The organism is Nocardia sp. CA-084685 (assembly GCF_050955785.1).
Taxonomy (GTDB): domain Bacteria; phylum Actinomycetota; class Actinomycetes; order Mycobacteriales; family Mycobacteriaceae; genus Nocardia.
Genome location: NZ_CP192094.1, coordinates 2,580,659 through 3,042,031, shown reverse-complemented (window position 1 = coordinate 3,042,031; position 461,373 = coordinate 2,580,659). Strand labels below are relative to the sequence as shown.

414 protein-coding genes, 2 tRNA genes, 6 rRNA genes, 8 pseudogenes and 1 riboswitch are annotated in these 461,373 nt (G+C 65.3%); of the genes and pseudogenes, 178 read left to right on the top strand and 252 right to left on the bottom strand.

Going from position 1 to position 461,373, the window contains the following annotated elements; translation table 11 throughout:
* The first annotated feature begins 437 nt into the window (after positions 1 to 437).
* The 4 genes from ACQP2U_RS13780 (at position 438) to ACQP2U_RS13765 (ending at position 2,657) form a co-directional block, all read left to right on the top strand.
* Entirely contained in the window at positions 438 to 839 is a 402-nt protein-coding gene (locus tag ACQP2U_RS13780; RefSeq protein ID WP_433714997.1) for a neutral zinc metallopeptidase, read from the top strand.
* Between the two features lie 545 nt (positions 840 to 1,384).
* Positions 1,385 to 1,726, top strand: a complete 342-nt coding sequence (locus ACQP2U_RS13775; protein WP_433714996.1) for a hypothetical protein — start codon at positions 1,385 to 1,387, stop codon at positions 1,724 to 1,726.
* A 61-nt stretch (positions 1,727 to 1,787) separates the two neighbouring features.
* On the top strand, positions 1,788 to 2,300 hold the full coding sequence (locus tag ACQP2U_RS13770; protein WP_433714995.1) for a hypothetical protein: 513 nt from the start codon (positions 1,788 to 1,790) through the stop codon (positions 2,298 to 2,300).
* 9 nt (positions 2,301 to 2,309) lie between these two features.
* The gene (locus ACQP2U_RS13765; protein WP_433716460.1) at positions 2,310 to 2,657 is read left to right on the top strand and encodes a TerD family protein; all 348 of its coding nucleotides are present in this window, start codon (positions 2,310 to 2,312) and stop codon (positions 2,655 to 2,657) included.
* 288 nt (positions 2,658 to 2,945) lie between these two features.
* Here ACQP2U_RS13765 and ACQP2U_RS13760 read toward each other — a convergent pair whose 3' ends face one another.
* Positions 2,946 to 4,124: a hypothetical protein gene (locus tag ACQP2U_RS13760; RefSeq protein WP_433714994.1), complete on the bottom strand. Its 1,179-nt coding sequence runs from the start codon at positions 4,122 to 4,124 to the stop codon at positions 2,946 to 2,948.
* Between the two features lie 571 nt (positions 4,125 to 4,695).
* Here ACQP2U_RS13760 and ACQP2U_RS13755 point away from each other — a divergent pair.
* Together ACQP2U_RS13755 and ACQP2U_RS13750 are read left to right on the top strand one after the other, a co-directional pair.
* Positions 4,696 to 5,088: pseudogene (locus tag ACQP2U_RS13755) on the top strand (winged helix-turn-helix domain-containing protein); the annotation flags it as partial.
* 55 nt (positions 5,089 to 5,143) lie between these two features.
* The gene (locus ACQP2U_RS13750; RefSeq protein ID WP_433716459.1) at positions 5,144 to 5,569 is read left to right on the top strand and encodes a transposase; all 426 of its coding nucleotides are present in this window, start codon (positions 5,144 to 5,146) and stop codon (positions 5,567 to 5,569) included.
* 339 nt (positions 5,570 to 5,908) lie between these two features.
* On the opposite strand, the gene ACQP2U_RS13745 is transcribed toward ACQP2U_RS13750, so the two are convergent.
* Together ACQP2U_RS13745 and ACQP2U_RS13740 are read right to left on the bottom strand one after the other, a co-directional pair.
* On the bottom strand, positions 5,909 to 6,454 hold the full coding sequence (locus ACQP2U_RS13745) for a hypothetical protein (protein WP_433714993.1): 546 nt from the start codon (positions 6,452 to 6,454) through the stop codon (positions 5,909 to 5,911).
* 264 nt (positions 6,455 to 6,718) lie between these two features.
* Positions 6,719 to 7,609, bottom strand: coding sequence for an alpha/beta fold hydrolase (locus tag ACQP2U_RS13740; RefSeq protein ID WP_433714992.1), 891 nt, complete (start codon positions 7,607 to 7,609; stop codon positions 6,719 to 6,721).
* A 112-nt stretch (positions 7,610 to 7,721) separates the two neighbouring features.
* Between ACQP2U_RS13740 and ACQP2U_RS13735 the strand changes: the two genes are divergently transcribed.
* Both ACQP2U_RS13735 and ACQP2U_RS13730 read left to right on the top strand, forming a co-directional pair.
* Positions 7,722 to 8,819 (top strand): glycosyltransferase family 4 protein, encoded by a 1,098-nt coding sequence (locus ACQP2U_RS13735; protein WP_433714991.1) that lies wholly within the window; start codon positions 7,722 to 7,724, stop codon positions 8,817 to 8,819.
* Positions 8,819 to 9,688 (top strand): hypothetical protein, encoded by an 870-nt coding sequence (locus ACQP2U_RS13730; protein ID WP_433714990.1) that lies wholly within the window; start codon positions 8,819 to 8,821, stop codon positions 9,686 to 9,688. The genes ACQP2U_RS13735 and ACQP2U_RS13730 overlap by 1 nt, the downstream gene beginning before the upstream one ends.
* Here ACQP2U_RS13730 and ACQP2U_RS13725 read toward each other — a convergent pair.
* The 5 genes from ACQP2U_RS13725 to ACQP2U_RS13705 all read right to left on the bottom strand — a co-directional run bounded on the left by ACQP2U_RS13725 (position 9,672) and on the right by ACQP2U_RS13705 (position 14,976).
* On the bottom strand, positions 9,672 to 11,171 hold the full coding sequence (locus ACQP2U_RS13725) for a CocE/NonD family hydrolase (protein WP_433714989.1): 1,500 nt from the start codon (positions 11,169 to 11,171) through the stop codon (positions 9,672 to 9,674). The genes ACQP2U_RS13730 and ACQP2U_RS13725 overlap by 17 nt on opposite strands.
* A complete protein-coding gene (locus ACQP2U_RS13720; protein ID WP_433714988.1) occupies positions 11,164 to 11,913 on the bottom strand; it encodes a PIG-L deacetylase family protein in 750 nt (249 codons plus the stop codon). The genes ACQP2U_RS13725 and ACQP2U_RS13720 overlap by 8 nt, the downstream gene beginning before the upstream one ends.
* Complete coding sequence (locus tag ACQP2U_RS13715; RefSeq protein ID WP_433714987.1) at positions 11,910 to 12,650, bottom strand: lysophospholipid acyltransferase family protein; 741 nt, start codon at positions 12,648 to 12,650, stop codon at positions 11,910 to 11,912. The genes ACQP2U_RS13720 and ACQP2U_RS13715 overlap by 4 nt, the downstream gene beginning before the upstream one ends.
* A 198-nt stretch (positions 12,651 to 12,848) precedes the next feature.
* Complete coding sequence (locus ACQP2U_RS13710; protein WP_433714986.1) at positions 12,849 to 13,325, bottom strand: hypothetical protein; 477 nt, start codon at positions 13,323 to 13,325, stop codon at positions 12,849 to 12,851.
* A gap of 442 nt (positions 13,326 to 13,767) precedes the next feature.
* Positions 13,768 to 14,976, bottom strand: coding sequence for an alpha/beta fold hydrolase (locus ACQP2U_RS13705; RefSeq protein ID WP_433714985.1), 1,209 nt, complete (start codon positions 14,974 to 14,976; stop codon positions 13,768 to 13,770).
* 83 nt (positions 14,977 to 15,059) lie between these two features.
* Here ACQP2U_RS13705 and ACQP2U_RS13700 point away from each other — a divergent pair, with 83 nt between their 5' ends.
* Positions 15,060 to 15,659, top strand: a complete 600-nt coding sequence (locus tag ACQP2U_RS13700; protein WP_433714984.1) for a TetR/AcrR family transcriptional regulator — start codon at positions 15,060 to 15,062, stop codon at positions 15,657 to 15,659.
* A 213-nt stretch (positions 15,660 to 15,872) separates the two neighbouring features.
* Here ACQP2U_RS13700 and ACQP2U_RS13695 read toward each other — a convergent pair whose 3' ends face one another.
* Entirely contained in the window at positions 15,873 to 16,322 is a 450-nt protein-coding gene (locus ACQP2U_RS13695; RefSeq protein ID WP_433714983.1) for a hypothetical protein, read from the bottom strand.
* On the opposite strand from ACQP2U_RS13695, the gene ACQP2U_RS13690 reads away from it, so the two are divergent.
* From ACQP2U_RS13690 to ACQP2U_RS13675, 4 genes are all read left to right on the top strand, one after another.
* Complete coding sequence (locus tag ACQP2U_RS13690) at positions 16,293 to 17,207, top strand: tyrosine-type recombinase/integrase (protein WP_433714982.1); 915 nt, start codon at positions 16,293 to 16,295, stop codon at positions 17,205 to 17,207. The genes ACQP2U_RS13695 and ACQP2U_RS13690 overlap by 30 nt on opposite strands.
* Positions 17,208 to 17,442: 235 nt before the next feature.
* Positions 17,443 to 17,883: an IS3 family transposase gene (locus tag ACQP2U_RS13685; RefSeq protein ID WP_433714981.1), complete on the top strand. Its 441-nt coding sequence runs from the start codon at positions 17,443 to 17,445 to the stop codon at positions 17,881 to 17,883.
* A 534-nt stretch (positions 17,884 to 18,417) separates the two neighbouring features.
* Entirely contained in the window at positions 18,418 to 19,866 is a 1,449-nt protein-coding gene (gene ltrA / locus ACQP2U_RS13680; protein ID WP_433709398.1) for a group II intron reverse transcriptase/maturase, read from the top strand.
* 239 nt (positions 19,867 to 20,105) lie between these two features.
* Entirely contained in the window at positions 20,106 to 20,444 is a 339-nt protein-coding gene (locus ACQP2U_RS13675) for a transposase (RefSeq protein ID WP_433714980.1), read from the top strand.
* A gap of 27 nt (positions 20,445 to 20,471) precedes the next feature.
* Here the strand turns inward: ACQP2U_RS13675 and ACQP2U_RS13670 are convergent, their stop codons facing one another.
* From ACQP2U_RS13670 to ACQP2U_RS13650, 5 genes are all read right to left on the bottom strand, one after another.
* On the bottom strand, positions 20,472 to 20,609 hold the full coding sequence (locus ACQP2U_RS13670; protein WP_433714979.1) for a hypothetical protein: 138 nt from the start codon (positions 20,607 to 20,609) through the stop codon (positions 20,472 to 20,474).
* Between the two features lie 502 nt (positions 20,610 to 21,111).
* Entirely contained in the window at positions 21,112 to 22,674 is a 1,563-nt protein-coding gene (locus ACQP2U_RS13665) for an FAD-dependent monooxygenase (protein WP_433714978.1), read from the bottom strand.
* The gene (locus ACQP2U_RS13660; RefSeq protein WP_433714977.1) at positions 22,656 to 23,132 is read right to left on the bottom strand and encodes a MarR family winged helix-turn-helix transcriptional regulator; all 477 of its coding nucleotides are present in this window, start codon (positions 23,130 to 23,132) and stop codon (positions 22,656 to 22,658) included. The genes ACQP2U_RS13665 and ACQP2U_RS13660 overlap by 19 nt, the downstream gene beginning before the upstream one ends.
* Positions 23,133 to 23,268: 136 nt before the next feature.
* Positions 23,269 to 24,066: an alpha/beta fold hydrolase gene (locus ACQP2U_RS13655; protein WP_433714976.1), complete on the bottom strand. Its 798-nt coding sequence runs from the start codon at positions 24,064 to 24,066 to the stop codon at positions 23,269 to 23,271.
* A 47-nt stretch (positions 24,067 to 24,113) separates the two neighbouring features.
* Entirely contained in the window at positions 24,114 to 24,494 is a 381-nt protein-coding gene (locus ACQP2U_RS13650; protein ID WP_433714975.1) for a hypothetical protein, read from the bottom strand.
* Positions 24,495 to 24,620: 126 nt separating this feature from the next.
* Between ACQP2U_RS13650 and ACQP2U_RS13645 the strand changes: the two genes are divergently transcribed.
* The 3 genes from ACQP2U_RS13645 (at position 24,621) to ACQP2U_RS13635 (ending at position 26,199) form a co-directional block, all read left to right on the top strand.
* Complete coding sequence (locus ACQP2U_RS13645; RefSeq protein WP_433714974.1) at positions 24,621 to 25,475, top strand: MerR family transcriptional regulator; 855 nt, start codon at positions 24,621 to 24,623, stop codon at positions 25,473 to 25,475.
* Between the two features lie 446 nt (positions 25,476 to 25,921).
* Complete coding sequence (locus ACQP2U_RS13640) at positions 25,922 to 26,053, top strand: hypothetical protein (RefSeq protein WP_433714973.1); 132 nt, start codon at positions 25,922 to 25,924, stop codon at positions 26,051 to 26,053.
* Positions 26,050 to 26,199, top strand: coding sequence for a helix-turn-helix domain-containing protein (locus tag ACQP2U_RS13635; protein ID WP_433714972.1), 150 nt, complete (start codon positions 26,050 to 26,052; stop codon positions 26,197 to 26,199). Before ACQP2U_RS13640 ends, ACQP2U_RS13635 begins: the two co-directional genes overlap by 4 nt.
* 216 nt (positions 26,200 to 26,415) lie before the next feature.
* On the opposite strand, the gene ACQP2U_RS13630 is transcribed toward ACQP2U_RS13635, so the two are convergent.
* Together ACQP2U_RS13630 and ACQP2U_RS13625 are read right to left on the bottom strand one after the other, a co-directional pair.
* A tRNA-Pro gene (locus tag ACQP2U_RS13630) sits at positions 26,416 to 26,489 on the bottom strand.
* Positions 26,490 to 26,582: 93 nt separating this feature from the next.
* Positions 26,583 to 27,335 carry an acyl-[acyl-carrier-protein] thioesterase gene (locus tag ACQP2U_RS13625; RefSeq protein ID WP_433714971.1) on the bottom strand — a complete coding sequence of 251 codons (753 nt, stop codon included), beginning with the start codon at positions 27,333 to 27,335 and terminating at the stop codon, positions 26,583 to 26,585.
* Positions 27,336 to 27,448: 113 nt separating this feature from the next.
* Between ACQP2U_RS13625 and ACQP2U_RS13620 the strand changes: the two genes are divergently transcribed.
* Positions 27,449 to 27,967, top strand: a complete 519-nt coding sequence (locus ACQP2U_RS13620; RefSeq protein WP_433714970.1) for a hypothetical protein — start codon at positions 27,449 to 27,451, stop codon at positions 27,965 to 27,967.
* Here the strand turns inward: ACQP2U_RS13620 and ACQP2U_RS13615 are convergent.
* The 16 genes from ACQP2U_RS13615 to steA form a co-directional block, all read right to left on the bottom strand.
* Positions 27,964 to 28,965: an LLM class flavin-dependent oxidoreductase gene (locus tag ACQP2U_RS13615; RefSeq protein ID WP_433714969.1), complete on the bottom strand. Its 1,002-nt coding sequence runs from the start codon at positions 28,963 to 28,965 to the stop codon at positions 27,964 to 27,966. The genes ACQP2U_RS13620 and ACQP2U_RS13615 overlap by 4 nt on opposite strands.
* A gap of 17 nt (positions 28,966 to 28,982) precedes the next feature.
* A complete protein-coding gene (locus tag ACQP2U_RS13610; protein ID WP_433714968.1) occupies positions 28,983 to 29,273 on the bottom strand; it encodes an ArsR/SmtB family transcription factor in 291 nt (96 codons plus the stop codon).
* Between the two features lie 77 nt (positions 29,274 to 29,350).
* Positions 29,351 to 29,494 carry a hypothetical protein gene (locus ACQP2U_RS13605; RefSeq protein ID WP_433716458.1) on the bottom strand — a complete coding sequence of 48 codons (144 nt, stop codon included), beginning with the start codon at positions 29,492 to 29,494 and terminating at the stop codon, positions 29,351 to 29,353.
* Complete coding sequence (locus ACQP2U_RS13600; protein WP_433714967.1) at positions 29,469 to 29,735, bottom strand: hypothetical protein; 267 nt, start codon at positions 29,733 to 29,735, stop codon at positions 29,469 to 29,471. Before ACQP2U_RS13600 ends, ACQP2U_RS13605 begins: the two co-directional genes overlap by 26 nt.
* 136 nt (positions 29,736 to 29,871) lie before the next feature.
* Entirely contained in the window at positions 29,872 to 31,287 is a 1,416-nt protein-coding gene (gene der / locus ACQP2U_RS13595; protein WP_397040611.1) for a ribosome biogenesis GTPase Der, read from the bottom strand.
* Positions 31,284 to 31,994: a (d)CMP kinase gene (cmk, locus tag ACQP2U_RS13590; RefSeq protein ID WP_397040612.1), complete on the bottom strand. Its 711-nt coding sequence runs from the start codon at positions 31,992 to 31,994 to the stop codon at positions 31,284 to 31,286. The genes der and cmk overlap by 4 nt, the downstream gene beginning before the upstream one ends.
* A 32-nt stretch (positions 31,995 to 32,026) precedes the next feature.
* The gene (locus ACQP2U_RS13585; RefSeq protein WP_433714966.1) at positions 32,027 to 32,905 is read right to left on the bottom strand and encodes a pseudouridine synthase; all 879 of its coding nucleotides are present in this window, start codon (positions 32,903 to 32,905) and stop codon (positions 32,027 to 32,029) included.
* A 762-nt stretch (positions 32,906 to 33,667) separates the two neighbouring features.
* A complete protein-coding gene (gene scpB, locus ACQP2U_RS13580) occupies positions 33,668 to 34,312 on the bottom strand; it encodes an SMC-Scp complex subunit ScpB (RefSeq protein WP_397040638.1) in 645 nt (214 codons plus the stop codon).
* A gap of 941 nt (positions 34,313 to 35,253) precedes the next feature.
* Positions 35,254 to 36,114, bottom strand: coding sequence for a segregation and condensation protein A (locus ACQP2U_RS13575; protein WP_433716457.1), 861 nt, complete (start codon positions 36,112 to 36,114; stop codon positions 35,254 to 35,256).
* A gap of 113 nt (positions 36,115 to 36,227) precedes the next feature.
* Positions 36,228 to 37,172 (bottom strand): ParA family protein, encoded by a 945-nt coding sequence (locus ACQP2U_RS13570; RefSeq protein WP_397040642.1) that lies wholly within the window; start codon positions 37,170 to 37,172, stop codon positions 36,228 to 36,230.
* 225 nt (positions 37,173 to 37,397) lie between these two features.
* Complete coding sequence (locus ACQP2U_RS13565; protein ID WP_433714965.1) at positions 37,398 to 37,676, bottom strand: cupin domain-containing protein; 279 nt, start codon at positions 37,674 to 37,676, stop codon at positions 37,398 to 37,400.
* Positions 37,677 to 38,035: 359 nt separating this feature from the next.
* Positions 38,036 to 38,986: a site-specific tyrosine recombinase XerD gene (gene xerD, locus ACQP2U_RS13560; protein WP_433714964.1), complete on the bottom strand. Its 951-nt coding sequence runs from the start codon at positions 38,984 to 38,986 to the stop codon at positions 38,036 to 38,038.
* 12 nt (positions 38,987 to 38,998) lie between these two features.
* Entirely contained in the window at positions 38,999 to 39,658 is a 660-nt protein-coding gene (locus ACQP2U_RS13555; RefSeq protein WP_433714963.1) for an NUDIX domain-containing protein, read from the bottom strand.
* Positions 39,659 to 41,380 (bottom strand): CTP synthase, encoded by a 1,722-nt coding sequence (locus ACQP2U_RS13550; protein ID WP_433714962.1) that lies wholly within the window; start codon positions 41,378 to 41,380, stop codon positions 39,659 to 39,661.
* Positions 41,381 to 41,508: 128 nt separating this feature from the next.
* The gene (locus tag ACQP2U_RS13545; protein WP_433714961.1) at positions 41,509 to 42,456 is read right to left on the bottom strand and encodes a copper transporter; all 948 of its coding nucleotides are present in this window, start codon (positions 42,454 to 42,456) and stop codon (positions 41,509 to 41,511) included.
* Positions 42,453 to 43,667, bottom strand: coding sequence for a putative cytokinetic ring protein SteA (steA, locus tag ACQP2U_RS13540; RefSeq protein WP_433714960.1), 1,215 nt, complete (start codon positions 43,665 to 43,667; stop codon positions 42,453 to 42,455). The genes ACQP2U_RS13545 and steA overlap by 4 nt, the downstream gene beginning before the upstream one ends.
* A gap of 159 nt (positions 43,668 to 43,826) precedes the next feature.
* On the opposite strand from steA, the gene ACQP2U_RS13535 reads away from it, so the two are divergent.
* Positions 43,827 to 44,246 carry an SRPBCC family protein gene (locus ACQP2U_RS13535; protein WP_433714959.1) on the top strand — a complete coding sequence of 140 codons (420 nt, stop codon included), beginning with the start codon at positions 43,827 to 43,829 and terminating at the stop codon, positions 44,244 to 44,246.
* A gap of 5 nt (positions 44,247 to 44,251) precedes the next feature.
* Here the strand turns inward: ACQP2U_RS13535 and recN are convergent, their stop codons facing one another.
* From recN to ACQP2U_RS13500, 7 genes are all read right to left on the bottom strand, one after another.
* Positions 44,252 to 46,021, bottom strand: a complete 1,770-nt coding sequence (gene recN, locus ACQP2U_RS13530) for a DNA repair protein RecN (protein ID WP_433714958.1) — start codon at positions 46,019 to 46,021, stop codon at positions 44,252 to 44,254.
* Positions 45,999 to 46,991: an NAD kinase gene (locus ACQP2U_RS13525; protein ID WP_433714957.1), complete on the bottom strand. Its 993-nt coding sequence runs from the start codon at positions 46,989 to 46,991 to the stop codon at positions 45,999 to 46,001. The genes recN and ACQP2U_RS13525 overlap by 23 nt, the downstream gene beginning before the upstream one ends.
* On the bottom strand, positions 46,988 to 47,809 hold the full coding sequence (locus ACQP2U_RS13520; RefSeq protein WP_433714956.1) for a TlyA family RNA methyltransferase: 822 nt from the start codon (positions 47,807 to 47,809) through the stop codon (positions 46,988 to 46,990). Before ACQP2U_RS13520 ends, ACQP2U_RS13525 begins: the two co-directional genes overlap by 4 nt.
* 1 nt (position 47,810) lies before the next feature.
* On the bottom strand, positions 47,811 to 48,113 hold the full coding sequence (locus ACQP2U_RS13515) for a hypothetical protein (RefSeq protein ID WP_433714955.1): 303 nt from the start codon (positions 48,111 to 48,113) through the stop codon (positions 47,811 to 47,813).
* A 13-nt stretch (positions 48,114 to 48,126) separates the two neighbouring features.
* A complete protein-coding gene (locus tag ACQP2U_RS13510) occupies positions 48,127 to 49,023 on the bottom strand; it encodes an HAD-IIA family hydrolase (RefSeq protein WP_433714954.1) in 897 nt (298 codons plus the stop codon).
* A 504-nt stretch (positions 49,024 to 49,527) separates the two neighbouring features.
* Entirely contained in the window at positions 49,528 to 50,094 is a 567-nt protein-coding gene (locus ACQP2U_RS13505; protein ID WP_433716456.1) for a dihydrofolate reductase family protein, read from the bottom strand.
* Between the two features lie 141 nt (positions 50,095 to 50,235).
* Positions 50,236 to 51,423, bottom strand: coding sequence for a hypothetical protein (locus ACQP2U_RS13500; RefSeq protein ID WP_433716455.1), 1,188 nt, complete (start codon positions 51,421 to 51,423; stop codon positions 50,236 to 50,238).
* Here ACQP2U_RS13500 and ACQP2U_RS13495 point away from each other — a divergent pair.
* Positions 51,337 to 52,080 (top strand): hypothetical protein, encoded by a 744-nt coding sequence (locus tag ACQP2U_RS13495; RefSeq protein WP_433716823.1) that lies wholly within the window; start codon positions 51,337 to 51,339, stop codon positions 52,078 to 52,080. The two genes, ACQP2U_RS13500 and ACQP2U_RS13495, sit on opposite strands and share 87 nt — an antisense overlap.
* A 45-nt stretch (positions 52,081 to 52,125) precedes the next feature.
* Here the strand turns inward: ACQP2U_RS13495 and rrf (ACQP2U_RS13490) are convergent.
* The 9 genes from rrf (ACQP2U_RS13490) to ACQP2U_RS13450 form a co-directional block, all read right to left on the bottom strand.
* Positions 52,126 to 52,242: ribosomal RNA gene (gene rrf, locus ACQP2U_RS13490) — 5S ribosomal RNA — on the bottom strand.
* A 123-nt stretch (positions 52,243 to 52,365) separates the two neighbouring features.
* Positions 52,366 to 55,500: ribosomal RNA gene (locus ACQP2U_RS13485) — 23S ribosomal RNA — on the bottom strand.
* Positions 55,501 to 55,842: 342 nt separating this feature from the next.
* Positions 55,843 to 57,361, bottom strand: a 16S ribosomal RNA gene (locus ACQP2U_RS13480).
* Together the 16S, 23S and 5S rRNA genes form the textbook arrangement of a ribosomal RNA operon.
* 545 nt (positions 57,362 to 57,906) lie before the next feature.
* Positions 57,907 to 59,196: a tyrosine--tRNA ligase gene (gene tyrS / locus ACQP2U_RS13475; RefSeq protein WP_433714953.1), complete on the bottom strand. Its 1,290-nt coding sequence runs from the start codon at positions 59,194 to 59,196 to the stop codon at positions 57,907 to 57,909.
* Positions 59,197 to 59,418: 222 nt separating this feature from the next.
* Positions 59,419 to 59,859 (bottom strand): DoxX family protein, encoded by a 441-nt coding sequence (locus tag ACQP2U_RS13470; protein ID WP_433714952.1) that lies wholly within the window; start codon positions 59,857 to 59,859, stop codon positions 59,419 to 59,421.
* 107 nt (positions 59,860 to 59,966) lie between these two features.
* Entirely contained in the window at positions 59,967 to 60,578 is a 612-nt protein-coding gene (locus ACQP2U_RS13465) for a DNA-3-methyladenine glycosylase (RefSeq protein WP_433714951.1), read from the bottom strand.
* Positions 60,579 to 60,600: 22 nt separating this feature from the next.
* Positions 60,601 to 61,749 (bottom strand): low temperature requirement protein A, encoded by a 1,149-nt coding sequence (locus ACQP2U_RS13460; RefSeq protein ID WP_433714950.1) that lies wholly within the window; start codon positions 61,747 to 61,749, stop codon positions 60,601 to 60,603.
* A 31-nt stretch (positions 61,750 to 61,780) separates the two neighbouring features.
* On the bottom strand, positions 61,781 to 62,680 hold the full coding sequence (locus ACQP2U_RS13455; protein WP_433714949.1) for an RNA polymerase sigma-70 factor: 900 nt from the start codon (positions 62,678 to 62,680) through the stop codon (positions 61,781 to 61,783).
* Between the two features lie 88 nt (positions 62,681 to 62,768).
* Complete coding sequence (locus ACQP2U_RS13450) at positions 62,769 to 63,944, bottom strand: NAD(P)/FAD-dependent oxidoreductase (RefSeq protein ID WP_433714948.1); 1,176 nt, start codon at positions 63,942 to 63,944, stop codon at positions 62,769 to 62,771.
* 172 nt (positions 63,945 to 64,116) lie between these two features.
* On the opposite strand from ACQP2U_RS13450, the gene ACQP2U_RS13445 reads away from it, so the two are divergent.
* From ACQP2U_RS13445 to ACQP2U_RS13430, 4 genes are all read left to right on the top strand, one after another.
* Positions 64,117 to 65,634 carry a multicopper oxidase family protein gene (locus tag ACQP2U_RS13445; RefSeq protein WP_433714947.1) on the top strand — a complete coding sequence of 506 codons (1,518 nt, stop codon included), beginning with the start codon at positions 64,117 to 64,119 and terminating at the stop codon, positions 65,632 to 65,634.
* A gap of 77 nt (positions 65,635 to 65,711) precedes the next feature.
* The gene (locus ACQP2U_RS13440; RefSeq protein ID WP_397036922.1) at positions 65,712 to 66,443 is read left to right on the top strand and encodes an ABC transporter ATP-binding protein; all 732 of its coding nucleotides are present in this window, start codon (positions 65,712 to 65,714) and stop codon (positions 66,441 to 66,443) included.
* Positions 66,440 to 67,231 (top strand): ABC transporter permease, encoded by a 792-nt coding sequence (locus ACQP2U_RS13435; RefSeq protein WP_397036920.1) that lies wholly within the window; start codon positions 66,440 to 66,442, stop codon positions 67,229 to 67,231. Before ACQP2U_RS13440 ends, ACQP2U_RS13435 begins: the two co-directional genes overlap by 4 nt.
* Positions 67,228 to 67,875 (top strand): TetR family transcriptional regulator, encoded by a 648-nt coding sequence (locus ACQP2U_RS13430; RefSeq protein WP_433714946.1) that lies wholly within the window; start codon positions 67,228 to 67,230, stop codon positions 67,873 to 67,875. Before ACQP2U_RS13435 ends, ACQP2U_RS13430 begins: the two co-directional genes overlap by 4 nt.
* A gap of 45 nt (positions 67,876 to 67,920) precedes the next feature.
* Here ACQP2U_RS13430 and ACQP2U_RS13425 read toward each other — a convergent pair whose 3' ends face one another.
* The 4 genes from ACQP2U_RS13425 to ACQP2U_RS13410 all read right to left on the bottom strand — a co-directional run bounded on the left by ACQP2U_RS13425 (position 67,921) and on the right by ACQP2U_RS13410 (position 73,196).
* Positions 67,921 to 68,154 carry a Trm112 family protein gene (locus ACQP2U_RS13425; protein ID WP_040689305.1) on the bottom strand — a complete coding sequence of 78 codons (234 nt, stop codon included), beginning with the start codon at positions 68,152 to 68,154 and terminating at the stop codon, positions 67,921 to 67,923.
* 21 nt (positions 68,155 to 68,175) lie between these two features.
* Entirely contained in the window at positions 68,176 to 68,685 is a 510-nt protein-coding gene (locus ACQP2U_RS13420; protein ID WP_433714945.1) for a GtrA family protein, read from the bottom strand.
* Positions 68,675 to 70,921, bottom strand: coding sequence for a hypothetical protein (locus ACQP2U_RS13415; protein ID WP_433716454.1), 2,247 nt, complete (start codon positions 70,919 to 70,921; stop codon positions 68,675 to 68,677). Before ACQP2U_RS13415 ends, ACQP2U_RS13420 begins: the two co-directional genes overlap by 11 nt.
* Positions 70,922 to 70,991: 70 nt before the next feature.
* Positions 70,992 to 73,196, bottom strand: a complete 2,205-nt coding sequence (locus ACQP2U_RS13410; protein ID WP_433716453.1) for a hypothetical protein — start codon at positions 73,194 to 73,196, stop codon at positions 70,992 to 70,994.
* A 257-nt stretch (positions 73,197 to 73,453) separates the two neighbouring features.
* Here ACQP2U_RS13410 and ACQP2U_RS13405 point away from each other — a divergent pair, with 257 nt between their 5' ends.
* Positions 73,454 to 74,554, top strand: coding sequence for a glycosyltransferase family 2 protein (locus ACQP2U_RS13405; RefSeq protein ID WP_433714944.1), 1,101 nt, complete (start codon positions 73,454 to 73,456; stop codon positions 74,552 to 74,554).
* Positions 74,544 to 75,683 (top strand): dTDP-4-amino-4,6-dideoxygalactose transaminase, encoded by a 1,140-nt coding sequence (gene rffA, locus ACQP2U_RS13400; protein WP_433714943.1) that lies wholly within the window; start codon positions 74,544 to 74,546, stop codon positions 75,681 to 75,683. The genes ACQP2U_RS13405 and rffA overlap by 11 nt, the downstream gene beginning before the upstream one ends.
* An 18-nt stretch (positions 75,684 to 75,701) precedes the next feature.
* Here the strand turns inward: rffA and ACQP2U_RS13395 are convergent, their stop codons facing one another.
* The 3 genes from ACQP2U_RS13395 to ACQP2U_RS13385 form a co-directional block, all read right to left on the bottom strand.
* Positions 75,702 to 76,301, bottom strand: coding sequence for a class I SAM-dependent methyltransferase (locus tag ACQP2U_RS13395; RefSeq protein WP_433714942.1), 600 nt, complete (start codon positions 76,299 to 76,301; stop codon positions 75,702 to 75,704).
* A 134-nt stretch (positions 76,302 to 76,435) separates the two neighbouring features.
* Positions 76,436 to 76,729, bottom strand: coding sequence for a hypothetical protein (locus ACQP2U_RS13390; protein ID WP_433714941.1), 294 nt, complete (start codon positions 76,727 to 76,729; stop codon positions 76,436 to 76,438).
* Positions 76,730 to 76,812: 83 nt separating this feature from the next.
* Positions 76,813 to 79,791 carry an acyl-CoA synthetase gene (locus ACQP2U_RS13385; RefSeq protein ID WP_433716452.1) on the bottom strand — a complete coding sequence of 993 codons (2,979 nt, stop codon included), beginning with the start codon at positions 79,789 to 79,791 and terminating at the stop codon, positions 76,813 to 76,815.
* Positions 79,792 to 80,386: 595 nt separating this feature from the next.
* On the opposite strand from ACQP2U_RS13385, the gene ACQP2U_RS13380 reads away from it, so the two are divergent.
* From ACQP2U_RS13380 to ACQP2U_RS13360, 5 genes are all read left to right on the top strand, one after another.
* Positions 80,387 to 81,793 (top strand): family 2B encapsulin nanocompartment shell protein, encoded by a 1,407-nt coding sequence (locus ACQP2U_RS13380; RefSeq protein ID WP_433714940.1) that lies wholly within the window; start codon positions 80,387 to 80,389, stop codon positions 81,791 to 81,793.
* Positions 81,794 to 82,248: 455 nt separating this feature from the next.
* A complete protein-coding gene (locus tag ACQP2U_RS13375; RefSeq protein WP_433716451.1) occupies positions 82,249 to 82,746 on the top strand; it encodes a terpene synthase family protein in 498 nt (165 codons plus the stop codon).
* Positions 82,747 to 82,797: 51 nt separating this feature from the next.
* Positions 82,798 to 83,670: a geranyl diphosphate 2-C-methyltransferase gene (locus tag ACQP2U_RS13370; protein ID WP_433714939.1), complete on the top strand. Its 873-nt coding sequence runs from the start codon at positions 82,798 to 82,800 to the stop codon at positions 83,668 to 83,670.
* Positions 83,667 to 84,245 (top strand): isopentenyl-diphosphate Delta-isomerase, encoded by a 579-nt coding sequence (idi, locus tag ACQP2U_RS13365; protein ID WP_433714938.1) that lies wholly within the window; start codon positions 83,667 to 83,669, stop codon positions 84,243 to 84,245. Before ACQP2U_RS13370 ends, idi begins: the two co-directional genes overlap by 4 nt.
* A 411-nt stretch (positions 84,246 to 84,656) precedes the next feature.
* Positions 84,657 to 85,007 (top strand): hypothetical protein, encoded by a 351-nt coding sequence (locus ACQP2U_RS13360; protein WP_397036901.1) that lies wholly within the window; start codon positions 84,657 to 84,659, stop codon positions 85,005 to 85,007.
* A gap of 4 nt (positions 85,008 to 85,011) precedes the next feature.
* Here ACQP2U_RS13360 and ACQP2U_RS13355 read toward each other — a convergent pair whose 3' ends face one another.
* The 3 genes from ACQP2U_RS13355 to ACQP2U_RS13345 form a co-directional block, all read right to left on the bottom strand.
* On the bottom strand, positions 85,012 to 85,743 hold the full coding sequence (locus tag ACQP2U_RS13355) for an aspartate/glutamate racemase family protein (RefSeq protein ID WP_433714937.1): 732 nt from the start codon (positions 85,741 to 85,743) through the stop codon (positions 85,012 to 85,014).
* Positions 85,743 to 87,215, bottom strand: coding sequence for an NCS1 family nucleobase:cation symporter-1 (locus ACQP2U_RS13350; RefSeq protein ID WP_433714936.1), 1,473 nt, complete (start codon positions 87,213 to 87,215; stop codon positions 85,743 to 85,745). The genes ACQP2U_RS13355 and ACQP2U_RS13350 overlap by 1 nt, the downstream gene beginning before the upstream one ends.
* A 121-nt stretch (positions 87,216 to 87,336) precedes the next feature.
* Positions 87,337 to 88,059 carry a GntR family transcriptional regulator gene (locus ACQP2U_RS13345; protein ID WP_433714935.1) on the bottom strand — a complete coding sequence of 241 codons (723 nt, stop codon included), beginning with the start codon at positions 88,057 to 88,059 and terminating at the stop codon, positions 87,337 to 87,339.
* Positions 88,060 to 88,221: 162 nt separating this feature from the next.
* Between ACQP2U_RS13345 and ACQP2U_RS13340 the strand changes: the two genes are divergently transcribed.
* Together ACQP2U_RS13340 and ilvA (ACQP2U_RS13335) are read left to right on the top strand one after the other, a co-directional pair.
* Positions 88,222 to 89,391, top strand: coding sequence for a serine hydrolase domain-containing protein (locus tag ACQP2U_RS13340; protein ID WP_433714934.1), 1,170 nt, complete (start codon positions 88,222 to 88,224; stop codon positions 89,389 to 89,391).
* Positions 89,392 to 89,462: 71 nt separating this feature from the next.
* Positions 89,463 to 90,683: a threonine ammonia-lyase gene (gene ilvA / locus ACQP2U_RS13335; RefSeq protein WP_433714933.1), complete on the top strand. Its 1,221-nt coding sequence runs from the start codon at positions 89,463 to 89,465 to the stop codon at positions 90,681 to 90,683.
* A 37-nt stretch (positions 90,684 to 90,720) separates the two neighbouring features.
* On the opposite strand, the gene ACQP2U_RS13330 is transcribed toward ilvA (ACQP2U_RS13335), so the two are convergent.
* From ACQP2U_RS13330 to ACQP2U_RS13295, 8 genes are all read right to left on the bottom strand, one after another.
* Positions 90,721 to 91,695: an ABC transporter substrate-binding protein gene (locus ACQP2U_RS13330; RefSeq protein ID WP_397036891.1), complete on the bottom strand. Its 975-nt coding sequence runs from the start codon at positions 91,693 to 91,695 to the stop codon at positions 90,721 to 90,723.
* A 54-nt stretch (positions 91,696 to 91,749) separates the two neighbouring features.
* Positions 91,750 to 92,784: an ABC transporter permease gene (locus ACQP2U_RS13325; protein WP_433714932.1), complete on the bottom strand. Its 1,035-nt coding sequence runs from the start codon at positions 92,782 to 92,784 to the stop codon at positions 91,750 to 91,752.
* Positions 92,781 to 93,557 carry an ATP-binding cassette domain-containing protein gene (locus tag ACQP2U_RS13320; protein ID WP_433714931.1) on the bottom strand — a complete coding sequence of 259 codons (777 nt, stop codon included), beginning with the start codon at positions 93,555 to 93,557 and terminating at the stop codon, positions 92,781 to 92,783. Before ACQP2U_RS13320 ends, ACQP2U_RS13325 begins: the two co-directional genes overlap by 4 nt.
* Before the next feature lie 116 nt (positions 93,558 to 93,673).
* Positions 93,674 to 94,519, bottom strand: a complete 846-nt coding sequence (locus ACQP2U_RS13315) for a DUF4253 domain-containing protein (RefSeq protein ID WP_433714930.1) — start codon at positions 94,517 to 94,519, stop codon at positions 93,674 to 93,676.
* A gap of 47 nt (positions 94,520 to 94,566) precedes the next feature.
* Complete coding sequence (locus ACQP2U_RS13310) at positions 94,567 to 94,890, bottom strand: DMT family transporter (RefSeq protein ID WP_433714929.1); 324 nt, start codon at positions 94,888 to 94,890, stop codon at positions 94,567 to 94,569.
* A gap of 152 nt (positions 94,891 to 95,042) precedes the next feature.
* Positions 95,043 to 96,464 (bottom strand): argininosuccinate lyase, encoded by a 1,422-nt coding sequence (gene argH / locus ACQP2U_RS13305; RefSeq protein WP_433714928.1) that lies wholly within the window; start codon positions 96,462 to 96,464, stop codon positions 95,043 to 95,045.
* Positions 96,461 to 97,366 carry an SAM-dependent methyltransferase gene (locus tag ACQP2U_RS13300; RefSeq protein ID WP_433714927.1) on the bottom strand — a complete coding sequence of 302 codons (906 nt, stop codon included), beginning with the start codon at positions 97,364 to 97,366 and terminating at the stop codon, positions 96,461 to 96,463. The genes argH and ACQP2U_RS13300 overlap by 4 nt, the downstream gene beginning before the upstream one ends.
* A 106-nt stretch (positions 97,367 to 97,472) precedes the next feature.
* On the bottom strand, positions 97,473 to 98,675 hold the full coding sequence (locus ACQP2U_RS13295; protein WP_397036879.1) for an argininosuccinate synthase: 1,203 nt from the start codon (positions 98,673 to 98,675) through the stop codon (positions 97,473 to 97,475).
* A 254-nt stretch (positions 98,676 to 98,929) separates the two neighbouring features.
* Here ACQP2U_RS13295 and ACQP2U_RS13290 point away from each other — a divergent pair, with 254 nt between their 5' ends.
* A complete protein-coding gene (locus ACQP2U_RS13290; RefSeq protein WP_433714926.1) occupies positions 98,930 to 99,079 on the top strand; it encodes a hypothetical protein in 150 nt (49 codons plus the stop codon).
* Positions 99,080 to 99,367: 288 nt separating this feature from the next.
* On the opposite strand, the gene ACQP2U_RS13285 is transcribed toward ACQP2U_RS13290, so the two are convergent.
* The 8 genes from ACQP2U_RS13285 to ACQP2U_RS13250 form a co-directional block, all read right to left on the bottom strand.
* Positions 99,368 to 99,880, bottom strand: coding sequence for an arginine repressor (locus ACQP2U_RS13285; protein WP_397036875.1), 513 nt, complete (start codon positions 99,878 to 99,880; stop codon positions 99,368 to 99,370).
* A gap of 127 nt (positions 99,881 to 100,007) precedes the next feature.
* The gene (argF, locus tag ACQP2U_RS13280; RefSeq protein ID WP_433714925.1) at positions 100,008 to 101,000 is read right to left on the bottom strand and encodes an ornithine carbamoyltransferase; all 993 of its coding nucleotides are present in this window, start codon (positions 100,998 to 101,000) and stop codon (positions 100,008 to 100,010) included.
* Entirely contained in the window at positions 100,997 to 102,211 is a 1,215-nt protein-coding gene (locus ACQP2U_RS13275; protein WP_433714924.1) for an acetylornithine transaminase, read from the bottom strand. Before ACQP2U_RS13275 ends, argF begins: the two co-directional genes overlap by 4 nt.
* Entirely contained in the window at positions 102,208 to 103,143 is a 936-nt protein-coding gene (argB, locus tag ACQP2U_RS13270; RefSeq protein WP_433714923.1) for an acetylglutamate kinase, read from the bottom strand. The genes ACQP2U_RS13275 and argB overlap by 4 nt, the downstream gene beginning before the upstream one ends.
* Positions 103,140 to 104,357, bottom strand: a complete 1,218-nt coding sequence (argJ, locus tag ACQP2U_RS13265; protein WP_433714922.1) for a bifunctional glutamate N-acetyltransferase/amino-acid acetyltransferase ArgJ — start codon at positions 104,355 to 104,357, stop codon at positions 103,140 to 103,142. Before argJ ends, argB begins: the two co-directional genes overlap by 4 nt.
* Entirely contained in the window at positions 104,354 to 105,412 is a 1,059-nt protein-coding gene (gene argC / locus ACQP2U_RS13260; protein WP_433714921.1) for an N-acetyl-gamma-glutamyl-phosphate reductase, read from the bottom strand. Before argC ends, argJ begins: the two co-directional genes overlap by 4 nt.
* A 277-nt stretch (positions 105,413 to 105,689) precedes the next feature.
* Entirely contained in the window at positions 105,690 to 106,397 is a 708-nt protein-coding gene (locus ACQP2U_RS13255; RefSeq protein WP_433714920.1) for an ArsR/SmtB family transcription factor, read from the bottom strand.
* 154 nt (positions 106,398 to 106,551) lie between these two features.
* Positions 106,552 to 107,787 (bottom strand): IS110 family transposase, encoded by a 1,236-nt coding sequence (locus tag ACQP2U_RS13250; protein WP_433714221.1) that lies wholly within the window; start codon positions 107,785 to 107,787, stop codon positions 106,552 to 106,554.
* Positions 107,788 to 108,029: 242 nt separating this feature from the next.
* On the opposite strand from ACQP2U_RS13250, the gene ACQP2U_RS13245 reads away from it, so the two are divergent.
* The 3 genes from ACQP2U_RS13245 to ACQP2U_RS13235 are packed head-to-tail and all read left to right on the top strand — an operon-like array spanning position 108,030 to position 110,169.
* Complete coding sequence (locus ACQP2U_RS13245) at positions 108,030 to 108,599, top strand: dihydrofolate reductase family protein (protein WP_433714919.1); 570 nt, start codon at positions 108,030 to 108,032, stop codon at positions 108,597 to 108,599.
* Between the two features lie 9 nt (positions 108,600 to 108,608).
* Positions 108,609 to 108,950: a YciI family protein gene (locus ACQP2U_RS13240; RefSeq protein WP_433714918.1), complete on the top strand. Its 342-nt coding sequence runs from the start codon at positions 108,609 to 108,611 to the stop codon at positions 108,948 to 108,950.
* Position 108,951: 1 nt separating this feature from the next.
* A complete protein-coding gene (locus tag ACQP2U_RS13235) occupies positions 108,952 to 110,169 on the top strand; it encodes an RNA polymerase sigma factor (protein ID WP_433714917.1) in 1,218 nt (405 codons plus the stop codon).
* A 209-nt stretch (positions 110,170 to 110,378) separates the two neighbouring features.
* Here the strand turns inward: ACQP2U_RS13235 and ACQP2U_RS13230 are convergent, their stop codons facing one another.
* Positions 110,379 to 110,870, bottom strand: coding sequence for a pyridoxamine 5'-phosphate oxidase family protein (locus tag ACQP2U_RS13230; RefSeq protein WP_433714916.1), 492 nt, complete (start codon positions 110,868 to 110,870; stop codon positions 110,379 to 110,381).
* Positions 110,871 to 110,932: 62 nt separating this feature from the next.
* On the opposite strand from ACQP2U_RS13230, the gene ACQP2U_RS13225 reads away from it, so the two are divergent.
* Positions 110,933 to 111,913: a helix-turn-helix transcriptional regulator gene (locus tag ACQP2U_RS13225; RefSeq protein WP_433714915.1), complete on the top strand. Its 981-nt coding sequence runs from the start codon at positions 110,933 to 110,935 to the stop codon at positions 111,911 to 111,913.
* A gap of 59 nt (positions 111,914 to 111,972) precedes the next feature.
* On the opposite strand, the gene ACQP2U_RS13220 is transcribed toward ACQP2U_RS13225, so the two are convergent.
* Positions 111,973 to 113,130, bottom strand: a complete 1,158-nt coding sequence (locus tag ACQP2U_RS13220) for an epoxide hydrolase family protein (RefSeq protein WP_433714914.1) — start codon at positions 113,128 to 113,130, stop codon at positions 111,973 to 111,975.
* A 63-nt stretch (positions 113,131 to 113,193) separates the two neighbouring features.
* Between ACQP2U_RS13220 and ACQP2U_RS13215 the strand changes: the two genes are divergently transcribed.
* Positions 113,194 to 114,210 carry a helix-turn-helix transcriptional regulator gene (locus tag ACQP2U_RS13215; RefSeq protein WP_433714913.1) on the top strand — a complete coding sequence of 339 codons (1,017 nt, stop codon included), beginning with the start codon at positions 113,194 to 113,196 and terminating at the stop codon, positions 114,208 to 114,210.
* Here ACQP2U_RS13215 and ACQP2U_RS13210 read toward each other — a convergent pair.
* From ACQP2U_RS13210 to ACQP2U_RS13195, 4 genes are read right to left on the bottom strand one after another with little or no spacing between them, the layout of a single operon-like run.
* A complete protein-coding gene (locus tag ACQP2U_RS13210; protein ID WP_433714912.1) occupies positions 114,203 to 115,654 on the bottom strand; it encodes a GntP family permease in 1,452 nt (483 codons plus the stop codon). The two genes, ACQP2U_RS13215 and ACQP2U_RS13210, sit on opposite strands and share 8 nt — an antisense overlap.
* 11 nt (positions 115,655 to 115,665) lie before the next feature.
* On the bottom strand, positions 115,666 to 116,265 hold the full coding sequence (locus ACQP2U_RS13205) for a bifunctional 4-hydroxy-2-oxoglutarate aldolase/2-dehydro-3-deoxy-phosphogluconate aldolase (RefSeq protein WP_433716450.1): 600 nt from the start codon (positions 116,263 to 116,265) through the stop codon (positions 115,666 to 115,668).
* Positions 116,266 to 116,288: 23 nt separating this feature from the next.
* A complete protein-coding gene (locus tag ACQP2U_RS13200; RefSeq protein WP_433714911.1) occupies positions 116,289 to 117,899 on the bottom strand; it encodes an N-acyl-D-amino-acid deacylase family protein in 1,611 nt (536 codons plus the stop codon).
* Between the two features lie 9 nt (positions 117,900 to 117,908).
* Positions 117,909 to 119,192, bottom strand: a complete 1,284-nt coding sequence (locus tag ACQP2U_RS13195) for an amino acid deaminase (RefSeq protein ID WP_433714910.1) — start codon at positions 119,190 to 119,192, stop codon at positions 117,909 to 117,911.
* Positions 119,193 to 119,280: 88 nt separating this feature from the next.
* Here ACQP2U_RS13195 and ACQP2U_RS13190 point away from each other — a divergent pair, with 88 nt between their 5' ends.
* The 3 genes from ACQP2U_RS13190 (at position 119,281) to ACQP2U_RS13180 (ending at position 121,626) form a co-directional block, all read left to right on the top strand.
* Entirely contained in the window at positions 119,281 to 120,378 is a 1,098-nt protein-coding gene (locus ACQP2U_RS13190) for a sugar kinase (RefSeq protein WP_433714909.1), read from the top strand.
* Positions 120,379 to 120,457: 79 nt separating this feature from the next.
* Positions 120,458 to 121,228 carry an IclR family transcriptional regulator gene (locus ACQP2U_RS13185; protein ID WP_433714908.1) on the top strand — a complete coding sequence of 257 codons (771 nt, stop codon included), beginning with the start codon at positions 120,458 to 120,460 and terminating at the stop codon, positions 121,226 to 121,228.
* Positions 121,225 to 121,626 (top strand): RidA family protein, encoded by a 402-nt coding sequence (locus tag ACQP2U_RS13180; RefSeq protein WP_433714907.1) that lies wholly within the window; start codon positions 121,225 to 121,227, stop codon positions 121,624 to 121,626. Before ACQP2U_RS13185 ends, ACQP2U_RS13180 begins: the two co-directional genes overlap by 4 nt.
* A gap of 117 nt (positions 121,627 to 121,743) precedes the next feature.
* On the opposite strand, the gene ppc is transcribed toward ACQP2U_RS13180, so the two are convergent.
* From ppc to ACQP2U_RS13145, 7 genes are all read right to left on the bottom strand, one after another.
* The gene (gene ppc, locus ACQP2U_RS13175; RefSeq protein WP_433716449.1) at positions 121,744 to 124,536 is read right to left on the bottom strand and encodes a phosphoenolpyruvate carboxylase; all 2,793 of its coding nucleotides are present in this window, start codon (positions 124,534 to 124,536) and stop codon (positions 121,744 to 121,746) included.
* Between the two features lie 145 nt (positions 124,537 to 124,681).
* On the bottom strand, positions 124,682 to 125,101 hold the full coding sequence (locus ACQP2U_RS13170; protein ID WP_364352263.1) for a VOC family protein: 420 nt from the start codon (positions 125,099 to 125,101) through the stop codon (positions 124,682 to 124,684).
* Between the two features lie 239 nt (positions 125,102 to 125,340).
* Positions 125,341 to 125,916: a GTP-binding protein gene (locus ACQP2U_RS13165; protein WP_433714906.1), complete on the bottom strand. Its 576-nt coding sequence runs from the start codon at positions 125,914 to 125,916 to the stop codon at positions 125,341 to 125,343.
* A gap of 28 nt (positions 125,917 to 125,944) precedes the next feature.
* Positions 125,945 to 126,277, bottom strand: coding sequence for a DUF742 domain-containing protein (locus ACQP2U_RS13160; RefSeq protein WP_397036837.1), 333 nt, complete (start codon positions 126,275 to 126,277; stop codon positions 125,945 to 125,947).
* Between the two features lie 101 nt (positions 126,278 to 126,378).
* Entirely contained in the window at positions 126,379 to 126,807 is a 429-nt protein-coding gene (locus tag ACQP2U_RS13155; protein WP_433714905.1) for a roadblock/LC7 domain-containing protein, read from the bottom strand.
* Positions 126,804 to 130,109, bottom strand: a complete 3,306-nt coding sequence (locus tag ACQP2U_RS13150; RefSeq protein WP_433714904.1) for a sensor histidine kinase — start codon at positions 130,107 to 130,109, stop codon at positions 126,804 to 126,806. The genes ACQP2U_RS13155 and ACQP2U_RS13150 overlap by 4 nt, the downstream gene beginning before the upstream one ends.
* A gap of 303 nt (positions 130,110 to 130,412) precedes the next feature.
* Positions 130,413 to 130,691 (bottom strand): hypothetical protein, encoded by a 279-nt coding sequence (locus tag ACQP2U_RS13145; protein WP_433714903.1) that lies wholly within the window; start codon positions 130,689 to 130,691, stop codon positions 130,413 to 130,415.
* 298 nt (positions 130,692 to 130,989) lie between these two features.
* Here ACQP2U_RS13145 and ACQP2U_RS13140 point away from each other — a divergent pair, with 298 nt between their 5' ends.
* The 5 genes from ACQP2U_RS13140 to ACQP2U_RS13120 all read left to right on the top strand — a co-directional run bounded on the left by ACQP2U_RS13140 (position 130,990) and on the right by ACQP2U_RS13120 (position 135,184).
* Positions 130,990 to 132,000 (top strand): alpha/beta hydrolase, encoded by a 1,011-nt coding sequence (locus tag ACQP2U_RS13140; RefSeq protein WP_433714902.1) that lies wholly within the window; start codon positions 130,990 to 130,992, stop codon positions 131,998 to 132,000.
* 455 nt (positions 132,001 to 132,455) lie between these two features.
* Positions 132,456 to 132,746 (top strand): DUF427 domain-containing protein, encoded by a 291-nt coding sequence (locus tag ACQP2U_RS13135; RefSeq protein ID WP_433714901.1) that lies wholly within the window; start codon positions 132,456 to 132,458, stop codon positions 132,744 to 132,746.
* Between the two features lie 54 nt (positions 132,747 to 132,800).
* On the top strand, positions 132,801 to 133,568 hold the full coding sequence (locus ACQP2U_RS13130; protein ID WP_433714900.1) for an alpha/beta hydrolase: 768 nt from the start codon (positions 132,801 to 132,803) through the stop codon (positions 133,566 to 133,568).
* Positions 133,569 to 133,593: 25 nt separating this feature from the next.
* Positions 133,594 to 134,112, top strand: a complete 519-nt coding sequence (locus ACQP2U_RS13125) for a PspA/IM30 family protein (RefSeq protein ID WP_433714899.1) — start codon at positions 133,594 to 133,596, stop codon at positions 134,110 to 134,112.
* A 43-nt stretch (positions 134,113 to 134,155) separates the two neighbouring features.
* The gene (locus ACQP2U_RS13120) at positions 134,156 to 135,184 is read left to right on the top strand and encodes a hypothetical protein (protein WP_397036829.1); all 1,029 of its coding nucleotides are present in this window, start codon (positions 134,156 to 134,158) and stop codon (positions 135,182 to 135,184) included.
* A 114-nt stretch (positions 135,185 to 135,298) separates the two neighbouring features.
* Here ACQP2U_RS13120 and ACQP2U_RS13115 read toward each other — a convergent pair whose 3' ends face one another.
* From ACQP2U_RS13115 to ACQP2U_RS13095, 5 genes are all read right to left on the bottom strand, one after another.
* Positions 135,299 to 135,574, bottom strand: coding sequence for a hypothetical protein (locus tag ACQP2U_RS13115; RefSeq protein WP_433714898.1), 276 nt, complete (start codon positions 135,572 to 135,574; stop codon positions 135,299 to 135,301).
* 29 nt (positions 135,575 to 135,603) lie between these two features.
* On the bottom strand, positions 135,604 to 135,756 hold the full coding sequence (locus ACQP2U_RS13110) for a hypothetical protein (RefSeq protein ID WP_433714897.1): 153 nt from the start codon (positions 135,754 to 135,756) through the stop codon (positions 135,604 to 135,606).
* A gap of 470 nt (positions 135,757 to 136,226) precedes the next feature.
* Positions 136,227 to 138,731, bottom strand: a complete 2,505-nt coding sequence (gene pheT, locus ACQP2U_RS13105) for a phenylalanine--tRNA ligase subunit beta (RefSeq protein ID WP_433714896.1) — start codon at positions 138,729 to 138,731, stop codon at positions 136,227 to 136,229.
* Positions 138,732 to 138,777: 46 nt separating this feature from the next.
* Positions 138,778 to 139,836, bottom strand: a complete 1,059-nt coding sequence (pheS, locus tag ACQP2U_RS13100; protein WP_433714895.1) for a phenylalanine--tRNA ligase subunit alpha — start codon at positions 139,834 to 139,836, stop codon at positions 138,778 to 138,780.
* 588 nt (positions 139,837 to 140,424) lie between these two features.
* Positions 140,425 to 141,849 carry an MFS transporter gene (locus tag ACQP2U_RS13095; protein ID WP_433714894.1) on the bottom strand — a complete coding sequence of 475 codons (1,425 nt, stop codon included), beginning with the start codon at positions 141,847 to 141,849 and terminating at the stop codon, positions 140,425 to 140,427.
* Positions 141,850 to 141,944: 95 nt separating this feature from the next.
* On the opposite strand from ACQP2U_RS13095, the gene ACQP2U_RS13090 reads away from it, so the two are divergent.
* Positions 141,945 to 142,526, top strand: coding sequence for a TetR/AcrR family transcriptional regulator (locus tag ACQP2U_RS13090; protein WP_433714893.1), 582 nt, complete (start codon positions 141,945 to 141,947; stop codon positions 142,524 to 142,526).
* Here the strand turns inward: ACQP2U_RS13090 and ACQP2U_RS13085 are convergent.
* Positions 142,523 to 142,765, bottom strand: coding sequence for a hypothetical protein (locus tag ACQP2U_RS13085; protein WP_433714892.1), 243 nt, complete (start codon positions 142,763 to 142,765; stop codon positions 142,523 to 142,525). The genes ACQP2U_RS13090 and ACQP2U_RS13085 overlap by 4 nt on opposite strands.
* Positions 142,766 to 142,884: 119 nt before the next feature.
* Here ACQP2U_RS13085 and ACQP2U_RS13080 point away from each other — a divergent pair, with 119 nt between their 5' ends.
* From ACQP2U_RS13080 to ACQP2U_RS13065, 4 genes and pseudogenes are all read left to right on the top strand, one after another.
* Positions 142,885 to 143,409 (top strand): cysteine dioxygenase, encoded by a 525-nt coding sequence (locus ACQP2U_RS13080; RefSeq protein WP_433714891.1) that lies wholly within the window; start codon positions 142,885 to 142,887, stop codon positions 143,407 to 143,409.
* A gap of 196 nt (positions 143,410 to 143,605) precedes the next feature.
* Complete coding sequence (locus ACQP2U_RS13075) at positions 143,606 to 144,016, top strand: rhodanese-like domain-containing protein (protein WP_433714890.1); 411 nt, start codon at positions 143,606 to 143,608, stop codon at positions 144,014 to 144,016.
* 327 nt (positions 144,017 to 144,343) lie between these two features.
* A pseudogene (locus tag ACQP2U_RS13070) lies at positions 144,344 to 144,577 on the top strand (integrase core domain-containing protein); the annotation flags it as partial.
* A 684-nt stretch (positions 144,578 to 145,261) separates the two neighbouring features.
* Positions 145,262 to 145,624, top strand: a complete 363-nt coding sequence (locus tag ACQP2U_RS13065) for a hypothetical protein (RefSeq protein ID WP_433714889.1) — start codon at positions 145,262 to 145,264, stop codon at positions 145,622 to 145,624.
* A 149-nt stretch (positions 145,625 to 145,773) separates the two neighbouring features.
* Here the strand turns inward: ACQP2U_RS13065 and ACQP2U_RS13060 are convergent.
* From ACQP2U_RS13060 to ACQP2U_RS13025, 8 genes and pseudogenes are all read right to left on the bottom strand, one after another.
* Positions 145,774 to 146,016 (bottom strand): annotated as a pseudogene (locus ACQP2U_RS13060) (TrmH family RNA methyltransferase); the annotation flags it as partial.
* A 433-nt stretch (positions 146,017 to 146,449) separates the two neighbouring features.
* Positions 146,450 to 147,340, bottom strand: a complete 891-nt coding sequence (locus tag ACQP2U_RS13055; RefSeq protein ID WP_433714888.1) for a serine/threonine-protein kinase — start codon at positions 147,338 to 147,340, stop codon at positions 146,450 to 146,452.
* Positions 147,337 to 149,463: a UvrD-helicase domain-containing protein gene (locus ACQP2U_RS13050; protein WP_433714887.1), complete on the bottom strand. Its 2,127-nt coding sequence runs from the start codon at positions 149,461 to 149,463 to the stop codon at positions 147,337 to 147,339. The genes ACQP2U_RS13055 and ACQP2U_RS13050 overlap by 4 nt, the downstream gene beginning before the upstream one ends.
* Positions 149,460 to 155,912, bottom strand: coding sequence for a DEAD/DEAH box helicase (locus ACQP2U_RS13045; RefSeq protein ID WP_433714886.1), 6,453 nt, complete (start codon positions 155,910 to 155,912; stop codon positions 149,460 to 149,462). The genes ACQP2U_RS13050 and ACQP2U_RS13045 overlap by 4 nt, the downstream gene beginning before the upstream one ends.
* Positions 155,909 to 160,948 carry an Eco57I restriction-modification methylase domain-containing protein gene (locus tag ACQP2U_RS13040; RefSeq protein ID WP_433714885.1) on the bottom strand — a complete coding sequence of 1,680 codons (5,040 nt, stop codon included), beginning with the start codon at positions 160,946 to 160,948 and terminating at the stop codon, positions 155,909 to 155,911. The genes ACQP2U_RS13045 and ACQP2U_RS13040 overlap by 4 nt, the downstream gene beginning before the upstream one ends.
* Positions 160,945 to 163,725 carry a helicase-related protein gene (locus ACQP2U_RS13035; protein WP_433714884.1) on the bottom strand — a complete coding sequence of 927 codons (2,781 nt, stop codon included), beginning with the start codon at positions 163,723 to 163,725 and terminating at the stop codon, positions 160,945 to 160,947. The genes ACQP2U_RS13040 and ACQP2U_RS13035 overlap by 4 nt, the downstream gene beginning before the upstream one ends.
* An 18-nt stretch (positions 163,726 to 163,743) precedes the next feature.
* Complete coding sequence (locus tag ACQP2U_RS13030; RefSeq protein WP_433714883.1) at positions 163,744 to 164,757, bottom strand: serine/threonine-protein kinase; 1,014 nt, start codon at positions 164,755 to 164,757, stop codon at positions 163,744 to 163,746.
* A 177-nt stretch (positions 164,758 to 164,934) separates the two neighbouring features.
* Positions 164,935 to 166,953 (bottom strand): N-6 DNA methylase, encoded by a 2,019-nt coding sequence (locus tag ACQP2U_RS13025; protein WP_433714882.1) that lies wholly within the window; start codon positions 166,951 to 166,953, stop codon positions 164,935 to 164,937.
* A 223-nt stretch (positions 166,954 to 167,176) separates the two neighbouring features.
* Here ACQP2U_RS13025 and ACQP2U_RS13020 point away from each other — a divergent pair, with 223 nt between their 5' ends.
* The 9 genes from ACQP2U_RS13020 (at position 167,177) to ACQP2U_RS12980 (ending at position 173,290) form a co-directional block, all read left to right on the top strand.
* Entirely contained in the window at positions 167,177 to 167,344 is a 168-nt protein-coding gene (locus ACQP2U_RS13020; protein ID WP_433714881.1) for a hypothetical protein, read from the top strand.
* Positions 167,345 to 167,443: 99 nt separating this feature from the next.
* Positions 167,444 to 168,106: a hypothetical protein gene (locus tag ACQP2U_RS13015; protein WP_433714880.1), complete on the top strand. Its 663-nt coding sequence runs from the start codon at positions 167,444 to 167,446 to the stop codon at positions 168,104 to 168,106.
* 161 nt (positions 168,107 to 168,267) lie between these two features.
* The gene (locus tag ACQP2U_RS13010) at positions 168,268 to 168,591 is read left to right on the top strand and encodes a hypothetical protein (protein ID WP_433714879.1); all 324 of its coding nucleotides are present in this window, start codon (positions 168,268 to 168,270) and stop codon (positions 168,589 to 168,591) included.
* Positions 168,592 to 168,778: 187 nt separating this feature from the next.
* Positions 168,779 to 169,342 (top strand): DUF4352 domain-containing protein, encoded by a 564-nt coding sequence (locus tag ACQP2U_RS13005; RefSeq protein WP_433714878.1) that lies wholly within the window; start codon positions 168,779 to 168,781, stop codon positions 169,340 to 169,342.
* A 57-nt stretch (positions 169,343 to 169,399) separates the two neighbouring features.
* Positions 169,400 to 170,650 carry a DNA sulfur modification protein DndB gene (locus tag ACQP2U_RS13000; RefSeq protein ID WP_433714877.1) on the top strand — a complete coding sequence of 417 codons (1,251 nt, stop codon included), beginning with the start codon at positions 169,400 to 169,402 and terminating at the stop codon, positions 170,648 to 170,650.
* 414 nt (positions 170,651 to 171,064) lie between these two features.
* Positions 171,065 to 171,412, top strand: coding sequence for a WXG100 family type VII secretion target (locus ACQP2U_RS12995; RefSeq protein WP_433714876.1), 348 nt, complete (start codon positions 171,065 to 171,067; stop codon positions 171,410 to 171,412).
* Positions 171,409 to 171,714, top strand: coding sequence for a WXG100 family type VII secretion target (locus ACQP2U_RS12990; RefSeq protein WP_433714875.1), 306 nt, complete (start codon positions 171,409 to 171,411; stop codon positions 171,712 to 171,714). Before ACQP2U_RS12995 ends, ACQP2U_RS12990 begins: the two co-directional genes overlap by 4 nt.
* The gene (locus ACQP2U_RS12985) at positions 171,711 to 172,991 is read left to right on the top strand and encodes a colicin E3/pyocin S6 family cytotoxin (protein ID WP_433714874.1); all 1,281 of its coding nucleotides are present in this window, start codon (positions 171,711 to 171,713) and stop codon (positions 172,989 to 172,991) included. The genes ACQP2U_RS12990 and ACQP2U_RS12985 overlap by 4 nt, the downstream gene beginning before the upstream one ends.
* Before the next feature lie 2 nt (positions 172,992 to 172,993).
* Positions 172,994 to 173,290, top strand: a complete 297-nt coding sequence (locus ACQP2U_RS12980; protein WP_433714873.1) for a DUF6980 family protein — start codon at positions 172,994 to 172,996, stop codon at positions 173,288 to 173,290.
* 89 nt (positions 173,291 to 173,379) lie between these two features.
* Here the strand turns inward: ACQP2U_RS12980 and ACQP2U_RS12975 are convergent, their stop codons facing one another.
* The 5 genes from ACQP2U_RS12975 to ACQP2U_RS12955 form a co-directional block, all read right to left on the bottom strand.
* Complete coding sequence (locus tag ACQP2U_RS12975) at positions 173,380 to 173,514, bottom strand: hypothetical protein (protein WP_433714872.1); 135 nt, start codon at positions 173,512 to 173,514, stop codon at positions 173,380 to 173,382.
* A 247-nt stretch (positions 173,515 to 173,761) separates the two neighbouring features.
* Positions 173,762 to 174,283 carry a hypothetical protein gene (locus ACQP2U_RS12970; RefSeq protein WP_433714871.1) on the bottom strand — a complete coding sequence of 174 codons (522 nt, stop codon included), beginning with the start codon at positions 174,281 to 174,283 and terminating at the stop codon, positions 173,762 to 173,764.
* Between the two features lie 55 nt (positions 174,284 to 174,338).
* Entirely contained in the window at positions 174,339 to 174,941 is a 603-nt protein-coding gene (locus tag ACQP2U_RS12965) for a DUF3558 domain-containing protein (RefSeq protein ID WP_433714870.1), read from the bottom strand.
* A gap of 214 nt (positions 174,942 to 175,155) precedes the next feature.
* Positions 175,156 to 175,362 carry a DUF397 domain-containing protein gene (locus ACQP2U_RS12960; RefSeq protein ID WP_433714869.1) on the bottom strand — a complete coding sequence of 69 codons (207 nt, stop codon included), beginning with the start codon at positions 175,360 to 175,362 and terminating at the stop codon, positions 175,156 to 175,158.
* Positions 175,359 to 176,210 (bottom strand): helix-turn-helix domain-containing protein, encoded by an 852-nt coding sequence (locus tag ACQP2U_RS12955; protein WP_433716448.1) that lies wholly within the window; start codon positions 176,208 to 176,210, stop codon positions 175,359 to 175,361. The genes ACQP2U_RS12960 and ACQP2U_RS12955 overlap by 4 nt, the downstream gene beginning before the upstream one ends.
* Before the next feature lie 317 nt (positions 176,211 to 176,527).
* Between ACQP2U_RS12955 and ACQP2U_RS12950 the strand changes: the two genes are divergently transcribed.
* The 6 genes from ACQP2U_RS12950 to ACQP2U_RS12925 all read left to right on the top strand — a co-directional run bounded on the left by ACQP2U_RS12950 (position 176,528) and on the right by ACQP2U_RS12925 (position 180,138).
* Complete coding sequence (locus ACQP2U_RS12950; protein WP_364352378.1) at positions 176,528 to 176,671, top strand: hypothetical protein; 144 nt, start codon at positions 176,528 to 176,530, stop codon at positions 176,669 to 176,671.
* A gap of 727 nt (positions 176,672 to 177,398) precedes the next feature.
* Positions 177,399 to 177,713 (top strand): hypothetical protein, encoded by a 315-nt coding sequence (locus ACQP2U_RS12945; RefSeq protein ID WP_433714868.1) that lies wholly within the window; start codon positions 177,399 to 177,401, stop codon positions 177,711 to 177,713.
* 47 nt (positions 177,714 to 177,760) lie between these two features.
* The gene (locus ACQP2U_RS12940; RefSeq protein ID WP_433716447.1) at positions 177,761 to 178,021 is read left to right on the top strand and encodes a hypothetical protein; all 261 of its coding nucleotides are present in this window, start codon (positions 177,761 to 177,763) and stop codon (positions 178,019 to 178,021) included.
* The gene (locus tag ACQP2U_RS12935) at positions 178,018 to 178,149 is read left to right on the top strand and encodes a hypothetical protein (RefSeq protein WP_433714867.1); all 132 of its coding nucleotides are present in this window, start codon (positions 178,018 to 178,020) and stop codon (positions 178,147 to 178,149) included. Before ACQP2U_RS12940 ends, ACQP2U_RS12935 begins: the two co-directional genes overlap by 4 nt.
* Positions 178,150 to 178,313: 164 nt before the next feature.
* Complete coding sequence (locus ACQP2U_RS12930; protein ID WP_433714866.1) at positions 178,314 to 178,844, top strand: hypothetical protein; 531 nt, start codon at positions 178,314 to 178,316, stop codon at positions 178,842 to 178,844.
* Positions 178,845 to 178,980: 136 nt separating this feature from the next.
* Positions 178,981 to 180,138, top strand: coding sequence for a hypothetical protein (locus ACQP2U_RS12925; protein ID WP_433714865.1), 1,158 nt, complete (start codon positions 178,981 to 178,983; stop codon positions 180,136 to 180,138).
* 6 nt (positions 180,139 to 180,144) lie between these two features.
* Here ACQP2U_RS12925 and ACQP2U_RS12920 read toward each other — a convergent pair whose 3' ends face one another.
* Positions 180,145 to 180,603: a hypothetical protein gene (locus ACQP2U_RS12920; RefSeq protein WP_433714864.1), complete on the bottom strand. Its 459-nt coding sequence runs from the start codon at positions 180,601 to 180,603 to the stop codon at positions 180,145 to 180,147.
* A 52-nt stretch (positions 180,604 to 180,655) separates the two neighbouring features.
* Positions 180,656 to 181,381, bottom strand: a complete 726-nt coding sequence (locus tag ACQP2U_RS12915; RefSeq protein WP_433714863.1) for a hypothetical protein — start codon at positions 181,379 to 181,381, stop codon at positions 180,656 to 180,658.
* A 239-nt stretch (positions 181,382 to 181,620) separates the two neighbouring features.
* Here ACQP2U_RS12915 and ACQP2U_RS12910 point away from each other — a divergent pair, with 239 nt between their 5' ends.
* Positions 181,621 to 181,767 (top strand): hypothetical protein, encoded by a 147-nt coding sequence (locus ACQP2U_RS12910; protein WP_433714862.1) that lies wholly within the window; start codon positions 181,621 to 181,623, stop codon positions 181,765 to 181,767.
* Between the two features lie 84 nt (positions 181,768 to 181,851).
* On the opposite strand, the gene ACQP2U_RS12905 is transcribed toward ACQP2U_RS12910, so the two are convergent.
* The 4 genes from ACQP2U_RS12905 to infC all read right to left on the bottom strand — a co-directional run bounded on the left by ACQP2U_RS12905 (position 181,852) and on the right by infC (position 184,113).
* The gene (locus ACQP2U_RS12905; protein ID WP_433714861.1) at positions 181,852 to 182,649 is read right to left on the bottom strand and encodes a TrmH family RNA methyltransferase; all 798 of its coding nucleotides are present in this window, start codon (positions 182,647 to 182,649) and stop codon (positions 181,852 to 181,854) included.
* Positions 182,650 to 182,687: 38 nt separating this feature from the next.
* Positions 182,688 to 183,068 (bottom strand): 50S ribosomal protein L20, encoded by a 381-nt coding sequence (gene rplT / locus ACQP2U_RS12900; RefSeq protein ID WP_364504236.1) that lies wholly within the window; start codon positions 183,066 to 183,068, stop codon positions 182,688 to 182,690.
* A 102-nt stretch (positions 183,069 to 183,170) separates the two neighbouring features.
* Positions 183,171 to 183,365, bottom strand: coding sequence for a 50S ribosomal protein L35 (gene rpmI, locus ACQP2U_RS12895; RefSeq protein ID WP_040689021.1), 195 nt, complete (start codon positions 183,363 to 183,365; stop codon positions 183,171 to 183,173).
* A 61-nt stretch (positions 183,366 to 183,426) separates the two neighbouring features.
* Positions 183,427 to 184,113 carry a translation initiation factor IF-3 gene (gene infC, locus ACQP2U_RS12890; protein ID WP_084484190.1) on the bottom strand — a complete coding sequence of 229 codons (687 nt, stop codon included), beginning with the start codon at positions 184,111 to 184,113 and terminating at the stop codon, positions 183,427 to 183,429.
* Positions 184,114 to 184,448: 335 nt separating this feature from the next.
* Between infC and ACQP2U_RS12885 the strand changes: the two genes are divergently transcribed.
* The 4 genes from ACQP2U_RS12885 (at position 184,449) to ACQP2U_RS12870 (ending at position 187,998) form a co-directional block, all read left to right on the top strand.
* Complete coding sequence (locus ACQP2U_RS12885; RefSeq protein WP_397036767.1) at positions 184,449 to 184,793, top strand: DUF1844 domain-containing protein; 345 nt, start codon at positions 184,449 to 184,451, stop codon at positions 184,791 to 184,793.
* 68 nt (positions 184,794 to 184,861) lie between these two features.
* Complete coding sequence (locus ACQP2U_RS12880; RefSeq protein WP_433714860.1) at positions 184,862 to 185,482, top strand: TetR/AcrR family transcriptional regulator; 621 nt, start codon at positions 184,862 to 184,864, stop codon at positions 185,480 to 185,482.
* A gap of 45 nt (positions 185,483 to 185,527) precedes the next feature.
* Positions 185,528 to 187,069 carry an FAD-dependent monooxygenase gene (locus ACQP2U_RS12875; RefSeq protein ID WP_433714859.1) on the top strand — a complete coding sequence of 514 codons (1,542 nt, stop codon included), beginning with the start codon at positions 185,528 to 185,530 and terminating at the stop codon, positions 187,067 to 187,069.
* A gap of 221 nt (positions 187,070 to 187,290) precedes the next feature.
* Positions 187,291 to 187,998 (top strand): alpha/beta fold hydrolase, encoded by a 708-nt coding sequence (locus ACQP2U_RS12870; RefSeq protein WP_433714858.1) that lies wholly within the window; start codon positions 187,291 to 187,293, stop codon positions 187,996 to 187,998.
* A 145-nt stretch (positions 187,999 to 188,143) separates the two neighbouring features.
* On the opposite strand, the gene uvrA is transcribed toward ACQP2U_RS12870, so the two are convergent.
* The 3 genes from uvrA to ACQP2U_RS12855 all read right to left on the bottom strand — a co-directional run bounded on the left by uvrA (position 188,144) and on the right by ACQP2U_RS12855 (position 193,581).
* Positions 188,144 to 191,167 (bottom strand): excinuclease ABC subunit UvrA, encoded by a 3,024-nt coding sequence (uvrA, locus tag ACQP2U_RS12865; RefSeq protein ID WP_433716446.1) that lies wholly within the window; start codon positions 191,165 to 191,167, stop codon positions 188,144 to 188,146.
* A 114-nt stretch (positions 191,168 to 191,281) separates the two neighbouring features.
* Complete coding sequence (locus ACQP2U_RS12860) at positions 191,282 to 193,321, bottom strand: amylo-alpha-1,6-glucosidase (RefSeq protein WP_433714857.1); 2,040 nt, start codon at positions 193,319 to 193,321, stop codon at positions 191,282 to 191,284.
* 50 nt (positions 193,322 to 193,371) lie between these two features.
* Positions 193,372 to 193,581, bottom strand: a complete 210-nt coding sequence (locus ACQP2U_RS12855; RefSeq protein ID WP_433714856.1) for a hypothetical protein — start codon at positions 193,579 to 193,581, stop codon at positions 193,372 to 193,374.
* Between the two features lie 581 nt (positions 193,582 to 194,162).
* Here ACQP2U_RS12855 and ACQP2U_RS12850 point away from each other — a divergent pair.
* Entirely contained in the window at positions 194,163 to 194,795 is a 633-nt protein-coding gene (locus ACQP2U_RS12850; protein ID WP_397036751.1) for a response regulator, read from the top strand.
* On the opposite strand, the gene ACQP2U_RS12845 is transcribed toward ACQP2U_RS12850, so the two are convergent.
* Positions 194,792 to 195,580: a sigma 54 modulation/S30EA ribosomal C-terminal domain-containing protein gene (locus ACQP2U_RS12845; protein ID WP_433714855.1), complete on the bottom strand. Its 789-nt coding sequence runs from the start codon at positions 195,578 to 195,580 to the stop codon at positions 194,792 to 194,794. The genes ACQP2U_RS12850 and ACQP2U_RS12845 overlap by 4 nt on opposite strands.
* Before the next feature lie 138 nt (positions 195,581 to 195,718).
* On the opposite strand from ACQP2U_RS12845, the gene ACQP2U_RS12840 reads away from it, so the two are divergent.
* Complete coding sequence (locus tag ACQP2U_RS12840; protein WP_433714854.1) at positions 195,719 to 197,458, top strand: GAF domain-containing protein; 1,740 nt, start codon at positions 195,719 to 195,721, stop codon at positions 197,456 to 197,458.
* A gap of 6 nt (positions 197,459 to 197,464) precedes the next feature.
* On the opposite strand, the gene ACQP2U_RS12835 is transcribed toward ACQP2U_RS12840, so the two are convergent.
* Positions 197,465 to 198,655: a beta-ketoacyl synthase N-terminal-like domain-containing protein gene (locus ACQP2U_RS12835; RefSeq protein ID WP_433714853.1), complete on the bottom strand. Its 1,191-nt coding sequence runs from the start codon at positions 198,653 to 198,655 to the stop codon at positions 197,465 to 197,467.
* 215 nt (positions 198,656 to 198,870) lie between these two features.
* On the opposite strand from ACQP2U_RS12835, the gene ACQP2U_RS12830 reads away from it, so the two are divergent.
* The 3 genes from ACQP2U_RS12830 to ACQP2U_RS12820 all read left to right on the top strand — a co-directional run bounded on the left by ACQP2U_RS12830 (position 198,871) and on the right by ACQP2U_RS12820 (position 203,029).
* Positions 198,871 to 200,214: a diguanylate cyclase domain-containing protein gene (locus ACQP2U_RS12830; RefSeq protein ID WP_433714852.1), complete on the top strand. Its 1,344-nt coding sequence runs from the start codon at positions 198,871 to 198,873 to the stop codon at positions 200,212 to 200,214.
* A 10-nt stretch (positions 200,215 to 200,224) separates the two neighbouring features.
* Complete coding sequence (locus ACQP2U_RS12825; RefSeq protein WP_433714851.1) at positions 200,225 to 200,563, top strand: antibiotic biosynthesis monooxygenase family protein; 339 nt, start codon at positions 200,225 to 200,227, stop codon at positions 200,561 to 200,563.
* A gap of 84 nt (positions 200,564 to 200,647) precedes the next feature.
* Positions 200,648 to 203,029, top strand: coding sequence for a HelD family protein (locus tag ACQP2U_RS12820; RefSeq protein WP_433714850.1), 2,382 nt, complete (start codon positions 200,648 to 200,650; stop codon positions 203,027 to 203,029).
* Between the two features lie 60 nt (positions 203,030 to 203,089).
* Here the strand turns inward: ACQP2U_RS12820 and ACQP2U_RS12815 are convergent, their stop codons facing one another.
* The 3 genes from ACQP2U_RS12815 to ACQP2U_RS12805 all read right to left on the bottom strand — a co-directional run bounded on the left by ACQP2U_RS12815 (position 203,090) and on the right by ACQP2U_RS12805 (position 205,468).
* Positions 203,090 to 203,542 (bottom strand): universal stress protein, encoded by a 453-nt coding sequence (locus ACQP2U_RS12815; RefSeq protein WP_397036737.1) that lies wholly within the window; start codon positions 203,540 to 203,542, stop codon positions 203,090 to 203,092.
* A 549-nt stretch (positions 203,543 to 204,091) separates the two neighbouring features.
* Positions 204,092 to 204,508, bottom strand: coding sequence for a DoxX family protein (locus ACQP2U_RS12810; protein ID WP_433714849.1), 417 nt, complete (start codon positions 204,506 to 204,508; stop codon positions 204,092 to 204,094).
* Between the two features lie 78 nt (positions 204,509 to 204,586).
* On the bottom strand, positions 204,587 to 205,468 hold the full coding sequence (locus tag ACQP2U_RS12805) for an AraC family transcriptional regulator (protein WP_433714848.1): 882 nt from the start codon (positions 205,466 to 205,468) through the stop codon (positions 204,587 to 204,589).
* 53 nt (positions 205,469 to 205,521) lie between these two features.
* On the opposite strand from ACQP2U_RS12805, the gene ACQP2U_RS12800 reads away from it, so the two are divergent.
* The gene (locus ACQP2U_RS12800) at positions 205,522 to 206,001 is read left to right on the top strand and encodes a VOC family protein (RefSeq protein WP_397036731.1); all 480 of its coding nucleotides are present in this window, start codon (positions 205,522 to 205,524) and stop codon (positions 205,999 to 206,001) included.
* Positions 206,002 to 206,039: 38 nt separating this feature from the next.
* On the opposite strand, the gene uvrB is transcribed toward ACQP2U_RS12800, so the two are convergent.
* Positions 206,040 to 208,223, bottom strand: a complete 2,184-nt coding sequence (gene uvrB / locus ACQP2U_RS12795) for an excinuclease ABC subunit UvrB (protein WP_433714847.1) — start codon at positions 208,221 to 208,223, stop codon at positions 206,040 to 206,042.
* A 352-nt stretch (positions 208,224 to 208,575) separates the two neighbouring features.
* Between uvrB and ACQP2U_RS12790 the strand changes: the two genes are divergently transcribed.
* Positions 208,576 to 209,220, top strand: a complete 645-nt coding sequence (locus tag ACQP2U_RS12790) for a DUF402 domain-containing protein (protein WP_433714846.1) — start codon at positions 208,576 to 208,578, stop codon at positions 209,218 to 209,220.
* Positions 209,221 to 209,295: 75 nt separating this feature from the next.
* The gene (locus tag ACQP2U_RS12785) at positions 209,296 to 209,820 is read left to right on the top strand and encodes a DUF402 domain-containing protein (RefSeq protein WP_433714845.1); all 525 of its coding nucleotides are present in this window, start codon (positions 209,296 to 209,298) and stop codon (positions 209,818 to 209,820) included.
* 1 nt (position 209,821) lies between these two features.
* Here ACQP2U_RS12785 and coaE read toward each other — a convergent pair whose 3' ends face one another.
* Complete coding sequence (coaE, locus tag ACQP2U_RS12780) at positions 209,822 to 211,033, bottom strand: dephospho-CoA kinase (RefSeq protein WP_433714844.1); 1,212 nt, start codon at positions 211,031 to 211,033, stop codon at positions 209,822 to 209,824.
* A 295-nt stretch (positions 211,034 to 211,328) separates the two neighbouring features.
* Between coaE and ACQP2U_RS12775 the strand changes: the two genes are divergently transcribed.
* Positions 211,329 to 211,541, top strand: a complete 213-nt coding sequence (locus tag ACQP2U_RS12775; protein ID WP_397036961.1) for a hypothetical protein — start codon at positions 211,329 to 211,331, stop codon at positions 211,539 to 211,541.
* Positions 211,542 to 211,628: 87 nt separating this feature from the next.
* Here ACQP2U_RS12775 and ACQP2U_RS12770 read toward each other — a convergent pair whose 3' ends face one another.
* The 3 genes from ACQP2U_RS12770 to rpsA all read right to left on the bottom strand — a co-directional run bounded on the left by ACQP2U_RS12770 (position 211,629) and on the right by rpsA (position 216,332).
* Complete coding sequence (locus ACQP2U_RS12770; protein ID WP_433714843.1) at positions 211,629 to 213,173, bottom strand: phospholipase C; 1,545 nt, start codon at positions 213,171 to 213,173, stop codon at positions 211,629 to 211,631.
* A gap of 161 nt (positions 213,174 to 213,334) precedes the next feature.
* Complete coding sequence (locus ACQP2U_RS12765; protein ID WP_433714842.1) at positions 213,335 to 214,765, bottom strand: SPFH domain-containing protein; 1,431 nt, start codon at positions 214,763 to 214,765, stop codon at positions 213,335 to 213,337.
* A 97-nt stretch (positions 214,766 to 214,862) separates the two neighbouring features.
* Complete coding sequence (rpsA, locus tag ACQP2U_RS12760; protein WP_433714841.1) at positions 214,863 to 216,332, bottom strand: 30S ribosomal protein S1; 1,470 nt, start codon at positions 216,330 to 216,332, stop codon at positions 214,863 to 214,865.
* Between the two features lie 290 nt (positions 216,333 to 216,622).
* On the opposite strand from rpsA, the gene ACQP2U_RS12755 reads away from it, so the two are divergent.
* On the top strand, positions 216,623 to 217,477 hold the full coding sequence (locus tag ACQP2U_RS12755; RefSeq protein ID WP_433714840.1) for a class I SAM-dependent methyltransferase: 855 nt from the start codon (positions 216,623 to 216,625) through the stop codon (positions 217,475 to 217,477).
* Between the two features lie 211 nt (positions 217,478 to 217,688).
* Here the strand turns inward: ACQP2U_RS12755 and ACQP2U_RS12750 are convergent, their stop codons facing one another.
* Positions 217,689 to 218,276 (bottom strand): TetR/AcrR family transcriptional regulator, encoded by a 588-nt coding sequence (locus ACQP2U_RS12750; protein ID WP_433714839.1) that lies wholly within the window; start codon positions 218,274 to 218,276, stop codon positions 217,689 to 217,691.
* A 43-nt stretch (positions 218,277 to 218,319) separates the two neighbouring features.
* Between ACQP2U_RS12750 and ACQP2U_RS12745 the strand changes: the two genes are divergently transcribed.
* The gene (locus tag ACQP2U_RS12745) at positions 218,320 to 219,216 is read left to right on the top strand and encodes an SDR family NAD(P)-dependent oxidoreductase (protein WP_433714838.1); all 897 of its coding nucleotides are present in this window, start codon (positions 218,320 to 218,322) and stop codon (positions 219,214 to 219,216) included.
* Between the two features lie 76 nt (positions 219,217 to 219,292).
* Here ACQP2U_RS12745 and ACQP2U_RS12740 read toward each other — a convergent pair whose 3' ends face one another.
* The 3 genes from ACQP2U_RS12740 to ACQP2U_RS12730 all read right to left on the bottom strand — a co-directional run bounded on the left by ACQP2U_RS12740 (position 219,293) and on the right by ACQP2U_RS12730 (position 221,803).
* Positions 219,293 to 219,463, bottom strand: a complete 171-nt coding sequence (locus ACQP2U_RS12740; protein WP_433714837.1) for a toxin-antitoxin system HicB family antitoxin — start codon at positions 219,461 to 219,463, stop codon at positions 219,293 to 219,295.
* Between the two features lie 7 nt (positions 219,464 to 219,470).
* Complete coding sequence (locus ACQP2U_RS12735) at positions 219,471 to 220,355, bottom strand: SPFH domain-containing protein (RefSeq protein ID WP_433714836.1); 885 nt, start codon at positions 220,353 to 220,355, stop codon at positions 219,471 to 219,473.
* An 83-nt stretch (positions 220,356 to 220,438) separates the two neighbouring features.
* Entirely contained in the window at positions 220,439 to 221,803 is a 1,365-nt protein-coding gene (locus ACQP2U_RS12730; RefSeq protein ID WP_433714835.1) for an FAD-binding oxidoreductase, read from the bottom strand.
* A 71-nt stretch (positions 221,804 to 221,874) separates the two neighbouring features.
* On the opposite strand from ACQP2U_RS12730, the gene ACQP2U_RS12725 reads away from it, so the two are divergent.
* Entirely contained in the window at positions 221,875 to 222,768 is an 894-nt protein-coding gene (locus ACQP2U_RS12725) for a LysR family transcriptional regulator (protein WP_433714834.1), read from the top strand.
* 2 nt (positions 222,769 to 222,770) lie between these two features.
* Here the strand turns inward: ACQP2U_RS12725 and ACQP2U_RS12720 are convergent, their stop codons facing one another.
* The 4 genes from ACQP2U_RS12720 to ACQP2U_RS12705 form a co-directional block, all read right to left on the bottom strand.
* Positions 222,771 to 223,523, bottom strand: coding sequence for an amino acid ABC transporter ATP-binding protein (locus ACQP2U_RS12720; protein ID WP_433716445.1), 753 nt, complete (start codon positions 223,521 to 223,523; stop codon positions 222,771 to 222,773).
* Positions 223,524 to 223,561: 38 nt separating this feature from the next.
* A complete protein-coding gene (locus tag ACQP2U_RS12715; protein WP_397036706.1) occupies positions 223,562 to 224,524 on the bottom strand; it encodes an amino acid ABC transporter permease in 963 nt (320 codons plus the stop codon).
* Between the two features lie 3 nt (positions 224,525 to 224,527).
* Entirely contained in the window at positions 224,528 to 225,391 is an 864-nt protein-coding gene (locus ACQP2U_RS12710; protein ID WP_433716444.1) for an ABC transporter substrate-binding protein, read from the bottom strand.
* Positions 225,392 to 225,651: 260 nt separating this feature from the next.
* Positions 225,652 to 226,710, bottom strand: coding sequence for an isocitrate/isopropylmalate dehydrogenase family protein (locus ACQP2U_RS12705; protein ID WP_433716443.1), 1,059 nt, complete (start codon positions 226,708 to 226,710; stop codon positions 225,652 to 225,654).
* Positions 226,711 to 226,814: 104 nt separating this feature from the next.
* Here ACQP2U_RS12705 and ACQP2U_RS12700 point away from each other — a divergent pair, with 104 nt between their 5' ends.
* Positions 226,815 to 227,336: a 2'-5' RNA ligase family protein gene (locus ACQP2U_RS12700; RefSeq protein WP_433714833.1), complete on the top strand. Its 522-nt coding sequence runs from the start codon at positions 226,815 to 226,817 to the stop codon at positions 227,334 to 227,336.
* A gap of 68 nt (positions 227,337 to 227,404) precedes the next feature.
* Positions 227,405 to 227,773 carry a thioredoxin gene (gene trxA / locus ACQP2U_RS12695; RefSeq protein WP_397036704.1) on the top strand — a complete coding sequence of 123 codons (369 nt, stop codon included), beginning with the start codon at positions 227,405 to 227,407 and terminating at the stop codon, positions 227,771 to 227,773.
* 63 nt (positions 227,774 to 227,836) lie between these two features.
* Here trxA and ACQP2U_RS12690 read toward each other — a convergent pair whose 3' ends face one another.
* Positions 227,837 to 228,271: a 2-keto-3-deoxygluconate kinase gene (locus ACQP2U_RS12690; RefSeq protein ID WP_397036702.1), complete on the bottom strand. Its 435-nt coding sequence runs from the start codon at positions 228,269 to 228,271 to the stop codon at positions 227,837 to 227,839.
* Between the two features lie 370 nt (positions 228,272 to 228,641).
* On the opposite strand from ACQP2U_RS12690, the gene ACQP2U_RS12685 reads away from it, so the two are divergent.
* Positions 228,642 to 228,974, top strand: coding sequence for a DUF6191 domain-containing protein (locus ACQP2U_RS12685; RefSeq protein WP_433714832.1), 333 nt, complete (start codon positions 228,642 to 228,644; stop codon positions 228,972 to 228,974).
* 282 nt (positions 228,975 to 229,256) lie between these two features.
* Here ACQP2U_RS12685 and ACQP2U_RS12680 read toward each other — a convergent pair whose 3' ends face one another.
* The gene (locus tag ACQP2U_RS12680) at positions 229,257 to 230,897 is read right to left on the bottom strand and encodes an IS1634 family transposase (protein ID WP_433714831.1); all 1,641 of its coding nucleotides are present in this window, start codon (positions 230,895 to 230,897) and stop codon (positions 229,257 to 229,259) included.
* 306 nt (positions 230,898 to 231,203) lie between these two features.
* The gene (gene polA, locus ACQP2U_RS12675; protein ID WP_433714830.1) at positions 231,204 to 233,948 is read right to left on the bottom strand and encodes a DNA polymerase I; all 2,745 of its coding nucleotides are present in this window, start codon (positions 233,946 to 233,948) and stop codon (positions 231,204 to 231,206) included.
* 121 nt (positions 233,949 to 234,069) lie between these two features.
* Here polA and ACQP2U_RS12670 point away from each other — a divergent pair, with 121 nt between their 5' ends.
* The gene (locus ACQP2U_RS12670) at positions 234,070 to 234,486 is read left to right on the top strand and encodes a nuclear transport factor 2 family protein (protein ID WP_433714829.1); all 417 of its coding nucleotides are present in this window, start codon (positions 234,070 to 234,072) and stop codon (positions 234,484 to 234,486) included.
* 13 nt (positions 234,487 to 234,499) lie between these two features.
* Here ACQP2U_RS12670 and ACQP2U_RS12665 read toward each other — a convergent pair whose 3' ends face one another.
* The 8 genes and pseudogenes from ACQP2U_RS12665 to ACQP2U_RS12630 form a co-directional block, all read right to left on the bottom strand.
* Positions 234,500 to 235,510 carry a neutral zinc metallopeptidase gene (locus ACQP2U_RS12665; RefSeq protein WP_433714828.1) on the bottom strand — a complete coding sequence of 337 codons (1,011 nt, stop codon included), beginning with the start codon at positions 235,508 to 235,510 and terminating at the stop codon, positions 234,500 to 234,502.
* A gap of 83 nt (positions 235,511 to 235,593) precedes the next feature.
* Entirely contained in the window at positions 235,594 to 237,270 is a 1,677-nt protein-coding gene (locus tag ACQP2U_RS12660) for a DUF885 domain-containing protein (protein ID WP_433714827.1), read from the bottom strand.
* Positions 237,271 to 237,375: 105 nt separating this feature from the next.
* Complete coding sequence (locus ACQP2U_RS12655; protein WP_397036935.1) at positions 237,376 to 238,071, bottom strand: ABC transporter ATP-binding protein; 696 nt, start codon at positions 238,069 to 238,071, stop codon at positions 237,376 to 237,378.
* A gap of 147 nt (positions 238,072 to 238,218) precedes the next feature.
* Positions 238,219 to 239,169 (bottom strand): annotated as a pseudogene (locus ACQP2U_RS12650) (ABC transporter ATP-binding protein); the annotation flags it as partial.
* On the bottom strand, positions 239,166 to 240,602 hold the full coding sequence (locus tag ACQP2U_RS12645; protein ID WP_433714826.1) for a branched-chain amino acid ABC transporter permease: 1,437 nt from the start codon (positions 240,600 to 240,602) through the stop codon (positions 239,166 to 239,168). The pseudogene ACQP2U_RS12650 and the gene ACQP2U_RS12645, both read right to left, overlap by 4 nt.
* Entirely contained in the window at positions 240,599 to 241,633 is a 1,035-nt protein-coding gene (locus tag ACQP2U_RS12640; protein ID WP_433714825.1) for a branched-chain amino acid ABC transporter permease, read from the bottom strand. The genes ACQP2U_RS12645 and ACQP2U_RS12640 overlap by 4 nt, the downstream gene beginning before the upstream one ends.
* A 98-nt stretch (positions 241,634 to 241,731) precedes the next feature.
* Positions 241,732 to 242,943 (bottom strand): branched-chain amino acid ABC transporter substrate-binding protein, encoded by a 1,212-nt coding sequence (locus ACQP2U_RS12635; RefSeq protein ID WP_433714824.1) that lies wholly within the window; start codon positions 242,941 to 242,943, stop codon positions 241,732 to 241,734.
* 232 nt (positions 242,944 to 243,175) lie between these two features.
* Positions 243,176 to 243,793 (bottom strand): ANTAR domain-containing response regulator, encoded by a 618-nt coding sequence (locus ACQP2U_RS12630; protein WP_040688928.1) that lies wholly within the window; start codon positions 243,791 to 243,793, stop codon positions 243,176 to 243,178.
* A 224-nt stretch (positions 243,794 to 244,017) separates the two neighbouring features.
* Here ACQP2U_RS12630 and ACQP2U_RS12625 point away from each other — a divergent pair.
* The 4 genes from ACQP2U_RS12625 (at position 244,018) to ACQP2U_RS12610 (ending at position 246,228) form a co-directional block, all read left to right on the top strand.
* Positions 244,018 to 244,101 (top strand) — tRNA-Leu (locus ACQP2U_RS12625).
* Between the two features lie 225 nt (positions 244,102 to 244,326).
* Positions 244,327 to 244,839: a monooxygenase family protein gene (locus ACQP2U_RS12620; RefSeq protein WP_433714823.1), complete on the top strand. Its 513-nt coding sequence runs from the start codon at positions 244,327 to 244,329 to the stop codon at positions 244,837 to 244,839.
* A gap of 244 nt (positions 244,840 to 245,083) precedes the next feature.
* Positions 245,084 to 245,704, top strand: a complete 621-nt coding sequence (locus ACQP2U_RS12615; protein WP_433714822.1) for a low molecular weight phosphatase family protein — start codon at positions 245,084 to 245,086, stop codon at positions 245,702 to 245,704.
* Positions 245,705 to 245,802: 98 nt separating this feature from the next.
* The gene (locus ACQP2U_RS12610) at positions 245,803 to 246,228 is read left to right on the top strand and encodes a hypothetical protein (RefSeq protein WP_433714821.1); all 426 of its coding nucleotides are present in this window, start codon (positions 245,803 to 245,805) and stop codon (positions 246,226 to 246,228) included.
* 140 nt (positions 246,229 to 246,368) lie between these two features.
* Here ACQP2U_RS12610 and ACQP2U_RS12605 read toward each other — a convergent pair whose 3' ends face one another.
* From ACQP2U_RS12605 to ACQP2U_RS12555, 11 genes are all read right to left on the bottom strand, one after another.
* Positions 246,369 to 247,277, bottom strand: a complete 909-nt coding sequence (locus tag ACQP2U_RS12605) for an acyl-CoA thioesterase (protein WP_397036682.1) — start codon at positions 247,275 to 247,277, stop codon at positions 246,369 to 246,371.
* A 2-nt stretch (positions 247,278 to 247,279) separates the two neighbouring features.
* Positions 247,280 to 248,698: a pyruvate kinase gene (pyk, locus tag ACQP2U_RS12600; RefSeq protein ID WP_397036680.1), complete on the bottom strand. Its 1,419-nt coding sequence runs from the start codon at positions 248,696 to 248,698 to the stop codon at positions 247,280 to 247,282.
* A gap of 105 nt (positions 248,699 to 248,803) precedes the next feature.
* On the bottom strand, positions 248,804 to 249,472 hold the full coding sequence (locus tag ACQP2U_RS12595; RefSeq protein ID WP_433714820.1) for an amino acid ABC transporter permease: 669 nt from the start codon (positions 249,470 to 249,472) through the stop codon (positions 248,804 to 248,806).
* 6 nt (positions 249,473 to 249,478) lie between these two features.
* On the bottom strand, positions 249,479 to 250,234 hold the full coding sequence (locus ACQP2U_RS12590) for an amino acid ABC transporter substrate-binding protein (protein WP_397036676.1): 756 nt from the start codon (positions 250,232 to 250,234) through the stop codon (positions 249,479 to 249,481).
* Positions 250,235 to 250,438: 204 nt separating this feature from the next.
* Positions 250,439 to 250,966 carry a TM2 domain-containing protein gene (locus ACQP2U_RS12585; RefSeq protein WP_433714819.1) on the bottom strand — a complete coding sequence of 176 codons (528 nt, stop codon included), beginning with the start codon at positions 250,964 to 250,966 and terminating at the stop codon, positions 250,439 to 250,441.
* A 151-nt stretch (positions 250,967 to 251,117) separates the two neighbouring features.
* On the bottom strand, positions 251,118 to 252,356 hold the full coding sequence (gene lgt / locus ACQP2U_RS12580; protein ID WP_433714818.1) for a prolipoprotein diacylglyceryl transferase: 1,239 nt from the start codon (positions 252,354 to 252,356) through the stop codon (positions 251,118 to 251,120).
* Positions 252,357 to 252,424: 68 nt separating this feature from the next.
* A complete protein-coding gene (trpA, locus tag ACQP2U_RS12575) occupies positions 252,425 to 253,225 on the bottom strand; it encodes a tryptophan synthase subunit alpha (protein ID WP_397036670.1) in 801 nt (266 codons plus the stop codon).
* A 70-nt stretch (positions 253,226 to 253,295) separates the two neighbouring features.
* Complete coding sequence (gene trpB / locus ACQP2U_RS12570) at positions 253,296 to 254,561, bottom strand: tryptophan synthase subunit beta (protein ID WP_433714817.1); 1,266 nt, start codon at positions 254,559 to 254,561, stop codon at positions 253,296 to 253,298.
* An 85-nt stretch (positions 254,562 to 254,646) separates the two neighbouring features.
* Positions 254,647 to 255,465, bottom strand: coding sequence for an indole-3-glycerol phosphate synthase TrpC (trpC, locus tag ACQP2U_RS12565; protein WP_397036666.1), 819 nt, complete (start codon positions 255,463 to 255,465; stop codon positions 254,647 to 254,649).
* A gap of 129 nt (positions 255,466 to 255,594) precedes the next feature.
* A complete protein-coding gene (locus ACQP2U_RS12560; RefSeq protein ID WP_433714816.1) occupies positions 255,595 to 256,338 on the bottom strand; it encodes a TIGR02234 family membrane protein in 744 nt (247 codons plus the stop codon).
* Complete coding sequence (locus tag ACQP2U_RS12555; protein ID WP_433714815.1) at positions 256,335 to 257,885, bottom strand: anthranilate synthase component I; 1,551 nt, start codon at positions 257,883 to 257,885, stop codon at positions 256,335 to 256,337. The genes ACQP2U_RS12560 and ACQP2U_RS12555 overlap by 4 nt, the downstream gene beginning before the upstream one ends.
* Before the next feature lie 161 nt (positions 257,886 to 258,046).
* Between ACQP2U_RS12555 and ACQP2U_RS12550 the strand changes: the two genes are divergently transcribed.
* The 4 genes from ACQP2U_RS12550 (at position 258,047) to ACQP2U_RS12535 (ending at position 260,250) form a co-directional block, all read left to right on the top strand.
* Complete coding sequence (locus tag ACQP2U_RS12550; protein ID WP_397036660.1) at positions 258,047 to 258,355, top strand: hypothetical protein; 309 nt, start codon at positions 258,047 to 258,049, stop codon at positions 258,353 to 258,355.
* 91 nt (positions 258,356 to 258,446) lie between these two features.
* Complete coding sequence (locus ACQP2U_RS12545; RefSeq protein WP_433714814.1) at positions 258,447 to 258,911, top strand: peroxiredoxin; 465 nt, start codon at positions 258,447 to 258,449, stop codon at positions 258,909 to 258,911.
* 86 nt (positions 258,912 to 258,997) lie between these two features.
* Positions 258,998 to 259,561 carry a permease gene (locus ACQP2U_RS12540; protein WP_433714813.1) on the top strand — a complete coding sequence of 188 codons (564 nt, stop codon included), beginning with the start codon at positions 258,998 to 259,000 and terminating at the stop codon, positions 259,559 to 259,561.
* 179 nt (positions 259,562 to 259,740) lie between these two features.
* On the top strand, positions 259,741 to 260,250 hold the full coding sequence (locus tag ACQP2U_RS12535; protein WP_433714812.1) for a MarR family winged helix-turn-helix transcriptional regulator: 510 nt from the start codon (positions 259,741 to 259,743) through the stop codon (positions 260,248 to 260,250).
* A 19-nt stretch (positions 260,251 to 260,269) separates the two neighbouring features.
* On the opposite strand, the gene hisI is transcribed toward ACQP2U_RS12535, so the two are convergent.
* From hisI to ACQP2U_RS12510, 5 genes are all read right to left on the bottom strand, one after another.
* Entirely contained in the window at positions 260,270 to 260,614 is a 345-nt protein-coding gene (gene hisI / locus ACQP2U_RS12530) for a phosphoribosyl-AMP cyclohydrolase (protein WP_062993581.1), read from the bottom strand.
* Positions 260,615 to 261,133: 519 nt separating this feature from the next.
* Entirely contained in the window at positions 261,134 to 261,907 is a 774-nt protein-coding gene (gene hisF, locus ACQP2U_RS12525) for an imidazole glycerol phosphate synthase subunit HisF (RefSeq protein WP_397036652.1), read from the bottom strand.
* 77 nt (positions 261,908 to 261,984) lie between these two features.
* Positions 261,985 to 262,800, bottom strand: coding sequence for an inositol monophosphatase family protein (locus tag ACQP2U_RS12520; RefSeq protein WP_433714811.1), 816 nt, complete (start codon positions 262,798 to 262,800; stop codon positions 261,985 to 261,987).
* 7 nt (positions 262,801 to 262,807) lie between these two features.
* Positions 262,808 to 263,539 carry a bifunctional 1-(5-phosphoribosyl)-5-((5-phosphoribosylamino)methylideneamino)imidazole-4-carboxamide isomerase/phosphoribosylanthranilate isomerase PriA gene (priA, locus tag ACQP2U_RS12515; protein WP_433714810.1) on the bottom strand — a complete coding sequence of 244 codons (732 nt, stop codon included), beginning with the start codon at positions 263,537 to 263,539 and terminating at the stop codon, positions 262,808 to 262,810.
* Positions 263,540 to 263,601: 62 nt separating this feature from the next.
* Positions 263,602 to 264,054 carry a MarR family winged helix-turn-helix transcriptional regulator gene (locus tag ACQP2U_RS12510; RefSeq protein ID WP_433714809.1) on the bottom strand — a complete coding sequence of 151 codons (453 nt, stop codon included), beginning with the start codon at positions 264,052 to 264,054 and terminating at the stop codon, positions 263,602 to 263,604.
* Between the two features lie 99 nt (positions 264,055 to 264,153).
* On the opposite strand from ACQP2U_RS12510, the gene ACQP2U_RS12505 reads away from it, so the two are divergent.
* Positions 264,154 to 264,663 carry a nuclear transport factor 2 family protein gene (locus ACQP2U_RS12505; RefSeq protein WP_433714808.1) on the top strand — a complete coding sequence of 170 codons (510 nt, stop codon included), beginning with the start codon at positions 264,154 to 264,156 and terminating at the stop codon, positions 264,661 to 264,663.
* Between the two features lie 235 nt (positions 264,664 to 264,898).
* Here the strand turns inward: ACQP2U_RS12505 and rrf (ACQP2U_RS12500) are convergent.
* The 9 genes from rrf (ACQP2U_RS12500) to ACQP2U_RS12460 all read right to left on the bottom strand — a co-directional run bounded on the left by rrf (ACQP2U_RS12500) (position 264,899) and on the right by ACQP2U_RS12460 (position 275,870).
* Positions 264,899 to 265,015: ribosomal RNA gene (gene rrf, locus ACQP2U_RS12500) — 5S ribosomal RNA — on the bottom strand.
* 122 nt (positions 265,016 to 265,137) lie between these two features.
* Positions 265,138 to 268,272 (bottom strand): 23S ribosomal RNA (locus ACQP2U_RS12495).
* A 342-nt stretch (positions 268,273 to 268,614) separates the two neighbouring features.
* Positions 268,615 to 270,133, bottom strand: a 16S ribosomal RNA gene (locus ACQP2U_RS12490).
* A 465-nt stretch (positions 270,134 to 270,598) separates the two neighbouring features.
* Positions 270,599 to 271,234: an imidazole glycerol phosphate synthase subunit HisH gene (gene hisH, locus ACQP2U_RS12485; protein WP_433714807.1), complete on the bottom strand. Its 636-nt coding sequence runs from the start codon at positions 271,232 to 271,234 to the stop codon at positions 270,599 to 270,601.
* Complete coding sequence (hisB, locus tag ACQP2U_RS12480) at positions 271,231 to 271,845, bottom strand: imidazoleglycerol-phosphate dehydratase HisB (RefSeq protein WP_397039446.1); 615 nt, start codon at positions 271,843 to 271,845, stop codon at positions 271,231 to 271,233. Before hisB ends, hisH begins: the two co-directional genes overlap by 4 nt.
* Before the next feature lie 23 nt (positions 271,846 to 271,868).
* A complete protein-coding gene (locus ACQP2U_RS12475; RefSeq protein WP_433714806.1) occupies positions 271,869 to 273,002 on the bottom strand; it encodes a histidinol-phosphate transaminase in 1,134 nt (377 codons plus the stop codon).
* Positions 272,999 to 274,336, bottom strand: coding sequence for a histidinol dehydrogenase (hisD, locus tag ACQP2U_RS12470; RefSeq protein ID WP_433714805.1), 1,338 nt, complete (start codon positions 274,334 to 274,336; stop codon positions 272,999 to 273,001). The genes ACQP2U_RS12475 and hisD overlap by 4 nt, the downstream gene beginning before the upstream one ends.
* Positions 274,337 to 274,525: 189 nt before the next feature.
* A complete protein-coding gene (locus tag ACQP2U_RS12465) occupies positions 274,526 to 274,813 on the bottom strand; it encodes a putative quinol monooxygenase (protein WP_433714804.1) in 288 nt (95 codons plus the stop codon).
* Positions 274,814 to 274,829: 16 nt separating this feature from the next.
* Positions 274,830 to 275,870, bottom strand: a complete 1,041-nt coding sequence (locus ACQP2U_RS12460; RefSeq protein WP_433714803.1) for an aldo/keto reductase — start codon at positions 275,868 to 275,870, stop codon at positions 274,830 to 274,832.
* A 143-nt stretch (positions 275,871 to 276,013) separates the two neighbouring features.
* Between ACQP2U_RS12460 and ACQP2U_RS12455 the strand changes: the two genes are divergently transcribed.
* Positions 276,014 to 276,871 carry a helix-turn-helix transcriptional regulator gene (locus tag ACQP2U_RS12455; RefSeq protein ID WP_433714802.1) on the top strand — a complete coding sequence of 286 codons (858 nt, stop codon included), beginning with the start codon at positions 276,014 to 276,016 and terminating at the stop codon, positions 276,869 to 276,871.
* 27 nt (positions 276,872 to 276,898) lie between these two features.
* On the opposite strand, the gene ACQP2U_RS12450 is transcribed toward ACQP2U_RS12455, so the two are convergent.
* From ACQP2U_RS12450 to ACQP2U_RS12430, 5 genes are all read right to left on the bottom strand, one after another.
* Positions 276,899 to 278,557: a serine/threonine-protein kinase gene (locus ACQP2U_RS12450; protein ID WP_433714801.1), complete on the bottom strand. Its 1,659-nt coding sequence runs from the start codon at positions 278,555 to 278,557 to the stop codon at positions 276,899 to 276,901.
* A gap of 116 nt (positions 278,558 to 278,673) precedes the next feature.
* Positions 278,674 to 280,422 (bottom strand): penicillin-binding transpeptidase domain-containing protein, encoded by a 1,749-nt coding sequence (locus ACQP2U_RS12445; protein WP_433714800.1) that lies wholly within the window; start codon positions 280,420 to 280,422, stop codon positions 278,674 to 278,676.
* Positions 280,423 to 280,530: 108 nt separating this feature from the next.
* Positions 280,531 to 281,388 (bottom strand): arylamine N-acetyltransferase family protein, encoded by an 858-nt coding sequence (locus ACQP2U_RS12440; protein WP_433714799.1) that lies wholly within the window; start codon positions 281,386 to 281,388, stop codon positions 280,531 to 280,533.
* Positions 281,389 to 281,448: 60 nt separating this feature from the next.
* A complete protein-coding gene (locus ACQP2U_RS12435; RefSeq protein ID WP_433714798.1) occupies positions 281,449 to 282,444 on the bottom strand; it encodes an alpha/beta hydrolase family protein in 996 nt (331 codons plus the stop codon).
* Positions 282,445 to 282,463: 19 nt separating this feature from the next.
* Positions 282,464 to 283,675 carry an MFS transporter gene (locus ACQP2U_RS12430; protein ID WP_433714797.1) on the bottom strand — a complete coding sequence of 404 codons (1,212 nt, stop codon included), beginning with the start codon at positions 283,673 to 283,675 and terminating at the stop codon, positions 282,464 to 282,466.
* A 106-nt stretch (positions 283,676 to 283,781) separates the two neighbouring features.
* On the opposite strand from ACQP2U_RS12430, the gene ACQP2U_RS12425 reads away from it, so the two are divergent.
* Positions 283,782 to 284,117, top strand: a complete 336-nt coding sequence (locus ACQP2U_RS12425; RefSeq protein ID WP_433714796.1) for an ArsR/SmtB family transcription factor — start codon at positions 283,782 to 283,784, stop codon at positions 284,115 to 284,117.
* A gap of 104 nt (positions 284,118 to 284,221) precedes the next feature.
* Positions 284,222 to 285,400, top strand: a complete 1,179-nt coding sequence (locus ACQP2U_RS12420; RefSeq protein ID WP_433714795.1) for a winged helix DNA-binding domain-containing protein — start codon at positions 284,222 to 284,224, stop codon at positions 285,398 to 285,400.
* A 3-nt stretch (positions 285,401 to 285,403) separates the two neighbouring features.
* Here the strand turns inward: ACQP2U_RS12420 and nadC are convergent, their stop codons facing one another.
* The 3 genes from nadC to nadA form a co-directional block, all read right to left on the bottom strand.
* The gene (gene nadC / locus ACQP2U_RS12415; protein ID WP_433714794.1) at positions 285,404 to 286,264 is read right to left on the bottom strand and encodes a carboxylating nicotinate-nucleotide diphosphorylase; all 861 of its coding nucleotides are present in this window, start codon (positions 286,262 to 286,264) and stop codon (positions 285,404 to 285,406) included.
* 37 nt (positions 286,265 to 286,301) lie between these two features.
* A complete protein-coding gene (locus tag ACQP2U_RS12410) occupies positions 286,302 to 288,047 on the bottom strand; it encodes an L-aspartate oxidase (protein WP_433714793.1) in 1,746 nt (581 codons plus the stop codon).
* Positions 288,048 to 288,149: 102 nt separating this feature from the next.
* Positions 288,150 to 289,193: a quinolinate synthase NadA gene (gene nadA / locus ACQP2U_RS12405; protein WP_433714792.1), complete on the bottom strand. Its 1,044-nt coding sequence runs from the start codon at positions 289,191 to 289,193 to the stop codon at positions 288,150 to 288,152.
* A 94-nt stretch (positions 289,194 to 289,287) separates the two neighbouring features.
* Here nadA and ACQP2U_RS12400 point away from each other — a divergent pair, with 94 nt between their 5' ends.
* On the top strand, positions 289,288 to 290,046 hold the full coding sequence (locus ACQP2U_RS12400; protein ID WP_433714791.1) for an NUDIX hydrolase: 759 nt from the start codon (positions 289,288 to 289,290) through the stop codon (positions 290,044 to 290,046).
* A 150-nt stretch (positions 290,047 to 290,196) separates the two neighbouring features.
* On the opposite strand, the gene ACQP2U_RS12395 is transcribed toward ACQP2U_RS12400, so the two are convergent.
* The 7 genes from ACQP2U_RS12395 to bioB all read right to left on the bottom strand — a co-directional run bounded on the left by ACQP2U_RS12395 (position 290,197) and on the right by bioB (position 294,187).
* On the bottom strand, positions 290,197 to 290,379 hold the full coding sequence (locus ACQP2U_RS12395; RefSeq protein ID WP_433714790.1) for a hypothetical protein: 183 nt from the start codon (positions 290,377 to 290,379) through the stop codon (positions 290,197 to 290,199).
* Between the two features lie 575 nt (positions 290,380 to 290,954).
* Complete coding sequence (locus tag ACQP2U_RS12390) at positions 290,955 to 291,143, bottom strand: hypothetical protein (RefSeq protein ID WP_433714789.1); 189 nt, start codon at positions 291,141 to 291,143, stop codon at positions 290,955 to 290,957.
* Between the two features lie 106 nt (positions 291,144 to 291,249).
* Positions 291,250 to 291,432, bottom strand: coding sequence for a hypothetical protein (locus ACQP2U_RS12385; RefSeq protein ID WP_433714788.1), 183 nt, complete (start codon positions 291,430 to 291,432; stop codon positions 291,250 to 291,252).
* Between the two features lie 137 nt (positions 291,433 to 291,569).
* Positions 291,570 to 292,103, bottom strand: coding sequence for a DUF1353 domain-containing protein (locus ACQP2U_RS12380; RefSeq protein WP_433714787.1), 534 nt, complete (start codon positions 292,101 to 292,103; stop codon positions 291,570 to 291,572).
* A 92-nt stretch (positions 292,104 to 292,195) separates the two neighbouring features.
* Complete coding sequence (locus ACQP2U_RS12375; protein ID WP_433714786.1) at positions 292,196 to 292,921, bottom strand: DUF2567 domain-containing protein; 726 nt, start codon at positions 292,919 to 292,921, stop codon at positions 292,196 to 292,198.
* Entirely contained in the window at positions 292,921 to 293,136 is a 216-nt protein-coding gene (locus ACQP2U_RS12370) for a hypothetical protein (protein WP_397039596.1), read from the bottom strand. Before ACQP2U_RS12370 ends, ACQP2U_RS12375 begins: the two co-directional genes overlap by 1 nt.
* Before the next feature lie 37 nt (positions 293,137 to 293,173).
* Positions 293,174 to 294,187, bottom strand: a complete 1,014-nt coding sequence (bioB, locus tag ACQP2U_RS12365; protein ID WP_433714785.1) for a biotin synthase BioB — start codon at positions 294,185 to 294,187, stop codon at positions 293,174 to 293,176.
* A gap of 179 nt (positions 294,188 to 294,366) precedes the next feature.
* On the opposite strand from bioB, the gene ACQP2U_RS12360 reads away from it, so the two are divergent.
* A complete protein-coding gene (locus ACQP2U_RS12360) occupies positions 294,367 to 294,951 on the top strand; it encodes a TetR/AcrR family transcriptional regulator C-terminal domain-containing protein (protein ID WP_433714784.1) in 585 nt (194 codons plus the stop codon).
* Positions 294,952 to 295,028: 77 nt separating this feature from the next.
* Positions 295,029 to 295,637: a nucleotidyltransferase domain-containing protein gene (locus ACQP2U_RS12355; RefSeq protein WP_433714783.1), complete on the top strand. Its 609-nt coding sequence runs from the start codon at positions 295,029 to 295,031 to the stop codon at positions 295,635 to 295,637.
* Between the two features lie 108 nt (positions 295,638 to 295,745).
* On the opposite strand, the gene ACQP2U_RS12350 is transcribed toward ACQP2U_RS12355, so the two are convergent.
* Entirely contained in the window at positions 295,746 to 297,167 is a 1,422-nt protein-coding gene (locus tag ACQP2U_RS12350; RefSeq protein ID WP_433714782.1) for a DHA2 family efflux MFS transporter permease subunit, read from the bottom strand.
* A gap of 155 nt (positions 297,168 to 297,322) precedes the next feature.
* Between ACQP2U_RS12350 and ACQP2U_RS12345 the strand changes: the two genes are divergently transcribed.
* Together ACQP2U_RS12345 and ACQP2U_RS12340 are read left to right on the top strand one after the other, a co-directional pair.
* The gene (locus ACQP2U_RS12345; protein WP_433714781.1) at positions 297,323 to 298,297 is read left to right on the top strand and encodes a sigma-70 family RNA polymerase sigma factor; all 975 of its coding nucleotides are present in this window, start codon (positions 297,323 to 297,325) and stop codon (positions 298,295 to 298,297) included.
* A complete protein-coding gene (locus ACQP2U_RS12340; protein WP_433714780.1) occupies positions 298,294 to 298,842 on the top strand; it encodes a maleylpyruvate isomerase family mycothiol-dependent enzyme in 549 nt (182 codons plus the stop codon). The genes ACQP2U_RS12345 and ACQP2U_RS12340 overlap by 4 nt, the downstream gene beginning before the upstream one ends.
* A 112-nt stretch (positions 298,843 to 298,954) precedes the next feature.
* Here ACQP2U_RS12340 and ACQP2U_RS12335 read toward each other — a convergent pair whose 3' ends face one another.
* The 8 genes from ACQP2U_RS12335 to ACQP2U_RS12300 all read right to left on the bottom strand — a co-directional run bounded on the left by ACQP2U_RS12335 (position 298,955) and on the right by ACQP2U_RS12300 (position 308,351).
* A complete protein-coding gene (locus tag ACQP2U_RS12335; protein ID WP_433714779.1) occupies positions 298,955 to 300,166 on the bottom strand; it encodes an MFS transporter in 1,212 nt (403 codons plus the stop codon).
* A gap of 719 nt (positions 300,167 to 300,885) precedes the next feature.
* A complete protein-coding gene (locus tag ACQP2U_RS12330; protein WP_433714778.1) occupies positions 300,886 to 302,226 on the bottom strand; it encodes an LLM class flavin-dependent oxidoreductase in 1,341 nt (446 codons plus the stop codon).
* Positions 302,223 to 302,972 carry an ABC transporter ATP-binding protein gene (locus ACQP2U_RS12325; RefSeq protein ID WP_433714777.1) on the bottom strand — a complete coding sequence of 250 codons (750 nt, stop codon included), beginning with the start codon at positions 302,970 to 302,972 and terminating at the stop codon, positions 302,223 to 302,225. Before ACQP2U_RS12325 ends, ACQP2U_RS12330 begins: the two co-directional genes overlap by 4 nt.
* On the bottom strand, positions 302,948 to 303,814 hold the full coding sequence (locus tag ACQP2U_RS12320) for an ABC transporter permease (RefSeq protein ID WP_433714776.1): 867 nt from the start codon (positions 303,812 to 303,814) through the stop codon (positions 302,948 to 302,950). Before ACQP2U_RS12320 ends, ACQP2U_RS12325 begins: the two co-directional genes overlap by 25 nt.
* A gap of 2 nt (positions 303,815 to 303,816) precedes the next feature.
* The gene (locus ACQP2U_RS12315; RefSeq protein WP_433714775.1) at positions 303,817 to 304,905 is read right to left on the bottom strand and encodes an ABC transporter substrate-binding protein; all 1,089 of its coding nucleotides are present in this window, start codon (positions 304,903 to 304,905) and stop codon (positions 303,817 to 303,819) included.
* 78 nt (positions 304,906 to 304,983) lie between these two features.
* The gene (locus ACQP2U_RS12310; protein ID WP_433714774.1) at positions 304,984 to 306,150 is read right to left on the bottom strand and encodes an alpha/beta fold hydrolase; all 1,167 of its coding nucleotides are present in this window, start codon (positions 306,148 to 306,150) and stop codon (positions 304,984 to 304,986) included.
* A gap of 378 nt (positions 306,151 to 306,528) precedes the next feature.
* A complete protein-coding gene (gene bioD / locus ACQP2U_RS12305; protein WP_433714773.1) occupies positions 306,529 to 307,206 on the bottom strand; it encodes a dethiobiotin synthase in 678 nt (225 codons plus the stop codon).
* Entirely contained in the window at positions 307,203 to 308,351 is a 1,149-nt protein-coding gene (locus ACQP2U_RS12300) for an 8-amino-7-oxononanoate synthase (protein ID WP_433714772.1), read from the bottom strand. The genes bioD and ACQP2U_RS12300 overlap by 4 nt, the downstream gene beginning before the upstream one ends.
* Before the next feature lie 133 nt (positions 308,352 to 308,484).
* Between ACQP2U_RS12300 and ACQP2U_RS12295 the strand changes: the two genes are divergently transcribed.
* Positions 308,485 to 308,805 (top strand): hypothetical protein, encoded by a 321-nt coding sequence (locus ACQP2U_RS12295; protein ID WP_433714771.1) that lies wholly within the window; start codon positions 308,485 to 308,487, stop codon positions 308,803 to 308,805.
* 4 nt (positions 308,806 to 308,809) lie between these two features.
* On the opposite strand, the gene ACQP2U_RS12290 is transcribed toward ACQP2U_RS12295, so the two are convergent.
* A complete protein-coding gene (locus ACQP2U_RS12290) occupies positions 308,810 to 310,078 on the bottom strand; it encodes an adenosylmethionine--8-amino-7-oxononanoate transaminase (protein ID WP_433714770.1) in 1,269 nt (422 codons plus the stop codon).
* Positions 310,079 to 310,229: 151 nt separating this feature from the next.
* On the opposite strand from ACQP2U_RS12290, the gene ACQP2U_RS12285 reads away from it, so the two are divergent.
* The 4 genes from ACQP2U_RS12285 to treY all read left to right on the top strand — a co-directional run bounded on the left by ACQP2U_RS12285 (position 310,230) and on the right by treY (position 316,249).
* A complete protein-coding gene (locus ACQP2U_RS12285) occupies positions 310,230 to 311,156 on the top strand; it encodes a bifunctional helix-turn-helix transcriptional regulator/GNAT family N-acetyltransferase (protein ID WP_433714769.1) in 927 nt (308 codons plus the stop codon).
* A gap of 279 nt (positions 311,157 to 311,435) precedes the next feature.
* Positions 311,436 to 311,603, top strand: a complete 168-nt coding sequence (locus ACQP2U_RS12280; protein ID WP_433714768.1) for a hypothetical protein — start codon at positions 311,436 to 311,438, stop codon at positions 311,601 to 311,603.
* Positions 311,604 to 311,662: 59 nt separating this feature from the next.
* Positions 311,663 to 313,783, top strand: coding sequence for a glycogen debranching protein GlgX (gene glgX, locus ACQP2U_RS12275; protein ID WP_433714767.1), 2,121 nt, complete (start codon positions 311,663 to 311,665; stop codon positions 313,781 to 313,783).
* A 51-nt stretch (positions 313,784 to 313,834) separates the two neighbouring features.
* The gene (gene treY, locus ACQP2U_RS12270; RefSeq protein ID WP_433716442.1) at positions 313,835 to 316,249 is read left to right on the top strand and encodes a malto-oligosyltrehalose synthase; all 2,415 of its coding nucleotides are present in this window, start codon (positions 313,835 to 313,837) and stop codon (positions 316,247 to 316,249) included.
* Here treY and ACQP2U_RS12265 read toward each other — a convergent pair.
* On the bottom strand, positions 316,235 to 317,419 hold the full coding sequence (locus ACQP2U_RS12265; RefSeq protein ID WP_433714766.1) for a DUF2235 domain-containing protein: 1,185 nt from the start codon (positions 317,417 to 317,419) through the stop codon (positions 316,235 to 316,237). The genes treY and ACQP2U_RS12265 overlap by 15 nt on opposite strands.
* Before the next feature lie 344 nt (positions 317,420 to 317,763).
* On the opposite strand from ACQP2U_RS12265, the gene ACQP2U_RS12260 reads away from it, so the two are divergent.
* Complete coding sequence (locus ACQP2U_RS12260; RefSeq protein ID WP_433714765.1) at positions 317,764 to 320,457, top strand: helix-turn-helix transcriptional regulator; 2,694 nt, start codon at positions 317,764 to 317,766, stop codon at positions 320,455 to 320,457.
* Between the two features lie 431 nt (positions 320,458 to 320,888).
* Here ACQP2U_RS12260 and ACQP2U_RS12255 read toward each other — a convergent pair whose 3' ends face one another.
* Complete coding sequence (locus ACQP2U_RS12255) at positions 320,889 to 321,104, bottom strand: hypothetical protein (protein WP_433714764.1); 216 nt, start codon at positions 321,102 to 321,104, stop codon at positions 320,889 to 320,891.
* A gap of 86 nt (positions 321,105 to 321,190) precedes the next feature.
* On the opposite strand from ACQP2U_RS12255, the gene ACQP2U_RS12250 reads away from it, so the two are divergent.
* Both ACQP2U_RS12250 and ilvA (ACQP2U_RS12245) read left to right on the top strand, forming a co-directional pair.
* Positions 321,191 to 321,625, top strand: coding sequence for a nitroreductase family deazaflavin-dependent oxidoreductase (locus tag ACQP2U_RS12250; RefSeq protein ID WP_433714763.1), 435 nt, complete (start codon positions 321,191 to 321,193; stop codon positions 321,623 to 321,625).
* A gap of 75 nt (positions 321,626 to 321,700) precedes the next feature.
* Positions 321,701 to 323,059: a threonine ammonia-lyase IlvA gene (gene ilvA, locus ACQP2U_RS12245; protein ID WP_433714762.1), complete on the top strand. Its 1,359-nt coding sequence runs from the start codon at positions 321,701 to 321,703 to the stop codon at positions 323,057 to 323,059.
* Between the two features lie 436 nt (positions 323,060 to 323,495).
* On the opposite strand, the gene ACQP2U_RS12240 is transcribed toward ilvA (ACQP2U_RS12245), so the two are convergent.
* The gene (locus ACQP2U_RS12240; RefSeq protein ID WP_433714761.1) at positions 323,496 to 324,746 is read right to left on the bottom strand and encodes a serine hydrolase domain-containing protein; all 1,251 of its coding nucleotides are present in this window, start codon (positions 324,744 to 324,746) and stop codon (positions 323,496 to 323,498) included.
* Positions 324,747 to 324,845: 99 nt separating this feature from the next.
* A complete protein-coding gene (treZ, locus tag ACQP2U_RS12235; protein WP_433714760.1) occupies positions 324,846 to 326,570 on the bottom strand; it encodes a malto-oligosyltrehalose trehalohydrolase in 1,725 nt (574 codons plus the stop codon).
* Positions 326,571 to 326,679: 109 nt separating this feature from the next.
* On the opposite strand from treZ, the gene ACQP2U_RS12230 reads away from it, so the two are divergent.
* The 4 genes from ACQP2U_RS12230 (at position 326,680) to ACQP2U_RS12215 (ending at position 329,315) form a co-directional block, all read left to right on the top strand.
* On the top strand, positions 326,680 to 327,294 hold the full coding sequence (locus tag ACQP2U_RS12230; protein ID WP_433714759.1) for a class I SAM-dependent methyltransferase: 615 nt from the start codon (positions 326,680 to 326,682) through the stop codon (positions 327,292 to 327,294).
* A gap of 48 nt (positions 327,295 to 327,342) precedes the next feature.
* On the top strand, positions 327,343 to 327,915 hold the full coding sequence (locus ACQP2U_RS12225; RefSeq protein ID WP_433714758.1) for a TetR/AcrR family transcriptional regulator: 573 nt from the start codon (positions 327,343 to 327,345) through the stop codon (positions 327,913 to 327,915).
* Positions 327,916 to 328,116: 201 nt separating this feature from the next.
* Entirely contained in the window at positions 328,117 to 329,043 is a 927-nt protein-coding gene (locus tag ACQP2U_RS12220; protein WP_433714757.1) for a Cmx/CmrA family chloramphenicol efflux MFS transporter, read from the top strand.
* Positions 329,007 to 329,315: a hypothetical protein gene (locus tag ACQP2U_RS12215; protein WP_433714756.1), complete on the top strand. Its 309-nt coding sequence runs from the start codon at positions 329,007 to 329,009 to the stop codon at positions 329,313 to 329,315. The genes ACQP2U_RS12220 and ACQP2U_RS12215 overlap by 37 nt, the downstream gene beginning before the upstream one ends.
* Before the next feature lie 457 nt (positions 329,316 to 329,772).
* On the opposite strand, the gene dnaE is transcribed toward ACQP2U_RS12215, so the two are convergent.
* Positions 329,773 to 333,324: a DNA polymerase III subunit alpha gene (dnaE, locus tag ACQP2U_RS12210; protein ID WP_433714755.1), complete on the bottom strand. Its 3,552-nt coding sequence runs from the start codon at positions 333,322 to 333,324 to the stop codon at positions 329,773 to 329,775.
* 215 nt (positions 333,325 to 333,539) lie between these two features.
* Positions 333,540 to 333,938, bottom strand: coding sequence for a DUF3052 domain-containing protein (locus ACQP2U_RS12205; RefSeq protein ID WP_433714754.1), 399 nt, complete (start codon positions 333,936 to 333,938; stop codon positions 333,540 to 333,542).
* Between the two features lie 152 nt (positions 333,939 to 334,090).
* On the opposite strand from ACQP2U_RS12205, the gene ACQP2U_RS12200 reads away from it, so the two are divergent.
* From ACQP2U_RS12200 to ACQP2U_RS12165, 8 genes are all read left to right on the top strand, one after another.
* A complete protein-coding gene (locus ACQP2U_RS12200; protein WP_433714753.1) occupies positions 334,091 to 335,290 on the top strand; it encodes a histidine kinase in 1,200 nt (399 codons plus the stop codon).
* A gap of 157 nt (positions 335,291 to 335,447) precedes the next feature.
* Positions 335,448 to 336,245 carry a LytR/AlgR family response regulator transcription factor gene (locus ACQP2U_RS12195; protein ID WP_433714752.1) on the top strand — a complete coding sequence of 266 codons (798 nt, stop codon included), beginning with the start codon at positions 335,448 to 335,450 and terminating at the stop codon, positions 336,243 to 336,245.
* A complete protein-coding gene (locus ACQP2U_RS12190; RefSeq protein ID WP_433714751.1) occupies positions 336,242 to 336,607 on the top strand; it encodes a hypothetical protein in 366 nt (121 codons plus the stop codon). The genes ACQP2U_RS12195 and ACQP2U_RS12190 overlap by 4 nt, the downstream gene beginning before the upstream one ends.
* Positions 336,608 to 336,789: 182 nt before the next feature.
* The gene (locus ACQP2U_RS12185; protein ID WP_433714750.1) at positions 336,790 to 338,541 is read left to right on the top strand and encodes a cation acetate symporter; all 1,752 of its coding nucleotides are present in this window, start codon (positions 336,790 to 336,792) and stop codon (positions 338,539 to 338,541) included.
* Positions 338,542 to 338,680: 139 nt separating this feature from the next.
* Entirely contained in the window at positions 338,681 to 339,043 is a 363-nt protein-coding gene (locus tag ACQP2U_RS12180; RefSeq protein WP_397039567.1) for a DUF485 domain-containing protein, read from the top strand.
* Positions 339,040 to 340,677, top strand: coding sequence for a solute symporter family protein (locus ACQP2U_RS12175; RefSeq protein WP_433714749.1), 1,638 nt, complete (start codon positions 339,040 to 339,042; stop codon positions 340,675 to 340,677). Before ACQP2U_RS12180 ends, ACQP2U_RS12175 begins: the two co-directional genes overlap by 4 nt.
* Before the next feature lie 47 nt (positions 340,678 to 340,724).
* Positions 340,725 to 342,653 (top strand): acetate--CoA ligase, encoded by a 1,929-nt coding sequence (acs, locus tag ACQP2U_RS12170; RefSeq protein WP_433714748.1) that lies wholly within the window; start codon positions 340,725 to 340,727, stop codon positions 342,651 to 342,653.
* 327 nt (positions 342,654 to 342,980) lie between these two features.
* Positions 342,981 to 343,421, top strand: coding sequence for a Rieske (2Fe-2S) protein (locus tag ACQP2U_RS12165; RefSeq protein ID WP_433714747.1), 441 nt, complete (start codon positions 342,981 to 342,983; stop codon positions 343,419 to 343,421).
* A gap of 55 nt (positions 343,422 to 343,476) precedes the next feature.
* Here the strand turns inward: ACQP2U_RS12165 and ACQP2U_RS12160 are convergent, their stop codons facing one another.
* On the bottom strand, positions 343,477 to 343,944 hold the full coding sequence (locus tag ACQP2U_RS12160; protein WP_433714746.1) for a VOC family protein: 468 nt from the start codon (positions 343,942 to 343,944) through the stop codon (positions 343,477 to 343,479).
* Positions 343,945 to 344,037: 93 nt separating this feature from the next.
* A complete protein-coding gene (locus tag ACQP2U_RS12155) occupies positions 344,038 to 344,991 on the bottom strand; it encodes a hypothetical protein (RefSeq protein WP_433714745.1) in 954 nt (317 codons plus the stop codon).
* A gap of 77 nt (positions 344,992 to 345,068) precedes the next feature.
* On the opposite strand from ACQP2U_RS12155, the gene lspA reads away from it, so the two are divergent.
* The 3 genes from lspA to ACQP2U_RS12140 all read left to right on the top strand — a co-directional run bounded on the left by lspA (position 345,069) and on the right by ACQP2U_RS12140 (position 347,413).
* The gene (gene lspA, locus ACQP2U_RS12150; protein ID WP_433714744.1) at positions 345,069 to 345,770 is read left to right on the top strand and encodes a signal peptidase II; all 702 of its coding nucleotides are present in this window, start codon (positions 345,069 to 345,071) and stop codon (positions 345,768 to 345,770) included.
* A gap of 64 nt (positions 345,771 to 345,834) precedes the next feature.
* Positions 345,835 to 346,761: an RluA family pseudouridine synthase gene (locus ACQP2U_RS12145; RefSeq protein WP_433714743.1), complete on the top strand. Its 927-nt coding sequence runs from the start codon at positions 345,835 to 345,837 to the stop codon at positions 346,759 to 346,761.
* On the top strand, positions 346,754 to 347,413 hold the full coding sequence (locus ACQP2U_RS12140) for a hypothetical protein (protein WP_433714742.1): 660 nt from the start codon (positions 346,754 to 346,756) through the stop codon (positions 347,411 to 347,413). Before ACQP2U_RS12145 ends, ACQP2U_RS12140 begins: the two co-directional genes overlap by 8 nt.
* Positions 347,414 to 347,483: 70 nt before the next feature.
* Here ACQP2U_RS12140 and ACQP2U_RS12135 read toward each other — a convergent pair whose 3' ends face one another.
* Together ACQP2U_RS12135 and ACQP2U_RS12130 are read right to left on the bottom strand one after the other, a co-directional pair.
* Positions 347,484 to 348,302, bottom strand: coding sequence for a PhzF family phenazine biosynthesis protein (locus ACQP2U_RS12135; protein ID WP_433714741.1), 819 nt, complete (start codon positions 348,300 to 348,302; stop codon positions 347,484 to 347,486).
* Between the two features lie 79 nt (positions 348,303 to 348,381).
* Positions 348,382 to 350,805 (bottom strand): HAD-IC family P-type ATPase, encoded by a 2,424-nt coding sequence (locus ACQP2U_RS12130; protein ID WP_433714740.1) that lies wholly within the window; start codon positions 350,803 to 350,805, stop codon positions 348,382 to 348,384.
* Between ACQP2U_RS12130 and rarD the strand changes: the two genes are divergently transcribed.
* Both rarD and ACQP2U_RS12120 read left to right on the top strand, forming a co-directional pair.
* The gene (rarD, locus tag ACQP2U_RS12125; protein ID WP_433714739.1) at positions 350,804 to 351,760 is read left to right on the top strand and encodes an EamA family transporter RarD; all 957 of its coding nucleotides are present in this window, start codon (positions 350,804 to 350,806) and stop codon (positions 351,758 to 351,760) included. The two genes, ACQP2U_RS12130 and rarD, sit on opposite strands and share 2 nt — an antisense overlap.
* A 132-nt stretch (positions 351,761 to 351,892) precedes the next feature.
* Positions 351,893 to 352,822 carry an ADP-ribosylglycohydrolase family protein gene (locus tag ACQP2U_RS12120; RefSeq protein ID WP_433716441.1) on the top strand — a complete coding sequence of 310 codons (930 nt, stop codon included), beginning with the start codon at positions 351,893 to 351,895 and terminating at the stop codon, positions 352,820 to 352,822.
* A 95-nt stretch (positions 352,823 to 352,917) separates the two neighbouring features.
* On the opposite strand, the gene ACQP2U_RS12115 is transcribed toward ACQP2U_RS12120, so the two are convergent.
* The 4 genes from ACQP2U_RS12115 to ACQP2U_RS12100 all read right to left on the bottom strand — a co-directional run bounded on the left by ACQP2U_RS12115 (position 352,918) and on the right by ACQP2U_RS12100 (position 358,782).
* Positions 352,918 to 356,118, bottom strand: a complete 3,201-nt coding sequence (locus ACQP2U_RS12115) for an arabinosyltransferase domain-containing protein (RefSeq protein ID WP_433714738.1) — start codon at positions 356,116 to 356,118, stop codon at positions 352,918 to 352,920.
* 196 nt (positions 356,119 to 356,314) lie between these two features.
* Positions 356,315 to 356,560 carry a hypothetical protein gene (locus ACQP2U_RS12110; RefSeq protein ID WP_433714737.1) on the bottom strand — a complete coding sequence of 82 codons (246 nt, stop codon included), beginning with the start codon at positions 356,558 to 356,560 and terminating at the stop codon, positions 356,315 to 356,317.
* A 158-nt stretch (positions 356,561 to 356,718) separates the two neighbouring features.
* Positions 356,719 to 357,222, bottom strand: coding sequence for a hypothetical protein (locus ACQP2U_RS12105; RefSeq protein WP_433716440.1), 504 nt, complete (start codon positions 357,220 to 357,222; stop codon positions 356,719 to 356,721).
* Between the two features lie 96 nt (positions 357,223 to 357,318).
* Positions 357,319 to 358,782 carry a DNA polymerase IV gene (locus tag ACQP2U_RS12100; protein ID WP_433716439.1) on the bottom strand — a complete coding sequence of 488 codons (1,464 nt, stop codon included), beginning with the start codon at positions 358,780 to 358,782 and terminating at the stop codon, positions 357,319 to 357,321.
* A 364-nt stretch (positions 358,783 to 359,146) separates the two neighbouring features.
* On the opposite strand from ACQP2U_RS12100, the gene ACQP2U_RS12095 reads away from it, so the two are divergent.
* On the top strand, positions 359,147 to 360,022 hold the full coding sequence (locus tag ACQP2U_RS12095) for a UTP--glucose-1-phosphate uridylyltransferase (protein ID WP_397039720.1): 876 nt from the start codon (positions 359,147 to 359,149) through the stop codon (positions 360,020 to 360,022).
* A gap of 129 nt (positions 360,023 to 360,151) precedes the next feature.
* On the opposite strand, the gene ACQP2U_RS12090 is transcribed toward ACQP2U_RS12095, so the two are convergent.
* From ACQP2U_RS12090 to ACQP2U_RS11980, 23 genes are all read right to left on the bottom strand, one after another.
* Complete coding sequence (locus tag ACQP2U_RS12090) at positions 360,152 to 360,703, bottom strand: NlpC/P60 family protein (protein ID WP_433714736.1); 552 nt, start codon at positions 360,701 to 360,703, stop codon at positions 360,152 to 360,154.
* Positions 360,704 to 361,041: 338 nt separating this feature from the next.
* Positions 361,042 to 364,173 carry an isoleucine--tRNA ligase gene (gene ileS, locus ACQP2U_RS12085; RefSeq protein ID WP_433714735.1) on the bottom strand — a complete coding sequence of 1,044 codons (3,132 nt, stop codon included), beginning with the start codon at positions 364,171 to 364,173 and terminating at the stop codon, positions 361,042 to 361,044.
* 295 nt (positions 364,174 to 364,468) lie between these two features.
* Positions 364,469 to 364,669: a hypothetical protein gene (locus ACQP2U_RS12080; RefSeq protein WP_062988683.1), complete on the bottom strand. Its 201-nt coding sequence runs from the start codon at positions 364,667 to 364,669 to the stop codon at positions 364,469 to 364,471.
* 88 nt (positions 364,670 to 364,757) lie between these two features.
* Positions 364,758 to 365,621, bottom strand: coding sequence for a DivIVA-like cell division protein Wag31 (gene wag31 / locus ACQP2U_RS12075; protein ID WP_397039715.1), 864 nt, complete (start codon positions 365,619 to 365,621; stop codon positions 364,758 to 364,760).
* Positions 365,622 to 365,701: 80 nt separating this feature from the next.
* Complete coding sequence (locus tag ACQP2U_RS12070) at positions 365,702 to 365,992, bottom strand: YggT family protein (RefSeq protein ID WP_397039712.1); 291 nt, start codon at positions 365,990 to 365,992, stop codon at positions 365,702 to 365,704.
* Between the two features lie 89 nt (positions 365,993 to 366,081).
* Positions 366,082 to 366,858 (bottom strand): cell division protein SepF, encoded by a 777-nt coding sequence (locus tag ACQP2U_RS12065; RefSeq protein WP_433714734.1) that lies wholly within the window; start codon positions 366,856 to 366,858, stop codon positions 366,082 to 366,084.
* Positions 366,859 to 366,963: 105 nt separating this feature from the next.
* Entirely contained in the window at positions 366,964 to 367,713 is a 750-nt protein-coding gene (locus ACQP2U_RS12060) for a YggS family pyridoxal phosphate-dependent enzyme (protein WP_433714733.1), read from the bottom strand.
* Positions 367,710 to 368,405: a peptidoglycan editing factor PgeF gene (pgeF, locus tag ACQP2U_RS12055; RefSeq protein ID WP_397039703.1), complete on the bottom strand. Its 696-nt coding sequence runs from the start codon at positions 368,403 to 368,405 to the stop codon at positions 367,710 to 367,712. Before pgeF ends, ACQP2U_RS12060 begins: the two co-directional genes overlap by 4 nt.
* A gap of 315 nt (positions 368,406 to 368,720) precedes the next feature.
* Entirely contained in the window at positions 368,721 to 369,962 is a 1,242-nt protein-coding gene (ftsZ, locus tag ACQP2U_RS12050) for a cell division protein FtsZ (protein WP_397039700.1), read from the bottom strand.
* Between the two features lie 329 nt (positions 369,963 to 370,291).
* Positions 370,292 to 370,984, bottom strand: coding sequence for a cell division protein FtsQ/DivIB (locus tag ACQP2U_RS12045; RefSeq protein ID WP_433714732.1), 693 nt, complete (start codon positions 370,982 to 370,984; stop codon positions 370,292 to 370,294).
* A gap of 6 nt (positions 370,985 to 370,990) precedes the next feature.
* Positions 370,991 to 372,430 (bottom strand): UDP-N-acetylmuramate--L-alanine ligase, encoded by a 1,440-nt coding sequence (gene murC, locus ACQP2U_RS12040; protein ID WP_397039742.1) that lies wholly within the window; start codon positions 372,428 to 372,430, stop codon positions 370,991 to 370,993.
* Between the two features lie 248 nt (positions 372,431 to 372,678).
* On the bottom strand, positions 372,679 to 373,806 hold the full coding sequence (gene murG / locus ACQP2U_RS12035) for an undecaprenyldiphospho-muramoylpentapeptide beta-N-acetylglucosaminyltransferase (RefSeq protein WP_433714731.1): 1,128 nt from the start codon (positions 373,804 to 373,806) through the stop codon (positions 372,679 to 372,681).
* Entirely contained in the window at positions 373,803 to 375,281 is a 1,479-nt protein-coding gene (ftsW, locus tag ACQP2U_RS12030) for a putative lipid II flippase FtsW (protein WP_433714730.1), read from the bottom strand. The genes murG and ftsW overlap by 4 nt, the downstream gene beginning before the upstream one ends.
* Positions 375,278 to 376,717 carry a UDP-N-acetylmuramoyl-L-alanine--D-glutamate ligase gene (gene murD, locus ACQP2U_RS12025; RefSeq protein ID WP_433714729.1) on the bottom strand — a complete coding sequence of 480 codons (1,440 nt, stop codon included), beginning with the start codon at positions 376,715 to 376,717 and terminating at the stop codon, positions 375,278 to 375,280. Before murD ends, ftsW begins: the two co-directional genes overlap by 4 nt.
* Positions 376,718 to 376,766: 49 nt before the next feature.
* Positions 376,767 to 377,843 (bottom strand): phospho-N-acetylmuramoyl-pentapeptide-transferase, encoded by a 1,077-nt coding sequence (gene mraY, locus ACQP2U_RS12020; RefSeq protein ID WP_364485278.1) that lies wholly within the window; start codon positions 377,841 to 377,843, stop codon positions 376,767 to 376,769.
* Entirely contained in the window at positions 377,840 to 379,357 is a 1,518-nt protein-coding gene (locus tag ACQP2U_RS12015; protein WP_433714728.1) for a UDP-N-acetylmuramoyl-tripeptide--D-alanyl-D-alanine ligase, read from the bottom strand. Before ACQP2U_RS12015 ends, mraY begins: the two co-directional genes overlap by 4 nt.
* Positions 379,354 to 381,126, bottom strand: coding sequence for a UDP-N-acetylmuramoyl-L-alanyl-D-glutamate--2,6-diaminopimelate ligase (locus ACQP2U_RS12010; RefSeq protein WP_433714727.1), 1,773 nt, complete (start codon positions 381,124 to 381,126; stop codon positions 379,354 to 379,356). Before ACQP2U_RS12010 ends, ACQP2U_RS12015 begins: the two co-directional genes overlap by 4 nt.
* Before the next feature lie 66 nt (positions 381,127 to 381,192).
* Positions 381,193 to 383,115 carry a peptidoglycan D,D-transpeptidase FtsI family protein gene (locus ACQP2U_RS12005; protein ID WP_433716438.1) on the bottom strand — a complete coding sequence of 641 codons (1,923 nt, stop codon included), beginning with the start codon at positions 383,113 to 383,115 and terminating at the stop codon, positions 381,193 to 381,195.
* A 2-nt stretch (positions 383,116 to 383,117) separates the two neighbouring features.
* Positions 383,118 to 383,912, bottom strand: coding sequence for a hypothetical protein (locus ACQP2U_RS12000; RefSeq protein ID WP_433714726.1), 795 nt, complete (start codon positions 383,910 to 383,912; stop codon positions 383,118 to 383,120).
* Entirely contained in the window at positions 383,909 to 384,886 is a 978-nt protein-coding gene (gene rsmH, locus ACQP2U_RS11995) for a 16S rRNA (cytosine(1402)-N(4))-methyltransferase RsmH (protein WP_433716437.1), read from the bottom strand. The genes ACQP2U_RS12000 and rsmH overlap by 4 nt, the downstream gene beginning before the upstream one ends.
* Before the next feature lie 208 nt (positions 384,887 to 385,094).
* Positions 385,095 to 385,526 carry a division/cell wall cluster transcriptional repressor MraZ gene (gene mraZ / locus ACQP2U_RS11990; protein WP_036535307.1) on the bottom strand — a complete coding sequence of 144 codons (432 nt, stop codon included), beginning with the start codon at positions 385,524 to 385,526 and terminating at the stop codon, positions 385,095 to 385,097.
* 447 nt (positions 385,527 to 385,973) lie between these two features.
* Entirely contained in the window at positions 385,974 to 386,396 is a 423-nt protein-coding gene (locus tag ACQP2U_RS11985; RefSeq protein WP_062988705.1) for a DUF3040 domain-containing protein, read from the bottom strand.
* Positions 386,397 to 386,518: 122 nt separating this feature from the next.
* Positions 386,519 to 386,959, bottom strand: a complete 441-nt coding sequence (locus tag ACQP2U_RS11980; protein ID WP_433716436.1) for an SAV_6107 family HEPN domain-containing protein — start codon at positions 386,957 to 386,959, stop codon at positions 386,519 to 386,521.
* 150 nt (positions 386,960 to 387,109) lie between these two features.
* Between ACQP2U_RS11980 and ACQP2U_RS11975 the strand changes: the two genes are divergently transcribed.
* Entirely contained in the window at positions 387,110 to 387,727 is a 618-nt protein-coding gene (locus ACQP2U_RS11975) for a GNAT family N-acetyltransferase (RefSeq protein WP_433714725.1), read from the top strand.
* Here ACQP2U_RS11975 and ACQP2U_RS11970 read toward each other — a convergent pair.
* Positions 387,648 to 387,830 (bottom strand): DUF6248 family natural product biosynthesis protein, encoded by a 183-nt coding sequence (locus tag ACQP2U_RS11970; RefSeq protein WP_433714724.1) that lies wholly within the window; start codon positions 387,828 to 387,830, stop codon positions 387,648 to 387,650. The genes ACQP2U_RS11975 and ACQP2U_RS11970 overlap by 80 nt on opposite strands.
* On the opposite strand from ACQP2U_RS11970, the gene ACQP2U_RS11965 reads away from it, so the two are divergent.
* From ACQP2U_RS11965 to ACQP2U_RS11950, 4 genes are all read left to right on the top strand, one after another.
* The gene (locus ACQP2U_RS11965) at positions 387,801 to 389,369 is read left to right on the top strand and encodes a phytoene desaturase family protein (protein WP_433714723.1); all 1,569 of its coding nucleotides are present in this window, start codon (positions 387,801 to 387,803) and stop codon (positions 389,367 to 389,369) included. The genes ACQP2U_RS11970 and ACQP2U_RS11965 overlap by 30 nt on opposite strands.
* A gap of 335 nt (positions 389,370 to 389,704) precedes the next feature.
* Positions 389,705 to 390,670, top strand: coding sequence for a carotenoid biosynthesis protein (locus tag ACQP2U_RS11960; RefSeq protein WP_433716435.1), 966 nt, complete (start codon positions 389,705 to 389,707; stop codon positions 390,668 to 390,670).
* Positions 390,671 to 390,743: 73 nt separating this feature from the next.
* Positions 390,744 to 391,520, top strand: a complete 777-nt coding sequence (locus ACQP2U_RS11955) for an LppM family (lipo)protein (protein WP_433714722.1) — start codon at positions 390,744 to 390,746, stop codon at positions 391,518 to 391,520.
* An 8-nt stretch (positions 391,521 to 391,528) separates the two neighbouring features.
* Positions 391,529 to 392,677, top strand: coding sequence for a glycosyltransferase (locus ACQP2U_RS11950; protein WP_433716434.1), 1,149 nt, complete (start codon positions 391,529 to 391,531; stop codon positions 392,675 to 392,677).
* A 128-nt stretch (positions 392,678 to 392,805) separates the two neighbouring features.
* Here the strand turns inward: ACQP2U_RS11950 and ACQP2U_RS11945 are convergent, their stop codons facing one another.
* The gene (locus ACQP2U_RS11945; protein WP_433714721.1) at positions 392,806 to 393,510 is read right to left on the bottom strand and encodes a hypothetical protein; all 705 of its coding nucleotides are present in this window, start codon (positions 393,508 to 393,510) and stop codon (positions 392,806 to 392,808) included.
* 322 nt (positions 393,511 to 393,832) lie between these two features.
* A riboswitch (SAM riboswitch) is annotated at positions 393,833 to 393,926 on the top strand.
* Positions 393,927 to 393,936: 10 nt separating this feature from the next.
* Between ACQP2U_RS11945 and ACQP2U_RS11940 the strand changes: the two are divergent.
* From ACQP2U_RS11940 to ACQP2U_RS11925, 4 genes and pseudogenes are all read left to right on the top strand, one after another.
* A pseudogene (locus ACQP2U_RS11940) lies at positions 393,937 to 394,200 on the top strand (hypothetical protein); the annotation flags it as partial.
* Positions 394,201 to 394,202: 2 nt separating this feature from the next.
* Positions 394,203 to 394,340: pseudogene (locus tag ACQP2U_RS11935) on the top strand (ABC transporter permease); the annotation flags it as partial.
* A complete protein-coding gene (locus ACQP2U_RS11930; protein ID WP_433714720.1) occupies positions 394,337 to 396,097 on the top strand; it encodes a DUF1684 domain-containing protein in 1,761 nt (586 codons plus the stop codon). The pseudogene ACQP2U_RS11935 and the gene ACQP2U_RS11930, both read left to right, overlap by 4 nt.
* Positions 396,094 to 397,244 (top strand): annotated as a pseudogene (locus tag ACQP2U_RS11925) (LLM class flavin-dependent oxidoreductase). The gene ACQP2U_RS11930 and the pseudogene ACQP2U_RS11925 overlap by 4 nt, the downstream one beginning before the upstream one ends.
* 17 nt (positions 397,245 to 397,261) lie before the next feature.
* On the opposite strand, the gene ACQP2U_RS11920 reads toward ACQP2U_RS11925, so the two are convergent.
* Positions 397,262 to 398,263 carry a methylenetetrahydrofolate reductase gene (locus ACQP2U_RS11920; RefSeq protein ID WP_433714719.1) on the bottom strand — a complete coding sequence of 334 codons (1,002 nt, stop codon included), beginning with the start codon at positions 398,261 to 398,263 and terminating at the stop codon, positions 397,262 to 397,264.
* Between the two features lie 175 nt (positions 398,264 to 398,438).
* Between ACQP2U_RS11920 and ACQP2U_RS11915 the strand changes: the two genes are divergently transcribed.
* The 4 genes from ACQP2U_RS11915 to ACQP2U_RS11900 all read left to right on the top strand — a co-directional run bounded on the left by ACQP2U_RS11915 (position 398,439) and on the right by ACQP2U_RS11900 (position 403,904).
* Complete coding sequence (locus ACQP2U_RS11915; protein ID WP_433714718.1) at positions 398,439 to 399,587, top strand: polyprenyl synthetase family protein; 1,149 nt, start codon at positions 398,439 to 398,441, stop codon at positions 399,585 to 399,587.
* 15 nt (positions 399,588 to 399,602) lie between these two features.
* Positions 399,603 to 401,186, top strand: coding sequence for a phytoene desaturase family protein (crtI, locus tag ACQP2U_RS11910; RefSeq protein WP_433714717.1), 1,584 nt, complete (start codon positions 399,603 to 399,605; stop codon positions 401,184 to 401,186).
* A 64-nt stretch (positions 401,187 to 401,250) separates the two neighbouring features.
* Complete coding sequence (locus ACQP2U_RS11905; RefSeq protein ID WP_433714716.1) at positions 401,251 to 402,969, top strand: alpha-(1->6)-mannopyranosyltransferase A; 1,719 nt, start codon at positions 401,251 to 401,253, stop codon at positions 402,967 to 402,969.
* The gene (locus tag ACQP2U_RS11900; RefSeq protein ID WP_433714715.1) at positions 402,966 to 403,904 is read left to right on the top strand and encodes a phytoene/squalene synthase family protein; all 939 of its coding nucleotides are present in this window, start codon (positions 402,966 to 402,968) and stop codon (positions 403,902 to 403,904) included. Before ACQP2U_RS11905 ends, ACQP2U_RS11900 begins: the two co-directional genes overlap by 4 nt.
* Before the next feature lie 586 nt (positions 403,905 to 404,490).
* On the opposite strand, the gene ACQP2U_RS11895 is transcribed toward ACQP2U_RS11900, so the two are convergent.
* Positions 404,491 to 404,859: an Rv2175c family DNA-binding protein gene (locus tag ACQP2U_RS11895; RefSeq protein ID WP_397039631.1), complete on the bottom strand. Its 369-nt coding sequence runs from the start codon at positions 404,857 to 404,859 to the stop codon at positions 404,491 to 404,493.
* A gap of 736 nt (positions 404,860 to 405,595) precedes the next feature.
* Here ACQP2U_RS11895 and pknB point away from each other — a divergent pair.
* Positions 405,596 to 407,557, top strand: coding sequence for a Stk1 family PASTA domain-containing Ser/Thr kinase (pknB, locus tag ACQP2U_RS11890; RefSeq protein ID WP_433714714.1), 1,962 nt, complete (start codon positions 405,596 to 405,598; stop codon positions 407,555 to 407,557).
* 48 nt (positions 407,558 to 407,605) lie between these two features.
* Here the strand turns inward: pknB and ACQP2U_RS11885 are convergent, their stop codons facing one another.
* On the bottom strand, positions 407,606 to 408,991 hold the full coding sequence (locus ACQP2U_RS11885) for a class II 3-deoxy-7-phosphoheptulonate synthase (protein WP_433714713.1): 1,386 nt from the start codon (positions 408,989 to 408,991) through the stop codon (positions 407,606 to 407,608).
* A 122-nt stretch (positions 408,992 to 409,113) separates the two neighbouring features.
* Here ACQP2U_RS11885 and ACQP2U_RS11880 point away from each other — a divergent pair, with 122 nt between their 5' ends.
* Positions 409,114 to 409,617 (top strand): polyadenylate-specific 3'-exoribonuclease AS, encoded by a 504-nt coding sequence (locus ACQP2U_RS11880; RefSeq protein WP_433716433.1) that lies wholly within the window; start codon positions 409,114 to 409,116, stop codon positions 409,615 to 409,617.
* A gap of 48 nt (positions 409,618 to 409,665) precedes the next feature.
* Here the strand turns inward: ACQP2U_RS11880 and qcrB (ACQP2U_RS11875) are convergent, their stop codons facing one another.
* The 4 genes from qcrB (ACQP2U_RS11875) to ctaE all read right to left on the bottom strand — a co-directional run bounded on the left by qcrB (ACQP2U_RS11875) (position 409,666) and on the right by ctaE (position 414,017).
* Positions 409,666 to 411,288 (bottom strand): cytochrome bc1 complex cytochrome b subunit, encoded by a 1,623-nt coding sequence (qcrB, locus tag ACQP2U_RS11875; RefSeq protein ID WP_433714712.1) that lies wholly within the window; start codon positions 411,286 to 411,288, stop codon positions 409,666 to 409,668.
* Positions 411,285 to 412,460, bottom strand: a complete 1,176-nt coding sequence (qcrA, locus tag ACQP2U_RS11870; protein WP_433716432.1) for a cytochrome bc1 complex Rieske iron-sulfur subunit — start codon at positions 412,458 to 412,460, stop codon at positions 411,285 to 411,287. The genes qcrB (ACQP2U_RS11875) and qcrA overlap by 4 nt, the downstream gene beginning before the upstream one ends.
* Positions 412,461 to 412,480: 20 nt before the next feature.
* A complete protein-coding gene (gene qcrC, locus ACQP2U_RS11865; RefSeq protein ID WP_433714711.1) occupies positions 412,481 to 413,344 on the bottom strand; it encodes a cytochrome bc1 complex diheme cytochrome c subunit in 864 nt (287 codons plus the stop codon).
* Positions 413,345 to 413,405: 61 nt separating this feature from the next.
* A complete protein-coding gene (gene ctaE / locus ACQP2U_RS11860; protein WP_040688563.1) occupies positions 413,406 to 414,017 on the bottom strand; it encodes an aa3-type cytochrome oxidase subunit III in 612 nt (203 codons plus the stop codon).
* 331 nt (positions 414,018 to 414,348) lie between these two features.
* Here ctaE and ACQP2U_RS11855 point away from each other — a divergent pair, with 331 nt between their 5' ends.
* Positions 414,349 to 414,768 (top strand): hypothetical protein, encoded by a 420-nt coding sequence (locus ACQP2U_RS11855; protein ID WP_433714710.1) that lies wholly within the window; start codon positions 414,349 to 414,351, stop codon positions 414,766 to 414,768.
* A gap of 70 nt (positions 414,769 to 414,838) precedes the next feature.
* Positions 414,839 to 415,894: an anthranilate phosphoribosyltransferase gene (gene trpD / locus ACQP2U_RS11850; protein ID WP_433714709.1), complete on the top strand. Its 1,056-nt coding sequence runs from the start codon at positions 414,839 to 414,841 to the stop codon at positions 415,892 to 415,894.
* 219 nt (positions 415,895 to 416,113) lie between these two features.
* On the opposite strand, the gene ACQP2U_RS11845 is transcribed toward trpD, so the two are convergent.
* Positions 416,114 to 416,389 carry an Lrp/AsnC family transcriptional regulator gene (locus ACQP2U_RS11845; RefSeq protein ID WP_364353340.1) on the bottom strand — a complete coding sequence of 92 codons (276 nt, stop codon included), beginning with the start codon at positions 416,387 to 416,389 and terminating at the stop codon, positions 416,114 to 416,116.
* A gap of 5 nt (positions 416,390 to 416,394) precedes the next feature.
* Positions 416,395 to 418,164 (bottom strand): DEDD exonuclease domain-containing protein, encoded by a 1,770-nt coding sequence (locus tag ACQP2U_RS11840; protein ID WP_433714708.1) that lies wholly within the window; start codon positions 418,162 to 418,164, stop codon positions 416,395 to 416,397.
* Positions 418,165 to 418,769: 605 nt separating this feature from the next.
* On the opposite strand from ACQP2U_RS11840, the gene ACQP2U_RS11835 reads away from it, so the two are divergent.
* The 18 genes and pseudogenes from ACQP2U_RS11835 (at position 418,770) to ACQP2U_RS11750 (ending at position 435,831) form a co-directional block, all read left to right on the top strand.
* On the top strand, positions 418,770 to 419,339 hold the full coding sequence (locus ACQP2U_RS11835; RefSeq protein ID WP_433714707.1) for a C40 family peptidase: 570 nt from the start codon (positions 418,770 to 418,772) through the stop codon (positions 419,337 to 419,339).
* A gap of 239 nt (positions 419,340 to 419,578) precedes the next feature.
* Complete coding sequence (locus ACQP2U_RS11830; RefSeq protein WP_433714706.1) at positions 419,579 to 420,604, top strand: NlpC/P60 family protein; 1,026 nt, start codon at positions 419,579 to 419,581, stop codon at positions 420,602 to 420,604.
* A gap of 6 nt (positions 420,605 to 420,610) precedes the next feature.
* Positions 420,611 to 421,609 carry a hypothetical protein gene (locus ACQP2U_RS11825; RefSeq protein WP_433714705.1) on the top strand — a complete coding sequence of 333 codons (999 nt, stop codon included), beginning with the start codon at positions 420,611 to 420,613 and terminating at the stop codon, positions 421,607 to 421,609.
* A 330-nt stretch (positions 421,610 to 421,939) separates the two neighbouring features.
* Positions 421,940 to 422,227: pseudogene (locus ACQP2U_RS11820) on the top strand (enoyl-CoA hydratase-related protein); the annotation flags it as partial.
* Positions 422,228 to 422,485: 258 nt separating this feature from the next.
* Positions 422,486 to 423,613: a glycosyltransferase family 4 protein gene (locus tag ACQP2U_RS11815; RefSeq protein ID WP_433714704.1), complete on the top strand. Its 1,128-nt coding sequence runs from the start codon at positions 422,486 to 422,488 to the stop codon at positions 423,611 to 423,613.
* Positions 423,614 to 423,730: 117 nt separating this feature from the next.
* A complete protein-coding gene (locus ACQP2U_RS11810) occupies positions 423,731 to 424,120 on the top strand; it encodes a polyketide cyclase / dehydrase and lipid transport (RefSeq protein WP_433714703.1) in 390 nt (129 codons plus the stop codon).
* Between the two features lie 65 nt (positions 424,121 to 424,185).
* Complete coding sequence (locus ACQP2U_RS11805; protein WP_397037800.1) at positions 424,186 to 424,623, top strand: SRPBCC family protein; 438 nt, start codon at positions 424,186 to 424,188, stop codon at positions 424,621 to 424,623.
* Complete coding sequence (locus tag ACQP2U_RS11800) at positions 424,620 to 425,915, top strand: ArsA family ATPase (protein ID WP_433716431.1); 1,296 nt, start codon at positions 424,620 to 424,622, stop codon at positions 425,913 to 425,915. The genes ACQP2U_RS11805 and ACQP2U_RS11800 overlap by 4 nt, the downstream gene beginning before the upstream one ends.
* A 64-nt stretch (positions 425,916 to 425,979) precedes the next feature.
* A complete protein-coding gene (locus tag ACQP2U_RS11795; protein ID WP_433714702.1) occupies positions 425,980 to 426,444 on the top strand; it encodes a hypothetical protein in 465 nt (154 codons plus the stop codon).
* Positions 426,441 to 427,454, top strand: coding sequence for an ROK family protein (locus tag ACQP2U_RS11790; protein ID WP_433714701.1), 1,014 nt, complete (start codon positions 426,441 to 426,443; stop codon positions 427,452 to 427,454). The genes ACQP2U_RS11795 and ACQP2U_RS11790 overlap by 4 nt, the downstream gene beginning before the upstream one ends.
* 134 nt (positions 427,455 to 427,588) lie before the next feature.
* Positions 427,589 to 428,314, top strand: a complete 726-nt coding sequence (locus ACQP2U_RS11785; RefSeq protein WP_397037806.1) for a lysophospholipid acyltransferase family protein — start codon at positions 427,589 to 427,591, stop codon at positions 428,312 to 428,314.
* A gap of 88 nt (positions 428,315 to 428,402) precedes the next feature.
* A complete protein-coding gene (locus ACQP2U_RS11780; RefSeq protein ID WP_433714700.1) occupies positions 428,403 to 429,080 on the top strand; it encodes a phosphoribosylanthranilate isomerase in 678 nt (225 codons plus the stop codon).
* Between the two features lie 381 nt (positions 429,081 to 429,461).
* Complete coding sequence (qcrB, locus tag ACQP2U_RS11775) at positions 429,462 to 431,084, top strand: cytochrome bc1 complex cytochrome b subunit (protein WP_433714699.1); 1,623 nt, start codon at positions 429,462 to 429,464, stop codon at positions 431,082 to 431,084.
* Positions 431,081 to 431,308 (top strand): hypothetical protein, encoded by a 228-nt coding sequence (locus tag ACQP2U_RS11770; protein ID WP_433714698.1) that lies wholly within the window; start codon positions 431,081 to 431,083, stop codon positions 431,306 to 431,308. Before qcrB (ACQP2U_RS11775) ends, ACQP2U_RS11770 begins: the two co-directional genes overlap by 4 nt.
* Before the next feature lie 124 nt (positions 431,309 to 431,432).
* A complete protein-coding gene (locus ACQP2U_RS11765) occupies positions 431,433 to 431,897 on the top strand; it encodes a nitroreductase/quinone reductase family protein (RefSeq protein ID WP_433714697.1) in 465 nt (154 codons plus the stop codon).
* A gap of 73 nt (positions 431,898 to 431,970) precedes the next feature.
* Positions 431,971 to 433,530 (top strand): alkaline phosphatase D family protein, encoded by a 1,560-nt coding sequence (locus ACQP2U_RS11760; protein WP_433714696.1) that lies wholly within the window; start codon positions 431,971 to 431,973, stop codon positions 433,528 to 433,530.
* Between the two features lie 52 nt (positions 433,531 to 433,582).
* A complete protein-coding gene (locus tag ACQP2U_RS11755) occupies positions 433,583 to 434,860 on the top strand; it encodes an FAD-binding oxidoreductase (RefSeq protein ID WP_433714695.1) in 1,278 nt (425 codons plus the stop codon).
* Positions 434,861 to 435,006: 146 nt separating this feature from the next.
* Positions 435,007 to 435,831: an SDR family NAD(P)-dependent oxidoreductase gene (locus tag ACQP2U_RS11750; RefSeq protein ID WP_433714694.1), complete on the top strand. Its 825-nt coding sequence runs from the start codon at positions 435,007 to 435,009 to the stop codon at positions 435,829 to 435,831.
* Positions 435,832 to 435,996: 165 nt separating this feature from the next.
* On the opposite strand, the gene ACQP2U_RS11745 is transcribed toward ACQP2U_RS11750, so the two are convergent.
* Both ACQP2U_RS11745 and ctaC read right to left on the bottom strand, forming a co-directional pair.
* A complete protein-coding gene (locus ACQP2U_RS11745; RefSeq protein ID WP_040688533.1) occupies positions 435,997 to 436,413 on the bottom strand; it encodes a cytochrome c oxidase subunit 4 in 417 nt (138 codons plus the stop codon).
* 13 nt (positions 436,414 to 436,426) lie between these two features.
* The gene (ctaC, locus tag ACQP2U_RS11740; protein ID WP_397038030.1) at positions 436,427 to 437,479 is read right to left on the bottom strand and encodes an aa3-type cytochrome oxidase subunit II; all 1,053 of its coding nucleotides are present in this window, start codon (positions 437,477 to 437,479) and stop codon (positions 436,427 to 436,429) included.
* Between the two features lie 644 nt (positions 437,480 to 438,123).
* Between ctaC and asnB the strand changes: the two genes are divergently transcribed.
* Positions 438,124 to 440,109 (top strand): asparagine synthase (glutamine-hydrolyzing), encoded by a 1,986-nt coding sequence (gene asnB, locus ACQP2U_RS11735; protein ID WP_433716430.1) that lies wholly within the window; start codon positions 438,124 to 438,126, stop codon positions 440,107 to 440,109.
* A gap of 611 nt (positions 440,110 to 440,720) precedes the next feature.
* On the opposite strand, the gene ACQP2U_RS11730 is transcribed toward asnB, so the two are convergent.
* Together ACQP2U_RS11730 and ACQP2U_RS11725 are read right to left on the bottom strand one after the other, a co-directional pair.
* A complete protein-coding gene (locus tag ACQP2U_RS11730; protein ID WP_397038031.1) occupies positions 440,721 to 441,689 on the bottom strand; it encodes a carbohydrate kinase family protein in 969 nt (322 codons plus the stop codon).
* Between the two features lie 740 nt (positions 441,690 to 442,429).
* Positions 442,430 to 442,780 (bottom strand): HesB/IscA family protein, encoded by a 351-nt coding sequence (locus ACQP2U_RS11725; protein ID WP_040688522.1) that lies wholly within the window; start codon positions 442,778 to 442,780, stop codon positions 442,430 to 442,432.
* A gap of 173 nt (positions 442,781 to 442,953) precedes the next feature.
* Between ACQP2U_RS11725 and ACQP2U_RS11720 the strand changes: the two genes are divergently transcribed.
* Complete coding sequence (locus tag ACQP2U_RS11720; protein WP_397037820.1) at positions 442,954 to 443,625, top strand: DUF3043 domain-containing protein; 672 nt, start codon at positions 442,954 to 442,956, stop codon at positions 443,623 to 443,625.
* A 335-nt stretch (positions 443,626 to 443,960) separates the two neighbouring features.
* On the opposite strand, the gene ACQP2U_RS11715 is transcribed toward ACQP2U_RS11720, so the two are convergent.
* Positions 443,961 to 444,119 (bottom strand): hypothetical protein, encoded by a 159-nt coding sequence (locus ACQP2U_RS11715; protein WP_433714693.1) that lies wholly within the window; start codon positions 444,117 to 444,119, stop codon positions 443,961 to 443,963.
* 86 nt (positions 444,120 to 444,205) lie between these two features.
* Here ACQP2U_RS11715 and ACQP2U_RS11710 point away from each other — a divergent pair, with 86 nt between their 5' ends.
* The 5 genes from ACQP2U_RS11710 to ACQP2U_RS11690 all read left to right on the top strand — a co-directional run bounded on the left by ACQP2U_RS11710 (position 444,206) and on the right by ACQP2U_RS11690 (position 449,496).
* A complete protein-coding gene (locus tag ACQP2U_RS11710) occupies positions 444,206 to 445,189 on the top strand; it encodes a helix-turn-helix domain-containing protein (protein WP_433714692.1) in 984 nt (327 codons plus the stop codon).
* A gap of 97 nt (positions 445,190 to 445,286) precedes the next feature.
* A complete protein-coding gene (gene cobU / locus ACQP2U_RS11705) occupies positions 445,287 to 445,841 on the top strand; it encodes a bifunctional adenosylcobinamide kinase/adenosylcobinamide-phosphate guanylyltransferase (protein WP_433714691.1) in 555 nt (184 codons plus the stop codon).
* Between the two features lie 235 nt (positions 445,842 to 446,076).
* Positions 446,077 to 447,210, top strand: a complete 1,134-nt coding sequence (gene cobT / locus ACQP2U_RS11700) for a nicotinate-nucleotide--dimethylbenzimidazole phosphoribosyltransferase (protein ID WP_433714690.1) — start codon at positions 446,077 to 446,079, stop codon at positions 447,208 to 447,210.
* Between the two features lie 503 nt (positions 447,211 to 447,713).
* Entirely contained in the window at positions 447,714 to 448,463 is a 750-nt protein-coding gene (locus ACQP2U_RS11695) for an adenosylcobinamide-GDP ribazoletransferase (protein WP_433714689.1), read from the top strand.
* Positions 448,464 to 448,782: 319 nt separating this feature from the next.
* Positions 448,783 to 449,496, top strand: coding sequence for an MBL fold metallo-hydrolase (locus ACQP2U_RS11690; protein WP_397037831.1), 714 nt, complete (start codon positions 448,783 to 448,785; stop codon positions 449,494 to 449,496).
* 45 nt (positions 449,497 to 449,541) lie between these two features.
* Here the strand turns inward: ACQP2U_RS11690 and ACQP2U_RS11685 are convergent, their stop codons facing one another.
* From ACQP2U_RS11685 to ACQP2U_RS11675, 3 genes are all read right to left on the bottom strand, one after another.
* Positions 449,542 to 450,642, bottom strand: a complete 1,101-nt coding sequence (locus ACQP2U_RS11685; RefSeq protein ID WP_433714688.1) for a branched-chain amino acid aminotransferase — start codon at positions 450,640 to 450,642, stop codon at positions 449,542 to 449,544.
* Positions 450,643 to 450,744: 102 nt separating this feature from the next.
* On the bottom strand, positions 450,745 to 451,845 hold the full coding sequence (gcvT, locus tag ACQP2U_RS11680) for a glycine cleavage system aminomethyltransferase GcvT (protein ID WP_433714687.1): 1,101 nt from the start codon (positions 451,843 to 451,845) through the stop codon (positions 450,745 to 450,747).
* 57 nt (positions 451,846 to 451,902) lie between these two features.
* The gene (locus tag ACQP2U_RS11675; RefSeq protein ID WP_433714686.1) at positions 451,903 to 452,514 is read right to left on the bottom strand and encodes a GNAT family N-acetyltransferase; all 612 of its coding nucleotides are present in this window, start codon (positions 452,512 to 452,514) and stop codon (positions 451,903 to 451,905) included.
* A 244-nt stretch (positions 452,515 to 452,758) separates the two neighbouring features.
* On the opposite strand from ACQP2U_RS11675, the gene ACQP2U_RS11670 reads away from it, so the two are divergent.
* The gene (locus ACQP2U_RS11670; protein ID WP_433714685.1) at positions 452,759 to 454,294 is read left to right on the top strand and encodes a leucyl aminopeptidase; all 1,536 of its coding nucleotides are present in this window, start codon (positions 452,759 to 452,761) and stop codon (positions 454,292 to 454,294) included.
* A gap of 76 nt (positions 454,295 to 454,370) precedes the next feature.
* Here the strand turns inward: ACQP2U_RS11670 and ACQP2U_RS11665 are convergent, their stop codons facing one another.
* The gene (locus ACQP2U_RS11665) at positions 454,371 to 454,733 is read right to left on the bottom strand and encodes an oxidoreductase (protein WP_433716429.1); all 363 of its coding nucleotides are present in this window, start codon (positions 454,731 to 454,733) and stop codon (positions 454,371 to 454,373) included.
* A gap of 259 nt (positions 454,734 to 454,992) precedes the next feature.
* Between ACQP2U_RS11665 and sucB the strand changes: the two genes are divergently transcribed.
* The 5 genes from sucB (at position 454,993) to lipA (ending at position 460,468) form a co-directional block, all read left to right on the top strand.
* Entirely contained in the window at positions 454,993 to 456,783 is a 1,791-nt protein-coding gene (sucB, locus tag ACQP2U_RS11660) for a 2-oxoglutarate dehydrogenase, E2 component, dihydrolipoamide succinyltransferase (RefSeq protein WP_433714684.1), read from the top strand.
* A gap of 23 nt (positions 456,784 to 456,806) precedes the next feature.
* A complete protein-coding gene (locus ACQP2U_RS11655; RefSeq protein WP_433714683.1) occupies positions 456,807 to 457,712 on the top strand; it encodes a TIGR01777 family oxidoreductase in 906 nt (301 codons plus the stop codon).
* Positions 457,713 to 457,746: 34 nt separating this feature from the next.
* A complete protein-coding gene (locus ACQP2U_RS11650) occupies positions 457,747 to 458,280 on the top strand; it encodes an N-acetyltransferase family protein (protein ID WP_433714682.1) in 534 nt (177 codons plus the stop codon).
* A gap of 358 nt (positions 458,281 to 458,638) precedes the next feature.
* Positions 458,639 to 459,373, top strand: coding sequence for a lipoyl(octanoyl) transferase LipB (gene lipB, locus ACQP2U_RS11645; RefSeq protein WP_433714681.1), 735 nt, complete (start codon positions 458,639 to 458,641; stop codon positions 459,371 to 459,373).
* 78 nt (positions 459,374 to 459,451) lie between these two features.
* Entirely contained in the window at positions 459,452 to 460,468 is a 1,017-nt protein-coding gene (gene lipA, locus ACQP2U_RS11640; protein WP_433714680.1) for a lipoyl synthase, read from the top strand.
* A gap of 155 nt (positions 460,469 to 460,623) precedes the next feature.
* Here lipA and ACQP2U_RS11635 read toward each other — a convergent pair whose 3' ends face one another.
* A complete protein-coding gene (locus tag ACQP2U_RS11635; protein WP_433714679.1) occupies positions 460,624 to 461,103 on the bottom strand; it encodes an ester cyclase in 480 nt (159 codons plus the stop codon).
* Positions 461,104 to 461,373 lie beyond the last annotated feature (270 nt).

Below are 461,373 nucleotides of genomic sequence, written 5' to 3'. Positions count from 1 at the left end.
GGAAAATTCCGAGGGCCGTCCCGCCTGTCGCGCGTACTTCGCATTGCTGTCCTCTCCGCGGCGGTGATCGCACCGCTGGTCGCGCGCAGTTCGGGGTCGAATCCAGCGGGTTCGAATACCACGACACCCGCTCCGCGGGTCACGATTCACGGGGACGCCAACCACCCCGTCAACAAGATCGTCATTCAGGCCATTGCCGATCTGCAGCGGTATTGGTCGCAGCAGTTTCCGAAGCTGTACGGGTCCCCCTACACCCCGGTCACCGGGGGCTTCTATGCGGTGACCCCATCGTCGGGCGAATTGCCGCCCTGTGCCGAAACGGTGGAGGACATCATGGGCAACGCATTCTATTGTGGCGCACAGGATGTGGTGGCCTGGGATGTCGAAGGACTGCTGCCGACCCTGCGAAGAAGTTCGGCGACTTCGTCATACCGATCGTGCTTGCCCACGAATGGGGCCACGCGATCCAAACGCGGGCGAACTTCCAGGGCCTCACCGTCACCCAGGAAATCCAAGCGGACTGCTTCGCCGGGGCGTGGGCCGCCGATGTCGCCGCGGGCCACAGCTCGTTCAAGGCCGAGACCAACGATCTCGACGCCGCTCTTGCCGGATTCCTGACGCTGCGCGACGAGCCCGGCACGGACAAGACCAATCCCGCCGCGCACGGCAGCGGTTTCGACCGGGTCAGCTCCTTCCAAACCGGATTCGACGGTGGCCCCGAATCGGCCCGCGACCGAGCAGACCCGCGCCGCGATGCAACGTCGCCACGAGTTCAGCGAGTCACCGACCTGGATCGTACGCCGCACCGTCGGCCGCCTCTGGGACACCGATCCCGATGACGACGAACTCGCCCGCGTCGGCGCCCCGGCATGTGAGCCCGCCGAGCCACAAGCCTCGGTCGAACCGACACCATCTCCGGGCCGCACTACCCTCGCAGCGCCTTCGTCGTCGCCGAAGCTCAACTTCGATGTTCCCCCGCCGTGGCAGACACCCGCTCCGACGATAAGTGCCCCACGAGTTCGCATCCGTTTGGCCACCGGATATTTCGGTTCAGGCAGCTTGTGCCCGGAAGTTGCAGCTCACGCAGTACCAACTGGGTCGTCCCGCGATCTGTGCGGCGTGCAGCATCTCCCCGCCCTTGCGCATTGGCGGGCGCTGTTGTCCGGCGACATCGACGACGGTGCCACATCACCCTCGATGCCGACAACGGTGAACTCGTTGCACAACTCGGACTGATGGATTGCACAGATCCCGACCGAAAGGGCGGCCCGCCCAGCGCCCCGGCGATAGGGTGGACTATGCGGTCATGGTCGAGCTGACCAGCTTTTTCGATCCGCGACGAGCCCCACGCTTCGGAAGCCGAAGAAAGTGAGGAACGAGAATCATGGGTGAGCCGACAACGATAATCGCGAAGACGATCGGGAATCCGTCGGGGCAACAGTACGACAATCCCTGGCAGTCCGGGCGTCCGGCCAAGGGAGAACGCGTTGCCATCTTCGCGTTCGAAGGCACGAGCGTTGACGGAGCAGCCGAAGCTATCCGGACGTACCACGTAGGTCCCGCTGATCTGGCCGAAGAAGAAACAATCGCGCCCGCGCACCCCGAGCCGCGGGGCTCACGGTGCAGTGGACCGGAGTGCGGCGGAACCATCGTTCGCCCACCAGCCGGTCTCGATATCGAGGCCGCGATGATGGATCTCGACCGCTCCGCCGAGGCGATGTTCTAGTACGAAGTCATGCCGGACGACACGCAGCTTGTCCGGATGTCGCGCGATCGAGGAGCATGTGATGAACCAGCGACTGTTCGATTTCATCGACGAGGCCCTGCGGCAATGCTTCGATGCCGGCGCCGGGCCGTATCCCTGGTTGTGCCGAGACGACGTCGAAGGGGTGCTGTCCGACGACGCCCGATGGCGTGTGATGCACGGCCGACTTGCGGCGATGGAATGGGGCAGCAGCGAATCCACCGGCAACGTCGCTGTTACCTCGGAGCGTTTGCTGATAACACCCCACGGTCTGCTCTATGCCGCCGGATTGAGCGCGCCGGTGCGGCGAGGGGCCGCTCGCCGAATACCGGCGGGGACAATGCGGCGGCCACTGTATTACCTAGCGACGCCGCCCCAGTTGTTCGAATCGATCGTCGACCGGGTCAGTACCACGTCGATGCTGCCGGAAGCGGTGTCTGCGGTGGACAATCGGCTCGGCCACGACCTGCTGTTTCCTTGGCCCCTCGATGCTGCGCTGTGCCGAATGCTCGATGCCCAGCCGGTTATGCGCATCGAACCCAAAGGATGGCGGTAGGCACACCGGCTGGTCGTCACTCAAAACCCTGGACCGACAGTCGAATACACCGCACCGAACTTCACCGATAGGGAGACGGTCGTCGTCATCGCCGAAGCCTACCGCCGCAACGATGCCTGGAAGGTGCGGGCAGTGGGCCAGGGCTACGCCTCCGGTCTGGGTGGCTTGGCCGGTGACGATGGACATTCGAGGCTCGCGATATGGGTCCGCGGCCAGCCCCTACTCCCCGCCAGCACTCATCCCATCAGCAGGGCCCTCTTTACGAGACATCAACGAAGGCTCACGCGATTCAGCCGTCCGGCCTGCCCCTGGCCCGTAGCCCTCGGAGGCAACGAGAACCCTTCGGCGTTTCCCTGAGCTTCGCACCCTGCCGTTACCAGCAGCGCACGTCAGAGCGGGGCCGGGCATCGAGCCCGCACCCAAAACTACACAGCCGAAACCAGATCCGGCCCTCCTATCTGCGAGTTCACTCGCATCGAGCGACATCGTGTCGCGTCGCAGTTCAACCTCTGGCGAATTCTGTGGTGTTCCGCTGCAGGCGACGCCGACAGCTTGTCATTCGTTGATCTAGTGAGTTCTCCAGCAGCGCTGGCCTTTTCGGGAGGAACGAGCTGCATACGAGTTCACGCAGGGCGCGGGGCCACTTTAGCGGTGCCCGCCGGTGTGATCGTGGGAGCAGGTGTCGGTGCGGCGGCCGTTCACGGTGGTGGCCGCCTGCCCTGCGCCGTGGCCTTCCAGGGCCGCGAACGGTCCGCACTGGTTGGCGGTGATCCAGACATGGACCATCGGATTGCCCGCGCCGGGGTTGATCGAGTTGGGCGGGCAGGTGCCCCGGGCGTCGGTGACACCGGCGACCTGAGGACCGTCGGCGCCGGTCTTCCAACAGAGGTTGTCGTGGACGTGCCACTGCATCAGTGGCCCGCCGTAGTCCACCAGATCGGTGTCGTCGATCTTCTTGCCCTTGGCGATGTACATCGCCGAGACCAGGATCCGATCGGCGCCGTCGACCCGGTAAACCAGGGACTCCGGGTGGGTGGCGTCGAGGAATCGGTCGTCGCGGATGTAGCCGGTGTTGATGTAATGCTCGTAACCGGTGGCCGAGTCGCCGATGGAGCGAAAGCCCAGTGCACCGATGGAACTGACGTCGGCGAACGCGGGCAACTGGTCGAGGGTGCTGCGAATCAGGGCGGTCGCACGCTGCTCCTGCGCGGCGGTCACGCCCGGCACGCCGGACACATCGACCGGGGTCGCCGGATCCCACGGCCGCGGCCATCCGGTGCCGGTCCCGTGGTCGGTGTGGTCGCCGCCTGCGGCATGGGTGTGGTCGCCGCCGGCATGGGTGTGGTCGCCGGCGTCGTGGCTGTGCACGTGTCCGGCGCCGCCGAGCATCGCCGCGACGGCGAGGGCGCCGGCCAGACCGGCGGCGGTCGCGGTCGGTGCCGTGGGCAGTGTCGCCCTCGGGCGCGCCAGGGTGAGGGTTGCACCGGCGATCGCGAGCAGCCCCAGCGCCGCGCACGTGCTGTCGAGGAACTGCGGCGCCTGCGCCGTGTCGAGGCCGTCGGGCCACGGCAGCCCCGCGAACCGGGTGTACCCCCAGATCACCACCGCCACGAGGTTCACCCCGATCACCGTGACCGGCATGGCCTTTCGCGTGCTCACCGACGCCAGCAGCCCGGCCGCGCACTGTGCTGCCGCGAGCACGACCATCAGCCGGGCGAGGGTGGCGTGCTCGGTATGCAGTCCCGCGGCGAACAGGTGCAACGCACCCGCCCCGACCGACGCCGCACCACCGAGCATCAGGAATCCGTTGCGCCCACCAGTCATGTTCGATCTCCTTCGTTCGCCCTGGACGCTACTGGGCTGGGTCGGGCCTCGCTCCCATGACTCGTGAGAGATCTCTGTGGTTCTCGCCCCCTGCCACGGCGCCAGGCCGCGGTACACCGATCCCGACACGGCGGCCCTTCTGCGCGCGCGGTCATCGGCATCACCGCGCGTTCGTCGCACGCTTCCGTCGCTGACACGCCGACACAACTTTCACTGACCCGGCCATCCCTCAACGTCCGCTTGGCGACATATGGGCCAGCCGGTGGCCGACGCGGGGCACACCAGTACGGCTTCGCCGGGAATAGCGCACTCCCCGAATACATGACCTTCACCAGTGAATTAGGAACCTTTGACCTTCATCTATGTCTGCCCAGTGACCACCAAAACGCGCGGTAGGCGGCCATTAAAGATCTTTCGGTTATTGGGTGAGTAGTTGCGGTCGGTTTGCTCTGCGGCGTAGGGCAATTGGTGTGTGGTTGTGCAGTCACCGCCGCCGGGCGGTCGGAAGAGGAGCCGAAAGTCGAAGCGGGCGAGGGCGGGCCGGGATTTCGACGCGTTGCAGGAGCGTCGAATGCGGGCGGTGGAGATGTTCGAGGCCCGGCGGCGGCAGGTCGATGTGGTGGTGGAGTTCGGGGTGTCGGCGCAGACTCCGTCGCGCTGGCACAAGGCATGGATCGAGGGCGGACGTGACGGGTTGGCGGGTGCAGGCCGGGCGGGTCGCCGGCCGCGGTTGAGCGATGAGCAGGTTCTCGAGGTCGAAGCCGTCTTGGCGAAGGGGCCCAAGGCGAATGGTCTCGGCACCGATATGTGGACCTTGGCGCGGGTGGCCGAGGTGATCGAGTGCATCACCGGGGTCCGGCATTCGCAGACCCAAACCTGGACCATCCTGAGGGAGCGGATGGGCTGGAGCCAGCAGCGCCCGGCGCGGCGCGCGGTCGAGCGCGACGACGCCGCGATCGAGGCGTGGCGCAAGACCGAGTGGCCGCGCATAAAAGAGCGCTCGGCGCCGAAGCGCGTGGATCTGCTTCCAGGACGAAAGCAGATTCTCCCTGCTGCCCGCAGTGAGAGCGACCTGGGCGCCGCGAGGTGTCACACCGGTTCTGCGGCATCGGTTTTCCTGGAAAAGCATGTCGATGTCCGGCGTGCTCGCCTACCGGCCCGACCGCAGCGAGGCCGCGTTCGTGTTCGCGATGAAAGAAGCCGCCTACAACACCGAAACCCTGATCGAGTTCCTCACCGAACTGCACCGCCACTTCGACGGCGAACCCGTCATCCTGGTCTGGGCCGGCCTGACACAGGTTCTAATTTCATCGACAGGCCTCGACGAGCCTCATCATGCCTGGTCAGGGCCTGTTCGGCGCAATCGAACTCGGCCCCGCTGCATCGCATCAGATCTGGGTAAATCCCATCAAAAGTGTGAGATTTTGGTGGGACGGATCGAATGACGAAATCGGCAATCAAAGCCATGATCTGGATGCCGACGCAAGCACCACCAGACCCTATCCGCCCTCCGCGTGTCGGGCCGCACGGTTCTGTGACCAGACGCGCCCTTTAGCAGCTCCCGACCGGGTTCGGCGTGTCAGAACCCAACACGCCGAACCCGTTTGACTATCAGCAATATTCCAGCGAATTGCCGTCTTGGTCATCGATCGCGCCGACAGGCCATGCCGACAGGCCGTGCCGACAGGCCGTGCCGAAAAGAACCAGCGAGTACTGGCACGTCTCCACACGGCCTACCCAACCGCGGCTGCGGCACAGGGTCGGCGCACCGCTGAACCTGTCGGTCACCAGTCGGTCGGCGCGGATTCCGCTGTCGCCCAACTTCGTTCGAACTCATCCTCGCTGATCACACACTTCGCCAACCCTGGGTCCCACAGATCGATCGGCGGATTCAGCGCCCAATCGTCGGGCCCGGTGCGCACCGCGCCGCCGTCATCGCGTACCTCGACCTGCCGCGTGCGGCGACCGTCCGGACCGATTTCCGTGAGATAGTCGGCCGCCGCAACCGCCTGCTCGCCGTCCCACCGCTGGCGCAGATATACAACGCCCCGGTCGATCAGCACACCGAAACCGGACTGGCCTCGCTGCGCATCCCGCTTCGCACGAAGGTTGTCGAGCCCTCGAGGCATCTGTGAGTCATCGATATCGACTTCGTCGAGATCGGAATCGTTGAAGCGCGCGATCCGCTCGGGATCGTCCACGACCTCGACTTCAGCGAAGGTTTCGACGATTTCACGCGCGGACCGTGCAGTAATCCACCACCAGATTCCGCCCATCCCATAGTCGTGACAGACGAGGTAGCGCCGCCTGGCTCGATCATCGATAGTCACGAAAGTTCATCCTAGGCAACAAATACCGGAGCACAGCCTGGGTGTTCTGCCATGGACGTTGGTAACGGCGTGGCGAGCTGACCTGGCGAAGATCTCCGGGTGAAGTGGGAGCTGCCAAGCAAACGCATTCACCGATCCGGAGGTCTTCGTGTCCCCCGTAATGCGCCGCTGCCGCCGTCCCCGAAGCAGCCCGCAGCCACGAACGCCCGCGCCAACATGCGCGTCCCACCGCTCTCCGGCCCCAGGACGAGACAGGCGGTCTCTTCATGCCCGGCACTCTGCGAGATCCAGACTCGTGATGAAAGCACGCAGGTGCAGGTCGACCTCTTCGGGTTTCTTGATCGAACTCAGATGTCCTGCGTCGGGAATGATTACGAGCTGTGCACCCGAAATACTCGCGGCGGCATCGGTTTTGTGCCGAAGCGGGATGAACCGATCACCATCTCCCGCAACCACCAACACGGGAGTGGTCCCGAGTGTGGCCAACCCTGCGCTGTGGTCGCACAGGGCGGTGTCGGCGATCAATGCCAGCAGACTGATGGTTCGCAATGACGTGACGAGCCGGCGCGCGCGGTCGATGTGCGCGAGTCGCCTACGCGGACCGGTACGCGCCTGGCTGCTCGAGTCGTATGCCGGGTGTCGTCGCTCGCTGGTATCGGTGAGCAGCCGGCGCAGCGGAGGTACCACCCGCCAGAGCACTCGGACCAACACGCGGGTCACGAAACCGGGCAGCCGTAGCGCGATTTCACCCCATCGTGATGGGACGGTGTCCAACAATGCGACGCCCACGATGCGGGTGCCGAAGAGCTCTGGCCGATGAGCAGCCAAGGCACATACGGCCATACCTCCCATCGAATGCGCGATCAAGACTACCGGTCGATCGGGCACGACGGAGTCGATGATCGCGGCGATGTCGAGGCCGAGTTGGCCGACGGTAGCGCTGTGGACCGGGGATTCGTCGGAGCGGCCGTGACCGCGATGGTCGAATAGGACGATCGTGCCCAGATCCGCGAGTGTCTTGCGCTGCCGACTCCAGTAGACAAGTGCGGTGTTGATCCCGCTGACGAAGATGATGACTCGCCTCGCGTCGCGATCGCCATCGAGCTCGACATGCAGTCCGGTGCCATCGTCGGCGGGCACCCGAGTTTCGTTCACGCCGCCACCTTTGCCTCAGTGCCGCAAGAACACTGATCATCATAGTTTACCTTCACTATGATTCATGATCAGCGCACAGTGGGTGCGTTGGATCCAGTCGAGGGGTTGACGCGTGATCGTGCACGTTACTGATGTCTTCACCCCCCGCGTCGGCGGCATCGAGGTTCAGATCGAGCGGCTGGCGCGCGCCCAAACAGCTGCGGGCGAGGAAGTCCATGTGATCACTGTGACCAGCGGGACCGACGACGATATGGCAATGCCCTACAGGGTGCATCGCATCACCCGGGCTGGGCACCTGCGTTCGTTGCTGCTGCGCCTACGACCACAGGTGGCGCATGTGCATCTGAGCGTCTATTCACCGTTCGCGTTGCGCTCCGCGAGACAGCTAGGGCTGCTCCGGATTCCGACCGTGATGACAGTGCACAGTATGTGGGACGCGCCCGTGCGGGCGGGCTATCGCGTGATCGGAAGGGCCGGTGACTGGCGACGTCGGTTCGTGCTGACCGCGGTGAGCACAGTGGTCGCCGACCAGGTCGCCCGCGCGCTGCCTGGGACCGCGACCGTTGTTGTTCCCAATGGCATCTCACCGGCATTGCAGCAGAACACCTCTCGCCTATCGGGAGAACTACATGTCGTCTCCGTCGGCCGGTTGGTGACCCGTCGACAACCGTTGATCCTGTTGAAAGTTCTTCGGATGGCCCAGCAACGGCTCGATGGTGAGGTCGCGGTGCAAGCCACCGTTGTCGGCGCCGGTCCACGCACGGACGCGATGCGCCGGTACCTGTATCGGCATGGCATGACCGGGTGGGTGCACTTGGTCGGGGTACAGGATCAGCACACCATCGGTGACATCTTGGCCACCGCGGATGTCTACCTGAACGTGACTAGTCGCGAGGCGTTCGGGCTCGCCACGTTGGAAGCGCGCACCGCGGGGCTGCCGGTGGTCGCCCGATCCGGTACGGGAGTGGCCGATTTCGTCGAGCACGGGCGTGAGGGGTTGTTGGGCGGCACGTCAGCCGAGCTGGTGACGGCCTTGGTGCAGCTCGGGCGCGATATGCAACTGCACCACCGGATGACCTCGCACAACCGCACGGTGGCACCGTCGGAACACAGTTGGCCGGTCGTGCTGGATCGGCTTCGCCATTGCTATGACGAGGCGGAACGTCGAGCGAGCATGTCCCGAGCTACGGCGGCAGGGAAGGCCGCCTGATGATTTCGCCTGTGCATGTCGCCCGGATCTCTTGGAGCAACGTTGATCATCTGCGCAAACGGTTCGGTAACGCCACCCTTGCCAGCCTGACTCGCGATGTGACCCGGGCGGCCCGACTACTGCGGAACGACCCGGCTGCGCGAATGGTGCCCGCACGTGCCGAACGCGTCGTCGTGACACTGTCGACCGTGCCGCGACGACGCAGGCACCTGCGCCCGGTCCTGCGCAGCCTTCTGGACCAGACCGTCCCCGCCGATCGGCTGCTGCTGGCCTGGCCGCGGCATTCGCTCCGGTCGGGGGCTGCCTACCCCGACCCGCCGTCGCTGCCCGCCGGGGTGGACATTGTGCGGTGCGAGGACGAGGGTCCGGCGACGAAGTTGCTGCCCGCGCTGCGGGCGGAGCCGAACGCGGTGCTGGTGGTCGTCGACGACGACGCGATCTACCCTGAGACCTTCCTCGAGGACCTGCTCGCCGCCCATCGCCAGGATTCGACCGCAGCGCTGGGATTGCGCGGCCAGCATGTCCGATTCGGTTGTGACCCAAGGTATCTCGGGCATGTTTACGGGACGGCGGTACTCGAGCACGTCCCGGTCGACGTGTTGATGGGCATGTGGGGATATCTGATTCCCCCCGGATCGCTGGACGAGGCTGTGCATGATTTCGAAGGTTGGCCCGACGAGGTGCGGTGGCAGGATGATGTGTGGATCTCGGCGCATCTGGCCCGGCGGCGAATATCGCGGCTCGTGGTACCCGTGAGCGGCACGCCACTCGAATCCACTGGTGCGTTCGTGGGAGCGTTGCATCACACGGTGAATCGCTCCGGCCACAACGAGGCGGTAGCGTTCGAGACGTTCAAGACGTGGTGGTGACGATCGGCAGCACCACCGCGCTCGGTCTTTGCGGGTCGTGGAAAACCTTCTGCTCCACGACCTCGCGGTGGCGGGCAAAGCGCGGCACCGCGGCACCACAAACATGCACTCGGAGTCGATGACCTGCCGCGAATTGGTGGGCTATCGGCCACAATTCGACCTCGACCTTGCCCGTTGTCTCATGGCCGACCCGACGCACGCCCTCACAGATGTTGTATGAGCGACCGTCGGGATGCACATCGCACAGCCGCACCACGAAGTCTGCGCCCGTCGGCGGACTGCTGTGGAAATACAGCCGCGCCGCCGCAGTGCCGATTACCTCCACCGCAGCACTCAGCGGTTCGCTGGTGTAGGTCAGCAGGTCTGCGCGGGTCTCGATCCTCCGGCAGTCCTCGGGTCGAGATTGGCCAACGATCACCGGCCCTCGCGGTGCCGGGGTTGGGTCGGCGGGGTCATAGCGGTAACGGTCACCACCAGACTCCTCAGGGCCATTTCGGGACAATCGCCCGCCCGTGCGCAAGAACCATGGGACCGGGCGGGTTCCGGGCAGGGGCCAGTCGGCGTAGTCGCGCCATTGCCGTGCCCCAGTGACGAACAGCCGGACAGGAAGCTCCCGCAAACCCGCGCGGTCACCGCACAGATGCGCCCGGAACCATTGCCGTGCTTCGCGGTTCGCGGTGAGAAACAGCTGAGGGTGATAGTGCCCCCACGGCCCGACCGTCAGGTGTGGTGCGGCGCCCGCCGCCCGCAGCCCGAGAAAGTCGCGAATCAGGCCGGGCAGGAAGACGTCATACCATCCGCCGACCAGATGCACCGATGCCATGACGCCGGATCGGGGCGCATGGCTGTGATCCAATCTTGCTCGCAGCGGGCTGCCTGGCCCTCCGTCAGCGATGACGGCTTGGTAGAACGGTACCGCTCTGCCTCCGGTCGCCACGTCGAGTTCGGCCGCGGGCCGACCGGACGCAATGGCGCGGCGCGCCCGCCTGGGTGCCAGCAGTGCGGTGGTGAAGCTGTGGTTGGAGCACCAAATGAGCACCGACTCCAGCGCGGTCGACCCGCCGGTAAAGATCGTGTCAGCGATCGACGACGACGCCACATGCACCGACATCGCGCGTAATTCGGTCACGTCGGCCGCAATAGCCCAGTGTGCGAACCCCATCGCGCTCATGCCGTGCAACGCGAGGGGCCCGCGGAACCAGGGTTGTCCGCGCAGCCACGCCACCGTGGCAAGACCATCCTCGCGCTCGGTGCTCAAAGGCAACACCTCGTCGCAGGATCTTCCGTCCTGCACGACGACCTGGAAGCCGTGTCGAGCGAAGTAGCAGCCGTAGAGGATGCCCATCGGGCGGCGGCCCATCGGCGACCGAACCAGGATTGTCGCCTGTGCCGGGCTGTTGGCAGGCAGGTAGAGATCGGCGAGCAACAGCGTGCCGTCAGCCATCGGGATGGACAGATCGCGTTCGATGCGGAGATCAAACATTGCGCCGCACAAACCATTCCGTGCCGAGTACCCATCGGAACACCGGCTGCGGCAACCGCAGCAGAGCGGCCAACGTGCGCACTCCGTCACCGCCAGCCGCCTGGCTGGCATGCGCGGCCATGCTCGCCCGCTTGCCTGCTGCGTAGCCGCGTACGTTCACCCGGTGAGTGATCGCGCTGCCGGGCGAATAGCTGCTGGCGAGCCGGTCCGGCGTCAGCCCGGTCGGTGTCAGGCGAAACAGGGCGGCGATCTGGATCGCCCGCAGCAACATGTCGCGGTCGACGGTGGCTTCCAGCAGTACTGGGGTGCCCGCGATCCGCGCCGCGAGCGAACCCACGTGGTGCAGATGAACGTGGTCGGGATGCCCATAGCCCCCCGCCGGGTCGTAGGACGTGACCAGCTCGGCGCGCTCCTCGACCAGGAGTGCGGCGATCCGCTCCGCAGCCTGCTCGACTGGCGTGGCGGAGAACGAGTTCGGTGCGGCACCATCCGATCCGGAATCGCCGTAGCCGAGGAACTGCACCCGCGCGCAGCCGAGGGCGGCAGCCGAGTCCATCGTTTCCCGCCGCCGTCGCGCGCCGAGTTCGGTCCCGGCAGGCGAATCCGTGAGTCCCGCTTCACCGTCTGTGGCGACCACCAGGACGACCCGATGGCCCTCGGCGGCCAGGCGCGCCATCGTGCCCGCGGTCAACAGGGACTCGTCGTCTGGATGGGCGTGCAGGAACACGCAGGTCGAGCTCACGAGACCTGCCCACGGCGCGTAGCGTTCTCATCGGCGTCCCGCGCCGCGGCCTCCTCAGGGCCGGGTGCGGTGCCGCCGAGATGCTCAGGCTGCCACCACTTCTCGGTCCCAGAGCACGGGTACTCGCGTTGTGCGCAGTCCAGTAGTGCCTGCATAGCTACGCGCAGTTGCTCGGTGACCTCCTCGGGATCGTCCTGGGATGTCGGGCGCAATGGTTCGCCGATGAGGACGGTGATGGGCAGCAGTGGCTGGATCAGCTCACGCCGGGCCTTGGTCCACAACCGGTGCGTTCCCCACACCGCAACAGGGATCAGCGGCACGCCAGCCGCGCCTGCTAGTCGGGCTGCGCCGGTCCGCAGCCGCTGGACGGTAAACGACTGGGCAATAGTGGCCTCGGCGAACACGCCGACCACCTCGCCGGACTTCAGTGCGTCCGTGGCTGCGTCATATGCCGCGCCTCCGCTCATGGGCCGGATCGGAATCTGTCGCAGGCCGCGCATCATCGGCCCGTACACCCGGTGGTCGAACAACTCCTGCAACGCCAGGAACCGCACACAGCGCCCGACTGCGCCCAAAGCGACTGCGAACGGGTCCAGGTAGGACACATGATTGGCGACGATCACCGCGCCGCCCGTTGCGGGGATGTTCACCTCGCCACGGATCCGGATCCGCAGCCCCAGCGCGCGAGACGCCACCCTGACAGCGAGAACTACTGCGGGATAGATGACATCACCCATACCGTGACAATCTAGTGTCCTGCGCCTGAAATGCGTTGAGACATTTAGCGAGTGATTCGAGGATTTCCTCTGCGGTTTTGCGCCAGAAGCGGTTGGGAATTGGGACGCTTGGCAGGTGGCAAATCACGGCTGTGCCGCCAGGCAGTTCGGACAATGACGTGCCGTGCGGCGGGGCCGCATGGGTCGACCTCGTCTCACTCATGCCATCGCGATCGCAGTGTTTGTGGCTAAGGTATCGCTAATGGTCTTGCCCAGCTCGTTGACGGTGGCGCGTTCCGCTCGCCAGTCCGCAGCACGCAACAGCCGACCGAGCAGAGAGTTGGCCGCGTAGGAGACATGGTCGGCTAGGTTGCGCCGCGCTGGAAGGTAGTGCACTTGAATCGTGCCGCGATCGTACCGATTGACTACAGCCGTGCGTGTGGGCTCGTCGTTGCCGTCGACCGCGAGCACGTAGACGAGGTCGTCAGTGATATCGCCATTCTCGTCGAGATGCGCGTTTAGCCGAAATCGCGCTGTTGGCTGCCCGTCCAGGGCGTCCAAACGCATGTGCGCGAAGTGCGGCGGAACGGTCGTGGACGCCACGAGCTGGGACGTCTCGTGGTTGAGTTCAGGGAAGACGAAGTCGGCCTCGAGCCACAGACTCCGTGCAGCAACGGCTTCGGATAACTCGCCCACTGGGACGTGGAGTCGCTTCGACTGAACCGGCGAAGACTGCCCTCTGACCCAAACATGCGGGCAAGTGCGTGCAGGAAGGCTGCGATTCCTGCACCGTTCGGGCCGAGCAAGAACGTTGACTCTTCCAGGGGCAGCTCAACCGGATCCGGACCCACGCTCCGGAAGCCGCTCACTCTCAGACGCCTGAGTCGCATACTTCTCTCCGCCGTTTGTCGGTGACGATGCGTTAAGTCATCGGAGCCACTTTCGAGGACATTAGCAACACCGAACGCGGTTTCAGATTTTCACCGGCAGCGTCGGCTCCGGTCGCGGTCCACCTGCGGCGCAGTTGATTACATACCCGAACGACCGCTCGACGTGGGTGCCGCGTCACAAACCCTGAGCAGACAGCCTGGAAGTCAGACCCGGGCCATGAGTTGCGTCCACAATCCTCAATTCGGCATTACCGCTCATTCGAAGGTTCGGTCGTGAGTGCTTGGGCGGCTGCGGCGGGTACGTAGGTGGACAGTGCTTGCACGAGGGCTCGGATGCCGCGGCGGGCCTCGGGCGTGAGTGTGGCGTGGCGGGCGACGTCGAGTTCGTTGGCGATGGTCAGGAGTGCGAAGTCGGTGAGCTCGTTGGTGGTGAGATCTATTGTGTCGCCGGTGAATCGGTCGGTGAGAGGGAGGGGAGTCGTACCCAGGCAGGCGTAGGTTTCGGTCCGGTCGCAGGCGGCGTAGCGGTAGACGAGGGCCTCGGCCTCGTCGCCGATCGCCGTGCGCAGACGGTTGCGCTCGTCGAGCGGTAGCAATGCGTGCGGGAAACCGTCTGTGCCGTAGGTGGCGTGACAGAGCGCGGCCAGGCAAACGTTCCGGCTTCCACCCAAATTCCGCACCAGGTCGTGCACCCGGTGGAGGTGGTCGAGGAGGTTGCCGCCGGGGTGGTCGAGCCGGCCCGCGCCGAGATCACGCAGCAGCGCCAGCGCTGGCCACGTGACGGTATGGGCAGCAATGGTTTCGGCCAGCTCCACCGGCCGGTCCCGGGCGACCAGGTGGCCGGCTCCCCACACGCGAGCCACGGTGGCATGCGGAGCCAGCCGGACCAGCCCGTCCACCTGGTCGTCGGTGACCGGCGATTCGCTGCCGCCGCGGACCAACAGTACGGGGAGGTCGAGGTCTGCGGTGATCCGTTGCAGCCGCGGAAGTTCGGCGAAGATGTCCTCGACGATCTCGGCGTCGTCGAGCCCGTGAGCGGCCAGGAAGCGGCGGACCGGGTCGAGCTCGAAGGCAGGTACGACGTCCACCAGCACCAGCCCTGCCATCCGCGCCCGCACCGCTGGGGATTCCAGGGCTGCGATGGCGGCGAACCCGCCCAGCGAGGCGCCGACCACCACACACCCCGCGGGCTCGGCACACACCATCGCGGCGACGTCGGCTGCGCACGGCGCGAGCGCGTGCGCCGAGCCGCCGCTGTCGCCGTGGCCGCGTTGATCGAAGGCCACACACCGGAACCCGGCATCGACGAGAACCTCGGCGACCGGTGCCCAGACTCCGCGGCGTTCACCACCGGCATGCAGCAGCAGGACCGTCGGCCCGATGCCGGCCTCCTCGCCTCGCAGGACCGCGTCGGGGCGGACGATGTGCCGTGCCCGCCGAGCAGTGAAGTCGATCATTTGCCGGACCCCCCCATACCTTGTGACGTCAAGGTAAGACGGTAGAACCAATTACCTTGGCAAGTCAAGGTAATGTTCCCGGCATGACGAGTTCACGGGTGCGTCGTTCGCCCGAACAGGCCAGGCAGGTGATTCTGGAGGCCGCCGAGCGGCTGCTGGCCGAAGGCGGAGTGACCGCCGTAGAGATGCGGGCGGTCGCTACCGCTGTCGGGATGACCGATGCGGGGGTCTATCACCATTTCGGGAGCCGGGACAGCCTCCTGGAAGCACTGCTGCGCCAAGGCGGGCGAAAGATCCGGGCGGGACTGCGGCAGGTGCTGAACTCCTGGCTCGACCGCGACACCGATGTCGGCGAACTGGTCGACACGTTGGCCATGTTCTACCGGCAGGGCTACGGCGAACTGGCAGCGGCACTACACGCCGCCGGTTGGCGTGACGAAGGATCAGGAATTCTCGATCCGGTTGTGGACGCGCTGCACGCCCTGCGACCCGACGCAGCCGACGCCCCGATCGAGGACACCCGCCTCGCCGTGGCCGCTCTCCACCAAGCCCTCGCCACCGAGCCGCTGTACGGCACTGAATTCCGCCGTAGCGCCGGACTGACCGGTCTTGCGGCCGCGACCCCCGACGCCCAGGTGCACTGGTGGACCACGCATCTCACCAGCACACTCGGCCTCCGCTAGCGAGCTGAGCGTCGAACAATCCGCGACGCGGCAACCCTCGGCCCCAACCGCTTGCTGCCCGAGATTGTCGGAATGACCTCAACTCGGCAGAAGCCCGGGTTGGAAAGCTATGCCAGCCAATCATTCCGGACGGGCTGTCCGTCGCGCGACCAGCGGCAGATGAGGGTACAGCGCCTTTCGTGCAGCCGGTCCGTTGTCTAGAACTAGCGAAAATCAGGTTCCATGTCGCTGTCGGGCGTCGATGACCAGATGTTTCACGGGCTCGGTCTCGATCGACCAGGGTCCAAACCCTTGGCGCCCCACGTGCTGGGCGGAATTCGCGACTTCCAGCATGGCGTCGCCGAGCACTTCGTCGCTAACTTCGCCAAGCACCTCAGTCCTGAACTGAGGATCGGTTGCGAGCTTCGCCCACCAGGGTTCTGAGCGCCGCGAGTAGTAGTTGCCGAACGACGGGTAGTAGCCGCTGTCGGTCTCTGCCGGGTTGCGACCGGGCCGAGTGGTGACGATGAGCGCGGCAATTGCGTCGAAACCGCAGAGCGTATCCAGCACTGGATCACGATCCGGAATAGCAGTGCCGGGTTCGGGATCGTAACCGCTATCGTCTGCGGCATAGGGGCGCAAAGCTGGCAACTGGTGTGTGATCCGGCGCGCCGGCGCGATCATGCCACCGAGTTCGTTCTGCCCGTTGATCTTCGGGATCCCACCGACCGCCTCGACATCACCGACCTGGACACCGAATTGATCACCGGGTTCCTGCAGCACCTCGAGGATCAGCGGGCCAACAGCATCGCTACCCGCAACGCCCGGCTCGCGGCGATCCACTCCCTGTTCCGCTACGCCGCCCAGCACATACCCGAGCACGCCGACCATATCGGCCGCGTGTTGTCGATCCCGCCGAAACGACGCGACCGGTCCATCGTCTGCTTCCTCACCAACGAAGAAACCCAGGCCCTGCTCGCCGCACCCGACCGCACCACCCGGCTCGGCCGTCGCGACCACACCCTGCTACGGCTGGCCTGCCAAACCGGGCTCCGCGTCTCCGAACTCACCTCCCTGACCCGTGACGACATCCACCTCGACACCGGCGCCCACGTCCGCTGCCACGGCAAAGGACGAAAAGACCGCGCTACCCCCATCACCCGGCCCACCGCCGCCGCGCTGCGAGCCTGGACCACCGAAACCGGCGGCCAGCCCGCCGACCCGGTCTTCGCAACCCGTCAAGGGCACCGGCTATCGACCGATGCAGTCGCCCGCCTGGTCACCAAACACGCTGCCACCGCGGCCATCTCGGCACCGACGATCACCAGCAAACGAGTCACTCCACATACCCTTCGCCACACAGCGGCAATGGCACTGCTGAACAGCGGAACCGACACCGCCGTCATCGCGCTCTGGCTCGGCCACGAAAGCCCCGCCACCACACAGATCTACCTCCACGCCGACATGACCCTCAAGGAACAAGCCCTCGCCCGCGTCCAACCGATCAACACCAGCCCCGGCCGATACCATCCACCCGACCAGCTACTCGCATTCCTCGAAGAACTCTGACCCGACACGCCGGATTATGCCGATAAGAACCCTTCGGACACACCAGATTTCAGGCAGCGGTCGGCATAACCCACCGCGCGGCATAAGCCGAGTTATGCCGATGTCGGCATAATTCGGCGTACTTTGCGGCGATGCAGCAGAACAGGAACGGTTCGAGCTGATGGCCGCGGAGTGCGCCGGCTCCGATATCGCCACCAGGTGGTCCGGGCGGTCCGACCGCGCCGATGTTGTTCGTATGGCGCGGTTGTTGGAGGTGTCGAGGGCGGGCTACTACCAGTACGTGAAAAGAGGCACCGCAACAACTTTGACCGATCGCCAGCAGCGCCGCACCGATCTGGAAGTGAAGGTACTGGCGGCCCATCGCGATTCGGGCGGGGTCTACGGGTCGCCTCGGATCACCGCTGAGCTACGCGCCGCCGGTGAAGTCGTGTCGGAGAAGACGGTCGCCAAGATTATGGCCGAGATCGGGGTGGCCGGGATCAGTCCGCGCACCTTCAAAACCCGCACCACGGTAGTGGATCCGGCCGCGTCGTTGCCTGCGGATCTGGTGGCGCGATGCTTCGACCAGGGTCGTGTCGATGCGGTGTGGTCTACCGATATCGAGCGCCGTGAGGCGCTGTTCAACCGAGTGGAGGTGAAAGACCTGCACCATGAGGCCGTCGCAGCGGCCGAATGAAGCTGGGGGCAGCCTGATCCGGGAGACGCCGGAAAGGGTGGGAAGCAGCCCTGACAACGACGGGACGGCCTGGTACTGCCAGACGGGTCGGGTCCGGCAAGCGAGACGGGAAGGTGTACGCGAGGAACCAGCGGCTGAACGCTCCTTAAGTGAGAAACACCAGCTCCAACCTGGCGGATATGGGCTGGACAGCGACGCGCACCCGCCGCCGATGGCGGTGGGGAACTCCGCGGTCAGGTAGATGTCGCCGGTCGTGGAGGTCACGGTGAAAGTCTGCGGCGTAGCCGTGACGAGGTCGCAGGGGCATAGCTGGGCACCTCACCTGTCGATCGGTGAACAGTGAACACGGGAACCGTCTTTCGGCTCCCTGCCCTGGTTCGGCAACCCGCCGAACCGGGGCGGGGTAGGTGCGTCGTCTGCCGATGCCGGAGGACGGGGCGGAGGAGCCGTAGTAGTCCGAGGCCGGGAAAGCCGGTCACATGGCGAAGGGCTCCAGCGGGTTCGCGGCAAGCAAGCAGACTGTGGAGGTCACTTGTGAATACGAGTGCTTCGTGGCCCGATCCGGACACGGCGGAGCTGCGAGTACGCAGGATGCAGCGCAAGCTGCACCATTGGGCGGTCGATGATGTCGACCGTCGGTTCGATGATTTGTTCAACCTCGTTCACGATCCCGCGTTCCTCACGGTGGCGTGGGAGCGGGTGCGGACGAACAAGGGCGCGCGTTCGGCCGGGGCCGATGGGATCGTGGCGCGATTCCTCGGTCCGGACGAGGCGGCTGGACTGCTCCGGGAGCTGCGTGATGGGCTGAAGGAGCGTGTGTTTCGGCCGGATCCGGTGCGGGAGGTGACGATCCCGAAGGCGAACGGCAAGCTCCGCCGCCTGGGCATCGCTACCGTCGCCGACCGGGTCGTGCAAGCCTCGCTGAAACTGGTACTGGAACCGATTTTCGAGGCGGACTTTCATCCGTGCTCCTACGGTTTCCGGCCACGCAGGCGAGCACAGGACGCGATCGCCGAGATCCATTACCTCGCCAGCGGGCCACGGGCCTACCACTGGGTGTTCGAGGGAGACATCACGGCGTGCTTCGACGAGATCGACCACACGGCCCTGATGGACCGGGTGCGTCGCCGTGTTGGAGACAAACGCGTTCTGGCCCTGGTGAAGTCGTTCCTCAAAGCCGGCATCCTCGGGAAGGATCTCAACTTTCGGGACACCATCACCGGAACTCCGCAAGGCGGAATCCTGTCACCGTTGCTCAGCAATATCGCCCTGTCCGTACTCGACGAGCACTTCGCGGCGAAATGGAAAGCGCTCGGCCCGTATTGGACACGCGCCAAGCATCGGCGTGCCGGTGGCCCGACGATGAAAATCGTTCGCTACGCGGACGATTTCTGCGTCATGGTCCACGGCGAACGCGCCCACGCCGAAGCGCTATGGGATGAGATCGCGGCGGTGCTCGCGCCGATGGGCCTGCGCCTGTCGGTCGAGAAGAGCAGGGTTTGCCATATCGACGAGGGGTTCGAGTTTCTCGGCTTCCGCATCCAGCGGCAGGTCAAGAGGGGCACGAACAAGCATTACGTCTACACCTGGCCGTCGAAGAAGTCGCTGATCTCGGTCACCGACAATGTCAGGGATCTGACGAGACGGCACAAACATCGAACGCTCGCCGACCTGTTGTATCGGCTGAATCCCGTTCTGCGGGGCTGGTGCAACTACTTCCAGCACGGGGTGTCCAAACGCACCTTTCAATACCTGGACCACTTCGCGTGGTCTCGAGTGGTGACATGGATGCGCAAACGGCACCACGGGCTGGCCTGGGGTGTGTTCCATCGCAGATTTCTGCCCGGATGGCAGATCCGCGACGGAAAGAGGGAAATGTTCCGGCCGCAGAAGATTGAGGTCACCCGATATCGCTACCGGGGCACGAAGATCGACACCCCATGGACGGTGAGACCGCCCGTGACAGCGGCGGCAATGGCATAACCCGTGGAGAGCCCGTTGCGGAGAGATTCGCTCGGCGGGTTCGGAGGGCGGATCGGGGAAACGGATCGACGGAAACGCCGACACCGCGCCCCGGTCCGACCCCTACACCTATCTGAGCTGCGGCGGGATCGACATGTATTTATGCGCAGTCCGCGACGAGCACTCCAAGAAGGTGCTCGGCTGGGCCGTTGCTGATCACATGCGCGTCGAGCTGGTCACCACCGCCGTCGACATTGGCCGTGACCACGCGCCGAGGCCGCTGCGCGGGCACTATCCTGCACTCGGACCGCGGCAGCCAAGGCACCGCCGCGGCCATGGTCCAGGCCTGCGCACGACACGGGCTGCGACGGTCGATGGGTGCAACCGGGATCTGGGACAACGCCGGAGCCGAATCGCTGTGGTCGAGTTTCAAACACGAATACTACTACCGGCACGTATTCGCCACGGACCCCGAACTTGTTGCCGCAGTTGACAACTGGATCAACTTCTACAACACTACCCGGCGACACTCCAGCATCGGGATGCTCAGTCCCGACAACTACGAGAAGTCACTCACCGCGGCAACTGAAGCCGCTTAACCCCCTGTCCACCATTCGGGGTGAACCTCACAGCACCGCCTGCAGTTCCCGCTCGGAATCGAGATCAACTGTCCTGCCGATTACGTCATAAGCTGCGGCGCGGAACTGTTCCGCCGTGTCGAGCAGATGCTCGCGGCTTTCTGCGCTGGCGATGATGCCGAGCACCAATACGTGCGCTACAACAACTCCGTCCAAGCCGTCGTGAGCTGACAAACCCCCCCTTCTACATGCCAGTGCGACGTATGCAAGGCTCTGGGACCCCACATGTGGCCCGGAGCCAGTGCGACGTATGCAAGGCTCTGGGACCACACATGTGGCCCGGAGCCTTGCACCATTCCTGGATGAGACAACCTCACGGTGGCGACCGCAGTGTCATTTGCCCCTCTATGAGACCACCACGTTGCCAGTCATGGGACCACCGAAAGCAGGTGATCCGCCGCGGGAACATGTTCGAGATTTGCCGCGCGGTCTGATGTGGCTGCGGCGGCCGAACATCCCGTAATGCCGAATATCGTGCGTCGCCGCGCGGGTGCCAATCGGACGACCGGCTTGTTGGACACCGAAGTTTTCGAAGCGCTCACTGACTCCGGACACCCGTCGAGCGCGCAAGTCACACCTGAGCTTGTGCCAATCTGAGGAAACTGGCCCTCACCCGACCATTCTCGGCCTAGCGGGCCTCACAGTGCCGGTGCCAGGCGTCGTCCACGGCTGCGCGCAGGTCGTCGGTGCTGGCGGGAACGGTTGTGCGCCAGGCGATAACGCCGTCTGGGCGGATCAGTGCACCTACCCGATAGGCGGCGGTGAAGCGAGCGCGGCGGGCCATCGCGACGTTGTCGAGGAGGATTGTGCGGTCGGTGATTCCGGCCACCGGCCCAGGTGGCGGGTGATGAGTGTCATGGATGAAGGTGAAGCTGGTGGGATCCAGCAGAGCGAGCAGGCTCCCGCCGTCACACAGTGCGATGTGTGGTGCCCGGGTGCCCGGATCGCCGCTGGGCGTCGCGGGGTTTTCGACCAGCGCGTCCGGGGCGATGTCCGGTGAGCCGTTCTGCGGGTATCGGAAGCCGAGTGTCAAAGTGGCGGTATCGATCTGGCCCGGCGGATCGGGGTGGCCGGGCACCTTCCCGGCGCGCAGCACGGCTTGGGCGATGGTCAGAGCGCCGAGGGGCCGCCGCTCCCGTTCGTAGGTGTCCAGGAGGCAGGCGGGCGCGTCGCCACGGCACACCGCCGCGAGCTTCCAGGCCAGGTTGTGCGCGTCCTGCACGGCGGTGTTACCGCCGAGGCCGCCGTATTGCGGCATGGTGTGCGCTGCGTCGCCTAGCAGCAAAACGCGGCCGTCGCGGTAGCGATCGGCGAGGTAGGCACCGGCGGTCCAGGTGAGGACGTCCTCGATCTCGGGTCGTAGTTCGTCGAGACCCGTTGCGGCGCGGAGAATCGTCGTCAGCCGTCGTCGTAGCGTCGCCGTGTCGTCTGGATCCCAATCGGGGCGGAGGTAGGTGCCGAGCTGCCAGCGCCGCTGGTCGGCGTCGCCGCGCGCGAACAGGAACGATTCCGCGCTCCGGAGGAAGATGGCGTCAGCGCGGCGTCCGCGTAGCGCGGGTTCGAGGTCGGCGCGAAACAGCGCGCTCACGGCGGTGCCGGGCACGGGCTCGCCACGCCACCCGATGCCGCGCAGGCCACGTATCGAACTGCGCGCACCATCGGCCGCGACGACGTAGCGGGCACGAACGCGCCGAGACGTGCCGTCAGGCCGAACCAGCCGCGCGGTGACGGCGTCCCTCGTCTCGACGAGATCGGCGACGGTTGTCTCGAACGAGACCCTCGCGCCGAGTTCGACAGCGCGGCGATACAGGATCGGCTCCAGACGCTGCTGGTCGCACGAATACTGTTGCACCGCAGCGAGATCGGTGGCTTCCGAGGTGGGCTCCGCAGGCGGAATCCACGCCGTGTGCTCATCCACCAGGCGCTCGGCGACCGCGAACCCACCTTGCTCCTCACCGGCCGCGCGCACCTGCTCGAGCACACCCAGCGCCGTGTAGAGCTCCATGGAACGGGCGTTGACCAGCCGAGCTTTGGGATGCCGCGCCGTCCCGGCGTGCCGTTCAGCCACCAGCACCTGGGTGCCGTGCAGGGCCGCGAACGCGCCGACAGCCAGACCGGCGAGCCCGGCGCCGACGACGAGTACCTCCGTGTCGCAAAAGTTCTCGTCACCGTTCATGTCGCTGTCCGCCATGGCTTGGGTCCCGCGGGCCGCCGCACCCGGGTCACCCGAGCGTCCGCTGACAACGACCGGACGAGCCGCTCCAGATGGGTGGTGAACTCGGTGATCTCGGTCGGTGTCCAACTGTCCAGATGCGCGCCGAAACTTTCGGTGAGCTCCGCGCGGAACCGGGCACGAGCCTCGGTCCCGGCGTCGGTCACTTCCACGCTGTATGACCGGCCGTCAGTGCGTGAACCCACTTGCCGGATGAGACCGGCCGAAATCAACTGTCCCACTGCGCGACTGATCGACTGAGCCGGAACTCCCAGCTCGGCCGCCGCGTCCGACGGACGGACCGCGCCCTGCGCCGCCAAATTCAACAGGCCCAACGCGACCTGTCCGTACGGCCCTGCCGCGGCGGCACGGCGCTGCAGGCGCGTAACAGTGTCCAGTGCTCGGATGATCCGCCACACCGAATCAGTTACTTCCATCCATTAACTATATTGATCCTGACGAGGGATGACCAGAAGCGGTGCGGGCAGCGTCGGTCCGGCGCCGCGGGCCGTGGGTGGACGCGCAATCATGCCGAGGAGCGAGTATTCGCCACCTGCGCGGTCGGGCACCGCGTCAGGACCGATGGAATGCGAGCAGGTCGTTGTTGAGCTGTTCGCGGTGGGACAGATGCAGCATGTGGGAGGCGTTCTCGTAGATCATGAGTGTGCTGTCGGGGATCAGTTCGGCCGAGCGTTGCCCGCAGGTCGGTAATGGTGCGAAGGAATCGTGGTCGCCATGCACGATGAGTGTTGGCATGGTGATGCGGCTGGCCTCGCCTCGGAAGTCGGCGACCAAATTGACTCGGCTGCATTCCACTGCGGCATGTAGTGAAACCTGCATCCAGTCTCGGATGGTGGCGTCCTTCTCGGATTGTGGAATGTGACAACCGGGCAGACCGTCACCGAAGGATAGTGCGGCGTTGTCGGCGACCCACTGTCCGTAGCCGGTGCGGAGCTGGTTGAGCAGTTCGGCCGCATGCATCGGATCGACATCGAGATGGGGTGCGGTTGCACCGACCAGCGCGATCCGCGAAATCCGACGCGCCCCGTGACGGCTTAAATACCGGATCACCTCCCCGCCGCCCATCGAATGTCCGACCAGTGTGACGTCATTGAGGTCGAGCCGGTCGAGTAGCGCGGCCAGATCATCGGCGAGAGTGTCGAAGTCGTATCCGGTCCTGGGGTCGTCGGATCGTCCGTGACCACGCCGGTCGTAGGCGACGGCGCGGTAGCCGTATCCGGTGAGGTGCAGCATCTGATGCCGCCACATATCGCTGCTCATCAGCATGCTGTGCACGAAAACGATAGGTTGACCGACACCGTAGTCCCGGTAGAAGAGGACGGTCCCATCCGGTGCTGGGAGGTAGGGCATTGTGGGCTTCCTTGTCTCTGGAAATCTCGTGACGTGGAACCGGCAAGTTATCGGTCGGCCAGCGGCTGAATGGTCAGCTGGTAGTCCTCCCGGATCCGGCCCTCGGCATCGAGGATCAGGAACACCCGTGCGGCCCAGGCGATCTCGCCGACAGTGGAAGTAATCAGCCGAATGGTGAACGAGACGGCGTCGCCGTGGCGGCGGAGATCACCGGCATGGGCTGCGCGGTAGGTGCCGCTGCCGACGAATTCGGTGTGGGCGTGCGCGATTCGGGCGACGAGCTCGTCGAGTCCATCGAAGCGGGCGCCCTCGACATACTCCACACCGTCGTGGGCCCAGAGCTCGGCAACGGCCCGGCGGCGCAGCTGGGCGTCGGATTCGTTCCAGACCGCCGTGTAGCGGTCGACGACAGTCGTGATGTTCGTCACGGCGGCAGTGTCCTTTCCGCGGTCCCGATGGGCCGCTGTCACCACGTTCGGTGTTACCGCAGCCGCAGAGTCAACTCGAATACCGTGAAAGACCCTCCCCCAAGGGGAGACCGCACAATGACGATCATGACCGCGTACATGTCCATCGGTGACTTCTCCCGCGCCACTCATCTGACGGTCAAAACGCTGCGCCACTATCACCGGATCGGACTCCTGACCCCCGCCGACATCGATCCACACACCGGATACCGCCGCTACGCGAGCGAGCAACTGGCCATCGCGCAGGTCGTGCGACGCCTCCGAAACCTCGACATGCCGCTGGAACAGATCCAGGCCGTGGTGGCGACCCCCGATCCACACACACGCAACGAGCGAATCGTGGCACACCTGGACCGCCTCCAGAAGCAACTCGGCCGAACCCAACGTGCCGTCGATCAGCTGCGTGATCTATTGACGCACAACACATCCGACGACAGCGCCGTCGAGTTGCGCGCCGTTCCCGCCATCGCAGCGGCCGCGATCACCGAGGTCGTCGACGCCACCGACAGCGTCACCTGGCTGCAAGGCGCGCTCGGCGAACTGTATGCGACCCTCATCGCCCAACACCTGCCCCCGACCGGTCCGGCCGGCGGGATCTACGCCGACGAGATATTCACCGACCACCGCGGCCGGACGACCATCTTCGTGCCCTGCACCGGCACCGTCCACCCCGTGGGACGTGTCCATCCGACCATGGTCCCCGCCGCTGAGCTGGCGATCATGACCCACTACGGCTCCCCGGACAGCGTCGATCGCACCTACGGCGCCCTCGCCACCTACGTCGCCCGCCACGCCCTCGGTGTTCCCGGCCCCGTCCGCGAGTACTACCTCACCGGCCAGCGCGACACCCCCGACCCCGCCCAGTGGCGCACCGAAATCGCCTGGCCGATCTTCCTCACCAACACCCCAATCCTCAATAGGATTCGGAATCAACCTCACTGAACAGCGCATGAACCAACGCGGGCAGCGCGTCGACCCGGCGCAGCCGTACACACCGCACTCCGCATGACGGGACATCCGGTAATGCCGCTGAGCGGGCGTTCGAGCACGCGGCATCCGCCAATCACCAGAGCGATAACCCGTTCCACTTCTGCACAGCTATCGGTGGTCCCACGACTGGCAACGTGGTGGTCCCCTCGACGGTGGCAAACGACAACCGCAGCCGGCACCACGAACCCCGGGTCGCTGCGACCGCTCACGTCGACTGGTACTCGCGGTCACCGCTGATAGACAGGTCGATGAGCGGCGATGTTGAGAATCGTTTTAGCGACACCGGTCCGCCAAGACCGGAATCGCTGGTCGCCCTCACTCACCAAGCGTCCGAGAAGCGTGTTGAAAACTGTTGGTGTCCAAAAGTCTTATCGGACCTTATCTCGTACAGTCTGGGCGTGACCGACATCCTCGACCGGCCGCCCGCGCTCGTCCTCGACGGCGATGCTCTCGATCCGATCGGCGGAGGCGGCGCGCTCGTCGGCTACGGCCGGGTAGCGGGCAGCGCCTGGGCCGCCCGCCGGCCATGACTGACGAGCAGATCCGCAAGGCCCGCGCCCTGCTGACTCGGCCCGATGAATCGGTGTCCTCGATCGCCCGCCTGCTGGGGGTCTCACGGTCCACGATCTACAAGTATGTTCCCGAAATCACCGTGGCACGGCAGGCAATCGACTGAGCACCGACGCTAGGGGTTGGACTCATATGGAAGCCCGGGAACATCCGCTGCGTGCCGGTGGCAGCAGGTGAGTCGAGGCGGGTCGCCTATTCGTCCTTTTGCCAGGGAGCATTCGGGTCGCAAAGCGTGTCCAACGTGAACTGACACCACAGTTTCGCCCCATTCACGGCAAGTCGTGCGTGGCGTGGCCCTAGGCCTGATGGTGCTGCTTGTCTGTCGGGCTGACAGGATTTGAACCTGCGACCACCTGACCCCCAGTCAGGTGCGCTACCAAGCTGCGCCACAGCCCGTTGCGCCTGGTGTTCGGGCGCTCGGAAAGATTACCTCAGGGGACGGTCAGACGCCGAATCGCCTGGTTATCGGTGTGGCGGGTGGGGCGGGAGTCAGCGTGGGGTGACGCGGGCGGCGGCGCGGGGGTCGTCGGCTACGGCGAACCAGGCGTCGAGGGTGCTGCCGGTGCGGCGGCCGACTACACGGACCTGCTCGCCCGCGGTCAACGGTTTGCTGTATTCGATGACGGTGCGGTGGGGGCCGGAGGTGAGGTCGGTGTGGGTGGCGAGGAGTTCTTCCAGGGCGCTGAGGTAGATCGCGTTGTTGACGTGGTCGAGCCAGTCGAAATCGGCGACGCGCAGGGGAAAGGGCACTTCTTCGACGTCTGGCCCGGTGGGTAGCGGGTCGGTGAGTGCCGCCTTCCAGCGCAGGCGGTGGTCGGTGGTGCTGGCAAGCATGGGCTCCATGAAGCGGTCACTCATGCGAGCGGGGACACCGGATTCGGTGCCGAAATGAATGAGGAATCCTTCGGTTTCGACCAGACCACCCTTGCTGCCGCAGATCTGCACGCGCATATTGCACCAGCGGTTGGACAGGGCCGAGCACCAGCGGCGCAGGGTGACGTGCTCACCGAACTCGATGGGTTCGAGGACGTCGATGACGGTGCGGCGGACGACCCAGCCGCGGTGGATGTCGCCGTCCTGGACGGCGTCGAGGTGTTCGAAGCCGATGTCCTGCAGATAGCGGGCGATGGCGTCGAGGCGCAGACGCCGGTTCCGGTCGGTATCGGCGAGGCGGACCGGCCAGCCGGTTTCGAACGGGGTTCCGACGGTAGGGCGTTCCGGCAGCACGCTGGGAATGACCATGCACGGATAATGCCAGGTACCGGCGCGTCGGCCGCACCCCACCCGCTCGGCGTGTCGAAGTGCTCCCGCCAGTGGTGATAGGTATTCGCACTCCGTTAAATAACGTTGAAGCTATGAGTCCCCCGGCCACGCCGTGGTCGAACCAGCCCAAGGGCCTCCCCAGCAAGGAGTCCAGCGGCGGCGCGGAGCTGGCCATCGACCCGGTGATACTCACTGCCATCACGATCCCATCGAAGCGTGGACTGCACTATCCCGATCTCGGCATGCTCATTGGCACCAGCTTCGCGGTCCTGCTTTCGTTGGTGGGGTACTTCTTCATCGCTTCCGTGGATTCAGCACCGACCGCCGGATCGGCGGCCACCAATGCCACCGCCGTCCCGGCGAACGCGGTCCAGGTCAATCACGGGCTGACCGTCGGTAAGGTAACTGCCAACGACGGCAAAACGCTTGCGGTGCAAGGGATTCTGGGTGCCACGACGAACATTCACGTCAACGCCGCTACCCGGGTACTCGTCCTCACCGGCAGCAGCGTGTCGGATGTGGCGGTTGGTGCCGCGGTCGTCATCTACGGCAATAAGGAAGTCGACGGCACCATCACCGCGAACATGATCGTCGGCGGCTCGCTGAGTTAGGGCGCTACCGGCGCGGTGATGAGCCCGCCGGTGAGTTCGACCGACCGCAGCCGGTCAGCGATCTCGGTGGCGTGGTGGGCGACGATGAGTTCATCCGCATCGATGGACCCCGCGAAATCCGCCAGGTACGAACGGACTTCGGGGGGTGTGCCGACGGCGGTGTACCTGGTCATCGCGCTGAGCTGGCTGCCGTTCGGCGAGGCGAGGAATGCATCGATCTCCTCATCGGTGAAGTCCGTGCCCGCCGCACCACGGCGAATCATGGCTCGCGCGCGAGCACGGTAGGAGATCGTCTTCTGCGCCACCGCCGCATCGTGGTCCTCGGCCGCGAACACATTGACACCGGCCATCACATACGGCTCGGCCAACTGCTCCGACGGCCGGAAACTGTCACGGTAGACGGCGACTGCCTGGTGCAGCGCGTCCGGTGCGAAATGAGATGCGAAGGCATACGGCAGGCCGAGCTGAGCGGCGAGCTGCGCACCGAAGAGCGACGACCCTAGAATGTAAAGCGGCACAATGCCTTCCGCGCGCGGCACTGCCTGCACACCAGGCACCCGCGAGTGGCCCGACAAATAGCCCTGCAACTCCAGCACGTCCTGCGGAAAGGTGTCCGCGGAGGAGGGATTGCGACGCAGCGCGAACATCGTCTTCTGGTCACTGCCCGGCGCGCGGCCGAGCCCGAGGTCGATCCGCCCAGGGAACAGCGTCTCCAGCGTGCCGAACTGCTCCGCGATCACCAACGGCGAGTGGTTGGGCAGCATGATGCCGCCCGCGCCGAGTCGAATGGTCTCGGTATGCGCGGCAACGTAACCGATTAGTACGCTGGTGGCGCTCGACGCGATCGAGCGCATGTTGTGGTGCTCGGCGTACCAGACGCGTCGATAGCCGCTGCGCTCAGCGGCCCTGGCCAGCGCGACGCTGTTTTCGAAGCTGTCGCGTGCGGTGCGGCCGGGCGTGACCGACGCCAAATCGAGGATCGACAGTGCGGTGGGCATAAAACTTCCTTCGTAGGTCAGAGAACGCGGTGGAGTTCTTCGGTGAAGGCCCGGATGCGGACTTCGTCGCGGCGGTAGTAGGTCCACTGGCCGCGTCGAGTGGCGCTGAGGAATCCGGCGCGCTGCAGGATCGCGAGGTGCGCCGATATGGTCGAGGCCGAGGTCCCCGCCTTCTGCTGGATGAGACCGACGCACACACCTAGCTCGGCGTCCTCGCCCCGCTCCGGGAAGTTCGCGTTCGGATCCTTGAGCCACGCCAGGATGCGCAAGCGGGTCTCATTCGCCAACGCTTTGCACTCTTCGAGCACAGCCACCTCCTTCGGCATTTCGCTAATTAACGAACCTACGCCGGATGCGGCGGCTCGGCATCGTGACGCAGCACACTTCAGAGCAGCAGCGAACCCGCGCGTTCGACGGTGCGAATGATGGGAGCGGTTTCGAGCGTGGCGATGCCGGGAAGTTCGGCGATGCGTTCGGTGAGGTAGCGACCGAGGTCTTGGGGATCACGGCAGTTGACGGCCGCGACCAGATTGGTAGCGCCGGTGGTGACGGCGGCGAAAGGAGACTTCGCGATGACGGGCCAGTGCCTCGCCGACGCTCACGGTGGCGGCAGGTTGTGCGGCGATCCAGAGCCTGGCCTCGGTGCCGAATCCCAATGCAGCGGACGGGATATCGAGCTGGAACTGCAGGATTCCGTTGCGACGCAAGGCTGCCATCCGGCGGCGGACTTCGGCTTCGGCCCACTGGGTCGCTCCCCGCCTCGAAATCACCACCACCGTCGCCGATATCACCGGTCGCCCAGCACGATCCCTGCCCGAGTGGGTAACCGACCACCTCGCCGACTTCTACTGATGGCGTATCCGGAACGGACGCCGCTGCCGGACAACGACATCCGTCCCGAAAGGCCTACTTCCTGCGTTCCCGCTTCTCGCGTACGCGAACCGAAATGCGAACCGGCGAACCGTCGAAGCCGAACTCCTCCCGCAAGCGACGCTCCAGGAACCGCCGATAACCCGCCTCCAAGAAACCTGTCGTGAAGAGGACGAAGGTCGGCGGTCGGGTTGTTGCCTGCGTGGCGAACAGGACGCGAGGCAACCGGCCACCGCGCATCGGCGGCGGCGTCGCCGCGATGACTTCCTTGAGCCAATTGTTCAGCCGACCGGTGGGGATGCGCTTATCCCACGATTCCAGCGCCGTTTCCATTGCGGGAACAAGCTTTTGGACGGCACGTCCGGTATGCGCCGAGATATTGACGCGCTGCGCCCACGGCACCCGGACCATATCCCGGTCGATTTCCTTGTCGAGTTGCAGACGACGGTCCTCGTCGACCAGATCCCATTTGTTGAAGGCCAGCACGAGCGCGCGACCGGAGTCGGCGACCATGCTGATCACCCGCAGGTCCTGTTCGGTGATCGGCTCGGAGGCATCGATCAGCATGATCGCGACCTCAGAGGCCTCCAGCGCCGCCTTGGTGCGCAACGATGCGTAGAACTCCATACCGCTGGCATGGGAGACCTTGCGACGCAGACCAGCCGTATCGACGAATTTCCAGATCTTGCCGCCCAATTCGACCAGCGAATCGACCGGGTCGACGGTCGTGCCCGCGACGTCGTGCACGACCGAACGCTCATCACCGGAAAGCTTGTTGAGCAGGCTGGACTTTCCGACATTCGGCTTGCCGACCAGCGCGACCCGGCGCGGACCGGTACCGCCGGTGCCCTCACGCGGGGTCTCCGGGAGGACTTCCAGGACATCGTCGAGCAGGTCACCGGTACCGCGGCCATGCGCGGCGCTGACCATGCGCGGCTCACCGAGACCGAGCGACCACAGCGCGGCGGCCTCGGCCTCGACGCGTTGGTCGTCGACCTTATTGGCGACCAGGATCACCGGAATCTTGGAGCGGCGCAGCTTCCGCACTGCGGCCTCGTCGGTGGCCGTCGCACCGACCACGGCGTCGACCACGAGCAGAATCGCGTCGGCGGTCTCCATGGCCAGTTCGGCCTGGCGGGCAACCGACTGCTGCAGGCCCTTGGCGTCGGGTTCCCAACCACCGGTGTCCTGCACCAGGAAACGGCGACCCGCCCAGTTCGCCTCATAGGAAATGCGGTCGCGGGTCACGCCGGGAATATCCTCGACGACGGCCTCACGACGACCGAGGATTCGGTTCACCAGTGTCGATTTGCCGACATTCGGGCGGCCGACGACCGCGACCGTCGGCATCGCGAGGTGTTCGTCCTCGCCGAACTCACTGTCGAGATCGGCTATCTCCCAATCGGATTCGTCACTCCAGACGCCGTCCCCCGCGAGAACGTCTTCACTCACTGCATCCTACCTGTCCGGCCGATCGAAACCTGCCGCACCACAACGCGATACAGCTCGTCGATGACCTCATCCATATTCAGTTCGCTGGTGTCGACCTGCACCGCGTCATCGGCCGGACGCAGTGGGGACACCGTGCGAGTGGAGTCGAGGGTGTCGCGACGCTGCACGTCGGCGAGTACGCCCTCGTAGTCGTCGCCGCGACCTTCGGCGATGTTCTGCTGGTTGCGCCGCTGCGCGCGAGCCTCGGCCGAGGCGGTGAGGTAGATCTTGGCGTCGGCATCCGGCAGTACGACGGTGCCGATATCGCGCCCCTCGACCACGATTCGCGCTGCGGCGGAAGCGATTTCACGCTGCAGGGCAACAAGCAACTCGCGTACCTCGGCCACGGCCGACACCGCGGACACGGCCTTGGTGACAGCGTTGCCGCGAATCTCGGAGGAGACGTCCTCACCGTCGAGCAGGATCAACTCGCGACTGGGATCGGTGCCGATGGTCAGCGGCAGTTCCTTCACCGCGGCACCGATCGCCGCCGAATCGGTCAGCTCGACACCGGCCCGCAGCACCCGCAGCGTCGCGACGCGGTACATCGCCCCGGTATCGAGATAGCTGGCGGCGAGCCTGGTGGCCAGTCGCCGCGACACGCTGGACTTGCCGGTACCCGAAGGTCCATCCATGGCAACGACCAGCGGCGTGCTGCCTTCAACCATCGCAGGGACCTCCACGGGAATCTCTACACCGTTCACAACGACACCGCCTCGTAAAGTTTGCCGACTTCGTCGCGGCCGATCACGCGCAGCGTGCCTTGCCGTTGGTCGCCGAGTGCGACCGGACCGATATTGGTGCGCACCAACCGGGTCACCGGATGGCCGACAGCGTCGAGCAGTCGGCGCACAATGTGCTTGCGCCCTTCATGCAACACGATCTTGACCAGCGAACGTCCCTCGCCCAGCTCGAGCACCTGGAACCTGTCGACCTTGGCCGGACCGTCGTCGAGTTCGACACCGTCGCGCAGGCGCTTGCCGATCGACTTGTGCACCTCACCGTTCACCGTCGCCAGATACGTCTTCGGCACCTGGAACGACGGGTGCATGAGCCGATGCGCGAGGTCGCCGTCATTGGTGAGCAACAGCAGTCCCTCGGTATCGGCATCCAGTCTGCCGACGTGGAACAGACGCTGACCGGCCGCGATGCGTTCGGCGACGATATCGCCGACGCACGGGCGGCCCAGATCGTCGGACATGGTGGACTGCCAGCCCTTGGGCTTGTTCAGCGCGATATGGACCAGTTCCTCACGCACCATCACGCGGGTACCGTCGACGCGGACCACGGCATGCTGCGGATCGATCCGCAGGCCCTGTTCGGTGACGATCGCCCCGTCGACCTCGACCCGGCCCTGGGCGATCATCTCCTCTGCGGCGCGGCGCGAGGCGACACCGGCCTTGGCCAGCACCTTCTGCAGCCGCTCGCCCTCGCCCCACGGCAACTTCTCGTGGCCGCCCTCGGCGGGCTGGTCGACGTGCTGCTTCTTGGCGGGCTTGGCGTTGCTCAGCAGCGGGGCGGAGACTACTTTCTTCTGCGGCTTCGGATTCTTGGGTTTCTTTCCGACGGGCGCGGACATCGAGGCCGAGGTTGTGCGGCGCGGCGGATTGCCTTGCTGCGCAGCGCCTCCCGGTGCGTAGCCACGCGAACCGGCCGAACGCGAGGCCGATCCGCCTTGTGCGCCAGCACGATAGGCGGCGCCACGCGAATGATCCGAACCGCCCTGCGAGCCCCGATAGCCTGAGCCGCCCTGTGCGGAACCGCGATAACCGCTCTCACCCTGCGAGCTACGTCGATCAGAGCCCCGCTCGGCGGAACCGCGATAACCGCTCTCACCCTGCGAGCTACGTCGATCAGAGCCCCGCTCGGCGGAACCACGGTAGCCGCTCTCGCCCTGCGACGAACCACGATAACCGCCAGCCTGCGAGCTACCACGTCGATCAGAGCCCCGCTCGGCGGAACCACGGTAGCCGCTCTCGCCCTGCGACGAACCACGATAACCGCCAGCCTGCGAAGTACCACGTCGATCGGAACCCCGCTCGGCGGAACCGCGATAGCCGCTCTCGCCCTGCGAGTGGTAGCCGCCACGCGAGGAGCCGCGCTGATCGTCCTGCGACGAACCGCGGTAACCACGGTCGCCACCTTCGGAACTCCCGCGATAACCCCCTTGCGCGGAGCCGCGCTCGGAACCGCTCCATGCGGCTCCGCGCTGCGTACTTCCCCGTTGCGCCGAACGCATATCGCGTGCGCTTCGGCCTGCGCCGCCCTTGGTGGGCTGGTCGCTTCTGGTCCTACGATCCGGTGTGCCATCTCGGCGAGCGGGCGTATTCATGTTGTCCTGTCAGTCTTCGGTACCGAGATCCAAATCGGTCTCGGCGGATTTCTTCAGTCTGGTGTAACGGGGATCTGTGTCCAGACTCTCGTTGATCTCGTCGATCAGGTCGACGCCCGGTAGCAGGGGCGCCAGCGGCGGCAGATCGGACAGCGATGCGAGTCCGATCCGCTCCAGGAACAGTTCGGTCGTGCAGTACTGCGTGCCGTTCGTTTCCGGGTCGACCCCGGCCTCGGCGATCAATCCCCGAGCCAACAGGGTTCGCATCACGCCGTCGACGTTCACGCCACGCACCGCGCTGACCCTGGTCCGGGTCACCGGTTGGCGGTATGCCACCACCGCCAATGTTTCCAAAGCGGCCCTGGTCAATTTCGACCGGGCGCCGTCGAGCAGCATCCGTTCCACATACGGCGCGTACTCGCTGCGAGTATAGAAGCGCCACCCGTCACCGACGAAACGCAGATCGATACCACTGGCCCGTGCGGACAGTTCCGCCGCCATTTCGTGCAGCGCCCGCTCCACCCGCGCCGGTTTGTCCTGTAGCGCGTCGGCCAGCAGCTCTACCGGGGCCGGAGCGTCCACAATGAGCAGCATCGCCTCCAACGCCGACCGGAATTCATCGTCATCCAGCGGTTCAGGCGTGAACTCCGCCACTTGATCATCGGATCCGGCGGTTTCTTTGCTCTTCGTCGCACGCGCGGTCTTCGTCGCCCTTGCCGAAACTGCGCCCGCCGCGCCCCTGTCGCTGCTCGGCGGCGTCGCGTTAGATCCTCCCGCGACGCCTTCGCCATCCTCAGTATTCGACGCCGCCTCCTCGCTGCTGCTCGGCTCGGCCGGGCCCAAGGAATTGGCGTCGACGATCGGACTACTTACGGACTCCGTCACAACTGAAGAAGCCGCGGGCTCCTCGCCATCACCGCTCGTCAGCCGCGTCGCGCCAACTTCACCAGCAGCGCCGTCACCCTCCTCGGCGCTCGCCCCTACCTCCTCGCTGGCGATCGGCTCGACCGTGCCAGAGGAATTGGCGTCGACGATCGACCCGCTAACCGCCTCCGTCACACCTGCCGAAGTCGCGGGCTCCTCGCCACCACCGCTCATCAGCGCTGCATCGGTACGTTCCGCGCTGCCCTTGACTCCGCCCGATGCCTGTTGGCTCTGGCCCGGCTCGAGGGTGCCAGACGGAACCGGGTCGACATTGCGACTGCCGACAGCGTCGCCGGAGGTCGCAGCGTCCAGGGCAGCACCACCACGCGAATCCGCCACAGTGCCCTCGGTCCCTGGCGCATTCGCATCCACGGCGGCTTCGCTGGCCCCAGAGCGCCCGCTCGCCGCCTTGTCGACGCTCGATTCCGCCACGCCCATGCCCACCGCGAGATTGCCGCTCGAACTCGGTGTCGTACTGCTGCGAGCTCCTGGCACATTCGCCGCTGTGGCGTCTTCCATGCGCTCATCACTCGACGATGCCGCATCATCGCCCGTTTCCGCCGCGCTCGCGCGCACTGCGGCGGACTGCGCGATCGATGCAGCACCGTGGACCTGCTCGCTTGCGGTCGCGGTGTCATGCTCGACGGGTGTCGCATCGTCGGTGCGCTCACTCACCCGTAGTCCTCCTCGATGGTCACGGTGTCGGCGGTGTCGTCCTTCGGGTCGCCAGTCCAGCTGATCGAGAGTGGGCCGAGCGGGTCGGGCTGGTCGAACTCGATCGTCTTGCCCCGGTACAGCTCGAGCAGTGCCAGGAAGCGGGCGACGATCTGGATCGGCACATCGCAGTCGGCGACCAGTTCGCCGAAGGTCGTCCAGCCACCCGGTCCGCGCAGTTTGAGCTGTTCGAGCACGAGCGCGGCCTGTTCGGCGACCGAGAACGCGTGCTGGTGCAGATGGTCGAGTCCGACCCGCGGCGCCGGGCGCGGCCGGAAAGCCGTTGCGGCGATCGCGGCGAACTGGTTCGCGTCAACTCCCAGCGTAACCTCGGGCAATAGGTCGGCGTAGCGCTCCTCCAGCCCGACCGCGCGCGGATAGCGTCGCAACGCGACCGCTTCCAGTTCCCCGAGCAACTCAGCGACCTGTTTGAACGCGCGGTACTGCAACAGCCGGGCAAAAAGCAGATCGCGCGCCTCGAGCAGTTCGAGATCCTCCGCGTCGGTCACCTCACCGGACGGCAGCAGTCGCGCCGCCTTGAGATCCAGCAGTGTCGCCGCGACGACCAGGAATTCGGTGGTCTGATCCAGGATCTTGTCCGCACGCAACGCCTGCTGCCCGATGTCGGCGGTCAATGCCTTTGTGTAGGCGATGAATTCGTCGGTCACCTGATGCAATGCGACCTCGGTGACATCGAGCTTGCGCGAACTGATCAGATTCAACAGCAGATCGAACGGCCCCTGGAAGTTGCTCAGCCGCAGCTGGAACCCGGATGTCTGCGCCGTCGGTTGGCTCTCGACACCAGATCTACTCGGCAGATCGTCCGCGGTCGACGCGATACGCTCGGCGTCGGAGTCCCGATCGACGAACTCATCAGACTCCGAGCCGAGCGTATCCGTGTTCGTCGATGGCGCCGGTTCGGTACCGCCGATCACCGGCCGGACCGGTGGATGACTTCCCGCGCCATCGCCCGATATGCTTCGGCCCCACTGGATTTCGGCGCCCAGGTGGTGATGGGTTCACCCGCGACGCTGGCGTCCGGAAAGCGCACGGTGCGCATGATCGCCGTGTCGTACACCAGGTCGCCGAACACCTCGACGACCCGCGCCATGACCTGACGCGAATGGAGTAGCCGTGCATCGAACATGGTCACAACAATGCCGTACAGGCTCAGCCGCGGGTTCAGACGGTCGCGCACCTTCTCCACGGTGTCGTTGAGCAGGGCGAGGCCGCGCAGCGAAAAGTACTCGCACTCCATCGGAATGATCACGCCATCGGAGCAGGCCAACGCATTCACCGTGAGCAGCCCGAGCGACGGCTGGCAGTCGATGAGGATGTAGTCGTAGCGATCACGCACCGATTCCAGCGCACGCCCGAGCGTCTGCTCCCGGCCGACCTCATTGACCAGCTGGATTTCCGCCGCGGACAGATCAATATTGCTCGGCAGCAAATCCAGATTCTCGACGCGGGTCTGCATCAAGACATCGTCGATCGAGACCTTGGATCCGATGAGCAGGTTGTGCACGGTCAGATCGAGATCGTGGTGGGCCACACCCAATCCCGCCGACAGCGCACCCTGCGGATCCAGATCCACCAGCAGCACCCGCCGACCGCACTCCGCGAGCGCGGCGCCGAGGTTGATGGTCGAGGTGGTCTTGCCGACGCCACCCTTCTGATTGCACATCGCGACGATCAGCGCATCACCGTGATGCTCGATCGGCGGCGGTTCGGGCACGGCACGCAGCGGGCGCCCAGTGGGACCGAGCGTCGCATCCTCGGGGACGGGTTCAGCGCCGTTGCCCCACAGCGTTTCCGCCGCAGCTGCCGAGTACGGACCCGTTCGGGGACCCGTAAGCGGCTGCGCCCCAGCACTCATCGGCGGCTCTGCCGCACCGGCTGTCGTCACGATCCGCTGCTCCTTATACGTTCCTGCCCGTTGCCTTCGCCGCCTTCGGCATCATCTGCCCGAGCGTAGCGAGGCCGATCAGGCCCGACCTCACTTTCGCACGGTCCAGCTCTCGATAGACGCTACCGCTTGACAGCGCAAGACCCACGCTCGGACACGCGACACCCGCGTTTACCTGCGCGGGCATCCACTCCCCTAACGCCAATCCGGTCCGCCGTCGAAATGGACGTCGAACCGATCGTGGAGTTCATCCATACTGTCCCAATCCGCTTCACCCCGAGCGATACGACCGAGTTGCCGGAAGTACTCGAACCGGACGATACCTGGTGTGAGTACCACGAAGAACTCGGCGGGACCGTCCACGGACGCCCCGAAGGCATGCACAATATCCGGCGGAACCACCACCAGACCACCCTTCGCGACCGCATGACGTTCGCCGCCGACGAGGAATTCCATTGTCCCCGTCCAGGACATAGAAGATTTCCGTTGACTTCGTGTGATGGTGCGGCCTGGTCCCATCCGCGCCAGCCTGCAGGACGAGCCGATTCGCCCCGAACAGCCCGTCGGTGTTCGCACTGTCCTCGAGCAACTGGAACGAACCGCCGCCGGGCAGCGATACCGCCTCGACATCGCGCTCCTGAACGATGAAAGCCCTTGCCATCCAACTCACCTCGCATCGGCATGCCGAGACCACCCGATCCCGCATCCAACACAACCGGACCGTAGTCCCATTTCTTCCCGGTCGATACGCTCTGCGCACGTTTTGTCCACCACACACGGATTCGTCGGGCTAACCCGAACTCGGCGCGCAAAATCCGGCGCGAGGCACAGACTCAGCGAGCGCGCGGGTGAGCGGTGGCCCAAACCTCACGAAGCGTGTTCACAGTGACCAACGTGTAGATCTGAGTGGTCGTCACCGAAGCATGTCCCAGAAGTTCTTGAACCACGCGCACATCCGCACCCCCGTCGAGCAAATGCGTTGCGAAGGAATGACGCAGCGTATGCGGCGAAACCGTCGCCCCGATACCAGCCCGCTCAGCGGCGGTCTGCAAAACCTGCCAGGCACTCTGCCGCGACAATCGTCCGCCGCGGGCATTCAGAAACAGCGCGCCCGCGGTCCCTTTCCCGTTCGCGGCGAGCACCGGCCTACCCCGTACCAGATATGCGTCGACAGCCGCCAGCGCGGGCCTGCCGATCGGAACCATGCGCTGCTTGCCGCCCTTGCCGTGCAACACAACAGCCCGTTCCTCGGTATCGAGGTCGTCCACATCGAGTCCGACCATCTCCGAAATCCGCGCCCCGGTCGAATACAGTAGCTCTAGCAGCGCCCGATCGCGCAATCCGCGCGGGCCGCCATCGGTTCCGGCTCCGTTCGAGTCATCGAGGGGCCCGCCGCCCGCGGCCGCCAGCAACCGCAACACCTGGTCGTACGGCAGTGCCTTCGGCAACCGCCGTCCGGGCGTGGGTGGCTTCACCGCATGTGCGACATCGGTACTCGTCACACCCTCCGCCGCGGCGAAGCGATGCAGACCGCGCACCGCGATCAACGCACGTGCCACTGAACTCGCGCCAAGAGGCGGGTGCGTCCGCCCGCCCGCCCGCAGCACCATCGTGAACTCCGCGACATCGGATTCGCAGACCTGCTCCAGCGCCGCAATCCCGCGCCCGGTCAAGAAATCCCGATACCGATCGAGATCGCGCCGGTACGCACCGAGGGTGTTGCGGGCGGCGCCGCGCTCGACCGCAAGATGATCGAGGTAGGCGTCCACCTCCCGCGCGAGCACCGCCCGGGCCCGTCAGTCTTCGGACTGCCGCTGCGCCTTGCGGCGCAAGAATGCGGTGGGCTGCCCCGGCCACGGCGCGTCGGGCGGTCGCAACTGCGCCTCGCTCGCCCTGGCGGCCGCGAGCGCGAGCAGACCGGCAACGGCCGTGGCATTGACGATCTCACCGGCCAATGCAGCTCGCACGGCCTCATCCACGGGCAGGCGGACCAATTCCAGGTCCGCCTCCTCCAATTCCGGCTCCGGCCGGTCGGTTTCGTACAGACCCCGCGCGGCATACACCCGCAGCGCCTCATCGGTGAATCCGGGCGAGAGCGCGACATCCACCAAGACCGACCATTCCCTGGCGGCCAGTCCGGTCTCCTCGGCCAATTCGCGCTTGGCCGCGGCCAGCGGATCCTCGCCGGGCACATCGAGCAGTCCGGCGGGCAGTTCGAGCAGCCGCCGACCGATCGGATGCCGATACTGCCTGATCAATACCACATTGTCGGCATCATCGATGGCCGCGACGGCAACCGCCGCATGATGTTCGATCACCTCGCGCTCGACGACGCGTCCGCCGGGCATAGCCACCTGGTCGAGCCGCAACGCGAGGATGGCGCCGCTGTATATGATCTTGCTCGCCACGGTCTCGAAGTCGTGGCTGCCCGGCTGGGCTCCCCCGTTTTCACTCATCTACGAAGCCTGATCTGCGTTCGCGAACTCTTCGTCCGGGATATCGACCGGAAGCCGCTCGGCCAGTTTATATTTCAGCGCCGCCGCGACCAGCGCCGCGAACAGCGGATGCGGCCGGGTGGGGCGGCTCTTGAGTTCCGGATGCGCCTGGGTGGCCACGAAGAACGGATGCTTATCCGCGGGCAGCTCGACGAATTCGACCAGATGCCCGTCGGGGGAGGTACCGCTGAATTTCAAACCGCTGGTGGCGATCTTGTCGCGGTAGGCGTTGTTCACCTCATAGCGATGCCGGTGCCGCTCGGAAACCTGGTCAGTGCCGTAGGCCTGCGCGACCACCGACCCCTTCTGCAGCGTCGCCGGGTAGGCGCCCAGGCGCATGGTGCCGCCGAGATCGGCCTCACCGGCGACGATCTCCTTCTGATCGGCCATGGTGGAAATCACCGGATGTGGTGTGTCAGGCTCGAATTCGGCCGAATTGGCTTCGGCCAGACCGACCGAACGCGCGGCCTCGATGACCACACACTGCAGGCCCAGACACAGGCCGAGCAGCGGAAGCCCCCTGGTCCGCGCATATTTGATGGCGCCGACCTTGCCCTCGATGCCGCGGATACCGAACCCGCCCGGAATCAGCACCGCGTCCACATCGCGCAGCGCTGCCTGCGCACCCGTCGGGGTTTCGCACTCATCGGACTGCACCCAGCGGATATTCACCTTGGCCCGCGAGGCGAATCCGCCCGCACGCAACGCCTCGGTCACCGACAGATAGGCATCGGGCAAATCGACGTATTTGCCGACCAGTGCGACCTCGACCGTCTCCCGCGGCTGGTGCACCCGATCCAGCAGATCGCCCCACACGGTCCAGTCCACGTCGCGGAACGGCAGTCCGAGCCTGCGCACCACATAGGCGTCCAAGCCCTCACGGTGCAGCACCTTGGGAATGTCGTAGATCGACGGCGCGTCCGGAGTGGAGATGCACGCGTCCACATCGACGTCGCACATCAGCGCGATCTTGCTCTTGAGCGCCTGGGGCACCTCGCGATCGCAACGCAGGATCAGCGCGTCGGGCTGGATTCCGATATTGCGCAGCGCGGCCACCGAATGCTGGGTCGGCTTGGTCTTGAGCTCACCCGATGGCGCGAGGTAGGGCACCAGCGATACGTGCAGGAAGAACACATTGTCCCGGCCCACATCGTGGCGGATCTGGCGCGCGGCCTCGAGGAACGGCTGCGATTCGATATCACCGACGGTGCCACCGATTTCGGTGATCACCACATCGGGCACCTGCCCCTGCAGATCCGGGCCCTGCATCGCCAGGATGCGACTCTTGATCTCATCGGTGATGTGCGGGATCACCTGCACGGTGTCACCGAGGTATTCGCCGCGTCGCTCCTTGGCGATCACCGACGAATAGATTTGCCCGGTAGTCACATTCGCGTCCTTGGACAGATCGCGATCGAGGAAACGCTCGTAGTGACCGACATCGAGATCGGTCTCCGCGCCGTCTTCGGTGACGAACACTTCTCCGTGCTGGAACGGATTCATGGTGCCCGGATCGACGTTCAAGTACGGGTCGAGTTTCTGCATGGTCACCCGCAGTCCGCGCGCGGTCAGCAACTGACCGAGGCTGGAGGCGGTAAGACCCTTACCCAATGAGGAGGCGACACCACCGCTGACGAAGATGTGCTTCGTGGCCGTTCGCGCCTGATTCCGTGTATGACCCACGGGTCTTCACGGTAACACGAAATTGCTGGTCTGATCACACCCCACGCACGTTTGCCACCGAGTCGCTGCCATCGATCGGCCCGGCCGCGGGCAATGTCCGCAGCACGGGGCAGTGTCGGGCGGGCGGATCAGCTCGCGGGCAGCGCGACGAGTGTGAGAGAGGTCGCCTTGGTGCCGGTTCCGTATCGGCCCGCACCACCGTTGAGCTGCTCGCTCAGGCCGAGCACGGTGGTGACGCGGCCGATATCGCGGTCGAGATTGTCGACGGTGGTGACGGCCGTGGCCAGCGCCGCGTCGGAACGAATGATCGCGATCGGACCCGGATTGTCGGCGGCGCCGGATCGACCCGCGAGCACCACACCAGTACCGCGACCACGCAGAGCGCCCGCGAATCGGGCGACATTGCTGCCCTGACTGTTCTCGCCGGACTTCGCGCCGTCGCCGGTGACGACAACGGCGAGGTTCGCCAACTGCGTCGGAGTGTCGCCGTAGGCGAGAAAACCACCGCCGCGCAACGTCTCGAGCACCAGACTCAACTCCTGCGGGGTGCTGCGCGGTTGCGCGCTCGCCGGATCGAGCAGCAGCACCAGGCCGAGCAGATCGCCCGCCATACTGCCCTGATCCACCTGACCGGTGCGCAGCTGCGCGCCCGCGGGAATGACATTGGTGACCGCGGTACGCATCCGGTCGCCCTCTGCGGCGTCGAAGAAGGCGTCGGTGAGTGCGATGCGGCCGGTCACGATGGCACCCGAGACTTCCAGATCCTTCGCGACGGCCTCGGCATCGGCGGGTTCGGCATCGGGGGTCGTGAACATCACGACGCCGCGATCGGTCAGCGTGCCGCCGAGAATGCGCCCCGCCGATCCGGCGATGAACCGATCCGCGGCATTCATTTCGTCGCCGAAGCGCCGGTTCTGATCGGTGGCCGCGTCGAGCTGTTTGCGCAGATCCGTCTTATCCGCGCGCAATCCGGACAGCAGGTCCGCCGCCACGGTCTGTGACCCGAGCACCACGCCGAGGGCGAGGGCCAGGAAGATCGCGACAATCGAAACCGCGTGCTGCCGAATCGAAATCATCGGTTGCCTCCAGAACCGGCTAGGCCCTGGGCCCATAGCTCGAACCGATTCCAGGTATCGGCAGCCCAATCCAGTGCCTCGGTCCCCATATTCGATGCGAGCATCGCCACGATCACCGCGACCAGTGCGGCGAGTACGACCATCGCGATGGCCGTGCCGGCCCCCCGGTTTCGGTAGAGCGTGGCGACGGCCTTGGCATCCATGAGTTCAGTGCCGATTTTCAGTCGGGTGAGAAAGGTCGCCGGGTTGCTGTCGCGGCGGCCGCGGTCGAAAAAATCGTCCAGCGATGCAGGGGCACCCGCGGTCACGATGAGCGATGCGCCGTGATGGTGGGCCAGCAGCAGCGCCAGGTCGGCGGGTGCGCCGGATGAGGGGAAGGTCGTCGCGCCGACGCCGAGATCCTGGATGCGTTCCAGTCCCTTGGCGTGGCCGTCGGTATCGGCGGGCAAGATCATCTCCGCACCGCATTTCAAAGTGGCGGTGCTGATTTCGTCCGGGTCGCCGACGATCAGATCGAGGCGGTAGCCCTGCTTCATCAGGGTGTCCGCGCCACGGCCCACGCCGACCATGATCGGGGCATACTCCTTGATGAACGGCTTCAGTCGCTCGAGATCGTCCGCATGGTCCGGGCCGTCGGCCACCACGACCACATGCCGATTCCTCATGTTCAGTTCTAGCTCCGGCACCCCGATACCGTCGATGAGCAGCGCACTCTCGGTGCGGATGAATTCGATGGTGTTGCCAGCGAAGGCCTCCAGATGATCGGCGAGGCCGTTGCGCGCCTCGATCATCCGCTCGGCGATATCGGATTCGGTCAGCTCGATGGCCGTGACCAGGACCTCGGGCTCCTTCTTGACCAGTTTGTCGGAGTAGACGACGCCGTCATCGATACGGACTTTGGTGCCGTCCTTGATCCGGAAGGCATCCGAACTGACCGTGTCCAGCAGCAGAACTCCGTTGGCGACCAGCACTTCCGGTCCCAGATTGGGGTAGCGGCCCGAAATCGATGGCGATGTATTCACCACCGCGGCCACGCCCGCCTGGACCAACCGATCGGCGGTGAGCCGATCCAAGTCCATCTCATCGAGTATTACGACATCACCGGGCCCGACCCGCTTCAGCAGACGCCTGGTGTTGCGGTCAACCCGAGCTGTCCCGGTCAGCCCGGGTAGCGATTCGGTGCTCTTCGACAACAACGCCAACATCTTCATGGGGCCGATCCTGGCTCCAAACCCTCAACCATTGGCGGAGGCGCGCCGAATCACCAGTCACATCTGTCACTGTGGTAACAGGAACACCACGCCGCGCCGAGGGCGCGCCAATCAGTACCCGTATGCTGCGGGTCACAGATATCTCGAAGAGGAGTCACTATGGTCAGCAGCACCGTCGACGCCGTGCTCGCGGCACCGCGCGATGTCGTCTACAAGTTCTTCACCGAGCGCGATGGCATCAACCCCTACATCCCGGTCGACTTCACCCTGAAGACCCCCGGCTCTCCCACCCCGAATGGCGTCGGTGCGCAATACCTCATCGGCAAGGTCGGCGTCGGCTTCGTCGAGGAGACCACCAAGCTCGTTCCCGGCGAATTGATGGAATACAAGATCATCAAGGGCGCCCCGGTGAAGCGGCATATCGGCACCATTACCTTCACCGATGCCGATAACGGCACCCTGATCTCCTACACGATGGAGTCCGAGCCCAGCCTCCCCGTTCCCGCGAAGGTTCTGGAATTCGGCCTGAAGAACCTCATCAACCAGTTCATCAAGGGCGCCCAAAAAGCCCTGCGCTGAATCTGTCAGGCGAGGGCGCGCTCGGCGCGGGCGGTTGCGAGCAGTTCCTCGGCGTGAGCTCGGCCGGTTTCGGTGTCATCGAGACCGGCCAGCATGCGGGCCAATTCGATGACGCGCTCATCCTTGGTCAATGCCCGGACGCCGCTGTTCACCTTGCCCTTGCCGTCATCGGACTTATCCACCACCAGATGGGTGTCGGCGAATGCGGCGACCTGTGGCAGGTGGGTCACCACGATCACCTGATGGGTGCGCGCGAGCCGGGCCAGCCGACGACCGATCTCGACCGCGGCGCGGCCGCCGACACCGGCGTCGACCTCGTCGAACACCATGGTCGCACCGTGATCGGAACTGGCGAGTACTACTTCGAGCGCCAGCATCACGCGCGAGAGTTCACCACCGGATGCGCTCTTGCTCAACGGCAATGACTGCGCACCCGAATGCGCGGACAGCCGGAATTCCACTTCGTCGACACCGGACGACCCCGCATGCACTTCCTGCCCGTCCACCGTCAGCGGCGCGGAATCCTGCGGGCTCGCGGGCACCGGCCGCACCACGACCTCGAGCTTCGCCTTACCCATCGCGAGCCCACCGAGTTCGGCGCTCACCGCGGCAGCCAGCTTGCCCGCCGACTTGCTGCGCGCCGCGGTCAATTTGCGTGCGGCCTCACGAACGCGGTCCGCGGCGATATCCACCTGCGCCGCCAGCGCGGCCAGCGCCTCCTCGGAGACATCGAGCGAGCCCAGACGCGCCCGCGCCTCCTCCGCCCACGCGATCACCCCGTCGATATCCGGCGCGTACTTGCGGGTCAGCGATTTCAATTCCGCCTGCCGGGTGAGCAGCGAATCCAAAGCCCCCGGGTCCGAAGGCAAATCCGAAAGATAGCCACTGAGTTCGGTGGTCAAATCGACGACCACTGCGATGGCCTCACCGAGCCGCGGCCCGAGCGCGGTCAGTGCCGGATCGTGGGCCGATTCGATGCGGGCACGCGCGGCGCCGAGCAATTCCAGTGCACCCGAACCCTCTTCGGGCGAATCGGCGGGACCTGCCAAGGCATCGTGCGCGATCGCGGCGGCCTCACGCAACGAATCCAGATCACTGAGCCTGCGCACCTCGTCGACGATGCGCTCATCCTCGCCTGGTTCCGGTGCGATGGCATCGATCTCTGACAATGAATGCTTGAGCCGGTCGGCCTCGAGCGCGAGTTCCCTACTGCGCGCGGTACGTTCGAGCAGCTCATTGCGGGCGTCGAGCCAGGATCGGCGCTGCACCTGGTACTTGCGCAGCAGCGAACCAACCGCATCGGCGGCGAACTGATCCAGGGCGGACAACTGTTGATCCGGACGCTGCAGCCGCAGTTGGTCGTTCTGACCGTGCACAGTCAACAACGGCGCGGTGAAATCGGCCAAGACAGACGCGGGTACGCCGCGTCCACCCAGATGCGCACGGGAGCGTCCATCACTGCCGACGGTACGGATCGCGATGATGCTGCCGTCGTCATCGCGTTCGGCCGCAGCCGATTCCAGGACTTCCTGCACCTGCTTCTGCGCGGTCGTGTTCACCTCGTCGACAGTGAACCGCCCCTCGACCACGGCCCGTTCCGCACCCAACCGGACGCGTCCCGCATCGGCCCGCGCCCCGCTGAGCAGGTGCAGGCTGGTCACCACCATGGTCTTACCGGCACCGGTCTCACCGGTAAGAACCGTCAGGCCCTCATGGAATTGCGCGGTAGCCGTGGATATGACGCCAAGCCCGTCAATCCTGATCTCTGTCAGCACGTGTGATCTCCGTTCGCCGTCGGCCACGCCAGCCTGTCACGGGCAATTGGAATTTGCGCACCATCCGGTCGGCGAACGGTGCGGAATCCAACCGCACCCACCGCACCGGTTCGGCACCGCGGACCGCTTCGAGTCGCCCGCCCTTCGGCAATGCCAAGGTGCGCCTGCCATCCAGGAAAACTATCGCATCGTGGCCCGCCGCAACGGATTCGACCGCGATCCTGGATTCCGGACTGGTCACGAGCGGCCGCGCGAACAGGGCGTGCGCATTGCTCGGAATCACCAGCAGCGCTTCGAGTTCCGGCCACACCACCGGGCCACCCGCGGAGAACGCGTAGGCGGTCGATCCAGTCGGTGTGGAGATAAGGATGCCGTCGCAGCCGAATTGCGAAACCGGCCGCCCGTCGACTTCCAAGACCACCTCGAGCACACCCATACGCGAGGCATTCTCGATGCTGGCTTCATTGAGCGCCCAGCCGGTTTCGACGATCTCGTCGTCCACCCGGACGTTCACGTCGATGGTCATCCGATGCTCGAGCTGGTAGTCGCCGCGGACCACGCTGGCCAATGCCTCATCGAGATGTTCGGCCTCGGCCTCGGTGAGAAAACCGATGCGGCCCAGATTGATTCCGAGCACCGGTACCCCCGCTGGCCTGGCCAATTCGGCCGCGCGCAGGAAGGTACCGTCACCACCGAGCGAGAGCACCATCTCGCAGCCGACCGCGGCGTCCGGGCAGTGTTCGACCACGCGCGCGGGATAGCCACCCGGTTCCGCGACGGCCGTCCCGCCGCGGGTATCGGACTCACAGTCGAATCGGGTGCTGTCCGCCTCGTCCGCGAGTACGCGCAACCCGATGCCCGCATCCGCGAAGATCTTCGCGACCCGATGGGCGGTTTCGATGATCTCCGCCCGGCCCGGATGCGAAACCAGCAGAATCTCCCTGGATGCGGCCGGCGTCAGCGCGTTCACTGTGGACCCTCCTCAACCGCACGTTCGACGAGCACCGCGACCTGCTCGCCGTCGTACTCGAACTGCCCGTCTTTACGCAGCCACACAAAGTATTCGACATTGCCCGATGGGCCGGGCAGCGGGCTGGCCACCACCCCGAGGGTGCGCAAGCCCAATTCGGCGGCGGCGGCCGCGACATCGCGCACCACTTCCGCGCGCAATGCGGGATCCCGCACCACACCGCCGGAGCCTACTCGCTCCTTGCCGACCTCGAACTGGGGTTTGACCATGGGCAACAGGTCGGCACCGGCCGCGGTGCAGGCCGCTAGTGCGGGAAGCACCAGATTCAGCGATATGAACGACAGATCGCCAACAACGAGCTCAACGGTGCCGCCGATGGATTCCGGGGTGATGGCACGGACATTGGTGCGGTCCAGAACCCGTACCCTCTCGTCATTCTGCAGCCGCCAGATCAGCTGGCCGTAACCGACATCGACGGCGACGACTGCACGCGCCTGCCTGGAAAGCAGTACATCGGTAAAGCCGCCCGTCGACGCACCCGCATCCAGGCAGCGCTTCCCCGCGACGGTCAAGCCCTGGGGTTCGAATGCTTCTAACGCACCGAGCAGCTTGTGCGCACCACGCGAGGCCCACGACACCTCGTCGGGCTCCTCGCGCACGATCAACGGCGTGCCCGCCTCGACAGCGGTCGCGGGCTTCACGGCGACCGTTCCAGCAATCAGGACGCGGCCCGCACCGATCAGCTCGACCGCATGTTCACGCGATCGCGCCAATCCGCGGCGAACCAGTTCGGCGTCCACCCGAGCGCGCCTGGCCACCTCAGATCTTGTCCACCGTGGCCAGTGCCTGTACGAGCACCTCATGTGCCTGCTCCAGGATGCGGGCGCGCCGGGTGATATCGGCGCCGGAATCAGAATCCGTCGGCGGTGGCGCCGCCAGGGCGGTCCAGGCCGGACGGGCGTCGAGTTCGGCGAGCAGACTGTCGATCTCGGCGCGGATCCGCGTCGGATCGGCAGGCTCCGGGCGTCCGTGTGCACCCGGCAGATGCTGGCCGGGCAGCGGTGGCCCCGGGCGCGGTCCGTTCGAGCCGGGTCCATTGGGGCGTGGCATCGGAGTAGTCATCGTGGGGTCAACGCTATCGGATTTCCGAACCGGCCGCCCGCACCCTTATGGCTCTTCCGGGGTTACGGCGTAGGCGTTGCGTCAAGTCGTCGGCGACGTCGGTCGCCTCGTCCTCGACCGGCGGATGGTTCAGTGCGTCCAATGACTCCGAGACATAGGTCGGGATCAGCTCCGGCGGGGCGTCGCGTAGTTCGTCGAGGGTGCTCACACCGGTCAGGACCAGCAGAGATTCGAGGCCGACGCGGTTGGCGCCCTCGATATCGGTGTCCAGGCGGTCGCCCACCACCAGCGCGCTGCGCGTTCCAGCGCGCACCAAGGCATCCTCTAGCAGTGGCGCATAGGGTTTGCCCGCTACTACCGGCTCCCTGCCGGAGGCGGCGCGCAGTGCGGCGACCATGGCGCCGTTGCCGGGCGCGAGGCCCCGCTCATTCGGCAGCGTCTTATCGGTGTTCGCGGCGACCCACAGCGCGTCGGCGCTCAGTGCGTAGGCCGCTTCGGCCAGATCCGGCCACGCGGTTTCGGGTGAATGTCCTTGTACGACAGCATCGGGCGCGGCACCGTTGAAACGTCGGATCGATCGCAGCCCGACCGCTTCGACCTCCTTGGCCAGGTCATCGGTGCCGACGATCAACACCGTCGCCCCGGAATCGAGCCGCTCCGCCAACAACCGTGCCGCCGCCTGCGCACTGGTCACGACATCGTCGGCTTCCGCCGCGAATCCCAGCTCGGCCAAATGCCGTGCAACGACATCGGGACCGCGGCTCGCGTTATTCGTCACATACACAAGCCGCTGTGTCACAACGGAGTCCGCCAACGCCTCCGGCGCGCCCTCGATCACCTCGTGCCCGCGATACAGCGTGCCGTCCAGATCCAGCAGCAGGGCTGCATACCGCTCTCGTAGCCGCTTCACACCACTCTCACTCCACGTCACCGACCGACAACTTGCCGTCCACGAACCCTACGCCAGCCCGCCGACAGGAAAATGACGGCGTCGACCGACCATATGCCGCAAGCCCATTCCGAGCGCCCACCCGAATCGCGAGCACGTTGGGCGACACCGCATAGCCAGCCTTGGGCGCGCCGTGCGCAATCTCGCAATGCCGGCTGGGAACGGCGCAAAGGCGAGGCTTGTGCCGACTCGGTCGGGCGAGCCCTTGCGCTCGCGCATTCCATACCCCGTTAGGCGAGCGGACCGGAACCCAGCGACCTCCGGAGATATTGTCAAGACCTGTGGATGAGCGAGTTTCAGGCGCCCTCCTCGGTGTTGGTGGGTCGATCGGTCGTTCTGCGAGTTTCGCTGGGTAGCAGTTCGCCCCGAAACTGCTGGTGGATGTCGAACAGGCCGTCGCGCAGTAGCAGGGTGCCGCTCGAGTCGTGTACCTCGTAGTGCGTCCGCAGGGCGCGTCTGGCTGTGTCAGTTGTGTTTCGCTTCGTAGCGCAGCAGGACCGTACCGCCCGGGAAGGTGCGGTTCTCCAACAGTCGCAGCGATATCCATGACGGCAGTGTCGGGAAGAACGGGGTGCCGCCGCCCACGGCGGTGGGCGTGACCACGATCCGGTACTCGTCCACCAGTCCGGCCTGCACGATCGGTGCGGCCAGCGTCGCGCCGGCCACCTCCAGCCTGCCGTCGGTTTCGGCTTTCAGTTTCGTCACCACCTCGACCGGGTCGCCGCGTTCCAGGCGGGAGTTCCAGTCGACCGACTCCAGGGTGCGTGAGAACACGACCTTGGGCATGTCGCGCCAGATGCGGGCGAAGTCGACGATCCGAGGGGTGGCGTCCGGAGCCTTGTCAGCGGTCGGCCAGTAAGCGGACATCAGTTCGTAGAGCCGCCGCCCGTAGAACGACAGGGCGGTCTCGCGCTCGAAGTCGTTCCAGTACTGGAGGAGCTCTTCGCTCGGATCGGACCAGTCGATGTTGCCTTGCGCGTCGGCGATGTACCCGTCCACCGACACGTTGAAGCCGTAGATGAGTTTGCCCATAGAGATCAGATTGCACCGGAGTGCAAAACTCATCGCGACGCCACACGAGATATCGTCAAATCCTTGTAGAAGGAGCGAGCGTCAAGCGGCCCCCTTCGTGAGCTGACGAACTCTTCGGTAGCGGGGTCTAGCGGGCGCTACTTACAGCTCCGCGTCGCCGGTTAATTCCTCGGCGCGTTCCTCGGCGTCGGTTTCGCCGTCGAGGTCGGCGGAGGCGGCGTTGAGGAACCAGGTGAGGCCCTCGGCCGTGCGGCCTGCGGCGACCAGGGCGTCGGCGTAAGCGTAGAAGAGGCGGGCTGCCGCAGAGCCGGTGCGGGAGGGGTCGAGTTCCGAGGTTTGCAGGGTGACTACGGCCTGGTCGTATTGGCCGAGGTCCATGCGTGCACCGGCGACCACGATGCGGAGTTCGGTGGCCTCGTCACCGCGCAGGGCGCGGGCTTCGTCGCTGCGACCCAGTTCGATGGCGCGCTCGGGGCGACCGAGGCCGCGTTCGCAGTCGGCCATGACGGCGAGCAGACCGGACCCGCCGGACATCCGGCGGGCGGTGCGCAACTCGGAAAGAGCTTCGGCCCATTCGCCCGCATGGTAGGCAGTGACGCCGGCGGTTTCGCGGACCACAGCGATGCGGCCTGCTCGTTGGCGCGCCGCCCGTGCGTGAGCCAGGGCAAGACGCGGGTCGTCATCGATGAGTCGAGCCGCCATCACAAGATGCCGGGCTACGGTTTCCGCGTTGCCCTTGTCCAGGCTCAACAGATCGCGGCGCACCTCGGTTTCGAGGTCGGTGGCCTGGACATCATCGGGCAGATCGGGTTCTTCGGGACGCGGTGCGCGTCGCTCAGCCGAACCGCCCCCAGCACGTGCGCCCTCGCCACCGCGACGGCGATCCTGCGCATCGTCGCCACGGTTCCAGCCGCCGCGCTGACTGGAGTCGCCGCGACCACCGGAGTCGCCACCACGGTTGAACCCGCCACGCTGACCGGCGTCATCGCGCCGCTTGAACCCACCACCTTCGTTCACATCGCCACGCCGAGTCGAGTCGCCACCACGCTTGAAACCACCGCGCTCACCCGAGTCACCACGGCTGAAACCGCCACGCTCGCCGGAACTACCACGGTCGAAACCGCCGCGCTCACCTGAACCACCGCGGCTGAAGCCACTTCGATCGCCGGGACCGCGACTGGAACCACTACGGTCCCCAGAACCGCTGCGGCCGAAGCCACTTCGATCGCCGGAGTCACTGCGTTGTCCGGAATCGCCTCCGCGCTTGAAGCCACGGCGCTCGCCGGAATCACGGGTGAAACCACGCTCGCCGGAATCGCCACGGTCCAAACGGCCGCGCTCGCTGGAGCCACCTCGGCTGAAACCGCTACGTTCGCCCGCATCACCGCGTCGGCCCGAATCGGCACCGCGGTTGAAGCCGCCGCGCTCGCCGGAGCCGCCCCGGTTGAAACCACTACGATCCGCGGAATCACCGGCGCGCTTGAATCCACCGCGCTCACCCGAACCGCCGCGGCTGGAACCACGCTCGCCGGAATCGCCACGCTGACCCGAGTCGCCGCGATCGAAACCGCCGCGGCCACCGCCCCGGTTGAAACCACCGCGATCATCGGCACGATTGAAGCCGCCACGACTACCGGAGTCACCGCGCTCGCCGGATCCGCTGCGCTTGAAACCGCCCCGGTCGCCGGAGCTGCGATCGTCGGAATCGTCGCGGCGGTTGGAGTCGCCGCGGTCGCTGGAGCCACTCCGGGGGGAGTCGCTGCTGCGTTTGAAGCCGCGCCGTTCGCCGGAATCACCTCGGTCGGAGGAGCCGCGAGAGGCGCTGCCTCGATCGCGGTCGGGACCGCCCTGCCGGAAGGACTTCCGGCCGTCGTTCTGTTCCGACACGGTGGCCCCTTTCTAGGTTCCGCCAGAGGTTGTCGAACCTCTGAATTCAATCACGTGTCGGCGGTCGGGCCCGAACACGGCATAGATATAGGTGCATAAACGACGATAGGGGACCCAATTTTGGGTCCCCTATCGTGAAGGATGTTCCGGCGGTGTCCTACTCTCCCACACCCTGTCGAGTGCAGTACCATCGGCGCTGGTGGCCTTAGCTTCCGGGTTCGGAATGGGACCGGGCGTTTCCCCACCGCTATAGCCGCCGTAACTCTATGAAACTATCCACAAACAGCGCGACAATCCCAGGGGGAACAAAATAACCCCTGTCGTTGTCTGCTGCAGTGTCTGTGTGTTGTTTCAGATACCGCACAGTGGACGCGTAGCTTCTTCGTTGGTAAGTCCTCGGCCGATTAGTACCAGTCACCTCCACCCGTTACCGGGCTTCCAGTTCTGGCCTATCAACCCCATGGTCTGTAGGGGGCCTTAACCACTCGAAGGTGGTGAGAAACCTCATCTTGGAACAGGCTTCCCGCTTAGATGCTTTCAGCGGTTATCCCTTCCGAACGTAGCTAACCAGCAGTGCCCTTGGCAGGACAACTGGCACACCAGAGGTTCGTCCGTCCCGGTCCTCTCGTACTAGGGACAGCCTTCCTCAAGTTTCTGACGCGCGCGGCGGATAGAGACCGAACTGTCTCACGACGTTCTAAACCCAGCTCGCGTGCCGCTTTAATGGGCGAACAGCCCAACCCTTGGGACCTACTCCAGCCCCAGGATGCGACGAGCCGACATCGAGGTGCCAAACCATCCCGTCGATATGGACTCTTGGGGAAGATCAGCCTGTTATCCCCGGGGTACCTTTTATCCGTTGAGCGACACCGCTTCCACTTGCCGGTGCCGGATCACTAGTCCCGACTTTCGTCCCTGCTCGAGCTGTCACTCTCACAGTCAAGCTCCCTTGTGCACTTGCACTCGACACCTGATTGCCAACCAGGCTGAGGGAACCTTTGGGCGCCTCCGTTACATTTTAGGAGGCAACCGCCCCAGTTAAACTACCCACCAGGCACTGTCCCTGAACCAGATCATGGCCCGAGGTTAGAGGTCCAATACGATCAGAGTGGTATTTCAACGACGACTCCACCAACACTAGCGTGCCAGCTTCACAGTCTCCCACCTATCCTACACAAACCGTACCGAACACCAATACCAAGCTATAGTGAAGGTCCCGGGGTCTTTTCGTCCTGCCGCGCGTAACGAGCATCTTTACTCGTAATGCAATTTCGCCGAGTCTGTGGTTGAGACAGCAGAGAAGTCGTTACGCCATTCGTGCAGGTCGGAACTTACCCGACAAGGAATTTCGCTACCTTAGGATGGTTATAGTTACCACCGCCGTTTACCGGGGCTTAAATTCTCAGCTTCGCCACCGAAGTAGCTAACCGGTCCTCTTAACCTTCCGGCACCGGGCAGGCGTCAGTCCGTATACATCGTCTTACGACTTCGCACGGACCTGTGTTTTTAGTAAACAGTCGCTTCTCTCTGGTCTCTGCGACCCAACCCAGCTCACGGTGCAAAACCGGTCACCAGATCGGGTCCCCCTTCTCCCGAAGTTACGGGGGCATTTTGCCGAGTTCCTTAACCACAGTTCTCTCGATCGCCTCAGTATTCTCTACCTGACCACCTGTGTCGGTTTGGGGTACGGGCCGTGTACCAACTCACTAGAGGCTTTTCTCGGCAGCATAGGATCACTGAATTCACCTCAATCGGCTACGCATCACCTCTCAGGCACAAGAGACACGGATTTGCCTATGTCTCGCCCTACAGGCTTACACCAGTACAACCACTGACTGGCCCAGCTACCTTCCTGCGTCACCCCATCGCTTGACTACTACAGCAAGGGTCGTATGCAGCCACTTCCGGCTCCCCGAAGGGAGTCCATCCGCTTTTGGATACTTAGCACCACTGATTCGCCATTGGGCGCGGATACACGGGTACGGGAATATCAACCCGTTGTCCATCGACTACGCCTGTCGGCCTCGCCTTAGGTCCCGACTCACCCTGGGCGGATTAACCTGGCCCAGGAACCCTTGGTCATTCGGCGGACGAGTTTCTCACTCGTCTTTCGCTACTCATGCCTGCATTCTCACTCCCACAGCCTCCACAACTAGCTCACGCTGCTGCTTCCATGGCTGCAGGACGCTCCCCTACCCATCCACACCACTGCACAACCCCCCGCAGGAGGAAGTGAATGTCATGTGTGAATGCCGCGGCTTCGGCGGTGTACTTGAGCCCCGCTACATTGTCGGCGCAGAATCACTTGACCAGTGAGCTATTACGCACTCTTTCAAGGATGGCTGCTTCTAAGCCAACCTCCTGGTTGTCTTCGCGACTCCACATCCTTTTCCACTTAGTACACGCTTAGGGGCCTTAGCCGGCGATCTGGGCTGTTTCCCTCTCGACTACGAAGCTTATCCCCCGCAGTCTCACTGCCACGCTCTCACACACCGGCATTCGGAGTTTGGCTGATTTCGGTAAGCTTGTAGGCCCCCTAGACCATCCAGTAGCTCTACCTCCGGCGTGAAACACGTGACGCTGCACCTAAATGCATTTCGGGGAGAACCAGCTATCACGGAGTTTGATTGGCCTTTCACCCCTACCCACAGCTCATCCCCTCAGTTTTCAACCTAAGTGGGTTCGGGCCTCCACGACGTCTTACCGTCGCTTCACCCTGGCCATGGGTAGATCACTCCGCTTCGGGTCTAGAACACGCGACTCACAACGCCCTATTCGGACTCGCTTTCGCTACGGCTACCCCACACGGGTTAACCTCGCCACATGCCACTAACTCGCAGGCTCATTCTTCAAAAGGCACGCCATCACCCACCCTAGCAAAGCTAAGCGCAGGCCCTGACGGATTGTAAGCGCACGGTTTCAGGTACTATTTCACTCCCCTCCCGGGGTACTTTTCACCTTTCCCTCACGGTACTAGTCCGCTATCGGTCACCAGGGAGTATTCAGGCTTACCGGGTGGTCCCGGCAGATTCACAGCAGATTTCACGGGCCCGCTGCTACTCGGGAAACATCCACAACAGCCGTTGAGTTTTCATTTACCGGACTATCACCGTCTATGGCAGGCCGTTCCAGACCACTTCAACTAACACAACGGTTTCTGACTGTCGCCCTGACCGGCAGATCAGGGAAGAATGCTCCCACTACCCCGTCCAGACAACCCCTGCCGGGTATCACATCTGAACGGTTTAGCCTCATCCGCTTTCGCTCGCCACTACTCACGGAATCACTATTGTTTTCTCTTCCTGTGGGTACTGAGATGTTTCACTTCCCCACGTTCCCTCCACACACCCTATATATTCAGATGCGGGTAACACGACATCACTCGTGCTGGGTTTCCCCATTCGGAAATCCTCGGATCTCAGCTCGGTTGACAGCTCCCCGAGGCTTATCGCAGCCTCCTACGTCCTTCATCGGCTCCTGGTGCCAAGGCATCCACCGTACGCTCTTAAACACTTACAAACAAAGATGCTCGCGTCCACTGTGCAGTTCTCAAACAACACACCCGAACGAATCCAATTCCGACACCAGCACCCCAGCCAAAAAACTGAGGTCGGTATGACCGAGAACCCGATCGGATCGTCTATTTGCCTAGAAAGAAACACTCGCGTGTTCTCTCAGGACCCAACAGTGTGCCGATTACATCCCCGAACCGAAAGCACTCAGGCTTCCAGCAATTTCGAGGCACATGTCAGTGTTCCACCCATGAGCGTCCGCCGGACTACATGTGAGTCCGAAACGGTCTCTGGCATCAACGTTTACCATCCCCGACTCTTCGGGGTGCGATGCAGAAGTGCTCCTTAGAAAGGAGGTGATCCAGCCGCACCTTCCGGTACGGCTACCTTGTTACGACTTCGTCCCAATCGCCAATCCCACCTTCGACGGCTCCCTCCCACAAGGGGTTAGGCCACCGGCTTCGGGTGTTACCGACTTTCATGACGTGACGGGCGGTGTGTACAAGGCCCGGGAACGTATTCACCGCAGCGTTGCTGATCTGCGATTACTAGCGACTCCAACTTCACGGGGTCGAGTTGCAGACCCCGATCCGAACTGAGACCGGCTTTAAGGGATTCGCTCCACCTCACGGTATCGCAGCCCTCTGTACCGGCCATTGTAGCATGTGTGAAGCCCTGGACATAAGGGGCATGATGACTTGACGTCGTCCCCACCTTCCTCCGAGTTGACCCCGGCAGTCTCTCACGAGTCCCCGCCATAACGCGCTGGCAACATAAGATAAGGGTTGCGCTCGTTGCGGGACTTAACCCAACATCTCACGACACGAGCTGACGACAGCCATGCACCACCTGTACACCAACCACAAGGGGGGCGACATCTCTGCCGCTTTCTGGTGTATGTCAAACCCAGGTAAGGTTCTTCGCGTTGCATCGAATTAATCCACATGCTCCGCCGCTTGTGCGGGCCCCCGTCAATTCCTTTGAGTTTTAGCCTTGCGGCCGTACTCCCCAGGCGGGGTACTTAATGCGTTAGCTACGGCACGGATCCCGTGGAAGGAAACCCACACCTAGTACCCACCGTTTACGGCGTGGACTACCAGGGTATCTAATCCTGTTCGCTACCCACGCTTTCGCTTCTCAGCGTCAGTTACTTCCCAGAGACCCGCCTTCGCCACCGGTGTTCCTCCTGATATCTGCGCATTTCACCGCTACACCAGGAATTCCAGTCTCCCCTGAAGTACTCTAGTCCGCCCGTATCGACCGCAAGCCCACCGTTGAGCGGTAGGTTTTCACGATCGACGCGACGAACCGCCTACAAGCTCTTTACGCCCAGTAATTCCGGACAACGCTCGCACCCTACGTATTACCGCGGCTGCTGGCACGTAGTTGGCCGGTGCTTCTTCTACAGGTACCGTCACTCACGCTTCGTCCCTGTCGAAAGAGGTTTACAACCCGAAGGCCGTCATCCCTCACGCGGCGTCGCTGCATCAGGCTTCCGCCCATTGTGCAATATTCCCCACTGCTGCCTCCCGTAGGAGTCTGGGCCGTGTCTCAGTCCCAGTGTGGCCGGTCACCCTCTCAGGTCGGCTACCCGTCGTCGCCTTGGTAGGCCATTACCCCACCAACAAGCTGATAGGCCGCGGGCCCATCCTGCACCGATAAATCTTTCCACCACAAGACATGCATCTCGTAGTCATATCCGGTATTAGACCCAGTTTCCCAGGCTTATCCCGAAGTACAGGGCAGATCACCCACGTGTTACTCACCCGTTCGCCGCTCGTGTACCCCGAAGGGCCTTACCGCTCGACTTGCATGTGTTAAGCACGCCGCCAGCGTTCGTCCTGAGCCAGGATCAAACTCTCCGTTGAAGACTCTCAACCACACCCTCAAAAAGGGCGCAATCAGAAGAATTAACCAGAGTCCGAAAACCATGGCAAAAATCAAACACCAGCAAAAGTATTTGCTGACAAAAATGCCCGACCCACCCAAACGGGGGTTTGGAAGAGCCGGAACCAAAAAATATTTGGCACTGACATTCATCGACACACTATTGAGTTCTCAAAGAACACACGCACACAACTTGACCCAAGATTCTCTCGGGGGGCTTGTTGAGGCAACTGTCCTAGCCTAGCCAACCTTCCGCGCAGAGTCAAGTCTGCTCGTACGATCGGGCAACGCTGATCGCCAGGCGCTCCTCGTCCTACCTCGTTTCCCAGGCCGCCGTGCTCAACGTTTCCGCTGCGCTTTGGGCTCCGGGTCGGTGTCCGTGTCGCTCTGACTTGGACAAAGTTACGCGGCGGAGAACGTCGAGTCAAATCAGCACTACACGCATGTAATTTCGCAGGTCAGAGGCGGTTTGCCACCCCGAAAAACGGGCTCGGGCCACTCGAATGTGACCCGAGCCACTTGATCTTTATGCGCCTGCCCGCAGTACGCCCGCGAAGTTCCGCTTACCGCGACGCAGCACCAACCACCGTCCGTGCAGGTAGTCGGCATCGGCGGGGGTCCATTCCAGATCTGAGATCCGCTCGTTGTTCACCGACGCTCCCCCCTCGTTCACCGCCCGACGTGCGGCACCGCGGCTCTCCGACAGTCCGGACGCGACCAGCAGATCGACGATCGTGCTCGGTTCACCGGTCCCGACTTGCGCGACCGTGCCGTCGACCGCCGCTTCGCGCAGGGCCGCCGACAGCGTCGGCTCATCGAGTTCACGCAGATCCGCGCGTCCGAACAGGGCATGACTCGCCAACTGCACGGCGCGGGTATTCGCCTCGCCGTGCACCAGATTCGTCATTTCCTCGGCCAGCTTGCGCTGCGCTTCGCGGGCATGCGGACGCTCAGCCGTGGCCGACTCCAGCTCGGCCAACTCCTCCCGGGACAGGAAGGTGAACCAGCGCAGGTATCGCACGACATCGGCATCGGCGGTATTCACGAAGTACTGGTACCAGGCGTACGGGCTGGTCATTTCCGGATCGAGCCACAGGCTGCCGCCGCCGGTCGACTTGCCGAACTTCTTGCCATCGGCCGAGGTAACGAGCGGCACGGTCAACGCGTGCACCGACGCACCGTCGACGCGCCGGTTCAACTCGACGCCCGCGATGATGTTGCCCCACTGATCCGAACCGCCAACTTGCAGTGTGCAGCCGTAGTTGCGGCGCAGCTGCAGGTAGTCGTTGGCCTGCAGCAGCATGTAGCTGAATTCGGTGTAGGAGATGCCCTCGCCGTCCAGGCGGCGCTTGATGGTGTCGCGGGCCAGCATGACATTGACCGAGAAGTGCTTGCCGATATCGCGCAGGAAGTCGACGGTCGACAGCTGGCCGGTCCAGTCCATGTTGTTGGCGATGATCGCGCCGGTGCGCGAATCGTCGAGGTCGACGAAGCGCTCGAGTTGCGAGCGGATCCGGACCGCCCAATCCGCGACGGTATCGGTCGAATTCATGGTGCGCTCACCCACGTCGCGCGGATCGCCGATGAGTCCGGTGGCACCGCCGGCCAGCACGATCGGGCGATGGCCCGCGCGCTGGAACCGTTTCAGCGCCAGCAGCGGGACCAGATGTCCGGCGTGCAGGCTGGCCGCGGTGGGATCGAAACCGGCATACAGGGTCAGCGGCCCGGCGGCTACCGCCGCGCGCAGGGCGTCCAGGTCGGTGGACTGGGCGATCAGTCCGCGCCAGGTCAGTTCATCGATGATGTCGCCGCTCACGCCTGCGCCTCGCTGGCGCTCGGCTCCAGCGTGCGCGATGCGCGCTGGCACATGGTTCGCTCACTTCGTTCGCTCACGCTGTCCCATCTTTCCGCACCGGTCCCCGCGACCGGCATACCCCTCAGTGTCGCCGTGCGCCGCCACGCACGGCGAACTGTTTTCGGTCAACGCGACAACGATCGGCAGACCGCTGTCTGCCGATCGTGTGCGTTATTCAGATGTTCAGCGCGCCAGCAGCTCCCGCACCGCGATGATGCTGTCGCGACGCTGCCAGGCGATCCACACGAACACCACGCCGAGCACCAGCGGGAAGGGCGCCAGGGCGGCCGCACCGAGCAGGAACACCTGGGTCAGGGCAGCGCAGATCATGGTGATGGTCAGGCCGACGGCCGCGGGGCCGCTCAGGCGGGGCACCAGCAGGCCGATGCCGCCGGCGAGTTCGACCAGGCCGGTGAAGTAGCGGAACCACTGGCCCCAACCGATCGTGTCGAAGGACTCGACCGCCGCCTGCGCACCGAGCAGCTTCGGAGCGGCGGAGGCGATGATGAAGAACAGCGCGAGCAGGACCTGCACGGTCCAGAGCGCGATATTCATCTTCTTGCCGGAGCGGTGGGCAACAGCGGTGGCGGGGGCGATCGGGGCGGCGGGGGCGATGGCGGTCATCTGTCTTTCCTTCGGCTCGGTCGCGCCGGGTGTAGCGCGTTCAACAGATAGGACGGACACCGCGCCGAAAACTCATCGCTGACCCCGAAAATTCTTGTGACCTGGTGCTATACCGCTTCGATCGGGGCGCGCGGGCTGCGCCGGTAGACCGAGACCGCCGGTGATGGGAGCCAGAATCGCCACGGCACGTCCGCCGCGCTGCTGACCCCGACGCGTGGTCCGTTGGAAATCTCGGTGCGGTCGATCGCGCCATTGAGTTCCAATCGGATCGGCGAGGCAGGATCGAAGAGCGGAGTTCCGTAGTCGCTCAGCGTGATTCCGAGCGCGCTGCCGAGATTGCCTGGGCCCCTTGCCAAACCGGCGTCGGTGCGGGCCGCGGGCCGTCGCTGCCTGGCCGTCTCCAATCCGGCGATCACTTCGCCGGACCGGATGAGTGCCGCACTGGCCGTGCCGTCCGGACCGGTGGTCACGTTCACGCACATATGCATGCCATAGCTGAGGTAGACGTACAGCACTCCGGCGGGCCCGAACATCACCGCATTGCGCTTAGTCCGCCCGCGTCCGGAATGCGATGCCGGATCCGGCCACGGTCCGGCCGGATCGCCGCCATAGGCCTCCACCTCGACGATTCGCACACCGACAGGTCCGGACCACAGCGTCGAGCCGAGCAGTCGGCGGGCGGCGGCGGGCGGTTCGACCGCGAGTTCCTCATTACGCACGACTCTCCATTGTTCCCGAAAGTCAGACGTAGCGACTGTGCTGGCCCGAGCGCAGCGTGACGAGGTCGTCGATGATCACCGCGGCATAGCCGACCGCGACCAGCACCGCGAGCTGTGCCCAGGCGACCCACGCGATTCCGATCGGGATGGTCGCGGCCACCGCGGCGGCGGCGACCAGCCGCGACCACGGGCGCGGCAGGCCGAGGGCGAGCCGGAAACAGAATTGGCCGAAGAAGTACAGCGCGACACCACCGGAGAGCGCGGCAGCGGCGCCGATGGAGGCGGGTTCATTGCCGTGTGCGATGGTCATGTTGATACCCGCCGCGGCGACGGTGATGCCTATCAGCAGCGGGTAGAGCGCGTAGCCGTAGGCGAGCACCGCGGGACGCGAGCGTTCCCGCGCCGGGACGGCGGCCAGCGCGTGCTCGCCGCGCTCGTCATCGATCCCGAAGTAGGCCCACCAGAGCACATAGGCCAGGCAGAGTCCGAGTGCGACGGTGGCAGTCAGCGGCACGGTGAGCTTCTCCCCTGCCAGCCCCAGACCGATCGCGACCACTGATTCACCGATGGCGACGATGATCACCAGCCCGTTGCGCTCGCAGAAGTGGCTGGCCCGCACTACGAAATCGCGGGTGTCGACCAGGTATGGGCTCAGTATCTGCACCGCGAAGGCCAAGCCCCAGCACAGGTATTGCCACCAGCCGTGCACGAATCCGCCCGCGAGGACGAGCCCTGCCGCGAGCGCGTTCAGTGGCGCGATGCGCCTGATCGCTTGGCTGGCCGATGTGCCGCCGCTGCCCCAGAACAGCGCGGTATGCACGGTATTGACCAGGACGTAACCCAGCCCGAAGGCCAGACCTGTGCCGTGGAACGCGTCCGGTATCGCCAGCGCGAGCACGAAGAATCCGAACATGCCGATCAGCAGTAGTGTGCGTCGCTGCGAATTGCTCGGCGCCACTTCGTTGGTGAGCCAGACGTAACCGCTGTACATCCACCAGATCACCCCGAACAGCACCACCACTTGAGCCAGTGCCTCCCAGCCGGGATGGTGGGTGAAGACGTGGGTCAGCTGGGTGATGGTGAAGACGAAGACGAGATCGAAGAACAGCTCCAGGGTGGAAACCCGAACCTGACCTCCGTCCACGTTTGTTTCCGTGGGCTGGCTGGTCACGGCAGGATCGTAAAGCAACACGCCGAAATGGTCACCCGAGGACGTCGGTCCCCATGTACAGCCCCTTGAGCTTGCTCGGGTTCACCTGGAAGCGCAGGTTGTGGATCTGGCCATCGATGATGTCGTAGGTGAACGCCGCCACCGGATTTCCGTCGATGCGCGCCAGCGCACCGAGTTCTCCGTTGATATGCGCGGGCTCGAGCACGATGCCCGCGACCGACGGCTTGGCGAGTACGCCGAGGACCCAGCGGGCCACATGATCCGGTCCGTACAGCGGACGCCGGGCCGCGGTGACCACGCCGCCGCCATCGGACCACGAGGTGACATCGGGGGCGAGCAGAGTCATCAGGGCGTTGAGATCGCCGCCAGCGCAGGCTGCCATGAACTGTTCGGTGATGTGGGTGCGCTCGGCCTTATCGGTATCGAAGCGCGGGCGGCGGGACTGCACATGTGAACGGGCCCGATGTGCGATCTGCCGGACGGTCGCCTCGGGCTTGTCGAGGGTGTCGGCGATTTCGGCGTGGCTGTAGCCGAAGACCTCGCGCAGCAGGAAAACCGCGCGCTCCACCGGATTCAAGGTCTCCAGGACCACCAGCATCGCGGTGGAGACGGTGTCGGCCAACTCGGTCTCCTCGGCGATATTCGGTGAGGTCAGCAGTGGTTCGGGAAGCCAAGGGCCGACGTAGGTTTCGCGTTTGACCTTGGCGGAGGTGAGCCGGTTCAACGACAGGTTGGTCACGGTGCGCACGAGATAGGACTTGGGATGCTGGACTGTCGACTGATCGGTTTCATTCCACTTCAGCCAGGCGTCCTGGAGGATGTCCTCGGCATCGGTGACCGTGCCCAGCATCCGGTAGGCGGTGGAAAACAGCAGCCGCCGGTGTTCGATGAATGGATCCCGCGCGGGGGTAGCGTCGACCATCTGGTCCATGCTCCTAGTGCAACTCCGGGTCTGGCAATCCAACTTTCCGGACGAACGCGGAAACCGCCCGCCTGGGCTGGCGAACGGCTTATCCGACTCATACGGTCCGACGCGTTGCCTTGCCGCCCTTGGACAGCTGGACCGAGACCGTCATCTTCTTGCTGAGCTCGAAGCTCGGCAGCGGGCTGCTGCTCACGCTCTCCTTGTACAGCACGGCGGCGCGTCCGGTCAGGTAGAACCGACCCGGGGTGTCGTCGGCCTTGGTGAACTGGATGACCGCATCCTTGCGCCCCAGGCTGACGGGCTGGTGGAAGTAGCCGAATCGGAACGGCTCGACCTTCTTGCCCTGCAGCTGTCGCGCAATGCTGTCGGCGGCGTACGCGGCGGTCGGCATACCGGACTGGCAGGTGCCGTGGATCTGGCCCCAGGCCTGGCGCACTGCGGCGGCATCGCCGATGGCGTGGATGTTCGGATGCGAAACCGACCGCAGGGTCGGATCCACCACAATGAGCCCGCGCGCATCGGTTTCGATGCCCGCCTGTGCGGCCAGTGGCGAGACACGGACGCCGGTAGTCCACAGGGTCAGATCGGCCGAAACCAGTTCACCGCCGGAGAGTTCGACCGCATCCGGCAGCACCTTGGTGACCGCCCGGCCGACCTCGCGGACGATGCCGAGTCGATCGAGCGTCTTGTTCAGGTAAACGCGGGCCCTATCGCCCAGCATCGCGCCCGGTTCGGTGCTGCTGATCAGCGTGACGCGCAGGCCCGGGTAGCTCTCGGCGATTTCGGTCGCCGCCTCGATACCCGTCAGACCACCGCCACAGACCGCGACGGTGCCACCATTCGCCGCGACCACCGCGAGATGTTCGGAGAAACGGTGCGCGGTGCGCGGATCATTCAGGGTCCAGGCGTGATCGGCGGCGCCGGGCACGATGCTGGTGTCGGTGCTGCTGCCGAGCGCGTAGATCAGCTCGTCGTAGCGCAGTGTGCCGGTGCCGTCGACGTAGACCCGCTGAGCCTCGGGATCGATGGAAGTCGCCCAGCCTTGGACGAATTCGACGCCCGTACCGGCCAGGATCTCCGGGATCTGATGCTCGGCCAACTCCTGCCCCGTGGCGATCTGGTGCATGCGCAACCGCTCGGTGAAGCGGGCGGACGGGTTGACAAGGGTGATCTCGACATCGAGCTTGCGGGTCCGCCGGGCCAGTCGGATAGCGGCCAGCATGCCGGTGTAGCCCGCGCCGATTACGACGATCCGATGCGTGGTGTTCATGGCTTCTCCCGTTGTCAGTGTCAGGTTTGTCGATTGGTGACGACCATCGGACAAAGCACCGCCACCGGACGTGACAACCCGGCGATGTGATGTGGGACACATATCGGATCAGGGGTGAAATGGGGACGCTCCCGGATGTGGCCAGGGGTCGGTGATCCATACCGTCAGCGGCATGTCTTCGGTTTCCCGGCCGCATTGGTTGCGGCGGTTGCTCTCGAGCGTCGTAGCGGTCACGACGGTTTTGCTGTTATCGGTTGGCGGGTGCGTCACGTGGGTGTACAGCAGTGCGGCCGTATCCACTGTCGGCAGTACCGAATTCAACAATGAGCTCGCGATTCCGCCGCTGGCGCAGTCCCGCGTGCGAACGGATGGCACGCGCGTCTTCGCGCTCGAAATGCGTTCGGGACAAAGGGAATTCCGGTCCGGCCAGGCGACCGAGACGTGGGGGTTCAACGGAGACTATCTCGGACCGACGCTGCGGGCGCGGCGCGGCGAGAAGGTGGAAGTCGAAGTCCGGAACAATCTTTCGGAGCAGTCGACGGTGCATTGGCACGGGATGCATCTACCCGCGGCGATGGACGGCGGACCACACCAGATGGTGCAGGCCGGTAGCACGTGGGTAACGCACTGGACCGTGGACCAGCCCGCCGCCACGCTCTGGTACCACCCACATCCGCACGGAGCGACAGAACAGCACGTCCGACGCGGGCTCGCGGGGCTGTTCCTACTCGATGACGACGTGTCCGAAGGACTATCGCTGCCGAAGAACTATGGCGTCGACGATCTGCCGGTCATCGTCCAGGACGTCCAATTCCGTGGCGATCAGCTCGATTCCTCGCACGGCATGTTCCGCGACGTCGGATTCCTCGGCGACCGGACCATGGTGAACGGAACCCTGACGCCGCATCGGAATGTCGGCGATGAGCTCGTGCGATTGCGGCTGCTCAACGCTTCGACGGCGCGGATCTACACCTTCGGCTTCGCCGACGACCGCCGCTTCTCGCTGGTCGGCACCGATGGCGGACTGCTGCAACATCCGGTCGCGCTCGATCGGGTGCGGCTATCGCCGGGCGAACGTGCCGAGATCGTGGTTCGCGTGCGGCCCGGCGAACGCACCGTACTGCGCAGCACGAAACTCGATGCGGGACTGAACTTCTGGACACAGCGATTCTCCGGCGGTGACGACAGCTTCGACGTCCTCGAACTGCGCGCGGCATCGACATTGCGGCCATCGCCGGAATTACCTGCAACACTGGCACATCCGTCCACACCGGACGGCACGGATTCCGTGCGCGAGCGAAACTTCGAACTGAATCTGAGTGGTATCAACGGCGCCCCGATGGCAATGGATCGGATCGATCTGACGGTCACCCGAGGCACCGCCGAAACCTGGGTGGTGCACAACAACGACGGCATGCCGCACAACTTCCACATTCACGATGTGCAGTTCCGCGTCCTCGAACTGAACGGCGCACCGCCGCCGGACGCGCTGACCGGACCGAAGGACACCATCTTCCTGCCGCCGAATGCCACCGCGAAGCTCGCCATGCGGTTCGACGGACCCGCCGATGCGAACTCACCGTACATGTATCACTGTCACCTGCTCTGGCATGAGGACCAGGGCATGATGGGCCAGTTTGTCGTGGTCGAGCCGGGTCGGTCGGCGGGAACGCCGACACATCACCACTGACGGGTCTTGTCCGGCGGACCGAAGCGCGCTAAATTCATCACACAGTGAATTCAACACTCGATGAATTGAGGCGTCCCATGACGGAACTGCACTCATCCCACGCCGTCGAGGTTCGCAACCTCACCGTGCGCCGAGGCGGCCGCGAAGTCCTACACAACATCTCGCTGACCATCCCGCGCGGTTCCATCACCGGACTGCTCGGACCGTCGGGATGCGGCAAGACCACCCTCATGCGCAGCATCGTCGGCACCCAGATCGTGGCGTCCGGCGAGATCTTCGCGCTCGGATTACCCGCGGGCTCGGCGGAATTGCGACACCGGATCGGCTATGTGACCCAAGCGCCGAGCATTTATTCCGATATCAGCGTGCGCGAGAACGTCGCCTACTACGCCGCGCTCTACGGGCGTGATCGCGACGACACCGACGAGGCCATCGGCGCGGTCGGCCTCTTGGATCACGCCCATCAGCGCGGCGATGAACTGTCCGGCGGCCAGAAGACTCGCGCCTCGCTGGCCTGCGCGTTGGTGGCGCAGCCGGAGGTGCTGATCCTGGACGAACCAACGGTCGGCCTGGATCCGGTACTGCGTGTCGACCTGTGGAAGCAGTTCCACGAATTGGCCGCGAACGGAACGACGCTGCTGGTCTCCAGCCATGTGATGGACGAGGCCGAGCACTGCGACAAACTGCTGCTGATGCGCGAGGGCGATCTGCTCGCCGAACTCAGCCCGGACGAACTGCGCACCGAGACCGGTGAGCAGAACCTCGAACAAGCCTTCCTCACTTTGATCACGATGGGACGTGCGGCATGACCACCACCCTCGCACCGCGTCGCCGGACGCCGACGCTGCGTCCCTATGGCGCGACAACCGGACGCATCCTGCGTCAGCTGCGCAACGACCACCGCACTGTCGCGATGATTCTCGTGGTGCCCGCGGTCCTGATGGCACTGCTCTACTTCATCTACAAGGACACCCCGACCAATCCGTTCAACCCGGTGCCGATCTTCGATCGCGTCGGCATCAGCATGCTCGGCATCCTGCCGTTCATCGTGATGTTCCTGATCACCGCCATCGCCATGCAGCGCGAACGCACCTCGGGCACCTTGGAGCGGCTACTGACCACACCGCTGTCCAAGCTGGATCTGCTCGCCGGATACGGCACCGCCTTCTCGGTCGCCGCGGCGGCGCAGGCGGCGGTGGCCTGTGTGATTTCCTTCTGGCTGCTCGGCCTGAATTCGGCGGGCAGTCCGGCTTGGGTGGTGGTTATCGCCATGATCGATGCGGTCTGCGGCGTCGCGCTCGGGCTATTGGCAAGCGCCTTCGCGCGCACCGAATTCCAGGCCGTACAGTTCATGCCCGTGGTGGTCGCCCCGCAGATCTTCCTGTGCGGCTTACTTGTTCCGCGTGGTCAGTTGCCCGGCTGGTTGGAGGCGATCAGCAATGTGCTGCCGTTGAGCTACGCGGTCGATGCGCTGCAACAGGTTTCGACACATTCGGATGTCACCGGTCAGATGCTGCGTGATCTGGCGGTCGTCGCCGGATTCGCGGTTGTCGCGCTGTGCCTCGGCGCGGCGACGCTACGACGGCGGACCGCGTGACAGCCGAGCAGACACCACCGGATCCGGTGACCAACGGCGACCGGGGCACTCGCTCCGGTCGTCGGCCGGGTCGCTCCGGCGCCCGCGAGGAGATCCTCGCGGCGGCCCGCGCCCGCTTCGCCGAAATCGGTTTCGACAAGACCTCGATTCGCGCCGTCGCAGCCGACGCCGGGGTCGATCCCGCGCTGGTCCACCACTATTTCGGGACCAAACAGCAGTTGTTCACCGCAGTGGTCGAGCTGCCGATCGATCCGGAGGCCACTCTGCGCCGGATCGAAGCCGCGCCGCTGGATCGGCTCGGCGAAACCATTCTCGGCTCGGTGCTCGCAGTGTGGGACTCCCCCGCCGGTCCGGGGATCGTCGCGGCGGTGCGCAGCATTCTCGCGGGCGGCGATACCGCTCTGGCCAGGACATTTGTCCTGGATGTCGTCCTGGAACGGGTACGAACGCGGATCGCGACGCCCGAGGACGACGGCCGCACCCGCGTCGCCCTGCTGGGTACACAGATGATCGGCGTACTGGTCGCGCGCAAGATCCTGGAGATCGAGCCGCTGGCCTCGATGCCGGGCCCGGAACTGGTCGCGGCCGTCGCACCCACGCTGCAGCGCTACCTCACCGGTGTCATCGATACTCCCGCACCGTAATTCGCGGTGGCGCACACTATCCTGCGCCACCCCGCCGATACCAGCTCAGGCGTCCGCGTGCTGGCTGGTGAACGCGGCGTGCTCGGCGTCGGTGACATCGCGAGCCTCATCGATCAGCAGCACCGGAATGCCGTTCTCGATCGGGTAGGCGCGGCGCAGACGCGGGTTGTAGAGGGCGGTAGCGCCCTTGTCGTCGCGGACCAACAGCAGCGGACCCTTGTCCTGCGGGCAGGCGAGCAGACTCAACAGTGTGGCGTCCAAGGCGGTTTCCTCCGGCATGACCGATAACTTACCCGGCGCTCAGGATCGCTCCGTACCGGAACCTGTGGATGGCGATTCAGGCACGGGCGCCCGGCGGAACGAGATGTAGCGATGCCCGAAGAAGCTGGCGACGGCGACCAGACCCATCACCACCACCGCGGACGGTCTACTCGGCAGATGCAGCACCGAGACGGCCAACGACAGCAGTGCGATATTCATCAGCAGCCCCCCGGAATTGACCGCCACGAAGCGAACGAAATCGCGCAGCATATGTCCGCGCACGCGGAAGACCAGCGTGCGATGCAGCACGAACGCGATGACGATGCTGACGGCATAGGCGGCGACAACCGCGACCGCAGGCGGCACATTACTACCGAACACCGATAGCCACAGCACGGTCAGCCCCATACCGAGCGCGGTATTGAACGCACCGACCAACGCGAAGGCGATCTCCTGCCGACGCACCAACCGCAGCAGCAGACCCGGATCCTCGGCACCGGTCGCACCTGCATGATCCGCCGCGAATTCGGCCTGCTGGTCAGCTGTCAACGAGAGCTCCCACCAGATCGGGTTCCGAGACCGTCGCGGCCACCGGCGGTTCGGTCCCGTCCACGGCCACGTCACGCTCGCGGCCGCGCACGAACAGCCATTGCAATGCGCCGATTCCGAACAACCCGAGCAAGATCGCTACGCCGCCGATCTTCCACCCTGGCGGCCGCCAGGTCAGCACCAGATCGCCGTTCTTGGTGCCAGCCGGAATATCGACGGCAACAAAGGTTTTCGCGACCACGTCGAATGGGATCGCGCGGCCGTTCAGCTGCACCTGATAGCCCGGCCAGCCCAGCCGCGCGAAGACCACACGGCCACCATTGTCCGAATTCACGCGGACTCGGCTGGTCAGCTCCGATTCCGACACCGATGTCGCGGTACCGCCGGAGACCGCCGAGACCCTGCCGTTCTGCGCGGACAGCAACCCACCCACTCGCTCGAGCACCGCGATGTACTGCTCGTGGCCCGGGTAGTCGACCCACTGCCAGCCGGGCGGTGCGGGTTGATTGCGCGCGTCGGGGTACAGCGCCTTCTGCAGCACTACCCGATCCACCTTCATCAGGTCGACGATCGTCCTACCGGTAGTGGGCTCCGTCGCGAAGGCCCGCCGGAAGGCATCGGGACAGACGCTGGTGTCCCAGCGCATGCACAGCATTTCACCGAACCAGAAGTGCCCGTTGGGCGTATATCCGCTGACGTAGGTCTTCTCCAGATCCTTGGCGTAATTACCGAAGACCAGCGACCCGTACGCGCCCCGCACCGAACGATCCTCCGGCCGGATCAGTCCGCGATCGGCCAATTGCAAGGTGGTGCCTGGAAATTCAGGGAAGGCAGCGCGCATCTCGGACCGCTGCTCGGGCAGGTTCCAGCTCATCGGCGTCGGCTGTGCCGCGTACACCTGCAGGAAGGCGATCGGGAACACCGAAATGATTGTCAACGCGCAGGCCGCGGCCATGCTTTTCTTCATCCCGAGCCATACGACAGCCGCGCCGAGCACGGCGATGCCGAGCGCCGCCACCACATGCCAGACGACCTCGCGCGGCGCCGCCGAGAACGACCGCACCCACAGCAGCCCGATCAGCACACCCGCGGCGATACCGCGACCACGCCAATTGTCGAAGGTGGCGAAGCGGCCGAGCAGCACGCACACCAGCACCAACAGTCCAAGGGCCAGCATCGGCAACACCCGCGCGGGCCAGCGCAGCGGCCCGATGGTGCCCGGCCCAGCCGTCCACATCAGCGCCATCAGCGCGACCAGCGCGATCGCGCTGAACTCCCGCCAGGACGCACGCGCCTTGCGCCAGTCGATGAAGGCCAGCGCCGGAATCAGGAACCAGGCGATATAGACCACCGGCATCGGCTGCACGTATCCCCACCAGGAGTTGTACGCGGGCAACGAGCTGGGCAGGCTGGCATTGAGCGATTCCGACCATGGCACGGTCAGGAACTGGTCGTTATTGATCTGAGCCGTACCGCGCCAGGTCACCTTGGCCGACAGCATGCTCGGCAGGTAGGTGGCCAACCCTGCCACCGCAGCACACCCAGCGACCGCGAGCAGTCGCAGCGACGGCTGCCATTTGCGTTGGTAGACGACCTCACCCACGGCCACCGCGCCGATCATCAGGCCGGCCTCGACCGCGGGGAAAATGTATTGCACCGAGATGGCCAGGTACAGGAAAACGAAGGTGGGGATCGGCCCGCCACGCCCCCGTGCGTAGCGCACGCCTGATGCCCACGCGTGCACCAGCCACGCGGTACCGGTGAATGCGGTGTACCAACTGGCCTCGTCGAAGAACAGCAGCCAACCGGTGAACGGAATCGACACGCCCGCAACGGCGGCCCATGGCAGCCTCGCCCCGTACGCCAGGCAGACGCGGTACACACCGGTACCGAGGATGACCGCGAAAATCAGCTTGACCACGGTGGTGTAGAGCGCGATGTTGTCGACCGAGGGCGCGATCAGGTCGATCAACAGCTGCGGCGGATTCAGCAAGCCCGCCTCCTCGATGGCGTAGTTGCCCGCCATCCAGTGCTCGGGGACCAGCACCGGGAACTTTCCGTCGCGCAGGGACCGGCCGAGCATCACCCACAGCGGGCCGTACTGCGACTCGCTGTCATCGGTGTAGAAGTGCCTGGCATTGGCCAGCAGGACGGCACCGTATCCGGCGATCACACCGAGCGCGGTTATGAATCCCCACTTGTACACGTCCCGCCGGACGGGGGCGCTACTTTCCACCACGAGTTCCAGACCCTACAGGGCGCACTCGTGGAGGGACACCTCCGATCGGGCCCGGGTGGATCGACCGCTACGAGACCACGTCCGCCAGTTCACGATCCGACTCGCCGGGGCTCGGATCCGCCGCCGGCGGCTCCGCGTCCCGCCGCCGCGATCGCACCCACAGCCACTGCAGCATCCCGATGGCGGCAATGCCGACCGCCGTGGTGCCGATGCCGATCTTCCAGCCCGGCGGCCGCCAGGTCAGCACCAGTTCGGCGTTCTGCGTGCCAGCGGGTACATCGACGGCGACGAAGGACTTCGCCACGGTTGTGATCGGGATCTGCTTACCGTCCAATGTCACCCGATAACCCGGCCAGCCGAGGCGCGCGAATACCACCTTGCCGCCACCGGCCGAGGACACGCGCACCCGGCTGGTGGTCTCGGTCTCCGAAATTGATGCCGCCGTCACATTTTTCGCATCCGCGACCCGGCCGTTCACCGCCGAGATCGGACCGTCGACGCGTTCCAGTACCGAGATGTAGCGCTCATGGCCGGGATAGTCGACCCACTTCCAACCCTCCGGTGCCGCCTGGCCGCGCGCGTCGGGGAACAGGGCGCGCTGCAATACCACCCGGTCCAGCTTCATCAGATCGACAAGGGGACGCCCGGTGGTCGGCTCCGGGGCGAACATCCGGCGATAGGCATCAGGGCAGACGCTGCTGTCCCAGCGCATGCACAGCAGTTCGCCGAAATAGAAATGGCCGGTCGGGGTGTACCCATTGACATAGGTCAGCTCGAGCGATTTGGCGTAGTTGCCGAAGACCAAGGAACCGTAGGCGCCGTCGAGGCTCATATCATCGCGCTGCAGTAGCCCACGCTCGCCGAGTTGGATCGTGGTACCGGGAAAGTCCGGGAACGCGGCCTTCGCTTCGGACCTGTTGGTCGGCAGATGCCATGTCATCGGTGTCGGCTGAGCGGCATTGACCTGATAGAACGCGATCGGGAACATCGCGACGATGGTCAGCACACCCGCGGTGGCCAGACTCCGATTACGTCCGAGCCATACCACCCCGGCGGCGAGCGCGCCGATCGCGGCGGCCGCAAGCACATGCCGGATCACATTGTGTGGATCCGCGGAGAAGGACCGCACCCACAGCAGACCGATCAGCACAGCGGCGGCGATGCCGCGACTCTTCAGATCGCGGAGGGTGGCGTAGCGCCCTAGCAACACACAGACCAGCACGAGCAGGCCGAGTGCGAGCATGGGCAGCACCCGCACGGGCCAGCGCAGCGGACCGATCGACCCCGGTCCAGCACTCCACATCAGCATGATGATCGCGAACAGAGCGACCCCGCTGAGCTCGCGCCAGGATTCACGGGCGCGCCGCCAGTCGATGAAGGCCAACGCCGGGATCAGGAACCAGGCGATATAGGTGACCGGCATCGGCTGGATATAACCCCACCAGGAGGTGAACGCGGGCAACGTGCTCGGCAGACTGGCATTCAGCGATTCCGACCACGGCACTGTCAGGAACTGGTCGTTATTGATCTCCATGGTGCCGCGCCAAGTCACCTTCGCCGACAGCATGCTCGGCAGAAAGGTCAGCAATCCGGCCAGACCGGCACCGGTCGCGGCGACGGTCAACCGCGCCACCGGCTGCCATTGGCGTTGGTAGACGAGCTCGCCCACCGCGACGGCGAGCAGCATCAGCGCCGCCTCCACGGCCGGGAAGATGTACTGCGTGGAGATGGCCAGGTAGAGGTAGATGAAGACCGGAATCGGCCCGCCACGACCGCGGGTGTATCGCACCGACGACGCCCAGGCATGGACCAGCCACGCGGTACCGGTGAGCGCGGTCATCCAACTGGCTTCGTCGAAGAACAGGAAGAAACCCGACAGTGGGAACGCGACACCCGCGACCGCCGACCACACCGGCCTCGCGCCGTACACCAGGCAGATCCGGTAGACACCGAGCGCCGCGATGATCGCGAAGATCAGCTTGACGACGGTCGCGTACACCGCCATGTTGTCGACCGACGGCGCGATCAGATCGATCAGGAGCTGCGGCGGGTTGAACAGGCCGGCATCATCCATCGTGTTGTTGCCCGACATCCAGCGCTCGGGCACCAGCACCGGGAAGGTGCCCTCACGTAGCGCATGTCCTAATCCCACCCAGAGTCCGGTGTACTGGGATTCGGTGTCGTCGGTGTAGAAGTGCCTGGCATTGGCCAGCAGGACCGCCAGGTATCCCGCGATGACACCGAGTGTGCAGACGCCACCCCACCGGTACACTTCCCGACGCGAATCGGGGTCCCTGTCGCGGGCGTCGGGTCCTGCGCTTTTCGCCTCCGTCACTGCACCAACCGTCACGAGTTCCAAACCCTACAGCGCACAGCCGAGCTTGGCACCGAGCCGCCGCACCACCATGATGGTGCGATGAGCTGGTCCGGAATGCTGCATGCGTACCGTGTTAAAGTTCACGGCGGCTCGGGCTCCGCTGTCCAGCGGAGAGTACCGGCACGCACCGTCATCGAAAGTTGATTCAGCTGATGCCGATTCCCAGCGCCCATCCCAACCGCGCGCTCGCGGGGGCGACCAACGGACGCTCCGCTCGACCCGGAGCCGACCAGCCGCACGCGGTATCGGTCGTGGTCCCGATCTATCGGGGCGAAGAAACCATCGGTGGACTGGTCGAAGAACTGCACCGGCTGACCGGTCCCACCGACACCCCTGGCGGCGTCGCGTTCGCGGTCAGCGAGATTATTCTGGTACACGACCACGGGCCAGACCGCTCCGATGTGGTGCTGCAGGAACTGGAGCAGACCTATCCGGAGGTCCGCGTCGTCTGGCTCAGCCGCAACTTCGGACAGGACGCCGCGACCATCGCCGGTATGTCGGCCGCCCAGGGCGACTGGATCGTCACCATGGACGAGGACGGCCAGCACGATCCCGCCTTCATCGGCGCATTCCTGGACGCGGCCTTGGCCGAGCGCGCCGATCTGGTCTATTCGAAGCCGACCAACACCCGCCCGCACGGATTCCTGCGCAACATCACCTCGCGCGGCGCGAAGGTGGTGCTCGCGACGATCTTCGCCTTCCCCGACTCCACCCGGTTCGAAAGCTACCGGCTCATCCGCGGCGATATCGGGCGCCAGCTCGCCGAGGTCGCCTCCAATGGCGCCTACCTCGACGTCGCGCTGACCTGGGTCGTCGGCACCGTCGCGCAGGTGCCGGTGGCCTTGCGCGCCGAGGGCCGCGAAGAATCCGGCTACAACTACCGCCGCCTGTTCTCGCTGTTCTGGAAGATGGTGCTGTGCAGCGGCACCCGGGGCCTGCGGCTGGTCAGCCTGCTCGGGGTCACCCTCGCGCTGGCTGGTGGCGTGATGGCCGCATTCGTCGTATACGAGGCGCTCACCGCCGACAATTGGGCGCCCGAGGGCTGGGCCTCGATGATCGTCGTGCTGCTGCTATGTTCGGGAACAATCTTGTTCTCGCTGGGACTCATCGCCGAATACCTCGGTGTGGCTTTGCATATCCTCGTCGGCAAGCCGCTGTATCTGACCGTCGGTTCGCCGACGCCGCGCCCGGCGGGTAACCGAGAAATGACCACGACCACCGCCAGCAGGGGGAACGACCGGGTTGAGCACTGACCGCGTCATCTTCAGCCGCCCGTTCCGGGCCCGCCGGGAACTGGCCAATCTGGAGGCCGTTCTCGCCTCCGACCACAGTCACGGCGACGGGCGGTTCACCGCCGCGGCCACGGCGAAGCTGAAGACCATCACCGAGGCGCCGCATGCGCTGCTGACCACCTCGTGCACCTCCGCACTGGAGATGGCGGGTCTGCTGCTCGAGCTCGGCCCCGACGATGAGGTGATCGTGCCGAGTTTCGCGTTCACCTCGACCGCGACGGCGATGGCACTGCGCGGCGCCACCTGCGTCTTCGCCGATATCGACCTGGAAACGGGCAATGTGGATCCCGAATCGGTCGCTGCGGCGATCACCGAGCGAACCAAAGCCGTTGTCGTCATCCACTACGGCGGAGTGGCCGCCGATATGGCCGGGCTGCTCGCACTCGGCGACGCGCACGGCATCGCCATCGTGGAGGACAACGCGCACGGCCTCGGCGGCCGGTGGCGCGATCGCCCACTCGGCACCCTCGGCACCCTCGGGACACTCAGCTTCCACGACACCAAGAACGTGCACTGCGGCGAGGGCGGCGCGCTGCTGCTCACCGACGAGATCCTGATGTCGCGCGCCGAGATCATCCGCGAGAAGGGCACCGACCGGGCCCGTTTCCTGCGCGGTGCGGTGGACAAGTACTCCTGGCAGGATATCGGCTCCAGCTATCTGCCCAGCGAGCTCAACGCGGCGGTGCTGGACGCGCAGCTGGACGAATTCGAGACGATACAGACCGGGCGGCACCGGGTGTGGGACGCATACGCCGCCGCGCTGCCGGACTGGGCCGACCGCAACGATGTCCGTCTCATGGCGGTGCCCGAGGACCGGAAACATACCGCGCATCTGTACTACTTGCGCACACCGACCGAGCAGCAGCGCGACGATCTGATCACGTATCTGGCCGCACGCGGTATTTCGGCGCCATTCCATTATGTTCCGCTGGATTCCAGCCCGGCCGGACTCAAACTGGGCCGTACCCCGCAGCCCTGCGTGCGCAGCGCCGAATTCTCGGGAACCGTTGTGCGCCTGCCACTGTGGCCCGACCTCACGGACGAGCAGATCGCCAGGGTCATCGACGCTGTCACCGCGTACACGGTCTAGGCGAGCGCCGGTCCCGCCTCACGCAGTGAGCACGAACAGCTTCTCCCTGCCACCGGCGATCAGCGACCGCTGTACCACGCGCGGTTCATAACCGCGGAAGAACGCGTCCAGGCTCGCCTCGCCGAACCGACTCGCCTGTGCGCCGTCGCCCGCATCGGTGAACCGCTGTCCGATCGCGGCGAGCAGCCGGTTGTCGCTGGTGGCCAGGTTGCGAATCGGCTCCGCGATGATCACCTGTTTTCTCGCCGCCGCCAGCATCCGATCGATGACCGGAGCAGGCTCGGGCAGAAAGTGGTACAGGCTGGCCTGCATGATGACGTAGTCGGCCTCGGGCAATGGAATACCGGAACGCAAGTTCCACACCGCACCGTGTCCGCCCGCCCGGGCCAGCCTGGCGATGAATCGACCGTTGAGGTCGAGTCCGGTGTAGTCGATGGACCGGTTGCGCAGGTAGCGGGTGTACAGCGTCGCGGGCCCACAGCAGAGGTCGAGCACACTGGCACCATCGGGCACGAGTTCGGCGATCGCGCGATACCGAGCGGGGTAGTGCCGCCCGTACAGCCCACGCATCAACAGCTCGTAGATGGTTCGGTTGCGGTAGATAAGGCTTGGTCTCACAGCACCCCTGAACAGTTGTCGACCTGGCAACTATGCCACCCGGATGCGCCGGGCAGCCCGTTCGAGGCACCGCCCTCTCGGTAATGAATCAACCGACTCGCCAAGACGATCCGGCCGCGCCAAGCGTACCCACCCTACGGTTGGCCCCGATGACGGGCTGCTTCCTCGCGGATCTCGCGGAGTCTGGTCGCCGCATCCTTCGTCGGGCGGGTCGGGAGCGCCGGTGCTGTGGTGGCCGGCAGCTGTGGGGCTTTGGTGTCGGTGGCTTTTCCTCGACTGCCGACATACAGCCGATACACGCCGTAACCGGCCAACAGCAGGATCGCCAGCGGCGCCAGGGACAGCACCAGACTCTTCACGAACCCGATCACCATCAGCGCACCGAGCAGCGCCAATATGCCGACGCCGAGTTTGACCTTCCACGACATCTCGAAACCTCCGTTGTCGCCGCGGACCTGGCATCCACGCTACCCCGCCGTTCGGGCCGAAATCGGAACGACGGGGCGGGGGTTCATTCGCCGAAAATGGTTCCGGCCTCGTCCTCGGTGAAGATTTCATAGGCGTCGGATTCCCGGTTGTACCACCAGGTATCGGGTCCCGGCTCGGGCCGGCCCGCCGCCTGCACGGCCCGCGTCGACGGGCGGTAGGAGGAGCTGCGCGGGATCTCGTCGACGACGTAGACAATGTCGGGGCGCTGGTTCGGATCGAGTGCGCGGACTGCCTCGGTCACATCCTTGGGTTCCAGCCGGAAGCCCTTACGGACGCTGACCGCCGCCACCGCGAGCGCATGTTCGCCGACGGGCAGTCCGTAGGCGACCTCCATGTCGACGGCGGTGATGTCGTTGAGCACGTCGACGATGGGCTGGGTGAAGACCGGGCCGCGCTCGGTGTGGATCACCGTGTCCGTGCGATCGACCAGCCAGTAGTCGCCGTCGCTGTCGCGGCGGAAGAGATTTTCGGTCGGCATCCACGCATCCCCCGCCATGAATACCCCGCGCAGCCCACCGTCGGACAGGTCGATGCCCTCGGTCGCCTTGCCGAGCAACAGACCGACCTCGTTATCCGCGCAACGGCGCGCGAAACCGGACCCATCGGTCCGAATCTGCTCGGTGACCGGGTCGTAGGCGACCAACTCCACCTTGGCGGTGCCCGGCACGGGGCGGCCCTTGCAGCCCGCCTTCACACCGGTCACATTCGCCAGCACCACATCACCTTCGATGGAGGCGTAGAACTCGAGCACCCGGGCGGGCGCGAACTGTTCGGTGGTGCGTCGCCACAGGCCCGCGGGCATGCCCGAGCCGATGAACAGGCGAATGGGGTGCTGGTGTCCGGTCGGGAAGACGTCGGCATCGAGGATGTCGCGCAGCATGGTCCAGGTGTAGGTGACCACCGTGACGCCGTAGCGGTGCACCTCCTCGCTGAACTGGGTCGGATCCAGCGACCTGGCCAGTGCGATCCGGCTGCCGCCCGCGATCGCACCGCCGAGGCTCACCAGCAGACCGGACGAATGATGCAGTGGCGCAAGGCAGTAGACGGTGTCTTTGCGATCCAGATCGGCCGAGGTCGCGGTGCCGAAGGCGGACAGCGCCCAGCGGTGGTTGGTGATGTATTTGGTCTCCAGGCGGTCGCCGGTGCCGGTGACGAGCACGAAGGCCAATTCCCGTGCCAGACCCGGATCCGGGCGGTACCACGCGGGCAGTTGCACCTGTGTGGGATCGATCTGCTCCAGGTCGATCACATCTTCGCTCAACGGAATATCGAGAGTGCGCGCAGCACCGCCGCCGAGCACCATGACCCTGGTGCCGGTAGCCGCAGCCGTTTTCAGGTTCTCCGGATCCGAGACCAATGCCTTGATACCGGTGAGTTCGATGGCCCGAGCCAATTCACTACCGGGGGCGAGCAGCACCGACACCGCGCCGATACGGGACAGCGCGGCGACGGTGGCCAATGCGCTGGGCCGCGTCTCCATCACCACACCGACGCGCATGGCCGGTCGGACGCCGACGGAGATGAGTCCGCGCACGACATTATCGATGCGCGCGTTCACGGCGGCATTGGTGTGCACGCGATCATCGAAGAGGAACAGATCACGCAGCGGTGCCCGCCGTGCCTGCTCGGCGACGAGGCGGCCCAGAGAGATGCGGGTATGCGGCTGGATCATGCCGAGCCGGGTCAGCCGCGGCAGTGCGCGTGCGGCCTCACCGGCGAGTTCGATCGAACCGCGCACGGTATTGCTGGCAATGCCCTCCAGCGCCTTGCCGACACCGGCGCCCGCCTCGGCCAAGGTGGCCGCGGTGTGCACTACCCGGGTGGCCGCCGAATTCGGTCGGTTCGTCGCGACATGTTCGGTCATCGGTGCGATCTCCGGCGGCAGCGGCTGATCGCCGTCCATCCAATCGATCCACTGGCGCACCAGCGGCCAAGTGTTCCTGGTCGCCGTGCTGCCCGCGACGAGGCCGAAATGTCCTGCTACCAAACTGGCTTCGTACACCTCGGCATTGGGGGCGGCACGCACGATGCCGCGCACCGCGGCGGGTTGGCCGATATCGTCGACCTCGCCGACGAAGGCCAAGATCGGGCACTTCAGCTCGGCCAGCGAAATCGGCTGGCCCCGGATCACGAAGCCGCCGAGCATCAATCGGTTGTGCACCACGAACTGCTTGAGCAGATCCGCCGCCGCCGGACCGGCGTAACCGACCCATCCTTCGCTATTGAGGAAGCGCCGCTGACGTTCCTTGGGCAGCAACGCTTCCCGGTCGTGCAACTGGCGCAGAAAGTCGATACGCGATTTGGCGGTCTTCACCGGATCGAGCATCTGGAAACCGAGTCGGACCATCGAATCGGTGATCGGCAGCCGGGTCACCACATGGTCGGCCAGGAACTCGGCGACATCGGAGACCATGCCGTACGGCAGTCCGAACGGCATGCCCGCGACAACATCCACCGGGCTTCCGAATGTCACGACGCTCTCCACGCCCTTACCGAACCGGTAGGCGGCGGTCTGATAGGCGAACATACCGCCCTGCGAGTAGCCCATCAGGTGCACATTGCTGCCGGTCGCTTCGCACACGGTATCGATGGCGCTGTTGACCGCGAGGACGTGATCGGCCAGATCCCGTTCCCAGCCGCCCTCCTCACTGGCGGGCGAACCGAAATCGACAACCCAGCAGTCGATTCCGCCGCGGTGCAGAATGCCGACCGCGCCGTCGTCGGCGTTCACGTCCCAGATATCGGCATTGACCATCAGCGGCGGTACCAAGACAGCGACCGGGCGGTGTCCATGGCGGCCTTCCCGGGGCCCTTCGTGGTCACTCACGCTGCCGCCTCCGGGCCCGTCGCTCAGGCCGCGGCTCGGCGTCGGATCGTCGGGGAAGTAATGGCGCAGCCGATACATCCTGCGGCGTTCGACGACCTCGAACGGCGAGGATTCGACATCGTGGGTCAACCCGCCGAAGCGGATGACCTCGAGGCCGTTCTGAGCCGTTGCCATCAACCGCTGCACCGACCCGACCACACTTTCCACATTCAACTTCACGATCGCTCCTGGCCCTACCCTGCAAAGTGACCCGCATCACACACCCCGATGTGCTCAGACGAGCTTCCCACACCGTGTATCCATTATGGGTCGGCTGTGACGGGTTCCATGCCAGGTTCCAGACCGACGATGCGGGATGTTCGCGGCGGCGGTGCGCAAAAGATACCGACCGTACAGCCTTGCCCGGTCCGCACGGTTTCATCCGGGTCGTTATCGGCAGTTATCCACATCGAGCCCATGTCGTAACCATCCGAAAAACATACCAGCATTCTCGTGGCTTCATCTTCGAGATTCGTGTGCGCACAGCATCTTTCGCGGTTTAGGATCGATGCCGTTCGGAACGCAATGTCGCGTAAGCCAATTCGCACGGGAGAGTCGGTTACCGTTCGCATGCCCTCGGTCGGTCATTTCTCCCGGCAACCATGCCGCCACACCCCCAACAGGCTGCAGCCTGTCGAATTGTTGTGCACCACCTCCGATTTCGAAAACGAGCGACCTCCAGTACAGCACAATCGACCGTCTCGGTGACCATCTCAGGTGAGGACCACGCATGACCATCGAAATGCCAGTCCAAACAGAAACCAACGGGCGCAAGAGCCTCAGCACCGGTGCCGCCCATCAGCTCGCGCACACCACCAAATCCGAGCCGCAGATGCAGGGCATCACCTCGCGCTGGCTCACTCGCGCGCTGCCGTGGACGCAGGTCAACGGTGGTATCTATCGTGTGAACCGACGCCTGACCCATACCGTCGGCAACGGTGAGGTCGAGTTCGTCATCGACGGCTCGCACGCCAGAGTGATCCCGATGGAACTCACCGAACTTCCGCAATTGCGAGACTTCGACGACGAAGAGGTGCTGCGGACCCTGGCTCAGCGTTTCGAGCAGCGCGACCTCGAACCCGGTACAGTGGTCGCCGAATTCGGCAATCCGATGAATCAGGTCATGCTGATCGTGCATGGCAAACTCAGCAAGATCGGCACCGGCGAATTCGGCGAGCAAACCAAGCTCGGCATGCTGGGCGGCGGCGATTTCTTCGGCGATGAAACCCTTATCGATGGGTCCGGAATTTGGCCGGTGACCGTCAAAACCGTCACCCAGACCACCATGCTGGTGCTGTCCCGACAAACGCTCGAGGAAGTACTCGAGAATACCCCGGCGCTGCGTGAGCAATTGTCCCGTTTCGCCGACGCTCCGGCACGCCCGCAAAATACCAAGGGCGAGGCGAATATCGAGATCTCCTCGGGCCACTTCGGTGAGCCGTTGCTGACCGGCACATTCGTCGACCTCGACGCTGCCCCACGGGAATACGAGCTGAGCCTGGCCCAGAGTGTCCTGCGGGTGCACACCCGCGTCGCCGACCTGTTCAACGATCCGATGAACCAGGTCGAACAGCAACTCCGGCTCACTATCGAGGCGCTCTACGAGCGGCGCGAGAACGATCTCGTCAACAATCCCGATTTCGGATTGCTGCACAATTGCGATCTGAAGCAGCGCATCTACAGCGAGTCCGGCGCACCGACACCGGACGATATGGATGAGCTGCTGAGCATGCGACGCAGCACGAAACTGTTTCTGGCACATCCGAAGGCGATCGCCGCCTTCGGTCGTGAATGTAGTAAGCGCGGCCTGTATCCGGATCCGGTCGAGGTGGACGGGCACCGCGTGTTCGCCTGGCGCGGCGTCCCGATCTACCCGTGCAGCAAGATCCCGGTCAGCGAAACCCAGACCACCTCGATTCTGGCCATGCGCACCGGCGAGAAGGATCAGGGCGTCATCGGCCTGCACCAGACCGGAATCCCGGACGAGTACGAGCCGAGCCTGAACGTCCGCTTCAAGGGCATCGACGATCAGTCGATCATCTCCTACCTGGTCAGCTGCTACTACTCGGCGGCCGTGCTGGTGCCGGACGCGCTGGGCGTTCTCGACAACGTCCAGGTCGCCCGGCAGGCCGACTGACCGGGGTGATGACCGATGTCGGTGCTCTCGCGCGCCGTGGCACCACCGGCCACCCACGAGGTGACCGCCGCTGTCGCGGCACTGCTGTCCAACCTCGACACCACCGCTCCACCGACGCTCCGGCTGGAGGTTTCGGAACCGGAAACCTCGGCTCCACCTGAAAACACCGATATACCGGAAAGTACGGAATTACCCAAATGCACTGCAATACCCGAATCATCCGAAACCCAGGTGGTGTCAGCTGATTCGCCAGAACGGGATCGACCTACCCACCCTGAGGCGCTGGTTCCGCGCAGCCTGCTCGGACCCAGCGGCCTGGGCGCGGCTGCACTCCTACTTCCGACGTCCACCGCCACCCAAGCGGGATTACCTACTACTGAGGTACCCGACTCCGCACGCACACCTACTATCCGGGCGGCTGGTCTCCAGCCGCCACCGGTGGCGTTGAACGCCACATCGATGGCTGTCGGCGCGGCGCAGGGGGCCGCGCCGACAGCAACCGAGCCGGAATCCCGCTGGAGTCGAATCCTATTCGGCCCCACCGGATTAGGCACCGCCTCCGCCTACCTGCACGACACCGCGGCACCGATTCCACCGCTGTACAGTCCACCGAGTACGCCGATCCGCGGGTGCGCCGGGACGTCACCACGGCCGCACTCGCCAGTCAGATGGTGAACGACCTGTATTCGATGGCGCGCGAAGACCGTTCGGACGGTAAGGAATTCAATCTGCCGACCGTCTTGGCCGCCGAGGAGCGCTGCTCCCGACGCGAGGCGGTACTGCGCACCGCCATCGTGCACGACGAGTTGGTGCACCGATTCGAACAGGAGCCCGGTCCACTGGCCGCCACCGGATCGGCCGAACTGCGCCGATTCCTCGGCGGGCTCTGGGCATGGATGGGCGGCAACCGCGCCTGGCATGCCGCGAGCAGGCGCTACAACGAGTCGAATTAGCCAGTACCGCAACGAAATCAGTAGTACCGCAACACGAGAGGATGATCAGGCATGACCATGCTCAACCCCGACACCGGGTCCGTCCTGCGCACCAGCTACCAAAAGGCCGTTGCAGAGTACTGGAACAACAACCCGAACGACGACCGGGTCAATACCAAACTCGGTGAGGTCGACGGGCTGTTCCACCACCACTACGGCATCGGCGAACCCGATCAGGCGGCGCTGGCCGGACCGGCGGATTCCCGTGAAGAACGGCTTGTCAAGGAACTACACCGTCTCGAAACCGCGCAGGCCTCGCTGCTGCTGGACCACCTCGGCGATATCCGGCCGGGCGATCGGCTGATGGACGGTGGGTCCGGACGCGGTGGTACGAGTTTTATGGCCAATCAGCGTTTCGGCTGTCAGGTCGACGGTGTCACCATTTCCGAATATCAGGTCGGCTTCGCCAATGATCAGGCCGCCCATCGTGGTGTCGCGGACAAGGTGCGCTTCCATTTCCGGAATATGCTCGATACCGGTTTCGACAGCGGGTCCATGCGCGGCATCTGGACCAACGAGACCACCATGTATGTCGACCTCGGCGAGTTGTTCGAGGAGTTCTCCAGGCTGCTCGAGCCCGGCGGCCGCTATGTCTGCATCACCGGCTGCTCGAATGATGTCAACGGCGGACGCTCGGCCTCGGTCAGCTGGATCGACGCCCATTACGGCTGCATGATCCATCCGCGCAGCGAGTACTTCCGGGCCTTGGCCAACCACAATCTGGTGCCGGTCAATGTGATCGATCTGACCGCCGCCACGATCCCGTACTGGGAGCTGCGCACCGAATCCGAGCTGGCGACCGGCGTGGAGAAGCCATTCCTGACCGCCTACAAGGAGGGCAGCTTCCAATACTTGCTCATTGCCGCGGATAAGGTGGGGCGGTGACCGAAGTACTGGCCAAACCCATCATCGACCGCGAAGCCTTGCCCGTCGAGCTCGTGGACGAGGCCGGGCACGCGGTCGGTGTGTGCCCGGTAGCGCAGGCGCATACCGCGCCTGGGCTGCTGCACCGCGCGTTCTCGGTGTTGCTGTTCGACGATGCGGGTCGGGTGCTGTTGCAGCAGCGTGCCCCGGTGAAAACGCGGTTTCCGCTGCTCTGGGCCAATACCGCCTGCGGTCATCCTGCGCCGGGCGAGCCGGTGGCGGCGGCCGCGGCGGTCCGGTTGGCCGAGGAGTTGGGGTTGGCCACCGCGCTGACCGAGGTCGGCGTTTTCCGGTATCACGCGCAGGATTCCGCGACCGGCCGGGTGGAGCACGAATGGGATCATGTGCTCATCGGACGGCTCAATGCCGAGTTCCTACGGTCCGCGGCGCCACGCCCGGATCCGGCGGAGGTCGCCGACTACGCCTGGATCCAACCGGAGGCGCTGCGGGATGCGATCGCCGACGATCCGGGTAGCTATACGCCGTGGTTGCTCGGTGTGCTCGATATCGCGGAAGAAGCGGGTCGGGTCATCTGAAGGTCGTCCCCCGACCCGATGCTGGACCGTAGGCCGAGGTAGTCCGCGTGGCTAGCTCGGCCGAGTCCGCGGGCGGCCTCGAATGGATCGACAAGTCGGCTGGCTGTGTCTTTCGCAACTGACCGATTCGATTGACTCGCAGGCAGTAGCCCAGTGGAAACCCTCGAGCGTGAGCAGCGAGAGTCCCCTCCTTGCTGGTTTTCGGTTCGGGGGCATGTGCGGGCTGACACCCAGATTCAGCCACATTCTTTGATGCGCATATCTACGTTTCAGAATGTATTTCGGTGCCGACATGCGCCACTTGTAACACCGGGCAAAGCCTTCGAGAAATCACAGGAACGACACAGGGTGCGAACAGGACCGACTCGGATCCTGGATTGCATACGAGGTCCTGAATCAGCGAGGTGCACGATGGTCGAAGTCGAAGTCACAGACGATAAGGTGACGGTTCATGTGCTCGGCGGGCACCGACTGCTGGCCCTACGCGAGCACGTGACCTTCGATCTAGCCGATGTCAAAGGTGTCACCCCCGCCCCGGTCGACCTGCGCCCGCCGTGGGTCCGCGCACCGGGCACCTTCTTTCCCGGCGTGATCGCGGCGGGCACCTACCGTGGCAAGGGACGAAAAGAATTCTGGGACACCAGATTCGACGGCCAAGCCATTCTCATCGACCTCGCAGGTCCCGGGTTCACCCGCCTCGTCGTCGATGTCGATGATCTCGATGCCGCCATGCAGACCCTGACCACCGCAGTCGCCGCCTGATAGCTCAGGGATTCGAGCCGAACGAGCGCAGCAGACCGCGGTATGACTTCAGCGGTGGCGTAGCGAACTCTCCCCTACCCGATTTGCGTAGGCCTAGGGTGATCAGCGACTGCACGGTGAGGGTGGCCGCGGCGACGCCGTCGATAACCGGTACGCCGACCTCGTCGCGAATGTGATCGCACAGTTCGGCCATGCCCGCGCAACCGAGAACGATCGCATCGGATGCGTCGGCGTCGATTGCGGCGCCGCAGGCCGCGGTGATGATTTTGCGGGCATCCGGATCTTCCAGTGCGAGCACCGGGATCTCGCAGGCGTGGATGCCACGGCAAAAGCGTTGCATGCCATAGCGATACACTAGTTCGTCGGCGCGGCCGATGGTGCGGCTCAGCGTCGTGACGATGCTGAAGCCGCCGCCGAGGTGACTCGCGGTGCGCATTGCCGCCTCCGCGATGCCGATTACCGGGCCGCGTGCCAGTTCTCTCGCCGCATCCAAACCCGGATCGCCGAAGCAGGCGATCACGTAGCCGTCGATACCCTCCTGTTCGCCGCGCCGGATGGCATCGAGAATGCCTGGGACGCTGAGGGCTTCGTCGTAGTGACTCTCGATCGACGCGGGTCCCATCTCGGCGGTGACCGCGTCGAGCAGTGTGCCTGGACCCACGACGGCCTCGGCACACCGCTCGATCGTGTCGGTCATCGCCCGGGTGGTATTCGGGTTGACGACCCGGATGCGCATCAGGCGATAACTCCCTTCACGGCCAACCGGGTTCGGGTGACCAGCAGGTAGACGAGGAAGCCGAGGCCGCAGCCGATAAACCAGCTGTACTGCGCGGCGGTGTACATGCCGGTGACGTCCTTCGCGAGCACGGGGATCACCGCTACGATCGCGCCGACGGCGGTGGCGAGGACGGCCGCCGGGTTGTAACCCTTGCTGTACCAATAGGTTCCGGTCGGTGACAGGGTGAACAAGTCGTCGACGTCGACCCGCTGTCTGCGCACCAGGTAGTAGTCGGCGATGAGGACACCGAACAGCGGACCGATGAATGCGCCGAGTACTTCCAGGGTGTAGTGGATGACCTCCGGATTGTTGTAGAGATTCCACGGCGTGATCAGGACCGAGCCGACCGCGGCGATCATGCCGCCCGCGCGCCAGCTGATCCGCTGCGGGCTGACATGCGAGAAGTCGAAGGCCGGTGAGATGAAGTTGGCGACGATATTGATGCCGATGGTGGCGATGGTGAAGGTCAACGCGCCCAGGACGATCGCGAAGGTGCTGTCGATACGTGCCACCGTCGCAACGGGATCGGTGATCAGCTCGCCGTAGACCGGGACCGTCAGCGATGCCGTGATCACCACCAGCAGCGAGAAGAGCAGGAAGTTGACCGGGAGCCCGAGCAGATTGCCGCGCCGCACCGCCGCGAAACTCTTTCCATAGCGGGAGAAGTCGCCGAAGTTCAGCATTGGACCGGAGAAATAGGAGACCACCAGCGCGATCGCGCCGAGCATGACCGGCACCGAGGACCATCCGGTGTACTTCACCTCACCGAGCTTCAGATCGATGGCGCCCCAGCCCGCCTTGGCGACCAGATAGCCACACAGCAGCAACATCACGACATATACAGCGGGACCGCAGAAGTCGATGAACTTGCGAATCGATTCCATCCCCCGCCAGAACACGCAGGCCTGCACCACCCACAGCAATAGATAACTGCCCCATCCGAGCAGTGAGAGACCGAGGAACCCATAGTCGTCGACGACCGCATACGGGGCCAGGCTCGGAAACAGTTTCACCAGTACGACATCCAGCGCCGCCGAGGCGAGAAAGGTCTGAATCCCGTACCAGGCGACGGCGATCAGGCCACGGATGATCGCCGGGATATTCGCGCCGAGCACCCCGAATGCGCTGCGGCACATGACGGGATAGGGCACCCCGGTCACCTGGCTCGGTTTTGCGACCAGATTGCAGAAGAAATAGACGATGGTAATGCCGATCAGCAGCGCCGCGAGTACCTGCCAGCTGGCTAGTCCGAGTGCGAACAGACTTCCCGCGGTGACATAGCCACCGACGCTGTGCACGTCCGACATCCAGAACGCGAATATGTTGTAGGAACCCCAGGTCTGCTTGCGCAGCGGGGCCAGATCCGCATTCGTCAGCCGTGGGTCATAGGCGGGCGCAGTCGGGGCAGCGGTCGTGAGCGTTTCGGTCATGGTGTTTCCCATCCGAGGGTGGCTGTGCTATTTCGACCGACCTGCAAGCAGTCGGTAGCGGTGTGATCGAAACGACGGTAAGAACCACGCATTGCCCCACCATTGCGCAGTTATTGCCCGGCTATTGCGCGATCGATATATCTTCCGGCGCGAGCAGTCCGGTATCGGTCGGCAATGTCGCGATTACCGACTCCAGCCTGCGGTGATGCTGCTCCGCTATCAGCAGGAGGCGATCCACATCCCGGGCCATGAACGCATCGAGCATCAGCGCGTGATCGGTGTGCAGGCGCACCCGATCAGCGCGGCCGATATGCACCATGGATTGCACCGGCTCGGTGACATTCCACGCCGATTCGAGCATGTGCAGCAGCCGAAACATCCTCGACGGCTTGGTCAAGGCCACGTGGAAATGGCGTGACTGGCGGTGATACGCGACCGGGTCGTCATCCCGAATCGCCTGTTCCAGTAGCGAATTCACCTCTAGTAGACGAGCACGGTCGGCGTCGGTGGCATTGCGCGCCGCGGCCGCGAGCGAGGCGGTTTCCAGGGTTTCCCGCGCGATATACATTTCGCGCAACTCGTTGGAGGTCAACTGAGCGACCGCGTAGCCGCCGTGCGGCCGATGGGTGACCAGGCCCTCCCCGATCAATGTCTTGAGCGCCTCACGCACGGGAATATGGCTGACACCGAATAATTCGGCGACCTCGCGCAGCGGGATCACGGTGCACGGCGGCACGGCGCCGTCCAGAATCACCCGGCGCAGTTCGCCGAGGATCACCTGCGGTCGGCCTGGTTCGTCGACAACCAACCTGGCCAGTAGCGCCGATCGTCGTCTCGGGGGCATGCGGACACGCTATGCGAGCCGTGTTGCGATCTGGGTCACGGATGTGACGAGCAGGAAAAGTTCACCGAACCGACCGGTCGCACGGTGGGAATTTCGGCACCTCGATGGTCGACATCGCCGACATGCGATGCTGTTGGTTGGTCTAACGACAGAGGTAAACCGATGACACTTACGGCAACACAGTCGGTGGATCGTCGCTATGTGCGCCTGGTCGCCGAATTCGACAGGCTGTTCCGCCGGGCGAGCGATGGCGGCGGGTCGCTCGTGGTCTATCAGCACGGCGAACCGGTGGTGGACGTGTGGGCCGGATTCGCGCATCCTGGCGTGCCGTGGTCCGCCGACACCGTGGCCATGGCCTATTCCACCGGAAAAGGCGTGGTCTCGACGCTGGCGCACCGATTGGCCGAGCGCGGACTATTCGATTACGACGAGCCGGTCGCCACCTACTGGCCCGAATTCGCGGCGGCGGGCAAAGAACGCATTACGGTGCGGGAAATGCTCACCCATCGGGCGGGTCTGCATCGTTTGCGTGATCTGCTGCCAGGGCCGGTGACCGGCTTCTTCGACGATACCGAGGTCACCGCCGCACTCGCGGCCTGCTCCCCGGATCCGCGTCACCTGGTGACCAGCGGCTATCACGGGATCTCCTTCGGACACCTGGTCGCCGAGCTCATCCGACGGGTCTCCGGTTCGGACTTCACCGAGCTATTGCGTGCCGAAATCGCGGAACCGCTTGCGGCGGAAGAGCTCTGGTTCAAGGTGCCGGAATCCGAGCGTGGTCGCATTGCCACCAACTTTCCTAGGCTCACCGTTGCGGGGATGAGTTGGGAGAATAGTGCGCGGCTCATGGGTCGGACTCGTTTCGCGGCGGCCGCGGAAACCACTCCGCGCGGGTTCGCCGATATGGTTTCCGACCCGCGCCTGCATGATTCGGTAATTCCGGGCGTCAACGGAGTCTTCTCGGCGCGTGCCCTGGCGAGGATGTACAGCGCGCTCGCGACCGGTGGCCGACTCGGGGACTTCCAGTTGCTCCGGCCGGAAACTATCGAGCAGATCACCCAACGCCAGGTCTTCACACCCGATTACGTTCTGGCGTTTCGCATTCCGTGGGCGCTGGGCTATCACGGTGTGCCGATGAAGCCGTCGAAGGCCGAACCGGTCTCCGCGTTCGGTCATTTCGGCCTCGGTGGCTCGGGAGCGTTCGCTGATCCGGCGACCAGTATGTCGCTGGCTTTCGTGACCAATCGGCTCGGTGGAAAGCTGACGCCCCTGGGCGACGCGCGGCTGGCGCGGCTCGGTGCCATCGCGCACAATATCGCGAAGGCCGGATAGGCGCGGAAATCATCGGATGATTCCCGACCATGTCGCCGCGCATTCGTGCCACGGGCTGGCAGCATGGGCGCATGGAGTTGCTGGGATTGGAGCGGATCGAGGCGGCCGCGGCGGCATTGGCGCCGGTGATTCGGCGGACGCCGGTGGTCGCGTCGCGGGTGTTGTCAGAGCGTGCCGGAACCGAGGTGCGGCTGAAGTGCGAGAACCTGCAGCGCACCGGCTCGTTCAAGCCACGCGGGGCCTATTTCCGGATCGCGAACCTCCCGGCGGAAGATCGAGCGCGCGGTGTGGTCGCGGCCAGTGCGGGCAACCACGCGCAGGGAGTGGCTTGGGCCGCGGCCTCGCTCGGGATTCGCTCGACGGTGTTCATGCCGGTGGGGGCTTCGCTGCCGAAGTTGGTGGCCACCAAGGCGTATGGGGCCGAGGTACGCCAGGTCGGTGAGACCATCGACGACTCGCTGGATGCCGCACTGGATTTCGCCGAACGCACCGGTGCGACGCTGATCCATCCCTTCGATCACGCCGATATCGTCGCCGGGCAGGCGACGGTGGCACTGGAGATCATCGAGCAGATGCCCGAGGTCGGGACGGTGATCGTGCCGACCGGCGGCGGCGGACTGCTCGCCGGTGTCGCCATCGCCCTACACCATGTCGCACCGCACGTGCGGGTAGTCGGGGTGCAGGCCGCGGAAGCCGCGGCCTGGCCGGATTCTCTGGCGGCGGGCAAGCCGGTGCGGGTGGCACGGATGTCGACCATGGCCGACGGTATTGCGGTCGGGCTGCCGGGTGAGGTGCCGTTCGCGCACGTCGCGGCGCACGTGCCCGCGGTAGTGACGGTGGATGAGGATGCGCTGTCCAAGGCACTGCTGCTATGTCTGGAACGTGCGAAGTTGATCGTCGAGCCCGCCGGTGCCGCCGCGGTGGCGGCTCTGATGAGTTGCGAGCCAACCGAACTCGGATTGCGGGGGCCGGTGTGCGCGATCCTGTCCGGCGGCAATATCGATCCGATGATGCTGACCAGGATCATCGGTCACGGTCTGGGTGCGGCTGGGCGGTATCTGGCTGTGCGCGTGACCATTTCGGATCGTCCCGGCGCGTTGAGCGGATTGCTCGCTGTAGTCGGGAAGACCGGGGCGAGCGTGGTGGATGTGGTGCACTCGAGGACCGGCGGGTGGCTCGCGGTCGACGAGGTCGAGGTATCGCTGACGTTGGAGACCCGCGGCCCTGTGCACCGCGACGATGTGCTTGCCGCGCTGGAGAATTCAGGGTACGCCGTGCGCGTGGAGGATTAGTCGGTTCCGAGCGGGCTCGGAACCGACCTCGACTCCGTCAGCACTTCCGCTTGTAGAAATACTTCGAGTTGGCATCCATATCGGCCTGGGTGATGGCCACCATATCGGTCTGGATATTGCGGGTCACCGGCTTGCCCTCCAGCGCGGCGGCGGCCTCGTCGACACCCTTCGCGCCGATCCCGGCCGGGTCCTGGGCGATAAGCGCCTGTACGGTACCGGCTTTCAGATCCTCGACCTGTTTCGGACTCGCGTCGAAGCCGACCAATTTGACCTGGCCGAGCTTATTGGCATTGCGCAGTCCGGTGGCCGCGCCTTCTGCCGAACTCAGGTTGGTCGCGAAGATGCCGGCGAGGTCTGGATGGGCGGCCAGCGTCGCGGTGACGATCGAAGCCGCCTGTGCCGCTTCATTATTGTTGTACTGCACACCGAGTGAGGTGATTCCCGGGTATGCCTTGACCGCGTCTACGAAGCCCTGTGCCCGGGCGTCGGTGGTGGAGGTTCCGGCCTTGGTGTTGATCACCAGTACGGGACCCTTGTCGCCGATGAGCTTGGCGAGTGTCTGCGCCGCGAGTTCGCCGCCCTTCTTGTTATCGGATGCGATCGACGACAGCGCGATCGAGGTGTCGTCCAGTGCGGTATCGACCTCGATGATTGTGATCCCGGCATCCTTGGCCTGTTTGATCGGATTCGCCATCGCCTGCGCATGGGTCGGGGCGATCAGGATGCCGCCTGGTTTATTGGCCACCACACCGGTCAGCACCGGAGTCTGGGCGCCCGCATCGAATTTGGTCGGTGCCTGCGTCTCCAGTTTGTAGCCGAGTTTGCTCGCCTCGTCCTGGGCGCCACACTGCATGGAAATGTAGAACGGTTCGTCGGCGACACCCGGAATCAGCACCAATTTCTTGGCATCCGTGCCGCCGGAATTATTCACCGAGCCACCACATCCCACCACCAGCGTGCCGACCGCCGCCATCGCGCCGATCACCACCGCGGTCCGCTTCGCCACCCTCATTTGGCTACCTCCGCCTTACTTTCTTATCGCGCAGTGTTGTAACTGCTTACCTCTCTACTTGCGGTCCCTGGCCCGGCGGCGCAGTTGGTCGAACCACACCGCCCCGACCAGCACCGCACTCACCGCGATCGGCTGCCAGAACACCGGCACCCCCGCGATGACGAAACCCTTGCGCAGCACCGAGGGAATGAAGACGCCGATGACCGTGCCGACAATGGTGCCGATCCCGCCGAAAAGGCTTGTCCCGCCGATGACTACGCCCGCGATGGCATCCAAATTGTCGGTGCCGTGTCCGCCGATGGTGGTGGTGCCGAAGTAGGCAAGATTCATGAATCCAGCCAGACCGGCGAGCAGTCCGGTCATCAGATAAACCAGCACGAGATGGCGGGTGACCGCGATGCCCGAGCGCCGCGCGGCCTCCTCGTTGGAGCCGATCGCGTAGGTGTAGCGGCCGAATCGGGTGGTGTGCAGCACCCAGGCGGCGAGCACCGTCACCGCCGCAGCGACCAGCACCAGATTCGGTACGCCGCCCAGTGACGTCCCGAAACCCAACGAGTTGCGCAGCTTGTCGGGCACGGTTCTGGTGTCGACACCGCCGGTGATCAATTGTGCCGCACCGAGTGCCGCACCGAATGAGCCGAGTGTGACGATCAGCGGCGGAATCCTGGCCTTCGCCACCAGAAGGCCATTGAGTAGGCCCCAGATACCGCCGCCCGCAATGGAAATCAGGAGACCGAGGCCGATAATCCCCCAGCCCGCGCCGGTCGCGTTCTCGTCGGGACTCAGCCATTCCATGGTTTTGGCGCCGAGCACGCCAGCGAAGATCAGCACCATGCCGACCGACAGGTCGATGCCGGAGGTGATGATCACGAAGGTCATGCCGACCGAGAGCACCAGCAGCACCGAGGTTTCGATCAGCAGGGTCTGCAGGGTGAAACGGGTGGGGAATGCGTCGGGGCGGACAACGCTGAAGACGACGCACAGTGCGACGAGCACCACACCGATCCACAGCGTGCTCGCACCGAGAATACGTTGCAGTACAGTGCGTTCCGGCAGATCGGTGCCGCCATTCGGCTCTGCTTTCGTCATGCGGCGTCCTCATGTGACAGCGCTCCGGTCATCGCGCCGACCAATTGCTCCAGCGTCGCATCAGCGGCGACGAACCGGGCCACCCGCTTGCCGAGGCGCAGCACCTCGATCCGGTCGGCCACCGCCAGCACCTCGGGCATATTGTGGCTGATCAGCACGACGGCAATGCCTTGGTCGCGCACATTGCGAATCACCTCGAGCACTCGCTCGCGCTGCACAACGCCGAGGGCCGCGGTCGGTTCATCCATGAAGACGACCTTGCTCGCCCACAACACCGCGCGCGCCACAGCCACACTCTGGCGCTGTCCGCCCGACAGTGCGCCGATCGGCACATCGGTGCTCTGCAGTGTGACGCCGAGGCGTCGGAAGTGTTCGACGGCTTGGGTTCGCATCGCCCGCTTGTCGAGCATGCCGAACCTGCCCGCCAACCCGCGGCGAACCAGTTCCCGGCCGAGGAACAGGTTGGCGGCCGGGTCCAGATCGGGTGCGACGGCGAGGTCCTGGTACACGGTTTCGACGCCGAGTTTGCGTGCGGCGGTCGGCGTGCTCAATACCGTTTCCGAACCGTCGAGCAGGATGGTCCCCGAATCCGGTTGTTCGGCCCCGGAAAGGCATTTCACCAACGTGGATTTGCCCGCGCCGTTGTCGCCGATCAATGCGACGACCTCACCGGCGCGCACCTGAAAGTTGGCTCCCCGCAACGCCTCGACGACGCCGTAGCGTTTCACCAACGACTGGGCCTCGAGTACGATATCGCCCGGTTCCGATGCCATACCGTCACCCGCGTCGACTCAGCTGAGCAAACGTCCGATCCATCGGCCGATGCTACGTTCGCCACCGCCTCTCATGGGACGAATTGGGCAAAATGCGCAGGGCGCAACGAGACCGATCAGTCCCACCAGAAGCGCCACAGCTGCCGAAGCATGGATTCGGCGAGTTCATCGAGTGAATCGCGATCCTGTTCGGCCGCGTCCGGGCAGTACAGATACCCCTCCAAGGCCTGCGCGAGCGCGGCGTCTTCGGTGAGCTCCGGCTCGTGTGCGACGGCGAGCCACAGTGTGTCGGAATCCAATGCGACGAGTTCGCAGCTGCGCTCCGAGGCCGCCCACCGGCGCAGCATCAACGCGTGGTCGGCGCCGTCGAGGTCGTAGTTGAGCGCACCCGACCATTGCAGTTCATACGGGACCAGCCAGGAATTCGCGGCGGGTACCAGGGCAAGCTGATCGAATTCATCGCAATCGCCACGAATACTCCATACGTCGCCCCAATCGAATCCGTCGTAGTCGTAGAGTTCCGGATCCAGCTCGGTCCAGTCCGGTCCGCCTCGTGGAATCTCGTAATCATCGCCCGACCGCTCGCGGTATCGCTCGCGCAGCCAGTCCGCCGCATCGGCTTCGGCGAGCAGTTCCAGGATCGACAACTCACGCGATTGTGCCCAGTCGCGCTCGGGTCCGGTCCGATACCAGGTGTCGGTTTTGGTCAGCACCGGCCACAATCCGGTCTTCGGATGCACCTCCCGCACCTGTTCCCACAGCCCTGCCGCCGGATATCCGGGCTCAATCGACACGACCCACACCGATGCCCCCGACACCGTTCGCTCGACCACCGACGCAGCCGGTAACTCGATCCCGTACGCCGCCAACGCTTCTGCCGGATCATTGCCCGCGAAGGGCACTGCCGCCGGGTCGGCCGGTCGATCCGCAGTGAGGTTCCCCGCCTCGAAATCTCTCTTCATGAGCCGTCATTCAACAGCCGCCCACCGACAATCTCGCCGTGTGGATGTCAATGTGCGCCACCGAGTTCCAGAGCCAAGACACCGAGAATCACCAATGCGATGCCACCGACCTGGATCAGCGACAGTCTTTCGTCGAGGAAAAGGACACCGATGACGGCGATGGCCGCGACACCGACCGCCGACCAGATGCCATAGGCGACACCGATCGGCATACCGCGCTTCAAAGCCTGGGCCAGGAAGAAGAAGGCCGCACTGTAGCCCAGGACAACGATGATCGCGGGCACCAATTTGGTGAAACCGTCGGAGATTTTGAGCGATACGGTCGCGGTGATTTCGGAGGCGATGGCCAGCGCCAGCAACAGCAGGGTCATCGGCGCAGCGTAAACCAGCGCGGCACTCGCCGACCGAAGTGAGCCAGCACCCGGGCCTGGATCAAGATCAGGTGGCACTGGTGGTGGGCCTCTCGGGCGATGCCGCCCTCAGCTCCACTTGATCTTGGTCGTTGAGGCTGAGGGCCTGCGCGTTAGGAGGACAGGGAGCGGAGGGTGGTGATGGTGTTGCGGATCTCGGTGAGTTGGATTGCTACTTGGACGCCTGCGGTTCCGCCGCGGGCATTGCGGGAGGCGATCGAGCCCTGCACGGTGAGGACTTCGCGGACCTGGGGGGTCAGGGCGGGATCGATGGTGGCGAATTCCTCGTCGGTGAGCTCGTCCAGGCCGACGCCGCGCGCCTCCGCGGCGCGTACACACGCACCCGCGGCCTCGTGCGCGACGCGGAACGGAACGCCCTGCCGGACAAGCCATTCGGCAATATCGGTGGCGAGGGTGAAACCGGCAGGGGCGAGTTCGGCCATGCGTTCGGTGTGGAAGGTGAGCGTGGAGACCAGGCCCGCGATGGCCGGGAGCAGCAGTTCCAGCTGGGCGACCGAATCGAACAGGGGCTCCTTGTCCTCCTGCAGATCCCGGTTGTAGGCCAGCGGTTGGGCTTTCAGAGTGGCCAGTAGTCCGGTCAGATTGCCGATGAGGCGACCGGCCTTGCCGCGGGTGAGTTCGGAGACGTCCGGATTCTTCTTCTGCGGCATGATCGACGAGCCGGTGGACCAGGCATCGGCGAGGGTGATGTAGCCGAATTCCGGTGTGCTCCAGATGATCACCTCTTCGGCCATCCGGCTCAGATCGACGCCGATCATGGCGAGCACGAACGCCGCCTCGGCCGCGAAATCACGTGCCGAGGTGGCATCGATCGAATTCGCCGACGCGGCATCGAAATCCAATTCGGCCGCAATGGCTTCCGGGTCGAGTCCGAGCGAGGAACCGGCCAGCGCGCCGGAACCGTAGGGCGATACCGCCGCGCGCTTGTCGAAGTCGCGCAGCCGATCGATATCGCGCAGCAGCGGATGCGCGTGTGCGAGCAGATGATGCGCGAGCAGCACCGGCTGCGCGGCCTGCAGATGCGTCTTGCCCGGCATTACCGCATCCGGATGCGCCGCGGCCTGGGCGACCAGGGCGTCGACCACTTCGAGAAGTCCGGCGGCGATCCGGCGGGCCGCATCGCGCAGCCACATCCGGAAGAGCGTGGCCACCTGGTCATTACGCGAGCGTCCGGCCCGCAGTCGTCCGCCGAGTTCGGCGCCGACCCGATCGATCAGACCGCGCTCCAGCGCGCCGTGCACGTCCTCATCGGCCTCGGCCGGGGCAAACGCACCCGAATTGACGTCCGCCGCAAGCTGATCCAGTCCGGTCAGCATGGCGGCGAGGTCGCTCTCCGACAGCAGTCCCGCTTTGTGCAGCACGCGCGCGTGTGCCTTCGACGCGCGAATGTCGTAGGGAGCCAGCGCCCAGTCGAAATGGGTCGACTTGCTCAGCGCGGCCATTGCCGCGGCCGGTCCGGACGCGAAACGTCCGCCCCAGAGCGCCCCTTCGTTGGTGCTGCCGCTCTGCGTCATCGTGTGCTGTCTCCTCCGGGTCGTCGGGCGATGAACAAATAGTCGGTGGTCATTTTCGCAACGGCGTCTTCCGACACTTCACGGCCACGGCTGCGCAGTACCTCGACCGGGTCGGCGCGGGTCACCGTCCAATCGTGGTCGGTGAACCAGTCGATCGGATCGCTGCGGCCTTCGTCGGAGTACCACAGGGCGCCGACGTCCACCCGGACGTCGATTCCCGCGGATTCCACCTCTCGCATGGCATTCGGGTCCGGTGCGGACAGTCCCGAGCGGTAGATCCCGATGCGACTGCCCGGAGCGCTCAGCGCCACGATGTTGTCGAACATGCGCTCCTGCGCATCCGCCGGGAGGTAGCGCAGCAGTCCCTCGACGAGCCATGCGGTCGGTACCGCCGGGTCGAATCCGTGCTCCCGCATCGCCGTCGGCCAATCATGGCGCAGGTCCACCGCCACCTCGCGTCGATCTGCCACCGGCTCGACGTCCGCGAGCGCTACAGCTTTGAACTCCAATACCTTTGGCAGGTCCAGTTCGAATATCGTTGTACCGCTTGGCCATTCGAGGCGGTAGGCCCTGGCATCCAAACCGGCTGCCAGGATGACGAACTGACCGATGCCGTCGGCAGCCGCGTCCTGGCAATAAGCGTCCAAATAGCAGGTGCGCGCGATCAACGAGCCGATGATCGGGCCCATCGCCCGCGTCGCGGCCGCCTCGAGACCTTCGACCTCACCGCGGGCGATGCGTGTCCACGACTCCGAGCCGACGGCCGTCACCAGCAGTTCGGCATAGGGGTCGTGGAACAGCGCGTCCGGGCGACGGGATTCGGCCGCGCGCATGGCCGCGACGCCGAGGGCGGTGGCACCCACGCTCGATTCGATATCCCAGCTGTCGTCGTCGGTCCGCATGGCGCTCCTTTCGGGTCGGCGCGATGGCACCGACCCGAGCCTAATAGGCGCACTCGGACGAAGTCCGTCGCTGAATCTCTCGCACTCGGCCGAGCGAAGGCGACGCCTACTTCTGGTTGAGGTCGCGACGGGCCGCGACCTTGGAGGACAGGCCGTGAATCTGCACGAATCCCTTGGCGAGGGACTGGTCGAAGCTGTCGCCCTCGTCGTAGGTCGCCAGGTTGAAGTCGTAGAGCGACTGATCGGAGCGGCGGCCGTTGACCACGACCGAGCCGCCGTGCAGCACCATCCGGATATCGCCGGTGACGTGCTGCTGGGTTTCGGCGACGAAGGCGTCCAGCGCGCGCTTGAGCGGGGAGAACCAGAGGCCGTCGTAGGCCAGCTCGCCCCAGCGCTGCTCGACCTGCCGCTTGTAGCGGCCCAGTTCGCGCTCGATGGTGACGTTTTCCAGGGCCTGGTGCGCGGTGATCAGCGCGATCGCGCCGGGGGCCTCGTAGATCTCGCGGCTCTTGATGCCGACGAGCCGGTCCTCGACCATATCGAGGCGGCCGACGCCCTGGCGGCCCGCGCGGTGGTTCAGCTCGACGATGGCCTCGAGCACGCTGACCTGACGACCGTCGATAGCGACCGGCACACCCTTGTCGAAGGTGACGATGAGTTCGTCAGGCGCCTCGAAGTTCACCGTCGGGTCCGAGGTGTAGTCGTAGACGTCTTTGGTCGGCGCGTTCCAGAGGTCCTCGAGGAAGCCGGTCTCCACCGCGCGACCCCATACGTTCTGGTCGATCGAGAACGGCGACTTCTTGGTGACATTGATCGGGAGCTGGTTCTCCTCGGCGAAGGCGATGGCCTTCTCCCGAGTCCATGCGTAGTCGCGGACCGGGGCGATCACATTCAGGTCGGGAGCCAGTGCGCCGATGCCGACCTCGAAGCGGACCTGATCGTTGCCCTTACCGGTGCAGCCGTGCGCGACGGTGCTCGCCCCGTGGAACTTCGCGGCCTCGACCAGATGCTTGACAATGAGCGGACGGCTGATCGCCGAGACCAGCGGATACTGGCCCATGTACATGGCGTTGGCCTGGATGGTCGGCAGGCAGTACTCGTTGGCGAATTCGTCGCGCGCATCGACCACGATCGCCTCGACAGCGCCGCAGTCCAGCGCACGCTGGCGCACCACATTCATGTCCTCGCCGCCCTGGCCCAGATCGATGGCGACCGCCACGACCTCGGCGCCGGTCTCCTTGCCGATCCAGCTGATCGCAACGGAGGTATCGAGCCCACCGGAGTAGGCGAGTACGACGCGATCGGACATGTCTATGTGCTCCTCGGTTTCGTGCTTGTCTGCAGGTCTTGCCCGCATCCGCGGGCGGCGGGTGCGGCGCCCGCCGGCGCACCCGAAATCGCACGCCAGGCGGCCCACACCGTCTTGCAAATGATTATGCACGATGATGCAAGCCCATTCACAACCGGGTCCGAGTTACACCTTCCCGGTAGCACCTTGGCACCCCCTGGCACCTATGTCACGCTTTATCCGGCAACTTTCGGAGCGGGCAAAGGACGGATCCCATGCTGCTGCACCTCATAGCAGGAGATTTCAGCACCCTCGGCAACGACGTCCTCGATATCGGCCGCGCCCTGGTCGACCTCCTGCAAGACATCATCAATGTCGGTACTCCGGGCAGCCCCCACAGCGGCGGCCAATACCCCTTCGGCTGAGACATCCGGCATCGCAGACTCAGTGCGCGCCTCGGACACGTTGTGGAGGCTGTTGCCGAAATGCGGCGGTTTCGACCGCGGCACAGATCACGTCGCGATCCCGACCGCTGCCGCGTGTCATGCTCGGCCGGAAGTGATTCGATCGCTCGCGTGTGACCTTGATGTGACGGAGTAACCGCCCGGCGGCGCGATCGGAACAGACTCTGTGTCATATGCGACGTAGCCACCGGGTCCGCGCCCGCAACCGCAGTGCCGTTCACTGACGCCGTGCGACCGACGACCCGAGGCTCAGGCGAGTTCCTCGATTTTGGCGGCTAGTTCGGCACCGGTGAGGGGTTCGCGGGCTATTACCGCGATGGTGTCGTCGCCCGCGATGGTGCCGACGATGAACGGCAGGGCGGCGCGGTCGAGGGCGCTGGCCAAGTAGTGGGCCGCGCCGGGTGGGGTGCGCAGGACGGCGATATTGCCACTGGCGTCGGTGGAGACCAAGAGATCGCCGAGAAGTTTGGAGAGGCGATCGGTCCCGCCGGTGACGCCGCGGACGGGGCTGCCGTCTTCGGGTACCACGTAGACACCCGCACCGCCGTCGGCGGCACGCAATTTCACGGCCCCGAGTTCATCGAGGTCGCGCGACAGGGTGGCCTGGGTGGTTTCGATGCCTTCGGCGGCGAGCAGTGCGGCGAGTTCGGTTTGGCTGCGGACCGCGTGCGCCGTCAACAGTTCGATGATGCGGGACTGGCGACCGGCGCGAGTACGAGCGATAGCGGGAGCGGACTTACCCGCGTCGGATTGGACTGTCATAGCCGAGCCTCGCTATTGGGTCTCGCATCGAGCCGCGAGAACGCCGATCGCAAGCTGGTGTGGCCACGCCGAGCCACCGCGTCCGTGCCCATCGCTGCCGCGGCACCGGATCGCTCGCCGCACTCACTCACTGCGCTTCACCTCGCTTGGCCAGCAACCACACCAGCAACGCCTTCTGCGCGTGCAGCCGATTCTCCGCCTCGTCCCACACCACACTATGCGGACCGTCGAGCACCTCGTCGGTGATCTCCTCACCGCGGTGCGCCGGAAGACAATGCAGCACAACCGCATCCGGCTGCGCCTTGGCAAGCAGATCGTCGTTGAGCTGGAACGGACGGAACGGGCCGACGCGGTCGAGGCCGTCGTTCTCCTGCCCCATGGAGGTCCAGGTATCGGTCACCAGAGCATCGGCGCCAGCCGCGGCGGCAACCGGATCGCCGGTGAGGGTGATGGTCGCACCGGTCTCGGCGGCTCGCTTGCGCGCGGCCGCCAGAATCCATGGCAGTGGCTCGAAACCCGTTGGTGCGGCAATGGTTACGTTCAGGCCGGCGGTCACACCACCGAGCAGCAGCGAGTGCGACATATTGTTCGCACCGTCGCCGAAGTAGGTGAGGTTGTGCCCGACCAGGCTGCCCTTGCACTCGACCAGCGTCTGCAGATCGGCGAGAACCTGGCACGGATGGAACTCATCGGACAAGGCATTGATGACCGGAACCGTTGCGGTAGCGGCCATTTCGTCCAGACGCAGCTGTTCGAAGGTACGCCACACGATCGCATCGACATAGCGCGAAAGCACCTTGCCGGTATCCCCGAGCGTCTCCTCGCGTCCGAGCTGGGTGTCGCGACCATCGACCACCACCGCATGCCCGCCGAGCTGAGCGATACCCATTTCGAAGGAGAACCGCGTACGGGTGGAGTTCTTCTCGAAGATCACGCCCACCCCGCGCGGGCCGTCCAACGGCCGGTGCGCGAACGGATTCTTCTTCAATTCCGCTGCGAGCGCGAGGATTTCGGCCTGCTCGGCAGGCGTGACATCATCATCGCGCAGAAAATGCCGGATCGGCACACTCGTCTCCCGGCCGCCACCGCTCATCGAATCGCTCCGCGATGCCGTACTCATTTGCCCCCCTTGGCGTCCGCGATCGCACCGTCCAGAATCTCGGACAGATCGTCGACGAAATTGTCGGACTGGGTCTCGGTGAGCACCAGCGGCGGCGCGAGCCTGATGATATTGGGCTTGGGCGCATTCACCAGATAGCCCGCTTCGCGCGCCCGGTTCTCGACATCGGCCGAGATATCGTCGGTCAGCACGATACCGAGCAGCAGACCCGCACCGCGCACGTGATCGATGAGCGGGTGCTCGAGCAGATCGATGCCATCGGTGAGCCGCTTGCCGACGGATTCGACATGGGCGAGCAGATCGGTCTCATCGATGGTCCGCAGTACCGCCAACGCCGCTGCGGCACATACCGCATTACCGCCGAAGGTAGTGCCGTGCAGACCCGGCGTCAGCAGATCGGCGGCCGGTCCGGTGGCCAGCACCGCACCGATCGGCAGCCCGCCGCCGAGCCCCTTGGCCAGGGTGATCACATCCGGCACGATGCCGAATGCCTGATGCGCGTAGAACTTTCCGCAGCGGCCGATACCGGTCTGCACCTCGTCGAGCACCAGCAGCGCACCATGACGCGCGGTGATCTCCCGCGCCTTGACCAGATAGTCGATGGGCGGCACGACAACGCCGCTTTCCCCCATGATCGGTTCGAGGAATACCGCCGCGGTGTCCTCGTCGACGACCGCCTCGAGCGCCGCCGCATCGCCATAGGGCACGTGGACGACACCGGCGGGCATCGGCTCGAACGGCGTCCGCTTGGACGGCTGCCCGGTGAGCGCGAGCGCGCCCATAGTCCGGCCGTGGAAGGCCTCATCGGTCGCGATGATCTTGGGCCGTCCGGTCAGCCGCGCCATTTTGAACGCCGCCTCATTGGCCTCGGTGCCGGAGTTGCAGAAGAAAGCGCGACCGTGGCCGTCCCCGAATTCACCGTCACCGAAGTGCGCGAGCAACCGTTCGGCCAGTTCGATGACCGGTTCGTTGGCGTAGATATTCGAGGTGTGGCCCAGCGTGCCGAGCTGCTGGGTAACGGCTTCCAGAATCGCCGGATGTGCGTGGCCGAGGCTGTTGACCGCGATACCGCCGAGAAAGTCGAGGTAGCGTTTGCCGTCCGCGTCGTAGACCACCGCACCGGCACCGCGCACCAGCGCGACCTTGGGGGTGCCGTAGTTCTTCATCAACGCGGCGGCCCACCGCTGTTGCAGCTCTGCTGTGTCACTCATATTTTCGTTCCGTTCAGTGTGTCCGCCGCGCTCGTCGGCAGCGGGGCGGGCGTCACCATCGTTCCGATTCCTTCTCCGGTGAACAGTTCCAACAGCACCGAATGCGGGACCCGACCGTCGATGACATGCGCGGTCGGCACCCCGCCCTGCACGGCGCGCAGGCAGGCTTCCATCTTGGGCACCATGCCCGCATCCAGTCGCGGGAGCAACTCGGCCAGTTCGGCCGCGTCGATGTGCGAGGTGAGCGACGAACGGTCCGGCCAGTTGGTGTACAGGCCCTCGACGTCGGTCAGGATCACCAGCTTTTCCGCGCCGATCCCCTCGGCGAGTGCGGCCGCGGCGGTATCGGCGTTGATGTTGTGCACCACGCCGTCGGCGTCCGGTGCGATAGTGGAGACAACCGGAATGCGCCCCGCGGCGATCAGGTCGAGCACCGCGTCGGCATTGACCTCGGTGACATCGCCGACCAGCCCGATATCGGTCGCCTCGCCGTCGACATCGACGGTGCGGCGGGTCGCGGTGAACAGGCGCGCGTCTTCACCGGAGATGCCGACCGCGTACGGGCCGTGCGCATTGATCAGCCCAACCAGTTCCCGTCCGACCTGACCGAACAGCACCATCCGCACCACGTCCATTACCTCGGGTGTGGTGACGCGGAAGCCTCCGCGGAACTCGCCTTGTAGCCCAAGCTTTTTCAGCATTGCGCTGATCTGCGGTCCGCCGCCGTGCACCACCACCGGTTGCACGCCGACGGTGCGCAGGAACGCCATATCGGCGGCGAAGGCCTGTTTCAGGTCCGCATCGATCATCGCATTGCCGCCGTATTTGACGACTACGATTTTATCGCGGAACTTCTGCAGCCACGGCAAAGCGTCGGCGAGAACGTGCGCCTTGTCCAAGGCCGAAAGTTCCTGCACCGCATCGCTCGTCATGAGCTGTAGGCCGAATTCTCTTCGACATAGCCGTGCGACAGGTCGGTGGTCCGCACGGTGGCGGTGCCGTCGCCGACATTCAGTTCGATCCGCACCTCGATATCGGCGCCGGACAGGTCGACCGCACGCGCGCCCGGCGCGCCGACACTGTCCACGCAGACCGGATTTCCATTGAACGACACCGAGATCCGGTTGGGATCCAGGGTGATCGGGGCGATGCCGACGGCGGCGAGCACCCGGCCCCAGTTCGGGTCGGAACCGAAGAGCGCGGTCTTGACCAGACTGTCGCGGGCGACGGCGCGCGCCGCGATCAGCGCCTCGTCCTCGGAGACCGCACCGGCGACGGTGATCCGCACCCGCTTGGTCACCCCCTCGGCGTCGGCCATCAATTGGGCGGCCAGATCGTCGCAGACCGCGAGCACCGCGGCATCGAGGTCCTGTTGTGACGGCGTGACCTCGCTCGCCGCATTGGCGAGCAGCAGCACGGTGTCATTGGTGGAGCAGGAGCCGTCGATATCGAGCCGGTCGAAGGTGAGCCGAGTCGCTTTGCGCAGCGCGCTATCCAGCTGTTCGGCACTCGCGGCGGCATCGGTGGTGAGCACAACCAGCATGGTCGCCAGCGATGGTGCGAGCATGCCAGCCCCCTTGGCCATGCCGCCGACATTCCACTTGTCGCGGTGATGGAAGGCGGCTTCCTTGGGCACGGTGTCGGTGGTCATGATCGCGTGTGCGGCATCGAGTCCACCGGATAGCCCGCCGCCCATTTCGTGCACGATCTCGGTGACGGCCGGGATCACCTTATCCATCGGCAGCCGGTCGCCGATCAGACCCGTTGAACACACCGCGATTTCGCCCGCGCCGGTTTCGGTGCCCCAATTACTCAGCGCCTTGGCCAATTCCTCGGCGGTCTGGTGGGTGTCCTGGAATCCGCCCGGACCGGTACAGGCATTGGCCCCACCGGAATTCAGGATCACCGCGCGCAACCGGCCACCGGTGAGCACCTGCTGCGACCACAGCACCGGCGCGGCCTTCACCTGGTTGCGGGTGAATACGCCCGCGGCCGCGTATTCCGGCCCTTCGCTGAATACCAGTGCGAGATCGGGTTTTCCGCTGGACTTGATGCCCGCGGCGATGCCCGCCGCCCGGAAGCCGAGCGGTGCGGTCACGCCCTGGCTCCGGACCAGCTTGCCTGCCGGAGTTTCGATAGTCGTCACGGTGCCACTCCTACGGTGGAAAGTCCTGCGGTCTCGTCGAATCCGACGGCCAGATTCATGGATTGCACCGCGGCGCCCGCGGTGCCCTTGGTCAGATTGTCGATCGCGCCGATCACCACGAGCAGTCCGGCGTCGGTATCGACCGCGACCTGGAGGGTGACGACATTGGAACCGAGTACCGAACCCGTCTGCGGCAGTGTGCCTTCCGGCAGCAACTGCACGAAGGGTTCGTCGTCGTAGGCCTTTTCATAGACCGCGCGAGCCTGTTCGGCATCGACTCGGGTCACCGCCGTGCAGGTCGCGAGGATGCCGCGCGGCATCGGCGCCAGCACCGGGGTGAACGATACGGCGACCTCGCCACCACCGGCGGCCCGCAGGTTCTGCGCGATCTCCGGAGTGTGCCGGTGCGCGCCCGCGATGCCGTAGGCCCGCACCGAACCCATCACCTCGGACCCCAGCAGGCCGATATCGAGTTTGCGTCCCGCACCTGAAGTGCCGCTCACCGCGACAACATTCACCTTCGGTTCGATGATTCCGGCCGCGATCGCCGGTGCCAGCGCGAGGCTGGCGACCGTGGGATAGCAACCAGGGACGGCGATCCGGTGCGCGCCGCGCAGCCGCTCGCGCCCGCCCGGCAGTTCCGGTAGGCCGTAGGGCCAGCTGCCCGCGTGGGTGGTGCCGTAGTACTTTTCCCAGGCCGCCGCGTCGGTCAGCCGGAAGTCGGCGCCGCAGTCGATGATCACGGTCGACTCCGGCAATTGCTCCGCGATAGCGGCGGACTGCCCGTGCGGCAGGCCGAGGAAGACGATGTCGTGGCCGGCCAGCTCGTCGAGCGTGGTGGGCGCGAGCACGCGATCGGCCAGCGGCAGCAGATGCGGCTGCAACTCCCCCAGCGTGCTGCCCGCATTCGAACCAGCGGTCAGCGCGCCGATGACCAGGCGCCCATCGCGGTAGGCCGGATGACCGAGCAATAGACGCAGCACCTCACCGCCGGCGTATCCACTGGCACCGGCCACAGCAACCCGCAACACTGGGTTACTCGACGAATCAACCATGTGATGATTATGCACGATTGTGCAAGCCCATTCATGAATGGGGTCCTACATCGACTGGCCCCGCCCGGTCACCAGGTTCATTTACCGCCTGAGCGGTGATACCCGGCAAGGACCGAGTTCAATCGGGTCGATGAGACTTGGCACCCCCACGCGCCGTAGTGGGGACCCGACTGCCCATCGGACCGGTGCTCACCGCGACCTCGGTGGCCCACGATGATCGTCCGCGGCGTAAAGCCCGAGTTGGCCCCGAGGCCGAAGGTCACCTGGGACGAGGTGTTCAGGCAACCGTTGCGCGATCAATGCCTAGAGCCTCCTGCAGGCCCGTTTCGCCCTTCGGAGTGAGGCGGACAGCGCGACCGGAGCCGACGCGTCGCACCCAATCCAGCGCCTGCAACCGGCGGCACAACTGTGCTCCAGCAGCACCGCCGAGGTGGGTGCGGCGCTCGGTCCAGTCGAGGCAGGGGCGGGCGATCGGGCGACGAGTCCGCAGCGTGTTCGCGTCGATGCCCATCGTGCCCGTCAGCCATGCCAGCCCCGGCTCGGTGAGGGCGAAGCCGCTGTCGTCATGGAGTAGTTCGCGTTCGGTCATGGCGGCGGTGATCGCGACGCCGAGTCGGCCCGCGAGGTGGTCGTAGCAGGTCCGGCCCCGAGCCAGCGCCGCCGCCGCGGTGGACGCGCGCAGCGTCGTTGGTTCCGCGCGAACCGGTTCCAGGTGGGCGACCATGGTCTCCAGCAGCTCGGCGACCTGCGGGCTCGCCAACTGCACGTAACGGTGCCTGCCTTGACGGCGTTCGGTGAGCAGACCGCCGTCGAACAGCCGGTTCAGGTGCTCGGTCGCGGTGGATGGGGCCACACCGGCATGGCGGGCCAGCTCACCCGCCGTCCACGCGCGACCATCGACCAGGGCCAGGCACATATCGGCGCGGGTTCGGTCGGCCAGCAGGGTGGCCAGTCCGGCCAGTTCGGCTCCTCGGGTTTGCACCACACCATGATCGTGCCGGGTTATTTCGGCGGGCGCCGAAATAACCGAGTCGACGAAATTTCGGTCCGTGATGTCGATTCGCCGGAGGGCCGTTCGTGTAGGTGGTGAAGCCGGTAGCCGACCGGCCCACAGAAAGACATCCCAGGAGGCTTGAATGTCAAGCAGTAGCCTTCTCGCCCAGGTGAGGCCAGGCGGTGGCCTCGTTGTAGTGGGTGCCGGTTTTGAGGCAGCCGTGCAGGATGCCGACGAGTCGGTTGGCGAGCTGGCGCAGGGCGGGGTTGTGGCCGACGCCGCGGGCTCGCTGCCGGTCGTAGTAGGCGCGGGCACCCGGGGACCACAACAACGCGGAGAATGCCTGTGTTGTGAGGGCGTCGATGAGCCGGTCGTTGTGCACGAACCGGGCCAGAGCGACTTTCTTCTTGCCCGACGCCCGGGTGATCGGGGAGGTGCCCGCGTAGTTCTTGCGGGCCTTGGCGCTGGCGTAGCGGTCGGGGTCATCACCGAACTCTGCGAGCACCCGGGCACCGAGGACCGGCCCCAAACCTGGTTGGGACAAGATGATCTCAGCGGCCGGGTGCTTGGAAAAATGGGCCTCGACCTGCCCTTGCAGAGTCTTGATCTGGGTGTTGAGGACGGTCAGAACCGCCAGCAGCGCCTGCACCGAGGCAGCGTAGGCATCGGTGACGACCTCGGGTTGGCCGAGCTGGTCGGAGCGCAACGCGGTCTGGATCGCGGCGGCTTTGTCCGCGACGTTGCGGCGGCGCGCCCGCTTCAACGCGGTGCTGATCTGGGCGATCGTCAGCCGGGCTGCCTGGGTCGGGGTGGGTGCCTTGGCGAGCAGCTCAAGGGTGTCAGCGGCGTCGAGGTCGTCGAAGGCGGCCAGCGCCGCGGGGAAATAGTCACCCAGCGCGTGCCGCAGCCGCTGGGTGTGGCGAGTGCGTTCCCAGATCATCGTCTTATGGATGCGGGCCACCACCTTCACCGCCTCCGCACGCGCGGAATCCCCAGCGACAGACCGCAGTTCATGCGAGTGGGTGCGGACCATATCCGCCAGCACGTGCGCGTCGCCGGCGTCGCTCTTGGCGCCGGAGACCCCCAATCGGTCACGGAATCGGGCCGCCTGCAACGGATTCACCGCCAGCACCGTGTATCCCGCGGCGACCAGCGCCCCAACCCAGGGACCCCGGTCGGTCTCGATGCCGATCAGCACTTCGGCCTCATCGACGTCGTCGCCGACCAGATCCCCGATGATCGCGTGCAACCTGCCCATCCCGGCCACCCCCGCAGGAAGGCGCGCCTTGGCCAGACGGCGACCGGAGCCATCCATCACCTCCACATCGTGATGATCCTGAGCCCAGTCGTCTCCTACGAACAGTCGCAATGGTCCTCCCATTCTCGATGCCGATCACCGTCGAGCAGCCAGCGAGAGAACCATCAGCGACCTAATCAAGCAGTGCTCACATCACCACGAACGGGCACGACATCCCAGCAGCGATCAACTCTCCCGACCTACCGGCAGGGGCACAGTCTTTCTTCAGGACTCAACGTCCAGGACGCACGAGTGCTCACCTACCGGTCGGCTACCACCAAGGAGTTTGCCGGATGGCTCACTCCCCGAACTGATTAGGACTCCCCATGAGCAAGATCATCGCGGTCGAGCACCTGACCCTGGACGGCGTCATGCAGTCCCCCGGCCGGGCCGATGAGGACACCAGGGACGGTTTCCGCCACGGCGGCTGGGCACATCGCCATGACGATCCCGTGCAGGCCAGGGTGATGGCCGAACATATGGCGACCCACCACGGTGCCCTACTGCTCGGACGACGGACCTACGAGGACTTCTACGGCTTCTGGCCGCATCAGACCGACAATCCGTACACCGAGGTACTGAACAAGACCGAGAAGTTCGTCGCGTCCCGGACCTCGACCGCACCGTTGCCGTGGCAGAACTCCACGCTGCTCGATGGCGACGTTGTCGCCGCGGTAGGCGAATTGCGTCAGGATCTCGTGGTGCTGGGCAGCGGCGATCTGCTGCAAACGTTGATGCGCAACGATCTGGTCGACGAGTATCTATTGCTGATCCATCCGATCGTGGTCGGTGGCGGGCGGCGACTGTTCGAGCGCGCGGAACTCGGCGAACTGCGACTCGCCGATAGCGTCACCACCCCCACCGGCGTGGTGATCGCCACCTATCAGCGGGGGTGAGGAGGAGTCGTGAAGCAGTATCTGCTCAGCATCTATCAACCCGACGACACGCCGCCGCCGGACAATCTCGACGAGATCATGCGCGATCTGTACGCGCTGAACGACGAGATCCGTGCCGCGGGCGCTTGGGTTTTCGCCGCGGGCCTGCATGCGCCGAGCACCGCCACCGTGCTGCACGCCAAGGGCGACGATGTGCTCGTCACCGACGGGCCGTATGTCGAAAGTAAGGAGCACATAGGCGGATTCACCGTCATTCAGGCAGCCGATCTGGACGAGGCGCTCGACTGGGGCAAGCGGATGGCCGCCGTGCTCACGCTGCCGATCGAGGTCCGGCCGGTGGCCGATCACTGAGATGGTCACCGATGCCGCGATCGCGGCCGTATTCAGCGCACATTATGGCCGCGCGGTCGCCAGCCTGATTCGTGTCTTCGGCGATATCACCATTGCCGAGGACGCGGTGCAGGATGCGTTCACCGCCGCCGTACAACGCTGGCCGACCGACGGGCTCCCGCCGAGCCCGCCCGGCTGGATCATCACCACCGCACGCAACCGAGCCATCGATCGCCTGCGACGCGAGGCATCTCGCGACGACCGCCATGCCGAGGCCGCGCTCCTACACGCAGACAACGAAACCGACGATATGAGCGCCGTCCAAGACGACCGCCTCCGACTGATCTTCACCTGCTGTCATCCGGCACTATCACTGAGTGCCCGAGTGGCACTTACCTTGCGACTCCTCGGCGGCCTCACCACACCCGAAATCGCCCACGCTTTTCTGACTTCCGAATCGACCATGGCGCAACGACTCGTCCGCGCCAAAGGCAAGATCCGCGATGCGCGCATCCCGTACCGAATCCCCAGCGACGCCGATCTGCCAGCCCGCCTGCACGCCGTCTTGGCCGTCATCTACCTCATCTTCACCGAGGGCCACACCGCCACCTCCGGCGATCTGCTGATTCGGACCGACCTGTGTGACGAAGCAATCCGGTTGGGGCGCTTACTCGTCGAGCTGATGCCCGACGAACCCGAGGTACACGGACTGCTCGCACTGATGCTACTCACCGAATCGCGCCGAGCCGCCCGCACCATGCCGGACGGGTCGCTCGTGCCGCTGCCCGAGCAAGACCGTCACCGTTGGGACCGCGCCCTCATCGCCGAGGGCCATGCCATCGTCCGAGAATGTTTGCGCCGCAACCAAGCCGGGCCCTACCAGATCCAAGCCGCAATCAACGCCGTACACGCCGACGCCCCCGAGTCGGAATCCACGGATTGGCAACAGATCCTGCAGCTCTACGACCAATTGGCCTCCATAGCACCGAGTCCGATGGTGGCACTGAACCGCGCGGTGGCAGTCGGCGAGGTAGAAGGTCCTGCTGCGGCACTCACGCTGCTCTCCGAAATCGACCTACCGAATCACCATCTGTACCACGCGATCCGCGCCGACCTCCTGCGCCGACTCGGCCGCACAGCAGAGGCGCTTTACGCCTACGATGCCGCCATCGCCCACACAGACAACGCCGCCGAACAGATCTTTCTGCGGCGGCGCAGAGATGAGCTCACTGCGAACTAGCAGCATCGCAAAGCTGACCCCGCGCTGACTGGTCAGCGCGGAGATAGCCATCGCTCGCACCGGCGTGGCTCGAGTACGGTCCGCATGACGGCGACCTGCCCAATGCCATTCGTCAGGCGGACTGGCAGTGCCACCGGGACCGTCCGGCGGTGATCATCACCAACGCTCAGCCTGATCTCCGCCGACAGCCACTCGAATACCGACCACGATCAGTGCTTGCGCACCACGCGCTCGCCTCGGCCCGGCTTCCAGATGGTGATGTCCAGGTGATCGTCGGTGACCTCGACGGTGGAGGCGCCGGTCAGGTCCGCGGTGTAGAAGTGGTCGAACTCCTGGTCACGGATGTCGAATCCGGTTTCGTCGAACAGTTGTTGGGCGAAGCGCGCGTGCACGTTCTTGTCCGGGAGGTCGATGGCGGTGCCGAAGAGCTTCGCGTCACCGTCGCCAACCTGGGTGTCGACCGTTGCGGTGTGCAGGCAGAAGCGCGGGTCGCGGGCGAGGTCCTTGAATTTGGTGGTGTTCGGCATGCCTGCGATCACCAGCATCCCTTCGAAAATTCGCGGTTCGATGGGGCTGATGCGTGGGAAACCGTCGGAGCGCAAAGTCGCGAGCATACAAAGGTTGCCGGTGGCCTGGTGCCGCCGAGTGAACACGGTGGCGATGTGTGGGGCTTCTTCGATGAACTGGCTCCATGTGGTCATGCGGTTGACGGTACGAGCAAAACTTGACATCTTCTGTCAAGTTTTACGGCTAATCTCGAATCATGCGAGCGAGTCGACTGGTGCAACTGTTATTGCTGCTCCAGACACGCGGCCGGACTACGGGACCGGAACTGGCGCGCGAGTTGGAAGTGTCGGTGCGCACCGTGTATCGCGATATCGAGGCGCTGTCGGCGGCGGGCGTACCGATCTACAGCGAACCGGGCCGGACCGGCGGTGTGCGGCTGGTCGACGGGTACCGCACTCGTTTGACCGGTCTGACCACCGAGGAAGCCGATGCGGTACTGCTCGCCGGACAACCCGCGGCCGCCGCCGATCTCGGCCTCGGCACGGTGCTGGCGACCGCGCAGCTCAAGGTGCTTGCCGCCCTGCCACCCGAATTGCGCGGCCGGGCAACACGAATCGCGGAACGCGTCCATGTGGACGCACCTGGCTGGTTCCGCCGACCCGACGAAACACCAACGCTGGCAACGGTTGCCGATGCGTTGTGGCACGACTGGCGACTGGATATCCGTTATGAGCGCAAGGATCGCACCGTCGAACGCCGCCTGGATCCGCTCGGACTCGTATTGAAGGCCGGAACTTGGTATCTCGTCGCACGTGACGGATCGGCCATCCGCTCCTATCGCGTCAGCCGGATCGCCTCGGCCGCACGGTCTGGCGAATCCTTCACGCGGCCAACTGATTTCAATCTCGCCGAGCATTGGTCGGAATCCGCCGATGATTTCGCCCGATCAATGCTTCGAGTGCGGGCTCGCTGCCGGATCGCAGCCGCCCAATTGCCGATACTCCGATTGATGATCGAACCCGCCGCGGTCGCGGAGGCAACGGCATCGACCTCCGAACCCGACGCCGACGGCTGGGTCGAAGTAATCATTCCATCGGAGTCCTACGAGGTTCTAGCGGGTGCGATCCTGCCCCTCGGCCAATTCTGCGAGGTCCTGGACCCGCCCGAATTCCGCGACCGGGTCGCGGCGACAGCCTTCGCGATGGCCGAGCGCTACCGAAGTCCGCGCGCTCCCTGAGCCCACGCACCCATTGCGCGAGGCGCAGTGCCTGCGCTGCCGCCACAACGGTGGGCCCCTCAGCGCAGCGAGCGGAAGAAGGCGCGCACGTCGCTGGTGAGCAGATCCGGTGCCTCCATTGCCGCGAAGTGCCCACCCCGATCGTATTCGGTCCATCGCACGATGTTGTGCTGCCGCTCGGCGAGTACTCGGATGGAGTTGTCACCGGCGAATACCGCTGCGGCAGTCGGCACACCGGAATTCCGCGCGGGCATCCCCCACGAATCCCCCTCCCCGTACAGCCGAATCGAGGAGACGAAGGTTCTGGTGAACCAATAGAGGCTGATATTGGTCAGCAGCGCATCGCGATCCACGGCTTCATCGGGCAATTCGAGCGCCGGATTGGTCCAGCGCTGAAACAGATCCACGATCCAGGCCAGCAACCCGGCGGGCGAATCGTGCATGCCGATGGCCAGGGTTTGCGGACGCCCCGCCTGCACCATCGCATAGCCGAACCGGGTGTAGCTCGCGCTCCCGGTGAGTTTGTCCAGCTTCGCCCGATCCTCTGGGCTGTAGTCCGGCTCCGTTCCGTCATCACTCCAGGAGGGCAGCGTGATCGGCCCGTTGACATGGATGCCGACCATATGGTCGGTGGCGATCCGCCCCAATTCGGTCGAGACGAAGAAGCCCGCGTCGCCGCCCTGCGCTCCATACCGGTCGTAGCCGAGCCGAGCCATCAACTTCGCCACCACCTGCGCGAACTGCTCTGTCGAACCGTCCCCGACCTTCGGCCCGGGCTCCGAGAAGGCGAATCCGGGCAACGATGGGATGACCAGATGGAACGCATCGGCCGGATTACCGCCGTACGCTCGCGGATCGCTCAACGGTCCGATCACATCGAGGAATTCGATGAAGGAGCCGGGCCAGCCGTGGCTCAATACCAACGGCACGGCATCGGGTTCGGGTGAACGGACGTGCAGAAAATGCAGCTGCTGCCCGTCGATATCGGTGACGAACTGCGGCAGCTGGTTCAGTCGCGCTTCCACTGCGCGCCAGTCGTATTCGGACCGCCAGTATTCGGCGAGGTCCTTCATATACGAGATCGATGCGCCCTTATCCCAACCGCCGCCCGGGATTTCATCCGGCCACAAGGTATTCGCCAGCCTGGCGTGCAGATCATCGATCCGGTCCTGCGGGATCTCGATGCGGAAGGGGCGGATGTCCTGTTCGGTGCTCATGAAGACAACGCTATGACGCCCTTAGGACAGGATCGTTCCTAAGCATCTGACATTCTGGATGTCGTGTTGGAGACTTCGGCGCGCCTGCTCAAATTGCTCGCCCTGCTGCAGACCCACCGCGACTGGGCCGGGGCCGAACTCGCCGAACGACTCGGTGTCACCGGCCGCACGGTCCGCCGCGATGTGGATCGGCTGCGTGAACTCGGCTACCCGGTGCACGCCACACAGGGCACCGCGGGCTATCGGCTCGGCCCTGGGGCCGCGCTGCCGCCGCTGCTGCTCGATGACGAGGAGGCCGTCGCGGTGGCGGTCGGCCTGCGCAGCGCCTCCGACGGCACTGTCGCGGGTATCGAGGAGGCATCGCTGCGCGCGCTCACCAAACTCGAGCAGGTGCTGCCGTCGCGATTGCGCCACCGGGTCCGCACGCTGCGCCGCGCGACGGTCCGGGTCGGGACGCCGGACGCGACAGTCGAACCGGACGCCTTGATGGCCGTCGCGGAGGCCTGTCAACGGCACGAGCGCCTCCGCTTCGACTATCGCGCGCACAGCGGCGCAACCACCCGCCGCACGGTGGAGCCGCACAGTCTGGTGCACTTCAGCAGGCGCTGGTACCTCGTTGCCTGGGATGTCGATCGCGATGACTGGCGCACCTTCCGCGCCGATCGCATCTCGCCACGAACACCGACCGGCCCGCGTTTCACTCCGCGTGAGCTCCCGGAAGGCGATGTCGCGGACCACCTTTCGTTACGGCTGTCCGCCCGGGCGTGGCCGCATCAAGCAATCGCCTTGCTGCACAAGTCCGCCGAGGACGCGGCGGCGTATGTCTGGCCCGGAATGGGCGTCATCGAAGCCGTCGACGACCACAGCTGTCAACTGCACGTCGGCGCGGATACGCCGGAGGCACTGGTCTGGATGATCACCTCGGTAGATATCGACTTCACACTGCTCAGCGGACCACCCGAACTCGTCGCGGCCCTTCGAGCCCAAGCCGACCGCTGCGCCGCCGCCTTGCACAACTTCGCAGTAAACAGCCCGGCACCGGGATTCGATCCGATGCCGGGCGGCCCCGGCCTCAGCTGACAATCGCGAACAACACCGCCGCAACCGCGAAACTCACCACCGACAGCACGGTTTCGAGCACCGTCCACGTCTGCAGTGTCTGCTTCACTGTCAGGTTGAAGTACTTCGAAATGATCCAGAAGCCACCGTCGTTCACGTGGCTGAGGATGATCGAACCAGCCGCGATGGCCATGGCGATGAGTGCGATGGCCATCTGCGAGTAGCCGTGCCCGATGACGAGCGGCGCGACAATGCCGCCGGTGGTCACGATGGCGACGGTCGCGGAGCCCTGGGCGATACGCAGACCGCAGCTGATGATGTACGCCAGCACGATCACCGGCAGTCCGGCGGCCGACATGGTGTCCGCGAGTGCGGTGCCGATCCCGGTGGCGGAGATGACCTTTCCGAAGAACGCACCCGCACCGACCACCAGCAAAAGCATGCCGACCGGCTTCAGTGATTCCGCGGTGAGGGTACTGAGTTCTTGCACGCTGGAACCGCGTCGCACACCGAGCAGATAGAAGGCGACGAGCACCGCGATCAGCAGCGCGACCGCCGGTGTGCCGAGGAAGGTGAGCACCTGCAGCAGTTTCGAATCCTTGTCCAGCCATTGGCTGCCGAAGGTCGCACCAAGAATGAGCACCAGTGGAATGGCGATAATTCCGCCGATGAGACCGACTGCGGGCGGGCGTGTCTCGGTGCGTACCGACTCCGGATCCGTTGCCGTGCCCGGACCTTCGCGCTTGGCCGCAGGCTCGGCCTCGGGGCGCACCAGGAATTCGACGGGCACCTCGACCTGCACCCGCTTACCGATGTAGGTCCCCCACACAATGCCTGCGGCAATGAAACCCGGTATGCCGCAGATGAATCCCATGATGATCAGCCACCCCAGGCTCACCCCGAGCAGACCACCGAGCGCGACGGGCCCCGGATGCGGCGGCAGGAAAGCATGGGTCATGGACAGACCCGCCAACATCGGCATGGCATACAGCACCAGCGATCGGCCACCGCGCTTGGCGGCCACATAGATCAGCGGTGCCAGCACGAAGATACCGATATCGAAGAAGACCGGGATGCCGAAGATGAGTCCCAGCAGTCCCATCGCGACCGGTGCGCCCTTCTCCCCGAAGATGCCGAGCAGCTTGCCGGTCAAAACGTCCGCGCCACCGGAACGTTCGAGTATCGCGCCGAGCACCGTGCCGAGGCCGATGATGACGGCGATATGCCCGAGAATGCCGCCGAAACCGGTCTCCAGCAGCGAATCACCGGACTTGATCGCCGTACCGACGATCTTCGACACCGGTAGTCCAGCGACCAGCGCCAGCCCGAGTCCGGTGAGCAGTAGCGCGATGAACGGCTCCAGCTTGACCTTGATAATGGCGAACAGCAGTACGGCAATCGCGAGTCCGCACAGCACCAACAATCCGGGTGTGGTGGTGCGCAACCAGTCGACAGTGGCGCCCATATGGGTACCTCTCAATTCATGGATCGAACGAATGACGCCGCGCGCGAGGCGATTTCGGACCATCGGCCCGCGGCGACGTCGGATGGGGCCACGACATCGGTACCCGCGGTCACGGCCACGGCTCCGTTGGCGAGGAATTCGGCGGCATTGCCCGCATTGACGCCCCCGGAAGGTATGAGCGCCACATCGGGGAAGGGACCGCGCAGGTCTTTCAAATAACCGGGACCGAGCGCCCGGGCAGGGAAGATCTTCACCGCGGCGGCGCCGAGGTCTAGTGCGGTGAGTACCTCGGTAGGTGTGAAGGCGCCCATGACGACCGGGATGTCGTGCTCGACCGCGACCGCCGCGACCTCCGCGCGCACACCGGGCGTGACGAGAAACCGTGCGCCATTATCGATCGCGGCCTCGGCCTGATCGGCATGCAGTACGGTTCCGATACCGACGACCGCATCGGGAGCCGTCGTGGCGATACGCAGGTAATCGAGCACGCCCGGCGTTGTGAAGGTGAGCTCCAACGTCCGAATCCCGGAGCGCGCCAACGCATCCGCCAGTGCCAGCGGATCTGGAATCTCCGGCGCTCGCACCACACTCAGCACGCGGTCGGCCCGCATGATCTCCAGGGCGCTCGTGGCGTTCAATATGTCTCCTTCCGCACGGCATCCATGCGCAGCGCACGCCCGGCGAGATTGCCGGTAGGCGCGCCGTCTTCGATGGCGAACTCGCCGTTGACCAGCACATGCTGAATTCCGCGCGCTTGCTGCTTCGGATTGTCGAAGGTCGCGGTGTCGGTAATCGTCGATGGGTCGAACAACACGAGATCTGCCGCATACCCGGTGAATACGTGTCCGCGGTCGCTCAACCGCAGCCGTTCGGCGGGCCGACCGGTGAGGTGGTGCACACAGTCCTCGAGTCCGAGCACGCCGAGTTCGCGGACGTAATGGCCCAGATAGCGCGGGAAGGTGCCCCAGGCGCGCGGATGCGGCCGCTCACCGACGAGTAGTGCGTCACTGCCGCCCATATGCACCGGATGCACCATGATCGCGCGCACATTCTCCTCGTGCCCGACGTGCTGCAGGATGGTCGTGGCCAATTGGTCTCGGCTCAGCAGGTCGAAGAACACCGCGACCGGTGCGCGATCGGTATCGGCCGCGATTTCCGCGACGCTCTTGCCGACGTACTCCCCCAGCTCGGCATTCGCGACACCGCTGATCTGAATGGTCTCCCACTCGACCGTCACGCCGTGACAGCCGTCGGAACCATTCACATTCACGTCCAACGTGATGCGTGCACGCATCTCGGGATCGTCGATACGGGCCAATGCCGCATCCGGACCACCTGACATCGCCCAACTCGGCAGCAGCGCCGACAATGTCGTGGAGCCGGGCAGATACGGATATGTATCCAGGGTGATATCGCACCCCTCGGCCCTGGCCGCATCGATCAAAGCCAGGAATTCCGGTGCGCGCCCGCGGTTCACGCCGAAGTTCATCGTCGCGTGGGTCAGATGCAGTGCGCAGCCGGTGCTGCGCGCCAATCCGATCATCTCGGCGTACGCCGCCAACGCGCCTTTGCCGTACGAGCGCGTATGCGGCGCATAGAACCCGCCGTATTCGGCGACGATCTCGCACAGTGCCGCCAATTCGCCTGTGTCCGCATACATTCCGGGCGTGTAGGTGAGCCCGCTCGACATACCGACCGCGCCCTCACGCAGCCCCTGCGCGAGCAAGTCGCGCATTCGCCGGATTTCGGCCACCGTGGCAGGCCGCTGTTCGCTACCGACAACCAGTAGCCGCAGCGTGCCTTGCGGTACGAGATAGGCGGCGTTCGGCGTTATGCCCTGATCGAGCCGGTCCAGGTACTGCGCGACTGTGCGCCAGGAGAAGTCCAGATCGCTGGGATTGCCATTCCACCCGGCGATCTGACGCCGCAACACCGCCAGGGCGACGTCATCGATGGGGGCATACGAGAGCCCATCCTGGCCGATGACCTCGGTCGTGACGCCCTGGCTGATCTTCGGAAAATGGCCGGGGTCGGTGAGCAGATGCAGATCGGAATGCGCGTGCATATCGATGAAGCCCGGGGCGAGCACCGAATCAGGTGCATCGATGAACCTGGCCGCCCCGGTGATCGTTCGCGGGTCGGCGATCGTGCTGATCCGTCCCCGTTCGATGCCGACATCGGCGCGGAAGCGTGGCGCACCCGTACCATCTATGACGTCGATATCGCGAAACACTAAGTCTGTCATGACCGCTCGTCAGAAGAAGGTGTGCAGGAGGTCGACGACGCGCGGACGTTCCGCATCGGCATTGTCGATGACCGGGATCAGCCGCCACTTGTCGAATGCCGTGCACGGATGCGATAGGCCCAGCCGCACCACACTGCCCACCGGCAGGTCACCGGCCGCACCGCCCGGCAGCCGCAGGAACGTGTGCTGGTCATTGAGCGCACTGACATATGCCGCTGTATTCAACGAATCTTCCGGTCCCGCAATGAATTGCGGGACCGGAAGCCCCTCATCGAATGGCAGATCGCGCTTACCGGCATCCAGCAGCGCGAGTTCCGCCTCGGGCCGCGATACGGTCCGCGCCCACCCGTGCATCGCCGAGCGCAGCGGTCGTTCGCTGCGCGGCGCGGCCAGCGGCGAGATGCCCGCGTAGAAGCCGTCGTCGTGAATGATGTACGCACCGGAGCGCAATACCACTGTGGTCGCAACGCCCTGCTCATCGGCGAGTCCGGCCAGACATTCGACGACCAGATCCGGGAAGGCGCTGCCGCCCGCGGTGACGATCGCATCCTCCGGATAGCTTCCCGCCGCCGCGAGTTCGCGGTGGAGGCGGGCGATGTCATCCAGGTAGCGCCGCACGGCGCTGATCCCGTCCGGGGTGCGATCGTGGGCGAGCGCACCTTCGTACCCGCCGACTCCGGCCAGGCTCAGCCGATCGGCTCGGCCGACCGCCTCGGCGATGGCATGCGCCTGCTCAACCGTGCGCGCCCCCGTCCGTCCTTGTGGCCCACCGAGTTCGACAATCACCCGGATGCGCGCATCACCGGTCAGCTGCCGCTCCATCAGCTCGACGGTCTCGACACTGTCGACCCAGCAGTAGAATTCGAACTCCGGATCCCGCGCCGATTCCGCGGCAACCCAGCGCAATCCGACCGGATCGACCAGCGAGTTGGCCAGCACGATCCGGCCGACGCCGAACGACCGGGCCACCTGCACCTGCCACACGGTGGCGAAGGTGATCCCCCAGCTCCCGGCGGCCAATTGCTGCGCCCACAGTTGCGGGGCCATGGTGGTCTTCCCATGCGGAGCCAAGCGCACACCCGCGGCCACCGCCCAATCCGCCATTACCGCGACATTCGCCGCGACAGCCGCCCGGTCGACGGTCAATACCGGCGTTTCGAACTCGTCGAGGTATGGCCCGGTGTCGAGGAAGTCGCGAACCGTACGACCCCATGCGGCGGGCGGCAGACCCTTGTGCTCGGGCCCGAGCATCCGATCCGCCAGTGCGGCAACGGCTTTCTCATCGATCGCCATGTCGCTCCTTCCCGCGGAATCATGTCCGCCGAACCATGCCGCCCATGCATTGCGTAATTTGCAACGCTAGTTGCACATCGTGTTTAGTGTGGTTATTCTGCACTGGATGGCCGGTGGCCGCAAGGGCAGAAGGGAGATTGATGTGACGTGGCCTACTACGTCGCCCCGCCCCCGGGCGGTAACCATCGGCGAGGGGCTCGCGGTACTGGTCGCGCTTCCCGGTCCACTGGAGGACTCGGCGACCTTCGAGCGAACCGCGGGCGGTGCCGAGGCGAATGTGGCCACCGTGCTCACTCAGCTCGATGTGGATGCCGCGTGGATTTCCCGGGTCGGCGATGACGGATTCGGCCGCTATCTGACCGGACATCTCGCGGCACGCGGCGTGGATGTGTCGGCCGTTGTCATCGACCCCGCGCGCCCCACCGCCATCTATGTGAAGGAGCGCGGCAGCGGCTCGGGCAAATCGAACGATCTGGCCGACGGGGCCAGCCGCATGCTGTACTACCGCACCGGTTCCGCCGCCAGCGCACTGTCCAGCGCCGATCTGACGGCCGCCGACGGACTTCTCGGGCGCTGCGACCTCGTGCACTTCACCGGCATCACCACCGCGCTCTCGGAATCCGCGACCCGGCTCACGGAAACCCTTGTCGCGCTTCCTCGCCGGGGTAAGTTGATCAGCTTCGATCTGAATTACCGTCCGGCACTCTGGGCGGGCCGTCTCGAGCAGGCGGCCGAGGTGCTGGCTCGCCACGTGCGTGGCTGCGATGTGGTGTTCCTCGGCGCCGATGAGGCGGATGCGGTCTTCGGTACCGCCGATGCCGACCGATTGCGCGCACTGTTCCCGGAGCCGGAACATCTGGTGGTCAAGAACAACGAGCATTCGGTCACTGGATTCGCCGGAACCGAGCGCGTCGAAGTTCCTGCGCTGGAACTCGTGATCACCGAGCGGATCGGTGCCGGTGATGCCTTCGCGGGCGGGTACCTGGCCGCCCTGCTGCACCGACGTCCTTTGCAGCAGCGCCTGCGTTTCGGGCATTTATGCGCCGCCGCCGCACTGACCGGCACCGGTGATGTCGCGGAACTGCCTTCCCCCGGTGCACTGGAAGCGTTGGCGGCATTGGACGAGTCGGCTTGGCGGCGTGTGCATTACGCCAGGGATGTCGTAGCAGAGAATGTGGCGTCATGAGCGAGCGAACAATGGGCACAGCCGAGCGAGTCGAAGACGCAGTCTCCATGACGGTGCCGAGCGCCAACGAGGCGCAGTCATGAGTCAGAGTTTGTTGCGTGCGTTGACCATCCTGCTCTCGCTCGGGGAGGATGCCCGCTCGCTCGATCAGCTTGCCGCTGAACTGGGCGTGCACAAGTCGACGGTGCTGCGGCTGCTGCAGACCATGGAATCACAGCGCATCGTCACCCATGACAGCCAGCACCAATACGTCCTCGGCTCGCGGCTTTTCGAACTCGCCAACCGCGCGCTGGAACAGCGTGACGTCCGCACCCTCGCCCGCCCGCATCTGAGCGCGTTGAATTCCGCTACCGGGCAGACGATTCACCTGGCCACCTATGAATCCGGCGACGCGATCTATATCGACAAATTCGACGCGATCCAGAGCGTGCGAATGTATTCCCGCATCGGCCGCCCTGCGCCCCTGCACTGCACGGCGGTCGGGAAGGTACTCGTCGCCGCACAGCCGCGCACCGAATGGCCGACGATCGCCGAACGCATCGACTACCACGAATTCACCGACCGCACGATCCGCACCCCGGAGCGCTATCTGGCGGAACTGGAACTTGTTGCGGCACAGGGCTATGCCGAAGACCATGAAGAACACGAGAGCTTCGTGAACTGCATCGGCGTTCCGGTGCGCAATGGCACCGGGACGGTGGTCGCGGCTGTCTCGATGTCGGTGCCGGACATGCTGCTCAACCACGATCAGGTTTTGGCGGAGCTGCCGCGGGTCCGCGCGGCCGCCGATGCCATCTCCGCCGAACTCGGCTGGACTCCCGGCCGTATCGCGACGAAAGGCCAGTCATGAGTGAGAAGATTGCCGTCCGCACCACCGATGCGCCCGCACCCGCGCACACCTTCTCCCAGGGCGTGCGCAAGGGCCCGTTCGTGCAGGTCTCGGGTCAGGGCCCGGTGGACCCGGCGACCAACGAATACCTCTTCCCCGGAGACGTCGCCGCCCAGACCATTCGGACCCTGCAGAATGTCAAGGCAATCGTGGAGGCAAGCGGCGCCACCTTCGACGACGTGGTGATGCTGCGCGTCTACCTGACCAAGCGCGAGGACTTCGCCATCATGAACGACGCCTACGGCGAATTCGTCACCGCCAACACCACCAGCACCGCACTACCAACCCGCACAACAGTATTCACCGGCCTCCCCCGCGAGGAAATGCTGGTAGAAATCGACGCCCTAGCCATCCTCTAACCGCCGCCCCCGTCTCACCGCGGAAGGTCCCGCGCACTGATTCGCGCGCCGCGCATGGTTTCGCCCGCGATTTCGCGCGCGGCGTGACAGAAGGCGCGCGCGAGCTACCGAGGCAACCTAGCCGGAGTTGCGCAGCGCGGTGGCTAGTCCGTTCATGGTTAGCAGGATGCCGCGTTTGACGAGTTCGGAATCGTCACCGGCGCGCAGCCGTCGCAGCAAGTCGACCTGCATCTGGTTCAGCGGTTCCAGGTACGGGAAGCGGTTGTGGATCGACTCCGCCAGTGACGGGTTGTCGGCGAGCAGGTGATCATTGCCGGTGATCGCGGCGTGCATGCGGATGGTGCGAGCGTGCTCGTCTCGGATCATTCCGAAGATGTGCTCGCGCAGGGCGGCATTGTCGACGAGTTCGGCGTACCTGGCGGCGATATCCAGATCGCTCTTGGCCATGACCTGGGCCAGATTCGACAGTACCGTCCGGAAGAACGGCCAGCGGCGATAGAGGTCGGACAGCACCGCCAAGCGGTCGGGATCGCCGCCGACCCACTCCTCGAGCGCGGCACCGGTGCCGTACCAGCCCGGCAGCATGACGCGGGCCTGACTCCACGACATCACCCACGGGATGGCTCGCAGATCGCTGACCGAATTCGTCGGCTTGCGGGAGGCGGGGCGGCTTCCGATATTCAGATCGCCGACCTCGGCAACCGGCGTGGACTGCCGGAAATACTCGACGAATCCCGGTGTTTCGTGCACGAGTCGCGCATATGCCGCACGAGCACGCGCCGCCAGGTCGTCCATGAGTTCATACGACGGCTCGGCATCGGGACCGAGTCCCTCCACATCGAGTAGCGTCGACTCCAGCGTGCCCGCGATCAACGACTCCAGATTGCGATGCGCCGCACCGGATTCCGCGTACTTGGCCGCGATCACCTCACCCTGCTCGGTCAACCGCAGCGAACCCCGCACGGCACCGACGGGCTGGGCGAGAATCGCGTCATAGCTGCGGCCACCACCGCGACCGACCGTACCGCCGCGACCATGGAAGAGCCGCAAGCGAATGCCGGTCTTGCGCGCGACCTCGACCAGATCCAGCTCCGCGCGGTAGAGCGCCCAGTTGGCGGCCAGATACCCACCGTCCTTATTGGAATCGGAGTATCCGAGCATTACCTCCTGCCGCATTCCCTTGGCTGCCACCAGCTCTCGATACACCGGGACATCCAGCACCGCGGCCAGAGTCGCCGCACCGGCACCCAGATCCTCGATGGTCTCGAACAGCGGCACGATATTCACCGGACAGCTCGGGGGCCCATCCGGCTCGCCGGGATCGAGCAGCCCACCCTCCTTCAACAGCAGTGCCGCCTCCAACATGTCGCTGACCGAGGTGCACATACTGATGATGTAGTTCGGCACCGCCTCGACACCGAAGGTGTGCACGACATCTCGTGCGGCACGGACGATGTCGATCTCCTTGGCGGCGAGTTCGCTCAGCCGCGCATGCGGGCCGAGCAGCGGACGGCGGGTACGCAACTCGGCCGCGAGCAGTTCCACCCGCTCGTGCTCGGCGAGACTCGCATAGTCCTGATGCACCCCAGCCCAGGCCAGCAGCTCGGTGACGACCTGTTCGTGCACCTCCGAGTTCTGCCGCATATCCAGGCCCTGCAAATGGAATCCGAATGTCTCGATGGCGTGTCGCAGCGCGGCCAGGCGATCGTCGGCGAGCAGACCATCGCCGCTGGCCCGCATCGAGACGTCGACGGCATCCAGGTCGTCGAGCACCGCCTGCGGAGTCGGATAGGCCGGAGCGTCCGTCTCTATGCCATCGGCGGGCAATTCGCCGAGCGCGGCAGCCGCCGATGCCGACAGGCGCGCCCGAATCCGGTGCAGCGCACGGCGGTAGGGCTCATCCGAATGCGTCGCGGGGTCGGGATAACCGGCCTCGGCCAGTGCGGCCACCTCTGGTGTCACCAAAACCAGCCGCGCCGATTGCGACAGCGACTTCTCCAGTTCCACCAGCTCGTGCAGATAGCGTCCGAATGCCACCGCCGATGCCTGCGATGCCGCCTGACGCACGACATCCGCTGTCACATAAGGGTTTCCGTCACGGTCGCCGCCGATCCACGATCCGGGGCGCAGGATCGGCCGCGGCAGCAGTTCCGCCCCCGGCCACCGGGACCGCAGCGCCGCCCGAACTTCGGCGTTGATCGCCGGAATTACGTCGAAAAGCGTGATGTCGTAGTAGCGCAGACCGACCGAGATCTCGTCCTGAATCCGCAAGCGCTGCAATCGAATCAGCGCCGTACGCCACAGCGAGAGTACCTGGCGGCGGATGCGCAGCTCGAGATCGGCGCGCGCCCGCTCGGTTTCGGTATAGCGCTGCCGCAATCGCATCAATTCGGTAATGCGGGTCTGCACATCGAAGACGGTGCGGCGCCGGGTTTCGGTCGGATGTGCGGTGATCACCGGCGATACCAATGCGTCGGCGAGCAGATCGGCGACCTCGGTGCCGTCCAGTGCCGCCGCGTCGAGTTTGCGGTAGGTCGCCGCGAGCGAGGAATCCTGCGGCGGCTCCCCGGCCGCCTCATGCGCCGCGCGCCGCCGATCGCGCTGGATATCCTCGGCGAGATTCGCCAACAGCACGAAATAGGTGAACGCGCGAATCAACGGAAGCGCGACCGCGATATCGACGCCGTCGAGCATCTCCGCCACCGCGCTGCGCCCGACCTCCTCGCGCCGCACCCGGAACGCCTCGATCCGCACCTGCTCGATCAGATCGAAGACCTCGGGACCCTCGTGATCGCGGATGGTGTCGCCGAGCACGCCGCCGAGGAACCGGATATCGTCCCGCAGCGGCCGGGTCGCCTCCGGTGCGGTCGGCGTTTCCGACAGTCGCTCGCCGGCGTTCGGCGCTGTCATGCCCGAGGGCGCGGTGTCGCTGATCCGCTCGATGCGCTCGCTCATGACTCGACACTACTGCGCCAAGATCAGGCCATCGCGGTGACGCCGAGCACGCCGGTTCTCGCCGATACCGAGGGCAGTCGGTATCGGCGAGTTCGGGGAATCAGCCGAGCAGCTGGGAGAACCGCAGGTGGTTGCCCCACGGATCGCGGAAACCGCAGTCCCGCACGCCGTAGGGCTGGGTGATCGGTTCCTGATCCACATCGACACCGGCCTCGCGTAGCCGGGCGAAGGTGTCGTCGACGGCCTCGGTGGTGAAGATCAGAGTGCCCTGCGCACCGCTGGCCAACCGCGCTTTCGCAGCTTCGCGCGCGGACTCGTTCGGATTCATCTCCGGGTTCTCCAGAATGAATTCGATACCGGGCTGCGACGCCGGTCCGACGGTCAGCCAGCGACCGCCAGGAAACGGCATATCCTGGCGGACCTCGAAGCCGATGACATCGCGGTAGAACTCCAGCGCCTGGTCCTGGTCGCCGACCAGCACTGCGACGTGGGTCAGAGTGAAATCCTTGCCGTTGCTCATTGCTATCTCCCTTGGTTCGAGCGGTACACAGGAATGACGCCGAGCGTGTCCTGAATTCATCGGTGTCTCGAGAAGATTCTCGGCCGCCATCACGCCGGTTCGCTCGATATCCCCGCTCAGCCCTGGTGGTCGCACCGGATTCCGCAGATCACTATCGGCGCTCAGTCCAGCATGATCGCGACGTGGTTCAGGCGATACAAGTCCACACCCGGATCACCTACCAGCGCCAGACTACGGATTCAGCCGACCTCACGGACGTGCGGTCGCGATACGGACAGGCGCTGCACGAGCACCTGTTCGAGCAGTGCGACGAGCACCTCCTTCACCGAAGCCCGTTCTCGCGCATCACATTCCAGGATCGGAATGCACTCGTCGAGCTCCAGTGCCTCACGGACCTCGTCGAGTTCGAAATGCGCGCCTTGTTCGAAACGGTTGACCACCACCACGAATGGCGTGTTGTGTTCTTCGAAGTAGTCGAGCACCGGATAGCAGTCCTCGACCCGACCGGTATCCACCACGATCACCGCGCCGAGTGCGCCGTCGACCAGGTCGTCCCACAGAAAGACGAAGCGATCCTGACCCGGAGTGCCGAAAAGGTAGAGCACCAGCGAGGTGTCGAGGGTGATGCGGCCGAAATCGAGAGCGACCGTGGTCTGGGTCTTGTCCGCGCGTCGCCCCGGATCATCGACACCGATGGCGACCTCGGTCATCGCCGCCTCCGTCACCAGGGGTTCGATCTCGGAAATGGCACTGATGAATGTTGTTTTGCCGACACCGAATCCGCCGCTGATCACAATTTTGACCGAGGCGGGCATGGGCCGCTCGACCTGTGCTGTCCGATATTCAGAGTGCCCGTACAAGGTCCCTGATCCTCTCGATAGCTGCGGTGGAAAGTTCGGGGGCGTCCCGAACCGAAACATGCCCGGCGGCCGCGAGATCGCTGACGATCACTTTCGCGACGCCCACCGGAACGTGCAGCGCCGTCCCGATTTCGGCAATGGAATGCGGCTGCTGGCACAGCCTAACGACGGTGCGCTGTTCGAAGTGCAGCGGTGCGGACAGCGCGGCAGGAGTTGCCAGCACCAGTGTTTCGATGCGCAGCCCATCGATCAGCGGCATCGTGCGCCCCGCCGTGACGACGAAGGGGCGCACGAATCGGTCATCCGGTAGCTGCACATCCGGACTATCCCTCGGTGGCCGGTTGGCTCCGAACCAACCGAAGGATTGGTTGACCGGGATCATCCGCGGGTCCGGCAACCGCGGCCGGTCTGGATGTCTCATCTGCGCAACGACTCTCGCAATTCCGAGATGAGCGCCGGGTCGAGCAGCGCACCGGCGCGTTCGGCCAGCACCGCCATCTCGTAGCCGACGAGACCGACATCGCAACCACCGTCGGCGATGACGCCGAGGCAACTGCCGTCACCGAGTGCGGAGACCAGCAGGAAGCCGCGCTTCATCTCGATCATGATCAGCTTCAAGCCCTCGAATGCGTAACTGCGCGAAGCACTGCGGGCCAGGCTGGACAGGCCCGAGACCATGGCGGCCAGTCGATCCGCGCTGGTGCGGTCCAGCCCCTCGGACATGGCGATGAGCAGGCCGTCGGAGGATACGGCGACGGTATCGCGGACGCCGTCGGTATTACGGACGAAGTTGGCCAGCATCCAATTGAAGGTGTGCGGGTCCGCGGTCTGTATGTGAGTCGTCACCGAATCTCCTCTGAGGTGGTGGGTGAAACCGATGTTTGCGCCAAATCCGCGGCGCCCGGGATCGTTTCGGACGCTCCAACGTTCTCGGATGTCTTCGGCGGCGGTGCGCTCGCAGCGCCGCGCTCGTGTCCGGCCCGGAACGACGACAGCATGCTGCGGATTGCGGCCGGTGTGTGTTCCACGACCGGATCGCTGGGTGGGGCGGGTGTGAGAACCCGTGGTGCGCTGTCGCTTCCATCGGCGGCTGTGCGTGCTCGCTTGTTACGCTTGACCAATCCGTTCTTGGTTCGCTGCACACCGGTGGGGGTGGAATCGGATTTCGTTGCGGCTGCCGCCGTTTCAGGTATCTGCCACAACGACCTGCCCGCCGCAGACGAGACGGCAGGCTGCGTCCCCTCGGTCGTCGGTGCTGCGTCGGTTGAACGATCGGTCGCGGGTACGGCGTCGATTGAGCGATCGCTCCCCGATCCATCGACGGCGGGCAGGCCCGTCAGGAAGCCGTTGACACCATTGCTCCCACTGCCGTTCACCCTTGACGTACCCGTCAGCGATGCATTGCCAACTGGCAGGCCGATCACAGATCCGCTACCACCATCGCTGCCAATGCCATTCACCCTCGACGGACCCGCAAGCGATCCATTGCCAGCCGGCAAGCCGATCACAGATCCGCTACCACCATCACTGCCAATGCCATTCACCCTCGACGGACCCGCAAGCGATCCATTGCCAGCCGGCAAGCCGATCACAGATCCGCTACCACCATCACTGCCAGTTCCATTAGCCCTTAACAGACCCGTCAGCGATCCGTTGACCCCGGACGCAGCCCTGTCGCCGGTCGGGATAGCCGAAACGCCCATCGGTTCGTGCTCGGAAGCAGCCCCATCGCCCGTTGGCGCGGCTCCCTCTACGCCAGCGGTGAACCCGACGCCGTCGCCGGAATCCTCCGGGTTGGAATGGAAGTGGGCGAACCGCGCGGGTGCCGATGTCGTCGATGCGAATCCCGGTCGGGAATGCGCGGGACCGGACCTCGATTGCGGAGGTACGACGCCGTCGGGTTCGGGCCCGCCGGTCATTCGCACATCATGCGTCGGCGCGCCGGATATCGATGCACCGGCAAACCCCACGGCCGACTCGATATACCCCTGCCCAGCAGCCACCGAAGCCGCTGCACCGTGGTTCCCGGACGCAGGTGCCCGTTGAGCATTCTCATTCGCAAGGGAGACCACCGGGGAATCGACGAGCCTTGCCGCAGCCGAGTCGCTATGCCCGTGCGCACCGGGCCCCGCGCCCGTAGGCCCCGCAGCCGCCGCACTCCGCTGTCCAGCCGTAGCCGACCGCCGATCCTTCTCTCCCGCAATAATTCCCACGGGCAACACCAAGCGCGCGACGATCCCGCTCACCGGTGACACATTCAACTCGACATCGATACCGAGTCGCCGCGCCAACCGGCCGACCACGTAGTGCCCCAGATATCGCGTCGGCGCGACAACGAAATCGGTTTGCCCGCGCAGCCGGGCATTCGCCTCGTCCAACTGCGCCGCCGACATGCCGACACCGTGATCCACCACCGCGAGCAGGTATCCGGTCGGCAGCTTGCGGCCGTAGATCTCCACCTCCAGATCCGGTGGGGAGAAGGCCAATCCGTTCTCGATCAGCTCGGCCAGCATATGCGCGAGGTCGCTGACCACCGCGCCGGTGATCGCGATATCGTCGACTCGCCGCAGCACCACCCGGCGATAGTCGTCGACCTCCGACAATCCGGCGCGGATCACATCGGTGAGCGCGATCGGCTCTGCCCAGCGCCGCGGGCTTTCCGCACCCACCAGCACCAGCAGACTTTCGGCATTGCGCCGCATGCGGGTGGCGAGGTGGTCGAGTTCGAACAGATTCGACAGCGCTTTGGGATCGAGTTCCTCGCGTTCGAATTCACTGATCAGGCCGAGCTGGCGGCGCACCAGATTCTGGTTGCGCCGCGCCAGATTCGCCATCGATTCGGTGGTATTGCGCCGGACCAGCGCCTGCGCCGAAGCCAATTCGAAGGCAGTGGTCTGCACACCATCCAATGCCCCTGCCACAGCGGCGATTTCGACACTCGCACCGCGCGGCGTGCGCACCGGTTCGGGCGGATCCGGCTGAGCGTCATCGGATTCCTGCCAGGCCGCGATCACCTCGGGCAACCGGTGATTGGCGACCTCATCGGCCTGCGCCGCCAACTCGGCGAGCGGCCGCACGATGGCGCGCACACTGGCGAAGACCAGTGCCACCTCGGCGGCGACGGCGAGCAGCGCGGCGAGCAGGAAGCCGCCGAGGGTCAGGAACGCATCCCGACGCAGCGCCTGCGCGCGCTGCTGCACATCGTCACCGACCGCCTGCTGCACCGTGCGCTGCTCATCGATGACCGCGGTCATTTGCGCCCACCAGGTGCTCGCATCCACCGAACGGATCAGCGGACCGGTGCTCGACGCGATCGCGACCCGCTCCGATTCACCTGCCTTGACGGCGTTTTCACTGCGCAGCGCCGCATCGAGCCGGGCCTGCTGTGCCGCGGTCGCATCGCGCGCGAAGGCGGTCAGACCGGCCATCTTGGCGGCCCGGATATCGAGGAACTCGACATACTCGCCATTGCGGAACTCATCGGCGGCGAAGACGCCATTGAGGAATCCGCGCTCCTTGGCCGTCTGCTCCTTGGCTTCGCCGAGCGCGTACAGCGCCTCTAAGCCGTGCCGAATCTCGGCATCGCGCGCCTGGTCGAGCCCGAGCGTCAGACGATTCAGCGCGGAGATGCCGTCGGTATAGAACTGGAAGGCGGCCTGCCTGCTGGTGCGGTGGGCGTCGATCTGGGTACGGGTCGCATCGAGCGCATCGAATTGGCTGAGCGCCGAGCGCACTTGGGCCGCACCCGGCGCATTCCCGACCGCCGCCTGCTCGAGAGCGCCCATCGCTCGATCCGTGTTGGCTCGCTGGTCCGCCACGGCTTGCACCAGGCGGGTGTCTCCGCCGAGCAGGCCATTGCTGAGCCCGCGTTCGCGCTGCGCCTCCTGCACCAAATCCTGTACCACCAGCGCGAGCGAGACCGCGTGCACAGTGTCACCGCTCTCCCGGAATGCCTTGACCTCCCTGGCGACCATCACCGCGAGCAGTCCCAGCACCAAAACCAATGAGACGACAAGTATTCGGGCCAATTGCCCACGAATCGTGCGCGGACGCACTATTCTGTTCCCGGCAACCTGGCGTTCGCCTCCAGGGTCGGCCGTCATATCCGGTGTGCCACCGGATTTCTCCGACCGTTGACGTAAACGCACCACCCTGCTCCTCCGATTGCCCAGCCGTGACAGCTCCACGGCGAGCGCACGGAAAGTCACGCAGCAGCCTGCTCCAGGGGTAGGGGACTGTCAACGCGAAAACCGGACAAAACAGACAACACCCACATTTGTATACACGCTGGTAATCCAGCGTTTCCGCGGTGTCGATCCGCTCACAACTCGCTGTCGAACGGTGTGACGTGACGGGCGTCGCATTCGGATTCGCCGATGATTCGCTGTGCATGATTTTGCAACGAATCCTCCGGTCGCGCTTCGCATCGACCGGCAATGCCCCGCAAATCGTCATCGAAGTGAATTCCTACGGTCTGCCGCACCATTCGAGTCGGGCAGCGGCAGCGCCAGCTGCGACAACCTGTCCAGTACCTCCCGCAGCGTTCGTAGCGGCGGGCTGCCACACAGCTGTGGTTGCGCGTCCAGCGGCGGGAAGGAGCTCTTGCGGGCCGCGGCTCGCTCGCGCGACGTCAGCTTCTGCGGCGACGACGACGGCCGGGCACCAGCGTGTAGTACGTCGCCGATTTCCAGATGCAGAGATCGACCCGGCAGACCGACGCTTGAAGTCACAGGCTGTGCCTGACTGCGGAGGGTAAGCGGAGTGTGGCACGCGACGCGCCCGGCACGGCGAGGAAACCACCCCCTGGACCGGCAGCGCCAAAAGGTCCTGGCAGGACAACAGGACCTACCGCAGCGCGACCAACCCGAACGCGACAACCACGGCGCTGCCCAAAGAGTCACCCATAGATGCCGCCCCGTTCACCAAGGGTGGGAATCCTCTGACGCCAGTTACATGACGTTTCATGACATCGTCGACGCGAAAAACCGCCGGCCTCCGAAGGGGGCCAACCGTCGATGAGGGTTGCATATGGGTTTGCGCATGTCGGTATTGCGAGAACGGCTGGGGTACCGGCGGATGGCGTCTGTCGCCGCGGCCATGGCGCTCGCGGTCGCGCCACTGATCGTCGTTGCTCCGCAGGCGAATGCGGAAGCCGTCGTCGAGCGAATCGAGCGCACCTCCCCGCAACAATGGCAGATGTACGTCCGCTCCCCCGCGATGAAGCGGACCATTCACCTGGACGTGCTGGTGCCCGAGAACCAGGCGGCATCCCGGCCGACCCTGCTGCTGCTGGACGGAAACGGGGCGTCGGAATCTCAGCCGGCGAGCACGTGGACGCTGCGCGGCGGCGCCAAGGAGTTCTTCGCCGACAAGCCGGTCAATGTGGTGATGCCGGTCGGCGGCGGGGGGACCTACTACACCGACTGGTCGCAGGATGATCCCAAGCTCGGACACCAGAAGTGGGAGACCTTTCTGACCTCGGAGCTGCCGCCGCTGATCGACCGCGAGTTGAAAGGCAATGGGGTCTACGCCGTCGGCGGACTCTCCATGGGAGCGGGAGCGGCGGCCATTCTGGCCGTACGGCACCCCGATATGTTCCGAGCCCTGGCAGCCTTCAGCGGCTGCTACTCGACCGACGGAGTCGGACAGTTGTCGGTGCGACCCGTAGTCGAATCGAAGGGCGGGAACCCGGACAACATGTGGGGTAAGGCAGGCGACCCGGAGTGGGCGGCGCACGATCCGAGCAAACACCTCGACGCGCTGCGCGGCAAACCGGTCCACCTGTACATGGGCACCGGCGTGCCCGGCCCCGACGACGCCCCGTTCGACGACCGCTGGTCGTGGCCCAACGACCCGCTCCGGGCGAATGAGATCGAACAGGTCTCGCATGACTGCACCCTCGCCCTCTCCCCCGCCATGAAGCTCTTCGGCGCCGACCTTTCCATCGACTACGCCGCCGTCGGCGTGCACTCATGGCCGTACTGGAAGACCGCCCTGCCCAAGTCCTGGCCGAGCCTGAAAGCTGGCCTCGGCGTCTGAAGGCGCATCCGAGAGACTCGGTACGCGGCATCGCCTACTCGGCTGTCACGTCCGTCTCGCGCCGTGCCGCGATGCCGAGCATTCAATGCCCGGCATCGCGTCGCACAGTTTCACTCCGTGCCGCTATCGGCCGTGCGGTTCTGGCGCAGCATCACGTACTCGACTGCCGCGCATCTTCTGCGCGTCACCCCCTGGTCGGCCAGGCAAATCTCGGCGCGGCACCCCCGTATCGGTTGCCACGTACCTGCTACGGCCCAACTGATCGGTCAGACAAATCCCAGCGCGGCATCGCCTCCTGGGCTTTCCCGCACCTTCTGCCGAGGCCTGCCGCGATCGGCCGGGCAAATCAATGCGCGACGGAACAACAAGCGGGGAATACGGCGGGTGTGGGTTGGGTTACACCCCGTAGCCGTGGTCTCTGCGCGGCGGAATCCGGTGCGACGGTGGGAGATTCGATGAGCGTGCAAGCGGTATGGAACGGCACGGTGCTGGCCGAGAGCGATGACACCGTGGTGGTCGAGGGCAATCATTACTTTCCGGCGGAGTCGCTGAAGACGGAGTACTTCCGGGACAGCGATACGCATACCGTGTGCGGCTGGAAGGGGCTCGCGTCCTATTACACGGTCGAGGTCGAGGGTGCGAAGAATCCGGACGCCGCGTGGTACTACCCGGAACCGAAGCCGGAAGCCGAGCAGGTGCGCGATCGGGTCGCGTTCTGGAAGGGCGTCGACGTCGTCGATAAGTAATGCGCTCGGGGAGTCGGCGCGCCGCGGTGGCCGGCACGGGGTAAGAACGATGGCATGCGACATCCGGCCAGTTCGATCCTCAATGCGCTGACCTTCATGCCCGCTCGGCAGATCGTGCAGACGCCGTCGATCCTCGACATGGATTACACCGAGTTGTCCATCCGCACATCCGACGGCGAGAAGCTGCAGGGTTGGTGGCTGCCCGCCGCGCGCTCGATCGGGCATGTCCTGTTCGCGCACGGCAATGCGGGCAATATCGGCGACCGGGTGCCGATTTACGCGCTACTCACCCAAATCGGTTTGGACGTACTGACTTTCGACTACCGCGGCTACGGCCGAAGCACCGGTCGGCCCACCGAGTACGGCACCTACCTCGACGCCCACGCGGCCAGGCAGGTGCTGCTGGAACAGCCGGGCGTCGATCCGGATCGCGTGCTCTACCTCGGAAAATCGCTCGGCGGCGGCGTGCTGCTCGAATTGGCGACCGAGTATCCGCCCACGGGTCTGATACTGATGTCCACCTTCACCGGTCTGCGTGACGCGGCCCGCTCGGTATACCCATTCCTGCCCAGCCCGTTCGTCCCGGACGCCTATCCGAGCCTGCGCCGCATCCGCAAGCTGCGCGCACCCGTCCTGATCATGCACGGCGACCAGGACGAACTGCTACCGCTGCGGCATGCCAAGCGGCTGTACGCGGCCGCACCCGATCCGAAGCGATTGGTGGTCTTTCCCGGCGGCGGTCACAACGATCTGATCATCTCGGCCAGAGTCAACTGGCCGGATCTGATCCGCACTTGGTCGAGTGATCTGCTCAACCGCTGACGGCGCTCGTGCGTAGCCTGACGATATGAGCGATTTGGGTGAGATCACCGCACGGCTCGCGGCACTGTCCGATGACGACCTCTTGGCGGTGCTCGATGCCGCCACCGCCGGGCGGCCTCGGCTCTCGTGGGTGCACACCGCGGTCGCGGAGGCCTCCGGCCTCGGACACGCGAGCTCCGAAGCGAGTGTGAGTCCCACCACTGTCACGCCACAGCCGCATGACCAGGAGCCGGGTGCCGATGCATCCGGGCAGGTCGGAGGCTTTTCGCCGGTACCGGCGGTACCGGTACCGCCGACCGGTATCCCGTCCGGTCCGGAGATGGGCGGATATTCGGTCGGCGGCGTACCTACTTTTGAGTCAGTTCGCGATAAGGTCGAGCAGCGCTTCGGCACCGCGCAGGGGATGGGCGAACTCGACCGGCAGACTCCTGCGGGCCGCAGCGCCGACGAACAATGGGAGGCGCGCGAGAAAGCGGCGCGCGAGCGTCTGGCACAGATACGGAAATCGTTGCACGGCAACGATGTCGAATCGAACGATCCGTAACCTGACCGAGCGCGACGGACAACGAATGTGATGGTGGTATTCGATGAGCGAGCCGCGCGAGATCGCCGAACGGCTACTCGATGCCCAAGTGGAATTCCTGCTGGCCGAGGTGAGCGGCGACCGTTTCACCGAGGTCGTAGCCCGTGACGTGGAATCGGTCATCGCGGTGGCAGACACCCTCGTCTTCCGCGATGTCGTAGGCATCGACCAGGCCAAGGAGACGGTCCGCACCGTCATCGACCTGATCGGCGGCAGTCCGGTCCTCGCGGATATGGTCGGGGTATTCGCCGACTCGATCTACGACAATATCGCCGAGAACAACGACTACACCCTGGGCCAGGTTGTCGACCGCGAACCGGTCGAGGCGCTGCTGGAGAAGATCTTCGGCATGCACCAGGCACAGGAGCGCATCCTGGAGCGGCTCACCGAAAGCCCGCTGGTCGCCACCGTCGCCGCCAAGTTCGTGGATAAGCTCATCTCCGATTTCATGGAGGCCAATAGGCAGATCGCGGGCAAGATTCCCGGTGTCTCATCGCTGATCTCCATGGGCCAGTCGGCGGCCAAAACCGCCAAGAAGGCGACCGAGAGCACCTTCATCGGCGATATGGCGGGCAAGGGCGCGGTATTCGCGCTCAAGCGCACCAACAATGCCATCCGCGAGATGTTGCGCGATGCCCCGGTGCATGACGCCGCGATGGAGTTCTGGGATTTGCACGCCGACGAGCCGGTGAGCGGCCTGCGGCACTATCTATCCCAAAAGGATCTCAACGAACTGGCGCTGCTCTGCTACGAGATCGCGGTGACCACCAGGGAGAAGGAGTATTTCGGGCTGCTCGTCGACGAGTGCGTCGACGTCTTCTTCACCAAATACGGCGACTACACGCTGGCCGCGATGCTGCCGGAACTCGGTCTGTCCGGCGACGATATCGCCAAGGAGATCCTGCGGTACGGCCCCGCGGTGATCGAAGGTGCCAAGCGCAATGGCGTGCTGGGCAAGCTGATTCGCGAGCGCTTGGAGCCGTTCTACACTTCGGATGTGGTGCTCGGAATTCTGGGCGAGGCCACCAGCTGATCCCTGGCGTCACCGAGCGCGCTCGGTGGTCGCCGTTACGAACCTCTTCGACTGTGCGGCTGACCATTTCGCGCAGTGCCGCGGCGATGCGCTGGCGATCGGTCGGCTTCACGATCACGGCGCGACTGCCGAGCCTGCAACGGCCCGCGCTCCAATGCCTGGTGTTCTCGACATCGGAGCGGACGTCAGGAGCGTGCGGCACCAGTGCCTCGGTCGGTTCAAACCGGTTTCGAGTTCGGTGACCTTGCTGCCGGTCAGCTTGGCGGCATTGGCGAGCTGCACCGCCTGGCTGCTGTAATCCCCGACGGCCTTGGCGACGGCGTTGCGCGCGGCACCCTTCCAGATGCTTTCATCGGTAGCGCGTTTCATCGCGTCGTTGAAGGCGTTCAACGAGGTTTCGGCGCGCAGCCGATCTCATTTCATGCGGTCGCGAGGTTGTCGACAGCGGTGTTGTCGACCTTCTCGCACAGCTGTGCGGTCGTCGGCGTATCGAAGTCGTCGCGGTTGATCACCGAACGCGGCCGGTAGTGACCCTGGAAAACCGATGCCGTTGGCGGTGCCGCGGACACCATCGCGCTGCTGGTTGTACTTGTTCTACACAGCGGCCGGATCGACGCCCGGTTCCCGTTACTCGGCGGACGGAGAGTTCGCTGCCCGCGCCAAATCCGAGCTCGCGCAGAGCTTCTGATTTTCGGCTCGGTGTGTCATGCGGAGCGTTCTTGTGTGACCGCATCGAAGGTGTGCGTCAGCTCCGCGAGCCACATACGAGTGCAGCGGCGACGGCGGCGATCCTGCCGTCGCGAGCGGTACTCGCCTCCTTCGGCCTGCCCGCGCTGTAATACCCTCAGCTACAACACAAACCGGCCTTGATCGAGCGCCGTCCACGGCTTGAAACAGCTGATCAGCCACGTGGCACACAGCGGCATCGGCGCTCAGCGATGGCGAGCGACAGACTCGCCCTCCTTCGGCCTGCCCGCGCAGTAATGCCCTCAACCACAACGCAAACGGCCCCGAACGAATGTCCGGGGCCGTTGTCGGTCGACTAGCCGCGCAGTACCGCGCCGACCGCGTCGGCGGCCGCGGAGACCGCCGAGTCACGCGCGGCACTCGCCTCGTCCTCGGTGAGGGTTCGGTCGGTGGCACGGAAACGCAGGGCGTAGGTGAGCGACTTGCGTCCCTCCCCCGCCTGCGCGCCCTCGTACACATCGAACAGGGCGATATCCTCGAGCAGCGTACCGCCGCCAGTGCGCAGCGCCGATTCCACCGAGGCAGCGGGCACCGACTTGGCAACGCTCACCGAAACGTCCTGCAGTACCGCGGGGAACGGGGAAACCACTGGGACAGGCCGAGATTCACGCAACGGCAGTGCATCGAGATCGAGTTCGACGGCACAGGTGCGCGGCGGCAGACCCGCCCGTTCCAGAACGGCCGGATGCAATTCACCCGCATGTCCGATGACCTGACCATCGACCACCAGCTCGGCGCACCGCCCCGGATGCCACGGCAGGTAAACCGCAGGGCGACGTTCGATACTCACCCCCGCCGCATCGGCGACGACATCGGCGAGCGCGAAGGCATCGGCCGCCTCCGCCGGACGCCCGGCACCCCACGGCCCGCGCGGTTCCCGCCGACCCGTCAGCACCGCGCCGATATGCACCGGCTGCGCGGGCAGCGAATCGAGCAGCTCCTCGATCTGCGCATCGGTCGGACGACGATCCACCGGCAGCGCCGCCACCGCGCGCACGTTCGGACCCGGCAGCACCACCTGCGCGATCCCGAAGATCGCGAGATCGCGCGCACCCCGAGAGATATTGCGCGCGGCCACTTCCAGTAGCCCCGGCAGCAGCGTGGTCGCCAATTCCGCGCGCTCCACATCGAGCGGGTTCAGCACCCGCGTGGTGTTGCGGCGCGGATCGTCGGCGTCCAGACCCCAGATGTCGAAAATCCCGGCGGCGAGGAACAGTGGCGGCGGCACTTCGACACATCCGGCAAAGGCCAACGCCCGGCTCACCGCGCGACGGCGGCGCTGCGCGGCGGTCAGCCCGCGCCCGGCCGGTGCGGTCGGAATGACCGAGGGAATCTGCTCCAGCCCCTCCAGCCGGAGCACCTCCTCGACGAGGTCGGCGGGCTGGGCCAGATCCGGCCGCCAGCTCGGCGGCGTGACGACGAGCTGTCCGTGCCCGGTGACCTCATCGACACCCACCTCGACCGTGCAGCCGATCTGCGCGAGCCGACGCGCTGAGGTACCGGTCGGATACACCACGCCGGCCACCCGATCGGCGAGATCGATATCGATCCGGATCGGCGGCGCGGCAGGCACCGGCACCCGCACATCGGTAAGCGCGGATTCCACAGTGCCACCGGCTATTTCGGCCAGCAGCGTAGCTGCGCGATCGAGCGCGGCGACATTGATCTCCGGATCCACGACCCGCTCGTACCGCTTACCGGCCTCGGAGACCAGCTTGTGCCTGCGCGCGGTCCGGTAGACCAGCAGCGGATTCCAGGTGGCGGCCTCGAGCACGATATCGGTCGACTCAGCGCCGACTTCCGTTGTCGCACCGCCCATTACACCCGCGAGCGAAACCACGCCGGTATCGTCGGCGATCACCACATCCTCGGCATCGAGCACCCGCTCGACCTCGTCCAGCGTGCGCAGCGTCTCGCCCTTGTTGGCGGTGCGCACGACGAGACCGCCATTGAGCTTGGCCGCATCGAAAGCGTGCAGCGGCTGTCCGAGCTCGAGCATCACATAGTTGGTGACATCGACCGCGGGGGAAATCGGGCGCACACCCGACAACAGCAGCCGACGCTGTAACCACCAGGGGCTCACCGCATTCGGGTCGATACCGGTGACCCGGCGCACCGCGAAACGAGTGCACTTGGACTCCGGTTCGAGCCGGACCGGCCACGCGTCCCGCTCGTCATCGGGCAGTGTCCGAACCGCCGGATCCGCGTATTCGAGATCGAATCCGCACGCCAGCTCGCGCGCGAGACCGCGGGTCGAGAAGCAGTACCCGCGATCGGGCGTGATGTTCAGCTCGATGACCGTATCGTCGAGTCCGAGCAGCTCATTGGCGTCGGTGCCCGGTTCGGCGGTGCCCGGCTCGAGCACCAGAATGCCCGAATGATCCTTGCCGATACCGAGTTCGGCGACCGAGCAGATCATGCCGTTGGACACATGCCCGTAGGTCTTGCGCGAGGAGATCTGGAATCCGCCGGGCAGCACGCCACCCGGCAGCACCACGACCACCAGGTCGTCGACGGCGAAGTTCGTTGCGCCGCAGACGATCTCCTGCAGTTCCGGGTTGCCGACGTCCACCTTGCAGAACCGGATCGGCTTCTTGAACTCGGTCAGCTCGGTGATCTCGGCGACCCGACCGACCACCAGCGGCTTCTCGATATCCCCTGTCACTCGCTGAAGCTTGTCGACCTCTTCGACTTCCAGCCCGACGCGGACGAATCCGGCATCGAGTTCCTCCGGCGTCACCGACCAGTCTGGGGTCGTCCGCCGCAAGATTTCGGTCAGCCAGGACTGCGCTACTCGCACTTGACGTTTCGCTCTCTCGATCGAAGGTTCGTTGGAATCGACAAGCTCAGGACCGGATACCGAAGGGCAGCGTGAAACGCACGTCACCCTCGACGATGTCCCGCATGTCCGGGATGCCGTTGCGGAACTGCAGTGTCCGCTCCAGGCCCATGCCGAACGCGAACCCGCTGTACACCTCGGGATCGATCCCGCTGGCGATCAGCACCTTCGGGTTCACCATGCCGCAGCCGCCCCATTCGACCCAGCCGGCGCCGCCCTTCTTGTCCGGGAACCACACGTCGACCTCGGCCGATGGCTCGGTGAACGGGAAGTAGTTGGGGCGCATGCGCGTGCGGGTATCCGGCCCGAACAAAGCGCGCGCGAACGCGTCGAGGGTGCCGCGCAGATGCGCCATGGTCAGACCCTTGTCCACTGCCAGACCCTCCACCTGGGAGAAGACCGGGGTGTGGGTGGCGTCGAGCTCATCGGTGCGGAACGTCCGACCGGGGCACACCACATAGATCGGCAGTTCGCGCTCGAGCAGCGAACGCACCTGGACCGGTGAGGTGTGCGTGCGCAGCACCTGCCGCGAACCCTCGGGTGCGATATGGAAGGTGTCCTGCATCGTGCGCGCCGGATGGTCGGGAAGGAAATTCAGCGCGTCGAAGTTGAAGTGCTCGGTCTCGACCTCGGGCCCCTCGGCGACCTCCCATCCCATCGCGACGAAGACATCGGCGATCTGCTCGGAGATAACCGTGATCGGATGCCGAGCCCCGACGGCGTCCCGGCGCGCGGGCAGCGTCACGTCGATCGTCTCGGCGACCAGCACGGCCGCATCCCGCTCGGCGAGCAGCACCGTGCGGCGCGATTCGAAGGCTTCCGACACCCGCGCCCGCGCGACGTTCACGCGTTTGCCCGCATCCGCCTTCTCCGCCTTCGGCAGGCTGCCCAGCGCGCGCTGCGCCAAGGCCAGCGGGGCCTTACCGCCGAGATGCTCGGTCTTGGCGACCGCGAGCGCATCGAGATCGGCGGCCGCCGCAAACGCCTTCTCGGCCTCTGCCGCGGCGGCGGCCAATGCCTCCTCGGTCAGCGCTGGGTTCTCGACTCCATCGTTGTCGTCGGCCACGATCGTTCGTCTCTCCCCTGGGGATCGGTTCGCGGGTCGCGTGATTGCCTACCCACATTGCTGCTGGTCGAATCGTATTCGATGCGCGAGGGCCGATTCATCCGGATTACCGCTGTGTCGCTTGCCGAAAGTGTGCCGGCGCACTTGTCGCGCGATTCTCGCAGGCCAGATCGCACGTCCACCACTATGCCGACGTGCCGCACCCGAGAACTGGGCATGTTCCCGACTTATCGGGAGCTGCGGACGGGCGCATTTCCGTGCCGCCGCGTGCGCAGCAGGTTCTCGCAGCGACGAGCCGGTGCCATGACCAGTGCGCGGCGAGGATCGCGCGGGGCAGCGGCATACCCGCACGGTGACCGCCACCCGCAAGCACTCGTCCAATGGGAGCTGCCAGGCGAGCCGATCAATTCGACGCGGGTGCGATTGCCCCGGCCAGCAGTGCGGTGTCCTGGCTGGGCGAGACAGGAGGCTGTGAGCGGACCGGGAAGCGGCCGTGGCATCGGCCCACCCACCGCGACGGCGCCCGCCCGGTACGCACAAACACGCTCGCCCCGGACCATCGGCCTGGGGCGAGCGCGCGATCACCGATCAGTTTGCGGCATAGATCCGCCTCGGCAGCAGCCGTGTCACCACCGCGCCCACCGCGACGATCGCGGCTCCGACCCACACGGCGGGAACCAGGCCGTCGACGAAGCTCTGCGGATCGGTGTAGGACCCGTGTGAGGCAAAGACCGACGCCAGCACGGCGACACCCATGGCCACACCCACCTCACGGATGGTGCTGTTGGTGCCCGAAGCCATCGCCCGATCCTCTGGACTCGCACTGGCCATCACCACGGTCGCACCGGGCGCGAAGGTCAGCCCCATCCCGATACCACCCAGCAGGAACGGCCCGACGAATGCGAGGTAGCTCGCGTCGACCGAGGCCACCGCCGCCATCCAGGCCAAGGCCACCGCCAGCAACGTCTGCCCGGCCGTCAGCAGATTCCGCGCGCCGACCCGATCCACGATCAATCCGGCCAGCGGCGCGACCACCATCGGCGCCATAGTCCACGGCATTGTCCGGATGCCGGATTGCAACGGCCCGAAGCCCTGCACTACCTGGAAGTACTGCGCCAGCAAGAAGATCGAGCCGAAGACGCCGACCGAGAAGGTGAAGACGGTCGTATTGCTCACCCGAAATGCGCGGGAGCGGAACAATCGCAGCGGCAGCATCGGATCCGGTGTCCGCAACTCCCAGGCGATCAGCAGGCCGAGCAGCACCGCACCGCCGATCAGTGCGGCCAGCACGCCGGTCGAGGTCCAACCGTCATCGGCGCCGTGGATCACGCCCCACACCACCGCGAGCACGCCGCCCGCGGACAGCACCAGCCCGAGCGGATCCAGCCGCTTGGCCCGCCCGTGCGATTCGGTCAGTGTCCGAGCCGCGAACGGCAGCACCAGCAGTCCGATCGGCACGTTGATCCAGAAGATCCACTGCCAGCTCAGTCCCTCGACCACCGCGCCGCCGATCAGCGGGCCGAGTGCGACACCGAGTCCGGAGATGCCGCCCCAGATGCCGATGGCGGCGCTACGCATCTTCTCCGGCACCGCCGATGACAGCAAAGTCAGTGAGAGCGGCATCACGGCGGCCGCCCCGAAGCCTTGGACTGCCCTCGCGGTAATCAGCATCCACGGTTCGGTGGCCAGCGCGCAGGCGGCCGAGGCCAGGGTGAACAGTGCGATACCGGACAGGAAGACCCGGCGTCGGCCGAGTCGATCGCCGATGGAAGTGGCGGTGAGCAGCAGCGAAGCGAACGCCAGCGTGTAGGCGTTGACGAACCATTGCAGATCGGCGAGCGACGCGCCGAGTTCGGTGCGGATCACCGGCAGCGCATTGGTCACCACCAGGTTGTCCAGGGTGACCATGAACATCGGGATGCCGACGGCGGCCAGCACCGCGGCGAATCGACGACCGCCAACGCGCTGTTCGACGACGGCCGACGGTGCGGCGGTTTCGAGTGTCTCGGACATGTCCAGCCTTTGTTGTAATCGACTGATAACTAACTGCCCGAAGAGTATGCATCGGCTGATAACATGTCAACAGGCCGACGACGAAGTGGAGCACGATGGCGAGTCCAGCCCGAACCCGGATGACCGCGACCGAACGCAGCGCGGAAGTATTGCGCGCGGCCATCACCGCATTCGCCGGATCGGGTTATGCCGCGACGAAAACCGATGAGATCGCGCGACTGGCGGGGGTTTCGCAGCCGTACGTGATTCGCCTCTTCGGCACCAAACAGCAGCTGTTCCTGGCCGCCACGCATCAGGTCTGCGATCGCATAGAGAAGACATTCCGCGCGGCCGCGGCCGAGAACATCACGCCGGATTCCACCCCGGAGGAGAAGATCCGCGCCCTCGGCAACGGCTATCAGACATTCCTCAACGAACGCGAACTACTCCTGGTCCTGTTGCACTCCTTCGCCGCCTCCTCCGATCCGGCCATCGGTCCGGAAGTCCGCGCCCGCTTCGGCGGCATCTGCCGATTGGTCGGGGAACTCACCGGCGCATCGGTCATGGATATCCGCCGATTCCTCAGCACCGGCATGCTGCTGACCGTTCTGACCGCCATGGGTGTGGCCGGTCCCGACGCGGTCGAGGCCCGCTGGGCCTTCGAACTGCTCGAAAACCTGCGCGCCGAGGGCGATTAGCGCGTCGGGCACAAAGGCGCGAGGGCGACAGCCCGGCGGTGGCGGTCATCAGATTCCTCTACTGCCGCACCCCACACCGCTTCCGCCAGTCGGATGCGCCGCCGTCCGGACAACTCCGGAGTGTCGAAGATGGGTCGCGTCATGGCGAGCGCGCCAACCGGGTCCTCCAGATAGCACTCGGTGACCCCGGCCAATGCCCGCGCCTCGGCGATGCCGGTGCGCACGCGGGTTTTGCTCATGGTGATCGAGACCGATGGCAACGGCGTCGTGGTGCCGGACAATGCGCGAGACCGCGTCGTCGCGGTTTGTTGGCAGCGCAGTTGAATCGTCCACCACGACCATGTCAGGAGTATCTCGCTTGACCACATCACTGCCGGTGAATCTCGAGCACACCAACGATATTCATTCCGCGGTCGATGTACCGCTGATGCGCGAGGCGGTGTGTCCGGAGCGGACGCTGTGGTCACCCGCGGAATTGCGGGAGTTGACCAGGTCGGTCGCCGATGCCCTTGCGACTCCGCTTCTGGACATCGTGCGGTTCGACCCGCAGCAACGTTGGTGGACCCGGCTGGCGCTGACCATGGGCGTCGAGGTGTGGCTGCTGTCGTGGGCACCGGGACAGGGCACCGAACCACACGATCACGGCGGCGCGTCCGGCTCGTTCACGGTATCCATCGGTGAACTCGGCGAGGAATACAGCCACCCCGGCGGGCCGGTGCGCACGGCGCAATGGCAGGCCGGTGAAACGGTCGCATTCGGACCCGATCGCGCGCATCGGCTGCGCAATCACAGCACCCGCCCTGCCGCTTCGGTGCACGCGTATTCACCACCGCTTCGGCCGGTCCGCGAGTACCGCGCACTGACGGATTTCGTGGGCGTATGAGCGAGCGAACATTCAGCACAGCCGCCCACGTGGTCATGACGGAGCCGAGCGCTAGAGAGGCACAGCCATATAGATTAGTCCTCGCTGGGACGACACCTTGCGAGACGACGCGCCTCCGGCAAAGGCCCTCGGGGACGCCGTCTCATGACAGTCCTCGAAGGACAAGCACCAAAAGCGTTCCCCGGAGGTCCCGGCGATGAAAGAAGGTACCGCTATCAGCGCCGAGGAAAGGCTCGACCGGGCGCGGGCCAAGCTGAACCGCGTAGACCCGGAGCAGGCGTCGGCACTGTTGGCCGACGGCGCACTGGTGGTCGATATCCGCCCGCACGCCAACCGTCTCGCCGAAGGCGAAATCCCCGGCTCGGTCGTGGTCGAACGAATAGTGCTGGAATGGCGGCTCGACCCGACCGGCACGCACCGGCTGCCCGGTCTCACCGAGCACACTCCGGTGGTGCTGGTCTGCAATGAGGGCTACGCCTCCAGCCTCGCCGCCGCCGACGCACTCGAACTCGGCCTGCACCGAGCCACCGACCTCATTGGCGGCTTCCGGGCCTGGCAAGCAGCTGGCTTACCGGTAGTCCCCGGCGGCACACCAGCCGTCCCCTAACCCTCCGCCTCGGCTTGCGGCGCCAAGCCCTCCAGGCCGAACTGTCGCATATCCGGTGCGCGCGCGGCGCAGAAGGTAGAACCTGCGCCAACCGCCACCGGATATGCGCAAGAGTGTTCCATGCCTCAGCGGCCGCACAGCCCGGGCGCGCCTCGCACACCTGGACAACAGTCGATCGTCCCGAAGCGACATCAGCGAACACAGCAGCGAACTTCTGCTCCATCGTGATCACTTTCCGGCTCATCGACGAAGACTCATCGACAAGCCCGTCAGCGTCCGAGATGTCCTGTCGCCGGTGTGTCAGATATGTGTTGGGACTTTATATACATCAAGCCCCGCACCCCGCGGTTGAACGGGAAGGTGGAGCGCTCTCACCGCATCGATGCCGAGGAGTTCTACCGGCTGCTCGACGGTGTCGTCATCGACGACGTGAACATTTTCAACGCGAAACTCAAAGAGTGGCAAGACTATTACCCCTACCACCGGCCCGACGGCGGCCTCGACGGCCAGACCCTGTATGACAGACTTCAGCAGAAGACACAAACCGGGAACCGGGTGTAGTCGATCTTCATCAGTCCCACAGAAGGTAGAAGCTCTGCGCGACCGCTGCTGGGTATGCGACAGCTCACGGGCCCAGCGCTGGCGGACCGTAATGCCTCCTGCCGCAGGTGACCCCGACTGCACCGAAACAACTCTCGACAAGTCTCGAGTCATCGTTCCCACGCCAGCCGCCCCCGCCGCTGCTCACAGCGGCATCGACGGTGCACCGACGTCGCGCTGACGGCCCGCACTCGAGCGGAGACATTTGGTGGGCATCGCAGAGGAAGTGAAACCGCCTTAAGTCACCGATAAGTTCGGCACAAGCGACGGAATGCACTGTTGCTCCGACAAACACGCGACCTGCCCGCCACCGCGCACGGGCCGCAACTTTCGAGGAGCCATCATGACCACCAATCCCGGCACCGCCACCCGGGTAACCCCTGACGTCACCGGGATGCGGATCGCGCACCGCGGGATGATCGCCGATACCCAGCGGTTCGTGCAGATCACCGCCCAGATCGCGGCCGGATCCCCATGCCCGCCCCGGCGCGCCGCTGCCATCACGGAGTACCTGAATCTCCTCTGCGACTCCATCCACCACCACCACACCATCGAAGACGACGTACTCTGGCCGCTTCTCATCGAATCCGCGGGCCCGCCGTCGACGTCCGCGAACTCGAAGACGATCACATCCACGTCGACGAGTTGCTGGCGACACTGCGCACACGCGCAGCCGCGTTTGACGTGGCCAACGACAAAAGAGCGGCCGCAGCCGAACTCGCCGAGACGCTGGAAACCGCACACGCATTGCTCAGCGAGCACATCGCCGATGAGGAAAAAGTGGTGTTCCCGATCATCGACGCGTACGTCAGCCTCGAAGACTGGAAGCGCATCGAGAACGCGGCGAAACAGGGCGGAAACCTGAAGTTCGAGGTGCCACGCGTGCTCCAGCACGCGACCGAACCCGAACTGGCACAGTTGAAGCAGGACGCCGGGCTGCTCATCCGGCTGATGTTGAAGTTTCTCGTGCGCGGCTTCGATAAGCGCGAGGCCATCATCGCAGGCTGACCGCGCTATTTCCGCGCTGCGGACGCAGGCTTCGCGTAGAGGCAGATCAGCACCACCGTTGCCAAATTCAGCCTCTTGGCGCGAACGCGGGGGTGCGTATGCGGTGGTCGGCTCGCGTGGCGGCGACCACCGGAAACCGACTTCCTGCAGGCCGCCGCCGCGCGATTCAGGCTTTCGGCGCGGCCGTGAATGGGAATTCGCACGCGATGACTCGCGCGCGGCAACGGCAGAGTCGAGGGCATGGGCCTCACTGCCGAACGGCCAGGCCACAGGCCCCCCACCAGTTCGTCGGCGTCGTCCGCATCGGCCTCGCCCTTGGCGGCGGTGGACAACACCGTAATTCCCTCTGCCGCAACCGCATCGATGCGATGCCGCGCGATCGGCTCATGGAAATCCGCCCTAGGCATGCGCACCCCGATCGAGTACGAGATGAACCACCACGCAATCCAGCCAATGGCTCAGACGGTACGAAGGCCCACTGAGTTTGGGGCCGGAGGCCTCGATTCGTATCGCGTGTACATCTCGTACCTTCGAGCACCTTCGATACGAACTATCCGGAACTTCCGGATAGTTGCGTCGATCACACATTCGCCATCCGCGTAGATCGTCTTGATGTGTTCTACATGCGGCACAGCAACACCGCGATGCTAGAGCCATCGAGTTCGATCTCGTCGCATGGACGAGCTTCATGCAGGGCACCCACACCGCAGCCGGCGAGTTCCTTCCGGCAGTAACATCGCCGCCGCGAGGTCGGCGTCTGTCCGGCCAGACCGTTGCTAGTGATCCAAATCTATCAGCAACGCTCAATAGATGAAGCGAGCCGGCTTACATCGGATTCGGTAAGGCATGCAGGTACAGGTGGATCGGGTCAGTGGACAGATCACGGTCGATCCATCCGGGGAGCGGGGTGAGTCCACGGATCCAGGGCAGAAGGAGCCGGTGGACGGCGAGCGCATCCGTTGGGCGCTGTGCCGGATCCGTGGCTAGCAACTGGCGTGTGAGCTCCTCCAGCTCTGGTGGAACCCCGTTCATAGGCTGCGGTTCATCGGCCCGCAACCACCCGACCTCGGTCGAGTTGTTGCGGCATCGGAACGGCCGTGGACCGGTGAGCATTTCGTACAGTAGACACCCGACCGAATACAGGTCACTCGAGTTGCTGGCCGATTCGCCCTCCAGCAGCTCCGGGGCCATGTAATGGACCGATCCCGGAACATTGCCCCACGCCGTAATCGCGGAGTACTCCCCGACCTTCAGTGATGTGGCGGCGCCGAAGTCGATCACCTTGACCATGCCGTTGGGGGTCAGCACGAGGTTTTCCGGTTTCAGGTCCCGATGAATCAACTCGACCCGGTGAGCGGCAGTCAGGACGGCGCACACCTGGGCCGCGATGCACGCGGCCCAGTTCACCGGCAAGCTTCCTTGCTCGCCGATGAGCATGCCGACGCTTTCGCCGGGCACCAGCTCCATCACCAGGAAAAGCTCACCGTCGGTACCGAAGTCGTACACCGCGGGCACACCGGGGTGGTGCAGTCGAGCGGTGACCCTGGCCTCCCGGTTGAAGCGACGCCGCGTGTCGGAATCGCTCGCGAGCTCAGGGGCCATCATTTTGATGGCGACCTTGCGGTTGAGACGCAGATCGAGTCCACTCCACACCTCACCCATGCCACCGCGCCCGATGGCTGAGGTGATGTGGTACCGGTCGGCGATGGTGTTCACGCCAGGAACCTGCTCTTCTTTCCATTCCAGCTGATCATCAGGCTGTCCCGGGCCCGCGTGGCCGCGACGAACAGCAGCGACCGGGCCTTCTTGATCTCGCTACGGTAGCGCGCGGGATCGGTCTGCTTAAGTTCGAGGATCCAGCTCCCAGGAAGCAGTCCTTCCGAGACGCCAGCGAGAATCATGCGCTGGTATTCCAGACCTTTGAAGCGGTGCATGGTGCCGATGTGCACCGGCGCGTCGATCTCTCGCGGGCCCTCTGTGCCGATCACGCTGGCGTGAATGTCGGCCTTGCTCAAGCGTTTCGAGACAGCTTCCGTCATCCACCGTTCCGGCACCGCCACCGCGATCGACCCGCTACCCCACTTCACGATCTGCTCGGTGATCCCGTCCAGTTGGGCTTCCCATGTGGGATAAGGCTGCAGCGCGGGTGGCAGTCCGCGCAGCACCGAACGGTAGCCCGCGAGATCGTCGTTGCCGTCATCGAGATCATCCCACTCTTCGTCGCCCAGCAATGCGGCTGCCGTGCCCAGGATTTCGTGAGTGGTGCGGTAGCTCAGCGTCAATTTGGCCGACCGCCCGCGGATATTGATGCCGAGCTGGCCGAGGGACGCGTACTGGCCGTAGATCCGCTGATGGGTGTCGCCGGCGATGAACATGTCATTCGGGCCTTCGGCGACCATCGCGCGCAGCATCCGCCAGTGGGTTGGACTGAGGTCCTGTGCCTCGTCCACGATGATGTGCCGGTAGCGGTGCTGCAGCTCGCTACCTTCTTGCGGCACAACGTCGTCCGCTGCGGCGATGTTGTTCGCACGATCGGTTTCCAGCAGGGCGGCGCGTTCAGCGACCTGCCGCAGTGTCCACATCCGCTGGTCATCCAGCCGCTTGACGAAGCGTTCGACCAGACGCCAGATCGACGCGCGAGCTTCCCTGCCGATGCGCTGTCCGCGCCCGGCGCGGCGGGCTTTGAAGTATTCCGCGCGGGTGGTCACCCCCTGCCCAAGGATGACCTGGCTCCATTCGTCGTGCAGGAACTGCGCATCCCACTGCTGCTCACCTAGTTCCTCGAGCAGACGGCGCCATTCCTCGACGGCCTTCACGTCGTTGATCCACTGCCGCCCGGCACTGCCGGAGGCTTCGGTCGCCACTTTGACGGCGAGTTTGTCGATATTGAAAATGTCTACGCGCGCCAGGGTTTCGGGTCCGGCCAGGTCCAGCAGACGCTGTCGCAGGTCGGCGGCGAGGTTGGTGTTGAAGGTGGTGAGCAGAACGTCCTTGCCGGTTCCGGGGCCGAGCCGGTCCACCAGGTGCTTCACTCGGTGCAGCGCGACGATGGTCTTTCCGGTGCCGGGACCTCCGCTGACTCGAGCCGGGCCGCCGTACTCACGATTGACGATCTTGCGCTGAGTGGGGTGCAGGAACACCTTCCAGCGCCCGAAGTCGCCCTCTTCCAGAATCGCCTGCAGCGCACCGTCTTCGGTGGTGGCAGTGGCGGGGCGCTCCAGCGCGGCCTGGTAGTCCTCGACGTCGATCTCCTCCGCCGCTGCGACCGGAGCGGTGATCTGTTCCATGACCTCTTCGGGCGTCTTACCGGCGAACAGTTCCAGCAGCACCTCCGCGGTCAGCTGCGGCGCGTAGGAGATGAGCGCCTGCAGCTCGTCCTCGGTGGTGAGCTTCGAGATCAGCATGAGCATGGGCTCCGCCACACCGAGTCCGAGCAGGGTCTCGTCGGAGTACTTCGCGAAAAGCGGTGCCGGCCCGGCCGGTTCCTCCGGTACAGTGGCCTCGGCCGTCACCAGGTCAACGAATTCGATGCCGCCGCTGACCGGGTTGACCTGGTAGGCGTAACGATCGAGGTTGTCGTACACCTCCTGCCGCGGCTTGATCGCGACGATCACATAGTCCTGATTGCCGGCGTGCAGCAACAGCGCCCGGTAGTCCAGGTTGACGCGTGCCGAAAACAGCGGTGAATTGCCTTTGACCTGTTTGAGTTGCAGACCGGGAGATTCCGGGTTCTCCCGGAACTTGTGCTGGAAGTCGTAGATCGCGCCCTTGACCGCGCGTGGGAGCTTCAGCACCTCGTTGTAGGCCTTGTCGAGCATCCGCAGTGTCGCGCCGCTCATCGTGCACCTCCGATTCGTTCGGCGAGTTCAGACGCGGTCCAGGCCGGCGCGGGTCGCGACTCCCAGCCCGCTTCCGTGTAGGCAGCGTCGCGCTTGCGCGCCTCGTCATCGTTCGCGCCCAGCACTACCGCGACTTTAGCTGCGGGCCAGGCCAATTCCGCTTGCCAGGCATTATCGCCGAGCTCGTAGCCGACCTCCGGCGCGGGCACGCCGAGCGCGGCTAGCTCGTGCGCGAGTTCGGCGAGACCGGGTTCGTCCGGGTCGAGCAGATCGAGCGGCTGCTGCCAGTCCGCCACCATGGCACGGTCGTCGGTCGCGGTCAGAGGTTCCGGTTTAGGTTCCCGGCGCGGCGGCGGAGGCAAGGTGTCGTCGGTCAGGTCCTCGTCGAGCGGCAGCAGGCTCAGCATGGTGAGGAAGCCGCTGCCGCCAGCCGCGGCGAGCTGACCGGCGTCGAACTCCTCCAGGGTGGACAGGGCGAGTTGAGCGCTGTCACCGCCGCCGAAGTCGAGGAACTGCAACAGATTTCCCCAGTACAGCCAGTTCGCCCAGCGTTCCTTGTGGGTTTCGGCTTCGATCGTCTCGGCGCGGTCGTCGATCACCGTGAACGCGCTCCACGCCGGTTCGGAGCGCTGATCGAGAACGATCGTCAATGGCCCGGCCGCGATGGTCGCGATCTTGCCGACCTCGGCGGCGGGCAGCCGTTCTCCGTGCAGGGCGGCCGTCACGCGCTTCGCGACCCCTGCGGTGTCCGAAGAGCTGGGGACTTTCTTCGCGGTCTTCGTCGCACCGGCCACCACGGCCTCGGCCCGTGCCAGCCAGACTCGCCGATCTGGATCGGTGAGGTAGGCCAGCAAGGTGTCGACCGGGTTGGTCCACATGGTCGTCACAAGTTCATCGGCGTTGCGACCCGTGCGCTGCTGGTAGATGCCGCGCGCTGCGTTCTGTGCGTTGCCTTGATATGGAGCGAACAGCGGGTCTCGCGAGGTGTTCGGGCCGAAGCCGCGCAGCTCCCAGTTGTCGATGTCGTTCCAGGTGATCTGGAAGACTAGGCCGCGGTGCGCGCGCAGGCGAGCTCGCTTGCGGGCATCGTCGGCGAGCCGGTTATGGGCCGGGGATGCGTGGAATTCGTAGCCGTCCAGATAGACCGAGATCTCCTGGGTGTCGTCACCGACCAGACGGAACACCACGTCCGGGCGCGTTCCTCGAATGGTGTTCTGCAACAGCATCTTCCAATGCCGAACCTCACCATCGGGTCCCTCGACGCGCAGGTCGGCAGTCCGCTTTCCGCCCACCAGCTCACCGCGAGCCAGGGTTCCCGTCTCCGGACGGCCCGCCCATTTGGTGAGTCCGTCCAGGAACCGGGCTTCGAGTTCGCTCTCCACCTGATCCCACAACGAGATCTGATCGGTGTCGGCGACCTCGGCGACTTCCCACTCGGAAAGCAGCTCATCCAGCATCTCAAGGGCCTCGAGACGACTCACCTTGTCGTACATGTCATCCTCGACATGAGCAAGCAAACAACGGTGGCACGCACGCTTCGGCGGGTCCTCGTCCTGGCATGGACAGGTGGACACCACATCGCGCGCCGCAACGAGCACTTCCCGGAATCGGTCGGCGCTGGCCAGACGGTGCAGGTAGCCGGTCCCGCCCGGCAGGGTGTCGTGCAGCACCAGGAATTGTCGCCGGCGCCCGGTGTCGTGATCGGGCATCGTGGCGGTGGCGACCTTGAGATGATCCGGGTCACCACCGTACTTTCGCGCCACACCCGCCATGAGCGCGGCTTGGAAAGTTGCGGAACGTTCTTCGGCGCGTAGGGTCGCGACCGGCAGCAGAATGCGCAGTGCCTCGGTTTCGAGCTCGTGGGCCAGCAGCAAGGTCAGGTAGTCGGCGTCCTTCGCCGAGCGCCGATGCGGACACCACGGCCGGTGATGCTGCCGCGACTTGTCCCAGATCGACGGTGCGACAAGGCCGTTCGACGCCGCGACCGGCGGTCCGTCCACGGTGGTGCCGCCACAGATGGGGCAGGTGTGGAACGGATTGAGACGCACGCTTTCACCGGCGAATCGCTCGGTGGCCGGACGGTCGTACCGCGTGGTGCCGAGGTTGAAGCGCCGAACCATTGCCCGCCGGGAGAAGTCCACGCCGAACACGGCTTTGGTGTGCCGCCACGATCCCTCCTCGATTGCGGAGGCGTCGATGTCCACGGCGACGACGGTTTCGTAGTAGCGACGCTTGCGATCGTCCTGGTCGTCGCGGATGCGGACATCGTCGCGGCGGTCGTGTGCGGTCACCCGGGTGGGGCACAGCACCTTGTGCAGCGCGCCGATCTCGCCGATATCGCGCGACTGGCATCGCGGGCACGGTGAGATGTCCTCGATCGCCCACGACGTGCGCACGTGACCGCAGTCGGGACACACCCGCCAGTGCTGCCAGGCGGGGCGATTCGCGGTGCCGACATCCAACCCGCTGACTTCGTGCTGGTAGCCGCGCATGTAGAACGTGTTGCCAGGAGCCAGCTCGGTGAGCGCCACCCGCGCCGGACGGCGGTATTCGCGAATCTCGCTGTGGTACGTGCGATCTTCACGCGGGGCCTTGTCGTCGCCGGGCTTGCCCGCGAAGCGCGAGTCGTCGCTGGAGGCATTCTCATCCCACGTGAGGGTGGCTTCGAGCGTGGTAGCCGAGTCGATCAGTGAATAGTTGGGCAGCAGGCCCAGCTCGACCAACGCACCATGGGCATTCTGGCCGCCGATCTCGTTGATGCGCTTGGAGATCGCGCGTCGTTCCTGCTTCATCGATCGCTTGACGATCTGGTTGTCCGCGTCATCCTGGGACTCTTCCATCGCGGTGTCGATGAGACGCAAACGCTCACGCAAATCCGCGAGTCGTTCATCCCATGCCGCCTCGGCCTGCCGGATGGCTTCGACGATTCCACCGGCGGCGAAGGCGCGCAGATCGTTCGCCGCTTCGGTGGTGACGTTGCTGTCGAACAGGTCCAGGAACGGGCCGACCGCTCCGGAAGCCGTTGCCGCGGGCATGAAGCCCGCCAGCCAACCGGTATCGCCGAACAAAGCGGAGGCCCGCCGTGGCAGAGGCAGCACACCGGGCAGTTTGTCGCGCGCGGCGAGATCAATCAGGTGGGCCAGGTACTGCCGGCGCAGGATCGCCACCGCGGACAGGTAACTGCCGGGCGGGATGATGTCGCCGTCGATCATCGCGCGCGGCTCATCGAGGAAGTACAGATCGCGCGGTCGGCGGCCGACGAGGGTGACAAGGAAGGCATTGCCGGTCTTGCGGCCGGCGCGCCCCACGCGCTGCACGTAATTCGCCGGGCCGGGCGGCAGGGAACCGAGTACCACCGCCGACAGGTCGCCGATGTCGATGCCGAGTTCCAGTGTGGGCGTGCAGGACAGCACATTCGGATCGCTGTAGCGAGTGCCGTTGCGGAACTGCTGCTCGACCTGTTCACGCTGGCTCCGAGTGAGAGAACCGGTGTGCTCGGCCGTCACGACCCGGAACGGAGAACCCAGATACAGATGACGGTAGTAGTCGTTCTTGTCGAGCAGTCCACGCACGGATAACGTTCCGCCGCAACGGTATCGGGGACAAGCCTGGCCGAACCAGTCGTCGACGTCCTCCGGATGCACGGTCTGCTGCCACGAGCAGCGGTCACAGCCGATGCCCGCGTCGGCGACCTCATGGTCATCCAGAAACCGAATCCGAATGTGACCGGGCTGCAAGCCGTAGATCTGTGTGGAGCCGTCCCCGGCGACACGTTTGGCGATGACGCCCTGCGCGGCGAGCATGGGCAGCAACTTCGTGAGGTACTCACCGGCCTGCCCACGCGCCAACCCCAGGCAACGCATCGCCCAGTCCTGCATCCACCCCTGATCCGATTCGATGCCGTCGAATTCCGAACCCTTCTTGGCACGGTCCCGGACGAAGGTGGGCGCGGACAACCCACGCGGGAAGGCGGGCATACCGTCCGCGCGGCGACCCCAAATAGTGCCGAACCGTTTGGTTCCCGCGTTCTTGATCCAATCATCCAGCCACGCATGCTTGATCGCGCCGCGATAGCGCATGCGCTCCAGCAGACCGCGCACGAACACGAGATACCGTTCTGGGGACTGCGGATCGATCTGCCCGGACTGGACTTTCAAGTGCGCGTCGCGGGCGAGGTCCGCCATCAACAGTGGGTCCTCGAGCACCACCTCCGCAGCCGTGGTGCCGGTCAATTCGAGCGTACGGCCCTGCCGCGACCGCAACCCAAACTCGAGAATGGTCTGGAAGGCCAGCCGTTCGCCGATGAGGTTCCACGCCTTCGGTGAGCCGCTGGTCGTCTCGGCCAGGATGGCATCGATCTCGGGCATGTCGTGCAGGTCGGGCGGGACCACCGCGGGCAGCGCATCGGCATCGGTGGCTTCCGCCGCCAGATCAGCGATCAAGTCGTGCAACAGGATCGAGGGAACCGAGGCAACGCGGCTGGTGATCAACCTGCGCAACGAGAAGGCGTACGACCGGTTGGCCACGAACCCCGCCCGGTGCGCCGCATCCTGCACGGAATCGTTGAACAGCAGCGTCTTGCGCTGCGCGGGCTCGAGCTGATCGCGGGCGAACAACTGGGTGATCGCCACCGATGCCAAACTGGCCAGACCCGCACCGAGAAAGCGGATGCCCTCATCCATATTGCAGGCCGGGCACCGATCCTTCTCGGCATTGCGGCTGGACTCGGGACTGGTCCCGACGTCGCCCAGGACGTACACGGTGTCCTCGCGGAGCGTGTCCTGCGGGTCCAGCGGCCGAACCCGATCCCCCTCCAGCACCAGCACCCGAACCCCGGCCGCTACCTCCTGATCGGTGGCCTTGATGAGCGCGCGCACACGCTTCTTCTCCGAGCCGACATTGGAGCGGTAGATCTTGTCCGGGTTCACCACCAGCTCGGTCGGATCGCGTTCCGGTGAGAACACCGCCCAACCCGACCGGCCGCAATGACGGCAGTAGACAGCGGGCAACGTCCGCTGACCACTCACATCCAGCAGCGAATCCGCCTCGCGGACAGGCGGTTCGCCCTCCCACGCGAATGCCGGCACGGTATCCACCACCCGCGTCAATCGCGACACGGCGCGCGCCCAGATATGGGTTTCGATCAGCACCAGCGGCTGTTGCGGGTTATCCGGATCCCGGGCCATCGACAGCAGCGCGATAAACCGAGCCAGCGCCGCGGCCGCACGACGCGGATTGTCGCGAATCGTCGCACCCCATGTGTACGCGCCACGCTTGGGCAGCAGCTCCAGAATCTCGCCCATGGCGCGCGGATGCCCTTGCGATGGTTGGCCGTTCAGGATCTCCAGCACTGCGTGGGTGAGGATGTGCCTACGCAGATATCGGCCCAGCTCAGCCGGTCCCAGCGTGGTCTTACCCGTCACGGCCCCGGCGATGTCATCCATCGCCGTCGGATGCTGCAATGGGTCGGGCCATCTCAGCAGTTCATCCGGGCTCGGCAGCGGCAATTCCATGTCGAGCTCGTCCATGAATTCGTCCACGGTGAGCCGGTCCTCACCGATCACGGACTGTTCCGGGAACGCAACGCCGAACACCTTCTCGGCTACCCGCCGAATCTCTGTACTGTCCCCGCCCTCCCCCAGCGTCGCCGAAGTGGCCACCGGGCAAATATCCCCCAGAGGCTCCCCGGGACGGGAGTGCCCGGTAGCAGCGGCCAAGCGGCGCAACAGCATTGCGACATCGGTGGCCTGCGCGCCGTCATAGGTGTGGAACTCGTCCACCACCACATAGGCGATCCGAGCGTCCTCCCACAACGTCAGATCCTCGGCCCGCTGCAACAGCAGGTCGAGCATCTTGTAGTTGGTGATGAGGATATCCGGCGGATTCCGCCGAATCTCCGACCGGATGGTCATCACCTTCGGGTAGCCGACCTCCGGGGTGTCGCCGATATACAGCGCAGCGGTCACCTGCTCCATTCCGGTCTGTGTGAGCAGTTCGTTGATGCGCTGGGCCTGGTCGGTGGCCAACGCGTTCATCGGGTACAGGAATACGGCTTTCACACCATGGTGCCCGTTCGCACGTTCCCGCTGACAATGATCCAGTACTGGGATCAGAAACGACTCCGTCTTGCCCGAACCGGTGCCGGTGGTGATAAGTGATGGTTCAGCACGCTTTCCGAGGCTGCTGAGACGCCGCCATGCCTCCGCCTGATGCAGGTGTGGCACGAAACCGACGGGCGCCCACTGCAAGGGATTCCGCCACTTCTTCTCGTCCACCTTGCGAAACTTCGTACGTATGCGCAGATACGGTCCCCGGAAGATGCCCTGATGCGGGTGCTCCAGAAAGCGTTCTAGCGCATCGCGAACTGTCGGCTCCGCAAGAGCGAAAGTCGTTGTGAGGTACTGCGTCAGACTCTTGCGCAGCTCCTCAGCCGCCAGCGTTGGTTTCACGAGGCACCATCCTGGTCAGTACCTGCACCAGGCACAGGCCAGCCAGCCTGACGCATCCGATCCGCAAAAACCGCGTGGGCTTGGCGGTATTCAGCCTCGCGCACAGTCTTGTAGAAGGGAGCCGAGTAACCATCTGGGACTGGGCCGTTTACCTCGGGATCAAGGTGTGCCATAAGCTGCTTGAAATGCTCTTTGGTCTGACCACAACCAAATGTATTGTGATCTCCAGCGATCTTGCGACCATTGGCATCGTGCCAAATCTGCGCTTCATAGTCCAATAGGACCGGAAAGCGCGAACGATATATCGCCACGAGCTGTTCCTCAGTCATACCAAGCCAAACCGACACCAGCGCATCCAGCTCAACCAGCGCAGCACGACGCTCACGCTCAGTACGCAAGGGAGTTTGATAACACCACTTTGAGCCCACCTCGCCTATCGGCCTCAAACCAGGCCATTCTGTTGCCCAACTCTCGTTAACCCAGTCGGGATCAAAGAGCTCATCCCACAGCTCCACATAGGCATCGGTCAAACAATTGAGGCGCATAGTTCTCAACAAGAGCGGCACCGCCAGCGGGTGTGTCGAATCTGGCGACGGAAGCATTTTAACTTCCGACTTCCGGAGGTGTTTCCTCCCCGCGATGCGCAGCCGGTAGTCAAGGGGTAGAGTAGCCCAAAAACCAGACACAAGCACCGTCTCCCGATTACTCGAAAGCGCTAGTGAATTGACAAGATCCACATGCGCAGGACCAGGCGGAATCAGTGCGGCAAAGAGTGATCGCTCATTCGAGAGGCGCATCATTACACGCCACGCCAGTCGATAGTATTCAACAGATTTACGACCACCCCAGGTATCCTGCGCCTGAACATATTCTTCACGTCCCACTGCCCGCACATAGTTAGTTGCCGGCACAGCATCATTCGCAAGATTAGACAAGTTCCATAGCGACCAATCTCGATTCGACCGGCACGGAATATTGGGCTGTTTACCAAAAGGCGTAGCCTGAACAAAGTGGGGACCCTGCAGTACAACCTCGTCGAGCCGGTCGACTCGAGCTGTATTCCAGCGTATCAACCCTTCCTTTTTGGCTTTCGCCTCGTCAAGTCCATAGCTAATATGCATGTCATTGACGACAATGCGGCAATCAAAGTCAATCAATGCGTTAATCGCACCCACCTCGGCCGAGCTGACCGGATACAGGAGCTGAGTCTGGTCAACCGGGGCGCCATCTGCATCTAGCAGAGTTTGCCATTCAGTCAATACACTCTCATTTACCCTGATTATCCGCGCCGAGTGCGGTCGAATGTCCCAGATGCCGTTGTTCTTTATACCAGGCACATCCCCATCACCAGGATGATCCAGCGATCCGATCAAAGTCTCAGGCGCGAAGATCCAACTCAAATGCGCAAAATCGATCTCCTTGGGTCGACCATAGATATGGATACCAAATTCGTTGCGATTCAGAATATCAAACAAGATTCGCTCATTAACAAAATGTGAATGCAAGCGAAGGTGATGATATGCCCTAGCTCGAATAACCCCTTCCTTGGTGCCAGTAAAGTGCGTGTCCGGATGAATCAAACCGGCAGTTCCTCGACGCCCAAGACTATCCCACACACGGCACATGAACCCCCTGTAGAGATCTAGTTGAGTTCCCGCCAGCGTCGGATAGTTGATACCGCCACCAATAAATTCTGACACCGCCCAATTGCTCGAAAGCTCACCTGCGAAATACTCGATTGCCGCATCGGTTCCGAGGCTCACCCCTTTACGATCAGCCCACTCAAGAACATCCGGATTTTCGGACAACATGAACCACGGGTCCAACTCGGCCAGAACCGAATCTTCTTTCCAGGTGGGCCGGACCCATGGCGGGTTTCCAACCTGGAGATCGAAGCCAAATCTATTAAAGATCTGAGCAAATTGAAGTTCCCAGTGAAAGAATCCTTGATCCTCGGCGATATTCTCCACATCCCCAAGCCACGGAAACCGTTCGCCGAGTTTGAACTCCGAGTCCATACCCATCCAAACGGGCAGTTGGTCCTCGTAATATTCCAGATCGGCAAGACTCTCGAAGCTGGTGACGAGCGAGTCCTCGGGCACGTCTGTCCGGCCAAGCACCGCTTCGGAGAAATCCAGCCAGTCGTCAAGAGTTTGAAGCGGGATGATCGCACGGACTGATTCAAGTTTAGGGCGCCGGATGGACTGTCGTTTCCGAGCAGTTGACGTCTGCTGTTGTGCGAACTCCGCAAGGTCCAGTTGCTCATCTCCCAGACCGAACAGCGATTCGGTGACATAGACCTGCTCGAATCCGGTTGATTCCATGGTTGCCTGCTGCTGGACGGGAGCTGCTTCCGGAACCAATGAATCCAGGATGGAACTGGTCCCGCTGGCGCTGGCATAGACCGCGTCGGTGCCATCCAGCAGCCCGGCCTTGTCCAACGGCCAAAACCACAGGGCACACCATGCGTCCATGACTTTCTTCAGCCGCCAGTACGGTGTGCCGGGTGCGGTGAGATCCTGGTACACCTTCTCCTTGGGCACGGCGTGCTCAGGTTGGCTGAGCCAATCCGCTCCCCAGACGTCGATCTTGCGGCTGATTTCCCGCTCGGAGATCGTGAGCCGCTGGATCACCAAGTCCCACAGGTATTCGACACGTCCGGACAGAGCCTGGAGGCGCTGGACCTGGGAGAGCTTACGGCCGTTGGTCTTCTTGTCGGAGACCCGTTTCTTCATGCCCCTGCGCCAGTCCCCCAATTGCTTGGCTTGTTCGGGGGCAAGGGCTTTCGCTTCCTTAGCGCCCGCGACGGCGCCCCATCCGTCTGCCGGTACCAGGAAGTGATGAATCCGGCCCGCGGGCAAGGCCCCTGCGGAGAACGGCAAGTCCTCGGGGGCTTGGCCGAGCCATTCTCCCTTGGTCAGTTGGGCTGCGGTGTAGACCTTGCGTCCCGCGCCAATGAGTGAGTTGCCGCGGCGGAGGTGCAAGCCGAACCACGGAGCTTGCAGGCCGGGGTGCATGACGTTGAGCCAGAGTGAGACCTCGGCCAGTTCGACGGCGGTTTCGTTCAGGTCGACGCCGTACGAGTTGTGCAGGGCGATATAGGCTTTCGCCTTCTGGAGCTCCTGGTCGTACTGCTCGGAGTCGATCTCCGTGCCGAGTTCACGCATGCGGCGCTTGAGGTATTCGGCGGCAACCTGGTTGATGGCCTCGTTGAGGAACGCGCCCGAGCCGAGGGCGGGCTCGCAGATCCTCCAGCCGAGGATCTCGCGGGCTGTGGTGGTCGTGCCGTCTTGGTCGAGGCGGTATTTGAGGGCGAGTTGGACGGTGACGCTGGTGAGGGATTCGGGGGTGTAGTAGGAGGCGCTCGTCTCGCGGTCGCGGCCGGCTAGCCGGTAGACGAATGATCCTTGCGGATACCGCACGTACTCTTCGGTTTTCGTGCCATCGTCGTCCACGCGGGGGACGAAAACCTCTGCGGGGTATTCGGTTTCCTTGGAGGCCGGGATCATCCACGAGCCGTCCTTGGAGTCGCCGTTCTTGGCGACTTCGAGGAGGTCTTCGGTGGCGATGAAACCGGTGTAGGACATCAGGCCCTCGTACACCGCGCCGAGCTGGTTGATGCCGAGCTGGGCGTAGGAGATGAAGCCGCCGCGTTCCTTGCGACGCCCCTTGGCGAGCATGAGTTTCCGCAACACCTGGTAGAGGCAGGCGTTGCGCAGGCGGGTGTCGATGGTGCGGTCTTCATCGTCATCCAGCGGCAAGTCCTTGCGAATGAGACCGATCGCGCCGAGTTCGAACAGGTCCGAGCGCATGGGCTCAAATCGCAGTCCCTCGTCTTCGGAGATCTCGTGCCCGGTGCGCGGGCGATGCCCCGCGTTGACAAGGCGGAACAGCAGGTCCAAGGACTCGTACAGGTGCAGACTGTTGCGGGATTCCTCACCGCCGAGGTCGCGCACCACGAGATCGCCGAGACGGGCGAGGCTGTAACCCTTGCCGTAATCCTGATCGTCGGTGGGCAGGATGCCCAGTTCGGGGCGGGCTTCGGCATAGAGCAGGAACAGGATTCGGTAGAGGTAGCGCAGGGATTCGCGGCCCAGTTCCTTGGCGAGGGCAGCGGGCTCCATGATGTCTTCGGGACGTGCGCCTTGGGCGCGAATGCGGTCGAGGACCTCGTTGGCGATGAGTTCGACCGATTCCTTCAGGCCGTCGCGGAGTTCCTTGGACACGCCGACCGCGTGGTTGCGGGAGCTGTTGAGCAGGTCGGCGAGGGGTTCGGAGCCACCTTCGGCGGGCGGCAGGAGCGAGTCCGCGCCGAAGAGGGCGGCGATGACCGAGAGTTCGTCGATGTCGTTGCGACCCAGCGCGATATCCAGGCTGACGCCGAGGTAGCGGGCTTCGCTCCAGGTGGCTCGGTCGGCGAGGATGACCACCCCGCCGGCCAGGATGAGGACGTAGCGGGGCGGGGTGTCGTCGGCGAACAGCCATTTGGCGAGTTTCGAGGCGGACCGGATCTGCGCGGTGTTGTCCAGTTGGACCGGGTCGAGGAGCTTTCCGGCTTGATCGTCGTCGAGGGCGGCGTCCACGTCCACGGCCCAGCCGCATTCGATGGCAATGAGGTGGTCGTCGGCGTAGGCGACAGGAACGGTGTGCTCGCGGCCCGCGCGCTCGACGCTCAGTTCTCGCGGTTGAGCATCGAAACCCAGGGCGCGCAGCACATCACCGTGCAGCTCGTGCAGCTTCTTGCGCTGTTCGGCCGCCTCGTTCGCGGTGAGCGGTTCGCCGTCGCGGCGGCGGGCGTCGAGGTCGGCGAAGAATGGGCGGTCGGCGAAGTACGGCTTGCCGAGGGCGCGCAGGCCCTGGCGTGGGGTCGCTCGCTTCGGGCTCGAATCGTCGGATTCGGCCTGCCGGTGCTGCTTCTCTTCCTCGGCCCAGCGGGCCAGCAGGCCGTCCTTCTTCTTCAGGTCCTTCGGCAAGACCTCGGCCAGATAGTGGGCCGAGAAGTAATCGCCGCGATTGACGAGGGAGTCGAGCCTCAACGCGCTGCCTCCTGCTCCGGTACGAGAACGGCGAGCACCCGCAGCAGGGGTGCGCCATTGGTCTGCATGGCGTCGAGCAGCCGTTGCTGGCGCTCGACGGTGTCGGTGACGTCCTTCTCCTTGCGTCCCCGCTGAGAGACATGGAGGCCGTCGAGGGTTAGCTGTTCCCACGATTGCAGTCGGCCGCGGTAATCATTCAGTGGCGCGACGACTTTGGCGTCGTACTCACCGCGACGGGCTTCGAGGTGATCGCGAGCCAGTTCGACGACCGCGGGGACGCGAGCCTGCAGTGGCGCGAGGTCGATGGCCTGGCCAGTGTTGGTCATGGCCGGTCCCACCTTGGCATCGGCCAGCAGCTCGGCCATCGGCGTCGGCAAGACACCCTCGCCGGTGACGGCCATCCATTCCACGACGGTGGGCTGGCCGAGGGCGTTGGAGTAGATGCCCTGGATGAGGAACACCGGCTCGTTCACCGCGGCCACGATGACGGGAGCCTTCTGGCGGCCCAATCGAACCAGGACCTTGTCGGTGACCCAATCCACCAGGGGATGCAGGTCGGACAGGTAGGCGATCTCCGGCCACATGGTTTTGGTGTCGCGCGCCTCGGAAAGCTTGCGCTGAGCCAGTTTTCGATCGAAGGTGACCTTCATGCGATCGCGCACCTTGTGCATGCGCAGGTAGTCGGCCGGCAGCGCGGACAGGCGGTGGACCAGGTCCGGTGGTGGGGTGAAGGCCAGCAATTCTCCGTCGTCTTCGAGATCGCCGAGCAGTCTCAGCGACTCGATGGACTCCTTGACGAACGTCTCGGTGCTGTCGAACAGACGTGGCGCGTCCGCACGGGCGGGGTCGGCGTCCAATGCCTCGACGCCGACCGAGCCGAGCAGGTCGGCGAGCACGTCACCGAAAGGCTGCTCATCAAGGGATTCCTCAACGGTCTTGCCCGCCAATAGATCCTGGATCAGGCGGCGTTCCTCGCGTTCGGCACGGTATTCACCGGTGACAGCTTCCGCGGTGCCGAGGCTGCGGTGCGCGGCTTCCTCCTTGGTGAGGAGTTTCTCCGCCACGGTTCGGTCGTCCTTCACACCCTCCACGTCCGAGGTGAGGATGAGCGCGTTGAACTGCGGCTGATGCTTCTGCGCGTAGCGGTCGATGCGGCCGTTGCGCTGTTCGATCCGGATCAGGCTCCACGGCACGTCGTAGTGGATCAGATGGTTGCACTGCCGGTGCAGGTTGACGCCTTCAGAGGTGACATCGGTGGTCACCAACACACGAACCTTGCTGTCGGACAGACCGAATCGCTCGATGATGTCGTGTTGGATCTGGTCGGACATGCCGTTGCCGAGCAGCTTGTCCACAGCGTCCGCGGGCAGACGCAGCATGCGCGGAAGCACCGTGTGCAGCCAGTTGACGGTTTCGATGCTCTCGGAGAACACCACCACGCGGGTGTGGCTCTTCGGGCCGACTCCGATCTCCTTCAACTTGTCGACGAGCGCCGCCAGCTTGGCGGAATCGTCGTCATTCATCTGAGACGTCAAGAACTCCAACGTCTTCAGGGCCTCGATCTCCCGCGGTTCCTCGGCTGACTTCAACCGATTGGCCACGGTCTTGGCCAGCGCCTTGTGCGAAGACAGGAACGACTTGAGCAGCGTGTACGGGAACAGCCGATTGGCGGTGCCCACCACCGGACCGCCGAGCCGCTGCTCACCCGCCAGCCACACTTCGGTCAGCTCGGCGAAGATCTTCTCCTCGACTGGCGTCGCGGCACAGCGCACCGGCACCGACGGCCCGCGATCGGGCCACTTCGTCCCGATCTGGTTGCGCACCTCCGAATCGGTCTTGGTGCGTCGAATGTACAGGTGCGCGATGTCTTTGGCCTGATAGTTCGAGCTGTCGGCGATGGCGGCCGGATCGAGCATGCGGATCAGCTCGGCGAACGATTCGCTATTGCCGTTGTGCGGGGTGGCGCTAGCCAGCAACAGTGCATCGGTTTGCCGGGCGAGCAGCCTGGCCAGCTTGTTGCGCAGGCTGGTCTCGCCGATCAGGTTGTGCGATTCGTCGATGACGACTGCGTCCCAGTTCATCTTCTCCAGATGCTGGCCGTATTTGCCCTCGTTCTTGAGGGTGTCGATCGAGACGATGATCCGCTTGTAGTAGGTGAACGGGTTGCGCCCGGCGGGGATGTCACGCTGGATGCGCTCGATGCCAACCGAATCCAATCGGATCAGCGGGATCGCGAACCGGGTCCACAGCTCGTGCTGGAACTGTTCGAGCACCTGCTGCGGTGTGACCACCAGAATGCGCTCGCCGCGCCCGCGCCGGATCAGCTCGGCGAGGATGAGACCGATCTCGAGCGTCTTACCGAGACCGACCACATCAGCGATGAGGATGCGCGGACGCAGCGCCTCCAATGCTTTCACCGCCGGACGCTGTTGATAGGCAAGCGGATCCAGTAGGAACTGGTCGGCCAGCGCCAGCCCGGTCTCGGTCTGCGGCAGCGGCGTGCGGCGCAGCACGGCTTCCAGGAAGAGTCGGCTCTTCGCGAAACGAGGCGTCTCGTCCTGCTCGAGGATGGTGTCCTCGGGCCGGAGCAGGCTGATCCGGTCCAGTTCGGTGAAGAAGACCGCTTCCTCGTCGCGTACAAACTCCGAAGCACCGACGGCGGTGACACGGTAGTGATTGCGGTCGTCGTCACGCACGACCTTCGCGCACGTCCGGACGATCCACTCGGCGTCGCGGACCTCGATCCGGGCGCCGGGCGGGTAGGCGGTGTCGGTCACTGTGCTCCTTCGAGCTGTTCAGAAACGGGCAGTGGAGGCGTAGTTGTTGCGCAGGCGCTCGGAGAGCCGGTGCAGCACCGATCCCGGCGGCGCGACCGCGGACAGGTCCCGGCGTAGCGGGCGCCGCAGCGGTTCCGGTTCGCTCGGATCGGTGTCGCGTTCCACGTATGTGGTAACGGCCAGGTTCCGGATGGCTGCCGACTGCCGGGGGCCGACCAGCTGTTCGAACCTGGTGTGCAGTTCGGAGACGGTCGGGCGGTCGGCGGGATCGGCGGCGAGCATCCGGCGCAGCAGCGGCTCGAACGAGTCGGGCACACCGCGCAGGTCAGGGGGCACGTTCGGATCGGAGATCTTCAGCAGCAATGCCACCACGACCTGGTCCTGATACGGAAAATGCTTGGTCAGCGCGTAGAGCAGGGACGCGCCGAGGGCATAGACGTCGGTCGCGGCGGTGAGCTGTCGCGGTGTGTTGATCTGTTCGGGCGACATGCAAGCTGGGGTTCCGAGGTGGGCGGCGCTCCCGGTGAGATCGGTGGGACCGTCGGCGAAGGCGGCCAAACCGAGGTCGATGACCTTCGGGCCTTCCCTGCCCATCAGGATGTTTCCGGGTTTGAGATCGCGATGCAGCAGTTCGGCGGCGTGAATGTCAGCCAGCGCCTTGGTCAGCAGCAGACCGAGGATCGCGGTCTGCTCGACGCTGAGCGGACCGCGCGTCTCGACGAGTTCCTTAAGGCTGAGACCGCGAACGTATTCGAGGGCCAGCCAGGGCCGTTCGTCGTCATCATCGGAAGCCGCCGCGAGCAGGGCCGCTAGGTGCGGGCTCTGCACGGAGCGCAGTGCATCCAGCTCACGCGCGAAACGAGCGCGCACCTCGGCTCGACCGAACAGGTCGTCGCGAATCACCTTGACGGCCACGGGATCTCCATCATCGGTGACACCGAAATAGACTCGGCCCATACCGCCGTTGCCAAGCCGACCACGAATCGAGATATCACCAATCTGCTTAGGGTCACTGACTTGCAGATGATCCACGGATTCTCCCCCTCGACGGCCCAATCAACTGTTGCCCGGAACCTACGTAGACACGACGTTTTATGTGCGTACTGCTGTATAAATGCTATCTGCCTATCGCTTCGTTACGTTGCCACAACGATATGTCACCGGCGGGTCCCCGATATCGAGTCCGCCGAGGGCTGTACCAGGTCGTATTCACTTCGTATCCAGTTGATTCCGCACGTCGCTGTCGTCGGGCGTCAGCACACCGGCGGTAAGCCCCGTCATCACCAAATCCGCCACCTGTTCAGCAGCCTCGTCGGCGCGCCGAGCGGCCATACGCAGCAGGTACAGGCGCCTGAAAGCCGCCCCATACCGTTGCTGCTCGGGCAGCGCAAGCAGCGGTATTCGCAGCCTGGTCAGATCGAAGCGGGCCGTGGATGTTCGTGTCGCGGCCCCATTTTCGGTGCCGGTGACGACACCCGCCAGAAACCACGCGTCGAATCGATCCGGGTCCGTGCGCAGCAGATGAACGTGTGCGCCGCGCACGCCCCCGACGTCCTCGGGACCGGCAACCCGGGCCCGGCGGCCACCGGATCTGTCGCTGCGAACTGCTGATATCAGCACGTCACCGGCCTCGATTTCGACGATCTCCGCAGGCGTGGCCGCTCCCAGCGTGCCCGAGGCGGGGACGCCAGTCGCGATATCCCTTGCGGTGAGCACCCGTCGGGGGTCCAATGGATCCGGAATCGGATCCGGACTGGACGGACACGCCCGGAACCATTGCAGTGGACCACGATTTGCCAAGTCGGCAATGGTCACCGAGCGCCACGGTTTTGCCGCCATCACCGACCACTCGCCCAGCGCATCGGTCGCTGTCGCCAATTCCGACACCGCATCGGTGAGCTGGGTCTTCGCATCGTCGACCTGATCGGAGATCGTTCCGGAGTCCAGCGACGACCGGACGTACCGCGCAGGCGTGAGGTCCACCTCCTCGTCGAGTACATCCACCACCCGCACGGCGATCGCAACCCCGGGCATTGCTGGAGAGTCCGGAGAGCCACCGTCGAAGCCTCGCCATGCCTTTTCCGCCATGCCGGTGACAACAGCCCAGTCGACCGAATCATCATCGTCCGTCCTCTTCGACAGACCAGTCGTGTCCATGAACAGGACTGTGTCCGGCACCGGCACACCCGGCTCCGGACGCCGAAGCAACCACATCTGTAAGCCGACATGCCACGGTTGCGCGACACCTGGCGGCAGACCAATTGCAGCGCGCAACGCGCCCGCCCGCAGGAGAGCGGCGCGAATCCGACGCCCGGAACCACGACTCGCCACCGCCGGCGGCAGCAGCAGCACCGCCGTTCCGCCCGGACGCAAATGCGCCAGCGCATGCTGTACCCACGCCAGCTCCGATTCGCCGCGCGGTGGAACGCCGTACTCCCAGCGAGTGTCGAATGCCAGTTCGTCCGCGCCCCAATCGCGTTGCCCATAGGGCGGATTGCACAGCACGGCATCGACTTCCAGATCGGCAAAGGCGTCCGCGGTCAGGCTGTCGCCGGTGTGCACGGTGGGTTCGAGATCGGTCGCGGCCTCGACCGCCAGCCGGGTGCGCTCGGTCTGCACAGCCTGCACATCCTGGCCGTACAGGTCGACGGCACCTGCTCCAGCCGCCGCCAGCAGCAACGAACCACTCCCGCACGCCGGGTCCAGCACACTGCGCGCATCCAGCGCGCCAGGCGAATCCAGCAGCGCCGCCATCAATTCCGCCACCGGAGCCGGCGTGATGTACAGGCCGGTGACCGGGGCGGCCTCGAGCGCGCGTTCCGCCAGCACATCGACGGCCGCACGTGCACCATCCGCTGCGGTGGCCAGTTCCATCGTGCGCAACGCCTCGGCGACGAAGGCGAATGTCTTCCCAGAGCCGATGCCTTTTGACAACCATTCGCCACCGGACCGCCGCAGCGACCGCATCAACTGCGCGACCTCATCCGCCGTAGCTTGGGACCGCACCAGGGTGCGCAGCTCGGTCGTCGGCGACTCTTCCGCCTCGACCCCGTGCTTGGTCAACCATGCCTGTACCTGGTGCAGGTCGAATTCCGGACGAGCCTCGCTCCCCGCGATCGCCTTGGGAAAGTCGGCATGCCTCCTACGCCAGTTGCTGACTGTGGCGCGAGTGACACCCGCCAGCCGGGAGATTTCTGCGGCGCTAACCGTTGACGCAGGCTTCGACATCGCCCTCCTCTCGTGTACGTTCACTCACCCTCCATGATCTGCGAGTCAAAGTCAATCGCGAATGGTCGATTGACAATGTTTTCAGTGCCGCTTACTGTACTAGACAGACCGATGGCCAGATGCTGTCCACTCGAAACAGGTTTCACTCCAGGCGATTTCACAACATCAAGTCATGAAGATCGGCCGCGGAAAGCGCCGGCTTGGCGGCACGAAGGGGGAGGTCATGGCCACGCGCCGACATAATCGCGGTCACCACCGCCGACATCGCGTTAGTCGCGAACTCACCCTGTGTGACGGCGCACTCATCACCGGCGGCCGGTATCTCACCAGCCGCGAGCTCCGCACGGCCGCACCGCGATTGCTCGCGCTGCGACTCGTCGCGGATGCGTAGTCGCACGAATTGCCGATACGGGCTCGCATCACATATCGACCAGAGCCGAAACCAACCCGCACTGAACCCGAGAAATAGCAATCCGAGGGACAAGGAACAATGAGAATCAAGAAGTACGCGGCAACCGCAGTACTGACCATCGCCGCCATCGGGATCACCTGCGGGACTTCCGATGCCCAGCCCCCCGCCCAGCCGGACGTCTCGGCGGAGGCGCTACCCAGCAATACACAAGGCACCGATCACGGTGTCGCCTACTGCGTGGACCGTGGACGTGACGGCAAGACCCTCACCGCCGTACTCACCGGAGGCACCTTCGATATCGACGAGGACACGATCAACGTGATCGCCGCTGATGGCACCGTCGTGAGCAGCCTGCCGCTGCAGTTGCCACTCGGCGACCAGGAGGTCACCCTCACACCCAGGCTCGACGCCAACGGAACGAAACTCGTTGCCGACGTCGCCGCGAACCCCATCGGCTATTGGCGAAAAACATCACCGCACCAGCGCAGCATCGAGGCCGGCATGGGCATCGGCGCGGCGATCGGCGGTCTCGGCGGGGCCTTGCTGGGCATCGTGATCGGCATTGCCACCATGGGTCTGCTTATCCCGATCACCTTGCCGGTCGGCCTGCTGGTCGGTGTTCTCGGTGGTATGGCCGTCGGCGGCGCTGCGGGCGCAGCCATCCCGAATTCCGATGTCCCCGACCAGTGGGACTACCAGCAGGAATGTCACGGCACAGGCGCCTACCAATACTGCTGGTAGTGACCGCGTGGGTGGCGCGATCGGAGTCGCGCCACCCACACCTGGATCGTCCGCGATGAATTCGAACCACCGATCGCGCATCGCCCCCGCCCGCAGAGGCATCGCAACAACCAACGCACCTGGACCGTATCGGTCCGCTTCAATATCTCAAGGACAACACAATGATTCGCACATTGATCGCAGTACTGCTCGGCGCCGGACTCGCCGGAATTGTCGCCACCGGAAGCGCACACGCGGCTCCCCGTAACTCGCTCCACGAAGGGATGCAGGTCGTCGGCGAGGACGTGCAGGCAGGGCTGTACCACACGCAGGGACCAAGGCCCGGCGACTACGGCTTTTGCTTCATCAAATGGTTGCCCTACAAGGGCGCGAAGTCTTCGGAACTGATCGACATCGAGTCCTACGACGGCCCCTCCGATGTGCGGCTGAAGGCCGGCGACATCATCACCGTGGACGGCTGCACGTGGATTTTCGAATCCGCCTGACAACATGCGGAACTCCCCGACGCTCGGGCCGACCGGTAATCCACTGCATTCATCCCCGCAGGCCGATGCCTGACCTGACGGCACGATAGGGAAACCCATGAAGTACCAAGGACCCCAGTCCCACGCGTACTGCCAAGGCATTCCTCCACGCCCGATACCACCTCCGAAGAAGAGACTGAGCCCGAGCATGATCCTGCTGCTCATCATCGGCGGCATCATCCTGCTGTGCGGAGTGGGCGCCGTCGCCGGCACCGCCTCCAAGAAGGCACAGCCCACGCCAGCGGCGATCGCAGCGACAAACGGGGGCAACACCAGTGAGGCGAAACCCATTGCGACAACTTCGGTTCCACCGGCACCCCGCCTCAACACCCCGGTGCGGGACGGCAAGTTCGAATTCGTGGTCACTGACGTCCAGTCCGGCATGAAAACGCTCGGCACCAACCCATACCTGCAGAAGACAGCGCAGGGCTCGTACACCATCGTGTCCCTCACTGTGCGCAATACCTCGAAGGTCCCGTACGGCTTCTCCCCCAGCGACCAATACGTGTTCGACGCCCAGAACCGCAAGTTCGGGAACGACGGCACCGCCGCGATCAACCTGCAGGCCGACACCAGCCTGTACGCGGACATCAACCCCGGCAACAGCATCACCGCCCAAATGGTCTTCGACCTGCCCGCCGACACCGAGCCCGACCACATCGTGCTGCACGATTCGATGTTTTCCGGCGGCGTAACGGTTTCGCTGCGGTAGCGATCCAGACATAGACGTCAACGATTTGTAAATGTTTGCAAGACAAGGAAATTCATCATGACCGATAACCACATGGGACTCATGGAACATGACGGCCTCGATAAGGCTCTCTTGGCCGCCTCGGCCGATGCGGCAGCGGCGGGTGCCCGCGTCTTTCCCTGCACTGTTTTCCGCCAGGGGCAACGAACGATGATCTCGACGTCGTTCCCCTACTCTTTCCTCGCCAACCAGGTCGTCGCCGAATCCGTCGACAGGGGAGGCGATCCGGCCAACACGACGAATCGGCCGCTGATGACCGATCACGTGAAGAACATCAACCACTACGTGCGGGAGAACCCGGCCGACTACATCCTCCCGCCGGTCACCCTGAACGCACGGCAACTGCCCGCGCTCCATGTGCCCCGCGGCAATTTCAAGAACCGCCTGGGCTTCATGGTTATCAGTGACAATGTCCGCTTCTATGTCACCGACGGCCAGCACCGCATCACCGCAATCAAGGGCCACGGTTCAGGTCGATCGGCGATTCCCGGGCTGGTGGACCTGGGGGCAGGATTCGAGGATGACTGCCTCGCAGTGCTCATCGTCGTCGAAGACGAGCTCAAGCGAATCCATCAGGATTTCGCCGATGCCGCCCAGACCAAGCAAATTCCGGCGAGTCTGCTCGCGGTGTACAACACCCGAGAGCCCGTCAACGGTGTTCTTGCCGACCTCGTAGAGGGGACCCGATTGTTCCGCGGTCGGGTCGACGCGACATCGAAGACCCTGCCCAAGGCGTCACAGGCGGTATTCTTGCTCAACCAGGTTCGCCAGTTCGTCAAGGAGTTGCTCCTTGCCGACTACGCCCTCGCGGAGGATTCAGTCGCCAGGCAGAGCGCGCGGCTCCTCGGAACCAAGGCCGCGCGCGACGAATTTGTGATGGATGCAATCACTCTCGTCGAAACCATGTCCGAGCACATGGATCCGTGGCGCGAGATCCGCGAACTGCCGACCAGCGGCGGACCCGCCAACCAGGTAACGGACTTCCGGCAAAAGTACGTCAACATGACGGCGACGGGGCTCGTCGTCATCGGTCGCGTCGCCTACGAGATCCGCAAGAGCCCCGACCTCGACTGGCGACACGAACAGTACAAACGCCTCGCCATCGAAATTGACTGGAGGCGCAGCGCAACGATCTGGCAGAACAACATCATCTCGAAGGACGGCAAGGTGTCCACCCAACGCGGCCCGGTCCGCGAAGCGGCAAACAACGTCAAGGCCCAACTCGGCTTGCTTCCCGCCCTCTTCACCAGCGGTGAGGCCGTCCGTTGAGGACAACGGCGCATAGCGGCAACACCCCGTGGTGGATTTGCTGCACGACACGCTGGCCGCCCTGCTGAGCACTCCGGCGTAGGGCATCCATTCTGCTTAATCGCCTTGCGCCGGAGGCAGGTCGGGCCAAATAGTTTCGGGTGCTCAAGATGCCCGGTCATAGGCATGGAATTCTCCGTGTCATCCCCGCCGGGGTCACCGAGCCGAACATGTCCGCAGCAGAAAACCTTCGCGGCATCCTCGAAGAGGAGCTAGATTCCTGGAGTTCACATGGCAATATCCCGAAACGATCGCAAACAGCAAGCGATCCAATCTTCAGTTCTGCTACGAATCGAACCGCGACCACACCATCCGACTGCGACGACGCGCCGCTAGTCGAAACGGCGCAGTGGACACCGGTCGCAGTACGCCGTTATGGTCGAGCGCATGAGCAGTGGCGGGGGGCCTGTCGGATCTGGCCAGAATCTTTCTGTTGTCCCTGATGATGTGCAGACGATCGGCCAGTACGTTTACAACATCGCCGACACCATGAAACAGGCCCTCGATTCCGCCGCCCGCGAGGTCGAGACCTTACTGGCATCCGACTGGACCGGCGACGCGGCCGACGAGTTCTCCACCGGGTGGACCGAAACCCATGACGGTGGAACACAACTCATGCAAGCGCTGACTTCGCTTGCCGAGAAGCTGGGCGTCACCGCGGCCAACTACAAAAACACCGACACCGGCAACGCGTCCGGTATCTCCAGCCTGGATCTGCCATGAGCTCCCAATTCAGCGTCGACCTCGACCAACTCGACCGGATCGTGTCGCGTCTCAACGGTTTGGCCGGGTTCTTGCACGATCACCTCGACGAACTCGACCAAAAGGTCGCGGCCCTGCACAGCGGCAGCTGGGAATCCGCCGCAGCCAGCGCTTATGCCGACGCGCACAGCCAATGGCTTGTGGCCGCACGGGAATTCGCCGAAGGGGTCGCCGCCATGAGTGACGCCGCACAGAAAGCGCACGGCCGCTACACCCTCGCCATCGATGTAAACCGCCGCATGCTGCAATCGGGACAGCCGTGATCGTCGACTGGCAGACCTACTACGACGCCGCCAAGAAGTGCCATGACCTCGCCGACGATCTCCGCAAGGCGGACAAACCCGTCCACGATGCGGTCAAAGGCGAGTGCGTCGGGATGGCCGGGGACGCCCCCGGCTGCCAACAGTGGGGTGAGGCCTACGACAAAGCCGCCACAAAGACCATGCAGGCCTGCTCCAGCCTGGCCAACGCTCTCACCAACTACGGCGCCGTGCTGTATGCCAACGGCTACAACTACGCCGTCAGCAACAACTGCGATCCGCTACCAGACCGCCCTGTTATCAGCCAGGTCGGCGAGTACAAGGTCAGCATCCCATCGTCGGTGGGCAACAACGGAATCGGCTTCACCGACCACGGCGGCCTGAAGGAGTTCTTGGACAAACTCATCGCCAAAGTCCTGGCCGCCTTCGGCAAACTCCCCAACGGCGATCACACCAAACTCGACAAAGCCCACACCACCTGGAACACCTTCGCCAACCACGACACCATCACCGGCGCCGCCGCCCGCATCTCCGCCATCTCGGCTCTGTTCGACGGCATGGACGACCCCACCAACCGGCAACTACTCCAAGACCACTTCACGACCCTGAAAACCGGCGCCGACACCGTCGCTACCGCCTCCCAAAAGATGGCGGCACCGGTCAAGGACTATCACGACGCGACCGTCGCCCTCGGCGACGATAACGCCAGCGCGATCAACGCACTCGAACTGTCCATCAGCCTGATCGCCATCAGCGCCGGAGTCGCGTTCCTGTTCAGCCTCGGCTCGTCCGCCGTCGCCGCAGCCGCGGCCATCGACGCCGACGTTGCCCTCACCATCAACGCGATCCAAACCTCCTACCGCGCCAGCCAAATGGTCCGCGTCATCGGCCTCACCAGTCTCGCCGCCGGCGCCGTTGGCGCCATCGACGCCTTCCATGCTCTGCCCGCCGTCGACCTCGACAAAGCCATCACCAACCTCGCCGCCATAATTGGTATGACGGTATTTGCCGCTGACGACACACCGGATGATACGAACGAGCGTAAGGAGAACCCGCAAGGTCCGGGGGAATCTCCGGTCTGGAAAGATCTCAAGCCGTACCGGGGAAGAACCAGAACCAACGGCAAAAATGGCAAGGCGCGCGAGTACTACGAATGGGATTACACCCACAACGATATAGAGGCATACGACAGCAAGGGGAATCATTTGGGTTCTATTGACCCGATCACCGGCAAGATATACAAGCCTGCAGTTCCCGGACGAACGATACAAGTGGGGTAAAATTGTCAACCAATCGGCTCCGCCATACCTGCGAAGGAATGGATGCCTGGCTCGCCGATGATTCGATTCCTATCGGATATGATCCAAAATTTCGGGAATACTACATTGCCATTCCTGATCAGGACAGCCGTATTGTGATGAACTGCTGTCCATGGTGTGGCGCACGGTTACCCCCCAGCCTGCGCAATGAGTGGTTCGAGCGTATCTTCGCTCTAGAACTCGATGGTCCGGAAGATCCACGGGTCCCCGAAGAGATGCGATCTGATGCATGGTGGGCCGAGGATGAGCCCGAGGCCTGAGACAGGCTTGCCCGTCACAATTCCGCCAGCGCTTGACCTGCGGCGGCTGATCGCGGTGTCGCTCACGGAGGCTGGTCGGCGCAATCAGATCACGGCATACCAAGCGCCATGTTGAGCCGTTCGTCCGGCGCGGCAGCTGACGCACGGAGTCGACGATCGGTACAGCCGGGCCGCATTTCAATCACCACGATGATTACCATCACGTCGAGCAGGTTGACGCCCATCCCCCATCGACAACGTCGTCATCCACGGTGCAGGTCGAACTTCCGGCCTACCGCAAGTCGGCTAACCGAGTGTGTTTACACTGACAGCCGCAGCCCGCGACGCTGGGCAGCGAAGAGGCCGCGCCCGACTACGTTGGTTTGGATACCGCACAATGCATTCATCGCGGTTTCAGTCCCGGAGGAACGCTGAATCGGAAGAGCGTCCTTGATCGCGCCGGCCAGCGCGCCATTGGATGACACGAACCACTCATTTCGAAGCACCGACGGCCGGGGGCGAAATCACACCCAGTTGGGTCGGGGCACCGATCTGGCTGGCTTCTACATTCGCCTTCAACTCGTTGTAGCGAGCGGCGAATTCTTGATCCTGCTCGACGTATTTCTGGGCGATTGTGCGGTGGAGGTTTTGGATGTCGTCGACGATCTGATAGTGCTGCTGGAGAATGTCGTAGACGTTGTTGTCCGTGTCGGTGGCTGGATTGACGATCTTGGCCTTGCCACGGAAGCGAGCCACCAGTGTGGCGGCCGAGGTCATGCCGTCCGTTGTCTCGCCGAGACCCCAGTGCTCACGGTCCGAGATCGATTGCGCGATCCGTTGAAGGTCCCTTATCTCTTCTTTGAACGCCTCGCAGTCGCGTTCGATGTAGACGAATTCGTCGGCGTTGACCCGCACGTCGTCGCTGAAGCTGACGGTCAGCTTGCCGTTCTGAGCATCCTTAATCGCGCTGGCCAGCGGCCCAGCTGATGCCGGCATCGTCGTATCGTTACTCATCGTTGGCATTCCTCCCCAGGGCTCCGGCTGAGATCGACCGGAGATCGATTCAAGTTTAGAGGGTGGCGGGTATCGCTGGAACGATTCCCTCCGCCAGGCGCTTAGCGATGTCACAAGAGTGCTGGGAGGCAGTCAGTTTGGCCGAAGGCGGGTTGATGATACTGACCTCGAGGCTGCCGCCCTTCATCTCGACATTCAAGATGCAGTGCTCCTTTAAATCGTTCTGCGCGCTTGGACTGTAGGTAAGTGCCGCCCGCCCGCCCACGCTGAACTCCTCAGCGACCCTAAAGTCCTTGTTGGCTCGCACCATCGCCAAGGTGATAGTGGTGGTGTCGATCGAGCCTGCGTAGCCGTCGCCGCCAGCCTGAACCCAGCCGCAGCCACGCCACTTGATGCCACCGGGCCTATCTGTGGTGTCAGCCCCCTTGTTCTTCAGCTTCTCCGACTGAATAAGAGCCTGCGGGATGTCCTTGCACGCGTCGAACCCGGCCGGTACATCCGCCGCGATCGTCGGCGTCGCCGACGCACTGTTCGTATTACCCTTCGACTCCCCACCGGAGTTGCACGCCGAAGCCAGCATGACCACCCCCGCACCGAGAACCACACCCCGGACCACACCACTCCAGCTGGCCATCTCGTCCTCTCGTGCCGATGCCATCCCAGACCTGGGACCGGACCGGCTACCCCGCCCCCACCAAAGCTCGTCTAGACCGTACCGGCCAGGTCACCAGCACGCAAAGGCGTTGGGCCGTCGTCAGCCGAGCCGATGGCGTCCATTTAGCGTCGCCGACGCGCGCGCGTGGAGTTATAGGAACGGAAGAACCCGAGGCGAAAGCACCTGGTTTTCTTACGATTTCACATGGACACGCCACTCAGGACAGCTCAAGCCCGCCGCTCTGCAAACCCGCCGTGAACGCATCCCACTCGACGGGACTGAACACAAGAGCCGGTCCCATGGGATCCTTCGAGTCCCGCACACCGACCATGCCACCTTCGAGGTGCGCGATTTCCACGCATGTGTCACGGCTGGCTGACCTGCTGCTCTTGAACCATGCTGCGCTGGACAGGTCGATGCTCACGCTTGGTACTCCCTTGCAACTTTCAGTAGCAGTTCCCTGCTCTGCTCTTCGTCCAACGCTACCTGTTGGATCTGCGCAATTGCAGTACGGTACTGCGTGATTTCGGCTTCTTGGTCCAAGTAGAGAGCCCCTGTATAGCCCTCCACATATACGACTGGAGGCTCGGTCAGCCGAGACGTCGGGTGTACGGGAAATTCCATCAACACAAACGATCCCGTAATCAAGCCCCGATGGCTTCCGATCTGCTGAGGGATCACCCGAATCGACACGTTCGACGAGAGGCCAACGTCCGCAAGATGCCGAAGTTGCTCCGCCATCACAGCCGGACCGCCCACCTGATGGTGCAGCACCGACTCACCGAGGAGCACCCGGAACTCGAAGTCGCTTGCACTGTCCCGCAACCTCGACTGCCGCCGACTGTGGACCTCGATCAGAGTTTCCAGGGCAGCGGTGGCGTGGCCGGGGAACTCGATCCATGCGAGCGCCCGCCGGTAATCCGGTGTCTGCAGCAGGCCGGGGACAAGGGTCAGCTGGAAGGTTGTCATGCGCTTTGCGGCCTCCTCCAACCCGATGAACAGGTTGAAGTCAGCTGGAACGGCATCGCCGTACCTGTGCCACCAGCCCGGCTTCTTCGTCTCCGCGACGAGGCCGGTCAGCGCCGCAATCTCTTCTGCAGTCGCTCCGTACATCTCGCATAAGACGCCGATGTAGAGCTCCTTCAGCTTCGGCCCGCGTTGGCCCGACTCCATCCGCCACAGCGTCTGAGGTGACACCTCGATCGCCCTGGCCGCTGCGGTTGGCGATACACCAGACTCCTCTCGGAGCCTCTTCAACTGACGGCCCAACATCCGACGCGGTACAGCCGAACCGGTCATTACGTAGCCTCACTAGTCGTTGGCGTGCATTTTGGAATGATCGTGAGTGGCAATCTGGAAGTGCGGGAATTAGTTCCGCAAATCGCAGGTAGAAATCTTCCAAAGTGCCCCACTGGAGCGTACTACTGAAATCACCCCGGTAGCCGGGATGCACCCCGCTGCTTCAGTGAATAACTTTGTCGCGCAGGCAGTTTCGGCCTCGGCTATCGGGCATTCCAGACACCCACACCCACGTTCGGAGTTTCCGTATGCACGGCCTGCCCGTAACGAACCACAGCGAATTGCCTGTGATGACAATCGAATACGCCCACGCGACGATGCAGGCCCATCTGGACTGCGCGGCGTCGATGTGCCCGGTCAAGGCGCAGGCGAAGAAGCGGCTGATCGAGGCCGGGCGGTTGGTCCCGGCTGACGTTCCGCACCAGGGGTTCTGATATGGCCGCCGATCCCATCGAGCACCGGTATCCGAGTCAGGCGATGGCACCGGCGCAGATGCATGGGGAGATCTCCCGCGATCTACACGCCGACTGCACGGTAGGGACGTGTGAGATGTTGCGCGGCTGTTGGACTCTTCTGATTGAGACGGGACATCCGCACCCCACCGATTCGCCCGCCGACTGCCCGACCTGCACCAGATCCTCTGCCTGACAACAGTTCTCCGAAACCGGACAACCGAGTGGTGCTGTCCAATTCCCGCTCTGTTCGTCGTGCTCACCACCCCTGCTTTATGGAGTGCGGCTGGTCTATGCCGTGGGGAACTCCACGCCGATCCGGGCGCGGAGAACACCAGTCAGGATGGCCGGTGACCACCCAAGACCCGAACCGCCGCCGATCTCGAGCGGTGGACCGCGATTCGGCCCTGCCGCAACCGGATCCGTTCATCGGTCGACCGGCTGTCTACAACGACGGACCAGCCGATGTGGTCGAACGGTTCGCGGACGTGGTCCCCGCGAATGGGCGAGTCAGCCTGTGCCCACACAGTCGTCCTGGAGCCCGGGGCCGCATCCCCGGCACGGGCATACCAATGGTTCGTCGCAGCTCCGCCGTCGGGATGATGCCGTCTTCGCATCGGCATGTCGACCATTCAGCCAAGCCGCCCGGTCGGCGACTGCTTCCCGGCGGCGGTGCTTACCAATACGCGATTAGAAGGAACAGCACGGAATGAGCCCGGACATGGATATCTGCCAGCAGTACAGGGCGTGGCGATCCACATCCGCCGATGCTGACGAGAGTAGGCCGAAAGCCGTCCGCTTCGAACGGACTAATGGGCCGGAGCGTGTGATCGATACTCGTTGTCTCGCCGAGCGGCTGGACTGTCGCCATTTCGTTGATCCCCAGCCACCGGCGGCGCCCAGCCCCGACATGCAGACCTTGCTCGATGTCATGGATGGGCTGACCGACCCCGGTGCGGATGCCGCGGCGCTCGCCACACGGCTCACACCGACGGCCGCACCCCGCGATGCAAGCCAGCGATGAGGCCGCGTCCGACCGCGCTGGGTTGGATAGACCCAGTGGTGACCGAAATGCCGGAATGGGATGCCGCGCAGGTGCGGCGACTAGCGCGGCGGCTCGGCTACGCGCTGGTGTGGCCGCCGGACATCACGCTGGTACCGCTCGTCGACCAGGTTCGGGGTGCGGATGTGGATGCGGTGATCATGCCGTCGCCACTGCACATGGATGTGCTGATGTTGCATGCGGTGATGTGTGTTGCGGATGTCGAAACTGTTGCTCCGCGAATGTCTTTCGCTCGGTGGACCGCGTTCTCGTCGGGGAGGCAAGGATGATGAGTTGGATTACGGTCGGGCTGGTGCTGGCGGCTGGTGTGCCGTTGGTGGTGTTGGTGTGGGCGGTGTGCTGGCCAGTGCGGGTGTCGCAGGGTAAGCCCAAGCGGAAGTGGCGCGGAAGTGAATAGCTAAGACCCACAATATATTTCGCCTCAATGTGGCAGTTACCGGATCGGACGAGCGCATGGACTCCACACGCGCCAACGCGGCCTACGCCGGAGTGTGGTACTTCTTCGATTCATGCCACAGCTTCGATTCGGTGGCTTACTGCCGGTTTGCTCGAGGAGTTGGTATGGGGCGGTCCCAGCAGATGATCGGCCCGATGTCGCTGGTGTGGACGCTGGGTGTCGCGATAGCGGCGGTGGCCTTCATGACGGGCGTGCTGAGCCTGGGTGCCGCGATAGTCCGGTGGACCGGTTCGCAACTCACCATGGCGCTGTATCTTCCGGTGAGCATATTGCTGGGCATGGGTGCGTGGATGCTTGTGCTAGCCGCCGCATGGCGGCTGCGCCGGAATTACCTGCGGCGGGCCGGGATCGCGGTGTCCGCGGTGGTGGTCGAGTCGGATCTACGATATAAACACCGCTCGGGGACGCTCAGCTACGATTTGTGGCAGGTGCGGGTCGAAGTTCAGTTCCCGCACCCGGACTCGGGTGCGGATGCCCGCGTGCGGAAGCAGTACCTCTACCCTCAATTCCGCGAGGTCAAAGCGCGAGCACTGGCCGAGCGACTGAGCGTCGGCTCCTCGGTTCCCGTTGTGGTCCACAAGAATTCCGCATTGTTCGACATTCCCAAACGGCCCGTCTGGACCGATATCTGGTGACCGTCGCTGACTTCGGTTGCGCCCGTAGAACCCGGCAGTCAGCCTGCTGCACGGCCGCCCGCCGGGCGGCGGCGCCCAGTAAGGTGTTGCCTGTAATCCACACGGGAGGGGCAATTCTTGATTGTGCAGTACCGCAATGCGATTCGGGGTTGGCGTGGATGAGTTCAGCGTCGACCTGCCCAGTATTGCCGGATTCGCTTTGGATCTCCAGGACCTGGTAACGAACTTTTCGTCGAACGCCTCGACCCAGCTGTCGAGACTGGTACTTCCCTCGGGGACAACGGGGCTGCTGGCCACGCTGACTTCGGCATTGGATGGCTTTCACAACGCGCTGTCCGGAGCACACCAGCGTGACGTGACCACGCTGAACGCTCTGGTCACAGATCTTTCCACCGCCAAGAGTGGCTATCGAGCCACCGATGAGGCGTACGCGGATTCGATATCGGCGGGTACCTCGGACGTGACAGGAGACGCAGGAACGTCCGGTCGATCGGGTGATCCACAAGGCGTCACCCGGTACAGCGGTCTGCAACTTCCCAACCTGCCGCATGTCGAGGACGGTACATACACCATCCGGCGGGTGGTTACCGCCGCGATCGATCTGATCTCCGCCTACGACGAACCCTGGAGCCAGGTCGTCGGTATCAAGCCCGCGGCGGACTATCTGTCCTCGCTGGTGTCGGATTGGGAAGCGCTGCAAGCCATCGGTAAGCGGATCGGGCTGCTCGGAATCAACGACTACGTCACCTCGCAGAACATCTCTGGCGGAACCACGTGGTTACGCAGGGTATGGACGGGAGGTGCCGCGCAGAGCTTCGAATCGAGAGCGGGCGGCCTCGGACGATCGGTCGACGAGCGCAGCAATGGCGTCGAGACCGTGTCGAAGATCGTGGAAAACGGCGGTGCACTCCTCGAACGCCTCGTGTACAACCAGGCGATCGGAATCAGCGGCGCGATCACCAAGCCCATCAACGCACTCGGCTTCACCATGCCGTTGGGAGTGTGGGCACTGCGGATCAACGATCCCATGAACGAAACGCTCAGATCCCAGATCACTTCTGCGGTCGATTCTTTGAAGCAGACGGCCGAATCCATGAAGAACGCGATCACCACGACTGTTGGCCGGATTTCCCAGGCGCTCAACTATTTCCCTGGACAGGCGGGCCCGAACTATAATGCAACAGATTTCGACATCCCCGCCAAGGTGGTCGTTGATATGGGCAGTGTAAAGTATGGATTCGGCAACAATGTCTGGTGGGGGCACAGCATCGAGTCCTCGGCATCCTCGACCTGATTGCTGTCATTCCGCCGAAAATGTGATGTGCGCGATTCGCGTATCCGCATCACGCTCATCGACCGTGACAGTACGGGTCATCCCAGGCCCAGTCGGTGATACGAATAAATCCTGAGCAGTCTCGATATTCGGCGACGATGCCAAATTGGGTCCGGCGATCGTCGTCTCGAGGGAGGTCTCGTACAGCTTCCTGAAAGTGGCCGTGAAACGGGACTGCTCCAACATCGAGCGGAAATCGTCCGGGGACATTTCCACGGCCATCCTGTATGTCTTGTGGCGCACGATCTCACGTCTCACCATCAGGACCTTTGCGTTCACAGGCACCACCCAACCCCCGAATTCGGCGGCCTCTCGCACTAGTTCCGGACCGGCCGATGTCACGACATCCGGCGCTACCGCACGATCGATAGCACGATCGACGGCCCTCGAGCAGCCGAACACAGCCAGCGACACCAGCGCCAGCATTCCGAACAGCAGCGCGCCTAGCCTCATCCCCGGCCCCCTCATCGAGCGCCGCTCACCGGGTCGGGTCGGCGCGAGTGTCTTCACGACTTTCGGGCCCCTGCAATTCGATTGAGCCATTGGTGGGCACTACCCCCTCGTAGAGTTTATATACCGATGAACCGTACTGCTCGAATTCCTGCGCCAATCCGGCCGTATGCAGCGCACCCAACCGGCGGTCGGTGACGGTGACTCCAGCGATTTCGGTCGACTTGTTGCCATCCCAGTTGTAGCGGTCATGCAGATGAATCTCGTAATAGACCGTGACACGGGGCTGTGCGCCGTTATCCGGACGATGAACCGTGACCACCCCGCTGGCGGCCATATGCATCGATCCTATCGCCAGAAACCAGTCTCGCTGGCTCGAAGAATCGAATGTGTAGTCCCGCCACTCCGACTGGAAGGGAATCGGATTTTCATAACTATTTGTCCCTCCCGCTTGACCGGCGATATTTCGTACGTAATCGCTGACGATCACTGCGGCCAGCCGCTTCAACCTGGGATCATCATTCATGATCTGGTCCGGGTCGAGAACCCAATCGGTGCCGGAGTTATCGAGGTAGTGACGCAGATGTTTCGATGCGTGCGTCAACCCTTTGACATCCGCAGCGACTGCCGCGGCGGTTGCCACCTCCGCGAACGCAATATCGTCAGCGCGGCTGTACCACGGTTGCGAACCATGCGGGGCCTGTCCCGAGTCATCCGCTGGCGGCGTAGGCATTCCCGGAATCTGTGGCGCCATCGAAATCTCTCCCCCAGTCGATAGAGCATCTCGCCGCCTTCAACCCTACCCATGAGGAAGTTCACGAAACAACCAGTGCCCGACCATCTTCCGCAGAGCGAACCAGAACGCGTGCGTGACGCCCGCGGCAGGCTCCCCAGCGTTCCGAGCCGACGCGCTGGCACTCGACCTCCTGAACCAAACGACAGCTTCACATGCTGTGCGGAGCCATTGGGCGAAGCGTGTGCGGAGGCGGCAACATGAAGTTCGAGGTGCCGCGCGTGCTACAGGACGCGACCGAACCGGAACTGGTGCGATTGAAGCAAGAGGCCGCTCTGGTGATCCGACTGATGTCGAGGGTACTGGTGCGTGGTTTCGACAAGCGTGAGGCCATCATCGCTGGCTGAACCCCCGCCCGCCCAGCGACCATTTCGCGGCGCGTATCGGACGCGAGAATTCGCGTCAGGCAACAGAACGTTCCACAGCGCTACCTATTTCGCGTGCTGGACGCGGGCGCTAGCGTAGAGGCAGATCGCGGCCGCCGCAGCGAGGTTCAGACTTTCGGCACGGCCATGAATGGGAATTCGCACACGATGATCCGCACGCGCGGCGACAGCGGGATCCAGACCATGCGCCTCATTGCCGAACAGCCACGCCACCGGACCGGCCAGCAGTTCGTCTGCGTCGTCCAGATCAACCTCGCCCTTGGCGGCCGTGGCGAGCACCGTAATGCCCGCTGCCGCAAGGGCATCGAGCACCTCCCCGACATCACGATGCCGCGCGATCGGCACATGGAACAAGCTGCCCGCACTCGCGCGAACGCATTTGCCATTGTGCGGATCAACCGTATCCCCCGCCAGCACAACACCATTCGCGCCCACCGCATCGGCGACTCGAATGAGAGTCCCGGCATTCCCGGGCTCGGCGATCTCCACCGGAACGGCGAGCAGCGTCGGCCGCTCGCTCAATATGTCCGCCAACGGCACGTCAACCTGATCGCACACCGCGACAAGCCCTGGCGCGGTGACGGTTTCACCGAGGTGTTCGGCGGCGCGCTCGCTCACCAGCGTGGTGCGCACGCCCGCGGCGGCGGCCCCGGCGATCAGCGGATTCTCCCGCGTAGCGGCGTGCATCGAATAGAACAGCTCACGCACGCGACCGGTTTCCAGCGCTGCCGCAACGGAATTCGCGCCCTCGGCGAGGAACTGCCCCGTCTTGCGACGCTGGGCGGCGCGCTGGAGCTTGACAGCGGAAACGACCCGCGGATTGTGCTCGGAGAGCGCATCCACGGGTCGTTCCGAATGCTTTGTCGTCACGCAGGTGCGGATCAGGCCGCCGGGGCGTTGACGTCCTGCGGGAGGGCGGCCTTGGCGACGGCGACCAGACCGGCGAACGCCTCGGCGTCGGAGACGGCGAGCTCGGCGAGGATCTTGCGGTCCACCTCGACACCGGCGGCCTTCAGGCCCTGGATGAAGCGGTTGTAGGTGATGTCGTTCAGGCGCGCCGCGGCGTTGATGCGGGCGATCCAGAGCTTGCGGAAGTCACCCTTGCGCGCCCGGCGGTCCCGGTAGGCGTAGGCGAGCGAGTGCAGCTGCTGTTCCTTGGCCTTGCGGTACAGCCGCGAGCGCTGGCCACGGTATCCCTTGGAGGCCTCGAGAACGGAACGGCGCTTCTTCTGCGCGTTGACGGCCCTTTTGACGCGTGCCATGGGTCAGTCCTTTGTCGATCTAGGGGGCGCATGCGTGGCGCCCGGATGTTTGTCGGTGGTCGGCGTCCGGAATCCCGGTCGCGCGGGGCTGGCCTGAAAGTCTCAGAGACCCAGGAGGCGCTTGACGCGAGGGACGTCAACGGACGCGACGGCCTCCGTGCCATCCAGACGACGAGTCCGGCGGGTGGACTTGTGCTCGAGCAGGTGGCGACGGTTCGCCTGCTGACGCAGCAGCTTGCCACGGCCCGAAACCTTGAATCGCTTCGAGGCGCCGCTGTGGCTCTTCATCTTCGGCATGGATTCCTCTATCTGTCTCGTACCGGTGGTCCGCGTCGGACCACCGGTTTTCTGATCGGTATTACTGCGGTTCGGCCGGCGCGGCCTGTTCGGCGGCCGGTGCGCCCGCGGCAGGCGCGGGAGCGGCAGGCGCTTCGGTGGCGGCCGGACGTGGTGCCCGCGAATCCTCCTGCGCCTTCACCCGCGTCTTCGCACCCTTATGCGGCGCGAGGACCATGGTCATATTGCGACCGTCCTGCTTGGCGGAGGTCTCGACGAAACCCAATTCGGCGACGTCGGAGGCCAGACGCTGCAGCAGCCGGAAGCCCAATTCGGGGCGCGACTGCTCACGACCGCGGAACATGATCGTCACCTTGACCTTCGAGCCGGCCTCGAGGAAGCGAACAACGTTGCGCTTCTTGGTCTCGTAGTCGTGGTCGTCGATCTTGGGACGGAGCTTCTGCTCCTTGATAACGGTCTGCACCTGGTTCTTACGAGACTCGCGCGCCTTCTGCGCCGTCTCGTATTTGAACTTGCCGTAGTCCATGATCTTGCAGACCGGCGGACGGGCATCCGGCGCGACCTCGACCAAGTCGAGATCCGCCTCGAGGGCGACGCGTAGTGCATCTTCAACACGCACGATCCCAACCTGTTCACCACCCGGTCCGATGAGTCGGACCTCGGGAACGCGGATGCGATCGTTGATGCGGGTCTCAGTGCTGATGGGGCCTCCTAGGTCAAGCGGTGTCGTCAGACGACCGCACGCAATAACGGCAACCCCTTTTCAACACAAAGACCCCGGTGCGGTATTCCGCAACGGGGCCCGAGTCGACCGGCCTTCGACCACGAGCAAGCTCGCGTCGACCTCGTCCGATGATCCCCTGAGAGATCCCCGCACAAGAAACCCGCCTCGAAAGGACGGGCGACCGGACCGTTTAACCAGTACGATCGCTCGTCGGCAACGGTGGGAGTCGGGCTCCACTTATCGGCCCCGAGCAAGCCCGGGGCGGTCGTCAGCGGAAAGTCTAACATTCCCGCTCGCTATCGCCGAATCGCCCCGCCCCGGCGAGCGCGCCCGGCTACCACGATGCCATCCTCGTGCCTATGAGTGAGCCCGACCCGACCGACGTCCGCGAGCTGGCCGAGATCCCTGCGGTCGAGATCATCAGCCGCGCCGCGATGATGCTGATGAGCGCGGCGGCGGAGAAGCTCGGGCTCGCCGACGAGGATCCGGACAACAGTCCACGCCGCGATCTGGACGAAGCTCGTCGTCTGATCACCGCGCTCGCCGGGCTGGTCACCTCGTCCATCGAGTACTTCGGCCCACATGCCGGCCCCTACCGCGACGGCCTGAAGTCGCTGCAACTCGCCTTCCGCGAGTCCTCGGCACATCCGGATGAGCCGGGCAAGGGTCCGGGCGAGAAGTACACCGGCCCGGTCTACGCGTAGTAACTCCGTGAAATTTTGCCCAGCGGGAAACATTGCCCGCCGGGCAAGTTTCGTCGTACTCTGGTGTCATGCCAGAAGAGCAAGTCCTCGGCCTTCGCGAGCGCAAGAAACTCGACACCCGCAAGGCACTCAGCGATGCGACGCTCGAACTGGCACTCGAACATGGACTGGCCCATATCACCAGAGAGGACATAGCCGCCCGCGCGGGCGTGTCGGTCCGGACCTTCAACAACTACTTCACCGGTAAGCACGAGGCGCTGGCCTACCGGCAGACCGAGCGGATCCAGCGCAGTCTGATCGCGCTGCGAAGCCGGCCCGCGGACGAGCCGCTGTGGATCGCGATCACCTCGGCGGTCCTCGAACCACTCGAGGCCGACGGCGTCGGAGAGCACCCGCCGACCGCGCGCCAACTGGCGGTGGTTCGCGAACTGCTCGAGTCACCCGAGACCCGAGCCGCGGTGTCCAAGGCGGTATCCGACGACTGGATCGAGGCGATCGCGGCACGCACCGGAACCGACGCGGCCCGCGATCTGTATCCACGCCTCGTCGTCGGCACGATCGGCGCGATCTACCAGGCCGCTACCGCGACCTATGTGCACGCGGATCCGCCGGTATTGCTCACAGCACTGCTACGACAAGCCATCGACGAGGTAGCCGCAGGACTTCCCGCGCCTTCCGTCGACGACTGACTCACCGCACACTCATTTTCCAAGGCAACAAGAGGTGTATTTGTCATGCCCGAAAACTCTTTCGACGTAGTCATTTCCGGTGCCGGGCCGAACGGGCTCATGCTCGCCTGCGAACTCGCACTGGTTGGCGTGCGTCCCATCGTGCTGGAGAAACTGAGCGAGCCCAGCGCCGAGCCGAAAGCGAACGGCCTTGTCGGCCAGGTGATTCGGCTGCTCGATATGCGCGGCCTGTACCACGCATTCGGTGGCGCGCCGGGCGCTCCGCAGCCCCTGCCCGGTTATATGTTCAGTGGGATGCCGGTGTCATTCGCCGAAGTTGCGGACAATCCGATGTACGCGCTGCTCATTCCCCAGCCGAAACTGGTTCGCCTGTTGGAGAAAAGGGCACGCGAACTCGGTATCGAAATCCGTTGGGGCCATGAGCTGACCGATCTGGTCCAGCAGGACGGAAGCGTGACCGTCACAGTGACGGGTTCCGACCGCGAGTACGACCTGACCACCACATACTTGGTCGCGGCTGACGGCGGCAAGAGCTTCGTCCGCAAACACACCGGAATCGAATTCCCCGGCAGCACAAACGCATCGAAGTTGGTCCGGATGGCACATGTGAGCCTGCCGGAGGAACTGCGAACCGGAGACGGCGGCATCCTGATTCCCGGCCTCGGACGACTTCCCTTCGGACATAATCGACTCGAACGTGGCATGTTCATCTTCGCAGAGCTCGAACGCGGCCGCCCGTTGGTCGCGACCATGGAGTTCGACGGCGATCCGGTACCCGAGGACTCGCCGATGACGCTCGACGAACTGCGCGCAAGTCTGCGGCGGGTGCTCGGCGTCGACCTGCCGATCGCGCCACCGCCTGGATCCGGCCCGCACGCCTTGCGCCGGAACGAAGGCCAGAACACTCGACTGGCCGAACGCTATCGCGACGGAAATGTGTTCCTGCTCGGCGATTCCGCCCACGTGCACTCGGCGATGGGCGGCCCCGGCCTCAACCTCGGTTTGCAGGACGCGGCCAATCTCGGTTGGAAGCTCGCCGCACAGGTGAACGGTTGGGCGCCCGCGGGACTGCTGGACACCTATCACTCCGAGCGATACCCGGTCGGCGAGCGCGTAATGATGCACTCACTGTCCCAGCTCGCATTGATGGCGCCCGGTCCGGAGGTCACCGCGCTGCGCGAGTTCATGGGCGAACTACTCACAGCACCTGAAAGCGCTGGACATATCGCACATCTGCTCGCAGGATCCGATATCCGCTACGACATCGGCGATCCGCACCCACTGTCCGGACGCATGGTCCCGGACCTCACCCTCGAAACCTCGGACGGCCCAACGCGTATCGCCGAACTGCTACACCCGGCACGAGCTGTACTGGTCCAATTGACCGAGAACAGCGGGTTCGCCGATGTCGCGGGCGACTGGAACGACCGCGTCGACATTGTGATCGCGACCTGTCCGGACGCGCCCGCTGACGCGCTACTCATCCGACCGGACGGATATGTGGCTTGGGCAGGTGAAGTCGGTACCGAAGATGACCGACTCCGGAAAGCATTGACTCGGTGGTTCGGTCCAGCTCGAAGCTCGTAGGCACGCCGATCTGGCCCACCCGGAATCGCACAGATGCCGCCCGAGTGGGCCGCAAGCGACGCGGGACAATCCGTGCCGCCAATCTCACGGCGCAATCCAAGTCGACCCCAAGTAGTTCATCTTGTGAACAATGAAACGCTTTGTGCGCGTGGCCATTCGGTGACCCAGACATATTGCTGCGGATTTGCGTTCTGTCGGGTTCGGCATGCGATGCTCACTGAATGGCACGGATACTTCTGATTCCTGGATTCTGGCTCGGCGCGTGGGCATGGGACGACGTCGCGACCGATCTGCGTGGCCGGGGTGACGATGTTGTGGCGCTTACCCTGCCCGGACTCGATCCGGCCGATAACGACCGGCTGGACGCGACCCTGGAAATGCAGGCGCAGGCCATCCTCGACGAAATCGCCCCGGACGAACCGGTGGTCGTCGTCGCGCACTCCGGCGGCGCGGCAGCCGCCTATCTCGCCACCGATATCGCCCCGGAACGCTTCCGCAGCGGTATTTATGTCGACGCCGCCCCGCTGCCGAATGGCTTCATCCTCAATTCCGCACTGGATGCGACCGTTCGCGAACTCGCACTGCCGGATTGGGACCAGTTGGAGGCCGATGGCAATAGCCTCACCGGACTGGATGAGGTCTCCCTCACCCGGTTCCGCGAGCGTGCCGTGTCCGAACCCACCGGAGTCGCCGCCGCTCCCCTGCGACTGAGCGATTCCCCGGCACGCCTTGCCATCCCCACGACGGTGATCTGCAATAGCATCACCGCGGACCTGGTCAAACAACTCCGCGACGCGGGTCGAGAACCGATGTTCGCCGAGTTATCGAAAATCGACGCCGAATACATCGATCTGCCGACCGGACATTGGCCGATGTGGTCCCGATACAAGGAACTCGCCGAACTCATCCACACCATCGCGAACCGCTGAGGCATAGACAGCCGAAAGTGACTGGCTGGTCGCTTGGCTGGAAGACAAGCGCGCAGCCAGTCGCCCCAAGAGCTGAGCCGCACCCGTTGCCTCGGCCTGACAGCGAGTAGCCGGTGTCGGGCGAGACAACAGGTGTGCGGCGAGATCAGCGCAGTGCGGCGGCTTTTCGTGCGGCGCGCTTCGCGGCGGTGGGATTGGGTGCCGGAATCTTTGTCGTGGTCGACGAGTTGTTGGCCGCGGCTTTGGTTGTGGCCTTTTTGGCGGGTGTCTTCTTCGCCGCCTTCTTGGCGGGAGCCTTGGGCGAGGTCGCGGCGGGCAGCGCCAGGACTTCTTTCAAGAACTGCCCGGTGTAGCTGGGCGTTACTTCGGCCACGTCTTCCGGAGTGCCCTCGGCGACCACCATGCCACCGCCGGAGCCGCCCTCGGGACCCATATCGACGACCCAGTCGGAGGTCTTGATGACATCCAGGTTGTGTTCGATGACGATGACCGTATTGCCCTTGTCCACCAGGCCATTGATCACGAGCAGCAGCTTGCGGATGTCCTCGAAGTGCAGACCGGTTGTCGGCTCGTCCAGGATGTAGACGGTGCGTCCGGTGGAGCGCTTCTGCAGCTCCGCCGCCAATTTCACGCGCTGCGCCTCACCGCCGGAGAGTGTCGGTGCGCTCTGACCGAGTCGCACATAACCCAGGCCGACATCGACCAGGGTCTTGAGGTAGCGGTGAATCGAGGTGACCGGCTCGAAGAACCCGGCCGCCTCCTCGATCGACATATCGAGCACCTCGGCGATGGTCTTGCCCTTGTAGTGCACCTCGAGTGTCTCCCGGTTGTACCGGGCACCGTGGCACACCTCGCATGGCACATACACATCCGGCAGGAAGTTCATCTCGATCTTCAAAGTGCCATCACCCGAGCATGCTTCGCAGCGGCCGCCCTTGACATTGAACGAGAACCGGCCGGGCTGGTAGCCGCGCACCTTCGCCTCGGTGGTGGCCGCGAACAGCGTCCGGATCTTGTCGAATACGCCGGTATAGGTGGCCGGATTCGAGCGTGGCGTCCGGCCGATCGGCGACTGATCCACCTGCACGAGCTTGTCCAGATGATCGAGACCGTTGATCCGGGTGTGCCGGCCGGGCACCTGTCGCGCACCGTTCAGCTTATTCGCGAGCACGGTCGCCAGAATGTCGTTGACCAGCGTGGACTTACCGGATCCGGAGACACCGGTGACCGCGGTCAGCACGCCGAGCGGGAAGCTGACATCGATATTGCGCAGGTTGTGCTCGTTCGCACCGACCACTGTGAGCTGGCGCTTCTTGCTGACCGGTCGCCGCACCATCGGCACCTCGATGCGCTCACGGCCGGAAAGATATGCGCCGGTCAGCGATTTGGGATCGGTGAGCAGTTCCTGATATGGACCGCTGTGCACGACTTCACCGCCGTGTTCACCAGCGAGCGGACCGATATCGACCACCCAGTCCGAGGCCCGAATGGTGTCCTCGTCGTGTTCGACCACGATCAGCGTATTGCCGAGATTTCGCAGCCGCGTGAGGGTTTCGATGAGCCGCCGGTTATCCCGCTGGTGCAGACCGATCGACGGTTCATCGAGCACATACAGCACTCCGACCAGCCCGGATCCGATCTGGGTCGCCAACCGGATGCGCTGCGCCTCACCGCCGGACAGCGTCGCCGCGGCCCGTGACAGGCTCAAATACTCCAGTCCGACATCCAGCAGGAATCCGAGCCGCGCCTGTACTTCCTTGAGTACCTGCCCGGCAATGGCGGTCTCCCGCTCCCCCAGCGTCAAGGCATTCAGGAATGCCGAGCAATCACCGATGGACAATTCGCTCACATCGGCGATGGACTTCTTCTCACCGTTCGAGGCGATGGTGACGGCCAGAATCTCCGGACGCAGCCGAGCACCGTTGCACACCGGGCACGGCACATCCCGCATGTACCCGTCGTAATGCTCCTTCATCTGCTCGGATTCGGTGCTCTCCATACGCCGCTGCAGGAACGGCATCACGCCCTCGAAATCGGCGTAATACGAACGCTTGCGGCCGTACCGGTTGGTGTAGGAGACGTGTACCTGGTCGGAACTGCCCTCCAGCACCGCCTTGCGTGCCTTCAGCGGCAGCTCCTGCCATGGCGTATCCATGGAGAAGCCGATGGATTCGGCCAGACCCGACAGCAGCCGGGTGAAGTATTCGGCGGTCTGCCCGCGCGACCACGGTGCGATCGCACCCTCGGCCAGGCTCAATTCGGGATCGGGCACCACCAGATCCGGGTCGACCTCCTTGCGGATGCCGAGCCCGGTGCAGTCCGGGCACGCGCCATAGGGCGAGTTGAACGAGAACGAGCGGGGTTCGAGATCCTCGATATCGAGGGGGTGCCCGTTGGGGCAGGCCAGTCGTTCGGAGAAGCGGCGCTCCCGATCGTGGGCGTGCTCGTCACGGTCGACGAAGTCCAGCACCACGATGCCGTCGGCCAACCGCAGCGCGGTCTCGATCGAATCGGTCAGGCGCTGTTTGGAACTCGGCTTCACCTGCAGGCGGTCCACGACGACCTCGACGTCGTGCTTCTCCTGCTTCTTCAGCTTCGGCGGATCGGTGAGCGGATACACCACGCCGTCGACCCGGACGCGCGAATAGCCCTGGGAGTTCAACTGGTCGAACAGATCGACGAATTCGCCCTTGCGGGTGCGCACCACCGGCGCCAGCACCTGGAATTTGATGCCCTCCTCCATGGCGAGTACCTGGTCCACGATCTGCTGCGGAGTCTGCTTGGCGATCAGTTCACCGCAGACCGGGCAGTGCGGGGTGCCCGCGCGCGCATACAGCAGACGCAGGTAGTCGTAGACCTCGGTGATGGTGCCGACCGTCGACCGGGGGTTGCGGTTGGTCGACTTCTGGTCGATCGAAACGGCGGGTGAAAGTCCCTCGATGAAGTCGACGTCCGGCTTGTCCATCTGCCCGAGGAACTGGCGCGCATAGGCCGACAGCGATTCTACGTAGCGGCGCTGCCCCTCGGCGAAGATCGTGTCGAAGGCGAGGCTGGATTTGCCCGAACCGGATAGACCGGTGAACACGATGAGACTGTCGCGGGGGAGATCGAGGTCGATGCTCTTGAGATTGTGCTCGCGAGCTCCGCGCACAGTGAGGCGTTCCGCCACCAGGTGTCCCTTCTCGATCGTGTCGATCCAACAGACGTGATACCCCAGCGCCATGCTAGGACGACCCACCGACAAGTTTCGTCGCGCGCCGGGTTCCCCGGTCATCGGTCCAGGTCAGGAGTCGGATCGACGCAGCTTTCCAGCCAACCCGCTGAGCTGCCAGCCCCCATTGTCCACGGTGACGGTGAGCACATCGGACCCCACCCGCACTCCGCTCACCCGCATCGGCAGATACCGATCCGGCACCGCCGGCGCGACCGACGCGGATCCGCTGCCCGGCTCCAACCGCAACATACTCCGCATGAAGAGCAGCGGCGCCGCCGACGCCCACGCCTGCGGTGAGCACGAGGTCGGATACGGCACCGGTGCGTCGAATTCCGCGCGGTCGAAACCGCTGAACAACTCGGGCAGTCGATAACCGAAGCGAGTCGACGCGTCGAGCACCCCGTCGATCACCCGGTTGGCATGTTCGACGAAGCCGTAACGCATCAGTCCGGCGGCGCAGATCGCGTTGTCGTGCGGCCACACCGATCCGTTGTGATAGCTGACCGGGTTGTATGCGCCCATGTTGGTGGCCAAGGTGCGGATGCCCCATCCACTGAACATCTCCGGCGACAGCAGGTGATCCGCGACCGAGCGCGCCTTGTCCGCATCGATGATCCCGGTCCACAGGCAGTGGCCCATATTCGAGGTCAGCGCATCGATCGGCCGCTTGTCCCCATCCAGGCCGATGGCGTACCAACCGTGCTCGGGCAACCAGAACGTCCTGTTGAACGCGTCCTTCAATGCGGTCGCCTTGACGCGGAACCGGTCGGCCGTTCGGTGGTCGCCCACGTCGGCCGCGAGTTCGGCCCGCGCCACATACGCCGCGTACACATATCCCTGCACTTCGGCCAGCGCGATCGGCGCGTCGGGCAGTCTGCCGTCGGCGAAATTCACCCCGTCCCAGGAGTCCTTCCACCCCTGATTCGCCAGGCCGTGATCGGCCGCACGCTGATACTCGACGAATCCGTCACCGTCCGCATCGCCGAACCGCTCGATCCATTCCAGCGCCCGATCCGCATGCGGCAGCAGTTCGTCCCTGGTCTCGGCATCCAGCCCCCACCGGTGCAACTCACCCAGCAACATCACGAAAAGCGGTGTGGCATCGGCGGTTCCGTAATACACGGTGTCACCGCCGAGCAGTGTCGTCGCCGCCCGTCCGAATCGCACCTCGTGCGGTATCTTCCCCGGTTCCTCCTCGGTCACGGGCCGGATCTCGGTGCCCTGCAGACCCGCGAGACTCTGCAGTGTGCCGACGGCCAGCCGCCGGTCCAGCGGCAACACCATCCACGAGGTGAGCAGCGAGTCCCGCCCGAACAGCGCCATGAACCACGGCGCACCCGCGGCGACCACCGCCCGCTCCGGATGACCGGGATCGAAGATGCGCAGGGCGCCGAGATCGACAACGGCGCGCCGCAGCACCGCGGCGAGTGTCTGGTCATCGGTCTGCACCGACGGCGAATTCTCGTACCACTCGCGCATCCGCAGTGCTGGCGCACCTTGCGATATCGGATTCCCACACGGATGCCGCGGCGTCACCACCGTTCCGAGCGTCGGCTGGTACTGGATGCACACCGACCATTCGCCGCGGCCGGGCAGATCGACCTGCCACCGCAATTCGCGATCGACCGCGGTAGCCCCCACCGCGGTCACCGTGACCGCCAGCGGCAGATCGGTCCGACTGATCTCGACCGTGCCCGCCGTCGACTTGGTCTTGGTGACCACGATGCTGTCGCCGATGCGCCCCTCTTTCACCTCGAACAGGTCGGCGAAATCGGCATCGAGCTCCAGCGCGACCGCGCAGCTGATCGCCGCACCGGAGAGATTGCGCACGGTCACGTCCTCGCGCATTCCGTCGCCGACATACCGGGCAACGGTCACCAGCGCGGTGCTGTCGGCGCGGCCGGGTCGCGGCGGCGTCCTGGCCAGCAGCGTCGCACTGTAGGGCTCGGTGTGCTGGACGGTGAGCGGTTGTGGGGCCAACCCGTCGACGGTCAGCCGCCACCGCGAGAGCACCCTGGTATCGCGCACGAATAGTCCCTCGGCCCGATTCGGGCTGATGACACCGCCGTCTTCGCTGATGCAGAAGGTCGAGCCCTCGACCAAGGTCACCCCGGCGACCGCACGTGGCGCCCCGGTATCTCCGTCACCCCATGGGCTCGTCAAGCGACAGGGGTGGGCAGCATGGCCCGGCTCGTCCGCTCACCGGTCAGCGCATCGGCATGCCGCACGGGCTCTACCGGAGGCTCCCATGGCTCCTCGCGCGGTTCGGGGTCGTCAGGTCCCATCAGTGGACGCACCCGCTCAGTGTAGTAGCGCCGTCGCTCCGGTTCGCGGACCTTGGTGATCATCACCAGTTTTCGGTGCGCCATCCGGGCCACCCAACAGGCATCGACTCGGCCGCGCCGCCCCCGCGGTGCGGGCACCTACGGCGGCCCGATCACCCCGATCTTCATGGGCACATCCACTCTTCTTCGGCTCCCGGTTCCGCCTCGATCGCGGGGATCTCTCGAATGGCGCGACCGTGTGCGAACCGCCATTGCATGCCGCATTGGCGGCAGCGGAACAGAGTATCCCGGTGATCAACGAAAGTGGCAATAGCATGCGATCCACAATCGGGACAACTCTGCGGCGGACCGAAAATATTACCGAAATCGAGTGTCGCTGAATATCTCATTGTCCGAGATAACTGTGCATGGGCCCTCCAAGGCCACGGTGCCGAATGACCTCTATGAATGACTTCGGCCTCAGCATACCCGGAAGCCGGACTCGCACAATGCCTTCGGCGGTCGGTTTTTCTCGGCGTTTCGCTAGCGTTAGTCGGTAAATTTCGGGTCTACATTACTCGAAATTGTCCCCTCCGACATACCGGTACGGCCCGCCGAGGGCTACCTTATCGGGTAGGACGCAACGCCGGGGCGCACGAGATCCCCTGCACCGCAAAGGAGGTCGCGTGATCACAGTGTTCCTCGTCGACGACCACGAGATCGTCCGACGCGGTCTTGTCGACCTGCTGGAAAGCGATCCGGAACTCACCGTCATCGGCCAGGCCGGCGACGTCGCCGACGCCATGACCGGCATTCGCGCGCTACGGCCCGATGTCGCTGTACTGGACGTCCGACTTCCCGACGGGAACGGCATCGAACTGTGCCGTGACCTGCTCGCCGAAATCGACGATTTGCATTGCCTCATCCTGACGTCCTACACCGATGAACACGCCATGTTGGACGCGATACTGGCAGGCGCGAGCGGCTATGTCGTCAAGAACATCAAGGGCATGGAATTGGCCGCGGCGATCAAACAGGTCGGCGCCGGACGTTCGTTATTGGATAACCGCGCGGCGGCCGCACTCAAGGCCCGGCTACATTCCAGCACCGAAAAGGACGGACCGCTGGCCGGCCTCACCGAACAGGAACGACGACTGCTCGCACTGCTCGGCGAGGGATTGACCAATCGACAAATCGCCGCGCGAATGTTTTTGGCCGAGAAGACCGTCAAGAATTACGTCTCCCGACTGCTGGCCAAACTCGGAATGGAACGGCGCACCCAGGCCGCGGTGCTGGCCTCCAAATTGCGTGAGAGCTAGCGGATTTCGACCGGAACGACGATGGCGAGATCCCCGTCGTAGCGGCGGTACAGCAGACGTCCCCGGCCGCTGTCGGCATCGGTGAAGAACAGGAACGGCAGTCCCTTGCGGCACAACCGGGTCACCGCCGCCTCCTCGATCAAGGTCGGCGCCGACTCCGAATCCATGATGAGGGGTAGGGAATTCACCGTGAGCGGCCGCCGCGCCGGAGCCTGCGGCGGCTGTGTGGTGCGCTGCCTGGCCAGCCGGACACCTAGCGGATCCGCCCAGCTCACCAGCGCATCCTCACCGGTTTCGGCATCGATGAACAGGTAGGAGTCGTAATCCATCGCATCCATTACCGCCGTCGCTTCGGCGGGCGTACCGGTCAGCAACGCGCAGCGCTTCCTCCGCACGATCGGGCGCGGCTCGGTGACCCTGGCCAGGGGCGGACGCGCCGGATCGGGCCACTCGCGTGACTGTTTGGTCGCCAGCCGGGCGATCTGCCGGTCCAGCCGCTCCACCGCGAAGGTCACCGCGAAGCCGCGTGGACCGGTGACCTGCACCCGGGTGGGGGTGTCATGTATGCGAATATTGGCCTGTACCAAGGTGGGTTCGTCCGAATCCACCGGCGCGGTCACCCGCACCCGTGCCGCTGCGTCGAGATGGTGCCGGCGCAGTACACGGCCGATCCCCCGTACCGCCCTGGTCACATCTGCGGGCGGTACCGCACCCCGGGTGGTCACGGCCAGTTCGGGGTCGGCGGCAGTGGCCCACAGCTCCGAGGAACGCAACGGCGAATTCATAGGACATCCCTACTTTCTATTCCCGGTGTGCGACCATGCCATCACCGCTACGCCACCGCGAACAGGGCCGAAAGTCCTCGATCGACCAACTAGACTGGCGTAGGCGCTGTTACGCGCCTGCCAGAACAGGATGCCGTCATGACCGGAGAGCTGGGCAACGGCCTCTATTCGGTACGCGACACACTGTCGCAACTTCGGCTCCGGGAGCTGCTGTCGGAGGCCAAGGAACGCGTCGAACTGATCATCGATTCACGCGACCGGATGGACGGCTTGGTCGAGGCGATGCTGACCGTCACCTCCGGCCTGGACCTCGATGAAACGTTGCGCGCCATCGTGCATACCGCCACCAGCCTGGTGGACGCCCGCTACGGGGCACTGGCGGTGCGCGGGCACGAACAGCAGGTCACCCAGTTCCTCTACGAGGGCATGGACGACAGCATCCGGGAGCGCATCGGCCGACTGCCCGCCGGACACGGCGTCCTCGGTGAGGTGTTCAGCCAACCCAAACCGCTACGCCTCGACGAACTCTCGAAACACCCTGCCTCCGTGGGGTTTCCGGAACACCACCCGCCGATGCACACCTTCCTCGGCGTCCCGGTGCGCATCCGCGACGAGGTCTTCGGCAGTCTTTACCTGACCGAGAAGGCCAATGGTCAGCCGTTCACCGAGGACGACGATGTGCTCGTGCAGGCGCTGGCGGCCGCGGCCGGAATCGCGGTCGACAACGCCAGGCTCTACGAGTCGGCGCGCACCAGACAGGCCTGGATCGAGGCCACTCGCGATATCGCCACCGAATTCCTCGCGGGCACCGAGCCCGATCTGGTGCTCGCCCATGTCGTCGACCATGCGCGCACTCTGACCGGTTCGCACCAGTCGTTCCTGGCCAGCACCGCGATACCGCAACTCGAACTCGCCGCGGTCTCCGAACTCGTCATTACCCAATGGTCCGGTCCGGGTGGCGGATTCGACGGACTGACCGTACTCGCCGATGGCACCGCACTCGGCGAGGCCTTCACCCGCCGCACCCCGCTGCGCTTCGACGATGCCGCCCTGATCGACCTCGGCATACCACTGCACGATGTCGGACCCGCACTGATCCTGCCGCTGTGCACACCGGACGCGACGCTCGGCGCGCTGGTCACCGTGCGGCCGATCGGCGCACCGCCCTATGCCGACGAACTAGTCGAGCTCACCAACGCCTTCACCGACCAGGCCGCACTGGCCATGCAGCTAGCCGAAACCCAGCGCAGAATGCGCGAACTCGATATCCTCGCCGACCGCGACCGCATCGCCCGCGACCTGCACGACCATGTGATCCAGCGGCTGTTCGCCATCGGGCTCACCGTGCAGAGCGCGGTGCCGCGCGCCGAGGTACCCGAAGTGCGCCAACACCTTTCGACGGTCATCAATGATCTGCAGGAGGTGGTCCAGGAAATCCGCACCTCCATCTTCGATCTGCACGGCGGCAATGGCGGCGGTATCGAATTGCAGCAGCGCATCGAGGATGCGGTGCATCAGCAGACCACCGATTCGCCGCTTCGGGCCACTGTGCAGGTGACCGGTCCGTTGTCGGTGCTGGAGGCCGAATTGGCCGATCATGCGGAGGCGGTGGTGCGCGAGGCGGTGAGCAATGCGGTGCGGCATTCCGGCGCGGCGATCGTCTCGGTGGAGATCAGCGTGGCCGATGATCTGACCATCGTGGTCACCGATGACGGCTGGGGCATCCCGAATCACGTGATCCGCAGCGGATTGCGGAATCTGGAGCAGCGGGCGGAGAAGTCCGACGGTCAGTTCACCATCGGCCCCGCGGTGGCGGGTATGCACGAAACCGATGGCATGCCGGGCACGAAGTTGTCCTGGTCGGTGCCGCTTCCGTAACTGGGGTCAGTCGACCGGACCGAGCACGACCATCGAATTATTGCCGCCCATGCCGAGCGACAGCTTGGCCGTGAGTCCGCCCTCGAAGGGCGTCGGGCCGTCCAATAGTCGCTCGTAGGCGGGCGCGACGATCGGTGCGGCGGGCACGATGCCGCGGTCGTAGGCCAATGCCGCGGCGGCCACCTCGATACCGGCCGCCGCACCCTGGCAGTGCCCGGCCAGCGGCTTGACCGAATAGACGTGCGGCCGGTCGTCGAACATCCGTCGGAGCAGGTCCCGCTCGGCCACATCACATTGCCGGGTACCGGTGCCGTGCGCGTTGAAATACCGCACGTCCGCGGGGCTGATAGCGGCGTCGGTGAGCGCGTGACGCGCACAGTCGAAGATCTGGGTGTGCCCGGGATCGACCGAAACCACGTGATAGGCATCGTTGGTCATACCGCCGCCGAGCACGGTGACATAGGGCCGCTCGACCTCGCGGCTGAGGACGAAGGCGACCGACGCCTCGCCCATGCTGAAACCGCGGCTGCCCTCCTGGAAGGGGCGGCAGGCGGCAAGCGGTTCGGCATCGCCGACCGCCGCGCCGAGCCGGACGAAGTGCTCGAGCATCTCAGGGGTGGCCGACATATCGGTGGCGACACAGATCACGTCGTCGGCGACACCGCAGTCCAACCAGAGTTTGGCGGTGATCAGCGCGACATTGGCCGAACTGCACGCCGCTGAGACATTCATCGACGGACCGTGGAAGCCGAATTCCTGCTGTAGCACCGACATCGGGGTGGAGGGCAATAGTCGCAGGTAGTCGCGGGAGCGTCGGTGACCGTCATCGACCAGATAGAAGTCGCGCCAGTTGGCGACATCGCCGAGCACGATGGCGTGCAGCAGGCCGACGGTGCGGCCCGGTCGCCACCCACGCGCGGACGCGTCGGCGACCGCCTCGCGACCCGCCTCCTGGATGGCGCGTCCGTAGCCGCTGGTGCTCACCATGGGATCGCCGCCATCGGGAATCACTGAAACCCAGGCATGCCTATCGCGACCGACGCCGTAGCCTGGTTGTAGCGAGGCTGCGGATTTCCCACTGAGCATTCCCTGCCAGAGCGTCTCCCGACCCCAGCCGTACCCGCTGACCGCACCGATCCCCGCGATCGTCATATGATCTTGATGGTGCTTTTCATTGTTCGGGTTGGTACCCGGCATGACATCGCTCCTTCACCGGTTCCCGGAGCCGAAGCGAGGTTCGGCTCGGGAAATGTTCACAGATCCGGGGTCTGTAGAGATCATCAGATAGCGGCCACTGGAATGCCCGGATTGTGAGCGAAGCAATAGCGTCGACGATGTGATCTTGTACACGTCGAGACCAGAATAATCCCATGTTCCAATGGCCATGATTGGGTCGACGATCGGGGGTTCGAGTGGATCAGGACAAGGCAGTCGACGCCGAGGTCGACACCGAGCAGCTGGCTCAGCGCTACCGGTCCCTGGTCGAGCACACCCCGGACGGGATCGTCGTGCACGAGCGCGGCATCGTCGTCTACGCCAATCCAGCCACCGCGCGCATGCTGGCCGCCGACAGCGCCGATCAGGTGATCGGCCGACCACTGACCCGATTCGTCCATCCTGGCTCGGTGCCGAGCATGGTGGACCGCATCAGCCGGCTGACCACCGCGGGCGCGGCCTCCGAGCCCACCGAAATGGAGCTGATCCGCATCGACGGTGAGATCGTGCCGGTCGAGACTGTTTCGGTGCTCACCGCATGGCACGACCATCTCGCCTATCAGGTGGTCATCCACGATCTCACCGCCCAGCGCGCCGCCGAGGCCGCGCAGCGCCGGGCCGAACAGCACTTCACCACGGTGGTCTCGCAGTTGGAGGAGGGCGTGGTGGTGATCGATCGGAACGGCCGCATCGAATCGGCCAATCCCGCGGCCGTGCGAATCTTCGGCACCGATGAACGCACCGGCGAACTCATCGGCGCCACCATCGACGAACTGCCACTGATCCTGCTCGACGCCAATGCCCAGCCGCTACCGGCGAGCCGCCATCCCGTCGCGCGGACCCTGGCGACCGGCGAGACGATCACCGGATACGTCTTCGGCGTCGACCGTCACGACGGCCAGCGCCGCTGGCTCTCCGGCAGTTCGCGGTTGCTCAATCCGGGCGATTCGGATTCACCCGCGGTGTCCTCCTTCGCCGATATCACCGAATTCCGGGCCAGTCGAAGCCAATTGGAGTTTCAGGCCACGCACGACGCACTGACCGGGCTGGCCAATCGCTCACTGATCCTGTCCCAGCTCGCCAATGCGCTGGCCGCCAGCGAAGATCTGCCGGTCTCCACAGTGCTGTTCATCGACCTGGACGGCTTCAAGGCGATCAACGACACCCTCGGCCACGCGATCGGCGATACCGTGCTGCAGATCGTGGCCCAGCGCTTGCAGCGCGCACTGCGCGGCACCGACCTGGTCGGTCGGCTCGGCGGCGACGAATTCCTGGTACTGCTGTCCGGTCGGACATCGCGCGTGGATCTGGATTCCCTGGTACCGCGATTGCGCTCGACCATGGCCGAGCCGATCATCGCGCGGGGGCACCGGATCGAGGTGAACGCCTCGATCGGCGTGACCGAACTGGAAACGGGCGATAACCGCACGCCCGAGTCCGTGCTGCACGACGCCGATCTGGCGATGTATCGCGCCAAACCGACCGGCCGCCGGGAAGGCACCAGCCTGGGCCGCAGACCGACAAACACGCACGCTTCCTGAGGTTTCGGCGATGATCATCGAACACGCGCTGTTGCCCGTCCGCCCCGCCGAATCGGCGGCATTCGAGGCGGCATTCGCCGAGGCCAGGCCGATTATCGAGAGTATGCCGGGCTTCCTGTCGCTATCGCTGTCCCGATGTGTCGAGACGCCCGGCACATATTTGCTGCTGGTCGGATGGGAACAGTTGAGCGACCATGTCGATGGCTTCCGCGGGTCCGCCGGATATCAGCGCTGGAAGCAACTACTGCACCACTTCTACGAACCGTTCCCCCTCGTCCAACACTTCACGCCGGTCCCGGCCACGGGCCCGCTACCTGCGGTTACAGCGAACCCGCCGAACCAGCAGTAGACTCGAAAACTCTGTTTTCAATGGCGTTCGCGTGCACCGTGACCTGCGTGTGCACCGGCTCATCGCGGTGACAAGGAGTTCAGTTTGCCCGACCGCCTCACTCAGGATCGTGCCGCACACGACGGCGCCCCCGAGCGGAACCGCGAGATCGACCAGGAGCAGGCCTACCTGTCCGTGCTCTATGAACGACTCGACGATATGCGCGAATACGCCAAGAAACGGCTGCGCACCGTCCTGCTGGAAACCGGCGGCACCCCGCAGGCCCGCAGCGAACGCGAATCCTTCAGCCAGCTCTACTCCGAGGACCTGGCCAAATACGACGCCGCCGAACACGGCCTGTGTTTCGGCCGCATCGACCTCGACGGCAGTGGAGTTTCGAGCGACCCGCAAGCAGTCGCCAGCGGCCAGGAAGGCGAATACCGCTATATCGGCAGGCTCGGCATCCTCGACGAGAAGGACGACTACGAGACGCTGCTGCTGGATTGGCGCGCGCCGCTGGCCCGTCCGTTCTATCTCGCGACGACCGCCGCACCGGACGGGGTGATCCGGCGTCGACATATCCGGTCCCGCAATCGGCGGGTCACGGCCATCAATGACGAATACCTCGATCTAGACGCCGCCCGGACCGCGGGCGTCACCGATGGCGAGGGCGGAGTCGGCAGCGAAAGCGCATTGCTCTCGGCGCTCAATGCCGCGCGCACCGGCCATATGAACGACATCGTCGAGACCATCCAGAGCGAGCAGGACGCGATCATTCGCTCCGAGCACAAGAGCGTGCTGGTGGTCCAGGGCGGTCCGGGCACCGGCAAGACCGCCGTCGCACTGCACCGTGCGGCCTACCTGCTCTACACCTACCGTCAGCAGTTGGCCAAGAGCGGTGTGCTGATCATCGGCCCGAACGCCACCTTCCTCGATTACATCGGCCAAGTGCTGCCATCACTCGGTGAGACCGGCGTGCTGCTGTCCACCATCGGCGATCTGTATCCGGGAGTGAAGGCGACCCGCGAGGATTCGCTGCGGGCCGGTGCGGTCAAGGGGTCACTGGCCATGTTGGAGGTGCTCAAGCAGGCGGTGCGCGACCGTCAAGAGGTGCCCGCCGAGCCGATCCGCCTGACCTTCGACGGCTACCCGGTCACGCTCGATCGCAAGGTCGCCACCAAGGCGCGCGGCCGGGCCCGCTCTTCGCGGCGCCCGCACAATCTGGCCCGGCCGATCTTCGCGTCCTCGGTCATCGATGCACTCACCGAGCAGCTTGCCCAGACCATGGGCGCGGATCTGTCCGGCGGCCACCGGGGGATGGCAGGAGGCGCAGCCGACGGGGCGGGTAAGGAAAGTCTGCTCAGTCGAACTGATCTTGCCGAGATCCGGGACGAAATGCGCGCCGATCCGGCGATCCAGGCGGCCATCGGCAAGCTCTGGCCGATCCTGTCACCGCAGGAGGTGCTCGCGGATCTGCTGGCCGATCCGAAGCGGCTCGACCGTGCCGCGAGCAGATTGGATCCGGCCGACCGGGCCGAGCTGGCGCGCTCGGACAACGGCGAATTCAGTGCGGCGGACGCACCGCTGCTCGATGAACTCGCCGAACTACTCGGCATCGACGACACCGAGGAACGCGAACGCGCCCGCCGCCGCTGGCGGGCGCAGTTGGCCGAGGCGCAGGACGCACTCGACATCCTGACCGGTTCGGCGCCACAGGATCTGGAGGACGATCTCGATCCGGAGATCCTGATGGCCTACGACCTGATCGACGCCAGCCAGCTGGCCGAACGCCAGGATGTGCGCAACCGGCAAACCACCGCGGAACGCGCGGCGGGCGACCGCAATTGGGCCTATGGCCATGTGATTGTCGATGAGGCGCAAGAGCTTTCGGAGATGGCCTGGCGAATGGTGATGCGCCGCATACCGAACCGGTGGGTCACGGTGGTCGGCGATGTCGCGCAGACCGGCGATCCGGCGGGCGCTTCATCCTGGCAGCGGATGCTGGAGCCCTATGTGGCACAACGGTGGAAGCTGACCGAGTTGACCGTGAACTACCGCACCCCGGCGGAGATCATGGCGGTCGCGGCCGATGTGCTCGCCGAGATCGATCCGGATGCGGCGGTGCCGCGTTCGGTGCGGGAGACGGGTGTGCGACCGCGCGCACTCGCCGTCGATGCGAGCGAATTACGCAAGGCGGTAACACAATTGGTAGCCGCGGAGACCGGCCCGGGTACCACGGCCGTCATCACGCCGCATGAGATGGTCGCGGACTTCGCCGACTTGGCGGGCGAATCGGTCCGGGTGCTCACTGTGCACGAGGTCAAGGGCCTGGAATTCGACGCGGTCTACCTGGTGGAACCACAGGGCATTCTCGACGAATCACCGCGTGGGATGAACGATCTGTACGTGGCGCTGACCCGGGCGACCCAGCGACTCGGAGTCGTGCACACCGGTGACCTGCCATCAGTGCTCAGCACACTGGATTGACGAGAACGACGACAGCCGCACATTCGATGGAATGCGCGGCTGTCGTTTCGGCTTTGTCGCTTACCTGACCGTGTGCACGATCAACACATCGGAGCGGGACTTGCGCGCCACATCCGAGGGCACGGAACCGAGCAACCGGCCGGCCAGGGTGTTCAGGCCACGGTTACCGACGACCAGCAGATCGGCCTCGACCTCCTTGACGAGCGCGAGCAGCGATTCGACGGGCTCACCCACGATCCCACGCTCGACGATGTCCTTAGCGCCCTCCGCGGTCGCGCGGTCGCGGGCGGTGCGCAGGATCTCGTTGGTCGGCGCGGAGCCGCGCACCTGGTAGGCCTCGTCCTTGAGCACGTCGGCGGCGGCGGCCACATCGCGATCGTCGGTCGGGTAGTACGCGCAGGCCACGACCAAGGTCGCACCCGCGGCTGCGGCCAGCGAAGCGGCCTTGTCGACGGCGACGTACGACGAGTCCGAGCCATCGGTACCGACGACAATGGTCCGGTAGGCGGTCATGCCTCCACCTCGCTAGCGCTCGGCTCCGGCATGACCGCCTGTGGCGCTGCGCCCATGGTTCGCTCGCTTCGCTCCCTCACGGCTTTCTCCTCCAACTTATATGGTGTCAGGTGCCTGCGCCGATACCACGTGAAGTCGTGGCACCCGCGCGGCGACTGGGGTCGACCATAGCGGCAAATCGGCCGAAAATAGCAGAAATCGCAACACATCACACTGCGGGAGTTCCGGCTTTACCGACTCGGGTTCATCCGACGAATGCCACAGGGCCTTTGCGACCTGGGCGGATCTAATTTCCAGGTGCGTAACTTGTGATCGATCACAACCGCCCGAACGTTCTTGCGCCCCTGGGATATTCATCACATTTACCCGACGGCAGCCGCTATATGACGGCAACGTCGGCCCGACCGCGACCGGTAAGAACGCACCCAGCCGGGCCGACGCCATACACCCGGCTCCGCAGTTACCGTGGCGGAGCTCCGTTGACGCCAAAACATCGATCGTGACTATACGGCTCACAATATCGACGAGTGCGGCACAATTCCGGTCGCTCTACAGACCGGTGAAAAGCGGTCCGGTGATGGTCAATCCGAGTTCGTCGACATGCGCGAAGAACGCGAACAACATCAGCGACGCGCCAGCGAGCGCGAGATCCTTGTTGAAATGGATCATCTCGCCCTGTTTGGCCTGTGGATCGGTCTCCCTCCAGAACTGGTGCATCAGCAATGCCGTCGGCACCAGCATGATCACCAGCAACAGCGCCCCGAGGTCGGCCCATACGCCGAGCAATACGCTGAGGCCGCCGACCGCGAGTACGACACCACCGGCCAGCACCGCGACCCTGGCCTGCGGCAAGCCGCGACTCAGCGCATATTCGGTCATCGCGTCGGTCTGCGTGAAATGCCCGAATGCGGAACTCAAGAACAGCACCACGAAAAGTACACGCCCTATCAAGACCAAGACATCCATCGCCACTCCTCACTCGCCGATGTGAAGGGCCGATTCCGATTCGCGCTCGAATGGGACGAACGCGAACGGTCCTGCGAACTACATTCTCGTCGGAACGACCTTCGAAGTCACTTCGTTCCGGGAGCGTAGCGAATTCTTGGCGTACTCCAGTGGAGCCATTCCGACTTCCGCGGTGAACTCCCGCGAGAAATGCGCTTGATCGAAATAACCCAACTCGGTGGCCAGCGCGGCCAGATCTTCGATGCGGCCACGCGCGAGTAGATCGGCGCCGTCCTGGAGCCGGTATCGGCGCAGCACCCATTTCGGTCCGGCACCGACATAGCGCCGGAACATCCGCTGCAATGTGCGGATCGGGATATCGAACCGATCGGTGACCTGATCGACCCGGGTCAGCTCCAAGTCGTGTTCCATGGCGGCGACGATGCGCAGGACCAATCGATAGTTGGGATCAGCCGCCGCCTTTCGGCCTATCAGGAAATCCTCGATTATGCTGCGGCGCTTGATATCCGAGGATTCGGCCAATACCCGCTCGGCCAGACCGGCGGCTTCGGGCAGCACGTCCGTCAGCGGCACAGCGGTGTCCCGGAACGCACCGACATCCAATCCGGTGAACGCGCCGAATCCGCCGGCACGAAAGCGCACGCCGAAGGTTTCGCCCGCACCGCTGAGCTCCCGGACGAACTTGGTCGTACAGACGCCATTGACGAAACCGCCGGTGCGGGTTTCGCTGCGTTCGAAGGTGACGTTCACGCACGGGAACGGCAGCACCTCGGCGCAGTACGGCGGCCGACCGGTCAGGTCCCAGCGCACCGACCAATACCACTCGACGAACCGCCCGACTTCCGGTCCGGCCGACAACCGCGCCAGCGAGCGATGTCTGGCCTGCTCGCCAGGATGCAGAATGCCCTTCATGTTGTCGGGCGCGGGCACCGGAACCGGCCCGTCGGATGCGACGGTCACGGCTGTCGCTTTCTTACAAGACCACTTCGACGCGCTCGACGAGGCTTATCGGCATGAGCGAAACAACGAACACCGTGAACCCCATCGCCGAGGGCTACCACTCCATCACCTGCTTCCTTGCTGTCCCTGACGGCAATAAGGCAATCGAGTTCTACACCAACGTCTTCGAGGCGAAGGTGATCAGCCGCAACGATCTGCCCGACGGGCAGCCCGCGCACGCCGAACTCCAGATCGGCGACTCGACCCTGCAACTGGGTATGCCCATTCCGGACAACAACGTCTTGGCTCCCAATGGCGAATGGGTGCACACCTCGATCGTGCATTACTGCCCCGATGTCGATGCTGTCATCAAGCGGGCCATCGAGCACGGCGCCCGCAGTGCCGAGGAGCCGCAGACCTTTGTCACCGGTGACCGTTTCGGTGTTGTCCTCGACCCCTTCGGCCACCGCTGGGCGGTGCTGACCAAGGTCGAGGACGTTTCGCGCGAAGAGGCCGAGCGCCGCGTCAACGAATGGCTGGCCACCCAGAGCTGAGCCATGCCGAGTCCGGCGGCGTCGAAAGACGTCGCCGCTCAACTCAACCCCGCGGCATCCATCCCGCGCAGTTCCTTCTTCAGATCCGCGATTTCGTCCCGCAGCCGGCCCGCCAATTCGAATTGCAACTCGCGGGCCGCGTTCATCATCTGCGCGGTCAGTTCCTTGACCAGATCGGCCAATTCGGCCCGCGGCATGGACTTGACGTCGCGGCCCTCGTACACACCCGCGCTGACCGCCCGCCCCGGCTCGCCCTGGGCGCGGCGGCCCCGGCTGGCATTGCGACCGGAACCGCCGACGGCCACCTCGCTGTCGTCGGCTTCCTGATACACCTGGTCCAGGATGTCGGCGATCTTCTTGCGCAGCGGCTGCGGGTCGATGCCCATCGATTCGTTGTAAGCGATCTGCTTGGCCCGGCGGCGATCGGTCTCCTCGATGGCGTGCCGCATGGAGTCGGTGATCTTGTCCGCGTACATGTGCACTTCACCGGAGACGTTGCGCGCCGCGCGGCCGATGGTCTGGATGAGGCTGGTGCTGCTGCGCAGGAAGCCCTCCTTATCCGCGTCCAGGATCGCCACCAACGACACCTCGGGCAGGTCGAGGCCCTCGCGGAGCAGGTTGATGCCGACCAGTACGTCGTACTCGCCCAAGCGCAGCTGTCGCAGCAGTTCCACCCGGCGCAACGTGTCGATCTCCGAATGCAGATACCGCACCCGGACACCGAGTCCGAGCAGATAGTCGGTGAGGTCTTCGGACATCTTCTTGGTCAGCGTGGTGACGAGCACGCGTTCGTCGCGCTCGGTTCGCAGCCGGATCTCGTGCACCAGGTCATCGATCTGCCCCTTGGTCGGCTTGACGACGACCTGCGGATCGACCAGACCCGTCGGCCGGATCACCTGCTCGACCACCTCACCACCGGCCTGACCGAGTTCGTACGGACCCGGGGTGGCCGACAGATAGACCGCCTGTCCGATCCGCTCGGCGAATTCCTCCCAGGTGAGCGGTCGGTTATCGATCGCCGACGGCAGCCTGAACCCGTACTCGACCAGATTGCGCTTACGCGACATATCGCCCTCGTACATGCCGCCGATCTGCGGAACGGTGACATGCGACTCGTCGATGACGAGCAGGAAGTCGTCCGGGAAATAGTCCAGCAGCGTCGCGGGTGCCGACCCCGCCGGACGCCCGTCGATATGGCGCGAGTAGTTCTCGATGCCCGAGCAGAATCCGACCTGACGGATCATCTCCAGGTCGTACTGGGTTCGCATGCGCAGCCGCTGCGCCTCCAGCAGTTTGCCCTGGCGGTCGAACTCGGCCAGCCGCTGTTCTAGTTCGGCTTCGATATCGCCGACCGCGCGCTCCATCCGCTCCGGCCCGGCGACATAGTGCGTGGCCGGGAAGATCCGGACAGTATCGACCTGCCGCACCACATCGCCGGTGAGCGGATGCAGGTAGTACAGCGCCTCGATCTCGTCGCCGAAGAATTCGATGCGCACCGCGAGTTCCTCGTAGGACGGGATGATCTCGACGGTGTCACCGCGCACCCGGAACGAACCGCGGGTGAAGGACATGTCGTTGCGGGTGTACTGCACGTCGACCAGCAGCCGCAGGAATGCGTCGCGATCGATTTCGGTGCCGACATCCAGCTGCACCGACCGATCCAGGTACGACTGCGGCGTACCGAGACCGTAGATGCACGACACCGACGCGACCACCACGACATCACGCCGTGAGAGCAGACTCGAAGTTGCCGAATGCCGCAGCCGCTCGACATCGTCGTTGATCGAGCTGTCCTTCTCGATATAGGTATCGGTCTGCGCGATATAAGCCTCGGGTTGGTAGTAGTCGTAGTACGAGACGAAGTACTCGACGGCATTGTTGGGCAACATCTCTCGCAGCTCATTGGCCAGCTGCGCGGCGAGAGTCTTGTTCGGCGCCATCACCAGCGTGGGCCGCTGCAGCCGCTCGATCAGCCATGCGGTGGTGGCTGATTTACCGGTGCCGGTCGCGCCGAGCAGCACCACATCACGCTCACCCGCCTTGATGCGGCGCTCCAGTTCGGCGATGGCGGCGGGCTGATCGCCGGCCGGCCGATGTTCGCTGACGACCTGGAACTGCCCATCGGCCCGCTCGATGTCCCCGACCGGCCGGAACTCCGAATGTGCCAGCGGGGTGCCCCGGTCCTCGTAGCCTTCCGCCGGGATTTCGGTTGCGAATGCCATGGTCACCAGCCTAGGCGCAGGCACCGACAGATTCTGTGGTCCGCCTGATCCGCCGCCGCCCGGCTCGTCGCCGGATTATGATCGGCGTACCCTTTCGCGATCTGGCGCACCACCGGGCACCCCGGCCGATGCGCAATCTGTTAGCTGTCCTATAGGACAGGTAAACAGACGTTAATGTCTGTGCCACAACAAGATTCGGCAATTTCTCTACATCGGCGAACCGACCCATGCAGGTGTAGCCTGGGTTGGTTGTCGGACATGAGGATGAGGCCATGAGCGAGCGAAGCGAGCGGTCAATAAACACAGCCGCGAGAGCGGTCATGTCGGAGCCGAGCGTCAGCGAGGTGCAGGCATGAGCGCTCTGATTCCATTGCTTGCCGCCGCGCCCGCTGTGACCGGTATCGCCGGTTACGTTGCGCGTGACTTCCGGGGGCTCGCGCCCCTGACCCAGCCAACCACTACCGACGCCGCACCGGGATCGCCGATGACCACCACTCAGCTAAGACCGAAGATTGAACATTTCAATATCGCCGAGCTGACCATGACCGACCCCAAGGGTTTCGTGCGCCCGATCGATCGCGTGCACATCGAGCCGTGGGGCCTGTACGTGGCACGCACCGTCGGCGGTCAACGGATCCAATACATGGAGACTTGGCTGCTGCCCGAACTCTGGTTGCGCGTGACAATCGTGCACTACCAGCCCGGACATCACCGCGACCTGGACTATTGCCTGCATATCGGCGAGTACACGCGCATCGAGCCCAAACGCTGGAAGTCCATGGACCAGTACCTCGAGATCGCGGTGCGCCACTCCCGCGCGGCCGAACTGCGCGGCGTGGACGATCTGCTGGCCGCCCATTCGGCCGGTCTGATCGATACGACGCATGCGCATCACGCGCTGGACCGGGCGACCAAGGCCATGGAGGGCCTGGCGGCGCACGGTCACGAGGTCGAGCCCTGGCTTGCCACCAAGGAGATCACCCTGACCTGGATGTAGCGCGAGCCACGCGGAGTCTGCCCAACCGCTGACGTATCACTCGACGGCGCGGTAACGGCGGTAGATTCTATTTGCATGACACAGGCACCATCAGTGGACGTGCACAGGCCCAAGGTCGAATACTTCAATGTCGCGGACCTGACGAACACGGACCCGAAGGGCTTCGTCCGGCCGGTCGAGCGCTACCGGACCGAGCCGTGGGGCCTGTACATGGCGCGCACCTCGGATCACCCGCAGTTCCACTACATCGAGTCGTGGCTGCTGCCAACGCTCGCCATTCGGGTGACGATCTTCCACTATCACCCCGCGCATCAACGCGATCAGGACTACTACCTCGATCTGGGCCAATACATCCAGGTCGCCCCCAAGAAGTGGAAGTCGGTGGACCACTACCTCGATCTCGTGGTGCGCTCGGGACGTGAGATCGAACTGCTCGACGTGGACGAGTTACTCGCCGCACACACCGCGGGTTTCATCACCCTGCCCGAAGCCCAGGCCGCCATCGAACACGCGTCCATCGCGATCGACGGCATCGCCGCCAACGGCTACTCTCTCGACCGCTGGCTCGACACCCTCGACATCACGCTGACCTGGCTGTAGCTCAGCGTTCGACGCTGTCGCGCCAGGCCGCCGCCCGCGCGTAGGCAGCGTCGAACCACGGTTCCTTCACATCCAGATATGCCAGCGTCGCCGCCTCGCCGGTCAGCCCGGCAGCCTTGGCCTCGCCCTCGCGCTTTACCTCCGAATACTCCGTACGCACCGCTGCGTCGGCGATCAGCCAGTCCCGGAACAGCAACGCGAATTCCTGCCCCGGGGAACCCGCAACCCGGATATGCACATTCGCCAACCGCCCCGGATCGGCACTCTGGTGAAACCGCTTGGCCCACAATGCCCTATCGCTACCAGTCGAATCCGCGGCCGTCGGCTTCGGATTGTCGGCGGTGATATCGGGCCGCACCGGAAAACCGGCTGCCCCCAACGCATCTCGCAACCCATCGGCGGCCGCCAGATCCGCCACGGTGATCTGCAGATCGATTACATCCTTTGCGGCTAGTCCCGGCACCGCGGTGGAGCCGATGTGGTCGATCCGCGAGGCCGCTGCCCCGCACGCCACCCACAGTCGGGCGATCAGCCGCTGCGCCTGCGTCGCCCACTCCGGATTCGCCGGAACAAGGCGCAACTCCCTGCGCCGTGCCGGTGTCGCCGTGCGCAGGTTCTGCTCGAACGGCACCAGCCGTTGCGCCCACAACTGCCGAACAACCGGATCAATGGCCCCCGGCTCACCGCTATTGTCCAACAGCACATCCGCGACGGCGTGGCGCTGTTCATCGGTGGCCTGCGCCGAAATACGCGCCCGGGCATCCGATTCGGAAACACCCCGGAATTCCACCAGTCGCCGTATCCGAGTTTCCGCGGGCACATCGACGATCAATACAAGATTCATCAACGGCGCCAGACCGTTTTCCACCAGAAGTGGAATATCTTGAACGAGAATCGCGTCCGACGGCGCGGCGGAAATCAATTCGGTCGTTCGTTTACCGACCAATGGATGGACAATCGAATTCAACGTGGCACGCGCTTCGTCGGATCCGAATGCCTTGGCCGCCAGCGCCGGCCGATCGAGGCTGCGGTCGGCGGCGAGTATGTCGGGGCCGAAGGCCGCCACCAACGCCGCGAGGCCCTCGGTGCCCGGTTCGACGACCTCCCTGGCGACCACATCGGAATCGACGATCACCGCGCCGAGATCGGCGAGAATCCGCGCCACCGTCGACTTGCCCGCTCCCATGCCTCCGGTGAGGCCGATCCGTAACATTCGACCAGTCTCGCATCCGCGATGTCGCGTCGAACGCAACCCCCTGCGTGCGCAATCCACCCAATCGGCCGGAATACCCACTCACGCCGCGCATTCCACCATCTGAAACGCCATTTGCCCGATCCGTGACTAGGCCGAGACCATCTCGCAACATTTCCGGTCGATTCCCGACCCCGAACCACACTTTCCGACACGCCGAGGCAATTACTCGTGCAAAATACTGTGCCGAACACTTTCGTTCGACTAATCTTCGCCGTGGCGATCCAGGCCAATACCAGCAAGCAAAGGAACATCATTGGGCACCAAAATCAACCAGGTGGGTCGCCACCGCCTGGGTAAGGCGGGGAGCATGCACTGCATCAAGCACCCCGCCGTCGCGGCAGCGCTCGCCGAGCACCGCCGCTCGTGGTTCACCGCTTTGATCAGCCCCGCTCGGCACAGCTTCGCGGCCATGCGAAAACGCTCCGCCGCCGCGACCGCGTACTGGGTACCTGCGACCGCCAGCTGACTCTGCCGCCCATTTGGTCATAAACCTCCGGTGACCCAGCCCTATCAGGGCTGGGTCACTTCGTGCTGCCGCTCCGGGTTACGCGGCCTAGCCCCGCACGACGCCACTCGGACGGCGTCGCGAACCAGGTTGCTGGGTCGGCATCTGGTTCGGCGGCACCGGATACGGAAAACCCGAGACCTCGGTGCCCAGTGCGATATTCGGGCCGCATTGGGCGATCGCGGCATCCATCTTCGGCTTCGGATCGCTCAGCACCGGCTTGGCCGCATCTGGGGTCGAGCCGAAATCGAAGGCCGAGGTCATATCGCCGGTGACGCTGCGTCGCCACCGAGTCAGATTCGGCACCTCGACACCGAAGCGGGTCTCCAGCAGCCGCAGCTGGGAGGTGTGATCGAAGGTCTCCGAGGCGACCAGCCCGCCGCGGCTGTACGGCGAAATCACCAGGCCGGGGACGCGATATCCCAAACCGATCGGACCCGCGATACCTTTCGACGCCTTCACCCCATCCAACGGCACTGTGACGAATTCACCCGGTGTGCCCGCTGGCGCGGTCGGCGGGGTGACGTGGTCGAAGAAGCCGCCGTTCTCGTCATAGCTGATGATCAGCGCGGTCTTCTCCCACACCTTCGGATTGGAGGTGAGGATATCGAGCAGTTGCACGATGCCGTACGCGCCGAAGGCCGCGGGCAGCGCGGGATGTTCGCAGTTGATCAACGACGGGATCACCCAGGACACCGCGGGCAACGTGTCGTTGGCGACATCGGCTTGAAAGTCATTGGGGTACACCGGCGCAAGACCACGTCGGGCCAATTCGGAATTCGGATCCGCGGATTGGGTGAAACAGCCGAGCATGCCGTCCAGGATCACCGAGGACAGCGGGCCCACATCACGGTTGTTGTAGATCTTCCAGCTGACGCCAGCCTCGGAGAGATTCTCCGGGTAGGTGCGCCAACTGTAGACGTGCTGAGGTATCAGTGTGGGTGTCTCCAGCAGCGGACCACCCGCCACACCGTCCGGGTCGATGGTGGCACTGATCCAGTACAGCCGGTTCGGATCCGTCGGGCCGAGGACCGAACAGTGGTAGTTGTCGCAGATGGTGAACGCATCGGCGAGTTCGTGGTGGATCGGAATGTCCTCGCGCAGGTAGTAACCCATGGCCGCTGGCGCATTGGCCGGGCCGACACTGGCTATGGACATCGGCATCCACTGATCGTTGGCGCCGCCGTTCCAGGCTCGATGCATACCGCCCCAGCTGTGATCCGGATCGTTGATGCATTCACCGTCGAGGGTCGCGCCACGGGTGGTATCGAGACGGAACGGGTTCACGAAGCCGTCCGGGGTCGGACCGATACCGGGTGTCCAGCCGTACTGCTGCCATGCCTTCGACGCCTCACCGAAGCCGCGCACGCCGGACATGGTGCCGAAATAATGATCGAAGGAACGGTTTTCCTGCATGAGCAGCACGAAATGCTCGATATCGCCGAGGCCTCCGGTCCCGGCCGGATCGGCTGCGTAGGCGCGTTCGATGATCGGATCGGCCCAGGACGCCAGCGCGCCCACCGCTCCGGCCGCGGCGGCCTTCGCCAGGAACTGCCTACGGTTGAGACCGCTGAACGGACTCGCTGCGCACATGCGTGGTGTTCCCTCTCATCCAAGCTGATTCGTCGGGCTCGATCTTGCCAGCGCGCTACCGACTCGCCTGCACCCTATCGGTAAGTGGTGCAGGCGTTCCGGTGAAATTGGTCAATTGTCCGACTCATCGCTATCGGCGGTTCACTGAGTCCAGCGCGGACCTACTCGTCGAACCCGGCTCGGCTCTCGCTCACCGGCCGTGCCGCGGACCATACTTCGAGCACCCGCGTCAGCTGCCCGATGAGCGCGGACAGCCCGGACAGATCCCCACCAAGTTGGTACGTCGTCAACTCACCGGGCGTGGGCAATTGCGCGACGATCTGCGGCAGCGAATCGACCAGTTGCGCCTGCGTGGCCGCGGCCGAACGGTGATTCGTATTGTCGATCCGAATCCGATCTCGTTCCAGATCGAGCAGCGCGTCATCATGCGCCGCCCGCGCGCGCCGGGCCGCGACCGCGATCTCACCGTCGAGCTCGAGCTCCCGCAATTCCAGCTTCCTGCGCAGGTTTTCGGCCCGTTCGGCGTGCTGCTCGCGCTCCAACCGCAGCGCATGCAGTGCGGTCTCCTTGGCCAAATCGGCCACCGCGCGCTGATCGTCGTGCTCACGGGTCGTGCGCCGCAGCTGTTCGGCCGTCTCACGGTCGAAGCGCGCGGCCTCGTTGCGCGCCCGCAGTTCGGCCAATTCCCGCTCGTTCTCGAGCCTGCGTTCCTCGGCGACCCGACTCGCCTCGGTCTCACGCGCCGAAAGTACTTCCTGCGCAGCGATTTCGGCGAGGCGAGCGATCTGGTTCTGTTCGCTGCGATAGGGCTTCTGCAGGTTCTCCCACAGCGTCGCGGAACTGACCACCGCCTCCTTGATCTGCACCGTGACAATGCGCAGACCGAGCCCACGATCGATGTCCGCCTTGGTATTTCGATCGGTGCTGCCCTCGGCGACCGCCCGCAGCCGCGCGGTCAATTCCTCGATGATCGGCTGCTTATCGCTGAGCACATCGCGCACGCCCATCGTGGAGACCTTGTCCTTGATGGCCGCCTCGGCCTGCTCACGCAGCTGAATATTGACCAGCCGCATGGGATCTTCGGCATCGGAGAAGTCCAACTTGCGGTAGGCGGTGGCGAAGTCCTCGATGATCCACTGCACATAGCCCTGCACCAGCACGCCCTGCAGTTCACCGCAGATGCAGTAGGCGTTGATGAGAATCGTCTGCATCGCCCCCGGCACAACGAGATACGAATCCGTCGCGGGATTGAAGCGGAACGACACCCCGAGCCCGATATGCAATGGTTCGCCGCGACCACGCCGGGTGTGCACGACAAAGGCATTGGGCGGTACCAAAACCGTTTGCCAGCGCCAGAACCCGGTGACCCGGACCTCCACCGGCCCCGGACCGCTGCCGTGCGGTGTCGGTCCGACCCGTTCGGCACGCTTGGCGATGGCACCGCGCCGCGCCGGACCGGCCGGTGCCGCCGGCGCCGCGGCCGCCATCGGCCCCAGGGCGGCGGGTTTGCGGCTGCGCAGGTCACCTTCCAGCGCCGCCTGCTGCGCCACCACTTGGTCGAGATAATCGTTTTTGCCCGGATTGCTCCCCATGTCCGGGCACACTACCGGTTGCCGCAAGCCGAAGGCCCCGGTCCGATCGGACCGGGGCCTTCGCTACTGCGCTGTTGAATCCGGGTGTTACCGGGAATCAGGCGTTGCCAGAGAGCTTCTCACGCAGGGCCGCGAGCTGAGCGTCGCTGGCGAGCGAACCGCCAGCGGACTCGGCCTGGCCGGAGGACGCCTGCGCACCGCTCTCGGAGGAGTAGTTGCCCGACGCGCCGCCACCGTTCGCGGCCTCGGCCGCGGCGTCGGCCGCCATCTTCTCCATCTGCGCGGTGTGCATCTTGTGGCGACGCTCCGCCTCGGCGTAGCGGCCTTCCCACTCTTCGCGCTGCTTGTCGAAGCCCTCGAGCCACTCGTTGGTGTCGGGATCGAAGCCCTCGGGGAAGATGTAGTTGCCCTGGTCGTCGTAGCTGTCGGCCATGCCGTACTTCGACGGGTCGAACTCGGCGTGGTAGTCCTCGTTCGCCTGCTTCAGCGACAGCGAGATCCGGCGACGCTCCAGGTCGATGTCGATGACCTTGACCATCGCATCGTCGCCGACCGCGACGACCTGGTCCGGGACCTCCACGTGGCGCTCGGCCAGCTCGGAGATGTGCACCAGGCCCTCGATGCCCTCTTCGACGCGCACGAACGCACCGAACGGAACCAGCTTGGTGACCTTGCCCGGTACGATCTGGCCGATCGCGTGGGTGCGGGCGAACTGACGCCACGGGTCTTCCTGGGTCGCCTTGAGCGAGAGCGAAACCCGCTCGCGGTCCAGATCGACGTCGAGGACCTCGACGGTGACCTCGTTGCCGACCTCGACAACCTCGGACGGGTGGTCGATGTGCTTCCAGGACAGCTCGGAGACGTGCACCAGACCGTCGACACCGCCGAGATCGACGAACGCGCCGAAGTTGACGATCGAGGAGACCACACCCTTGCGGACCTGGCCCTTCTGCAGTTGGTGCAGGAACTCGCTGCGGACCTCGGACTGGGTCTGCTCGAGCCAGGCGCGGCGGGACAGGACCACATTGTTGCGGTTCTTGTCCAGCTCGATGATCTTGGCCTCGATCTCCTTGCCGACGTACGGCTGCAGGTCGCGGACCCGGCGCATCTCGACCAGGGAGGCCGGGAGGAAGCCGCGCAGACCGATGTCGAGGATCAGACCGCCCTTGACGACCTCGATGACGGTGCCCTTGACGGCCTCGTCCTTCTCCTTGAGCTCCTCGATGGTGCCCCACGCCCGCTCGTACTGCGCCCGCTTCTTCGACAGGATCAGGCGGCCTTCCTTGTCCTCCTTGGTGAGAACAAGAGCCTCGACCTCATCGCCCACGGAAACGACCTCATTCGGGTCGACATCGTGCTTGATGGAGAGTTCGCGAGAGGGGATGACGCCTTCGGTCTTGTAACCGATGTCGAGCAGGACCTCGTCGCGATCGACCTTGACAATGGTTCCTTCGACGATGTCGCCATCGTTGAAGTACTTGATCGTGGCGTCGATGGCGGCGAGGAAGTCCTCGGCGGAGCCGATATCGTTGACGGCTACCTGCGGCGAGGTGACGGTGGTGGGCATATGTCGGTTTGCTCCGGACGGATTGTGGTCGGTTGCGGACATTGGAACTTTCGGTACGCTGCGATCTCACCGCGATGACGCGACGTGACGGACATAATGAACGTACCGCACGCAATCGCTTGTGAAACTCAGCACGGGTGTTGCCGTTACTTCTGTACAGTTGCCCCCGCAGATTGTTACTGCAATGACACCGGTACGGCAGTACCCACGACACTCGCGCGTTCAGCGTACGCGACCTTGGTCCAGCCGGGCAAACCGGTCCCGACGCCACGCCGGGATAGTCTGACGGCGTGTCGGAAGATCGTCATACGCAGGCAAATGCACTGCTCGGAACCACCGCGACCGCGCGGACCAGAATCGGTTCGGCCGCCAGTCAGCAGGCCAGTCGGCGCTGGTGGGACGCCGATGCCGACCAGTATCACGAAACCCATGCCGACTTTCTCGGTGTGGACTCTCCCGAGGGCGAGTTCATCTGGTGCCCTGAGGGCTTGCACGAGGGCGATATGCATTTCCTCGGCGAGGTCTCGGGTAAGCGGATCCTCGAGATCGGATGCGGATCCGCGCCATGTTCGCGCTGGTTGGCCGGGCAGGGGGCGCAGCCGGTAGGACTCGATCTGTCGATGGGGATGCTCGCGCGCGGACTCGCGGCAATGGCGCGCGGCGGGCCGCGGGTGCCGTTGGTGCAGGCGGGGGCCGAGGCACTGCCGTTCGCCGATGAATCCTTCGATCTGGCGTGTTCGTCCTTCGGCGCGGTGCCGTTCGTCGCGGACTCCGAAGTGGTGATGCGCGAGGTTGCGCGGGTGTTGCGGCCCGGCGGTCGCTGGGTGTTCTCGGTGAACCATCCGATGCGCTGGGTATTTCCGGACGACCCCGGACCCGCCGGTCTGACCGCCGCTATCCCCTATTTCGACCGCACACCGTATGTGGAGGTCGACAGTGCGGGCACGCCGACCTACGTCGAACACCACCGCACCATCGGCGATCGGGTGCGCGAGATCGTCGCCGCCGGGCTGCTGCTCGACGACATCGTCGAACCGGACTGGCCGGAATGGCTGGAGCGGGAGTGGGGCCAGTGGAGCCCGCTGCGGGGTGAGTTGTTCCCCGGCACGGCCATCTTCGTCACCCACAAACCGACCAACACTTAGTCCTCAGAACGCAGGGAGCGCCGCGAAGTCGAGATCGAGACGGGCGGCAGGGAAGGTATAGCCGCCCGGCAATTCGCCTTCGGCACGGTGCGCGAGGCGGCAATGACCATGCCACGCACGCAGTGCCCGATCGGCAACATCCACCGTTCGCCGCCGATGAACTGGCGGCGCGCTCCAGCCTGGCGCCAACCATAACCGCCGATTTGCGAAGTCAGATACCGGCGGAACGGAATTCATCGAGCAGTGCGGCTCGCGCATCGCCGATGTGCGAGCCCAGATCGCCGCCGATACGCAGCCAGATCTCGTAGCCCGCGAAGAAACAGGCCATCCCGACCTTCGCCCACAGCAGCGGCCGCACATCGGTGCCCGCCGCTACGCCCAATCGGCGCGCGAGGTGTTCGGCGACAAGGGATTCCACCGCGTTGCGCTTGGCCAGCTCGCGGGCCTGCAGGGCCGGGTTGGCCGCGATCAGCGCATCGCGGGCGCGCGCGTCGCCGAGGCGATCGGCGAAGCGGTCGACGAGCGGACCGATGACCGCGGCCATGGTTTCTTCCGGGGATTCGTCGGCCGGGCGCTCGGCCAGCAGCCGGGCCAGTTCCGCGCGATGCTCGTCGTCCTCGGCGAACAGCAATTCGTCCTTGCTGGCGTAGTAGCGGTGCAGCGTGCGCGTCCCGACCTCGGCCTCGGCGGCGATATCCGCGACGGTCACGGCGTCATACCCGCGTTCGACGAATAACCGCAGCGCGGCATCGGCGATCGCCCGCCTGGTCCGCTCCTTCTTCCGATCCCGCAACGACATCCGAGTATTGTCGCACAGCGCGCCATATGGCACACTCTGCCATATGGCAACAAGTGACAGAACTGCCGTTATCACCGGCGGTACCAGTGGACTCGGCCGCGAATGCGCTAGGGCACTCGCCGCCGATCCCCGGTGGACAGTCATCGTGACCGGACGCGACGCCGATCGGGCCCAAGCCGAAGCCGCCGCCATCGGCGCGCAGGCAGCAACGCTCGACCTCGGCGTACTGGCCTCCGTGGACCACTTCGCCGACGAATTCCGCAGGCGTGACCTGCCCCCGTTGCACGCACTGGTGTGCAATGCCGGACTGCAGTTCACCCGCCGCAGCTACACCGCAGACGGTGTCGAGGCCACCTTCGGCGTCAACCATCTCGGACACCTCGCGCTGGTCCACGCGCTGCTCGACGACCTGATCGCGCCCGCGCGCATCGTCTTCGTCACCTCGGGCACACATAATCCGGATCAGTTCACCGGGATGCCCGATCCGCTGGATACCGATGTCCGCCAACTCGCCTATCCACCTGAGTCGACCGAACCTGCACAGCGCGACGGCCGTCGCCGCTACAGCACGTCGAAGTTGGCGAATCTGCAGACCACCTACGAATTGGCGCGCCAGTTCGAACCACGCGGCATCACGGTGAACGCCTTCGATCCGGGATTGATGCCGGGCACCGGACTTGCCCGGGATGCTGGGGCGGCGGCAAAAATGTTGTGGCGCACGGTAGCTCGGGGTCTGGTGTTATTACCCGGTGTGAACACACCACGCCGATCGGGCGCGGATCTCGCGTGGCTGGTCAATGATCCATCGCTCGACAAGGTGACCGGCCAGCACTTCGTAGGCCGTACCGCGAAACCGTCATCGAAGGCGTCCTATGACCGGGACGCGCAACACGCGCTGTACACCGAAAGTCTCGAACTCCTCGACGAACTCGCGCACTGACACATCGTCGGACCGGATACCGACGATGCCGAGCACCCGTGGGCGTTCGGCATCGTTGCGGCAGAGGTTATTCCGGCTAGTCCTGCGCCGGTTTCGCTTTCGGGCCGCGCCCCGCCTGTTTCAACGCGAGGCGCAGCGCGTACTCGATCTGGGCATTGATACTGCGCAGGTCGTCGGCGGCCCATTGAGCAACGGCCTCGTGTATCGCCGGGTCCAGGCGTAGCAGGATCTTCTTGCGCTCGGCCATGGGCGACTCAGGAGTAGAGCGAGCCGGTATTGACGACGGGTTGGGTGGCGCGGTCACCGCAGAGGACGACCAGCAGGTTGGAGACCATGGCGGCCTTGCGTTCCTCGTCGAGTTCGACGACGCCCTGTTCGGCGAGCCGGTCCAGTGCGAGCCCGACCATGCCGACCGCGCCCTCGACGATGCGGGTGCGCGCGGCGACCACCTGGGCCGCCTGCTGCCGCACGAGCATGGCCTGGGCGATCTCCGGCGCGTAGGCGAGGTGGGTGATCCTGGCCTCGATGACCTCGATGCCCGCCAGTTCGGTGCGGTCGCGCAGTTCGACGGTCAGTTCTTCGGCCACCTCGACACCGTCGCGCAGGCTGGTGGTGTTCTGGTCGTGCGCGTCATAGGGGTGGGTGGTGGCCAGGTGTCGCACGGCCGCCTCGGATTGGGTCGCCACGTACTCTTCGTAGTCGTCGACCGAGAAGGCGGCCTTGAAGCTGTCGACCACCCGGTAGACCACTACGGCGGCGATCTCAACCGGATTGCCGTCGGCATCGTTGACCTTGAGCTTCTGGGTCTCGAAGTTGCGCACCTTCAGCGAAATGCCGCGGCGGTCGGTGAGCGGCACCACGGAGTAGAAGCCGGGTTCGCTCACTGAGCCGATGTAGCGGCCGAAGAACTGAACGACCTTGGCCTCGTTGGGATTCACCACGGTCAGTCCAGTGGCCAGCAGCAAGAGCACTACCACGAGCACGGTCGCGATGATCGCGCCGACCAGGGCGGGCACATTGTCGTTGTGCGCGGCCACGGCGTATCCGACGACGGCGCCGCCACCGATCAGCAGGGTGAGGACAAACAACGACACCAACACGAGAAAGCCGTTGACGTGGAACGCCGACCGAAGCTTCATGACATCCTCCGAGTATCAAAGTGATATCACGAAGATAGCACCAGAGCGCCCCGGGCAACAGGTGCTCGGGGCGGTCACGGCGGTCATTTACCGGGTGTGATGTTGCGGTTGAAGCGGAACATATTGCGCGGGTCGTACTTCGCCTTCAGTACGGCCAGCCGGGCGTAGGTGTCCGATGCGTAGCCGCCTCGGGTTTGCGCCTCATCGGCGGCGGCACCCGCGCCGTAGAGGAAGTTCAGACTGTGGCCAACGGTCCACGGCGCGAGCGCCGCGCGGACTACCGCATGGTCCTCGGGCGCGGCGTCACCCGCATCGGGTCCGGGCATGGTGATGACCCGAACGATGTAATCGGCATCCCGGTTGTCCACGCTGATCCCCGCGGGACCACGTCTGCCCAGCGCACCGCCGAGGTGCCGGATATCGACCACCGCCTGGATCGGCGATTCGGGTCCGGTGGCCGCGAGCAAGGCCGACAGGGTTTCTCCGGTGAACTCGCCGAGCAGTGCATTGGTGGCGGCGTAGGCATGCGGGTGGTCGGGATCGCTGTGGATGGTGTGCGATTCGGTGTATGACATGACTCGCAGGTCATCCTTCAAACGCTCCCCGACCGCGCGCAACGGCGCGACCAGCCGCTCGCCCTCCGCGGCGGATCCGTTGTAGGCGATCCGGATAGATGCGACATAGCGTCCGCGCAGCGGTTCCGGAATCTGCGGAATGGGCGGGAAGGTCATGACGGTGACCGTCGAGGTCAGCTCATCGGGCAACGTTGCGGTCCAGTCCTTCCAAGCTTCCAGTGCCTGCTCGACCAGTGGGGTATCGAAGACCAATTGGCCGCCGTAGACGGTGGCGACCGGAACCAACTCCAGTTCCAGCGCGGTCACCACGCCGAAATTGCCGCCGCTGCCGAGCACCGCGCCGAAGAGTTCGTCGCCGGAGTTCAAGGTGCGGACCCGTCCGTCCGCCGTGACGATCTCGATGACGGGCACATGTTCGGCCGCGTAGCCGAATTGCCTTGCCAGCAGGCCCAGCCCACCGCCGAGGGTGTAGCCGACGACCCCGACCGAGGGCGAGGAGCCGTTCAGCGGCGCCAGTCCGTACGGAGCGGCGGCCTCGACCAGCGCGCCCGCCCGCACTCCGGCGCCGACGCGAGCCGTGCGCGTCTGCGGGTCGATCCGGATATCGGTCATCCGGCGGGTACTGATCAGCACACCTGCGTCGGCGGCGACCGAAAGTCCATGACCGGTGGCCTGGACCGCGACCGGAAGTCCATGACGCGCGGCGTATTCCACCGCACTGCGCACATCTTCGGCGTGCACCGCGCCGACAACCAGTGCGGGGCGGTGGTGGTACGCGGCCTGGAAACCGGCGATTTCTTCGTCGTATCCGGTGTCACCCGGGCGGAAGATCGGGCCGGTGAAGGTGTCGATGATCTCTGCGGTGTTTCCCATGCCTTAGACGATCCCGCGCGCCACGCGAGAAGTACAACAGATAGTTCTGCTTGTTCCTATAATCAGTAATTATGGAACTACGCCAACTCCGCTACTTCGTGACCGTGGTCGAGGAGGCCAATTTCACCCGCGCCGCGGCCCGGTTGCACTTGGCCCAACCCGGACTCAGCGCGCAGATCCGCCAGCTCGAACGCGAATTGGGACAAGAGCTTCTGGATCGCGGCGGCCGCTCCGTGACCTTGACCGAGGTGGGCGCGGCGGTGCTACCGCATGCCAGGGCCGCGCTGGCGGCGACCGAACGGATCACCGCGGCAGTGGACGAATTCACCGGACTGCTGCGCGGACACGTCCGCGTCGGCTGCATCTCCGGCGCGGGCGACGAGGAATTCGATATCTCCTCGGTGCTCGCGGATTTTCACGACGACCACCCGCAGGTCGGCATCAGCCTGACCGAGGACACCTCCGAGCGGATGCTCGCGGCGGTGCGCAGCGGTGAACTGGATATCGCCCTGGTCGGGTTGACCGGCGCGGAGATCGGTGCCGAGATCGGCATCGACGTTGTGCTCGATACACCGGTCGTCGCCGCGGTCGCGCGGGGCGGCAAGAAGTGTGCCTCGATCAGGCTCGAGCAGTTGCGCGACCAACCGCTGATCTGTCTACCGCGCGGCACCGGCATCCGCGGTGTCTTCGATCGCGCCTGTGCCGCAGCGGGATTCGAACCCGATATCGCCTTCGAGGCCGCCGCTCCCCCGCTACTGCTTCGGCTCGCGGCCCGCGGCCTCGGCATCGCGGTGGTACCCGCGCTGACGCCAGCGGACGCCGCGGCATTCGACGTGCGGGTGCTGACGATTACCGAACCGGAGCTGCGCGGACAACTCGCGCTGGCGTGGCGGCGCGATCGTCCGGGCAGTCCGGCGGCGAAAGTGCTACTCGGACAACTGCGTATCGGCCTCGGCGGGCGCTGAATTCAGAGCAGTCGCGACAGGAATGCCTTGGTGCGTTCGTGTTTCGGGTCGGCGAGCATCTCGCGCGGATTACCCGACTCCACGACCACACCGCCGTCCATGAACACCAGTTGGTCGGCAACCTCACGGGCAAAACCCATTTCGTGGGTGACGACCACCATCGTCATACCGTCGGCGGCGAGTTCGCGCATGACCCCGAGCACCTCGCCGACCAATTCCGGATCCAGCGCCGAGGTCGGCTCGTCGAAGAGCATCAGCTTGGGATCCATCGCCAGCGCGCGGGCAATGGCGACGCGCTGCTGCTGACCGCCGGAGAGCTGGGCCGGATAGGCATTCGCCTTGTCCCCCATACCAACTCGGTCCAGCAACTCGTGCGCACGCGCCGTCGCGTCCGCCTTACGGATGCCCTTCACCTGGATCGGCGCCTCGACGATGTTCTCCAGCGCCGTCCGATGCGGGAACAGGTTGAAATGCTGGAACACCATGCCGATATCGCGACGCTGCTTAGCTGCGTCACGCGGATGCAATTCGTAGAGTTTGCCGGCCTTTTCCCGATAGCCGATGAGATCGCCGTCGACATAGAGCCGACCCGCATTCACCTGCTCGAGGTGGTTGATACAGCGCAGAAACGTCGATTTACCCGAACCCGACGGCCCGATCAGACACAGCACATCGCCGCGTCCGACCTCGAGCGAAATACCCTTGAGCACTTGCAGCGCACCGAAGTTCTTGCAGACCCGATCCGCGCGAATCATCGGCTGTGCGTCGGTCGGCTCCACCTTTGTTCGCTCGCTCATTTCGCCTTCACAATAGTCTGAGCGTCGGCCAGTTCCTGCAGTTGCTTGGTAGTCAACTGCCGCGTGACGCCCCGCGAGTAGTAGCGCTCCAGGTAGTATTGCCCGACCATCAGCACGCTGGTGACCGCGAGATACCAAGTAGCGGTGACCAATAGCAATGGAATCGGCTGGAAGTTCACGCCATAGATGTCGCGGGCCCGCCCGTACAAATCGGTACTCAACGGGATCGCGGTGACCAGCGCGGTGGTCTTCAGCATGCCGATGAGCTCATTGCCGGTCGGCGGGATGATCACCCGCATGGCCTGTGGCAGCACGGTCCTGCGCATGGTCTGCGACCACGACATGCCCAGCGCCGTCGAGGCCTCGCGCTGCCCCTCGCCGACGGAATTGATTCCGGCACGGACGATTTCGGCCATATACGCGGCCTCGTTCAACGCGAGGCCGATGACCGCGAAGGCGAATGCGGCCTGCAACCCCTGTACGTCGACTCGGATGAACTCGGGCCCGAACGGCACACCGAGCTGGATCGACTTGTACAGCGACGGAAACAAACCCCAGAACACCAACTGCACGAAAACCGGTGTGCCACGGAAAATCCAGAGATATACCCACGCCACAGCGCGCAACACCGGATTCGGCGACAGGCGCATCACCGCGAGCAACGCGCCGAGCACGATGGCGATGGCCATCGCGAGCACGGTCAGCTCGAGGGTGACCATCGCGCCGGAGGCGATCCGGCTGTCGAACAAGTACTTTCGATAGGTCCCCCATCCGTACGCGGGGTTGGTGGCCGCGCCGTAGATGAAGAGCCCGAGCAGGACGAGGATGATCGCCGCGGCGATCCAGCGGCCCGGCCTGCGTAGTGGAACGGCCTTGATCGGCTCCGGTTCTGCCGCGTCGATCGGCCCGCCGGACCCGGTGTTGTCGCCGGGCGCCGACGTGTTCTCGGATGACGACATCGATCAGCTCTCGGCGCCGTTGATGACCGACTTGGTGATCGCGCCTTCCTGAACACCCCAGTTCTTGGTGATCTCCAGGTACTTGCCGTTATCCATCAGATGCTGGACGGCCGCCTGCAGCGCCTTGCCGAGCGCCGAACCCTTGGGAATGGCCCAACCGTAGGGCGCGGAATCGAAGACCTTGCCCGCCGCCTCGATCTTGCCGTCGCTCTTCTTGATCGCATAGGCGGTCACCGGCGAATCGGCCGACATCGCGTCGACCTGGCCGAGCACCAGCGCGTTGGTCGCCGCGCTCTGCTCATCGAACGGCTTCTTATCGATGGCTGGCTTGCCCTCCGCCTCGCACTTCTTGCTCCGCGCCGGAATTTCGTCGGTGTCCTGAACCGTGGTGGCCTGTACCGCGACCCGCTTACCGCAGGCGTTGTCCGGGTCGATCGGCTTACCCGTCTGCTGCGCCCACTGACTGCCCGCGTTGAAGTAGGTGGTGAAGTCGACGCTCTGTTCGCGTTCCTTCGAGTCGGTGATGGAGGACATGCCGACGTCGTAGGTGCCCGCTTGGATCGCGGGAATGATCTTCTCGAAAGAGGATTCGACGTATTCGGCCTTGACACCGAGGGTCGACGCGACCGCGTCCATCAGGTCGACATCGAAGCCGACGATCTTGCCGCTCGGGTCCTTGTACTCATTGGGCTGATACGGGATATTGACACCGACGACGAGCTTGCCCGACTGTTTGATCTTGTCCGGGAGCAGCGCGGCGGCCGTGTCGAACTTGTCGATACCCTGTACCTTCGCCACCGCGGGCGAGTTGTCCTCGGTGTTACTACAGCCCGACACCGCCAGCACGCCGCCGGCGAGTACGCACATCGCTTGCAGGGCGCGCCTGCCAAGAACCGATCGAACAGACACAGCAGCCCTCCACATTTCGGATCCGAGAAACCCGGGTGTCACCACCCCGTTTGGCAATCTAAGCGATCGTGGCGTTTCGTGCTGGACAGTAACGGAAGTTTATCCGTTCTGTGCGGAACACTCCGAGCACAGCAAACACTCAGGCACCGGCGGTGGACCCTACCGGACGGTCCGATGTTCGAATGGGTTGGGTTCCGGGGTGGCCTCGCTGACCCGGGTCAGCGCCGGTGCACCCTGGCACCGACCTGCTCGGTGAATTCACTGGTCGAGGCGAGACCACCCAGGTCGGCGGTGGCGATGCCCGCGGCGAAGGTGGCAGCGACGGCCCGTTCGATGCGTTCGCCCGCGCTCAACAGCGTGTGGTTGTTGTCGCGAATTCCCAGCCAGTGCAACAACATTGCCGCCGAGAGCTGAAGCGCCGCCGGATTTGCGCGATTGTGTCCGGCCAGTGTCGGCGCGGCGCCGTGTACCGCTTGGGCCATCGCCTTGGTCGCCGAGCAGTTGAGCGATGCGGCGATGCCGAGTGAGCCGCTCAGTTCACCGGCGAGATCGGAGAGGATGTCGCCGAAGAGGTTCTCGGTGACCAGCACGTCGTAGTCGCGGGCCGCACGGACCAGATGAGCGGCCACCGCGTCGACGTGTTCGTCATCGACCTCGACGCCGGGGTAGGCGTTGGCGACGTCATAGCAGACGTCGCGGAACAGGCCCATGGTCATGGGCAGCACATTGGCCTTGTGCACGATGGTGACCCGCTTGCGACGCGCGGCCGCGAGCCGGAAGGCCTCGTGCGCGATCCGCTCGCAAGCCTGCCTGGTGATCAGTCCGACCGCCATCGCCACATCCGGGGTGGGCCGGAACTCACCCGACCCGGCGAACATATTGCGGTCGGCATAGAAACCCTCGCTGTTCTCCCTGACGATCACCAGGTCGATATCGGGGGCGTTCGCCTTGATTCCGGCGAAAGCACGGGCGGGGCGGATATTCGCGTAGAGGCCGAAGCGTTTGCGGATGACGCCGCCGGGTGCGATTCGAAGTTCCGGCGGGTAGGCGGCATTGTCGTGCGGCCCGAGGATCCAGGCGTCGAGTTCGTCGAGGGCAGCGAGCGTCTGCTCCGGCAGCGGATCGCCGAATTCCTCGATGGCGCGCTGCCCCATCGGCAACCGAACCCAGTCGACCGAGGTCGCGCCTACCGCGGCGAGTGCTTCGTCGACCACCGCGCGGGTGGCACGCACCACCTCGGGGCCGATGCCGTCGCCTTCGATGAGGCCTAGACGCATACGCTTCACCGGGCAATCCTCCCGCGACGCGGTTCGTGCGCCGACAACTGGGCCGCGCGTTCGCCGCCCATCGAGCCGCGCGGACGGCTAACCTGTCGTGCACTATGGTGCAGTCCGTCGAATTGCTATTGGACGATCTGGCCGATGCGGAGATCCGACGGCAGTGGCAACTGCTCGCGGACGCGGGCATCCCGAGTTCGGCCGGTAAGCATGCCGAAACCAATCGGCCGCATATCACCATCGCGGTGGCCAGGCAGATCTGGCCGCGCATCGATCATGCGCTGGACCAACTGAGTTTCCGACCGATTCCGATACGACTGGGCGGCGTGCTGGTCTTCGGTGCGCGCCATCCGATCCTGGTCCGGTCCGTGGTGCCCTCGGAACAGTTGCTCGCATGGCAACGTCGAATCTTCTCCGTCGTGTCGCCGTGTCCCGGCATACCGTCGAATGTGCGACCCGACGAGTGGACGCCGCATATCACACTGGCCAGACGGGTACCGCCACACCATCTGGGCGAGGCGATCCACGCCGTCGCCAGGGACCATGATTTTCCGGCGTCGGTGGTGGGTATCCGGCGTTGGGACGGCGATCAACGGCGCGAGTGGCCGGTCGCCCGAGGCGGATAGAGGCACCGCCGGAAGATATATACGGCGCCGGACGTTATAGCTGGCGACATACGACATGAGAGGACGTCATGGCCACCCAGACGCTGAACCAACAGAATTTCGATGAGATCGTCACCGGAAACGACGTGGTACTCGTCGATTTCTGGGCCGACTGGTGCGGTCCGTGCAAGAGCTTCGCGCCCACCTTCGAGGCCTCCTCGGACAAGCATCCCGATGTCGTGCACGGCAAGGTCGACACCGAGGCCGAACAGGGCTTGGCCGCCGCCGCCAACATCCGCTCTATTCCGACCATCATGGCGTTCCGCGAGGGCGTACTGGTCTTCGCGCAGCCCGGCGCCCTGCCGCCCGCCGCGCTGGAGGATCTGGTCACCCAGGTGAAGGCACTGGATATGGAAGAGGTGCGCAAGCAGCTCGCCGAGCAGCAGGCAGATCAGTAAACTGCACCCCCGGGCCGTTCACATTCTGTGGAATGTGAACGGCCCGTTGTGTTTTCGCTTCGCTCAGACGCCCAGCTTGTTGACGCCCGCGATCATGGCGCGGACCGTCGACTCGGCGCCGTCGTCGGCCAAGGCCGCGCCCCAGCCGCGTCTGCCGTTGCATTCGCACTGCACGAACGTCGCGGTGCCTGCCGCGGTGCGGCGCTGGTGGAATTGCAGGATTTCGACCGGATAGCCCTCGTCGTAGAGGGCCGAGGTCATCGCGGCGACCGGGCTGCCGGTGGCGATCACCGTGCGCAGGTGGCCGGCGAATTCCAGGGTGGCCGTGAACTCCGCGCTCCGCTTGCCCGCGGGCGACCAGTCACCGACCCGAATCGGGCCGGTGTGCTCGCAATAGCGGTGGTGAAACTGCGCTGGTGTCAGATCGGCGCATTCGGCGCGCAGCGCCTTGGGGGCGGCGGCGATGAACATGTTGGGGTCAAGAGTCAGGATGGTCATTGTGCGGAGGTCTTCCCGAGGATTGTCTTCTCAATTGACAGAGGGGACCAGCAGTAAGTAGTCAGTAGCCCGCAGCGAGGGGGCCGGTCCGAATCAGACCCCGCTACGGCGGGTTACTACGAGAAGTCGCCGGGTTGCCACCATCGCGGTAAGCGGAATTAGCACTGCGCTGTCGCGGTCTGCGACATGGAGCGCGGCGCTGTGGCGGTCGGCGGGATACGGCACGCGGATCAGAATAGGACGATCCCGACGCAATGGCAACCATATTCCTCGCGCCGTCGCGCCTACTCGCGAGTATCATCCTCGCAGCTCAGGGGCGTCGCACCAAGGACGGATGGCGAACCGTTCCAGCGACGGTACTTTCGGTCACATGGGTGCCCTTGTCGCCATGACCATTCCCGGATTGGCCGTCCTGCTCATCGGCCTCGCATTCGTCGAGGTGCTGTGGAATCGGCTCACCGGTAGCCGGATACTGCCTTGGTTCAGACACCGCAAGCACACGCCGGTCGCGGCGACCGGATTCGAACAGGTGGCCGCGGCCTTTCAAGGTTCGAAGCACTACGAATTCGAGCAGCGGCAGACGGTACTGATGCATAAGGAAGATAAGTCGGATGGGTCCCCGCCGCGCGATGAAATCGACCTGCGCGCCAGGTCGGCGAAGCTGGTGCGGCGTCACTCGCCCATGAACGACCCTGCGGTCTGACGTAGTACCCGCACCGTCGCCAAAGCTGCCCCAGGGACGATTCCACTATCGATCTCGGCCGGAGCCGGATGTGCCCTGGTTGTCGGCGCGACCCTGGCAATCGGTGTAACCGGTTGCGGCTCCGCTACTTCCGTCCCTGATCCAGGATCTACCAACATGCCTGCGATACAGGCGAACTGCTGGCGACGGACGCTGAAATGCATTGCGGCACATCGGAAATCCGGTGTGCCGCAAGCACCACTCAGTGCGCCCGAGTTTGTTCATTTAGGTTAGTGCGTGACGTCAGCCCCGCAACGCCGCCAGAAGTGCCTGTTCATCGGCCGGGATGTGCGGGGCGAACGTCTGCTGCGCGCCGTTGATCGCGATCGTCGCCGACCGCAGCACCCGCAACCGGCGCACGATCGCCCGGATGCTCTCGCTGGTGCGGTCTTGGGCGGTGCGGGCGACCGCCAGCGCGGTGAACACGAGCGTCAGATGCGCTTCGATCGCATCGCGGGTGCGGGCGAACATCGGCCTGGCGGCGAGGTCGGTCTTCGACATGCGAAACGACTGCTCGACATGCCAAAGGTCGTGGTAGGAACCGATCACCTCACTGGCGGTCATCATGTCGGCGGGCAGGTTCGTGACATATCCCTTCAAGCCCGCGAGGCGGCGGGCCCGCGCGAGCGCGGCCTCGTCCAGGGTCTTGCCGGCCTTGCCGTTCTTCACGAAACGTGGTGCCCTGTCGGCTTTCTCGCCCGCGATGACCGCGCGGGCCTTGGCTTCTTGGGCGTTGAGGGTGCGGTTGTCGCGGACGTAGCGTTTCGTCGAGTAAGCCCAGACCGCCCGCCACGATCCCTGGTGGGTGTCGGGGTCCCAGACCGGTTCAGCGCGGACCGCGGAGTTGTTGTCGACGTTCGCTCCGCGCTTCGGGGTGACGGTGTCGATGACCTGCCCGTCAGCGAATGTCTCACCGTGCCAACGGAAATGGGACTCCAGATCGATCGGTGCCTTGGTGACACGGAAACCGACGATGAACCGCAGGTCGGCGTCGTCGAGGGCGGTCAGGTTCTCCGCCGACAGCATGCCGGCGTCGGCGACGATCACGAACGACTCGAGCCGGTGCCGGGCCTGGAACTGCCGGATGATCGGAACGATCGTGTGCTTCTCAGCCTTGTTACCCTCGAAACAGCCTATCTCCAAAGGGAATCCGTGCCGGTCGACCAACAGCCCGACCACAATTTGTGGGTCGACACGGCGTTCCTTGCTATAGCCGACCTTGCGGAGGCCGTCTTCTTTCTCCGCTTCGAAATACAAGGTCGTGACGTCGTATAGGCAGAGCGACACGTCACCGCTGGTGATGGCGTGGGCGAAGCAGGCTTCGGCGATCCGGTCGCGGTAGCCGCCGCCCTCGGCACCGGCGGCGCGGCCGAGGGTGCGGCGCAGGGTGGAGTAGGAGGCGGGCCCACGGCCCATCTCGGCGAGGACCCGGCCGATGTCGGCCAACGAGGTCGGTTCGACCAGCCGCGCGACGACCAGGTCGCGGAACACGTCGTCTCCGAGGGCGGTGGTGAAGCCGAGGGAGTCGTAAACCGTTGCCAGAGAATCGAACAGCAGCCTCGAGCTGGTGCCGGTAACCCGGCCGGAGCTGACCGGACCGGCCGGTGATGGGGTGGCCGGCGCGGTCTCGAACAACGTCTCCGGCGGGACCGCTGGTTCGCCGAGCAGGGCGGTGCGTTGCTGGACGGGTTCCAGGCCGAGATCGAGCTGGCCCTGGTCACGGTCTTCGACGAGGTCACGGGCTCGGGCGAGCAGGATGCCGAGTTCGGCTTCGGTGTGGGCGGATCCGACGTGGGCGATGATGCGTTGGCGGCCGCTGGTGTATTCGGCGACCTGGACCGCGGTTGCCCCGGATGCTGTGCGGACCCGCCGGATGAACGCCACAACCTGCGACTCTACCGGCCGATTAGTGCGTGAAATCCACCATCCCCGCGACCGTCGTGCCTGGTCAGCGCGGTGCACTCAACTGAAATCCATTGACCTGAACAAACTCAGGATCGATCTCGGCCGGAGCCGGATGTGCCCTGGTTGTCGGCGCGACCCTGGCAATCGGTGTAACCGGTTGCGGCTCCGCTACTTCCGTCCCTGATCCAGGATCTACCAACATGCCTGCGATACAGGCGAACTGCTGGCGACGGACGCTGAAATGCATTGCGGCACATCGGAAATCCGGTGTGCCGCAAGCACCACTCAGTGCGCGGCGGAATCCCAGCTGCGGCCGGTGCCGACGGAGACGTCCAACGGAACCGACAGCGTGATCGCCGAGGACATCTGTTCGCGGGCGAGTGCTTCCAGGGTGTCCCGCTCCCCCTCGGCAACCTCGAAGACCAGTTCGTCGTGGATCTGCAGCAGCATGCGCGAGCGCAGGCCCGCCGCCTTGATCGCCTTGTGCACGTTGATCATCGCGACCTTGATGATGTCCGCGGCGGTGCCCTGGATGGGCGCGTTGAGGGCCATGCGTTCGGCCGCCTCTCGGCGCTGACGGTTGCTGGAGTCCAGATCGGGCAGGTAGCGACGGCGGCCGAAGAGAGTTTCGGTGTAGCCGACCTTGCGTGCCTGTTCGACCACCTCGTAGAGGTAGTCACGAATGCCGCCGAAACGGTCGAAGTAGACCTCCATCTGCTCCTTGGCCTCCTGCGTGCTGATCTTCAGCTGCGTCGAAAGACCGTAGGAACTCAGGCCGTATGCGAGACCGTAGGACATCGCTTTGATTCGGCGCCGCATTTCGGGTGTCACCTCCGACAGCGAGATATCGAAGGCCTTGGAGGCGACGAAGGTGTGCAGATCCTCGCCGGAGTTGAAGGCCTCGATCAGCCCCTCGTCGCCGGAAAGGTGAGCCATGATGCGCATTTCGATCTGGCTGTAATCCGCGGTCATCAGCGATTGGTAGCCGGGACCGACGACGAAGGTATCGCGGATCTGGCGGCCGGTGTCGGTGCGGATCGGAATGTTCTGCAGATTCGGCTCGGTCGAGGACAGGCGGCCGGTGGCGGCGATGGTCTGGTTGAAGGTGGTATGGATACGGCCGTCGTCGGCGACGGATTTGAGCAGCCCATCCACCGTGACCTTGAGCCGGGTGGCGTCGCGGTGTTCGAGCAAATGCCGCAGGAATGGATGCTCGGTCTTCTCGAACAGCGATTCCAGCGCATCGGCGTCTGTGGTGTAGCCGGTCTTGGTGCGCTTGGTCTTCGGCATATCGAGTTCATCGAAGAGCACCACCTGCAGCTGCTTGGGTGAGCCGAGGTTGATCTGTTTGCCGATCACGCCATAGGCTGCATTGGCCGCATCGGTGACCTTATCGGCGAATTGGCGCTGCAGTGCCTCGAGCTGGTCGGTATCGACCGCGATGCCCGCATTCTCCAATTCGGCGAGCACGCCGAGCAACGGCAGTTCCATATCGTCGAGCAGTGCGCTGGATTCGATCTGGCGCAGTTCGCCGTCGAGTGCCTCGGCCAGGTCCAGAACCGCCCTGGCGCGCAGCATTTCGCTCTGCGCCAGCTCGGCGTCCACGGTGTCGGCATCGTCGAGCAGCGACAGTTGCGGGGTTTCGGCGGTTTCAGCGCGCAGTTCGCGATGCAGATAGCGAAGCGACAGATCGTCGAGGTTGAAGCTGCGTTGGCCCGGGCGGACCAGGTAGGCAGCCAGGGCGGTATCGCTGGTCAGACCGCCGAGGCTCCAGCCGCGGCCACGCAGCGCGTGCATTGCCGCCTTGGCCTCGTGCAGCGCCTTCGGTACGGCCGGATCGGCCAGCCAAGCGCCGAGTGCGACTTCGTCTTCCGGGGTGAGCACGGAGACATCGATGTAGCCGCTTTCGCCGTCCGCGGCGGCGATGGCGAGTGCACGTGTGTCGCCATTGCCCGGCGTGCTGGTGCCGACCACCGAAATGCCATGGCGGACACCGACTTTCGCATGTTCGGCGAGCCATGCGGCGACCGCGCCGACCTCGAGCGCGCCGCCGCTGATCTCGAAGCCGGATTCGGCCTCGGGCTCCGGCGGGGCGAGAGTTTCGAAGAGCCGGTCGCGCAGTACCCGGAACTCCAGGTCATCGAAGAGTTGGTGGATCTTGTTGCGATCCCACGGCTGCTGGGCCAACTGATCGGGCGTGTAGGGCAGCGGGACGTCGCGGACCATCTCGGTGAGCTGGCGGTTGAGCACGACACTGCTGAGGTTGGCGCGCAGCGCGTCACCGACCTTGCCCTTCACCTCGTCCACCTTGTCGACGAGGGTGCTCAGATCGCCGTATTCACGAATCCACTTGGCGGCTGTCTTCTCCCCGACGCCCGGGATGCCGGGCAGATTGTCACTCGGGTCGCCGCGCAGGGCCGCGTAGTCCGGGTACTGCGCCGGGGTGAGCTGATATTTGGCCATCACCTCATCCGGGGTGAACCGGGTGAGATCCGAGACGCCCTTGCGTGGGTAGAGCAACGTGACCTCGTCGCTGACCAGCTGAATGGCATCACGGTCACCGGAGACGATCAGGACACGGAAGCCCACGGTGACGGCCTGGGTCGCGATGGTCGCAATCAGATCGTCGGCCTCGAAACCCTCGATCGCCATCACCGGGATGCCCATAGCGCCGAGCACATCCTTGGTGAGTTCGACCTGGCCGCGGAACTCATCGGGCGTGGCATTGCGCCCCGCCTTGTACTCCGGATATGCCTCGGTGCGGAAGGTCTTGCGATTGACGTCGAAGGCCGCCGCGATATGCGTCGGCTTCTCGTCGCGCAACAGATTGATCAGCATCGCGGTGAATCCGTACACCGCATTCGTGGTCTGGCCGGTGACCGTCTTGAAGTTCTCCGCGGGCAGCGCGAAGAATGCGCGGTAGGCAATCGAATGCCCGTCCAACAGCAACAACGTCGGCCGCCCACCACCGGCATCACCGGCTGCCACGGGTACGACGCGGGAACGCTGATCAGTAGTCGCTGGGGTCACGCCTGAGAGTCTAGGGAGCCCCACCGACAATCCACAGCCACGGCACCCCCTTGTGATGCGACACCAGTGAGCCGTCCGATTTCCGCCAGAAGCGGTTCGCTTCGGCGGCCATGATTTCCCGGTGACCACAACTCGCGCAGCACTGCAGAACTTCTTCGCCGCCGAAGCCGCCTACATCACCGAGGGCGCCAACTTCGATGCGATGGCGACATGCCTGGCCCCCGATGTCGTCATGTACCAGGCCGAGCACCTGCCCTACGGCGGTGCATGGCACGGTCCGGACGGCATCGAGAAATTCATGGCGGCGATGCGCCGGACCTGGGCCTCGCTGGAATTCCTCGAGCAGCGATTCGTGGTGGAGGGCGACACGGTCGTCATCTACAACCGCGGCCGCATGCTGGCCCGCGCCACCGGCCGGATGCTGGAAACCTCGGTGATGCAACTGATGACCTTCCGTGACGGGCTGATCGCCGAGATCCGGCCGTTCTATCTGGACACCGCTGCCGTGGTCGAGGTGCTGACCGAAGCGCACGGCTGACAGCAGCACGCACTCATTCCACGTGGGCCGGGGAGCTGTACCAGGTGTTGCACTCCCAGGTATCTCCCTTGTCGGAGCCCCATTTCCACCAGCCCCAGACGTTCTCTTCCGTGCCCTGCATCCGTGGATCACGGGTGGCGTGGCCGCGCTGGACGGCGTGGGATGCTTCGGTCCAGGTTTGTTCATCGATATCGGCGCGACCGAAGTTGGTGCCGATAAACATGCCGGAGAAGCAGCGGGCTTGCAGTTCCATGCGACGGCTTTGTTCGCGACCGGCGGTGGTGTCCCTTCCGACGGTCGAGCGCTTCTCGTTGTAGGCCTGCATGACGCCGATCAGGTTCTGCACATGATGGCCGTATTCGGTACTGAGCACAGCCAATTGGGCGCCGCGGCGCGACCCACTGGACAGCGGCCGCATGGCGTCGTACGGCAGGACCAGTGTTTCCTCGAGGGCGCAGTAGAACGTTGTCGGGCCGTTGCGCAGCCGCTGCACGCATTGGCTCGCCACCTCACGGGATTCGGTGGGGGCGAGTAGCCGCGGCGGATGGAACGGCAATCCGGCGCCGCGCAGCGTCGGTTCCCACGACGCGTCCAGGCAGGCGATCGCGGCCCGATAGAAGGCCCGCGCCGCCTCCGGATCATCGCGCCAGGCGGGCATTTTGCAATCGACCCTGCCGAGTCCGACGTGCTGGGCGAAGAGCGGATGGTCGGCCAGTGCCTGCACCGGGCGGCTCGACGCCGCCGGCATCCCGGCCTGCGATAGCCCGGCCAGCGGCGCGAAGGCGACCGGCGGTGCCCCGTCGCCGATCGGATCCGCCGCCTCGGGTAGAGCACCGGTGAATCCCGGCGTCATCGAATTGTCGGAAACGCTACGCGCAGTGTGTGTTTCACCGGCGCCAGCGGAATGTCCGGTCATGAGCAGACCTGTCGCGGTGAGCGCGCCGACCACACCGAGCACTACCCAGATCAACACGATGCGATTGCCGCGCAACGGACCGAGCCGAGAGCCGAACGTGCCGTTCATGACCTACCTAGAGAGCTCGATCACCGCACATTCATTGGACTCCCGCCCAGCGCGGCACGCAACTCGGGGAACCGCTCAGGGGGTCACAGTGTGGACACGAGTTCGCGCAGCACGGGAAGGCTGACCGAGCCGGAGCCGAGCACCACATCGTGGAACGCCTTGACGTCGAAATCGGCACCGAGTCGTTCGGCGGCGTGCCGACGTTGCCGACGAATTTCGAGCTGACCGACCTTATACGCCACGGCCTGACCGGGAATCGCGATATAGCGATCGATCTCGACCGCGATTTCGGCCAGCCCGACCGGTGCGTTGGCCACCATGAAGTCGATAGCCTGCTGGCGGCTCCAGCCCTTGGCGTGGATTCCGGTATCGACGACGAGTCGGCACGAGCGCCAGGAATCGGCCGCCAACATACCGACGCGTGCCAAATCGTCTTCGTACAAACCCATTTCGTCGGCGAGTCGTTCGGTATAGAGCGCCCAACCCTCGACGAAGGCGGTATTCGCGAACGACTGCCGTTGGAACCGCGGCAGCTGATCGAGCTCGTTGGCTATGGTGAGCTGCAGATGATGCCCCGGAATCGCCTCGTGATAGGCCACCGCCGCTGTCTCGTAGCGGCTGCGGCTGGTGGGTTCGTGCTGGTTGACGAAGTAAGTGCCCGGCCGGGAGCCGTCCGCGGCGGGCTGAAAGTAGTATGCGGCGGGCGCATCCGCGGCCAGGAAATCCGGCACCGGGGCGATCTCGCATGATTCCTTGGGCAGGCGGCCGAACCAGTTGCCCATCTCGGCGACCGCCGCGCCGAGCGCGCGTTGCGCATCGGCCATGATCTCCTCACCACTGACATAACGCAGTTCGGGATCGCGGCGCAGATGGGCGAAGATTTCAGCCGTATCGGCGGTGCCGAACAGCCGGGTACCGATCGCGGCGTACTCCTCGCCCAGCAGCTCCAATTCGGAAAGGCCGAGTTGGTGAATCTCGTCCGCGCCGAGATCGGGCAGGGTGGTGTGGCGGCGCAACTGCCGCCGGTAGATGTCCTCGCCGTCGGCACCGAGCCAGCACAGCCCGCATTTGTCGTCGGGACGGGCGGCGGGCAGCAGTTCGTCGGCCAGGACGTCTCGATAGCGTTGGAAGGCAGGGCGGATCACCGCACGTGCGACCTCGGTGAGTTCGGCCCGCCAGGCGGCCGCACCATCCCAGTCCATCGGCCCGGCGAATGTGGCGAACGGATCGGTGGCGATATCGGAGGCCAGATAGCCGTCGAGTTGGTTGAGCGAGCGTTCGATGGTGATGCGCGCGGGCGCGCGGCCCCCCGCCAAACCGTTGCGGAACTGCTGGACCGCTTGGTCGAGCAGCGTGTCGAACTGGCGATGGCGCCGCACAAGGGCGCGCGCGTGTTCGGGCTCCAGCGCCTTGATCTGGGGCGCCATAATGAGCATTCTGGCGTGCACCCCGTCCATCTGCTCCGACGCCAGTTCGGTCGGCCGCCACGCCAGATTGTCGATGGCCGAATCCAATTCGGTGCGCAGCAGACTGCGCGTGACCCGATCGGTTCCGTCCAGTTCTTCGGCATCGAGGCCGGCGACCTGATCGCGCAACTCACGCAGGGTCGCCAGCAGCCGCTGCTCGGCTTCGGGCGAAAGATCCTCGACGCGGTCGTCGAAGCGGTGGTCGCCGAGCAGAGTGGCTGTGCTCGGCGCGGCCGCCAGCACGCTGTCCCAGTAGCGGTCGGCCAGATTCGTCAGTTCGTTATGCCCGTCCACAGCGCCATTCCTCCGGTAGTGGTCGTTGGGCGCGCCAGCGCCCAACACTGGCCAGCGTGCACATCCCGACATAATGCCTCGAGGCGGCCACGGACGGTCCGACTTCTAGCCCACGCCCAGGTAGGCCGACTTCACCGCAGGATCAGTGAGCAGATCCCCGCCGATACCGCTCTTGGTGACCTCACCGGTCTCCAGGATGTAGGCGCGGTCGCTGCGGGTCAGCGCCTGTTGGGCATTCTGCTCGACCAACAGTACGGTGGTGCCCTGCTGGTTGATCTCGCTGATGATCCGGAAGATCTGCTGAATCACCATGGGCGCCAACCCCATCGACGGTTCGTCGAGCAGCAGCAGGCGCGGGCGGGCCATCAGTGAGCGGCCGATGGCCAGCATCTGCTGCTCACCGCCTGAGAGCGTGCCGCCGACCTGTTTGCGTCGCTCGGAGAGCCGAGGGAACAGCTCGAAAACCCACTCCAGTGTCTGGCCGTACTCCGCCTTCTGCTTGAAAGCCCTTCCATAGCAACCCATATCGAGGTTTTCCTGGACCGTCATACCGGGGAAGACGCCTCGGCCCTCCGGTGCCTGGATCAACCCGTGCGTGACCCGCTCGTGCGCCTTCATCTGGGTGATGTCGCGGCCTTCGAATCTGATCTTGCCGCCGGTCAGCGGTAGCAAGCCGGACAGCGCACGCATGGTGGTGGTCTTACCGGCGCCGTTTGCGCCGAGCAAGGTCACCAGCTCACCCTCCGCGACTCGCAGCGATACCCCATGCAGCGCTTGAATTCTGCCGTAATTGACGACCATATCGTCGACCTCTAGCAGCGGCGGCGCTTCGCTGAAGTCGCGCGGCTGCGGCTTGTTGTGCTCGTCACCGGCCGGGGCGGGCTCGTCGACGGACTTTTCCGGTTCGACCACTTCGGTTACGGCGGTTGGCTTTTCGGCCGCCGCGGCCTCGGCATCGGGCACACCCAGATACGCCGCGATCACATCCGGGTTGTCGCGGATCTCCGCGGGCAACCCGTCGGCGATCTTGCGGCCGAACTCCAGCACCACGATCCGGTCCGTGACACCCATCACCAGGCGCATATCGTGCTCGATCAGCAGCACGGTGAACCCGTCGTCGCGGATCTTGCGGATCAGATCCATCAGCGCCGATTTCTCGCTCGGATTGAACCCGGCGGCTGGTTCGTCCAAGCAGAGCAGTTTCGGCTCGGTGGCCAGCGCGCGTGCGATCTCCAATCGGCGCTGATCGCCATAGGAGAGATTGCGCGCCTTCTCCACCGCACGCGGTGCGATACCGACGAACTCGAGCAGGGCCATGCCGCGCTCGATCGCGTCCTTTTCTTCGCTGCGGTGCCGCGGCGTGCGGAAAATAGCACCTGGCACCGAGGTCTTATGCCTGGCGTCGGTGCCGACCACCACGTTCTCCAGCGCGGTCATCTCGCCGAAGAGCCGCACATTTTGGAAGGTGCGGGCGATTCCGAGTCGGGTGATCTCGTTGCGCTTGGTCTTCGTCAGCGGTTTACCGTCGAAATACACCAGACCCGAGGCCGGTTTGTAGACACCGGTAATGGCGTTGAAGCAGGTCGTCTTGCCCGCGCCATTCGGCCCGATCAGCCCGAGAATTTCGCCGCGGCGGATCTCGAAGCTGACCTTGTCCAGAGCGGTCAGACCACCGAACTTCACCGTCAGCCCATCGGTGCGCAGCAGCGGCTCACCAACAGCGGTCTCGATTTCGCGATGCGGCGCAACCACATCCGCGACGACCTCGGCATCGGCGAGCACCGGGATCACGGCGGTGACGTCGACTTCGCCCGCGCTCTCGACCTCGGGCGGCGCCGCATAGCCTGCCGCCATATCCTCGTTGTCGAACAACGCGTCACCCGCGCCCGGCCCGGTCATCGTTGCGCTCCGATCAGTTCACGCTCACCCGGTTTACGCACGGCCTGATACACCTGCCTACCGAAGGTCAACAGTTTCTGCCGCACCGGGAACAGACCTTGTGGCCGCAGAATCATCATGACCACCAAGGTAATTCCGAAGTACATGTATTTGAGGTCACCGAGGGACTGCGCACCGCCGACGCGGAACAGCAACACGCTGCCGAGCAGCAGTGCCCCCATGACACCGGTGACAACCATGCCGATAATGCAGGCACGCCGCAGCCACACGCCCAAACTGTCGCCCTTGTATTTCCATACGAGAACCAGCCCGACGAAGACCAGCACGTCGATGGCCAACAGGATGTATCCGGTGGACTCATTGCTCACCAATTTCACCGACTGCAGCCGCGCGGGCAGATAGGCGATGATGAACGCGCCGAAGATGACTCCGAGCTTATTGCCCTGACCACCGATGACGACCGCGCACAGGAACAGCATCGAATTGATGATGTTGAACCCGGTCGGATTGATGAACTGCACTTGACCGGCATAGATCGCACCGGACATGCCGCCGACGGCAGCGCCGATCAGGAAGGCCCACAGCTTGAATTTGAAGGTCGGCACGCCCATGATCTCGGCGGCGTCCTCATCCTCGCGAATGGCCACCCAGGCGCGCCCGACCCGGCTGCGCTCCAGATTGCCGACGATGAGCAGCACGATGATCACCAGCACCATCGCGAACCAATACCACCAGGTGCCGTAACTGGCCCGGTCGAGCAGATTCGCACTGTCGGCATTGCCGCTGTTACCGCCGGAGAAGACACCCTCCGGCTTGCTGTCGGACGCACCGATGTGCGGGAAGGCGACACCGGAAAGACCCAGGCTGCCATTGGTGATATCGGAGAGATTGTCGGCGAGCAGTCGCACGATCTCACCGAAGCCGAGAGTGACGATCGCCAGATAGTCACCGCGCAGCCGCAGGGTCGGGGTGCCGAGGATGATGCCGGAAATGGCCGTCACCGCGACCGCGATCGGCAGGCAGGCCATCCAGGCCCAGGTCGGATTCAGCCAGCCGCCGTCGGTCTGATTCCACGGACTATTCGGGCTGGTGAGCAGGCCGACCGTATACGCGCCGATGGCGTAGAAGCCGACGTAGCCGAGGTCGAGCAGACCTGCCTGCCCGACAACGACATTCAGACCGATAGCGATCAGCGCGTACATCGCGACCTGCGCCATGACCAGACCGAAGTTGTAGCCGGGGGTATCCAGCAGCGGCGGTGGGAACAGCGGAAGCAGTGCGAGCAGAATGAGTATCGGCACGCCGACACCCCATTGCGCGGGACGGCTCAGACCGTCCCACCAGGTCCGAATCGAATCTCCTACACCGTGTCGCGGCGCGGCCGCCGTGGGTGTCTCGGGTACGGAGTCAGGGGTTTTGGTCGAGTCGGTCATGCGCGGGCCCTCCCGAGACTTTCACCGAGGATGCCGGTCGGGCGCACCATCAGCACCAGCACCAGCACGACGAACGCGACGACATCGCGCCACTCCGAACCGAGCAGCGATTGGCCGTACTGTTCCACCACACCGAGCAGGATGCCCCCGAGCAATGCGCCGCGCAGATTGCCGATGCCGCCGAGCACCGCTGCGCTGAATGCCTTGATGCCGAGAATGAATCCGCCGGAGTAGATGATGCCCTGCGGAATCTTGATCGCGTACAGCAGCGCGGCCGCACCGGCGAGCACACCGCCGATGAAGAAGGTCAACATAATGACCCGCTCCCGCGAAACGCCCATCAGCGTCGCGGTGTCGGGATCCTGGGCGACGGCGCGGATGCCGCGCCCGAATTTGGTCCGATTGATCAGCACCTCGGTCACGATCGCCAGCGCGATCGCCGCGAGCACGATCAGCAGTTTGATGTTGTCGACATCGGCGCCGAAAAAGCTGAACTGCACGCTCGGCTCGACGAGTTTGATCGGCTGCTGCGCATTGGTGCCGCCGAGTTTGGGATTGATCTTCGGCAGGATGAAGTGCACGAATTCCTGGAGCACGAACGACATACCGATCGCCGTGATGAGGAAGCTCAGCGGTTTGGCCCCGCGTTTACGCAATGGCCGATAGGCCACGCGCTCCAATCCGACCGCGGCGCCGCCGGATACCAGCATGCCGATGATCATCGCCAATGCGAGATAGGTGACGGTCAGGATGATGCCCTGGGTGTAGACATCGGGATTCGCCACGAATCCGAACAGCATGAGCCCGACCAATTGACCGAACATGCCGAGCATGAATATTTCCGAATGGGCGAAATTGATCAGCCGCAATACGCCGTAGACCAGGGTATAGCCCACGGCGACCAAGGCATAGATTGAGCCGTAGGTCACCCCGTCGACGGTCAGTCGCCAGAAGTTATCGATCACTCCGTGGTAGTTGAAGTCGATCGAGCCGGCGAGTTGTGCTGCACCGGCCAATGCCGTTGATGTCATTCGTCTTTTGCCCTCATTGAATTCGCCCACCCGACACGGCGGCACGTACGGGGATTCGCACGAACCCCTGTACGTGCCGCCGTGCTGGTTGTCTAGGGCTACTTGACCTCGTAGATCCAGATCAGTGCGTTGGCCAGTTCACCGGTCGGGTTCCACTTGTACTGACGCGCAAGACCGTTGCCGTCATAGGACCGCACGTATTCCAGCAGGTCCGGGCGGGTGAGCTTGCCGCCATCGATGCCCTTGGCCAAGATCGTGGTCAGATCGTAGCCCTCGACCGAGTACACGCCCGGCTCCGCGCCATTGAGCGCCTTGTAGTCGGCCGCGAACTTATCCGGCGCCGGACCACACGGGCAGGACAGTACCGCGCCCTTGGACGAGCTACCGGCCTGAGCGACGAACTGCGGATCGTTGGTGCCGTCGGCGGAGACGAAGACCGCCTTGACGCCACCGGACTTCAACTGCTGGGCGAGCGGGGCACCCTCGGAGTAGTAACCGGAGTAGAAGACAGCATCCGGCGCGGCGCTCGCGATCTTGGTGACCGTGGCGGAGAAGTCCTTGTCGCCCTTTTTGATGCTGGCATTGCAGCCCGCGTCGTTGGCGGAGCCGAGGCCCTCGATGATCGTCTTGGCAAGACCGGTGCCGTAGTCGGTGTTGTCCTGGATGACGCAGACTTTCTTGTAGCCAGCGGTGTTGACCAGGTACTTGCCGACCGACGGACCCTGCACGCCGTCATTGGCCAGGCCGCGGAAGAAGCTGGTCCAGCCGTTCTGGGTCAGCGTCTCATTGGTGGCCGAGGCGGTCGTCGAGACCAGGCCGGCATCGCTGAGGATCTTGCCGGTCGCCTTGGTCTCACCGGAGAACGCCGGACCGACCAGACCGATGATCGACTTGTCGTTGACGATCTGCGGGATGACCTGGGTGGCCTTCTGCGGATCGCCCTCCGTGTCGAACTGCTTGAGCTCGATCTTGCAGCCCGGGTTGGCCTTGTTGTGTTTGTCCAGCGCGAGCTTGACGCCGTCGACGATATTGATGCCGAGGGCGGCGTCCGGTCCGGTGAGCGCGCCCGCCATGGCGATCGCGGTGCCCGCGGGGCAGGTGGCCTTGCCGTCGCCCGCCGGGTCGGCGGCCGCGGCGCTGTCCGACTTCGGCACCTGCTTGCCGTTGGCGTCGATCTGCATGACCGGCTGGATCTTCAGTCCGCCCGCGCCACTGGTGCCGGAGGTGCCCGAACCACCGTCGGTCGATTTATCGCTACACCCCGTCAGCACGAGCGCGGCGGCGGCACCGATGGCCAATGCACCCCGCATCGAACGACTGCGCCATGTCGAACTAAGCACGTTTCACCTCTACGTCCTGTGCTCCCCCGGGCTCTCCTCCGAGGAGGCCGACCACGTCAGCCCGGTCAGAACATAGCGTTGCTACGTTAGCTGCGCATCACATTCGGATCATCCGATCGACTTCGTTTCGAATTTTTCATCGCGATCGGGTTTCCGGAAAGTAAAATTTCCGGCCTTGAACGGCCGGGGCGAAAGGAAGGGCCTACTTGGGCGCCAGATTTTCCAGCACGACCTCGGCTACCGCCTTCATGGTAGTGCGGCGGTCCATCGCCGTACGCTGAATCCACTTGAATGCCTGCGGTTCCGACAAGCCCTGGGTCTGCATGAGCACACCCTTGGCGCGCTCCACCAGCTTGCGCGTCTCGAGCCGGTCGGCCAGATTGGCGACCTCGCTCTCCAGCGCGGTGATTTCGTGGAAGCGGCTAGCCGCCAATTCGATGGCAGGCACCAGATCCGACTTCGTGAACGGCTTGACCAGATAAGCCATCGCACCGGCATCGCGCGCCCGCTCGACCAGGTCGCGCTGACTGAAAGCGGTCAAAATGACAACCGGCGCAACACGTTTCGACGCGATCTCGGCCGCGGCATCGATGCCGTCGCGGCGCGGCATCTTCACATCCATGATGACCAGATCCGGCCGATGCTCCACCGCCAGATCCACCGCCTGCTGGCCGTCGCCCGCCTCACCGACAACCTGATAGCCCTCTTCGGTCAGCATCTCCACCAGATCCATGCGGATGAGCGCTTCGTCTTCCGCGACGACGACCCGCTTCGCCCCGGCGTCCCGCTTCGTGCCGGCGCCCCCTGCTGTGTTGCTCATAGGTAGACCCCTCTGGTTCCGATGCCGTGTCCCGACACGCGAATGAGTGGCCGTGGTCCGGGCAACGGTCCATCGCGCCCACACTGTCGCCGTCGAGTGATGTAAAGAGTACCTTTCAGTTGCGCATACAACCCATATACCCTGCGCAAACCGGGTGATGATCACTTCCTACCCAGCCCATTCGTGATTTTCGACAGTGACACGCTATGCTTTCCCACCGGTGCGCCGATTTGGCGGAACTGGCAGACGCGACGGTCTCAAAAACCGTTGTCCGAAAGGACGTGTGGGTTCGAGTCCCACAATCGGCACTGTGTTTGTGACGGGCTCATGCTCACAGAGAGCATGAGCCCGTCTCATTTCGTCATCACACCGGGGGTGCACCCCCGGGACCACCCTGCCGTGGTGGCGCTATCGGCGGATGTCGCGGCTTCGCGCTATCAGCGCAACCGGGTCGAATGATCGAACTGGGGCTCGGGCTGTGTCGTAGTTCCAGCGTAGGGTTGCAAGTAGGCAGCCGATACGGAGGTGCCTCGATGCGGATTAACAGGACCACTGTCGATCTGTCCGGGTATCCGGATCTGGTCGTCATTTATATCGGGATGCGGGTGCGCAAACCCCGCGGAATCCTGCGTTTGCTCGGTCTGGGCCCGAAACTGTATCGGTCACACAAGGATCGGCCGGACGGGCTGTTATCGCACGAGGATGTGATCTGGTCGCTGTTTCCGCCGCATTGGGGAGCGCGGCAGTATTGGCGGGATCTGGATTCGCTGGAACGGTGGACACGCTCTGCGCCGCACCGGGATTGGTGGCAGAAGTTCTTGCGCGACTCCGGCGGGACGGGATTCTGGCACGAGGCCTACTTCATGCGCGGCGGTATCGATGCGATGTACGACGATATGGGAGCGGCCTCCGGCCTGCCGCGGTTCGCACCCGTCGTAGCCTCGCGGGGTCGGATGTTCACCACCAGGGGTCGGGTGCACGGCGAGGACGCCAAGGAGGCACCCGTGGTCGCCGAATCCGCTTACTACGGTGGAGAGTCCGAGTAAATCCGATCCCCAACCGTGGCAATACTGTGATGGTTGAGACCGCGCGCGCCGGGTACCTTCGGCAGGACGCCCAGACCTCGATTAGCCATCGGCCGCCTGTCGGCAACGCGTATCGAGCGTCTCTCTGGATACCGGGGCGTACTTTGTGTACGGCACTTGACCAGCAGATGAATATGTATTCCGCGGGCTGTGATTCGATGTCGACGGCCTTCTGGTCGGTCCGTGCGCGGCCTACCGTATCCCCATGCACGTCCTGTTCGTCTGCAACGGCAATGTCTGTCGTTCGGCAATCGCCGAGCGGCTCACCCGCGCCGTAGCGGTCGAATACAACCTGCCCGGTCTCACCGCCGAGAGTGCGGGAACCCGTGCGCTGGTTGGCTTTCCGATCGAGCCGCTGGCCGCGCGGACCATCGAGGGACTCGGTGCCGACGCCGACCATTTCCGGGCACGCAAACTCGCGCCAGAGATGATCGACCGCGCGAATCTGGTGCTGGCCATGACCGAGCAGATCCGGGCTCAGGCGGCGCAGATGGCGTTCGGCGCCGGATCGCGCACCTTCACCCTGCTGGAAGCACATCGCATCGCCAAGGTCACCGGCGCCGAGACGATTGCCGATCTGCACCACGCCCGCCACGACCTCGCCCTCGTCGGCCGGGAGAATATCGCCGACCCGGTCGGACTGTCGGAAGTGGCGTTCTGCGAAGTAGGCGACCGCATCGCCGAGGCATTGGTGCCGCTGCTGCTGGCCTTGGCGCCGCGCGAGCAGCAGCGGTCGGTCGACGACGAACGCCCCGGCCTCGTAGTGGCCCCCGGGGCGCGCCCCGCGCCACTGGCCGCCTTCCTTGCCGCCCAGCGGATCCGCTGACACGCAGGGCCCGGTGTCCAATTAGCGGGTAAAGCGATTACACTCGCGCGCGGAATAACTTCCGCCGTTGATGGTTCGACACACGACAGGAATCAGACATGCCGAAACGAATTTCGGATGTTTCGCTCCATGTTTATGTGACACCGGAAACCCTCGATCGCGTCGTAGATTCGGTACGCGCGGTGGTGGACGACCACCTCCAGGACCGCGATGTCTTCGCGTGGCGCTTCACATTGCCAGTCGAGTCCGACGCCCCAGAGCACCTACTACTAGAAACCCAATGGCGCGTAGAGCATCCCGACCAAGAGCAGGGGGCAAGACGCACCTATGAGATCGCACTGAGCCTGGTCGGTGCGCCGCGTGATCTGACCGCACCGAGCCTGAGCGCGCTGGAGAAGCGCCTGATGTTGGAAACCGCAAGCTGCCCAATGGATCTGGAGATTCCGCGGACCATCCGTGTGCAGCGCCGCGACAGCTTCGACTTCGAAACCGAGCGCGAACGGTTCCGCCTGCCCGGATATTGAGGCCATACCGGTCAGGCGACACTGAGGTCGTGTACAGGTCCTACGGCGTGTGCCGCAAGGCTTTTGGGTGTTCCCGACGAGGGCACCCATGTGCTTACGAAATCAGTTGTCACTGTCCGCAAACACATGAGCACCCGAACTCAACGGCGCGCCGGGAAGTGGCGGATAATGCCTTCCTGGACGGTGGTGGCAAGCAATTCGCCACTGCGGGAGAAGAACCGGCCTGTGGCAAGGCCACGCGACCCCGCCGCCACCGGGGACTCGGTCGCGTAGAGCGCCCAATCGTCGAAGCGGAACGGGCGGTGGAACCAGATCGAATGGTTGATCGTCGCGGCCACGATACGATCCAGACCCCAGGACAGACCGTGTGTGGTGATGATCGAATCGAGCACCGTGGTGTCGGACGAATAGCCGAGCGTCGCAACGTGAATTAGCGGATCATCGGGCAGTCGGCCGTCCGCGCGCATCCACACGCGGTTGTGGTTGAGCCGCTCCCCCGTACCCTTCAGGATCCAGGCCGGGTCGTTGGTGTAGCGCATATCGATCGGATGCGGCGCCTTGACGAACATCTCCAGCTTGTCTTCCAAGCCGGCGAAACTCTCCTCGACGCGCGGCAGCGTCTCCGGATCCGGCACCTCCGGCTGGGCATGCGCGTGCTCGAGCCCCTTGCCCCAATCCTGGAACGCGGCGAGCATGACGAACAACTCCTGCCCGTCCTGGGTCGCGGTGACCGTGCGGTTGGCCAGTGAGCGCCCGTCGCGGTGGCGGTCGACCTGATACTCGATCGGCTTCTTCACATCGCCACCACGCACGAAATGTGCGTTGACGGCGTGTAGCGGACGGTCACCATCGACCGTCCGTCCCGCCGCCATGATCGCCTGCGAAACCAGCTGACCGCCGAACGTGCGGCTCCAGACCTTCTCCGGATGCTGGCCGACGAAGACATCCTCGTCGACCTGTTCCAGATCGAGCAGTCCGAGCAGCACCTCGAGATCGGTTCCCTCCGCTGCGGCCCCGAGGCCGACAGTGCCACCTAGCGAAGCAGTCACGACTAATGGTCCTCCTCACCGATACGGTGCACGTGGATCAGATTGGTGGAGCCGACAGTACCGGGCGGGGAGCCAGCCACGATTACCACCAGATCACCTTTTTGGTATCGCTCCATGGACAGAAGTGCTACATCCACCTGGTGGATCATCGCATCAGTGCTGTCCACGGTCGGGACGATGAAGGTTTCGGTGCCCCAGGTGAGCGACAGCTGGCTGCGCACTTCGGGAAGGGGGGTGAACGCCAGCAACGGCAGCGGAGTGTGCAGACGAGCCAGGCGACGAACCGTATCGCCGGACTGGGTGAAGGCGACCAGCGCCTTGGCATTGAGCCGCTCGCCGATATCGCGGGCGGCATAGGAGATGACACCGCGCTTGGTGCGCGGCACGTGGGTCAGCGGTGGCACCCGGGTGGATTCGGTCTCCACCGCGTGCACGATCCGCGCCATGGTGCGAACCGTCTCGATCGGATACGCGCCGACCGAGGTCTCACCCGACAGCATCACCGCATCTGCGCCGTCGAGCACCGCGTTGGCCACATCGGAGGCCTCGGCGCGGGTCGGGCGGGAGTTCTCGATCATCGACTCCAGCATCTGGGTCGCGACGATGACCGGCTTGGCATTCTCGCGGGCCATCTGGATGGCCCGCTTCTGCACGATCGGCACCTGCTCGAGCGGCAGTTCGACGCCGAGGTCACCGCGGGCGACCATGACCGCGTCGAAGGCCAGCACGATGGCCTCGAGATTGTCGATTGCCTCGGGCTTCTCCAACTTGCCGATCACCGGCACGCGGCGGCCGACCCGGTCCATCACATCGTGCACCAGCTCGACATCCGAGGGTGAACGCACAAAGGACAGCGCGATGAAGTCGACGCCGAGTTTGAGCGCGAATTCGAGGTCCTCGATGTCCTTATCCGACAGCGCGGGCACGGACACATCCATACCCGGCAGCGAGACGCCCTTGTTATTGCTGACCGGTCCGCCCTCGGTCACCCGGCAGACGACATCGTTGCCCTCGACCCCAATGACGGTGACGCCGACCTTGCCGTCGTCGATGAGCAGGCGGTCGCCCGGTTTGGCGTCCTTGGCCAGTTCCTTGTAGGTGGTGGAGACGCGATCGTGGGTGCCATCGATCTCGTCGACGGTTATGCGGACCTCTTCACCGCTGGCCCATACGGTCTTACCGTCTATGAAGCGGCCCAGCCGGATCTTCGGTCCTTGCAGGTCGGCGAGAATGCCGACCGCCCGTCCGATATGGTCCGCGGCCTGCCGCACCTTCTTGTAGTTCTCGGCGTGGTCGGAGTGTTCGCCATGGCTGAAATTCAGCCGCGCCACATCCATACCGCTCTCGACGAGTTCCCGAATACGTTCCTCGGTAGCGGTCGCTGGGCCGAGAGTGCACACAATCTTCGTCCGTCGCATCACGAGTAGAGCCTAGTCCCGTGTAGTACCACCGGCCTGCTGTGGCCATGGTGAAAGCTAGGTGAAAAATATGTACGAAGGCTCAGTGGAAAGTACAAATGGGGCTCGTCAGCGTGCGACATGGCGCGACAGCCGCGTTTCCAGGCGGGTCTGGCCGAAGCCCAGGATCAGACAGATCACCCAGTAATACAGCGCGGCGACGCCGTACAGGGCGAAAAAGTCGAAGGTCGGGGCGGCCGCCAGCTGCGCGGTGCGCAGTAGTTCGGTCACGAGGATGGTCGAAGCCAGCGAAGTGTCCTTCACCAGGGAGATGAGCGTATTGGACAGCGGCGGCACGGCAATGCGCGCGGCCTGCGGCAGGATGATCAGCCGCAACTCCTGGGCATAGGACATGCCAAGGGCCTTGGCCGCCTCCCATTGTCCTTCCGCGACGCTCAGGATGGCGGCGCGCACGACCTCGGCGGCGTAACCGCCGACATTGAGGCTGAATGCGATCACCGCCGCCGGAAACGGATCGATGACGATATCGAACTGCGGCAGCGCATAGAACACGATGAACAGCTGCACCAACAGGGGTGTGCCGCGAATGATCGAGATGTAGAACCGTGCGGGCGCCGAAAGCAACCGCAGCGGCGACATCCGCGCCAACGCCACGAACAACGCGATGACCAGACCGATGCCGAAACTGATGGCGGTCAGCGGGATGGTCTTATCGATCGTGGCCTGCAGCATCGGCCACAGGTTGTGCCAGATCAGTTCCCTGGTCGCGGGATCCACGGGCGGTTATTTGCTGACGTCGGTGCCGAAGTACTTTTCCGAGATCTTGGCCAGCGTGCCGTCGGCGCTCAATGCTTCGAGGGCGGTGTTGATCTGGCCGATCACGGCGTCGTCCTTGCGTGCGGCGAACGCCTGGTGGCTGACCTCGCCGGTCTTGGCCGCAACCCGCACACTGGCATCGCCGTTCTTCTTGGTGTACTCGAGAACCGCGAGACTGTCGTTGACCGTGGCATCGACGCGGCCGGTCTTCAGCAGCTGAATGGCCTGCACGAAGCCTTCCACCGCTTCGACCTTCGCGCCCGCGCCCTGGGCGACCTTGGCCCAGTTGCTGGTCGCGGACTGCGCGGTGGTCTTGCCGTTGAGATCGGCGAGCGAGGTGATGCTGTTGTTATCCGCGCGGGTGACGATCACGCCCTCGGAGGTGGTGTACGGCTGCGACAGCGAGTACTTGGCCTTGCGCTCGTCATTGATCGTCACCTGGTTGGCGACCAGATCGAAGCGCTTGGATTCCAGACCCGCGAAGATCGCATCCCACGGCGTCTGCACGAACTCGATCTTCTTGCCGATCTTTTCCCCGACCGCCTGGATCACCTCGACGTCGTAGCCGGTGAGCTTGCCATCCGAACCCTGGTAGCTGTACGGCGAGTAGGTGCCTTCGGTGCCGACCTTCAGCACGTTCGGATCGCTGCTGCTGCCGCAGGCGGTGAGCCCGGTAGCGGTGACGATGGCGAGCATGGCGGCGGCGAACAGCTTGCGGCGCACTGAAGTCCCTCTCTTCGGTGTCTGGACTGCGGACAATGTCCACACACGGCAAAAAACCCGGCTCAGGCTACGCCAGGAAAATGCCAACCGAAAGTATTGCGATCATGGTGCGCCGAATCCTCGCACAGCCCGCCGGAAATGGCGACGGCCCGGTCGCATCGTCATCCGACGCGACCGGGCCTGTCGGTCGATTGTTCGCGGCGCTCAGTCGCGCAATGGCCGCCCGAGGCTGTCGGGCACCTTGCCGGTCAGCATCATGATGCCGTCGATCAGCGGCCAGATACCGCCGAAACCGCAGGTCAGCCAGGTTACCGCGATCTGCGCGATGGCGATGCCGGTGTGCCCGGTGTAGAAACGGCCGACACCGAAGCCGCCGAGGAAAATCTGCAGCAGACCCGCGGTCAGCTTCTGCTTATCCGAGAACGGCACGCCGAACGGGTCGCGACCGTAGGGCGCTTCCGGATCGTTCGGGTTGTAGCCGCCGCCCGGATACGGCGCGGGCGGGTAGCCGCCCGGCTGCTGACCATAGGGATCGGGCTGGCCATACTGCGGCTGGCCATACTGCGGCTGGCCATACTGGGGCTGACCGTACTGCGGCTGCTGCTGGTTGTACGGATCCGACGGATACTGCTGCCCGGGAGCATCGGGCTGCTTGTTCAGGTCCGGCCCCGTCCCAGGCGGACCGTACTGGGGGCCGCCGAAGCCTGGCTGGTTCTGGTAGGGGTCGGTCACTAAATGTCCTCCATCATTCGTGCATTTCGACGAGTACTCACTCGTCTCCCCGCGTATTTTGCCGGGCGATTGGACGCCCGAGGGTATCGTCGCGGACACGCCTTCGCGTGTCTACTCGGTACACCGACGAGTTGCCCACGTCGCTATGGGATCAGCCGTCTTTTTTCGAAGTTTCGACCTTGCCCGGCTCGGCGTCCGAGGTTTCGGACTCCGTTGGGTTATCGCCGGCGGTATCCGGTTCGTTGCCGGAGTTCTCGGTTTTTGTCAGATTCGGATGCTCGGCGGCCTCGTCCTCGATCTTCTCCGACCCGTCGTCCTTGTTATCGGGTTCGGCACCGTCGACTCCGGCGGACGCAGCTTCCTTCTTCCCGGCGCTGTGCTTCGACGGCGCTGCTTCCGCGAGCGCGGCTGCCTTCGACGCGGCCTCGGATTCGGCGCCCGCCGCACGCAGCGCCCCCAGCTGCCACGGCCACGGTCGCGCGACCGTCGACGGCCGCAGTTGATCGGCGGTCTCCCTGCCCTTGGTCGCGAATACGAAATAGGCGACGGCGGCGAGGAATACGAGTGCCGAGGTGAACGAGTTGACGCGGATGCCCGCGATCTTGGTGGCCTCGTCGTCGCGCAGCAGTTCGACGAAGAAGCGGCCCAGGCAGTACCCGGCGACATAGAGCGCGAACAGGCGGCCGTGCCCGATGCGGTAGCGCTTATCGATCTGCACCAGCAGCACCACGATCAGCAGGTTCCAGACCATCTCGTACAGGAACGTCGGCTGCACGACCTTGTCCACGACGCCGGTGGAGACGCCGTTCATCATGTCGAGCTTGCCCTGATCGTCGAAGCGCAGGTAGATCTCGAGACCCCACGGCAGCTCGGTTTTGCGGCCGTAGAGCTCCTGGTTGAAATAATTCCCGAGCCGTCCGATGGCCTGGGCCAGCAGAATCGGCGGCGCGATCGCATCGCCCAACGCGGGCAATGGAATTCGGTAGACCCGGCAGCCGATCCAGGCGCCGACGCCGCCGAGAAAGACCGCGCCCCAGATGCCGAGCCCGCCCTGGTAGATCTTCAGCGCATCGATCGGGTGGCCGTCGGCGCCGAAGTACTTCTGCCAGTCGGTGGCAACGTGATAGAGCCGCCCACCGACCAGACCGAAGGGCACCGCGAACATCGCGACATCGAGGATCGCCCCCTTCTGCCCGCCGCGCTCCTGCCAGCGCCGTTCACCCCACCAGATGGCGACAACGATGCCGATGATGATGCATAGGGCGTAGGCCCGTAGCGGGAATGGACCGAGATGCCATACGCCCTGGGACGGGCTGGGAATGTAGGCCAGCACATCAGCGGTGACGGCACCGTTGCTCAGGACGCTGTCTGCGAGGACTCGTAAGGTCACGGCCCCAACCGTAGCGGAGCACCGCCACATCGCGAGATCCGCGGTCGGCGTGCCCCGCTCGCGGGCGGCTAGGAGACGACGGTCGCGGACCGAACACCCTCGGCCAATTCGGCCGTGAGAGTGCGCACCGCATCGAGTCCCTCGGCCGCGGCGGTCACCAGTGCCGAGCCGACGATGACTCCGTCTGCGTAGGACGCGATTTCAGCCGCCTGCGCACCGTTGCGCACACCGAGGCCGACTCCGATCGGAATATCGGAGTGGGCGCGGATGCGCGCGCACAGCGCCGGAGCCGCGGAGGAGACCACGTCACGGGCGCCGGTGACACCCATGGTCGAGGCCGCGTAGACGAAGCCACGGCTGGCCTCCAGCGTCTTGACCAGACGTTCCTCGGTGGACGACGGCGCGACCAGGAAGATGCGGTCCAGATCGTGTGCCGCCGAGGCGACGAACCAACTGTCGGCCTCTTCCGGGATGAGGTTGGGGGTGATGATGCCGGATCCGCCAGCGGCGGCCAGATCGCGCGCGAAACGGTCGACGCCGTACTGCAGCACCGGATTCCAGTAACTCATCACGACGGCCTTACCGCCCGCCGCGGTGATCGCCTCGACCACCGAGAACACATCGCGCACCCGGACACCGCCGCGCAGCGCCTGATCGGCGGCAGCCTGGATGGTCGGTCCGTCCATCACCGGATCGGAGTAAGCGACACCGACTTCGATTATGTCGCAACCGGATTCGACCATGGTGCGGCACACCTCGATCGAACCGGCCAGATCCGGGTAGCCTGCCGGCAGGTAGCCGATCAGCGCGGCCCGGCTCTCCGCGCGACAGGCTGCGAAGGTGTTCGCGAGGCGGGACTGCTGACTCACGACTGCGCCTCGCTGGCACTCGGCTCCGCCATGACCGAGCGATGCTCGGCTGTGTCTTTGGTTCGCTCGCTCACTGCTGGCTCTCCTTATCGGCGGCGTGGTCATCGAACAGCCCGAACCATCGCGCCGCCGTGTCCATATCCTTGTCGCCGCGCCCGGACAGGTTCACCAGGATGATCGCGCCCTTGCCCAGTTCCTTGCCGAGCTTCAGCGCACCGGCCACCGCATGGGCGGATTCGATCGCCGGGATGATGCCCTCGGCGCGGCTGAGCAGCAGCAGCGCGTCCATCGCCTCGGTATCGGTGATCGGGTGATATTCGGCGCGACCGATGTCCTTGAGGTAGGCGTGCTCGGGACCGACACCTGGATAGTCCAAACCGGCCGAGATCGAATGCGATTCGATGGTCTGGCCGTCCTCGTCCTGCAGCAGATACGAATAAGCGCCCTGGAACGCGCCCGGTGTGCCACCGGTGAAAGTCGCGGCGTGTCTTCCGGTCTCGACACCGTCACCGGCGGCCTCGTAACCGATCAGCCGCACGCCTGGATCGTCGATGAAGGGATGGAAGATGCCGATGGCGTTGGAGCCGCCGCCGACGCAGGCGGTGACCGCATCGGGCAGCCGACCGGTGAGCGCCTGTACCTGGGCGCGAGCCTCCATGCCGACGATGCGCTGGAGATCGCGCACCATCATCGGGAACGGATGCGGGCCCGCGGCGGTGCCGAAGCAGTAGTAGGTGGCCTCGGCATTGGTGACCCAGTCGCGCAGCGCCTCGTTGATCGCATCCTTCAGGGTCTGTGAACCGGTGCGCACCGAGATCACCTCGGCGCCGAGCAGCCGCATCCGGGCCACATTCAGTGCTTGGCGAGCGGTGTCGACCGCACCCATGTAGACGACGCATTCGAGGCCGAGCAGTGCGCACGCGGTCGCGGTGGCGACGCCGTGCTGACCCGCGCCGGTCTCGGCGATCACCCGTTTCTTGCCCATGCGCTTGGCGAGCAATGCCTGGCCGAGCACGTTATTGATCTTGTGCGAACCGGTGTGGTTCAGATCCTCGCGCTTGAGGATGATGCGCGCACCACCGGCATGCTCGGCGAGGCGCTGGCATTCGAAGATCGGCGACGGGCGGCCGGTGTAGTCGCGCTGCAGCCGGTCCAGTTCATCCAGGAAGGCGGGATCGAGGCGACATTTCTCGTATTCGGCGGTGACCTCCTCGATCACCGCCATCAGCGCCTCCGGCACATGCCTGCCGCCGTAAACGCCGAAGTGGCCGCCCAGATCCGGCTCGTGCTCGCTGCGCTCGTGAATACCGTCGGAGGCCTTGGGCAGTGCCGTCACGACTCCGCCTCGCTGGCGCTCGGCTCCGTCGTGCCCGCACGGACCGCGGTGTCGATGGTTCCCTCGTTTCGCTCGCTCACCGTCGTCACCGGCCCCGCCGCGCTGGCTTCGGGCACGAAGGGTGGGTGCCCGCGGTCACCAGCTCGGAGACCGCCGCGCGCGGATCGCCACTGGTGACCAGCCCCTCGCCGACGAGCACGGCATCCGCACCCGCACCCGCATAGGCCAGCAGATCGGCGGTGCCGCGGATACCGGATTCAGCGATGCGGATGACCTCGGTGGGCAGACCGGGCGCGATACGTGCGAAGACGTCGCGGTCGACGTCGAGGGTCTTGAGGTTGCGTGCGTTCACGCCGATCACGGAGGCGCCGGCCTCGAGGGCGCGGTCGGCCTCTTCCTCGGTGTGCACCTCGACCAGGGCGGTCATGCCAAGCGATTCGGTGCGGTCGATCAGCGAGCTGAGTACGTCCTGTTCCAGGGCGGCCACGATGAGCAGAATGACGTCGGCGCCGTGCGCGCGGGCCTCGTGGATCTGGTACGGCCCGACCACGAAATCCTTGCGCAGGATCGGGATGTTCACGGTCGCGCGAACCGCGTCCAGGTCATCGAGCGACCCGTGGAAGCGGCGGCCTTCGGTGAGCACGCTGATGACGCGCGCTCCGCCGTCCTCGTAGGCCTTTGCCAGACTCGCCGGGTCCGGGATATCCGCGAGCTCGCCCTTGGACGGGCTGGCCCGCTTGACCTCGGCGATGACGCCGATGCCGTCTTCGAGGAGCGCGGCGCGGGCGTCCAGCGGCGCGGGGGCCGCAGCCGCGGCCGCCTTGATCGCCTGGAAGTCCAGCAGGGCTTCCCGTGCGGCCACATCCGCGCGGACCCCGTCGAGAATCGAGTCGAGTACCGTCATCTGGCTCGAATCCTTTCTGGGGAGACGGACTTGCTGCCTGAGAATCCCCCCAGGCGCTGTCTCACCGATGCTGACAAAGAATAAATGGCTGCTTGTGGCGCAACTGCGCCGGGGTTTGTAGTCACCTGCTCAGACACCTCGATGCCCTTGTTTCCGCTGATCATGATCGGCGGAATCGTCGGTGGCCGAAGCGGATCCACCCGGTTCGGTCGGGTCGGTACCCGCGTCCAACGCATCCCAGAGCACCCGCTCGGAAAGCTGACCGTTATCGTCGGCCGCGTCGGCGGCGCGCTGACGCGTCACCTCCTCGGTGGCGGCTGCCCTGCGAAAGACCGGATTGTCGTACTTGCCCGACAGGCGGCCCGCGTCCTCGGGCATACGGGCCAGCAGGACACCGGCCGCGAAGGCCGCCAGCGCTCCCAGCAGCGAAAGTACGGCCGGGAACTGGGAAGTGACCACCTCGGTGACGGTCGCGCGGCCGGGCAGCTCCGCCAGGGTGGCGGCACGGGCGGCGGTCGCGCCGGATCTGGTCAGTAGCGCGAAGGCCGGAACCGCCGTCACCGCGGCGACCAGACCGATCAGGACGCCGAACATGCGCCGCAGCCAGCCGCGTGTCGCCAGCACCGCGGCAATGGCGGCCAGCAGTACCAGGGCCAGCGGCGTGAGCGCACCGAACCAGACACCACCGTTGAGTTTGTCGGTGCGTGGTTCGGTGAGGCCGTCGGTGGACGAGACAGTTACCCATGTCATCCGGGAGGAGCCCCACAGCGCCGCCGCGGCGATGGCGAGCAGGACGATCGCGCCGACCGGATATCGGCGCTTCGAGGTCTGTGGGGTGGTCGGATCGGTATCGGCGGGTTCGGAATCGGTCATTCCGCGCTGCCGTCCGCAGGTGCGCTATAGGCCCGAACAGTTTTCGCGGCCGCCACCGCCCGTAGCACCGCCATGGCCTTGTTGCGGGATTCGACGTCCTCGTAGTCCGGATCCGAATCCGCGACGATGCCCGCACCGGCCTGCACATAGGCGGTCCCGTCCTTCAGCAGTGCGGTGCGGATGGCGATCGCGGTGTCCGCATCGCCCGCGAAGTCGAGATAGCCGACGACACCACCGTAGACGCCACGACGGGTGGGCTCGAGCTCCTCGATGAGCTCCATCGCGCGCACCTTCGGCGCACCGGACAACGTGCCCGCTGGGAAGCAGGCATTGACCGCGTCCAATGCGATCTTGCCGGGCGCGAGACGGCCCGAGACAGTCGAGACCAGATGCATGACGTGGCTGTAGCGCTCGATATGCCGATACTCGGTGACCCGCACCGTGCCCGGCTGGCAGACCCGGCCCAGATCGTTGCGGCCGAGGTCGACGAGCATCAGATGCTCGGCGTTCTCCTTCTCGTCGGCCAGCAGCCCCTTCTCGAGCAGCAGATCGTCCTCCTCGGTGGCGCCGCGCCACCGGGTGCCCGCGATCGGATGTGTCGTCGCCACGCCGTCTTTTACGGTCACCAGCGATTCCGGGCTGGAGCCGACGATGGAGAACGCCGTGTCGCCGTCACCGTCCGGGATGTGGATCAGGTACATATACGGGCTCGGGTTGGCCGCACGCAGCATCCGATACAGATCCAAAGGCGCACCGTCGTAATCCATTTCGAAGCGCTGCGAGAGCACCACCTGGAACGCCTCGCCCGCTTCGATCTCCTTGACCAGGCGACGTACGCCCGCACCGAACTCTTCGGTGGTGCGGCGGCGGATGTACTCCGGCTCGGGCTGATCGAAGACCGAAACCGTGGACTCCGAGGGCGCGGCCAGCGCGGCGGTCATCCGATCCAGCCGGGCCACCGCATCGTCATAGGCCTCGTCGACCCGTTCGGCGGTGCCGTTCCAGTTGACCGCATTGGCGATGAGCGTAATGGCGCCCTCGTGATGGTCGAAGGCCGCGAGATCGGTAGCGAGCATCAGCACCATCTCGGGCAGCCGCAGATCATCGACGGCGAAGGTGGGCAGTCGCTCGATGCGGCGCACCGCGTCGTAACCGAGGTAGCCGACCATGCCGCCGGTCAGCGGGGGCAGACCGGGCAGCCGCTCGGTCCGCAGCAGTTGCAGGGTTTCACGCAGCGCCACCAGCGGATCGCCGCCGCATGGCGCGTCCGCTGGGGTGTGCCCGAGCCAGGCCGCTTCGCCGTCCACGACGGTCAGCGCGGAGGGGCTGCCCGCACCGATGAACGACCAGCGAGACCAGGACCGCCCGTTCTCCGCGGACTCGAACAGGAAGGTACCGGCCCGATCCGCGGCCAACTTGCGGTAGGCCGACAGCGGAGTTTCGGAATCCGCCAGCACCTTTCGGGTCACCGGGACCACCCGATGCTCCGCGGCCAGTTCGTGGAACTGTTCGCGGGTCGTGGTGGTGGGAATGGACGCGCCAGGCATGTGTCCATCATCCCAGGTGGCACCGACAGCCTTGTCGGCGCATCCCATCCTCCTGAACCGACTGTCCGGTTCCGATGTGCCGCAAGGGCTGGTGACAGCCGTCACTACACTTCGCCCCGTTCGATCTCACACGCGGTACCCATTTCGAGAGGAGACAACTGATGTACCCCTCGCAACCAGGTGCGCCAGAGGGGCGGCACGCTGCCGGCTCGGGCCTTCCCGGTCAACCCCCGCGGATGGTCGGCCTGCATTCGATGGGCGGATCACCGAGTTCCAACCATGTGAACGCCCTAGCTTCCTTCGTCACCTATGTGAAGGCGTTGGAAGCCCTGGACAAACACCACTTTCCGGATGAGTACGCCACTCACAGCGACCGGATCAGGGAACTCAGGCCGCTGCTGCGCGCACACGGAATTCTCGACGTCATGGAAATCAAAAATCCAGAAATCGCCGCACTCATCGGCGCTTAGTCGCGATACGAACCCGTCATTCCGGTATCCGGTGTGACGGGACCGAGCGCGGGGGCGGCAAACCGACCTCGCGCCCGGTACTGTCCCCACTATGCAGACAGGTCAGCTCGCTCCCGAGTTCGAGCTTCCCGATCAATCCGGCACCCCGCGTTCGCTCGATGCGCTGCTCGCGAACGGCCCGCTGGTGCTGTTCTTCTACCCCGCCGCAAATACCCCGATCTGCACGGCGGAGGCGTGCCATTTCCGTGATCTGTCCGCCGAATTCGCGGCGCTGGGCGCATCGTGCGTCGGCATCAGCACCGATAGCGTCGACACCCAGGCCGGATTCGCATCCAAGCAGAACCTCGGTTACCCGCTGCTGTCGGATGTCGACGGCGAGGTCGCCTCGACATTCGGGGTGAAGCGCGGACTGCTCGGCAAGCTCGCCCCGGTCAAGCGGCAGACCTTCGTGATCGACCGGGATCGCAAGGTCGCAAAGGTGATCACCGGCGAGTTCCGGGCCGATGCGCACGCCGACGAGGCGCTGAAGTTCCTACGCGAGCGCGCTCTGCAGTAGCCCTGCTCCCGAACACGCGGTAATGACCGCGAAAAACGCCAGATCCATGGCCATCGATCTCTCGTTGCCCGGCATACGCTGGATGCATGACTTCGAGCGAGGTTCGGCCGGACGGTCAGAAATCCACGCTGGCTCCGTGGCGCACGCGGATCATCGGCACAGTGGCGGTTATCGCCGCGTTGATCATCACCTACCTCATTCTGGCGGCGTTCATTCCGCGCTGGTGGGCGCAGCGCATCGCCGGGATGGTGGATAGCAGTTTCAGCAAGGGCATCGGGTGGGGTCTGATGTATGGCTTGCTCGGCACCGCGATTCCGTTGTTCCTGTTGCTGTTCGCCGCGCTGATTTGGAGGCGGCGAGCCGGAAAGTTCGTCGCGGGTGCCGCCGCGGTGCTCGCGCTGATCATCGCGATTCCAAATCTGATGACATTGTCGATCGTGCTCGGCGAGAGCAGTGCCGCACACGCCGGTCAGCGGATTCTCGACGTCGACGCGCCCGCATTCCGTGGCGCTTCGCTGGTCGGCGCCATCGTTGCGGTCGTGGCCTTTCTCGCCGTAACAGGCCTGTTCGGCTGGCGGCGGTGGCAGCGCAGGCATCCGGGCAGGCAGGCGGCGCCCGCTGCCACTCGGCAAACACCAACGGTTACCTAGCAGACGTCATCGACCCGCCCTGCGGCTCTGTGAGGGACCTCACGTCGCGAACCAAGTCCATGACGGTCGAGCGAAGTCGTGGCAAACTCAATCACGCGAGTGACCGTGAACAGCGCTTTTCGTTAATCGCTAGGTTCGCTAACAATAAGACGTCACTTGGCTCGAAAGAAGGCATCCCAGTGGCGAAGTGGCTCGACCCGGACGAACAACGAGCTTGGCGCGCCATCGTCGCGCTGATGACGCGTCTACCAGGCGCTTTGGATACTCAGCTGCAGCGCGAATCCGGGGTTACCCATTTCGAATACTGGGTGCTCACGCTGTTATCCGAGGAGCCCGGCCACCGACTGCAGATGAGTGAGCTTGCCCACAAGGCAAATGCATCGCTATCGCGACTGTCCCATGTGGTGTCGAAGTTGGAGCGCATGGGCTGGGCACAACGGTCAGCAACCACCGGCCGCCGCGGCGTGCAGGCGGTACTCACCGACGACGGCTACTCGAAGGTCGTCGAGGCGGCACCCGGATATCTGGATGCGGTGCGGCAGTTGGTTTTCGATGGTCTCGATACCGAACAGACCGTGCAACTCGCCGACCTCAGCGAACTGCTCGTCAGGCAGCTCGGCGACACACTGAGTCAGTCCAATGGCCGGTCGACGCAGGTCGAGGAGAGCGGCGAGCAGCCGAATCCATAACGGTCGCGCGAGGTCGGGCTCAGCTGTCGGCGAGTAGCAGGTCCGAGTCGAAGCACGTGTGTGTGCCGGTGTGGCAGGCCGCGCCCTCCTGGTCGACGACGAGCAGGATCGTATCGCCGTCACAATCGAGCCGGACCTCGTGCACGTACTGGGTGTGGCCGGAGGTTTCGCCCTTGACCCAGTACTGCTGGCGCGAACGCGAATAGTAGGTCGCCTTGCGGGTTTCCAGCGTGCGAGCCAGTGCCTCGTCGTCCATCCAGGCAACCATCAGCACATCGCCGGTGCCGCGCTCCTGCGCGACCGCGGCGACGAGTCCGGCGTCATTGCGCTTGAGCCGGGCGGCGATGGCGGGGTCAAGAGTCATATCACCGTTATACAGGCAGCCACCCACCGGAATACGTCGTGTAGTGCCGAAACGCACTCGACGCGATAGTTCCTACTCCTCCGGCAGCGGAATCAGTTCGAGATGTTCGGCCACAGGCTTTTTGGTGCACGCGGCTCTGCCGGTGACCAAGTTCACCCCGCCCGGGTGGGCAACCAGCCATTTGCCACAAACGCAACGCAGATAGCGAACCGAACCATGTGTCGACACCAGTATCGGCGATGGCCAGGAGCATGCGGGACACGTGGCGGACATGGTCGCTAAGCCTGGGTAACTCTCGGGCAGATAGCAATCACCGCCGCGGCGTGGCGGCAGACGAATCCGAAGAATGTCAAGCTGCGCGAGTGCGATTCAGCTCACCGAGGACCTGCCAGGTGCGCCGACGGTCGGCCCCGGAAGCCAGATCTGTTTGTGCGACAACGACACCGGTGGCGCTAATTCGACGCCTGCCGTGCAATCATGCTCAGCCGGAAATGATTTGATCTCAATCTGGAGGAGGCGCTAGCGGACGATGATTTGCTCGGCGCGCATGGCGGCTTTTACCTGGGGGATGGTGAGATCGCCGAAGTGGAAGACGCTGGCGGCCAGGACCGCGTCCGCGCCGGCCTGGACGGCGGGTGCGAAGTGTTCGACGGCACCGGCACCGCCGCTGGCGATCACCGGTATCGAGACCGCCTCGCGGACGGCCTTGATCATGGGCAAATCGAATCCTGCCTTGGTGCCGTCGGCATCCATCGAGTTGAGCAGGATCTCGCCGACGCCGAGTTCGGCTCCGCGCATGGCCCATTCGATGGCGTCGATACCGGTGCCGCGCTTACCGCCGTGTGTGGTGACCTCCCAGCCGGACGAAGTGTCGGGCTGGCCGTCCGGAACGGTGCGGGCGTCCACCGACAGCACGATGCACTGCGAACCGAAGCGCTCCGACATTTCCCGCAAGACCTCGGGGCGCGCGATCGCGGCGGTATTCACCGACACCTTGTCCGCGCCCGCACGCAGCAGCCGATCGACATCCGCGACTGTGCGCACGCCGCCACCGACGGTGAGCGGGATGAAGATCTGCTCGGCCGTGCGGGTCACCACGTCGATCATGGTGCCGCGGTCGCCGGTGGAGGCGGTGACGTCGAGGAAGGTCAGCTCGTCGGCGCCCTGCAGGTCGTAGGCGGCGGCGAGCTCGACCGGATCGCCCGCATCGCGCAGGTTCTCGAAGTTGACGCCCTTGACCACCCGGCCCGCGTCGACATCCAGACACGGAATAACGCGTACCGCCAACGTCATCGGCTCACCCTTCGTCGAATCATGCTGTATTCACCCACCCCGCCGGCTGCCATCCCCTGTGTCCTTCGCGCGCAGCCTCACGCATCGTCGGCAACCGTGCAAATCATTTCGAGTAGCTCCTCGTGCACCCCCGGCGCGGCGGCCAGCACCGAACCCGAGGTGATGGTCCACGGGTCTCCCGCCAGATCGGTGACAACCCCGCCCGCCGCGCGCACCAGCGCGACACCCGCGGCGTTGTCCCACGGATGGTGCCCGAAGACGATCGCGCCGCCGAGCACACCCGATGCGGTGAACGCGAGGTCGATGCCAGTGGAGCCGTGCATGCGCACCCGTGAGGACAGCCTGCTCAGCGGACCGAGCAGGTCGAAACGGAACCGGCCGGGAATGCGTCCGGCGGAGTCCACATTGAATGCGCCGAAGCCGATCATCGCCTCACCGAGTTTCCCGTGCGGCAGGCGCGGTAACGATTGGCCGTTGAGCAGCACTGGACCGTCGACAGCCGCGGAATAACGTTGGCCGAGTATTGGCAACCAGGTCAGTCCGAGCAGCGGCTCGCCGTCGTGCACCAGCGCGAGCAGCATGCCCGAAAGGGGATGTCCCGATGAGTAATTGAAGGTGCCGTCGATCGGATCGAGCACCCACGCGGTCCCCGAGGTGAGCTGCGGACCACCGAATTCCTCACCGTGCACCTCGATTCCGGTGCGTTGCTCGAGCTGTGCGGAGATGGTGCGCTCCAACTCCAGATCGAGTTCGGTAGCGAAGTCGTTGCGGCCCTTGGCCACCGCGCTCGGCGCGCCGACCCCCTCGACGAAACGCGGGCTCGCCGCATCGAGGATTTCGCCGGCGACGTCGAGCAGGGCCGGTAGTTCGGTGTCGAGGCGGTTGGCGGTCATCGAATCGTCAGCGAACCGCGGCCAACGCTTCGGGCAGCGTGAAGCGGCCCGCGTACAGCGCCTTACCGACGATCGAACCCTCGACACCCTCGGGCACCAGCTCGGCGATGGCAACCAGATCTTCGATGGTGGAGACGCCGCCGGAGGCGATGACCGGCGCGTCGGTAGCGGCGCAGACCTCGCGCAGCAGATCCAGGTTGGGGCCGGTGAGGGTGCCGTCCTTGGTCACGTCGGTGACCACGTAGCGCGAGCAACCGTCGCGCTCCAGCCGCTCGAGCACCTCCCACAGATCGCCGCCGTCGCTGACCCAGCCGCGACCGCGCAGCCGGTGTTCGCCGTCGATGATCCGCACATCCAGGCCGACGGCGATGCGCTCGCCGTACTTGACGATGGCGCGGGCGCACCACTGCGGATCCTCCAGTGCGGCCGTGCCGAGATTCACTCGGGCACAGCCGGTACCCAGCGCGGCCTCCAGGGATTCGTCGTCCCGGATGCCGCCGGAGAGTTCCACCTTGACATCGAGCTCACCGACGACCTTGGCCAGCAGTTCACGATTCGAGCCACGGCCGAACGCCGCGTCCAGATCGACCAGATGTACCCACTCCGCACCGGCTTCCTGCCAGGCCAGTGCCGCATCGCGCGGGGAGCCGTAATTGGTTTCGCTGCCCGCCTCCCCCTGAACCAGGCGCACGGCCTCTCCATTGGCGACATCGACAGCAGGTAGCAGCACAAGACTCACGGATGCAGTTTAGTTGCTCGCTCCCCGCGCCCTATCCCCGGCCTGCGGAAATAGGGGCGCGATCACCCTTGCACATGATCATCCAGAACCCGGGTGAGCAGCCGCACCAGTTCGCGACGCTCGGCGGCGGAGAGGGCGGCGAGTAGTTCGTCCTGGGCGCCTTCGATTCGCTGGTCCAGTTCGTCCAGGTGGCGGCTGCCCGCCTTGGTGATGGTGACGATATTGCGGCGGCGGTCGCTCGGATCCGGGGCACGTTCGATCAAACCGCGCTCGGCCAGATCGTTCAGTGCGGCCACGATATCGCTGCGATCGATGCGGGTGCGACGGCCTAGATCGGCCTGGCTTGCGGGGCCGAATTCGCCGAGCGTGGTCAGCAGGGCGTAGTGGTAGCGGCGCGATCCGGTTGCTTCGAAGGCGCGCTCGGTCGCTCGGTTGGCGAGGATGGCCACCTGATTGACCAGTCGAGTGGGCAGGGCGCGCAGCCTGCCCGGGGTGCCCTCATGCGCGATCTCCATGAAAGCAATGTAGCAAACTTGTTGGTTGCACCCACAAACTGATAACGTTGGACATGCCAATGTTGGAGTAACCAATGTTTAGTCCGAAAGGTTCGACCGATGAGCAAGATCCGCCGCTTCCTCTCATTCACCGCACTACCGCTGGCGCTCCTCGCCGCCTGCACCACCGCCACCAAGGACGACACGCACCAGCTCCGCGCACTGGTGGACCGCAACGAGATCACCGGGCTGGTCAATAAATTGGGCCGCGCCCTGGACGAAGGGCGCTTCGACGACTTCCGCACGATCTACACCGCTGAGGCGACCGCGCAGACACCCGGCGGTCGGGCCGAAGGTCGTGACGCCCTGATCGCGCAGGCGAGCCGAAATCACTCCGGTGACAAGCGCATTCAGCACTTCATCGCCAATGTGATGATCGATCTGCACGGCGATACGGCCGAGGTGCGGGCGAATCTCATTGCCACTTTCGCCCCCGCGACGACGGCCGCGTCGGAGCCGCAGTACACCCTCGGCGAGGTCTACCGCTTCGATGCGGTTCGCACGGAGGAGGGTTGGCGATTGTCACGGGTGGAGACGACGCCGCTGTGGTCCACGGGTACCAGGCCCTGAGCTGGTTGCTCGATTTGTACGTCGACCATGACAAGACCCGTATGCGATAACAATTCAGTGTGGCTGCGACGGCGAATACCGCGATCGCGTCGCCGCAATCCGAATCCATTCGCCTATTTGGAATTCGAGATCGCTCTGTTGTCGGTTGAGTGGAATTCACCGATACCGCGTGGCCGGGGTGGTCGCGGAAACGCAGAAAGGCCCCCAACAATGTTGGGGGCCTTCCGCAAGGATGTTCCGGCGGTGTCCTACTCTCCCACACCCTGTCGAGTGCAGTACCATCGGCGCTGGTGGCCTTAGCTTCCGGGTTCGGAATGGGACCGGGCGTTTCCCCACCGCTATAGCCGCCGTAACTCTATGAAACTATCCACAAACAGCGCGACAATCCCAGGGGAACAAAATAACCCCTGTCGTTGTCTGCTGCAGTGTCTGTGTGTTGTTTCAGATACCGCACAGTGGACGCGTAGCTTCTTCGTTGGTAAGTCCTCGGCCGATTAGTACCAGTCACCTCCACCCGTTACCGGGCTTCCAGTTCTGGCCTATCAACCCCATGGTCTGTAGGGGGCCTTAACCACTCGAAGGTGGTGAGAAACCTCATCTTGGAACAGGCTTCCCGCTTAGATGCTTTCAGCGGTTATCCCTTCCGAACGTAGCTAACCAGCAGTGCCCTTGGCAGGACAACTGGCACACCAGAGGTTCGTCCGTCCCGGTCCTCTCGTACTAGGGACAGCCTTCCTCAAGTTTCTGACGCGCGCGGCGGATAGAGACCGAACTGTCTCACGACGTTCTAAACCCAGCTCGCGTGCCGCTTTAATGGGCGAACAGCCCAACCCTTGGGACCTACTCCAGCCCCAGGATGCGACGAGCCGACATCGAGGTGCCAAACCATCCCGTCGATATGGACTCTTGGGGAAGATCAGCCTGTTATCCCCGGGGTACCTTTTATCCGTTGAGCGACACCGCTTCCACTTGCCGGTGCCGGATCACTAGTCCCGACTTTCGTCCCTGCTCGAGCTGTCACTCTCACAGTCAAGCTCCCTTGTGCACTTGCACTCGACACCTGATTGCCAACCAGGCTGAGGGAACCTTTGGGCGCCTCCGTTACATTTTAGGAGGCAACCGCCCCAGTTAAACTACCCACCAGGCACTGTCCCTGAACCAGATCATGGCCCGAGGTTAGAGGTCCAATACGATCAGAGTGGTATTTCAACGACGACTCCACCAACACTAGCGTGCCAGCTTCACAGTCTCCCACCTATCCTACACAAACCGTACCGAACACCAATACCAAGCTATAGTGAAGGTCCCGGGGTCTTTTCGTCCTGCCGCGCGTAACGAGCATCTTTACTCGTAATGCAATTTCGCCGAGTCTGTGGTTGAGACAGCAGAGAAGTCGTTACGCCATTCGTGCAGGTCGGAACTTACCCGACAAGGAATTTCGCTACCTTAGGATGGTTATAGTTACCACCGCCGTTTACCGGGGCTTAAATTCTCAGCTTCGCCACCGAAGTAGCTAACCGGTCCTCTTAACCTTCCGGCACCGGGCAGGCGTCAGTCCGTATACATCGTCTTACGACTTCGCACGGACCTGTGTTTTTAGTAAACAGTCGCTTCTCTCTGGTCTCTGCGACCCAACCCAGCTCACGGTGCAAAACCGGTCACCAGATCGGGTCCCCCTTCTCCCGAAGTTACGGGGGCATTTTGCCGAGTTCCTTAACCACAGTTCTCTCGATCGCCTCAGTATTCTCTACCTGACCACCTGTGTCGGTTTGGGGTACGGGCCGTGTACCAACTCACTAGAGGCTTTTCTCGGCAGCATAGGATCACTGAATTCACCTCAATCGGCTACGCATCACCTCTCAGGCACAAGAGACACGGATTTGCCTATGTCTCGCCCTACAGGCTTACACCAGTACAACCACTGACTGGCCCAGCTACCTTCCTGCGTCACCCCATCGCTTGACTACTACAGCAAGGGTCGTATGCAGCCACTTCCGGCTCCCCGAAGGGAGTCCATCCGCTTTTGGATACTTAGCACCACTGATTCGCCATTGGGCGCGGATACACGGGTACGGGAATATCAACCCGTTGTCCATCGACTACGCCTGTCGGCCTCGCCTTAGGTCCCGACTCACCCTGGGCGGATTAACCTGGCCCAGGAACCCTTGGTCATTCGGCGGACGAGTTTCTCACTCGTCTTTCGCTACTCATGCCTGCATTCTCACTCCCACAGCCTCCACAACTAGCTCACGCTGCTGCTTCCATGGCTGCAGGACGCTCCCCTACCCATCCACACCACTGCACAACCCCCCGCAGGAGGAAGTGAATGTCATGTGTGAATGCCGCGGCTTCGGCGGTGTACTTGAGCCCCGCTACATTGTCGGCGCAGAATCACTTGACCAGTGAGCTATTACGCACTCTTTCAAGGATGGCTGCTTCTAAGCCAACCTCCTGGTTGTCTTCGCGACTCCACATCCTTTTCCACTTAGTACACGCTTAGGGGCCTTAGCCGGCGATCTGGGCTGTTTCCCTCTCGACTACGAAGCTTATCCCCCGCAGTCTCACTGCCACGCTCTCACACACCGGCATTCGGAGTTTGGCTGATTTCGGTAAGCTTGTAGGCCCCCTAGACCATCCAGTAGCTCTACCTCCGGCGTGAAACACGTGACGCTGCACCTAAATGCATTTCGGGGAGAACCAGCTATCACGGAGTTTGATTGGCCTTTCACCCCTACCCACAGCTCATCCCCTCAGTTTTCAACCTAAGTGGGTTCGGGCCTCCACGACGTCTTACCGTCGCTTCACCCTGGCCATGGGTAGATCACTCCGCTTCGGGTCTAGAACACGCGACTCACAACGCCCTATTCGGACTCGCTTTCGCTACGGCTACCCCACACGGGTTAACCTCGCCACATGCCACTAACTCGCAGGCTCATTCTTCAAAAGGCACGCCATCACCCACCCTAGCAAAGCTAAGCGCAGGCCCTGACGGATTGTAAGCGCACGGTTTCAGGTACTATTTCACTCCCCTCCCGGGGTACTTTTCACCTTTCCCTCACGGTACTAGTCCGCTATCGGTCACCAGGGAGTATTCAGGCTTACCGGGTGGTCCCGGCAGATTCACAGCAGATTTCACGGGCCCGCTGCTACTCGGGAAACATCCACAACAGCCGTTGAGTTTTCATTTACCGGACTATCACCGTCTATGGCAGGCCGTTCCAGACCACTTCAACTAACACAACGGTTTCTGACTGTCGCCCTGACCGGCAGATCAGGGAAGAATGCTCCCACTACCCCGTCCAGACAACCCCTGCCGGGTATCACATCTGAACGGTTTAGCCTCATCCGCTTTCGCTCGCCACTACTCACGGAATCACTATTGTTTTCTCTTCCTGTGGGTACTGAGATGTTTCACTTCCCCACGTTCCCTCCACACACCCTATATATTCAGATGCGGGTAACACGACATCACTCGTGCTGGGTTTCCCCATTCGGAAATCCTCGGATCTCAGCTCGGTTGACAGCTCCCCGAGGCTTATCGCAGCCTCCTACGTCCTTCATCGGCTCCTGGTGCCAAGGCATCCACCGTACGCTCTTAAACACTTACAAACAAAGATGCTCGCGTCCACTGTGCAGTTCTCAAACAACACACCCGAACGAATCCAATTCCGACACCAGCACCCCAGCCAAAAAACTGAGGTCGGTATGACCGAGAACCCGATCGGATCGTCTATTTGCCTAGAAAGAAACACTCGCGTGTTCTCTCAGGACCCAACAGTGTGCCGATTACATCCCCGAACCGAAAGCACTCAGGCTTCCAGCAATTTCGAGGCACATGTCAGTGTTCCACCCATGAGCGTCCGCCGGACTACATGTGAGTCCGAAACGGTCTCTGGCATCAACGTTTACCATCCCCGACTCTTCGGGGTGCGATGCAGAAGTGCTCCTTAGAAAGGAGGTGATCCAGCCGCACCTTCCGGTACGGCTACCTTGTTACGACTTCGTCCCAATCGCCAATCCCACCTTCGACGGCTCCCTCCCACAAGGGGTTAGGCCACCGGCTTCGGGTGTTACCGACTTTCATGACGTGACGGGCGGTGTGTACAAGGCCCGGGAACGTATTCACCGCAGCGTTGCTGATCTGCGATTACTAGCGACTCCAACTTCACGGGGTCGAGTTGCAGACCCCGATCCGAACTGAGACCGGCTTTAAGGGATTCGCTCCACCTCACGGTATCGCAGCCCTCTGTACCGGCCATTGTAGCATGTGTGAAGCCCTGGACATAAGGGGCATGATGACTTGACGTCGTCCCCACCTTCCTCCGAGTTGACCCCGGCAGTCTCTCACGAGTCCCCGCCATAACGCGCTGGCAACATAAGATAAGGGTTGCGCTCGTTGCGGGACTTAACCCAACATCTCACGACACGAGCTGACGACAGCCATGCACCACCTGTACACCAACCACAAGGGGGGCGACATCTCTGCCGCTTTCTGGTGTATGTCAAACCCAGGTAAGGTTCTTCGCGTTGCATCGAATTAATCCACATGCTCCGCCGCTTGTGCGGGCCCCCGTCAATTCCTTTGAGTTTTAGCCTTGCGGCCGTACTCCCCAGGCGGGGTACTTAATGCGTTAGCTACGGCACGGATCCCGTGGAAGGAAACCCACACCTAGTACCCACCGTTTACGGCGTGGACTACCAGGGTATCTAATCCTGTTCGCTACCCACGCTTTCGCTTCTCAGCGTCAGTTACTTCCCAGAGACCCGCCTTCGCCACCGGTGTTCCTCCTGATATCTGCGCATTTCACCGCTACACCAGGAATTCCAGTCTCCCCTGAAGTACTCTAGTCCGCCCGTATCGACCGCAAGCCCACCGTTGAGCGGTAGGTTTTCACGATCGACGCGACGAACCGCCTACAAGCTCTTTACGCCCAGTAATTCCGGACAACGCTCGCACCCTACGTATTACCGCGGCTGCTGGCACGTAGTTGGCCGGTGCTTCTTCTACAGGTACCGTCACTCACGCTTCGTCCCTGTCGAAAGAGGTTTACAACCCGAAGGCCGTCATCCCTCACGCGGCGTCGCTGCATCAGGCTTCCGCCCATTGTGCAATATTCCCCACTGCTGCCTCCCGTAGGAGTCTGGGCCGTGTCTCAGTCCCAGTGTGGCCGGTCACCCTCTCAGGTCGGCTACCCGTCGTCGCCTTGGTAGGCCATTACCCCACCAACAAGCTGATAGGCCGCGGGCCCATCCTGCACCGATAAATCTTTCCACCACAAGACATGCATCTCGTAGTCATATCCGGTATTAGACCCAGTTTCCCAGGCTTATCCCGAAGTACAGGGCAGATCACCCACGTGTTACTCACCCGTTCGCCGCTCGTGTACCCCGAAGGGCCTTACCGCTCGACTTGCATGTGTTAAGCACGCCGCCAGCGTTCGTCCTGAGCCAGGATCAAACTCTCCGTTGAAGACTCTCAACCACACCCTCAAAAAGGGCGCAATCAGAAGAATTAACCAGAGTCCGAAAACCATGGCAAAAATCAAACACCAGCAAAAGTATTTGCTGACAAAAATGCCCGACCCACCCAAACGGGGGTTTGGAAGAGCCGGAACCAAAAAATATTTGGCACTGACATTCATCGACACACTATTGAGTTCTCAAAGAACACACGCACACACATTCACTTCGGAATAAATCCGGGCTTCAGTGAGGCAACTTGGTGAAGCTTAGCTCAGTCGACTCCCGACACAAAATCAGGAACCTTCCGAACCAGTGTGATCGTCAGGCGCTCCTCGTCCTACCTCGTTTCCCAGGCCGCTGTGCTCAACGTTTCCGCTGCGCTCTGGGCTCCGGGTCGGTGTCCGTGTCGCTCTGACTTGAATAAAGTTACTTACCACCGTGCACGATGTCAAATCGCCTGGCCAGCGGGTGTTTACAGCGAGTTCACCCAATTGCGGAGCAGCAGTGCCCCCGCATCACCGGACTTTTCGGGATGAAACTGCGTCGCCGACAGCGGACCGTTCTCGACGGCCGCCAGGAATGGGACGCCGTGTTCGGCCCAAGTGAGCTTCGGCGCGGCGAAGTGTTCGCTCGGCGGCAGGTCCCAAGTCTGTGCGGCATAGGAGTGCACGAAATAGAAACGGGTATCGCTGGCCATTCCCGAGAACAAGACACTGTCGGTAGGAGCCGACACCGTGTTCCAGCCCATATGCGGGAGCACAGGTGCGGACAGACGCTCCACTACGCCCGGCCATTCCGCACATCCTTCGGTTTCGACACCGAACTCCACGCCGCGCTCGAACAGGATCTGCATGCCGACGCAGATACCGAGCACCGGACGACCACCGGCCAACCGCTGACCGATGATGCGCTCCCCTTTCACCTCCCGCAGCCCAGCCATGCACGCGGCGAACGCGCCGACGCCGGGCACGACGAGCCCATCGGCCGCCAGCGCGATATCGGCATCGGCGGTCACCTCGACATTCGCCCCGGCGCGGATCAGCGCGCGGTGCGCGGAGTGCAGATTGCCGGAGCCGTAATCGAGCAGCGCGACGGATTTCGTTGTCACAGTGTCCCCTTCGTCGACGGCACACCACTCACCCGCGGATCCAGCTCGACGGCAGCGCGCAGTGCCCGGGCCACCGCCTTGAATTCGGCCTCGGTGATGTGATGCTGGTCGCGGCCGTACAGCACGCGCACATGCAGGGCGATGCGGGCGTTCAGCGCGATCGACTCGAATACGTGCCGGTTGAGCACAGTGGAATACGGCGCGCCGGGCCCCGAACCGGGAATCACCGCGTGCAGCAGGTGATCGGGCTCGCCGGTGTGTACGCAGTACGGGCGACCGGAGACGTCGACCGCGGCGTGCGCCATGGTCTCGTCCATCGGAATGAACGCATCCCCGAAGCGACGGATGCCGGACTTGTCGCCCAGTGCCTTACCCAGCGCCTGGCCGAAGACGATGGCAGTGTCCTCGACAGTGTGGTGCGCCTCGATCTCGATATCACCCTCAGCGCGCACCGTCAGATCGAAGCTCGCGTGGGCGCCGAGCGCGGTCAGCATGTGGTCGTAGAACGGGACGCCGGTGGTGATATCGGTCTTGCCGGTGCCGTCGAGGTCCAGTTCGACAACGATATTCGATTCCTTGGTGACGCGCTCCACCCGCGCGGTGCGATTCATCTTTGCTTCCTCCACAGGCGGATTCATCGGATGGTGAGGTCGGTATCGGCCAAAGTGCCGCTGACGCGCAGGAATTCGTCGTTCTCAGCGGCCAGACCGATAGTGGCGCGCAGATATCCCGGAATACCGACGTCGCGGATCAGCACGCCGCGGTCCAGGTAGTGCTGCCAGGCCAGGGCGGCGTCGCTGAAACGACCGAAGAGCAGGAAGTTGGCATCGCTGGGGATTACCTCGAAACCCATCGTGGCCAGTTCTTCCGCGACCCGGTCGCGCTGTGCCGCCAGTTCGGCGACGCTGGCGAGGGTTTCATCGGCGTGGCGCAGGGCCGCGCGGGCGGCGGCCTGGGTGACCACCGACAGGTGGTACGGCAGCCGCACCAGCAACATCGCCTCGATCACCGCGGGGGCGGCGACCAGATAGCCGAGGCGGCCGCCCGCGAAGGCGAAGGCCTTGCTCATGGTGCGACTGACCACGAGTTTCGTCGGGTACCGATCGATCAGGGCGATCGCGCTGGGCTCGGCGGAGAATTCGCCGTACGCCTCGTCGACGACCACGATGCCGGGCGCGGCGGCCAGGATCCTGGCCAGGTCGGCCTGCGCGATGCTGTGTCCGGTCGGATTATTGGGGCTGGTCACGAAGACCACATCGGGTCGGCGCTCGGCGATGATGGTGAGCGCGTAGTCGATATCGAGAGAGAAATCGGCATTGCGCTTGGCCTCGACCCATTCGGTATCGATGCCCTCGGAGATGATCGGATGCATCGAATACGACGGCACGAAACCCAGTGCGCTGCGACCGGGTCCGCCGAAGGCTTGCAGTAGCTGCTGCAGGATTTCGTTGGAGCCGTTGGCCGCCCACACGTTGGCCGTGTGCACCGCGATGCCGGTTTGGCGGCTCAGGTATTCGGCCAGGTCGCTGCGCAGCGCAACGGCGTCGCGGTCCGGGTAGCGATGCAGGTCGGTGGCGGCGGCGCGAATGGATTCGGCGACGTCATCGATGAGGGCCCGGCTCGGCGCGTGCGGGTTCTCATTGGTGTTCAGCTGCACCGGCACCGTCAATTGTGGTGCGCCGTAAGGCTTCTTGCCGCGCAGATTCTCCCGCAGCGGCAGGTCGTCCAGGCTGATGTCGGAGCCGGGCACGGTGATCTCGGGGGTCATGCCAGTGCCTCGAATCGTGCTTGTACGGCTTGGCCGTGTGCGGGCAGATCCTCGGCGTTGGCCAGCGCGACCACGTGACCGGCGACGTCTTTGAGTGCGGCCTCGGTGTATTCGACGACGTGGATACCGCGCAGGAAGGTCTGCACGCTCAAGCCCGAGGAGTGCCGCGCGCAACCCGCCGTCGGGAGTACGTGATTGGATCCAGCGCAGTAGTCGCCCAGGCTGACCGGTGCGTAAGCACCGACAAAGATCGCGCCGGCACTGCGCACCCGGGCCGCGACGCCCGGTGCGTCGGTGGTCTGGATCTCCAGGTGTTCGGCGGCGTAGGCATTCACCACGCGCAGACCCTGCTCGATATCGTCGACCAGCACGGTGCCGGATTGCTTGCCGGACAATGCCTCTCGTACCCGGTGTGCGTGCTTGACCACCGTCATCTGGGTGGTGAGCGCGGCGTCCACCGCATCGGCGAGTTCGACGCTGTCGGTGACGAGCACGCTCGCGGCGAGCACATCGTGTTCGGCCTGGCTGATCAGATCGGCGGCGACGTGGACCGGATCGGCGGTGGCATCGGCCAGGATCGCGATCTCGGTGGGGCCCGCTTCGGCATCGATGCCGACCAGGCCGCGGCACAGACGCTTGGCGGCGGTCACGAAGATATTGCCGGGACCGGTGATCAGGTCTACCGGCTCGAGCTGCACGCCATCGGTGTCGATACCGCCATAGGACAGCAGCGCGATGGCCTGTGCACCGCCGACGGCCCACACTTCTTCGACCCCGAGCAGCTTCGCGGCCGCCAGGATGGTCGGGTGCGGCAGCCCGTCGTGCTGCGCCTGCGGCGGCGAGGCCACCACCAGCGAGTCGACACCGGCCGCCTGCGCGGGCACCACATTCATCACGACGCTGGACGGGTAAACGGCATTGCCGCCGGGCACGTAGAGCCCCACCCGCTCGACCGGCACCCACCGCTCGGTGACCGTGCCACCTGGGACGACCTCGGTGGTGGTATCGGTGCGTCGCTGATCGGCGTGCACCTTGCGGGTCCGTTCGATCGCGACCTCGAGCGCGGTGCGCACGGCCGGATCCAACTTCTCCAATGCGGCATCGAGTTCGGCCGCGGGCACGCGCACGCTCGCCGGAATCACGCCGTCGAATTGCTCGCTGAACTCCAGCGCCGCCGCGACCCCGCGGTCTCGGATCGCCTCGACCACCGGTCGCACCTGATGCAGCACCGAGTCCACGTCGACTCCCCCGCGCGGCAGCGCGGTGCGCAGCTCGGCAGCGGAGGGAGTACGGCCGCGCAGATCAACGCGGGCGAGCTCGAGGCGGGATGTCATGAGGTCTGCGATCCTGTCTGTCCTGATCCATGGACGCCGTGCCCGACGCCGAGCGGTCGGTATCTTCCGCTCCGCTCCAGCTACCAGCCTATCGGTCCGGCGCCACCCGTTATCCGCTGCGGTCGCCGGATGTGTCGGGAAGTACGGCCGCCCGCCCCGGTCCGATAGTGGGCCGGGGCGTGGCGGATGTCATGCCGCGACGAGCCGCTTGATGATCATCGGTTCGGCGAGGATCTGGTCGAGTACGTCGCGCACGTGGAAGAAGTGTGGCGTCGTGAAATGCTCGTCCAGGGCGTCGGGGGTGGTCCACTCCTCCACGAGGACCATGTGGGATGGATCGTTGGGGTCGGTGTATGGGTGGTAGGTCACGCAGCCTGGCTCGGCAAGTGACGGTTCGATCATTGCTTCCAGGGCCGTGCGCAGGCGGTCTTCGCGACCCGAGGCCGCACGGAATTCGGCGACAACATGCAGTGTCATGACGGTTCCTCAGAAATTACGGGCGGGCAGGGCCGGTGCCCGCGCCGGTCGTGGTGATGGCGGTCTCGATTGCGGCGAGGTCGTCGGTTGTGAGCGCCAGGTCACGGGCGCCGAGCCAGCCGTCGATCTGAGTGGCGTTACGCGCGCCGACGATCGCGCCGGTGATGCCCGGCCATGCGGTCGCCCAGGCCAGGGCCACCTCGGCGACGCTCACACCATGGCGGGCCGCGATCGGGCGCATGGCTTCGACGAGGGCGAGCTTGGCCGACAGGCCGGTGGTGAAATCCGGATGCGAACCACGCCAGTCCTCGTCGGGCAGGTTGCGCAGGCGCTCCTCGGTGAATGTGCCGGTGAGCAGGCCCGATTGCAAGGGTGAGTAGACGATCACGCCGGTTCCGTTCTGGTGTGCCCAGGCGATATCGGCCGCGGCCGAGCGATTGATCGCGGAGAACGGCGGCTGGATCGCGTCGACATGGGCGATGGATTCGGCATTCGCCAGTTGGGCCGCGTCATGGTTGGACAAACCGATCGCGCGGACCTTGCCTTCCTTTTTCAGATCGGCCATGACCTGCCAGTACTCCTCGAGCGGAGTCGCCTGGTCGTTGGCCTCGCCCTCGGCGCCGTAGACGAAGACCGCGCCGGTGTCCGGCCAGTGCACCAGATACAGATCGATGTGGTCGGTCCGCAGCCGACGCAGCGAATCCTCGATTTCCTTGCGCACTACCTCGGGCCGCATGATCCGGCGCGGCGGGCCGGAGCGGTCGTCGTTTTCTTCCCAGATCAAACCGGTTTTGGTGACCAGGTAGGGCCGCTCGGCCTCCGGGATGTCGGCGAGTGCGCGGCCGACCACATCCTCGGCATGCCCGACGCCGTAGGCGGCCGCGGTATCGATCCAGTTGATTCCGGCGTGCACCGCGTGCCGAATCGCGGCGATCGAGTCGGCGTCATCGATGGCGCCCCACGAGTACTCCCAACCGGATCCGCCGAAGACCCAGGTGCCGAATCCGAGGGAGGTGATGTCCATGCCGGTGTCGCCGAGAGGGCGGGTGTTGCTCATTGTGTCCGTCTCCGTTCACCGCCGGAACCGTTCCGGCGATGACCACTACTTTCGGCGCGAACAGCGGCGGTAAACAGCGCCGCACGAGCCTGGGCACACCATGACCAGGATGCGGCCGGGCAACCGCCGGGATACTGGACGACATGAGTCTGGATCGACGTGCCGAACTCGGCGAATTCCTACGTTCCCGGCGGGCGCGGCTGAGCCCTGAGGAGGTCGGATTGCCCGACTACGGCAGCCGACGACGGGTGCCCGGTCTGCGCCGCGAGGAGTTGGCCATGGTCGCCGGGGTCAGCGTCGATCACTATGTCCGGCTGGAACAGGGCCGCACCCTGCACTTTTCGGAGTCGGTGCTGGATGCCGTCGCACAGGCGCTGCGCCTGAATCCGGTGGAGCGCGAGCATTTGTATCGGCTGGCGCGGCCGTGGTCCGGCGAGGAGCCACCGGCCGAACAGGAAGTCCGCCCCGGACTGCGCAGACTGCTCGACGCCGCCGCCGACGTGCCGGCATACATCGTGGGCCGTGGCACCAATGTGCTCGCCTGGAATTCCCTTGCCGCCGCGCTCATTACCGATTTCGGTGCACTACCGCCGCGCGAACGCAATCTCGCTCGACTGGTCTTCCTCGACGAGGGGATGCGCGAACTGTACGAAGACTGGACGGCCAAGGCCGCTGATGTCGTGGCGTATCTGCGCCTGGATATGGCGCGCAATCCCGGCGATGCCGCAATCGCCGCACGCATTGAAGAATTGAGCACGAACTCCGCCGACTTCGCCACCATGTGGCAGCGTCACGAACTCAAGGACAAGACGCACGGGCGGTACATATACCTGCACCCGGTGGTCGGGCGACTCGATCTCGGCTTCGAAACCCTGCGCCTGCCCGACGATCCGGATCAGGCGCTGATCATGCACACCACCGAACCGGATTCGCCGAGCGCGACAGCGTTGCAGTTGCTGGCGACATGGGCGCGGACGTCGGCGCGATCCGGATCGCGCTAGGCACTAACCGTTGCGGGACAACTCGTTTCAGCGAGTGTCGGCGCCGCGGGTGTCGCTGTCGATGAGTGGGGCACCGCTGCCAGGGTTGATCAACCGCAGCGTCACCGACCTGTTCTGGCCCGCATAGGTCACGCTGGCCACATTGACGTCCACCGAACCGTCTGAGCTGGTGCCCGTACCACCACCGGCCGCATCAACAGTGTTGAAGCCCGTGACACGATTCTGCGTCCAGTAATCCTGGAAGGCCGACTGCGTGCCGTAGACCCGCTGGGCAGCGGGAGTCAACTGTTTCCACGCAGCAGGGAATCTCAGATAGATGAGGTTGTTGTAGAAGTCCACCACCTGATCGATGGATTGCCGCGAATCTGCCGGACCGACGCTCTTCGTCTGCCCCGGCGCGCCAGCGGCAGCCGTGGAACTGGTCCCCTTGGACACTGACGATGAAGGCGGACTCGCTTGCACCGACGGCGTATTGGTGCCCGACTGATTCAGCGCACCGATCAGGATGGCCACGACGGCCACCACCGCACCGACGGTCGCACCGACCAATACGGCCTTGCGCTTGCCACCGGACTTGCGCAGGGCCGGACGCGGCTGCGTCGCGGTCTGCGGATGCGCGGCGGTCCGCGGGTGCGACGCAGCCGAGTTGTTGGGACGAGCGGAATTTCGCGGCGGCGGTGCCGGACGTGGCTGCCGCGCGGTCGGCTGATGCTCCGGCGTCGGATTCGCGGGCGGCCGCAGCGCACGGGTCGCGGATTCGCCGCGCCGACCGAAAGCCTCACTGGCGGGCACGAATCCGGCGTGCACGGGGGTGGAACCGGCATCCGCGAGCGCGGAAAGATGTTCGCGGGCCGCACGCATGGTCGGTCGCTCGGTAGGGTCCGGGCTCAGCAGATCCAGCAGGAAGTCGGTCGCGGGACCCGCGTGTCGCGGTTCGCTCACCTGGCCGTTCGCCGCGGCGTAGAGCACGGCGAGCGGGTTGGCGCTGGAACCGTACGGCGGTTCGCCCTCTAGTGCGTGGAAAAGGGTCGCACCCAAGGCGAATACATCGGCGGCGGGCGTCGGATCGGCACCGCGCGCCACCTCCGGGGCGAGATAGGCGGCGGTACCGCAGATCAGGCCGGTCTCGGTGAGGGTTACGTCACCGGTCGCGCGGGAGATGCCGAAGTCGGTGATCTTCACGGTGCCGGTGTCGTCGAGCAGGATATTGCCCGGTTTGACATCGCGGTGCACGATGCCGGCGTGATGCGCGGCGATGAGCGCCGAAGCGACCTGCTCGCCGATCCGCGCGACCTGGGTCAGCGGCAGCATGCCCTGCGCGGAAATCACTCCGGCCAGACTCTTCGACTTCAGATACTCCATCACCAGGCACGGATCGCCGTTGTGCTCGGTGATATCGAAGACCACGATCGCATTCGGATGCTGGAACCGCGCCGCATTGCGGGCCTCGCGGAACGCGCGCTGACGCACCACGTCGCGCTCGGCTTCGGGCAGGCTGGGCTTGATGTGGATCTGCTTCACCGCGACCGAGCGCTGCAGGCGTTCATCGACGGCACGCCAAACAACACCCGTGCCGCCGCTACCAATCCGCTCGACCAGGCGGTAGTGCTCCGCGATCAATTGACCGGTATCGATGGCGCCTACTCCGAACCTTCTCGAGATCGTGACATCACGCGTATTGACCATCAACGCGTTCCGCCGATGAGTGTAGCGGGGCGCAATCCTCAGCACGCGCCTGCGGGGGTATATTCGTCGCCCACAACGCGCCGAATGCTAATGCAGTGCGGATTCGACAGTGTTGCTCAATGCCGTGCACGCAGCATACGGCCTGCGGCCTCCACAGCCGGACCCGAGCTGTTCGCGTCGCTGACGAATACGGCGAAGGCCAGGTCACCGTCGATGCCGACGAACCAGCCGTGCGCGTGCTTGTCATCGATGTATTCGGCGGTGCCGGTCTTGCCGATCAGGCCGGGAATATCGCGCAGGGCGGTGGCGGTGCCGCCGGTAATGGTTTCGCGCATCATGGTTTTCATCTGGTCATCGGTGGTCGGCGGCAGTGGCGGCGGGGTGTGATCTGCCACGCCGGGCGCTGCGTCGACGACCATCGGCAGCGGCATCGATCCGCGCGCGATGGATGCGGCGACCAGTGCCATTCCGAATGGTGAGGCCGTCACCTTGCCTTGACCGATACCGGACTCCACCCGCAGCGTCGGGGTGTCCGCGGTCGGCACCTTGCCGGTGACGGTGGTCAGGCCGGGTGTGACGAAGTCGATGCCGAGGCCGAGTTGGGCCGCGGCATCGGTCAGGCCGTTCGGTGCGAGATTCACCGCGAGTTGCCCCATGGTGGTGTTGCAGGACTGAGCGAAGGCGGTGTGCAGAGGCACGTTGCCGAGGTCGAAGTTGTTGTCGTTGGGGATGCGCCGGCCCTCGATATTCGCGGTCGCCGGGCAGGGCAGCACGGTGTCGGGCGTCACCGCCCCCGATTGCAGTGCGGCCGAGACCGTGACGGTCTTGAACGTCGAACCCGGCGGATACAGGCCGGTGAGTGCGATCGGTCCCTGGGCGTCGGCGGCGGCGTTCTGCGCGACGGCGAGCACCTTGCCGGTGGAGGGTTGCAGTGCAACGATCGCGGCGGGCTGGCTGATCGGCGTCAACGCGCTCTCCGCGTAACGCAGCAGATCGGTGTCGAGTGTGGTCACGATATCCGCCGTGGGTTCGGGATCCTGACCGGCGACGCGTTCGGTGCCGTCCGCGGTCTGGGCCCGCACCGCCCAGCCTGCCGCCGCGTCGGCGGAACTCTGCCAGAGTTCGGCGAGGCCGGACAGCACCGGTGATGCGAGAGATTTGTCGGTCGCGAGCAGGCGGGTCTGCGGAGCCAGGGTGACGCCAGGAACGGCGGCCAGCGCCGTCTGGATCGGGGCGATATCGGCGTCGCGCAAGGTGACCGCGGTGATCGGCTTGCCCTGGGCCGCAGCCAGATCCGATTGCAATGACTGTGCCGTGATATCGGGGGCGATGGGAGTGAGCAGGGCCGCGAGCGCGGCGGTGTCGGCACCTGGGGCGACGTTCACCACGGTGACCACCTGCTCGGTCATCAACTCACCGCCCGATGCCTCGAGCACACGCGCGGGCTTCGAATAGGTGGTGGCGTAGTTCAGCGGGCCGCGCGCGAGACCGGGTGCGACGGTATCGGGATCCCATTTGATCTTCCAGGCGCCGCCGGACTCACTGGCGGACCCGTTGGTGGTGTAGCTCCATGCCTTCTTACCGTCCTTGCCGAACTTCCAGGTGGCGGCAAGGGTGAACGAGTTCTTATCGGCGCTGCGGACCTCGAATTTCACATCCTTGCCGAGCCCGTCGTAGAGCTTACCCAGCGCATCCGAGGCCTTGGCGGGATCGTCGGTGAGTGCGGCGGCCGCGGCGACATCGTCGCGGGTGAGCGCATCGGCGAACTGCCCGGCGACGGTGTCGGGCTGGTCCGGCCCAGAACTGCAACCAAGGGCCAGGACGGTGGCTGCGAACAGAACGAGAAGATTCCGGTTGGCACGCACCCCGCCGACTCTAATCGCCGATCGTGACCAACTCGGGTAGCCCGCACGGGGGAAACCGCACTTCTGTCGCAATCCGGGCGGACCGCGACAGGTGCGAACGTGCGGCCTTCAGGCGAGCCAAGGCCCCTGGGCGAGCGCTGTGGCGTCGGGTTCGGACAGGTCGATATCGAAGACCTCGGTGAGGACTTTCGGAAGTTCGGCGAGTTCGAGTTCGCGGGTTTCGCTGGAGCCGTCCGGATATTCGGTGATGAGGGTGCGGTTGTCCAGTACATGGTGGACGTCCGGGAGGAAGCGCTGCACGAACGGTCGGGCGGTGAACGGTGAGCGCGGTGAGGTGGAGACGAAGTGGTTGCCGACCGCGAAATCGATGCGGTACTGCGGATTGAGCGTGAAGGTGTAGCGGTCGATCCAGCCATCGCGGCCGAATTGGTGCAGCACCCACAGGTCGCTGTCGAGTTCGCCGGTGGTGTGTTCGAGCCGGAAGCGCCAGTGGCCAAGTGCGAATTCGCCACCCTCGACCAATTCATAGGGCGCGAGTGGTCCGGAGCCGAACCCGACATCGCAGATCCAGACACGATCGTCATCGCCGGTGGTGACGCGCAGCAGGGCGTGGGTGGCCGGGCGCAGACCGTCGGATACGCCCATGGTGACCCGGCCGCTGAGACCGGTCACGCCGAAGCCGAGCCGTTCCAGTGCGGCGGCGAACAGGCCGACGTTCTCGTAGCAGTAGCCGCCACGTCGGTGCCGGACCATCTTGTCCTGCAACGATTCCAGATCCAGCGGAACGGGGCGGCCGAGGATGGACTCCAGATTCTCGAACGGGATCGTGGTGGTGTGCGCGTGGACGAGGGCACGCAGCGTGGCCAACGTGGGGGTTCGGTCGCCGGTATAGCCGATGCGCGCCAAGTACGCGTCGAGGTCCAATTCCGCGCCGTTCCAGTAGTACGCGGGGTCATTCGGCTGCATTGCACCTCTCCTTGGATTCGGTTCTGCCCGAATGAACCACACCGCACCGACAGGTGTTCCCTAGGCAGCGCATTTGGCGTTCGGCGGCGGCGCGGGAGCGGTCACGATGTCGCGGGCGACATCGACCACATAGTCGCGATCGGAGCCGTCGACAGGTTCAGTGCCCAACAGCAGACGCTCGACGACGCAGCCACCTTCGAAGTACGCGGGACCGATGCTGTGATCGCCGGGCACCACAGCGCCGTTCAGATCGCGGCCGGTGACGATGGTGTACGTCGATGTGGGCTTGCCCGCGGCGAGCAGTCCGGTTCGCATTTCCAGGGTGGCCGGGTACGGCACCACATCGTCACCGGTGCCGTGGATGAGGAAGGCGCGTTTCATGCTCATCCTGGCGGCAAGGAGAGCGGGCGAACGTTCGGCATAGGCCTGCGGGCAGACGATCGGGGCGCAGCCGCCCGCATCGCGTTCGATCTGGGCGGGCAGTGCGGGATCGACGCCCGCCGAGGCGAGCCACATGGTGAAATCGTCCGCGGGGCCGTAGTTGTCGACCCAATAGTCGAACAGTCCCTGCGGACCGTGCGCCACCGCGAGTCCGCTCATGGTGCCGCCCTGGCTCCAGCCCCACAGCACGGTGCGGCCGATCGTCGGATGTTCGTTCTTGTACCACTGGGTGGCGGTGACGATATCGCGCCAGCCCGCCCACAGGTTCCAGTCGCCGGTGCGCCAGACGCTAGCCGCGCTGCGGGCGTCCATGGACAGGATGGGGGTCGCGGTGCGGCGGGCGATCGCGGTCAGATATTCGGCGTAATCGGCGGAGGTGCCGTCGTGGCCGTGGACCGCGACGACCAGATCGCGCCGCGGCAGACCATCCGCCGCACAGCGATACGGTTCGTATACCCGGCCGGTGGCGTCCTCGCCGTCCACCGTCAGGGTCACCGGCCGCACGTCGACTTGGACCGCACATTCCGGATCGGCAGAAACAGACGGTGCGACAAGACTTGTCGTCGACACCGCGGCGAACAGCGCACAGCCGAGCATCAGCAGTAGGTGCCTCATCCTGGAATGATGACATGCGTTATCGCTGTCCGGTCGTGGCAAAGGGGCGACTCGCGACGAACACCGCGCCGAGCACCGCGGCCGCGGCCACAATGCCTCCGAAGGTCGTCGCGCCCGCAGGCAAACCGACTGCGTCACTGAGGAATCCAGCCGACAGCGGGAGCAGTGCGGCGGGCAGATAGCCACCGGCGTTCTGGGCGGCATTGGCCTCGGCGAGCCGCTCTGCGGGCACGCTCGCGCTGATGGCCGTGAGACCGCCGAACTGGCCCATGCCCTGGCCGATGCCCGCGAGGATCGCGGCGGCGGTGAAGAACGTGAGCGATGACAGCCGCAGCGCCGCGAGCAGGCTGATCATGCTGAGCAGCGTCGCCGCCGTGCCGCCGAGCAGGATCGTGGGCAGGCGCAGCCGCCGCACCGCGAATTGGATGCCGGTGGCGCCGAGGAACATGACGAAGGCCAGGCCGCCCGCGAGCAGTCGGTTGGTGGCGCCCAAGAGGTTCGACAGGATCGAGGGACCGAGCGAGAGCACGAATGATGTCGCGGTGATGCCGGGCGCGAATACCGCGATGCCGAGCAGCACGGCGGTGCGTCCGCCGGGTGCGACCGCGGGGATGCGGATCCATGGGCCGCGTCCGCGAGCGCCGCGGGGCAGGTCGAGCCGCGCTACGACCGCGAAAGCCGAAGCGAGCAAGACGATTTCGACCACGAAGATGGTGATGGTCGGGCCCGGAACAAGCTCTGCGAGCAGACCCGCCAGCAACGGGCCGAAGCCAGCGCCGAGGACCATGGCCGATGAGGCCGCCAGTGCGGCAGCACGTTTGCGCTGCGGGCCGCCGATATCGGTCACCGCCGCCATCCCCGCCGAGACGGCCGCGCCGACCGCTATTCCGGTGAGCAGGCGCGCGATCGCCAGCATCGCGACCGAATTCGCGGTGGCGAACAGGACGCAGGCGAGCATCGCGAGGAGCACCGCGGGCAGCAGCACGGGTTTGCGGCCGATGCGGTCGGAGACCACACCCGCGATCAGCAGCGCACCGAGCAAACCGACGATGTAGCAGGCGAATACGGCGGTCAACGTGCCCGAGGAGAAGCCGAGCCGGTGCTGCCACACGACATACAGCGGAGTCGGCGCATTCGAAAGCACGAAAACCGCGAGCACCGGCCATGCCGCCAGCCACACCGCGCCGTCGCGCCGCCCCTCGGTTTCCGGTTTCTCCATGAGCGTCGTCATCCCGACCTCCTAGTTCGAATTTTCTCGTACTGGTACGACGAAGGTCGAACTTAACACCCAGTACGATAGAAGTCGAACTAAGAAATCGCGATCCACAGGAGAGCCGATGCCATCGACCGACACCGTCGCGACCACGCTGCCCGAGCCGACGCGCGCCGCACTGCGGCTCGAGGATGTACTCGGCGTGCTCAGCGATCCGCTACGGCTGAGCATGGTGCAGAAATTGCTGCTCGAATCTCCCGAGACCGATCGCTCCTGCGGCTGGTTCGACATCAATCGGCCGAAATCGACACTGACACACCATTTCCGGGTGTTGCGCGAGGCAGGTGTCACCCGTCAACGGCAGTACGGATTGGAGCGCCGCAGCCGGGTACGGATCGAGGATCTCGATGCGCGTTTTCCGGGCCTGCTCGATCTCGTGCGTGCCTGGCAGCCGACGTAATTGGCCTGAAATTTCGATCAGGACGAGATCGCGGCGGTGCGGGACGTGCCAGGCGCTGCGAGTGGACCCGCAGCAGTTTGGGATCTGACCGCTAGTATTCGCATATGCGTTCGATTGATGCGGTGGAACGGCGGGCCCGGCTGGCGCGACGGCATCGGCTCACGCCGACGTGCCGCACCGACGACGTGGCCGAGATCGTCCGGTCCCTGGTTGTACTGCATGCGACCGATCCTGCGACGGTGTATCTATCGGTGGGCGCGCGTAGTCTCACCGCCGAGCCAGCTCATGTCGAAAAGGCGCTGTACGACGATCGGACATTGCTGCGCCTGCTCGCGATGCGGCGCACGATGTTCATCGCCCCGGTCGAATTGCTGCCGGTATTGCAGGCGTCGTGCGCGGATGCGTTGGCGGACAAGCAACGTCGCACCTACAGCAGGTTCATCGAGCAGGCCGGAGTTGTCGACGGGGATGTGCGCGCCTGGCTCGCCGATGTCGAAGACGAAACGCACAAGGCGCTTTTGGCACGCGGGGCGGCGACCGGCGCGCAGCTGAGCAAGGACGTACCTCGGCTGCGCACGCGGGTCGATGCCGCTCCGGGCAAGGCGTATTCGCGGCCCACCAGCATCACCACATGGGTGCTGGTAATCCTCGGTGTCGAGGGACGCATTGTGCGCGGTCGGCCGAACGGCAGTTGGACAAGCAGCCAATACACCTGGTCGCCGATAGAAACCTGGCTGCCGCAAGGCGTTGCGACCATGTCCGCCGATGCGGCTCGCGCCGAACTCGTCCGGCAGTGGCTCTACGCCTTCGGCCCCGCCCCCGTCACCGATATCAAGTGGTGGACCGGCTGGACACTCACCGAAGTCCGCAAGGCCCTGGCCCAACTCGATGTGGTGGAGGTCGATCTCGGCGGCACCACCGGGCTACTACTGGCCGACGACCAGGAACCGGCCCCCGAACCCGAACCATGGGCCGCCCTACTCCCCGCACTCGACCCCACTCCCATGGGCTGGCAGTCCCGCGACTGGTACCTCGGCCCACACGGCCCGATGCTCTTCGACCGCAACGGAAACGTCGGGCCGACCATCTGGTGGAACGGCCGCATTGTCGGCGGCTGGGCCCAACGCAAAGACGGCGAAATCGCCCATCGCCTATTGGAAGACATCGGCTCCGAGGCAGAATCGCTCATCGAAGCCGAAGCCGCCCGCATCGCCACCTGGTACGGCGAGGTTCGCGCCATCCCTCGATTCCGAACCCCGTTGGAACGCGAACTCACCGCCTGACCGCTACATGTCCAAGCCGAGGTCGAGGACGCGCACCGAGTGGGTCAAGGCGCCTACGGCCAAGTAGTCGACGCCGGTTCGGGCATAGTCGGCGGCGTCGGCGAGGGTCAGGCCACCGGAGGATTCGAGTTTGGTCTCGGGGGCCTTGGCGTTGCGACGTTGGACGGCGGCTTGGGTTTGCCAGAGCGGGAAGTTGTCGAGCAGGACCAGTTCGACATTTTCGGCCAGGACGGCCTCGAGTTGTTCGAGGCTGTCCACTTCGACCTCACAGGCGATATCGGGGGCCAGGTCGCGCACAGCGCGCAGGGCCGCGACCACCGAACCCGCGGCTACCACGTGGTTGTCCTTGATCAGTGCCGCATCGCCGAGGCCCATACGGTGGTTGACGCCACCGCCGACGCGGACCGCGTACTTCTGCAGGGCACGCAGGCCGGGCAGGGTTTTGCGGCTGTCACGGATGCGGCAGTTGGTGCCCGCGACCGCATCCACCCACGCGGCGGTGGCAGTCGCGATACCGGACAGGTGGCAGAGCAGGTTGAGCATGGTGCGTTCGGCGGTGAGCAGGCCGCGAGTCGGCGCGACCAGCCCCAGCACGGACTGTCCCGGCTCGACCCGGGTGCTGTCGGCGACCCGATCGGTGATTTCGTAATTGCCCGCACCGATCACCTCGTCGAGCACGAGCAGGCCGACATCGAGTCCGGCCACGGTGCCCGGCTGGCGCGAAACCACCGATGCCTTCACCACCGCGTCCGCGGGAACCGTTGCCACAGTGGTGATATCGGGACCGTAGCGCAGATCCTCATCCAGCGCGGTGCGGATCAGGGCCAGCACCTCGTCACGATCCAGGCCGGTATCCAGTTCCATCAGTGCGCTCCTCGTCCTATCTCGTACATTGCCTCGGTCATGAGGCGCTGGGGATGGCGTCCTGAGTCCACGTGGTGAGGTCGAGGCCGTCGGGGGCGGGGACGGGGTGACCTTCTGGGCCCAGACGCACTGCACGACTGCGGTGTTGGTGATCGTCGGGGGTCGGGTGGTCGGAGCGGGTGTGCGAGCCGCGGCTTTCGGTACGCGCTGCTGCCGAGAGCAACAGGACCTGGGCGGTGAGTGTGAGCGCGGCGTCCTCGAATGCGGTGATTCGCTGCGCCGCGGCCGCACCGTTGAGCTGTGCGGTCTCCTGCACCACCACGTTACTGCTCAGCGCCGAGAGGTCGCTCACCACCGAGAGTTCGCTCGCAGCACCGCCCGCGAATCGCTGATTGGCACTGGTCAACTCGGCACGCAACCGACTTGCCGCACTGTGCGACACCGCATCACGCAACCGCGCGGCCGCCTCCGCAAGCCCAGCGGCATCGCGAACCACCGAGGCATGCGATGTCATCGACTGCTGCACCAGGGCGCGGGCCGCGCGCGGAATGGTGTGGAAGGACACGTCGGTGACGTGCGCTTCCACATCGACACGTTCGGCGGCGGCCACTCCGGCGCGCTCACCGACCACCAGTCCTTCGAGCAGACTGTTGGAGGCCAGCCGGTTGGCACCGTGCAGCCCGGTCCGCGCCACCTCACCCGCGGCATAGAGACCGGGCACCGCGGTCCGGCCGTGGGTGTCGGTCACGACACCGCCGCATTGGTAGTGCGCGGCGGGTGCGACCGGAATGAGATCGATATGCGGGTCGATCCCGGCGGCCAAGCAGGATGCGGTGATCGTAGGAAAGCGTTGCGGGAAGCTGTCGATCGCGCGGGCATCGAGATAGACGTGATCGGTGCCGAGGGCGCGCATCCGCGCGGCGATCGCCCGTGACACCACATCGCGCGGTGCCAGATCACCACGCGGGTGTACACCCGCCGTGACCGAATGCCCTTCGGAATCAACCAGTATCGCTCCCTCGCCGCGGACCGCCTCGCTGATCAACGGGCGTCTACCGAGCCCACCTGGGGTGTAGAGCACCGTCGGATGGAACTGCACGAATTCCAGATCGGCCACCGTCGCACCGGCCCACAGCGCAAGCGCGATACCGTCGGCGGTCGCGCCCGGCGGATTCGTGCTCAGCGCGTACAGCTGACCGAGCCCGCCCGTGGCCAGCAGCACCGCCGGTGTGTGCACAACCCCGAAGCCGTTCTCGGACACCGCGATCACGCCCTGGACGCCGGACCGCCCGGTGACGACTTCCAGTGCCGCGGCACCGAACAGAACCGGCAGTCCGGCCGCGTTCAGCGCGCGCTGCACCTCGGCACCCGTGGCGTCACCTCCGGCATGGATGATCCGTCGCGTGCTGTGCCCGCCCTCGCGGGTGCGCGAGATCTGACCGTCCCGCGCGAGATCGAAGACCGCGCCCAGATCGGTCAATGCGGCGACGGCGGCCTGACCGCCCTCGACGATCGAGCGCACCGCGGCCTCGTCACACAGTCCGGCACCGGCCTCGACCGTGTCGCGCACATGCGATTCCACCGAATCCTCATGCGGCGCGACGACAGCGATACCACCCTGGGCGTATTGGGTCGCGGTATCGGTCGGGCCGCCCTTGCTGAGGATGAGCACTCGCAGACCGCGCAGCGACGCCGTGCGTGCCGCGGTCAACCCAGCGACGCCACCGCCGATCACGACCAGATCGGCGGCGGCTTCCCAGTCGATCCGCGGCGCGGTGCTCATGCCTCCGCCTCGCCAGCAGCGCGACCGCTATCGACGGCCCCGGCGATCATCGCGCACCGCCGCTCCGGACGAGCGCGCACACCGCGCTCCGATCGCAGCCGTTCATTCGCCGCCGCCCGGATTGCCGATTTCGATCATGCGCTGCACCGAATTGCGGGCCAGCGCGGCGGTTTCCAAGTCGACGTGCACCTCATCGGCGTTCTCGACAAGCGAGCGCAGCAGCGCCGCCGGGGTGATCATCTTCATGTACTTGCAGGACGCACGATCGTTCACGGCCTGGAAGTCGATGCCGGGGGCGGCCTTGCGCAGCTGGTGCAGCATGCCGACCTCGGTGGCGACCAGGACCTGATTCGACTTCGCGGCCTTTGCGGCGTCGATCATCCCGCCGGTCGAGAGAATGTGCACCCGATCGGCCGGGAACGAGCCCTCGCCCGCGAGGTACAAAGCCGAAGTGGCGCAACCGCATTCGGGGTGCACGAATAGTTCGGCATCCGGGTGGGTGCGGGCCTGTTCGGTCAGCTCGTCGCCGTTGATCCCGGCGTGCACGTGGCATTCGCCCGCCCAGATGTGCATGTTCTCCCGGCCGGTGACCCGCTTGACGTGCGCGCCGAGGAACTGATCCGGCAGGAACAGCACCTCGCGGTCGGGATCGATGGAGGCGACGACGTCGACGGCATTCGAGGAGGTGCAGCAGATATCGGTAAGCGCCTTCACCGCGGCGGTGGTGTTCACGTACGAGACGACCACCGCGTTCGGGAATTCGGCCTTCCAGGCCCGCAATTCGTCGGCGGTGATGGAATCGGCCAGCGAACAGCCCGCCCGCTGATCCGGAATGAGCACGGTCTTCTCGGGGCTGAGGATCTTGGCCGTCTCAGCCATGAAGTGCACACCGCAGAACACGATGGTGTCCTCGGGCGCCTCGGCCGCGATGCGCGACAGCGCCAGTGAGTCACCGACGTGGTCGGCCACGTCCTGGATCGCGGGCAATTGGTAGTTGTGCGCGAGAATCGTCGCGTTGCGTTCCCTGGCGAGGCGTTTGACCTCGGCCGCCCACTCCGGTGTGGCCTCGACACCGGAGAATCCGGTCGGACCATCGACTACCTGCCCCATCAGCGGGGGCGCCAGCTTCACACCCATGGTCGCCATGGATGGCTCCTCTCCTCGTGCGCTCGGCCCGTTGTGCCTATTCACATGCCAGCCGATTCACACCAAACCAGGTTTTCGACTTATAATCGAAAACGTGGCCCATAGTAGCACCATCCACGAAACCCTTACCGCGGTGTTCCAGGTTCGGCGCTTCTCCGAGGACATCACCGCAGGTAGCAGCCCTACGCGCATGACAGATGAGCTGATTCGACCATGTCCGCCCGGTCAGCGGACCGAACTCGCGGTGCTGCTGTGGGAGCGCGCACTCGACCCACAGAAGGACACCTGGTCGTTGCCCGGCGGGCGACTGCGCGATGACGAAGACCTCACTATCTCCGCCCGTCGCCAGCTCGCCGAGAAGGTCGATGTGCGTGAGCTGGCGCATCTGGAACAGCTGTCGGTATTCAGCAATCCGGACCGGGTGCCCGCGCCGCGCCGGATCGCGTCGGCCTATTTGGGTCTGGTGCCGCTGACCGCGGACCCGCAGCTGCCCTCGGACACCACCTGGCATCCGGTTTCCCAGCTGCCGCGCATGTCGTTCGATCACGGCACGGTCGTCGAACACGCGCGCACCCGGCTCGCCGCGAAACTGTCCTACACCAATATCGCCTTCGCACTGGCACCGGAGCGCTTCACCATGTCCACGCTGCGCGAAATCTATTGCGCCGCACTTGGTTACGATGTCGACACAACGAACCTGCAACGAGTCCTCACCCGCCGCAAGGTGATCACGCCAACCGGCGCGACCGCATCCCCCGGCCGTGCGGGTGGACGCCCCGCAGCGGTCTATCGGTTCACCGACTCCGAACTACGAGTCACCGACGAATTCGCCGCATTGCGCCCACCCACCTGACTTCCCGCGATCGCCTGCCCCACGATCGCCCCCTGGTTCGGCGCCCCGAAATCGGTCGCCGAGCCCGAAATGGACTGTGCCGTGGCCACTGCCATAGGGGCCACAACATCCGAGCGTGCCCTCGTCACCATCGACCAGGGCACTCCCCTTCTACTCGGACAGCCCGCCGGGCACCCCCAGGTGCCCGGAGCTCAAAATGCACACCGGCCAGATGCACGGGAACGCGGCCGGAGCATCGACCCGCGTGACCGTCACCTCGCACGGCGGTTCGGCGGCCGCGTGCGCTGCGCCGGAAATCACTCCGATCGCCAGCACGACGACTCTCGTAGCCACAGATTTCCAGGACATTGCTCTCCCCCTCCGAATCGCTGAATCCCTGCGGGTTTTCGTGGAGTCGAGACCGAGATCCGGCTCCGCGGTTCGCATTGATCGAACAACTCAGACGGTAGGGATCGATCGCATCCGGCGATACGCCATGTTGCGCAGCGGCGCCGAATATGGCTGGTCACAGTCGGATACGAGTTATCCGGACCGGAACCGGTCGTCCGTTCGTCGTTCCGGACCGGACGGGCTACACGGTGTCCAGAGTCGGGGAAGCCCTGTGGTAGAACACTTTCCGATTTCGTCACCACATTCGCCGCCGACCGGTTGCTCACCGCATGCGCCCCGAGGGCAAACGCAGCACTTCCGGAAGGACCGGCCAGAGAAGCGCGCCAGCATCCGCCGTGTTCGCCATCGCATTCACGTAGTGCTGCGGCCGCATTCACGTAGTGCTGCGGCGTGTTCGGGCCCGACTGAGCACACCGTCGACCCAGAGAAACAACGACTCGTCCCCCGCCAACAACAAAGACCCCGCCTTCACATGCAATCGCACGCGAACACGGGGTCATCCACGAATCACGGGAACCTCAGTCCCGCTCCCGCCCCTTGTGTTTCACCTTCCGCCGATACCGCCGCGCACTGGGAATCGGCTGCGCGGCACTGGACCGCCGCAACGCATCCCGCCGCCGCCAAGCCACCAGATCAGCCCGCTCCAGTTCACCGGCCTCTGGAACCAGCACCGCCTGCCCGTGCCTGGTCAACATGTCCTCGCTCATCGCCACCTCCTTCCCACTCGCGGCTCAACATGTGCGTCAACGGTATCCACCCGACCACACATGCGGCCACCGATTTTCAGTGAGAACAAAGCCCCCGAAGCCCGAGCTATTCGCACGGCCGCCGATACGGGAGCCCAGGCAGATTCTGGCCAGCCGCGCGCGCCGCCCGCATCCGCGCCTGCGCCGCGGTCGCCACTCGGCGCAACGTCGGATTGCCCGCGGCCTCGAACAGCGCGGCGAACTGTTGTGCGAAAACGGTTCTCGGCGACGGTCGCCGACGCGATTCCATCTGTCCTCCTGCGCGTTTCGATAGCGGGAGCAACACCCCCTGTGTGCAAGAGATTAAGACGGCTGCGAAGGCGAACCTCGATCAGGACATACGAATACGCAGGTGGGATGGGAGAAAGCGGGTTCCGGACCGGACAGTCAGGCGGTTTTCATCTGAGGTTGTGGCGGTGGTGCCGCGGTGCGCTGTCCGACGCGTGCCGCGGCCCAGAACACCAACTCCAGCACCCAGAACAGCCACAGGAATACCTGCACTACGACGACCGGGATCGCCAGGAACAGAATCGAGGGAACCGCGACGAGCAGCAAGCGTGCGATATCGCCGAGTGTGGCTCCGCGCAGTCGGCTGCCCAAACGCACTGCGGCCCACATCATCCACCGGCGCGGTATCGAGACCTTGAACTCGTGCAGGCAGCGGCGGAAAAGGCCGTCCGCGTCGGCGGTGCTCACCTCGTGCGAGCTCCGCAAATAGTCGTGCAGGATGGCGGCGCGGGTGTAGGCGCCGTAACGGGGTATCAGCCAGACCAATGCCCGTGGCACCGAAGCGAAGTCGGTGCGGAAGCCTGCTGGGATGACGAATTCCTGTGTGGCACCGTGATAGACAAGCGGCTCGACGACCCGCCAGAATTTCGCGTCGAGTTCTTCGACCACCGGTCCGCTACCGACGAACGCCATGATCCGTTCCTCTCTGAACGCACAGCGTGTCCCACAATTCTAGGCCATTCTGGTACGTCTGTGCCGCCGCGTGGGCAACGGTTCGGATAACGTCAGCGCGCGCGATCCGAACCGGAAGGTCCGAAGCCGCCATAAGGCACACCGTAGGGCACTGGCCCGCCGTTCGCAGCGCCACGATACGAATCGGCATTGTCGACGGCCGCGAATCCGCTTGCGGCAGTGACGTATGGCCGCGCATCGCCGAACGGGCCGCTGAAGCCGGAGCCGAGATCCTCTGTCGGACTGAGTGCCGCGAGAAACAGCACGATCAGCGAGGCGAGCAGCGGTTGAACGATCAGCGCCAGCCAGCTGCCGACCTCAACCGGCAGCCGCACGATCTGGCCGACCGCGGGGTCGTAGGGCATCGGATGCTGCCACTGCATGATCTGCTCGCCGACCTTCGACATCACGTAAGCCCCTGCGCCGGAACCGATCAGTAGTCCCCATTGCAGCAGCGGTCCGCGCACGCGACGCCAACGCCACACGCCGATCGCCGTCACCGCGCCCAGCACCGCGCCGATGCAGACGAAGATCGCGAGCGCGTCGAACTGGTGCACACTCTCTCCGGTCAGCGCCGCGCCCTTGGCCGGCACCGCACCGGCGCGCGCCTTGACGACCAGATACTGCTCGGTGGGTGCCACGAAGGCCCACACCACACCGCCGAGCACGCTGAGCAGTATCACCCCGACCGCGATCAGCGCGGCCGCCCGCAGCTCGCGCCGCACGCCCACCGGCCGAGCCGATGCGGGCGGCGCGGTGTCGCCATATTCGGCCGCCACTAGCGGTGTTCCAGATTCTTCGAATCCAGCACACCGTGGCGCGAGCACTTCGCCCACCAGCCGTCGGGGCTGACCTGCACGATCATGCGCCGTCCGCACTGCTCACAGAAGCGCGGCGGTTCCAATCCCAGTGCAGCGGCGGCCGGGACCGGATCGTCGAGTCCCGCAACGATGCGTTTTCCGGTGAACGGGTTGTAGCGCTCGTCCATATCCATGACAGTACTCACGGCGCCAGCCTCTTTCGTGACCGATTCAGAGTGTTTCGTTGAGCGCCTTGATCGGCATCTTCAGCTCGCCGAGCAGATCCAGGTCCGCTTCGGCGGGTCGACCGAGGGTGGTCAGGTAGTTGCCCACGATGACGGCGTTGATACCGCCGAGGATGCCCTGTTTGGCGCCCAGGTCGCCGAGGGTGATCTCGCGACCGCCCGCGAAGCGCAGCATGGTGCGCGGCAACGCGAGCCGGAATGCGGCGACGGCACGCAGCGCGTCGGCGGCGGGCAGCACCTCGAGATCGCCGAATGGGGTACCCGGACGCGGGTTGAGGAAGTTCAACGGCACCTCGTCCGGTTCGAGTTCGGCCAGATTCGCCGCGAATTCGGCACGCTGCTCCAGGGTTTCGCCCATGCCGAGGATGCCGCCACAGCAGACCTCCATACCGGCTTCGCGCACCATGCGCAGGGTGTCCCAGCGCTCTTCCCAAGTGTGCGTGGTGACGACATTCGGGAAGTGCGAACGGGAGGTTTCCAGGTTGTGGTTGTAGCGGTGCACGCCCATGGCGGCGAGTTGGTCGACCTGCTCCTGGGTGAGCATGCCGAGCGAACACGCGACCTGGATGTCGACCTCGTTGCGAATGGCCTCGACACCGGCCGCGACCTGCGCCATCAGCCGCTCGTCCGGACCGCGCACGGCGGCGACGATGCAGAATTCGGTGGCGCCGGTCTTGGCGGTCTGCTTGGCGGCCTCGACCAGGCTGGGGATATCGAGCCAGGCGGCACGCACGGGCGACTGGAACAGACCCGACTGCGAGCAGAAGTGGCAGTCCTCCGGGCAGCCGCCGGTCTTGAGGCTGATAATGCCCTCGACCTCGACCTCTGGGCCGCACCACTTCATGCGCACCTCGTGTGCGAGGGCGAGCAGTTCCTCTAGCCGGTCGTCGCCGAGCCGGAGCACCTCGAGGGTCTGCTCCTGGGTCAGGCCTTCGCCGCGCTCGAGCACCTGCTCGCGGGCGGTCGCCAGAATATCGGTTTGGACGGGTGCCTGGGTCACTGCACGAATCCCTTCGTCCGGCCGAGGTGGCCGTGCAACTTGAACGGTGTTCAGGCTAGGGTAGCGGTAACAGTGAGTCAAAACACGCGCGGCATGAGCGACGGGCCCGGAGGCGGCAGCGAGCGTAACCATGGAGGGCCTGGGGAATGCCGCAATGGAATACAGCGGAAGGAAACAGCGTGCAGCTGCACCGTGCGGACGTGGTCGACGGCGCCATCGCCATTCTCGACCAGTACGGTCTCGCCGACCTGACGATGCGCAGGCTCGCCGGTTCACTCCAGGTCCAGCCCGGTGCGCTGTACTGGCACTTTCCCAATAAACAGGCGTTGCTCGGCGCGGTCGCCGACCGGATTCTGGCCCCGATGGAGGATCCGATCGAGGCCGAGGACTGGTCGGGCCAGATCACCGAACTGGCGCATCGCTTGCGCAGTTGTCTGCTCGCCTATCGCGACGGCGCGGAATTGGTCTCGGCGACCTATGCCTCCCGACTCACCACGAGCAAGGGTCGGGAACGACTCGTGGGTGCGGCGATCCGCGGCGGGATGCCGCGGCCGGAAGCCGAACTCGCGGCGTACACGCTGCTGTACTACGTGCTGGGACAAACTGTGGACGAGCAGTCCAGAATGCAAATGGATTCGGCCGGTGCGCTGACCGAGGACGCCTCACCGCTGAACGAAACCCCCGACGCGACAGCACGTTTCGACTTCGGTCTGCAATTGTTCGTCGGCGGCGTCCGTCATCTGCTCGGTACCCGCGTACGCTGAATCCCGCAACGGTGCGCTCGCCTGGAAGGAACGTCCAGCTGCCTGATCCGGATGTTGGAGAGTCATCCGATGGGCGCGTGGTTTCGGCCGAGGAATGCGACAAGCTGTGGGCGGCGTGGACGCCTGCCGAAGTCGCGCGGCGGTTGGCGGGTGTCACGGTTCCGTGGTGCGTAACAGCGGGGTGGGCACTGGATCTGTTCACCGGCGGCCAGGCTCGGGAACACAGCGACCTCGAAATCGGTGTCCCACAAGGCAGATTCAGCGAAGCTGTCGCCGCTTTTCCCGGCTTCGAATGGGACGTGATCAGCGACGATCGGATCCGGCCGTTTCCGGCGAGAGCGGCGCAGTTCCATCAGACCTGGCTACGTGAACCCGCGACAGGACGCTATCGGCTCGACGTGTTCCGGGAACCGCACGACGGTGATCGATGGGTGTGTCGCCGTGACCCATCGATCACCCTGCCCTACGCAGATCTGATTCGTCATACCAGCGAGGGCATTCCGTACGCGACTCCGGAGGTCGCACTCCTGTTCAAGGCGAAGGCGCGCCGCGAGAAGGATGAAGCCGACTTCCGTCGTGCGCTACCCATGATGGATCGGTCCCAACGGGTCCGGCTGTTCGAGTGGCTGTCTCGAGTCCACCCCGATCACCCATGGCTCGAAAGCATTACGCTACATAGGGATTAACGGCCCGCAATCCGCGGACGAGTGCGTGCACGCCCTTGGTGAGTCGCACACTGTCGGTACCGGCTGTGCGGCTGACACAAGGGGTGCGCACCGTGGCCCCACGTTCGATCAGACGGACACCGCTGCCGCCTCGAGATCGGCAGCTGCCAGACCCGCCCTGCGTCCAGGCAGTGCGAGTGCGGCCACCGCGCCCAGTAGGGCAAGTGCCGCGCCGACTTTGATCGCCGGGCCGAATCCGGCGGTGAATTCGTCTACCGAACCATATCCACCGGTCGCGGCGAAAACCGCTGCCGCGATGGCGATTCCGAAGACGCCGCCGAGCTCACGCATCATGCTGTTGGCCCCTGCCGCCTTGCCGAGCATCGCGTGTTCGACCGCGCCGACCACCGAACTCTGCGCCGACGGCAGCACCATCGAGGTACCGACGCCGGAGACGATGAACGGCACGACGAAGGAACCGTAGGTCATCGCCGGATCGGCGATGACGGCGATCCAGAACATGCCGCCTGCCATCAAAGCCAGCCCACTCACCATCAACGGCCGCTCCCCGATCCGATCGGCCAGCGCACCAGCGACCGGCGCGCAGAAGAAGAGTGTGAGAGTCCATGGCAGCAGCCGCAACCCGGCGCCGAGTGGGTCGTAGTGCAGCACCGCCTGCAGGAACTGTGCGTAGAAGAATACCTCGCCGAACAGAGCCGCGAAGGTCAGGAAGATGGCGGTATTGCCCGCCGCGAAACCTCGATTCACGAATAGCCGCATCGGGAACATCGGCTCGCGTGTGCGCGCCTCCCAGACCGCGAAGGCGATCAGTAATGCGACACCGCCGAGCAACGCGATCAGCACCTCCGAACTCGACCAGCCCGCGATATTGCCACGCACCAAACCCCACACGACACCGAACGCGCCACCGGTGACCAGTGCCAATCCGGTGCCGTCCACCGCGGTATCGGGGCCGAAGCCTTCCGGAACCCGAACCGCCACCAGCGGCAACGCGAGCAGCCCGATCGGCACATTCAGCCAGAAGATCCATTGCCACGACAACCCCTGCGCGACGGCCCCGCCGACCAGCGGACCACACGCGACCGCGAGCCCGGTGATGCCCTGCAGCAGCCCCATGGCCATACCCCGCCGCTCCGGCGGAAATGCCGCACTGACCAGCGCCAAAGCCAGACTCATGAGCAATGCCGCGCCGATGCCCTGCAGTACGCGCGCGGCGATCAGGAGCGCGACAGAGGTCGATATCGCGCAGAGCGCGGAAGCGGCGACGAAGATGCCGAGCCCGACCATGAACATCCGCTTACGTCCGAAGCGGTCGCCGAGTACCGCCGCGGTCATCAGCAGGACGGCGAAGCTGAGGTTGTAGCCGTTGACGGTCCATTCCAGGGTCTGCAGCGACGCCCCGAGGTCGTGCCGGATAGTGCTCAGTGCGGTGGCGACGACCAGGGTGTCCAGTGCCGCCATCAGCGACGCGACCGCGCCGAGTATCAGCACCCAGCGCTGTGTCACCGCCGAAACGATCGGTGTGCTCACGATGGTCCTTCCTGTGGTTTCGGCGTGCCCGATGGTTCGACCACGCACAGATACCGACCGGGGGCGGCTCGAAACTCATCGCACCGATGAGTTCTGGGCGGTACGGCGGTCGATATTCAGAGGGGCCGCCATACGGACGCCCGGAAGGACAGCACATGACCGACAGCGATGAATTCGCCGCTCGTACCACTCCGTATCGGCGCGAGCTGCTCGCCCACTGCTATCGGATGCTCGGTTCGGTCGACGATGCCGAGGACCTGGTGCAGGAGACGATGCTGCGGGCCTGGCGCGGATACGGCGACTTCGAGGGGCGCGCTTCGATGCGGACCTGGCTGTACCGGATCGCCACCAATGCCTGCCTCAATGCACTCGAGCACCGACGCCGCGTGCTGCCCACCGGATTGTCCGAGCCGACCGTGGATCCCACGCGGGCGGTTCACTTCGCGCCGGAAACCCCGTGGCTGCAACCGATGCCGGATGTGCTGGTCACACCGGAGACTTCGGATCCGGCGGCCATCGTCGCGGCACGCGAGGGTATGCGGCTGGCATTGATCGCCGCCTGGCAGCATCTGCCGCCGCGTCAGCGTGCGGTACTGATATTGCGAGATGTGCTGCACTGGAAGGCCGCCGAGGTCGCCGATCTGCTCGGGACCAGCGCGGCCGCGGTCAACAGCATGCTGCAGCGCGCGCATGCCGCGCTCGCGGAACTGGAGCCGGACACGCCGGTGGCCGAACCGAGCGACCCCGAAACCCGCGCGCTGCTGGATCGCTATGCCGCCGCGTTCGAAGCCGCCGATATGGATACGCTCGTCACGCTGTTGCGGTCGGATGCGGTGTGGGAGATGCCACCGATCGAGGAGTGGTTCCGCGGCAACACCACGATCGTGGAACTGGTTCGGTCGAAGTGTCCGTATAGCGCGGGCGAGGTCCGGATGGTGCCGATCGCCGCGAACGGTCAGCCCGGATTCGCGTTCTACCTGCGCGATCAGGCGCAATCGCTGCAAATCCTCACGGTGACCCCGACCGGCGTCGCACATGTCGTCTCCTATCACGACAGCTCGATGTTCGCGGCGTTCGGACTGCCCACGTCATTGGTGGCGGCCGAGTGGCCCGAGCCGGTATTGCCATGAGCGATGACCTGCTCGAGCGGGCGGTGGCGTATTTGCTGTCGGTGCTGCCCGACCCCGGTTCCGATCTGTCGGCGCCGACACCGTGTCGAGGCTGGAATACGCGCATGCTGCTCGCGCATGTCGACGAGTCGATTGCCGCGCTGCGGGAAGGTTTGACGGGCGGACAGGTTCGTGTCATAGCAGGCGCACCGCTGCCGAACTGTGCGGGAACGTTGCATATTCGGAGTCGAGCGGTGGCCTTGCTCGATGACTGGGCGAATGAGCACCCCGGCTCGGTGGTCGTCTTCGGGAGGTTGGTGCCCACCCATATTCTCGCGACCGTGGGTGCTCTCGAATTGACGGTGCACGCTTGGGATCTCGCTGCCAGCTCACCGGGTGCCCCGCCGATACCCGAGGACCTCGCCCACGAACTACTCATGGTGGCACCGGAACTCGTCCCGATAGCCGATCGGTGGCCACTATTCGGACCGCCGATCGAACCGCCGACCACTGCCCCGGCCGACCGTCTCCTGGCCTACCTGGGCCGAACTCGCCGAACGACCTGAGCTACCCCGCCCGTCGGTGCAGGGCCTCGCATATCGAGCGAAATCCTCGCAGAACGTGCGACCTCTGCGAGACATTCACTGAGTGTGTGCCATGAGCGGTGCAGGCGCTCAGTCAGTCCGGGGTGCGTCTGCGAGCAAGGACGGGGTAGGTGCCGGGGAACCAGCGGTGCATGGCGACGGCGCCTGCGAATACCGCTGCGGCGATGACGAGCACGGAGGCACCGAGAACTGTTGCGGCGCTGATAAAGCCGACCGCGATGGGACCGGCGAACATGCCTACGTCGTGGGTCAGCCGCCAGGCACCGAGGAATTCCGCGCGTTGACCCGGCGGCGCGACGTCGGCGCCGACGGTCATGATAAGGCCGTTGCTGACACCATTGGCCAGCCCGAGCAGTACTGCGGCACCGGTGAGTTCGAGTGCCGTCGAGGTGAACGGAAGCGCCGCGAAGCCGACCCCGAACAGCAACATCGACGGAACCCCGGTGGCGCGGCTGCCGAACCGATCGAGCAGGATGCCGCCCGGATAGGACAGCAGCACGTCCATTGCTCCGGCTACGCCGAATATCAGGCTCGTGGCGGCGGCACTCACGCCGATGTGCGCGGCCCACAGCGGTAGCAGCGCGGTGCGGGTCGCGCGGGCACCGCCCATCAACAGCGCCGCCAGCCCGAGCGTGCCCAGCACCCCCCGGTTTTCGACGACCACCGAGCGCAGAGTATGACCAGCGGCGTCCATATCGTCACCGTCGGCCGAACCGATGGCGAGCATCGCCGCGCCCGCTACGACGGTCGTGCCGAACTGCAACCACAGGGCACCGCTCGGCCCCATCAGGTAGACCATTCCGGCCCCGACGAACGGCCCGCAGAACGATCCGAGGCGCGAGGCACCGGCCAACGCCGAGAACGCCCGGCCTCGTTCGTCCGGCGCCACCACGGCAACGATGTAGGACTGTCGCGCCAAACCCCATACCGCACTGGCGGTTCCATTGAGCAGCACACCGACCGCCAGCACCCAGGTATCGGGGGCGAAGATCGCGCACAGCACCCCGACCAGACCGAGCCCCGAACCGAGGGCAATCGCCCAGCGCTCCCCGATGCGCGCGACGATCCGCCCGGCAGGCAGGTCCGCCAGCACCATCCCCAACCCGCTCAGTGCGACGACAATTCCGGCAACACCTGCCGACGCTCCGAGATCGAGTGCCCGCAGCGCATACATCGGTGCGGCCGCGCCGGATCCGATACCGTAGAGCACCACAGGCATGAACACCGTCCACAACAGCGAGCGCAGCCCAACGGATTCCGCTGTGGCGCGGACCCGCTCGCTCACCGCACACACGCCGTATGAAGTCGGCGCGGGCGCGAATGGGCCCGTGCCCGACGGCACAGGCCAACTAGCTCACGCCGAATGCTCATGCAACACACGCCCTCACGACAACCGCTCCCTGCTATACCTGCCGCATTACGGTGACACCGACCGACGGCACCCAGACCCGACGCGCGCAGCGCGTACATCGGTGCGGCCGCGCCGAATCCGATCCCCGAGAGCAGAACCAGCACAAGCGCACAATCCACGCCACCGAGCGCAGCCGAACGGAATCCGCCATAGCGCACCACCGACATGAACACCGTCCACACCTGCAAGCGCGGACGAACGGATTCGGCTGTGCCGCGGCCCCGCTCGCTCACAGTGCCCGCGCCGTTGGGCACCGCGGCGACTGAACTCGGACAGGAGCAACAAGCCGCTGCCCGAGCGGTTCGCCGAGCTGATCGTGATCATCGATGCGTGGCTTCCGCACATGTCGATGCCGCTGGGCACCGAGCGGCAGCGGGTCGAGATGCGGGTGACCGAAGACGAGAACGATGCCGACATACATGAGCTCTAACTGCGCCCGAGGGCATAGGTCAGGTCGCTCACTCCGAAAGCTCATGCAGCACTACGATCCGCCGCCGTAATCCGGCCGACACCCATGGTTGCGCCGTCTTGCCCGGTGCGATCGGGCCCGACGATGCCGATCCGGGCTCGATACGGCCGGATACAGCCGCTCACTACGCGAGTGCCGGTCGCCGGGCGTACCGGCTCTGCGGTCGTGGCAGACCGAAGTGGTCACGCAATGTGGTTCCGGTGTATTCAGTGCGGAACAGCCCGCGCCGCTGCAGAATCGGGACGACCTGCTCGGCGAAGACCTCCAGACCACCCGGATAGTAGGGCGGCATTATGTTGAAACCGTCGGCGGCGCCGTTGCGGAACCATTCCTCGATGGTGTCGGCGACCTGCTCCGGTGTACCGGCGAAGACCCGATGGCCGCGGGCACCGGCGAGACGGTGCAGCAGTCCGCGCACAGTGGGCCGTTCCCGCTGCACGATCCCGGCGACCACCTGCCGACGGCTGCGCTCGTTATCGGTCACATCGCCCGCGTCGCTGAACAACTCGAGCGGCACCGGTTCATCCAGCGGCAGATGCCGCAGGCTCTCACCCGCGATGCCCTCCAATTGTTTCAGCCCGTACTCCGGCACGGTGAGCTCGTTGAACTCCCGCTCCAACTGTTTCGCGGCCGCTTCGGTGTCACCGATGAATGGGCTGATACCGGGCAGGATCTTGATCTGTTCGGCGTCCCGGCCGAATTCGGCGGCCTTGGCCTTGATATCGGCATAGAACGCTTGCGCATCCTCCAGGCGCTGGTGCGCGGTGAAGATCGCCTCGGCGTACCGGCCCGCGAAGGCCCGGCCGTCATTCGACGCACCGGCCTGTACCAGCACCGGATGCCCCTGCGGGGTACGCGGCGCATTGAACGGACCACGCACACTGAGGTATTCGCCGACGAAGTCGATCGGATGGATCTTGTCCGGATCGGCGTAGATGCCCGCCTGCTGGTCCAACAGGATGGCGTCGTCCTCCCAGCTGTCCCACAGCGCGACGACCGCGTCGACGAATTCCCGCGCTCGCGCATACCGCGTCGCGTGATCGGGATGTTTGTCGAGCCCGAAGTTCGCTGCCGCGAGGTCGGTTCCGGTGGTGACGATATTCCAGCCCGCCCGCCCACCGGAGATGTGATCCAGCGTGGAGAACAGCCTTGCCAGGTTGTATGGCTCGTAGTAGGTGGTCGATGCGGTGGCGATCAGACCGAGATGGGTGGTGGCCGTCGCGATCGCGGTGAGCAGAGTGATCGGTTCCAGACCGGAGGCCGCATTGTGTTCGACATTGGTGCGCAGTGCTGGCCCGTCGGCGAAGAACACCGCGTCGAGTTTCGCGGCTTCGGCCGTGCGACCGATCTCCTGGTAGTAGGCGACATCGTAGATCCGGTCGGGTCGGCTCTGCGGATGCCGCCAAGCCGCCTCATGATGTCCGGAGGGGTAGATGAACGCATTGAGGCTGAGTTGGCGGGTCATGAGGCTTTCTTCTCATCGTGCATGGCCGCGACATCGACGCCGAGGCTGGCGAGCAGCAGTTCACGCAGGCGGTTGAAGTCCGGATCGATATGGCGACGTGGACGTTCCAGGTCGATGCGCTGATCGACGGCGATGCGTCCCTCATCGAGGACGAGCACGCGGTCGGCGAGCAGCACCGCCTCATCGACATCGTGAGTGACCAACAAAACCGCTGGTTTGTGTCTGGCGCACAGATCCTGCAGCAGCACATGCATTTTGATGCGGGTCAGCGCGTCCAACGCACCGAAGGGCTCATCGGCCAGCAGCAACTCCGGCTCCCTGACCAGCGATCGCGCCAAGGCGACGCGCTGCTGCTCACCTCCGGAAAGTTCCTTGGGCCAGGCAGATTCTCGCCCAGCGAGTCCAACCTCGGCCAAAGCCGTGCGACCGCGCTCTGCGGCATCGTCACCCTTCAGGCCGAGAGTCACATTGTCCAGCACCCGATTCCACGGCAGCAGCCGCGAATCCTGGAACACCACCGCACGTTCCGTCGGCACCCGCAACTCACCCGAGCCGAGCACATCGCGATCCAGCTCGGCCAACGCGCGCAGCAAGGTGCTCTTACCCGAACCACTGCGACCGAGAAGGGCGACGAATTCACCGCGCGCGATATCGAGATCGATACCGTGCAGCACAACGCGATCGCCGAAACCCCTACGCAGCCCGCGGGTTCGGACCACATTCAGTCCGCGATCGTCTGCCGCCATGACAGCGCCCTCCGTTCCGTCGCCCGCACGGCGAGATCGCCGAACAGTCCGAGTAGGCCGTAGATCACCAAGCCGACGACGATGACGTCGATCTGGCCGTAGGTGCGCGCCTGCGTCATCAGATAGCCGATGCCGCTGGTGGCATTCACCTGTTCGACCACGACCAATGCGAGCCAGGAGATGGTGACCGCCAAGCGCAAGCCGGTGAAGAATCCGGGCAGCGAAGCGGGCAGCGCGATACGGCGAATGAAACCCCACCGCGAAAGCCCCACCGTAGCGGCCAATTCCACATACCGGCTGTCGACACCGCGCAGTTGGGCGTGGGTATTGATGTAGATCGGAATCGCCACACTGGTCGTGATGACGATGAGCTTCATTTCCTCACCGATGCCGAACCACACGATGAACAGCGGGATCAGCGCGAGCGTGGGGATCGAGCGTTTGATTTGAATCGGCCCGTCCAGCAGAGCTTCACCGACGCGGCTCAATCCGGCGATCAAGGCGAGCAGTACACCGATCACCACGCCGAGGCCGAGACCCCAGGCCGCGCGTTTCAGCGAGGTGAGCAGATTCGACTGCAATCTGCCATCGGCCAGCAGATCGCGTGCGGTCTCGGCGACCGTCCACGGCGCGGGCAGTGTCTGCTCATCCAGTGCGCCCGTGGCGGAACCGATCACCCATGCCGCGATCAGCAGCACGGGTCCGATGGCGACGCCCAGCGGAATCGGACGGCCCGGTCCGAGCCTCGGACGAGTCGATTTGCGGCGGGCCAATACCGGCTCAGCGGTGGTCCGCGAATCTTGTCTGATCCGGCCGAGTACGCCGACATCCAGGGTGGCCATGGTTATTTCGCCTTCGGTTCGAATGCGGCGCCGCTCTCAGTGACGGCCTGGGTGACGACGGCATCGAAGCGCAGATCGAAACCGTCCGCGGCGCGCACCTTCTTGGGCAGTTCGCCCGCCTTGTCGATCGCGTCGATGGTGCCCTGCTGGCGATCGATGAGTTGCTGATCCAGATGAGGGAAGGTGTAGGTACCGAGCGAGTCGACGATGCGTTTGGCATCATCGGCGCTGACCTTCTGGCTCTCGACGTAGTACTTGCGGGCCCACTCCTCCTGGTGGGAATTGACCCACTGGTAGGCGCGAATATAGGCGGCGACCACCGCCCTGGTCGCGGCCGCCTTGGCCGGATCGGTCACTGCGGCGCGGCGCGCGTAAAGATAGCCGACACCACCGTAGATGCCAGTGGTTTCCGAATCCGGGATCAGTGACGCACCCGGTGTGCGCAGCAGCCGAGTGACATTCGGCTCGGCGAGCGGAGCGATATCCACCTGACCCGTGCGCACCGCGTCCAGGAATTCCGCGAGCTGCAGCCGAACCAGCTGGACATCAGTGGGTTTCAGCCCGGCCTTGGCGATCGCGCGCAGCACCGCGGCCTCTTGGGCGGTGCCCTCCGCGTAGGCGACCTTCTTCCCTTTGAGATCGGCCAGCGTGGTGGCCGTCTTGCCCGGCGCCACCGCGAGTTTCAATGCGCTGGGATTGGATTGGTAAGCCGCGATGATCGGCACGTCCTGCCCGGCGACCTGCGCATGGATCGGCGGAACATCACCGACGGTCGCGACATCGGCGGCGCCAGCACGGAATGCCTCCAGAATGGCCGGTCCGCCGACGAAATTGGCGAATTCCACCTTGAACGGCAGCTTGTCGAGCTCACCGGAGAACTGGAGTACCGACTTGAAGCGCTCCTGCTGGTCGGCGAGTACGAGTTTGGTGCCAGCTGGGATGTCGGTGGGCAGCGGCGCATCGGTCTTACCGACCGGCGTATCGTCGCTCGCGCAGCCGGTCACACCCAAGCTCGCAACGGTCGCCGCAGCGAGCAAGGCGGCGATTGTGCGGCCGCGCAGGCCGGTCAGGAACGTACGTGGTCGGAACATGTGGTGATTGAATCAAGACGAAACCGACACGAATACGGTTTGCCTTGACGTGATTCCAACCCCGCGGCCTGCCATCCCTCAGCGCGGCGCCGCTGCGGACACCGTCGCGCGCATCTGCTCCTGATACCGCTGAATGAACGGCAGGATCTGCTGGTCGATGATCTTGTTGTACTCCTCGGGGCGCTGCATCGGATTGGCGTGCCCGGTATTTCGCGGCATAACGACCAGCAGTGAGCCGTCGACGCCACCGGCCCGTTCGATGAGCACCTGATGGGAGTACTCGACGTCGACCACCGTGTCGTTATCCGGATTGCGTGGGCGGATGAAGACGACGGCCGGGCGCGGTTTACCCTCGGCTGGCCGTGACAGCGCGCGCAGATCGTTGATCGCACCTCCCGCCACGATGGCGAGGAACTGTGTTTCGATCAGGCCGTTGCTGGCCGCGTCTGTGGAGAAGACCTTCTCGCGCAACACTTCTTCGATGACATCGCGCAATGGCTCGAGCCGGACCCCGGGCAACCCGGTGGCACCGCGATCGACGAACCGGTCACGGCGCGCATACGTTTCGACCGCCAGCCGCAACGATCGGCTCTCCCGAGCCCCCGGCAGCCAGCCCATCCAGCGCACCATATCCTCGCCCGCACCGCGACTTTCCGGACGCACCGCATTCAAATCCACCGGTGTGCAGTCCAGGATCACTCCCGCCAGGCGCAGATCGCTGTCGAGGTGGATATGCCGTGCGACCTCCAGCGCGATAACCCCGCCCATACTGTGTCCCACCAGCACAATATTCTTCAGCCCCGACATCTGAGCGGCGCGGATGATCAGATCCGCGATCACCTTGGTGTCGATACCTTGATTGTCATATTTGATGGCCCAGACCACGCCCATATCACTGAGGGCGGGCAGCGCGGCCGCGGTATTGCTGGCGTTGAGGCCGCCTAGTCCGACCATATCGACGACGACGGTGTCCCAGTCGCGATCGTGCGCGGGGGTGGCGATCGGCAACACGGCGGGTTCGGTGCGCGCGAGCCGATCGCGTTCCGGGGTGACATCGTGCACCCAGTACTGGGCGAACACGATCAGCCCGGCGAGCAATATCAAGGCGACCCGCAGCAGCGCCAAGCTGGTTCGGCGCAACGTCTGCCACCCGTGCCCGAGACGAGTCTCCCGAAGCCGGGCCCTCCGTCGCGCGTCATCCCAGTCCGAGACGGTGGACGGGTGCCGATCGTCCAACGGCGACATCTATTCCACTGTAGGTACGGTTCGCGAGTGCTGCCAGGCGGGTGCGCACGGCGATCGCCGAGCCGGAGCCGATCATGTTCGCCGAGAAATCGCGACCAGCAGGTCGAGCTGGCGCGGACCGCACACAGCTCGAGCGCTGGAATTCGGTGCCTGCGTCCAGCATTGAGCCGTGCCGGTGACGGTCGTTGCGAGTTCGCCGGGTTCGGCGAGTTTGCCGAGTGAGATGCTCCAGCCGAGCTCGTTCTGGCAGGGGGGGACGCCGTTGTGGCCGGCGCTGATTCGGGTGCCGTCGTCGACGCAGCTCACGGGCCACCGCACCGCCGATACGCTCGGCTGCCGGTCGATGCATCTCCTGAGAAAGCGGGCCGTCGCGCAGACCTACCGGCTGAGCGCAGACCAACCGGGAGTGAACCAACCGGGTGCCGCGGCGGAGAAGCGCGCGCGATCCCAAGCACCCGCACCCGCAGGCACCGCACCGACCACGTCGACTCCGGTAACCCGGGGCAGATCAGTGCGATTGCACTCTTCGGCAAGTCCCGGCGAACCGGGCCATGAGCCGATTACCAGCCCGGCACAGCGCACTCCGGCGGAGGAAAGCGCGCGCGTGGTCAATTCGCTGTGGTTGAGGGTCCCCAGCCCCGCCGCGGCGACAACGAGCACCGGGACATCGAGCTTCTGCGCCAACTCGAGCAGTGTGAATTCGCCGAGCCGGACCAACAACCCGCCTGCCCCTTCCACCAAGGTCAGATCCGCATCGGCGAGTGAGTCGATGGCGGCGGCGGTTTCACTCAGCGTCAATAGCGGCTGCCCGCATCGACGCGCGGCGGTATCCGGCGCCAGCGGATCGGGATAGCGGGTAATCTCGACCGTTCTCGTCACACCGGTGAGGCGTTCGACTTCGGCGAGGTCGCCGGGTTCGCCCGGTGCCACACCGGTTTGGGCCGGTTTGCACACTGCCACCGATCGATCGGCGGCCAGCGCGGCCGCGGCAATCGCGGCGGTCACTACGGTCTTGCCGACCTCCGTCGAGGTACCGGTCACGAACAGCACACTCATGCGCTCACCAATCCACGCGCCTGCGCCAGCACCTCGCCGAGAACCGTTGCGATGGTGTCGAGTTCATCGGAGTTCAGATTCGCCCGCGCGGTGAGCCGCAGCCGCGATGTTCCCTCGGGCACCGTCGGTGGGCGGAAGCAACCCACGTCGAGCCCACGTTCGCGGCATGCCTGCGCGGCGTCATAGGCGACCTGCGCCTGGCCGAGCACCACCGAGACAACCGCAGAATCCGGTTCCGCCACATCGGCAATGCGTGCGATATCGGCGGCCCGCTGCAACACCCGACCAGCCAGCTCGGGCTCTCCACGCAACACCCGCAGCGCCGCCCGCGCCGCACCGACCGCCGCCGGTGCGAGCCCGGTATCGAAAATGAACGTGCGCGCCGCATCGATCAGGTGCGCACGCACCCGCTCGCTCGCCAAGACCACGCCACCTTGTGCGGCAAGGGCTTTCGACAGCGTCGCGGTGACCACGAGATCCGGCTCCCCGGCCAATCCGACCTCGTGCACCAGCCCGCGCCCACCATTGCCGCGCACACCGAGCCCATGTGCCTCATCCACGATCAGAACCGCGCCATTCGCGCGGGTAACGCGATGCAACTCGGCCAGCGGCGCCAGATCCCCGTCGGCGCTGAATACGGAATCGGTAAGTACCAGTGCCCTTTCCTCGCTCCGCTCGGCCAGCAACCGCTCGACCGCCTCGACATCGCAATGCGCGGCGATCTCCACGCGCGAGCGCGAGAGTCGGCAGGCATCCACGAGCGAAGCGTGACTGCCCGCATCGGAGACGATCAGCGCACCCCGCCCGGCGAGCGCGGTCACTGCCCCAAGATTGGCGGCGTAGCCGGAGGCGAAGACCAAACCCGCCTCGGCACCGACGAATTCGGCGAGTTCGGTCTCGAGTTGCTCGTGTTCGGCGGTGGTGCCGGTGACGAGCCGGGATCCGGTCGACCCGGTACCCCAGCGGCGCACGGCATCGATCGCGCCCTCGATCACCTCCGGATGACGCACCAGCCCCAGGTAGTCATTGGAGGCGAGGTCGATCGACGGCGACTGTGCCGCACGCGGTCGCAACTCACGGCGCAACCCGACGCGCACGCGCTCGGCGGCGCGTTCGTCAAGCCAGCCCAACGGATCGGTAGTCACAGCTCCGCAGCATACTTGAACACCGTTCAGGGCGCCTGCCCCGGGTCGGGTACTGGTACCGTAGGAGCCAATCGTTGAAGGTCGCCACCGACCAACGGTGGCGCGGCATTTCCGCCAAAGGGAGTAGGGCCGAATGCCACGGTGGGCGATAGTCGTCGAAGAGACAACAGGTTCCGGCGATCACAAACGCTGGTCGCCGCGGGTACTGGCGGAGGTGGTCGGCACTCGCGAACAGGCCGTGACCAAATTGCATTCGCTGGTGCCCACATTCACCCCGCAGCATCCGCGACTTCCGGGTCGGAGGATTCTGCTGCGCGACGGCGATAACTACCTGTTGATCGCCCGCGGTTGGGCCGACGACTACCACTGCGTCTTCCGAGTCTGGGAGATAGTCTCCGACACAGACCGTCCCGAGAGCGCGGGAACCGAACACAGCACCCGCAAACGCGCGTGACGCATCAGGCCTGAGCGGCGGCGACCATACCGGCGGTGATGCGTTCGATGTCCTCGGTCGAGCTGATGAAGGGCGGCATGGTGTAGATCAGATCGCGGAAGGGACGCAGCCAGACACCCGCTTCTACAGCGGCGTGGGTGGCCTTGCGCATATCCACCGGATGGTCGAGTTGCACAACCCCGATCGCTCCGAGCACCCGTACATCCGCTACCCCGGGAAGCGAACGCGCCGGGGCCAGACCGGTTTCCAGTTCCGATTCGATCCGAGTCACCTCGGCGCGCCAATCCCGTCGCAGCAGTAGTTCGATCGAGGCGACGGCAACCGCGCAGGCCAGCGGGTTACCCATGAAGGTCGGACCATGCATCAGCCCGCCGTGCTCGGCGCTGATGGTCTCCGCGATCCGGGACGTGCACAACGCGGCAGCCAAGGTCAGATACCCACCGGTGAGCGACTTGCCGACACACATCACATCCGGACTCACCCCGACGTGATCGGCCGCGAAAAGCGCTCCGGTGCGCCCGAATCCGGTCGCGATCTCATCGAAGACCAACAGCACCCCGTACTCATCGCTGAGGCGACGCAAATCGATCAGATACCGCGGATCGTGCCAGCGCATCCCACCGGCACCTTGCACGACCGGCTCAACGACGACGGCCGCGAGTTCATCGGCATGGGCGGCCAGCAGCTGCTCGAATTCGGCCACATACGCGGCCGAATACTCGAGCGGCGGGGCCGGGGCGAAGATCTGCTCGGCGAGCACATCGGTCCACAGTGCGTGCATGCCGCCCTGTGGATCGCACACGCTCATCGGCGTGAACGTATCGCCGTGATACCCGCCGCGCCAGGTGAGCAGCCGCCGCTTGTCCGGCTTACCCGCCGCGCGCCAGTACTGCAGGCACATCTTGACCGCGACCTCGACCGATACCGAGCCGGAGTCACACAGGAATACCTTGTCCAGACCTGCGGGCGTCAGCTCGACGAGCAATGCGGCCAGCCGAGCCGCCGGTTCATGGGTGAGTCCGCCGAACATCACATGACTCATTCGCTGCGACTGCGCCACCAGCGCGGCATCCAGATCCGGATGCCGATAACCGTGGATCGCGGCCCACCATGAACTCATTCCGTCGACCAATTCCCGACCGTCGGCGAGCGTGAGCCTGGTACCGGAAGCACCCGAAACCACCAGCGGTTCGGTCGTCGCGGGAAAGCCGCCATAGGGATGCCAGACATGTTCGGCGTCGATGGCGGTGATCTCGTCGGAACTCAATGCCACAGGATTCCTCGCGGTCGCGTGACAGCCCAGTAGGGCTTGAACGGTGTTCAAGTTACCACTCGAGCTGCGCACCCACGATATCCAGTGAAATTCCGCACCAGTGCGACCGTTCCGACGTATCCTTTGACTCAGTCAAAGATTGGGAGCCGCCGTGACCACCGTTGCCGCCGCCGATATCGACGCCGTGCGCGAATTCAACCGCCGCTACACCCGGGTCATCGGGGTACTGCGCGAAGGCCTGCTGGACAGCGAATACTCACTCACCGAAGCGCGAATCATGTTCGAATTGGCCAATTCCGGCGCGAGCGAGGTCGTCACGCTGCGACGCAAACTCGACCTCGACCCCGGCTATCTGAGCCGCATCCTGGCCCGCTTCGAAAAGGACGGACTGGTCCAGCGCAATCGCTGCGAAAGCGACGGTCGCCGCCAAGAGGTCCGACTGACCGAACGCGGCAAGGAGGTCTTCGCCGTGCTCAATCAGCGCTCCAGTGCCGAAATCGGCTATCTGCTCAATGCGCACAAACCGGCCGACCGCGCGCGCCTGATCACCTCCATGCGCACCATCCAGCGCATTCTCGACGGACAAGTCCCCGGCGAATTGGTGCTGCGCGCCCCGAAACCCGGCGACTACGGCTGGGTCATTCAGCGCAATGCCGCGCTCTACGCCGCCGAATACGGGTGGGAAGCCAGCTACGAGGCACTCGTGGCCCGCATTGTCGCGGATTATCTGGACGACCACGACGAGCGCCGCGAACACGCCTGGATCGCCGAATACGACGGCGAGCCGGTGGGCTGCGTCTTCTGTGTCGCGGAGAGCGAGACCACGGCCCGACTGCGGCTACTGCTCGTCGAGCCGACCGCGCGCGGCCTAGGCGTCGGCTCCGCACTGGTCGAGCGCTGCGTGCGATTCGCCACCGAGGTCGGCTACCGCGACATGGTGCTGTGGACCAATGACATCCTCACCTCGGCGCGGCATATCTATCAGCGCGCGGGTTTCGAACTCGTGGAGTCGAATCCGCATCACAGCTTCGGCCACGATCTGGTGGGCCAGACCTGGCGACTGACGCTGCAGCGGTGAAACTCGGTCGAGCGGCACCTCGTGCACTCGACTCAGCGATTGCCGCAGCTCGGTCACCCCCCGGCTCGCCCAGACTGTCCACGAGCTTCTGCTCGATCCGGCTGATCCGCTTCGCCGCCACGTCGAGCGCCGCACGTCTCTCGGCCGTCAGCACCACGAGCCGTGGCCGCCGACCCCGCAGCCGCCCGACACCGTCTTCGATCACGAAATCCGCCCACCGCCGCGGCACTGGGAAATGTTCCAGCCCTGGCATACCCTCGACGCCGCGCATGCTCCCGGATGTCACTAGACCCGCCGGCGCTGGCATTGCTGTGGGATTACCAGGACGGCTGTATCGCGGGCATCCCGGTCTGGCTGCGGCATGCGGTATTCGGCGCACTCGCGCGGCTGGCCACCCGGATCGGCTATCGGCGGCGCTGGCTCGAAACCGGCGCCGACCAGGACTGACTCGCCCGGCCGCAACCACCCGCACCGAGCGCGTCACGGCTGGCGCTAGTGTCGTTGACATGGCTCAGCCCGACGCAGCGCCCGGTGAGGTGACACCCCTCGGTGTCTGGCCCGGAACCGCCTACCCACTGGGCGCGACCTACGACGGCGCAGGCACCAATTTCTCGGTGTTCTCCGAGGTTGCCGACGCGGTCGAGTTGTGCCTTATCGCCAGGGACGGCACCGAAACCAGAGTGCCGCTGGAAGAGGTCGACACCTACGTCTGGCACGCCTATCTCCCGACCATCGGACCGGGCCAGCGCTACGGCTTCCGAGTACACGGACCCTACGATCCGGAGCACGGCTTGCGTTGTGATCCAAGTAAATTGCTGCTCGATCCCTACGGCAAGGCCTTCGACGGCGAATTCGACAACGACTCCTCGCTCTACACCTACGGCCAGGATTCGCTGGGGCACACCATGACCGGCGTGGTGATCAACCCGTTCTTCGACTGGGGCGCCGACCGTCCACCGAATCGGCCCTACCACGAAACGGTCATCTACGAGGCGCACGTCAAGGGCATGACGATGACCCACCCGGGTATTCCGGAGGAATTGCGCGGCACTTACGCGGGGATCGCGCATCCGGCGATCGTGGAACATCTGAAGGAACTCGGCATCACCGCGATCGAGCTGATGCCGGTACACCAATTCCTGCACGACCGTGTCCTTTTGGATCAGGGCCTGCGAAACTACTGGGGCTACAACAGCTTCGGCTATCTCGCGCCGCACAACGAATACGCGGCCAGTCCGCGCGGCGGTGCCGCGGTGACCGAATTCAAGGCCATGGTGCGGGCATTGCATGCCGAGGGCATCGAGGTGATCCTCGATGTCGTCTACAACCACACCGGCGAGGGCAATCACCTCGGGCCGACCCTGGCCTTCCGCGGTATCGACAATGCCGCCTACTATCGCCTGGTCGACGAGGACCCATCGCACTACATGGACTACACCGGCACCGGTAACAGCCTGAACGTGCGCCATCCGCATACGCTGCAGCTGATCATGGACTCGCTGCGGTACTGGATCCTGGATATGCACGTCGACGGCTTCCGCTTCGACCTCGCCGCCACGCTGGCCCGGGAACTGCACGATGTCGACCGGCTGTCCACCTTCTTCGATCTGGTGCAACAGGATCCGGTGGTCAGCCAGGTGAAGCTCATCGCGGAGCCGTGGGATGTCGGCGAGGGCGGCTACCAGGTCGGCAACTTCCCTGGCCAGTGGACCGAATGGAATGGTAAGTACCGCGACACCGTGCGCGACTACTGGCGCGGTGAACCAGCCACCCTCGGCGAATTCGCCTCCCGGCTCACCGGATCCTCGGACCTGTACGAGGCCACCGGGCGCAGGCCGAGCGCGAGCATCAACTTCATCACCGCGCACGACGGCTTCACCCTGCGGGATCTGGTGTCCTACAACGACAAACACAACCAGGCCAACGGGGAGGGCAATCGCGACGGCGAGAGCTACAACCGCTCGTGGAACTGCGGGGTGGAGGGACCTACCGACGACCCCGAGATACTCGCAGTGCGCGCCAAGCAGAGTCGCAATCTGCTGGCCACGCTGGTGCTCAGTCAGGGCACCCCGATGCTCGCGCACGGTGACGAGATGGGCCGCACCCAGCACGGCAATAACAATGTCTACTGCCAGGATTCACCGCTGGCCTGGATGGACTGGTCGCTGATGCAGACGAATTCGGACCTGTTCGAATTCACCAAGCGGGTGATCGCACTGCGCACCGCGCACCCGATATTCCGACGCCGCCGCTTCCTCGCGGGTCGGCCGATCCGCTCGAAAGATCATGCCCGCGATATCGCATGGCTCACACCTGCGGGTGAGGAAATGACCCCCGCGGACTGGGACAGCGGTTTCGGCAAGTCGCTGACGGTATACCTCAACGGCCTCGGCATCAACGAACCCGGCCCGCGCGGCGAGCGCATTACCGACGATTCGTTCCTGCTGTGCTTCAACGCCCACGACAGCGGCTTGGACTTCGCGCTGCCGAACTCCGACTACGGCGCGCAATGGACTGTCGCACTGGATTGTTCGGTACCCGACGGCGGCGCCGATACCACCTATCCGGCGGGGAGCACCATCGCCATTCCCGCCCGCTGTCTGCTAGTCCTCAACTGCCCCGCATAACCGAAACCTCCCATGACCGATACACCGAAGATCGAGACGCGCAAGTCCGATATGCAGACCCACCACACCGATCCCATCTCCCGCGGCCGCACCCCAGCCAGGCAGACAACGGTCCGCAGCACCTACCGACTCCAGCTGCGCCCGGACGCGTTGACCTTCACCGAGGCCCGCGCGATCGCGGAATACTTACAGCAGCTGGGGATTTCGCATCTGTACCTGTCACCGATTCTCACCGCGACGATCGGTTCGACGCACGGTTACGACGTCACCGATCCCACCACGGTTTCGGCGGGCCTCGGCGGCCCGGCCGGACTCAAAGCGCTCGCGGACGAAGTGCGCAGCCGCGGTATGGGTTTGATCGTCGATCTGGTGCCCAACCACGTCGGTGTGGCCGATCCGCGGCAGAACCCGTGGTGGTGGGATGTGCTGCGCAACGGCCGCGAATCGCAGTTCGCGCATTTTTTCGATATCGACTGGAGCGCGGGCAATGGCGCGGGCGGTCGGCTGGCGCTGCCGGTGCTGCAGAGTGAAAACGATCCGGCCGCACTGACGGTGGACCGGTCCGGTTCGGAACCGATGCTGGCACTGCACGATCTGCGCTTTCCCATCGCGGCGGGCACCGACGGCGACAATGCGCTTCGCATCCACGATAAACAGCACTACCGGCTGGTCAGCTGGAAGGCCGGGCTGTGCACTTACCGGCGATTTTTCGCGGTCAGCAGCCTGGCCGCGGTACGCCAGGAGGATCCCGAGGTCTTCGAGATCACCCACCGCGAGCTGGCCGCGTGGTGCGAACACGATCTGATCGACGGCGTGCGAGTCGACCATCCGGACGGGTTGTCCTATCCCACCGCGTATTTGACGAAGCTGCGTCGGCTCATCGGCCCGCACCGGCTACTACTTGTGGAAAAGATCCTCGCCAACCGCGAACCGCTGGATGCGACGCTGCCGGTCGACGGCACCACCGGTTACGACGCCCTGTCCGACTACGGCGGCGTACTGATCGACCCGGACGGCGAACAGACGCTGACCGAACTGTCGCGCAAACTCGCCGGACACGGCAGCGACCGCGCCTGGATCGGCGAGACCGAACACCGCATCAAGCGCGCGGTGGCGGAGAACATTCTGGCCCCGGAGATCCGGCGCCTGGTCGCCGCGATCAAACGCGACGCGCATGCCGAAAGCTTCGACACCATGGCATTGACCAATGCCACCATCGAGGTGCTTGCCTTCATGCCGGTGTACCGAGTGGATTACACGCCGCTGGCCGGTATGACCGGCGCGGTGGTCGCCGAGGTGGAGAAACGCAATAGTGAACTGACCGTGCCGTTGAGCGTGCTGGTGGCGGCGCTGGCATCCGACGGCGAGGCGGCGGTTCGATTCAGTCAGGTCTGCGGTGCGATCACCGCCAAGGCCGTCGAGGACACCATGTTCTATCAGGCCGCTCGGCTGGTATCGCTGCAGGAGGTGGGCGGCAATCCGGCCAGATTCGGCCATTCGCTCAACGAATTCCACCTCTCCAATAGCGAACGCGCACAACGCTGGCCCGCCACCATGACCACACTGTCGACACACGACACCAAACGCGGTGAGGATGTGCGGGCCCGGATCGGCGTGCTGTCCCAGGCCGCGGAGACCTGGGCGCGTGCCGTCGAATCCTGGCAGAAAATCACCCCGGGTCCCGACGGTGCGACGACCTTGTTCCTGTTGCAGAACATGTTCGGCGTCTGGCCCGCCGACGGCCGTCCGGCCTCCTCGGTGGCCGGACTGCGCGAGCGACTGCATCTGTTCGCGGAGAAGGCGATTCGCGAGGCGGGTGTCCATACCTCATGGGAGGAGCCGGATGCCGAATTCGAGACGAAGGTGCACGGGTGGCTGGATGCGGTGATCGACGGCCCGGTGGGCTCCGAAATCGGTGATCTGGTACACGAACTCGCTCCGCACGCCTGGTCGGATTCGCTGTCACAGAAGTTGCTGCAGCTGTGCGGTCCCGGAATTCCCGATATCTATCAGGGCTGCGAGCTCTGGGAGGACACGCTCGTCGATCCGGACAACCGCCGCCCGGTGGACTTCGCGGCCCGTGCGGGACTGCTGCAATCACTGACCGGCACACCGGCTCTGGATACCACCGGCGCGGCGAAGATGTGGATTGTCGCCTATGCGCTGTGGTTGCGTCGCGAACGTCCGGACTGTTTCGTCGGCGGCACCTATCTGCCGCTGTTCGCCACGGGCGAGCAGGAGAGCAGACTGGTCGCCTACGCGCGCGGCCGGGCCGGTGAGACGCCCGAGGTGATCGTGGCCGCCACCCGGCACAGCCTCGGCTTGGCCGAAATCGGATGGGGCGATACCACTTTGGAACTGCCGCAGGGCAGTTGGACCGACCGGCTGACCGGCCACACGTTCCAGGGCCGGGCCCGATTGGAAAAGCTCTTCGCCCGGCTGCCGGTGGCGCTACTGGTGCGCTGAGGACTCCTCCGATGTGATGGCCGTGACCGTGCCGGTTTTCTCGATCAGCGTCTCGGGCACTATTCCGTCGTTGTCCTTCAGCCAGCGCGCGAGATTCGCGGGTCGGTAGTCGGTGGCGTCGTGCACGGTGGAAGCCAGGCGCACGCCGCGGTCCCCGTCGGTGTACAGCCGCCGCCAGGAGTCCCAGTAGAACCGCGGGTTGCGCGGCTGGCGAATGGTGCGCAGCACATTGAGGATTCGGTATCCGAGGCCGAGCGAGCGATGCAATTCCATATGCTTCGCGCCCGAGGCCGCGCACCGCTGGGACAGCCCCTCCAGCCGGTCGCGGTCGAAGACGAGCCCGACCGCCTCGGCCTGTTCGACCATCCAGCGCAGCGTGATATCGGAGAGTCCGCACTCCTGGTAGCCGCCGCCGATATCGCTGTGCACGCCCTCGAACCAGACCTGCTTCACCCGGTCGTAGTCTCGGGAGTACTTCACATCCGGCTCGATCGGCACCTCCCAGAGGCACGGTTCGAAATTGCGACGCCGCTCATCGAGGGCCAGTGCCTGTCGCGCGCAGTAAACATTGCGTCCGAGCTTCACATCGTGGAACCGGTGCCGCAGCGAGGTCAGTCCGGGTACGCCGAGTGCGCCAACGGTGTCGAAGACGCCGATGAAGTCGATCTTGGCCGGAGCATCCCAGCAGTTCCGCTTGCGGAAGTCGATCCACTCCTGCGGCTCCTTCGGATCCGGATTCTCCGGTGTCCGCGGCGGCGCGGGCTGATGGTGAATCCGCAAGGCGTCCGGGTACTTTCCCTCGATCATCGCATCGGGCGTCATGATCCCGATACGCCCGATCAGACCGGCCAGACTACGCGCGGTGAACGCACCGCGGCTGAAACCGAAGATGTAGATCTCATCCCCCGGTTGCCAATTCAGTGCCAGATGCCAGTACGCCGAGGACAGATTCGCCTCGAGGCCGAGTCCGAACGCACCACCCATCAGGCGGTCGGCCAGGAAGCCGCGGGCACCCGGCCCCGATACATAGCTGACCCACTGCTGAATCGGTTCCCCCGACGGTCCCGACGCCTCGTACCGGATCGTCTGCGCGATCTTGATGATATTCGATACCGTGCTGCTTGATTCGGCCTTCCAGGTGCCGTCGCAGCAGACCACCAGTCGTTTCATGGGTAAATCCTCCGCCCCGATTACCGTCGAAACCTGCGTACTCGACTACTCGAATCATCGAGGCGTCGGCGGGAAATGTTAATGAAAATGTTGTCTTTCAACGGAAAAGACAGCGCCGAACGGGATTTTCGCGCGTACCTGTCGCAGCTACAACTGCCGACCATATTCAACAGCGGAGTGCGCTCGATGGTCTCATCCCCTGTTGCCGATGATGTTGCCGCCGATTGCGAAGCGAAGTCCTCAGGCGGTGCAACCACGATGACCCGAGCCGGTGCGGATCCCATCGCAACGTCGACAAAACGGGTGTCGGTCCCTCGGGTTCGGTCGGCGGTTACGGTCAGTAGATGCTGCACGGAAGAGAAGTCGAACAAGCTCGGATCGATCGGCTTCTCGAGGCGGCTCGTGCGGGGCGCAGCGGGTCGCTCGTAGTGCGCGGTGAGCCGGGGATCGGAAAGACCGCGCTGTTGGATTATGCGGCGGCGCAGGGTATTCCGGCGGTGCGCAGTGCTGGAATCGAGTCCGAGGCGGAGTTGCCGTTCGCGGGGCTGCACCTGCTGATCAAGCCGGGGATGGCGCTGGTGGACGGGTTGCCCGCACCACAGCGGGATGCGCTGCGCGGGGCGTTCGGTCTGTCGCGGCACGATCCGGCGGATCGGATGTTGATCGGTTTGGCGGTGCTGTCACTGCTGGCCGAGGAGGCCGCCGACGGACCGCTGCTGTGTTTGATCGACGACGCGCACTGGCTGGATCGGGCGACGGCGGAAACGCTGCTGTTCGCGGCGCGGCGCCTCGATGCCGAGGGCGTGGTGATCATCTTCGCGACGCGCACCGGCGAGCAGGATTTTCCCGCACCCGGCCTGCCCGAACTCACGCTGACCGGCCTGGCACCAGAGTCGGCGGCCGCGCTGGTGGACAGTCGTGGTCCGGATCTTTCGCCCGCCGTGAGGTACCGGTTGCTCGCCGAGGCGGGTGGCAATCCGCTCGCGCTGCTGGAGTTGCCCGCGGTATTGGCGGCCGAGCGCACCGAGTCCAGCGGGCCGAATCCACTGCCGCTGACCCAGCGGCTCCAGGTGGCATTTCACGGCCAAGTGACCAGGCTGCCCGCGGCGACCCGGACATTGCTCCTGATTGCCGCCGCGGCGGGCACCAACGACCTCACCACGCTGCTGCGTGCAGCCGACGAGCTCGGGGCGCGGCTGCCGGACTTGCAAGCCGCCGCGGATGCCGGGTTGGTCGGTAGCGATGGCGTGAGCGTGAATTTCCGGCACCCCCTGCTGCGCTCGGCCGTCTACCAGGGTGCGCCGCTGACACAGCGGCTCGCCGCGCATGCCGCCCTCGCCGCGGCACTGACCGAACCCGAGAACGCCGACCTGCGCGCCTGGCATCTGGCCTCGGCGGCGACCGGGCCCGATGAGGCTACCGCCGCTGCGCTCGAGGACACCGCCGATCGGGCGCGGCGGCGCAGCGGCTATTCCGGTGCCGTGGCCGCCTACGAGCGCGCCGCGGGCTTGAGTACCGACGCCATCGCTCGTGTCCGGCGGCTGGTGGCGGCTGCCGAAACCGCCAGTGAGGCGGGACAATTGGAACGTGCGAGCCGACTAGCCGACCGCGCAGCCGGATTGAGCACCGACCGAATGCTGGCGGCCCGACTGGATCTGGTTCGCGCCACCGCGGAGTTCGGTGCTGGCAAACCACTCTCGGCGCATCAGCTGCTGCTCGCGGGAGCCGATCTGGTGCGCACCGACGATACGGCGCGTGCCGCGCGCATCCTCATGCAGGGGGTGCACACGGCCTGGTACCTCGGCGCATCGGAACTGGCGGAGATCGCCGCGCATATCAATGCTTTGGACCTACCCGATGCCGAACCGATGACACCCATCGCTCGCTACACGGTCGCGGGCATCGACGGGCGGTTCAGCATCCATTTGCGCGACGCGGCCGCCGCCGCCCGCCGCAACGGTGCGGATAGCCCACGCGATCTAGTGCAGATGTGCGGCGTCGGGCTGGTCGTCGGGCAGGACGAGCAGGCCGCGGAGCTGGCGCAGACCCTCATTGCCGAATGCCGCGACCAGGGCCGCATCGGGTTGCTGCCGACACTGCTGTTCTTCCGCGCCGAGACCGAACTGTTCCTCGGCCGACCACGCGAGGGTCGCATCGCCGCGCTCGAAGGGCTGCGGATCGCCGAGGATATCGGGCAGCAGCATTGGATCAGCCAGATGTCGAGCTACCTCGCCTATCTGGCGGCATTGGAGGGGCGCGAACAGGAATGCCGCGAGTTGGTCGACCGTGCCCTTGCCGAAGAACTCGGTGGTGCGGCCGCGCCAGGAGCACCGTGGACGCTGGCGGCGCTCGGCGTGCTCGATCTCGGGCTCGGGAAGGTGGACAGCGCACTGTCCCGGTTGGAACCGCTGACCGTGGAACCCGCCCGCCACCACGTAATCGGTCTGCGCGCGCTACCGGACCTGATCGAGGCGGCGGTGCGCATAGGCAGCCCGGAGCGAGCGGGTGACGCACTGGACCGACTTCGCGGCTGGGCCACGGCCTCGCGACAGGAGTGGGTCAGCGCGCTCGTCGAGCGCTGTCTGGCATTGACCGGCCCGGAAGCCAAGGCGCAGGCCCACTTTCAAGCCGCACTCGACCGCGGCGGACGTCCCTTCGAACACGCCAGAACCCAATTGCTTTTCGGTGAATGGCTACGCCGCAACCGTCGAAAGTCCGAGGCACGCAACCAACTCCAACCCGCCATGGAAACCTTCGACCGCCTCGACGCAACGCCATGGGCCGACCGCACCCGCACCGAACTGGCCGCCCTCGGCGTCGGCACCACAAGCCGCCCCACCACCGGTATCCTCGCCCGCCTCACCCCGCAGGAACTCCAGATCGTCCGCCTCGCCGCCCAGGGCATGTCCAACCGCGACATCGCCGCCCAACTATTCCTCAGCCCCCGCACCGTAGGCCACCACCTCTACAAGGCCTACCCCAAACTCGGCGTCCTCTCCCGCACCGAACTCCCCACCCTCCCCCTCGACCTCGCCTGAGCCTCGATCAAGATCAAGTGGCACTGGTGGCGGGGCTTCTCGGTCGATGCCGCCATAGATTCCACCTGATCTTGAAATGGGGTTGCCGTCCGTGGCCCAGGCTGACTGTTGGTTGGTGGGGGCTGCGGTGGGGTGTGTGGTTGGGCACCGACTCATCGGGTTCGGTGCCTGGGGTGGTTTGGCGGCCTGTGGTTTTGCCGGGGTGATGGTGGGGTGCGTTGGGTGCCGTACCCGGCTTACCTTCCGCAGTCAGGTGTACTGGCCTGCGGCTTCCAGCGTGTGGACTGGCTGTGGTTGCGTTTGGGCGTACTTTGTCGAGGGGAGTCGAATTGGTTTCGAACAACTATTTGGGTAAGAGCCACTCACCTCACCTCGCTCAGCTCGGCCGCCAAGCGCCACACACCTCAGCTCGACGGCAAAGTGCGCACTGTCTACGCCCGGCGGTGCGCGCCGACGTGCCCGAAGACCCAGCGGCCGGTTCCGACCCCGGCGGCGACCAGGACCGCGATCTGCAGCGACCCGATGATCAGCGCGAGGAGCAGGCAGATGACCAGAGCGAGGGCGATCGCCTCGAGTTTGTATATCGGCCACGCGCTGCCAGCGATATCGATCACCGTGCGGCGGGCCGGGAGGGGGACCACTGCCATGTTGTCAGGGTACACGGATCGGGAAGTTCGGAGCACCCAACATTTGCGGCGGGAACACAGGTGGGCTCCGCGGTGTTGCGGTTGTCATGCCATTGACAGGTGAGTACGCACCGAGCACATCCGATTGGGCCCGTGAGCAGGTGGAGCTGATCGAGAATTCCGGCGGCACCGAGGGCCTGACCTTGCAGGGCAAGCCCGTCATCGTCCTGACCACCAAGGGCGCGAAGACCGGGCTGCTGCGCAAGACCGCGCTCATGCGGGTCGAGCACGACGGGGAGTACGCGGTCGTCGCCTCACTGGGCGGCGCACCGAAGCATCCCGTCTGGTACTGGAATATCAAGGCGGAGCCGCATGTCGAGCTGCGTGACGGCACCGTGACCAAGGACTACACCGCGCGCGAGGTCTTCGGCGAGGAGAAGGCGCTGTGGTGGGCGCGGGCGGTCGAGGTCTGGCCCGATTACGCGAACTACCAGACCAAGACGACCCGTGAGATTCCGGTTTTCGTCCTGACTCCGCAGTAGCTCCGGCCGGGAAACCGTTCGTCCGAAGCCCACCCGACGCGTCCGCCCGACGCGGCGGGTGGCACCATAACTCGCGTGTCCAAGCCGCTCGAGCTTCTCGACGACCAGTCCACCTCTCGTCCCGCGCTGACCGCGGACGAGATCGACGCCGCCGCCAAGCGAATTGCCGACATTATCGAGCCCACCCCGCTGCAGCACAGTCCCCGGCTATCCGCGCTGACCGGAGCGCAGGTCTACCTCAAGCGCGAAGACCTCACCGCCGTGCGCTCCTACAAGCTGCGCGGCGCCTACAACCTGATCGTGCAGCTCAACGATTCCGAGCGGGCCGCAGGCGTGGTCGCGGCCAGCGCCGGTAATCATGCCCAGGGCGTGGCCTTCGCCTGCAATGCGATGGGGATCAAGGTCCGCATCTACGTGCCGACCACCACGCCGAAGCAGAAGCGCGACCGCATCCGGGTGCACGGTGGCGAGTTCGTCGAGCTGATCGCGATCGGGGAAACCTATGACGCCGCCGCCGCGGCCGCCGTCGAGGACGTCGAGCGCACCGGCGCGACTATGGTGCCGCCGTTCGACGATGCGCGCACCGCGGCGGGACAGGGCACCATCGCGCCCGAATTCCTGGAACAGCTCGGCGGCAGGACCCCCGATCTGGTGGTGATCCCGGTCGGCGGCGGTGGTTGTCTGGCCGGCATCGGCACCTACCTGCGCGAGCGCTCGCCGAGCACCGGCATCCTCGGTGTGGAACCGGCGGGTGCGGCCTCCATGACGGCCGCACTGGTCGCAGGCGGCCCGGTGACGCTGCCGGAGATCGATCCGTTCGTCGACGGCGCCGCGGTGCGCCGGATCGGCCAGCTGCCCTATGCGGCGGTCGCCGGATTCGGCAGCCGGGTGGTCTCGCACGGGTCGCTGCCGCTGCTGACCGCGACCGAATCACCAAGGGGCGCGGGCGCTTTCCGTATGATGCAGGTCGACGAGGGCGCGATCTGCACCACCATGCTCGAGCTGTACCAGAACGAGGGCATCATCGCCGAACCCGCGGGCGCGCTGTCGGCGACGGCTCTGGCCGAAATCGCCATCGAACCCGGTTCGACGGTGGTGTGCCTGGTCTCCGGTGGCAATAACGATGTGTCCCGCTACGGCGAGATCATCGAGCGCTCGCTGGTGCACCGCGGTCTCAAGCACTACTTCCTGGTGGATTTCCCGCAGGAGCCGGGCGCACTGCGGCGCTTCCTCAACGAGGTGCTCGGTCCCGACGACGACATCACCCTGTTCGAATACGTCAAGCGCAATAACCGGGAAACCGGCGCCGCGCTGGTCGGTATCGAACTCGGTGCGCGGGAGGGACTCGGCGCACTGCTGCAGCGGATGGAAGAGTCACCGATCCAGTGCGAGCGGTTGGAACCCGATTCCCCGGCCTACCGCTACCTCACCTGAGCGCCGCCCCGATCCGAACCGGCCGCGCAGACGCTGTCCGCGCGGCCGGTTTGTGCAGAATTCCAGCCATCCGGAACCCTCGAACGACCGCCGGAATCGCCCATAGGCAGAATCACAGTGCCGAGAGAATAGCCAGTGCCAGCCGCGAAATCCCGGCGCTGGCAAGTGCTGGCGGATCGTGGATTACGCGGCTTCAGGCGTCTCGATCACGGGAGCCATCCGGCGGGTAGCACGTAGGGCCCGTCATGACCATCGGCAACAGCCAACCGGCCGCGGCCTGGTCGAAGCTCAGCTGCTGGCGGATCGTGGATTACGCGGCTTCAGGCGTCTCGATCACCGGAGCCATCCGACGGGTAGCGCGCAGGCCCGTCATGACCATCGGCAACAGCCAACCGGCCGCGGCCTGGTCGAAGCTCAACTGCTGGCGGATCGTGGATTACGCGGCTTCAGGCGTCTCGATCACCGGAGCCATCCGACGGGTAGCGCGCAGGCCCGTCATGACCATCGGCAACAGCCAACCCGCCGCGGCCTGGTCGAAGCTCAGCTGCGCGGCCGATAGGCGGTTGTGCACGAATCCGACGGAGAGGCCGAGGCGAGGCTCGGCCCAGCCGAAGCAGCCGCCGAGGCCGATATGACCGAAGCCGCCGTATGCACCCGGCATCGGCAGGGAATGGTAACCGAGGCGCCAGAGCATAGGGGCATAGAACAGGGCGCGGTCGAGCCGGTAGCTCCGAATTCGGCTGAGTGCCTTGATGGTTTGTGGCGACAGGTACGGTACGCCGCCCGCCACACCGCCGTTGGCCAGCGCGCCGTACATGGTGGCCAGGGCGGGCGCGGTGCAGACGCCATTGCCCGCACCGAGTTCGGTATCGAGGATCCGCGGGAGTTCGCCCTCCAGTATGGTCTCCAATCCGGGCAGGAACAGGCAGCGCGCGGCCGCACCGAACGCACCGGGCAGACCGTAGCTGCGCCCCAAAACTCTTGTGCTGACCGGCTTTCCGATCAGGCTCAGCTGGGAACCAGCCAGTGGCGCATAGGCGGTCGACGATTGCGCGGACGGCCTGCCCAGGTGCAGTCCGTCGATGCCGAGCGGCTCGGCGACCTCGGTGCGGAACAGCTCCGCCAGCCCCTGTCCGGTAATCGCGCGGGCCAATCCGGCCAGTAGCCAACCGAAGGTGAGTGCGTGATAGGCCGGGGTGCCGAGCAGACGATCGGGTTTCGCGGCGGCTAGACGCTGCTCCATCAGTTGATGGTCGAGCACATCCTCTAGTCCGGCCGCGATCGGATTGAGGCCACCGAGTCCGGCACTGTGCGTCATCACCTGGCGAATGGTGATACCGCCCTTGCCGTTCTGGCCGAACTCCGGCCAATACTCGGCCATCGGCGCTTCATAGTCGAGCAGACCGCGATCGGCCAGCCGGTGGATGACCGTCGCGGTGATGCCCTTGGTGGCGGAGAAGATGATCGCGCCGGTGTCGTGGCTCCATGGCTTGTCACCCGCGCTGCCGGTCCAGATATCGACCAGCGGCTCACCGTGCAGATGTACGGCCAACGCGCCGCCCGCCCCCCGACGGCGCCCGAAGACCTTCGCGAATGCGCGTACCAATGGTGCGAATTCGGCGGCGGCGCTGCCACCCATCCCATCGGGGAGATTCGCTAGATCCCCGGGTGAAGCCACGTTGCTCATATTCCCAAGGTAATGGCGCTGGTCACACTCGGCAATATTGTGTCTCGGACAGTAACATTCAGCGGGTTTTCGGCCACCGCGGTCCGACCTGGGGTTCGACTATGCGCCCGCGAGTATCACGAACGAATGGCCGGGTATCTCCGTCGCGGAAACGCCTTCGGTCGCGGGCTCCCACGACAGCAGCGAAAGACCAACAATAGGCACGCTGACCTGGTCTTCGGCGAGATTACATAGCAAAATCAGCGAGCCGCGGCGCACGGCGATCCAGCGGGCATTCTCGTCGAAGTCGACAGATAGATGGGTGAGCCACGGGTCCGTTATTTCGGGCCGCTCGCGTCGCAAACCGATCAGCTTTCTATAACAGGACAGCAGCCGCGCGTGGCGATCCACTTCGAGTTCCGACCAATCCAGCTTGGATCGGAGGAACGTTTCGGGGTCCTGCGGGTCCGGAATCTCGTCACTGTCCCAGCCGTGTTCGGCGAATTCCTCCTTGCGGCCGGTGGCGGTGGCGGCCGCGATCACCGGATCGGTATGCGAGGTGAAGAACTGGAACGGGGTGCGCGCGCCCCACTCCTCTCCCATGAACAGCATGGGCGTGTATGCCGAGAACAGCACCAACGCGGCCTTGATCGCCAACTGTCCGTCGGTCAGGTAGGCGCTGGGACGGTCACCGATCGCCCTGTTGCCGATCTGATCATGGGTGCAGGTGTAGGCGAGCAAGGCGCTCGCCGGGATGAGTCGAGTGTCGATCGGACGGCCGTGGATACGACCACGAAAGCTGGAATACGTTCCGGCGTGGAAGAATCCGCGCGTCATTGTCTGGGCAAGACAGCGCAGCGAACCGAAATCGGCATAGTAGCCCTGACGTTCACCGGACATCGCAGTGTGCACCGCGTGGTGCAGGTCGTCGTTCCACTGGCCGGTCAGGCCGTAACCACCCGCCGCGGGCGCAGTGATGAGCCGCGGATCGTTGAGGTCACTCTCCGCGATCAATGTCAGCGGCCTACGCACATGTGCGGCGAGGGATTCGGTGTCGGTGGCCAATTCGGCGAGCAGATGGGTGGCGGTGCGATCGACGAGTGCGTGCACCGCATCGAGGCGCAGTGCGTCGATATGGAAATCGCGCAGCCAGCGCAGGGCGTTCTCGATGATGAAGCGGCGCACCGGATCCGAGGCGGGGCCGTCGAGATTGAGACTCTGCCCCCAGGTATTGCGCCCCTCGGTCAGGTAGGGCGCGAAGCGCGGCAGGTAGTTGCCGGAAGGGCCGAGATGGTTGTAGACGACATCGAGGGCGACCGCCAAACCCTTTGCGTGGCAGGCATTCACGAAGCGCTGCAAACCATCGGGTCCGCCGTAGGGCTCGTGCACCGCATACCAGAGCACACCGTCGTAACCCCAATTGTGACTGCCGTCGAAGGCATTGACCGGCATCAACTCGACCATGGTTACGCCGAGTTCGACGAGGTGGTCCAGGCGCTCGACGGCGGCGTCGAAGGTGCCCTCGGGGGTGAAGGTGCCCAGATGCAGTTCGTAGATGATCGCACCCGCCAGCGGGCGACCGGTCCAGTGCGCATCGGTCCATCCGGCCGGATCGAGGGCGTGCACCGCCGAGCGGCCGTGCACGCCGTCGGGCTGGCGCGCCGAGCGCGGGTCGGGCAGGACGGTCGGGTCGTCGTCCAGCAGGAAGCCGTAGCGCGTGCCAGGCACGGCGAGCACTTCGGCCCGCCACCAACCGTCGCCGGACCTGGTCATCGGATGTACGGCGCCATCGACCTCGATACGCATCTGTTCCGGTCGCGGGGCCCACACCTCGAACAAGGTCACCGAGCCAGCATCGCATGTCGCCGGTCATGCGGCCTGTCGGCATCGGAAGGCGCCCTTTAAGGCCAGCTGGCCATTGCCTGTGGCGAGCGGACCCTGACAGAGTGATGGGATGGGCATCTACAACGATCAGGTCGTGCCGCGGCTGGTGAATCTGGTCTGCGGGGCCAAAATGAACAATCCGCAGCGTGAGCGCGCGTGCGCGGGGTTGCGCGGGCGCGTAATGGAAATCGGCTTCGGATCGGGCCTGAATATCCCCTTCTATCCGGCCGCGGTCGAGTCGGTCAGCGCCGTAGAGCCTGCCGACCTCGGCTGGCGTATGGCGGGTAAGCGCTTGGCCGAGGCCACCGTGCCGATCGAACGCGCCGGGCTCGACGGTCAGTCGCTGCCATTCGCCGATAACAGCTTCGACTCCGCACTCTCGACCTGGACGATGTGCACCATTCCGAATATCGCGGCCGCGCTGGCCGAGGTGCGCAGGGTGCTCGTCCCGGGCGGGACCCTGCATTTCGTCGAACACGGGCTCGCGCCGGATCCGGGCGTCCAGGCGTGGCAGCACCGGTTGAATCCGATCGAGAAGGCGATCGCGGGCGGCTGCAATCTCGATCGCGATATCCGCGGCACCGTCGAGAGCGCCGGATTCGAGATCCGCGAACTCGACGAGTTCTACGCGGACGGACCCAAGTTTCTCGCGGCGCTTTCGCTCGGAACAGCGGTCTCGCCGTAGCCTAGCCAATATTGGACTGATTAGTTCATAACGTGCTAGCGTGACCCCATGGCACGACCCAGGGCATTCGACGAGGACCGGGCGGTGGACGCGGCCATGCGGACGTTCTGGTCCACGGGCTACGAGGGCACCTCGACCCAAGACCTCTGCGATGCAACAGGTTTGGGCCGCAGCAGTATCTACAACACCTTCACCAGTAAGCACGAACTGTTCGACCGGGCACTGCGGCGGTACATGAACAGCAAGAACGCCTCGATCTTCGAAGTACTCGACGGCGACCTGCCCGCGCGGGCGAAGATCCGGACGCTATTGCGTCAGGCCATCGACGCACCGGCCGACGACCCCATCGGCTGCCTGGTGGTCAACTCGACGGTCGAGTTGGCACCGCGCGATCCAGCTGTGGCGGCGACATTGCGCGCCGACTTGGACCGCAGGCTCGACGCACTGACCGCGGTTATCCGAGCGGGTCAGCGGTCCGGCGAGATCGATGCGGGCAAAGACGCTCGCACGCTGGCCCATTTCGTGATCACCACGATCAGCGGTATGCGCGTCGCGGCGCGCGGAGGAGCCGATAAGGACACTCTGGAGGCCATCGCGACGACCGCATTGTGCGTGCTCTGATACCAACATCGGCCACCACCGACATTCACAGATCTGGTGAGGCGGCCGCCCACTAGCGCCACCGCCGCAACGTATTCGTTCGCGCGAACGTAGGGCAATAGCCCTGGAACCAGACCACCGGCGTTTCCGGCACGCCGACGCAAGTGCCGCATTTCTATGCCACCATTTTGAACTGATCAATCCAAAATAAGAGAGGGTCTCATGCCGCTCGCCGTCTACATACTCGGGCTATCGATATTCGCCCAGGGCACCTCGGAGCTGATGCTCTCCGGCCTGCTCACCCAAATGGCCGCCGACCTCGGCGTCTCGATCCCCCAAGCGGGCCTCCTGATTTCGGCATTCGCACTGGGCATGCTGGTGGGCGCGCCAGCGCTGGCCGTAATCACCCTGCGCTGGCCACGCCGCACCGCACTGCTGACCTTCCTCGGGGTGTTCATCGCCGCGCATGTGGTGGCCGCATTGACCCCGGGCTACTGGGTGCTCTTCGGAACCAGGGTGGTCGGCGCATTCGTCTACGCCGGATTCTGGGCGGTCGCCGCGACCACGGCGCTGAGTCTGGTAGCGGAGAACGCGCGCGGTCGGGCAATGAGTATTGTCGCGGGCGGGCTGACCGTGGCCACTATCGTCGGGCTCCCGGCGGGGACGGTGATCGGCCAGCATCTGGGCTGGCGGGCCGCGTTCTGGGCGGTCGCCATCCTGTCCGCGCTTGCCATGGCCGGGATAGCGACGAAGATTCCCGGCGGACGTCCCGCCGAGGTGCCGAACCTGCGCCACGAACTGCGCACCATGATCAATCCGCGGCTCTGGCTGTCCTACGGCACCACCGCACTCTCGACCGGCGCGCTATTGGTGAGCTTCGCCTACCTCGGCGCGCTCCTGTCCCGCACCACCGCAATAGCGGAGAGCTGGATTCCCTTGGTGCTCACGCTGTACGGCATCGGCGCGCTGATCGGCATCACGGTCGGCGGCCGGGCCGCGGATGCCCATCCCTTCCGCGTACTGACCATCGGCATGATCGGGTTGATCATCATCTCGGCAGCGTTGGCGCTGACCGCGACCATGCCGCGCCGGTCCTCATCCTCGTATTCCTATTGGGCGCCGTCGGATTCGCCACGAATCCGGCACTGAACACCCGAGTATTCGCATTGGCCGGGGCGGCACCAACCCTCGCGACCGCGGTCAACTTCTCCGCATTCAATGTCGGCATCACCGTAGGCCCGTGGCTCGGCGGCCTGGCCATCGGCGGCGGCCTCGGCTATCCCTCGGTCGCCTGGATCGGCGCTGCCCTCGCCGTCGCGGCACTGGCCACCATCGCTTGGGCGGCCGCGCTACACCGCCGGGCCCAGCAGGTTGACGCAATCGGCCCAGCGGATCGGGCAATGTCAGAACTTACTGCCTGAACGCGTAGCTCCAAGTGGACGTCATCGGCTGGATCGACGTGGTCCCCGCGGTCGAGGCTGGCCGCCGTGGGTTGGGCGGCCACGCCGCACCGCCGGGGCCCACCAGATCGAGACGGTCAGCCCGGTGGATTGGCGCCATCGTCGGACCCACGGTCTGAATGCGCACCATCACAACGCTTCTCGATCGGTCCCGGCCGACACTGAATACCGCGCGGACTGCCCGATCTTCCCCGTCGCCGCAACCGCCCGAACCCGTGCGGGTTCGGACAGTTGGGCGCTTCGCCCTGTCCCAGGGACTGCTCGTCCCGCGCTCGGTCTTCGCATCCGCTCGAGTTCGCGCCGAAACACGCCTGCTCTCCGAGATGCGGCCGCTGGCGGCCGTCACGATGCCGTGGAGGCGGGCGGCGGACACACGAAACGGGCGCGAAGCCGCCGCAATCGATTCAGACGAACTGCATCAGCCCGCGAGGCATCCTGGCCCGAGCAGGGCCTTCAGGTCGCCCATCAGCGCCGAGGACGGTGAAACCCGCAGGCTGTCATCCAATTTCCACAGTGACGTGTTGTCGCGCGCACCCACATGGCGGACGTGAACGTCCGCGGTGCCCGGATGCCTCGACAGGATGCGCTTGAGCTCGCCGATCTTGTCCGGTGTGCACAGACGCGTCGGCATGACGACCGCCAGCGGCTTGGCCACACCGATCGAGGAGAGGTCGGGGACGGCGAGATCGTTGGCGATCAAGGAGATTCGGTCATCACGTACCGATACCCTGGCCTTCACCAGTACGACCGCGTCTTCCACCACATCCGCGCCGTACACCGAATAGGCCTGCGGGAAGAACAAGACCTCGATACCACCGGTCAAATCCTCGATCTGCGCCGAGGCCCAGGCCAGACCGTTCTTATTGATGCGGCGGTTGACCGAGGCGAGGATGCCGCCGATGGTCACCTGGGTGCCGTCCTTGATATCACCTTCGAGAATGGCCGGAATCGCTGTATCCGCCTGTGCCGCAAGCACATGTTCGACACCGTTGAGCGGATGTCCGGACACGTACAGGCCGAGCATTTCCCGCTCGAGCGCCAGCTTGTGCTTGGTCTCCCACTCGTCATCGGGCACCTTGACATTGAAGACGGAGGCCACCGATTCGTCGCCGTCATCGAGCCCGCCGAAGAGGTCGAATTGGCCGATCGCCTCGGCCTTCTTGGTGGACATCACCGCATCGATGGCATCGGAGTGCACCAGCAGCAGACCCTTGCGCGGATGGCCGAGCGAATCGAATCCGCCTGCTTTGATGAGGGATTCGGTCACCTTCTTGGTGCAGGCGATAGCGTCGATTTTGTTCAGGTAGTCCGAGAAATCGGTGAACTTCGACTTCTCCTTGCGCGCCTGGATGATCGAACTGACGACATTGGCGCCGACATTGCGCACCGCGCCCAGGCCGAAGCGGATGTCCTTACCCACCGAGGCGAAGTTCATCTCGGATTCGTTGACATCCGGCGGCAGCACGGTGATGCCGAGGCGGCGGCAATCCGACAGGTAGACCGCGGCCTTGTCCTTATCGTCGCCAACGGAGGTGAGCAGGGCCGCCATATATTCGGCGGGATAGTTCGCCTTGAGATATGCGGTCCAGTAGGAGATCAGACCGTAGGCGGCGGCGTGCGATTTGTTGAACGCGTATCCGGCGAACGGAAGGATGGTGTCCCACAGCGCCTTGATAGCCGCCTTGGAATATCCGTTGGCCTGCATGCCCGCCTCGAAGCCCTCGAACTCCGCGGCCAGCACCTCGGCCTTCTTCTTACCCATCGCGCGGCGCAGAATATCTGCTCGACCGAGCGAGTACCCGGCCACTTTCTGCGCGACGTGCATGATCTGCTCTTGGTAGACGATCAGGCCGTAGGTTTCGCCGAGGATCTCCTTGAGCGGCTCCTCCAACTCCGGATGGATCGGCTTGACTTCCTGCCGGTTGTTCTTGCGGTCGGCGTAGTCGTTGTGCGCGTTCATGCCCATCGGGCCGGGGCGATACAGCGCGCCGACGGCCACGATGTCCTCGAACGCGGTCGGCTGCATGCGGCGCAGCAGATCGCGCATGGGCCCACCATCGAGCTGGAAAACGCCGAGAGTGTCACCGCGGGAAAGCAATTCGTAGGTGCGCGAATCGTCGAGCGGCAACCGATCCATATCCAGGTCGATACCGCGGTTGGCCTGGATATTCTCCAGCGCGTCGCCGATCACGGTCAGGTTGCGCAGACCGAGGAAGTCCATCTTCAGCAGGCCGATGGCCTCACACGACGGATAGTCCCAGCCGGTGATGAGCGCACCGTCCTGGGGCCGCTTCCAGACCGGGATCGCGTCGGTGAGCGGATCACAGGACATGATGACCGCACAGGCGTGCACACCCGCATTGCGGATCAGGCCCTCTAGACCGCGCGCGGTTTCGTAGATCTTGGCGACATCGGGATTGTTCGCGATGAGCTCGCGAACCTCGGCGGCCTCCTTGTACCGCTCGTGTTCCGGGTCGGTGATACCGGAAACCGAGATGTCCTTGGCCATGATCGGCGGCGGCAGCGCCTTGGTGATCTGGTCGGCGATGGCGAATCCGGGCTGACCGAACAGCACGCGCGCCGAATCCTTGATGGCGGCCTTGGTCTTGATGGTGCCGAAGGTGATGACCTGCGCGACCCGGTCGGTGCCCCACTTCTCACTCGCGTAGCGGACCATCTCACCGCGGCGGCGATCGTCGAAGTCGATATCGATATCGGGCATCGACACGCGCTCGGGATTGAGGAAGCGCTCGAAGAGCAGACCGTGCGGAATCGGGTCGATATTGGTGATACCGAGTGCGTAGGCGACCAGCGAACCGGCCGCGGAACCACGGCCGGGACCGACACGGATGCCGACATCGCGGGCGTGATTGATCAGGTCACCGACGACGAGGAAGTAGGCCGGGAAGCCCATCTCCAGGATGACGCCGATCTCGTACTGGGCGCGGTCCAGATATTCCTGGGGCGCGCCGTCCGGGAAACGTCGCCGCAGTCCGAGGTCGACCTCGCGGCGCAGCCAGCTGGCCTGGTCGTGGCCGTCGGGCACCGGGAAGATCGGCATCCGGTCGCGGTGCTGCCACACCTCGTCATAAGACTGCACCCGCTCGGCGATCAGCAGCGTGGAATCGCAGGCGCCGGGCACCTCCATATCCCAGATCGCCCGCATCTCCTCCGCGGACTTCAGGTAGTAGCCGTCACCGTCGAACTTGAAACGCGTTGGGTCGCTGAGGGTTTTACCGGTCTGGATACACAGCAGCGCCTCGTGGTTGGTCGAGGCATCCTTGGTGACGTAGTGGCAGTCGTTGGTGGCCAGCGGCCGGATCCCGAGCTTCTTGCCGACCTCGAGCAGCCCCTCGCGGACCCGGCGCTCGATGGACAGGCCGTGGTCCATGATCTCGAGGAAGAAATTGTCCGGACCGAAGATCTCCTGCCATTTGGCCGCGGCCTCCAGGGCCTCGCGGTCGTGGCCGAGGCGCAGCCGGGTCTGCACCTCACCCGAGGGGCAGCCGGTGGTGGCGATGATGCCCGCGGCGTGCTCGGCGATGATCTCCTCGTCCATGCGCGCCCACTTGCCGAGCTGACCCTCCAGTGAGGCGAGCGAGGACAGCTTGAACAGGTTGTGCAGACCGGTCGCGTTCTCCGCGACCATGGTCATATGCGTGTAGGCGCCGGAACCGGAGACGTCGTCGCCTTTCTGGCTGGGGTCACCCCACTGCACGCGCTTGGTGTCGAACCGGGAACCCGGTGCGATGTAGGCCTCGATGCCGATGATCGGCTTGATATCGGCTTTCTTGGCGGAGTTGTAGAACTCGGACGCCCCGTACATATTGCCGTGGTCGGTCATCCCGACCGCGTTCATTCCCAACCGTTTCGCCTCGGCGAAGAGCGGAGAGATTTTGGCCGCACCATCGAGCATCGAGTACTCGGTGTGGTTGTGCAGGTGAACGAACGATCCGGACGAGGCGGCCAAGACGGTCCTTCCTCCCAAGGTCTCGACGGGGGTTGGCCTAGCGATTCTAGGCACGTGGGTGTGACAAATTTCGGGAGGCACGCGCGCCGTCACGGGACGGCCCAGGAGGGCTCGGCGTGTCGGTGGTGAAGATCACCGGCGCGCCTCGCGCCACTCTATGGCGCTGTCCGTTTTCCGCGACAGCGGGGTGCCCTGCGGGCCGCTCCAGCCCTCGATCAAGCGCGCTTGCGCCAGACGAATTTCAAACCGGACCAATCGTTGTCGAGCGCCGCCACCTTCACATCCACGACGCCGATAGGGAGCAGCAACTCGCGCAGATCGTTCTCGGCGATATCGCTGACGTGCCCGCCCGCCTTGCGCGGCCAAGCGATCCACAACATGGCCCCCTTGGCCAGTCCTGCGGCGAGATCCGGTGCCTCGTCGGCGAGTTCGACACGGGTGCGGTAGAAGGCGAGCACCACCTCGGCCCGATCCGGCTGATCGGCGGCGATTTCCACTTCGGGCGGAAGGTCCGGGATCCGCCAGCCCGGCGCGGCATGTAGGAGCACCACCCGGTGGCCGGGCTTGATGCCGAGTTTCTTGGCCAAAGGGGTTCCGGAGTAGCCCGCGGTCATCGCACGACTGTATGCCGACGGGATTGCCGGGTGTTCGTCCGTTCGGACTGGAGGGTGCGCATAGCTCGGCGCGGTCGACCACGCACTGGCCACGGACAGCGCGATAATCGGGCGATGGTATGGCAGCGGCAGAACCGGAAAGCGGGGGCGCTGTGACCACCGCCGTTGTCGCGGTCGGTGTGGCAGGCGTGCTGATCGTCGGCGCGCTACTGGTGTGGTCCCGGACACGCAGGGTGGTGACCACACCGGCCGAGCGAGCGGTCTACTCGGCGCTGCACACCGCATCGCTGGCAGCGCGCCCGTTGCGCCAAGGGCTCAACGATCGCTCCGCGCAGGAGGCCGCACCGCATCTTCGGATACTCACCGGAGCCGACGCGTTGGGGGTGGCCGATGCGGACGGCACATTGCTGGCATGGGACGGGCCCCATTCGGATCTTGCCGAGCCCTTCGCCGATGCGGCCAGGCGAGCGGTGGCGACCGAGCGGCCGGTGCTGGTGTCAGGACCGGGTCGCAGTGAACATGCCGGGCGGACGCTGATCGCGCAGCCACTGCTCATCGAAAATGCCGGGGTGGCAGGGGCTTTGGGGGTGGTAACCACCGCAAAGCCGGAACCAGGCCGCTTGGGGGCGGTCGCCGAGGTGGCGCGATATGCCTGCGGGCAGCTGGAATTGGCGGAATTGGACGCCTCGCGCGCCCGCCTCGATCGGGCCGAGGTGCGCGCGTTGCGCGCCCAGATCAGCCCGCATTTCATCTACAACGCGCTCAATACGGTCGCGTCGTTTGTGCGTACCGATCCCGATCGGGCGCGCGAGCTGATCCTGGAGTTCGCCGACTTCACCCGATATTCCTTCCGTGCCGCGGGCGAATTCACGGTGCTCTCGGACGAACTGCGCAATATCGAGCGGTATCTGGCGCTGGAGCGCGCCCGGTTCGGCGATGTGTTGCAGGTGCGGTTGCAGATCGCACCGGAGGTGCTCGGCGTCGTACTGCCGTTCCTGGCGCTGCAACCCTTGGTGGAGAACGCGGTTCGGCACGGTTTGGCCCGGGCGACGCGCGGCGGCACGGTGACCATTGTCGCGGCCGACGCCGGTACCGACTGCGTGATCAGCGTCGAGGACGATGGCATCGGAATGGATCCGGATCTATTGCGCTCCGGTGCCCTCGACGCCATCGAAACCGGAACCGGCCCGGCGGGCTCGGGCGAATCCGCTCATGTGGGCCTGGCCAACGTCGACGACCGCTTACGTGCCGCCTTCGGCAATGACTACGGTTTGATCGTGGAGACCGCCCCTGGTGCGGGCACCAAGGTCAGCCTCCGCGTGCCGAAATTCCGCGCCGGCATCCAGGCCTGACGACAGGTCACTTGGCACGGCACACGAATGCTCGTCGCTACGACTGCGCGATTTCACGTCTGCGCTGACAAACAAGCGCGTGGATTCAGTCCCGATTCAGCCCTGGTCCAGGTATCCGGGCCGACCGCGCAGGGGCTCCGCTTACCATGGAACGATTGTGACCCGGACCACCGACCAGTCCGCCGCCGCACTGCGCGTGCTCGCCGTGGACGACGAGAAACCCGCTCTGGACGAGCTGGTGTATTTGCTGCGCGCCCAGCCGGGGGTCGGCGAAATCCACGCCGCGAACGATGCGACCAGCGCACTGCGGCTGATGCGGGCGCATCCCATCGACGCGGTTTTGCTCGATATCAATATGCCCGGGCTGGACGGGATGGAACTAGCTGGCATCCTGTCCGAGTTCGCGAACCCGCCCGCTGTGGTATTCGTGACAGCCCACGATGACCAGGCGATCGCGGCCTTCGATCTGGGTGCGGTGGACTATCTGCTGAAACCACTGCGCGAGGCGCGGTTGGCGGAGGCGGTGCGGCGGATCGTCACGTCACGCACCACACCGGCCCCTGCCGTCGCGGCACCGCGCACCGACCCCAATGAGGTGATTCCGGTCGAGCTCGGTGGGGTCACCACGCTGGTACACCGGTCGAGCGTGAGCTGGGTGGAGGCGGAGGGCGATTACGCCCGACTGCACACCAGCGGCGGCTCGCATCTGGTGCGGATTCCATTATCGGCGTTGGAATCCCGATGGGAGAATGCGGGATTCCTGCGGGTGCACCGGTCTTATCTGGTGGCGCTGCGGTTGGTGACCGGGCTGCGCACGGTCGGCACCGCAACGGTGGTCCGGCTGCGGGCCGACGGCAATGCCGCGGCGGTGGAGTTGCCGGTCAGCCGTCGACAGGTGCGGGAGTTGAAGCAGCGGCTCGTACACGGGCCACGACAGCAGTGGACGAATCCGTGACCACTCCGCAGCGTCCGACCAGACAGCGCGTTGTGCTCGCCGAGCGCCGTGGCGCACGACGCGTGCGGACCCGCACGGAGGTGGTCGAGCAGACCGAGATCGGCGAGGCGCTGATCAGCGGTCTGATTCGGGCGCAGTTGGGGCTGGCGGTGCGGGTCGGGTTGGTCATGGTGCTCGTATTATGTTCGCTCCCGGTACTTTTCCGGCTCGGGTCGGTGGGATCGTTCGTTTTGCTCGGGGTGCGGCTGCCATGGTTGGCACTCGGTATTGCGGTATATCCGGTGCTGTACGGCGTCGGGCGGCTGTATGTCCGACTCGCCGAACGCAACGAGCAGGACTTCCTGGATTTGGCCGAGGACTGACAGATGCCCCGCGCAGCACATCCAGCTCGCCCGCGCTCAGCCGGGTATGTACGCACCGCGTCCGGTCGTCCTGGGAGTAGTTCGGGCGACAGCGTCGAAAGGGGTCGTGCCGCTGCACAACCCGATGCTGTGCCCGGACTGTGCCTACCGGATATCGGAACGGATCGAGACGTGTCGTGAACATGGCGACGGCTCCCGCGCTCACGCTTTTCGCATTGCTGTTCGCCGCTCTCGCCACCGTCGCGATCGGCGTTTACGGTGTCCGTTTGGCGCGTACTACCTCCGACTTCCTGGTCGCATCACGCAGCGTCGGGCCACGCTGGAATGCGGCCGCGATCTCCGGCGAATACCTCTCGGCCGCTTCCTTTCTCGGTGTCGCGGGACTGATCGCGAAATACGGTGCGGACGCGCTGTGGTATCCGGTCGGGTTCACCGCCGGATATCTCGGACTACTGCTGTTCGTGGCCGCACCACTGCGCAGGTCGGGCGCGTATACGGTGCCCGATTTCGCGGAGTTCCGGCTCGGCTCGCTGCGGCTGCGCAGGCTGGCAGCGGTCGTGGTGGTGCTGGTCTGCGGGGTGTATCTCATTCCGCAGTTCCAGGGGGCCGGGCTCACACTGCACATCTTGCTGAATGTGCCGAAATGGGTCGGCGCGGTGGCGGTGGGCGCGATCATCATCGCGAATGTGGCCGGTGGCGGCATGCGATCGATCACGCTGGTCCAAGCCTTCCAGTATTGGCTGAAACTGACCGCGGTGGCGCTCCCGGCGATGGTGCTGCTCGGACATTTCCTGGCCGAGGATCGCGCACTCGGCACCCCTGCTCCCCCGATGGTCACCGAACGCACCACCGTTGATGTCAGCACCGCGGTGGTAGTGCGTGTCGGTGCGCCGCAACAGGTTTCGATCACCGGGTCGCTCGACGATCGCCAGGTGGACGGCCCGGTCCTGCTCACACCCGGCACACACGAATTGGCGGCGGGCACCGAACTGACCCTCGAGCCGGGCTCGGCCGTACCGGTGGTAGCCGGTGCGCCGACCGACGGTGCCGCATGGCTGGCACCCGGCGGCGGATTCGGCGGCACCCACCCGACCTACCAGGTGTATTCGCTGATCATCGCCACGTTCCTCGGCACGATGGGACTACCGCACGTGCTCGTGCGGTTCTATACGAATCCCGATGGACGCGCGGCGCGTACAACCGCGCTCGCGGTGATCGGCCTGGTCGGGATGTTCTACCTCTTCCCCATTCTGCTGGGGGTTTTCGCGCGGCTGTACGTGCCGCAGCTGCTGATCACCGGAACCTCCGATGCCGCGGTCGTGTTGCTGCCCGGATCAGTGCTGGCTGGCCTACCGGGACAACTGCTGGCGGCACTGGCCGCGGCGGGTGCGATCGCGGCGTTCCTTTCCACTTCGTCCGGACTGCTGGTCAGCATCGCGGGCGTGCTGAGTACGGATATGCTGCGCGGTCGGATTCGCGATTTCCGGGCGGCTGCGGTATTCGCCGGCGCTGTGCCCCTTGGTGTTTCGATCATGGTGGTGTCGCTGGATCTGTCCCGCACCGTCGCGCTCGCCTTTTCGGTGGCGGCCTCGACGCTGTGTCCGCTGCTGGTGCTCGGTGTCTGGTGGCGTGGTCTGACGGCCAAGGGCGCGGCCACCGGACTGATCGCGGGTGGTCTGGCAGCGGGCGGCGCGACGGCGGTTTCGGTGACCGGCGGCATCTCCGACGAACTGGCGAACGGTTGGCTCGCGGCGGTCCTCAGCTATCCCGCGGCGCTCAGCGTACCGCTGGCATTCGCAGCGATGATCCTGGTCAGCGTGCTGACGCGCGGTCAGAGCGCCCGCACGGTTGGACGCATTTTCGTCCGGATGCACGCCCCCGAACGGCTCGGCATGGGCGCGGACCGGGAGCGCGCCATCGGGCTGAGCCGCTGACCGTTCGTCGCGGTCAGCCGACCGTTCACCGCACAAACCGACGCCTTCACAGAGTGATCCACGCCACATCATGAATCGCTCACGCGTCTCCCCTTATGGTCGGCGGATAGTAAGCCACGTCACACGCTAGGACCCCGCGATGACCAGTATCGACCTCGACAAAGACGGCACGCCGCCGCGGCGCACGCCGACGGCGCAGGATTTCGCCGCCGTCCAGTCGAGTCCCCAGTTCCAGGAATTGCGAAGCCGGTTGCGCCGCTTCATCTTTCCGATGACCGCACTGTTCCTGGTCTGGTACCTGAGCTATGTGCTGCTCGGCGCCTACGCGCACGACTTCATGGCCACCAAGGTCATCGGCGTTATCAACCTCGGCCTGCTGCTCGGCCTCGGGCAATTCGTCTCGACGTTCCTGATCACCTGGCTGTATGTCCGGTTCGCCAATAAGGAACTCGATCCGCGCGCCGCGTCGATCCGCAACTACCTCGAGGGAGACCAGGCGTGAGAACGCAATATCTATCGGCCGCCGAGACCGTCGGCAATCCCGCCGCGAATATCGCCATTTTCGGCCTGTTCGTGGCGATCACGATGATCGTGGTGATCCGGGCCAGCCGCAATAACCGCACCGCCGCCGACTACTTCACCGGCGGCCGCGGCTTCTCCGGCCCGCAGAACGGCATCGCCATCGCGGGTGATTACCTTTCCGCCGCAAGCTTTCTCGGCATCGCGGGCGCCATCGCGGTATACGGCTACGACGGGTTCCTTTACTCGATCGGCTTTCTGGTGGCCTGGTTGGTCGCACTTCTGCTGGTCGCCGAAATGCTCAGGAACACCGGCAAATTCACCATGGCCGATGTGCTGAGCTTCCGACTGAAGCAAGGCCCGGTCCGCACCGCCGCCGCACTGACCACGCTCGCGGTGTCGCTGTTCTATCTGCTGGCGCAGATGGCGGGCGCGGGCGGTCTGGTCGCGCTGCTGCTCGATATCTCCGATAAAACCGGACAGAGCATCGTCATTGCCGTCGTTGGTGTGCTGATGATCGTGTACGTGCTGGTCGGTGGCATGAAGGGCACCACGTGGGTGCAGATCATCAAGGCGGTGCTGCTCATTACCGGCGCGGCGCTGATGACGGTAATGGTGTTCGCCAAGTTCGGTTTCAACTTCTCCGACATTCTCGGCTCGGCACAGGACGCGGTGCACGGCTCGAAGTCCAAGGGAGTCGCCGCCCGTGACGTGCTCGCCCCCGGCGCCCAGTACGGCGGCAGCGCGACCTCCAAGCTGAACTTCGTCTCGCTCGGACTGGCGCTGGTGCTAGGCACCGCGGGTCTGCCGCATGTGCTGATGCGCTTCTACACCGTGCCGACCGCGAAAGAGGCGCGGCGCTCGGTGGTTTGGGCGATCGGCCTGATCGGCGCGTTCTACCTGTTCACCCTGGTACTCGGTTACGGCGCGGCCGCCATTGTCGGGCCGGATCGCATTCTGGCCGCGGCAGGCGGGCAGAATTCGGCGGCGCCGCTGCTGGCCTTCGAACTCGGTGGCGTCATCCTGCTCGGCGTTATTTCCGCGGTCGCCTTCGCCACCATCCTCGCGGTCGTCGCGGGTCTGACCATCACCGCATCGGCATCGTTCGCGCACGATATCTACGCCAGCGTGATCAAGAAGGGGCAGGTCGACGAGAACAAGCAGGTCAGGATTTCCCGGATCACCGCGGTGGTGATCGGTGCGCTGGCCATCGGGCTCGGCATCCTGGCCAACGGTCAGAACATCGCCTTCCTGGTGGCGCTGGCCTTCGCCGTCGCGGCCGCGGCGAATCTGCCGACCATCGTGTACTCGCTGTTCTGGAAGCGGTTCAACACCGCCGGCGCCCTGTTCAGCATGTACGGCGGCCTGATCTCGACCATTGTGCTGATCGTGTTCTCCCCCGCGGTATCCGGGACGAAGACCTCGATGATTCCCGGCTCGGATTTCGATTGGTTCCCGCTGTCGAATCCGGGAATCGTCTCCATCCCGTTGGCTTTCGCACTCGGCGTGGTCGGCACCTTCCTCGGCGGGCGTACGTCGGAGGATCCGGCGAAGCAGGCCGAGATGGAGGTTCGTTCGCTCACCGGTGTCGGCGCGGAGAAGGCGGTCGCGCACTGACCGAATCCACCTTGCTGCCCTGATTGTTTCGAGAGGAAAGATCGACGTTGACCAGCGCAACCACCGACCCGACCACCTACCCGCCGGATGCGACATTCGCCGCGAGCGCCAATGCCGGTGCGGCACTGTACGATCGCGCCGCCGCCGATCGGCTGGAGTTCTGGGCCGAACAGGCTCGGCGGTTGCACTGGCATCAGCCGTGGACGCAGATCCTCGACTGGAGCGACGCACCGGTCGCGAAATGGTTCGTCGACGGCAAACTCAATGTCGCCTACAACTGCGTGGACCGGCACGTGCTCGACGGGTACGGCGAGCAGGTGGCCATCCATTGGGAAGGCGAGCCGGGTGACTCTCGGGTAATCACCTACGCCGAGTTGCTCGCCGAAGTATCAAGGGCGGCAAACTATTTCACTGAGCTCGGGCTGCGGACCGGCGATCGGGTCGCCATCTATATGCCGATGGTGCCGGAGGCGATTGTCGCCATGCTGGCCTGCGCCCGGCTCGGGCTCACCCATTCGGTGGTATTCGCCGGATTCTCGCCGACAGCCCTGCGCCAGCGGGTCGATGATGCCGGGGCCCGCTTGGTGATCACCACCGACGGGCAGTGGCGGCGCGGTACCGCCGCACCGCTGAAGGCGGCCGTCGACGAGGCGCTGGCCGATGGCAAGCACACCGTTGAGCACGTACTCGTGGTGCGGCGCACCAATATCGAGGTGCCGTGGACCGAGGGCCGTGATCTGTGGTGGCACGACACGGTCACCGACGCATCCTCGGATCACCAGGCGCAGGCCTTCGACGCCGAGCATCCGCTGTTCATCCTTTACACCTCCGGCACCACCGGAAAACCCAAGGGCATCCTGCACACCACCGCCGGCTATCTGACCCAGGCGGCCTACACCCACCACAACGTCTTCGATCACCGAGCGGGACAAGACGTTTACTGGTGCACCGCCGATATCGGTTGGGTCACCGGACACAGCTATATCGTCTACGGACCGCTCGCCAACCGCGCGACCCAGGTCGTCTACGAGGGCACTCCCAACTTCCCCGATGGGCACCGGCACTTCGACATCATCGAAAAGTACGGCGTCACCATTTATTACACCGCCCCCACGCTGGTGCGGACCTTCATGAAGTGGGGTCGCGAGATTCCCGATGCGCACGATCTGACCTCGCTGCGGCTGCTCGGCAGCGTCGGCGAACCGATCAATCCGGAAGCCTGGCGCTGGTACCGAGACGTATTGGGCGGCAATAGGACTCCCATTGTGGACACCTGGTGGCAGACCGAGACCGGTGCCATCATGATCTCCCCACTGCCGGGCGTGACGACGGCCAAACCGGGTGCGGCCATGACCCCGCTGCCCGGCATTTCCGCGAAGATCGTCGACGACGACGGAGCCGAACTCGAGCGCGGCCGCTCCGGACTGCTGGTGCTGGATCAACCGTGGCCGTCCATGCTGCGCGGTATCTGGGGTGATATGGATAGGTTCCGCGAGACCTACTGGGACCGATTCGCCGACCGCGGCTGGTATTTCGCCGGTGACGGAGCCAAGCTCGACGACGACGGCGACCTCTGGGTGCTCGGCCGCGTCGACGATGTCATGAATGTCTCCGGTCACCGGATCTCCACCGCCGAGGTCGAATCCGCACTCGTCGGACATGCGTCGGTCGCGGAGGCCGCGGTGGTCGGTGCGAACGACGCGACCACCGGACAGGCCATCGTCGCCTTCGTTATTCTCACCGCGAGCGCGCACGACTCCGGCGCTGCGCTGATCGGTGAGCTGAAAGCCGCTGTCTCCCAAGAGATCAGCCCAATCGCACGCCCGAGGGAGATCCATATCGTCCCGGAACTCCCGAAAACCCGCAGCGGCAAGATCATGCGCCGCCTGCTCCGCGATGTCGCAGAGGGTCGAGAACTCGGCGATACGTCGACCCTCGTCGATCCGAAGGTCTTCGAGGCCATCGCCCGCGGATAGGCGCCGCCCCACGGCGGACCCGGCCACCACGATGATGAGGGGGACCGGGTCCGCCGCTCCACGTCAGAGCTTGATAACCCGACGATCGAGATGGCGTCGTAGCCCCCGTTCCGGGGCATGATCGCAATGTCATATGCCATCGCCGTAGCGGCGATCCAGCTGTCGTTGATCGGCACGAATCGGACACGCCGCGAGACACGCCGCTGGACCCTCTACTGCGGGGGTGGGTGTTGAACCGCTCGCCGGTCTGCCACGTAGACAGATCGAACTGCGGCGCCGGTGGCCGCGCCGGGATTCAACGGCATCCCCTTCTGATCGGAGTCCGCTATGACCAACGATGATTTCGTCCTCGACCGCCGCCGCGTGGTAATCGCAGGAGCAGGCGCGGCAGCCGTCATGGCGGCACTTACCGCGTGCACCACCGACGCCCCCGCGGCCGAACCAGCCAAGGCCGCCGGACCTACCGGCCCGAATGTGGCGGCCGGACAGCCCAATGCCATCGCCTCGACCGCGGAGGTGCCGGTCGGCGGCGGTGTGATCAAGGGCGATGTGGTGGTGACCCAGCCGAAGGCCGGATCCTTCGTCGGCCTGTCCTCGGCCTGCACGCATGCGGGTTGCAAGGTCGCGACGGTTTCCGGCGGCACCATCAACTGTGCCTGCCACGGCAGCAAATTCGGTCTCGACGGCTCGGTCGTCAACGGTCCGGCCACCCAGCCACTTGTTCCGAAATCCGTTCGCGTCGAGGGTGACTCGATCGTCCTGGATTAGTCAGCGCACCACCCGCCGCGCGGCACACCTACCGCGTGGCAGATCGCACCAACCCTCACGCCCCGCCGAACAATTCGGCCATTCTCCGGTCCATCTCATCCGGCGGCACATCCTCGACGTGCGTGGCCACGGTCCACCGGTGGCCCCACGGATCCTCGAACGCACCACTGCGATCGCCGTAGAACTGGGTGGTCATGGGGGTGAGTTCCTTGGCGCCGGCCGCGAGGGCGGCGCTGAAGGCAGCGTCGGCGTCTTCGACATAGACGTAAAGATTGACCGGCGTGCCGCCGACCGTCTTCGGGTCGAGGAAATCCATATCCGGAGCCGGGTCGCCGACCATGATGAGCGAATTGCCGAAGGTGAGTTCGCAGTGCGCGATCTTGCCGTCCGGTCCGGGCATGCGCATCCGCTCCGATGCGCCGAAAATATTCTTGTAGAAGTCGATGGCGGCAGCGGCCCCATCGATTGCCAACCCCGGCGAGACCACCGGATACCCGTCGGGGATCGGTTTCACATCGGACATGAGTTACCTCCGATCGAGGCGTTTGTCGGACAGGTGCGAGCCTATTCCTCACTCCGCGGACGACATGCCTGATCGGCGCAAACAGCTACGGCCTCATTCGTTCCAGGTGACCTGCGTATTGATCGTCTGCTGCAGCATGCTCGCGCTGCGCGGATCGCGGTAGGCCTGATGTCCGCCGACGGTGATCGAGCCCGCGACCGGCAGTGGCAGACCGAGATCGACGGTAATGGTGCCCGAGCCCTGCATGATGTAGTCCTTGATATCGAGGTTGCCCGCATTATTGGGCAGCGACCACACCTGCGACTTCGGTTTCTGGTTCACCTCGAGTTCGATGGTCAACCGGTCGCCCTCGCGCTTGGTCAGCGTCGCGGTGGTCACCTGATCGAGTGCGACACCGCCGTCGACCTCCTGCCGCACGGTCCACACCGCACCCTCACCGACCGGTTGGTCTGGAAAAGTGATCGAGCGGTAGACCGCTTGATAGAAGGCCTGTTCCAAGGCCGCGCGAGCGGTATTGGAAGTATCCGGCGCCGGGGCCAGCCGCAGCGCGGTGATCGCGCCGAGTTCGCTCATATCGAATCCGGCGTGCGAACCATCTGCGGCGGTAAGCGCCTTGGCCAGCGACGGATCCGGGCTGGAAATGGTACCGAGAGTCAGCTCGACGCTGTCACTATCGGTCTGCGCCGTCATCGGAATCGTCAGCGCGGGCGAGGAGAAATCACTGGGCGGCTGATCATTGATCTGCTGCTCGATGTGGTGGTCGGTGCGCAGCGTCACCTGCTGCACCGTGCCCGCAGGATAATCGGGACGCAGCAGCGACCGCGGCTCGTCACCCGCAGAGACGACGGTGGCGACCGCGGCCGAAATCGGCACGGTCACCTCCTTGCCGATGCCGACCGGCTCGGTGCTGTCGGACTCGACGCGCGACTCGGCACCGTCACTGCAGCCGACACCGAACGCGGACAATCCGACCGCGAGCACCATCAGCAGCACACCCGAACGCGCGATTCGGGGCACGTGGGAGGAAGACAACACCGTCACGAGCATCAGAGTACGACCGCTTCCTGAGTGTCAGCTGGGACATGCAGGTGACCGCGTGCGTAGCGCAAATCGTTACTCGAGAGATGATGGTCGGCGTGAGTGACGACCGGCCGCCCGAGGACAACTCCGCCGATAACGCGGTTCCCCCCGGCGACGACGCAGAAATTCCGGCCTCGACCGCCGATACCGGCCACCCCGCCGCACCGCGGCGCCTACGCACGCTGCTGATCATCGCCGCGGTATTGCTCGGCCTGGATCTGCTGACCAAGACCATTGTCGTGGCCGAGCTGACCCCGGGCGATCCGGTGCCGATCATCGGCGATTTCGCGCGGTTGTCGCTGGTACGCAACCCGGGCGCGGCGTTCTCGATGGCCACCGGCATGACCTGGCTGCTGACTCTGGTCGCGGCGGCCGTGGTGATCGGGGTGATCCGGATCGGACGCACGCTGCGCTCGCTGTGGTGGGCGATCGGGCTCGGCATGGTGCTCGGCGGTGCGCTCGGCAATCTGGTCGACAGGTTGTTCCGTGCGCCCGGACCCCTGCAGGGGCATGTGGTGGACTTCATTGCCGTCGGCTGGTGGCCGGTATTCAACCTGGCCGACTCCTCGATCGTGTGCGGTGCGATCCTGCTGGTGGTGCTGACGGTCTTCGGCTTCGAACCCGATGGCACCCGCGCCGGGCACGATCACACCGAAGAGACCGCCACCGAAACCGCCGTGGAACCGGACGAGCCTTCGGACAACGGCGCCAATGGTGCGGCCAGCAGTAAGGGGAATGCGGCGTGAGCGCGCGAACCATGTCACAGCGAGCTTCGCTCATGCCGGAACCGAGCCCCAGCGAGGTACAGGCATGAGGGAAACCCGAACCATGCCGGTACCCGACGGACTCGACGGCATGCGCGTCGACGCCGGGCTGTCCCGACTGCTCGGGCTGTCCCGTACCGCCGTCGCCGCGCTGGCCGAGGAGGGTTCGGTGCAGCTCGACGGCGTCGCCGCGGGCAAATCCGATCGGCTGGTGGCAGGGGCCTGGCTGGAGGTCGAATTCCCGGAACCGAAGCGGGAACTCACCATCGAGGCCGAGCCGGTCGAGGGTATGAAGATCCTCTACGCCGATGATGACATCGTCGCGGTCGACAAGCCGGTCGGCGTCGCGGCGCACACCGGTGTCGGGTGGACCGGGCCGACGGTGATCGGCGGGCTGGCCGCGGCGGGCTATCGCATCTCGACCTCGGGCGCGCACGAGCGTCAGGGCATTGTCCACCGGCTCGATGTCGGCACCTCCGGAGTGATGGTCGTCGCGCAGTCCGAACACGCCTACACCGTGCTCAAGCGGGCATTCAAGCAGCGCACCATCGATAAGCGCTATCACGCGCTGGTACAGGGACATCCGGATCCGAGCAGCGGCACCATCGATGCGCCGATCGGCCGGGCCCGCGGCGATGCCTGGAAGTTCGCGGTCACCGCGGACGGGCGACCGAGCATTACCCACTACGACACCGTCGAGGCGTTCCAGGCGGCCAGCCTGCTCGATATTCATCTGGAAACCGGGCGCACCCACCAGATCCGGGTGCATTTCTCCGCGATCCGGCACCCATGCTGTGGTGATCTCACCTATGGTGCGGATCCGCGGCTGGCGGAGCGGCTGGGGCTGGAGCGGCAGTGGCTGCATGCGCGTTCGCTGGGGTTCAACCACCCGGCCGATGGCCGGTATATGGAGATCACCAGCGAGTATCCGGACGACCTGAAGCACGCCCTCGACGTGTTGCGCAATGCCTGAAACATTGCGCCGCATCGCCATTGCTGGCGGGGCCATCGGTTTCGTGGTGCTGATCGTGGTGCTCGGTGTGCTCAACCCGCCACGACCGTCCGGCATTTCGACCGATCGACTCGGCCCGGAACGGGGTGAGCACGTCGCGGATTACCTTGCGCGGGCCCAGGATTCGCTTTCCGGTACGGATGCGGCGGAGCACTGGGCGCTGGTCTCGTTCACCGAACCCCTTACCCCAGACGAGATTCCGGCACACAGTGGCGGCCTGCGCATCGCCGCGGCCAGCCACCATGTGTCGATCCCGCGGGTGACTACCCCGATCGTCACGGTGCAATTGCCCGGCGGAAACGCGGTAGCCGTGGCGTCCGCCGACAATGCGGCCTGGCAACTACTGGCACAGCACGCGCCCGACGAACGCATCGACCGCATCAATACGGTATCGGCGGCCCGGTTGCGCTCCGGGTGCGCATGCACGGTCGGTCTCGTGGTCCGGGGATCGTTGCCCGAACTCCGAAATCTCGCGGCTCAGAATGGTATCCGTGCCATACAGGCGCTACCCGCCGACGCGGTCGCCACCAGTTTCGCCATAGTGCCGCTACTGCCGGAGTACGAGGGCATCGCGCTGCCCGGCACCGATGACGGACCGGTGCCGGATCAGTAACTCTGCGCGGCCCTCATCTGCTGGTCTGGTCGACGATGGGCAAAGGACCCGCAGGTCGCGACCGATCTGGTCAATCCGGCAGTGTCACAACACCGTCCAGGTACCGGTGACAGCGGCCGATGAGCAGTACCCGGTCGCCCGCGAGTTCACAGCGCAGCCTGCCGCCGCGCCGCGACAGCTGACGGGCGCTGAGTTCGGTCCGGCCGAATTCGCGGCTCCACAGCGGAACCAGCTGTGCGTGCGCCGATCCGGTGACCGGATCCTCGGCCACGCCGAGATCCGGACCGAAGACCCGGGAGACGAAGTCCACGGTATCGCCGGGCGCGGTGATCACCGCATCGAACGCCAGCGGTGGGAACGCCGCGTAATTCGGCCGCGCCTCGCGCACCTCGCGTTCGGAACCCACCACGATCACCTCATCGAATCCGGTGTAGGCGCGCACCGCGCGCACGCCGAGCGCATCGGCCAGCGCGGGATCGGGCGTGACCTCCTCGGATTCCAGCGCGGGCAGGTCGAGTACGTATTCGTCGTCATCGGTGCGGTCGACGTGTAGCCAGCCGCTGCGGGTGAAAAAGCTCACCCGGTCCTCGCCGGGGTGGATGTCCTCCAGAATCTGCGCGGCCGTCGCCATGGTGGCGTGGCCGCACATATCGACCTCCCTGGTGGGGGTGAACCAGCGCAGGTGCACGGCGGGCCACTCCCCAGGTGGACCGCCCGCCTCGACGGGTAATTGCGAGGTGTAGAAGGCGGTTTCGGCGAGGTTGTTCTCCTCGGCCAGATGGTGCAACAGCTCGTCCGGCAACCAGACCGGCAGCGGCATGACCGCGGCCGGGTTGCCCGAGAACGGTGCGTCGGCGAACGCGTCGATCTGGTGCAGCAATACCTCCATAGTCGAGAAGGTACTCCAACTCTGAATGATCGCTTCGCACAAGGTATCTCGCGGCGCGGCGGGTCAGGCGTCCAATTGTTCAGGCGGCCCCGCCCGGTGAGCTCGGAAGTAGCGTGTGCTTCTCGCCCTGAACTGCGGCGGCGATCCACCAGGCGGCCTCGACGAGCACGATGCCGACCGCGCCGCAGATGAAGGCCGCGGTGGTGAGTTCGATATTCGAGGGGTCGAGTTTGAAGAAATGCCTGGTGAACGGGATTGTGAACAACAGCACATAGGCGAGGACCGAGGCACCGATGAGCACCACCTTCCACCACACATACGGCCGGGCCACGATGGCCAGCACCCACACCGCGATCATGATCAGGGTGATGAGCGCGGTGGTGCCCGCCTGTTCCTTCTGCTCGAAGGTGGCATGTGGACCCGCATAGGCGATCAGATATGCGACAAAGGTGGCGACGCCGATCACCACACCGGAGGGAATCGCCAAACGCATGACGCGCGAGACGAATCCGGAGCGGGCGCGTTCGTTGTTCGGAGCCAGCGAGAGGATGAAAGCCGGAATGCCGATGGTGAACCAGGCCGCGATCGTGACATGCCTTGGCAGGAACGGATATCCGATCGGTTCGTAGTCGAAGATCTGCGAACCGACTCCGGCCACGCCGATCAGGAAGGCGAGCAGCACCGAGTACACGGTCTTGGTGAGGAACAGATTCGAAACCCGCTCGATATTGCCGATCACCCGGCGGCCCTCACCGACCACATACGGAAGTGTCGCGAATTTGTTGTCCAGCAACACGATCTGGGCTACCGAGCGGGTGGCTGGGCTGCCCGACCCCATGGCGACACCGATATCGGAATCCTTCAGCGCCAGTACGTCGTTCACACCGTCACCGGTCATGGCCACGGTGTGGCCGCGAGATTGCAAGGCGCCCACCATGGCTCGCTTCTGGTCCGGGCGCACCCGACCGAAGGTGGTCTCGCGCTCGAGCACATCGGCGAGTGCGACACGGTCTTCGGGCAATTCGCGGGCGTCGACCGCGTGATCGCCGCCACGAAGGTCGAGTGAGGATGCCACCGCGCCGACCGACACGGCATTGTCACCGGAGATCACCTTGATCGAAACCTGCTGGCTGGCAAAATAATCGAGAGTCTCACGGGCATCGGGGCGCACCTTCTGCTCCAGCACGACCAGAGCCGCGGGGTCGACCACACCGGGTGCGTCGGCGGCATCGACCGGACGGTCGCTGCGCGCGAGCAGCAGAATGCGCAGCCCCGAGGAGCCGAGTTCCTCTGCGACACGGGCATCTTCGGAGCTCGGCTCGAGCAGCACATCGGGCGCGCCGAGCAGCCAGTCGCCGTGCTCGCCGTAGGAGAACCCGCTCCACTTCTTCGCCGAGGAGAACGGCGCGACCGCGGTGTACCGCCAAGCCGGCTTATCGGCGAGTTCCTCGCCGATGGCCTGAACGCTCGCATTCGGGCGCGGGTCGTCGGCGGCCATGGCCGCCAAGGCCTGTCGCACCTCGGCGTCGTCGAATGTGCCGAGCGTCTTGATATCCGATAGGCGCATTCCGTTCTCGGTCAGCGTGCCGGTCTTATCCGCGCACACCACATCGACGCGGGCAAGCCCCTCGATGGCGGGCAATTCCTGCACCAGACATTTGCGCCTACCGAGACGCACCACACCGACCGCGAAGGCGACCGAAGTCATCAGGACAAGCCCCTCGGGCACCATCGGCACCAGCGCCGCGACCATGCCGGTGACGGCGGGCCGCCAGGACTCCTTACTCGAGAACAGCTGGTTGTAGATGCTGAGCAGACCCGCCGGAATCAACAGATAGGTGATGACCTTGAGGATGGTGTCGATACCGCTGCGCAATTCGGACTTGACCAGCGTGAACTTACTCGCTTCTTCGGCCAGTTCGGCGGCGTAGGCATTCCGACCGACCTTCGTCGCACGGTAGGCCCCGGAACCAGAGACGACGTAGCTGCCCGACATCACCGAGGCACCGATCGACTTGTCCACCGGATCGGCCTCACCGGTGAGCAGCGATTCATCGACCTCGAGCAGTGCGGACTCCTCGACCGTGCCATCGACGACGATCTGGTCGCCGGGTCCGAGCTCGATCAGATCGTCGAGCACGACCTCCTTCGTCGCCACCTCCCGCGACTGTCCGTCGCGGCGCACGGTCGGCTTGGCCTGGCTGACAATGGCCAACTGATCGAGGGTGCGCTTGGCACGGATCTCCTGGATGATGCCGACCGCACTATTGGCGATGATCAGCAGACCGAACATACCGTCGATAATCGAGCCGGTCGCCAGCACCAGGATGAACAGCACTCCGAGGATGGCATTGATCCTGGTGAAGACATTCGCACGAACGATGTCGCGTACGGATCGGCTCGCCCGGTCCGGCACGTCATTGGTCAGCCCGTCGCGGCGACGTTGCTCGACCTCCGCGGCGGTCAGCCCGGTGACGGCCGTATGGGGCACGGTAATCGACATGACCGCCAGGCTACCGAGAACTACCGTCGGTAGGGTGCAGCGAAGCAGGACGGTCCCAGGTGTGGTGTTCGGGACAGGCGCATTTCTGATCTGGGGGCTGTTTCCGGCGTACTTCGGGTTGCTGGCCTTCGCCAATCCGGCCGAGGTGGTGGCGCAGCGGATTCTGTGGACATTGGTGCTGGTGCTCATCGTGCTGGCGATAACAGGGCAGCTCCGTGGGCTGCGCGGCATCGCGGCGCGGACTTGGCGGATGGCGGCGGTGGCCATCACGGCGCTATCGATCAACTGGGGTGTGTATGTCTACGGCGTCACCTCCGGGCATGTGGTGGAGTGCGCGCTCGGGTATTTCATCAATCCCCTGGTGACGGTGGCATTCGGTGTGCTGATTTTTCGGGAGCGGTTGGCCAGGGCGCAGTGGGCGGCGCTGGGGCTGGGTGCGTCGGCGGTCGCCGTACTCACCGTCGATTACGGCAGACCTCCGCTCATCGCGCTGGCACTGGCCTGTTCATTCGCCACCTACGGGCTGGTGAAGAAGGTAATACCGCTGGACGCGCTGCATGGAATCGCGGCCGAGGGCCTGGTCGCCGCGCCGTTCGCGCTCGGCTTCGTGATAGTCTTCGCGGTCACCGGGCGCAGCGAATTCGCCAGTGGCATCGCACATTCCGGACTGATGATCTCGACCGGTCCGGTCACTCTGTTGCCGCTGCTGCTGTTCGCCGTTGCCGCGCAACGGGTTCCGCTCTCGACCATGGGATTGCTGCAATACCTCACGCCCGCGTTGCAGATGGCCTGGGGCGTGGCCGTCGCGCATGAGCCGATGCCCGCGTCGCGATGGGCCGGTTTCGCGCTCATCTGGGCGGCACTGGCGATTTTCACCGCCGACGCGCTGGTGCGCGGTCGACGGCGGGCCCGGACCACCCAGACCGAACCGGCTAGTTCAGCAGACCGCCACTGACCTGCCCTTCCCAACCATGGCTTCGTAGCGCGGGCACAGTTTTTCCGGCGATCGCTTGTCGATATCGACAGGACGGAATACCCCTTGTCCTCGGTACATTGGCCGCGAAAACCGCAGGCGGCGGAAGGTTTCTTGATGCTGGACGAGGTGCAGCTGGATCGCGCGGCGGGTGTGCTGCTCGGCACCGCTGCGGGCGATGCGCTCGGGGCAGGCTACGAATTCACCTGGCCGGGAGCGCAGGTCGCGATCGATATGATCGGCGGCGGGCCATGCCGGTGGGCGCCGGGACAGTGGACCGATGACACCTCGATGGCGATCGCCATCGCACTGGCGGCCGATAAGGGCCCCGGCATCGACCTCGACCAAGTGGCGGCCGGATTCGTCCAGTGGTTCGATTCCGATCCACCGGATATCGGTATCCAGACCCGCGCCGTCCTCTCGGTGCGCCCGCGCTCGGCCCGGGAGATGCAGGTGCAGGCCATGTCGCTGCACGGCAAGACCGGCGGCAACGGTTCGTTGATGCGCACCGCGCCCGTCGCCCTCGCCTATCTCGGCGATGCCGATGAATGCGTCCGCATGGCCGGTGCGATCGGCGCGCTCACCCATCACGATCAGCACGCGATCGAGGCCTGCAAGATCTGGACCTACGCCATCCGGCACGCCGTGCTCACCGGAACCCTCGACGGTGTCCGCGACTTCGTCGACGCCTCGCCGAGCGCCGCCTACTGGACCCATCTGCTCGACCGAGCCGAAGCCGGTGCTCCGCAAGATTTTTCGAATAACGGCTGGGTCGTCCACGCCCTCCAGACCGCCTGGTGGGCCATCACCACCGCCGACGCCTCCGGTCCGCACCACCTGCCGCGCGCCCTCGAACTCTGCGTCCGCGCGGGCGGCGATACCGACACCACCGCCGCCATCGCGGGCGGACTGCTCGGCGCCCGCTGGGGCGCCTCGGCCATCCCCGCACCGTGGCGCGAAATCCTGCACGGATATCCGGGCTTCACCGCTCACGACCTGACCGGACTCGCCACCCGCATCGCCACCAACAGCATCAGCCGCTAGTCGCGGTCGTCCCGCGTACGGACGTTACGAACGCTGTCACAGCCCCGCACTCGGCTGCGGGATCGGCGACCGATCCCGCCGGGCCTTTCGGACGATCAGTAGGCGGTGTTGATATGACCGGGGGCCCACAAGCCGGAGTGGTCCTGTTGGGTGATTTCCGGTTCGGCGGGGTCGGCTTTGTGGTCTATGCGAACGAGTTGTTGAAGTTCGCCCCAGTCTCGCCGCCAGTCCTGGTCGAGGTACGTGGCGAGGGTGCGCGGATGCAGGAGCATATTGGACCAGCCGAGTGGGCCGCCACCGTCGTGGCTTTGCCACAGGGTGGTGATCTCCGCGCCAGGGCGGTCCGGGAGGATGCGGTAGGCCGGGACCTCGGCGATGTTGTCGCGGTGATCGTAGGGTCGCTGGTTGGGGAATTGCAGGCCGACCATCCAGTCGGTGAGAACCGGAACCTGTGAGCCGACAACATCGTTCAGCGTTCTGGTCTGCGGCACTCGCGGCGGGGTGACGGCCAGCCACTGCTTGGGATTGCGGTCGCGGTCGACGGCGACGATGCGGACAACATCGGCGCCGCTGGGGATTTCGCTGAACGGCAGGCGCAGGTTGCGCCACGACGGCGCCGGTCCGATATCGATCGGAGTGACCTTGCCCATGGGCTGCGCGGTGGTCGCGGAATCGGTTGCACCGTATTCGATTTCGAGGGTCTGGCCCGCGGTGACGAGGCCATCGGCATCGACAGAGCGGATTCGGCCCGCCGCGGTCAGCGCGATAATGCCATGACGGTCACCGGTTTCGGGAAGTCGGTACCAGCCGGTGGTCAGATCGGCGGGCCCCGCGTCTCCGGAGCCGTAGCTGCCCAGTACCGGCGTCGTCGCCGGGTTCAGTCCGAAAGGCAGTGCGGCGGTGGCTGTTCCGGCGGTATTCTCCGAGGCCGACTTACTGCTCAGCGCGTCTGCGATACTGCCGGTCGGACTCGAATCATCGTCGGGACGAAGTTCGGCGGCCACACCCGAACCGGTGAATCCGGTACCGGTGCCCGACAGCGTGCTCACCACATCACCAGTCAGCGGTGCCAGCATGCCCGCATTCGGATCGGTCTCGACCAACACATGCCCCGCCAGACCCGCCGTCTTCCCGGTCAGCGCCTCGATATTCGAGCGCGCCAGCGAGAACGCCGGACCCTGGGCCACGGCCGCCTTGGCGAAGGAGCCGACATCCCAGACCACGAGCAGCGCCAGCGCGATGGTCAGCGGCGGCAGTACCGACACTCGCCACGCGAGACCCGAAACCCGATGCGGAGTACCGGGTTCCGGCGCCCGCACATGCCACCACGCGGCAACGGCCAGCAGCGCGGTGGCGGTGAGCAGGAACAGTTTGTTGAGTTCGATACCGGCGATCACCGGCGGCTTGTCCCACCACGGAATACCGTAAGACGAGACGTACCACCACTTATTGGGCCCGGAGAACACCAGCGCGAGCAGGAACGCGACCACCGCGGCGAACAGCGCACGGTAGCGCGGCGCCCGCAAAACCCGCGGGGCGACGGCCATCGCGGTCACCATGGCGACGGCACCGGCGACGCCCGCGTACACACCGAAGTGATGGGTCCACTTGGTCGGCGTGACCATGATCAGCAGCAGCGCGCCCACGGTGACACCGAGAATGCGCCGGGTCGGCCCCGCGGCCAGCAGCGGAATCCGACCGCCCTGGCGCAGCAACACGATGACACACACGATGAGCCCCGCGAGCAGCGCGAGCACACCGATTCGGCGGCCGACGGAGCCGTCCGTCTCGCCTTGGAAGAGGTACTGATAGCGCAGATATTCGTTGAACCACTCGACATCCGGGCCGACGATGTGATGGATCCGCTTCATCTCGAACATCGCCGCCAACGGCTGGTCGGCGAACATGATCGCCAACACCACGATACCGGCGGCCAGCAGCGGCGCGAGCAGTACGGCGTAGCCGACCACGCGTGAACGCAATGGTCCCCGAGTTCCGGTACGGTCCATAATGATTCGCGCGATCGGCCGCAACCCCGCTAGCAGCGCCGCGATACAGATCACACCCGACGGCCCGGCCGTGCAGGCGAAGGCCGCGACCAGAATCGCGAATCCGGCGGGCAACAGCCGCCGGGTGGCAATGGCACGTTCGACCAGACACCACGTGAGCAGCAGTCCCAGCGCGACCGGCGGTTCCGGACGCAGCCCGTTGTCGTAGGCCAGCCAGATGGTCAGGAAACCGAGTGCACCGGTCCACATCGCGACGCGGTCGCGCCGCACCGCGACCCCGAGCCGCGGCGCCACCTCGCGGCTGAGCAGCAGCCACATCAATACACCGCAGCACAGCGCGGGCAGCCGCACCCACGGACTGGCGATGCTGACCTGCGTCATGATCCGGATAAGATCGTAATATGGTGTGCCGACCGGATTTTCGGGCACCCCGAAGTAAGCGAAGTAGTTGGCCATATAGCCAGCGACACCGGACGCACGGGCCATACCGAACTGATAGCCGTCATCGGAGGTGGTCGACCCGATGAAGTACCAGACCGCCATGGTGCCCAGCACCACCGCGTCCAGCAGCGTGAACGTCCACCAGCGCTGCGGCAGGAAGCGGCGCACCCGCCGACCGTCGCGCCGATCGAGTCGATACAACGCCGCCAGGGCGACAATCGTGCAGAGCACCGCGAGCCAGACCGCCGCGCGCTTCACCGGCGTGGGTGTCGAGGAGAACCTGGTATCGAGTTGCGCGGTGACGCGCGCACCATCGGCCGCGGCCAGATCGCTGAAGACGCCCACCAGCTGCGGTCGGTAGTCGCCATTGAGCACCACCGGGAATCCGGGCGCTTCGAATCCGACCAGCGTGGCGGTCGCGCTCGCGTTATCAGCGTGAACGCTGAGTTCACAGCCCGGAACCAGTTCGGCCACCGGCACACTGAGCAATGCCTGATTGCGCAGCACCACATCCAGCCGCGCCGGAGTGTCGGCTCCGGCGTACACGCGGGCGACGAATCCGTAGCGCTCGAGATCCGGCGCGCCATCAGGTCCGGTCGCCGCGAGGGTGCCGCCCTTGGCGCTGAGCTGGTTGATCGCCGTACACGGCAGGGTGGCGTCGAAGGTCAATGGCGCATACGAGATCAGCGGCGCCTCGATACTGCGCGCCGAACCCGCCTGCGGCCAGGTCAGCGTCGCGGCGTCCACACGCACCGGTAGCAGCGGTACCGCCACCGCGAACAAAACTCCAAACAGGCCCCCGATCAATGCGATCGGACCCGCCCAGCGTCTCTTCGATTGCGCCATCCTCGGTTTCGATCCTTCGACGGACGGCCGCCCCGCCCACACCACCATCGTGTCAGCCACGAGTGGATGTTAGCGGGGCGACTCGTACGCGAAACCTGCTACGTGCGTATGTGAGGCCACATATGCTCACAAAAACCGCGCGTCAGCTGGACCTTTCCGGAAAGCTGAGAATTCGGTAAATCATCTATGGATTGGCTTACCTCTTGTCGAATTCCCAGAGCACCCAATCACCATTCCCGTCAGGGTACTTGTCATGCGGCTTGCAGTAATACCCGAAAGCGGGATTCTCCTGCTCTTTTTGCGCCTTGCGCGCCTCACATTTACCTTTGGCGTCCGGCTGGGGCCAGACAGTTACCCACCGATCAGCCGCGGCGGTGCCGACCAGCCCAATCGTGAGCACGACGCCGCAGATCGAGGCACCAACAAACTTCGCGAAACTCATGAAAACCCCCAAGAGAATGACTCGGCCCCTTCAACCAAGCATCCCTTTAGGCTACCTCCATGCCGCAGCATTGTCGAAAGATACTGCGAAGCAATGGATCCCAGAATGCCCGTCGGCCTGCCACTGCCATCCAGGTGGCAGGCCGACATGGCAGACGACTAACTGCAGGCCACCGACTGCTGGCCGAGGTTGGTCAGCATGGTGCAAGCCCATGCCTTCTGGATCTTCCACTTGCCGTCCTCTGCGACGAACGGCACGTCGACGATGTTCTCCTGGCCGTTGAGCACGACCTTGGCCTTGGCGTTAACGCTGTCGCCGAAGGTGGTCACATCGGTGACCGTTATGGTGACGTTGGCATTCTTGGCGGCCTCGGCCAAGCGGTTCGGCAGTTCCGGGTCGGCCTGCGCGCCCTGCACGCCGTCCAGCTTCTCCGAGTTCGGCACCGAAGGGTCGAGCGCCCGCTGCAGCTGGGCGTTCAGTTCGGCCGGAGTTGGGGTCGGCGGCAGATTGGTGTTCGAGCTCGCGCCGGCCGAGGCCTTGGCGCTGGTACTGGTCTTCGCGGCCGGCTTGCTGTCTTTGTCATCACTGCAGGCGGTCATGCCGAGTGCGGCGACGACGGCCAGGCCGGCGATGGCGATGCGTCCAGTCTTACGAAGCTTCAACTGCTCGTCCTTTACGTTCGAGTAGGTACATGTCGTTCCACCAACGGCAGCCGTCACCCGAACCGGCGACGCTGCACGAATGACCCAGGCTACCTGTCAGTGGAGACTGCCGAGCGGATCCGCCCGGGACAGACTGATGTCGTCGGCGGCAAAGGTACGCGCCGGACCGGGCCCTGTCGAGCTGGTCTCGAACCGTACAGTAACCACACCGAGCCCGGCCCCCTGCACCCACCCGTGCCCGAATTCGGGGTGCTTCACATCCAGTCCGGGATACCACAGCGTCGCGTTGCGCATCGGCGAATCGCCCTGAGCTGCACCGACGCTCGACTGAGTGGCTCCGGGGACAGCGGCGTCCACCGTCTCGACGCCTAGCGGCCCGACCGCCGAACCCGCGCCGAACTCTGTGGCACCGTCCTCGGCTGCCGACGGTCCCACCCGAGCGCCCCAACTATCGGAGTCCGGTGCGCTATCGGAGTGCGGCGCGTCGCCCTCCCAGACGCCCGCCTCCTCGACCGGCGCCTGATCCAACTCCGGGAACAACGACTCCTGCCGAACGGTCGACAGACCGCCGAACCCAACACCGACCAGCCGAATCGGTCCGAGCTCGGCCGGGTCTATCGCCGAGCGCTGCGCCGCCGTTGTCAGCGTGGCCAACTCGGTCGTCGCATACGGCAAGGTGAACGACCTGGTCACGATGCTCATATCGGACTTCTTCAGCTTCAGCACCACCGTGCGTGCGGCTCGGCCGTCCTTTTCCAGACGACGATGCGCGGCCGCCGCCATGGTCTCGATCGCCGGACGCAGCTGGGCCATCGTGACGATATCGGTCTCATAGGTGTTCTCGGCACTGATCTGTTTGGCCTCGGCCCGTTCGGCGACCGGCCGGTCGTCGATGCCGCGGGCCAGCCGGTGCAGTCCCGCGCCGACGCTGCCGCCGAGGATGGACACCGCCTCCAATTCGGGCAGCGCCGCGAAGGCGCCGACGGTCTCGATACCGAGCGAACGCAAGCGGCCCTCGGCCACCGGACCGATCCCCCACAGCTTGCGTACCGGCAGCCCGGCCAGCAGTTGCTGCTGCTCATCCGGCGAAACCACCCGTACCCCATTGGGTTTGGCCATACCGGAGGCGATCTTGGCCAGCTGCTTGCCGGTGCCGGCACCGACCGAGGCGATCAACCCGGTCCGCTCCCGCACGAGCGCGCGCAGCTCCTCACAGAATTCGCGCACCTGCTCGACGGTCGCACCGACCAACTCGGCGGGCTCACCGAACGCCTCGTCGAACGACAACGTCTCCAGCACGGGGATGCGGCTGCGCAGTGCGTCGAACACCCGGGCACTGACCACGCTGTAGACCGCACCGCGCGGCGGCACCACCACCGCGGTCACCCCGACCAACCGCCGCGCCTGATGCATAGGCATGGCCGAACGCGCACCGAATACCCGCGCCTCATAGCTCGCCCCCGCGACCACACCGCGCCCACCGGTACCGCCGACCAGCACCGGGCGCCCGCGCAGTGTGGGCCGGGTCAATTGTTCGACCGAAGCGAAGAAGGCATCCATATCGATATGCAGCACCCACCGTCGCGCCGTGCGCACGGACGCGCCCGTCCCGGCGGCCACAGCGGTGTTGTCGGTGCTCACGCACCGGAATCTACGCCGCCGCACCGACAGGTCGGCCCGCCGCGCAACGCGGCGTAAACCTGTGAATACGGCAAGCAACCTGGGTGGCAGGTGTACGTGGGCCGAGTAGTTTCTGCGAGATTGCTACCGATCTGCGCGCCGCGGTGACCGGGCCTTGGCGGCGCTCTGCCCTGCCCAACCAAGCGTGACCAGGGCCGATACCGAGATGTTGCCGACTCGACATGCCCGACGCAAGCCGGTGGATCACCGGTTCGGACCCGCTCGGGTATGTGATGATCGGACCATGAAGATCCGTAAGGCCGTAATACCGGCCGCCGGAATCGGCTCCCGGCTACTCCCGCTGACCAAGGCCATCCCCAAGGAGATGCTGCCGGTCGGCGACAAGCCGGTCATCGAGCACACCGTCCGGGAGCTGGTCGCATCCGGAATCACCGATATCACCATCGTGGTCAGCGGCGGAAAGTCCCTGATCCAGGACCATTTCCGCCCGAATCCAGCCCTGGTTGCCCAGCTCCGCGCCGATGGCAAGGACGCGTTCGCCGATGCGGTGGAGGAGGTCGGCGAGCTGTCCCGGCTCGGGCATATCACCTACCTCGATCAGCACGGGCCCTACGGCAACGGCACCCCGGTGCTCAATGCCGCCCGCAATCTCGGCGACGAGCCGATGCTGGTGCTGTGGCCCGACGATGTCTTCGTTGCCGGGGTACCGCGCGCCCAGCAGCTGATCGACGCCTACGAGGCGACCGACGCGCCCGTGCTCGCGCTGATGCCGATGGACCCATCCGAATCCCAGCGCTACGGTGTCCCGGTCGTCGCGGACGACCAGGGCAACGGCCTGCTGCGCATTACCGGGCTGCGCGAAAAGCCCAAGCCCGAGGACGCTCCGTCGAACTATGCCGCGATCGGCGGCTATGTCGTCACTCCCGGCATCATCTGCGAGCTGCGCAGACAAACCGAGCAGTGGTACGAGCATCGCACTGGCGAGGTGTACCTCACCGATGCGATCAATGTGCACGCCGCCGACAACCCAGTCTTCGGCCAGGTCATCCAGGGCCGCTGGTACGACACCGGCAACCCCGCCGACTATCTGGTGGCCCAATTCGCCTCGGCCCTGGCGCATCCCCAGTACGGACCACTACTGCGCCAGCTCGTCGACTGATATCCCGCTCGCCTCGCGCAGGGCGACGATCACGACCTTGTCGTCGGCCAGCACTGGAACACGCTCTACACGTTCCCCGTCGTTGCTCTACGGGCGCCGCGATGGTCGTGGGAACGTAGCCGATCCGAATCAGAAACGACGGATGGTGTAGATGTCGAAATCGCGCAGCGGATGCAGACCAACCGGAACGCCCCAGTCGTGCGCGTCCAGGATCTGCCCCTTGCCCGCGTAGATGCCGACATGCGAGGCGTCGTCATTCAGGATTACGACATCACCCAGCGACAGGGCTGGGAACGGAACCGTGGCACCGACCTTGGCCTGCTCCCAGGTAGTGCGCGGTAGTTTCACCCCGACCTGACGGAATGCCCACTGCACCAGACCCGAGCAATCCCAGGCGAACGGGCCGGTGGCGCCCCATTCGTAGGGTTTGCCGATCTGGGTGTAGGCCGCGGTCAGTGCGCCGAGTCCGGCGACACTCGGCAGCGGCAGGGCAGCGGAACCGCTGGAACTGCCGGAACTACCGGAGCCGGAACTACCGGAACTACCGGAGCCGGAACTACCCGAACCGGAGCCGCTTCCGGTATCACCACGCACCGGTCCGGCCAGGACGAGCGCCATGACAGTCGATACCAGAAACCCAACAGCTACCCGCCGCAATACCCTTTTGAGCCCGGTGATCATGCGCTCGCCCTTTCCGTCGACCCGGTCAACGCGCGGTACCGGCCTCGCCGTCAGGGAAGGGGATCCGCACGCCACAGACCTGCGCCACTTACGTATTCACGTGTGGCGCAAGGTATTTCAGGTAGAGCAGTTCAAGTACGAACATTCGCCGCGGTCACAGAAGTCGATCTGCACACCAGCAGCAACATGCAGATTGTGCCGGGCATTGTGCGGTCACGACAACGAATCAGCTAATTCCTAGCATGTGATCTACATCACACCAGAGCAGATGTTGGACGCAAGTCGGGGCGGGATCTCGAGATCCCGCCCCGACCACCGCGTTCCGAGGAACGGCCGTATCAGACCTTCGCGATCGATACCCGCACACCACCGACGATTTCGGCGGCCTCCGCGCCCGGATCACCGAAAGTCAGTTCGGTGGCCAGGATTTCGCCCGCGATGAGGCCACGGTGGGTCTGCGCCCAGACCTGCTTATCGTCGGGCACCGCGAGCACAACGGTGATGCGATCGGATACGTCCAGCCCCTGAGACTTTCGCGTCTCCTGCAGATCGCGGATCACATCGCGGGCCCAGCCCTCGGCCTCGAGTTCCTCGGTCACCACCGAATCGAGCACGACCAGACCCGCATTGCCGGGCAGGGCCGCGGTGGACTCCGGTTCGGCGGCGACCAGGCGCTGGGTGTACTCCTCCGGCAGCAGTTCGATGCCCGCCGCGGTGACCACACCGGCGGCGGTCTCGGACCACTCGCCCGCCTTCACCGCCTTGATCACCGTCTGCACATCCTTGCCGAGGCGCGGGCCGGCGGCACGCGCGTTCACGACCAGCTCGAAACGGCCGTGCACGGCGACATCGGTGGTCAGGTCGACCTTCTTGACGTTCACCTCATCGGCGATGATGTCGGCGAACGGCCGCAGCCGCTCGGCATCGGGCGCGGCGATGGTGACCTCGGCCAGCGGCAGGCGCACCCGCAGGTTCTGCGCCTTGCGCAGGCTCAGCACCGTCGAGCAGACCACCCGGACCTCGTCCATGGCGGCGACCAGATCCGGATCCTGCGGCAGCTCACCCGCCTTGGGCCAATCGGCCAGATGGACCGACTGCTCGCCGGTCAGCCCGCGCCAGATCACCTCCGAGATCAGCGGCAGCAGCGGCGCCGCCAGCCGGGTGACTACCTCGAGCACCGTGTGCAGTGTATCGACGGCATCGCGGTCCTCCTCCCAGAAGCGCGAACGCGACCGGCGCACATACCAATTGGTGAGCGCGTCGGCGAAGGAGCGCAATTCCTCGCAGGCGCCCGCGATGTCGTAGACCTCGAGCGCCTCGGTCATCACGTCCTGGGTCGCGGCTAGCTTGGCCAGGATGTAGCGGTCCAGCACATGCGGCGAATCCGTGCGCCACACACCGGTTTTCGAAGCGTAGAGCTGCAGGAAGGTCCACGCGTTCCACAGCGGGCGCAGCGCGTGGCTGACCCCCTCCCGGATGCCGCGCTCGGTGACGATGAGATTGCCGCCGCGCAGGATCGGCGAACTCATCAGGAACCAGCGCATCGCATCGGAGCCGTCCCGGTTGAACACCTCGTTCACATCCGGATAGTTGCCCTTGGACTTGCTCATCTTCAATCCGTCGTCACCGAGCACAATGCCGTGCGCGGCAACGGTTTTGAAGGCCGGACTGTCGAACAGCGCGGTCGAGAGCACGTGCAGGGTGTAGAACCACCCTCGGGTCTGCCCGTTGTACTCGACGATGAAGTCGCCCGGGAAGTGGCTGTCGAACCACTCCTTGTTCTCGAAGGGGTAGTGCACCTGGGCATAGGGCATGGAGCCGGACTCGAACCAGCAGTCCAGCACCTCCGGCACCCGGCGCATGGTCGACCTGCCGGTCGGATCATCGGGATTCGGCCTGGTCAGCTCGTCGATCATCGGCCGGTGCAGATCGGTCGGGCGCACGCCGAAGTCGCGCTCCAACTCCGCAAGCGAGCCGTAGACATCGGTGCGCGGGTAGGCCGGATCATCGGAGACCCACACCGGGATCGGGCTGCCCCAGTACCGGTTACGGCTGATATTCCAGTCTCGTGCGCCCTCGAGCCACTTGCCGAACTGTCCGTCGCGGATGTGCTCGGGCACCCAGGTGATCTGCTGGTTCAGCTCGACCATCCGGTCGCGGAACTTGGTCACCGCGACGAACCAGGACGGCACCGCCATGTAGATCAGCGGCTGGCCGGAGCGCCAGCTGTGCGGGTAGGAGTGCTCGATCGTCTCGTGCCGCAGCAGCTTTCCGGCCGACTTGAGATCCTTGATGATCACCGGATTGGCGTCGAAGACCATCAGGCCCTCGTACGGCGGCACCATCGAGGTGAACTTGCCGCCCGGATCCAGCGGCTGCACGAGCTCGATGCCGTTGGCGGCGGCGACATCCATATCCTCCTCACCGAATGCCGGGGCGAGGTGCACGATTCCGGTGCCGGACTCGGCGGTCACATAGTCGGCGGTCAGCACGCGGTGTGCGTTGGGATGACCGACGAAGAAGTCGAACGGCGGGTCATAGGACAGATCCGCGAGAGCCGCGCCGTCGAACTCGCCGAGCACCTCGGGCTCCTCGCCCAATTCACGGGCGTAATGCGAGACCCGTTCGGCGGCCAGCAGGTAGCGCTTGCCGTCACCGGCGCGCACATGCACGTAGCGGAAATCGGAATGTACGGCGATCGCCAAGTTGGATGGCAGCGTCCACGGCGTGGTGGTCCAGATGAGCGCGTTGGCACCGTCGAGTTCGTGCAGCGGATGCTCGTCCGGCACGCGCAGCACCATATCCACGGTGACGGCCGGATCCTGACGCATCTTGTAGGCGTCATCGAGCCGGGTTTCCTGATTCGACAGCGGGGTCTGCTCGTACCAGCTGTATGGCAGCACCCGGAAGCCCTGGTAGATCAGGCCTTTCTCGTGCAGCGACTTGAACGCCCACATCACCGACTCCATGAAGTCGAGATCCAACGTCTTGTAGTCGTTGTCGAAGTCCACCCAACGGGCCTGACGCGTCACATAATCGCGCCATTCTCCGGTGTAGCGCAGAACCGAAGATTTACAGGCCGCGTTGAATTCCGCGAGCCCCATAGCATCGATCTGTGATTTGTCCGTGATACCGAGCTGCTTTTCTGCTTCGATTTCCGCGGGCAGTCCGTGACAGTCCCAGCCGAAACGCCGATCGACGCGCTTGCCGCGCATCGTCTGGAAACGCGGCACGAGATCCTTGACGTACCCAGTGAGCAGATGTCCATAATGTGGCAAACCGTTGGCAAACGGCGGTCCGTCGTAGAAGACGAACTCCGGTGCACCCGAGCGGTTCTCGATGCTGGTACGGAAGGTGTCATCGGCGGCCCAGGCGTCGAGTACCCGACGCTCCAAGTCGGGAAAGGATGCCCCGCTAGCAGCGCCCAGATCGACGCGCGGGTATGCGCTGCTGGAAGGTTCGTCCGCCATCGCGGATCTCGTCTCCTCGTGCCGCCGCGCCGTGGCGCGTATGTGTCAGCACGGGGACGATGACGACGCCGGTTGCGTCGAAACCGCGGTACCACCCCGCTTGTCCGGGCGGCGCGCCGATCCGCGCGACCTACCAGGACCTCTCGTTACGAGCTGTGACGGGCTCACCCGTTCGGTTCTACTGAGTGCGGTGTGCGCACCGTTCTTCCGAAGACTCCCCGGTGATGGCCGGATCGACGCCGATTACATGTTTGATTCTAACCAGGACGGTCAAACCAGTTTGTCGGGCCCACAATTACCGTTTCGCATGCCGACCAGGCGGCGGCGCGGAATCGCCCTCGGAGCTGCGCATGGAAAGCGCACTCACCAGCAATAGCACAGCACCCACGATGCAGATGAGGATGCACCCCCAGGCCCACAACACCGACCCAGTGGTCAGTGCGGCCACGAGCAGGGCAAACCCGATCGCGGCAAGGACCAGCGTCAAGACGAGCATATTTACCCCCTAGGCATGCCAGGCGGCTCGGCGTACCTCTAGCTACTCGAACAGCAACTACAGGCGGAGATATCTCTCTACTACGAGATTACTTGGCGCCCTTGGCGAACGAAGCAGGAGCGAGATTGTTCCCGGTATTGGCGTCGACGAAGGCCTCGCCGCCGTCCACCGGCACCGCCGAGCCGCGGTTCTCCAGCTCCTCGAGCTGGGATTCCAGGTACGACTTCAGCCGCACGCGGTACTCCCGCTCGAAGGTCTTGAGCTGCTCGATTCGGCTCTCCAGCACGCTGCGCTGCTGGGTGATGGTGGCCATGATCTCGGTGTGCTTGCGCTCGGCGTCGGCCTGCAGTGCGTCGGCCTTTTCCTTGGCCTGCCGTAGCTGGTTGTCCGAACGGGTCTGGGCATCCGAGAGCATCGCATCCGACTTCTGCCGCGCATCGGCGATCATCGCCTCCGAGCGGGTTCGCGCATCGCCGACCAGGCGTTCGGAATTTGCCCGGGCATTCGACAGCAAGTTCTCTGCTTCGAGCTTCGCATCGCTGGTCAGCCGGTCCGCCATCTCCTGGGCGAGACTGAGCACCTTGGCTGCCTGCAGATTCGCATCCGCGCTCGGCGCATCCTTGGCTACCGGAGCCGCGACCGGCATCGGAGGCGGCGGCGGTGCCTGTTGCACCGGCGGCTTGATGGGTTCGGGCGGGGGCGGTGGGGCTTGCTGGACCGGTGCTTTCACTGCGGCGGCATTGGCCGGACCCCGATTTTTCTTGGCGTCGGCCAGTTCCGCATCGAGTTCGGCAACCCGCTGGCGCAGGTCAGCGTTCTCCTCGATCAGACGCGAGAGCTCCTGCTCCACGAGATCCAGGAAGGCGTCTACTTCATCCTCGTTGTAGCCGCGCTTCCCGATCGGCGGTTTGCTGAACGCGACGTTGTGCACATCGGCTGGGGTCAGCGGCATGGAAGGATCCCTTCACGCGTCTTTTGGAGATCTAGCAGATCTAGCAAGCTATCTTCTCGGTTCATTCTGTCACACCAGGGCTACCCGTCGGCGTGGCCGCCCACAAACGTCATCGAGATGAAGACGACGAAAAGCAGGACCATAATCGACAGATCGAGCCGAATTCCTCCCAATGACACCGGAGGTATCAACCGCCTCAGGAGTTTCACCGGAGGATCGGTGATCGTGAAGATCACCTCGAGGATGACGACGATGAAGCCGCTCGGGCGCCAGTCGCGGGCAAAGCTGCGGATGAACTCCACGATCACTCGGCTGATCAACAACAGCCAGAAGATGAACAGTACGAAGTAGAGCACCGCAAACAAGGCCACGATCTCACTCTGCCCCAAAATCCGCGTCGCGCAAAATGACCACACCGCCCCATACGCAACGGGTCTAACAGAACCCCCGGATCACAGTGCTATTTCTGGTTGTAGAAGCCGGTTTCGGCGATCCTGCGACGCTCTTCGGCCGAGACATCGACATCGGCCGGTGAGAGCAGGAACACTTTGGTCGCGACCTTGTCGAATGAGCCACGCAGCGCGAAAGCCAGCCCGGCGGCGAAGTCGACCAGCCGCTTTGCATCGGCATTGCTCAGATCAACCAGGTCCATGATCACCGGGTTCCCCTCGCGGAAGCGTTCGCCGATGATGCGGGCCTCGCTGTAGTCGCGCGGGCGCAGCGTCGTGATCTTGGACAAGGGACCTCCGTCCTCGAAGATCCCCGGCCGACGCGCGGGCGCGGGTTCGGGGCGCACGCGCTCCTCCAGTCGCCGCTCCTCGGCCTCGGGATCGACGGCGAGCGCACCCCTGGTGGCTCCCCGCAGCATCGGCGCATTGCCACCCGCACGGAATCGGGCGGCACCCGGCGCGGCATCGATCCTGGTGGGACGAGGCCGCGCGTCATAGCGGTCGTCCGCATAGGACTCGTCGACGTAATCGTCGCGCCGAGACACCGGATATCCCGCCTTGTACGGCGACTTGTATGCCGGCTCTGGGTAATCCGGCTCATCGTCGTAGCGGTCTTCGGCATAGCGGTCCGCGCCGTAACCGGCGCGCTCGGAATAGTCACGGGGCCGGGGACGACGTGAGCCGCGCTCGTCCACGCCCCGGGGGGCCGGCTCGGCGACATAGTCGTCTTCGTAATCCTCGAGCGGAACCATGCCGAAGTACGCCTTGAACTTGTGCAGCGTGCTCATTTCATAGACCTTCCTTCGGCCCCGGTGGCGGCCGGGTGTTGAAGTCTTGCTCAGTCCTCTCCAGTCCCAGCATATGTGTCGAATGTGACTGATGAGGTTTCTTTGCTACGCCGAGGTTATCGGTCGAGCGCCCATCAAGGCGGTACCGACACGCACACAGGTAGAACCGTGTTCGATCGCCGATTCCAGATCGCTGGACATGCCCGCGGACAATTCGGTCGCTTCGGGATGATCCGCGCGCACCAGGGCATGCAGATGCGCAAGGCGCGCAAAAGCATCGTCGGGCACGGCGTCGAGCGGGGGAATCGCCATCAGGCCCGCGAGCTGCAGTCCCGGCGCAGTGGCCACCCGATCGGCTAGTGCCGCAAGATCTTCCGGGGCGACGCCACCGCGACCCGGATCCGCATCCAGGCTCACCTGGACCAGTACCCGAACCGGTTCGCCGCGTTCGCCCGCGTCCAGGGCGGACCGCGCCGCGGTGTCAAGGGCCGTTGCCAGGCGTTCGCTGTCGACCGAGTGCACCGCATGTGCCCAGCGCGCGACCACCCTGGCCTTGTTGCGCTGCAGCCGACCGATCATGTGCCAGCGCACATCCGTGAGATCGCCCAGTTCGGCGACCTTCGCGGTGGCCTCCTGCTCCCTCGACTCGCCGAATTCCCTGCAGCCCAACCGATGCAGGATGGCGATATCGGTGGCCGGGAAGAACTTCGTGACCGGCAGCAGCCGCACGGAGTCCGCAGCACGCCCGGCCGCCTGACAAGCCGCGCCGATTCGCTTGTTCAGATCGGCGAGATTCGCCGCGAGTTCGGCGGTCCGGCCGTCCATGGCCTCTGCCGCAATGGATTCGGTACTCATGCGTCCGCCTGCCTCCAGATGACACCGGCGATCCGCCCGGTCGGTGCGCCGCGGCGATGACTGAACAGCGTTTTGTCCTCGATCGTGCAGCGCGGATCAATGGCCACTCCACCGATTCCGGCTTCGGTGAGCTGCCTGCTGATTCCGGCGCGCAGGTCGAGTGCGGGCGTGCCGCGCACGGTGGTTGTCGCACTGCCGGGCAGATGCGCCTCGACGTCGGCGCGCATCGCGGCGGGCACCTCGTATTGCCGGCCCGATGCGGCCGGACCGAGAAAGGCGCCGATCCGCTCGATGCGGGCACCGACGGAAACCATTGCGTCCAGTACTCGCGGCACGATCCCGATGCGCGCGCCGATTCGACCGGCGTGCACGGCCGCGATCACACCGGCTTCGTCATCGGAGAGCAAGATCGGTACACAGTCCGCGGTGAGCACCACCAGTGCCAGACCCGGCACGGTCGTCACCAATGCGTCGGTGGCGGGCACCGGCGCATCCTGTGGCCCATCGATGATTTCGACATTGCGTCCGTGGATCTGTTCCATCCACACGAGCCGATCCGGTGTCAGACCGATACCCTCGGCCAGCCGGTCCCGGTTCCGCTGTACGGTCGCCGGGTCGTCCCCCACATGATCCCCGAGATTGAACGAATCGTATGGCGGCGCCGAGAAACCGCCCGCCCGCGTGGTCGTCACTCGGCGAACGGCTCCCCCGCCTCCCCGGAACTTTTGCCGGTCGTCGTGTGCGTCGACGGCGCCGTCGCGAGCCGACGGTCGTGTGCCCAGCTGGGTGCTGGACGTACCCGCCGAGTTACCCATGTGCTCCCCCACCTCCCCGAGGCTTTTGCCGGTCGTTATCTGCCTCGGCAGTACTCGACCGGTCCGGCGGTTGGCGAAGTGGCTGAGCTTTGGGCGTACCCGATGAGTTACCCATATACAAACGAGATCTGTCGGTGCTTCGGCATACCGCCAGTCTGCCAGCCCGGGCGACCGAATCGTGCGATCGGCAGCCTAGCGACGCATGAACGACGGCACGTCTACATCATCGTCGTCGTCATCGGAATCCGGCGGCTCGATATGCGAGCGCGTATTGTGCGCGACCGTCGGCTCGGCCAGCGTGCGGGCCCGCTCGGAATCCCGGTAGCTCGGCACCGCGCCCCGGGTGGAGCCGGTTTGACCTGCGGCGGAAGCCGTTTCGGTGCGCGCGGCGGCGGCGATCTCACTGGTCCGGCTACTCTGACCGATCTCACCGGCCCGAGCCGAACCGATCGCACCGCGGCCCGCCTCGAACGTGCGCCGAGCCGGACCGCCGCCGTCGAAACCGGCGGCGATCACCGTGACGCGAACCTCATCGCCGAGCGAATCGTCGATGACGGTTCCGAAGATGATATTCGCCTCGATATGCGCCGCCTCCTGCACCAGCGAGGCTGCCTCGTTGATCTCGAAAAGACCCAGATCCGAACCGCCCGCGATCGAGAGCAGAACGCCGTGCGCACCGTCCATCGATGCCTCGAGCAATGGCGAATTGATCGCCGATTCGGCGGCCTTGACCGAACGGCCCTCACCGCGTGCCGAACCGATGCCCATCAAAGCGCTACCCGCGCCGGACATCACGCTCTTCACGTCGGCGAAGTCGACGTTGATCAGACCCGGCGTGGTGATGAGGTCGGTAATGCCCTGCACACCATTGAGCAGCACCTCATCGGCGGAGCGGAAAGCGTCCATCAGGCTGACCGCCGCATCGCCGAGCTGCAGCAGCCGATCGTTCGGGATGACGATGAGCGTGTCGCACGATTCGCGCAGCAGGTTGATGCCCACCTCGGCCTGGTTGCCACGGCGCTTGCCCTCGAAAGAGAACGGCCTGGTGACCACGCCGATGGTCAGCGCGCCGAGTTTGCGCGCGATGCTGGCGACCACCGGTGCGCCACCGGTACCGGTGCCACCGCCCTCACCCGCGGTGACGAAGACCATGTCGGCGCCCTTGAGCACCTCTTCGATCTCGTCCTTGTGATCTTCGGCGGCCTTGCGACCGACTTCCGGGTCGGCACCAGCGCCGAGACCGCGCGTGAGCTCACGACCGACGTCGAGTTTGACGTCGGCATCGCTCATCAGCAGCGCCTGCGCGTCGGTGTTGACCGCGATGAACTCGACTCCCTTGAGTCCCTGTTCGATCATCCGGTTGACGGCATTCACACCGCCGCCGCCGATACCGACGACCTTGATCACAGCAAGGTAGTTGTGCGGGGGCGTCATGGGCTCTCGCCTTCCTTCGATCTAAAGTCTGTCGTTTTCGAATTCTCGACAATCGGTCTGTGGCAAGCGCAAGTCCGGGCAAACCCTAAAGCTCAACCATAGGGTTAGCGTTATGTCAAGTATCCGACTGCTGCGGAACGCTATTCGCAGCCGCCGCGATAGGCGCGCAGGCGCGCCGAAACGACTGACAGAATCTTGTGTGATCCCTCTCGTCTCGCCGCGCAACACGTCGTATCGTGAACGGTTGCCCCCGAACCCCCGGTCTCGCTGGGCTGTTCCCACTGCGGTCACAGTTCCATCGAAAAACCCCTGGGCACAATGGGTATCGATCACTTTACCGTGACCAGATTCGGACTCGAAACATCGAACACCGTTCCATCGCGGGTCAACAGCGGTATCACTACGGCCGCCTTGCGTTCCGCGTCATTCGTTCCTCCCCACAGTACCGCGCGACCGTCGCGCAGGTTCAGGGAAATATCCGAAATCGACCGCGCGACAACCTCGTCCACCTGCCCGACCAGCGCCGCAGGCAGTACCGACAGCACCGAGGCCGCGGCCCGGGTGACCGGATCGTCGCCACCGGGATGTCCGGTGATGAGCTTCGCAACGCCGATGGGTGCATCCTCGATCGCGAACTCCACACTCTCCGCATCCAGCAGATGCGCGCCTTGTGGACTGTCCCAGAACAAGACCGGCGTGCGCTCGACAACCGTCACCTTGACAGTGGACGGAAAAACCCGCTGCACCCGCGCGGTGCGGACCTTCGGAATACTCGCCACCCGCCGAGCCATCGCATCGGTGTCGATGCGCAACATCGAGCGCCCGGACGGGATCTCGAGTTTGCCGCGCACCTGCGCCTCGGGCACCGCGACCAACCCGTCGATCTCGACCGTGCTCGCCGAAAGCATCGGGGTGAACCAGGCCAGTACCAAAACAACGGTAAGGACGCACACACCGAGCAAACCCCACCGGCGCAGGCGAACCCGCTGTGCCCGGTCGAACCAGTCGCCCGTGGTTCGCATGGCGGGTCACCGCCCGTATTGCGGACGCGCGCGCAGCCCATCGAGAATTTGGCTGCCGAGCATCGTCACATCACCCGCACCCATGGTGATCACCACATCGCCGGGCAGCGTCAGACCCGCGGCCTGGCGGCCGACCCGCGACATATCCGGCTGGTAGTGCACGGGTTTGGTAACGGCTTGGGCGACGAGTGCGCCGTTGACCCCGGGCAGCGGCTTTTCCCGCGCGCCGTAGACATCGAGCACGACAACCTCGTCGGCAAGGCTCAGCGCCGCGCCGAAATCCTGGGCGAAGGTGGCGGTGCGGCTGTAGAGGTGCGGTTGGAACACCACGATGACCCGGCCCTGGCGGGAGCGCGCGCCGTCGCGGGCCTCCTGCTGCACCAGTTCCGCGGCCGCGCCGAGTACCGCACGCACCTCGGTCGGATGATGGGCGTAATCGTCGAAGACCCGCACGCCGTTTTCCCGGCCGACGAATTGGAACCGGCGATGCACACCGCCGAAACCCTCCAGCCCCTGGACGATTTCGTCCACATCCGCACCAGCAGCACGCGCGGCGAGCAGCGCGGCCAATGCGTTGAGGGCCATATGCCGACCGGGCACCGCAAGTCGCAGGGTGCGCGGCGCGGGCTCATCGCTGAGCTGGAATTGGGCCAGCCCGCCGACATCGCGAGGCTCCCAACTGTGCAGCCGCACGCCCACCGGCACCGGCGCGTCGGACAGCTCGCCTGATCCATAGCCGAGCACCCGAACGTTCTTCTGCGCCAATCGCGCACCGACTCGCTCGGCCAGCGCCCGCGAACCGGGATCGTCCAGACACACCACCAGCAGCCCGCCGGGGCCGAGCCGGTCGGCGAAATCATCGAAGACCTGGACGTAGGCCTCATCGGAGCCGAAGAAGTCGAGGTGATCGGATTCGATATTGGTGACCACGGCGACATCCGGGTCGTATTGCAGCAGCGAGCCATCGCTCTCGTCGGCCTCGGCGACGAAGATCTCGCCGGTGCCGTGGTGGGCATTGGTGCCCGCCTCGTTGAGTTCGCCGCCGACCGCGAACGACGGGTCGAATCCGCAGTGCTGCAACGACACGATCAGCATGGAGGTGGTCGAGGTCTTGCCGTGCGTACCCGAGACCAGCAGCGTGCGATGCCCCCGCATCAGCGAGGCGAGTACGGCGGGGCGCAACAGCACCGGAATATCACGCCGATGCGCCTCGACCAGTTCGGGATTGGTCTTCGGGATGGCGGCATAGGTGGTGACCACCGCGGTCGGGCCGCCGGGCAGCAGATCGAGGGCGCTGGCATCGTGCCCGATGCGCACCTGCGCTCCGCGGGCCCGCAGCGCGAGCACACCGCGACTCTCCTTGGCGTCCGAACCGGAGACCGAGCCGCCGCGCGAGAGCAGAATGCGCGCGATACCGGACATGCCCGCCCCGCCGATCCCCACCATATGCACACGCGCCAACTCGGGCGGCAGCGCCGAGCGCGCCTCGTCGGCGCCGGCAGTGTTCGATCTGCCGCGCTCACCGTGCCCTGCGTGGTCACGCTCCGCTACCGCCTCCGGGCCCGTCGCTCCCGCGGCAGTGTTGGATTGGCCGCGCTCACGGTGCCCTGCGTGGTCACGCTCCGCTACCGCCTCCGGGCCCGTCGCTCCCGCGGCCTCGACCGCCCCGGAGTCGGTGTCATCGGCTCCCGTGGTCACCGGCCGGCCACCTCGACGACAATGCGCGCGAGCTCGTCGGCGGCATCGCGGTGTCCGGCGCCTGCGGCGGACAGGCTCATTTCGATCAGCCGGGTGCGGTCGGTCAGCAGCGGTATCACCTCGTCGATCACATATTTCGGGGTCAGCTCGGCGTCGGGGACGATTCTGCCACCACCCTGGCCGACGATCGGCCTGGCATTGAGTTCCTGCTCACCGTTGCCGTGCGGCAGCGGCACATAGAAGGCGGGCAGGCCGACCGCCGATACCTCGGCGACGGTCATCGCGCCGGAGCGGCAGACGACCGCGTCGGCGGCGGCATAGGCCAGGTCCATGCGGGAAAGATACGGCACGGCGATATACCGGGCCCCACCCTCATCCGATTCCGGGACCTCGACAGTGTTCTTGGGGCCATGGGCGTGCAGCACCGAAATACCGGCCGCGGCCAGCTGTGGCGCCGCGCCGGAGATCGCCTTGTTCAACGAGACCGCACCCTGCGAGCCGCCGAAAACCAGCAGGACCGGCCCCTCGGCGGGCAGGCCGAAATGGGCGCGGGCCTCGGCCTGCAGCGCGGCCCGATCCAGCGAGGTAATGGACCCCCGCACCGGAATGCCGATGACCTCGGCCTTGGCCAGACCCGAACCGGGTACGGCGGCAAGCACTCTGGCCGCACGCCTGGCGCCGACCTTATTGGCGATCCCCGCCTTGGCATTCGCCTCGTGCACCACCACCGGCACCGCGCGCCTGCGGCCGAGCACACCGCGCCCTGCGGCGAGATAGGCGGGCAGTGCGACATAGCCGCCGAATCCGACGATCACATCGGCCTCGACCGCATCGATGACCGCCCTGGTCTGGGCCACCGACGCACGGACACGGCCGGGCAGTCGCAGCAGATCCGCGCTCGGCTTGCGCGGCAGCGGAACCGGCGGGATCAATTCCAGCGGATAACCGCGCTCGGGCACCAGTTTGGTCTCGAGTCCGCGTTCGGTACCGAGTGCGGTGACCCGGATCGAATCGTCGAGTCGCCGCAGCGCGTCGGCGACGGCCAGCGCGGGCTCGATATGTCCCGCCGTACCACCGCCCGCCACGATCACCGACAGTGGCTTGCGGGGTCGCTCCGCACTCACCTGGATCTTCCCCGATCTCTCGCATGATTTATCGGATAGCTCGGCTCCCATGCCCTGGTCGCCCGCAGCGAACTGGTCCCCCGGCTCTCGGGCACGCGCCGTCGACCGGAATCGGACTGGCTGCGCCGCCCCTGCGGCAGTGCGGCCCGCGCCCGTTCGGCCTTGGCCCGTTCGGCTCGTGCCCGCTGTTCGGCGGCCTTGGCCTTCGCGGCGGCCGAGCGGGCACGCGCCGCATCGGCCTTCGCCGGTGAGTACACCTCCGGCTTGGGCAGTCGCAGCAGTCGGCTGAATCTGCCGTCCTGTCCGGCCTGCAGCGCCGCAATCGCCTCCGGCTCGTGCCGGGCCGCATTGGCGATGATGCCGAACATGAACAGGGTGATGGCCAGCGACGAACCGCCCGCCGAAACCAGCGGCAGCTGCAGACCGGTCACCGGGAGCAGGTTGACCACATAGCCGATATTGATCAGCGCCTGGCCGGTGATCCAAGTCGTCGCGGTGGCGGTGAGCAGCCGCAGGAACGGATCGACCGAACGGCTCGCGATGCGCAGCCCGGTGTAGACGAACAGTGCGAACAGGCCGAGAACCAGTGCGCAGCCGAGGAATCCGAGTTCTTCGCCGATGATGGCGAAGATGAAGTCGTTGTGCGCATTCGGCAGGTACTGCCATTTGGCTCGGCTCTGGCCGAGGCCGCGACCCCAGATGCCGCCGTCGGCCAGCGAGTACAGCGCCTGGCGCGCTTGGTAATTGATGCCCTGCGGATCGTCGCCCGGGTTGAAGAACGCGCGCATCCGATCCGAGCGATACCCCGCGGACAGTGCGAGGACGCCCGCGGCGATCACGCCCGAAATCGCGATGGTGACGAATAACCGCACCGGCAGGCCGCCGAACCACAGCAGTGCGGCGAGCACGATGCCCAACGCGATGGTGGTCGACAGATTCGGTTCCAGCACGACGAGCAGACACACCAGCAGACCGGCGGGCACCAATGGCACCAGGATGTCCTTGAGCGCGGCCTGTTCCGAGCGACGCGAGGCGAGCAGGTGCGCACCCCACACCACCAGTGTCACTTTCACGATCTCCGATGGCTGCACCGAGATCGGCCCGATGAAGAACCAGCGCCGCGCACCCTGCACCTGGGAGCCGATGCCGGGAATCAGCACCAGCAACAGCGCCAGTACCGAGATCGCGAAGAGCGGAAACGACCATTGCCGCAATCGCCGCAACGAAATCCGCAGTGCCAGATAGAACAGCACCGCACCGATCGCGGCGAACATGGCCTGCTGGATGAACAGCGAATACGCCGACCCGCCGTCGACATACGCCTCGACGCTCGATGCCGACAAGACCATGACCAGACCGAGCACCGTCAGCAGTGTCGCGATAGTGACGACGAGATGGAACGACGCGAGCGGGCGCGCCAGCCAGGCGCCGAACTTAGTGGCCGCCAGCCGATTCCGCCGTGCCGTCTCGGTCATAGACGCCGCCCGATGTCCCCGTCTTCCAGCGCGGCCACCGCGGCGGCGAAACTGCGCCCGCGGTGGGTGTAATCGGCGAACATATCCAAGGAGGCCGCGGCCGGAGCCAGCAGTACGGCGTCCCCGGGACGAGCCAGCCCGGCCGCGGCGCGCACGGCCCGCGCCATCACGGCATCGGCTCTCTCATCGGTACCGGCCTCACCCATCCCTGCATGGTCTCCCGCGCGGACCTCGACAACCGGGACCTCGGGCGCGTGTCGCGCCAATGCGGCCGCGATCACCGGCGCGTCGGCGCCGATCAGCACGGCGGCGGCGAGGCGATCGGCGATCTCCTCGACCAGATCCTCGACCGACGCGCCCTTCAGCTGGCCACCGGCGATCCAAACCACCTGCGGGTGAGCGAGTATCGATGAACGCGCGGCATGCGGATTGGTGGCCTTGGAGTCATCGATGAATTCGACACCGGCCACTTCGCGTACGAAGGCGGCACGATGCGGACCGACCTTGTGCTCGATGAGGCCTTCCCGCACGAATTGCGGTGCCACGTCGATGGCCCTGGTCAGCGCGGCGGCGGCGAGTGCGTTGGCGACACCGGCGGGTCCCTTGGGGCTGACATCGCCGACCTCGGCCAGGATGGCGGCCTTGGTGAAGGCGCGGTCGAGCAATTTGCCGTCCACGACACCGAGTTCCCCGTCGGCGGGTACGCCGATCCGGAAGCCGACCGTCCGGCGCGCCTTACTGCGTCGGGCCAGCGAGGCGGCCACCGGATCATCGAGTCCGACGACACCGACGCGACCGTAGAGTGCCCTGGACTTGGCTGCGGCGTAGGCATCGAGGCCGCCGTGCCAATCCAGGTGATCCTCTGCCACATTCAGCACCACACCGGCCTCGGGACGCACCGAAGGCGCCCAATGCAATTGGAACGAGGACAGCTCGACCGCGAGCACCTGCGGACCGGGATTGCGGCGCAGCGCATCCAGGATCGGCAGTCCGATATTGCCGCAGGCGACACTGGCGATACCGGCCGCACGCAAGATCGAGTGCACCATCGAGGTGGTGGTGGTCTTGCCGTTGGTGCCGGTCACCACCAGCCATTTGCGGACCGGACCATAGATCCTGGCCTGATCGACCCACCAGGCGAACTCGACATCGCCCCAGACCGGGGTGCCCTCGGTTACCGCGGCGGCGAGCACCGGCGAATCCGGCCGCCAGCCCGGACTGGTGATGACCAGCGCGAAGCGGCTCCAGTCCGCGGCTTCCAGTTCGGTACAGGTCGCGATGTCCAGACCGAGCCCGGCCGCTTCGGCCAATGCCGAGGCACCGCCGTCGGTGACCACCGGACGCGCGCCGATATCGCGCAGCGGTTCGATCAATGAGCGGCCCGAGACCCCCCATCCGGCCACCAGAACGTCACGGCCACGCAGGAATTCGAGCATGGGCCCAGGTGTTCGCAGAGCCCGCGGAGAATGTTCGACCATCGCTACTTCACCCGACCGCTGAGAGATATTCGCTATAGAACAGGCCGAGTCCGACCGCCGACGCCATCGCCGCCAACAGCCAGAACCGAATGATCACCGTAGTCTCGGCCCATTTGCTGAGTTCGAAGTGATGATGGAACGGCGCCATCTTGAATAGCCGGTTGCGTGTTGTGCGATACACCGCGACCTGCAGCACCACCGAGGCGGTTTCGGCGACGAACAGCGCACCGATCACGACCATCAGCAACTCGGTGCGGGTCGTGATGGACAGACCCGCGAGCATGCCGCCGAGGGCCAGCGAACCGGTATCCCCCATGAAGATCTTGGCGGGTGCGGCATTCCACCACAGGAATCCGACACACGCGGCGGCCGCCGAGGCGCAGACCAGCGCCAGATCCAGCGGATCGCGCACGTTGTAGCAGCCCGCCTCCGGGATCGTCGCGCAGGCGTTGCGGTACTGCCAGAACGTGATGATCACATAAGCGCCGAGCACCAGGCTCATCGACCCGGCGGCGAGACCGTCCAGGCCGTCGGTCAGATTCACCGCATTCGACCAGGCCACGACCAGCAGACAGACCCAGCACAGGAAGATGATCACGCCCATCGATACCGTGGTGATATCGCGGACATAGGACAGATGCTTACTCGCCGGAGTCAAGCCATTGCCGCCGCGGAACTGCAGGGCGAGGATGCCGAAAAGTACCGCGGCGCTGATCTGACCGACGTACTTGCCCGCGGCCGACAGCCCGAGATTGCGCTGCTTGCGCAGCTTGATGAAATCGTCGAGGAAGCCGACCACACCGAGCGCGGTGGTCAGCCCGAGCACCAGAATGCCCGAGGCGGAAGGCCCGTCGGCGTCGTAGCCGATACCGATCAGATGTGAGCCGAGGTAGCCCGCCCACATGCCGACCAGGATGGCCACACCACCCATGGTCGGGGTGCCGCGCTTGGCCTGATGACTGGCCGGACCGTCGACCCGGATCTCCTGGCCGAAGCCTTGCCTGGCGAAGATACGTATCAACAGCGGCGTCAGCAGGATGGAGACCGCAAGTGCGATCCCAGCCGCGAACAGAATCTGCCTCATGACTCGAGCGCCTCCGTGCTACCCCGATTAATTCCCGCACGTTCCGCGCTGGTCAAATGTTCGGCGACCGCCCACAGTCCGACCGCCTTGGACGCCTTGACCAGCACCACATCGCCCGGCTCGACCTCGTTGTCGAGCAGCGCGATGGCCGCGCCGATATCGGGCACAAGGATGGACTCCTCGCCCCATGAGCCTTCCATTACCGCGCCCTGATGCATCGCGTGGGATGGCCTCCCGGTGCCGACCACGATCAGCCGAGAGACATCCAGGCGCACCGCGAGGCGGCCGATCCGGTCGTGCTCGATGACGGATTCCTCCCCCAGTTCACCCATTTCGCCGAGTACGGCCCAGCTGCGGCGCGGAGTGTCGCCCGCACGCGACATAGTCACCAGCGCCTTGAGCGCGGCGCGCACCGAATCCGGATTGGCGTTGTAGGAGTCGTTGACCACGGTGATGCCGTCGGCGGTGGTGCGCACATCCATGCGGCGGGCCGATGCGGCATGCGCACCGCCGAGTGCCTGCGCGACGGTGTCGAGATCCGCACCGCATTCGAGCGCGACGGCGGCAGCGGAGAGCGCATTGCCGACTTGGTGTTCGCCGTGCACGGCGAGCCGCACCGGGATACTGCCCTTACCGGTGTGCAGAGTGAAGCCCGCGCGTGCCTCGGCATCGAGATGCACATCGGTGGCGCGGATTTCGGCATTGCCCGCCTGGCCGACCGTCACCACGCGGGCCTTCGTGCGCGTGGCCATCGCAGCCACTTGCGGATCGTCGGCATTGAGTACCGCCAGTCCCGTGGCGGGCAGTGCCTCTACGAGTTCGCCCTTGGTCTGTGCGATCGCCTCGCGGCTGCCGAATTCACCGAGATGGGCGGTGCCGACATTGAGTACGACACCGATCTTCGGCGGCGCGACCTGCGCGAGCGCGGCGATATGGCCAGGTCCGCGCGCGGACAGCTCCAGAACAAGGAAGCGGGTATCGGCATCGGCGCGCAGCGCGGTCCATGGATGCCCGAGTTCGTTATTGAATGATCCGGGCGGTGCGACGACCGGACCGAGCGGTGTGAGCACGGCCGCGAGCAGATCCTTGGTCGAGGTCTTGCCCGAGGAGCCGGTCACCCCGACCACGGTGAGTCCGCCTGCCGCGGAAAGACGTTCGACGCTCACCTGGGCGAGCGTAGCGAGCGCGGCCAGCACCGCCGCCCCCGACCCATCCGAATCACCGGTGAGCGCAACGGATTTCGCGGGTACGGTACCCGGACTCGGAGCCACCACGATCGCCGGCACGCCGACCGGGCGAGCGGCGAGCACCGCGACCGCACCGGCGTCGACGGCGGCCTTCGCATAGTCGTGGCCGTCGGCGTGCTCGCCGGGCAGGGCCAGGAAAAGATCCCCGGAACCGATTCGGCGCGAATCGAATTCGACCGAACCCGTTACCGTCACCTCCGGGTCGGGGGCGTCGTGCAGCGTGCCGCCGACGACCTCCGCGATCTCCCGCAGTGTCATCTCGATCATGAAACCGTCAAGTCCTCCGCGTCCGACCCCTGCGGACTCTGGCCAGTATTGGATCGGCCGCGCTCGCGGGGCCCTGCGTGGTCACGCTTCGCTACCGCCTCCGGGCCCGCCGCTCCCGCGGCGGTGTCGTCGTCCCGCGGGCCCCGCTCCCGTCGCTCCAACGCCGCCGCGAGCACCTCGCGGTCGTCGAACGGATGCTTCACACCCTGGATCTCCTGCCCTGCCTCATGTCCCTTACCCGCCACCAACACCACGTCGCCGGAACGGGCCCAGTCGACAGCGGCGGCGATGGCCGCGGCCCGGTCCCCGATTTCGCGCACCGCACCGCGTTCGGACTCCGGCACCGCCAGTGCGCCCTGACGCAGCGCGGCCCGGATGGCGGCCGGATCCTCACTGCGCGGATTGTCATCGGTGATGATCAGCAGATCGGCGCCGCGCGCACCGGCCGCGCCCATCAGCGGGCGCTTACCCGCGTCCCGGTCGCCGCCCGCTCCGACGACCACGGCCAGCCGACCACCGGTACCGGCAGCGTGGGATTCGCGGCGCCCTCCGTGGCCCTGCTCCGGGCGCGTCGCTCCCGCCGTCAGATGACCGCGCAGCGTGGCGATGACCGATTCCACCGCCGCGGGCTTGTGCGCGTAGTCGACGATGGCCAAGAAGTCCTGTCCGCGCTCGACCCGCTGCATCCGGCCAGGCACATCCACGGTAGCCAAAGCGGGTGCGGCGACGGCCGCATCCACTCCGGCGGCGGTGCACACCGCGACCGCGAGCAGTCCGTTGGCGACGTTGTAGCGGCCCGGAAGCCGCAGGCGCACATCGACATTCGTCCGCGGTCCGGCGGCGGTGAACTCCTGTTCGCCGCCGTGCGCGGATACCTCGCCGGTCAGCTGCCAGGTGCCGGAACCGGTGGTTGAGACGGTGATCGGATCCGTGAGATCGCCGGCGAGGCGCTGGCCCCATACGTCATCGACACAGATGACCGTTGTACGCGCGGCAACCGGCGACTCCGGTTCGAAAAGCCTGCGCTTGGCGGCGAAGTAATCCTCGAAGTCGGCGTGGAAGTCGAGGTGGTCCTGCGAAAGATTGGTGAATGCGCCAACGGCGAAGCGCACACCGTCCACCCGGCCCAGCGCCAGCGCGTGGCTGGAAACCTCCATGACGACCGCGTCCACACCCTGCTCGACCATCAGCGCGAACATGGCGTGCAGCTGTGGCGCCTCTGGCGTGGTCAATGCGCTCGGGACTCGGCGACCGCCGATCCTGGTCTCGATGGTGCCGATAAGCGCCGTGGACAGACCGGCGGCGGCCAACCCGGCCTCCACCAGATACGCGGTGGTCGTCTTGCCCGAGGTACCGGTAATGCCGATGATGCGCAGCCGCTCGGAAGGATTGCCGTAGAGCGCACCGGAAAGCTCGCCGAGCACCGACCTGGGCTGCTCGCGGACCAGCACCGGCACACCGAGGTCCCCCGCCAGTTCGGCACCCGCGGGGTCGGTGAAGACCGCGACAGCGCCCCGTTCGACGGCATCGCGCGCGAAACGGGCGCCGTGCGCCTGCGCGCCCGGCAGTGCGGCGAACAGATCGCCCGGTTGCACCGCATTCGAGCGCTGCTCGATGCCGGTGACCTGGATCTGCGCGAGGTCGGCTCGGAACGAGCCGGCACCGGTCATGGCCAGTACGGTGGACAACGACGTCGACCGCGGATGGGTCGGCCGGAGCACGTGCTGGCTGGACTGCGCGGGCACAGGGCTCCTCTCGGGAATCGGCATGGACGGGATTGGGTGTCGAGTCAGGTTACCGACGTCGGCTCACGGCCGAGCAACGCGGCTCCAATCTTATGAAGCTTGCAGAATGAATCGGCGCGACGGCTCGGGTGATGGCGGGATCCGGTCGCGCTGCAGCGCCCAGGAGGCGATGTTGTGAAACAGTGGGGCGACCGACCCGCCGCCGCTGCCGTCGGAGCTGCGAATCGGCGCGTCGAGCATCAGGCCGATGACATAGCGCGGGTTGTCCGCGGGGGCCATGCCAGCGAAGGTGATGTAGAACGACGAGGTCGAATAGCAGCTGCAACCCGGGTCGACCTTCTGCGCCGTGCCGGTCTTGCCCGCCACCTGATAGCCATCGATCGCCGCGGACGCACCGGTGCCCATCTGCACGCCCATCGGATCGCGCTGCACGACCGCCTGGAACATGCTGCGCAGCGTGGCCGCGGTCTGTTCGCTCACCACACGCACGCCGTCGGGCTGCGTTTCCTCGGTGCGGGTACCGTCCGGGGCGGTCTCGGCCTTGACGATGCGCGGTGGAATCCGCACGCCACCATTGGCAATGGCCTGGTACATACCGGTCATCTGCAGGGTGGTCATCGAAAGGCCCTGTCCGATCGGCAGGTTCGCGAAGGTACCGCCCGACCACTGGTCGCGCGCCGGCACCTGGCCCGGACTCTCGCCGGGCAGCCCGACACCGCTGCGCTGGCCGAGGCCGAAGCGGTTGACCATATCGGCGAACCGGTCCTCACCGACCCGCTGCGCCAGCATCAGCGTGCCGACATTGGACGACTTACCGAAGATGCCGGTGGTGGTGTAGGGCACGGTGTCGTGCTCCCAGGCGTCGTGCACGGTGACGCCCGACATCCGGATCTCGCCGGGCACCTGCAGCACCTCATCGGGATTGGTCAAGCCGTATTCGATGGCCGCGGCCGCGGTCACGATCTTGTTGACCGAACCCGGCTCGAACGGATCCTGCACCGATGGATTCTGCATTTCGGCATTGCCCCAATGCTGCGATCCCAGCGCGGGATTGAAGGTGTTGTCATTCGACATCGCCAGCACCTGACCGGTCTTGGCGTCCAGTACCACGGCCGAGGCCGCGTTCGCGCCGGACATCTCCTTGGCCTGCTGCACCTGCTGCTGCACGTAATATTGCAGATCCGAATCGAGGGTCAGCTCAACGGAGTAGCCGTTCACCGCGGGCTGCTTATCGCGCCAACTGCCTGGAATAACGGCACCATCGGAGCCGCGGTCGTAGGTGTGCGAACCGTCGGTGCCCGCCAGCAGCGAGTCCAGCGACGACTCGAGCCCCATCTGACCGTGTCCGTCCCAGCCGGTGGTGCCGAGCACGTTAGCCGCCAGCGAGCCGCCCGGATATTCGCGCACATCCTGGCGTTCGGCGCCGACCTCGGGAAATTGCACGGTGATATCGGAGGCGATGCGCGGATCCACATTGCGGGCGAGATAGACGAACGCTTTCTCACTCTTCAACTTGTCCAGCAGCGCTGATTCGGTGGGTGCATCCTTGCCGATCTTGTCATGGATGGTCTTGGCGATGATTTTGAGCCGCTCATCGGGATCCGGGGCCTTGGCCGACTTCTCCTTCGCATCGGCGAGTTGCTTGCGCACGGCCACCGGCTGGAAGGTCAGCGCCTGCGCGCTCAGCGTGTACGCCAGGGACTTGCCGTACCGGTCGGTGATCGGACCGCGGGTCGCCGTATCGATCTTGCGGGTGGTGCGCTGGCTGGCCGCCTGCGCGGACAGGCTGGGCGCGGAAATGCTCTGCACCCAGAGCAGTTGCAGCGCCACGACCGCCAGTGCGACCAGCATGATCACCCGGCCGACACCGAGCCGCAGGCGCAGCGGACGGTCCTGGGCCGCCGTGCGCGGTCTGGATGCGGTAGCAGGCCTCGACGTTGTGGCGGCTCTGGCCGAGCCCGTATCGGCTGCCGGCCCGCGCCGCTGACGCGACACGGGCCTGGTCTGCCGCATGCTCATCGGGCGCCCTCGTCGAGGTTGGGCGCTGGTTGGGGTGCATCGGGCTGCGGGACTTGGGCTTGCGCTGGGACAGGCTGCGGAGTTTCCGGTTGCGGCGTCTCCGCCGGCGCCTGAGCGAGCGGACTCGGCGTCGGCAGCGGGCTCGCCGGTGTCGGGCTCGCCTGTCCCGCAACGGTATTCGCAGGCTGACCGGTACCCGGTTGGGTGGGCGGCGCGGTCGGGGTGGTCGTCACCGGAATCAATCGTTCGCCGCGGGCCTGGGCATTGACCGTCGGTGCGACGGTCGCGGAGCTGTTGAGCGGCGGCACCGGTGCGCCCTGTGCGGGCGTCGGCTTGCCGATCACCGTTACCCCGCCATCGGGTCCGATTACCAATCGGGCCGGATCCTTGGCCGGAATCATCCCGAGTTCGCGAGCCCTGGCGGCGAGTTCGGGCGCGGAGTCGGCGGCCTCGACCTCGCGCTGCAGCGCCGCGCGTTCATCGGCCAGCTTGCGGTTGGTCGCCCTGGCATCGCCGAGCTGATAGCTGTCCTCGGCCGAACGGGTAGTGAGCAGCAGGGTGAGCGCGAGACCACAGCCGAGCAGCGCGATGATGGCCGCCACGAACGGAATTCGCGCGGCCATCACCGACGCGCGCTGTTTGGGTAGATCGTGATGGTCCCCCGACTGCTCGGCCCGGATCCGGCGCTTGGCATAGGCCCGTTGTGCGGCACCCGATTTCACCCGCTCGGCGGCCTGGACCCGGCGGGCGATCCGGCCCGGCGCCTCGACGGTACGCGTGCGCACACTCATGCTGTCCCCTCCTGGATTCTCTCCGCCGCGCGCATCCGCACGGGCGCCGCCCTCGGGTTCTCTTCGATCTCTTGTTCGGTGGCCTTCTCGGCGCCTCGCGTCAGCAACTTGAATTCCGGCCCCATACCCGGCAATTCGACCGGCAGGTCGACCGGTGTCCGCGATGTGGTGCGCGGCGCCAACTCCTGTTTGACCACCCGATCCTCGAGCGACTGATATGACATGATCACGATCCGGCCGCCGACCCGCAGCGAGTCGAGGGCGGCGGGCAGGGCGGCGCGCAGCGAATCGAGCTCGCCGTTCACCTCCACCCGCAGCGCCTGAAAGGTCCGCTTGGCCGGATGACCGCCCGTCCGCCTGGCAGCGGCCGGGATGGTGGCATAAAGCAATTCGACCAATTCGGCACTAGTGCGGAACGGCTTCTGCTGCCGACGGCGCAGCACCTCGGATGCGATCTTGCCCGCGAAGCGCTCCTCACCATAGGTTTTCAGCACGCGCGCCAGATCACCGTGGCTGTAGGTATTGAGCACATCCGCGGCGGTGATGCCGGTGGTCGGATCCATCCGCATATCCAGCGGCGCGTCGACGGAGTAGGCGAAGCCGCGCTCGGCCTCGTCGAGCTGCATCGAGGAAACGCCGAGATCCATCAGGATGGCGCTCACCGAACCGGTGGTCGGCAATCCGGCCTGCTTCAGCGCGGCCGCGATGCCGTCATATCGGATGTGCACCAAGGTGGTTCGATCGGCGAAAGGCGCCAATCGCTCACCCGCCAATGCCAGCGCATGGGTGTCGCGATCGAGTCCGACGAGATGGATATTCGGATAGGCCCGCAGGAAGTGTTCGGCGTGCCCGCCCAAACCCAACGTGGCATCGACATATACCGCGCCGGGTTCGGTGAGTGCCGGGCCGAGGAGCGCGTCGGCTCGTTGGAGCAGAACCGGAACATGGCGAGGACCGTCCTGTTCACGGTTCACCTCGACCTCCCGGAATCCTGCCTCGCGTCGTTGCGCATCGAGCCGTGTCAGTGGGATCACTCGCTGCGGGGTCGCCTTGTTACACAGCTACTTTCGAAAATACGAATGCCGCGGGGTCTCTGACCGGAGCCTCGGCACCTGGCGTCGGGGAAGTACGTCAGGGTCCGCGCGTCCGGGCAGAGGCCGCGTGGCACTCGTTCGCTGAGGGCTAGAAGATTCCGCCCAGCGACTCGTCTCTGGCTTGCGCGTAGTCCTCCTCGTGCTCGGCGAGGTAGGACTCCCACGCCTGCTTATCCCATATCTCGAGGAAGTCGACCGATCCGATCACCACGCAATCCCGCGAAAGGTTCGCGTAGCGACGATGATCGGCCGACAACACGATCCGGCCCTGGGCGTCCGGACGCTGTTCATCCGTACCGGCCGCAAGTGCCCGGACGAACGCGCGCGCCTGCGGATTGCTTCGAGATGCCGCCGCGGCTCGCCGTGCGAGTGCGGTGAACTCTTCCTTGGGATATACGGCAAGGCTGTGGTCCTGACCCTTCGTGACCATCAACCCTCCCGCCAGATCGTCTCGAAACTTCGCAGGCAACGTCAGTCGCCCCTTGTCATCCAACCGAGGTGTATAGGTACCGAGAAACAACCCGCTACCTCCCGGATCAACCCCGGCTTTCGGGGAGCACGATCACCTCGGATGTATGCCCTTCCTCTTGTGCGCGCTCCACATTACCCCACTTTCCCCCACTTTCAATCGAAACTCGGGGTGATCTGGCTCCCCGCGTCATCGATTACGCAGGTCATCCCAGCTATCACGGCGGTGGAGAACTTTTCCGTGTTCTGGCGACACGCGCCGCACGGCGAGACAAGCCCCCGACAACTATCAGCAAACACCCTGGTTCGCATGGTTTCGGCCGGTCACGTGGCGACGCGGAGCACAGTGGTGGGAGGTTGTGGCGGAAGATCGTGGGGCGTTGTGGGGAACCGCGCGCGGCGCGCATTCAGCAGCCTGCTGGCACACGCATGAGAACGCGCCGCCGCACCTGTTCGGTGCGGCGGCGCGTTCGATATGTAGGTGTCGGCTACGGGCGCGCTACTCCTGATCGAAGCGGCGGCGGAACCGATCCTCCATGCGCTCGGAGAAACCACCGGACTTGCGCCCTCGCCCACGTCCGCCCGATCCGCCACTCGCGCCACCGGATTGGGCATTGCCCGACCGGTCGCCCTTGGCGATGCCCTTGGAACTGCCGAGCAGCAACAGCACGCCTGCGGCGAACATCACGATGAATCCGATCAGGCTGATGATCGGAAAGTCGCCGAGCTTGACCGGAGCGGCTATACCGGCGACAAGTAGAAACAGACCGAGGACGAACAGGGCCGCGGCCTGGAGTCTGCGACGACTCGAGGTCGAGCGAAGGCGTCCGCCGCGGACGGACGACGCGAACTTCGGATCCTCAGCATAGAGCGCGCTCTCGATCTGTTCGAGCATGCGCTGCTCGTGCTCGGAGAGTGGCACGGTACCTCCCCCGGCACTAGGACTTGGCTGTCGCCTCCGGGTAGGCGACAGATAGCCAAGGTCGGCTATCTGCCACCAATGATACGAGTTCGATCAGTGCCGTACCACCTACTCGTCGATAACTAAGCGGTCATGCCGCCGGACCAGCCCGGGGCGGGGCGCAATCGAGCCCCAGCATTCAGCAGATCTTCCACATCGTGCAGGAATGCGCCCACCCGCGAATAGAACTCGTCGGCCTGCTGATCATCTACATTGCGATCCAGCCCCGCCTCGAGCGCCGCCCTGATCTCCGAACGGGCGCTGAAGTAGTCGGCCCACATGACGAATTCGGGCGCAGCGCGCTGCATCAGCACCCAGGCATTGCGCGAGCGCGCCCGCGGCGCGGAGTCCGCCCCGGTGAACGCGAGCACCGCACCGGCGCCACGCAGCGCGGCCAGATATGCGGTCCGAAAACGTTCGCGCGGGTCACTTTCTCCCGCAGCCTGCATCAGCAAGCCGTCCGCCCGCTGCAGCAGCTTGCCCGCCTTGCCGGGTTGCCCCGGGTGTTCGATCCGACCAGACATCAGCCGTCCCTCCGAGTCGCTCACCTGGCCTATCCTGGGCGCGAATGCCGAGTTTGCAGCACCGCGAGGATCGAACAGGTATTCGAACGTTTGAATTGAGATTGAATATAGGGACACCCACCGACAACTTTCCGCGGACCGACGAGAGCCATGACAGCCGTCAAGCCCAAACACACCCCCGCCAACGCCCCTGTGGTCATCGACGTTTCCGTCGCGGCGCTGCGCTCGCGGCTGCACGACGCACTGGCGGTGTACGTCGCGGCGATGGAATATCCGCACGGCACCGAACACCATCGCGCGCCGATGTGGACCGAACACACCACCCGCGTCGGCTGGCAGGGCGCCGCCGCCGTGATCCCGGATGATTCCGGGCAGATCGACCTGCGGACCGCGCCGATCGTGGCCATCGCCTACGGTTATCGCGGCGCCGCCCATCAGTGGTGGCACCAGCAGGTGCACAGCGGGATGCGCCGGTCGGGCTGGCCGGAACATTCTGCGCGCGAACTGCTTTCGGACTATTTCGAACTGACCGAGCTGCACGTGCATCCATCGGCACAGGGTCGCGGCATCGGCGGCGAACTGCTGACACGGCTGCTGGCCGATCGCACCGAGCGCGCGGTGCTGCTGTCCACACCGGAGGTGCGCGGCGAGGCCAACCGCGCCTGGAAGCTGTATCGGCGACTCGGATTCACCGATGTGATCCGGAATTTCGTCTTCGCCGGGGATACCAGGCCGTTCGCGATTCTGGGACGGCGGCTGCCGCTGTGAGCGGGCAGCGACAGAACCATGAACACGGCCGGCCACCCGGAACGACGGAGTTGAGCGCCAGCGAGGCGCAGGCGTGACGGTTGCGGTCGTCGGGTCGGGCCACAATGCCCTCGTCGCCGCGTGCTATCTGGCACGTGCCGGGGAGCGGGTGGAGGTGCTCGAGCGCGACGAGGTGCTCGGCGGCGCGGTGTCTACGATCGAACGGTTTCCCGGTCATCTGATCGATCGCGGATCATCGGCGCACATCATGGTTCGCCATACCGGAATCATCGAGGAGCTGGAACTTTCGCGGTTCGGCCTGCGCTATATCGATTGTGATCCTTGGGGTTTCACACCTGCGGGGCCGGATGGCAGCGCGCCGATCGTGTTCCATCGCGATCTGGATCGGACTTGTGCCGGGATCGCGGAGGTCTGCGGGATGCGGGATGCGTCGGCGTATCGGCGCTTCGTCGAGGTCTGGGGGCCGCGGTCGGCGCGGGTGATGCGCGCGTTCGGCGGCGCGCCGACGCCGGGCCGACTGCTGCGTTCGTTCTGGGGGCTGGACGCGCATGATGGCGGGAGCGCATTGTCGCGGGAGTTCCTGCAGACCGGCGACGCCCTACTGGATGGCTATTTCGACGATGAGCGGCTCAAGGCATCGCTGGCGTGGTTCGGTGCCCAGTCCGGGCCGCCGATGTCGGAACCGGGGACCGCGCCGATGGTCGGCTTCGCCGCGCTGATGCATACACTGCCGCCGGGACGGGCGGTGGGTGGAAGTGGGGCGCTGACAGCGGCGCTGGTTGCGCGGCTGCGCGCCGACGGCGGCGTGGTGTCGGCGGGTGATGCGGTCACCGAGTTACGACAGGTCGGTGCGGGCTGGCAGGTTCGCACAGGGTCGGGACGAAGTCTGCGTGCGGACACCGTGATCGCGGGCACCCACGTGCTGACGACGCTGGATCTGCTGCGGGACGGCGGATTCGACGGTGCGGTGCTCGACGATTGGCAGCGGCGGATCCGGGTGGGTCCCGGCATCGGCATGGTGGTACGCCTCGCGAGCTCAGCGCTGCCGCAGTATCCGGGTAGTTCGACCGCCGAATCGGCCAATGGTCTGCAGTTTCTCGTCTCCGATCGGCGGCAGCTGCGCCGGGCGCACGGTGCGGCGCTGGCCGGAGATCTGCCACCGCGTCCGGTGGTACTGGCCATGAGTTTCAGTGCGCTGGATCCGACCATCGCCCCGCCCGGTGAACATCAGCTCTCGCTGTGGGCGCAGTGGCACCCGTACGAGCTGGCCGACGGAAGCGCCTGGGCGGCGCACGCGGAGTCGGAGGCCGATCGGATCATCGCCGAAGTCGAGTCCTATGCGCCAGGTTTCGGAACGAGTGTGCTGCGACGGCATGTGCAGACGCCGCTCGATCTCGAGCGTGAGCTCGGGTTGCGCGGCGGAAATGTGATGCATGTGGAGATGTCACTGGATCAGATGATGCTGTGGCGACCACTGCCAGAGCTGTCCGGGCAGCGGGTGCCCGGCGCGCCCGGGTTGTATCTCACCGGGGCGTCCACGCATCCGGGTGGCGGGGTGTCCGGAGCGAGCGGGCGCAGCGCGGCACAGCTGGTGCTGCGCGACCGACGGCGCAACCGGTTTGCCCTCCTGCACAGGCGATGACAGAGCCCACCGCGCCACCCGCGCCCGAGCCGGACGAGCGCCCCAGGTCAGGGATGGAAAGCCTTGGTCAGGAAACCACCTGGCGCGCTCAGGCATCCGGCGCAACGAACTGCGACGTCCGCGGTCCGGCAAGTCCCGAGAGCACCGAACAAACCCAGCACTCCGACACAACGAACTCCGACACCCACAATCCAGCGAGCCCGAAGATCACCGGATGTGCGGAATCCTCCGGCGCGACTGATTTCGCGGTCCGTGATGCTGACCGGAACCCGGCAAGTCGGCGCGGCGCGGGTAGGCAGTCGCGGTCGGCGGCGAACTTTCGATGGACGCCGCAGTTGCTGGTACCCGCGGTGACGGCGGTGCTGGTGGTGCTCGTGCAGATCAGTTATCCGCTTGCCTCTGGCGTCGCTCGCGATCGGGTGACCGTGGTGGTCGTGCTGTTATCAGCGGGGACGGCGCTGGTACATGCTGGGGCGACGCGCGGCGTCAGGTATGCCTTCGGGTTCGTGGCGATTGTCTCCGGGCTGGGACTGCTTGCCGAAATCATCGGTACCGCAACGGGGTTCCCGTTCGGCTGTTATGAGTATGCCGACGGCAGATTGGGGCCTGCGGTGGCGGGAGTGCCGTTGGTGGTCGCGCTGGCATGGACCGGTGGGCTGTATCCGGTGTGGATAGTCGCCGGATTGTTGACTCGCCGCTGGGCCACGCGAGTTGTTTCGACCGCGGTCGGGGGCGTGGGCTGGGATCTGTTCCTCGATCCGCAGATGGTGGCGGACCGGCAGTGGACTTGGTGTGGCGCCGGTCGGGGGCTGCCCGGACTCGATGAGATTCCGTACACCAACTATCTGGGGTGGTTCGCGGTGGCGCTGGTGATGGCCTTGCTGCTGACCCTCTTGGATCGCGTCGCGGGGTGGGCGAATGCGAATACGTTTGCGCCCGTGACCGAGCAGCTGCGATCGACAGCGCAGTCAAAGGGGACAGCTCCCGATGCGGGGAAAGCTGGAACACCGGCGCTGAAGTTGGGAACGTCCGACTCGACCAGTCCGGAGCACGGATCCCCTCGACCTGGCTGCCATGAAGGCCGACATCGTCGAGGCGATGACCACCTCCTAGGACCGGTAGCCCCGATCTCGGCAGACGTAGTGGTCCCGGTGGCGGTGTTCATGTGGACCTGGCTCGGATCGACACTCGCGCACGCGGTGTTCCTCGATCTGCCGTATTCGGCCTGGTACGGGTGTATCGGACTGGGGGTGCTCGGTGTGCCGCTGCTGGTGCGGTCGGTCACGACCCGGCTGGGCTGATACGACCTGGCCGATACTTCGGCGGCGTGCGTTCCGCCCGTCGCGTGGCAATTCGGGGCGAGCGCCTGGCACGATGTGTGCCGTGCAGCCGAGTCCTCTCACCGCGATGCCCGACACACCGGTTCTACCGCCGCGTTCGCCCCGGCCCGCAGCGCGGGTGGCCGCGGCGGTACTGCTGGCCGCAATGCTGGTGCCCATGCTCGCGGGCTGCCTGCGGGTGCAGGTGTCGATGGGTGTGTCGTCCAATGACCGGGTCTCCGGTCGGATCGTGGCCGCGGTGGTGCCCGCGGACGCCAATGACAAGGGCCCGCAACTGAAGGCCCCCGATTCGCTGGCCGCGAAGGTGCGGGTCGAGCCGTACAGCCAGGACGGCTATGTCGGCAGCAAGGTCTTCTTCGAGGACCTGTCCTTCGGTGAGGTCGGCCAGCTCGGTGCGCTCTCCGATCAGACCCAGGGCATGTTCAACCTGTCGTTCCAGCGCACCGGCGATCTGGTCAGCCTCAATGGCCGGGTCGACCTGAAATCTGTTCCGCCGCACGGTTCGGATGTGCAGTTCACGGTGGCGTTCCCGGCCCGCGTCGCCAAGACCAACGGCAATCGTGAGGATGACTCCACCGTCTCCTGGAAACTGCCGCCGGGCGATGTGTCGACACTGCGCGCCGAGGTCAGCTACGCGGACCCGAATACCCGCTCCTTTGCGGGCTGGGCAGGCATCGTCGGCGGTATCACCCTCGCGGTCGCCGCCATTATCGCCGCCATCGCCTATATGGACCGCAACCCGGCGCCGCCCGGCGCACCCGAGAGCGACTTCTCCCTGAGCAACCTGTGGCGTTCGCTGACCCGCCGCTGACGCGGCCCCTGCGTGCCGGCGCGGCGATCGCCGCGTGGACGGGCGCGGGTATCGCGCTGCTCGGCTGCGGGACCGCGCTATTCAATCGCGCGACGGTGCGCCGGCTGTCGACCGGACCGAATACGGTGATCGAGCCGGTCACGGTATGTATCCCCGCTCGCGACGAGGCAGCGCGACTGCCCGGGCTGATCGATGATCTCCGTGGCCAGGTGGGCGTGCCGCGACTGCGGGTGCTGATTCTCGACGATGCGTCGTCGGATGGGACCGAAGCGGCTGCGCTCGAAGCGATCGCGGGCGATGCGCGCTTCACCGTTTTCCGCTCCGATGCCGAACCAGCACCCGGATGGACCGGGAAGGCCGCCGCGTGCGCTCGGCTCGCCGAGCTGGCCGAGGCCACGGTGCTGATCTTTCTCGACGCCGATGTGCGACTCACGCCGAATGCGATCGCCGCCGCGACCACCGAATTGCGCCGCAGCCGGGCCGCATTGTTGTCACCGTGGCCGTACCAGGTGACCGAATCGCTGGCCGAGGCGCTCGTGCAGCCGCTGCTGTGCTGGTCATGGGCGGCCAGCCTGCCGATCGCGGCCGCCAACCGCAGCCTGCGCCCCTCGACGGCCGTCGCCTGCGGCCAGTTCCTGGTATTCGACGCCACCGCTTACCGCGCCATCGGCGGTCACACCACGGTCGCGGCGAGCCCCACCGAGGACCTGGACCTCGCTCGCGCACTGCGTCGTTCCGGCCGCAGAACCGCGCTTGTCGCGGCGGGCCCAGCGGCGAGCACCCGAATGTACCGTGGCGCAGCCGAACTGGAGGCCGGTTACACCCGCTGGCTGTGGTCCGCTTACGGCGGAACGACAATCGGCGGCGCGGCAGTGGGAGCTGTGGCGGCACTGGCCTACTTGGTGCCCCCACTGGCCGCGATCGGTGGCCGAGGCTCGGTACGCACCGCCGGTCTCATCGGCTACAGCGCCGCAGTCGCCGGCCGCCTCCTTGCCCGCTCACTGGAACGCGGCACCACCACCCGCACGGACATCATCGCGGCCCTGGCCCACCCCCTCTCCATCGACGCCTACCTCCGCCTCTGGACCCACTCCCGCCGCACCCACCACCACAACGACCTGACCTGGAAATCCCGCCCCCTCACCCCCACCCACTGACCGCCCCTCGAGTCGGACACGTGATCATGTGGAAACTGGGGCGGTATCGCCCGAGAAGCCCCGCCACCAGTGCCACCTGATCTTGATCGCGCGGCACGGACTCGGACTCCGAGACCAGCCGCGTTCGCTTAGCGCACTGTTGTGAGTCCTACGGTTGGGACGACGAAGCAGGACTTGCCGCTGTTGTCTACGGTTCCGAAGACTGCGGCGAGTACCGTGCCGGATCCGGTGTCGACTGGGACCGCGCGCACCCCGCCGACCGGGAAGGCGGCGAAGAAGTCCTGGAGGGCACGTTCGGCCAGTGGCCTCATCTCTATCGGGGTTTCGGCGGGCACCATCGTGCGGACCACATCGGAGATCGAACCCATGGCGGTGACGCCGCTGCGACCGTTGGCCAGGTTGACCCACGCGACATTCATGCCCGTGGCATTCGTGCCGTCCGGGCGCAGGCCGTAGGGGACGAAGGTGAACATGACTTGCCCGGCCTTGACGGCGGTCGGGTCGAGCCCCGGAATCGCCAGCGTGGTTTTGGGCCACGGGCCGGGCACCGCACCCGCTACGGCGGGGACCAGACCGAGTGAGCCGGTGTCGGAGCAGAACGGCGCGAGCGCCGGGTACAGGAACGGGTCGACGCCGAAGGTTCGCAACGCCTCGACGACAGCTCGGTAAGCGGCGAACAGGTCCCCGGGCGCGGACGGGGCGGTCGCGGACGGAACAGCTGGTGCGGGCATCGATGGCGGACCCGCGGCAGCGATGCCCGGGGCGGCGAGAGTCAACGCGACCGTACCGGTCGCGATGGCGGTTAGCGTGGTCAGACGGCGCAGCAGAGTCACGGCGGATCTCCTCATCGTCGGGCACGAATCGTGGACCGAGACTACTCCGGCAAACCTTCGCAACAGCGTCTATTTCCGCGAGCAACACGTTCGTGCCGCGCACCGCGGCGGCAACCGCAGCTGGGCATTCCGGACGAAAAGCACGCGAAGAAACCGCGTCCGAAATGCCACCATCCACTGCGCAACCGAGCCAATAGTGCCTGCTCATGGCCATACGAACAAGGTCTGCGCTCACGCTGATTCGTACCCTTGTGCCGGACTTCGCCTGCTTCGCATGATATTTCGGCTAGACCCATTGACCGACCCGTGCTCGGCGTCGGACACACCATCCAGAGCGACCGAGAGACCTGGCTCATCGACGTCGCAGCAACCCCCCGGCCACCGGGTGCGGGTGCTTCCGCCGGGAACGATGGAGGAACCGAAATCATGAGCGCGTCCATCACATCCGATACCCCGGTATCGGATGTTCCGATACCGGGTGCCCACACACCCGATGCCACGGCGTCGGGTGCCCCCACCGCCACCGACGCACCGGCGATCGCCAAGTCCTGGCATCCGTGGCGCTGGGTGATCAGCGCCATCGCACTCGTGCTGCTGGCTCAATTCATCCACGGACTGGCCACCAACCCCGGCTGGGATTGGTCGACATTCGCCAAGTACTTCACCGCGAAATCGGTGCTGTCGGTGCTGAAGGCTCACTGATTTCAGAGGGACGCAATTTCCTCGCCACGGCATGGTGGATGACCACCTTGCCCGGCCTGGTGATCATCGTCGTCGTGCTCTCGGCCCAACGCCTCGGCCGCGCCGTAGGAAGGAGTCACAGCGCATGAGTGAGCGCAGCACGTCCGCCGATCCGACGGACGGCACGCCGCGAATCCGCGACGTCACACATGGACCGAATGGGTCCGCAGCGGCACTGTTGCGCATCGAAGGCCTGCACGTGCGCTACGCCTCCGACAGTGGCGATGTCGCCGCACTCAGGGGCGTATCCCTCACGGTCGCACGCGGTGAGGTCGTCGCGCTGGTCGGCGAATCCGGGTCCGGGAAATCGACTCTGGCGCAATCGGTGATCGGATTGCTCGGCCCCAATGCCGAAATCACCAGCGGGACCGTCACCTTCGACGGGGAGACGGTGGATACCGGATCCGAGCGGGCGCTGCGACGGATTCGCGGTGCGCGGATCGGATTCGTACCGCAGGATCCCGGACTTTCGCTGAATCCGGTGCGGCGCGTGGGTGATCAGGTCGCCGAGGCGCTGCTCGTGCACGGGCTCGCCGATCGCCGCGACGCGTACGCGCGGGCGATCGAATTGCTCGCCGACGCCGGACTCGACCTGCCGGAGTTGCGGGCGGCGCAATATCCGCACGAACTGTCTGGTGGCCAGCGGCAGCGGGTGCTGATCGCGGCGGCGCTCATCGCCGGACCGGAATTGGTGATCGCCGACGAGCCGACCAGCGCCCTCGACGCCACGGTCGCGCGACGCGTACTCGACAAACTCGCCGCGCAGACGGCGGCGCGCGGCGCGGCGGTACTGCTTATCACCCATGATCTGGCGATCGCCGCTGAGCGGGCTGATCGGATCGTGGTACTGAGCGGCGGGGAGATCGTCGAAACCGGTCCGACCGCGACGGTGCTCGCCGAACCTCGTCATCCGTATACAAAGCGATTGCTCGCCGCCTCGCCGAGTCTGGCCCCGTTCGACGGGTTCCGCACGCCTGATGACCGGCACCCGATTACGCCATCCCCATCGCAACCGCACACTCGAAGGAGCCAGAGCGTCATGACGACCAGCATCACCAGTCTTTTCGAAACCGAGTGGGCACATTGGCATCAGGCCAGGCAAGACCAGTTGCGCGATCCGCTCGGCTTCCTGAGCCTGACCGGGCTGCATTGGCTCACCGACCAACCCGAGCGCCTTGCCGACATTCCCGGCACCTGGTGGGTCACCGACGACAAGGTGTTCATCACCGCCCGGCCCGCCGACCGCCTGCGGTTCGAGGGCAGCGACATCGCGGGTGTCCAGATCGTCACACCGGCCGAAGGTGCGCCGGGACTCGATGTGCTGCACGAGAATCGAGTGCTCGAGGTGATTCGTCGCAGCGGCCTTTACGCCGTGCGCGTGCACGACCCGGCGGCACCCCCATTGCTGAGCTTCGAGGGCATCCCGACCTATGCCCCGGACCCAGGCTGGGTGGTCGACGGTCGCTTCGAGCCGTTCGACGCGCCACGCACGATCACCACCGGGGCCGTGGTCGACGGTCTCGAACATCACCACACCGCCTCGGGCACCATCGAATTCACCATCGGCGAGGTCACCGAGCGCATCATCGTCTTCGGCGAGCCGACCAACCTGCGGGTGCTGTTCACCGATGCCACCAGCGGCGTCACCACCTACCCGGCGGCCCGATCGCTGGCCGTCGAGGCGCCCGAATCCGATGGCACCGTGCGCCTCGACTTCAACCGGGCGGCCAATTTGCCCTGCGCCTTCACCGATTTCGCCACCTGCCCGCTAGTACCCGCGGAAAACCGGTTGCGGGTGGCCATCGAAGCGGGCGAACAGCATCCGCGCCTAGGACGGTCCGCATGACGATCCCGCTTTCCATCCTCGATCTGGCCCGATCAGCGCCGGATCCACAGCGCAGCAGGCCCTGCGCAACACCATCGACCTGGCCCAGCACGCCGAGCAGTGGGGTTACCGCCGCTACTGGCTTGCCGAACATCATTTCGTCTCGGTGGCGAGTTCCTCCTCGATCACACTGATCGGCCTGGTTGCCGCGGCCACCACCCGGATCCGCGTTGGCTCGGCGGCGGTTCAGGTCGGCCACCACACCTCGGCATCGACCGTGGAGGCATTCGGCACCATCGACGCGCTCTACCCGGGACGGCTCGACCTCGGCCTTGGCCGATCGGGCCATCGCCGCACCCAGTTCGGCGCACAGCCCGCCCATCCCAAGGGTGGTCATCCGGTCGTCGATACCGTGACCGGGCGCACCGAGGTACGCGACGGCGTGGTGGTCCCGCCGCCCTTCGATCCCGGACGAATCACGGATCGGTCCAGGTTCATCGCCTCGCTCAGCGCACTGCAACAGCAGGGCGCGCAGGCGCCGGAATTTCCGGACCAGGTCGATGAGGTGCGCGCCCTGCTCAACGGCACCTACAAGAGCGCCGAAGGCATTGCGCTGCATGCGGTTCCGGGCGAGGGAGCACAGGTCGAGCTGTGGTTGTTCGGCAGCTCGGCCAGCGAAAGCGCTGAATTGGCAGGCGAACTCGGTCTACCCTTCGCTGCCGCCTATCACGTCTCCCCCGGCACCGCCCTGGACGCGGTCGCGGCCTATCGAGCGGCCTTCCGCCCGTCGGCCGATCTCGCCGAACCGTATGTGGTGATCTCCGCGGACGTGGTCGTCGCCCCCGACGACGCGCGTGCCCAACATCTGGCCGCCACCTACGGTCACTGGGTGCACAGCATCCGCAGCGGTGCGGGCGCCGCGGACTACCTCGATCCGGATACCGCCACCGCGCTGACCCCGGAGCAGCGCCGATTGGTCGACGACCGGCTCGCCACCCAGTTCGTCGGCAGCCCGCACACCGTCGTCGAACGGCTGCGGGCCCTGCAGCGCGTCACCGGCACGAACGAACTGCTCGTCACCAGCGTTACCCACCGCCACGAGGACCGCCTCGAATCCCACCGTCTCCTCGCCGACGCCTGGGGTCTGCGCCCCGCCCGCGCCGCCTGACCCGACCGATGCTGGGGTCAGGCGCTGATGGGGGCGGCGGTTACGCCGTAACCGAGGTTGGTGAGGACCTCGCCGGTGGCCTTGGCGAAGTTCAGCGTGATGAAGTGCAGGCAGGGTGCGCCCTCAGCGATGAGGCGCTGGCCCATTTCCGTGGCGATTTCGATGCCGACCTCACGAACCGCGGCATTGTTCTCCTCGGGCCCGTCGCCGGCGGCCTTGCGGAGGCGCTCCATCACCGCGGGCGGCAGGGGACGCCCGCACAGTTCCTCGGCGCGGGCCACCGTGCGCAGCGAGGTGATGGGCATCAGCTCGGGGATGATCGGCTTCGCACCCTCGATCGGATCGAAGGCCGCGACGCGATCGCGCAGCCGCAGATAGTGCTCGACGTCGAAGAACATCTGGGTGATCGAATACTCCGCGCCCGCACGCAATTTCGCGGCCAGATACGCGGTGTCGTGCTCGAGATCCGGGGAACGGTGGTGGCCCTGCGGGAACGAGGCGACGCCGACATGGAAGTCGCCGAGGTCACGCACGATGCGCACCAGCTCTTCGGCGTATGCCACGCCCTCGGGATGTTTGCGCCATTCACCGAGCGGATCACCGGGCGGGTCACCGCGCAGCACGAGAATATTGCGGATGCCCGAATCGGCGTACGCGCCGACCAGTGAGCGCAGTTCGGAGACGCTGTGCTCGACGGCGGTCAGATGCGCGACCGGCAGCAGCGTCGTCTCCTCGGCCAGCTCGCCGGTGATCCGCACAGTGCGGTCGCGAGTGGTACCGCCCGCGCCGTAGGTCATCGAGACGAAGGCCGGATGCATACGTTCGAAAGTGCGTGCGGCCCGCCATAGCCGCGCCTCGCCCGCGGCGTCACGCGGCGGATTGAACTCCACCGAGAAGGGCACCGAACCCTCCGAATGGGTCCGCAGACTCTGCACAACCGAGGGGGTTCCAGAGACGATCGGTGGCGTCGGGGACGGCCGGCCAGGGGTCGAACGTCCCCGCACTTTATCGAAAGTCACCGGTCCAGTGTAGTGGTGCCCCATTACCGGGCCGTCAGGTCGTCGCAACCGTACGCGTATTCTGCGAGCAGGCGACACGCTCGCAATCGCCGGAACGACACGCGCGACGGTCACCGTCCGGCGCCGAAGTACCCATAGTGCCCACGATCCACCGCGCATCAGCACCCGCACGACCTTGGAGGCTCCCCTGTCCGCCGGAACCGGTATCCAGACGCCTCAGCCCACTCCGCCCGCGAATCACACGCCGGCGCCGGGCACCCCCGGATTCGTCGCGGCGGTCGAGGACGCGCTCAAAGCCTTCTTCCAGACCCGCCGCCCCATCGTCGAGCCGCTCGGTCCGGTTTTCATCCAGGCCGCGGACGCGCTCGAACTCTTCGTGCTGCGCGGCGGAAAGCGCACCCGCCCGGCCTTCGCCTGGACCGGCTGGCTCGGCGCGGGTGGCGATCCCACCGGCCCGCACGCCGCCGCGGTCCTGAACGCCTGTGCCGCACTGGAATTGGTGCAGGCCTGCGCGCTGGTGCACGACGACATCATCGACTCCTCGCGCACGCGTCGCCGCTTTCCCACCGTGCACGTCGACTTCGAACAGCGCCACCGCGATCACGGCTGGGCCGGTGACGCCGCACACTTCGGCACCTCGGTCGCCATCCTTGTCGGCGATCTGGCGCTGGCCTGGGCGGATGACTTGGTGCACGCCGCCGGACTCGACGCCGCCGCGCTCGGCCGTTTCGCGTCGGTCTGGGCACTGATGCGCACCGAGGTGCTCGGCGGGCAGCTGCTCGATATCCACGGTGAGTCCGCGGGTGACGAATCCGTCGCGGCGGCGCTGCGCATCAACCGCTACAAGACCGCGGCCTACACCGTGGAGCGCCCGCTGCACCTGGGCGCGGCACTGGCCGACGCCGATCCGGAGCTGATCGAGGCATACCGGACCTTCGGCACCGATATCGGCATCGCCTTCCAGCTGCGCGACGATCTGCTCGGCGTCTTCGGCGATCCCGCGGTCACCGGAAAGCCTTCCGGCGACGACCTGCGCGAGGGCAAGCGCACCGTCCTGGTCGCCGAGGCGCTGCAGCGTGCCGACGCCATCGCTCCGGCCGCGGCCGATCTGCTGCGCACCAGCATCGGCACCGATCTGACCGCGGACCAGGTCGAGCGGTTGCGCGCGGTGATCACCGAACTCGGCGCGGTCGACGAGGTGGAGCGGCGCATCACCGATCTCACCGAACAGGGTCTGGCCGCGCTGGCCTCGAGTGCCGCCACGCCCGATGCCAAGGAGCGGTTGCGCGCCATGGCACTGGCCGCGACGAGTCGCACCCACTAGCCGCGAGAGATGTAGATGAAAACAGTTGCGGGACCGACCGATCGCGTCGTGGTGGTTGGCGCGGGCCTATCCGGCCTCGCCGCCGCTCTGTATCTGACCGGAGCCGGGCGCACAGTCACCCTGCTCGAACGCGCCGATCATCCCGGCGGCCGCGTCGGCCTCTATCGCGGGCCCGACTACGAAATCGACTCCGGCGCAACGGTACTCACCTTGCCGGAGCTGATAACCGACGCCCTCGCCGCCGTGGGCGCAACCCCCGAAACCTGCACGCCGCCACTGCGCATCCACCAACTCGCCCCCAGCTACCACGCCCGCTTCGCCGACGACTCCACCATCCGCGTCTACGCCGATCCCGAGGCCATGGCCATCGAGGTGGCCCGCGTCTGCGGCGATGACGAGGCGCTGCGCTACCGACGGCTGCGCAACTGGCTCGCGCAGATCTACCGCGCCGAATTCACCGAGTTCATGGATACGAACTTCGATTCGCCGCTCGATATGCTCCGCTACCCGGCCAAACGTCGCGCATTGGCCACCCTCGTGCGACTCGGCGGATTCGGCAGGCTCGGCCCGCGCGTCTCCCGCTTCCTGCGCGATCCTCGTCTGGCCCGACTGTTCACCTTCCAAGCGTTGTACGCGGGCATGGCCCCGGCGAAAGCACTGGCCGTATACGGCGCGATTCCGCATATGGACACCTCGCTCGGCGTCTACTTCCCCGAGGGCGGTATGCGCGCAATCACCGCCGCACTCGCGGACGCCTTCACCGCGGCGGGCGGCGTACTCGCGCTGAACACCGAGGTCACCGGGATCGAGTACGCGGGCGGCCGGGCCAAGCAGGTCCGCACCGCAGACGGGCGCGGCTTCGATTGCGACGCCGTTGTCCTCACCGCCGACCTCGGCGCACTCGAGCGCTTCGGCGTGCGCCGCCGCCGTCGACTGCGCGCGGCGCCCTCCGCCGTTGTCGCACACGGCACCATCCCCGTCGCCATCGCTGAGACCTGGCCGATCCAGACGCACCACACCATTGATTTCGGTGCGGCGTGGAACCGGACCTTCGACGAAATCGCCGCCCGCCCCGGCCGCGGCCGCCTGATGAGCGATCCGTCATTGCTGCTCACCCGACCCGCACTGACCGATCCGTCGCTCTACATCGATCGCCCCGGCGGCAGATACGAACCCTTCTCGCTGCTGGCCCCCTGCCCCAACCTCGACGCCGCACCGCTGGACTGGACCGAGCTCGGCCCCTCGTACCTGCGTGAACTCCTGAATGTGTTGGAGGAACGGGGATATCACGGAATCGCCGAACACTTCACCGTGGACCACCTCGACACACCAGGCACCTGGCGCGAACAAGGCATGCTTGCTGGCAGCCCCTTCTCGGCGGCCCATCTATTCCGACAAACCGGCCCATTTCGTCCGCGCAATTTTCCCGGCGGCAGCGACAACGTGGTTATCGCCGGTTGCGGCACCACTCCGGGTGTCGGCGTGCCGACCACCCTGCTATCGGGAAAACTGGCGGCAAACCGAATTATCGGCACTGTGCAAGCCACTCGGGATGAATCCCCACGCACCAGCGGGATAGTGTTCCCGACAAGCCGATAAACTAACGGCCGACCTATTCGCCTGCGGTTGCGACCGCCGACCACTCCGGGGGGACCGACACCACATGCATCCCCCTGAGACGACGGCCGCCGCGCCCACCGACAACTCGATCACCGCGACCGAAGACGAGGCGCGCCCATCGAGCGCCCCCGCGCGCCCGACCACCCCGACCGTCGCCGAACCCGGGCTCCGAACCTGGCTGCGAACCACCGCCGACTTCGCCCGCAGCCCCGAAGGACATTCGGCGCTGCTCGGATTCTTCGGCGCGCTGATGATCACCTTCGGCGGATTCGGTGCGGGCAGCGTGCGCAAACGCGATCCGCTGCTCGAGGCGATGCATCTGTCCTGGCTGCGGTTCGGGCACGGCTATGTGCTCTCCACCATGGTCATCTGGGTCGGTGTGCTGCTGATGATCACCGCGTGGGTGCGCTTGGGCCGCACCACGATCGGATTCGGCGACCGGCCCGACGCCGGGGTCACGCTGAACGAACTGCGCGCGATCGTCGGCATCTGGATCTTCCCGCTCTTGTTCGCGGTGCCGATGTTCAGCCGCGACGCGTATTCGTATCTGGCTCAGGGCGCGCTGCTGCGTGACGGCTTCGATCCCTACGTCTCCCCGCCGGTCGCCAATCCCGGTGTGCTGCTGGACAATGTGAGCCCGGTCTGGACCACCACCACCGCGCCATACGGTCCGATCTTCCTGCTGCTCGGCAACGCGATCACCGCGATCACCGGCGATAACGTAGTCGCGGGCACCATCGCGCTGCGGCTGGTGATGCTGCCCGGCCTGGCACTGATGATGTGGGCGGTGCCGTACCTGACAAAGCACCTGGGCGGTAAGCCGAACGTGGCACTCTGGCTGGCCGTACTCAATCCGCTGGTGCTGATCCACCTGATCGGCGGTGTGCACAACGAAATGCTGATGGTCGGGCTCATGTGTGCGGGCATCGCACTCGTGCTCGAGCGCCATCATGTGGCGGGCATCGTGGTCGTCGCGATAGGCGTCGCCATCAAGGCGACCGCCGGTGTCGCACTGCCGTTCCTGGTCTGGATCTGGATGCTGCACGAGCGCGAACGCCGAGCGCTACAACGCGCCGCGCAATCACCGGGTGCCACCCAGAGGGTCGAGACCGAGGCCGAACCCGCGCGGCCGAGCGCGGAAGTACCGCATCCGGCACTGATGTTCGCCAAGATCGCCGGACTCGGTTTGAGTGTTTTCGCGGTGGTCTTCGTGGCCGCCTCGGCCATCGCCGGAGTCGGCATCGGCTGGCTGACCGCGCTGTCGGGCTCGAAGAAGATCATCAACTGGCTCTCGCTGCCGACGATCATGGCGCATATGGTCCGCTGGGTGACGCCGTTCCCGATGGATCCGGTGCTCGCGGTGACCCGCGCACTCTGCGCGCTCGCGCTCGTCGCCGTGCTCGCGTGGACTTGGTGGCGGTTCCGGCACAGTGAACGCGAGGCGGTTTTCGGCATCCTGATCGCCTTCGTCGCCATCGTCATCCTCTCGCCCGCCGCGCTGCCCTGGTACTACTCCTGGCCGCTGGCGCTCGCCGCCGGGTTCGCGCTGTCCACCACAACGCTGATGGTGCTGGTCGGGTTGTGTACCTGGTTGATGCTGGTCTTTCAGCCGGACGGTTCGATCGGGCTCTACAGCTTCGGGCACGTCGCCGCCGCGACCTTCGCCGCCGTCGTCGCGGCACTGTCACTGCGACGGGTCGACCCACTGCGATTGCGCGCTACCCCACCGGAGAGCAATCCGGTCGCCGTCACCCGGTCATGACCGAGTTCGCTCATACCGCCCGCGGCGAGGAACTGGCCGCGGCATACCGCGTATGCCGTGCGATCGCCGCCGTGCACGGACGCACCTACTTCCTGGCCACCCGACTGCTGTCCGCGCCACGAAGACCCGCGGTGCACGCGCTCTATGCCTTCGCGCGCATGGTCGACGACATCGTCGATCACCCCACGTACGACGCCGAACACGGTCCCGCGGGCGAACTCGATCTCGTCGAAAAGCAACTGCGCGTCGCCTTGGAGCAGGCAAAGCCTCCCGTCGACCGGCGCACCCAGGTACTCGCCGCACTCGCCGACACCATCCAGCGCTACGACATTGCACCCCAGCACTTCTGGACCTTCCTGGACTCCATGCGAATGGACGTTCCGGGCACCACGCACTTCCGCGCCCACTACGCTACCATGACCGAACTGCGCGGCTACATGCGCGGTTCAGCGGCCGCGATCGGTCTGCAGCTGCTGCCCGTACTCGGCACAGTCGTCCCGGTGGCCGAGGCCGAACCCGCCGCGGCCGCACTCGGCGAGGCCTTCCAGCTCACCAATTTCCTGCGTGATGTAGCCGAGGACCTGGACCGTGGCAGGATCTACCTGCCCACCGACGAACTCGCGGCCTTCGGCGTCGACGCCGACCTGCTCGCCCACTGCCACCGGATCGGCCACACCGACCAGCGGGTCCGCCGCGCACTGGCCCACCTGATCGCGATCAACCGCGACCTCTATCGCTTCGCGAACCCTGGCATCGACCTACTCGACCCCCGGGTACGCCCCGCCATCCGCACCGCGAGCAAGCTCTACTCCGGCATCCTGGATGAAATCGAACATGCCGACTACACGGTCTTCGCCCGCCGGGCCGCAGTCCCCCGCCACCGCCGCCTGCGTGTCGCGGCAATCGAGTTCACCTCTGCTGCCCTACGGCACTGAGACTCGATCGCAACTACGCCACTCACGCTTCCACCGCGGAGCAAGTCTTACGAGCGACCCATTCACGGCCCGTCTGGCGGTCCGAGCTGTCGAAGCACATGCGACACAGGCCCGAGTCTCAGCACCCCGTGCACCAGGGGCGCCCCGCCATCACCAACCCCAACGGAACAGAGTCCTACGAGCGACCCTTCGCGGCCCGGCTCGCATCGGAGCCGTCCAAGCACATGCGCCACAGGCGCGAGTCTCGACCTTCCAGCACACGTGCACGAGGCGCCGAACGCCCCGCCATCACCGACCCCAACTGAGCAAGCCTTACGAGCGACCCATTCACGGCCCGTCTCACATCCGAGCCGTCCAAGCACATGCGACGAAGGCGCGAGTCGCGCCCTTCCGGCATGCGTGCACCGGGTGCCGAACACCCCCTCCCGTCCCAACCCCAACGGAGCTGTCTTACGAGCGACCCGTTCGCGGCCCGTCTCGCGTCCGAGCCGTCGAAGCGCATGCGCCGCAGGCGCGAGTCTCGACGGCTCGGACGCGAGACACCAGGGGGCCGCGAACACGCCGCGGCGGAGCCGCGGCCAACAATTCAGAAGGGATCGGCTGCCGCGCGGCGCAGCACCTCGCGTGCGAGCGGGCCGTGCAATGCGTCGACGGGCTTACCGGGCAGGCTCTCGTCGTCGGTGAAGATCCACTCCAGGATCTCCTCATCGGTGTACTTGGCGTCTTTCATGACGGTGATCAGGCCCGGCAGCGGTTTCACGATCGCGCCGGTATCGTCGAAGAATCGCTCGGGCACGCCGGCGACGCCATCGCGGCGCACGGCGAGCAACTGGTGGTCGCGCAGCATCTGATGCACCCGGGTCACCACGAGCCCGAGCTTGTCGGCCACCTCGGGTAGTGGGATCACCGCCTCCGACTGGGGAAGAACGTCGTCACTGCAAGGAAATGCACTCACTCGGATAACGGTAGACGCTCCCGCTCCGCGTGACTCGAGACACCCTGGACCGTGCCCCCACGATTCCACAGCGGAGCGAGTCTTATGAGCAACCCTTTCGCAGCCCGTCTCCCGTCCGAGCCGTCGAGCACACGCGCCACAGGCGCGAGTCTCGACCTTCCAGCACGCGTGCACGAGGTGCCGAACGCCCCCGCCATCACGACCACCGCAGAGCTCTGTCTTACGAGCGACCGTTCGCGGCCCATCTCACCTCCAAGCCAACCAAACGCATGCGACACGGGCGCGAGACTCAACCACCCAGCACGAGTGCACCAAGCGCCGAACACCCCGCCAACCCCAACCCCAACGGAGCGAGCCTTACGAGCGACCCATTCGCGGCCCATCTCACCTCCAAGCCAACCAAACGCATGCGACACAGGCGCGAGACTCAACCACCCAGCACGAGTGCACCAAGCGCCGAACACCCACGCCACCACCGACCACCCGACGGAGCGGGTCTTACGAGCGACCGTTCGCGGCCCGTCTCGCGTCCGAGCCGCCGAAGCGCATGCGACGAAGTCGCCAGTCTCGACGGCTCGGACGCGAGACACCAGGGGGCCGCGAACACGCCGCGCCCGCGCGGCCAAAAATCCAGCAATCGACACGGCTACGATCGTGAGCGGGCCGCGCGAGGCGGTCAATCGCTTGTCGCGTCGGAGCGAGGGGTGAGAATTTTGTGAAAGCCGGAGGACATCACTTGATCGGGCAAATCCTGGAGGGGCGCTACCGCATCGATGCGCCGATCGCGCGGGGCGGGATGTCGATGGTCTTCCGAGGCGTGGATACCCGCCTGGACCGTCCGGTCGCCATCAAGGTGATGGATCCCAAGTTCGCCGCCGATCCCCAGTTCCTGTCCCGGTTCGAATTCGAGGCGCGTGCGGTCGCCAAGCTCAAACATCCGTCCCTGGTCGCGGTCTACGACCAGGGTGTGGACGGTGAATATCCGTTCCTGATCATGGAGCTGGTCGAGGGCGGTACGCTGCGCGAGCTGCTGCGTGAACGCGGTCCGATGCCGCCGCATGCGGTGCGCGCGGTCGCCGAGCCGGTTTTGGCCGCGATCGGCGTCGCGCATTCGGCGGGCCTGATCCATCGCGATATCAAACCGGAGAATGTGCTGATCTCCGACTCCGGCGAGGTGAAGATCGCCGATTTCGGTCTGGTTCGGGCAGTCGCCGCCGCGAATACCACCTCGGCGAGCGTAATCCTGGGCACCGCCGCCTACCTGTCACCCGAACAGGTGACCGCGGGCACCGCCGATTCCCGCAGCGATGTCTATTCCTTCGGCATCTTGATCTTCGAACTGCTCACCGGCCGCGTCCCGTTCACCGGCGACACTTCGCTATCGGTGGCGTATCAGCGCATCGAGAACGATGTGCCGAGCCCGAGCGAATTCATCGATGGGGTCCCGCCGGAGTTCGACGAGTTGATCGCGCGGGCCACCAACCGCGAACCCGCGCACCGCTTCGCCGATGCCAACGAGATGGCGGCCGAACTGCATTCCATCGGGGTCGCGCTGAATCTGCCGCCTTATCGGGTGCCCGCACCGCAGGAATCGGCCGAACACCTCAGCGCCAGCTACCAGTTCGCCGCGCCTACCCCACAGCAGGCCAGAGCGGCGGCACCGCCGCCGCCGTCCGCGCAGCACACCAAGGTCGTCACCGCGGCGCGGCCGCGGGTGCCCGATTACGGTCCGCCCGACAACTACGGACCGCCGGAAACCTACGGCGATCACTACCCACCATCACATTCGCCGCAGTCGTCCCCCTTCGCGGACGACCGGACCAAATCGCGTCGCACGGTACTGGTCTGGGTCACCATCGTCGCGATTCTTACCCTGCTCGTCGGAATCGGCGGCTGGTGGTTGGGCGTGGGGCGCTACTCCGCCGTCCCGTCGGTCGCCGGGAAGGATCAAGCCAGCGCGATTTCGGCGCTGTCGGACGCCGGTTTCGACACCGAGATCAGACAGAAGACCTCCGACACCATCCCGGTTGGCGGGGTGGTCGGCACCGATCCTTCGGCCGGATCCAAGGTCACCAAGGGTTCGACGGTGGCCGTGCTGATCTCCAGCGGCAAACCCCGCGTGCCGGAGCTCAAAGCGGGCGACGACATTTCGAAGGTCAACCAGCTCATCCGTGATGCCGGACTGCAACCGGTGGACGCGGGCGAAACCGGTAGCACCGCACCCAAGGGCAGCTTCGCGAAGGTGGATCCGGCTCCCGGCACCGTCCTGCCGCTGGCCGCGCAGGTAAAGGTCTACCGCAGCAAGGGATCTCAGCCGGTGAAGATGCCCGATGTGCGCGGCAAGACCACCGAGGAAGCGAATAAGGTGCTCACCGCGGCCGGAATCACGGTGCGTGAGACCAGAACTCAGTACGACCGGAGCATCGAGGCGGATAAGGTCATCGCCACCGAACCGGCCGCGGGCGCCACGATCCAGTCCGGCGACGGTGTCACCTTGATCGTCTCCAATGCCGTGAAAGTGCCCCTGCTGGTCGGTTCGAGCGTCGCCGACGCGCGCTCCAAGCTGCAGGGGCTCGGCTTGGTGGTGGCAGTGCGTCAGCTCACCCCGAACGAGAGCTCCGTGGTGATCGGCCAAGTTCCTGGCGTGGGCTCCAATGTCGAGGCGGGCAGTACCGTCTCGCTGACGGCACTGCCCTGACGACAACCGCAGCGCCGCATGTCGCGCGCGGCGCTTCGAAAGCCTTGGTCAGCGAAGCATTTCGGCGACCAGGAAGGCCAGCTCCAGCGACTGCTGGGTGTTCAGCCGCGGGTCACATGCGGTCTCGTAGCGACCGGACAGATCCAGATCGGAGATGTCCTGTGCGCCGCCGAGGCATTCGGTGACGTCCTCACCGGTCAGTTCGATGTGCAGCCCACCCGGATGGGTGCCCAATGCGTGGTGCACCTCGAAGAAGCCCTGCACCTCGTCGATGATCCGATCGAAATGCCGGGTCTTGTAGCCGGTAGAGGCCTCGTGGGTATTGCCGTGCATGGGGTCGCACTGCCAGATGACCTGGTGTCCGGTCGCCTGCACCTTCTCGATAATGGGCGGCAGCACGTCGCGCACCTTGGTATTGCCCATGCGCGAGACGATGGTCAACCGGCCCGGCTCGTTATTGGGGTCGAGCCGCTCGACGTACTCCACGGCCTGATCGGGCGTGGTGGTCGGGCCGATCTTCAGGCCGATCGGATTGGCGAGCAGTTCCGCGAAGGCGATATGCGCGCCGTCGAGCTGCCGGGTGCGCTCGCCGATCCAGAGGAAGTGCGCGGATAGGTCGTAGAGCACCGGCTCGCCCGCCGGGTTCTCGCCGAGGCGCAGCATGGCGCGCTCGTAGTCCAGCACCAGTGCCTCGTGGCTGGCGTAGATGCGGGCCGACTGCAGGCTCGGATCGTTCACCCGACAGGCGGTCATGAAGGCCAAACCGCGGTCGATCTCCTCGGCCAGCGCCTCGTAGCGCGCACCGGCGGGCGATTGGGCAACGAAGTCGCGGTTCCAGTCGTGCACACGGTGCAGATCCGCCATGCCCGCGCTGGTCAGGGCACGTACAAGATTCATAGCCGCACTGGCGTTGGCGTAGGCGCGGACCAGTCGCGAAGGGTCGTGCTCACGCAGCTTCGCGTCGGCGACCAGCGAGTTCACCATGTCGCCGCGATAGGACTTGAGGCCGAGCGCGTCGGTGTCCGAGGAACGCGGCTTGGCATATTGGCCCGCGATACGCGCGACCTTGACCACCGGCAGACTGGCACCGTAGGTCAGCACCACAGCCATCTGCAGCAATGTGCGGATATTGCCGCGGATATGCGGTTCGGTGTTGTCGGCGAAGGTCTCCGCGCAGTCACCGCCCTGCATCAGGAAGGCCTCGCCGCGCGCGACTTCCGCGAGCTGAGCGCGCAACTCCTCCACCTCGGCGGGCACGCAGATCGGTGGCACGCTCTCCAGCACGGTGCGCATCATTGCCGCCTGCTCCGGATCCCACGCCGGCTGCTGTAGCGCAGGACGCGCCAGTGCGTCGTCCAGCCGCCTCCGCAGCTCTGCGGGCAGCGGCGGCAGCTCCGGCAGGCGATCGATGGGTACGTCGACGGTCCAGTTCACTCGTTCAGAATACGGATACCCCAGCATGCGCAGGTACCCGGTATAAGGGGTGGATTCTATCCACCTAGGGTGGATAGCCGGGCACTATCGCCGCACCGTACCGATCTCTGGAGGACAGACCGATCTCGCTTCGATACTTTTATGACTGCGAATTCATCGAGGACGGGTCGACCATCGACCTCGTATCGATCGGTGTGGTCTGCGAAGACGGCCGCGAATACTATGCGGTGTCAACCGAATTCGATCCCGAACGCGCGGGTCCATGGGTACGCAGGTACGTGTTGCCGCAGCTCCCGTCGCCTGCCTCTCCGCTCTGGCGCGGCCGTGAACAGATCCGCAAAGACCTCTACGAATTCCTGGTTCCGCGCCCCAGCGTCACCCCCGAACTGTGGGCCTGGGTGGCCGCCTATGACCATGTCGCGCTGTGCCAGCTCTGGGGGTCCATGGTCGACCTGCCCAATGCGCTGCCCCGCTACACCAACGAACTGCGTCAGCACTGGGAGGCCCACGGCCGTCCCGAATTGCCCCCGGTCCCCCCGGACGCCCACGACGCCCTCGCCGACGCCCGCCACAACCTGGCCAAATTCGAGGCCATCGAGGCCGCCCGCCGCCGAGTCTCCCTTTAAAGCGAAAGGCCCCGAGTCGAATCTCGACTCGGGGCCTGTGCTTATCGGTCAGTGCGCGGACTTACCGTTGCGACCGTCCGCCTTTTCCTGGACCTTCTGCAGTACGGCGAGCTGCTTGTGCTCTTCCGCGTGGTCGTCCTCGAAGGCCTGCTCGATCTCGTGCAACGGATCGGCGCGCAGGAAGCTACCGGTGCCCGGCTTACCGGCCGAACCCAGCTTGTTCATCTTCTTGGGCACCGTCGCACCCTGATACTCCAGCGGGATCGGGTGGCCGTGATCGTCGACCGGGCCGAGCGGCTGATGCACCTCGATGTACTCACCGTGCGGCAGCCGCTTGATCACACCGGTCTCGATGCCGTGCTCGAGCACCGCGCGGTCACCGCGCTGCAGACCGATGCAGAACCGGTAGGCGATGAAGTACGCCGCCGGCGGCACGACCAGCAGGCCGATGCGGCCCATCCAGGTGGTGGCGTTCAACGAGATGTCGAACTTCAGTGCCAGGATGTCGTTGACGCACGACAGGGTCAGCACCACATAGAAACCGATCGACATCGCACCGATCGCCGTGCGCACCGGCACATCGCGCGGGCGCTGCAGCAGGTTGTGGTGCACATCGTCGCCGGTGAGGCGCTTCTCGATCCACGGGTACAGAATCAGCACCGTGAACACCAGCCCCATGATCAGCGCCACCCAGAACACGGCCGGGACCGTGTAGTGACCCAGGTAGAGCTCCCACGGCGGCATCAGACGCGCCAGACCGTCGGTCCACATCATGTAGAAGTCGGGCTGCGAACCGGCCGACACCTGCGAGGGGTTGTACGGACCCATGTTCCAGATCGGGTTGATCTGCAGCACACCGGCCATGATCGCCACGATGCCGAGGGTGAAGGCGAAGAACGCGCCCTGATCCGAGGCGAACACCGGCACGATGCGCGCACCGACGACATTGTTCTCGGTGCGGCCCGGGCCGGGGAACTGCGTGTGCTTCTGGTACCAGACCAGCGCGACGTGCGCGGCGATCAGCGCCAGCATAATGCCGGGGAACAGCAGCACGTGCGCGATGAACAGGCGCGGAATGATGATGTCGCCGGGGAAGTCACCGCCGAAGATCAGCCAGTGCATCCAGGTGCCGACGATCGGGATACTCATCGTGATACCGCCGAACGCGGCCCGCAGACCGGTGCCCGAGAGCAGATCGTCGGGCAGCGAGTAACCGAAGAAGCCCTCGAACATGGCCAGGATCAGCAGCAAGCAGCCGATCACCCAGTTGGCCTCGCGTGGCTTGCGGAACGCACCGGTGAAGAAGATGCGGAACAGGTGCACGATGATCGAGGCCGCGAAAAGCAGTGCGGCCCAGTGGTGCACCTGGCGCACGAACAGACCGCCGCGCACCTCGAAGGAAATGTTCAGCGCCGTCTCGTAGGCCCGCGACATGGTCACACCACGCAGCGGCTGATAGGCGCCGTTGTAGACGACCTCGCCCATCGACGGATCGAAGAACAGGGTCAGATACACACCCGACAGCAGCAGGATGATGAAGCTGTAGAGCGCGATCTCGCCGAGCAGGAACGACCAGTGGGTCGGGAAGACCTTGTTGATCGACCGCTTCACGAACGCCGCGGCGCGGTACCGCTCGTCGGCCTCGCTGGCTTGGGTTGCAACCCGACTCATGAACGACGCTCCCAGTAGGCCGGTCCGAGCGGCTCGATGAAGTCGCCCGCGGCGACCAGGTAGCCCTCGGAATTGACGGTGATCGGCAGCTGCGGCAGTGCGCGAGCGGCGGGACCGAAGACCGGCTTACCCCATTCGGTCGCCAGGAACTGCGACTGGTGGCATGGGCACAGGATCTTGTTGGTCTGCTGCTCGAACAGCGACGTTGGGCAACCGAGGTGGGTGCAGATCTTCGAGTAGGCGAAGTAATCGCCGTAGTTGAAGCTCTCCTGCCCCTTGCGCTTGATGGCCTTCTGCGCGTCTTCGGTGCGCAACCGGATCAGCATCACGGCGTTGCGGATACCGCGCAAGGACTGCAGTGTCGCGTGCTCGTCACCGCGCCACTTCTCCTTCCACGGGAACACCGTCTCCATCGCGCCCGCGTCCAGATCCTCGGGACGCACCAGCATGACGTCCTCGGGGCGACCGGTGTCGCGACGGATGTAGATCGTCTCGCCGGGGAAGTCCGGCGTCCAGCCCGAGACCCACAGCGGCGACTTGTCGCCCTTGGCCCACGGGTTCTTGATCATGCCGCCGACGAAGACCAGCAGCGCACCGATGCCGAGTACGCCGACACCGGCGCCCGCGGTCCGGGTGATCATCTTGCGACGACCCAGGGTCGAGGTGTCCAGCGCGTCCTGCAACTCGGCAACCAGGGTGCGGCGCTCGACCTCGGGCGAGGATCCGTCGTGGCGGTCCTGAATGGACAGCTCGGCCGGGATGAACTTCTTGCGGATCAGCACCACCGCGACGCCGATGACCAGCACCGAGATACCGAGGCTGAGGCCGACCAGCGGGGTGAACAGCGAGTAGGCGGTGTGGCCTTCCTCGTCCTTGCCCTTGAACTCCCAAGGCCAGAACAGGTACACGCCGACCAGGACCGCGGCCGCGATACCGGAGACCGCGAACCAGAACGAGACCTGCCGCTCGGCGCGCTTCTCGGCGCGGGTGCCCGGCACGGGGAACCGCTGGCGCCGGTAGGCGACATCGACGCCGTCACGCTCGGTACCGAGCTTGACCAGCTCGTCGCGCGACATCGCGTCGAGTTCTTCCTCGGTGGGCTCAGCCGGTGTGGTGTTCACCTGCTCGTTCGACGGCTGCGCGCCGTCGTGGCCCTCATCCGGCCGACCCATGTCAGTTGGCTCCTTGTCACTCATGAACGTGATCCGATCCACATAGCGGCACCGACGACGAGCGTGATGCCGACCACCCACATGGCCAGACCCTCGGTCGCGGGACCGAACCCACCGAGATCCCAGCCGCCGGGACTCTTCTCCTCGGTGGCGTTCTTGACGTAGGCGACGATGTCGCGCTTCTCTTCCGGGCTCAGCTGCCGGTCGGAGAACTTCGGCATGTTCTCGGGGCCGGTGAGCATCGCGGCGTAGATCTGCTGCTCACTGGCGGGCTCCAGCGGCGGCGCGTACTTACCGGAGGACAGCGCGCCGCCACGGCCGGTGAAGTTGTGGCAGGACGCGCAATTCATCCGGAACAGCTCCGAACCACGAGCGATGTCCGGCCCGCGCAGCGATTCCTGCGCGATCTCGCCGTTGGCGTCGCGCACCACGGAGGGACCGCCCCCGTTGGCGGCGATGTACGCGCCGAGGGCGTCGGTCTGGTGGGCATCGAACTTCGGTGGCTTGCGGGTGGCCTGAGCCTGGTTGGCGGCCAGCGGCATGCGCCCCGAAGAGACCTGGAAGTAGACGGCCGCCTCACCGACGCCGATCAGGCTCGGACCGCGGTCGGGCACACCCTGCAGGTTCGCGCCGTGGCAGGTGATGCAGGAGGTCTCGTAGAGCTGCTTGCCGTCGCGGATCAGCGCGGACTGGTCCTCGTTCGCGGTCGCGACCTGCGGGTCCGGCGTGATCGCGGTGGCGAGGAATCCGGCTCCGACGAGGCCCACCAGCAGCGCGAGCCCACCCGCGATGCGACGCCGCATGCGGCGCTGCTTGCGGATCTTGCTGGCCTCGCCGTTCCCGGGGCTGGCGGGCTCTGACGCGGACGGGGGAGATGAACTCATCTGTGTCCCTTTGGAGTAGACGGAACCGACTTGTGCAAAAGATTCGAGGTACTGGCCCGACTCAGCGGACGAAGTAGATCGTGGCGAACAGCCCGATCCAGACGATGTCGACGAAGTGCCAGTAATAGGAGACGACGATCGCGGCGGTGGCCTGTGCCGGGGTGAACTTACTGACCTTGGTGCGGACCAGCAGGAAGACGAAGGCGATCAGACCGCCGATGACGTGCAGACCGTGGAAACCGGTGGTGATGTAGAACACCGAGCCGTAGGCACTGCTCGAGATCGAGGTGCCCTCCTTGACCAGGTTGGTGTACTCGTAGCCCTGACCGGCCACGAACAACGCACCCATGATCAGGGTGACCACGTACCAGCGGCGCAGGCCGAACACATCGCCCTTCTCAGCCGCGAACACACCCATCTGGCAGGTGAACGACGAGGCGACCAGCACGGTGGTGACCGGCACGGCAAGCTTCAGGTTCAGCTCGGTCGGTTCCGGCGGCCAGTTGCCGTGGGCCTGGGCGCGCGCGACGAAATACATCGCGAAGAGCCCGGCAAAGAACATCAGCTCGCTAGAGAGCCAGATGATGGTACCGACGCTCACCATGTTGGGCCGGTTCAGCGAATGCACACGCTGAGTAATGGCCGATCCTGGGGTCCCTACTGCGGTCGTCACGGGGGTAAGTATGACTCGTCGTAGTACGACACAAGTACCCGGGTGCGAAACTTGTCCTCCCGTGTCGGAAAACGCACGGACAGAGAGCGTTTGATAGCCGCGCCTTACCGCGGCGTGTCGGCGGCCGTCGTAGTGTCTCGCGGTCGAGCCGTCGAGACTCGCGACGGCGTGGCATGCGCTTCGACGGCTCGGCCGCGAGGCGGGCCGCCGACGGTCGCTCGTAAGACTCGCTCCGTTGTGGTGATGTAGGGGTGTGAAGGTCGCGGGACACGATTACAGCGTCGAATAGTGGCAGACGCGGGTAAGGAAAAGCTGAGATCAGGAGGCGGATGTGACGCGGTGGTGGCAACGGCTGTTCGGCGCGAACGAACCCGAACCGCTCGATCCGACCCGTTCCGATCTAGTAGTCGTCGCGGAGTGCTTCGATGACTCCGAGGCGTGTTCGACAACACTCTCACGCGCCTCGGCTCTCAAAGCCGACGAGCCCGCACTGCTGCGCCATCACTTGCGTATTCCGCCTGACCGGATCGACGACGTATGTGCGGTTGCCGCCCAAGAGGGCTACACTGCCGCCCCACGCAGCGAAGGTCCATACGAGCTGGAATCGCTTATTCTGCAACGGGTTCAACTACTCGATGCACTCCACTGTTCGCAGGAACGGAACAGGATGGTCGGTCTCGCCCAGCGTCACGACGGCGTCGTGGACGGCTGGGACGCCCTGCAACCCGGTTCCGCGACCACACAGCGGTAATAACGTCTCGACCACTACGCTCTATCGCGACAGACTGGTGCGCGAACCAGTGGTGACAGGAGAAGTGGACATGCGCAGCTGGCCCCAAGTGCTCGGGACCCTTGCCGACGGCGGCGATCTGGCAGCGGAGGACACGACCTGGGTGATCGACGAGATCTTCACCGACAATGCGACGCAGGCGCAGATCGCCGCATTCGGCGTCGCAATGAAGATCAAGGGCCCGACTCCTACCGAGTTGTCCGGCATGGCCGCGGGCATGCTCGGCCACGCCCGCCTGGTGCACGTCGACGGCGATGCGGTCGACATCGTCGGGACCGGCGGTGACCGGTCCGGTTCGGTGAATATCTCGACGATGTCCTCGATCGTGGTGGCCTCCGCCGGTGTTCCGGTGGTCAAGCACGGCAATCGCGCGGCCTCCTCGAAGAGCGGCGGCGCCGATGTGCTGGAGGCATTGGGCGTGAAGCTGGCTCTCGGCCCCAATGCCGTCGCTCGCTGCGTGCGTGAGGTCGGCATCGGTTTCTGCTTCGCTCCGCTGTTCCACCCCGCATTGCGCTTCGCCGGTCCGGCCCGCAAGGAGATCGGCATCCCCACCGTTTTCAATGTGCTCGGCCCGCTCACCAACCCCGCCCAACCGCGAGCCGGGCTGGTTGGCTGCGCGTTTGCCGATCTACTTCCGGTGATCGCGGGGGTCTTCGCCGAGCGCGGCGCCAGCGCGCTCGTGGTGCGCGGCAATGACGGCTTGGACGAGATCACCACTTCCGACACCACCGACGCATGGGTGGTGTCGGGCGGGAAACTGCGGGAGACCACCATCGATCCGACCCGCCTCGGCATCGCGCGCGTCGAGCTGAACGCATTGCGCGGCGGCGACGCGGAGGTCAATGCGGGTGTCGCGCGCAGTGTATTCGCGGGCACCTCGGGCCCGGTGCGCGATGCGGTACTGCTCAATTCCGCCGCCGCCATCGTCGCCTACGACCTGTCCCAGGGTGTCGGCGATCCGGATGCCGATATCCACGACGCTATCGCCGCGGGCATCGATCGCGCGGCCGAAGCCATCGACACCGGCAAATCCACGGCCCTGCTCGAGCGCTGGGCCAAGCTCACCAACACCCTCGGCGACAACTGACCCCCGCGTCGGGAACGATGCGCCGCATATCGGCAGGCCCCTTGTGGCGGTAAAGGTTACAGTGACGCGGCAATCGGGCGTCGCCCCGTTTCGCGTCGGGCCTACGCAGCCCAGCTCGATTCCTGAGGAGCACACGATGAAGCGGGGCGTTTACGCGCCTCCCCTCGGGCGCTGCCCGAACCTTCTCCTGCTCCTCCATCCTCATTCGCTGAGTGCGGCTCACTCGCCGAGAGAGAAGCCCGCCTCGACGTCGGCGCGTGAATAGGACTTGAAGGCGATATGTGTGGTGGTGCGGGCGACGCCGGGGGTCTTGTCGATCCGGCCGGTCACCACCTCGGCGATCTCCTCGTGGTCGCGCACCCGCACGATCGCGATCAGATCGACATCGCCCGCGCAGGAATAGACCTCGGTGACGCCCTGGGTGTCGGCCACCGCCTGCGCGGTCTCCGGAATGCGGGCGTTCTCGGCCTGGATCATCACGATCGCGGTAATCATGGCTGTCAGCCTAGGCGGTCACCGTGCTTGTACTCCGCGAGTTCGGCCTCCGGCCCGTGGCGATGGTCCCGTGCCGCCGCTGCGGCGAGATCCGCCCAACCTGCCCAGCGTCCGGCGCCGCGGATCGGTTCGCCGTATCCCTCACTCGTGCGCACGATCCGCACTCCCGGCCGTCCCAACCATCGCGTCACCAGACCGACCTCCTCCGGCGAGGCACCACGCAATGGCGGCACCGGATCCGGCAGCACGGTCTCCGATGCCGCGACGATGCGTTCGATCACCGGCATCGGCGGCACACCCCGTGCCGAGGTTCCGGCCCCCGCCAGCCGTCCATAGCGGATCACCGCGTACTCCCAACCGCCCGCACCGTCCGGATGCGCCGCGATCAGTTCGGCGATCCGCGCCACCGCGGCGAGTCGTTGGGTGCGGTGCAGTGCCCGCACCACCGCGCCGGTCCGGTCGCGCAGTCTGGCGGCCGCCTCGAAATGCTGGGCCTGCGAATGGTTTTCGATGCGGTCGAGCATGGCCCGCAGCGCCGTGTCGGAGTGGCCCGCGATCAGCGCCCGAACGGCCGCGGCGGCGGGTTCGTATTGCTCCCTATATATAGGAGTGCCATCAATGGCCGCCGGGCAGCCGCCGACCACGGCGGGCGGACAATCGTGGCGACCGTCGCGTGGCAGTCGCGTTGTGCAGGTGCGCAGGCCGCTGTGCTCCGCGATGGTCAACGCGATGTCGTTCGCGTCCATCCGAGAAGGGAAGGGTCCCAACGCATCCGCGGTCGGTGTGCGGGCGATCGCGAACCGCGGAAACGGTTCCTCGGTCAGCGTTATCCACCAACCGCGCTTCGGGAATTTCGAGCGCCGGTTATAGGGCGGAGTGTGCGCGACGATCAGTCGCAACTCGCGAACCCCGGCCTCGAGGCCGTGCGCGCACACCACATGGTCGACCCGGATGGCAAGGGAGACCATCTCCTTCATCCTGCCGCGGGTCTCGGATCCGGTGAAGTAATTGCGCACGCGGCGCCGCAGATTCACGGCCGTCCCTATATAGAGGACTTCATCGGAGGGTCCGCGGAAGAGATAGACGCCGGGACTCGACGGCAGATCATTGGCCAGCACCCGCTTGGCGCGTTGGCGCGGTGTGACATTCGGCAGATAGTCGAGTAGTTCGGTCAGGCTGTGCACGCCGAGATTGCCGACCCGTCCGATGAGGGCATGCAGCACGTCCACGGTCGCCCTGGCATCGTCGAGGGCGCGGTGGTTCGGCTGGGTGCTCGCGCCGAGCAACGGCGCGAGCACACCGAGCCGGACCGAGGGCGCTTCGTCGCGGGCGAGTACGCGCCGCGCCAGCTTCACCGTGCACACCACCGGCCCGCTCGGCCATGGCGTATCCATGCGGGCGGCGGCGGCGCGCAGGAAGGCCATATCGAAGCGGGCGTTGTGCGCGACCAGCACAGCGCCCTTGGCGAATTCGAGAAAGCCCGGCAGCACCGCCTCGATCCGGGGGGCCTCGTAGACCATCGCGGTGGTGATCCCGGTGATCTGCACGATCGCGGGCGGGATGGCCCGTCCCGGATTCACCAGGGTCGCGAACTCCCCCAGCACCTCACCGCCGCGCACCTTCACCGCACCGATCTCGGTGATCGCGTCCCCTTCGGGGCTGGTGCCTGTCGTTTCCAGGTCGACGACCACGAAAGTGGTGTCGTATAGCGGCGTCTCGAGCTCGTCGAAGGCCAACTGCAGTGCGGCGGCCTGGCGCGGCGTCGGATCGGACACGGCGTGCAGCGTAGGGCCTCGGTACGACAGGAACCGTCGGAAAAGCCACCTCGGATTTCACCAGAGAAATGTCCGAATTACACGGCGAGGATTTCGCCTTGATTCCCACGAAATGATCTAGAACACCAAAAAGTGGCGCACATCACATTATTAGCCAAATTGCATCAGTAGAGCGGACACGCCCGGCAGCCCGGCCGCGCCCCCTTCGCGCGCTGCGCGGGGCGCCAACGAGAAGACCGTTCGGTGCGAATCACCCGACTGAACATGTGCCGAGATACCTTCGCTACCTGGGAAAATTCCGAGAAACTCAGCGTCTGGGACACGCCAGCCTCGGTCGCCTGACAGCCCGGCGACAGTGCCGCCATCCTTGGGAAATCGCACGTTGTTATCGTTTCGTGATTGGTGTGACTCAAGTCGCACATATTCGGCGGCAAATTTGTTGAGCATCGCCATTTCGGATGTCTCCGACTTTACAAAACACCGTGATGTGTTCGTAACCTTTTCGAGACCTCACGGAGTTCGACGCACCACCCGACGGTGCTTCGACACGCAGTCCGCTGCACCACCGGGTGCGGCGTCGTGGGGCAGATTGGAAGGACCGCATCATGGCGACCAACACCGTCAAGCGACATGCCAAGCGTGCCGTCGCGGCCGGAGCCGTCGGAGCTGCCTCGCTCGGCGTCTTCCTTTTGCCCGCCGCGCCTGCCTCGGCCCAGCCGGTCACCATCCCCGGCGTCGGCACCTTCGACGTGCCCAACGAGATCCCGATCCCGCAGGGCATCCCGGGCATCGAGGTGCCCAACGCGCCGCTGCCGTTCATGGCGCCCAAGAAGACCCTTGGCGATATCGCACTCGATGCCGCGATGAGCAAGATCGGCGCGCCGTACGTCTACGGCGCCGCTGGCCCGAACGCGTTCGACTGCTCAGGTCTGGTCAAGTGGTCCTACCAGCAGGCCGGACTGGAGCTGCCACGCACCAGCGGTGAGCAGCTGAACGCGGGCGCCCCGGTCTCGCTCGACGACCTGCAGCCGGGCGATCTGGTGTCGTTCTACGGCGGCAGCCACTCCGGCTTGTACGCCGGTGACGGCAACGTCGTCCACGCTTCCACCTCGGGCACCCCGGTGAAGCTCGCGTCGATCTCCTCCATGCCCGTCGCCGGAGCGCGCCGCTTCTGAGCAGACCACCCCGCCCGGCCGTACGAAGCGGCCGGGCGTCGGGACGGCATGAGTGATCGTTTTGTGGCCCACTGGACACAGACCTACGCCGTTCCGTAACCTAATCGAGACCTTCCCGGGTTGCGAAGTTTCCCGCAGGGGTTCTGCAGCTTACGGAGGCGACGAGATCGCTCCACGAGAGAAACGGGGCTTGGCGCGCTGTGACAGCACATCACCGGAGACATCGCAGGAAACGTCTGGTGGGAGGGGTATTAGCGACCGCGGTCCTGGCCGCCGCACTCTCCAGTGGTAGTCCAGCCGGAGCCGATCCGGCCGCCATGCCGACCACGGCCAGCGAGGCCGTACAGCGAATGATCGATCTGTCTCGTGAATCCGAGCAGCTCAATCAACAGGCACTCGAAGCACAGGCCGACCTCGATACCAAACTCGGCGTGTTGCACGATGCCGACGCAAAACTCGCCGCGGCCACGCAGACCGCCGATGCCGCCCGCGAGGAAGTCCGCAAGTTCCAGCCGATCATCGATCGCACCGTGATCGCCGCCTATCAGGGTGCGCGCACGAGCCGCCTCTCCGCTGTGCTGCTGAGCGATTCACCGCAGCGTCTGCTGGACCAGATGTCCACTATCGACGTGATCTCGGCCAAGAACTCCGAGCAGCTCACTCTCTACAAGCAGGCCACCGCCACCGCGACCGAGACGGAAAAGGCCGCACGTGCCGCCGCCGATATCGCCCGCGCGGCCTCCGATAAGGCCGACCAGGTGCGCGCCGACCTCGAGCGCAAGCGGGCAGGTCTGTCCGGATCCATCGCGCAGGTGGTCGAGGCGTGGGGACAGTTGTCCACCAAGGACAAATCGGCATTGGCCGGATCGCCCTTCCCGCCCGGTTTCGATACCGACACCTTGCTGCGTGGGCTGGTGCCAGGCAGCGGCACCAGCGCATTGGCCGCCGGACTCACCCGCATCGGCGACCCGTATGTCTGGGGCGCGACCGGACCCCATCAGTTCGACTGCTCCGGCCTGGTGCAGTGGGCCTTCAAACAGGTCGGCAAGGATGTGCCGCGAACCAGTTCGCAGCAGGCCACCTACGGCACCCCGGTGGACAAGGCGGATCTGCAACCCGGCGACGTCGTGTTCTTCTACTCCGATATCTCCCATGTCGGCATCTATGCGGGCAATGGATTGATGCTGCACGCCTCGACATTCGGGGTTCCGGTAGCCGTTGCGCCGATGGGGTCGACGCCCTATCACTCGGCTCGGCGATACTGATCAGCTATGAGTAGCTTTCGGCGGGCTCGCACCTGGTTGTTCGTGCGGCGCCGCTTCCAGTTCGTCGCCACCGTCGCGATGGTGACCATACTGACCGGCACCTGCGGTGCACTGCTGCTGATGCCGAATTCGGTACTGCCGAAACTGCGTGCTGCCCAGCCCACTTCGATCGGCAGCCTGCGCGCCGCCGATGACGATCCGCGCCTGGCCGCGGTGCGGCGGACGCTCGAACCCTTCGGACAGCTGGTAACGGAGCAGGTACCGACCGGGAACGGCCAGGAGTCCCTGGTCGTCGGTCATCCGGGACAGCAGGCCGAAATCCATACGCTCGCAGGTGAACTCGCGGCCGCCACCACGGCCGTCACCGGAGTGTGGGGTCCCGGCTGGGCCCAGTCCGCGATGGTGGTCGTCGCATCGAATCCGTCGGAGTTCGCCGCGCTGGTGCGCTCCGGTGCGAGCATGCCCGCCGATGTCGCCGCCGCCTCGGTCGCCGACCCGTTCGTACCGGGCACACAGCCGACCGGCCAGCGCGTCGTCTTCAGCTCCGATGCCGGACGCCGCCTCGACGCCGACGGTCTGCGCGCCCTGCTGCGCCATGAACTCACCCATATCGCCACCCGAGCCCAGACCGTCGACGGCGCACCGCAGTGGATGCTCGAGGGCTTCGCCGAATTCGTGGCCCACCTCGGCACTGGGCATCATTTCGCCGATATCGCGCCGACGGTCGCCACCCGCATTCGCGCCGGAGATATCCCGCCCGATCTCCCGTCGGCCGCCGACTTCGCGGGCAGCGGTGCCGTCCTCGCCTATGAGCAAGCCTGGTCGGTCTGCGCGTTTGTCGCCGACAAGTTCGACCAGCCCCGCCTGGTGGAGCTCTACCGACGCATTGCCGCAGGCAAACAGGATCCCGCGAGCGAGGACCGCATCATGCGCAATGTCCTCGGCACCAGCCGCGACGACTTGATCGCCGATTGGCGCGCCTGGTTGTCGGCCCGCGCCACTTGAGCCCAGCATCGACGCCTCCCCGACCACGGCGGAGCAAGTCTTACGAGCGATGAGCTCACACCCCGTCTCGCATCCGAGCCGTCGAAGCACATGCGAAACGGCCCGAATCTCAACCATCCAGCCCCCGCGCACCAGGGGCCGAACACCGCCCATCACCAACCACCACGGAGCAAGTCTTACGAGCGACGGTGGCGGCCCGCCTAGCATCCGAGTCGTCGAAACCCGTGCGACACAGTCACGGAACTCGACCCATTCAGCTCGCGTGCACCAGTGCCGAACACCCGCCTCCACCGACCCCAACGGAGGGAGTCTTAGAAGCAACCATTCGCAGCCCGTCTCGAGGCGCTGCTCGAGGGCCGCAGGCTCACCAAACCGCTGATCGCGGCGGTCGAAGGCCCGGCCATCGCGGGCGGCACCGAGATTCTGCAGGGTACCGACATCCGGGTGGCCGCGGAGGCTGCGAAATTCGGTGTGTCCGAGGCGCGCTGGGGTCTGTTCCCGCTCGGCGGTTCCGCGGTACGACTGGTCCGTCAAATCCCCTACACCGTGGCCGCCGACATCCTGCTGACCGGTCGGCACATCACCGCCGCCGAAGCCAAGGAGATCGGCCTGATCGGCATCCGAGCCGTCCAAGCACATGCGCCACAGGCGCGAGACTCGACCATCCAGTACCCGCGCACCAGGTGCCGAACACCCGCCCTCACCAACCCCAACGGAGCTGTCTTACGAGCGACCGTTCGCGGCCCGTCTCGCGTCCGAGCCGTCGAAGCGCATGCGACGAAGTCGCCAGTCTCGACGGCTCGGACGCGAGACACCAGGGGGCCGCGAACACGCCGCGGCGAAGCCGCGGCAAATCCAACACAGTAGTTTGTTCGCATGGCCCGAACTCTGCTGGTTACCAATGATTTCCCGCCGCGGCCGGGCGGTATCCAGTCGTATCTGCAGGCGTTGGCCGGTGAGCTGCCGCCCGATGATCTGGTCGTTTACGCTCCGCGGTGGCGTGGCGACAGTCATCTGAAATTCGATGCGAAGCAGAAGTTTCAGGTGGTGCGCCACCCGACCACACTGATGCTGCCGACTCCGCTGGTGCTGCGGCGGGCCGCGCGCCTGTTGCGCAGCGAGAACTGCGACACGGTCTGGTTCGGTGCGGCGGCGCCGTTGGCATTGCTGTCACCGATGCTGCGCCGTGCGGGCGCCACTCGGATTCTGGCCAGTACGCACGGCCATGAGGTCGGCTGGTCCATGCTGCCGGGCGCGCGGCAGGCGTTGCGCACGATCGGCGAGCACACCGATGTCGTCACCTATGTCAGCAGATACACGCGCGGGCGGTTCGCCTCGGCGTTCGGGCCGAATGCCGGGCTCGAATATCTGCCGCCCGGCGTGGATACCGAGGTGTTCCGGCCGGATCCGGCCGCGCGCGCGGAATTGCGCGAACGCTACGGTCTCGGTGATCGCCCGACCATTCTGTGCCTGTCCCGGCTGGTTCCGCGCAAAGGACAGGACGCGTTGATCGTCGCCATGCTCGAGATCCGCGCGCGGATTCCGGGTGCGGTGCTGGTGATCGCGGGCGGCGGACCGTACGAGGACAAATTGCACGCGCTCGCGGCGGCCATCGGTGTCAGCGATGATGTGGTCTTCACCGGCCGGGTCCCGGCCAGCGAACTGGCGGCCCACCACACCCTGGCCGATGTGTTCGCCATGCCGAGCCGCACCCGTGGGGCCGGGCTCGATGTCGAAGGTCTTGGCATCGTGTACCTGGAGGCCTCGGCATCCGGAGTGCCGGTGGTCGCCGGACGTTCCGGTGGTGCGCCCGAGACGGTGTTGGAGGGCAAGACCGGCCGCGTCGTCGACGGACGCAAGACCACCGAAATCGCCGACGCCATCGTCGAGATCCTCTCCGATCGCGATTCCGCCGCCGAGATGGGCGCGGCGGGACGCGCGTGGGTCGAGGAACAGTGGCGCTGGGACAGTCTGGGCGCTCGACTGCGTCAACTGCTGCAATAAAGGCGACGGCGGCTCACAGTTCGGCGGTGTGATCTACTACGCTCGGGCTGTGAACGAGCGAACCATGTGCCAGCGCGCTCTGCGCACGGCGGAGCCGAGCGTCAGCGAGGCGCAGCCGTGACCAGCATTCAGGTCGCTGATCAGACGTTTGTCGCCGCTCCCGGTGCCGCGGTCGCGGAGATCCTGACCGGGGAGAACAATTGGCGCCGCTGGTGGCCTGATCTGACCCTCGCCGTCCGGGAAGATCGGGCAGACAAGGGTATTCGCTGGTCGGTCACCGGTGCGCTCTCCGGAACCATGGAAGTGTGGCTGGAGCCCGCGCTGGATGGGGTGATCCTGCACTACTTCCTGCACGCCGAACCGAAGGCGCCGATACGGGATCTGTCCGCAGCCAATCGGGCGCGCCGGGTGGCGGGCAAGGATATGTCGTTCGAGATCAAGTCCAGGCTGGAGGCGGGCCGCCCGGCCGGTGTCGCGCCGGCACACACCGCCCCGCCCGCCCGCTGACGCACACGAGCCCCGCTGACGCACCCGAGCACGAGCACAGCAGCTGAAAGGAATCGTTGTCCGCCATGGCCGACAGGACCCAGAGGTCGATCATCATCGATGCACCGTCGCAGCGGGTGATGTCCGTCATCGCCGATCTGGAGTCCTACCCGGAGTGGGTCTCGGCGGCCAAAACCGTTGAGGTGCTGGAGAAGAGCGCCGACGGGCGGGCCAGGACCGCGCGCTTCGTCCTGGATGCCGGAGTCGTCAAGGACACCTATGTGCTGTCCTACACTTGGCGGCCGGACGACAAATCGGTCAGCTGGACGCTGATCAGCGGTGAACTGCAGAAAGCGCAGGACGGCACCTATCAACTCGTCGATCAGCCCGACGGCACCACCGAGGTGACCTATGAGCTGACCGTCGACCTGAATATCCCGATGATCGGCATGTTCAAGCGTAAAGCCGAGAAGGTGATCACCGATACCGCGCTCAAGGAACTGAAGAAACGGGTCGAAGGCTGATCGCGCACAAGCCCGAGGCGGCCGGTACTCGGGTCGAACTATTCATCGGCAAAGGCGGGGTCGGCAAGACGACGTTGGCCTGCGCTACCGCCATGGCCTATGCCAGGGCGGGGCAGCGGGTGCTGGTGGCCTCGCTGGATCAGGCGCATTCGCTCGGCGACGCGCTCGGCTTCCGATTTCCGCACGATCCCGGCACTGTGCCCGGGGTCGCGAGCGTACTGCCCGGCCTCGATGTGATCGAGGTCGATTCCCTTGCACTGCTGGAGGATCGGTTCCGCGAGGTGGTGCGCGTGCTCGCGACCGGAACCGAGCACGATCACGGCATCGACTTGGCCGCACTGGATCCGGCGGAGCTGACCGGACTGCCCGGCGTACAGGAACTCCTGATGCTGGTGGAGATCACCCAGTTCGCCGCCGAGGACGACTGGGATGTGATCGTCGTCGACTGCCCGCCCTCGGCGGATATGTTGCGCATCATCACCGCGCCGGAAACCCTGCTCGGATATGTGGAGCGGATGTGGCCGCCGCATGCGCGGGCGATGAGTACGGTCGGCACCGATCTGCGGCGCGTTGTGCTGGCCACCACGGTCGAACGGATCGTCAAGGCTGTGACCGAGGTGCGCGATCTGCTCGCCGATCACGGCCGCACCGGTGCGCGATTGATCACCGTCGCCGAACAGGTAGCCATTGCCGAATCGGAGCGGGTGCGTTCGGCGGCAGCGCTGCTCGGACTTCGGTTGGACGCGGTGGTGGTGAACAAGGTGCTGCCCGCCGTGCCCCCGCCGACCGCACTCGAGGTGGCAGCCCATCCGGCGGTGCAGTGGTATGTGAATCGACGCGCCGAACAATTGGATGTGGTGAACCGGCTGCAACGGGGTATGAACGGGACACGGGTGCTGATCGCACAGCACACCGGCCCCGAACCGGTCGGGCTCACGTCCCTGTCCGCGCTGTCGTATGCGATGGATTCGGTTGAGCGGTTGAATGCCGACTCGAAGCTGAGCGACAATCCGGCGGAGGTTCGCACAAGTTCCGGCGAGCCGGTGGTTCGATGGGAATCGGGCACCGGTCTGCATTCGGTGTACGCGTTGCGGATGCACCTGCCCGTCGTCGATCCGGCGACGCTGCGACTGGGACGAGTGGAGGACGATTTGATCGTGGGAGCGGACGGGGTCCGACGGCGGGTGCGCCTGGCGCCGGTATTGCGACGGTGCACTGTCGATGGCGCCGAACTCGACAACGGCTATTTGATCGTGCGTTTCCACCCAGACCCGGAAGTGTGGCCGGTATGAGCGAGCGGACCATGTCACGGCGCGTATCGCGCATGCCGGGGACGAGTGCTGGCGAGGCGCGGGCATGAGCGAATCGAACGAATGGCCCGGCGCTGCCGAGCCCGGTGACAACCTCGGCGAATTCGCCGCGGAGTTGAAGCTGCTGGCCGAGGCGGTGCTCGAACGGGTCGAACCCGTACTGCGCCGCGCCGCCGATGGTCAGCCGGACTGGTCGAGTTGCAGTTGGTGCCCGGTCTGCGCGGCCGCTGCGCTGGTGCGCGGTGAGCATCACGATGTGCTCGCGGTCGTGGCCGATCACGGTACCGCGATCGTCACGGTGCTGCGCGAGGCGCTCGCCGGCGTGCCGGTCGATCCGGTTATGCCCGAAGATGGTGGGCCGCACGATCATTCTTTCACTCCCGAACACCGCGACGACGCATCTGATCCGGAATCCACACCCACCGAAGCGGATACCCCTACGCGGCAGTCGAACTCGCCCGGGCGCAAGCGATCCCGCTATGTCGGCATCCCCGTGACGATCAAGGCATGACGGCGCGAGTAGCTGATGCGCGACCGCTGACCGTCGGAATCGACGTCGGCGGCACCAATATTCGCGCATCGGTGGTCGACGGTGACGGCGAGGTGCTCGACACCGTGGTGGCCCCGACACCGCATTCGGCGCGCGCACTGGAGAACGCGCTGGAACGCGCGGTCCGCGAACTGTGCCGCAGACATCCGATCGGCGCGGTCGGCCTGGCGGTGGCCGGATTCATCAACGCCGATCGCTCGACGGTGCGCTTCGCACCGCACTTACCGTGGCAGGACACCCCGGTCGCGCAGCGGCTCACCGACCGCCTCGAACTACCGGTGATCCTCGAACACGACGCCAATGCCGCCATGTGGGCCGAGTACCGATTCGGCGCGGCGGCGGGCGGGCACAATTCGGTGCTCGTCGCGATCGGTACCGGCATCGGCGCGGCACTGCTCATCGACGGCGAACTGTATCGGGGCACGCACGGCGTCGCGCCGGAGCTGGGACATCTGCAGGTGGTACCGCAGGGCCGGTCCTGTCCGTGCGGTAAGCGCGGCTGCTGGGAAAGGTATTGCAGCGGAACGGCTCTGGTCGATACCGCTATCGAAATGCTGGCCACCGACCCGGTGCATTCGACGGTGCTGGCGCGTGAGGTGCTGCGCGATCCCGGTTCGCTGACCGGGCGCCGGGTTGCCGGGGCCGCCCAGGACGGCGATCCGTTGGCGGTGGCGGTGATGGCCGATTTCGCCCGCTGGCTCGGGCTCGGGCTGGCATTCGTCAGCGATATCTTCGATCCCGGACTGATCGTGATCGCCGGTGGCGTAAGCAGTTCGGCGCCGCAGTTCCTGGACGAGGCGCGTGAGGAGTACGCGCGGGCGATCACCGGCGCCGGGCATCGACCGCTCGCCCGGATTCGGACCACACAGCTCGGTGAGGCGGCGGGGATGATCGGCGCCGCAGAGCTCGCCAGGGCCACTCTCGCCGAGACCGGCCGAGGCCGTTCCTGGGTGGCTCGTTCCACCCACTGAGTGGTCGGTTATCAGTACTCGAGAACATGTGGTGAGATACGCCGCTCGGCTTGGATGTGATCTCTACCCAGCGGTAAAGTCGGCAACTGACGGTTGTACCCGTAAACGATCCCGGCTGCGGGGGTTAGGACGCCATGCTCTACTGGATGCTGAAGTACCTGTTCCCAGGACCGTTCATGCACCTCTACAACCGTCCGACGGTCGAAGGCGTGGAGCATATCCCCGCCGACGGACCTGCCATCCTGGCGGGAAACCACCTGTCCTTCTCGGACTGGTTGTTCGCTCCGCTGATGAGCCCGCGTCGGATCAGCTATCTCGCCAAGGCCGAGTACTTCACCGCCCCCGGCTTCAAGGGGCGGCTGCAGAAGTTCTTCTTCAGCGCCACCGGGCAGTACCCGATCGACCGCAGCGGCGCCTCCGCGGCCGAGGACGCGCTCAATGCCGCACGCAAACTGCTCGACAAGGGTCACCTCGTCGGCCTCTACCCGGAGGGCACCCGCTCCCCCGACGGTCGCCTGTACAAGGGCAAGACCGGCCTGGCCCGTCTCGCGCTGGAGACCGGCGTCCCCGTCATCCCGGTCGCCGTCATCGGCACCTTCGAGGTCTGCCCGCCGGGCCCGTTCCGCTGGCGCCGCCACAAGGTGACCGTCAAATTCGGTGCCCCCATCGACTTCTCCCGCTACGAAGGCATGGGCGGCAACCGTTTCGTCGAACGCGCCGTCACCGATGAGGTCATGTACGAACTCATGCAACTCGGCGGCCAGGAATACGTCGACGTCTACGCCGCCAGCCTGAAGAAGGGTGTCCCCAGCGGTTCGGCCCCCGAAGCCACCCGCATCCCGGAGACGGCCGCCAGCTAGCCCATCCCAACTCCACGAGCCCGGTGCCAACGCACCGGGCTCGTTCCGTTTTCGGCGGCTCACAGCCCGGTACGCATATCGTTACCTCGTGACGGTACGCGCAAAGATTTGCGGGATCAGGTCCGAAGACGATCTGCGGATCGCGCTGGCCGCCGGTGCCGACGCCATCGGATTCATCTCCGGTATCACCCATTTCAGCGAAGATGCCCTCGACGCCGAACACGCTACGGCGCTGTCGCGGCTCGCTCCGCCCTTCATCACCCGGGTCCTGGTCACCCATCTGGAGGACGCGGCCGCGATCGTGGACCTGGCCGACCGCGTCGGGGTGGACGCGATCCAGGTCCACGGGCTCGTCACCATCGACACCGTTCGTGACGTCCGCAAGACCGCAGGTGGTCGAAAGATCATCAAGGCGGTGCATGTCACCGGACCGGAGGCCATCGCTGCCGCGCGGCGGGCGGCCGCGGATTGCGATGCGGTACTGCTCGATTCGCGCACCGCGGACCGTCTCGGCGGTACCGGCCGCACCCACGACTGGTCGATCAGCGCCGTGATCGCCCATGAACTCCGAGATCTCGGTCGTCCGGTCGTTCTCGCGGGCGGCCTCGATCCGGACAACGTCGCCGCCGCCATCCACGCGGTGCGACCGTATGCGGTCGACGTCAATAGTGGAGTCGAGAACACCGTCGGCGATAAGCAACTCGACGCATGCGCCGCCTTCGTATCGGCGGCCCTACGCAGTTCCGATCAATTGGGCACCGAGTAGGACCGCGCTGTTCGATGGCGCATTTCGACCACAGTCTGAAGGGGCCGGAGACGTTCTGGGCATTGGCGATTGCCTTGCTTGCGGCTTCGGGGATCGTCTGGCCCCATCGGTGGTTGCGGCCGATGACTTCCTCGCCGCGTTGACGAAACCCCCGAGCCCTGACGAGATCTCCGTCACAGCACAGTGCCGCTCGTCAGCGCTGCCATCAGGGCATTCATCCCCTTACCCGCACTCCGGCAAATCCTCTCGCATCCACGCCGTCACGTTTGCGACCGCTCAACCGTCTTATGCGTACCGGTTTGCGATCGAGGAGGAGATGACTATGCCTGTGCTGTCCATTCGTCACGAGGTGGCACCACTCGGCTCGGACGGGATGCCGCGATGAGCTCGAAGGTGGCCCACCATGCCGACGCCGCGGACGAGCGCTACCGCGCCGCGGCATTCGTGAAACGGTCGATCAATAAGGTTTTTCCGACGCACTGGGCCTTCCTACTCGGCGAAATCGCCTTGTACAGCTTCATCATTCTGCTGATCTCGGGCATCTACCTGACGCTGTACTTCGATCCATCGATGAGCGAAGTCGTCTACGACGGCGCGTATCAACCGCTGCGCGGTGTGCATATGTCGGCGGCTTATGCCAGCTCCCTGAACATTTCGTTCGAGGTGCGCGGCGGTCTGTTCGCTCGGCAGGTACACCATTGGGCGGCACTGATGTTCCTGGCCGCGATCATCGTGCACTGCCTGCGGATCTTCTTCACCGGCGCGTTCCGCAAACCGCGGGAAGCGAATTGGGTGATCGGCTCGACCCTGTTGATTCTGGCCATGTTCGAGGGCTACTTCGGCTACAGCCTGCCCGATGACCTGTTGTCGGGCACCGGCCTGCGTTCACCGCTCGGCGGTATCACGATGAGCATCCCGATCGTCGGCACCTGGATCCACTTCGCCCTGTTCGGCGGCGAATTTCCGGGCGAAGTGCTGATTCCGCGCCTGTTCATCACCCATGTACTGCTGTTCCCCGGCATCATGCTCGCGCTGATCGCCGCACATATCGCGCTGGTCTGGTATCAGAAGCACACACAATTCCCTGGGCCGGGTCGCACCGAGCGCAATGTCATCGGTGCGCGCATCGTGCCGGTCTTCGCGGCGGACCAGGGTGCGTTCTTCATGTTCACCCTCGCCACTGTGGCGGTCATGGGCGGGGTATTCCAGATCAATCCGATCTGGGAACTCGGCCCATACAACCCCGCGCAGGTGTCGGCGGGTTCGCAGCCGGACTTCTACATGATGTGGACCGACGGCCTGGCCCGGCTCATGCCGCCGTGGGAGATATACCTCGGCAACTACACCATTCCGGCGGCGTTCTGGGTCGCTGTGGTGATGGGGCTGGTGCTCGTCATCCTGCCCGCCTATCCGTGGATAGAGAAGCGGCTCACCAAGGACTACGCGGCGCACAATCTGTTGCAGCGGCCGCGAGATGTGCCGGTGCGCAGCGGAATCGGCGCGATGGCGATCACCTTCTATCTGGTGCTGACGCTCAGCTGCGTCAATGACATCATCGCGTTGAAGTTCGACATCTCACTCAATGCCACCACCTGGATGGGCCGCATCGGTCTGTTGATCGCGCCCCCGATCGCGTATTTCATCACTTATAGGTTCTGCATCGGTCTGCAGCGCAGTGACCGGGCGGTGCTCGAGCACGGCATCGAAACCGGCATAATCAAGCGACTGCCGCACGGTGAGTATGTCGAGGTGCACCAGGCGCTCGGACCGGTCGACGAGCACGGCCACCCGATCCCACTGGCCTACCAGGGCGCGGCGATCCCGAAGAAGATGAACAAACTCGGTTCGGCGGGCAAACCGGGCACCGGCAGCTTCCTGCGGCCTGATCCCGCGGCGGAATCCGAGCGCTACTTCGAGATCGAGCACGCCGAGGAACGCAAACAGCTCGCCGTGCTGCAGAACTATCAGGACCGGATGACCGACGGCGAAAGGCACACCCCATGATGTGGCTCACGCGCTCGCACGAGGCGGCCACCGAGGACTACGGCCTGCTCGTCGCGGCCGCGACGGTGGCCACCGAAGCCACCGCCCGTACCGTCCGCGACCTGTTGCGCGATAACGGGATCCGCGCCACCATCGGCCCGGCGCACCCCGCCCGCCATCGTGTGCTCGTCTTCCCGGAAGACACCGTCCGCGCATTCGAAATCCTCTGCGACAACACCATCTGAGGCGCACCAGAAGACCCCGAACCAGTCGGGTTCGGGGCCTTCGGTCATTCGGCGTCCGACCCGAAATGATCATTGAAGTGGAATGCTGTTAGGCAGACAGTTCCGAGCGGTATGGGAGCGAATCATGAGTTTTCCGAAGATTCCAGCCGGGACCCGGGGATCTAAACCGCCCTCACCCAACCCGGTATTCCGTTTCCTCGTCCGGGCGATGGAGCGATATCACCGATTCCGCCACGACCGATTCATGGGGATGGACCTGGTGTACCTGACCACCGTCGGTGCGAAGAGCGGTCAGGAACGGCGGGTGACGGTGAGCCGGTTTCCGGCCGATGACGGCGGCTGGCTGATCGTCGCCTCCATGGGCGGCTCGATCCAGCATCCGGGCTGGTACCACAATATCGCCGCGCATCCGGATCAGGTGTGGGCCGAGGTGAACGGTACGAAGTACCACGTCACGGCCGAGCAGTTGGACGAGCAACGCCGTGAACAGGCATGGAAGCAGATCACCGCCGTGCAACCGCGCTATCTTGGCTATCAGAAGAAGACCGACCGGCTCATCCCGATCATCGAACTGCGGCCGCGCAGCTGACACCGGTCACCTGTTGGCCGAGCCGACGATGGGAGTTCATATGGTGTTGGACTCCCTGCGCCAAGGTGAGCCGATGACTGGTTCGGACTTCGGTATCTCCCGGCGCACCCTGCTGCGCACCTCCGCCGTCGGTCTCGTCGCGGTCCCGGCTCTGGCGGCCTGCTCGAACGACGGACCCGCACTGGTCCGTCCACGCCCGAATCTCACCCATGGCGTCGCGGTGGGCGACCCGCGCACCGACGGCGCACTGATCTGGGCGCGCTCCGATCAGCCCGCGAAGCTGATCGTGGAGACCGCCGCCACCGAATCGTTCACCGACGCCAAACGATTCACCGGCCCACTGCTCACCCCGGATTCCGATGGCACCGGGCGCGTGCGCGTCAATGGTCTGCCTGCGGGCCAGCAGGTGCACTACCGGGTCACCCTGGAAGGCGAGGACGGCGCGACCTCCGAACCGATCACCGGGGTCTTGCGCACCGCGCCCACCGGCGCGTCCGATATCAAACTGCAGTGGTCCGGGGATGTGGTCGGCCAGGGCTACGGCATCAACCCCGAACTCGGCGGTATGAAGATCTTCTCCGCGATGGCCGCGCGCGACCCGCACCTGTTCATCCACTCCGGTGATTCGATCTACGCCGATGTCCCGCTGCAGGAAGCGGTGACGCTGCCCGACGGCCGGATCTGGCGCAATACGGTCTCCGAGGCGAAAAGTGCTGTCGCGCAGACACTGGACCAGTTCCGCGGCAACTACGCCTACAACCTGACCGACCAGAACTACCGCCGCTTCAATACCTCGGTCGCCCAGGTGGTCCAGTGGGATGACCACGAAACCGTCAACAACTGGTACCACGGCGGACTTGTCGCCGAGACCAAGGGCTACAGCGAGCGCGGCATGGACACCCTCGCGATGCGCTCCTGGCAGGCCTTCCACGAGTGGATGCCCGTGCAGCCCGGGGAAGCCGTCGACGGCCGCCTCTACCGCAAGATCTCCTACGGTCCGCTGCTGGACATCTTCGTGCTCGATATGCGGACATATAAGGACACCAACGACATCGATAACGGACCCACCGGCCGCATCTTCGGTCCGGAACAGACGAAGTGGCTCATCGGGGGGCTGCGCGATTCCACGGCCACCTGGAAAATCGTCGCCAACGACCTACCGCTCGGCCTTGTCGTCAAAGACGGTGAACAAAAAGTGACGGCCTACGAGGGCCCCGCCAATGCCGATAGCGGCGCCCCGTCCGGCCGGGAAACCGAAATCGCCCAAGTACTCTCGGCGATCAAGGCGAACAAGGTCGGCGGCGTGGTCTGGCTGACCGCGGACGTGCACTACACCGCTGCTCACCACTACTCGCCCGAGCGCGCCGCCTTCACCGACTTCGACGAGTTCTGGGAGTTCGTATCCGGACCGCTGAATGCCGGTGCGTTCGGCCCGAATCCGCTCGACGGCACCTTCGGCCCGAAGGCGGTATTCGTGCACGCGCCCACCGTTCAGAACGCCTCACCGCTCGAGGGGTTCCAACATTTCGGCGAGGTGCTCATCGATGGCAAGTCAAGGGAACTGACGGTCAACCTGTGCGATTCCGCCGGATTCGTCCTGTTCAGCCAGCGGCTCGCGCCGCCGGTCCGGTAACCGACGGGATCGAACGAGCATCGGAGGCCGCGCTGTGGTTAGCTTTCGGTCCATGAGCACGCCGCACACTGTCGCCGCCGAAGAATATCTACCTCGTGACACCGCGGATGTCGTTCGTACGGTGCGGAATTCACGCGGTCGCGTGGAAAACCTCACGGTGCGTGGCGGCGAACCGATCGACGATGGTCTGTCGTTACCCGATCCGCGCGCGGTGCTTTCGCTGCGCAAGATGAATGCGGTGCTCGATATCAACCTCGGCAGGCGCACCGTGCGCGTGCAGGCTGGCGCCAAACTCTCCGATATCGATCGCCGCCTCGGCGCGCACGGACTCGGTCTGCCGATCGTCGGCGACCACCGCGATATCACCGCGGGTGGTTTCGCATCGGTCGGCGGTGTCAGCACGGCATCGCACAAGTACGGCATGTTCATCGATCAGATCGTGGACCTCGAGTACGTCGATCCGGACGGACGCATCGGCACCTGCGGACGCAACCACCACACCGAGCGCTTCCACCGGATCCTCGGCGCGGGTGGGCGCGCGGGCATCATCACCGCGCTCACCCTCGATGCGGTCGATATCGACAAGGACCACACCTGGCTCACCACCGACGCCGACCGCTTCCTGGACTTCGACTCCTTCGTCGAAAACGCCTACGCCGAAATCGCCCGGCCGGGCAATGTCGCACTGCAGGTCGGTCGTTGGGTCGATACCGCGCCGCTGAAGGTGTCGCGTCCGGTAGGCACCGGACATGTGCAGTTGGGCACGGTGCGGTTCGGTCAGTGGTCGAGCTTCTACCCCACCACACCGACCCGCTCGCTGCGTGCGCGCCGTGAGGTCGGCACCAAGACCAGGAAGTCGTTGGGTGCCATCGCCTCTGCCGCGGGCGGGCGCGCGGGTGCACCGGTGCGCAATGCCGCGGCGGGCGCACTCATGTTCGCCCCAAAGGTGCTGACGCTGCGCGATGCTGAGTATCTGGCCGATACGGTCATCAGTTCCTCCGAACGCGGACCCGCCTACCGGGTCGCGATTTTCGCGCCGCTGTCGACCTACACCTCGGTTTTCTACAGACTGCACGATTTGTTTGCTGGACACCGGGAGCGGACCGGATGCTTCACCGTCATCTCCGCGATGACCTACGGCGTCCGCTCGAAGTACCTGCGTGCGGAGGCGCAAGCGCACGGACTCACGGTCGAGGACCACGGACTGATCACCTTCACCTGCCGTTTGCGGCCCTCGGCGCTGCTCTCAGAACTGTTGCGCGACATCGTCACCGGAATAGATGAGATCTGCACGTCCGAACACGCCCTGCGGTACGACTCCACGGATTAGACTGTGTCGCGCCGCATATAGTCGCCAGCAAATAGCCTGACCGCCATCCGACGGTTCGGCTATCGGTTGTCGACCGCGGTCGACTTCGGCACTGTCGGCGGGGTGTCGATGCGTTGGTTCAGCCCATCTAGGTGAAGGTTGCTCTGATGCTCGAATTCCGACCTGCCCCAACCCGTTTGCCGGACCGTAAGCGTCAGCGGCCCGAATCCGTCGAGGGGCTACGAGTTCTCGTGACGGATGCATGTTCGGAGATCGGTCGCGCGACCGCCACGTTGCTTGCCGAACAGGGCGCACAAGTGCTGCTGGTCGCCCGGCGCGGGGATCAGCTCGTCGCCACCTGCAATCAGATCGTCGATGCGGGGGGCGCGGCGAATTGGTTCCGCTGCGATATCTCGGCACTAGGTGATGTCGATCAGCTGGTCGAGTGGGTGCTCAGCGATTTCGGCCGGGTCGATGTGCTGATCAATAATGCGGGCCGCCCGCTGCGCCGACCGGTTTCGCAATCCCTGGACCGCTTCCGCGACTACCAGCGCATGATGGCGACCAACTACTTCGGTCCGCTGCGCCTGACGCTCGGTCTGCTGCCCGCCATGCTGGAATCCGGCTCCGGCCATGTGATCAATGTCGGCCCGTGGAGCCTGAAGACCGGCGCCACCCCGAATTTCGCTTCCTATGCCAGCTCCCAGGCCGCCTGGACAACCTTCGGTCAATGCGTGGACGCCGAACTCTCACCGCGCGGCATCCAGGTGACGGCCGTCCAATATCCGGCCGTCCAACCGGACACCGGCACCATCGCGCACTACGTCACCGAACCCGCGCTGGAACCAACCGACGCCGCCCGCCTGATCGAGACAGCCATCCGCACCCGCCCGGCACATCTCGAACCCCGCTTCGCGCGCACCCTGCGCGGACTTGCCGGTGTCGCCCCTCGCTGCACCAACCGCATCCTGTCCCGCCTCGCCTCCCTCTAGCCCGCGCGACAGCAGCGCCGACCGTAGTCGAATGGTGGCTCCGAGGCCCCTTGGGTTCAAGGGATCGATGCAACAACCATTCGACTACCGTCGGCGACATCTCGGCCCAGCAACGACGAAGCGCTCCACCGGATTCCGGTGGAGCGCTTCGGAAAGAGCTCTAGCTCAGTGCTTTTCGGGGCCGAGATAGTACTCGAAGACCAGACCGGCGGCCGCACCGAGGATGCAGACCACACCGATGCCGATCAGCCAGAACTGGAAGAACGCCAGGCCGAGGGCGGTGATGGAGCCCGCACCGGCCAGGGTGATGGGCCAGAAGCTACCGGGCGAGAAGAAGCCCAGATCGCCCGCGCCGTCTACGATCTCGGCGTCCTCGTAATCTTCCGGACGCAGGTCGAGACGACGTGCGACGAAACGGAAGTACGTGCCGATGATCAGCGACAGACCGGCGGTCAACACCGTCGCGGTGGTGCCCGCCCACTCGACACCGGTCCGCGACTGGCCGGTGAAGTAGCCGTATACGACCGCCACGATGATGAAGAACACCGTGAGCAGTTCGAAAATCCGCGCTTCGATCTTCATTTCAGATCAGTCCTCACTTGCTCTCTACCGCGGACGCGCTCTTGGTGTCGCGCTTGGTGTTGAACGGCTGGGTGGAGGTCGCGACCGGGGATTCACCGATGGACTCGAGCGCCTCGGCGTTGGTCTTACCGGCCTTGCGCGCGTCGATGTACTTGGTGAACTTCTCCGGCGATACCGCGCGTACCTCGAAGTTCATCATCGAGTGGAAGGTGCCGCACATCTCGGCGCAGCGGCCGACGAAGGCACCTTCCTTCTCGATCTTGGTGATCTGGAAGACGTTATCCGAGTGGTTTTCCTTCGGATTGGGCATCACGTCGCGCTTGAACAGGAACTCCGGCACCCAGAAGGCGTGCACCACATCGGCGGCGGCCAGCTGGAATTCGATGTTCTTGCCGGTCGGCAGCACCAGCACCGGGATCTCGCTGCTGGAGCCGACGGTCTCGACCTTGTCGTAGTGCAGGTAGGACAGGATGTCGTTCTCCGGCTTGCCGTGCACCGGGCCCGGCTGCGGGTGACCGTCCTTGGTCCGCTCCTTGTACTCCTCGAGCTGCTCCTGGTTGGCGTCCTCGCGAGCCTTATCGATGCCGTCGAAGCGGTAGCCGTCCTTGAAGTCGACATTGCGGTAGCCGAACTTCCAGTTCCACTGGAAGGCGGTCACGTCCACGGTCACGTCCGGATTGGCGACCTTCTCGTGCACATAGTTCTGCACGACCACGGTGAAGTAGAACAGCACCGCGATGATGACGAAAGGCACTGCCGTGTAGGTCAGCTCCAGCGGCACGTTGTAACCGGTCTGGCGCGGGAACTCCGGGGAGTCCTTCTTCTTGCGGTGGAAGGTGACGGTCCAGAAGGTGAGACCCCACACCAGCACGCCCATCGCCAATGCCGCGATGACCGACCAGGTCCACAGTTCCCGCATTCGGGTGGCCTGCGGCGTGACACCCGAGGGCCAGCCGAATCGCAGCCAAACATTGTCGATCGAGCAGCCCGAGACGAGCATCGCGGTGATCCCCAAGGACACCGCCAAGCCGACCCGCCGAAGAAGACGGCCCTGCCGACCCTTCACGGGTCGTGCCCCGATCTCTTCGCTCGCCTTGTGCGCCACGCTCACGCCTTCCTGGTCGCCACACATTCCGACAGTGCACCGCTCGGGTTGCGATCGCCCGGCGGTGCGTCCTAAGCACGTTTCAGGGCATTCCGGCCTGCGCACGCGCCACCTAAGAATGTCCTGAGTACTACGCAGCGTAGACCAAACCGGCGCCCCGTTTGACGTCGGGTCGCATTCGACACTCCGCCGCCTCCGGGGGTGGGTTCGGTCACCCGGACATCGTCCCAGGACAGGGCGCGCGCCGCGACCGGATCCGAGCCACTCGATGCGCGCGGACACAACATTTCGGAGGCCAGACGAGCTGCGGATTCCTGCGGTCGACGCCACATCGTCCACGCCGGCGGCGCCAAGCTGATCCGGTGAGGTGCGACGCACCCGAACACGAGTTTTCGTCGCGGTGTCAGACGCTGACCGGGCATTTGCGGATGGCGGCACTCACCGGGCCCGGCCTTCCTGGAACACGGTGGGCGCGACACACGAATCCGCTCGGTGCGGCATACTCGGACACGAGATTTCGTCCTGTGCGCCCCATCTATCGGGCGCAGCCACCCAATGAATCGGGCAAGCGCCCGTACCAAGTAGGAAACGAGGTTGCCGACGCCGTGTGTGGACTGCTCGGATTTCTGACATCTGATGCGGCAACCGACGACAGTCGGGGACGGCAGCCAGCGCAGCTGGCGGGGTGGGTAGACACCGTAGAGCGGGTGTACGACGCCCTGCACTGCGCGCGCCATCGCGGCCCGGACGAGCGCGGGACCTGGCACGACGATCATGTGATCTACGGCTTCAACCGACTGTCGATCATCGATATCGAGCATTCGCACCAGCCGCTGCGTTGGGGACCGGCCGAGAACCGGGAGCGCTACGCGCTGACCTTCAACGGTGAGATCTACAACTACATCGAGATCCGCGAGGAACTCGCGAAGGCGCACGCCGAGCAGTACCCGGACGGCAGGATCTTCGAGACCGAGGGCGATAGCGAGGCGATCGTCGCCGCCTTCCACTACTGGGGTCCGGAGGCGGTGCGCAAGCTGCGCGGCATGTTCGCGTTCGCGATCTGGGATACCGAAACCAAGGAGCTGTTCCTGGCGCGCGACCCGTTCGGGATCAAGCCACTATTCCTGGCCACCGGACCGGGTGGGACCGCGTTCGGCAGTGAGAAGAAGAGTCTGCTGGAGCTGCTGCCCGCGCTCGGACTGTCCGATGCGCTGGACCCGCGGGCATTGGAGCACTACACGGTGCTGCAGTACGTGCCGGAGCCGGAGACGCTGCACAAGGACATCCGTCGCCTCGAATCCGGGCACTACGCGACCGTGCGGGCGAGCGAAGCGCCGCAGATCACTCGCTACTTCAACCCACAATTCAAGGTGCGGCCGTTTGCCCCCGGATCGGCGGCCGCACGCTATCGCGATATCGCCGAGGCCCTCGAAGACTCGGTCGCCAAACATATGCGTGCGGATGTGACGGTCGGGTCGTTCCTGTCCGGCGGCATCGACTCCACCGCGGTCGCGGCGCTGGCCATGCGGCACAACCCGAAGCTGATCACCTTCACCACCGGCTTCGAGCGCGAGGGCTACTCCGAGGTCGATGTGGCCGCCGAGAGCGCGGAGGCGATCGGCGCGCGGCACATCGTCAAGGTGGTCTCCCCCGCCGAATTCGCGGCCGCGATTCCCGAAATCGTCTGGTACCTCGACGATCCCGTGGCCGATCCAGCGCTGGTTCCGCTGTACTTCGTGGCGAAGGAGGCGCGCAAGCACGTCAAGGTGGTGCTTTCCGGTGAGGGCGCGGACGAGCTGTTCGGCGGATATACGATCTACCGGGAACCGTTGTCGCTCCAGCCATTCGAATACTTGCCGCGCGGGGTGCGCAAGCTGGCGGGCAAGCTCTCGGAGCGGATTCCGGACGGTACCCGGGGCAAGAGCCTGCTGCACCGTGGTTCGCTGCCGCTGGAGCAGCGCTACTACGGTAATGCGCGCAGCTTCAGCGATGCGCAGCTGCGCGCGGTGCTGCGCGAATTCCGACCTGAATGGACCCACCAGGACGTCACCGCGCCGATCTACGCGCAGTCGCGGGGCTGGGACCCGGTGGCGCGCATGCAGCATCTGGATCTCTACACCTGGTTGCGCGGCGACATCCTGGTCAAGGCCGACAAGATGACGATGGCGAATTCGCTCGAGCTGCGCGTGCCGTTCCTGGACTCCGAGGTGCTGAAGGTCGCCGAGCAACTGCCCTACGAGCAGAAGATCACCAAGGAAACCACGAAATACGCACTGCGCCAGGCACTCGAGGGCATCGTCCCGCCGCATGTGCTGCACCGCGCGAAGCTGGGTTTCCCGGTCCCGCTGCGGCATTGGTTGCGCGGCACCGAACTGTACGACTGGGCGCACCTGCAGATCGCCGAATCGCAGACCGATCACCTGCTGGACAAGGGCGCCATCAAGAGCATGCTGGAAGACCACCGCGCGGGCCGCGGCGACCACAGCCGCCGCCTGTGGACACTGCTGGTCTTCATGGTCTGGCACGGCATCTTCGTCGAAAAGCGCATCACCCCAGCCATCCAGGAGCCGGCCTACCCCGTCACGCTGTAATCGCTGGTGCCGCGCACGTTACGCCCGCAACACAACGCGCGCGGCACCGTTGATGCAATGCGACTGTGCCGCGCATCTTTTCGCCCGCCGCGCATGGATTGGCCCGGTGAATTCGTACGTGTCGCGCGAAAACGTGCGCGGCAGCGGAGTCCGAATGCGAACGGCCACACCGGGGACGGTGCGGCCGCGGGGGTCGTCGTCGCTCAGAGCAGGGTTGCCGTCGGCGGCGGTGTAACACAACGCGCACAGCGCCCGGGTGAGGACGTGCCGTCACCTCGTGCGATGCGCACTGTGGCGCGCAGCTTTCCTGCGCCGCACATTGTTTCGCGCGCAGCACATGGATTCACACGCCCCACATGGATTCGCGCGTCACGCATGGATTTGCGCCCGCAGCTTTCGTGCGCCGAACATTGTTTCGCGCGCAGCATATGGTTTCGCGCGCCGCGCATGGTTTCGCGCGCCCCAGATAGATTCGCGCGCCACCCATGGACTTGCGCGCCACGCATGGACTTGCGCGATGAATCGTGCGTGGCGCGCGAGAACGTGCGCGGCGCGGGAGTAAACGCGAACGGCCGCACCGGGGATGGTGCGGCCGTAGAGAGCGGTGTGGGTCAGAGCAAGGGCTTGATGTCGGCGGCGGCTTCGGGGCCGTAGGCCTTGGTGAGGCGTTCGAGGGCGTCGTCCTTGTTGAGGGTCCACTCCTGGGTGCCCATGGTCTCGAGTACGAGAACCGCGATGAGCGAACCCAATTGGGCGGAACGCTCCAGCGAGAGACCGACGGTGTGGCCGGTGAGGAAACCCGCGCGGAAGGCGTCGCCGACCCCGGTGGGCTCGACCTTGTTCACCTCCGGGACCACACCGACGCTCACCTCGGTGCCGTCGCGGTCGACGATCTGCACGCCGTCCTTGCCGAGCGTGGTGACCCGGATGCCGACCTTGCGCGCGATCTCTTCCTCGCTCAGACCGGTCTTCTGCAGCAGCAGCGCCCACTCGTATTTATTGGTGAAAAGGTATGCGGCGCCTTCGATCAGCTGCACGGCCTGATCGCCGTCGAGGCGGGCCAGTTGCTGGGACGGGTCAGCGGCGAACGGAATGCCCAGTTCGCGGCATTCGGCCGTGTGGCGCAGCATGGCCTCGGGATCGTTGGCGCCGATGAGCACCAAGTCGAGGGTGTGCTGCTCGGCGAGTTCGCCGATCGAGATATCGCGGGCCTCACTCATCGCGCCCGGATAGAACGAGGCGATCTGGGCCATATCATCGTCGGTGGTGCAGACGAAGCGGGCGGTATGCGCCCGATCCGAGATCTTGACGGTGGAGCAGTCGACGCCGTGCTTCTCCAGCCAGGCGCCGTACTCGGCGAAATCGGCGCCGACCGCGCCGACGAGCAGCGGCGTGCGGTTCAAAACCCCCATGGCGTAGGCGATATTGCCCGCGACACCGCCCTTGCGGATCTGCAGATCATCGACGAGAAAGCTCACCGAGACATGGTCGAGCTGATCGGCCAGCAGCGCGTCGGCGAACCGTCCGGGGAAGCGCATGAGATGGTCGGTCGCAATGGACGCGGACACGGCGATAGACACGAGGCTGAGCCCCTTCGAGTAGGCGGCAGACGACGAAAAGCGCGGGGACGAACCCGCGCCTTCACCGTAGCTCACCCGCCTCCCCGAGTCTCTTGCCGACGGCGGAGTGCCCAAGGCTTACATCGCGGACCGGCGGTCGACACCCAGTTCAGATCTGGATGTCCCCGGCGAGTCAGCCATGGCTCCCGCCTGCCCTGAACCTCTCGCCGACGGCGAAGTAGCGAGGCTTACGTCGCGGACCGGCGGCCGACACCAGTTCAGATCTCATGTCCCGGCGAATCAGCCATGGCTCCGCCCCTGAATCTCTTGCCGACGGCGAAGTGCCCAAGACTTACGGCGCTGACCGGCGGTCGACACCCAATTCAGATCCCAACGTCCCCGACAAGTCAGCCATGGCTCCCGCCTGCCCTGACAGCGAATGCCCAAGGCTTACGGCGCTGACCAGCGGTCGACACCCAAATCAGATCTGGACGTCCCCGGCGATTTGCCCATGCCCCCGCCTCCGCGCGCCTTTTGCAGACCCTTCAGAGCCCGAACACCTACATCGCGGACAGGCGGTCAACGTCCAGATCAGTCCTGGACGCCCCCGAGAGTTACCCATGACTCCCACGCCTTTCGCCGCCCCTGAGAGGCCGAAACTTACGTCGCGGACCGGCAGTCGGTCAGATGCGCGGAAGTCTTGGACGTGCCCGCCCATGTCCTCACGAAATCAGTTGTCTCGGGCGGAGACGGATCAATTGTCAGTTGAAGGAGTCGCCGCAGGCGCAGGAACCCGTGGCATTCGGGTTGTCGATCGTGAAGCCCTGCTTCTCGATGGTGTCGACGAAGTCGATCGAGGCACCCTGCACGTACGGCGCGCTCATCCGGTCGACGGCCAGCTTGACGCCGCCGAAGTCGACCGTCAGGTCACCGTCGAGCGAGCGGTCGTCGAAGAAGAGCTGGTAGCGCAGGCCCGCACAGCCGCCGGGCTGCACGGCGATACGCAGGGCGAGGTCGTCGCGACCCTCCTGGTCGAGCAGCGCCTTCGCCTTGCTGGCGGCGGCGTCGGTCAGAGTTACACCGTGGGTGGTCGTCTCGTCTTGCACAGTCATGAACTCTCCTCAGGACAGCTGTGTTCAACCCGTGAACAGCGCACGGCTCGTGGCAGTCAACACCACTCAGCGGGCTGTTATTCCCCCATCTTGCCACCACCGCGTACTGCGGTGGACACAACCTCCCGCCGACCTCATTTCCTGCGGGGTAGCGCATCGAATAGCCTGGTCGCGTGAAATTGTTCCGTCGCGGCGAGTCCAGCACCACCGACGAGAGCGCCGACAAGACGGCGGGCTCGGACGGCGGCTCGACCGCAGTCTCCACCACTAAAGCGGTCACCGCCACCGAGGGCAAAGGCCGACCAACTCCGAAACGTCGTGACGCCCAAGGCAAGCGGCGCGGGCCGGTGGCTCCGGCCCCGCTCACCGCGAAGGAGGCGCGCGCTCGGCGCAAGGCGACCCGCGGTAGCCGCGAGGACCGCAAGACTGCCTCAGCCGAACGTCGGCTGGCGGCCCAGGACCGGCGCGCCAGAATGCTGGCCGGTGAGGACAAGTACCTGCTGCCCCGCGACCAGGGCCCGGTGCGGGCCTTCGTGCGCGATATCGTCGATGCCCGGCGCAACCTGGTCGGATTGTTCATGCCGATGGCGCTGGTCCTGATCCTGTCGATGTTCGTCGCGCCCGCGCTGCAGACGATTGTGACGTTGGCCATGCTGGTGATGATGTTCTTCATGATCGCCGAGGGCTTCCTGCTCGGCCGGATCGTCAACGGACGGGTGCGTGAGCGCTTTCCGGAGAGCACCGATACCGGCTACAAGCTGGGTTGGTACGCCTTCGTCCGCGCCTCGCAGATCCGCAAGATGCGCGCCCCTAAGCCGCGAGTCGGCCCCGGCGATAGTGTGTGATTAATTTGCCGTGTCTAATTGGCCGCGCCTGCGGCGCGGCGTGTTCGCGGCCCCCTGGTGTCTCGCGTCCGAGCCGTCGAGACTCGCGACTTCGTCGCATGCGCTTCGACGACTCGGACGCGAGACGGGCCGCGAACTCCTCGCTCGTATGACTCGCTCCGTGGTGGTCAGTGATGGCGGGATGTTTGGCACCTGATGCGCGCGCATAGAGACTCGCGCCTACGACGCATACGCTTCGACAACTCGGACGCGAACGAGCTACGAACGTCGCTCGTAAGACTCGCTCCGCGCTGGAACGAGAGCTGCGACGATGCGGCAGTTCATCGCCGCAGCCCTCAGTGGTGATGTGAGTGGGCGATGATGGCGGACAGATCGGACTGCACGCGCTGGGCGTCGCGATCGATGACATTGGCTGATCCGGCGTGACCGCCGCCCCGTGTGATGAGGACCGCGAAGCCCACCACGACCGCCATGCTGACGAGAAAAGTAATCATGGCAGTAATTTTGCGCTCGGTGATTTACCGCCGAAAGTGGCTGTTCTGACATTGTTCGTAAAGATCCAGCCAGGTACGCTCTACCCATGCTGTCCAAGGTCGCGGTAGTGCTCACCGAGCGCTTGGCCATGTTCGAATTCGGCGTGGTCTGTGAGGTTTTCGGACTCGATCGGACCGCGGACGGTCTGCCCGGATTCGATTTCAAGGTGTGCGGGGCCGACCCCGGGAAGCCACTGCCGTCCACAACGCCTGGCATCACCGTCACGCCGGAGTTCGGGCTGGCGGAGTTGGCGAAGGCCGATCTGGTGGCGATTCCGGCTTTTCCCGCATCGGCGTTCGAGAAGGGACTGGATCCGCGGGTCGTCGATGCGATCCGGGATGCGTCGGATGGTGGAGCGATCGTGCTCACCGTATGTTCCGGTGCGTTCCTGGCCGGGGCGGCCGGGCTGCTCGACGGTCGCAAATGCACCACGCATTGGCGCTATGTCGACCAGTTGGCAGCACAATTTCCCCAGGCCACGGTCGATCCCGATGTGCTGTTCGTCGACGAGGGCAATCTGATCACCTCGGCGGGTACGGCCGCGGGCATCGACGCCTGCCTGCATCTGGTGCGTCGAGAGATCGGCAGTTCCGTCGCGAATGCGATCGCGCGGCGCATGGTGGTGCCGCCCCAACGCGACGGGGGGCAACGCCAATTCATCGAGCGTCCGGTGCCCGAATGCACCTCCGACAGTCTCGGCTCCACGCTGCAGTGGATGAACGAAAACCTCGAGCTGCCGCACACCATCGATGATCTGGCCGCCCGCTCGATGATGTCCACCCGCACCTTCGCCCGCCGCTTCGCCGCCGAAACCGGAACCACACCGGTGAAATGGCTGACCAATCAGCGCGTGCTCTACGCCAAGCATCTGCTCGAGGACACCGACGAGGGGCTGGAACAGATTGCCGCACAAGCGGGATTCGGATCCGGAGCACTGCTGCGGCATCATTTCCAGAAGGTCGTCGGTATCGCGCCGACCGAGTATCGACGCCGGTTCGGGGGCGCGGAGGCGACCGAGCAGCGCGCCTGAACGAGCGAACAATCAACACAGCCGCTAACGCGGTCATACCGGAGCCGAGTGGCAGCGAGGTCCAGGCTTGTGCGCGGCGGATTGATACGGTGCAGCCGTGTTGGACCATTCATCTACCAGCAGTCGCGCGCACCGCATCCTCGTGCTGGGCGGTGCGCGATCCGGTAAGTCGGCGTTCGCGGAGGTGCTGGCGGCCGAGGGTGGTCCGGTGCGTTATATCGCTACGGCGATTCCCGATCCTGCCGATCTCGACTTCGCCGAGCGCATCGCGCGCCACCGCGATCGCCGGCCCGCGGACTGGACCGTTCTGGAAAGTGCCGATCCGGCAAGGGTTCTCACCGCGGCTCCACCGGCCGGGACCACACTGCTCGATGATGTCGGCACCTGGCTCACCGGGCGTATCGACGCCCGCGCGGCCTGGGATGCCCCGCGCGGCACCATCGCCCCCGACGCGGACGCCTTGGTCGCCGCCGTCGCTGTCTATCCCGGCCGCTTGGTGATCGTCACCCCCGAGGTCGGTATGGGCGTCATCCCCGCCACTCGCTCCGGGCGCCTCTTCCGCGACGAAATCGGAACCCTGAACCAGCGCCTGGCGCAAACCTGCGATGAAGCCTTCTTCATTGTCGCCGGGCTCCCCCTCCGCCTGAAATAGGACCGCACGGCTGCGGCGATCATGTCGCGCCAATCTAGGAAGCCGCGCCCTATCGGGTGTCGTGTCGAGCGCGCAGGATGCGCCGTGCGGACCCGGAGTCGGACCGCGAGCGCGCGGGACGAGGCATCGGGTGGCGGGGTGGGTGGTGCGCACGGGTGGGGGTGGCGGCAAGATTGGGCCGGATATGGACTGCGCGGTGTAGGAATGAACTGCCCCGACCCGGAAAGGCTCGATAGTGACAGACGGATTCGGACCGGTTGCGCCACCCGATGCGGGAGTTCGGGCGGCGGCGGAGCAGCGGCAGGCGCAGCTGACCAAACCAGGTGGGGCGCTCGGGCGGCTCGAGACGCTCGGAAATTGGGTCTCGGCATGTCAGGGGGTGTGTCCGCCGAAGCAGTTCGAGCGGGGGCGGGTGGTGGTGTTCGCGGGGGATCACGGCATTGCGCGCCATGGCGTTTCGGCATATCCGAGTGAGGTGACCGCGCAGATGGTCGCCAATTTCCTCGGCGGCGGCGCGGCGGTGAATACGCTGGCTCGGGTCGCGGGCGCGACCGTGCGGGTCGTCGATATTTCCGTCGATGCCGATACCGATCCGCAGGTGGCCAAGCACAAGGTGCGGCGCTCGAGCGGGTCGATCGATCGCGAAGACGCGCTCAGCGAGGACGAGATCCATGCCGCGCTCGCCGCGGGCAAGGCGATCGCCGATGAGGAGATCGATTCGGGCGCCGACCTGCTCATCGCGGGCGATATGGGTATCGGCAATACGACCCCCGCGACAGTCCTCATCGCGACCCTCACCGACACCGAACCCATCGCCGCTGTGGGCCGGGGCACCGGTGTGGACGACGCGGGCTGGATCCGCAAGGTCGCCGCGATCCGCGACGCCATGCGCCGCGCCCGCCCGGTCGCCAAGGACCCGGTCGAACTGCTGCGCGTAGCCGCCGGCGCCGACTTCGCCGCCTTGGCGGGCTTCCTCGCCCAAGCCGCGACCCGCCGCACTCCGGTCATCCTCGACGGTGTGGTCGTCACTGCGGCAGCCTTGGTCGCCGAAGATTTGGCCGCCGGCGCCAGCGCTTGGTGGCTCGCGGGCCACCGCTCCACCGAACCCGCCCACACGCTCGCCCTGCGCCACCTCCGCCTCGACCCGCTCGTCGATCTGGACATGCGCCTCGGCGAAGGCTCCGGCGCTCTCACCGCCCTCCCCGTCCTGCGCGCCGCCGTAGCCACGCTCGCGGAAATGGCCACCTTCGCGGAAGCCGGTGTCAGCACCGCCGATTCCGCCACCGCCGAAGCCGAAGCCGAGACCGAGACCGAGACCGAGACCAGCATCGCCTCCGTGGCGAGTGCGCAACCGGACTTGCGGAAGTAGACGGTGACCGCAAGCGCGTTCGCCAACGAACAAGCCCGGCGCTCTGGACAAGCGGACCACACTCGCGGCCCGGAGCACCCTGGCAATCGGCGTCAGCATCGGACGATCCCGACTAGTAGGTCGACCGCGACCACCAGCAACACACACCCCACCACCGACAAACGAACCTGGCACTCACAGCCCACGCACCACACTCGCAGACCGGAGCGCCCTGGCAACCGGCGTCAGCATCGGACGATCCCGACAACTAGGTCGACCGCGACCACCAGCAACACACACCCCACCACCGACAAACGAACCTGGCACACTCGCGGCCCGGAACCCTCCAACAACCGACATCACCAGCAGACGATCCCGACAAACAGATCGACCGCGACCACCGGCCTCCAGCGACCTGCGGGCCGGACGCTCCAAGCCGAGGAAGCGCTCCGCAGAAGCGGTTTGCGGCGTACGGCGATGGTTTCGGACGACGGCGACGGTCGAACGATTACAGGTCGGCGAATATGAATGGTGCGCGGCTTGCGGTGTCGTGGCTGACGGTGCTGCCGGTGCGGGGCCCGGAGAGTGTCGATCGGAGCGCGGCGGGGCGGGCGATTGCGTTGGCGCCGTTGGTTGGGGTGGGGCTGGGGGCGGCGGGGGTGGGTTTGCTGTGGGTGTTGGTGTGGAGTGGGGCGAGTGCGGCGGTAGCGGGGCTGGTGGTGGTTGCCGGGTTGGCGCTCGTTACTCGCGGAATGCACCTGGATGGGCTGGCCGACACGATGGACGGGTTGGGGTCCTATGGTCCACCGGAGCGGGCCAGGGCGATACTGAAGAGTGGCGACACGGGTCCGTTCGGGGTAGCGGCAATTGTGTTCGTCGTTGGGCTCCAAGCGTTTTCGTTCACCGCGCTGGCGCAAGCCGAGCGTTGGTTCGCGGTGCTGCTCGCCGTGGCCGTCGGCCGAGTGGTGGTAATCCTCGCCTGTCGGCGCGGCATCACCGCCGCGCCCGATACCGGCTTCGGCGCACTGGTCGCCGGGACCCAGCACCCGATCACCATCACAGTCTGGTCCGCACTCGCCATTGCCGCGGGGATATTCGCGATCCCGGACCACCGCTGGCTCGGCCCTGTCGTTGTCCTTGTCGCCCTAGGCATTTCAGCTTTAATGGCCCGACACTGCACCCACCGCTTCGGCGGCCTCTCGGGTGATATCCTCGGCGCGACACTCGAGATGTCCGTCGCCATCACCGCCGCCGGACTAACCCTGGGCACCTGACTCACAACAGCGTCGCAGCAACGCGTTGCCATGCCGCCCTTCGTATTTCGGTCTCCTGACCCGCATCGGTTCTCGCGCCTGGATAGCGGATCGGGCGTCAGTGCGCATTCTCGCTGGACTAGGCGGGAAAGTGCACGCTCAGTCCCACGTCCACCGTCAGGTGGACAGTGCAGCGGCCGAATTCACGCGTGCCAACACGACGGGCTTGGTCGGTCCGTTAACTACGCACACGCGCGCACTCATATCCGAACACATTGCCCACGATGAGATAGCTGGCACGGTGCGCGCATTGTCTGGGTCAGGCAATACAGTGGACGGTATGTCTTCCGAGCGTCTGTACTTTCGTCAATTGCTGTCCGGTCGAGATTTTGCCGTGGGTGATCCGATCGCGACGCAGATGCGAAATTTCGCGTATCTGATCGGCGATCGGGAGACCGGCGAGTGTGTGGTGGTGGATCCGGCGTATGCGGCGGGCGATCTGGTGGATATCGCCGAGGCCGACGGGCTGCGGCTGACCGGGGTGCTGGCCACCCATCACCACCCGGACCATGTGGGCGGCACCATGCTGGGATTCACCCTGCGCGGGGTACGGGAGTTGCTGGAAAAGACGAGTGTTCCGGTGCACGTCAATGCCGAGGAACTGTCCTGGGTCGCCAATGTCACCGGCATCGCGCCGAGCGAACTCACCGGACACCAGCACTGCGACAAGGTCAGTGTCGGAGCCTTCGATATCGAACTGCTGCACACCCCCGGCCACACGCCCGGCAGCCAGTGCTTCCTGTTCGACAATCGCCTCATCGCGGGCGACACCCTGTTCATCGACGGCTGCGGCCGCACCGACTTTCCCGGCGGCGACTCCGACGCCATGTTCCGCAGCCTGCGCTACCTGGCCGACCTATCCGGCGACCCGGTCGTCTACCCCGGTCACTGGTATTCCCAGGACCCGTCCGCCGCCCTGTCGACAGTCAAGGACGCCAACTACGTCATGCGTCCGCAGACGCTGGAGGAATGGCGCACCTTCATGCCCAGCTGACCTACGAACGGCACACGGCTGCGGCCGTTCGCGAGACCGCCGCAGTCACATGCCGCGCATCCACCCGTGGATATCGGCGAAGGTGCCGCGCTGGATCCCGGTGAGTGTGTCGCGCAGCGCCATGGTGACCTCACCCGGTTCCCCACCGCCGACGGCGAATTCACCATCGGCGGAGCGAACCCAGCCGACGGGAGTGATCACAGCAGCGGTACCACAGGCGAAAACCTCGGTGATCTCACCGGATTCGGCGCCCTTGCGCCACTCCTCCACCGAAACCTTGCGCTCCTCCACCACATAGCCCGAATCGGCGGCGAGAGTGAGCAGCGAATCACGGGTGATGCCGGGCAACAGCGATCCGGACAGTTCCGGAGTGACCAGCCGCGCCTCGGAACCGGAGCCGAAGACGAAGAACAGGTTGTTGGTACCCATCTCCTCGACATAGCGACGCTCACAGGCATCGAGCCAGACGACCTGATCGCAGCCCTTCTCCGAGGCCTGCGCCTGCGCCAGCAGCGAGGCCGCGTAGTTACCGGCGACCTTCGCCTCACCGGTGCCGCCCGGTGCGGCCCGCACGTATTCGGTCGACAGCCAGACCCGCACCGGCTTCACACCGCGCGGGAAGTACGCGCCCGCAGGCGATCCCAGCAGCAGGTATTTGTAGGCGGCGGCGGGTTTCACACCGAGCCCGGCCTCGGAGGCGAACATGAACGGCCGCAGGTACAGCGACTCCTCACCACCGGCCGCCGGCACCCAGCCGCTATCGACCTCGAGCAGTTGCCGCACGGATTCGATGAATAGTTCCTCGGGCAGCTCCGCCATCGCCATCCGACGCGCGGACTTGCGGAAGCGCGCCGCATTCGCGTCGATGCGGAAGCAGGAGATGCTGCCGTCGTTCTGCCGGTAGGCCTTGAGACCCTCGAAAATGGCCTGGCCGTAGTGGAACACCATCGTCGCCGGATCCATCGCCAACGGCCCGTACGGCTCGACCCGGGCATTGCCCCAGCCTTCGCCCTCGGTGTAGTCGATGGAGACCATGTGGTCGGTGAAGAAGCGTCCGAATCCCGGCGCCGACAGAATCTCCTGTACCCGCTGCGCCGGGGTGGGCGCGGGATGCGGAACATGGGTGAACTGTGCGGCAGCGGTCATGAGGCAGATCCTATCGGTCGCGATTTTCTCGCCGCGCGAGTGTCTGCGCGCAGCGAATACCCGCGTCACCCGCCGACGTCGGCGTTAGCAGCCGGACGCCGACTATTTGGTCTTCGTGTCGACGAACGGCGGGCGCACGACCTCGCAGCGCAACCGTCGCCCGCGCACATCGACCTCGACCTGTGCGCCGGGTTCGATCGCCGCTTCGGTATCGAGCAGGGCGAGGGCGATACCGATCTGCAGCGTGGGTGAGAAGGTGCCGGAAGTGGTTTCACCGACAGGCTCGCCGTCACGCAGCACGGTCTGTCCCTGGCGCAGCACGCCGCGGCCAAGCGCCTTCAGTCCCAACAGGATTCGGCGCGGACCCGTCGACTTCTCCTGCTCCAGCGCATCTTTGCCCCAGAACTCGGACTTCTTCCAGCCGATCGCCCACCCGCAGCGCGCCTGCACGGGCGAAATCTCCAGCGACAGTTCATGTCCGTGCAGTGGATAACCCATCTCGGTGCGCAACGTATCGCGGGCGCCGAGCCCGGCGGGCTGCCCATCGTGCGCGCGGACCTGCTCGACGAGCGCGCGGAACAGCGGCTCGGCATCGGCCCACCGCGGCAGCAACTCGTAGCCGTGTTCGCCGGTGTATCCGGTGCGACAGACCCGAATCCGGCGGCCATCCCAATCGGCGTCGGCGTAGGCCATGTACTCCATATCGGTCGGCAGCCCGAGCGCGGTGAGCACCTCGGTCGAGCGCGGTCCCTGCACCGCGAACACCCCGTACTCGCGGTGCTCATCGGTCACTGTGATGCCCTCCGGCGCGACCTTCTGCAGTTCGGCGACGACCGCCGCGGTATTGGCGGCGTTGGGCACCAGGAAGATCTCGTCATCGCCGACGTAATAGGCGATCAGATCGTCGATCACACCACCGTCGGGGGCACAGCACAGCGTGTACTGCGCCTTGCCCGGTCGGATCCGGCCGAGCTCGTTGGTGAGGGCCGAGTTCACGAACTCGGCCGCACCGGCGCCGCGCACCGTTGCCTTGCCGAGATGGCTCACATCGAACAGGCCGACCGTCGTGCGCACCGCCTGATGCTCGCCGACCGTCCCCGCATACGACACCGGCATCTGCCACCCGCCGAACGGCGCGAACTTCGCCCCGAGTTGAACGTGGACGTCATGGATCGGCCCTTGCAGCAGATTGGTATCGGTCACCCGGCGAGCTTATCCCGGCGTTGTGCGCTACTCGACCTGCTGGCGCGGCGATCTCGATCAGCCGCGGAACCACATGGGAATCAGCGTTGGGCCGTCCTCCGGGAGAGTGTGGGTCTGCCCTTCACGCACGAATCCCTTGCGCGCGTAGAGCCGGGCCGATCGTTGCGTACTGGCTTCCAGGAATGCCGGAATACTCGCATCGGATGCGGCCTTCAGCCGGTCGGTGAGGATGGCGCCGCCCGCGCCCTTTCCGCGATGCTCCGGAACGGTGACGATCACCTGGAGGTAGCGGTGCGGGAATTCGCGTGGATGTTCCCTGGCGAGCAGGCCGGTGACATAGGCCGCGCGGCGCAGCGCCGAGACCTCGGGGGCGGCATCGGCGGCGGCCCGGAGTTCGGCGGCCTCGGCCGCGTAGCGGTCGACGGAAGTGACGGTCTGCCACAGTGATACGGCTCGGATGCTGCCGTCGGCCTCGGCAATCCAGATCTCGTCCTCGCGCAGCGCCTTGTCGATGAGATCGGGCACCCAGCCCGCGAGGAACTGCTCGGCGGGGTGGCCATGCAATATCCACACGGTCACCGCCTCATCAAAGGAGGCCGCGGCGAATGCGGCGATGAGCGGATCGCGATCCGCCGCGGTCGCCTGCCGAACGGTCGAACCGGTACCCATAGCGCAATCCTCTCGCCGCGAACGATGTGTTCATTGGCCAATGTAGGTCGGACATACCGGGGTTGGTAGCGATGACCGAATTCGTGCTGGCCCGAAGCGCACCCGCACCAACGACATGGGCGGACCGACGGGTCGAACTCAGCCACTTCGCCCGGTCCCGAACTGGACTTCGCCGCCCTGCTCGATACCGGCTCGAACTGCTCCTCGACGGGATAGCGGCACGTCTGCCCAGTAACCTGTGCCCATGACCGCTGTTGCAGATCGTTCGCTCGGACCGGAACTGGACCTGGTCGACGCCATCGGCCCCGACACCGACGTACTGGTGATCGGATTGGTGTCCGGTGACGACGGCCCGACGATCGCCACACTGGAGGACGAATTCGTCGATAACATCCTCGCCGCGGATGTGCGCGCGGCGCTGCAGGAACAGCTGCGCGCCGTCGGCGCGAAGGGCAAGGCCGAGGAACTCACCCGGATTCCCGCACCGGCCGGCCTCGATGTGAAAAGCGTGCTCGCCGTCGGACTCGGCGCCGCGGACAAGATCGATGCCGAACAGATCCGTCGCTCGGCCGGTGTCGCCGGCCGTGCGCTGACCGGTGTCGGCTTGGCCGTGACCACGCTGTCGGGTCTCGAGGGCGGCATCGGCCCCACCGCCGAAGGGATCTTCCTCGGCGCGTACTCCTTCACCGCGTTCAAATCCGAGGACGCCAACGGTAAGCCGGACGAGCAGCCGGTGCGCAAGGTCCAACTCCTCGTCGGCGACCCGAGCGTGTCCTACCGCAAGGGCTTCGACCACGACCGGGTGATCGCCGAATCCATCGCCACCGCACGCGATTTCGTCAACACCCCACCGAGTCACTTGTACCCGGCCGAATTCGCCTCCCACGCGAAGGCTTTGGCCGAGGCGGCAGGTCTGCAGGTCGAGGTGCTCGACGAGCAGGCGCTGGCAGAGGGCGGCTACGGCGGCGTGCTCGGCGTCGGCAAGGGCTCCTCGCGCCAGCCGCGCCTGGTGCGACTGACCTACAACGGCGGCGCCAAGAAGGTCGCGCTCATCGGCAAGGGCATCACCTTCGACACCGGCGGCATCTCGATCAAGCCAGCCGCGAATATGGAGAATATGACCTCGGATATGGCTGGCGCCGCCGCGGTCATCGCCGCCACCATCGCCGCCGCCAAGCTGGAGCTACCGGTCACGGTGATCGCGACCGTGCCGATGGCGGAGAACATGCCATCGGCCACCGCGCAGCGCCCTGGCGACGTGCTCACCCAATACGGCGGTAAGACCGTCGAGGTGCTCAACACCGATGCCGAGGGCCGCCTGATTCTCGCCGACGCGATCGTGCGAGCGGGCGAGGATGATCCGGAGTACATCATCGATGTCGCCACGCTTACGGGCGCGCAGATGGTCGCGCTCGGCACCCGAACCCCCGGTGTAATGGGCACCGACGAATTCCGCGACCGCGTCGCGCGACTGTCGCGTTTGGCCGGTGAAAACGGCTGGGCGATGCCGCTGCCCACCGAACTGCGCGCCGATCTGAACTCCAAGGTCGCCGATCTGGCGAATGTCGCATCACACCGCTGGGGCGGCATGCTCTCGGCCGCGATCTTCCTGAAGGAGTTCGTCCCGGAGGGCGTGCAGTGGGCGCACCTTGATGTCGCGGGTCCGGCCTACAACACCGGCGGCCCGTTCGGCTACATCGGCAAGGGCGGCACCGGGGTTCCGGTCCGCACCCTGGTCTCGGTGATCGAGGACATCGCGCACGAGGACGCGACGGAGTAACCGAATGGCGGTGCGGCGTCCGGATTGCCGTGCGTCGCACCGCGCTCGGCGAACAAATTGAACGAAAAGAACAGCACTACAACTCGCCCAGATCGCGTTCCAGCGCCCGTTTGCGCTCGATCCGCTTGCGGGCGTCGTGGTCGCGCATCCGCTGCGGATAACCGGTCTTGCGCACGTCGTAAACGGGAATCCGCAAATCTCCGGCTAGCCGGCGCGCGCCGCGCTCTCCGACGACGCGACGTGTCCATTCGCCGTCGGCCGCGATCAGTACAACAGTGACATCCGTCACCGTCGTCTTGGGCTCTACGTAGGCCTCCACCCCACTATGCGTGCGCACCCACTCGGCGAGGTAACGAGCATCCTCACCATTACCCGAACCCACACGTAAAACGCTGCCACCTCGGGCCACGCCGCCTCGGAAACGATCCAGCAAACCCAACGACGCCGACCTCCTTCGCCCGGTGACCCACAGCTCGGCACCGGTCATTCCATCTTGCCAGCCCCGTGCAGTTCGCTGCCCTGTGCTACACGTCTCGCAGGCGAGTGCAAGGATGGATCGCGGTACAAGAACCACACAGATCTCCGGTGCCACGCACAATGATCGGTGGCTTTCGGACACCCATCGCGACCCGCGGTGGGTGTCCGCAGTGAGATCAACTGTTGTAGAACCCGTCGAGCAGTCAGAGGAGTCAACGGACATGGCCTTCTCCGTCCAGATGCCGGCTCTTGGTGAGAGCGTCACCGAGGGAACGGTGACCAGGTGGCTGAAGCAGGAAGGAGACACGGTCGAGGTCGACGAGCCACTGCTCGAGGTCTCCACCGATAAGGTCGACACCGAGATCCCGTCGCCGGCGGCGGGTGTGTTGTCGAAGATCGTCGCCGCCGAGGATGACGTCGTCGAGGTCGGCGGTGAGCTCGGTGTGATCAGCGAAGCCGGCGAAGCGCCCGCGCCCGCCGCCGCCCCCGCACCTCAAGCCGCGCCTGCACCCGCCCCGGCACCGGAGCCGGAACCGGCCCCCGCGCCGGCCGCCGCCGCTGCGGCCCCCGCACCCGCGGCTCCTGCCGCCCCCGCCCCCGCCGCCGCGTCGGGCACCCCGGTCAAGATGCCGGAACTCGGTGAGTCGGTCACCGAGGGCACCGTCACCCGCTGGCTCAAGCAAGTCGGCGACCAGGTCGCCGTCGACGAGCCGCTACTCGAGGTCTCCACCGATAAGGTCGACACCGAGATCCCCTCGCCCGTGGCGGGCACCCTGCTGGAAATCTCCGCGCAGGAAGACGATGTCATCGCCGTCGGTGGACAGCTCGGCGTGATCGGCAGCGGCGCCCCCGCGGCCGCCGCACCGGCACCCGCCGCCCCCGTACCAGCTCCGGCGGCTCCGGCTCCCGCCCCGGCCCCCGAACCGGCGCCTGCTCCCGCGGCCGCAGCTCCGGCACCTGCCGCTGCTCCGGCTCCGGCCCCGGCCCCGGCCCCGGCCCCGGCCCCGAAGCCTGCTCCGGCCCCGGCCGCCACGGCTCCGGCGCCGACCCCGGACACCTCCGGCAACGGCGCGACCCCGTACGTCACCCCGCTGGTTCGCAAACTGGCCGAGGAGAACGGCGTCAACCTCGCCACCGTCACGGGCTCCGGAGTCGGCGGACGCATCCGCAAGCAGGATGTGCTCGCCGCCGTCGAGGCCAAGAAGGCACCGGCTCCGGCCGCCGCCCCCGCGGCAGTCGCACCGGCCGCGAAGGCGCCCGCCGCCGCACCGCAGTCGCAGCTGGCGCACCTGCGTGGCACCGTGCAGAAGGCGAGCCGCATCCGTCAGATCACCGCCACCAAGACCCGGGAATCGCTGCAGACCACCGCGCAGCTGACCCAGGTGCACGAGGCGGATGTCACCAAGATCGCGGCGCTGCGCAGCCAGGCCAAGGCCGCGTTCAAGGACCGTGAGGGCGTCAACCTGACGTTCCTGCCGTTCTTCGCCAAGGCGGTCGTCGAGGCGCTCGGCGTACACCCGAATGTGAACGCCAGCTACGACGAGTCCACCAAGGAGATCACCTACCACGCCTCGGTGCACCTCGGCATCGCCGTCGACACCGAGCAGGGTCTGCTCTCCCCGGTGATCCACAACGCCAGCGACCTGTCGCTGGCCGGACTGGCCCGCGCCATCGCCGATATCGCCAACCGTGCCCGCACCGGCGGCCTCAAGCCGGACGAGCTGGCCGGCGGCACCTTCACCATCACCAATATCGGCAGCCAGGGCGCGCTGTTCGACACCCCGATTCTGGTTCCGCCGCAGGCGGGCATGCTCGGCACGGGTGCGATCGTCAAGCGTCCGGTGGTCGTCACCGATGAGACCGGCAACGAGTCCATCGGCGTTCGGTCCATGTGCTACCTGCCGCTCACCTACGATCACCGCCTCATCGACGGCGCCGATGCCGGTCGCTTCCTGACCACCATCCGGCACCGGCTCGAGGAAGCGGCGTTCGAGGCGGACCTCGGTCTGTAGTCGGAAAGGGTCGTCTGTCGCGTATGAAGGTGGTGATCGCCGGTTCGTCCGGGCTGATCGGGACGGCACTCGTCGCGGCATTGCGCCGCGAGGGGCACGAAGTCTCCAGATTGGTACGCCGCTCGCCCAACGCGCCGGACGAACACCGCTGGGACCCCGCTCGCGCCGATCTGGACGAGCGGGCCCTGCGCGGCGCCGACGCGGTGGTCAACCTCTGCGGGGCGAGCATCGGACGGCGGCGCTGGAACGGCAGCTATAAACAGGAACTGCGCGATAGCCGCCTGACCCCGACCGATGTGCTGGCCAATGCGGTAGCCGCCGCTGGTGTGCCGGTACTGGTGAATGCCAGCGGCGTGCACTACTACGGCGGCACCACCGGCAACCGGGTGGTCGACGAAACTACCCCCGCGGGAACGGGTTTCCTCGCCACCCTCTGCCGGGACTGGGAGGCCGCGACCAACCCCGCCGTCGAGGCGGGTGTGCGCACAGTGCTACTGCGCAGTGCCGTGGTGCTGTCCCATCACGGTGGCATGCTCGGGATGCTGCAGCCGCTGTATTCACTCGGGCTCGGGGGGCGACTCGGCAACGGACGCCAGTACACGCCGTGGATCTCGATGGCCGACGAGATCGGCGCGATCATCTTCGCGCTCACCCACGACAGCATTGCCGGGCCGATCAATTCGGTCGGTCCGGCACCGGTCACCAATGCCGAATTCAATCGGGCACTCGGCCGCGTGCTGCACCGGCCGACCCCATTCGTGGTGCCCGCGTTCGCATTACGCGCGCTGATCGGCGAATTCGCCGAAGAGGGGATCCTGAACGGCCCGCGCGCGATCCCGACGGCGCTGGAAGCGGCGGGTTACCCGTTCCAGCACCAGACGATCGGCGCTGCGCTGGCGGCCGCCCTCGGCCGCGATGACGATCGTTGACGCGGCATCCGAAGACCCCCTATGGAGTAGATCGATGACCGAGCTGGACACCCGACCCGCCACCGTCATCCGTGACGCGCGCGAGGGCGATCTGCCCGAGATCCTGGTCATCCACAACGCGAATATCGCCGCCTCCACCGCTATCTGGGATCACGAGCAGGTCGATCTCGACGATCGGCGCGCCTGGTTCCGCGGCCGCACCGCCGCCGGGCTGCCCATTCTGGTCGCCGATATCGGCGGCGAGGTCGCCGGTTACGCCAGCTACGGCCCATGGCGGACACGCTCGGGTTATCGCTTCACCGTGGAGAATTCGGTATACGTCGCCGACCGTTTCCACCGCCGCGGGATCGCGAGTGCCCTACTCACCGAGCTGATCGAGCGCGCCAGTCAAGCGGGCACCGTGCACGCCATGGTCGCGGCCATCGAATCCGGCAATACCGGTTCGATCGCGCTGCACGAGCAGTTCGATTTCCGCATTGTCGGGGAACTGCCGGAGGTCGGACGGAAGTTCGGACGTTGGATGGACCTGACCCTGATGCAGTTGACGCTGCCGATCGAGGGCGACTGAGCCAACTGGCGCCAGTGCCCGCCCAGATAGGTCGCTCGCGGAATGACGGATGCCGCGTACGAATTCGTGCGCGGCAGCAGCCCGAGTAGGGCCGGTCTACTTGGCCGTAGGGCGATGGTTATCGGTCCGACATTGTTGGGCGCGGCACTGACCGCACCCTGGACCTGGTTACCCGGCCTGGCGAAAGTTGCATGCGGTTTACGGGGCTGAAGCCTGCTGCTTACAGGGACGCATCTCGTCGATAGGCTGCCGATGTACCAGCGCACACTTGAACCCGACGTCGAACCTGGCAACCATGTGGCATCGGCCACATCGAGTTGGTTTATCGGATCGTCACACTCGGCGTACCGTCAAGGGCGTGAACGACACGCGCACCACTTGGTCCGCCCGATTCGATACGACCCCGATCGTGGTCGAGGATCTCGGACTCATCGATTACCACAGCGCCTGGGATATGCAGCGGTCTATCGCCGCGCAGCGCGCCGCCGGAGCGGGCTCCGACCATCTGCTCCTGTTGGAGCACCCGGCGGTCTACACCGCCGGTCGCCGCACCGAGGCCGAGGATCTACCGATCGACGGCAGCCCCGTGGTGCAGGTCGATCGCGGCGGCAAGATCACCTGGCACGGCCCGGGCCAACTGGTCGGCTACCCGATCGTGCGGCTGGCCGAGCCGGTGGATGTCGTGCACTACGTCCGCAGGCTCGAAGAAGCGCTGATCACCGTCTGCACCGACCTCGGGCTGGATTGCGGACGGGTCGAGGGCCGTTCCGGTGTGTGGCTGGCCGCGACCGAGCTCTACTCCGAGCGCAAGGTCGCCCAGATCGGCGTGCGGGTACAGCAGGGCGTCGCGCTGCACGGCATCTCGCTCAACTGCAATTCCGCACTCGACGGCTTCCAGGCGATCGTCCCGTGCGGCATCCGGGACGCCGGTGTCACCACGCTGTCGCGCGAACTCGGTCGCGAGGTCACCGTGGCCGAAGTCAAGCCGCTGGTCGCCGAGGCGATCACCCGAGCGCTCAATGGCGAACTCCCGGTGACCGCACACGACATCGCCCGCGCCGCACCGGCCGTGGCGCCTGCGAGAGCCGAATGAGTCGGCTGCTGTCGCGTTGCCCGGGACAGTGACGGACTGCATCCGACGGCGGCGCACGGCAGGCGTAAGGTCGATCGAGTGACCTCAGCTTCAGCACCGGCAGGACGCAAACTGCTACGCATCGAGGCGCGCAACGCGGAGACCCCGATCGAGCGCAAGCCTCAATGGATTCGGACCCGAGCAAAGATGGGCCCCGAGTACACCGAACTCAAGGGCCTGGTGAAACGCGAAGGCCTGCATACGGTGTGCGAGGAGGCGGGCTGTCCCAATATCTTCGAATGCTGGGAAGACCGCGAGGCCACCTTCCTGATCGGCGGCGAACAATGCACCCGCCGCTGCGACTTCTGCCAGATCGACACCGGCAAGCCCGCCGCACTCGATCGTGACGAGCCGCGCCGGGTCGCCGAAAGTGTGCAGGCGATGGGTCTGCGCTACTCCACGATCACCGGTGTCGCGCGCGACGACCTCGAGGACGGCGGTGCCTGGCTCTACGCCGAAACCGTCCGGGCCATCAAGGCTTTGAACCCGAACACCGGCGTGGAACTGCTCGTCCCGGACTTCAACGCGGTCCCCGAGCAGCTCGCCGAGGTCTTCTCGTCCCGCCCCGAGGTGCTCGCGCACAACCTGGAGACGGTGCCGCGTATCTTCAAGCGGATCCGTCCGGCGTTCCGTTACGAGCGTTCCCTCGCCGTGCTCACCGCGGCTCGCGAAGACGGCCTGGTCACCAAGTCGAACCTGATCCTCGGCATGGGCGAAACCCCCGAGGAAGTCACCCAGGCCATGCGCGACCTGCACGAGGCCGGCTGCGACATCCTCACCATCACCCAGTACCTGCGCCCCTCCCCACGTCACCACCCGGTCGACCGTTGGGTCAAGCCGGAGGAATTCGTCGAGCACTCCCGCATGGCCGAGGAAATCGGCTTCGCCGGTGTCATGGCCGGACCACTGGTTCGCTCCTCCTACCGCGCGGGCCGACTCTATGCACAGGCCATGGCCCACCACGGCCGCGAAATCTCCCCCGCCATGGCACATCTCGCTGCGGAGGGCACCGCCTCCCAGGAGGCCAGCTCCGTCTTGGCGCGGTTCGGCAGCTGAGTGCCGCTACGGCGATCGGACCAGGCGACGGAAGCCGCTGGTTCGATCGCCAGTGGCCGCAACGATGTCGGCTTCGCGTGGGCGCAGACAACCGCCGACTCGAATTTCACTGCCGCACTTGACTTTATCCAATTGTGGCGCGGATACGGTGCAAGTCAGGTTGTTGCGGGGTGCGCCGACTGGACGACACCGAGTTGCTGCATCATGCCGAGCGTGTCCCAACATGACCAGCTTTCGACGATCTTGCCGTCCTGGAAGCGATTGATTGTGATTCCCTGAACGGTCGCTGATTTGCCTGTCGGGGACATGCCCATCATCTCGCCGTCGTTGGTGCCTGTCGCCGTCCACCGGGTAGTGACGAAATCGCCTTCGGCGATCTGTTCGTTGACCAAGAACCTTTGATCCGAGAATGCGGCGATGTACATCTGCACGAGCTTTTTGTAACCGTCCGGGCCGTGAATATCGGCGAACGGACTCTGCGGATCGTGATTGATGCAGTCAGCCGAAATCACCTCGTCGAATACGCTGAGGTCTCGCATGTTCCATGCGTCGAGGACGCGCTTGGCGGTGGCCTTGTTCTGCTCTGACATGACCCTTCCTATCGCTTGATGGTGCCGAACTAGCGGGGCGGCCATGGTCGCTACAGGCAGCATTCGCGGCGCCCGGTATCGAGCGTGGTGTGGAGCGCGGCCACGATGCCAACAGCGGACCCGGGCGCCGCCCCCAATATGTGGACGCTGTCATCACGGCCGATGACCGCCCGAATGCTCTCGGCGGACATCCAGTTACCCGCCGATCACAAACGCTGAAGCCGGTGTATCGCAACCATTGTGCGCCTCTTTCGTGCACGAAGTAAGGGGGCAACGGAGACTGCTTCAAGCACGCACACATCGCCTACCTGCACA

What these genes read in the sequence shown, in the direction of transcription:
- ACQP2U_RS13775 (WP_433714996.1), top strand. Translation starts at nt 1,385, where the DNA reads ATGGGTGAGCCGACAACGATAATCGCGAAGACGATCGGGAATCCGTCG.
- ACQP2U_RS13770 (WP_433714995.1), top strand. Translation starts at nt 1,788, where the DNA reads ATGAACCAGCGACTGTTCGATTTCATCGACGAGGCCCTGCGGCAATGC.
- ACQP2U_RS13760 (WP_433714994.1), bottom strand. Translation starts at nt 4,124, where the DNA reads ATGACTGGTGGGCGCAACGGATTCCTGATGCTCGGTGGTGCGGCGTCG.
- ACQP2U_RS13730 (WP_433714990.1), top strand. Translation starts at nt 8,819, where the DNA reads ATGATTTCGCCTGTGCATGTCGCCCGGATCTCTTGGAGCAACGTTGAT.
- ACQP2U_RS13725 (WP_433714989.1), bottom strand. Translation starts at nt 11,171, where the DNA reads ATGTTTGATCTCCGCATCGAACGCGATCTGTCCATCCCGATGGCTGAC.
- ACQP2U_RS13715 (WP_433714987.1), bottom strand. Translation starts at nt 12,650, where the DNA reads ATGGGTGATGTCATCTATCCCGCAGTAGTTCTCGCTGTCAGGGTGGCG.
- ACQP2U_RS13705 (WP_433714985.1), bottom strand. Translation starts at nt 14,976, where the DNA reads ATGATCGACTTCACTGCTCGGCGGGCACGGCACATCGTCCGCCCCGAC.
- ACQP2U_RS13700 (WP_433714984.1), top strand. Translation starts at nt 15,060, where the DNA reads ATGACGAGTTCACGGGTGCGTCGTTCGCCCGAACAGGCCAGGCAGGTG.
- ACQP2U_RS13695 (WP_433714983.1), bottom strand. Translation starts at nt 16,322, where the DNA reads ATGATCGCGCCGGCGCGCCGGATCACACACCAGTTGCCAGCTTTGCGC.
- ACQP2U_RS13685 (WP_433714981.1), top strand. Translation starts at nt 17,443, where the DNA reads ATGGCGCGGTTGTTGGAGGTGTCGAGGGCGGGCTACTACCAGTACGTG.
- ACQP2U_RS13665 (WP_433714978.1), bottom strand. Translation starts at nt 22,674, where the DNA reads ATGGCGGACAGCGACATGAACGGTGACGAGAACTTTTGCGACACGGAG.
- ACQP2U_RS13660 (WP_433714977.1), bottom strand. Translation starts at nt 23,132, where the DNA reads ATGGAAGTAACTGATTCGGTGTGGCGGATCATCCGAGCACTGGACACT.
- ACQP2U_RS13655 (WP_433714976.1), bottom strand. Translation starts at nt 24,066, where the DNA reads ATGCCCTACCTCCCAGCACCGGATGGGACCGTCCTCTTCTACCGGGAC.
- ACQP2U_RS13645 (WP_433714974.1), top strand. Translation starts at nt 24,621, where the DNA reads ATGACCGCGTACATGTCCATCGGTGACTTCTCCCGCGCCACTCATCTG.
- ACQP2U_RS13635 (WP_433714972.1), top strand. Translation starts at nt 26,050, where the DNA reads ATGACTGACGAGCAGATCCGCAAGGCCCGCGCCCTGCTGACTCGGCCC.
- ACQP2U_RS13625 (WP_433714971.1), bottom strand. Translation starts at nt 27,335, where the DNA reads ATGGTCATTCCCAGCGTGCTGCCGGAACGCCCTACCGTCGGAACCCCG.
- ACQP2U_RS13620 (WP_433714970.1), top strand. Translation starts at nt 27,449, where the DNA reads ATGAGTCCCCCGGCCACGCCGTGGTCGAACCAGCCCAAGGGCCTCCCC.
- ACQP2U_RS13615 (WP_433714969.1), bottom strand. Translation starts at nt 28,965, where the DNA reads ATGCCCACCGCACTGTCGATCCTCGATTTGGCGTCGGTCACGCCCGGC.
- cmk (WP_397040612.1), bottom strand. Translation starts at nt 31,994, where the DNA reads ATGGTTGAAGGCAGCACGCCGCTGGTCGTTGCCATGGATGGACCTTCG.
- ACQP2U_RS13585 (WP_433714966.1), bottom strand. Translation starts at nt 32,905, where the DNA reads ATGTCCGCGCCCGTCGGAAAGAAACCCAAGAATCCGAAGCCGCAGAAG.
- ACQP2U_RS13570 (WP_397040642.1), bottom strand. Translation starts at nt 37,172, where the DNA reads ATGAGTGCTGGGGCGCAGCCGCTTACGGGTCCCCGAACGGGTCCGTAC.
- ACQP2U_RS13565 (WP_433714965.1), bottom strand. Translation starts at nt 37,676, where the DNA reads ATGTCCTGGACGGGGACAATGGAATTCCTCGTCGGCGGCGAACGTCAT.
- ACQP2U_RS13555 (WP_433714963.1), bottom strand. Translation starts at nt 39,658, where the DNA reads ATGAGTGAAAACGGGGGAGCCCAGCCGGGCAGCCACGACTTCGAGACC.
- ACQP2U_RS13545 (WP_433714961.1), bottom strand. Translation starts at nt 42,456, where the DNA reads ATGATTTCGATTCGGCAGCACGCGGTTTCGATTGTCGCGATCTTCCTG.
- steA (WP_433714960.1), bottom strand. Translation starts at nt 43,667, where the DNA reads ATGAAGATGTTGGCGTTGTTGTCGAAGAGCACCGAATCGCTACCCGGG.
- ACQP2U_RS13535 (WP_433714959.1), top strand. Translation starts at nt 43,827, where the DNA reads ATGGTCAGCAGCACCGTCGACGCCGTGCTCGCGGCACCGCGCGATGTC.
- ACQP2U_RS13515 (WP_433714955.1), bottom strand. Translation starts at nt 48,113, where the DNA reads ATGACTACTCCGATGCCACGCCCCAATGGACCCGGCTCGAACGGACCG.
- ACQP2U_RS13505 (WP_433716456.1), bottom strand. Translation starts at nt 50,094, where the DNA reads ATGGGCAAACTCATCTACGGCTTCAACGTGTCGGTGGACGGGTACATC.
- ACQP2U_RS13470 (WP_433714952.1), bottom strand. Translation starts at nt 59,859, where the DNA reads ATGACCGCCATCGCCCCCGCCGCCCCGATCGCCCCCGCCACCGCTGTT.
- ACQP2U_RS13455 (WP_433714949.1), bottom strand. Translation starts at nt 62,680, where the DNA reads ATGGACCAGATGGTCGACGCTACCCCCGCGCGGGATCCATTCATCGAA.
- ACQP2U_RS13450 (WP_433714948.1), bottom strand. Translation starts at nt 63,944, where the DNA reads ATGAACACCACGCATCGGATCGTCGTAATCGGCGCGGGCTACACCGGC.
- ACQP2U_RS13445 (WP_433714947.1), top strand. Translation starts at nt 64,117, where the DNA reads ATGTCTTCGGTTTCCCGGCCGCATTGGTTGCGGCGGTTGCTCTCGAGC.
- ACQP2U_RS13440 (WP_397036922.1), top strand. Translation starts at nt 65,712, where the DNA reads ATGACGGAACTGCACTCATCCCACGCCGTCGAGGTTCGCAACCTCACC.
- ACQP2U_RS13435 (WP_397036920.1), top strand. Translation starts at nt 66,440, where the DNA reads ATGACCACCACCCTCGCACCGCGTCGCCGGACGCCGACGCTGCGTCCC.
- ACQP2U_RS13425 (WP_040689305.1), bottom strand. Translation starts at nt 68,154, where the DNA reads ATGCCGGAGGAAACCGCCTTGGACGCCACACTGTTGAGTCTGCTCGCC.
- ACQP2U_RS13405 (WP_433714944.1), top strand. Translation starts at nt 73,454, where the DNA reads ATGCCGATTCCCAGCGCCCATCCCAACCGCGCGCTCGCGGGGGCGACC.
- ACQP2U_RS13390 (WP_433714941.1), bottom strand. Translation starts at nt 76,729, where the DNA reads ATGTCGTGGAAGGTCAAACTCGGCGTCGGCATATTGGCGCTGCTCGGT.
- ACQP2U_RS13385 (WP_433716452.1), bottom strand. Translation starts at nt 79,791, where the DNA reads ATGGCAACGGCTCAGAACGGCCTCGAGGTCATCCGCTTCGGCGGGTTG.
- ACQP2U_RS13380 (WP_433714940.1), top strand. Translation starts at nt 80,387, where the DNA reads ATGACCATCGAAATGCCAGTCCAAACAGAAACCAACGGGCGCAAGAGC.
- ACQP2U_RS13370 (WP_433714939.1), top strand. Translation starts at nt 82,798, where the DNA reads ATGACCATGCTCAACCCCGACACCGGGTCCGTCCTGCGCACCAGCTAC.
- ACQP2U_RS13360 (WP_397036901.1), top strand. Translation starts at nt 84,657, where the DNA reads ATGGTCGAAGTCGAAGTCACAGACGATAAGGTGACGGTTCATGTGCTC.
- ACQP2U_RS13355 (WP_433714937.1), bottom strand. Translation starts at nt 85,743, where the DNA reads ATGCGCATCCGGGTCGTCAACCCGAATACCACCCGGGCGATGACCGAC.
- ACQP2U_RS13350 (WP_433714936.1), bottom strand. Translation starts at nt 87,215, where the DNA reads ATGACCGAAACGCTCACGACCGCTGCCCCGACTGCGCCCGCCTATGAC.
- ACQP2U_RS13345 (WP_433714935.1), bottom strand. Translation starts at nt 88,059, where the DNA reads ATGCCCCCGAGACGACGATCGGCGCTACTGGCCAGGTTGGTTGTCGAC.
- ACQP2U_RS13340 (WP_433714934.1), top strand. Translation starts at nt 88,222, where the DNA reads ATGACACTTACGGCAACACAGTCGGTGGATCGTCGCTATGTGCGCCTG.
- ilvA (WP_433714933.1), top strand. Translation starts at nt 89,463, where the DNA reads ATGGAGTTGCTGGGATTGGAGCGGATCGAGGCGGCCGCGGCGGCATTG.
- ACQP2U_RS13330 (WP_397036891.1), bottom strand. Translation starts at nt 91,695, where the DNA reads ATGAGGGTGGCGAAGCGGACCGCGGTGGTGATCGGCGCGATGGCGGCG.
- ACQP2U_RS13325 (WP_433714932.1), bottom strand. Translation starts at nt 92,784, where the DNA reads ATGACGAAAGCAGAGCCGAATGGCGGCACCGATCTGCCGGAACGCACT.
- ACQP2U_RS13320 (WP_433714931.1), bottom strand. Translation starts at nt 93,557, where the DNA reads ATGGCATCGGAACCGGGCGATATCGTACTCGAGGCCCAGTCGTTGGTG.
- ACQP2U_RS13315 (WP_433714930.1), bottom strand. Translation starts at nt 94,519, where the DNA reads ATGAAGAGAGATTTCGAGGCGGGGAACCTCACTGCGGATCGACCGGCC.
- ACQP2U_RS13310 (WP_433714929.1), bottom strand. Translation starts at nt 94,890, where the DNA reads ATGACCCTGCTGTTGCTGGCGCTGGCCATCGCCTCCGAAATCACCGCG.
- argH (WP_433714928.1), bottom strand. Translation starts at nt 96,464, where the DNA reads ATGACGCAGAGCGGCAGCACCAACGAAGGGGCGCTCTGGGGCGGACGT.
- ACQP2U_RS13300 (WP_433714927.1), bottom strand. Translation starts at nt 97,366, where the DNA reads ATGCGGACCGACGACGACAGCTGGGATATCGAATCGAGCGTGGGTGCC.
- ACQP2U_RS13295 (WP_397036879.1), bottom strand. Translation starts at nt 98,675, where the DNA reads ATGTCCGATCGCGTCGTACTCGCCTACTCCGGTGGGCTCGATACCTCC.
- ACQP2U_RS13290 (WP_433714926.1), top strand. Translation starts at nt 98,930, where the DNA reads ATGCTGCTGCACCTCATAGCAGGAGATTTCAGCACCCTCGGCAACGAC.
- ACQP2U_RS13285 (WP_397036875.1), bottom strand. Translation starts at nt 99,880, where the DNA reads ATGACAGTCCAATCCGACGCGGGTAAGTCCGCTCCCGCTATCGCTCGT.
- argF (WP_433714925.1), bottom strand. Translation starts at nt 101,000, where the DNA reads ATGAGTACGGCATCGCGGAGCGATTCGATGAGCGGTGGCGGCCGGGAG.
- ACQP2U_RS13275 (WP_433714924.1), bottom strand. Translation starts at nt 102,211, where the DNA reads ATGAGTGACACAGCAGAGCTGCAACAGCGGTGGGCCGCCGCGTTGATG.
- argB (WP_433714923.1), bottom strand. Translation starts at nt 103,143, where the DNA reads ATGACGAGCGATGCGGTGCAGGAACTTTCGGCCTTGGACAAGGCGCAC.
- argC (WP_433714921.1), bottom strand. Translation starts at nt 105,412, where the DNA reads ATGGTTGATTCGTCGAGTAACCCAGTGTTGCGGGTTGCTGTGGCCGGT.
- ACQP2U_RS13250 (WP_433714221.1), bottom strand. Translation starts at nt 107,787, where the DNA reads ATGGGAGGACCATTGCGACTGTTCGTAGGAGACGACTGGGCTCAGGAT.
- ACQP2U_RS13245 (WP_433714919.1), top strand. Translation starts at nt 108,030, where the DNA reads ATGAGCAAGATCATCGCGGTCGAGCACCTGACCCTGGACGGCGTCATG.
- ACQP2U_RS13235 (WP_433714917.1), top strand. Translation starts at nt 108,952, where the DNA reads ATGGTCACCGATGCCGCGATCGCGGCCGTATTCAGCGCACATTATGGC.
- ACQP2U_RS13230 (WP_433714916.1), bottom strand. Translation starts at nt 110,870, where the DNA reads ATGACCACATGGAGCCAGTTCATCGAAGAAGCCCCACACATCGCCACC.
- ACQP2U_RS13225 (WP_433714915.1), top strand. Translation starts at nt 110,933, where the DNA reads ATGCGAGCGAGTCGACTGGTGCAACTGTTATTGCTGCTCCAGACACGC.
- ACQP2U_RS13220 (WP_433714914.1), bottom strand. Translation starts at nt 113,130, where the DNA reads ATGAGCACCGAACAGGACATCCGCCCCTTCCGCATCGAGATCCCGCAG.
- ACQP2U_RS13210 (WP_433714912.1), bottom strand. Translation starts at nt 115,654, where the DNA reads ATGGGCGCCACTGTCGACTGGTTGCGCACCACCACACCCGGATTGTTG.
- ACQP2U_RS13205 (WP_433716450.1), bottom strand. Translation starts at nt 116,265, where the DNA reads ATGCGGGCCGACCGCGTGCTGAGTGTGGTGCGAGCGCCGGAGATTCCA.
- ACQP2U_RS13200 (WP_433714911.1), bottom strand. Translation starts at nt 117,899, where the DNA reads ATGACAGACTTAGTGTTTCGCGATATCGACGTCATAGATGGTACGGGT.
- ACQP2U_RS13195 (WP_433714910.1), bottom strand. Translation starts at nt 119,192, where the DNA reads ATGGCGATCGATGAGAAAGCCGTTGCCGCACTGGCGGATCGGATGCTC.
- ACQP2U_RS13185 (WP_433714908.1), top strand. Translation starts at nt 120,458, where the DNA reads ATGAGTCAGAGTTTGTTGCGTGCGTTGACCATCCTGCTCTCGCTCGGG.
- ACQP2U_RS13180 (WP_433714907.1), top strand. Translation starts at nt 121,225, where the DNA reads ATGAGTGAGAAGATTGCCGTCCGCACCACCGATGCGCCCGCACCCGCG.
- ppc (WP_433716449.1), bottom strand. Translation starts at nt 124,536, where the DNA reads ATGACAGCGCCGAACGCCGGCGAGCGACTGTCGGAAACGCCGACCGCA.
- ACQP2U_RS13170 (WP_364352263.1), bottom strand. Translation starts at nt 125,101, where the DNA reads ATGAGCAACGGCAAGGATTTCACTCTGACCCACGTCGCAGTGCTGGTC.
- ACQP2U_RS13165 (WP_433714906.1), bottom strand. Translation starts at nt 125,916, where the DNA reads ATGCCCGCCTCGGTCAAAATTGTGATCAGCGGCGGATTCGGTGTCGGC.
- ACQP2U_RS13140 (WP_433714902.1), top strand. Translation starts at nt 130,990, where the DNA reads ATGGGTTTGCGCATGTCGGTATTGCGAGAACGGCTGGGGTACCGGCGG.
- ACQP2U_RS13135 (WP_433714901.1), top strand. Translation starts at nt 132,456, where the DNA reads ATGAGCGTGCAAGCGGTATGGAACGGCACGGTGCTGGCCGAGAGCGAT.
- ACQP2U_RS13130 (WP_433714900.1), top strand. Translation starts at nt 132,801, where the DNA reads ATGCGACATCCGGCCAGTTCGATCCTCAATGCGCTGACCTTCATGCCC.
- ACQP2U_RS13125 (WP_433714899.1), top strand. Translation starts at nt 133,594, where the DNA reads ATGAGCGATTTGGGTGAGATCACCGCACGGCTCGCGGCACTGTCCGAT.
- ACQP2U_RS13120 (WP_397036829.1), top strand. Translation starts at nt 134,156, where the DNA reads ATGAGCGAGCCGCGCGAGATCGCCGAACGGCTACTCGATGCCCAAGTG.
- ACQP2U_RS13110 (WP_433714897.1), bottom strand. Translation starts at nt 135,756, where the DNA reads ATGGTGTCCGCGGCACCGCCAACGGCATCGGTTTTCCAGGGTCACTAC.
- ACQP2U_RS13095 (WP_433714894.1), bottom strand. Translation starts at nt 141,849, where the DNA reads ATGTCCGAGACACTCGAAACCGCCGCACCGTCGGCCGTCGTCGAACAG.
- ACQP2U_RS13090 (WP_433714893.1), top strand. Translation starts at nt 141,945, where the DNA reads ATGGCGAGTCCAGCCCGAACCCGGATGACCGCGACCGAACGCAGCGCG.
- ACQP2U_RS13085 (WP_433714892.1), bottom strand. Translation starts at nt 142,765, where the DNA reads ATGAGCAAAACCCGCGTGCGCACCGGCATCGCCGAGGCGCGGGCATTG.
- ACQP2U_RS13075 (WP_433714890.1), top strand. Translation starts at nt 143,606, where the DNA reads ATGAAAGAAGGTACCGCTATCAGCGCCGAGGAAAGGCTCGACCGGGCG.
- ACQP2U_RS13050 (WP_433714887.1), bottom strand. Translation starts at nt 149,463, where the DNA reads ATGAGCGGCGCGACACTGCGGATGCTCGACAAGGCCTACAACGAGGTG.
- ACQP2U_RS13025 (WP_433714882.1), bottom strand. Translation starts at nt 166,953, where the DNA reads ATGTCGAAGCCTGCGTCAACGGTTAGCGCCGCAGAAATCTCCCGGCTG.
- ACQP2U_RS13020 (WP_433714881.1), top strand. Translation starts at nt 167,177, where the DNA reads ATGGCCACGCGCCGACATAATCGCGGTCACCACCGCCGACATCGCGTT.
- ACQP2U_RS13015 (WP_433714880.1), top strand. Translation starts at nt 167,444, where the DNA reads ATGAGAATCAAGAAGTACGCGGCAACCGCAGTACTGACCATCGCCGCC.
- ACQP2U_RS13010 (WP_433714879.1), top strand. Translation starts at nt 168,268, where the DNA reads ATGATTCGCACATTGATCGCAGTACTGCTCGGCGCCGGACTCGCCGGA.
- ACQP2U_RS13005 (WP_433714878.1), top strand. Translation starts at nt 168,779, where the DNA reads ATGATCCTGCTGCTCATCATCGGCGGCATCATCCTGCTGTGCGGAGTG.
- ACQP2U_RS13000 (WP_433714877.1), top strand. Translation starts at nt 169,400, where the DNA reads ATGACCGATAACCACATGGGACTCATGGAACATGACGGCCTCGATAAG.
- ACQP2U_RS12995 (WP_433714876.1), top strand. Translation starts at nt 171,065, where the DNA reads ATGGTCGAGCGCATGAGCAGTGGCGGGGGGCCTGTCGGATCTGGCCAG.
- ACQP2U_RS12990 (WP_433714875.1), top strand. Translation starts at nt 171,409, where the DNA reads ATGAGCTCCCAATTCAGCGTCGACCTCGACCAACTCGACCGGATCGTG.
- ACQP2U_RS12975 (WP_433714872.1), bottom strand. Translation starts at nt 173,514, where the DNA reads ATGGGCGTCAACCTGCTCGACGTGATGGTAATCATCGTGGTGATTGAA.
- ACQP2U_RS12970 (WP_433714871.1), bottom strand. Translation starts at nt 174,283, where the DNA reads ATGAGTAACGATACGACGATGCCGGCATCAGCTGGGCCGCTGGCCAGC.
- ACQP2U_RS12965 (WP_433714870.1), bottom strand. Translation starts at nt 174,941, where the DNA reads ATGGCATCGGCACGAGAGGACGAGATGGCCAGCTGGAGTGGTGTGGTC.
- ACQP2U_RS12955 (WP_433716448.1), bottom strand. Translation starts at nt 176,210, where the DNA reads ATGTTGGGCCGTCAGTTGAAGAGGCTCCGAGAGGAGTCTGGTGTATCG.
- ACQP2U_RS12950 (WP_364352378.1), top strand. Translation starts at nt 176,528, where the DNA reads ATGACAATCGAATACGCCCACGCGACGATGCAGGCCCATCTGGACTGC.
- ACQP2U_RS12945 (WP_433714868.1), top strand. Translation starts at nt 177,399, where the DNA reads ATGAGCCCGGACATGGATATCTGCCAGCAGTACAGGGCGTGGCGATCC.
- ACQP2U_RS12940 (WP_433716447.1), top strand. Translation starts at nt 177,761, where the DNA reads ATGCCGGAATGGGATGCCGCGCAGGTGCGGCGACTAGCGCGGCGGCTC.
- ACQP2U_RS12935 (WP_433714867.1), top strand. Translation starts at nt 178,018, where the DNA reads ATGATGAGTTGGATTACGGTCGGGCTGGTGCTGGCGGCTGGTGTGCCG.
- ACQP2U_RS12930 (WP_433714866.1), top strand. Translation starts at nt 178,314, where the DNA reads ATGGGGCGGTCCCAGCAGATGATCGGCCCGATGTCGCTGGTGTGGACG.
- ACQP2U_RS12925 (WP_433714865.1), top strand. Translation starts at nt 178,981, where the DNA reads ATGCGATTCGGGGTTGGCGTGGATGAGTTCAGCGTCGACCTGCCCAGT.
- ACQP2U_RS12920 (WP_433714864.1), bottom strand. Translation starts at nt 180,603, where the DNA reads ATGCTGGCGCTGGTGTCGCTGGCTGTGTTCGGCTGCTCGAGGGCCGTC.
- ACQP2U_RS12915 (WP_433714863.1), bottom strand. Translation starts at nt 181,381, where the DNA reads ATGGCGCCACAGATTCCGGGAATGCCTACGCCGCCAGCGGATGACTCG.
- ACQP2U_RS12910 (WP_433714862.1), top strand. Translation starts at nt 181,621, where the DNA reads ATGAAGTTCGAGGTGCCGCGCGTGCTACAGGACGCGACCGAACCGGAA.
- rplT (WP_364504236.1), bottom strand. Translation starts at nt 183,068, where the DNA reads ATGGCACGCGTCAAAAGGGCCGTCAACGCGCAGAAGAAGCGCCGTTCC.
- rpmI (WP_040689021.1), bottom strand. Translation starts at nt 183,365, where the DNA reads ATGCCGAAGATGAAGAGCCACAGCGGCGCCTCGAAGCGATTCAAGGTT.
- ACQP2U_RS12885 (WP_397036767.1), top strand. Translation starts at nt 184,449, where the DNA reads ATGAGTGAGCCCGACCCGACCGACGTCCGCGAGCTGGCCGAGATCCCT.
- ACQP2U_RS12880 (WP_433714860.1), top strand. Translation starts at nt 184,862, where the DNA reads ATGCCAGAAGAGCAAGTCCTCGGCCTTCGCGAGCGCAAGAAACTCGAC.
- ACQP2U_RS12875 (WP_433714859.1), top strand. Translation starts at nt 185,528, where the DNA reads ATGCCCGAAAACTCTTTCGACGTAGTCATTTCCGGTGCCGGGCCGAAC.
- ACQP2U_RS12870 (WP_433714858.1), top strand. Translation starts at nt 187,291, where the DNA reads ATGGCACGGATACTTCTGATTCCTGGATTCTGGCTCGGCGCGTGGGCA.
- ACQP2U_RS12855 (WP_433714856.1), bottom strand. Translation starts at nt 193,581, where the DNA reads ATGGCGCACCGAAAACTGGTGATGATCACCAAGGTCCGCGAACCGGAG.
- ACQP2U_RS12845 (WP_433714855.1), bottom strand. Translation starts at nt 195,580, where the DNA reads ATGAATTCGCCGTTGCGTTCCTCGGAGCTGTGGGCCACTGCCGCCGAC.
- ACQP2U_RS12840 (WP_433714854.1), top strand. Translation starts at nt 195,719, where the DNA reads ATGACCGGAGAGCTGGGCAACGGCCTCTATTCGGTACGCGACACACTG.
- ACQP2U_RS12835 (WP_433714853.1), bottom strand. Translation starts at nt 198,655, where the DNA reads ATGCCGGGTACCAACCCGAACAATGAAAAGCACCATCAAGATCATATG.
- ACQP2U_RS12825 (WP_433714851.1), top strand. Translation starts at nt 200,225, where the DNA reads ATGATCATCGAACACGCGCTGTTGCCCGTCCGCCCCGCCGAATCGGCG.
- ACQP2U_RS12815 (WP_397036737.1), bottom strand. Translation starts at nt 203,542, where the DNA reads ATGACCGCCTACCGGACCATTGTCGTCGGTACCGATGGCTCGGACTCG.
- ACQP2U_RS12810 (WP_433714849.1), bottom strand. Translation starts at nt 204,508, where the DNA reads ATGGATGTCTTGGTCTTGATAGGGCGTGTACTTTTCGTGGTGCTGTTC.
- ACQP2U_RS12800 (WP_397036731.1), top strand. Translation starts at nt 205,522, where the DNA reads ATGAGCGAAACAACGAACACCGTGAACCCCATCGCCGAGGGCTACCAC.
- uvrB (WP_433714847.1), bottom strand. Translation starts at nt 208,223, where the DNA reads ATGGCATTCGCAACCGAAATCCCGGCGGAAGGCTACGAGGACCGGGGC.
- ACQP2U_RS12790 (WP_433714846.1), top strand. Translation starts at nt 208,576, where the DNA reads ATGAGCGCTCTGATTCCATTGCTTGCCGCCGCGCCCGCTGTGACCGGT.
- ACQP2U_RS12785 (WP_433714845.1), top strand. Translation starts at nt 209,296, where the DNA reads ATGACACAGGCACCATCAGTGGACGTGCACAGGCCCAAGGTCGAATAC.
- coaE (WP_433714844.1), bottom strand. Translation starts at nt 211,033, where the DNA reads ATGTTACGGATCGGCCTCACCGGAGGCATGGGAGCGGGCAAGTCGACG.
- ACQP2U_RS12770 (WP_433714843.1), bottom strand. Translation starts at nt 213,173, where the DNA reads ATGTGCGCAGCGAGTCCGTTCAGCGGTCTCAACCGTAGGCAGTTCCTG.
- ACQP2U_RS12765 (WP_433714842.1), bottom strand. Translation starts at nt 214,765, where the DNA reads ATGGGGAGCAATCCGGGCAAAAACGATTATCTCGACCAAGTGGTGGCG.
- rpsA (WP_433714841.1), bottom strand. Translation starts at nt 216,332, where the DNA reads ATGCCCACCACCGTCACCTCGCCGCAGGTAGCCGTCAACGATATCGGC.
- ACQP2U_RS12750 (WP_433714839.1), bottom strand. Translation starts at nt 218,276, where the DNA reads ATGTCGTTGCGGGATCGGAAGAAGGAGCGGACCAGGCGGGCGATCGCC.
- ACQP2U_RS12745 (WP_433714838.1), top strand. Translation starts at nt 218,320, where the DNA reads ATGGCAACAAGTGACAGAACTGCCGTTATCACCGGCGGTACCAGTGGA.
- ACQP2U_RS12740 (WP_433714837.1), bottom strand. Translation starts at nt 219,463, where the DNA reads ATGGCCGAGCGCAAGAAGATCCTGCTACGCCTGGACCCGGCGATACAC.
- ACQP2U_RS12735 (WP_433714836.1), bottom strand. Translation starts at nt 220,355, where the DNA reads ATGAAGCTTCGGTCGGCGTTCCACGTCAACGGCTTTCTCGTGTTGGTG.
- ACQP2U_RS12730 (WP_433714835.1), bottom strand. Translation starts at nt 221,803, where the DNA reads ATGGGAAACACCGCAGAGATCATCGACACCTTCACCGGCCCGATCTTC.
- ACQP2U_RS12725 (WP_433714834.1), top strand. Translation starts at nt 221,875, where the DNA reads ATGGAACTACGCCAACTCCGCTACTTCGTGACCGTGGTCGAGGAGGCC.
- ACQP2U_RS12720 (WP_433716445.1), bottom strand. Translation starts at nt 223,523, where the DNA reads ATGATTCGCGCGGATCGGGTCTGCAAGAACTTCGGTGCGCTGCAAGTG.
- ACQP2U_RS12715 (WP_397036706.1), bottom strand. Translation starts at nt 224,524, where the DNA reads ATGTCGTCATCCGAGAACACGTCGGCGCCCGGCGACAACACCGGGTCC.
- ACQP2U_RS12710 (WP_433716444.1), bottom strand. Translation starts at nt 225,391, where the DNA reads ATGTGCGTACTCGCCGGCGGCGTGCTGGCGGTGTCGGGCTGTAGTAAC.
- ACQP2U_RS12705 (WP_433716443.1), bottom strand. Translation starts at nt 226,710, where the DNA reads ATGCGTCTAGGCCTCATCGAAGGCGACGGCATCGGCCCCGAGGTGGTG.
- ACQP2U_RS12700 (WP_433714833.1), top strand. Translation starts at nt 226,815, where the DNA reads ATGGTGCAGTCCGTCGAATTGCTATTGGACGATCTGGCCGATGCGGAG.
- trxA (WP_397036704.1), top strand. Translation starts at nt 227,405, where the DNA reads ATGGCCACCCAGACGCTGAACCAACAGAATTTCGATGAGATCGTCACC.
- ACQP2U_RS12690 (WP_397036702.1), bottom strand. Translation starts at nt 228,271, where the DNA reads ATGACCATCCTGACTCTTGACCCCAACATGTTCATCGCCGCCGCCCCC.
- ACQP2U_RS12685 (WP_433714832.1), top strand. Translation starts at nt 228,642, where the DNA reads ATGGGTGCCCTTGTCGCCATGACCATTCCCGGATTGGCCGTCCTGCTC.
- ACQP2U_RS12665 (WP_433714828.1), bottom strand. Translation starts at nt 235,510, where the DNA reads ATGAACGGCACGTTCGGCTCTCGGCTCGGTCCGTTGCGCGGCAATCGC.
- ACQP2U_RS12655 (WP_397036935.1), bottom strand. Translation starts at nt 238,071, where the DNA reads ATGGTCGTCAATTACGGCAGAATTCAAGCGCTGCATGGGGTATCGCTG.
- ACQP2U_RS12645 (WP_433714826.1), bottom strand. Translation starts at nt 240,602, where the DNA reads ATGACCGACTCGACCAAAACCCCTGACTCCGTACCCGAGACACCCACG.
- ACQP2U_RS12640 (WP_433714825.1), bottom strand. Translation starts at nt 241,633, where the DNA reads ATGACATCAACGGCATTGGCCGGTGCAGCACAACTCGCCGGCTCGATC.
- ACQP2U_RS12635 (WP_433714824.1), bottom strand. Translation starts at nt 242,943, where the DNA reads ATGCGGGGTGCATTGGCCATCGGTGCCGCCGCCGCGCTCGTGCTGACG.
- ACQP2U_RS12630 (WP_040688928.1), bottom strand. Translation starts at nt 243,793, where the DNA reads ATGAGCAACACAGCAGGGGGCGCCGGCACGAAGCGGGACGCCGGGGCG.
- ACQP2U_RS12620 (WP_433714823.1), top strand. Translation starts at nt 244,327, where the DNA reads ATGCGGATTAACAGGACCACTGTCGATCTGTCCGGGTATCCGGATCTG.
- ACQP2U_RS12615 (WP_433714822.1), top strand. Translation starts at nt 245,084, where the DNA reads ATGCACGTCCTGTTCGTCTGCAACGGCAATGTCTGTCGTTCGGCAATC.
- ACQP2U_RS12610 (WP_433714821.1), top strand. Translation starts at nt 245,803, where the DNA reads ATGCCGAAACGAATTTCGGATGTTTCGCTCCATGTTTATGTGACACCG.
- trpC (WP_397036666.1), bottom strand. Translation starts at nt 255,465, where the DNA reads ATGACGGTACTCGACTCGATTCTCGACGGGGTCCGCGCGGATGTGGCC.
- ACQP2U_RS12560 (WP_433714816.1), bottom strand. Translation starts at nt 256,338, where the DNA reads ATGACCGATTCCGAACCCGCCGATACCGATCCGACCACCCCACAGACC.
- ACQP2U_RS12555 (WP_433714815.1), bottom strand. Translation starts at nt 257,885, where the DNA reads ATGCCTGGCGCGTCCATTCCCACCACCACGACCCGCGAACAGTTCCAC.
- ACQP2U_RS12550 (WP_397036660.1), top strand. Translation starts at nt 258,047, where the DNA reads ATGTACCCCTCGCAACCAGGTGCGCCAGAGGGGCGGCACGCTGCCGGC.
- ACQP2U_RS12545 (WP_433714814.1), top strand. Translation starts at nt 258,447, where the DNA reads ATGCAGACAGGTCAGCTCGCTCCCGAGTTCGAGCTTCCCGATCAATCC.
- ACQP2U_RS12540 (WP_433714813.1), top strand. Translation starts at nt 258,998, where the DNA reads ATGACTTCGAGCGAGGTTCGGCCGGACGGTCAGAAATCCACGCTGGCT.
- hisI (WP_062993581.1), bottom strand. Translation starts at nt 260,614, where the DNA reads ATGACTCTTGACCCCGCCATCGCCGCCCGGCTCAAGCGCAATGACGCC.
- hisF (WP_397036652.1), bottom strand. Translation starts at nt 261,907, where the DNA reads ATGACGTTGGCGGTACGCGTTATTCCGTGTCTGGATGTCGACGCGGGC.
- ACQP2U_RS12520 (WP_433714811.1), bottom strand. Translation starts at nt 262,800, where the DNA reads ATGACCGCCAACCGCCTCGACACCGAACTACCGGCCCTGCTCGACGTC.
- ACQP2U_RS12510 (WP_433714809.1), bottom strand. Translation starts at nt 264,054, where the DNA reads ATGGAGATCGCGCATGAGGGCACCCCGGGCAGGCTGCGCGCCCTGCCC.
- ACQP2U_RS12505 (WP_433714808.1), top strand. Translation starts at nt 264,154, where the DNA reads ATGAGCAAGATCCGCCGCTTCCTCTCATTCACCGCACTACCGCTGGCG.
- hisB (WP_397039446.1), bottom strand. Translation starts at nt 271,845, where the DNA reads ATGAATCGCACCGCGCGGGTGGAGCGCGTCACCAAGGAATCGAATATC.
- ACQP2U_RS12475 (WP_433714806.1), bottom strand. Translation starts at nt 273,002, where the DNA reads ATGACCCCCGAGATCACCGTGCCCGGCTCCGACATCAGCCTGGACGAC.
- hisD (WP_433714805.1), bottom strand. Translation starts at nt 274,336, where the DNA reads ATGACATCCCGCCTCGAGCTCGCCCGCGTTGATCTGCGCGGCCGTACT.
- ACQP2U_RS12465 (WP_433714804.1), bottom strand. Translation starts at nt 274,813, where the DNA reads ATGACACTGCATGTTGTCGCCGAATTCCGTGCGGCCTCGGGTCGCGAA.
- ACQP2U_RS12460 (WP_433714803.1), bottom strand. Translation starts at nt 275,870, where the DNA reads ATGAGCAACACCCGCCCTCTCGGCGACACCGGCATGGACATCACCTCC.
- ACQP2U_RS12455 (WP_433714802.1), top strand. Translation starts at nt 276,014, where the DNA reads ATGAGTCTGGATCGACGTGCCGAACTCGGCGAATTCCTACGTTCCCGG.
- ACQP2U_RS12450 (WP_433714801.1), bottom strand. Translation starts at nt 278,557, where the DNA reads ATGGTCAATACGCGTGATGTCACGATCTCGAGAAGGTTCGGAGTAGGC.
- ACQP2U_RS12440 (WP_433714799.1), bottom strand. Translation starts at nt 281,388, where the DNA reads ATGCAGCCGAATGACCCCGCGTACTACTGGAACGGCGCGGAATTGGAC.
- ACQP2U_RS12435 (WP_433714798.1), bottom strand. Translation starts at nt 282,444, where the DNA reads ATGAGGCACCTACTGCTGATGCTCGGCTGTGCGCTGTTCGCCGCGGTG.
- ACQP2U_RS12430 (WP_433714797.1), bottom strand. Translation starts at nt 283,675, where the DNA reads ATGACGACGCTCATGGAGAAACCGGAAACCGAGGGGCGGCGCGACGGC.
- ACQP2U_RS12425 (WP_433714796.1), top strand. Translation starts at nt 283,782, where the DNA reads ATGCCATCGACCGACACCGTCGCGACCACGCTGCCCGAGCCGACGCGC.
- ACQP2U_RS12420 (WP_433714795.1), top strand. Translation starts at nt 284,222, where the DNA reads ATGCGTTCGATTGATGCGGTGGAACGGCGGGCCCGGCTGGCGCGACGG.
- nadC (WP_433714794.1), bottom strand. Translation starts at nt 286,264, where the DNA reads ATGGAACTGGATACCGGCCTGGATCGTGACGAGGTGCTGGCCCTGATC.
- ACQP2U_RS12410 (WP_433714793.1), bottom strand. Translation starts at nt 288,047, where the DNA reads ATGAGCACCGCGCCGCGGATCGACTGGGAAGCCGCCGCCGATCTGGTC.
- nadA (WP_433714792.1), bottom strand. Translation starts at nt 289,193, where the DNA reads ATGGCGACCATGGGTGTGAAGCTGGCGCCCCCGCTGATGGGGCAGGTA.
- ACQP2U_RS12390 (WP_433714789.1), bottom strand. Translation starts at nt 291,143, where the DNA reads ATGAGCGAGGACATGTTGACCAGGCACGGGCAGGCGGTGCTGGTTCCA.
- ACQP2U_RS12385 (WP_433714788.1), bottom strand. Translation starts at nt 291,432, where the DNA reads ATGGAATCGCGTCGGCGACCGTCGCCGAGAACCGTTTTCGCACAACAG.
- ACQP2U_RS12380 (WP_433714787.1), bottom strand. Translation starts at nt 292,103, where the DNA reads ATGGCGTTCGTCGGTAGCGGACCGGTGGTCGAAGAACTCGACGCGAAA.
- ACQP2U_RS12370 (WP_397039596.1), bottom strand. Translation starts at nt 293,136, where the DNA reads ATGGATATGGACGAGCGCTACAACCCGTTCACCGGAAAACGCATCGTT.
- ACQP2U_RS12345 (WP_433714781.1), top strand. Translation starts at nt 297,323, where the DNA reads ATGACCGACAGCGATGAATTCGCCGCTCGTACCACTCCGTATCGGCGC.
- ACQP2U_RS12340 (WP_433714780.1), top strand. Translation starts at nt 298,294, where the DNA reads ATGAGCGATGACCTGCTCGAGCGGGCGGTGGCGTATTTGCTGTCGGTG.
- ACQP2U_RS12330 (WP_433714778.1), bottom strand. Translation starts at nt 302,226, where the DNA reads ATGACCCGCCAACTCAGCCTCAATGCGTTCATCTACCCCTCCGGACAT.
- ACQP2U_RS12325 (WP_433714777.1), bottom strand. Translation starts at nt 302,972, where the DNA reads ATGGCGGCAGACGATCGCGGACTGAATGTGGTCCGAACCCGCGGGCTG.
- ACQP2U_RS12320 (WP_433714776.1), bottom strand. Translation starts at nt 303,814, where the DNA reads ATGGCCACCCTGGATGTCGGCGTACTCGGCCGGATCAGACAAGATTCG.
- ACQP2U_RS12315 (WP_433714775.1), bottom strand. Translation starts at nt 304,905, where the DNA reads ATGTTCCGACCACGTACGTTCCTGACCGGCCTGCGCGGCCGCACAATC.
- ACQP2U_RS12310 (WP_433714774.1), bottom strand. Translation starts at nt 306,150, where the DNA reads ATGTCGCCGTTGGACGATCGGCACCCGTCCACCGTCTCGGACTGGGAT.
- bioD (WP_433714773.1), bottom strand. Translation starts at nt 307,206, where the DNA reads ATGAGTGTGCTGTTCGTGACCGGTACCTCGACGGAGGTCGGCAAGACC.
- ACQP2U_RS12295 (WP_433714771.1), top strand. Translation starts at nt 308,485, where the DNA reads ATGCCACGGTGGGCGATAGTCGTCGAAGAGACAACAGGTTCCGGCGAT.
- ACQP2U_RS12280 (WP_433714768.1), top strand. Translation starts at nt 311,436, where the DNA reads ATGTCACTAGACCCGCCGGCGCTGGCATTGCTGTGGGATTACCAGGAC.
- glgX (WP_433714767.1), top strand. Translation starts at nt 311,663, where the DNA reads ATGGCTCAGCCCGACGCAGCGCCCGGTGAGGTGACACCCCTCGGTGTC.
- treY (WP_433716442.1), top strand. Translation starts at nt 313,835, where the DNA reads ATGCAGACCCACCACACCGATCCCATCTCCCGCGGCCGCACCCCAGCC.
- ACQP2U_RS12265 (WP_433714766.1), bottom strand. Translation starts at nt 317,419, where the DNA reads ATGAAACGACTGGTGGTCTGCTGCGACGGCACCTGGAAGGCCGAATCA.
- ACQP2U_RS12260 (WP_433714765.1), top strand. Translation starts at nt 317,764, where the DNA reads ATGCTGCACGGAAGAGAAGTCGAACAAGCTCGGATCGATCGGCTTCTC.
- ACQP2U_RS12255 (WP_433714764.1), bottom strand. Translation starts at nt 321,104, where the DNA reads ATGGCAGTGGTCCCCCTCCCGGCCCGCCGCACGGTGATCGATATCGCT.
- ACQP2U_RS12250 (WP_433714763.1), top strand. Translation starts at nt 321,191, where the DNA reads ATGCCATTGACAGGTGAGTACGCACCGAGCACATCCGATTGGGCCCGT.
- ACQP2U_RS12240 (WP_433714761.1), bottom strand. Translation starts at nt 324,746, where the DNA reads ATGAGCAACGTGGCTTCACCCGGGGATCTAGCGAATCTCCCCGATGGG.
- ACQP2U_RS12230 (WP_433714759.1), top strand. Translation starts at nt 326,680, where the DNA reads ATGGGCATCTACAACGATCAGGTCGTGCCGCGGCTGGTGAATCTGGTC.
- ACQP2U_RS12225 (WP_433714758.1), top strand. Translation starts at nt 327,343, where the DNA reads ATGGCACGACCCAGGGCATTCGACGAGGACCGGGCGGTGGACGCGGCC.
- ACQP2U_RS12220 (WP_433714757.1), top strand. Translation starts at nt 328,117, where the DNA reads ATGCCGCTCGCCGTCTACATACTCGGGCTATCGATATTCGCCCAGGGC.
- ACQP2U_RS12205 (WP_433714754.1), bottom strand. Translation starts at nt 333,938, where the DNA reads ATGACCGCGGGCTACTCCGGAACCCCTTTGGCCAAGAAACTCGGCATC.
- ACQP2U_RS12185 (WP_433714750.1), top strand. Translation starts at nt 336,790, where the DNA reads ATGGCGACGGCTCCCGCGCTCACGCTTTTCGCATTGCTGTTCGCCGCT.
- ACQP2U_RS12180 (WP_397039567.1), top strand. Translation starts at nt 338,681, where the DNA reads ATGACCAGTATCGACCTCGACAAAGACGGCACGCCGCCGCGGCGCACG.
- ACQP2U_RS12165 (WP_433714747.1), top strand. Translation starts at nt 342,981, where the DNA reads ATGACCAACGATGATTTCGTCCTCGACCGCCGCCGCGTGGTAATCGCA.
- ACQP2U_RS12160 (WP_433714746.1), bottom strand. Translation starts at nt 343,944, where the DNA reads ATGTCCGATGTGAAACCGATCCCCGACGGGTATCCGGTGGTCTCGCCG.
- ACQP2U_RS12155 (WP_433714745.1), bottom strand. Translation starts at nt 344,991, where the DNA reads ATGCTCGTGACGGTGTTGTCTTCCTCCCACGTGCCCCGAATCGCGCGT.
- lspA (WP_433714744.1), top strand. Translation starts at nt 345,069, where the DNA reads ATGATGGTCGGCGTGAGTGACGACCGGCCGCCCGAGGACAACTCCGCC.
- ACQP2U_RS12145 (WP_433714743.1), top strand. Translation starts at nt 345,835, where the DNA reads ATGAGGGAAACCCGAACCATGCCGGTACCCGACGGACTCGACGGCATG.
- ACQP2U_RS12140 (WP_433714742.1), top strand. Translation starts at nt 346,754, where the DNA reads ATGCCTGAAACATTGCGCCGCATCGCCATTGCTGGCGGGGCCATCGGT.
- ACQP2U_RS12135 (WP_433714741.1), bottom strand. Translation starts at nt 348,302, where the DNA reads ATGGAGGTATTGCTGCACCAGATCGACGCGTTCGCCGACGCACCGTTC.
- rarD (WP_433714739.1), top strand. Translation starts at nt 350,804, where the DNA reads ATGACCGCCAGGCTACCGAGAACTACCGTCGGTAGGGTGCAGCGAAGC.
- ACQP2U_RS12130 (WP_433714740.1), bottom strand. Translation starts at nt 350,805, where the DNA reads ATGTCGATTACCGTGCCCCATACGGCCGTCACCGGGCTGACCGCCGCG.
- ACQP2U_RS12115 (WP_433714738.1), bottom strand. Translation starts at nt 356,118, where the DNA reads ATGGCGCAATCGAAGAGACGCTGGGCGGGTCCGATCGCATTGATCGGG.
- ACQP2U_RS12110 (WP_433714737.1), bottom strand. Translation starts at nt 356,560, where the DNA reads ATGAGTTTCGCGAAGTTTGTTGGTGCCTCGATCTGCGGCGTCGTGCTC.
- ACQP2U_RS12100 (WP_433716439.1), bottom strand. Translation starts at nt 358,782, where the DNA reads ATGGATGCCTTCTTCGCTTCGGTCGAACAATTGACCCGGCCCACACTG.
- ACQP2U_RS12095 (WP_397039720.1), top strand. Translation starts at nt 359,147, where the DNA reads ATGAAGATCCGTAAGGCCGTAATACCGGCCGCCGGAATCGGCTCCCGG.
- ACQP2U_RS12090 (WP_433714736.1), bottom strand. Translation starts at nt 360,703, where the DNA reads ATGATCACCGGGCTCAAAAGGGTATTGCGGCGGGTAGCTGTTGGGTTT.
- ileS (WP_433714735.1), bottom strand. Translation starts at nt 364,173, where the DNA reads ATGGCGGACGAACCTTCCAGCAGCGCATACCCGCGCGTCGATCTGGGC.
- ACQP2U_RS12080 (WP_062988683.1), bottom strand. Translation starts at nt 364,669, where the DNA reads ATGCTCGTCTTGACGCTGGTCCTTGCCGCGATCGGGTTTGCCCTGCTC.
- wag31 (WP_397039715.1), bottom strand. Translation starts at nt 365,621, where the DNA reads ATGCCGCTGACCCCAGCCGATGTGCACAACGTCGCGTTCAGCAAACCG.
- ACQP2U_RS12065 (WP_433714734.1), bottom strand. Translation starts at nt 366,858, where the DNA reads ATGAGCACGCTGCACAAGTTCAAGGCGTACTTCGGCATGGTTCCGCTC.
- ACQP2U_RS12060 (WP_433714733.1), bottom strand. Translation starts at nt 367,713, where the DNA reads ATGAGTACCGAATCCATTGCGGCAGAGGCCATGGACGGCCGGACCGCC.
- ftsZ (WP_397039700.1), bottom strand. Translation starts at nt 369,962, where the DNA reads ATGACGCCCCCGCACAACTACCTTGCTGTGATCAAGGTCGTCGGTATC.
- ACQP2U_RS12045 (WP_433714732.1), bottom strand. Translation starts at nt 370,984, where the DNA reads ATGCGAACCACGGGCGACTGGTTCGACCGGGCACAGCGGGTTCGCCTG.
- murC (WP_397039742.1), bottom strand. Translation starts at nt 372,430, where the DNA reads ATGGTGGGGATCGGCGGGGCGGGCATGTCCGGTATCGCGCGCATTCTG.
- ftsW (WP_433714730.1), bottom strand. Translation starts at nt 375,281, where the DNA reads ATGACCGAGACGGCACGGCGGAATCGGCTGGCGGCCACTAAGTTCGGC.
- murD (WP_433714729.1), bottom strand. Translation starts at nt 376,717, where the DNA reads ATGCTCGAATTCCTGCGTGGCCGTGACGTTCTGGTGGCCGGATGGGGG.
- mraY (WP_364485278.1), bottom strand. Translation starts at nt 377,843, where the DNA reads ATGAGGCAGATTCTGTTCGCGGCTGGGATCGCACTTGCGGTCTCCATC.
- ACQP2U_RS12015 (WP_433714728.1), bottom strand. Translation starts at nt 379,357, where the DNA reads ATGATCGAGATGACACTGCGGGAGATCGCGGAGGTCGTCGGCGGCACG.
- ACQP2U_RS12010 (WP_433714727.1), bottom strand. Translation starts at nt 381,126, where the DNA reads ATGCCGATTCCCGAGAGGAGCCCTGTGCCCGCGCAGTCCAGCCAGCAC.
- ACQP2U_RS12005 (WP_433716438.1), bottom strand. Translation starts at nt 383,115, where the DNA reads ATGCGGCAGACCAGGCCCGTGTCGCGTCAGCGGCGCGGGCCGGCAGCC.
- ACQP2U_RS12000 (WP_433714726.1), bottom strand. Translation starts at nt 383,912, where the DNA reads ATGAGTGTGCGCACGCGTACCGTCGAGGCGCCGGGCCGGATCGCCCGC.
- ACQP2U_RS11980 (WP_433716436.1), bottom strand. Translation starts at nt 386,959, where the DNA reads ATGTCTGGTCGGATCGAACACCCGGGGCAACCCGGCAAGGCGGGCAAG.
- ACQP2U_RS11975 (WP_433714725.1), top strand. Translation starts at nt 387,110, where the DNA reads ATGACAGCCGTCAAGCCCAAACACACCCCCGCCAACGCCCCTGTGGTC.
- ACQP2U_RS11955 (WP_433714722.1), top strand. Translation starts at nt 390,744, where the DNA reads ATGTGTGCCGTGCAGCCGAGTCCTCTCACCGCGATGCCCGACACACCG.
- ACQP2U_RS11930 (WP_433714720.1), top strand. Translation starts at nt 394,337, where the DNA reads ATGAGTGAGCGCAGCACGTCCGCCGATCCGACGGACGGCACGCCGCGA.
- crtI (WP_433714717.1), top strand. Translation starts at nt 399,603, where the DNA reads ATGAAAACAGTTGCGGGACCGACCGATCGCGTCGTGGTGGTTGGCGCG.
- ACQP2U_RS11905 (WP_433714716.1), top strand. Translation starts at nt 401,251, where the DNA reads ATGCATCCCCCTGAGACGACGGCCGCCGCGCCCACCGACAACTCGATC.
- ACQP2U_RS11900 (WP_433714715.1), top strand. Translation starts at nt 402,966, where the DNA reads ATGACCGAGTTCGCTCATACCGCCCGCGGCGAGGAACTGGCCGCGGCA.
- qcrB (WP_433714712.1), bottom strand. Translation starts at nt 411,288, where the DNA reads ATGAGTCGGGTTGCAACCCAAGCCAGCGAGGCCGACGAGCGGTACCGC.
- qcrA (WP_433716432.1), bottom strand. Translation starts at nt 412,460, where the DNA reads ATGGGTCGGCCGGATGAGGGCCACGACGGCGCGCAGCCGTCGAACGAG.
- qcrC (WP_433714711.1), bottom strand. Translation starts at nt 413,344, where the DNA reads ATGAGTTCATCTCCCCCGTCCGCGTCAGAGCCCGCCAGCCCCGGGAAC.
- trpD (WP_433714709.1), top strand. Translation starts at nt 414,839, where the DNA reads ATGCGCAGCTGGCCCCAAGTGCTCGGGACCCTTGCCGACGGCGGCGAT.
- ACQP2U_RS11845 (WP_364353340.1), bottom strand. Translation starts at nt 416,389, where the DNA reads ATGATTACCGCGATCGTGATGATCCAGGCCGAGAACGCCCGCATTCCG.
- ACQP2U_RS11835 (WP_433714707.1), top strand. Translation starts at nt 418,770, where the DNA reads ATGGCGACCAACACCGTCAAGCGACATGCCAAGCGTGCCGTCGCGGCC.
- ACQP2U_RS11825 (WP_433714705.1), top strand. Translation starts at nt 420,611, where the DNA reads ATGAGTAGCTTTCGGCGGGCTCGCACCTGGTTGTTCGTGCGGCGCCGC.
- ACQP2U_RS11815 (WP_433714704.1), top strand. Translation starts at nt 422,486, where the DNA reads ATGGCCCGAACTCTGCTGGTTACCAATGATTTCCCGCCGCGGCCGGGC.
- ACQP2U_RS11805 (WP_397037800.1), top strand. Translation starts at nt 424,186, where the DNA reads ATGGCCGACAGGACCCAGAGGTCGATCATCATCGATGCACCGTCGCAG.
- ACQP2U_RS11795 (WP_433714702.1), top strand. Translation starts at nt 425,980, where the DNA reads ATGAGCGAATCGAACGAATGGCCCGGCGCTGCCGAGCCCGGTGACAAC.
- ACQP2U_RS11790 (WP_433714701.1), top strand. Translation starts at nt 426,441, where the DNA reads ATGACGGCGCGAGTAGCTGATGCGCGACCGCTGACCGTCGGAATCGAC.
- ACQP2U_RS11785 (WP_397037806.1), top strand. Translation starts at nt 427,589, where the DNA reads ATGCTCTACTGGATGCTGAAGTACCTGTTCCCAGGACCGTTCATGCAC.
- qcrB (WP_433714699.1), top strand. Translation starts at nt 429,462, where the DNA reads ATGAGCTCGAAGGTGGCCCACCATGCCGACGCCGCGGACGAGCGCTAC.
- ACQP2U_RS11770 (WP_433714698.1), top strand. Translation starts at nt 431,081, where the DNA reads ATGATGTGGCTCACGCGCTCGCACGAGGCGGCCACCGAGGACTACGGC.
- ACQP2U_RS11765 (WP_433714697.1), top strand. Translation starts at nt 431,433, where the DNA reads ATGAGTTTTCCGAAGATTCCAGCCGGGACCCGGGGATCTAAACCGCCC.
- ACQP2U_RS11760 (WP_433714696.1), top strand. Translation starts at nt 431,971, where the DNA reads ATGACTGGTTCGGACTTCGGTATCTCCCGGCGCACCCTGCTGCGCACC.
- ACQP2U_RS11755 (WP_433714695.1), top strand. Translation starts at nt 433,583, where the DNA reads ATGAGCACGCCGCACACTGTCGCCGCCGAAGAATATCTACCTCGTGAC.
- ACQP2U_RS11750 (WP_433714694.1), top strand. Translation starts at nt 435,007, where the DNA reads ATGCTCGAATTCCGACCTGCCCCAACCCGTTTGCCGGACCGTAAGCGT.
- ACQP2U_RS11745 (WP_040688533.1), bottom strand. Translation starts at nt 436,413, where the DNA reads ATGAAGATCGAAGCGCGGATTTTCGAACTGCTCACGGTGTTCTTCATC.
- ACQP2U_RS11725 (WP_040688522.1), bottom strand. Translation starts at nt 442,780, where the DNA reads ATGACTGTGCAAGACGAGACGACCACCCACGGTGTAACTCTGACCGAC.
- ACQP2U_RS11715 (WP_433714693.1), bottom strand. Translation starts at nt 444,119, where the DNA reads ATGATTACTTTTCTCGTCAGCATGGCGGTCGTGGTGGGCTTCGCGGTC.
- ACQP2U_RS11710 (WP_433714692.1), top strand. Translation starts at nt 444,206, where the DNA reads ATGCTGTCCAAGGTCGCGGTAGTGCTCACCGAGCGCTTGGCCATGTTC.
- ACQP2U_RS11695 (WP_433714689.1), top strand. Translation starts at nt 447,714, where the DNA reads ATGAATGGTGCGCGGCTTGCGGTGTCGTGGCTGACGGTGCTGCCGGTG.
- ACQP2U_RS11690 (WP_397037831.1), top strand. Translation starts at nt 448,783, where the DNA reads ATGTCTTCCGAGCGTCTGTACTTTCGTCAATTGCTGTCCGGTCGAGAT.
- ACQP2U_RS11685 (WP_433714688.1), bottom strand. Translation starts at nt 450,642, where the DNA reads ATGACCGCTGCCGCACAGTTCACCCATGTTCCGCATCCCGCGCCCACC.
- ACQP2U_RS11675 (WP_433714686.1), bottom strand. Translation starts at nt 452,514, where the DNA reads ATGGGTACCGGTTCGACCGTTCGGCAGGCGACCGCGGCGGATCGCGAT.
- ACQP2U_RS11670 (WP_433714685.1), top strand. Translation starts at nt 452,759, where the DNA reads ATGACCGCTGTTGCAGATCGTTCGCTCGGACCGGAACTGGACCTGGTC.
- sucB (WP_433714684.1), top strand. Translation starts at nt 454,993, where the DNA reads ATGGCCTTCTCCGTCCAGATGCCGGCTCTTGGTGAGAGCGTCACCGAG.
- ACQP2U_RS11655 (WP_433714683.1), top strand. Translation starts at nt 456,807, where the DNA reads ATGAAGGTGGTGATCGCCGGTTCGTCCGGGCTGATCGGGACGGCACTC.
- ACQP2U_RS11650 (WP_433714682.1), top strand. Translation starts at nt 457,747, where the DNA reads ATGACCGAGCTGGACACCCGACCCGCCACCGTCATCCGTGACGCGCGC.
- ACQP2U_RS11635 (WP_433714679.1), bottom strand. Translation starts at nt 461,103, where the DNA reads ATGGCCGCCCCGCTAGTTCGGCACCATCAAGCGATAGGAAGGGTCATG.